The 346,224-nt window shown below is 61.8% G+C and carries 342 protein-coding genes, 4 tRNA genes, 6 pseudogenes and 1 riboswitch (2 of these 353 running past the window's edge); of the genes and pseudogenes, 148 read left to right on the top strand and 204 right to left on the bottom strand.

Features of this window, described 5'->3' with window-relative positions:
* The 3 genes from AQUI_RS0111105 to AQUI_RS0111095 all read right to left on the bottom strand — a co-directional run.
* A protein-coding gene (locus AQUI_RS0111105) for a 5-oxoprolinase subunit C family protein (RefSeq protein ID WP_027257591.1) crosses the window boundary here: on the bottom strand, window positions 1–794 show its 5' portion. 238 nt of this gene lie to the left of the window's left edge; the window shows 794 of its 1,032 coding nt (coding positions 1–794); its start codon is at window positions 792–794; its stop codon lies beyond the left edge, outside the window.
* Window positions 791–1,543, bottom strand: a complete 753-nt coding sequence (locus AQUI_RS0111100; RefSeq protein WP_027257590.1) for a 5-oxoprolinase subunit B family protein — start codon at window positions 1,541–1,543, stop codon at window positions 791–793. The genes AQUI_RS0111105 and AQUI_RS0111100 overlap by 4 nt, the downstream gene beginning before the upstream one ends.
* Window positions 1,544–1,655: 112 nt before the next feature.
* The gene (locus AQUI_RS0111095) at window positions 1,656–3,104 is read right to left on the bottom strand and encodes a methyl-accepting chemotaxis protein (protein WP_027257589.1); all 1,449 of its coding nucleotides are present in this window, start codon (window positions 3,102–3,104) and stop codon (window positions 1,656–1,658) included.
* A 528-nt stretch (window positions 3,105–3,632) separates the two neighbouring features.
* Between AQUI_RS0111095 and AQUI_RS29885 the strand changes: the two are divergent.
* The 4 genes and pseudogenes from AQUI_RS29885 to AQUI_RS30675 all read left to right on the top strand — a co-directional run bounded on the left by AQUI_RS29885 (window position 3,633) and on the right by AQUI_RS30675 (window position 7,665).
* A pseudogene (locus AQUI_RS29885) lies at window positions 3,633–4,657 on the top strand (IS5 family transposase).
* A 143-nt stretch (window positions 4,658–4,800) separates the two neighbouring features.
* Window positions 4,801–5,757 (top strand): annotated as a pseudogene (locus AQUI_RS29880) (IS5 family transposase).
* Window positions 5,758–6,136: 379 nt separating this feature from the next.
* On the top strand, window positions 6,137–6,613 hold the full coding sequence (locus tag AQUI_RS0111075) for a GNAT family N-acetyltransferase (RefSeq protein ID WP_027257586.1): 477 nt from the start codon (window positions 6,137–6,139) through the stop codon (window positions 6,611–6,613).
* Window positions 6,614–7,515: 902 nt separating this feature from the next.
* A complete protein-coding gene (locus tag AQUI_RS30675; protein ID WP_156916807.1) occupies window positions 7,516–7,665 on the top strand; it encodes a hypothetical protein in 150 nt (49 codons plus the stop codon).
* Between the two features lie 17 nt (window positions 7,666–7,682).
* On the opposite strand, the gene AQUI_RS0111065 is transcribed toward AQUI_RS30675, so the two are convergent.
* From AQUI_RS0111065 to AQUI_RS0111045, 4 genes are all read right to left on the bottom strand, one after another.
* A protein-coding gene (locus tag AQUI_RS0111065; RefSeq protein ID WP_156916806.1) for an IS3 family transposase occupies window positions 7,683–8,809 on the bottom strand; the annotation gives its coding sequence in 2 pieces (ribosomal slippage) (window positions 7,683–8,545 and window positions 8,545–8,809; 1,128 coding nt in all).
* A 54-nt stretch (window positions 8,810–8,863) separates the two neighbouring features.
* A complete protein-coding gene (locus tag AQUI_RS0111055) occupies window positions 8,864–9,073 on the bottom strand; it encodes a hypothetical protein (protein ID WP_027257584.1) in 210 nt (69 codons plus the stop codon).
* A gap of 348 nt (window positions 9,074–9,421) precedes the next feature.
* Window positions 9,422–9,498 (bottom strand) — tRNA-Arg (locus AQUI_RS0111050).
* Window positions 9,499–9,944: 446 nt separating this feature from the next.
* Complete coding sequence (locus tag AQUI_RS0111045; protein WP_027257583.1) at window positions 9,945–10,421, bottom strand: MarR family winged helix-turn-helix transcriptional regulator; 477 nt, start codon at window positions 10,419–10,421, stop codon at window positions 9,945–9,947.
* 198 nt (window positions 10,422–10,619) lie between these two features.
* Between AQUI_RS0111045 and ectA the strand changes: the two genes are divergently transcribed.
* From ectA to AQUI_RS0110970, 14 genes are all read left to right on the top strand, one after another.
* Window positions 10,620–11,168 (top strand): diaminobutyrate acetyltransferase, encoded by a 549-nt coding sequence (gene ectA, locus AQUI_RS0111040; protein ID WP_245596905.1) that lies wholly within the window; start codon window positions 10,620–10,622, stop codon window positions 11,166–11,168.
* 62 nt (window positions 11,169–11,230) lie between these two features.
* Window positions 11,231–12,520, top strand: coding sequence for a diaminobutyrate--2-oxoglutarate transaminase (gene ectB / locus AQUI_RS0111035; RefSeq protein ID WP_027257581.1), 1,290 nt, complete (start codon window positions 11,231–11,233; stop codon window positions 12,518–12,520).
* A gap of 3 nt (window positions 12,521–12,523) precedes the next feature.
* Entirely contained in the window at window positions 12,524–12,916 is a 393-nt protein-coding gene (locus AQUI_RS0111030; protein WP_027257580.1) for an ectoine synthase, read from the top strand.
* A gap of 31 nt (window positions 12,917–12,947) precedes the next feature.
* The gene (locus AQUI_RS0111025; protein WP_027257579.1) at window positions 12,948–14,384 is read left to right on the top strand and encodes an aspartate kinase; all 1,437 of its coding nucleotides are present in this window, start codon (window positions 12,948–12,950) and stop codon (window positions 14,382–14,384) included.
* A gap of 62 nt (window positions 14,385–14,446) precedes the next feature.
* Complete coding sequence (ehuR, locus tag AQUI_RS0111020) at window positions 14,447–15,826, top strand: MocR-like ectoine utilization transcription factor EhuR (RefSeq protein WP_027257578.1); 1,380 nt, start codon at window positions 14,447–14,449, stop codon at window positions 15,824–15,826.
* A gap of 716 nt (window positions 15,827–16,542) precedes the next feature.
* Window positions 16,543–17,604 (top strand): ABC transporter substrate-binding protein, encoded by a 1,062-nt coding sequence (locus tag AQUI_RS0111010; RefSeq protein WP_245596984.1) that lies wholly within the window; start codon window positions 16,543–16,545, stop codon window positions 17,602–17,604.
* Between the two features lies 1 nt (window position 17,605).
* A complete protein-coding gene (locus AQUI_RS27615; protein WP_245596904.1) occupies window positions 17,606–18,493 on the top strand; it encodes a FecCD family ABC transporter permease in 888 nt (295 codons plus the stop codon).
* Complete coding sequence (locus AQUI_RS0111000; protein WP_027257575.1) at window positions 18,490–19,350, top strand: FecCD family ABC transporter permease; 861 nt, start codon at window positions 18,490–18,492, stop codon at window positions 19,348–19,350. Before AQUI_RS27615 ends, AQUI_RS0111000 begins: the two co-directional genes overlap by 4 nt.
* Window positions 19,350–20,093, top strand: a complete 744-nt coding sequence (locus tag AQUI_RS0110995) for an ABC transporter ATP-binding protein (protein ID WP_027257574.1) — start codon at window positions 19,350–19,352, stop codon at window positions 20,091–20,093. Before AQUI_RS0111000 ends, AQUI_RS0110995 begins: the two co-directional genes overlap by 1 nt.
* Before the next feature lie 117 nt (window positions 20,094–20,210).
* Window positions 20,211–21,152, top strand: coding sequence for a siderophore-interacting protein (locus AQUI_RS0110990; protein WP_245596903.1), 942 nt, complete (start codon window positions 20,211–20,213; stop codon window positions 21,150–21,152).
* Window positions 21,152–22,057 (top strand): MotA/TolQ/ExbB proton channel family protein, encoded by a 906-nt coding sequence (locus tag AQUI_RS0110985; RefSeq protein ID WP_027257572.1) that lies wholly within the window; start codon window positions 21,152–21,154, stop codon window positions 22,055–22,057. The genes AQUI_RS0110990 and AQUI_RS0110985 overlap by 1 nt, the downstream gene beginning before the upstream one ends.
* Before the next feature lie 4 nt (window positions 22,058–22,061).
* Window positions 22,062–22,439, top strand: coding sequence for an ExbD/TolR family protein (locus AQUI_RS0110980; protein WP_027257571.1), 378 nt, complete (start codon window positions 22,062–22,064; stop codon window positions 22,437–22,439).
* A gap of 10 nt (window positions 22,440–22,449) precedes the next feature.
* A complete protein-coding gene (locus tag AQUI_RS0110975) occupies window positions 22,450–22,833 on the top strand; it encodes an ExbD/TolR family protein (protein ID WP_027257570.1) in 384 nt (127 codons plus the stop codon).
* Complete coding sequence (locus AQUI_RS0110970; RefSeq protein WP_027257569.1) at window positions 22,830–23,666, top strand: energy transducer TonB; 837 nt, start codon at window positions 22,830–22,832, stop codon at window positions 23,664–23,666. Before AQUI_RS0110975 ends, AQUI_RS0110970 begins: the two co-directional genes overlap by 4 nt.
* A 60-nt stretch (window positions 23,667–23,726) precedes the next feature.
* Here the strand turns inward: AQUI_RS0110970 and AQUI_RS27610 are convergent, their stop codons facing one another.
* Window positions 23,727–25,043 (bottom strand): Coenzyme F420 hydrogenase/dehydrogenase, beta subunit C-terminal domain, encoded by a 1,317-nt coding sequence (locus tag AQUI_RS27610; protein ID WP_156916805.1) that lies wholly within the window; start codon window positions 25,041–25,043, stop codon window positions 23,727–23,729.
* A 336-nt stretch (window positions 25,044–25,379) separates the two neighbouring features.
* Here AQUI_RS27610 and AQUI_RS0110960 point away from each other — a divergent pair, with 336 nt between their 5' ends.
* A complete protein-coding gene (locus AQUI_RS0110960) occupies window positions 25,380–26,420 on the top strand; it encodes a radical SAM/SPASM domain-containing protein (RefSeq protein WP_027257568.1) in 1,041 nt (346 codons plus the stop codon).
* A 96-nt stretch (window positions 26,421–26,516) separates the two neighbouring features.
* Here the strand turns inward: AQUI_RS0110960 and AQUI_RS0110955 are convergent, their stop codons facing one another.
* A complete protein-coding gene (locus AQUI_RS0110955; protein WP_027257567.1) occupies window positions 26,517–27,314 on the bottom strand; it encodes a phytanoyl-CoA dioxygenase family protein in 798 nt (265 codons plus the stop codon).
* Window positions 27,315–27,413: 99 nt separating this feature from the next.
* On the opposite strand from AQUI_RS0110955, the gene AQUI_RS0110950 reads away from it, so the two are divergent.
* Window positions 27,414–28,346 carry a LysR family transcriptional regulator gene (locus AQUI_RS0110950; RefSeq protein ID WP_027257566.1) on the top strand — a complete coding sequence of 311 codons (933 nt, stop codon included), beginning with the start codon at window positions 27,414–27,416 and terminating at the stop codon, window positions 28,344–28,346.
* Here the strand turns inward: AQUI_RS0110950 and irrA are convergent.
* Window positions 28,311–28,727, bottom strand: a complete 417-nt coding sequence (gene irrA / locus AQUI_RS0110945) for an iron response transcriptional regulator IrrA (RefSeq protein WP_027257565.1) — start codon at window positions 28,725–28,727, stop codon at window positions 28,311–28,313. The two genes, AQUI_RS0110950 and irrA, sit on opposite strands and share 36 nt — an antisense overlap.
* 218 nt (window positions 28,728–28,945) lie before the next feature.
* Between irrA and fabA the strand changes: the two genes are divergently transcribed.
* From fabA to AQUI_RS0110930, 3 genes are read left to right on the top strand one after another with little or no spacing between them, the layout of a single operon-like run.
* Window positions 28,946–29,455, top strand: a complete 510-nt coding sequence (gene fabA, locus AQUI_RS0110940; RefSeq protein ID WP_027257564.1) for a bifunctional 3-hydroxydecanoyl-ACP dehydratase/trans-2-decenoyl-ACP isomerase — start codon at window positions 28,946–28,948, stop codon at window positions 29,453–29,455.
* Window positions 29,456–29,492: 37 nt separating this feature from the next.
* Window positions 29,493–30,722: a beta-ketoacyl-ACP synthase I gene (fabB, locus tag AQUI_RS0110935; protein ID WP_027257563.1), complete on the top strand. Its 1,230-nt coding sequence runs from the start codon at window positions 29,493–29,495 to the stop codon at window positions 30,720–30,722.
* A gap of 6 nt (window positions 30,723–30,728) precedes the next feature.
* Window positions 30,729–31,520 carry an enoyl-ACP reductase FabI gene (locus AQUI_RS0110930; protein WP_027257562.1) on the top strand — a complete coding sequence of 264 codons (792 nt, stop codon included), beginning with the start codon at window positions 30,729–30,731 and terminating at the stop codon, window positions 31,518–31,520.
* Window positions 31,521–31,755: 235 nt separating this feature from the next.
* On the opposite strand, the gene AQUI_RS0110925 is transcribed toward AQUI_RS0110930, so the two are convergent.
* Window positions 31,756–32,184: an FKBP-type peptidyl-prolyl cis-trans isomerase gene (locus AQUI_RS0110925; RefSeq protein ID WP_027257561.1), complete on the bottom strand. Its 429-nt coding sequence runs from the start codon at window positions 32,182–32,184 to the stop codon at window positions 31,756–31,758.
* A gap of 136 nt (window positions 32,185–32,320) precedes the next feature.
* Here AQUI_RS0110925 and AQUI_RS0110920 point away from each other — a divergent pair, with 136 nt between their 5' ends.
* The 12 genes from AQUI_RS0110920 (at window position 32,321) to AQUI_RS0110865 (ending at window position 43,515) form a co-directional block, all read left to right on the top strand.
* Window positions 32,321–33,007: a haloacid dehalogenase type II gene (locus AQUI_RS0110920; protein ID WP_027257560.1), complete on the top strand. Its 687-nt coding sequence runs from the start codon at window positions 32,321–32,323 to the stop codon at window positions 33,005–33,007.
* 10 nt (window positions 33,008–33,017) lie between these two features.
* Window positions 33,018–33,848 (top strand): alpha/beta fold hydrolase, encoded by an 831-nt coding sequence (locus tag AQUI_RS0110915; RefSeq protein ID WP_027257559.1) that lies wholly within the window; start codon window positions 33,018–33,020, stop codon window positions 33,846–33,848.
* Entirely contained in the window at window positions 33,845–34,822 is a 978-nt protein-coding gene (locus AQUI_RS0110910) for a threonine ammonia-lyase (protein ID WP_027257558.1), read from the top strand. The genes AQUI_RS0110915 and AQUI_RS0110910 overlap by 4 nt, the downstream gene beginning before the upstream one ends.
* A 45-nt stretch (window positions 34,823–34,867) precedes the next feature.
* Window positions 34,868–36,064 (top strand): endonuclease/exonuclease/phosphatase family protein, encoded by a 1,197-nt coding sequence (locus AQUI_RS0110905; protein ID WP_027257557.1) that lies wholly within the window; start codon window positions 34,868–34,870, stop codon window positions 36,062–36,064.
* Between the two features lie 132 nt (window positions 36,065–36,196).
* Window positions 36,197–36,988 (top strand): 3-oxoadipate enol-lactonase, encoded by a 792-nt coding sequence (gene pcaD, locus AQUI_RS0110900; RefSeq protein WP_027257556.1) that lies wholly within the window; start codon window positions 36,197–36,199, stop codon window positions 36,986–36,988.
* Window positions 36,981–37,691, top strand: a complete 711-nt coding sequence (locus tag AQUI_RS0110895; RefSeq protein ID WP_027257555.1) for an alpha/beta fold hydrolase — start codon at window positions 36,981–36,983, stop codon at window positions 37,689–37,691. Before pcaD ends, AQUI_RS0110895 begins: the two co-directional genes overlap by 8 nt.
* Window positions 37,691–39,028: a class-II fumarase/aspartase family protein gene (locus AQUI_RS0110890; RefSeq protein ID WP_027257554.1), complete on the top strand. Its 1,338-nt coding sequence runs from the start codon at window positions 37,691–37,693 to the stop codon at window positions 39,026–39,028. The genes AQUI_RS0110895 and AQUI_RS0110890 overlap by 1 nt, the downstream gene beginning before the upstream one ends.
* A 108-nt stretch (window positions 39,029–39,136) precedes the next feature.
* Entirely contained in the window at window positions 39,137–40,300 is a 1,164-nt protein-coding gene (locus AQUI_RS0110885; protein ID WP_051372006.1) for a TCR/Tet family MFS transporter, read from the top strand.
* An 89-nt stretch (window positions 40,301–40,389) separates the two neighbouring features.
* Window positions 40,390–41,478, top strand: a complete 1,089-nt coding sequence (locus tag AQUI_RS0110880) for a Zn-dependent alcohol dehydrogenase (protein ID WP_027257552.1) — start codon at window positions 40,390–40,392, stop codon at window positions 41,476–41,478.
* Window positions 41,479–41,502: 24 nt separating this feature from the next.
* The gene (locus AQUI_RS0110875; RefSeq protein ID WP_027257551.1) at window positions 41,503–41,871 is read left to right on the top strand and encodes a hypothetical protein; all 369 of its coding nucleotides are present in this window, start codon (window positions 41,503–41,505) and stop codon (window positions 41,869–41,871) included.
* A gap of 3 nt (window positions 41,872–41,874) precedes the next feature.
* Window positions 41,875–43,107: a mandelate racemase/muconate lactonizing enzyme family protein gene (locus AQUI_RS0110870; RefSeq protein WP_027257550.1), complete on the top strand. Its 1,233-nt coding sequence runs from the start codon at window positions 41,875–41,877 to the stop codon at window positions 43,105–43,107.
* Window positions 43,108–43,230: 123 nt separating this feature from the next.
* Complete coding sequence (locus tag AQUI_RS0110865; protein WP_027257549.1) at window positions 43,231–43,515, top strand: ArsR/SmtB family transcription factor; 285 nt, start codon at window positions 43,231–43,233, stop codon at window positions 43,513–43,515.
* Window positions 43,516–43,669: 154 nt separating this feature from the next.
* Here AQUI_RS0110865 and AQUI_RS0110860 read toward each other — a convergent pair whose 3' ends face one another.
* Together AQUI_RS0110860 and AQUI_RS0110855 are read right to left on the bottom strand one after the other, a co-directional pair.
* Window positions 43,670–44,518 (bottom strand): fumarylacetoacetate hydrolase family protein, encoded by an 849-nt coding sequence (locus AQUI_RS0110860; RefSeq protein ID WP_027257548.1) that lies wholly within the window; start codon window positions 44,516–44,518, stop codon window positions 43,670–43,672.
* A 28-nt stretch (window positions 44,519–44,546) separates the two neighbouring features.
* On the bottom strand, window positions 44,547–47,504 hold the full coding sequence (locus tag AQUI_RS0110855; RefSeq protein ID WP_027257547.1) for a cyclic nucleotide-binding domain-containing protein: 2,958 nt from the start codon (window positions 47,502–47,504) through the stop codon (window positions 44,547–44,549).
* Between the two features lie 236 nt (window positions 47,505–47,740).
* On the opposite strand from AQUI_RS0110855, the gene AQUI_RS0110850 reads away from it, so the two are divergent.
* Window positions 47,741–48,133: a DUF3307 domain-containing protein gene (locus tag AQUI_RS0110850; protein ID WP_027257546.1), complete on the top strand. Its 393-nt coding sequence runs from the start codon at window positions 47,741–47,743 to the stop codon at window positions 48,131–48,133.
* Between the two features lie 117 nt (window positions 48,134–48,250).
* Here the strand turns inward: AQUI_RS0110850 and AQUI_RS0110845 are convergent, their stop codons facing one another.
* Entirely contained in the window at window positions 48,251–48,709 is a 459-nt protein-coding gene (locus tag AQUI_RS0110845; protein ID WP_027257545.1) for an Lrp/AsnC family transcriptional regulator, read from the bottom strand.
* 146 nt (window positions 48,710–48,855) lie between these two features.
* Here AQUI_RS0110845 and AQUI_RS0110840 point away from each other — a divergent pair, with 146 nt between their 5' ends.
* The gene (locus AQUI_RS0110840) at window positions 48,856–52,278 is read left to right on the top strand and encodes an indolepyruvate ferredoxin oxidoreductase family protein (RefSeq protein WP_027257544.1); all 3,423 of its coding nucleotides are present in this window, start codon (window positions 48,856–48,858) and stop codon (window positions 52,276–52,278) included.
* Window positions 52,279–52,308: 30 nt separating this feature from the next.
* On the opposite strand, the gene AQUI_RS0110835 is transcribed toward AQUI_RS0110840, so the two are convergent.
* Window positions 52,309–52,974, bottom strand: a complete 666-nt coding sequence (locus AQUI_RS0110835) for a TetR/AcrR family transcriptional regulator (protein WP_027257543.1) — start codon at window positions 52,972–52,974, stop codon at window positions 52,309–52,311.
* A gap of 434 nt (window positions 52,975–53,408) precedes the next feature.
* On the opposite strand from AQUI_RS0110835, the gene AQUI_RS0110830 reads away from it, so the two are divergent.
* The 5 genes from AQUI_RS0110830 to AQUI_RS0110810 are packed head-to-tail and all read left to right on the top strand — an operon-like array spanning window position 53,409 to window position 60,618.
* Window positions 53,409–55,190 carry an ABC transporter ATP-binding protein gene (locus AQUI_RS0110830; RefSeq protein ID WP_027257542.1) on the top strand — a complete coding sequence of 594 codons (1,782 nt, stop codon included), beginning with the start codon at window positions 53,409–53,411 and terminating at the stop codon, window positions 55,188–55,190.
* Window positions 55,183–57,096 (top strand): ABC transporter substrate-binding protein, encoded by a 1,914-nt coding sequence (locus tag AQUI_RS0110825; RefSeq protein WP_027257541.1) that lies wholly within the window; start codon window positions 55,183–55,185, stop codon window positions 57,094–57,096. Before AQUI_RS0110830 ends, AQUI_RS0110825 begins: the two co-directional genes overlap by 8 nt.
* Window positions 57,096–58,124 (top strand): ABC transporter permease, encoded by a 1,029-nt coding sequence (locus tag AQUI_RS0110820; protein WP_027257540.1) that lies wholly within the window; start codon window positions 57,096–57,098, stop codon window positions 58,122–58,124. Before AQUI_RS0110825 ends, AQUI_RS0110820 begins: the two co-directional genes overlap by 1 nt.
* Window positions 58,121–59,275, top strand: coding sequence for an ABC transporter permease (locus AQUI_RS0110815; RefSeq protein WP_027257539.1), 1,155 nt, complete (start codon window positions 58,121–58,123; stop codon window positions 59,273–59,275). Before AQUI_RS0110820 ends, AQUI_RS0110815 begins: the two co-directional genes overlap by 4 nt.
* Window positions 59,272–60,618: a CoA transferase gene (locus tag AQUI_RS0110810; protein ID WP_027257538.1), complete on the top strand. Its 1,347-nt coding sequence runs from the start codon at window positions 59,272–59,274 to the stop codon at window positions 60,616–60,618. Before AQUI_RS0110815 ends, AQUI_RS0110810 begins: the two co-directional genes overlap by 4 nt.
* Window positions 60,619–60,842: 224 nt before the next feature.
* Here the strand turns inward: AQUI_RS0110810 and AQUI_RS0110805 are convergent, their stop codons facing one another.
* Complete coding sequence (locus tag AQUI_RS0110805; protein ID WP_027257537.1) at window positions 60,843–63,227, bottom strand: mechanosensitive ion channel family protein; 2,385 nt, start codon at window positions 63,225–63,227, stop codon at window positions 60,843–60,845.
* Between the two features lie 397 nt (window positions 63,228–63,624).
* Here AQUI_RS0110805 and AQUI_RS0110800 point away from each other — a divergent pair, with 397 nt between their 5' ends.
* The 7 genes from AQUI_RS0110800 to AQUI_RS0110770 are packed head-to-tail and all read left to right on the top strand — an operon-like array spanning window position 63,625 to window position 70,139.
* Window positions 63,625–64,851, top strand: a complete 1,227-nt coding sequence (locus tag AQUI_RS0110800) for a glycosyltransferase family protein (RefSeq protein ID WP_245596902.1) — start codon at window positions 63,625–63,627, stop codon at window positions 64,849–64,851.
* Window positions 64,848–66,092 carry a glycosyltransferase gene (locus tag AQUI_RS0110795; RefSeq protein WP_027257535.1) on the top strand — a complete coding sequence of 415 codons (1,245 nt, stop codon included), beginning with the start codon at window positions 64,848–64,850 and terminating at the stop codon, window positions 66,090–66,092. Before AQUI_RS0110800 ends, AQUI_RS0110795 begins: the two co-directional genes overlap by 4 nt.
* A gap of 6 nt (window positions 66,093–66,098) precedes the next feature.
* A complete protein-coding gene (locus AQUI_RS0110790) occupies window positions 66,099–67,187 on the top strand; it encodes a glycosyltransferase (RefSeq protein ID WP_027257534.1) in 1,089 nt (362 codons plus the stop codon).
* Complete coding sequence (locus AQUI_RS0110785; RefSeq protein WP_027257533.1) at window positions 67,184–67,771, top strand: histidine phosphatase family protein; 588 nt, start codon at window positions 67,184–67,186, stop codon at window positions 67,769–67,771. The genes AQUI_RS0110790 and AQUI_RS0110785 overlap by 4 nt, the downstream gene beginning before the upstream one ends.
* Window positions 67,768–68,904 (top strand): glycosyltransferase family protein, encoded by a 1,137-nt coding sequence (locus AQUI_RS0110780; RefSeq protein ID WP_027257532.1) that lies wholly within the window; start codon window positions 67,768–67,770, stop codon window positions 68,902–68,904. Before AQUI_RS0110785 ends, AQUI_RS0110780 begins: the two co-directional genes overlap by 4 nt.
* Complete coding sequence (locus AQUI_RS0110775; RefSeq protein ID WP_027257531.1) at window positions 68,901–69,659, top strand: polysaccharide deacetylase family protein; 759 nt, start codon at window positions 68,901–68,903, stop codon at window positions 69,657–69,659. Before AQUI_RS0110780 ends, AQUI_RS0110775 begins: the two co-directional genes overlap by 4 nt.
* Window positions 69,660–70,139: a class I SAM-dependent methyltransferase gene (locus AQUI_RS0110770; protein WP_027257530.1), complete on the top strand. Its 480-nt coding sequence runs from the start codon at window positions 69,660–69,662 to the stop codon at window positions 70,137–70,139.
* 84 nt (window positions 70,140–70,223) lie between these two features.
* Here AQUI_RS0110770 and AQUI_RS0110765 read toward each other — a convergent pair whose 3' ends face one another.
* Window positions 70,224–71,366: an alpha-D-ribose 1-methylphosphonate 5-triphosphate diphosphatase gene (locus AQUI_RS0110765; RefSeq protein ID WP_027257529.1), complete on the bottom strand. Its 1,143-nt coding sequence runs from the start codon at window positions 71,364–71,366 to the stop codon at window positions 70,224–70,226.
* A gap of 50 nt (window positions 71,367–71,416) precedes the next feature.
* On the opposite strand from AQUI_RS0110765, the gene AQUI_RS0110760 reads away from it, so the two are divergent.
* A complete protein-coding gene (locus tag AQUI_RS0110760) occupies window positions 71,417–72,100 on the top strand; it encodes a DUF1045 domain-containing protein (RefSeq protein WP_027257528.1) in 684 nt (227 codons plus the stop codon).
* On the opposite strand, the gene phnN is transcribed toward AQUI_RS0110760, so the two are convergent.
* The 7 genes from phnN to phnG all read right to left on the bottom strand — a co-directional run bounded on the left by phnN (window position 72,082) and on the right by phnG (window position 77,413).
* Window positions 72,082–72,642: a phosphonate metabolism protein/1,5-bisphosphokinase (PRPP-forming) PhnN gene (gene phnN, locus AQUI_RS0110755; RefSeq protein ID WP_027257527.1), complete on the bottom strand. Its 561-nt coding sequence runs from the start codon at window positions 72,640–72,642 to the stop codon at window positions 72,082–72,084. The genes AQUI_RS0110760 and phnN overlap by 19 nt on opposite strands.
* Window positions 72,639–73,322 carry a phosphonate C-P lyase system protein PhnL gene (gene phnL, locus AQUI_RS0110750; protein WP_027257526.1) on the bottom strand — a complete coding sequence of 228 codons (684 nt, stop codon included), beginning with the start codon at window positions 73,320–73,322 and terminating at the stop codon, window positions 72,639–72,641. The genes phnN and phnL overlap by 4 nt, the downstream gene beginning before the upstream one ends.
* A gap of 10 nt (window positions 73,323–73,332) precedes the next feature.
* Entirely contained in the window at window positions 73,333–74,103 is a 771-nt protein-coding gene (gene phnK / locus AQUI_RS0110745) for a phosphonate C-P lyase system protein PhnK (RefSeq protein ID WP_027257525.1), read from the bottom strand.
* The gene (locus tag AQUI_RS0110740) at window positions 74,103–74,960 is read right to left on the bottom strand and encodes an alpha-D-ribose 1-methylphosphonate 5-phosphate C-P-lyase PhnJ (RefSeq protein ID WP_027257524.1); all 858 of its coding nucleotides are present in this window, start codon (window positions 74,958–74,960) and stop codon (window positions 74,103–74,105) included. The genes phnK and AQUI_RS0110740 overlap by 1 nt, the downstream gene beginning before the upstream one ends.
* Window positions 74,961–75,272: 312 nt before the next feature.
* Complete coding sequence (locus AQUI_RS0110735) at window positions 75,273–76,373, bottom strand: carbon-phosphorus lyase complex subunit (protein WP_027257523.1); 1,101 nt, start codon at window positions 76,371–76,373, stop codon at window positions 75,273–75,275.
* A 3-nt stretch (window positions 76,374–76,376) separates the two neighbouring features.
* Window positions 76,377–76,961 carry a phosphonate C-P lyase system protein PhnH gene (gene phnH, locus AQUI_RS0110730; RefSeq protein WP_027257522.1) on the bottom strand — a complete coding sequence of 195 codons (585 nt, stop codon included), beginning with the start codon at window positions 76,959–76,961 and terminating at the stop codon, window positions 76,377–76,379.
* Window positions 76,961–77,413, bottom strand: a complete 453-nt coding sequence (gene phnG / locus AQUI_RS0110725) for a phosphonate C-P lyase system protein PhnG (protein ID WP_027257521.1) — start codon at window positions 77,411–77,413, stop codon at window positions 76,961–76,963. The genes phnH and phnG overlap by 1 nt, the downstream gene beginning before the upstream one ends.
* 107 nt (window positions 77,414–77,520) lie before the next feature.
* On the opposite strand from phnG, the gene phnF reads away from it, so the two are divergent.
* Window positions 77,521–78,234, top strand: coding sequence for a phosphonate metabolism transcriptional regulator PhnF (phnF, locus tag AQUI_RS0110720; protein ID WP_027257520.1), 714 nt, complete (start codon window positions 77,521–77,523; stop codon window positions 78,232–78,234).
* Window positions 78,235–78,285: 51 nt separating this feature from the next.
* On the opposite strand, the gene AQUI_RS0110715 is transcribed toward phnF, so the two are convergent.
* Genes AQUI_RS0110715 through AQUI_RS0110705 form a run of 3 tightly spaced genes read right to left on the bottom strand, consistent with a single transcriptional unit; the run spans window position 78,286 to window position 80,500 of the window.
* Entirely contained in the window at window positions 78,286–79,089 is an 804-nt protein-coding gene (locus AQUI_RS0110715) for an ABC transporter substrate-binding protein (protein WP_027257519.1), read from the bottom strand.
* A complete protein-coding gene (locus tag AQUI_RS0110710; protein WP_035919916.1) occupies window positions 79,086–79,796 on the bottom strand; it encodes an ATP-binding cassette domain-containing protein in 711 nt (236 codons plus the stop codon). Before AQUI_RS0110710 ends, AQUI_RS0110715 begins: the two co-directional genes overlap by 4 nt.
* On the bottom strand, window positions 79,796–80,500 hold the full coding sequence (locus tag AQUI_RS0110705) for an ABC transporter permease (protein ID WP_027257517.1): 705 nt from the start codon (window positions 80,498–80,500) through the stop codon (window positions 79,796–79,798). The genes AQUI_RS0110710 and AQUI_RS0110705 overlap by 1 nt, the downstream gene beginning before the upstream one ends.
* 289 nt (window positions 80,501–80,789) lie before the next feature.
* On the opposite strand from AQUI_RS0110705, the gene nadA reads away from it, so the two are divergent.
* Genes nadA through nadC form a run of 3 tightly spaced genes read left to right on the top strand, consistent with a single transcriptional unit; the run spans window position 80,790 to window position 84,253 of the window.
* On the top strand, window positions 80,790–81,842 hold the full coding sequence (gene nadA, locus AQUI_RS0110700) for a quinolinate synthase NadA (protein ID WP_027257516.1): 1,053 nt from the start codon (window positions 80,790–80,792) through the stop codon (window positions 81,840–81,842).
* 3 nt (window positions 81,843–81,845) lie between these two features.
* Window positions 81,846–83,402: an L-aspartate oxidase gene (locus AQUI_RS0110695; protein ID WP_027257515.1), complete on the top strand. Its 1,557-nt coding sequence runs from the start codon at window positions 81,846–81,848 to the stop codon at window positions 83,400–83,402.
* Window positions 83,399–84,253 (top strand): carboxylating nicotinate-nucleotide diphosphorylase, encoded by an 855-nt coding sequence (nadC, locus tag AQUI_RS0110690; protein WP_027257514.1) that lies wholly within the window; start codon window positions 83,399–83,401, stop codon window positions 84,251–84,253. The genes AQUI_RS0110695 and nadC overlap by 4 nt, the downstream gene beginning before the upstream one ends.
* Before the next feature lie 33 nt (window positions 84,254–84,286).
* On the opposite strand, the gene AQUI_RS0110685 is transcribed toward nadC, so the two are convergent.
* The 5 genes from AQUI_RS0110685 to AQUI_RS0110665 form a co-directional block, all read right to left on the bottom strand.
* Entirely contained in the window at window positions 84,287–85,759 is a 1,473-nt protein-coding gene (locus AQUI_RS0110685) for a hypothetical protein (protein ID WP_027257513.1), read from the bottom strand.
* Window positions 85,756–86,520: a methyltransferase domain-containing protein gene (locus AQUI_RS0110680; RefSeq protein ID WP_027257512.1), complete on the bottom strand. Its 765-nt coding sequence runs from the start codon at window positions 86,518–86,520 to the stop codon at window positions 85,756–85,758. The genes AQUI_RS0110685 and AQUI_RS0110680 overlap by 4 nt, the downstream gene beginning before the upstream one ends.
* Before the next feature lie 18 nt (window positions 86,521–86,538).
* A complete protein-coding gene (locus AQUI_RS0110675) occupies window positions 86,539–86,919 on the bottom strand; it encodes a GtrA family protein (protein ID WP_027257511.1) in 381 nt (126 codons plus the stop codon).
* Window positions 86,920–86,921: 2 nt separating this feature from the next.
* Entirely contained in the window at window positions 86,922–87,896 is a 975-nt protein-coding gene (locus tag AQUI_RS27605; protein ID WP_035919915.1) for a glycosyltransferase family 2 protein, read from the bottom strand.
* Between the two features lie 202 nt (window positions 87,897–88,098).
* Complete coding sequence (locus tag AQUI_RS0110665) at window positions 88,099–90,084, bottom strand: CocE/NonD family hydrolase (RefSeq protein ID WP_027257510.1); 1,986 nt, start codon at window positions 90,082–90,084, stop codon at window positions 88,099–88,101.
* 141 nt (window positions 90,085–90,225) lie between these two features.
* Here AQUI_RS0110665 and AQUI_RS0110660 point away from each other — a divergent pair, with 141 nt between their 5' ends.
* Window positions 90,226–91,014 (top strand): helix-turn-helix transcriptional regulator, encoded by a 789-nt coding sequence (locus AQUI_RS0110660; RefSeq protein WP_027257509.1) that lies wholly within the window; start codon window positions 90,226–90,228, stop codon window positions 91,012–91,014.
* A 33-nt stretch (window positions 91,015–91,047) separates the two neighbouring features.
* On the opposite strand, the gene AQUI_RS0110655 is transcribed toward AQUI_RS0110660, so the two are convergent.
* The 3 genes from AQUI_RS0110655 to AQUI_RS0110640 all read right to left on the bottom strand — a co-directional run bounded on the left by AQUI_RS0110655 (window position 91,048) and on the right by AQUI_RS0110640 (window position 93,251).
* A complete protein-coding gene (locus AQUI_RS0110655; protein WP_027257508.1) occupies window positions 91,048–92,151 on the bottom strand; it encodes a CaiB/BaiF CoA transferase family protein in 1,104 nt (367 codons plus the stop codon).
* 494 nt (window positions 92,152–92,645) lie between these two features.
* A complete protein-coding gene (locus AQUI_RS30670) occupies window positions 92,646–92,861 on the bottom strand; it encodes a hypothetical protein (RefSeq protein WP_156916804.1) in 216 nt (71 codons plus the stop codon).
* 99 nt (window positions 92,862–92,960) lie between these two features.
* Window positions 92,961–93,251 carry a hypothetical protein gene (locus AQUI_RS0110640; protein ID WP_156916803.1) on the bottom strand — a complete coding sequence of 97 codons (291 nt, stop codon included), beginning with the start codon at window positions 93,249–93,251 and terminating at the stop codon, window positions 92,961–92,963.
* 246 nt (window positions 93,252–93,497) lie between these two features.
* Between AQUI_RS0110640 and zwf the strand changes: the two genes are divergently transcribed.
* Genes zwf through eda form a run of 3 tightly spaced genes read left to right on the top strand, consistent with a single transcriptional unit; the run spans window position 93,498 to window position 97,470 of the window.
* Window positions 93,498–94,958: a glucose-6-phosphate dehydrogenase gene (zwf, locus tag AQUI_RS0110635; RefSeq protein ID WP_027257506.1), complete on the top strand. Its 1,461-nt coding sequence runs from the start codon at window positions 93,498–93,500 to the stop codon at window positions 94,956–94,958.
* A gap of 48 nt (window positions 94,959–95,006) precedes the next feature.
* Window positions 95,007–96,815, top strand: a complete 1,809-nt coding sequence (edd, locus tag AQUI_RS0110630) for a phosphogluconate dehydratase (RefSeq protein WP_027257505.1) — start codon at window positions 95,007–95,009, stop codon at window positions 96,813–96,815.
* Window position 96,816: 1 nt separating this feature from the next.
* The gene (gene eda, locus AQUI_RS0110625; protein ID WP_035919914.1) at window positions 96,817–97,470 is read left to right on the top strand and encodes a bifunctional 4-hydroxy-2-oxoglutarate aldolase/2-dehydro-3-deoxy-phosphogluconate aldolase; all 654 of its coding nucleotides are present in this window, start codon (window positions 96,817–96,819) and stop codon (window positions 97,468–97,470) included.
* Window positions 97,471–97,610: 140 nt separating this feature from the next.
* On the opposite strand, the gene AQUI_RS27600 is transcribed toward eda, so the two are convergent.
* Complete coding sequence (locus AQUI_RS27600; protein ID WP_035919912.1) at window positions 97,611–98,639, bottom strand: D-cysteine desulfhydrase family protein; 1,029 nt, start codon at window positions 98,637–98,639, stop codon at window positions 97,611–97,613.
* Window positions 98,640–98,996: 357 nt separating this feature from the next.
* Between AQUI_RS27600 and AQUI_RS0110615 the strand changes: the two genes are divergently transcribed.
* Complete coding sequence (locus tag AQUI_RS0110615; RefSeq protein ID WP_035919911.1) at window positions 98,997–99,665, top strand: DsbA family oxidoreductase; 669 nt, start codon at window positions 98,997–98,999, stop codon at window positions 99,663–99,665.
* Between the two features lie 50 nt (window positions 99,666–99,715).
* On the opposite strand, the gene AQUI_RS0110610 is transcribed toward AQUI_RS0110615, so the two are convergent.
* Both AQUI_RS0110610 and AQUI_RS0110605 read right to left on the bottom strand, forming a co-directional pair.
* Window positions 99,716–101,059 (bottom strand): aspartate aminotransferase family protein, encoded by a 1,344-nt coding sequence (locus tag AQUI_RS0110610; protein WP_035919910.1) that lies wholly within the window; start codon window positions 101,057–101,059, stop codon window positions 99,716–99,718.
* 2 nt (window positions 101,060–101,061) lie between these two features.
* Window positions 101,062–101,838, bottom strand: coding sequence for a beta-keto acid cleavage family enzyme (locus tag AQUI_RS0110605; RefSeq protein ID WP_027257501.1), 777 nt, complete (start codon window positions 101,836–101,838; stop codon window positions 101,062–101,064).
* Window positions 101,839–102,133: 295 nt separating this feature from the next.
* On the opposite strand from AQUI_RS0110605, the gene AQUI_RS0110600 reads away from it, so the two are divergent.
* Entirely contained in the window at window positions 102,134–103,531 is a 1,398-nt protein-coding gene (locus tag AQUI_RS0110600; RefSeq protein ID WP_027257500.1) for an aminotransferase family protein, read from the top strand.
* 88 nt (window positions 103,532–103,619) lie between these two features.
* Here AQUI_RS0110600 and AQUI_RS0110595 read toward each other — a convergent pair whose 3' ends face one another.
* A complete protein-coding gene (locus tag AQUI_RS0110595; RefSeq protein ID WP_027257499.1) occupies window positions 103,620–104,375 on the bottom strand; it encodes an SDR family oxidoreductase in 756 nt (251 codons plus the stop codon).
* 217 nt (window positions 104,376–104,592) lie between these two features.
* Between AQUI_RS0110595 and pdxR the strand changes: the two genes are divergently transcribed.
* From pdxR to AQUI_RS0110550, 9 genes are all read left to right on the top strand, one after another.
* Entirely contained in the window at window positions 104,593–106,053 is a 1,461-nt protein-coding gene (gene pdxR, locus AQUI_RS0110590) for a MocR-like pyridoxine biosynthesis transcription factor PdxR (RefSeq protein ID WP_027257498.1), read from the top strand.
* A 260-nt stretch (window positions 106,054–106,313) separates the two neighbouring features.
* A complete protein-coding gene (xsc, locus tag AQUI_RS0110585; RefSeq protein ID WP_027257497.1) occupies window positions 106,314–108,086 on the top strand; it encodes a sulfoacetaldehyde acetyltransferase in 1,773 nt (590 codons plus the stop codon).
* Window positions 108,087–108,091: 5 nt separating this feature from the next.
* A complete protein-coding gene (locus AQUI_RS0110580; RefSeq protein WP_027257496.1) occupies window positions 108,092–108,838 on the top strand; it encodes a sulfite exporter TauE/SafE family protein in 747 nt (248 codons plus the stop codon).
* A gap of 35 nt (window positions 108,839–108,873) precedes the next feature.
* Window positions 108,874–109,908, top strand: a complete 1,035-nt coding sequence (gene pta, locus AQUI_RS0110575; protein ID WP_035919907.1) for a phosphate acetyltransferase — start codon at window positions 108,874–108,876, stop codon at window positions 109,906–109,908.
* 96 nt (window positions 109,909–110,004) lie between these two features.
* Window positions 110,005–112,827: a molybdopterin oxidoreductase family protein gene (locus AQUI_RS0110570; protein ID WP_027257494.1), complete on the top strand. Its 2,823-nt coding sequence runs from the start codon at window positions 110,005–110,007 to the stop codon at window positions 112,825–112,827.
* Between the two features lie 87 nt (window positions 112,828–112,914).
* Window positions 112,915–113,709 carry a 4Fe-4S dicluster domain-containing protein gene (locus AQUI_RS0110565; RefSeq protein WP_027257493.1) on the top strand — a complete coding sequence of 265 codons (795 nt, stop codon included), beginning with the start codon at window positions 112,915–112,917 and terminating at the stop codon, window positions 113,707–113,709.
* Entirely contained in the window at window positions 113,709–114,596 is an 888-nt protein-coding gene (locus tag AQUI_RS0110560) for a dimethyl sulfoxide reductase anchor subunit family protein (protein ID WP_027257492.1), read from the top strand. Before AQUI_RS0110565 ends, AQUI_RS0110560 begins: the two co-directional genes overlap by 1 nt.
* Before the next feature lie 122 nt (window positions 114,597–114,718).
* Window positions 114,719–115,180 (top strand): carboxymuconolactone decarboxylase family protein, encoded by a 462-nt coding sequence (locus AQUI_RS0110555; protein WP_027257491.1) that lies wholly within the window; start codon window positions 114,719–114,721, stop codon window positions 115,178–115,180.
* Window positions 115,177–116,058: a sigma-70 family RNA polymerase sigma factor gene (locus tag AQUI_RS0110550; RefSeq protein WP_027257490.1), complete on the top strand. Its 882-nt coding sequence runs from the start codon at window positions 115,177–115,179 to the stop codon at window positions 116,056–116,058. The genes AQUI_RS0110555 and AQUI_RS0110550 overlap by 4 nt, the downstream gene beginning before the upstream one ends.
* 143 nt (window positions 116,059–116,201) lie before the next feature.
* Here the strand turns inward: AQUI_RS0110550 and dapA are convergent, their stop codons facing one another.
* Window positions 116,202–117,074: a 4-hydroxy-tetrahydrodipicolinate synthase gene (gene dapA, locus AQUI_RS0110545; protein ID WP_027257489.1), complete on the bottom strand. Its 873-nt coding sequence runs from the start codon at window positions 117,072–117,074 to the stop codon at window positions 116,202–116,204.
* Window positions 117,075–117,213: 139 nt separating this feature from the next.
* Between dapA and AQUI_RS0110540 the strand changes: the two genes are divergently transcribed.
* Entirely contained in the window at window positions 117,214–119,172 is a 1,959-nt protein-coding gene (locus AQUI_RS0110540) for a lytic transglycosylase domain-containing protein (RefSeq protein ID WP_027257488.1), read from the top strand.
* Here AQUI_RS0110540 and AQUI_RS0110535 read toward each other — a convergent pair.
* Window positions 119,146–120,036 carry a DMT family transporter gene (locus tag AQUI_RS0110535; protein ID WP_027257487.1) on the bottom strand — a complete coding sequence of 297 codons (891 nt, stop codon included), beginning with the start codon at window positions 120,034–120,036 and terminating at the stop codon, window positions 119,146–119,148. The two genes, AQUI_RS0110540 and AQUI_RS0110535, sit on opposite strands and share 27 nt — an antisense overlap.
* Window positions 120,033–120,701, bottom strand: a complete 669-nt coding sequence (mnmC2, locus tag AQUI_RS0110530; RefSeq protein WP_027257486.1) for a tRNA (5-methylaminomethyl-2-thiouridine)(34)-methyltransferase MnmC2 — start codon at window positions 120,699–120,701, stop codon at window positions 120,033–120,035. The genes AQUI_RS0110535 and mnmC2 overlap by 4 nt, the downstream gene beginning before the upstream one ends.
* 58 nt (window positions 120,702–120,759) lie before the next feature.
* Between mnmC2 and AQUI_RS0110525 the strand changes: the two genes are divergently transcribed.
* A complete protein-coding gene (locus AQUI_RS0110525) occupies window positions 120,760–121,800 on the top strand; it encodes an NAD(P)/FAD-dependent oxidoreductase (RefSeq protein ID WP_027257485.1) in 1,041 nt (346 codons plus the stop codon).
* A 222-nt stretch (window positions 121,801–122,022) separates the two neighbouring features.
* Here AQUI_RS0110525 and AQUI_RS0110520 read toward each other — a convergent pair whose 3' ends face one another.
* The 5 genes from AQUI_RS0110520 to AQUI_RS0110500 all read right to left on the bottom strand — a co-directional run bounded on the left by AQUI_RS0110520 (window position 122,023) and on the right by AQUI_RS0110500 (window position 126,217).
* Entirely contained in the window at window positions 122,023–122,844 is an 822-nt protein-coding gene (locus tag AQUI_RS0110520) for an HTD2 family dehydratase (RefSeq protein ID WP_245596901.1), read from the bottom strand.
* Between the two features lie 36 nt (window positions 122,845–122,880).
* Window positions 122,881–123,423, bottom strand: a complete 543-nt coding sequence (locus tag AQUI_RS0110515; RefSeq protein ID WP_027257483.1) for an NADPH-dependent FMN reductase — start codon at window positions 123,421–123,423, stop codon at window positions 122,881–122,883.
* A gap of 171 nt (window positions 123,424–123,594) precedes the next feature.
* Window positions 123,595–124,254: a YiaD family glycine zipper/OmpA-like lipoprotein gene (locus AQUI_RS0110510; RefSeq protein ID WP_027257482.1), complete on the bottom strand. Its 660-nt coding sequence runs from the start codon at window positions 124,252–124,254 to the stop codon at window positions 123,595–123,597.
* A 134-nt stretch (window positions 124,255–124,388) separates the two neighbouring features.
* Window positions 124,389–125,078, bottom strand: coding sequence for a helix-turn-helix transcriptional regulator (locus tag AQUI_RS0110505; RefSeq protein ID WP_027257481.1), 690 nt, complete (start codon window positions 125,076–125,078; stop codon window positions 124,389–124,391).
* A 269-nt stretch (window positions 125,079–125,347) separates the two neighbouring features.
* Window positions 125,348–126,217 carry a methylated-DNA--[protein]-cysteine S-methyltransferase gene (locus AQUI_RS0110500; RefSeq protein ID WP_027257480.1) on the bottom strand — a complete coding sequence of 290 codons (870 nt, stop codon included), beginning with the start codon at window positions 126,215–126,217 and terminating at the stop codon, window positions 125,348–125,350.
* Window positions 126,218–126,343: 126 nt separating this feature from the next.
* On the opposite strand from AQUI_RS0110500, the gene AQUI_RS27595 reads away from it, so the two are divergent.
* The 3 genes from AQUI_RS27595 to AQUI_RS0110485 all read left to right on the top strand — a co-directional run bounded on the left by AQUI_RS27595 (window position 126,344) and on the right by AQUI_RS0110485 (window position 128,924).
* Window positions 126,344–127,039 (top strand): serine hydrolase domain-containing protein, encoded by a 696-nt coding sequence (locus AQUI_RS27595; protein WP_051371865.1) that lies wholly within the window; start codon window positions 126,344–126,346, stop codon window positions 127,037–127,039.
* 96 nt (window positions 127,040–127,135) lie between these two features.
* Window positions 127,136–127,780: an endonuclease III gene (nth, locus tag AQUI_RS0110490; protein ID WP_027257479.1), complete on the top strand. Its 645-nt coding sequence runs from the start codon at window positions 127,136–127,138 to the stop codon at window positions 127,778–127,780.
* A gap of 151 nt (window positions 127,781–127,931) precedes the next feature.
* A complete protein-coding gene (locus AQUI_RS0110485) occupies window positions 127,932–128,924 on the top strand; it encodes an adenosine kinase (protein WP_027257478.1) in 993 nt (330 codons plus the stop codon).
* A 133-nt stretch (window positions 128,925–129,057) separates the two neighbouring features.
* On the opposite strand, the gene AQUI_RS0110480 is transcribed toward AQUI_RS0110485, so the two are convergent.
* Entirely contained in the window at window positions 129,058–129,543 is a 486-nt protein-coding gene (locus AQUI_RS0110480) for a MarR family winged helix-turn-helix transcriptional regulator (RefSeq protein ID WP_027257477.1), read from the bottom strand.
* 76 nt (window positions 129,544–129,619) lie between these two features.
* Here AQUI_RS0110480 and AQUI_RS0110475 point away from each other — a divergent pair, with 76 nt between their 5' ends.
* A complete protein-coding gene (locus AQUI_RS0110475) occupies window positions 129,620–130,495 on the top strand; it encodes an EamA family transporter (RefSeq protein ID WP_027257476.1) in 876 nt (291 codons plus the stop codon).
* Window positions 130,496–130,501: 6 nt separating this feature from the next.
* Here the strand turns inward: AQUI_RS0110475 and AQUI_RS0110470 are convergent, their stop codons facing one another.
* Both AQUI_RS0110470 and AQUI_RS0110465 read right to left on the bottom strand, forming a co-directional pair.
* Window positions 130,502–130,969, bottom strand: a complete 468-nt coding sequence (locus tag AQUI_RS0110470; protein ID WP_245596900.1) for a hypothetical protein — start codon at window positions 130,967–130,969, stop codon at window positions 130,502–130,504.
* Between the two features lie 133 nt (window positions 130,970–131,102).
* Window positions 131,103–131,585 (bottom strand): RNA pyrophosphohydrolase, encoded by a 483-nt coding sequence (locus AQUI_RS0110465; RefSeq protein WP_027257474.1) that lies wholly within the window; start codon window positions 131,583–131,585, stop codon window positions 131,103–131,105.
* Between the two features lie 136 nt (window positions 131,586–131,721).
* Between AQUI_RS0110465 and AQUI_RS0110460 the strand changes: the two genes are divergently transcribed.
* Window positions 131,722–133,749 carry an NADPH-dependent 2,4-dienoyl-CoA reductase gene (locus AQUI_RS0110460; protein ID WP_027257473.1) on the top strand — a complete coding sequence of 676 codons (2,028 nt, stop codon included), beginning with the start codon at window positions 131,722–131,724 and terminating at the stop codon, window positions 133,747–133,749.
* Here the strand turns inward: AQUI_RS0110460 and AQUI_RS31885 are convergent.
* The 3 genes and pseudogenes from AQUI_RS31885 to AQUI_RS27585 all read right to left on the bottom strand — a co-directional run.
* On the bottom strand, window positions 133,746–134,123 hold the full coding sequence (locus tag AQUI_RS31885; RefSeq protein ID WP_245596898.1) for an antibiotic biosynthesis monooxygenase family protein: 378 nt from the start codon (window positions 134,121–134,123) through the stop codon (window positions 133,746–133,748). The two genes, AQUI_RS0110460 and AQUI_RS31885, sit on opposite strands and share 4 nt — an antisense overlap.
* A 9-nt stretch (window positions 134,124–134,132) precedes the next feature.
* Window positions 134,133–134,453, bottom strand: a complete 321-nt coding sequence (locus AQUI_RS0110450) for an NIPSNAP family protein (RefSeq protein ID WP_027257472.1) — start codon at window positions 134,451–134,453, stop codon at window positions 134,133–134,135.
* Window positions 134,454–134,532: 79 nt separating this feature from the next.
* Window positions 134,533–134,983: pseudogene (locus AQUI_RS27585) on the bottom strand (DUF4399 domain-containing protein); the annotation flags it as partial.
* Between the two features lie 450 nt (window positions 134,984–135,433).
* On the opposite strand from AQUI_RS27585, the gene AQUI_RS0110440 reads away from it, so the two are divergent.
* Complete coding sequence (locus AQUI_RS0110440) at window positions 135,434–136,096, top strand: HAD family hydrolase (protein WP_027257471.1); 663 nt, start codon at window positions 135,434–135,436, stop codon at window positions 136,094–136,096.
* Between the two features lie 36 nt (window positions 136,097–136,132).
* Entirely contained in the window at window positions 136,133–136,303 is a 171-nt protein-coding gene (locus AQUI_RS0110435) for a hypothetical protein (protein ID WP_245596897.1), read from the top strand.
* An 81-nt stretch (window positions 136,304–136,384) separates the two neighbouring features.
* Here AQUI_RS0110435 and map read toward each other — a convergent pair whose 3' ends face one another.
* The gene (gene map / locus AQUI_RS0110430) at window positions 136,385–137,194 is read right to left on the bottom strand and encodes a type I methionyl aminopeptidase (RefSeq protein ID WP_027257469.1); all 810 of its coding nucleotides are present in this window, start codon (window positions 137,192–137,194) and stop codon (window positions 136,385–136,387) included.
* Window positions 137,195–137,349: 155 nt separating this feature from the next.
* On the opposite strand from map, the gene AQUI_RS0110425 reads away from it, so the two are divergent.
* Window positions 137,350–137,961: a mechanosensitive ion channel family protein gene (locus AQUI_RS0110425; protein ID WP_027257468.1), complete on the top strand. Its 612-nt coding sequence runs from the start codon at window positions 137,350–137,352 to the stop codon at window positions 137,959–137,961.
* Between the two features lie 17 nt (window positions 137,962–137,978).
* On the opposite strand, the gene sfsA is transcribed toward AQUI_RS0110425, so the two are convergent.
* Window positions 137,979–138,683: a DNA/RNA nuclease SfsA gene (gene sfsA / locus AQUI_RS0110420; protein WP_027257467.1), complete on the bottom strand. Its 705-nt coding sequence runs from the start codon at window positions 138,681–138,683 to the stop codon at window positions 137,979–137,981.
* Between the two features lie 48 nt (window positions 138,684–138,731).
* On the opposite strand from sfsA, the gene AQUI_RS0110415 reads away from it, so the two are divergent.
* From AQUI_RS0110415 to AQUI_RS0110400, 4 genes are read left to right on the top strand one after another with little or no spacing between them, the layout of a single operon-like run.
* Window positions 138,732–139,454, top strand: a complete 723-nt coding sequence (locus AQUI_RS0110415) for a competence/damage-inducible protein A (RefSeq protein WP_027257466.1) — start codon at window positions 138,732–138,734, stop codon at window positions 139,452–139,454.
* A complete protein-coding gene (locus AQUI_RS0110410) occupies window positions 139,451–140,176 on the top strand; it encodes a GNAT family N-acetyltransferase (RefSeq protein ID WP_027257465.1) in 726 nt (241 codons plus the stop codon). The genes AQUI_RS0110415 and AQUI_RS0110410 overlap by 4 nt, the downstream gene beginning before the upstream one ends.
* A gap of 3 nt (window positions 140,177–140,179) precedes the next feature.
* Complete coding sequence (locus tag AQUI_RS27580) at window positions 140,180–140,752, top strand: peroxidase-related enzyme (RefSeq protein ID WP_035919904.1); 573 nt, start codon at window positions 140,180–140,182, stop codon at window positions 140,750–140,752.
* Between the two features lie 26 nt (window positions 140,753–140,778).
* Entirely contained in the window at window positions 140,779–141,675 is an 897-nt protein-coding gene (locus AQUI_RS0110400; RefSeq protein ID WP_035919902.1) for an OmpA family protein, read from the top strand.
* A gap of 226 nt (window positions 141,676–141,901) precedes the next feature.
* On the opposite strand, the gene AQUI_RS0110395 is transcribed toward AQUI_RS0110400, so the two are convergent.
* From AQUI_RS0110395 to AQUI_RS0110385, 3 genes are all read right to left on the bottom strand, one after another.
* A complete protein-coding gene (locus tag AQUI_RS0110395; RefSeq protein WP_027257464.1) occupies window positions 141,902–142,813 on the bottom strand; it encodes a LysR family transcriptional regulator in 912 nt (303 codons plus the stop codon).
* A 258-nt stretch (window positions 142,814–143,071) separates the two neighbouring features.
* Window positions 143,072–143,626, bottom strand: a complete 555-nt coding sequence (gene rsmD, locus AQUI_RS0110390; RefSeq protein ID WP_027257463.1) for a 16S rRNA (guanine(966)-N(2))-methyltransferase RsmD — start codon at window positions 143,624–143,626, stop codon at window positions 143,072–143,074.
* Complete coding sequence (locus AQUI_RS0110385; RefSeq protein ID WP_027257462.1) at window positions 143,623–144,834, bottom strand: NAD(P)/FAD-dependent oxidoreductase; 1,212 nt, start codon at window positions 144,832–144,834, stop codon at window positions 143,623–143,625. Before AQUI_RS0110385 ends, rsmD begins: the two co-directional genes overlap by 4 nt.
* 95 nt (window positions 144,835–144,929) lie before the next feature.
* Here AQUI_RS0110385 and AQUI_RS0110380 point away from each other — a divergent pair, with 95 nt between their 5' ends.
* Complete coding sequence (locus AQUI_RS0110380; RefSeq protein ID WP_027257461.1) at window positions 144,930–145,418, top strand: peroxiredoxin; 489 nt, start codon at window positions 144,930–144,932, stop codon at window positions 145,416–145,418.
* Window positions 145,419–145,514: 96 nt separating this feature from the next.
* Here AQUI_RS0110380 and AQUI_RS0110375 read toward each other — a convergent pair whose 3' ends face one another.
* The 6 genes from AQUI_RS0110375 to AQUI_RS0110350 all read right to left on the bottom strand — a co-directional run bounded on the left by AQUI_RS0110375 (window position 145,515) and on the right by AQUI_RS0110350 (window position 151,516).
* Complete coding sequence (locus tag AQUI_RS0110375; RefSeq protein ID WP_027257460.1) at window positions 145,515–145,823, bottom strand: 4a-hydroxytetrahydrobiopterin dehydratase; 309 nt, start codon at window positions 145,821–145,823, stop codon at window positions 145,515–145,517.
* Window positions 145,820–147,007, bottom strand: a complete 1,188-nt coding sequence (locus tag AQUI_RS0110370; RefSeq protein WP_027257459.1) for a GNAT family N-acetyltransferase — start codon at window positions 147,005–147,007, stop codon at window positions 145,820–145,822. The genes AQUI_RS0110375 and AQUI_RS0110370 overlap by 4 nt, the downstream gene beginning before the upstream one ends.
* Window positions 147,008–147,055: 48 nt before the next feature.
* A complete protein-coding gene (locus AQUI_RS0110365; RefSeq protein ID WP_027257458.1) occupies window positions 147,056–147,829 on the bottom strand; it encodes a glycerophosphodiester phosphodiesterase family protein in 774 nt (257 codons plus the stop codon).
* On the bottom strand, window positions 147,826–148,284 hold the full coding sequence (locus AQUI_RS0110360) for a RidA family protein (protein WP_027257457.1): 459 nt from the start codon (window positions 148,282–148,284) through the stop codon (window positions 147,826–147,828). The genes AQUI_RS0110365 and AQUI_RS0110360 overlap by 4 nt, the downstream gene beginning before the upstream one ends.
* Window positions 148,285–148,481: 197 nt before the next feature.
* The gene (locus tag AQUI_RS0110355) at window positions 148,482–149,786 is read right to left on the bottom strand and encodes an HlyD family type I secretion periplasmic adaptor subunit (RefSeq protein WP_027256103.1); all 1,305 of its coding nucleotides are present in this window, start codon (window positions 149,784–149,786) and stop codon (window positions 148,482–148,484) included.
* The gene (locus AQUI_RS0110350) at window positions 149,783–151,516 is read right to left on the bottom strand and encodes a type I secretion system permease/ATPase (RefSeq protein ID WP_027256104.1); all 1,734 of its coding nucleotides are present in this window, start codon (window positions 151,514–151,516) and stop codon (window positions 149,783–149,785) included. The genes AQUI_RS0110355 and AQUI_RS0110350 overlap by 4 nt, the downstream gene beginning before the upstream one ends.
* Before the next feature lie 162 nt (window positions 151,517–151,678).
* Here AQUI_RS0110350 and AQUI_RS0110345 point away from each other — a divergent pair, with 162 nt between their 5' ends.
* Complete coding sequence (locus AQUI_RS0110345) at window positions 151,679–152,440, top strand: MlaA family lipoprotein (protein ID WP_027257456.1); 762 nt, start codon at window positions 151,679–151,681, stop codon at window positions 152,438–152,440.
* 2 nt (window positions 152,441–152,442) lie between these two features.
* Window positions 152,443–153,039 carry an MlaC/ttg2D family ABC transporter substrate-binding protein gene (locus tag AQUI_RS0110340; RefSeq protein WP_027257455.1) on the top strand — a complete coding sequence of 199 codons (597 nt, stop codon included), beginning with the start codon at window positions 152,443–152,445 and terminating at the stop codon, window positions 153,037–153,039.
* Between the two features lie 264 nt (window positions 153,040–153,303).
* Here the strand turns inward: AQUI_RS0110340 and AQUI_RS0110335 are convergent, their stop codons facing one another.
* Complete coding sequence (locus AQUI_RS0110335; RefSeq protein ID WP_027257454.1) at window positions 153,304–155,520, bottom strand: transglycosylase domain-containing protein; 2,217 nt, start codon at window positions 155,518–155,520, stop codon at window positions 153,304–153,306.
* Window positions 155,521–155,792: 272 nt separating this feature from the next.
* On the opposite strand from AQUI_RS0110335, the gene AQUI_RS0110325 reads away from it, so the two are divergent.
* Both AQUI_RS0110325 and AQUI_RS0110320 read left to right on the top strand, forming a co-directional pair.
* On the top strand, window positions 155,793–156,131 hold the full coding sequence (locus tag AQUI_RS0110325) for a P-II family nitrogen regulator (protein WP_027257453.1): 339 nt from the start codon (window positions 155,793–155,795) through the stop codon (window positions 156,129–156,131).
* A gap of 25 nt (window positions 156,132–156,156) precedes the next feature.
* Window positions 156,157–157,491 carry an ammonium transporter gene (locus AQUI_RS0110320; RefSeq protein WP_027257452.1) on the top strand — a complete coding sequence of 445 codons (1,335 nt, stop codon included), beginning with the start codon at window positions 156,157–156,159 and terminating at the stop codon, window positions 157,489–157,491.
* A gap of 143 nt (window positions 157,492–157,634) precedes the next feature.
* On the opposite strand, the gene AQUI_RS0110315 is transcribed toward AQUI_RS0110320, so the two are convergent.
* From AQUI_RS0110315 to sseA, 3 genes are all read right to left on the bottom strand, one after another.
* Window positions 157,635–157,892, bottom strand: a complete 258-nt coding sequence (locus tag AQUI_RS0110315) for a hypothetical protein (protein ID WP_156916802.1) — start codon at window positions 157,890–157,892, stop codon at window positions 157,635–157,637.
* Window positions 157,893–158,223: 331 nt separating this feature from the next.
* Window positions 158,224–159,408, bottom strand: a complete 1,185-nt coding sequence (locus tag AQUI_RS0110310) for an amino acid aminotransferase (RefSeq protein WP_027257450.1) — start codon at window positions 159,406–159,408, stop codon at window positions 158,224–158,226.
* Window positions 159,408–160,262, bottom strand: coding sequence for a 3-mercaptopyruvate sulfurtransferase (gene sseA, locus AQUI_RS0110305; RefSeq protein WP_027257449.1), 855 nt, complete (start codon window positions 160,260–160,262; stop codon window positions 159,408–159,410). Before sseA ends, AQUI_RS0110310 begins: the two co-directional genes overlap by 1 nt.
* A 164-nt stretch (window positions 160,263–160,426) precedes the next feature.
* On the opposite strand from sseA, the gene AQUI_RS0110300 reads away from it, so the two are divergent.
* Complete coding sequence (locus AQUI_RS0110300) at window positions 160,427–161,635, top strand: leucine-rich repeat domain-containing protein (RefSeq protein WP_027257448.1); 1,209 nt, start codon at window positions 160,427–160,429, stop codon at window positions 161,633–161,635.
* 162 nt (window positions 161,636–161,797) lie between these two features.
* On the opposite strand, the gene AQUI_RS0110295 is transcribed toward AQUI_RS0110300, so the two are convergent.
* The 4 genes from AQUI_RS0110295 to AQUI_RS0110280 form a co-directional block, all read right to left on the bottom strand.
* Window positions 161,798–162,313: a hypothetical protein gene (locus tag AQUI_RS0110295; RefSeq protein ID WP_027257447.1), complete on the bottom strand. Its 516-nt coding sequence runs from the start codon at window positions 162,311–162,313 to the stop codon at window positions 161,798–161,800.
* Window positions 162,314–162,619: 306 nt separating this feature from the next.
* Window positions 162,620–163,102, bottom strand: a complete 483-nt coding sequence (gene smpB, locus AQUI_RS0110290; RefSeq protein WP_027257446.1) for an SsrA-binding protein SmpB — start codon at window positions 163,100–163,102, stop codon at window positions 162,620–162,622.
* 45 nt (window positions 163,103–163,147) lie between these two features.
* Window positions 163,148–164,002, bottom strand: coding sequence for a DMT family transporter (locus AQUI_RS0110285; protein ID WP_027257445.1), 855 nt, complete (start codon window positions 164,000–164,002; stop codon window positions 163,148–163,150).
* A gap of 80 nt (window positions 164,003–164,082) precedes the next feature.
* Window positions 164,083–164,643: a helix-turn-helix domain-containing protein gene (locus tag AQUI_RS0110280; protein ID WP_027257444.1), complete on the bottom strand. Its 561-nt coding sequence runs from the start codon at window positions 164,641–164,643 to the stop codon at window positions 164,083–164,085.
* Window positions 164,644–164,748: 105 nt separating this feature from the next.
* Between AQUI_RS0110280 and AQUI_RS0110275 the strand changes: the two genes are divergently transcribed.
* The 3 genes from AQUI_RS0110275 to AQUI_RS0110265 all read left to right on the top strand — a co-directional run bounded on the left by AQUI_RS0110275 (window position 164,749) and on the right by AQUI_RS0110265 (window position 168,668).
* Window positions 164,749–165,927 carry a benzoate/H(+) symporter BenE family transporter gene (locus AQUI_RS0110275; protein WP_027257443.1) on the top strand — a complete coding sequence of 393 codons (1,179 nt, stop codon included), beginning with the start codon at window positions 164,749–164,751 and terminating at the stop codon, window positions 165,925–165,927.
* 134 nt (window positions 165,928–166,061) lie between these two features.
* On the top strand, window positions 166,062–167,906 hold the full coding sequence (ilvD, locus tag AQUI_RS0110270; protein ID WP_027257442.1) for a dihydroxy-acid dehydratase: 1,845 nt from the start codon (window positions 166,062–166,064) through the stop codon (window positions 167,904–167,906).
* Window positions 167,907–168,194: 288 nt separating this feature from the next.
* Window positions 168,195–168,668: a hypothetical protein gene (locus AQUI_RS0110265; protein WP_027257441.1), complete on the top strand. Its 474-nt coding sequence runs from the start codon at window positions 168,195–168,197 to the stop codon at window positions 168,666–168,668.
* 138 nt (window positions 168,669–168,806) lie between these two features.
* Here the strand turns inward: AQUI_RS0110265 and AQUI_RS0110260 are convergent, their stop codons facing one another.
* The gene (locus tag AQUI_RS0110260; RefSeq protein WP_027257440.1) at window positions 168,807–169,625 is read right to left on the bottom strand and encodes a sulfotransferase family protein; all 819 of its coding nucleotides are present in this window, start codon (window positions 169,623–169,625) and stop codon (window positions 168,807–168,809) included.
* A gap of 143 nt (window positions 169,626–169,768) precedes the next feature.
* Here AQUI_RS0110260 and AQUI_RS0110255 point away from each other — a divergent pair, with 143 nt between their 5' ends.
* On the top strand, window positions 169,769–171,346 hold the full coding sequence (locus AQUI_RS0110255; protein ID WP_027257439.1) for a DUF5928 domain-containing protein: 1,578 nt from the start codon (window positions 169,769–169,771) through the stop codon (window positions 171,344–171,346).
* A gap of 112 nt (window positions 171,347–171,458) precedes the next feature.
* Window positions 171,459–172,862, top strand: a complete 1,404-nt coding sequence (locus AQUI_RS0110250) for an MATE family efflux transporter (protein WP_027257438.1) — start codon at window positions 171,459–171,461, stop codon at window positions 172,860–172,862.
* A 13-nt stretch (window positions 172,863–172,875) separates the two neighbouring features.
* Here the strand turns inward: AQUI_RS0110250 and AQUI_RS27575 are convergent, their stop codons facing one another.
* Entirely contained in the window at window positions 172,876–173,808 is a 933-nt protein-coding gene (locus AQUI_RS27575) for a LysR family transcriptional regulator (protein ID WP_084294346.1), read from the bottom strand.
* Between the two features lie 120 nt (window positions 173,809–173,928).
* Here AQUI_RS27575 and AQUI_RS0110240 point away from each other — a divergent pair, with 120 nt between their 5' ends.
* Window positions 173,929–175,587: a BCCT family transporter gene (locus AQUI_RS0110240; RefSeq protein ID WP_027257437.1), complete on the top strand. Its 1,659-nt coding sequence runs from the start codon at window positions 173,929–173,931 to the stop codon at window positions 175,585–175,587.
* A 107-nt stretch (window positions 175,588–175,694) separates the two neighbouring features.
* Window positions 175,695–177,347 (top strand): ABC transporter substrate-binding protein, encoded by a 1,653-nt coding sequence (locus AQUI_RS0110235; protein WP_027257436.1) that lies wholly within the window; start codon window positions 175,695–175,697, stop codon window positions 177,345–177,347.
* 52 nt (window positions 177,348–177,399) lie between these two features.
* On the opposite strand, the gene AQUI_RS0110230 is transcribed toward AQUI_RS0110235, so the two are convergent.
* The 14 genes from AQUI_RS0110230 to AQUI_RS0110160 form a co-directional block, all read right to left on the bottom strand.
* Window positions 177,400–178,485 carry an FAD-binding oxidoreductase gene (locus AQUI_RS0110230; protein ID WP_035919898.1) on the bottom strand — a complete coding sequence of 362 codons (1,086 nt, stop codon included), beginning with the start codon at window positions 178,483–178,485 and terminating at the stop codon, window positions 177,400–177,402.
* A 4-nt stretch (window positions 178,486–178,489) separates the two neighbouring features.
* Window positions 178,490–179,725, bottom strand: coding sequence for an aromatic ring-hydroxylating oxygenase subunit alpha (locus AQUI_RS0110225; RefSeq protein ID WP_027257434.1), 1,236 nt, complete (start codon window positions 179,723–179,725; stop codon window positions 178,490–178,492).
* A gap of 106 nt (window positions 179,726–179,831) precedes the next feature.
* A riboswitch (cobalamin riboswitch) is annotated at window positions 179,832–180,030 on the bottom strand.
* A 231-nt stretch (window positions 180,031–180,261) separates the two neighbouring features.
* On the bottom strand, window positions 180,262–180,906 hold the full coding sequence (locus AQUI_RS0110215; protein ID WP_027257433.1) for a DUF1523 family protein: 645 nt from the start codon (window positions 180,904–180,906) through the stop codon (window positions 180,262–180,264).
* Between the two features lie 10 nt (window positions 180,907–180,916).
* On the bottom strand, window positions 180,917–181,183 hold the full coding sequence (locus tag AQUI_RS0110210; protein WP_027257432.1) for a hypothetical protein: 267 nt from the start codon (window positions 181,181–181,183) through the stop codon (window positions 180,917–180,919).
* A 2-nt stretch (window positions 181,184–181,185) separates the two neighbouring features.
* Window positions 181,186–182,547 (bottom strand): DUF6638 family protein, encoded by a 1,362-nt coding sequence (locus AQUI_RS0110205; protein ID WP_027257431.1) that lies wholly within the window; start codon window positions 182,545–182,547, stop codon window positions 181,186–181,188.
* Window positions 182,544–183,368 carry a hypothetical protein gene (locus AQUI_RS0110200; RefSeq protein WP_027257430.1) on the bottom strand — a complete coding sequence of 275 codons (825 nt, stop codon included), beginning with the start codon at window positions 183,366–183,368 and terminating at the stop codon, window positions 182,544–182,546. The genes AQUI_RS0110205 and AQUI_RS0110200 overlap by 4 nt, the downstream gene beginning before the upstream one ends.
* Window positions 183,369–183,524: 156 nt before the next feature.
* Window positions 183,525–183,713, bottom strand: coding sequence for a hypothetical protein (locus tag AQUI_RS0110195; RefSeq protein WP_156916801.1), 189 nt, complete (start codon window positions 183,711–183,713; stop codon window positions 183,525–183,527).
* 29 nt (window positions 183,714–183,742) lie between these two features.
* A complete protein-coding gene (locus AQUI_RS0110190; protein ID WP_027257428.1) occupies window positions 183,743–185,680 on the bottom strand; it encodes an AAA family ATPase in 1,938 nt (645 codons plus the stop codon).
* Between the two features lie 105 nt (window positions 185,681–185,785).
* Window positions 185,786–186,907 (bottom strand): hypothetical protein, encoded by a 1,122-nt coding sequence (locus AQUI_RS0110185; protein ID WP_027257427.1) that lies wholly within the window; start codon window positions 186,905–186,907, stop codon window positions 185,786–185,788.
* A gap of 422 nt (window positions 186,908–187,329) precedes the next feature.
* A complete protein-coding gene (locus AQUI_RS0110180; RefSeq protein WP_027257426.1) occupies window positions 187,330–188,412 on the bottom strand; it encodes a coiled-coil domain-containing protein in 1,083 nt (360 codons plus the stop codon).
* Window positions 188,413–188,583: 171 nt separating this feature from the next.
* Window positions 188,584–189,207, bottom strand: a complete 624-nt coding sequence (locus AQUI_RS0110175; RefSeq protein ID WP_027257425.1) for a class I SAM-dependent methyltransferase — start codon at window positions 189,205–189,207, stop codon at window positions 188,584–188,586.
* A gap of 25 nt (window positions 189,208–189,232) precedes the next feature.
* Complete coding sequence (locus AQUI_RS0110170) at window positions 189,233–189,973, bottom strand: CDP-alcohol phosphatidyltransferase family protein (protein ID WP_027257424.1); 741 nt, start codon at window positions 189,971–189,973, stop codon at window positions 189,233–189,235.
* A gap of 308 nt (window positions 189,974–190,281) precedes the next feature.
* Window positions 190,282–191,490, bottom strand: a complete 1,209-nt coding sequence (locus AQUI_RS0110165) for an aminopeptidase P family protein (protein WP_027257423.1) — start codon at window positions 191,488–191,490, stop codon at window positions 190,282–190,284.
* A gap of 199 nt (window positions 191,491–191,689) precedes the next feature.
* Window positions 191,690–192,475: an alpha/beta hydrolase gene (locus AQUI_RS0110160; protein WP_027257422.1), complete on the bottom strand. Its 786-nt coding sequence runs from the start codon at window positions 192,473–192,475 to the stop codon at window positions 191,690–191,692.
* A gap of 196 nt (window positions 192,476–192,671) precedes the next feature.
* On the opposite strand from AQUI_RS0110160, the gene AQUI_RS0110155 reads away from it, so the two are divergent.
* Window positions 192,672–194,144, top strand: coding sequence for an NAD-dependent succinate-semialdehyde dehydrogenase (locus tag AQUI_RS0110155; protein ID WP_027257421.1), 1,473 nt, complete (start codon window positions 192,672–192,674; stop codon window positions 194,142–194,144).
* 10 nt (window positions 194,145–194,154) lie between these two features.
* Here the strand turns inward: AQUI_RS0110155 and AQUI_RS27570 are convergent, their stop codons facing one another.
* From AQUI_RS27570 to AQUI_RS0110120, 7 genes are all read right to left on the bottom strand, one after another.
* Window positions 194,155–194,547, bottom strand: coding sequence for a globin domain-containing protein (locus AQUI_RS27570; RefSeq protein ID WP_084294344.1), 393 nt, complete (start codon window positions 194,545–194,547; stop codon window positions 194,155–194,157).
* 219 nt (window positions 194,548–194,766) lie between these two features.
* The gene (locus AQUI_RS0110145) at window positions 194,767–195,231 is read right to left on the bottom strand and encodes an Hsp20 family protein (RefSeq protein ID WP_027257420.1); all 465 of its coding nucleotides are present in this window, start codon (window positions 195,229–195,231) and stop codon (window positions 194,767–194,769) included.
* A 133-nt stretch (window positions 195,232–195,364) separates the two neighbouring features.
* Window positions 195,365–196,180, bottom strand: a complete 816-nt coding sequence (locus tag AQUI_RS0110140; protein ID WP_027257419.1) for a trypsin-like serine peptidase — start codon at window positions 196,178–196,180, stop codon at window positions 195,365–195,367.
* Window positions 196,177–196,935, bottom strand: a complete 759-nt coding sequence (locus tag AQUI_RS0110135; protein ID WP_245596982.1) for a trypsin-like serine peptidase — start codon at window positions 196,933–196,935, stop codon at window positions 196,177–196,179. The genes AQUI_RS0110140 and AQUI_RS0110135 overlap by 4 nt, the downstream gene beginning before the upstream one ends.
* A 150-nt stretch (window positions 196,936–197,085) precedes the next feature.
* Window positions 197,086–198,408, bottom strand: a complete 1,323-nt coding sequence (gene glcF / locus AQUI_RS0110130) for a glycolate oxidase subunit GlcF (protein ID WP_027257417.1) — start codon at window positions 198,406–198,408, stop codon at window positions 197,086–197,088.
* Between the two features lie 4 nt (window positions 198,409–198,412).
* The gene (locus AQUI_RS0110125; protein ID WP_027257416.1) at window positions 198,413–199,510 is read right to left on the bottom strand and encodes an FAD-binding protein; all 1,098 of its coding nucleotides are present in this window, start codon (window positions 199,508–199,510) and stop codon (window positions 198,413–198,415) included.
* Between the two features lie 49 nt (window positions 199,511–199,559).
* Window positions 199,560–201,008 (bottom strand): FAD-linked oxidase C-terminal domain-containing protein, encoded by a 1,449-nt coding sequence (locus tag AQUI_RS0110120; protein ID WP_027257415.1) that lies wholly within the window; start codon window positions 201,006–201,008, stop codon window positions 199,560–199,562.
* A 93-nt stretch (window positions 201,009–201,101) separates the two neighbouring features.
* Between AQUI_RS0110120 and AQUI_RS0110115 the strand changes: the two genes are divergently transcribed.
* Both AQUI_RS0110115 and AQUI_RS0110110 read left to right on the top strand, forming a co-directional pair.
* Window positions 201,102–201,824, top strand: coding sequence for a DUF599 domain-containing protein (locus AQUI_RS0110115; protein WP_027257414.1), 723 nt, complete (start codon window positions 201,102–201,104; stop codon window positions 201,822–201,824).
* Window positions 201,825–201,860: 36 nt separating this feature from the next.
* Window positions 201,861–202,217, top strand: a complete 357-nt coding sequence (locus tag AQUI_RS0110110) for a hypothetical protein (RefSeq protein ID WP_027257413.1) — start codon at window positions 201,861–201,863, stop codon at window positions 202,215–202,217.
* A gap of 70 nt (window positions 202,218–202,287) precedes the next feature.
* Here AQUI_RS0110110 and rlmH read toward each other — a convergent pair whose 3' ends face one another.
* The 3 genes from rlmH to AQUI_RS0110095 form a co-directional block, all read right to left on the bottom strand.
* The gene (rlmH, locus tag AQUI_RS0110105) at window positions 202,288–202,758 is read right to left on the bottom strand and encodes a 23S rRNA (pseudouridine(1915)-N(3))-methyltransferase RlmH (protein WP_027257412.1); all 471 of its coding nucleotides are present in this window, start codon (window positions 202,756–202,758) and stop codon (window positions 202,288–202,290) included.
* Between the two features lie 62 nt (window positions 202,759–202,820).
* A complete protein-coding gene (gene rsfS / locus AQUI_RS0110100; protein WP_027257411.1) occupies window positions 202,821–203,192 on the bottom strand; it encodes a ribosome silencing factor in 372 nt (123 codons plus the stop codon).
* A 167-nt stretch (window positions 203,193–203,359) separates the two neighbouring features.
* The gene (locus AQUI_RS0110095) at window positions 203,360–204,736 is read right to left on the bottom strand and encodes a mechanosensitive ion channel family protein (RefSeq protein WP_027257410.1); all 1,377 of its coding nucleotides are present in this window, start codon (window positions 204,734–204,736) and stop codon (window positions 203,360–203,362) included.
* A 146-nt stretch (window positions 204,737–204,882) separates the two neighbouring features.
* On the opposite strand from AQUI_RS0110095, the gene AQUI_RS0110090 reads away from it, so the two are divergent.
* The 8 genes from AQUI_RS0110090 (at window position 204,883) to AQUI_RS0110055 (ending at window position 211,726) form a co-directional block, all read left to right on the top strand.
* The gene (locus AQUI_RS0110090) at window positions 204,883–204,996 is read left to right on the top strand and encodes a hypothetical protein (RefSeq protein ID WP_024091273.1); all 114 of its coding nucleotides are present in this window, start codon (window positions 204,883–204,885) and stop codon (window positions 204,994–204,996) included.
* A gap of 53 nt (window positions 204,997–205,049) precedes the next feature.
* Window positions 205,050–206,453 carry a 3-isopropylmalate dehydratase large subunit gene (gene leuC, locus AQUI_RS0110085; RefSeq protein ID WP_027257409.1) on the top strand — a complete coding sequence of 468 codons (1,404 nt, stop codon included), beginning with the start codon at window positions 205,050–205,052 and terminating at the stop codon, window positions 206,451–206,453.
* A gap of 71 nt (window positions 206,454–206,524) precedes the next feature.
* Window positions 206,525–207,313, top strand: a complete 789-nt coding sequence (locus AQUI_RS0110080) for a glycosyltransferase family 32 protein (protein WP_156916800.1) — start codon at window positions 206,525–206,527, stop codon at window positions 207,311–207,313.
* 84 nt (window positions 207,314–207,397) lie between these two features.
* Window positions 207,398–208,003 carry a 3-isopropylmalate dehydratase small subunit gene (gene leuD / locus AQUI_RS0110075; protein ID WP_027257407.1) on the top strand — a complete coding sequence of 202 codons (606 nt, stop codon included), beginning with the start codon at window positions 207,398–207,400 and terminating at the stop codon, window positions 208,001–208,003.
* 372 nt (window positions 208,004–208,375) lie between these two features.
* A complete protein-coding gene (locus tag AQUI_RS0110070) occupies window positions 208,376–209,212 on the top strand; it encodes a hypothetical protein (protein ID WP_027257406.1) in 837 nt (278 codons plus the stop codon).
* Window positions 209,209–210,252, top strand: coding sequence for an endonuclease/exonuclease/phosphatase family protein (locus tag AQUI_RS0110065; RefSeq protein WP_027257405.1), 1,044 nt, complete (start codon window positions 209,209–209,211; stop codon window positions 210,250–210,252). The genes AQUI_RS0110070 and AQUI_RS0110065 overlap by 4 nt, the downstream gene beginning before the upstream one ends.
* Before the next feature lie 120 nt (window positions 210,253–210,372).
* Window positions 210,373–211,476 carry a 3-isopropylmalate dehydrogenase gene (gene leuB / locus AQUI_RS0110060; RefSeq protein WP_027257404.1) on the top strand — a complete coding sequence of 368 codons (1,104 nt, stop codon included), beginning with the start codon at window positions 210,373–210,375 and terminating at the stop codon, window positions 211,474–211,476.
* A 173-nt stretch (window positions 211,477–211,649) separates the two neighbouring features.
* Window positions 211,650–211,726, top strand: a tRNA-Pro gene (locus tag AQUI_RS0110055).
* Between the two features lie 68 nt (window positions 211,727–211,794).
* Here the strand turns inward: AQUI_RS0110055 and AQUI_RS0110050 are convergent.
* The 8 genes and pseudogenes from AQUI_RS0110050 to AQUI_RS27565 all read right to left on the bottom strand — a co-directional run.
* The gene (locus AQUI_RS0110050; RefSeq protein WP_027257403.1) at window positions 211,795–212,715 is read right to left on the bottom strand and encodes a LysR family transcriptional regulator; all 921 of its coding nucleotides are present in this window, start codon (window positions 212,713–212,715) and stop codon (window positions 211,795–211,797) included.
* A 14-nt stretch (window positions 212,716–212,729) separates the two neighbouring features.
* Entirely contained in the window at window positions 212,730–213,773 is a 1,044-nt protein-coding gene (locus AQUI_RS0110045) for an ABC transporter ATP-binding protein (protein WP_027257402.1), read from the bottom strand.
* On the bottom strand, window positions 213,770–214,765 hold the full coding sequence (locus AQUI_RS0110040; protein WP_027257401.1) for an ABC transporter ATP-binding protein: 996 nt from the start codon (window positions 214,763–214,765) through the stop codon (window positions 213,770–213,772). Before AQUI_RS0110040 ends, AQUI_RS0110045 begins: the two co-directional genes overlap by 4 nt.
* Window positions 214,766–214,769: 4 nt before the next feature.
* Complete coding sequence (locus AQUI_RS0110035) at window positions 214,770–215,720, bottom strand: ABC transporter permease (protein WP_027257400.1); 951 nt, start codon at window positions 215,718–215,720, stop codon at window positions 214,770–214,772.
* Entirely contained in the window at window positions 215,717–216,697 is a 981-nt protein-coding gene (locus tag AQUI_RS0110030) for an ABC transporter permease (protein ID WP_027257399.1), read from the bottom strand. Before AQUI_RS0110030 ends, AQUI_RS0110035 begins: the two co-directional genes overlap by 4 nt.
* Before the next feature lie 160 nt (window positions 216,698–216,857).
* Complete coding sequence (locus AQUI_RS0110025) at window positions 216,858–218,417, bottom strand: ABC transporter substrate-binding protein (protein WP_027257398.1); 1,560 nt, start codon at window positions 218,415–218,417, stop codon at window positions 216,858–216,860.
* Window positions 218,418–218,607: 190 nt separating this feature from the next.
* Window positions 218,608–218,721 (bottom strand): annotated as a pseudogene (locus AQUI_RS29875) (transposase); the annotation flags it as partial.
* Between the two features lie 419 nt (window positions 218,722–219,140).
* Window positions 219,141–220,079 (bottom strand): annotated as a pseudogene (locus AQUI_RS27565) (DDE-type integrase/transposase/recombinase); the annotation flags it as partial.
* 6 nt (window positions 220,080–220,085) lie between these two features.
* Here AQUI_RS27565 and AQUI_RS27560 point away from each other — a divergent pair.
* On the top strand, window positions 220,086–220,928 hold the full coding sequence (locus AQUI_RS27560; RefSeq protein ID WP_342665620.1) for an IS110 family RNA-guided transposase: 843 nt from the start codon (window positions 220,086–220,088) through the stop codon (window positions 220,926–220,928).
* Between the two features lie 553 nt (window positions 220,929–221,481).
* Here the strand turns inward: AQUI_RS27560 and AQUI_RS0110005 are convergent.
* The 4 genes from AQUI_RS0110005 to AQUI_RS0109990 all read right to left on the bottom strand — a co-directional run bounded on the left by AQUI_RS0110005 (window position 221,482) and on the right by AQUI_RS0109990 (window position 225,267).
* Window positions 221,482–221,558 (bottom strand) — tRNA-Arg (locus AQUI_RS0110005).
* A gap of 101 nt (window positions 221,559–221,659) precedes the next feature.
* Window positions 221,660–223,045, bottom strand: a complete 1,386-nt coding sequence (locus tag AQUI_RS0110000; RefSeq protein ID WP_027257396.1) for a sensor histidine kinase — start codon at window positions 223,043–223,045, stop codon at window positions 221,660–221,662.
* Window positions 223,046–223,060: 15 nt separating this feature from the next.
* A complete protein-coding gene (locus AQUI_RS0109995; protein WP_027257395.1) occupies window positions 223,061–224,479 on the bottom strand; it encodes a dihydrolipoyl dehydrogenase family protein in 1,419 nt (472 codons plus the stop codon).
* A 2-nt stretch (window positions 224,480–224,481) separates the two neighbouring features.
* Complete coding sequence (locus tag AQUI_RS0109990; protein WP_027257394.1) at window positions 224,482–225,267, bottom strand: TVP38/TMEM64 family protein; 786 nt, start codon at window positions 225,265–225,267, stop codon at window positions 224,482–224,484.
* 322 nt (window positions 225,268–225,589) lie between these two features.
* Here AQUI_RS0109990 and rpmH point away from each other — a divergent pair, with 322 nt between their 5' ends.
* From rpmH to AQUI_RS0109940, 10 genes are all read left to right on the top strand, one after another.
* Complete coding sequence (gene rpmH / locus AQUI_RS0109985; protein WP_008554144.1) at window positions 225,590–225,724, top strand: 50S ribosomal protein L34; 135 nt, start codon at window positions 225,590–225,592, stop codon at window positions 225,722–225,724.
* A 23-nt stretch (window positions 225,725–225,747) separates the two neighbouring features.
* A complete protein-coding gene (rnpA, locus tag AQUI_RS0109980; RefSeq protein WP_027257393.1) occupies window positions 225,748–226,173 on the top strand; it encodes a ribonuclease P protein component in 426 nt (141 codons plus the stop codon).
* Window positions 226,174–226,327: 154 nt separating this feature from the next.
* Window positions 226,328–226,558, top strand: coding sequence for a membrane protein insertion efficiency factor YidD (yidD, locus tag AQUI_RS0109975; RefSeq protein WP_027257392.1), 231 nt, complete (start codon window positions 226,328–226,330; stop codon window positions 226,556–226,558).
* Window positions 226,559–226,613: 55 nt separating this feature from the next.
* A complete protein-coding gene (gene ttcA / locus AQUI_RS0109970; protein ID WP_027257391.1) occupies window positions 226,614–227,501 on the top strand; it encodes a tRNA 2-thiocytidine(32) synthetase TtcA in 888 nt (295 codons plus the stop codon).
* A gap of 66 nt (window positions 227,502–227,567) precedes the next feature.
* Window positions 227,568–229,112 carry a putative bifunctional diguanylate cyclase/phosphodiesterase gene (locus AQUI_RS0109965; protein WP_027257390.1) on the top strand — a complete coding sequence of 515 codons (1,545 nt, stop codon included), beginning with the start codon at window positions 227,568–227,570 and terminating at the stop codon, window positions 229,110–229,112.
* A 133-nt stretch (window positions 229,113–229,245) separates the two neighbouring features.
* Window positions 229,246–231,048: a membrane protein insertase YidC gene (yidC, locus tag AQUI_RS0109960; RefSeq protein ID WP_027257389.1), complete on the top strand. Its 1,803-nt coding sequence runs from the start codon at window positions 229,246–229,248 to the stop codon at window positions 231,046–231,048.
* Window positions 231,048–231,800, top strand: a complete 753-nt coding sequence (locus AQUI_RS0109955) for an MOSC domain-containing protein (RefSeq protein ID WP_027257388.1) — start codon at window positions 231,048–231,050, stop codon at window positions 231,798–231,800. The genes yidC and AQUI_RS0109955 overlap by 1 nt, the downstream gene beginning before the upstream one ends.
* Window positions 231,800–232,447 (top strand): ribosome biogenesis GTP-binding protein YihA/YsxC, encoded by a 648-nt coding sequence (gene yihA / locus AQUI_RS0109950; protein ID WP_027257387.1) that lies wholly within the window; start codon window positions 231,800–231,802, stop codon window positions 232,445–232,447. Before AQUI_RS0109955 ends, yihA begins: the two co-directional genes overlap by 1 nt.
* Before the next feature lie 3 nt (window positions 232,448–232,450).
* A complete protein-coding gene (locus AQUI_RS0109945; RefSeq protein WP_035919892.1) occupies window positions 232,451–232,816 on the top strand; it encodes a DUF2946 family protein in 366 nt (121 codons plus the stop codon).
* Window positions 232,817–232,898: 82 nt separating this feature from the next.
* Window positions 232,899–234,296: a PepSY-associated TM helix domain-containing protein gene (locus AQUI_RS0109940; protein ID WP_027257385.1), complete on the top strand. Its 1,398-nt coding sequence runs from the start codon at window positions 232,899–232,901 to the stop codon at window positions 234,294–234,296.
* 281 nt (window positions 234,297–234,577) lie between these two features.
* On the opposite strand, the gene AQUI_RS0109935 is transcribed toward AQUI_RS0109940, so the two are convergent.
* Window positions 234,578–235,306 (bottom strand): SDR family NAD(P)-dependent oxidoreductase, encoded by a 729-nt coding sequence (locus AQUI_RS0109935; RefSeq protein WP_027257384.1) that lies wholly within the window; start codon window positions 235,304–235,306, stop codon window positions 234,578–234,580.
* A 149-nt stretch (window positions 235,307–235,455) separates the two neighbouring features.
* Here AQUI_RS0109935 and argB point away from each other — a divergent pair, with 149 nt between their 5' ends.
* Window positions 235,456–236,316: an acetylglutamate kinase gene (gene argB, locus AQUI_RS0109930; RefSeq protein WP_027257383.1), complete on the top strand. Its 861-nt coding sequence runs from the start codon at window positions 235,456–235,458 to the stop codon at window positions 236,314–236,316.
* Between the two features lie 126 nt (window positions 236,317–236,442).
* Here argB and AQUI_RS0109925 read toward each other — a convergent pair whose 3' ends face one another.
* Window positions 236,443–236,775, bottom strand: coding sequence for a GYD domain-containing protein (locus AQUI_RS0109925; protein ID WP_027257382.1), 333 nt, complete (start codon window positions 236,773–236,775; stop codon window positions 236,443–236,445).
* Window positions 236,776–236,945: 170 nt separating this feature from the next.
* Here AQUI_RS0109925 and AQUI_RS0109920 point away from each other — a divergent pair, with 170 nt between their 5' ends.
* The 4 genes from AQUI_RS0109920 (at window position 236,946) to AQUI_RS0109905 (ending at window position 239,616) form a co-directional block, all read left to right on the top strand.
* On the top strand, window positions 236,946–237,740 hold the full coding sequence (locus AQUI_RS0109920; protein WP_027257381.1) for a sterol desaturase family protein: 795 nt from the start codon (window positions 236,946–236,948) through the stop codon (window positions 237,738–237,740).
* Between the two features lie 108 nt (window positions 237,741–237,848).
* Entirely contained in the window at window positions 237,849–238,550 is a 702-nt protein-coding gene (locus AQUI_RS0109915) for a hypothetical protein (RefSeq protein ID WP_051372003.1), read from the top strand.
* Window positions 238,547–239,044, top strand: a complete 498-nt coding sequence (locus AQUI_RS0109910) for a SixA phosphatase family protein (protein WP_027257379.1) — start codon at window positions 238,547–238,549, stop codon at window positions 239,042–239,044. Before AQUI_RS0109915 ends, AQUI_RS0109910 begins: the two co-directional genes overlap by 4 nt.
* A 116-nt stretch (window positions 239,045–239,160) precedes the next feature.
* On the top strand, window positions 239,161–239,616 hold the full coding sequence (locus AQUI_RS0109905; protein ID WP_027257378.1) for a DUF411 domain-containing protein: 456 nt from the start codon (window positions 239,161–239,163) through the stop codon (window positions 239,614–239,616).
* Between the two features lie 82 nt (window positions 239,617–239,698).
* Here the strand turns inward: AQUI_RS0109905 and AQUI_RS0109900 are convergent, their stop codons facing one another.
* The 40 genes from AQUI_RS0109900 to rplB form a co-directional block, all read right to left on the bottom strand.
* On the bottom strand, window positions 239,699–240,490 hold the full coding sequence (locus AQUI_RS0109900; RefSeq protein ID WP_027257377.1) for an amino acid ABC transporter ATP-binding protein: 792 nt from the start codon (window positions 240,488–240,490) through the stop codon (window positions 239,699–239,701).
* A 12-nt stretch (window positions 240,491–240,502) separates the two neighbouring features.
* Window positions 240,503–241,807, bottom strand: a complete 1,305-nt coding sequence (locus AQUI_RS0109895; protein ID WP_027257376.1) for an amino acid ABC transporter permease — start codon at window positions 241,805–241,807, stop codon at window positions 240,503–240,505.
* A 1-nt stretch (window position 241,808) separates the two neighbouring features.
* Entirely contained in the window at window positions 241,809–243,077 is a 1,269-nt protein-coding gene (locus AQUI_RS0109890) for an amino acid ABC transporter permease (RefSeq protein ID WP_027257375.1), read from the bottom strand.
* A 127-nt stretch (window positions 243,078–243,204) separates the two neighbouring features.
* Window positions 243,205–244,221 (bottom strand): amino acid ABC transporter substrate-binding protein, encoded by a 1,017-nt coding sequence (locus AQUI_RS0109885; RefSeq protein ID WP_027257374.1) that lies wholly within the window; start codon window positions 244,219–244,221, stop codon window positions 243,205–243,207.
* 250 nt (window positions 244,222–244,471) lie between these two features.
* A complete protein-coding gene (locus AQUI_RS0109880; protein ID WP_027257373.1) occupies window positions 244,472–245,176 on the bottom strand; it encodes an ATP12 family chaperone protein in 705 nt (234 codons plus the stop codon).
* 3 nt (window positions 245,177–245,179) lie between these two features.
* Entirely contained in the window at window positions 245,180–245,848 is a 669-nt protein-coding gene (locus tag AQUI_RS0109875) for an HAD family hydrolase (protein ID WP_027257372.1), read from the bottom strand.
* On the bottom strand, window positions 245,845–246,891 hold the full coding sequence (locus AQUI_RS0109870; RefSeq protein ID WP_027257371.1) for an RluA family pseudouridine synthase: 1,047 nt from the start codon (window positions 246,889–246,891) through the stop codon (window positions 245,845–245,847). Before AQUI_RS0109870 ends, AQUI_RS0109875 begins: the two co-directional genes overlap by 4 nt.
* A complete protein-coding gene (crcB, locus tag AQUI_RS0109865; RefSeq protein ID WP_027257370.1) occupies window positions 246,888–247,268 on the bottom strand; it encodes a fluoride efflux transporter CrcB in 381 nt (126 codons plus the stop codon). The genes AQUI_RS0109870 and crcB overlap by 4 nt, the downstream gene beginning before the upstream one ends.
* A 155-nt stretch (window positions 247,269–247,423) precedes the next feature.
* Complete coding sequence (locus AQUI_RS0109860) at window positions 247,424–248,740, bottom strand: replication-associated recombination protein A (protein WP_027257369.1); 1,317 nt, start codon at window positions 248,738–248,740, stop codon at window positions 247,424–247,426.
* Window positions 248,740–250,131 (bottom strand): trypsin-like peptidase domain-containing protein, encoded by a 1,392-nt coding sequence (locus tag AQUI_RS0109855; protein ID WP_027257368.1) that lies wholly within the window; start codon window positions 250,129–250,131, stop codon window positions 248,740–248,742. Before AQUI_RS0109855 ends, AQUI_RS0109860 begins: the two co-directional genes overlap by 1 nt.
* 248 nt (window positions 250,132–250,379) lie before the next feature.
* A complete protein-coding gene (locus AQUI_RS0109850) occupies window positions 250,380–251,468 on the bottom strand; it encodes a 3-deoxy-7-phosphoheptulonate synthase (protein WP_027257367.1) in 1,089 nt (362 codons plus the stop codon).
* 277 nt (window positions 251,469–251,745) lie between these two features.
* The gene (locus AQUI_RS0109845; RefSeq protein WP_027257366.1) at window positions 251,746–254,157 is read right to left on the bottom strand and encodes a CHASE3 domain-containing protein; all 2,412 of its coding nucleotides are present in this window, start codon (window positions 254,155–254,157) and stop codon (window positions 251,746–251,748) included.
* A 173-nt stretch (window positions 254,158–254,330) separates the two neighbouring features.
* A complete protein-coding gene (gene rplQ / locus AQUI_RS0109840) occupies window positions 254,331–254,759 on the bottom strand; it encodes a 50S ribosomal protein L17 (RefSeq protein ID WP_027257365.1) in 429 nt (142 codons plus the stop codon).
* 139 nt (window positions 254,760–254,898) lie between these two features.
* Window positions 254,899–255,915 (bottom strand): DNA-directed RNA polymerase subunit alpha, encoded by a 1,017-nt coding sequence (locus tag AQUI_RS0109835; protein ID WP_027257364.1) that lies wholly within the window; start codon window positions 255,913–255,915, stop codon window positions 254,899–254,901.
* 113 nt (window positions 255,916–256,028) lie between these two features.
* Entirely contained in the window at window positions 256,029–256,418 is a 390-nt protein-coding gene (gene rpsK / locus AQUI_RS0109830) for a 30S ribosomal protein S11 (RefSeq protein WP_027257363.1), read from the bottom strand.
* Between the two features lie 15 nt (window positions 256,419–256,433).
* A complete protein-coding gene (gene rpsM / locus AQUI_RS0109825) occupies window positions 256,434–256,802 on the bottom strand; it encodes a 30S ribosomal protein S13 (RefSeq protein ID WP_027257362.1) in 369 nt (122 codons plus the stop codon).
* A 270-nt stretch (window positions 256,803–257,072) separates the two neighbouring features.
* Window positions 257,073–257,720: an adenylate kinase gene (locus AQUI_RS0109820; RefSeq protein WP_027257361.1), complete on the bottom strand. Its 648-nt coding sequence runs from the start codon at window positions 257,718–257,720 to the stop codon at window positions 257,073–257,075.
* Complete coding sequence (gene secY / locus AQUI_RS0109815) at window positions 257,717–259,081, bottom strand: preprotein translocase subunit SecY (RefSeq protein WP_027257360.1); 1,365 nt, start codon at window positions 259,079–259,081, stop codon at window positions 257,717–257,719. Before secY ends, AQUI_RS0109820 begins: the two co-directional genes overlap by 4 nt.
* A gap of 111 nt (window positions 259,082–259,192) precedes the next feature.
* On the bottom strand, window positions 259,193–259,663 hold the full coding sequence (rplO, locus tag AQUI_RS0109810; protein WP_027257359.1) for a 50S ribosomal protein L15: 471 nt from the start codon (window positions 259,661–259,663) through the stop codon (window positions 259,193–259,195).
* 537 nt (window positions 259,664–260,200) lie between these two features.
* Window positions 260,201–260,413, bottom strand: coding sequence for a DUF1127 domain-containing protein (locus AQUI_RS0109805; RefSeq protein ID WP_027257358.1), 213 nt, complete (start codon window positions 260,411–260,413; stop codon window positions 260,201–260,203).
* Window positions 260,414–260,681: 268 nt separating this feature from the next.
* Window positions 260,682–260,894, bottom strand: a complete 213-nt coding sequence (locus tag AQUI_RS0109800) for a DUF1127 domain-containing protein (protein WP_027257357.1) — start codon at window positions 260,892–260,894, stop codon at window positions 260,682–260,684.
* 245 nt (window positions 260,895–261,139) lie between these two features.
* Window positions 261,140–261,328, bottom strand: coding sequence for a 50S ribosomal protein L30 (gene rpmD, locus AQUI_RS0109795; RefSeq protein WP_027257356.1), 189 nt, complete (start codon window positions 261,326–261,328; stop codon window positions 261,140–261,142).
* A 13-nt stretch (window positions 261,329–261,341) separates the two neighbouring features.
* The gene (gene rpsE, locus AQUI_RS0109790; RefSeq protein WP_027257355.1) at window positions 261,342–261,911 is read right to left on the bottom strand and encodes a 30S ribosomal protein S5; all 570 of its coding nucleotides are present in this window, start codon (window positions 261,909–261,911) and stop codon (window positions 261,342–261,344) included.
* Between the two features lie 131 nt (window positions 261,912–262,042).
* Window positions 262,043–262,402, bottom strand: coding sequence for a 50S ribosomal protein L18 (rplR, locus tag AQUI_RS0109785; protein ID WP_027257354.1), 360 nt, complete (start codon window positions 262,400–262,402; stop codon window positions 262,043–262,045).
* An 11-nt stretch (window positions 262,403–262,413) separates the two neighbouring features.
* Window positions 262,414–262,947 carry a 50S ribosomal protein L6 gene (gene rplF, locus AQUI_RS0109780; RefSeq protein ID WP_027257353.1) on the bottom strand — a complete coding sequence of 178 codons (534 nt, stop codon included), beginning with the start codon at window positions 262,945–262,947 and terminating at the stop codon, window positions 262,414–262,416.
* A 12-nt stretch (window positions 262,948–262,959) separates the two neighbouring features.
* Complete coding sequence (gene rpsH, locus AQUI_RS0109775) at window positions 262,960–263,352, bottom strand: 30S ribosomal protein S8 (protein ID WP_024088550.1); 393 nt, start codon at window positions 263,350–263,352, stop codon at window positions 262,960–262,962.
* Between the two features lie 13 nt (window positions 263,353–263,365).
* Window positions 263,366–263,671 (bottom strand): 30S ribosomal protein S14, encoded by a 306-nt coding sequence (gene rpsN, locus AQUI_RS0109770; RefSeq protein WP_024088549.1) that lies wholly within the window; start codon window positions 263,669–263,671, stop codon window positions 263,366–263,368.
* Between the two features lie 19 nt (window positions 263,672–263,690).
* On the bottom strand, window positions 263,691–264,254 hold the full coding sequence (gene rplE / locus AQUI_RS0109765; protein WP_035919890.1) for a 50S ribosomal protein L5: 564 nt from the start codon (window positions 264,252–264,254) through the stop codon (window positions 263,691–263,693).
* The gene (gene rplX / locus AQUI_RS0109760) at window positions 264,254–264,559 is read right to left on the bottom strand and encodes a 50S ribosomal protein L24 (protein ID WP_027257351.1); all 306 of its coding nucleotides are present in this window, start codon (window positions 264,557–264,559) and stop codon (window positions 264,254–264,256) included. The genes rplE and rplX overlap by 1 nt, the downstream gene beginning before the upstream one ends.
* Window positions 264,560–264,561: 2 nt before the next feature.
* A complete protein-coding gene (gene rplN / locus AQUI_RS0109755) occupies window positions 264,562–264,930 on the bottom strand; it encodes a 50S ribosomal protein L14 (protein ID WP_027257350.1) in 369 nt (122 codons plus the stop codon).
* A 100-nt stretch (window positions 264,931–265,030) separates the two neighbouring features.
* Window positions 265,031–265,261, bottom strand: coding sequence for a 30S ribosomal protein S17 (gene rpsQ, locus AQUI_RS0109750; protein ID WP_024088546.1), 231 nt, complete (start codon window positions 265,259–265,261; stop codon window positions 265,031–265,033).
* A gap of 11 nt (window positions 265,262–265,272) precedes the next feature.
* Window positions 265,273–265,473: a 50S ribosomal protein L29 gene (gene rpmC, locus AQUI_RS0109745; protein ID WP_024088545.1), complete on the bottom strand. Its 201-nt coding sequence runs from the start codon at window positions 265,471–265,473 to the stop codon at window positions 265,273–265,275.
* Window positions 265,474–265,696: 223 nt separating this feature from the next.
* Window positions 265,697–266,737, bottom strand: a complete 1,041-nt coding sequence (locus AQUI_RS0109740) for a succinylglutamate desuccinylase/aspartoacylase family protein (RefSeq protein ID WP_027257349.1) — start codon at window positions 266,735–266,737, stop codon at window positions 265,697–265,699.
* Window positions 266,738–266,855: 118 nt separating this feature from the next.
* A complete protein-coding gene (locus AQUI_RS0109735) occupies window positions 266,856–267,200 on the bottom strand; it encodes a hypothetical protein (RefSeq protein ID WP_027257348.1) in 345 nt (114 codons plus the stop codon).
* 95 nt (window positions 267,201–267,295) lie between these two features.
* Window positions 267,296–267,916: a TIGR02466 family protein gene (locus AQUI_RS0109730; RefSeq protein WP_027257347.1), complete on the bottom strand. Its 621-nt coding sequence runs from the start codon at window positions 267,914–267,916 to the stop codon at window positions 267,296–267,298.
* 196 nt (window positions 267,917–268,112) lie between these two features.
* The gene (gene rplP / locus AQUI_RS0109725) at window positions 268,113–268,526 is read right to left on the bottom strand and encodes a 50S ribosomal protein L16 (RefSeq protein ID WP_024088541.1); all 414 of its coding nucleotides are present in this window, start codon (window positions 268,524–268,526) and stop codon (window positions 268,113–268,115) included.
* Between the two features lie 12 nt (window positions 268,527–268,538).
* Window positions 268,539–269,249, bottom strand: a complete 711-nt coding sequence (gene rpsC, locus AQUI_RS0109720; RefSeq protein WP_027257346.1) for a 30S ribosomal protein S3 — start codon at window positions 269,247–269,249, stop codon at window positions 268,539–268,541.
* Entirely contained in the window at window positions 269,249–269,629 is a 381-nt protein-coding gene (rplV, locus tag AQUI_RS0109715) for a 50S ribosomal protein L22 (protein ID WP_035919887.1), read from the bottom strand. The genes rpsC and rplV overlap by 1 nt, the downstream gene beginning before the upstream one ends.
* Window positions 269,630–269,632: 3 nt before the next feature.
* Window positions 269,633–269,911, bottom strand: coding sequence for a 30S ribosomal protein S19 (gene rpsS, locus AQUI_RS0109710; protein ID WP_024088539.1), 279 nt, complete (start codon window positions 269,909–269,911; stop codon window positions 269,633–269,635).
* Between the two features lie 3 nt (window positions 269,912–269,914).
* Entirely contained in the window at window positions 269,915–270,757 is an 843-nt protein-coding gene (gene rplB / locus AQUI_RS0109705; protein WP_027257344.1) for a 50S ribosomal protein L2, read from the bottom strand.
* Window positions 270,758–271,253: 496 nt separating this feature from the next.
* On the opposite strand from rplB, the gene AQUI_RS0109700 reads away from it, so the two are divergent.
* Window positions 271,254–272,489, top strand: a complete 1,236-nt coding sequence (locus AQUI_RS0109700; protein WP_027257343.1) for an AIPR family protein — start codon at window positions 271,254–271,256, stop codon at window positions 272,487–272,489.
* A gap of 391 nt (window positions 272,490–272,880) precedes the next feature.
* On the opposite strand, the gene AQUI_RS0109690 is transcribed toward AQUI_RS0109700, so the two are convergent.
* From AQUI_RS0109690 to rpsL, 10 genes are all read right to left on the bottom strand, one after another.
* On the bottom strand, window positions 272,881–273,393 hold the full coding sequence (locus tag AQUI_RS0109690) for a hypothetical protein (protein ID WP_027257342.1): 513 nt from the start codon (window positions 273,391–273,393) through the stop codon (window positions 272,881–272,883).
* 251 nt (window positions 273,394–273,644) lie between these two features.
* Complete coding sequence (locus tag AQUI_RS0109685; RefSeq protein WP_024088533.1) at window positions 273,645–273,941, bottom strand: 50S ribosomal protein L23; 297 nt, start codon at window positions 273,939–273,941, stop codon at window positions 273,645–273,647.
* The gene (rplD, locus tag AQUI_RS0109680) at window positions 273,938–274,555 is read right to left on the bottom strand and encodes a 50S ribosomal protein L4 (protein WP_027257341.1); all 618 of its coding nucleotides are present in this window, start codon (window positions 274,553–274,555) and stop codon (window positions 273,938–273,940) included. Before rplD ends, AQUI_RS0109685 begins: the two co-directional genes overlap by 4 nt.
* Complete coding sequence (gene rplC / locus AQUI_RS0109675) at window positions 274,552–275,277, bottom strand: 50S ribosomal protein L3 (RefSeq protein ID WP_027257340.1); 726 nt, start codon at window positions 275,275–275,277, stop codon at window positions 274,552–274,554. Before rplC ends, rplD begins: the two co-directional genes overlap by 4 nt.
* Before the next feature lie 18 nt (window positions 275,278–275,295).
* The gene (gene rpsJ, locus AQUI_RS0109670) at window positions 275,296–275,610 is read right to left on the bottom strand and encodes a 30S ribosomal protein S10 (RefSeq protein ID WP_019298501.1); all 315 of its coding nucleotides are present in this window, start codon (window positions 275,608–275,610) and stop codon (window positions 275,296–275,298) included.
* 275 nt (window positions 275,611–275,885) lie between these two features.
* On the bottom strand, window positions 275,886–276,482 hold the full coding sequence (locus tag AQUI_RS0109665; RefSeq protein ID WP_169730787.1) for a hypothetical protein: 597 nt from the start codon (window positions 276,480–276,482) through the stop codon (window positions 275,886–275,888).
* Window positions 276,483–276,839: 357 nt separating this feature from the next.
* The gene (tuf, locus tag AQUI_RS0109660) at window positions 276,840–278,015 is read right to left on the bottom strand and encodes an elongation factor Tu (protein WP_027257324.1); all 1,176 of its coding nucleotides are present in this window, start codon (window positions 278,013–278,015) and stop codon (window positions 276,840–276,842) included.
* Window positions 278,016–278,079: 64 nt separating this feature from the next.
* Entirely contained in the window at window positions 278,080–280,197 is a 2,118-nt protein-coding gene (fusA, locus tag AQUI_RS0109655) for an elongation factor G (protein WP_027257338.1), read from the bottom strand.
* Window positions 280,198–280,215: 18 nt separating this feature from the next.
* Complete coding sequence (gene rpsG / locus AQUI_RS0109650; RefSeq protein WP_027257337.1) at window positions 280,216–280,686, bottom strand: 30S ribosomal protein S7; 471 nt, start codon at window positions 280,684–280,686, stop codon at window positions 280,216–280,218.
* A gap of 15 nt (window positions 280,687–280,701) precedes the next feature.
* Window positions 280,702–281,073: a 30S ribosomal protein S12 gene (rpsL, locus tag AQUI_RS0109645; RefSeq protein ID WP_008204009.1), complete on the bottom strand. Its 372-nt coding sequence runs from the start codon at window positions 281,071–281,073 to the stop codon at window positions 280,702–280,704.
* A gap of 383 nt (window positions 281,074–281,456) precedes the next feature.
* On the opposite strand from rpsL, the gene AQUI_RS0109640 reads away from it, so the two are divergent.
* Window positions 281,457–282,263, top strand: coding sequence for a putative rhamnosyl transferase (locus tag AQUI_RS0109640; protein ID WP_027257336.1), 807 nt, complete (start codon window positions 281,457–281,459; stop codon window positions 282,261–282,263).
* Between the two features lie 23 nt (window positions 282,264–282,286).
* On the opposite strand, the gene AQUI_RS0109635 is transcribed toward AQUI_RS0109640, so the two are convergent.
* The 11 genes from AQUI_RS0109635 to secE form a co-directional block, all read right to left on the bottom strand.
* Complete coding sequence (locus AQUI_RS0109635; protein WP_027257335.1) at window positions 282,287–283,102, bottom strand: glycosyltransferase; 816 nt, start codon at window positions 283,100–283,102, stop codon at window positions 282,287–282,289.
* Between the two features lie 132 nt (window positions 283,103–283,234).
* A complete protein-coding gene (rpoC, locus tag AQUI_RS0109630) occupies window positions 283,235–287,479 on the bottom strand; it encodes a DNA-directed RNA polymerase subunit beta' (RefSeq protein WP_027257334.1) in 4,245 nt (1,414 codons plus the stop codon).
* Between the two features lie 52 nt (window positions 287,480–287,531).
* Window positions 287,532–291,665: a DNA-directed RNA polymerase subunit beta gene (rpoB, locus tag AQUI_RS0109625; RefSeq protein ID WP_027257333.1), complete on the bottom strand. Its 4,134-nt coding sequence runs from the start codon at window positions 291,663–291,665 to the stop codon at window positions 287,532–287,534.
* A 246-nt stretch (window positions 291,666–291,911) separates the two neighbouring features.
* On the bottom strand, window positions 291,912–292,286 hold the full coding sequence (rplL, locus tag AQUI_RS0109620) for a 50S ribosomal protein L7/L12 (protein ID WP_008204003.1): 375 nt from the start codon (window positions 292,284–292,286) through the stop codon (window positions 291,912–291,914).
* Between the two features lie 80 nt (window positions 292,287–292,366).
* Window positions 292,367–292,885: a 50S ribosomal protein L10 gene (gene rplJ, locus AQUI_RS0109615; protein ID WP_027257332.1), complete on the bottom strand. Its 519-nt coding sequence runs from the start codon at window positions 292,883–292,885 to the stop codon at window positions 292,367–292,369.
* A gap of 295 nt (window positions 292,886–293,180) precedes the next feature.
* Window positions 293,181–294,242 (bottom strand): Hint domain-containing protein, encoded by a 1,062-nt coding sequence (locus AQUI_RS29220; RefSeq protein ID WP_051371862.1) that lies wholly within the window; start codon window positions 294,240–294,242, stop codon window positions 293,181–293,183.
* 150 nt (window positions 294,243–294,392) lie between these two features.
* Window positions 294,393–295,091, bottom strand: a complete 699-nt coding sequence (gene rplA, locus AQUI_RS0109605) for a 50S ribosomal protein L1 (RefSeq protein ID WP_027257331.1) — start codon at window positions 295,089–295,091, stop codon at window positions 294,393–294,395.
* Window position 295,092: 1 nt separating this feature from the next.
* A complete protein-coding gene (gene rplK, locus AQUI_RS0109600) occupies window positions 295,093–295,518 on the bottom strand; it encodes a 50S ribosomal protein L11 (RefSeq protein ID WP_027257330.1) in 426 nt (141 codons plus the stop codon).
* A gap of 215 nt (window positions 295,519–295,733) precedes the next feature.
* Complete coding sequence (locus AQUI_RS0109595; protein ID WP_027257329.1) at window positions 295,734–296,675, bottom strand: DMT family transporter; 942 nt, start codon at window positions 296,673–296,675, stop codon at window positions 295,734–295,736.
* A gap of 329 nt (window positions 296,676–297,004) precedes the next feature.
* Window positions 297,005–297,538 carry a transcription termination/antitermination protein NusG gene (nusG, locus tag AQUI_RS0109590; RefSeq protein ID WP_027257328.1) on the bottom strand — a complete coding sequence of 178 codons (534 nt, stop codon included), beginning with the start codon at window positions 297,536–297,538 and terminating at the stop codon, window positions 297,005–297,007.
* Window positions 297,539–297,754: 216 nt separating this feature from the next.
* Entirely contained in the window at window positions 297,755–297,952 is a 198-nt protein-coding gene (gene secE / locus AQUI_RS0109585) for a preprotein translocase subunit SecE (protein WP_027257327.1), read from the bottom strand.
* A gap of 203 nt (window positions 297,953–298,155) precedes the next feature.
* On the opposite strand from secE, the gene AQUI_RS0109580 reads away from it, so the two are divergent.
* Window positions 298,156–300,279 (top strand): O-linked N-acetylglucosamine transferase, SPINDLY family protein, encoded by a 2,124-nt coding sequence (locus AQUI_RS0109580; RefSeq protein ID WP_027257326.1) that lies wholly within the window; start codon window positions 298,156–298,158, stop codon window positions 300,277–300,279.
* 79 nt (window positions 300,280–300,358) lie between these two features.
* On the opposite strand, the gene AQUI_RS0109575 is transcribed toward AQUI_RS0109580, so the two are convergent.
* Window positions 300,359–300,434: transfer RNA gene (locus AQUI_RS0109575), tRNA-Trp, on the bottom strand.
* A gap of 179 nt (window positions 300,435–300,613) precedes the next feature.
* Between AQUI_RS0109575 and AQUI_RS0109570 the strand changes: the two genes are divergently transcribed.
* Complete coding sequence (locus AQUI_RS0109570) at window positions 300,614–301,324, top strand: lysophospholipid acyltransferase family protein (RefSeq protein WP_035919883.1); 711 nt, start codon at window positions 300,614–300,616, stop codon at window positions 301,322–301,324.
* Window positions 301,325–301,516: 192 nt separating this feature from the next.
* Here AQUI_RS0109570 and tuf (AQUI_RS0109565) read toward each other — a convergent pair whose 3' ends face one another.
* From tuf (AQUI_RS0109565) to AQUI_RS0109555, 3 genes are all read right to left on the bottom strand, one after another.
* A complete protein-coding gene (tuf, locus tag AQUI_RS0109565) occupies window positions 301,517–302,692 on the bottom strand; it encodes an elongation factor Tu (protein WP_027257324.1) in 1,176 nt (391 codons plus the stop codon).
* A gap of 124 nt (window positions 302,693–302,816) precedes the next feature.
* A complete protein-coding gene (locus AQUI_RS0109560; protein ID WP_027257323.1) occupies window positions 302,817–303,416 on the bottom strand; it encodes a hypothetical protein in 600 nt (199 codons plus the stop codon).
* A 128-nt stretch (window positions 303,417–303,544) separates the two neighbouring features.
* Window positions 303,545–305,893, bottom strand: a complete 2,349-nt coding sequence (locus AQUI_RS0109555) for a DNA topoisomerase IV subunit A (protein WP_027257322.1) — start codon at window positions 305,891–305,893, stop codon at window positions 303,545–303,547.
* A 219-nt stretch (window positions 305,894–306,112) separates the two neighbouring features.
* On the opposite strand from AQUI_RS0109555, the gene AQUI_RS0109550 reads away from it, so the two are divergent.
* The 6 genes from AQUI_RS0109550 (at window position 306,113) to AQUI_RS0109520 (ending at window position 310,440) form a co-directional block, all read left to right on the top strand.
* Window positions 306,113–306,742, top strand: coding sequence for an SH3 domain-containing protein (locus tag AQUI_RS0109550; protein ID WP_027257321.1), 630 nt, complete (start codon window positions 306,113–306,115; stop codon window positions 306,740–306,742).
* Window positions 306,743–306,777: 35 nt separating this feature from the next.
* A complete protein-coding gene (locus AQUI_RS0109545; protein ID WP_027257320.1) occupies window positions 306,778–307,608 on the top strand; it encodes an SDR family NAD(P)-dependent oxidoreductase in 831 nt (276 codons plus the stop codon).
* Between the two features lie 75 nt (window positions 307,609–307,683).
* The gene (locus tag AQUI_RS0109540; protein WP_027257319.1) at window positions 307,684–307,887 is read left to right on the top strand and encodes a twin transmembrane helix small protein; all 204 of its coding nucleotides are present in this window, start codon (window positions 307,684–307,686) and stop codon (window positions 307,885–307,887) included.
* Window positions 307,888–307,893: 6 nt separating this feature from the next.
* Window positions 307,894–308,466, top strand: a complete 573-nt coding sequence (locus AQUI_RS0109535) for a cob(I)yrinic acid a,c-diamide adenosyltransferase (protein ID WP_027257318.1) — start codon at window positions 307,894–307,896, stop codon at window positions 308,464–308,466.
* A gap of 286 nt (window positions 308,467–308,752) precedes the next feature.
* Window positions 308,753–309,511 carry an electron transfer flavoprotein subunit beta/FixA family protein gene (locus tag AQUI_RS0109525; protein ID WP_027257317.1) on the top strand — a complete coding sequence of 253 codons (759 nt, stop codon included), beginning with the start codon at window positions 308,753–308,755 and terminating at the stop codon, window positions 309,509–309,511.
* The gene (locus AQUI_RS0109520; protein WP_027257316.1) at window positions 309,511–310,440 is read left to right on the top strand and encodes an electron transfer flavoprotein subunit alpha/FixB family protein; all 930 of its coding nucleotides are present in this window, start codon (window positions 309,511–309,513) and stop codon (window positions 310,438–310,440) included. Before AQUI_RS0109525 ends, AQUI_RS0109520 begins: the two co-directional genes overlap by 1 nt.
* A gap of 79 nt (window positions 310,441–310,519) precedes the next feature.
* On the opposite strand, the gene AQUI_RS0109515 is transcribed toward AQUI_RS0109520, so the two are convergent.
* On the bottom strand, window positions 310,520–311,338 hold the full coding sequence (locus tag AQUI_RS0109515; RefSeq protein ID WP_027257315.1) for a DUF6473 family protein: 819 nt from the start codon (window positions 311,336–311,338) through the stop codon (window positions 310,520–310,522).
* Between the two features lie 153 nt (window positions 311,339–311,491).
* On the opposite strand from AQUI_RS0109515, the gene AQUI_RS0109510 reads away from it, so the two are divergent.
* Window positions 311,492–312,367 carry a 3-hydroxybutyryl-CoA dehydrogenase gene (locus AQUI_RS0109510; protein ID WP_027257314.1) on the top strand — a complete coding sequence of 292 codons (876 nt, stop codon included), beginning with the start codon at window positions 311,492–311,494 and terminating at the stop codon, window positions 312,365–312,367.
* A 63-nt stretch (window positions 312,368–312,430) separates the two neighbouring features.
* Here AQUI_RS0109510 and AQUI_RS0109505 read toward each other — a convergent pair whose 3' ends face one another.
* The 7 genes from AQUI_RS0109505 to AQUI_RS0109475 are packed head-to-tail and all read right to left on the bottom strand — an operon-like array spanning window position 312,431 to window position 317,830.
* The gene (locus AQUI_RS0109505) at window positions 312,431–313,324 is read right to left on the bottom strand and encodes a lysophospholipid acyltransferase family protein (RefSeq protein WP_027257313.1); all 894 of its coding nucleotides are present in this window, start codon (window positions 313,322–313,324) and stop codon (window positions 312,431–312,433) included.
* 32 nt (window positions 313,325–313,356) lie between these two features.
* The gene (locus tag AQUI_RS0109500; RefSeq protein WP_027257312.1) at window positions 313,357–313,626 is read right to left on the bottom strand and encodes an HPr family phosphocarrier protein; all 270 of its coding nucleotides are present in this window, start codon (window positions 313,624–313,626) and stop codon (window positions 313,357–313,359) included.
* Window positions 313,627–314,034 carry a PTS sugar transporter subunit IIA gene (locus AQUI_RS0109495; RefSeq protein WP_027257311.1) on the bottom strand — a complete coding sequence of 136 codons (408 nt, stop codon included), beginning with the start codon at window positions 314,032–314,034 and terminating at the stop codon, window positions 313,627–313,629.
* A 9-nt stretch (window positions 314,035–314,043) separates the two neighbouring features.
* Window positions 314,044–314,922, bottom strand: coding sequence for an RNase adapter RapZ (rapZ, locus tag AQUI_RS0109490; protein WP_027257310.1), 879 nt, complete (start codon window positions 314,920–314,922; stop codon window positions 314,044–314,046).
* On the bottom strand, window positions 314,915–315,352 hold the full coding sequence (locus AQUI_RS0109485) for an HPr kinase/phosphorylase (protein ID WP_027257309.1): 438 nt from the start codon (window positions 315,350–315,352) through the stop codon (window positions 314,915–314,917). Before AQUI_RS0109485 ends, rapZ begins: the two co-directional genes overlap by 8 nt.
* A gap of 5 nt (window positions 315,353–315,357) precedes the next feature.
* On the bottom strand, window positions 315,358–317,073 hold the full coding sequence (locus AQUI_RS0109480) for a sensor histidine kinase (RefSeq protein ID WP_027257308.1): 1,716 nt from the start codon (window positions 317,071–317,073) through the stop codon (window positions 315,358–315,360).
* 52 nt (window positions 317,074–317,125) lie between these two features.
* Window positions 317,126–317,830 (bottom strand): response regulator transcription factor, encoded by a 705-nt coding sequence (locus AQUI_RS0109475; protein WP_027257307.1) that lies wholly within the window; start codon window positions 317,828–317,830, stop codon window positions 317,126–317,128.
* A gap of 341 nt (window positions 317,831–318,171) precedes the next feature.
* Here AQUI_RS0109475 and AQUI_RS0109470 point away from each other — a divergent pair, with 341 nt between their 5' ends.
* The 3 genes and pseudogenes from AQUI_RS0109470 (at window position 318,172) to AQUI_RS32235 (ending at window position 322,271) form a co-directional block, all read left to right on the top strand.
* Window positions 318,172–319,770, top strand: a complete 1,599-nt coding sequence (locus tag AQUI_RS0109470) for a phosphoenolpyruvate carboxykinase (RefSeq protein WP_027257306.1) — start codon at window positions 318,172–318,174, stop codon at window positions 319,768–319,770.
* Window positions 319,771–319,830: 60 nt separating this feature from the next.
* Window positions 319,831–321,308, top strand: a pseudogene (locus tag AQUI_RS29865) (IS1182 family transposase).
* Window positions 321,309–321,587: 279 nt separating this feature from the next.
* Window positions 321,588–322,271, top strand: a complete 684-nt coding sequence (locus AQUI_RS32235; RefSeq protein ID WP_051371861.1) for a methyl-accepting chemotaxis protein — start codon at window positions 321,588–321,590, stop codon at window positions 322,269–322,271.
* Here AQUI_RS32235 and dgt read toward each other — a convergent pair.
* From dgt to AQUI_RS0109435, 3 genes are all read right to left on the bottom strand, one after another.
* Complete coding sequence (dgt, locus tag AQUI_RS0109445; RefSeq protein WP_211236008.1) at window positions 322,262–323,623, bottom strand: dGTP triphosphohydrolase; 1,362 nt, start codon at window positions 323,621–323,623, stop codon at window positions 322,262–322,264. The two genes, AQUI_RS32235 and dgt, sit on opposite strands and share 10 nt — an antisense overlap.
* 63 nt (window positions 323,624–323,686) lie before the next feature.
* Window positions 323,687–324,583 (bottom strand): cation diffusion facilitator family transporter, encoded by an 897-nt coding sequence (locus AQUI_RS0109440; RefSeq protein WP_027257303.1) that lies wholly within the window; start codon window positions 324,581–324,583, stop codon window positions 323,687–323,689.
* A gap of 22 nt (window positions 324,584–324,605) precedes the next feature.
* On the bottom strand, window positions 324,606–325,373 hold the full coding sequence (locus tag AQUI_RS0109435; protein ID WP_027257302.1) for a sulfite exporter TauE/SafE family protein: 768 nt from the start codon (window positions 325,371–325,373) through the stop codon (window positions 324,606–324,608).
* Here AQUI_RS0109435 and AQUI_RS31225 point away from each other — a divergent pair.
* The 4 genes from AQUI_RS31225 to AQUI_RS0109420 all read left to right on the top strand — a co-directional run bounded on the left by AQUI_RS31225 (window position 325,258) and on the right by AQUI_RS0109420 (window position 328,719).
* Entirely contained in the window at window positions 325,258–325,515 is a 258-nt protein-coding gene (locus AQUI_RS31225; RefSeq protein ID WP_169730764.1) for a hypothetical protein, read from the top strand. The two genes, AQUI_RS0109435 and AQUI_RS31225, sit on opposite strands and share 116 nt — an antisense overlap.
* Before the next feature lie 3 nt (window positions 325,516–325,518).
* The gene (locus AQUI_RS0109430; protein ID WP_027257301.1) at window positions 325,519–327,204 is read left to right on the top strand and encodes an acyl-CoA dehydrogenase family protein; all 1,686 of its coding nucleotides are present in this window, start codon (window positions 325,519–325,521) and stop codon (window positions 327,202–327,204) included.
* A 174-nt stretch (window positions 327,205–327,378) separates the two neighbouring features.
* Window positions 327,379–328,062: an SGNH/GDSL hydrolase family protein gene (locus tag AQUI_RS0109425; RefSeq protein WP_027257300.1), complete on the top strand. Its 684-nt coding sequence runs from the start codon at window positions 327,379–327,381 to the stop codon at window positions 328,060–328,062.
* Between the two features lie 63 nt (window positions 328,063–328,125).
* Window positions 328,126–328,719, top strand: a complete 594-nt coding sequence (locus AQUI_RS0109420; RefSeq protein ID WP_342665583.1) for an META domain-containing protein — start codon at window positions 328,126–328,128, stop codon at window positions 328,717–328,719.
* Here AQUI_RS0109420 and recO read toward each other — a convergent pair.
* The 3 genes from recO to era form a co-directional block, all read right to left on the bottom strand.
* The gene (gene recO / locus AQUI_RS0109415; protein WP_027257298.1) at window positions 328,703–329,428 is read right to left on the bottom strand and encodes a DNA repair protein RecO; all 726 of its coding nucleotides are present in this window, start codon (window positions 329,426–329,428) and stop codon (window positions 328,703–328,705) included. The genes AQUI_RS0109420 and recO overlap by 17 nt on opposite strands.
* Before the next feature lie 69 nt (window positions 329,429–329,497).
* Window positions 329,498–329,827, bottom strand: coding sequence for a DUF1491 family protein (locus tag AQUI_RS0109410; RefSeq protein WP_027257297.1), 330 nt, complete (start codon window positions 329,825–329,827; stop codon window positions 329,498–329,500).
* 88 nt (window positions 329,828–329,915) lie between these two features.
* On the bottom strand, window positions 329,916–330,821 hold the full coding sequence (gene era / locus AQUI_RS0109405) for a GTPase Era (RefSeq protein ID WP_027257296.1): 906 nt from the start codon (window positions 330,819–330,821) through the stop codon (window positions 329,916–329,918).
* 201 nt (window positions 330,822–331,022) lie between these two features.
* Between era and AQUI_RS0109400 the strand changes: the two genes are divergently transcribed.
* Complete coding sequence (locus tag AQUI_RS0109400; protein WP_027257295.1) at window positions 331,023–332,402, top strand: multicopper oxidase family protein; 1,380 nt, start codon at window positions 331,023–331,025, stop codon at window positions 332,400–332,402.
* 4 nt (window positions 332,403–332,406) lie between these two features.
* On the opposite strand, the gene rnc is transcribed toward AQUI_RS0109400, so the two are convergent.
* From rnc to folK, 9 genes are all read right to left on the bottom strand, one after another.
* Complete coding sequence (gene rnc, locus AQUI_RS0109395) at window positions 332,407–333,084, bottom strand: ribonuclease III (RefSeq protein WP_027257294.1); 678 nt, start codon at window positions 333,082–333,084, stop codon at window positions 332,407–332,409.
* On the bottom strand, window positions 333,081–333,917 hold the full coding sequence (gene lepB / locus AQUI_RS0109390) for a signal peptidase I (RefSeq protein WP_027257293.1): 837 nt from the start codon (window positions 333,915–333,917) through the stop codon (window positions 333,081–333,083). Before lepB ends, rnc begins: the two co-directional genes overlap by 4 nt.
* 58 nt (window positions 333,918–333,975) lie before the next feature.
* On the bottom strand, window positions 333,976–334,407 hold the full coding sequence (gene acpS, locus AQUI_RS0109385) for a holo-ACP synthase (RefSeq protein ID WP_027257292.1): 432 nt from the start codon (window positions 334,405–334,407) through the stop codon (window positions 333,976–333,978).
* Window positions 334,404–334,823 (bottom strand): ABZJ_00895 family protein, encoded by a 420-nt coding sequence (locus AQUI_RS0109380; protein WP_027257291.1) that lies wholly within the window; start codon window positions 334,821–334,823, stop codon window positions 334,404–334,406. Before AQUI_RS0109380 ends, acpS begins: the two co-directional genes overlap by 4 nt.
* Before the next feature lie 4 nt (window positions 334,824–334,827).
* Window positions 334,828–335,577 (bottom strand): pyridoxine 5'-phosphate synthase, encoded by a 750-nt coding sequence (locus tag AQUI_RS0109375; protein ID WP_027257290.1) that lies wholly within the window; start codon window positions 335,575–335,577, stop codon window positions 334,828–334,830.
* A 105-nt stretch (window positions 335,578–335,682) separates the two neighbouring features.
* Window positions 335,683–336,324 carry a DUF2062 domain-containing protein gene (locus tag AQUI_RS0109370; RefSeq protein WP_027257289.1) on the bottom strand — a complete coding sequence of 214 codons (642 nt, stop codon included), beginning with the start codon at window positions 336,322–336,324 and terminating at the stop codon, window positions 335,683–335,685.
* A gap of 43 nt (window positions 336,325–336,367) precedes the next feature.
* Window positions 336,368–338,515: a RelA/SpoT family protein gene (locus AQUI_RS0109365; protein ID WP_027257288.1), complete on the bottom strand. Its 2,148-nt coding sequence runs from the start codon at window positions 338,513–338,515 to the stop codon at window positions 336,368–336,370.
* A 36-nt stretch (window positions 338,516–338,551) separates the two neighbouring features.
* A complete protein-coding gene (gene rpoZ, locus AQUI_RS0109360) occupies window positions 338,552–338,905 on the bottom strand; it encodes a DNA-directed RNA polymerase subunit omega (protein ID WP_024088478.1) in 354 nt (117 codons plus the stop codon).
* Between the two features lie 93 nt (window positions 338,906–338,998).
* Window positions 338,999–339,568: a 2-amino-4-hydroxy-6-hydroxymethyldihydropteridine diphosphokinase gene (gene folK, locus AQUI_RS0109355; protein ID WP_027257287.1), complete on the bottom strand. Its 570-nt coding sequence runs from the start codon at window positions 339,566–339,568 to the stop codon at window positions 338,999–339,001.
* 137 nt (window positions 339,569–339,705) lie between these two features.
* Here folK and AQUI_RS0109350 point away from each other — a divergent pair, with 137 nt between their 5' ends.
* The 6 genes from AQUI_RS0109350 to AQUI_RS0109325 all read left to right on the top strand — a co-directional run bounded on the left by AQUI_RS0109350 (window position 339,706) and on the right by AQUI_RS0109325 (window position 343,968).
* Window positions 339,706–340,275, top strand: a complete 570-nt coding sequence (locus tag AQUI_RS0109350) for a LabA-like NYN domain-containing protein (RefSeq protein WP_019296609.1) — start codon at window positions 339,706–339,708, stop codon at window positions 340,273–340,275.
* A 303-nt stretch (window positions 340,276–340,578) separates the two neighbouring features.
* Window positions 340,579–341,529, top strand: a complete 951-nt coding sequence (gene ispH, locus AQUI_RS0109345) for a 4-hydroxy-3-methylbut-2-enyl diphosphate reductase (protein ID WP_027257286.1) — start codon at window positions 340,579–340,581, stop codon at window positions 341,527–341,529.
* Window positions 341,530–341,628: 99 nt separating this feature from the next.
* Complete coding sequence (locus tag AQUI_RS0109340; RefSeq protein WP_027257285.1) at window positions 341,629–342,243, top strand: LysE family translocator; 615 nt, start codon at window positions 341,629–341,631, stop codon at window positions 342,241–342,243.
* Window positions 342,244–342,271: 28 nt separating this feature from the next.
* A complete protein-coding gene (locus tag AQUI_RS0109335; RefSeq protein WP_027257284.1) occupies window positions 342,272–342,871 on the top strand; it encodes a class I SAM-dependent methyltransferase in 600 nt (199 codons plus the stop codon).
* Complete coding sequence (gene rnhA / locus AQUI_RS0109330; RefSeq protein WP_027257283.1) at window positions 342,864–343,328, top strand: ribonuclease HI; 465 nt, start codon at window positions 342,864–342,866, stop codon at window positions 343,326–343,328. Before AQUI_RS0109335 ends, rnhA begins: the two co-directional genes overlap by 8 nt.
* A 16-nt stretch (window positions 343,329–343,344) precedes the next feature.
* On the top strand, window positions 343,345–343,968 hold the full coding sequence (locus tag AQUI_RS0109325) for a trimeric intracellular cation channel family protein (RefSeq protein WP_027257282.1): 624 nt from the start codon (window positions 343,345–343,347) through the stop codon (window positions 343,966–343,968).
* Window positions 343,969–344,173: 205 nt separating this feature from the next.
* Here the strand turns inward: AQUI_RS0109325 and AQUI_RS0109320 are convergent, their stop codons facing one another.
* The 4 genes from AQUI_RS0109320 to fmt form a co-directional block, all read right to left on the bottom strand.
* The gene (locus AQUI_RS0109320) at window positions 344,174–345,166 is read right to left on the bottom strand and encodes a glycosyltransferase family 2 protein (RefSeq protein ID WP_027257281.1); all 993 of its coding nucleotides are present in this window, start codon (window positions 345,164–345,166) and stop codon (window positions 344,174–344,176) included.
* 131 nt (window positions 345,167–345,297) lie between these two features.
* A complete protein-coding gene (locus AQUI_RS0109315) occupies window positions 345,298–345,534 on the bottom strand; it encodes a GlsB/YeaQ/YmgE family stress response membrane protein (RefSeq protein ID WP_027257280.1) in 237 nt (78 codons plus the stop codon).
* Window positions 345,535–345,544: 10 nt separating this feature from the next.
* Entirely contained in the window at window positions 345,545–345,781 is a 237-nt protein-coding gene (locus tag AQUI_RS0109310; RefSeq protein ID WP_027257279.1) for a hypothetical protein, read from the bottom strand.
* 13 nt (window positions 345,782–345,794) lie between these two features.
* A protein-coding gene (gene fmt, locus AQUI_RS0109305; protein ID WP_027257278.1) for a methionyl-tRNA formyltransferase crosses the window boundary here: on the bottom strand, window positions 345,795–346,224 show its 3' end. 476 nt of this gene lie beyond the right edge of the window; the window shows 430 of its 906 coding nt (coding positions 477–906); the start codon falls outside the window, past its right edge; its stop codon occupies window positions 345,795–345,797.

Genomic DNA, 346,224 nt, shown 5'->3' with positions numbered 1-346,224 from the left:
CAGGGCAGAACGGTGCCGATCCGCGGATAGCCGCCCGTTGTCTGGCATTCACGCAGCAGCACGAAGGGTTTGCCGTCGCCCGTCATCTGCACATCACCCGGCAGGATCACCTCGGACAGGATATTGAGCTGGCCGTCTGCGGCAAAGCCTTCGCCGTCCGAGACCATTTCCACCCCCATCCGGTTGGCACGGCCGCCGCGCCTGAAAGCAGTGGCCGCGAACCGGGTGCGGACCGGTTCTGGAAACAGGCCACTCTGGAAGCTTTCTACAATGCGCAGCTCTCCACCCTGAAAACGGTTTTCGGCGGCCAGTACCAGACCTGTTTCATTATTCCGGTCTGAATCGGCAGGCAGCAGGTCTCCGGCTGCGGCCGCCCGGCCCAGCCCGGCCATCAGATGCACGGCGCGGGAGCCCAGCAGCGGCTCGGATGCGATGCCGCCGCCAAGATGCAGATAGCCATAGACGCCGCGGCGGGCGGCACCGATAGACAGACGCTGACCCGCCTCCATCCTGTGCGACGCATTCCAGGCCAGCGGCTCACCCTCCAGCGTTGCCGCCATCGGCGCGCCAGTCAAGGCAATGCGCAACGGGCCGGTTGCTTCGAACTCGCCGCCCATGCCACCCATTTCCAAGGCCGCCAACCCGGGATCCTGCCGCAGTAGCGCCGCCCCTTCGGCCAAGGCCAGCGGGTCTGCAGCGCCGCCCTGGGACACCCCCTGCCCCAGCAAACCGGGCCGCCCCGTATCCTGGACCGAAGCCGCCGGACCGATCCGCAGTATCTTGAGGCCGCTCATGCTGCGATCTCCGCGACGATGGCGCCGCCAAGCAGCGGTTCATCCTCACAGTGTTTCAGAAAGTCCGGTTTGGAGACCGGCTCAAACTGCATCTCATCGCCCGGGCGCAATGCAAAGGGCTGCGCTGCTCCAGGCTGGAACAGGGTCAGCCCGGTCTGACCCACATGGCGCCAGCCGGTCGGCGCCGGATTGGAGAACAAAACAAACTGGCTGATCGCCTGCACCAGCGCGCCGCGCGGCACCATCGGTGTCAGTTCCGTCTGACGCGGCAGGTTCCATTCCGGCCCCAACGACCCAAGGTAAGGCTGGCCGGGCGCAAAGCCGATGGTCAGCACCCGCACCCGGGCAGCGCCCAGGCTTTCAATGGCCTGCGCCTCGCTCAGACCCGCGGCATCGGCTGCTTCTCCCAGCTGGGGTGCCAGATCGGTACCATATACTGTGGGCACCCGCCAGAACCGGCGCCCGGCCGGCAACGGCGCCTGCAACCAGTTTCGGGCCGTCAGAAGGGTTTCCAACGCAGCCTCCAGCGCCTCATGCCGCAGATCAGCAGGATCAAAACGGACAAAGACCGAGGCCAAAGAGGCCATGGTCTCTACAACCCCTTCAAGCGGCAGCGCTTCCACCGCACTGCCAAACGCCAGCGCGGCACGGTTCGAGGCCTCGCTAAGACTGCTGTCAAAGCTGACCAGCATGCCGTTCAACCCGGCCCGCCGGACCAGCGGATAGGCTAGCGCCTCCTGGCTGTTCATGTTTTCACCCCGTCATTTTTGCGCGCAAGCGTTGCGGTGCAGACGGGGAGTGTCAACACGTCAATTCATAGAAAGTCTTGCCGCTGCCCAAGGCAAGAACCGCAACCCGATTTCAGAAATCATCCCACCCTTGCGCCGCAGGCAGCGTCTCTGCATCAAAACCGCCGGCCCCTTGTGCCGCCGGGGCTGCCGCCGCCGCAGGCGCTGTTGCCGCCGGGCGCTGGAAGGCCACCACATCCGCAACCGGGGCCGGGGCCGGGATGCCTGCGGAGCTGAACTTCGACACTTCGCGGGTCAGCTGGCTGGCGTCCGCGGACAGCAACTGGCTGGCGGCCGAGGTTTCCTCAACCATCGCGGCATTCTGCTGGGTCACCTGATCCAGCTGTGAAACACCAAGGTTGATCTCGCTCAGCGACGTCGCCTGTTCCTTGGCGCCAGTGGCAATCCCGCTGATGTGGGTGGAAATATTCCCCACACTGTCAATGATCTGCTTCAGTTCCGCTCCGGTTCTGCCAACCAGGTCCACACCGCTGGCCACCTGCTGTTTGCTTTGACCGATAAGCTGCTTGATCTCGCCAGCCGCCCCCGCGGACCGTTGCGCCAGCGCCCGCACTTCTGAGGCAACAACCGCAAAACCACGGCCTGCCTCCCCCGCCCGGGCGGCTTCAACCCCGGCATTCAGCGCCAGCAAGTTGGTCTGAAAGGCGATATCGTCGATCATCCCGATGATCTTGGCGATTTCCTCGGATGAATTCTCGATCTGCGACATCGCCGCCACTGCGTCCGAAACGACCCTGCCGCTGCGTTCCGCGGCAGTCTGGGCCTCGCTGACGATGCCCTCCACCTTCTCTGCGCCCTCCGCCGAGGAATGCACCGTGCCGGTCAGCTCTTCAATGGCTGCTGCGGTTTCCTCCAGCGTCGCAGCCTGGCTCTCGGTCCGTTGAGACAGGTCGCTGGCGGACTTGGAAATCTCTTCCGCAGTGCGCCCGACAGCTTCGGAGACTTGCGTCACGGCGCCCATCGCTGTTCCAAGCTGCTCCGCCGAGCGGTTGAACGCCTCACCCAGCGCGGCGATGTCCGCCTGATCGGACAGTTTGACCCGGAAGCCCAGATCCCCCTGGCTCATCGCGTCCAGCCCCTTGGCGATTTCCTGCAGCCCAAGACGGCGCACCGTTACATCTGTGGCCACTTTGACCACCCTTTCAACTGTGCCATCCGCATTTTCAACCGGAGCATAGGTCGCCTGGATCCAAATGGTGGCGCCATCCTTGGTCACCCGCGGGAACTGGTCCGTGAACACACGGCCGGCGGCCAAGTCTTTCCAGAATGACTTGTATTCCGCACCCGCGGCAAGTTCAGGCGCCACAAACATCGAATGATGCCGGCCCGCGATTTCTTCCAGCTGGTATCCCAATGCAGCAAGAAAATTGCCGTTTGCAGTCAGAATCGTGCCGTCGGGCCTAAATTGAATTGTCGCCTGGGTACGATCGACCACACCGGCAATAATCCTGGCATCGCCGTCCTGCTCTGCGGGCTTGGCCGCTTTAAGGTTGAAAAACAATGAATTCCCCCGCGCGTTCCTGATTCTCGATGGCTCGCGCCAAGAGTATCGTAAAGCCAACAGAAAATTCTTAACGCCCCCGGGAAGTTGCGTTTTAACTGCGCCAAGCAAAGCGCTGCCCGCGATTCGCAATTTTGAATTGTTATTCGATTGCCGTAATCCCGAAAAAATGTAACTTGATCAAAAAAATCGGCCCGTATGTAGCGCGCAGAGGGGAATATCCGGTGATTTGCAAGCAGGCTTTGGACCGCTTGCGCAGCAGCAGAAAGCTCCAAGGATGACATTTTCCAGACAAGTGGACGCCTCCCAGCCTCTCCAGGACAATCGCATCCGATACCGAACCCATGGTACGGCCGCCCTTCTCGTTGGCGCCGGTTTTATTTTGACCTGCTGACGCCGCTTGGGATCGCGGGCGGCCTCATTTACGTGATCGTTGTCCTTTGCGCGCTTTGGGATGACAATGGCGTTGTTGCAGAACTCTGACTTCTGAGGATTCACATCAGGAATCCATGCGCTTGCACGGTCCGCATGAGCAAACCATCCCCTCCCGCGATCGCACAACGAACTGGTCCAGCCACAACGCCGCGTTGCGCAAGCGGGGCTCGCTGCTGATCTGGGTGGACAAGGACATGACTTGGCGCGCGCCGCAGGAATGCCGCCCGGGCCCCCCTGCGGTCTTTTCCGACGCGGCGATCCAGTTCTGCCTGTCGATCAAAGCGCTGTTCAAGCTGCTCTTGCGGCAGACCGCCGGGATGGCGTCGAACCTGCTCCGGCTGGCAGGTCCGGATTGGCCCGTGCCCGGCTCCTCCACCCTCTGCCGCAGGCAGAAGACACTGGCGGTGCAGATCCCGTATCGCCGCATGGACGGCCCGCTCAACCTGCTGGTCCCCTCTCGGGGCATCACTCTGTGATGCCCTGCCGGGCAATGGACAGCACCGGGATCAAGTTGCTTGGGGATGGCGAATGGCAGGCCCGCAAGCACGGGGTGCAGGGCCGCCGCCAATCCCTGCCCGGCAGTTGATTGCAAAGCAATCAATGAGAGGGGCGCAAGGTGCATCTGGCCATGGACACGGCGACCTCCGGCATGCGCGCTGTGGAATTCACTCCAAGCCGCGACGGCGACAGCCCTGTGCTGCCGGCCTGTGCTGCCGGACCTGCTCGGTCAGATCCCCGAGGCCGAGCAGATCGGCACCGTGACCGCTGACCGGGCATATGACACGCGCCGCGGCCACACCGCCATCATCGGCCGGCAAGCCACCCCGGTCATCCCGATCCGCAAGAACGGGCCCGCGTGGAAAGAGGATTGCCCGGCTGCGCGGGTCCGCAACGAGACACTGCGTGCCACCCGCCACTACGGCCGGGCGTTCTGGAAGCGCTGGACCGGATACCACGCCCGAAGCCGCATCGAAGCCAAGATGCGCTGCCTCAAGGCTTTCAGCGAGCCCATCGCCGCAAGAGACCCCGAGCGCCAGGCCGCCGAGATCCACATTCGCATCGCTCTTATGAACCGCTGCAACGCGCTCGGCACCGACGGGACCGTCCGCGTGGCATGAAGTCAGTGGGGAAAGGGGAAGTCACACCTCACGTGTGAGTTCTGCAACAATGCCTGGCCCAAGACAACCAGCACGAATTAGGGTCAGGATGCATTGATTTCCGATTTGCCGTGTGATTCAGAGCTCGAAAACGAGCGGTGTACATGTCTGATCTTTTCCGGCTGGGCGACGCGCAGATGGCGCGTCTTGAACCCTTCTTTCCCAGGTCCCCCGGCAAGCCTCGCGTCGATGGCCGGCGCGTTTTGAGCGGGAGTGAGGAGGACCAGAAAACGATCCAGTGAATCATTTTCCCGACGAACCTTCATCAACCGCAATGGATTGCGCTGGCGGGACGCTCCTGCTGAATACGGTCCGCACAGTGAGGCGGGACCGTCGCCCCGGCGGGGCGGCGTCAGCCCGGTGAACGCTTTACAGCCGGTGGAAGGGCTGGAGCGAGAAAGGCATCTTCGCTCGAATGACGGCCGGGCCGGCCTCCGGTCACAGGGAAGAGAAGACTGTGATGACCCCCTCTCATCGAAACTGCGTTTCGACTGCGGGGCAGTGGACGCAACTTATCTGAAAGCCCATCGGACAGCGACCGGTACGGGCGTGAAAAAGGGGGGCGTGGACGCCTGATCCCTTGCCCGGCAGGGCATTGCGCAGCAATGTCCCGAGAGGGGCCGGACCAAAGGCGGCATGAACACGAAGCTGCATGCCATCTGCGACCGCCAGGGCCGGCCGCTCAGCCTGTTTATCACCGCCGGGCCCCTTCTCGGCGATGCAAACATCGCCTGTCAGGCGGCGGGTCAGCGACGACATCGGCGCGCGGGCGCAGCTAAGCAGCTTGCCAAAAGCCGGTTGGCTGCTTGGGGACCGCGGCTATGACGCCGGCGGGTTCAGGGAAGCGTTAAAAGACAAAGGAGCGCGGCTGTATCCCCGGTCGAAAGCAGCGCAAGAAGCCTGTGAAATACGGCAAACGCCGCTACAAACGGCGCAACCGTATCGAGATCATGTCCGGCAGGCTCAAGGACTGGAGGCGCGCCGCAACACGCTGCGACAGGTGCCCCGAGGTATTCCTGTCAGCAATCGCCCTCGCGGCGTTAGTCATTTACTGGTTATGAATCCTGACCCTAGGACCTGAATGCAGCGGGCTATATCGTGAAAGAAACAGCAGGGCGTGATTTTCTGGAACTCGTCGATATGGTTGACCGCTATTGGCGGATTGTTGAATTCCCCCTCCCTGGCAGCTGACCGACACCTGGTCCGCAACGCTTTTGCGACGCCGCATCCGAAAATCACCAGCACCCGGCAACACCCCGGCCTGCGCGGCTGCATCGTTTTGGCAGCCATGCCAAGCGCATCGCATTTCCGGGTTGGTTTCGACGCAAGGACAAAGCACCGCCATGCCTTGACTCTGATGGGCGTAGGATGGCTGTCTTGTGTTAGAACCGAATTCGAAAATTGGATTCGCGCCCTCGAGAGCAGGAGTTGCGCCACATCATGCCCCGCTTTAAGATCAGCCCGGAGAACCCGGCCGGACCGGAAGCTTCAGCCCTGATCCGGCGGCATCTTTCGCAAATGGCGGCACAATCGCCAGAAGAAAGCTGCCACGCGCTGGATACAAGCGGCCTTGAAAGCCCTGAGGTACAGTTCTTTCTGCTGCGCCAGGGCGGCAAAGCGGTTGCCATGGGGGCGCTGAAACTGCTGGACGGCGGCGCGCGCGAACTGAAATCCATGCACACTGTGTCCGAGGCCCGCGGCTGTGGAGCAGGACGCGCAATGCTGGAATTCCTGCTGCAGCTTTCCCGCAAGGATGAGGCCACAGGCCTCTTTTTAGAGACCGGTTCCACGAAAGATTTTCTGCCCTCGCGTAGACTGTATGAATCCTTTGGTTTCCGGCAATGCGGGCCCTTTGGAGACTACGCAGAGGATCCTTGGTCGGTATTCATGCATCTGGACTTGCGCACAGCGGCTTGACCCCTGGCACCTGCCTGTCATAACCGGCGCCGAGCGGCCCCTTGGCTCAACCGTATAGGGCAGAAATAGCACCCAATCACCTACCAAGTCGGGAACTCATTTGAAAACAACCAAATTTTCAAGGTAGGCACCCCACTTCTCTACCAAGTTGACATGGCGAGGGATTTGGCTGGTACAGCCGGGACAAGAGTGGGCCCTTAGCTCAGCTGGATTTAGAGTACAATTAACCCCCTATCCCCTACTGAGTGGGGGTAAGGTGTTGCCTAGTAACGATAAAATTGTGGTAGGCAAACACTCTTCCTACTAAGTTGACATGGCCGTAGGCTTCGTCCAAAATGGCAAACGTGCGCCCACGTAATTCAACTGGATAGAATATCCGACTTCTAATCGGGCTGTTGGGGGTTCTTATCTAAACCTATTTGAGATAAGTTTTAACGCTCGCTGAAACTCCTTGATACCTTGTTGAAAATATGGAGTTTTACGCCGGTAATCGTTGCTTTCCCGCGTAACCCAAAAGAAAGTTATAATGCATCCAGGCGGATGTGCTGCTCGAACACGTGACTGTCAGGCGGCTTCGTAGAGCAAGGTGCCTTGGTATGCGCGCTCTCCAAAAAGCTGGCGTATACCAAGGCACCATGGCCCGCAGGGCCATCCGACGTTGGTTCAAAAACGTTTGCACACTTGATCAACTTTCTCTTCGCAAGGGAAAAACTACGGGCGTGCTTCATCAGCCACTGTCAGTTGTTTGGGACTATGGTTTGAACCTTGGACCAAGCCCATTTTCATCCTGAGGATGTTCCAGCGTTGACGTCGTCACAACGGCATGCTTTTCAGCTTTATAGGTTGTTTGGGGGGGGGCGGATCGCTCCCCATATAGATGATTTCGAGGTTTGGGAACAAACATGTTGGACAAAGCATCTGTTGATTGGGCGATTGATTTCATTGTTGAGCACTCTGATGGTGACCTCTTTCCTCAAGTGGTTGAAATGAATGCCATCAAGTCAGAGAAGGACCACCTTTCTTCCGCCATCGCTGTGAGCGGCCCCGCTTGAGTGGTCCAAGTTGAAAGTTAGTGCATGGTTGGCCTTTGGTCTACCGGAACAATGGCCTCTGGAGCCGGTGGGCGGTAGCCCAGAGCACTGTGTGGTCGTCTGGTGTTGTAGTGTTTTCTCCAACTTTCGATGATGATCTGGGCTTCCCGCAGCGAGTAAAAGACCTCACCGTTCAGCAGCTCGTCGCGCATGCGCCCGTTGAAGCTTTCGCAATATCCGTTCTCCCACGGTGACCCGGGTTCGATGAATGCGGTCTTAGCCCCAACTGCTTTGATCCAGCCTCTGACGGCCTCAGCTATGAATTCGGGGCCGTTGTCAGACCTGATGTAAGCAGGCACGCCCCGAAGAATGAACAGGTCGGTCAGAACATCAATGACCTCGGTCGAGTTCAGCTGCCGCCTCACCCGGGTCGCCAAACATTCCCGACTGTGTTCGTCCAGAATATTCAATGTCCTGAACGCTCGACCATCGTCTGTTCGATGATGCACGAAGTCGTACGACCAGACGTGATTGCGATACTCTGGCCGCAGCCGAACACACGAACCATTGTTGAGCCAGAGCCGCCCTTTCTTGGGCTGTTTCATGGGAACCTTTAGCCCCTCTCGCCGCCATAGACGTTCGACGCGCTTGTCGTTCACCTGCCAGCCTGCGTCTCGCAGCAGAGCGGCAATCCGACGGTAGCCATATCGACCATACTGACGTGTCAGCTCGATCATGTCCTCGACCAGGCGGTCTTCGTCAGCACGCCCAAGTGGCAACCGGCGCTGCGTGGATCGGTGCTGGCCCAAGACGCGGCATACACGGCGTTCGGAAATCTTGATTTGGCTACGCACATGATCGATGCAGGCACGGCGGCGCGAGGGGCTCAGAAGTTTCCCTTTGCGGCCTCTGACAGGATCAGTTTGTCGAGTGTAAGATCTGAAACGGCACGGCGAAGGCGCTCGTTCTCCTTCTGGAGCCGCTTCAGTTCCTTGAGTTGTTCTGTGCCCATTCCGCCGTACTTCTTCTTCCAACGGCAATAGGTTTGTTCCGTCACACTGATCTGCCGAATGGCGTCTATTCGGGGCATGCCTTGCCCCATCAGCACTTCAACCTGCCGTAACTTCGCGACAATCTCTTCAGGCTTGGGTCTCTTAATCGCCATCTATGGCCCTCCGCTTTCCTAATCATAGGGGCGGACCACTTCATTGGGGGAGGCTCATTTTTCTAACATCTGCTCAAAGGCAAGAAGATCTCTCTCGGCGATCTCCCATTCGTCGCCGCGGCTAACAGCCTCCAGTTTTTCTCGCAAACCTTTGAGCTCAGAGTCTTCGCGGTTTGTGATTAGATACTGAAGCTTGTCGATGTAGCCGTTGTAGAACTTCTGCTCACGCATCTCGTCTTCGATGCGTTGAACGAGCGCGGTCATTTGTGTGTTCGACCTCGGTGTATCTTGCCCTACCCGACTTCCTACCGTTTTTTCAAATTGGTTTGAAGGTTACTACTTTGCCTGTGCTTAAGTGGGCCCTTTTATGTTCCACCACATAACTTGATGAACACAGCAAATTCAACCTTTTGGTGATCTAAGTTTATGAAGTTTCCCGCGGATTCGACAATGCAAGGGCCGCAGTCATTGGGTTCTCTTCCGCCCATACGCCCTGCGCACCTTTCGGTAGCCGAAGCCCGAAAGAGGAGTGACGATTCCAGACAAAAAAGCCGTATCATCCGGTAGGGAGGAATGCCCACCGCTTCAATCAATGAAGCTAAGGTAGAGGTGTGGCGACCCCGGAAGAACTCGAATCCTCAACCTGCTGATTAGAAGTCAGCTGCTCTATCCAGTTGAGCTACGGGGCCGTATCCACAAGGCGTATGTAGCAGATCAGAATTTCAGTGGAAAGCACCTTTCCTTGCTCGGTCGAGACATGGATTATTTCCTACTGAAGTAAGTATTAACTCATCGCGCAGATGGACAAGAAGAGATGGCATGCATCTCTTGTCGTAGCGCTCCAGAAGACAAAGAACACCATATTTATAGAAGGTTATGACGGCGGCAGTCCAAAAACACTAAGAAGAAGAAAGCGCAGAGAGTGTCTCGGCAGCGCCGCCTTGGGGACGACTGGTTAAGATAAGAGTTCGAGTCCTCCAGGGCTCGCCATATCACCTTTGCATCGCAACCATCACGGCGCTAGATGTGTTGTGACATGAAAGGATGGCTCAATCTGAGCCAAGAGAGTTCTGTTGGGAAACCCCCGGATCCAGTTGCTGAGGTTGTAGGACCGTTGTCCAACGCCTGCACAGATTCACGAAGCAGTCAGGCTTTCGCCGGTATCCAGTACCGGCGCTGCATCAATGTCTTCCGCGTCCAGCATGGCCGCCACGCGCTCCAGCGCCGCGATCAGCGCCGCCTGCTCCCAGTCTTCCATCGCTTCAAACTTGCGGACGAACCGTTGCTGCAGGGGATCAGGGGCTTCCACAATTGCCTGTCGGCCTTTTGCAGTGACAGATATATTGGTTTGACGCCGGTCGGTCTGCGACTTTTCACGCACGGCCATCTCTTTCCGCACCAGCTTGTCGACAAGCGAAGTCACGGTTGCCTGGGAAATCCGCATCTGCTGCGAGATTGCCTTGGCCGTGCAATGCTCACTGCCCGCAATTATTTGCAGCACACGGAACTGCGGCGCTGTCAGTTCAACCGACCGGGCCAACTCGCGTCCGAACAGGTCGGTGGCGCGCAGAATCCGGCGCAGGGCTATCAGGCTGGCATCAACACGGTCCATCTTCAGTTTCTGGCAGAGCCTGGAGGGATAATCAAGAAGTGTGATTTTGCAACCAATTACTTCGATATGCAAAGTATATATAGTTCCATCCATAGGCGTGTATACGCAAAAAATTGCAGAAAAACGACACATTGACGCAATGCGCGACGTTATCTTGAAAAGATTCGCTTCGGGATGTTACTTAGTCAATCAAATTAAATGGAGGCGCCGAGACAGATGCGACATGCACTAGAGTTTTTCCGGAAAGCAACACCTGCGCTGCGCGAACCCGCAGCGGAAGATGGAGCCGGAATCTGGGAGCTGGTGCGCTCATGCAAGCCGCTCGACGAAAACTCCATGTACTGCAATCTGATCCAGTGCGACCACTTCAGCGAGACCTGTGTGGTTGCCGAGATCGAGGAAGAAATAGCTGGCTGGGTTTCTGCCTACGTTCTGCCTGACGATCCGGAAACGCTGTTTGTCTGGCAGGTGGCGGTGTCGGAACACGCCCGCGGGACCGGGCTTGGCTCGCGGATGCTGAACGGCCTGCTGCTCCGCAAGGCCTGCGAAAACATCAAACGGTTGCAAACGACAATCACGCAAGAAAACAGAGCGTCCTGGGCATTGTTCCACACATTCGCAGCCAACCGGAGCGCGCCGCTAAAGAGCCGGCCCCACTTCACGCAGACCGGGCATTTCCGTGACCGCCAAAGTACCGAGCACATGGTCACGATCGATTTCTCCGAGGCGCCCGGCAGCACAGCTTGAGGACGCATTAATCCATGTGGCGCCTACCCGTTTTGACCTGTCTAGTTCCAAGAGGACGCAATATGCCGACTGATACGTCAGCCGAGATTTCCATTTTCAAACGCCGTGAATCCGAAGCGCGCAGCTATTGCCGCGGCTTCGATGCGGTTTTCACCCTTGCCAGCGGCTCTGAGTTGACTGACAGCACGGGACGCCGGTACATCGACTTTCTGGCCGGCTGCTCATCGCTCAACTACGGGCATAACGATCCGGACATGAAGGCAGCCCTGATTGAGCATATCTCGTCCGACGGCCTTACCCACGGCCTGGATCTGCATACCGATGCAAAGGCGGCGTTTCTGGACGCCTTCGACCAGCACATCCTGCGGCCGCACAACATGGACCACAAGGTGATGTTCACCGGCCCGACCGGCGCCAATGCCGTTGAGGCAGCCCTGAAACTGGCCCGCAAGGCGACCGGCCGCACCAATGTCATCGCCTTCACCAACGGCTTTCACGGCGTCACCCTGGGCGCCTTGGCGGCCACCGGCAACAGCTATCACCGTGGCGGCGCCGGCACCCCGTTGAACGGCGTTACCCGAATGCCCTATGACGGCTATTTCGGGGCGGACACCGATACCGCCGCCTATCTGGAGACGATGCTGGAAGACGCCTCCAGCGGCATTGATGCCCCGGCGGCGATCCTGCTGGAGACCGTGCAGGGCGAAGGCGGCCTGAACGCCGCGCGCCCCGAATGGGTGCTGCGTATCGCCGCGCTGGCCAAAAAGCACGGCGCCCTGCTGATCATCGACGACATCCAGGCCGGCTGCGGCCGTACCGGCGGCTTCTTCTCGTTTGAGGACATGGGGATCACACCGGACATCGTGACCCTGGCGAAATCGATCTCGGGCTTTGGCCTGCCGATGGCGCTGATGCTGGTGCGCCCCGCGCATGACATATTCGGTCCGGCCGAACACAACGGCACTTTCCGCGGCAACACGCATGCCTTTGTCACCGCCCGGGTTGCGATCAGCAAATTCTGGGCTGACGGGCGGTTCCAGCAGGATGTAGCTGCCAAGGCCCGGCTGTTGACCGCTGCCCTGGAAGAAATGGCCGAATTGCTGCCTGGCGCCCGCCTCAAGGGGCGCGGCATGATGCAGGGTCTGGATGTCGGCTCAGGCGAACTGGCCGCCAGCATCTGCGCCCATGCCTTCGAGAACGGGCTGATCATCGAAACCTCCGGCAACAAAGATCAGGTGGTCAAGGTTCTGGCCCCCCTGACCACCTCTGAGGACACCCTGATGAAGGGCCTGAACATCCTGCGCAGCGCAATCCGCGGCGTAACGGACTCAAGCAAATTTGCAGCGGAGTAAGACATGATTGTTCGCGACTACAACGACATTATCAAAAGCGACCGCAACCGCGTTGTATCGGATGCGAAATGGTCGTCGGTCCGGATGCTGCTGGAGCAGGACGGGATGGGGTTTTCCTTCCACATCACCTTTCTTGAGGCCGGGTCCGAACACACGTTCGAATACAAGAACCACTTCGAGAGCGTTTACTGCATGCAAGGCACAGGCTCGATCACCGATCTGGCCACCGGTGAAACCCACCTGATCCGGCCCGGCGTCATGTACGCGCTGGACAAAAACGACCGCCACACCCTGCGGGCTGAGGAAGAACTGGTCATGGCCTGCGTCTTCAACCCGCCGGTGACCGGCAGCGAAGTGCACCGTGAAGACGGCTCCTACGCGCTGGAATCCACCTGAAGAGGCCCCGGCACAGGCCGGGGGATACCCTGTGAAATTTCCCGAACACACCGTCGAGAAGATCGGCGGCACCTCGATGAGCCGTATCTGCGAACTGCGCGACACGCTCATCCTCGGCGCCCGCACCGGTTCTTCGCTCTACCACCGCATTTTTGTGGTCTCGGCCTTCGGCGGGATCACCAACCTGCTGCTGGAGCACAAGAAATCGGGTGAACCCGGCGTCTATGCCCTGTTTGCCAATGATGACAATGATCATGGCTGGCTTGATGCGCTGAGCCGCGCGGGTGAAGCGATGGCCAGGGTCCACAATGGCGTCCTGGACAATCCGGCCGACCGGGCGCTGGCGGAGGATTTCGTGCGCGACCGCATCGAGGGGGCCCGCAGCTGCCTGTTCGACCTGCAGCGCCTGTGCTCCTACGGCCATTTCCGCCTGTCGAGCCAGATGATGCTGGTGCGCGAGCTGCTGTCCGGGCTGGGCGAGGCGCATTCCGCCTTTGTGACAACCCTGATGCTGCAACGCGCCGGTGTGAATGCGCGGTTTATTGACCTCAGCGGCTGGCGCGATGACAGCGAATGCTCGCTTGAGGAGCGGATCACTGGCGGCCTCGGCACTCTCGACCTTGGATCGGAACTGCCTATTGTCACCGGCTACGCCCAGTGCCGCGAGGGCCTGATGCGCGAATATGACCGCGGGTATTCAGAAGTCACATTTTCCACCATCGCAGCATACTCCAAGGCGAAAGAGGCGATCATCCACAAGGAGTTCCACCTGTCATCCGCAGATCCGGCGCTGGTGGGCACGAAAGCTGTGCGCAAACTGGGGCACACGAATTACGATGTGGCCGACCAGTTGTCGAATATGGGGATGGAAGCCATTCACCCGAATGCCGCCAAGATCCTGCGCCAGTCAAAAGTGGCTCTGCGCATCACCAATGCCTTTGAGCCTTCCGATCCCGGCACCCTCATCGACGGCCGGCCTGCGAAAATCCCCGCCGTTGAAATCGTGACCGGCCTTGATGTTGTTGCACTGGAACTGTTCGAACAGGATATGGTCGGCGTCAAAGGCTATGATGCCACTGTGCTTGAGGCCCTGCGCCGGCACAGCGTCCGGATCGTTTCCAAAAGTTCGAACGCCAATACCATCACCCACTATGTCGAGGCCTCGCTGAAGACAGTACGCCGTGTGGTGAATGATCTGGAACGCGCCTATCCGTCCGCCCAAGTCAGCGCGCGGGCGTTGTCCATTGTTTCGGCCATTGGACGCGACCTGTCAGGCGTGCAGGTGCTTCGCCGCGGGCTTGCAGCTTTTGACCAAGCCGGTGTCGAGGTGATCGCCGCGCATCAGACACCGCGCAATGTCGATGTTCAATTTGCGGTGCCACGGACATCAGCGAAAACAGCGGTCACGGTTTTGCACAGGGCGCTTTTTCCGGAACCCGGCCGGGCTGCAAAAGCAAAAGCGGCGTGAGCAGGCGGCTGGGCCTGTGGCGCCCCGTCGTCTTGGCCCTGCGGCAGGATTGAGGAACGGCAATGTGGTATCCTGATCCCGAAACGCTTCAATCGCCCCTGCATGCCAGCCTGGCAGGGGCCATTGAGCAGGCCATTCTGACGGAGAAACTCCCCGCGGGATCCCGGCTTCCACCGCATCGCAAAATGGCAGACCGGCTTGGGCTGAGCGTTCACACCGTAAGCAAAGCCTACCAGAGCTTGCGCAAGCAGAACCTGATTGACGGACAGGTTGGCCGGGGCAGCTATGTCAGCGATCCCGAGCCGCACGCGGCTCCGCAAAAAACCGAACTCGAAGAAAGGTATGATTTCTCCACCTCCCGCCCCATTCGCAATCAAGAACACAATAAGCGGTTTCAGCTGTCATTGCAGGAACTCACGGCAGACCTGAATCCTTCAGCCCTGCAGGATTGCGGCCCCCACTCTGGACACGAAGCCCACCGCGCGGCAGGGGCAGAGTGGCTGGCAGCCTGCGGTCTTGCTGCCGTCCCGGAACGGATTCTCGTGACAAACGGCGGCAGCCACGGAATGTCTGTTGCGCTGTCCGCTTTGACCCGCCCTGGCGACACCGTCTTGTCAGACAGTATCACTCACAATCTGCTCGTTTCCGGCTGTTCCTATTTGGGATTGAAACTTTCGGGACTGGAAACGGACTCGTTTGGCATTCTGCCAGATGCGTTGGAGGATGCCTGCCGGGCGTCCGGCTCTAAAGTCCTGTGTTTATTGCCAACATTGACAAATCCGGTGCCGGTTATGATGCCGGAAGACCGGCGCAGGGAGCTGGCCCGAATTGCGGAAAACCATGGTCTTTACATCATTGAAGATGATCCGCTTGGCCCTGTAGCAAAGGATCGCCCGCCGCCGGTGTCAGCGCTGGTTCCAGAGCGTTCCGTCTATTTGTCCGCCCTCAGCACATGCCTGATGCCCGGACTGCAGGCCGGATACATGGCAGCGCCAAGCCATTTGCTCCCTTCCCTGACGGGCCGCCTGCTGAGTTTCGGGGGGGCGGGCACGCCCATAATGCAGGAACTGGCCAGCCGCTGGGTAATGGACGGCACAGCGCTGGAGATTGCAGACTGGCAGGGGAAAGCTTTGAAAAGCCGCTACCGCATCGCCTGCAGGGTATTGCATGGGATGCCCTGGACCGGGCACCCTTCTGCGCAGCATCTTTGGCTGCCGCTGCCCGAGGGATGGAGCTCCTCCGGCTTGTCGCACTATGCGCGCCAGATGCAAATAGACGTTATGTCTGACGTGCCATTTCTTCCCTCTGGAACATGCTCACCAGGCGCAATACGCATTTCCTTGGGCACGATTCAAGCGGAAAGCCAGTTCCGCAAGGGCTTGGAGCTGATCGCAGCTCTTGTAAAACTGCAACCACAAAGCTTGCCTCATCTTGCGTTCTAGCGGCCGCGCCTCCGCTGCGCTCTGGCGCGCCTGGTATTCTTATGACCTCAAAAAAGGTCGTCGGCGACCGGTACCGCGCGGCTACGCAAGGGCCCGGCAGGATCTGGCAGACAAGCTCATTGTCATTGACCCGGAAGATTACTCCCATTTTATGATGCGGTCTGGGGGTTGTTGAGCGGCGGCAGGCAGCCTTATCTGGCACAGAGCTTCGTCGACCATCTGGCCACTGCAGCCTGGTCGCAGCCGCCGGGTGTTGTATGCCCGTTCCGGCCCCCGTCTGCGGAATTCATCGGCGTGGCAAGCTCGAAACGGCCAATCCAGCTGGGACCTGGTTTGTTGGTGTATCAGGACGCCGAAAAGCGCAGGCGTTTCATGGCAGAATGGTTCAGCGCAATCCGGAAGCAGTAAGCCAATACCGGCAGCGGAGTTGACCGATGGCCCCCGGAATCGCCTGCAAAGACCGGCACCCGTTCTCGGTTCCCGAGCCATCCGGACTCCGGTCCGCATATAGGTAAAGACAGCCGACGGACCCTGACTGCTGGCGCGCGAAATATTCTTGACAAAACAACTAAGACTTCTTACGGCTTCCCGCGCGCCATACGGGCGCGATTTCAGCAAGACATTGGCGGATCAATTTATTCCGCCGCCAGTCCAGCCACCCCCAAAGAACATGGCCTGCAGGAAATCCTGTAGCAGCCGGCTGGAGAGATGTTGTGATGCTGAGGCTGTGGCTGAAACCGCCGGGTGCCAATCCCGCGCAGCCGGTCTGCTCTGGCCTGCTGCGCCGGGCAGCCGGAACGGCTGCACAGGCGGCGGTCATGCTGCTGGCCATCGCTCTGCCCGCAGCAGCAGATACGTTTCCGGTTGAAATACAGCACCAGTTCGGCTTGGTCACCGTGCCAGCCAAACCCGGGCGCATCGTTTCTGTCAGCTTTATCGGACATGATTTTCTGCTCGCCTTGGGCCAGACGCCAATTGCCCTGCGCAAATGGTATGGCAACGACCCTTCCGGCGTGTGGCCTTGGGGCCATGATGCGCTGGGAGACGCCCGCCCGGCGGTGTTTCAAGGCGAAATCGATTTCGAGAAGATCGCGGTGCTGGAGCCGGACCTGATCGTTGTCCAGTGGTCCGGCATGACCTGGCGCGACTACGCGCATTTGTCGGGCATTGCCCCGACCATCGCACCACGGGCTGAGTATGGCCCCTATGGCACGCCCTGGCAGGAGATGCTGCGCATCCTTGGCGCTGCTACGGGAACCTCCGGACCCGCCGAGACCATCATCACCCGGATCGGGAGCCGGGTATCCGCCATCCGCAAGGAACATCCCGAGTGGGAAGGCGCCAGCGCCGCCCTGGCCTGGGCCGGCCGGACCGCAGCCTATACCAGCCGCGACATCCGCAGCCGCCTGCTGGAAGCGTTGGGGCTTCAAGTGCCCAAGGCTGTCAATGGCCGCGGCCCGCTGAACAGAACCTACGTGATGATCCCGGCAGAGGACCCCTCCCCCATCGACGCTGATGTTCTGATCTGGCTCGACTCGGGCGGTTCTGCCCAGCAACTGGCCCGGATGCCGCTGCGCCCCACCATGCGGGCCTCCCGGGACGGGCGCGAGATCCACGCCGGCTATCTGCTGGCAGCGGCGCTGTCGCATTCCAGCCCGCTTAGCCTGGATTATGCGCTGGACCATCTGGTGCCGCTGCTGGAGGCCGCGATGGATGGCGATCCCGCCGCGCAGGTGCCTGGCATGGCTGAGGCGGGCCTGCTGCCGGACGGGTTTTAGGATGACGCACACCAGCCTTGCCCTCCATTCGCCTCAGTCCCGGATCAGCCTGCGCGGGGTCAGACTGCTGGCCTTGGCGGTGCTTGCGCTGCTGACTGGGGCTGCGTTGTGGCTGTCCGGCGCGCTGATCCAAGGCCTGACACGCAACCCTCTGGCGGATCCCGGCCTGCTGGGCATCAATGGCGGTACGTCGCTGGGCGTGACGCTGTGTGTCCTGGTGCTGGGCATCACCGATCCCGCCGGTTTTGTCTGGGTGGCCCTTGGCGGTTCTCTGGCAGCGGCGGTTCCGGTGTTCCTGCTAGGCGGTGGCAGCCGAACCAGCCCTCTGCGGCTGGTGCTGGCCGGGGCGGCCATCAGCGCCCTGTTCCTGGCACTGACCCGCGGTCTGCTGCTGGTCAGCCGCCAAACGCTGGAGGTCTACCGGTTCCGGGTATTGGGCGGGTTTGACAGCATTGCGCCGGCCACCCTTGCGGCACTGTTGCCGTTCTTGGCGATTGGCACCGGGTTTGCTGTGCTGGCCACTCCCGGCCTCAATGCGCTGCAATTGGGTGAGGGCAGCGCCACCGGGCTGGGCGTGTGCACCGGCCTGGCCCGACTTGCAGGTGGAATTGCCATTGTGCTGCTGTGCGGCGCCAGTGTTGCGATGGCGGGTCCAATTGCCTTTGCCGGGCTGATCGTGCCGCATTTGGCCCGCTGGGCCGCTGGGGCTAATATGCGCTGGGTGATGCTGTTCTCGGCCGTACTCGGCGCCCAGCTGCTGATCGCCGCCGATTTCTTGGGCCGCATGTCGCTGTTTGGCGGCATTATGCAGGCCGGCGTGATGACAGCGCTGATCGGCGGTCCAGTGCTGATCTGGCTGGTGCGCCGCAACGGAGTGCGCAGCCTATGATCTGGACCCTGCGCATTTCCAGCCTGTCGCTGCAAATCTCCCGCCAAGGCGTTCTGACAGGCCTTGGCCTAGGCTCAGTGCTGTTAGCGGCAGCAAGTCTTGCGCTGACTACCGGCAGCTACCCGCTCAGTCTTGCGCAGATCCTGGGCGTGCTTTTGGGAGACGGCAGCCCCCCGCAGCAAATGATTGTGCTGGACTACCAGCTGCCGCGCATTCTGACCGCGCTGGGGGCCGGAGCGGCCTTTGACCCGTCTGGAGCGATGTTTCAGTTGATGATGCGCAACCCGCTGGCAGCCCCGGATGTGATCGGTTTCAACGCAGGCGCCAGTTGCGGCGCGCTGTGCGCGATGATCCTGACCGGCGGCATGGTCCTGCCCGGCGCCATTGCCGGCGCGCTGCTGACAGCCGGTGCCGTCACCCTGCTGGCCTGGAAAGACGGGCTGCTGCCGGAACGGCTGATCAGCCGTATGGATGTGCTGAGCGCCGCCGACATGGCACAATGGCTGACCGGCTCTTTGAATGCCCGCACCTGGCACGATGCGGAGCTGGTTTGGAGCGGGCTGGCAGTGCTGGTGCCGCTGTCGCTGTGGCTGCATTTTCCGCTGACCCGGCTGGCGATGGACGATGGCATCGCAACCAGCCTGGGGCTGCCCCTGACACGGTTGCGCCTGGCGGTGACAGCAACCGGCATCCTGCTGGGGGCGGCAGCCAGCGGTGCGCTGATAGCCCTGCTGACAGACAGTGCCGCCCGCGCATTGCCCATGGTCCAGCTGCCCGCGGGTGTGTTTACCGCATTGATAGGCGCACCGCTTTTGCTGTGGCTGCTGGCCGCGCATGTCCGCAATGGAGCCATCTGATGCCTGCAACTGCCCGCCTGTATGCCGAAGCGCTTTCGGTCGCTTATGCCCGCGCCCCCGTGCTGGATCATCTCAGTGCAGAGATCCCGGACGGCGCCCTGACGGTGATTGCCGGCCTCAACGGCTGCGGCAAGTCCACCTTGCTGAGGTCGCTGGACGGCAAGGCCATCCACCGCCAGCGCAGCCGTGCAGTTGCCCGAAAGCTGGCAATTCTGCCGCAATCCCCCGCTGCACCAGAGGGGCTGACTGTACGGGACCTCGCAGCACGGGGGCGCACCCCTTATCAATCGGCACTGCGGCAATGGTCCAATCAGGATGCAGCCGCGGTGGAGCAGGCGCTGGAGCTGACCGGCATGGTATCCTGGGCCGGGCGTCCGCTGGAAAGCCTGTCCGGCGGCCAGCGCCAGCGCGCCTGGATTGCCATGGCGCTGGCGCAGGACACCGAAATCCTGCTGCTGGATGAACCGACCACCTATTTGGACCTGCCGCATCAGATCGAGCTGCTGAAGCTGGTGCAGAAACTGAACCGGGAGACCGGCCGCACAGTGGCCATGGTTCTGCATGACATCAACCTGGCGGCGCGCTTTGCCAACCATGTGCTCGCCCTCAAGGACGGCCGCGTCTTCTGCCAGGGCCGCCCCGGTGAAATTGTCACCGAAACAGTGATGCAATCGGTATTCGGACTGGCTTGCCGGGTCATTGCCGACCCGGTGCATGGCGCGCCGTATGTCATTCCTTTGTGAACGAGGCCCCAAATGACGATAAATCCGGCATTTCCGCTGGAATCCTGCGCCGCGCTGCCCGGGAATACCCCCGCTGCGTTGCGCCGAATGATACTGCTGCAGGCCCAGGAATATGGAATGCCTAGGCTGGAAGACAGCCCGGAGCGGGTCACCGTTGATGTGCCCGGATACGGCCACTACCATTTTGAGCTGTGCGATGGCAGGGCTGAAATCACCGTGTCTGCGGCCATGCACGACCGTCTGTTCATGCTGAAAGAAGGGTTCGCCGAACAGCTGAAACTGCTGCAGCCGGAGGCCGCTAACAACTTGCGCTGGAGCGGGACCGGCGCCGCCGGGACGCTGCCGCCGAATGTGCATTTCACCACCGTCCTGTCTGTTGTTCCGGTTGGCCGCTGTTTTCTGCGGGTGCGGGTGCAGGGCGGGGATCTCTCGGGATTTCAGGAAGATGCCCTCCATTTCCGCCTGCTGCTGCCAACCGCCGCCTGCCAGACCCCCGAATGGCCGCGCCTTGGCGAAAACGGCGCAACACCTTGGCCCAAAGAGGACAAGGCGCTGCACCGGCCGGTCTATACCACCCGCTGGATCTGCCAGAAGACAGGCGAGATGGAATTTGATGTCTTCGTGCACGATGGCGGCCGCGGCACCGGGTGGGTCCGGCAGGCCGCCGTAGGCGATCTGCTGGCCATTGCCGGCACCGGCGGCGGCATTCCCGAAACCTCGCGCATCCTGACCTATGCCAACGAAACCGCTCTGCCCGCCGCGGCGCGCATTCTGGAAAGCCTGCCCGCAGACAGCCTGGGCAAGGCCACCCTCCTGGCCGACGGCGGCGAGAGCTGCGGCTATCCGGTTCCGGCGCCTGACGGCATCGAGGTAACGTGGCTCAGCCGGGACGGCAGCGGGAACCTTGCCGAGCGCGCGCTGGCGGAGCGCGGGCAGTACCCTGGGTACTTCCTCTGGTTTGCCTGTGAAAAGGGAGAGGCCCAACATGTGCGCGCGGCGCTCAAGGCAGAGCGGGCAGATCCGAAAACCAGTTACATCGCAGCATATTGGAGCCAGTAATGACCATTCGTTTCTTTGCAGCGCTGGCGGCATTTTTGATGCTGACCGCGGCCTGGGCGGCAGCCCAGGAAACCCCTGCCGCGACGGTGCCGGAAATTGCATTGGACGCGCCCGGGGCCTCTGTGCCTCAACTTCCAGCCAGCGCACCGGGGCTTGAAGTGCCGGAGGAAACCAAAAAACCGGTGACGGCATCCGAGGCTGGCCCGGTGCCGCCTGCAGACCTTCCCGCGAGTCAGGATGAACTGGCACAGGTGGCACGTGACGCTTCATCCAAAGCATTGAAGTTCTTGCGCGATGGCGGCCCTTCAATCTGGGCGATCGCCGTCTTGTCGGTGATTACAATGGCTCTGATTCTGTGGAAGATCTGGCGCCTGGCGCTGATCGGCGCCTGGTCGCGCGGCAAGGCAGGACAGGCCGTGCAAGCCTTTGAACGCGGGGACCTCACCGCGGCCCAATCCATCCTCAACAACCGGATCGGGGTGCGCTCCAAAGTCGTCAGCGCAGCGCTGACCGCTGCCGCTGCCCTGCCCGAGGACCGCGCCCGCGAGGAAACCGCCAGGGTGGCCAAGCTGCATCTCGCCAGCGCTGCCACCGGTCTTGGCGCGCTTGAGCTGATTGCCACCATCGCCCCGCTTCTGGGCCTGCTGGGCACCGTTCTGGGCATGATTGCCGCCTTCCAGGCGTTGCAAGCGGCCGGCTCCAAGGCGGACCCCGCGCTGCTGGCGGGCGGCATCTGGGAGGCGTTGCTGACCACTGCCGCAGGCATGGCAGTGGCGATCCCCGCCTCTGCCGCGCTCACCTGGTTCGAAGCGGTGATCACCCGTATCCGCCGCGATATTGAAGACAGTGCTGCCCGTATCTTTATCGCCCATAATCCGCAGCCGCTGAAACTCGCGGCCGAGTAGAGCCATGGAATTCACTGAAACCCTGAAGCCGCGGCGCAAGCCAAGCCTGACGCCCATGATCGACGTGGTGTTTCTGCTCTTGGTGTTCTTCATGCTTGCGTCGCGCTTTGGCACAGATGCGGTGCTGCAATTGCCGTTGGCTGCGCAGGGCGGCAGCTATTCCGGGCCGCCGCGGCTGGTTGGGATCGGTGCGGGAAATCTGGATGTGAATGGCGTTCCGGTGGCAGACAGCAACCTGACCCAGGCACTGGCACCGCTGATGGAGAAACCCTCCGATATGCTGGTGCTGCGCGGCCGTGACGGCGCCGACCTGCAGCGCATCACTGATGTGACCGGGCGGCTGCGGCAGGCGGGCTACAGCAATTTTGTGCTGGTGGAGTAAGGAGACGCGCATGGACCTGACAGAAGCGCCCCGCCGTCCGCGGACTGAATCCATCGTGCCGATGATCAATGTGGTGTTCCTGCTGCTGATCTTTTTTCTAATGACCTCACGCTTGGCGCTGCCTGCCCCGTTTGAGGTGACGCCGCCGGACGCAGCAATTGAGGCGGAACCAGAAGCAGCTCCTGTGCTTTACATCAACGCCGAAGGCCGGATGCATTTCGATGGGGCCGAAGACGGCGAAGCCCTGACGCGGCTGGCGGCGGTCAGCGGCGGCAACCCGGTTCTGCAATTGCGCGCCGACGCCCGGCTGGAGGCAAAAGCCCTGGCCCGCATTCTGCGCCAGCTGGCGGCAGCAGGCCTCAGCCAGGCTGAATTGGTGGTCCGACAGCCATGAAACGTGCTGTCGAACTCACCGTTTTTGCCGGCATCGCCGTGTTGATCCATGTGGCGCTGTTTGCCCGCGTGCCAAGTTCCGGCGCGCAATCGAGCGGCGCCGGCGGCACTGCGATGGTGTCGATACAGGCAGCGCCCGATGCTGTAGCAGAAATGGCCGAAGCCTGGGAGCAGCCGCCGCAGACCTCCCCCCGGATCGCAGCCCAAAGCGTTGAACCGTTGCCGTCGGCCAACCTCCCTTCCCTGCCGCATCTAGCCCTTGACCAGGCACCGCGGGCCGCAGCACAGATTGCAATACTCGCGCCGGCAAGGGCGGATAATCTGCAAATCGAAACCGCGCCGCCGCCACCGCCACCGCCAAAGCCCCGGAAACCAGAGCCGAAGCCGGAACCACAACACAAACCGGCGCCCGAACCACAGCCGCAGCAGGCCCGTAAATCCGAACAGACCTCGGCCGGGCGGGCTGAACAAAGGGCCGCAGGATCGGGCGGCGGCGCTCAGGCCGGGCAATCCGGCGGAGCACAGGCGGCAACGGCAGAGTCCGGCCGCCGGGCCAAGCTGCGCAGTATCTGGGGCGCCAAGATCCGCGCCCGTGTGGAACGGCGTAAACGCTACCCCGCCGGCGCCAGCGGCAAAGGCCAGGTTGTGGTGCGCCTTACCGTCTCCCGATCAGGCCAGCTGCTGAGCCACCGGGTTGCCAGGTCCTCGGGCATCGCAGCCTTTGATCAGGCGGCCCTGCAAGCCGTCACCCGGGCCGGCAAATTCCCATCGGCGCCGAAAAAGCTGCAGATAAATCAAATCAGCTTCAACCTGCCTATGAGTTTCTCGAAATAACCCCCGGAAAGCTGCCGCTCCGGCGAGCCCCGCCGGAGGCACATATCCCGAAGCTCAAGATCAATCCGCAAGTTTTGGCGCAGGCTCGGAGGCCTTTCCGGCGCACACACGAACGCGCGTGCCGTCGCGCTGTGCAGCGGCCTGCTCCGGACCCAGATCCTGCATCAGCGCATCCAGCCGCAGGCGGGCAGTGCGCGGCACCGTCTTGCCTTCGGCGCGCAGGCCCTCGTGGCGGGCGCCAGCTGCGAATTTCTTGTTGCGCTGATGCGGCTGAACGCTGTCCATATAGCGCGGATCCACCTCTGCGCCCACCGTCAGATAGCCAGCCTCAACCGCGCGGCGAACCAGATCCGCACCGCGCGCACTGCGCACAACGATGGCATTGGTGCCCGGGTCATCATCCTCAGTCTCCGGGTCGGGTGAGCCGCCGGGCCAGGTGTCGGCGGCGGCGATGTCAGCAGCCTCTCCGATACCGTCCGGGCAAACCTTGCAGCGGAAGGGCAGCACCCAGGCGCTCTCATCCGTGCCCCAGAAATCGGTGTAGCGCTTCTCAACCACAGTGCCGTCCGCCATCTCGACGCGCGTCGGCCCAGGGCAGCCGTGGCCGCGGTAGCGCAAGCCGGTGACTTGCGACGGATCAATGCCAAGGTCCTGCTGCAGAAAACGGGACATGCCCTGAGGCGGCATGAAGCCGCCGCAGACCGGCGTAAGCATGTATTTCACCAAGGCATTCACCCGCGCATCCGCCCGCGCCAGATTGCGCAGCGCCGCCACATCGCAAGGCTTGCCGGCAAAGGCAAAGGGGCGGCCCTTGTCCAACTGCTCCAGCACATCGATCAGCGGTGCAGTAGGGCCATAGCGGGACCCGGCGGCAGCCAGCACATCTGCCGCAGTTTCTGACACTGCCCGGTCGCCGAAGGCCGGCACCCGGTCCGACGCCTTAGCGTGCAGGATGAAATCAACTTCGCCGGTCTCCACAAGGAACATCCCCAGCGCGGTGAGCACACCGCCTGTCGCGCCTTTGTGCCGCACCTCCGGATCCGCAGCATAGGCCAGCGCCATGTGCTGATAGGACCCCCAGACCAGATCGTGGCGGGTGGTTCCGGTCAGCTCCGTCTCCGGCAGCCCTTCCACACGGGTGCCGGGGCACAGGTCCAGGATCCGGTCAACTGCTTCGTGAGTCAGCGCCCCCCGCACCACCGGGCGTTCATAGCCGGTCTCCAACAGCTCCATCCGCACCGTGTCCGGCCCCGCCACAGACTGGCACAGGCCGCAACCGATGCACATGGCGTCTTCGGTTACTCTATTCAGACGCTCCACCGGTGTCATTGGCTGGCGCAGGGATCCGCTCCCGGACGTGCGATTGGATTGGGTCACCGATTTCTCTCCCTTTCTGACATGTCCGCATTGCCGGGCCTGCGGCCCCCAGTCCGTGCTTGGCTATCAGCGTATTGAAGCCGTTTATGGCGCCCAGCTGACTCTTTTCGAAAGCTGCAATCTTGTCCAAAAGCGGCGGTCGTATCAGGGGATTTCCGTTTTCAAACGCAATGCGACTGCCAGTGCCTGTTCGCAGGCTGTTTCCCAGGCAAGCCGGGTGCAGCTTTTCTGCTTGGCGGCTCACATAATACTCACGCAATGTGACCCCGCAAAGGCTTGCCTCGCCTCTCCCGGCCCTTAAGGTGGGTCCTGTACGCAGCATATTGAGGCCAACGCATGAAAGATCTAGCCCCCGTTCCGGACCTGAAGCCGGAAACAGCGCAGCCCGACCTGCCCGCCAAACCGCCGGGGCTGCATGAACGGGCGCTGCATCTGCTGGCCCGGTTGCTGCCGCTGGCGTATTTCCGGCGGCCGCCAAAGATCATCATCATCGACGCCACCAACAGCTGCAACCTGCGCTGCCCGGTGTGCCCTGTCACCTTTGCCATGCAGCGCAAACGCGGCATGATGAAACCGAACGTGTTCCGCAAAATCATCGACGATTTCAAGGACCAGCCGGAAAAACCCGCAATCTATTTCAGCTTTTCGGGCGAGCCGACCCTGCACAGGGATCTGCCCGATTTCATCGCCTACGCGCATGAAAACGGCCATGACACGTATCTGTCGACCAATGCCACCCGGCTGACCCCGCAGATGAGCGAGCGCCTGATCCGCTCGGGCCTTGCCCGCGTAAACCTCTGCATGGACGGATTCTCAAAGGAGGCTCAGGAAACCTACCGGGTCAATTCCGACTTCGATAAGGTAAAAGCCAGCATCGAAGAGTTCCTGAACATCAAAAGGGAGCTGGGCTTCAAGACACCGGTCACAGTGCTGCAAACATTGCTGACCAGTTATTCCGAGCCTCAGATGGACGAGATGGAAGGCTGGGCAAAGGAGGCGGGTTTTGACCGGGTGCGGTTCAAAACATTCTCGATCGGCTCTTACACATCTGCCGACCAGAAACGAGAGTTTGCGCATTTCCTGCCCCGCCAAAAGGAATTGCGGCGCCACCCGCGCCACACCAGCCATGCGATGTGCACGGTGCCGCTGTTTCAGTCGGTGGTGTTCTGGAACGGCGACCTGGGCCTGTGCTGTATCGACTATGACCAGGTGATCCAGCTGCCCAATGTTGAGCAGGACGGCTTTCTCGCCGCCTACCGTTCGGACGAGGCCGCCCGCGCTCGCAAGCGCGGCTTCCTCAAACAGTTCAGCATCTGCAAAACCTGTTCGTTTTCCAACGCCGAAAACATGGGCATCCGCCGTGATCTGAAAAAATAAGCGCGCAACCAAGGCTGCCCGCTTCTGCTTCTTTCTGGTCAGAAATACCCTGGGATGAAGGCCGTCAGGCCTGAGAGGGCAAAGCCCCCTCCCCTGTTACCGCTGCAGCAGGACCGGAAACCAATCCTCACGCAGCCGCTGGCCGGGCTGCATTTCGTGACCCGGGAATGGCGGCGATGTGGGGCCGGGACGTTCAACATAGCGTGCATCATCGCCCACCAGCCGAAGCGAAAACGCACGGCGGCGCGCAGTTGAGGTGTTGCCGCGGGATCCGTGCAGTGTCTTGTAGTTAAAGGCGATCGCATCACCCGGTTGCATCGGATATTCGACTACGGTCATGCCTTCGGCGTCAGGATCAGGAACAGGCATATACTGCCCTTCGTCCGCAAAGAAGTCCTCCTCGGAGACCCAACGGGTTGGCAGCACTTCCTTCTCCCATTTGTGTGAACCTGCGACGCAGCGCAATGCGGCTTCCTTCACCTCATCAAGCGGCGACCAGAAGCTGATGGTCTGCTGCCCCTCAACAAAGTAATAAGGCCCGTCCTGATGCCACGGGGTCGGCATTGAGGTGCCCGGTTCCTTGACCAGAACATGGTCGTGGAACATTTGCACCGACGTGGATTTCATCAGGTCAGCGGCGACTTCGTCCGCTGGCGATTGTTCGATCGCCTGCTGGAACTCGGGGATGCGGGTCCAGTTGCAGTAATCGTCAAAGAACCGCCCGGTCTGGCCTGCCTTTTCGTTGTTGGACGCATAGGGTCCCGGATTATCCATATTGGCAGCAACCCCGGCGCGCAGCAGCTCGACCTGTTCGGCAAAAAGGCCGCGGATCAGGACAACACCGTCGCGCTGAAACTGTTCGACATGTTCCTGGGTGATAAGGGGGTGAACCATTGCTGCCTCCGCTGGTGAATGATGCAATTCTGATGCGTTATTCCTGCCGGTCAAAGGGCATAGTTTCAAATCATATCTCCCTAATATACCCTTCACTTCATGTTATATATCACATTGCGTCACTATGAGTACGTCTGCGCTGTGGCGCAGCATGGCAGCCTGTCAGCAGCGGCTGAGGCTGTGCATGTAAGCCAGCCTGCCCTGTCTGCAGCCCTCAGCCGGATCGAAGATCGCTTGGGCCATGCACTGTTCCTGCGCCGCCGCGGCGCGGCGCTGGCATTGACACCGCAGGGCCGGTATTTCGCAGCACAGGCGCAGAAACTGCTGGATCGAGCCAAGCGCCTGGAAGGCCCTGAAGGGGCCGGTTCCGGGCAGCAACGGCTTATGCTGGTCTGTTTCTCGGACCTTGCGCCGTTCCTGCTGGCCCCCGCACTGAAGGCCTTGCGCAAGGCCTTGCCTGGAGTGGAGATCAGACACCGCGCCTGCGGGTTCGAGCCGCTGATCACCGCGCTGACCGAGGGTGAGGCGGATCTGGCCATTACCTATGACCTGGGTTTGGATGCCGGGTTCAGCCGGGTGGAGCTGGACCGGTTTTCGCCTCATGCACTGGTGCCGCCTGAACATCCGCTGGCGGAGCGCAGCCATCTTTCCCTGGCAGAGGTGACGTTGCATCCGCTGGTGTTGTCGCAGGAGGGGCTGTCGGTGCAGCACATGCTGGGGCTGTTCAAGGCGCAGGGACTGGTGCCGCAGATTGCACACCGGGCAGATTCGCTAGAGCTTCTGCGCAGCTTGACGGCCAATGGCGAAGGGGTCGGCATCAGCTACAGCCTGCCGCCTGGCGGGAGGAGTTATGATGGCAAACCACTGTGCGCTGTACGGATCATAGACCAAGCCGCAGAGGAGCCGGTTATTCTTGCGACGCATACGCAATTGCCGGACGCTTCGCCGGCCTTTAAGGCACGTGAAATTCTGCGCACAGTGCTCAATGCCGGCAGATCAGACCTTGCGCAGGCGGATCACCACATCGACTGAGGCGATCTCCATCCCTTCCGGCGCCTCCGGCAGTTTGTGAATCACCAGTTCCTGTGCGGGCGCGTCGCTGACGCGGCCCTCATCCTCCCAAAAGAAATGCGGATGATCATGGGTGTTGGTGTCGAAATAGCTTTTGGAGCCGTCCAGCGGGATCTCTTGCAGCACGCCGGCGTCGCAAAAGGCGCGCAGAGTATTATAGACAGTGGCCAGCGATACAGCGGCGCCTTTTTTCTTGGCCGACTCGAACAGGCTTTCGGCAGTGATATGGCGGTGTTTGCCGTCGCCGACCAGCAATTCGGCAAGCGCCACCCGCTGCCGGGTGGGCCTTAGCCCGGCCTCTGTCAGCCAGCGTGTGGCTGTGTCTTCGCTGTTTGGCGTCATGAGCAGATCCTGCATCGCGTTGCTGACCGTATATATAGGAGCAACACCCAGGGTTTTTCAAATGAAATTCATTCGCAGCTAGGCAGGTGTTTCTTGCGTGCATGTGGCACATTCAGCGCAGGAAGTGACGCGGGGTCCCCTTGCGGGACCCTTTGGCCGGGTGTTACAGGAGGCCAGATATACTTATAGACCAGACCCTAGGCAGGAGATACGCCCGAATGGCCGATTACCCGAGCAGCTTTGACAAGGACGATTTGCTGAAATGCGCGCGGGGCGAGCTGTTTGGGCCGGGCAACGCCCAGCTGCCGGCCCCGCCGATGCTGATGATGGACCGTATTACAGACATCAGTGCGGACGGCGGCGAATTCGGCAAAGGCCATGTTATTGCAGAATTCGACATTACTCCGGACCTGTGGTTCTTTGACTGCCATTTCCCCGGCAACCCGATTATGCCCGGTTGCTTGGGTTTGGACGGGTTGTGGCAGCTGACCGGCTTCAATCTGGGCTGGCGCGGCATGACCGGCAAGGGCATGGCCATGGGTGTTGGCGAGGTCAAGCTGAAGGGCATGGTCAAACCCGACCGTAAAATGCTCACCTATTTCGTGGATTTCACCCGTGTCATTGACCGCAAGCTCAAGCTTGGCGTTGCCAATGGCCGCGTGCTGGCGGATGGTGAAGAAATCTATCAGGTCAAGGACATGAAGGTCGGGCTGGCAGACGAAAGCTGACCCTTTTTCCCTTTGATCTAATCCAAGGAGTACGCCTATGCGTCGCGTCGTCGTCACCGGTTTGGGGATTGTGTCCTCCATCGGGAACAATGCTGAAGAGGTCACCGCCTCGTTGAAAGCCGGCAAATCCGGCATTGAAGCCAGCCCCGAAATGGCTGAGCACGGCTTTCGCAGCCAGGTGGCCGGCACGCTGAAGATCGACACCGCGGAACATGTGGACAAGCGCACCTTGCGTTTCATGGGACCAGGTGCGGCTTATGCCCATATCGCGATGAGCCAGGCGATTGCCGATGCAGGTCTCTCGGAAGATCAGGTCGTAAACGAGCGCACCGGCCTGGTGGCAGGCTCGGGCGGCCCGTCAACCTCGGCCATGCTGGCAGCGCATCAGGTCGTCGCAAAGACCGGCGCTACCAAGCGGATCGGCCCGTTTGCTGTGCCAAAATGCATGTCTTCGACCATTTCCGCCAATCTGGCGACAGCGTTCAAGATCAAGGGCATCAATTATTCAATCACCTCGGCCTGCTCGACCTCGCTGCATTGCATCGGCAATGCGTCTGAGCAGATCATGATGGGTAAGCAGGACGTGATGTTTGCCGGCGGCGGCGAGGAACTGGACTGGACCCTGTCCTGTCTGTTCGACGCCATGGGCGCGATGTCCTCTAAGAAAAACGACGCCCCCACCGCAGCCAGCCGCGCCTTCGATCAGGACCGCGACGGGTTTGTGATCTCCGGCGGCGGCGGCATAGTGGTGCTGGAAGATCTGGACCACGCGCTGGCCCGCGGTGCGAAGATCTACGCGGAAGTGACCGGCTTTGCCGCCACGTCCGACGGCCACGACATGGTGGCGCCCTCTGGTGAAGGTGGCGAGCGGGCGATGCGCCTGGCGCTGTCGACCCTGCCTGAAGGCCGCAAGGTGGATTACATCAATGCGCATGGCACCTCGACCCCTGTCGGCGACGTCGGTGAGGTCGAGGCGGCCCGCCGCGTATTCGGCGAAGGCCAGGTGCCGCCGATTTCCTCGACCAAGTCGATGACCGGCCACGCCCAGGGCGCTGCCGGCGCTCTGGAGGCGATCTTTTGCCTGTTGATGCTGGACAATGATTTCATCACGCCGTCGATCAATGTCGACACCCTCGCCGAAGGCATTCAGCCTGGCGAGATTGCCACTGCACTGGTGGAAAACGCAGGCCTCGACTCGGTGATGACCAACAGCTTCGGCTTTGGCGGCACCAATGGCTCGATGGTTCTGAGCAGATACAAGGGATAAGTGACGATGGCGGGACTGCTGACCGGCAAACGCGGCCTGATTATGGGCGTTGCCAATGACCGCTCCATCGCCTGGGGCATTGCCAAAGCCATGGCGGAAGCCGGGGCTGAGCTGGCCTTTACCTATCAGGGCGAAGCCTTTGGCAAGCGGTTGGAACCGCTGGCGCAAAGCGTCGGCTCGGATTTCATGGTCGATGTGGATGTGACAGACGACGCCTCGCTGGATGCAGCATTTGAACAGCTTGGCGGCCGCTGGCCCGCGATCGATTTTGTGGTGCATGCAATTGCTTATTCGGACAAGTCCGAGCTTACGGGCCGATTCCTGGACACCAGCCGGGCGAACTTCAAGAACTCGCTGGATATCTCTGCCTATTCCTTCATCGAAGTGGCGCGCCGGGCGTATCCGCTGATGAAGGAAAACGGCGGCACCCTGCTGACGCTGACCTATCAAGGATCGAACCAGGTGGTGCCGAACTACAATGTGATGGGCGTGGCCAAGGCAGCGCTGGAATCGGCGACCCGCTACCTGGCCAATGACCTGGGCCCCGAAAGTATCCGGGTGAACGCAATTTCGCCTGGACCGATGAAGACGCTGGCCGGAGCCGCCATCGGCGGTGCGCGCAAGACCTTCAAGCACACGGCCCAGAACGCGCCAATGCGCGACAACGCCACGCTGGAGGCGGTGGGCGGCACCGCGGTTTACCTTGCGTCCGATGCAGGCGCTTGCACGACCGGTGAAATTATCCGGGTCGATGGCGGTTTCCACGTGCTAGGAATGCCGCAACAAGATTACTTGTAAGCCGCCCGGCAACGCTGGCATGTAGAAAAAGGCGCCTGAGAGGCGCCTTTTTTGTGTGTTCACCGCTCTGTAGCGTCAACCTGCCGAAAGCTCACGTGCGGAACCGATTAGCCTTTGATCCGGCACACTCCCGCCCGTCGCCGGGCTTCTGGCAAAGCCGGCTTCCGTTGGACGTTTTCCGGCGCAGCCGGGGAACCTGCGGGCGCGGGAGTGCCGCCTGCCCGCAGACAAAACGTCAGGATACCGAGACCAGCTCGATGTCGAAAATCAGATCTTTGCCCGCCAGGAAATGATTGGCATCCAAAGTGACAGTCTCGTCGCCGACCTCGACCACGGTCACCGGCAGCACTTGACCGTCCGGGCTTTGCATCTGCAGCTGAGTACCCAGTTCCAGCGGGATATCCTCGGGGATGCCCTCGCGGGGGATCTCCTGGCGCGCAGCGGGGCTGATCGGGCCATATGCCTCGGCGCACGGGATATCCAGCGTCTTATTCTCCCCCACGGCCATGCCTTCAAGCCCCGCATCCATGCCCGCAATCACATGACCCGCACCGACGGTGAACTCCAGCGGATCACGGCCTTCGGAACTGTCGAAAACGGTGCCATCCGTCAGCTTGCCTGTGTAATGGATGCGCACGGTGTCGCCGTTCTTTACCCCGGTCATATGACCTCCAATTGGTTGCGGGTTCATAAAGGGGCGCAGCCTAGCGCCCGCGGACGTGATGTAAACCCGTATGGGTACAATTTCCCGCTTTGCCCGCCCAGGACTTCGTGCAACGCTTCGGCAAATGGAGAGCCCCATGCCAATTACCACCTGTATCTTTGACGCCTACGGAACCTTGTTCGATGTGGCCGCTGCGGCGCGGCAGGCCGCCAGCGAACCGGAGTTTCCGCATCTGCAGGACAGCTGGGCGGAGCTGGCCAATCACTGGCGGCTGAAGCAGCTTCAATACACCTGGCTGCGGGCGATCACCAATGCCCATGCCGATTTCTGGGATGTGACGCAGGATGGGCTTGATTGGGCGATGGAGGCGGCCGGGCTGGCAGCGGATGCCGCTTTGCGCCAGCGGTTGCTCGATCTTTACTGGCAGCTGCAGGCCTATCCGGAAGTGCCCGCAATGCTGAACACGCTGAAGTCCGCCGGCATGAACACCGCAATCCTGTCCAATGGATCCCCTGCCATGCTGCACGGTGCAGTACAATCAGCCGGGCTGGGCGATGTGCTGGACGGCGTGCTGTCGGTGGAGAGCGTCGGCATCTTCAAGCCCGACGCCCGCGTCTACGATCTGGTTGGTGCCCGGTTCAATTGCGCCCGCGAAGAGGTGTTGTTTGTCTCCTCCAACGGCTGGGACGCGGCCGGGGCATCCGGCTACGGGTTTGTCACCGCCTGGGTCAACCGGGCGGGCGAGCCTGTTGACAGGCTGCCCTGGAAGCCGGCGCATATCCTGCCGGACCTCACCACAATTCCCGATCTGGCCAAGGGATAAACGTTCACACATGCCGTTTTTTGAAACCTCAGACGGGTTGCAGCTGCATTACTCCGATGCCGGGGAGGGTGTGCCGCTGCTGTGCTTGGCGGGCCTGACCCGGGACAGCCGCGATTTTCGCTACTTTGCGCCTCATGCCACAGGCTGCCGGATGATCGCTCTGGACGCCCGCGGACGGGGACAGTCGGATCATGATCCGGATTTCATGACCTACAATGTTCTGCGCGAAGCGCAGGATGTGCTGGAGCTGCTGGATCATTTGGGATTGGACCGCACTGCCATTCTTGGCACTTCGCGCGGCGGATTGGTGGCGATGACACTGGCTGCCATCGCCAAAGACCGGCTTGCAGCGGTGGTCTTGAACGATGTGGGCCCGGAGATCCCCGCAGGCGGCAGTGCCCGGATCATGGACTACGTTGGCCGACGCCCGGCTGCAAAGACACATGCACAGGCCGCAGAAGCGCTTGCTGCCCTGATGGCGCCAGCCTTTCCCGGCGTCCCCGCTGCACGCTGGCGCGAGGAAGCCGAGGCATTCTACGATGAAGACGCCGACGGGCTCAGCCTGCGCTATGATCCGCGCCTGCGGGACGCGCCGCTGGCACAAGCAGAGGCGGGCCCGGCACCGGACCTCTGGCCCTTGTTTCTGGCGCTGGAAGGCCTGCCCAGCGGGGTGATCCGCGGTGCAAACTCGGACATTTTGAGCGCCGGAACCTATACGGAAATGCAGCACCGCCTGCCCGCGCTGCAAGCCGTGGAAGTTCCAAACCGAGGCCATGTGCCCTTTCTGGATGAGCCGGAGGCGCTCGGCCTTATCCATTCAGTTCTGGGGCAGATCAAATGACCTCAATTGCTATGATTGAAGCTGCGGCAGCGCGGCTGAAGGGCCATGCCCGTCTTACTCCGATGCTTTCTTCGCCGTTTCTGGACGAAATCGCCGGGCGCCGTGTGTTTGTGAAGGCCGAATGCCTGCAGCACACCGGATCCTTCAAGTTCCGCGGCGGCTGGTCCGCGGTATCGGCGCTGCCAAGCGAGGCCCGCGCGCGGGGTGTGCTTGCCTATTCCAGCGGCAACCATGCGCAAGGCGTGGCCGCGGCAGCCAAAGCGCACAAAGCGCCTGCTGTGATCGTGATGCCCGCTGATGCGCCGCAGCTGAAAATCCAGAACACCCGTGATCTGGGCGCTGAGGTTGTGCTGTACGACCGCGTCGGCGGGGAAAGCCGCGAAGCCGTTGGCGCCCGGCAAGCTGGGGAACGCGGGCTGGCTCTGATCAAACCCTACGACGAACCGCTGGTCATTGCCGGTCAGGGCACCTGCGGGTTGGAGATTGCGGAACAGGCCGCTGCCGAAGGCATCACAAGGGCGGATATTCTGGTCAACTGCGGCGGCGGCGGATTGTCGTCGGGGATCGCTCTGGCCCTTGAGGCGCGCGCACCGGACCTGCGGGTGCGCCCGGTGGAACCGGAAGGATTTGATGACGTCACCCGTTCGCTGGCCGCTGGTGAAATCCGGCAGAATCCCAGCCAATCCGGCTCGATCTGCGACGCGATCCTGACCCCGCAGCCGGGTGAGATCACCTTCCCCATCCTCAGCCGCCTGTGCGGGCCGGGCCTGGTCATCACCGAAGAAGAAGCGATGCGGGCGATGGCGTTGGCCTTTTTGCGGCTTAAGATCGTCCTAGAACCCGGTGGGGCTGCATCGTTGGCCGCCGCCTTGTTCCGCCCTGACAAGATCGGCGGCGAAGCCGTGATTGCAGTCGCCACAGGCGGCAATGTGGATGCAGCGCTGTTCCAGGAAGCGCTGTCACGCTATGCTTGAACTCTGACCGCACGGAAGTCCGTGCGGCAGCCAGGGGGGCCGTTCATGACACGTTTCACCATCGCCTCGTTCAACGTCAAAAATCTGATAGGACCCGAGCGGGAATACTACCGTTTTCAAAGCTACACGCCCGAGGAATATGCGTGGAAGGCTGATTGGATGGCGGATCAGCTGCTGACGCTGAATGCCGATATCCTTGGATTTCAAGAGATCTTTGAAGAAGCTCCGCTGCGCCAGGTTATTGCCGAGGCTGACCGGCGCGGGGCGGAAGCAAATGCAGCCAGTATCCCCGACCCCTCTAAGCGCTACCACCGCAAGGCGATTTTTCAGAAACTGGCCTATGGGTCTTATGCCGGAGCCGCGCTGGCCTTTGCCCCGAACGTCAATGACACAGGTGAGCCTGGAAAGCGGCGCCCGGGGCTCGCCGTGCTGTCGCGGTTCGGCTTCCAAGGCGAGGCAGAGGTGATCCAGGAGCTGGCTCAGCCGCTGGACATTCCGATGGCTTGCCTGGGCGAAGATGACGACGCTGGATTCTATACCCTGCGCCGCCTGTCGCGTCCGATTCTGAAAGTGCGCGTGCCGGTTGGCAATTTGGTCATCACGGTCTTCAACTGCCATTTAAAGTCGAAGCTGGGTGAATTCATCACCCCGCAAGGGGCGTCTTACGCTCCGGAATCCGTGCTGACGGCATATGACGCCGCGGGCCGTGCCCTGGGGTCCTTGCGCGCAGCGTTGCGGCGGATGGGGGAAGCCTGGGTGCTGCGCCGTGCGGTGCTGGACGAGTTGGAACAGGGCCACCCGGTGATGGTGCTGGGGGATTTCAATGACGGCGAAAACGCGGTCAGCAGCGAAATCATCTCGGGTGAGGCGCCATTCAAGAACTACGCCTGGATGCTGCGCCATGATGCCCGGCACAGCGGTGACCGCTACAGCGAAGAAGAAGACAGGCAGATTCACGAAGCCATCGACCGGGTGCGGCTGCGCCCGGCTGAGAAAATGTTCCTGAAGAAGAGCTTGCGTGATGTGGTCTACACCACCGCTTTTGGCGGAGTGCATGAAAGCATCGACCAGATCTACATGTCGCGCCATTTCGACCCCGCCTGGCACGGCGCGCTGGGGGAGATGCAGTACTACAGTGTATTCAACGATCATCTGACCGACGGCAGTCACCCGGAGGCGCCCTATAACAAGCTAGCATCAGACCATGGGCAGATCCTGGCCCATATGGAGCTGCGCAGCTGAGGAGCACCGGAAAAATCCGATTTTTCCGGCCAATTTTCTTACTCAAGAAAATTCACCGCCTGCGGCCAGAGGTTGGTTTACCTCGCCGCCCCGGCGCAGGTAGACTGCCGCGGAACAGCAATGAGGCACTCCATGCAGATCGCAGACCTGGGCGATGTCCAGCTTCACTACCGCATTGACGGCGACGCGGATGGCCCGCCCATCGTCTTTGCCAATTCGCTGGGCACAGACCTCAGGGTTTGGGATGCGGTAGTGGACCTGCTGCCAGCGGGCCTGCGCGCTATCCGCTATGACAAGCGCGGCCATGGGCTGTCGTCTTGCCCGCCAGCCCCCTATTCGATGGGCTCGCTGGTGCGCGATGCAGAACGGTTGCTGGATTTTCTGGAAGTGCGCGATTGTGTTTTCGTAGGGCTGTCGATTGGCGGCATGATTGCGCAAGGGCTGGCAGTGAAGCGGCTGGACCAGATCCGGGCGCTGGTGCTGTCGAACACCGCGGCCAAGATCGGCACAGCAGAGATGTGGGAAAATCGCGTGCAGATTGTGCAAGCGCAGGGTATCGGCGCACTGGCCGATGCCGTGATGGAGCGCTGGTTCTCCCGCGGCTTTCGCGCGTCGCCTCAACTGCAGCTTTGGCACAACATGCTGGTTCAACAGTCCCGCGATGGCTATGCCGGCTGCTGCGCGGCAATTGCGGGCACAGATTTCTATACGCCTACCAGCGGTCTACGGCTTCCCTGCCTTGGCATCTCGGGATCGGAGGATGGCGCCACCCCGCCCGATTTGGTGCGCGAGACGGTCGATCTGATCCCCGGCAGCCGGTTCCACCTGATCCGCCGTGCAGGCCATATCCCTTGCGTCGAGCAGCCTGAGGAATACGCTGAGCACCTGACCGCTTTCCTGCAAGAGACCGGGCACATTGGCTGAGGTTCTTCTGATCCATGGATCCTGCCATGGCGCCTGGTGCTGGCGCGACGTGATCCCGGCGCTGAAAGCCCGCGGCCACAGCGCCCGGGCTATGACCCTGCCCGGCCATAGCGACGGCCGGGATCCGGCAAGCGTCACTTTGGCAGAAACGGCTGAAGCCATCACAGCAGCCTCCACTCCGAACACCCTTGTGCTGGGGCATTCCTGGGGCGGTTTTCCCATTTCCGCCGCGGCTGAGGCCGCCCCGGAAAACCTGCGCGGATTGATCTATCTCTGCGCCTACATCCCTGTCAGCGGCAGCTCCCTGATCGATATGCGCAAGGCCGGACCGCGGCAAACGCTGTTCGGGGCAACCGCCAAGAACCCGGCCGGCACAGGCTACAGGTTCCTGTCCGATACCGCGCCGCACCTGTTCTATCACGATTGCCCGGCGGAGGCGGTGCGCTTTGCTCTGCAAAACCTCTGCCTGCAACCGATCCAGCCTCAGGACACGCCAGTCCAGCTGACTGAACGGTTCAAGAGCGTGCCCAAGACCTATATCCGCTGCTCTGGCGACCGGGTGATCCCTCCAGAATACCAGGCGCAAATGGCTGCGCAACTGCCGCCGCAGCGAGTCTATGACATGCAAACATCCCATTCGCCCTTCTTTGCGGACCCCGAGGGGCTCGCCGATCTGATCGGGCAGACTGCAAAGGATTTCTGATGGCAGGTTCCGTCTTTGACAGCCAGATTTACAGTGATCTCTTCAGCAGCGGCGAGGCCAGCCGCCTGTTCTCTGACAGCGCAGAGGTGCGCGCCATGCTGCTGGTGGAAGGTGCTCTGGCCAAGGCCCAGGGCGTGGCCGGGGTGATCCCGCAGGAGAGCGCTGCAGCAATCGGCCGGGCAGTGGTGGAAATCGCTGTCGACCCCGGCGTTCTGAAGCGGCCGACTGGGCAGAACGGCGTGCCGGTGCCGGGGCTGGTGGCCGCCTTCCGGGAAGAGATGAAGGCGCCGGAACATGCGCAGTACGTGCATTGGGGCGCCACCTCGCAAGACATCATGGACAGCGCGCTGATGCTGCGGCTGCGCCAAGTGCTGGCGTTGGTGGAAAAGGATTTGACCGCAAGTGTGAAAGCCCTTGGCGTATTGTCCAAAACACATGCGGAGCTGCCCATGGCCGCCCGCACATATGGCCAGCACGCTACCCCTACCAGTTTCGGCGCGGTTGCGGCGGGCTGGGGCGCCCCGCTTCTGGGGCTGCTGGAGGAACTGCCCGGCCTGCGCCGGAGCTGCCTGCTGGTGTCTCTGTCGGGAGCTGCGGGAACCTCATCTGCCTTGGGGCCGCAAGGGGCGGAAGTGCGCGCAGCCGTGGCCAAGGGGCTAGCGCTAAGCGATCCCGGGTGCAGCTGGCATACTGACCGCACACCGGTCTTGCAGATTGCGAACTGGCTGGTGCGGGTGAACCTCTCCCTTGGCAAGCTCGGCGATGACTGCATCGCACTGGTGCAAAGCGGTATCGGGGAGGTTTATCTGGGCGGTGCAGGCGCCTCCTCGACCATGCCGCAGAAGCAGAACCCGGTGGCACCTTCGGTGCTGGTGGCGTTGGCACGGCAGGGCAGCGGTTTGCTTTCCGTCCTGCAGGGCGCCTCGATGCAGCGGCATCAGCGCGACGGAGCCGCCTGGTTCACCGAATGGATGTGTCTGCCTCAGATTGTATTGGGTGCAGCCAGTGCGGCAATGGCCGGCAAGGCGCTTTGCGCCGGTCTCGCACCCAATGCGGCGGCCATGGCATCCTCACTGTCGGACGGGCTGGGTATGATCCACGCCGAGGCGCTGAGTTTCGCCCTGGCTGCTGAAATGCCGCGGCCCGATGCGCAGGATGCAGTCAAGATGTTGTGCCAAGAAGCCCAATCGACACAAAATTCGCTGCAGGAGTTGGTTGCGCGGGACCATCCCGGTCTGGACGCGGCGGCCCTGTTTGATCCGGCGCGGCAAATGGGCCAGGCGCCGTGGGACGCCTTGCAATTTGCCAGGAAGGCGGAAGAACTGGGCGGCGAATAGAAACCGCTAAGGAAAGCAGGATTGCCCGCTCTGTCAGCAGAAAACGACGATGATGGCGGGACAAAGAGCCGTAACCGCCAGGCTCTTGTCTTTGTCCTGGCGACTGTGATGATTGATGCCATGGGCATTGGGCTGATTATGCCGGTGATGCCCGGCCTGATCACCGAGGTACAGGGCGGCTCGCTGGCGCAGGCGGCGGTTTGGGGGGGCGTGCTCAGCACCGTTTTTGCGGTGATGCAATTCCTGTTCAGCCCGATCCTCGGGAGCCTGTCCGACGCGGTCGGACGCAGGCCCGTGCTGCTGGTCTCGTTGTTTGTGATGGCGCTGGATTACCTGATCATGGCTCTTGCCGGCACCATGTGGCTGCTGCTTTTGGGCCGCGTCCTGGGCGGTATCACCGCCGCAACCCATTCAACGGCAGGGGCGTACATCGCTGACATCTCACCAGCGGAAAAGAAGGCCGCCAATTTCGGCCTGCTGGGTGCTGCCTTTGGTGCCGGATTTGTACTTGGTCCGCTGACAGGCGGGCTGCTGGGCGAACTGGGCACCCGGGCGCCATTCTATGCCGCTGCGGTTCTGGTGCTGGCGAATTTCGCGCTCGGCTGGTTTGTGATGGGCGAAACGGTTCAGGACAAGAACCGCCGCCCCTTTGAATGGCGCCGCGCCAACCCGTTCGGCGCCTTTCGTGCGGTCGCGCGCATTCCAGGCATCAAACCGCTGTTGTGGGTCTATTTCCTCTATTCTGTTGCGATCTATGTCTACCCTGCAATCTGGGCCTATTTCACGCTGGAACGCTTCAGCTGGCAACCGCAAGTGATCGGCTTGTCGCTGGCGGTTTACGGGATCTCGATGGCGTTGGTGCAGGGGTGGCTGCTGCGCTATACGGTGATCTGGTTCGGCGCGCGGCGGACAGTGGTCTGGGGGCAGCTGTTTGATTTCATCGCCTTTGGCATCCTTGCCTTCATCTCCAATGGCACATTGGCGATGCTGCTGATCCCGGTCTCGGCGCTAGGGGCAGTTGTCCAACCGGCGCTGCAAGGGATGATGTCCAAAGCGGTTGACGACAGCCAGCAGGGTGAACTGCAAGGTGTCATAACTGCCGTGAATGCGCTGGCAATGATCCTGTCGCCGCTTATGATGACAGCAGTATTCGCCCGCTTCACCGGCGAAGGCTCTGGTTATTACATGCCTGGCGCGCCGTTCCTGCTGGCGCTGCTTCTGATGGCCGTCGGCTGCGTAGTGTTCCTGCGCAGCAAATCTTCCGTCGCGTAAAAGCACCGCTCTGTCGCGCCGCTGCCGCATTCCGGCTTGCTTGCGGGGCACCCTCCGCGCCACCCTGTTTGAAAACGGGGAGAGAGAACATGCAAACCATCAAAGCTGCCGTCTGCCATGAATTCGGCGCCCCGCTGGTAATCGAGGAGGTCCAGCTGGCGCCTCCTGGGATGGGCGAGATCGAGGTCACGCTGGACGCAGTCGCCATTTGCCACAGTGACATTTCCTATGCCGAAGGCGCCTGGGGCGGGCATCTGCCTGCCGTCTACGGGCATGAGGCTGCCGGTGTGATCACCGCCCTGGGCAGCGGCATCACCGGATTCAAGACCGGCGACCCGGTCGTCGTGACCCTGATCCGCAGCTGCGGCACCTGCCCCTCCTGCGCAAGCGGCAGGCCGGTAATTTGTGAAACGCCGCATGACACCGTGCGCGGCCCGCTGACAACCGCCGACGGCAAGCCGCTGGATCAGGCCATGGCCTGCGGCGCCTTTGCCGAGAAGGTCGTGGTGGACCAGCGCCAGATCGTGAAGATCCCGGAAGACATGGGCAAGGATGTCGCGGCGCTGGTCTCCTGCGGGGTAATCACCGGCGTGGGTGCGGTGGTCAATGCTGCTCAGCTCCGCGCGGGTCAGGATGTGGTGGTGATCGGCGCGGGCGGCGTCGGCCTCAATGCCATTCAGGGCGCCCGCATCGCCGGCGCCCGCCGCATCGTTGCAGTGGATATGAGCCCCGAGAAGCTGGAAATCGCCAAGGAATTCGGCGCCACCCATGGTGTTCTCGCCACCGAAGAAAAACCCTGGAAGTCTGCATACAAGGCGCTTGGCGGCCGCAGCGCTGATGCGGTGCTGATCACCGTTGGCGCCATACCGGCCTATGACCAGGCCCCCCGCTACCTGGCGCGCGGCGGCAAGGCGGTGCTGATCGGGATGCCGCACTCCGGTGCCAAGGCTGCCTACGAACCGGTGGTTCTGGCGGCTGTGGGCCAGGGGCTGATCGGGTCCAAAATGGGGGACGTGGTGATCCAGCGCGATATCCCGTGGATGGTGGATCTCTACCAGCAGGGCCGCCTGAAACTGGACGAGCTGATCTCGGGGCGCTGGTCTTTGGAGCAGATCAACGAGGCCATCGCCGACACCAAGACTGGTTCAGCCAAACGCAATGTGATTGTCTTCGGCTGACACTTTCAAAGCGGAGCGCAAGGCGTGCTGAAATTTCTGACCGATCTCTTCAAACCCGAGGCCCCGAAGGCTCCGCCGATCACGTCTGAGACATCGATGAACTTTGATGCAGGCAGCGTCGGCCCTTTCCTGACCCGGCTGGCCAACAATCCCCGTTTCGGCCTGCCTGCGGGTTTCACCGCTTCCGTTACCGGCGCGATCCAGGACATGGCGTTGGACGAAACCCGCCGCTGGCGGGTTGACGGCGCATTTGACGGGTCGCGAGTGCAGATCGAGATCGAGGTTTTCATGGATGATACAGAGGCCCCTGACCTGGCCTTTTCCAGCACAAAGGCCGCAATTGTTGAGATCGACAAAGAGCTAACAGCCTTTGCCGAGGATTCGGAGACCTAGACTATGAAACTGCAAGATCTGGATATCATCGTAACCGCCCCACCTGCCCCTGGCTGGGGCGGGCGTTATTGGATTCTGGTAAAGGTCACCACGGACACCGGTGTTACCGGCTGGGGCGAATGCTACGCGTCATCCGTCGGCCCAGATGCGATGACCCATGTGATCCGCGACGTATTCGAGCGCCACGTGGAGGGTGAGAATCCGGAAAACATCGAACTGATGTTCCGCCGCGCCTATTCCTCGGGTTTTACCCAGCGCCCGGACCTGACGGTGATGGGGGCGTTCTCGGGCTTGGAAATCGCCTGTTGGGACATATTGGGCAAGGACCGCGGCCGCCCGGTGTATGCCTTGCTTGGCGGGCGGATGAATGACCGCATCCGCGCCTATACTTATCTCTACCCGCTGCCGCATCAGGACATCACGGAGTTCTGGACCTCGCCTGAAATGGCTGCCGAGGCCGCAGCACAAAAGGTGAGCGAAGGCTACACCGCGCTGAAATTCGACCCCGCAGGCCCGTATACGATGCGCGGCGGGCATATGCCTGCGATGTCGGACATCTCGATGTCGGTGGCCTTCTGCAGAGCGATCCGCGATGCGGTGGGCGACAAGGCGGATCTGCTGTTTGGCACCCATGGCCAGTTCAGCACGGCAGGTGCCATCCGCCTGGGCCAGGCAATAGAGCCCTATTCCCCGCTCTGGTTTGAAGAGCCTACCCCGCCCGACAATATCGAAGACATGGCCCGCGTTGCCCGAAACGTGCGCATTCCTGTGGCCACAGGTGAACGACTGACCACAAAGGCGGAATTTGCCGCTGTGCTGCGGGCTGGTGCAGCCGAGATTCTGCAGCCTGCCTTGGGCCGCGCAGGCGGGATCTGGGAAATGAAGAAGGTCGCGGCCATCGCAGAAGTGTTCAACGCACAGATGGCGCCGCATCTTTATGCCGGACCGGTGGAATGGGCGGCCAACATCCACTTGGCAGCCTCAATCCCGAACATTTTGCTGCTGGAAACCATCGAAACCCCCTTCCACGATCAGCTGATCAAGGGATCCATCCGGATAGAGAACGGATTTGTCATCCCGCCAGAGGCACCGGGACTGGGCATCGAGGTGGACGAAGACCTTGCCCGTGCCCACCCGTTCACCGGAACTGACTTGCACCTCAATATGCAAGAAGCGCCCTGTGATTACGCCAATGGCAACGCCTTTGCCGGTGGCTCTCCGCCGATCGTGGACTGAGACTGTAATTCCCGGGTGACTCTACCCGGAGAATAAAGGCAATATGCGGCATACGACCAGCCAGGATGCCGCATATTGCCTGCCCAGAACAACGACCTCTTCAAACCGGAAACGCCAATCGACATGCAGGAACGCGCCGCCGCAGCGGCGGCTTTCCTCAAAACACTTGCCCATGAAGGGCGGCTGATGATCCTATGCCATCTTGGCACCGGCGAGAAGTCTGTGGGCGAGCTGGAAGCCCTTTTAAACATGCGCCAGGCCGCGGTGAGCCAAATGCTCGCCCGGTTGCGTGAAGATGATCTGGTTACCACGCGGCGGGAAGGTAAGACGGTTTTCTATTCCCTGACTGACGGCAACACACAAGAATTGATAGCGTTGCTGTACAAGCAATTCTGCAGCGGCGCTTGAACGCTTGTTTCCGCGGCCGCGGGCGGCCAGGCAGATTCGGTATGTTCCGCTTTAGCGCCGCTGAATTCAGGCCCGCGCTGCGCATGGCGCAGCGCCACGCCCAACCGGGGAGGCGCATTCTGCGAATGCTCCGGAAGAACCCGCCTGCGGTCCGTCACGCGTCAGCCCGCACCGTTTGGGTCTGCACACCTAGCCCTTCGATCTCCAGCCGCATCACATCGCCGGGCTGCAGATAGGCCGGCTGCGGCTTGCGCCCCATTCCGACGCCCGGCGGTGTGCCGGTAGCGATCACATCGCCCGGCTGCAAGGTCATCAGCTGGCTGAGATGCGAGATGATCTGTGCCACGGTGAACACCATCGTGGCCGTCGTTCCAGCTTGCTGGCGCGCGCCGTTCACATTACAGGTCAGCCACAGGTTCTGCGGATCCGGCACCTCGTCCCGCGTCACCAGCCAGGGACCGATTGGCCCAAAGGTGTCGCAGCTCTTGCCCTTGGTCCATTGGCCGGTCAGCTTGGTCTGATAGTCGCGCTCGGACACATCATTGACCACGCAATACCCCGCCACATGGTTCAATGCATCTTCTTCGGTGACATATTTGGCTGCAGTGCCGATCACAACGCCCAGCTCGACCTCCCAATCCGCCGCCATTGAGCCGCGCGGCAGGATCACGTCATCATCCGGTCCGCAAATGGAAGAGGTCGCCTTGAGAAACAGGATCGGATGCTCCGGCAGCGCCATACCCATCTCTTCTGCGTGATCGGTGTAGTTGAGGCCGATGCCAAGGAACTTCCCTGTCTGTCCGGTACAAGGCGCCAGCTCCAGGTTTCCTTCCACCAGCGGCAACTCTGTCGGGTCCAGCGCTGCCAGCCGGGCCAAGGCTTCGTCCCCCAGCACCGCACCGGTGATGTCTGGCACATGCGCCGATAAATCCCGGACTGCGCCTGTGCTGTCCAGAAGGCCAGGCCGTACTTCCCCGCCCGCGCGGTACCGCAGCAGTTTCATGTTACTTTTCCCTGTCTCAATTCCTGAATCAATTGGAGACGTAGCCCGCCACAACCTGCAAAAGCTTGAATGCCGTGGAGGCGTCATTTTCCACCACTGCCAGAAATTCTTCTTCGCCAATTCGCAAGCAGCTAAGGTCCGTCGCCGCGATCATGCTCAGCGCCCGGGCTTCATGGCGGATCAGACCCAATTCCCCCACCAGCCGCCCGGGGCCAACCGTGGTGATCAGCCGGTCCTCACCGCCAGGCTGCGGCAAGTAAAGTTCTGCCTCGCCTTCAAGGATCATATAGGCCCCGTCCGACGCTTCATCATCCTTCAGGAATACCACTTCGCCCGCTGCGGCATCATACCAGCGGGCGCCAAACGCCAGCAGGCGCAACTGACGCCGGTTCAGGCCCGAGAACAGTTCAGTTTGCTCCAGAGCCCTCAGTTTGCGGGCGAGATCCTGGCTCGCCGCACCGTCGCCAGCCGCCGCAACCTGCGCCTCGTCGCTGACCAGACGGCCCTGGCGCAGCTCAAAGAAGACATCAAAAACATCTGGACTCTGGAAGCTGGGGGCAAGATAGATCAGCGTGGTTCCGGGCAGCAGCTTGCGCAGGTTCTTATGCACTGCGACCCGGGTTTCCAAGTCATAGCTTGCCATCGCGGAATCAAGGATCAGGATATCCGGTTTCTTGATTGTGGCCCGGCAAAAGGCCAGCGGTTCGGCAAAGCTGGCAGCCAACCCCTGCCCGCCCACCGCAATCGGCATGTCAAAGATCAGCTCCACCACCTGGTCACGCAGACCTTCGCGCACCATCAGTTCCGAGACCAGTTTTCGCACCTCATCGCCCTTGGCCCCTGCTGCATCCGATATTTTGCCGAACAGAGCGTTTTCCAGAACCGTCAGCGTGGGGGCGATTGCCTCTTCTGCAAACGGCACAAAGCCGGCTCCCAAAGCTTTTAGCAAGTTTTGCCCGTGGCTGCGGCGGAAACCAAGAATCCGCTCCTTCATTGCCTCTTCAAAGGCCGGACCGATCTGTTCCGCCGAAATGGTGAAAGGCACGATCAGCAGCTGCGCCAGCTCCTCGCGGCTGAGCGCCGCCGCATTGACGGTGCCGGGCCGGTCGACCAGCGACAGTGCTGTTTCATAGGCGCCCACATCCAATCCCAACTTACGAAACAGCGGGTGGCCAGTGCCATCCATGCCGAAGATTTGGCGCAGCATCTCCACCACATCACGGGTCAGTGCCACCAGTCCTTCGTCCAGTTCCAGCTGCTTGAGCTGATCAAGAAATTCTGCATGCCCATGCAGAATCTCTCCGGTCATTGCTTGTTGCGAAGCCGCAAACAGCAGGTTTTCCGCAACCGGCAGGGCCGGATTGTATGTTTCCGGCTCCAGAAAATGCACATGCACGTCCAGACCGGCGTCCAAAATGGCCTGGCGCACCGATGGGCGCAGCCCGACCAGCCGTTCCGCCAAATCCGGGTGGGCGGGCGCCTCGAAGCATTGTTCGATACCGCGGCGGAACAGGGCGGTATCAGACCCAATCCCTTCAACCAGCTGCAACCACCAGCTCCGCAGCTCCGCTTCGCTGGAGAAACCAGCCAGTTTGGGATCAAGCCAGGGCGCATCAAAGGGGTCCGGGCTATTGCCCGCGCGTTTGGCAATCTTCAGCTGCTGCAGGTTCTGAGCCGCGCCCAGCGGCCGCAGCCGCATTGGCATCATCACGTTGTCGCCAAAAGACCCTTGGAACAGAACCGGCCGCGAGGTGGCATAGCCGATCCGCGCCGCCACCGTTGCCTGGTGCAGCCCGCTGAGGTTCTGATCTGCCACTGACACGGTTCCGGTTGACGGAAGGATTTCCCGCGTCAGCAGTTCCGCCAGGGCCCGGCGGTCTTCCTCGGAGGGGGCTGCAATACCGATAACCTGCCCTGCGGGGAAAGTTGCGCTCAGCTCCTCCAGCACCAGATTGCCATCGGTATCACGCACATTGACCGCATCCAGAACCACATCGCCGCGCAGGCGTTCCAGCTCCGCCGGCTCGCCGCTCAGCAGCTTCTCATCCACCATGCCCTGCGGCGCAAAGCGCTCCAGGATCACCTCCCAGCGCAAACCCATGTCCTGAGTCTGGTTGTAGTAGGTCAGCAATTCTTTCCAGGGCGATGCCAGATCCTTGTAGGCCGCAAGCGCCGCCACCAGCGCGCCCAGCGAGACTTTGCCCTGCAGCACAAGAAAGCCGCCGACAGCATAGAAGAAGAACGGCGTGAGCTGCGTGATGAAGTTATTGAGAAACTTCATGAAGAATTTTTTCTGGTAGATCTCGAAGCGGATGTCATACAGCCGCCCCAGCCTAGCCGTGATGATCGCCATCCGGTAACGCCAGCCGCCATTGATCCGCAGCGTCGCGGCGCCTGCAGCGCTTTCGCCGATCTCAGTGGCCAGCGCCCGCACCTGTTTGATGCGTTTTTTGTTCAACAGGTTGATCTGGCGCTGCAGCATCGGAATCAGCCAGCCCTGCAACGGGATGAGAGCAATAGCTGCCATGCCGAACCAGAAATTCTGCAGGAACAGGAAGAACAGGATGGTCAGCATCTGCCCCGCTTGCAGCACCGGCTGGCTGACCGCATCGCCCATCAGCCCGCCCATAGGTTCGGATTCGGAAGTGACCATCGACACCAGTTCGCCCTGGCTCACCCGCTCGAAATAAGGCTGCGGAAAGCGGAGCACCCGGGCAATCAATTGATAGCGGAAGCGGCGCAGCATCCGCTCGGCCAGTACGCCCTTCATCGTGTTGATGCGCATTTTCAGCAGGCCGTGGCACAGCACCGACAACAGAAAACCGCCGCAAAGGATCCACAGGAACGTCAGCTGATCAAAGCTCTGCCCGAGCAGTGTGATAGTGGAGGTCTCGGCACCGATCGCATCGTTGATGATCCGTTTCGGCAGCTCCAGCGTCAGGTACAGCAGCGGGAACAGGCAGGCCGTGACCAGCAGCAGCACCAGCTGGTCGCGTTTCGAGTACTTCCAGATGAAACGGAACAAAGAGCGTTCGATGGGGAAAGCTCCATAAATGGCGGCTTCGGATGTGGTCTGCCTTATGGGTAGCGCGGTTTGGCAGGCACAGGCAATGGGCAGAAGACCGCCTTGTCCCGTTGCGGCACCCTGCCGGCGCGGCATTTGCCAGACGGCGAAAAATCCGTAAGGTTCCAGCGAGGTATCCATGCTGGAGGTCAATCGGTTTGCCGGAATATGTCGGATCCGTTCTGCTGCTGCTCTGCGCTTTGCAGGTCAAGCACCTGTTTGCCGACTTCTTTCTGCAAACGCCCAAGATGCTGTCCGGCCGCTGCGCCTATGCCCATATGGGGCGAGCCCAGCATGCCGGTGTCCACGTGATCGGCTCGGCCATTGTCTATGCGTTGTTCAGCGCACCTGTGCCGTTCATCCTGGTGCTGGCGGCGCTGGAATGGGTCGTGCATTTTCACATCGACTTCGGCAAAGCCCGGTTTTCGGAGCGCAAAAAACTGAACCCGCAGCAAGCGATGTTCTGGCAGGCCATGGGATCGGATCAGGCGTTGCACCAGCTGACCTATATCGCCATGGCCTGGGCCTGGGTGAAATACGCAGCGATGTGACAAAACCCGCAAGCTGGGGGCCGCCCCCCAGACCCCCGGAGTATTGTTGCAAAGATGAAATTGATAGATGGTCCTCGTTTCTTCCTTCCAACAGCACTTCCGCCGCAGGCGGACCTTCTAAGGCACAACGGGCCTGTCCCGTTTGATCGTGCGCAGCACCACATTGGTCTGGGCACTGGCAACTGCTGGCAGGCGGAACAGGAAATCCTCCAGAAACCGGTTATAGGCATCCAGATCCGGAGCCAGGACCCGCAGGTGATAATCAGACTGCCCAGTCGTTGCGTAACATTCCTGAACCAGCGGGCTGCTCTCCACCGCGCGAATGAATTCCACCAGCTTGTCCGGATCGTGGCGGGTTAAGTGCACATGCACGATAGCCTGGAACCCCAGCCCCATTGCCGGTGCATTCACCACCGCACCGTAACGTTCAATAATGCCCGCCTCCTCCAACGCCCGCACCCGGCGCCACAGAGCCGACGGCGACATGCCCACTGCCTCAGCCAGATCGGCGTTGGAGATGCGGGAGTCTTCCTGCAGCAGGGTGAGAATACGGGAATCGCGGTCGTCAAGTTTCATATTCCGGTCACTTTCTTCACTGGACCACTGAGATCCGAACATTATGACCATAATTTTCCACAAAAGCAGCAACTCAGGCAAATCTTTTCAAGCATTGCGGATTACTTTTCCGGAAAGCACATTTACCGCGCAAGGACTCTCTCGAGATGACCAAGCTGAGCCATGATTTTCGCAGCTACAAGCTGGACGACCGGTACGAAATGACCCAGGGCCGGGTTTTCCTGACCGGCACCCAGGCCTTGGCCCGGATCATGTTCGATCAGGCGCGTCGCGATCAGGAAGCCGGCTTGAACACCGCGGGTTTTGTCTCTGGTTACCGCGGCTCGCCCTTGGGTGCAGTCGATCTGGAATTCTGGCGCGCCAAGGACCGGATGCAGGCAAACCGGATCAAGTTCATGCCTGCGGTGAACGAGGACCTTGGCGCCACGGCTGTCCTGGGTGCGCAGCAGGCAGTGCTGGACCCGCATTGCGAGGTCGAAGGCGTGTTTTCCATGTGGTACGGAAAGGGCCCGGGCGTGGACCGGTCCGGCGATGCGCTGAAACATGGCAACGCCTACGGCTCCTCTGCAAAGGGCGGTGTGCTGGTGGTGGCTGGTGACGACCACGGCTGTGTCAGCTCCTCGATGCCGCATCAGTCGGATGTGGCGTTCATGTCCTGGTTCATGCCGGTGCTGAACCCCGCAGATGTGTCAGAGTATCTGGCTTTTGGCGAATACGGCTTTGCACTATCGCGCTACTCCGGCACTTGGGTTGGGTTCAAGGCGGTGTCGGAAACCGTGGAAAGCGCGCGTTCGGTTGACCTGCGCCCGGACCGGGAATTTGCCTGCCCCGATTTGCCAGATTATCCTGGCGGGCTGCATATCCGCCGCTCCGACCTGCCCTCGCCCGAGATTGAGACCCGCATCCACGCCAAGCTCGACGCCGTGCGCGCCTTTGCCGAGGCCAACCCGATCGACAAGCGGATTTACGATATCAAGGACGCGCGCTTTGGCTTTGTTTCCACCGGCAAGGGTCATCTTGATCTGATGGAAGCGCTGCGCCTTCTTGGGCTGGATGAGGCCGCCTGCCGCCGCCTGAAGATCGACATTTACAAAGTCGGCATGGTCTGGCCGCTGGACCGCACCGATGCGCTGAAATTCGTGAAGGGCAAGCAGGAGGTGCTGGTCGTCGAGGAAAAGCGCGGCATCATTGAAAGCCAGTTCAAGGAAAACTTCTATGACTGGCCCGGCAGCAAACCCGAAAAGATGGTCGGCAAATACGACAGCAAGGGCGAACCGCTGATCCCCTGGACCGGCGAGCTGAGCCCGCTGCTGCTTGCCCCCATCGTTGCCGCGCGGCTGGACAGCTTCTTCCCGGAGGAGAACCTGCCAGCCAAGGCCGCAGCACTCACGGCGGAACCGCCGAAGCTTCTGAACGTGCCCGGCGCCGCCCGTACGCCCTATTTCTGCTCCGGCTGCCCGCACAACAGCTCGACCAAGCTGCCGGATGGCTCCAAAGCGTTTTCCGGCATCGGCTGCCATGTGATGGCCAGCTGGATGGACCGCGATACAGCCGGCTATGCGCAGATGGGCGGCGAAGGCGTGCCCTGGACCGTGGCCTCGCAGTTCAATGGAAACAAACATGTGTTCCAGAACCTGGGCGAAGGCACCTGGTATCATTCTGGCTCGCTTGCGATCCGCCAGGCAGTCGCGGCAGGCACCAATATCACATACAAAATCCTATATAATGATGCGGTGGCGATGACGGGCGGCCAGCCGGTGGACGGGCCGGTTTCGGTGCATGGTATCGCGCAGACCTGCCGCGCCGAGGGGGTGGAACGGATTGCATTGATCTCGGACGACATCGGCAAGTTTATCCGCGGCGACTTCCCCGCCGGCACCACCTTCCATGACCGCAGCGCGCTGGACACAGTGCAGCGTGAGTTGCGCGACATCTCCGGCGTCACCGTTCTGATCTACGAACAAACCTGCGCCACTGAAAAACGCCGCCGCCGAAAGCGGGGCAAGATGGAGGACCCGCAACGCTTCGCTTTCATCAACGATCTTGTCTGTGAGGGTTGCGGCGATTGCTCGCTTGAATCCAACTGCCTGAGCGTCGAGCCGAAGGAAACGCCCTTTGGCCGCAAGCGCAAGATCAACCTGTCCACTTGTAACAAGGATTTCTCCTGCCTGAACGGCTTCTGCCCCTCCTTCGTCACCGTCGAGGGGGGCACCAGGAAGAAGAAAAAGCCCGCTGGTCTGGACGCTGCCGCATTGAACGCCAAGCTGCCAGCGCCGGAACTGCCCTCTCTCAAGGTGCCGTTCGACCTGCTGGTCACCGGAGTGGGCGGCACCGGTGTTGTCACCGTCGGCGCGTTGATCACCATGGCGGCACACCTGGAAGGCAAAGGATCAAGCGTGCTGGATTTTACCGGCTTTGCGCAGAAGTTCGGAACTGTCCTCAGCTACATCCGGCTGTCCAAAGAACCCGGCACCTTGAACCAGGTGCGCATCGAACAGGGCGGCGCGGATGCGGTTATCGGCTGCGACGTGGTGGTCAGTTCGGCGCCCAAGGCCTCGGCCCATTACCGCGCAGGCACCAAGGTGGTGCTGAACCGGGCTGAAATGCCCACTGGCGATCTGGTGCTGCGCCGCGATGCAGATCTGATGGCAGGCCTGCGGGAAAGAACCATTGCCGAGGCCGTTGGAGAGCAAAACCTGTCCGGTTTCAACGCCAATGAGGCCGCGGAAACAATGCTGGGCGACGCTGTGCTGGCAAATGTCATGATGCTGGGTTTTGCCTGGCAGCAAGGGCTGGTGCCGGTCAGTGCAGGGGCGCTGGACCAGGCGATTGAGCTGAACGGCGTTGCCATTGAAAGAAACCGCCTCGCCTTTGCCATAGGCCGTGCCATGGCGGAGGACCCGAAACTGGTCGCCAGCCACTTTGAGGAGACGCACGCAAAGACGGAAACATTGGACGCACTGATCGAACGCCGCGCCACTTTCCTCACCGGCTATCAGAACATGGCTTATGCGGGACGCTACACCGCTGCTTTGAACCTGTTTCGCGACGCACTGCCTGCGGAGGCGCAGGAAGAACTGACCACCGCCGCGGCGCGGGCGCTATTCAAACTGATGGCTTACAAGGACGAATATGAAGTTGCCCGGCTGCTGACCAGCGACGCCTTCCAGCACCAGCTTGAGGATGAGTTCGAGGGGGATTTCAGCGTCAAATACCACCTCGCACCGCCTTTGCTGAGCTGGAAAAAGGATGCCCGCGGACGCCCGGCGAAACGGGCCTTTGGGCCCTGGCTGCGACCGGCGATGCACTTGCTGGCCAAGGCCAAGACGTTGCGCGGTTCGGCCTTCAACATCTTCGGCTATCACGAGGAAGCCCGCCTGCACCGCGATCTGCTGGCCTGGTTTGAAGCCGCGCTGCAGACCATCGCCAGCCGTTATCGCCCCGATGCGCATGAGGCCTGCCTGAAGGTACTGAAAGCGCCGATGGATATCCGCGGATATGGCCCGGTAAGGCTGAAAGCGGCTGTGGACGCGCGCGCGCAGGCTGAAGATTTGCTCCATAACCTATAAAACCACACGCCCGCGGCCGCGGCTGGCGCCTCAGACGTCCCAGTGCTGTTTGGTGAATTCGGTGAAGTCCGCCATCTCTTCGGACAACGGCTCGCGCCCGGTAAAGACCTTGAGGTACTCGGGCGTCACCTCCAGCCGATGCGCGTGGCTCTCATTCGGATCCGCCATCTCATAGCCGAGCTGCATGTAGTACAGCACCTTGGCCCGGGTCACTGCTTCCCGGTCTGCATAGCCGTAGCGGGCAAACATTCCCGTCAGCGCCTCGACCCGGCGCCGGTCCGAGCGGTCCAGCAGGCTGCGCACCTTGCCGGAACGGCGCGACCAGTCTCGCACGGCAAAGTCCAGCGCAGTGTTGAACAGATCAGGGTTGGTGATGCAGTGGAACACATTCAGGACCGCGCCAGTAATGGTCTTGGCCGGCGCTTCGGCCTGGCGCACCATGCCGACGGTATTTGTCTGCTCCCATTTCTTTAGCAGCGCATCCAGCAAGTCCTGACGTGATTTGAAATACCAGTAGAACGACGAGCGCGAAACCTGCATCCGCTCGGCAAGCGCCAGCACTTTCACTTGCTCCACCCCGTCCGAGATCAGAACATCCATCGCGACATTCAGCCAGTCGTTGCGGGTGACCTTAATGTTGCCGACCAGCGGCTCGGCTTCCGGATCGTCCCGGTGCAGAACAGGTTTTTGCGCCATGTGCGGCCTTTCGGAATGCGTGCGTTCCCTGGCATCCTATGCCGGGCTGACTGCTGGCGCCAACACGACAATCCTTTCAGCAGCCATTTGCGGCAATGACCGAGTGGCGCGGGGGCCACAGCAGGTCCGCTGCTTCTGGAGGGCGGGATTTGCATTGCTCCTTAAAACACCTGCCGGCACGCGAATGTGAGAAATTGTTACTCCCCCTGCGACACCGGACCGAAAACACCGGAAATGCAGGGCGATTGCGGGCTGACAGCACTGGGAGGCGCCCATCAGAACAACCGGAAAGCCGATCAATTTTCCCTTGCACAACGGGCATCTGGGCAAATGGGGTTTGACTAAGCAGCCTTCAGCGCGCGAAGGTGAGGCAAAAAAACAGGGGAAAACACGATCTCATGAGTGCCTTGAACCGGCCGGGCGGACAATTCTGAATGCGCCCGCTGCTGTCCGTTGAAAATCTCAGCATTGGATTTGGCAAGGGCGACTCCGTCGTGAAGGACGTGAGCTTTGCTGTGCAGCCAGGCGAAACACTCGCCCTGGTCGGGGAAAGCGGCTCAGGGAAAACGGTTTCTTGCCGGGCCGTGCTGCGCATCCTGCCAAAGGTGGCGCAGTTGCGCACCGGGCGTATTTTGCTGAACACCCGCGGCAGCGAACTTGACCTTGCGACGCTTGATGAACGGCGGATGCGCGACGTGCGCGGCAATACCGTCGCGATGATTTTTCAGGAGCCGATGCGCTCGCTTTCCCCGCTGCACCGGATCGGAAATCAGGTGTCAGAAGTGCTGTGGCTGCATGGCCGCAAGTCCGAACGCGAGGCACGCAAGGAGGTCCTTGAATGCTTTGAGCGGGTCGGGTTTCCCGAGCCGGAACGCACCTACAGATCCTACCCCTTCGAACTGTCCGGCGGAATGCGCCAGCGGGCAATGATCGCCATGGCCATGGTGGCAAAGCCGGACCTGCTGATTGCGGATGAGCCGACCACGGCGCTGGACGTGACCACACAGGCCCAGGTGCTGGGGCTGATGAAAGAGCTGCAACGCGAAAGCGGCATGGCGATGATCCTGGTGACCCACGACTTGGGCGTGGTCGCCAATATGGCAGAGCAGGTGGTGGTGATGCACAAGGGCCGGGTGATGGAATCCGGCCGTGCGGAGCCGATGCTGCGCACCCCTGCCCATCCGTATACCAAGGCCCTGTTTAATGCAGCACCGGAAATCCCGGATGAAGCCGTCGTCGCAATCCCGCCGTCACGCGATGACCTGATCATGGAGATGAAGTCGGTTTCCAAGACCTACACTCTAAGAGCCAGCAAGGGCTGGCAAGCTCCGACCCTGATCCACGCCTGCCGCGAGGTTGATCTGCGGTTAACCCGCGGAAAAACCCTGGCTGTTGTCGGTGAAAGCGGCTCGGGCAAGACCACAGCCGCACGAATTGCATTGGGGGCAGAACTTCCTGATCCCGGCGGCGAAGTGCTGTTCCGCCCTAATCCTGATCAGCCGGCGGTTACAGTGCACAGCATGGACCGTGCCGCGCGCACCGCCTTTCAGCGGCAAGCCCAGATGGTGTTCCAGGACCCTTACTCCTCACTTTCGCCCAGGATGCGCATTCAGGACACTTTGGTGGAACCCCTGGAAATCCACCGCATCGGTTCTCGTGCCGAACGCCGGGACAAGGCGGCGGACATGCTGCGGCTGGTTGGCCTGTCCCCGGACATGCTGAAACGCTACCCGCACGCGTTTTCCGGCGGTCAGCGCCAGCGTCTGTCGATAGCGCGCGCGCTGATGCTGGAGCCGGCGCTGATCGTCTGCGACGAACCGACCTCGGCGCTGGATGTTTCGGTGCAGGAGCAGATCCTTCTGTTGCTGGAGGAAATTCGCGACCGGCAGAACCTGTCTTATCTTTTCATCAGCCATGATTTGGCCGTGGTCGCCCGCATAGCAGATGAGGTCGCCGTGATGCGGCGCGGATTGATTGTCGAGCAGGCGCCGCCGGAAACCTTATTCTACAATCCACAGCACCCCTACACCAAGGCGCTGATCGCGGCCCAGCCGGAACCTGATATCGACCGGCCCATCGACTTAAAAATGGTAGCCCAAGGCGCAGGCGCGCCGGACTGCTGGCCCGAGGAATTCCGCTTTAACGGATCCGATGCCCCGCGCCTGGTTAACCTGAAACACCTGGAACCCGGCCATAAGGTGCGCTGCCATGCTTGATGCCCTGAAACCCTTTTTGGCGGTTGTTCTATGCCTTGCCCCGATTTCTGCCCTTTGCGGCCCCGAGGTCCAGGAAAGCAAATTCTGGAGCTCCGAAGTCAAGGCGGGCTACTTGCCCCCAGTGGCCAAACGCCTGCCAGAGGTGCCGCTGGTGGTCGATTTGGCTGCCAAAGGCCGGGCCTTCGGCACTGAGGGTGGCACACTGAACACCATGGTTACCCGTTCCAAGGACATCCGCCAGATGGTGGTCTATGGCTATGCGCGGCTGGCGGGCTATGACGAAAGCTACCGGCTGCAGCCTGACATTCTGCTAGGCTATGAGAACGAAGAGAACCGGCGCTACACACTGAAGCTGCGGCCCGGCCACCGCTGGTCCAGCGGTGATCCCTTCACTTCTGCCGATTTCCGCTACTGGTGGGAAGATGTAGCCAACCACGAGCTGCTCAGCCCGGCCGGTCCGCCGGATTTCCTGCGCGTGAACGGCAAGCTGCCGCGCGTAAGCTTCCCGGACGAAGCCACAATCATCTACGAATGGGACGACCCCAACCCCAGCTTCCTGCACATGCTGGCCCAGGCGCGCCCGCCTTTCATCTACCGGCCGGCGGAATACTTGAAGCAATTCCATGCCGATTACGCTGACCCGGGCGTGCTGGAGGAAGAAGTCGATTATGCCCGCGTAAAAAGCTGGGCCGCGCTGCACAACAAATACGACAACATGTACAAGTTCGATAACCACGAGCTTCCAACACTGCAGCCCTGGATAAACGCCTCGCCCGGCAAGAAGATCCGCCACCAGTTCGTGCGCAATCCCTATTACCACCGGATCGACAGCCGCGGCGTGCAACTGCCCTACATCGACACCGTGGAAATGGAGATCGTGACTGCCGGCCTGGTTGCGGCCAAATCCAACGCCGGAGAGGCCGACCTGCAGGCCCGCGGCCTCGGTTTTCGTGATATTCCGATCCTGCGCAAGGGTGAAAAGGACGGCGCAAACTACAAGACATATCTCTGGGGGTCCGGTGCAGCCTCGCAGATCGCGATCTATCCGAACCTGAATGCCAAGGATCCGGTCTGGCGCGAGGTGCTGCGCGATGTCCGGGTACGCCGGGCGCTGTCGCTGGCTATCAACCGCCGTGCCATCAACAGGGCGCTATATTTCAACCTGGCCAAGCCCGGCGCCATGACTGTGCTGGAACAGAGCGAGTTCTTTGACCCTGCCCTGCGTGCCGCCTGGGCGGATTTTGACCCGGAGCAGGCCAACTGGCTTCTGGACGAGGCCGGCCTTACAGAGAAAGACGCCTATGGGATCCGCTATCTGGCCGACGGGCGGCTGATGGAGTTGGTCGTGGAAACAGCAGGCGAACGTCAGGAAGTCGAGAATGCACTTCAGATAATTTCGGACGACTGGCGTGATGTCGGGGTCAAACTGGTTATGCGCCCGCTGGACCGCGACATCCTGCGCAACCGCGTGTTTTCTGGCAGCACCATGGCTTCTGCCTGGTTCGGCTGGGATAATGGCTTGCCGCAGGTCTACACCTCGCCTGCCTATCTGGCTCCAACGGATCAGGTGTTCCTTTCCTGGCCGAAGTGGGGCCAGTTCTATCAAACCGGCGGCGATGCGGGGGAGCCGCCTGACATGGCCCCGGCCCGGCAACTGATGGATCTGATGCAGGACTGGAACATGGCCACGACAGATGCCGAGCGTGCTACAGCCTGGCGCGCCATGCTGCAGATCCACGCTGATCAGGTTTTTGCCATCGGCGTCGTGGCCGCCGCGCCGCAGCCCGTCGTGGTCAGCAACCGCCTGCGTAATGTGCCCAATCAAGCAATATGGGCCTGGGATCCCGGCGCCCATTTCGGTCTTTACCGTCCGGATGAGTTCTTTTTTGAGGATGGCCAGGGCTGATGGAAATTCTGCGTTACGCCATTTACCGGTTTGGCACCATGCTGCTTACGCTTCTGGTGGTGTCGGTGCTGGTCTTTGCCATCATCAACCTGCCGCCGGGCGACTATCTGTCGAACCAGATTGCCGAGCTGCAGGCCACCGGCCAGTCCGCAGGCGTCGCCAAGGCGGAATTCCTAAGACAGGAATATGCGCTCGATAAACCCCTGTGGCAGCAATACATGATCTGGATGGGTTTCATGCCCGGCCCGCACGGGTTTTCCGGCATGATCCAAGGCAATTTCGGCTGGTCTTTCGAGTTCGACAGCCCGGTTGCCGATATTGTCGGCGACAGCCTGTGGCTTACAGTTCTGGTAAACTTGTCCGCCGTAATCTTTGTCTATGCGGTGGCGCTGCCGCTGGGTGTTTTAGCCGCTGCGCGGGCCCGGACCTGGATTGATTACACCTCGGCCTTTATCGGTTATCTGGGACTCGCCACGCCTAACTTTCTGCTCGCACTGATCTTGTTCTACTATGGCCACCGCTGGTTTGATCTGCCGATCGGCGGGCTGATGGCCCCCGAATACGAAGGTGTGCCGATGAACTGGGACAAAGTGAAGTCCATCCTCGTCCACCTGATCGTGCCGACCTTCGTGATCGGCACCGCCGGCGCTTCGGCGATGATGCAGCGGTTACGCGCCAACATGCTGGATGAACTTGGCAAGCCATATGTGGAAACTGCCATCGCTAAGGGCATGAAACCCTCGCGGATGCTGGCCAAGTATCCGCTGCGCGTCGCCTTCAACCCCTTTGTCGCCGACATCGGCAACCTGCTGCCGGCAATGATCTCAGGCTCCGTTCTGGTGTCGGTCGTGCTAGGATTGCAAACCATCGGTCCGACCCTGCTGACCGCATTGAAGACCCAAGACATGTTCCTGTCGGGCTTCGTGCTGATGTTCGTCGCTTTGCTTACTTTGATCGGCACCATGGTTTCAGATGTTCTGCTGGTGCTGCTTGACCCGAGGATCCGGTATGAGGGGCGCGGCACATGACCCGGCTGGCTGATGGACGTTTTGTCGATGACGAACCTTTCGACCCGCGGGCCTCGATTCTGGAGCTGGAGCGCAAAGACCTTGACGCGCCCAATTGGCTGCTGGTCTGGCGCAAGTTCAAAACCCACAAACTGGGGCTGATCTCGGGCATATTCCTGTTGGTCGCCTACCTCATGATCCCGTTCGCTGGCTTCATCGCTCCCTACGGGCCAAACCAGCGCTTTTCAGAGCATCTGTATTCCCCGCCGCAATCGATCAAGCTGTTCCACGAGGGCGAATTCGTGGGACCCTTCGTTTACCCGATGACGTCCGAGGCCAATCTGGAAACCTTCCAGTGGGAGTTCAGTCCCGACACCTCGCGTCCGCTGAAGCTTGAATTCTTCTGTGAAGGCAAAACCTATAATCTGGCCGGTATCATCGAAAGCAACCGCCACCTGTTCTGCGCAACCGAAGAGGCGACGATCTTTATCCTAGGGTCCGACCGGCTGGGCCGCGACATCTTCAGCCGCGTTTCCTATGGCGCCCAGCTGTCGCTTACAGTGGGGCTGATCGGCATTTCCGTGTCTTTTGTTCTCGGCATCTTCTTTGGCTCATTGGCCGGGTATTTCGGCGGCAAGACCGATTGGCTGATCAACCGGGTGATCGAAGTCCTGCGGTCCCTGCCTGAGCTGCCCCTATGGCTGGCGCTGTCAGCGGCGGTGCCCTCGAACTGGTCGCCGGTTGCGGTGTTCTTCGTCATCTCGATCATCCTCGGCATTCTTGACTGGCCAGGGCTTGCAAGATCGGTGCGGGCGAAATTCCTGTCCTTGCGCGAAGAGGAATACGTGCGCGCCGCTGAGATGATGGGGGCCTCTTCCGGCCGCGTCATCCGCAAGCATCTGCTGCCAAACTTCATGTCGCATCTGATCGCCTCGGCCACCCTCTCGATCCCGGCGATGATTCTGGGTGAGACCGCTCTGTCGTTCCTCGGCCTTGGCCTGCGCGCGCCGGCGGTCAGCTGGGGGGTGATGCTGAATGACGCGCAAAACCTGGCCTCGATCGAGATCTATCCCTGGACCGCGATCCCGATGCTGCCGATTGTGATTGTCGTCTTGGCTTTCAACTTTCTTGGCGACGGGTTGCGCGACAGCTTGGATCCCTACCAGCAATGACCTTGCTCGCTGCCCTGTCCGCGCCTGGCAGCTACCGCCTGACCGGCACAGGGCGCTGGCGCAGTGCCTTTGCGGTTACGGAACTTGCCACTGCTTCAATCGCCGCAGTGGGGCTGGAACTGGCGCGGCTGGTGAATGCGCTGAACCTGGCGCCCGTTTCGCCGGAGGTCACGGTCGACCAGCGCCTGGCGTCACTTTGGTTCAGCTATAGTTTCCGCCCCGAGGGCTGGGAGCTTCCCAGCCTGTGGGATCCGGTTGCCGGCAATTATGAAACTGCAGACGGCTGGATCCGCCTGCACACCAACCTGCCGCACCACCGGCAATCTGCCCTGAAAGTATTAGACTGCGCAGGAAGCCGCGCGGCCGTGGCAGTTGCAGTAAAGCAATGGCAGGCCGGTCTTCTCGAAAATCAGATCGTGACCGCAGGCGGTGCAGCCGCCGCCATGCGCAGCCGCGCAGACTGGCTGGCGCACCCGCAAGGCCGCGCTGTTGCCTCCGAACCGCTGATCCACTGGACCTCGCCGCGCAAGATCCAGCTGCGGGACAGGCTTCAGGCAACGGCAGACCGCCCGCTTGCCGGGCTCAGAGTGCTCGATCTCACCCGGGTTCTGGCCGGACCGGTCTCGACCCGCACGCTGGCCGGCTTCGGAGCTGACGTACTGCGCATAGACCCGCCCGGCTGGGACGAACCGGGGGTTATATCCGATGTTTCGCTCGGCAAGCGCATGGCGTCCCTGGACCTGTGCAACTTCCAAGACCGCCAGCGGTTTGAGGTGTTGCTGTCCAATGCCGATGTGCTGGTGCATGGCTATCGTCCCTGTGCGCTGGATGGTCTGGGCTACGGCGCGGACGCCCGCCGCCGGATCTCTCCCAATGCAGTTGAAGTGTCTCTGGATGCCTATGGCTGGACCGGTCCCTGGGCCCTGCGGCGCGGTTTTGACAGCCTCGTGCAGATGAGTGCAGGCATCGCCGATACAGGCCGCGTTCAGGCCAAGGCGGGCGATCCGCACCCTTTACCGGTGCAAGCGCTGGACCATGCCACGGGCTATTTGATGGCTGCAGCGGTGCTCTCGGCCTTGGCAACTGCTGCCCAAGGGGTAGCAGTGCCCGCAGCCTGCCTGTCGCTTGCCCGCACCGCAGAGCTACTGGCCGGAATGCAGAAATGTGCCGAAGGACCGGATGTCACCAAACCGGCAAACAGCGACTTCGCCCAAGAGATCGAAAACAGCGGCTGGGGGCCGGGCCGCCGCCTTGCTGCGCCGCTCGCCCTGGACACCAGCCAAATGCGCTGGGACCGGCCCGCCTCCCGTTGCGGCAGCGCACCGGCATACTGGCCGGAATAGCCCATGAAGAAGGGGCGCTCCCGTCTTGGCTTACAGCCAATTCATCCCGGAGTATTTTCAACCAGAACGAAAGGGTTTCCGCGGCGACGGCTTCTTTCTGGGAAAAATACCTCCGCCGGAGGCAGCGGCGCGCGCCAGCGCGGCGCCATGCCCAACCCCACGCGGAGCGCGCAGGCGATCCGGCGCGGGGGCGGGAGAGCTCCGTATGGGGTTAGCCGGCCTGATCAGCGGTCATCGCCGCCCGGGCCGCCCATCTCGTCCAGAAGATCTTCGTCAATCGCAGCCTGCACTGCCCCCGCGGCGGCCTCTTTCTGCTTTGGCGTCATCTCATCGGCCTGGTCCGGCGCCAGCCGCACGGTGACCTCGCGATGAGCAAATCTGATGCCTTCGCTGGCAAACAATTCACGGATTTCCTGATACACCCGCTTGCGGACAATCCACTGATCCCCCGGTTTGGTCATGAATTTCACGCGGATGATCATCGCCGAATCCTGCATCTCGATCACACCTTGGGATTTCAGCGGCTGGATAAATGTATGTCCGATTACCGGGTCATCCATCAGCTTCTGGCCAAGCTTCTTGATCAGCTTACGAACCTTCTCCACGTCCGTGTCATACGTCACGCGCATCGGCAGTTTCATCATCACCCAGTCCCGCGAATAATTGGTCAGAACCTTGATCTCGCCAAAGGGGATCGTGTGCAGCGCGCCCAGATGATGGCGCAGCTGGAAGGATCGCACCGAGATCTTCTCGACCGTGCCCTTCACATCACCGATGTCGATGTATTCGCCCTTGCGGAACGCGTCATCGATCAGGAAGAACGCGCCCGAGAAAATGTCCCGTACCAGCGTCTGCGAGCCGAAGCCAACCGCCAGACCGACAACACCGGCACCGGCGAACAGCGGGCTGACATTGATACCCAGTTCCAGCAGCACGATTAGCACGATCGAGACCAGCACAACCGCCAGGATCGCGCCCCGGAACAAGGGCAGCAGAGTGGCCAGACGGCTGGCGCCCCCGGCACCGCCTTCATCGCCCAGCTCGGCCTCCGAAACATCGCCGGCTTCCTCGTCGATCTTACTGTCGATCCAGATCCGGAACAGGTGATAGACGATGTATCCGATGAACAGGATCACTGTCACATCGATCACCCGTTCGGCGGCCGTGGTTTCAGTCCATCTGGCGTCCGGGTTCCAGACGATCACCAGTGAATAGGCCCCGACCACAAAGGCCAGAATGCCAGCCACTCTGCGGGCGAGATCCTGGTAGGTGGCAATAGGATGTCTTGCGGCCAGAGCCTCGGTGCCTTCCGCATCGGTTTCCGCCTCATCCGGAACAGCCTCTTCGCCCGGTTGCTCAGAAATGGCCTTTGCTTCCGCCGCGGGTCCTTCCAGCCCGGTTGCCGCCATGGCAGGTTGCATTCGCCGGGTGCGGTTGAAATAACGTTCGATGAAGTAGTTGATCGCCCCGTAGACAATCAGGATCGTGGTCAGCACAAAATAGCTGCCCGCCATCAGCGGGATCGAAATATCCTTTTCCAGCACCAGGTCAAAAGCCAGTTTAAGCCAGCCAAAAGCCATGTATGCCATCAGAACCGGCGCCCAGGCCACTGCCAGAACACGCACCAGCCAGGAACATTTTTCCGGCACGCGGCCTGCGCGGATGGCGTTGGAAATGGCGCGCCCGTTGACCAGTACCATCAGCAGGTTGCCCAGCATCCCCGCCAGCGCCAGAACTCCGTACACCAGCGCATAGACATTGTAGTTCAGCCCGAAATCGCCGACCCAGGTGGCAAACAGCGTCGAGGAGATGTCATAGGTCGCCAGCAGGGACGCCCAGATATAGAGCCGCTTTGCGTCACGGTCTGAAAACACCGGTATCCGGTACTGAGCGAGGAACGGCGACAGCACCATCCGCCACAGATCGGACACCGTGCGGGCCAGGAAAAAGGCCGTGTAGACAGCCGTCGCCGTGAATTCGATTGATGGGTCGCCCGAAGCGCCGAAGATCAGATAGGAAATGAGAGCTGCAAAAACCATCGCAAAAACGGTTGCCCCGATCCCCATCAGAAAGCGGTAGACAAGGAATGGCATCTTTTCCTGATAGCCTTCCGGGTTGGCCTGGATCCGTGCAACCACAAAGCGCTTGGCGATGCGCTTGCCGTAAATCTCTGTCGACAGCCAGCGCCCGATCAGCAGGAACAAAACACTCCAGCCCAGCACTTCGGCATAGGTCGTGATGCGGCCGTCCGGGCTGGTTTGGCGCAGAATGTACTGCATCTCAAAAATCGAATAGGGCAGCGCCTCAAGCCGGCTGTTCAACTCTGCCCGAAAGGCGGCAACCCTGGACTGCGCTTTCATCAGCGCCGAAGGCTGCTCCATCGTGTCGGATGCAGGATGGTCCGTTTCCTGTTCCTCGTCCGGAGGCGCGTTCAGCAACTGGCCGCTGCTGTCCACCACGACCACACTGACACCGCTTTCAGCCGCCTGCTCGATCGCCCTGGACAGCCTATCCGCTCCGCCTGCGTCACTTTCCTGCGCGTCAGCGTGAGCCGCGAGCCCGATACTCAGCAGGCCGCAAAAGAGAACCCGGAACAAATACTGCAGCATGAACGCTTATCCTTTTGGAAACTTGCGTCAAATTAACCACGCGACGGAGCGTTGCGCAAATGGCGCGGGCGCAAATTCCTGTGCGCCAGGCAGCAAAGGCGCATGATTGCATGCGCACAGGCTCCGGGCTATACAAATTCATATTCCCGCCCCCTGGGGCGGACAGCTGCAAATCCTGGCCAGGCAGATCAACTTCCCGACCAGAACAGCAGCAAAGGCAAATACTGACCGTGCCCCCGCCGCAGCTGGCTTCAGGGGCGCGCAAACTGAGGCGGAAGATGGCGGAGCAGAAAAGCATGCGCCCGGGGACGAGCGCCAGTACCGGCTGGCCTGGTTTCTGCGCCGCCGGTCCAGGATTCAGGACATCCGATGCCCGGCAACCCGATCAGGCAATCCAATGACGACCGCAAGCACCACACAGACAGCAGCGGGCACAGGCACGCGCGGACCGCGGATCATGTTCTACAGCCACGACACTTTTGGGCTGGGGCATCTGCGCCGTTCACGCGCGCTGGCAGGTGCCCTCACCGCTGCCAACCCCGACGCCTCGGCGCTGATCCTGACTGGTTCACCGGTTGCCGGCCGGTTCTCGTTTCCGACGCGGGTCGACCATGTCCGCCTGCCGGGTGTGATCAAGCGCTCCGACGGCTCTTATGCTTCGCGCACCATGGGCATGAGCATTGAGGAAACCGCCGACTTGCGCGCCGCGCTGATCCGCTCGACAGTGGAGCAGTACGACCCCGATGTGCTGGTGGCCGACAAGGAACCCACTGGTTTTCGCGGCGAGCTGATGCCGGCGCTGGACCTGCTGAAATCGCGGGGCCGCTGCAAGATGGTGCTGGGCCTGCGTGATGTACTGGATGAGCCCGAAGTGCTGGCTGCCGAATGGGAGCGCAAGCACGCGGTTGAGGCCACACGCGATTTCTATGATGAAATCTGGGTTTACGGGCCGCGGTCTGTGTACGATCCGACGGCGGGGCTGCCGTTCACCCCGCAGATGCAGGCCCGGATGCACTGGACCGGCTACTTGCGCCGCGATCTTGGCCAGGTGGGGGAGCCGCCCGAACAGCCCTATCTGCTGGTCACCCCCGGCGGCGGCGGCGATGGCGAAATGATGGTGGACCTGGTGCTGTCGGCCTATGAAGCCGACACGGAACTCTCCCCGCGCGCTGTACTGGTCTATGGCCCCTTCCTGTCCGGAGAAACCCGCGAGGATTTCGAGGAGCGGGTCGCCCGGCTGAATGGCCGGGTCACCGCCGTCGGTTTTGAATCACAGATCGAAACCCTGTTTGCCGGCGCCCAGGGCGTTGTCTGCATGGGCGGCTACAATACGTTCTGCGAAGTCTTGTCCTTTGACAAACCCGCAGTGATCGTGCCCCGCACCACGCCGCGGCTGGAACAATGGATCCGCGCCAGCCGGGCCGAGGAAATCGGCCTCACCACTATGCTGGACGAAACCCGCGACGGGTGGAACGCCCCGGCGCTGGCCAAGGCGATCCGCGCGCTGGCCAACCAGCCGCCGCCCTCCGCGGCCGGCTCAGAGGGTCTGCTGGACGGGCTGGACTATGTCACCCGCCGGGTGGACGCATTGCTGCAGAACACACATCAAGAGGCCGCCGAATGAGCACGCCCCGCCCGCCGCTTGCAGTGGTGGTCAAGGGCTGGCCGCGGCTGTCCGAAACCTTCATTGCACAGGAACTGGTGGCCCTGGAGGCCGTCGGCCACGCGCTTGAGATCTGGTCTCTGCGCCACCCCACAGACGTCAAGCGCCACCCGCTGCATGCGCGGCTGCAGGCACCGGTGAACTACCTTCCCGAATACCTTTACGAGGAGCCAGAGCGGGTCTGGAGCGCGCGCGCGATGGCTCAACGGCTGCCCGGCTATGCTGAAGCCTATAGAGTTTGGCGTGCCGATCTGCGCCGTGATCTGACACCCAACCGCATCCGCCGCTTTGGCCAGGCCTGTGTGCTGGCCGCAGAAATGCCCGCGGAAGTGTTGGGGCTTTATGCGCACTTCCTGCACACGCCTTCCTCCGTTGCGCGTTATGCCGCTATCATGCGCGGGCTGCCGTGGAGCTTTTCGGCCCACGCCAAGGACATTTGGACATCGCCGGATTGGGAGCTTAAGGAAAAGCTCTCCGCCGCCCATCACGGCGCGGCCTTTGGCGCCACGTGCACCGGTTTTGGCGCCAAACATCTGCAACAGATGGCCGATACGCCGGACCGGGTTGATCTGGTCTATCACGGGCTCGACCTGTCGCGCTTCCCCGCGCCGCCGGAGCGCCTTCCGCGCCAGCCGCAGGACCCGGTCCGCTTCATGTCAGTAGGGCGTTTGGTTGAGAAAAAAGGCTTTGACCGGCTGATCGCCGCTCTGGCTCTGCTTCCCGCGGGGCTGGAATGGCACTGGACCCATATCGGCGGCGGCGGTTTGGGCGACCTGCTGCAGGGCATGGCTGAGGATGCGGGAATTGCCAACCGCATCACCTGGCGCGGCGCCTGCGACCAGCCCGAGGTGATCGAGGCAATGCGCCGCTCGGACCTGTTTGTGCTGCCCAGCCGGGTCGCCGCGGACGGCGACCGCGACGGGCTGCCCAACGTGCTGATGGAAGCCGCCTCGCAATCCCTGCCGATCCTGTCGACGCCGGTTTCTGCCATCCCCGAGTTCATCACACATGGCACCCATGGCCTGCTGAGCGAGGACGGCCCTGAGGCGCTGGCCGAAACCCTGCTCTATGCTGCCCGGCACCCGCAGCGGCTGGCAGATATGGCCGATGCCGCGCTGGCCCGCCTGCGCAGTGATTTCGGAATGGATCCCGGCATCGCCCAGCTGTCCAGCCGGCTGCATGCCATGCTGCAGGGAAGCTGACCGGCCATGCAGCCGGGAGCCGGAACGCGGGTTGCCTTCTACGCACCGATGAAACCGCCGCATCACCCGGTGCCCTCCGGCGACCGCGAGATTGCCCGCAACCTGATGGACCTGCTCAGCGGCAGCAGCGCGGATGTGCAGCTGGCTTCCGACTTGCGGATCTATGACAAGCATGGCGACGCGGCGCTGCAGGCAAGTCTGCGCAATCAGGCAGACGCCGAGGTTAAACGGCTAATCCGCGGTCTTCCGGAAACAGACCTCTGGGTCAGCTATCACAATTATTACAAGGCGCCCGATCTGATCGGCCCTGCCGTCGCCCGCGCCCGCGGCATTCCCTATGTGCAGATCGAGTCCACCCGCGCCAAGAAGCGCCTGACCGGACCATGGGGCGGCTTTGCCGAGACAGCCCATGCCGCTGCCGATGCTGCCGCGGCGATCTTCTATTTCACGGAACAGGACCATTTTGCATTGGAGCGCGACCGCTGCGGTACTCAGGCAGTGGCCCACCTGCGCCCTTTCCTGCCGCGGGATCAGCTGCCCGAAGCCTCCTCGCTTGACGGCCCGATGCTGACGGCCGGCATGATGCGCAAAGGCGACAAGCTGGCCTCCTACCAAATCATCTCCGAAACGCTCTCTCATCTGCCTGGCGATTGGCAGCTGGACATTGCAGGCGACGGCCCCGCCCGAGGCGGCGTCGAGGCGCTGATGGCGCCTTACGGCGGCAAAGTGCGCTTCCTCGGCCAGCTTTCCCGCATGGAGCTGGCTGCCGCCTATGCCAACGCCAGCCTGTTCCTTTGGCCCGGCGTCAATGAAGCCTTTGGCATGGTCTACCTTGAAGCCCAGGCTCACGGTCTGCCCATCGCGGCCCAGGACCGCCCCGGCGTGCGGGACGTGCTGCTGCCCGCTGGCTGCCCGGCGCCGGAAAACGGCCCGGAGGCTCTCGCAGCCTTTACCGGACACCTGCTTGCAAACCGCGCGCTCCGCACCGAAGCTGGCCAGGATGCACGTGACTTCATATCTTCCCGCCATCTCGCACCCGCCGCTGCCCGGCAATTCTGGGCAACTGTTTTACCGCTGATGGAGACACGCGCATGATCCGCGTTGCCCTTTTGCGCCATGGCCACACCGCCTGGAACCGCGCCGGCCGCATCCAGGGTCGCAGCGACATCCCGCTGGATGACCAAGCCCGCGAAGAGCTGCCCGGCTATGCCTTGCCCGCTGACTGGCAGCAGGCCGGTCTTTGGTCCAGCCCGCTGATGCGCGCGGCGGAAACCGCAGAACTGATCACAGGCCGCGCACCTAGCACCGCAGAGGAACTGACCGAAATGAACTGGGGCGACTGGGAGGGGCTGCACGGGCTGGACCTGAAGACCGACCCAGCCAGCGGTTTCCGCGATATCGAGGATTGGGGCTGGCACTACCGCCCGCCCGGCGGAGAATCCCCGGCAGAGGTCTGGACCCGCATTGAACCCTGGTTGCGCAGCCTGACACGGGACACAGTCGCGGTCTGCCACATCGGCATCATGCGAATGATCCTGGCCCGCGCCCATGGCTGGGATTTCGACGGCCCCGCGCCCTTCCGCATCAAACGCAACCGGCTGTTTGTGGTGGAAATCAGCGGCTCCGCCCTTATGCCTTGGCCCGAACCGGTCCGGCTGATCCGCAAGGGCGCACCATGAAAGTCCTGATTGCCGTCACTCATCTGCTTGGCACCGGCCACCTGGCCCGTGCGCTGACGCTCGCGCGCGCCTTCTCCGCTGCCGGCCACAAGGTTCAGGTGGTTTCAGGCGGCTTCCCCACCCCGCAGCTTGACACAGGCGGGACCGAGTTGATCCAGCTGCCGCCGTTGCGCTCTGACGGGGTTAATTTCACCCGGCTGCTGGCGGAGGACGGAACACTGGCGGATGCGGCCTATTTGATCCGGCGCCAAGATATTCTCCGTGCAACTCTGAACGAAATGCAGCCCGATGTGCTGATTACCGAGCTGTACCCCTTTGGCCGCCGTTCCCTGCGCAAGGAGTTTCTGGCGCTGCTTGACGCCGCCCATTCGTTGTCCCGGCGGCCCGTGATCCTTTCCTCTATCCGTGACATTCTCGCCCCGCCCTCCAAACCCGGGAAAGCGGACAAAGCCGATACTATGGTCGCCCGGTTCTATGACGCAGTGCTGGTCCACTCCGACCCTGCAGCAACAAAGCTGGAGGCCAGCTGGCCGGTCTCCCGCATGCTGGCCGGCAAGCTGCGCTATACGGGTTACGTTGCCCCGCCGGCTGCTGGCCAGCACCCGGAGCAGGCAGGCAGCGGCGAGGTGCTGGTCAGTGCCGGCGGCGGCAGCGTCGGTGCACCGCTTTACCAGGCGGCACTTGACGCGGCAAAGCTGATGCCGGACACGTCCTGGCGGCTGCTGGTTGGCGGATCAGACGCCCGCCAGCGCATTGCAGATTTTGCCAAGGCCGGCTCCCCCGTCCTGCTGGAACCGGCGCGCAAGGACTTCCGCCAGATGCTTTCCCACGCCGCAGCCTCAGTCAGCATGTGCGGCTACAACACTGCGCTGGACTTGCTGCAAGCCGGCACGCCCGCTGTGCTGATCCCGTTCGATGCCGGAAATGAAACCGAACAAGGCCTGCGCGCCGCCAGCCTGGCCCCGTTGAACGGCATCCAGGTTGTGAAGACCGCGGACCTCTCGGCTGAGAGGCTATGCGCTGCGGTCAAGGCGGTATTGCACGCACCGCCGCGGGTTACAGGCGGTTTCAGGTTTGACGGCGCCGCCCGGAGTGTGGAGATTGCCGCAGAACTTGCGGGAGGGCGCGAATGACACCGGATTGGAGCGGTCTCGACCGGGAACTGGAGCACTGGCAGACGGGGGGATTGACGCTGCCTTTGTGGTGGCGGGACGACGACGCGATGTCCCACTCAACCGAGCTGGAGCGTTTGACAGAACTATCTGCAGACCTGGACCTTCCGGTGCATCTTGCGGTGATCCCGCACGGTGTCACCCCGGACCTTGGCCGTTTTGTTGCAGATCATCAGCAACTGATCCCGGTGGTGCATGGATGGGCACACCAGAACCATGCCCCCGCCGGCGAGAAGAAAGCCGAGTTTGGAGCGCACCGCCCGCTGGAGGAATTGCTGGACGACGCCGAACGTGGGCTGACCGCTCTGCAAGAGATGTTCGGCACTGGCTTGCGCCCGATGTTTGTGCCGCCCTGGAACCGGATTTCTCCGGAGATGCTGACCTGGCTGGCCGGTGCCGGTTTCACTGCGGTCTCCACTTTTACGCCGCGTAAAAGCGCCAAACCCGCCTCAGGGCTGCTGCGGGTGAACACCCATCTCGACCCGATCAACTGGAAAGGCGCCCGCAGCCTGGTGCCGCCGGAACAGCTGATCAATCAGGTTGCATGCCAGCTGCGCGACCGCCGGCTTGGCGATGCCGACAATGCAGAACCTTACGGCCTTCTGACCCACCATCTGGTGCATGACGAAGCAGTCTGGGACTTTACCGCCGCCCTTGCAAGGCGCCTGCTGGACGGCCCGGCAGAGGCCTGGATCTATGATGAAAGGATGTCCTGAATGAGCCGTCTTGATTCCATGCTGCGCCGCCTCACTGCCCAGCGCGACGGGTTGAACTGGGCCGCAGATCAGGTCACCCCGCTGGACGGCGATGTCCTGGACATGGGGCTTGGCAACGGCCGCACCTATGACCACCTGCGTGAAACCCTGTCCAACCGCCGGGTCTGGGTCATTGACCGGCTGCTGCAATGCCACCCCTCCTGCCTGCCGCCGGAACAGGATTTCCTGCAAGGCGAGGCAAAACCAATGCTGGAACGGCTGGCAGCCGAGGGGCGCAAAATCGTTCTGGCGCATTACGACTTCGGATATGGCGTCAAAGAACAGGACGTCGCCGAGGCTGCTGCGCTTTCCCCGGTTATTAGCCGGGTCATGGCGCCGGGCGGCATCATCGTTTCCGGCCAGCCGCTGGCGGGTTTTGAAGAGCTCGATGGCCCGGACGGTATCCCGCCGGGACGTTACATGTTCTACCGGGCCGGCTGATGTCGGTACCCGCCCCGCCCTTTGGCCAGGCAGCGCACGCCCCAAGAGGGCGGGCGCTTCTCCCCCTTCCGGATTGCGGGCTGCTCAGGCCACACGCTCACCACGCGACCAGACTCCGCGCAGGGCGGGCGCGCCGGCTTTCAGCCGGAACCGGATCAGATCAGCGCGCTTGCCCGTTTCCAGCCGCCCGCGATCGCTCAACGCAACTGCATTGGCCGGCGCATGGGTTACCGTGCCCAGGCCGCGCGCCATGTCACCCCAGAGATCGCCCAGCTTAACGGCTGCCATCAGCAATGCCGCAGGGACATAGTCTGACGAAAGAATGTCCAACAACTCCAACTCCGCTAGCTCATGCGCCGCCACATTGCCGGAATGCGAGCCGCCGCGGATTAAGTTCGGCGCCCCCATCATGACTTTGATCCCGTGCCCATGGCAGGTCCGCGCAGCCTCGACCGTTGTCGGAAATTCCGCCAGGCTGATGCCATGCCGGGCTGAAACAGCCACTTGATCCGCTGTGGTGTCGTCATGACTGGCCAGCACGGCACCGAACCGCCTGGCCGCCGTCACCGCCTCAGCTTCATGCACGTCGCCATAGGTTTCGCGCAGCTCTTTCAGATGCGCAACATGTGCCTGAAAAGCCGCGTCATCAAACCCATGCTTTCCCTTCACGTATTGCTCGAGCTTTGCGATATCGCGGAACTGCCGCTGGCCCGGCGTGTGATCCATCAGCGAAACCAGCCCTACACGGTCCGCATCTCCAAACGCATTCAGCTCATCAAGCAGCGTATCGCTGCAAACTTCGGCTCGCAGATGCAGAAAATGCGAGATCTTCAGCGCGTCCGCAGCCCGCAGCTCCAGCAGTTCGGAGGCCAGCTGCCGGGCATAGGCGCCGTAGCGGCTTTCCCTGCGGCTGATCGACCCCACACGCATGGCATCAAACACCGTGGTGATCCCCGTGCCCGCCAGTTCCGCATCATGGGCAATGATGGCGTTGGCATGCGGCCAGTCCACCTTGGGCCGGGGCTGTATGTGACGTTCCAGATTGTCCGTGTGCAGCTCCACCAGTCCCGGGCTGAGGTAGTCTCCTTCGCAATCCACGGCTCCTGCCGGGATCGAAGCCCCTTCGGCAATATCAGTGATTTCACCGCCGGTGATTTTCACACGTCCGGTCCGGGTCTCGCCCGGCAGCACCAGTGTGGCATTGGCAAGGATCAATTCATCTGTCATCTGAACTTCACATCTTTCGAGCTATGGAAGGCCACTTTTAGGAGGCCAATGTGACATTCACGCGATATGCGATCTATTACGCCCCGCCTGCCGAGGCAGCGTGGAGCCGGTTTGCTGCCAGCTGGCTGGGCTGGGACATGGAAGCGGGTCTGGACCTGTCCCACCCGCAAGTTCACGGGCTGGATGTGGCGGCAATCACCGATGTGCCGCGCAAATACGGGCTGCACGCCACCCTGAAGCCGCCAATGCGCCTCGCCGAGGGGCAGACCCGATCGGCGCTTGAAGACGCCTGCGCAGCGCTGGCCGCCACGCAAAAACCGGTCACGCTGGACGGTCTGCAGCTGGCGCGGCTGGGCCGTTTCCTGGCCCTGCGCCCTGCCGGGGACGAGACCGCGCTGATGGCGCTGGCCGCCGCCTGCGTGACAGAGCTTGACCCGTTTCGCGCGCCCGCGTCTGAGGCTGCGCTGGAACGCCGCCGCGGCGCAGGACTGAACCCGGAGCAGGAAGCAAACCTCAGCCGCTGGGGCTACCCCTATGTCCTGGGCCAGTTCCGCTTTCACATCACATTGACCGGCAAACTGCCCAAGCTGCAGCTGCCTGCAGTGCAAGACGCGCTCAACACGCATCTCCTCCCGCTGCTGCCTGCCCCTTTTGCAATCCGGGATCTGGCGCTGATGGGAGAGGCGCCGGACGGCCGGTTCCACCTGATCCATCGCTACGCCCTTTCCGGCTGAATGGCCGCCAGCGCGGCCTGCACCGCCGCGCTGAGCGCGCCGCTGTTGTCAATCTCATGAACACGGGACAGCCCGTTGGGAAGCGGGTTGGCGGCGCGCGTCAGACGGCGCCGTACCTCTTGCGCATCTTCCCGCCCGCGCGCCAGCAGACGGCCTGCCAGAACCTCCGGCGCGGCTGTCACCGACAGCACGATGAAATCCCCGAACACCTCCTGCGCTTCCAGCAGCACAGCACGGGACAGATTGACCAGCACCCCGCCCGCACCCTCCCGCACCGTTTCTATGTCGCGCGGGATGCCGTAATGCAGCCCATGCGCCTGCCAGTGCAAAGCAAAGACAGCATTCTCCGCGAGGGCGGAAAATTCGGCCTCAGTGACGGCCTGGTAGTCCTCCCCGCCGGCCTCGGGCGCGCGGGTGATCACCCGCCGCATCAGCCGCAACTGGGGGCCGGAGACCGCCAGGGCAGACATCAAACTGTCCTTGCCCACCCCCGATGGCCCGACCACCGCGATGACGGGCCCCTTTTCAGCAGGCGCACTCATGCCGCGGCCTGGGGCGCAAAGCCCGACACATCCACGAACCGGTCGCAAACCTGCTGGCGCGCCGTCTCATCATGAAAAATGCCGATGATCGCCGCCCCGCGCGCCTTGGCACCTTCTATCAAGCCCAGCACTGTAGCGCGGTTCTGCGCATCCAGGCTGGCCGTGGGCTCATCCAGCAGCAGCGCCGGATAGCCATAGGCAAAGCCGCGGGCGATATTCACCCGCTGCTGCTCCCCGCCCGAAAATGTGGTCGGGCTGAGATTCCACAAGCGTTCCGGAATGTTCAGCTGCGCCAGCAGCGAGGCCGCCGTATCGCGCGCCTGTTCCAGCGGCGTTCCCACTGCCAGCAGCGGCTCGGCCACCACATCCAGCGCCGGCACCCGCGGCACCACCCGCAGGAACTGGCTGACATACCCCAGTGTCTCGCCGCGCAGCGTCAGGATCTCACGCGGCTCGGCTTTGGCGACATCCACCCCGTCCACCATCACACTGCCGGACGCTGCCAGATAGTTGCCATAGATCACCCGCATCAAGGTGGACTTACCGGCCCCCGAGGCCCCGGTCAGGCCAACGCATTCACCGGGCTTCACACTCAGCGTGGCGTTTTCCATCACCGGGATCACCGCGCTGCCCTGATTGTGGAGGGTGAAGCTCTTGCTTACATTGTTCAGTTCAATCATCATCCTGCCCTCACACTTGCAGCACGCTGGAGACCAGCAGCTGGGTATAGCCATGCTGGGGATCATCCAGCACCTGATCGGTCAGCCCGGTTTCAACCACACGGCCATCCTTCATCACCATCAGCCGGTCCGCCAAGAGACGCACCACCGCCAGGTCGTGGGTGACGATGATGGCGCTCAGCCCCATCTCGCGCACCAGCCCCCGCAACAGATCCAGCAGCCGTGCCTGTACCGAGACATCAAGGCCGCCGGTCGGCTCATCCATGAACACCAGGCGCGGGCCGGTCACCAGATTGCGGGCGATCTGCAGCCGCTGCTGCATGCCGCCGGAAAAAGCCGACGGACGGTCATCAATGCGGCTTTCGGAAATCTCCACCCGGCCCAGCCAATCCGCAGCCTGGGCTCGGATCCCGCCATAATGGCGGTCTCCCACCGCCATCAGCCGTTCACCAATGTTGCCGCCAGCGCTCACGGACATCCGCAGTCCATCGCGGGCGTGCTGGTGGACAAACGCCCAGTCGGTGCGGCTTAGCATCCGGCGTTCCGGCTCGGACATGGTGACGGTATCCACCGGACCATTGGCACGGGTGTCAAAGATCACCTCCCCCTGGTCAGGGGGCAGATGGCCCGCCAGGCTGTTCAGCAGCGTCGACTTACCCGAACCGCTCTCGCCCACGATCCCCATCACCTCGCCAGGATAGAGATCAAAGCTCACATCCGTGCAGCCGATCCGCGCGCCATAGAATTTGGCGACGTTTTGCACTTGCAGCAAAGGTGTCATCACGCTGCCTCCTCGCCCAGGCGGCCGGTATGGCCTGCGTCGCGCCGCGAGCGGCAGTAATCGGTGTCCGAGCAGACAAACATCCGGTTGCCCGCATCATCCAGGATCACCTCGTCCAGATAGCTGTCTTTCGCCGCACATAGATCGCAAGCATGATCGGCCTTGCTTGCTTCAAACGGATAGTCCTCAAAATCCAGCGAGACGACCTTGGTGTACGGCGGTACCGCGTAGATGCGCTGTTCCCGCCCTGCGCCGAACAGCTGGATCGCCGCCATTTCCATCTTGGGGTTGTCAAACTTCGGGATCGGCGAAGGATCCATCACATAACGCCCTTCCACCTTCACCGGATAGGCATAGGCGGTGGCAATCGCACCGTGCTGGCTGATGTCCTCATAAAGTTTCACGTGCATCAGCCCGTATTCCTGCAAGGCATGCATCTTGCGGGTCTCGGTTTCCCTCGGCTCCAGAAACCGCAGCGGTTCGGGGATCGGCACCTGGTAGACCAAGATTTGATCTTCGGTCAGCTCCGCTTCGGGGATCCGATGGCGGGTCTGGATGATGCTGGCCTTTTCGGTTTCCTCGGTGGTTTCAACACCCGCAGTCTTTTCAAAGAACTTGCGGATCGACACAGCATTTGTAGTGTCGTCAGCCCCCTGGTCGATCACTTTCAGCGTATCGTCCGGCGTCAGAGACGCGGCTGAGACCTGCACCCCGCCGGTGCCCCAGCCATAAGGCATCGGCATTTCGCGGCTGGCAAATGGCACCTGATAGCCCGGCACCGCCAGACCTTTGAGGATCGCCCGGCGGATCATCCGCTTGGTCTGTTCGTCGAGATATGCAAAGTTGTAGTCAGACATCCTGACCTCGCATTAAAGTTTTTTGGCCGAAACCGGTTTGGAGCGCGGATTTTCGATGGAAGACATTATCGGTTTTGTCTTGGTGATTGGCCTTGGTGCCTTGATTTGGGCAATAGTCCGAGTTTTTCGCACACTGCGCGCTGGCGGGTACGATCAGACATCCCGTCGCCAATCTGAAAACAGTCACACAAGTATAGACCCGGTTGATGCCAGCCTTGCGTCTCGTGGCCCCGGCTCTGGACGACCTTGGGGACAGAACCAGGACAGTGGAGGCTTCGACGGAGGAGACGCTGGCGGAGGCGGCGGCTGAACTCATTCCGCAGCCTCCCGTGCCGCAAGAGTTTCCGCCAGCTCTGCTGCCTCGTGGCGCAGTTTGCGAACCAGCTCCAGCTCGGACTGAAAATCCACGTAATGCGGCAGTTTGATATGCTCCAGAAAGCCGGTGGCCTGGATGTTGTCGGCGTGGCTCAGGACAAATTCCTCGTCCTGCGCAGGTGCGCCCAGATTGTCCTCGCCCAGTTCTTCCCAGCGCAGCGCCCGGTCGACCAGCGCCATGGCGATGGACTTACGCTCTGACTGGCCGAAGACCAGCCCATAGCCGCGGGTGAACTGCGGCGGCACCGTTTTCGAACCTTTGAACTGGTTCACTGTCTCGCATTCGGTCAGCTCCACCTCACCGATCTCGACGGCAAATCCCAGCTCAGGAATCTCTATCTCCACCGGCACGGTGCCGATCCGCAACTCGCCGACAAAAGCGTGATTGCGGGCATAGCCGCGCTGGGTGGAGTAAGCCATGCCAAGGATGAAGCCCTCATCCCCGCGGGCCAGCGATTGCAGGCGTACCGCACGCCCAGCAGGGAAAGACATCGGCTCGCGGGTCAGATCCCCCGGCACTGCGTCCGAGGACGGCTCGCGCTCGATAATGTCCTCGCCTTGCAGGAACTCTGCGATATGCGGCGTTGCTTCCATGCGCGGATCCGCAACCGGAGCCTCGGGCACTTCGCCGTCCGCGGCCAGTTTGAAGTCCAGCAGCCGGTGGGTGTAGTCGAAGGTCGGCCCCAGCACCTGACCGCCCGGCGCATCCTTGAAGGTCGCGGAAATCCGGCGGTCGCAGGCCATTTCACCGGTTTCCACCGGCAGCGTATAGCCAAACCGCGGCAAGGTGGTGCGGTAGGCGCGGATCAGGAAAATGGCCTCGATCAGATCGCCGCGTGATTGCTTGATCGCCAGCGCCGCCAGATCCGGATCGTACAGCGATCCTTCCGCCATCACCCGGTTCACCGCCAGGCTGAGCTGTTCGCGGATCTGGGCGTAGGAAAGTTCAGCAACATCTGTGTCGCCGCGGCGCTCTTCCGCCAGCCAAGCATGGGCGTTGTCAATCGCCCGCTCACCGCCTTTTACTGCCACATACATCGTTCAGGCCTCCGCGCTGATTTGGGTGGACCGGGGCAGCGCAGCCACCTGTGTCCCGCAGGTAAAGAAAAAATCCACCCCCAGCGGGTAAAGCAGCGTGTTATTCTGAAAGGCCGCCAAATCGGGCAGCGCCATCTTTGCAGCGTCCTTGATGCCGGGCCCCGACAGGACGGCATTGGGGGCGCCGAAGCCCGGCACTTCCACAATCAGGGTGGCGGAGCGATCCGGATACTCCGGCGTCCCAATCCGGAAGCGGTCAAGCGGCGTCAGCGCTGCCCAGCTGCCGAGGGCGAAATCCGCCTGCTCCGCCGCCACAATAGGTGCGCCGGTGTGAAATGCCAGCCAGCCACGCAAGACTTCGCTGTCCACATCCGGGGCCAGATAGACACCGGTTTCCGGATCGCACAGGGTCAGAAGCAGGCTGCCAGCGGCAACCGAGATCCCGTCGGGCGGGATGGCGCCGTTGATCTCTTCGGTCCGGCCGGGCCGTGCCATCGCATTCATCGCTGCACGAAACGCTTGGGCCGAGACCACCGGCGGATTGCTGAGCCCGCCGACATAGGCCGTGTTCTGAAGCTGCTGCGGCATCAGTCCTCTCCCCGCACCATTGTGAAAAACTCAACCTTGGTTGCCGCCGCCTTGGCGGCCCGGGCCGTCTTGCGGGCCTTGCGTTCGGCGGCCAGCGGTTCCAGCACTGCGGTAGACAGGCCGGCCGCCGCACCAGTCTGCATCAGCGCATCAATCTTGGCGGCCATTCCGGCCTTTGCTTTGCTGCGGCCCTGCACATAGCCGTGGCCAACCGTTCCGTCCTCCAGCGATAGCGCACAACGGGTGACGGTCATCTCACCCAGATTGAATGAGGCACCGGACCCGCCCATGCGCCCCCGGACCATAACGCCACCTGCTTCCGGCGCGCGCAGCCATTCACAGGCGGGATCGGCCCCGTATTCTTGCCACAGCTCAGCAAGCCGGACCTCGTCAGCAGAGGCCAGCAAGCTCATCCAGCCCTTGCGCTCCTCTGCGGAAAATTTCGTGTTCATTTGTCTAAGCCTCTTGGCCAGGTTGTCTACATATTCTATATAACTAGACAAATGATACTTGAGTCGCCTCCACCGGCGCAATCCAAGACTTGTGAAAGTTCCATGACATGGCCCGCACCCCCGTTTGGAAGTCCATCGCCATTGCACTGACAGACGACATTGCGCAGGGCCGCTACGAGACCGGAGGCAAGCTGCCCGCCGAAGCGCAGCTGTCGGCACGTTTCGGGGTGAACCGCCACACTGTGCGCCGGGCGTTGGCCGATATGGCGGAACAGGGCCTGGTGCACCCGCGCCGCGGCGCCGGGGTGTTCGTGGCGGCCAAACCCACGGATTATCCAATCGGCAAGCGGGTGCGCTTTCACCAGAACCTGACGCGCGAGGGGCGCAGTCCTGCCAAACAGATCCTCTCCCTGGAAACCCGCGCCGCGGCCCCCCGTGAAGCCAAAGCGCTCCAGCTGATTCCAGGCGCCCAGGTGCATGTCTATGACGGGCTCTCCTTGGCTGACGGCCAGCCCATCGCCCTGTTTCAAAGCATTTTTCCCGCGGACCGGTTTCCCGGAATTCTGGACGCGCTGGAAGACCTGCGCTCCGTCACTGCGGCGCTACTGCGGTTTGGCGTCGAAGATTACACCCGGTCCGAGACCCGGATCACTGCCAAACTTGCCACTGCCACTCAGGCGCTGCACCTCAAGATCGCCGAAGGCAGTCCGATTCTGCGCACCACGGGCATCAATACGGACCCAAAAGGCCGCCCGGTGGAGTTTGGCCGCACATGGTTCGCCGGCGATCGTGTCACTTTGAATGTTGACGGCGGGACTTGAAGCAAAAGCCCCCGCAGACAGCAGGAGCCCAGTGCGCAAGTCAAAAAAGCCTTACTGTTTGGCGTTGAACACAAACAGTGTCTCGCCATTAATCCGATAGCCATTGATCAAGCTCTTAGCCTTGTCAGACACCAGCCACGCCTCCAGCTGCATCGCCAGGCCGTTCTTAGCGTGACCATGTTTTTCAGGGTTCACCGGGATGTAAGCGTATTGGTTGAACAGCACCGGGTCGCCCTCAAACAGCAGTGCCAGCCCGCCCTTATTGCCAAAGTTCAGCCAGCTGGCGCGGTCCGACATGATGTAGCCATCCATGCCCGACGCAGTGTTCAGGGCCGCCCCCATTCCGGCGCCGACCGCGCGGTGCCAATCGCCGAAATCCTCTGGGTCAAGACCTGCCGAAGCCCACAGGCTCAGTTCCTTTTTGTGGGTGCCGCTGTCATCGCCGCGGCTGACAAATGGGGCCGCGGCTGCAGCAATTTTCTGCAGCGCGCCGACGGCATCTGACGCAGCAGAGATATCCGCCTTATCCGCCTTGGGGCCGACGAAGACAAAATCATTGTACATGATCTCGCGGCGGTGAGTGCCATTGCCGCCCGCCAGAAACTTTTCCTCGGCCTTACGGGAATGCACCAGGATGGCATCCACATCACCCGCCTCGCCCAGCCGGATCGCCTGGCCGGTGCCGACGACCAGCAGCTGCAGATCAAGCCCCAGATCTTTCTTGATTTCCGGCAGCAGGATTTCCGCCAGCCCGGAATTGTGGAAAGAGGTTGTGACCGCCATCTTCATCTCTGACGCCAACCCGGCAGCGGCCAAGGTCAAATAAGCAATTGCACCAATAATCAGACGTTTCATTCGACTATATCTCCGTTCAAAAAGGCACGCCCTTGCGGCGTCTGCGGCCCGGCAAAAAAATCCGCCGCCGGGCTGAATTCATGAATGCGGCCCTGCAGGACAAAGATCACCTCATCCGCCAGCCGCCGCGCCTGTCCCATGTTGTGGGTGGACATAACCAGCCGTGTGCCGCTCTCGGATGCATGGGCCAGGATTTCCTCGATTTCGCGGGTGGCACGGCCATCCAGCGCCGCACAGGGTTCATCCAGAAACAAGACTTGCGGCTCACGCACCAGGGCGCGCGCAAGAGCCAGTTTTTGCCGTTCGCCACCGGACAGCATGGTCGCCTGGCGTTCCAAAATTCCCCCCAGCCCCACACGTTTTGCCCAATCGGCCGCCCGCGCGCGCGCCTCCTTGCGAGCAATGCCGGTCAACCGCAGCGGATAGGCGATGTTGTCAATCACCGAGCGCCGCATCATCACCGGGGTCTGGAACACAAAGGCCTGATGTTTCTGCGCTTCGTCCAGCGGACAGGCCCAGTCCAGGCTGCCGCCGTTCATCCGCACAATGCCATGCAGCATCTTCAACAGTGTCGTCTTGCCCGCCCCGTTGGGACCAATCACAATCGAGGTGCCCTGCCCGCCCAGTGTCAGATCCACCGGCCCGACCAAAACCTTGCTGCGACGGCGCACCACAGCGCCCTTGGCCACCAGCGGGAACATCTGCATCACCAGCGCCCCTCGCTCTCAGTCCGGCCCAGCCAGTGAATCGCCAGATTCACCGCAATTGCCAGCGCGATCAGGACAAACCCCAGCCCCAGCGCCATAGCGAACTCGCCTTTGCCGGTTTCCAGTGCAATCGCCGTGGTCAGCACCCGTGTTGCGTGGTCGATATTGCCGCCCACCACCATGATCGCACCGACCTCGCCAATCGCCCGGCCAAACCCCGCCAGTGCCGCTGTCAGCAGCGCCCGGCGACCGTCCCATAGCAGCGCCTTGATGCGCTGCAGCTGGGTCGCGTTCATCGAGATCAAGAGATCGTGGTAATCGCTCCACAGCTCGCGCAGCGACTGATGCGCAACCGAAGCCACCAAGGGAACAACAATAATCACCTGCGCGATGATCATCGCCGTGGGCGTGAACAGCAGGCCAAACACGCCAAACGGCCCGGCCCGCGACAGGAACACATAAACCACAAGCCCCACCACCACCGGCGGCAGCCCCATCAGCGCATTCAGCACCGCTATCGTGGCCCGGCGCAGCCGGAACCTGCGCACCGCCAGAAACGCCGCCAGCGGCAGTGCAATAGCACAGGCAATCGCCAGCGCGGTCAGCGTCACCCGCAATGAGCGCAGGGTGATTTCGACCAGATCCGCGTCCAGCGTCGCCAGCAGCCAAAAGGCCTGGCTCAGTCCTGCCCACAGATCATTCATTGCGTCCAGTCACTCTCCCAAAGGCCAACTGCCGACCCGGTCTAACATGGCTTTGCGCGGCTCCAAATCACAGGAGCAGACGCTGGGACAGCCAAAAACGGCAATCCGGCTGGAAAATTCTGCCCCCGATACCCATCTGAGAAGTAACGGCTTCCCGAAGATGCCGCCTGTTAGCGCCAAATCACCGCTTTTGGCTGCAAAACCCCTCTCGCGCGCTTGCGTGCGCCAAATGAACATGAAACAACCCCCGTCCAAAGTGTCCCCTTGGACGCAACTTTGAGGACTTGCCATGTTCGACCTGCAATCCATGCGGGATCAACTCGCCAGCCAGTATGATCTGGCGCCCAATCCTGCCCTTGCCGAAAAGATGACGGATGTTTACGCGCGGATGAACCGCGTTGTGAATCCCATCGAATGGGTCGCCCATGCGCCGTATGTTGCGGCCATTCTGGAGCTGAAAAAGCAGCGCAATGCCGTGATCCTGGCGCATAACTACATGACGCCCGAGATCTATCACGGCGTGTCGGATGTGGTTGGCGACAGTCTGCAGCTGGCGATCGAAGCGGCGAATGTCGAGGCTGACGTGATCGTCCAGTGCGGCGTGCATTTCATGGCCGAAACCTCCAAGATTCTCAGCCCGGACAAGACGGTGCTGATTCCCGATATGGAGGCCGGTTGCTCGCTGGCGGAATCGATCACCGCCGAGGGCATCGAACAGATGCGCGCCAAATATCCCGGCGCGCCGGTGGTCTCCTACGTGAACACCACGGCTGAGGTAAAAGCCGCATCGGACATCTGCTGCACCTCGTCGAACGCGGCACAGATCGTCGCCGCGCAAGACAGCCACACAGTCATCATGACACCGGACCAGTACCTGGCGCAGAATGTCGCCAAACAGGTGCCGCAGAAAAACGTGGTCTGGTGGGAAGGCTCCTGTATCGTGCACGAGCAATACACCGCCCAGGATCTTCGCGATTTCCGCGAATGGAACCCCGGCACGCGGCTGATCGCCCATCCGGAATGCCCGCCCGATGTGGTCGCCGAGGCCGATTTTTCCGGCTCCACCAGCGGCATTCTGAAGTACGTGACCGACGAGAAGCCGGAAAAGGCGATGCTGATCACCGAATGTTCGATGGCCTCGAACATCGCCGACCAGCTGCCCGAGGTCGATTTTGTCGGTCCCTGCAACATGTGCCCTTACATGAAGAAGATCACCCTGGAGAAGATCCTGTGGTCTCTGCACACCATGTCCGAGCCGGTCGTGGTCGATGAAGCTGTGGCCGAAAAGGCCCGTGTCGCGGTGCAGCGGATGATTGACCTCAGCCAGAAACTTGGCGTCTGATCTGTGATCGAAACCGGCCGCATTGTTATTGCCGGCGCAGGACTCGGCGCGCTCTACGCTGCGCTTGAGCTGGCACCGCGGCCGGTTCTGGTGATCTCACCCGAGCCTCTGGGCGAGGGCGCAAGCTCGGCTTGGGCGCAGGGCGGTGTTGCTGCCGCCATGGCAACCCACGACACGCCGGAGGCCCACGCTGTTGACACCGTGCAGGCGGGTGCCGGCACGGTCGACCCTGATGTCGCTGCGATGGTCACACAGGTGGCCCGCGCGCATATCATCGACCTTACCGAGCTTGGCGCGCCTTTCGACCGCGACGCCGACGGCAACTATGTGATGAGCCGCGAGGCCGCACATTCCGCTGCCCGCGTGGTGCGGGTGAAGGGCGATCAGGCCGGCGGTCAGATCATGCAGACCCTGATCGCCGCCGTGCGCGCAGCACCTTCGGTGCAGGTCTTGGAAAACACTCAAGCGGTGCGGTTGGAAACCGAAGGCTGCACCGTCACCGGCATCTGGATCACCCGCGCCGATGTCCCCTCAGCACCGGTGTTGATCAAGGCGCCGGGTGTGCTGCTGGCCGGCGGCGGCTCTGGCGGGCTTTATGCCCATACCACCAACCCGCCGCGCATCCGCGGCCAGGTGATCGGCTTTGCTGCCCGCGCCGGTGCCCGCATTGCCGACCCCGAGTTCGTGCAATTCCACCCCACCGCATTCGACATCGGCGAAGATCCGGCGCCACTGGCCACCGAGGCCCTCCGTGGCGAGGGCGCGGTGCTGATCAACGCCGCTGGCGACCGCTTCATGGTGGAGGAACACCCGGACGCCGAACTGGCCCCCCGCGACATTGTCGCCCGTGCAATCTTTGCCGAAACACAAGGCGACCGCCGTCCAATGCTCGACACACGTGAAGCACTGGGCTCCGAGGTACTGACCCGCTACCCCACCGTTGCCGAAACCTGCGCCCGTGCCGGCATCGACCCGGTGCAGGACCCCATCCCGGTTGCCGTCGCCGCCCATTACCACATGGGCGGGGTCGAGGCCGACATGCAGGGCCGCACCAGCCTGAAAAACCTCTGGGTCTGTGGAGAAGCCTCCTCCACCGGGTTGCACGGCGCCAACCGCCTCGCCTCAAACGGCCTCTTGGAAGCGTTGGTCTACGCCCGCAACGCCGCCCAGGACATTGCGTCTCTGGATGCTCTTGCAGACGCAAGGGCAATCCACCCCAGCTTCCCCGCAGGCGGGCAGAACCTGGATGCGGCCGCTGTCAAAAACCTGCGGGAGACAATGACCGCTTACGCCGGCGTCCGCCGCACTGCCGCCGGCCTGAAACAGGCGCTCACCGCCATTGCCCAGCTGGAAGCTGAACAAGCGGCGGACGAAAACTTTGTCAACATGTGCGCCACCGCCACCCTGATTGCCGCCGCCGCTCTGCAGCGCGAGGAAAGCCGCGGCGGCCATCTCCGTGACGACTTCCCCGAGACCGACCCTGCCCAGGCGCATCGCACGCGCATCTCCCTGAACGAGGCCCTGGCCATCCGCGCCAAGGTTCAAAAGGAACTGACATGAGCACCCAATTCGCCACCCTGCCCGACCTGATCCTGGAACCGATGGTGCGTGCCGCCCTAATGGAGGATCTCGGCCAGAACGGCGACATCACTACCCGCGCGGTGATCCCGGCCTCCGCAACCTACTCCGCCCGGCTGAACGCGCGGGAGGACGGCGTGGTCTCCGGCATGCAGATCGCCCGCATTGCCTTTCACCTGGTGGATGCCGGGCTGAAGGTCGAAACCCTCCTGTCCGATGGCTCGGATTGCAAAAAGGGTGACACCCTGATGACCATCGAAGGCTCCGCCGCCTCGATCCTGTCGGGTGAGCGCGTGGCGCTGAACTTTGCCGGCCGCCTGACCGGCATTGCCACCCTCACCGCCGCCTTTGCAGCGGAGACCAAGGACACCGCCACCCGCATCACCTGCACCCGCAAGACCACACCGGGCCTGCGCATTGCCGAAAAACAGGCGGTGCTGCATGGCGGCGGCTACAACCACCGGTTTGGCCTGTCGGACGCCATCCTGATCAAAGACAACCACATCGCCGCCGCTGGCGGGGTTCGCGCAGTTCTGGAGGCCGCCAAATCCAGTGTCAGCCACATGATGAAAGTGGAAATCGAGGTCGACACCCTGGACCAGCTGAACGAGGTGATCGCCACCGGCGGTGCCGATGTTGTGCTTTTGGACAACATGGACACCCCCACTCTGGTCAAGGCCGTGGAGATGGCCAAGAGCAATGTGGTGACCGAAGCCTCCGGCAACATGCGTCTGGACCGCATTGCCGAGGTGGCCGCAACCGGCGTGGATTACATCTCTTCCGGCGCGCTCACCCATTCGGCGCGCACCCTGGATCTGGGCCTCGATTTCTAAGTCAGCTGCGTATTTCCGGGCTGCTGCCCGGCGTTATTCGTCAGACTGGCGTTTTTTCCGGGCGGCTTCCAGCTTGCCTTCCCTAAGTGCCTTGGGCGACAGCATCAGCACCGACCCGCCGGGTATGTGGCGCACTTCAAAGCCCCGGCCCTCCAGCAAGCCGCCACGCAGCTCCTCCGGCAGACCGGCACAGGCTTCAGGACGGCTTTCGCACATCACGACGTCCCGCCCCGTCAGGTAATTCAGCCGGAACTCGACCGACTGATCCTTTTGCAGGTCTGATGTGTTGGCCGCTTCCAGGGACAGATAGGTGCCGGTGACATAAACCGTTCCTTCCCCGCCAGTCAGCTCTGCCGCCATGTCCTGGCTCAGGCGGTTCCATTCCGTAGAGAAGAAGTGGGTCATCCCGGCAAAGATCACATACAGGGCCGTGATGCCAAACAGCAGGTTGCGGCTCAGCCGGGCCCGCCCGCCGTCACGCAGCTGAAGGGCGAACAATCCGACAAAGATTGCACCAAATGCCCACAGGAAGCCGCCGGACCGCACCGGCATGTCGATGCCGCTGCGAATGACCTGCAGGCAGATCAGCGCCAGCCCCAGCCCGGCCCCGGACAGCATGTACAGCGCCCGCCATTTGTCCCGGCTCCACACGGCCCACACGGCGCAGCCAAGCAGCGCAGTCTGCAGCAGCGCCAGCCCAGTGATGCTGTAACCGCCCTTCAGCACCAGGTTCACCAGGAAATCCCCTGCCAGCTTGGAATTTTTCAATGCCGAGGCCAGATCCGTTGCAGGGCTGGGATTGCGCCAATCTGCCATCGGCACGCCGAACACCCCGTGTTCGGCATAGTTCAGCGAATAGATTGCCAGCATTCCCAAAGCAAAGCTGGCAATGAACAGCACCAGCAAGCCCGCCAGATCCTTTGCAGAACGTGCGGCATCTGCGCGGGTCAGGCTCATCGCGAGGACCAGAAACGGATAGGTCGTATATGACATCAGCGCCGCCGGAACAAAGACCAGCATCAGCCAGCGGCACATCCGCTCGCTCAGCCGGGTGGCAAGCCAGCCATACAGCGCCAAAATGGCTAGCCCAGGGATCAGTGTGTTGAACCACAGCGAGATCAGCACCGATGGCAGACACAGCCCGGCAATCAACGCTACCATCACCCGCTGCCAGATCTCAGCTTCGCGGCCAAGAGCGTTGTGAACCAGACAGCCCAGATAGATCGCCCACAGCAGCTGGTAGGTCAGGAAATTAGCCCAGGCCGGCGTCACCACGCCGCGCAAATGCCACAGATAATTGACCCAGCGCCCTTCGGTCAGGGATTTAGAGTAGAACAGCTCAGGATCCGCCAGCAGCGCCGGATAGTCGTCATGCCGGATCATCGGATCATGCAGTTGGGACAGCGCGGCCAACAGCATCAGGGCAAAAACCGCAGCAACTGTTACCAGCAACTGCGGCACTGCAGACCGCTGCGGAGCGGAGCTGCCGGCGGAGACCAGTGTCATCCAGCAGCCTCCTGGAGGCGTCGGGCACGGCGGGCCAGCACGGCGGCGCGGCCCTGGGCAATCTTGGTCACCATCGGCTGCGGCATCAGCGAGACAACCCCGCGCCGCATCCGCCAGCCCAGGCTGCCGGCCAGCGGAACTTTCTGGCCAGCCGGGATTTCCGCTGCCAGCACCGCCTGCGGCAAGCCTTCGCGACCGGCTTCGTTGGCGTAAAGCACGGTGTTGTAGCGGTACCAGGGCTCGACGCCCTCCATCTCCTTCAGGTGAGGCCGGGCAAAGTCAAAGGCGGTAAAGCCGCGCGCCGCAAACATCTCTTGCCAGAAGGACAGCGGCTTCTCGTTGATGTGGAACTCGCCCCCCTGCCCCGGCACCGCGGCTGAGAAAAGCACCCGGTCTGCGTGGCAGGTCAAGCTATCCACCAGCCGCTCCGAAGCTGCCTCGGGCAGATGTTCACCCACTTCCAGACTTTGGGCCAGATCGAACTTGCGTTTCAGGTCAAAAGGTTTGGTCAGGTCAGCAGCGTGGAACTGCTCACGCGGGATTGCCAGCCGGTCGCGATCTACATAATCGCCATCGACGCCGGCCACATCCATCACACCAGCCTTGATCCATTCGCTCAGCCAAACACCGCGGCCGCTGCCCAGATCCAGCACACTACCTGCTTTCAGATGCGGCTGCACCGCCGAAATCACCGCCTGCGCCGAAGTTCGCGCGCCTTGGTCGATGTAATCGTAAAACTCGTTGGAATAGATATGAGACATTTTTGCTCCGTCCGATAATCAGCCAGCCGCGGCATAAACCCAGAGGCGAAAGATGATGAAGTTCTGAACCGGCAGGATCACTGTGACAGCGGTGGCAGACATCCAATCTGCCCAGCCAGCCGCCGGACCGATGGCGCCGGTGATCAACGCCGAGACGGCAAAACCCGCGGCAATGGCGCAGGCGAAGCGCGCCATCTGGTCCGGCAACCCCAATGGGCGGCGGAAGGTCCACCAGGATTGCAGAACATATTGCACGGCAACCGCGGCTGCAAAGGCCAAGGCATTAGCCGCCGCTTGCGCTAGGCCTGCCGTCAACAGCGCGGTAAAGCCTAGCACATACAGCCCAGCGACCACTGCGCCCACAGCAGAGAAACGCAGAATTTGCCCCCAATCGCGCATTGTCACGACGCTTCCTTATGACGAGGGGCAGTTTCAATGTTCACCGGATCAGCCGTCGCACCGCTGGTTTCCTCCGACAGGAAATACATCGGCCGTTGCTTGCTCTCCATATAGAGCCTGCCGATGTATTCCCCCATGATCCCCAGCGTTAGCAGCTGGATGCCCGAGAAAAAGGAAATCGCCAGCAGCATCGACGCCCAGCCGGGCGCGGTGCTGTGAAGGATCAGCGACAGGAACACATAGACCGCCATCAGGAAGGTCACATAGAGGCTCAGGAACGCCAGCCGTGTCGCCATTTTCAGCGGCTTGGTGGAAAACCCGGTCAGCGCGTCAGTGGCAAAGCGCAGCATGGCGCGGAACGGGTATTTGGTGACACCTGCAACCCGTGCATCGCGCACGTATTCCAGACCGATCTGTTTGTACCCTGCCCAAGCAAACATGCCGCGGATGAACCGCGCGCGCTCAGGCATCGCCAGCACCGCCGCCAGCGCACGGCGGCTGACCAGGCGGAAATCGCCGGTGTCCTTGGGGATATCAACATCCGACAGCGTGTTCAGGAAACGGTAGAACAGATAGGCGGTGGCCTTCTTGAACAGGGTTTCCCCCTGCCGTTCGGCCCGGCGCCCGTATACCACGTCATAGCCGCGGTCCATCATCATCATCATGTCGGGCAGGATTTCCGGCGGGTCCTGAAGGTCGGCATCCAGCATGAAGATACGCGCGCCACGCGCAGCCTCCAGCCCGGCCGTCAATGCCACCTGGTGGCCGCGGTTCGCCGACAGGCGGATGCCGCGCACCACAGGGTACCTGGCGTGAGCCGCCTCGATCGCCGCCCAGGTTTCGTCGCTGGATCCGTCATCCGCCAGGATGATTTCGGCGTCCTGCGCCCATGGTTCAATGGCCTGCACTAGCCGCTCCACCAGCATGGGGACCGACTCTTCTTCATTGTAGCAGGGCACAACAACGGAAAGCTGCACTTTCTCGCCCCCAATACTGTTTGTTAACCGCTCGTTAACCAAGATACTGACCGATCCGGCACAGCCAAGGCAACGGCAGCCCGCTGAGGGTTTAAATTGCAATCAAATGGTTAAGGCCCTGTGTGCTTTTGGTAACGCACTATGTCAAAACCAAGGCAAATGCGGACGAATTGCCAAAAATCCGCCCGTATCCCGCCCGGGTTTACAGCACCCCTCGGGGAATCGTCTCTTTCCACTCCTTGACCAGGACAACTTCCTTATTCACGCCTTCAAGGGCGGTCACCCGGCGCCAGAGATAGAAATTATCCCGGTCGCAGGTCACCTTGTTTTCAGTATCAATCGACACCTGCCAGCCGCCACGCTCGAATTCGAAATTCCAGTCGCTTGCAAAGGCAGCCGTGGCCGGATCATCCGGATGCACCTCGTAGTGCATGGAGACATGGCTGCCTACGCACATGCTGTGGTAGGGATCCACCGCCTTGCCGTAATCGTCAAAGGTATCCAGCACCAGCGCGCCGTCCTCCCGGGTCCAGGTCTTGGAGGTGCCGCCCGCATCGCGCAGCTGCTCCGCCTGCAGCAGCGGGTAGGCGCGCGGTGCGCCGGGGTTCTGCGGCGCGATCTCTTGCGAAACCCGCCGCTCCGGCAGCGCCAGCGTACAACTTTCCAGATGCAGCGTGACTTCCGCCGCTTCCGGCGCGGGCCAGACAATCGGCCAGTAGGACGTCGATAGCGCCAGCCGCAGCATGTGCCCCGCCTTCAGACGGTGCGCGCATTCATTCAGCTCGATCTCCGCCTCGTACCGCTCACCCGGCACCAGCTTCCGGGGCGCCTCAAACCCGTTACGGCAGGTCAGATTCAAAGGACGGAAAGTGATCCGTTGCGACACGCCCTCAGGCGAGACATCACACAGCCGCGCCACCAGCTGCGCCACCGGCCTGTCGACGCTGAACGCCACCTTGACCCGCGGCCGGCCCAGCAGCTCCAGCGGGCTTTCCAGCGGTGCGCTGTCAAAACAGGCTGAAAGCGCATCGTCGCCAGCCTGATCGCCCGCCAGCTCATTGTCGAACCTCATCCCTGGACAGAAGTAGCCCGACGCCTGCCCCACCGTCGCGGGGCTGCTGACCGCCTGCGTGCCGCTTGCAGCCTCCCCTGCCAGCACGCCCGCACCCAGATGCATCACCCGCTCCTGCACATTGGGCGAGGGCCACTGCGCCTCTGCCACCCAGCGCCCCTGGCGCGGCTTGTTCTGCATCGCGGGGTTGAAATGCTCTTGCATGTAGACGCGGTAGCCGGGCAGATCCTCGGCCCCGGTCTCTTCTCCCTTCAGCCATTTGCCGAACCAGGCCAGCACCTCGCCATGGAAATCCACCGGGTCCAGCTTGGCAATATGGGCATAGCGGTGCTCCCACGGGCCGATCATCGCCTTGGCGGGCACCTGCAAGTTCGCTGCCAGCGCGGGCGGCGCGTTCACATAGGCATCCGCCCAGCCGGTGATCGCCAGCACCGGCGCTTGGATTGCGGACCAATCCTCGCAGACCGAGCCATGCTTCCACTGCCCGTCCCGCTCCTGATGCCGCAGCCATTCAGCGGGCATAAAAGGCATCTCTTCGATCCGCTTGATCCAGTCCGCGCGCCAGTCCGGGCGCAGCTCCGGATCCGCGGGGCGCGACTGGTAGGCAAACATCTGGCTGCCCCAGTTGGCATTGTCGCTCAAGAGGCAGCCGCCCATGTAGTGGATATCATCGGCATAACGGTCCACGGTCGAGGCCACCGACACCACCGCCTTCAAAGCCGCCGGGCGGCGAAACGCCAGCTGCAGCCCGTTGAAACCGCCCCAAGAGATGCCGATCATACCGATACTGCCGGTGCACCAGGACTGCGCAGCAATCCAAGCCAGCACCGCCTCGCCGTCGCTCAGCTCCTGCTCGGAGTATTCGTCGTCAAACACCCCCTCGCTGTCGCCGGTGCCGGCAATATCCACCCGGATGCAGGCATAGCCTTCGGCGGCGAAAACCGGATGTGTGGTCTCATCGCGGGGCGCGGTGCCGTCGCGCTTGCGGTAGGGCAAATACTCCAAAATTGCCGGAAACGGCCCCTCGCCCTCCGGCATCCACATCCGCGCCGACAGCTTGCGCCCGTCCGGCAGGGTGATCCAAGTGTTTTCAATGATGCTGAATGCGCCGGCCATTTAGTCTTCCTTGTCTCAGTTCCGGGCGGTGCCCTTTGGCGGCACTCTTGCCAAACTGGCACCGTATGAAAAGCGAGCACTTGTATGCAAATGTAAGCGAAGGTACGCACTCAATCAGTCACTCCGTGAAAGCCCGCACCGATGCCAAACGATTTTTCCCGCAATTTGCGAAGGTTGTGCGCCGATACCGGCAGCATCGCCCAGGTCTGCCGCGAGATCGGTATGAACCGGCAGCAGTTTAACCGGTATCTCAACGGGCACGGCCTGCCTTCGGCTCACAATCTGCACCGCATCGCGCGTTACTTCGGCCTGGAGGAGGAGGCGCTGTTTGTCCCGCATCAGGACTTTCGCCAGCAAAGGGGCGCAGCCACCGCAGTGTCGGCCCCGGCTTTGCAATTCGGCAGCCTGTTCCGCGACCAGGCCCGGCGCCTGCGCCGTTTCATGGGGGTCTACCACGGTTACTTCCGCACCCCAACCTGGCCCGGCCAGATCGTGCGCACGCTGATCTGGCTGCGCCCGCAGGACGGTTGCGCCGTTACCCACACGTTTGAGCGTGCCATTGCCCGCGACGGCAGCATTCGCCAGCGCAGCCGCTATGCCGGCATGGCCACCCTCCGCAACAACCGCATCTGCATGTATGAAACGCCCCGCCGCGGCGGCGGCTACCTGTCAGAAACGGTTCTAATGCCCGCCCATCCGCAGCAGGTCTCCTTCTTGCAGGGGCTGACTTTGGGGATCTCCGCTGGCCCCGGCCAGGCACCGTTCGCCACCAGCACCGTCTGGGTACGGATCGGCGAAAGGACCTCGGCCCGCGAAGCGCTGGCCGCAACCGGTGCTTACCCCGAGGCCAGCACCCGCATTGACCCGAAGGTACGGCGCCTGCTGGGAGAACAGCCGCCACTCAGCCTGAGCGCAGGCCTTCAGGAATAACCGCATCCGGTCCGCTGCACGCCGGGCTGCGGGTTACTCCGGCAGCTTCGGCGCCGATTTATCCAACGCAAGTTCCGCTTCGGAAAACTTCCACGGACCCCGCACTCCTGGCACGCCTTCCGGTGCGATCTGCATCTGCCGGTGCTGTATCTGCGGATCCTCAAAGGCCTGCCCGATAGTGTTGATCGGCCCGGCAGGCACCGTCGCCGCTTCCAGCGCCGCCAGAAGCTCCGTTTGCGCCCAGTCCGCCAGCACTTCCTCCAGAACCGCCGTCAGCACCTTGCGGTTGGCAACCCGCAGCTGGTTGGTCTGGAACCGTGCGTCCGCCTTGGCTTCTGCCAGCCCCAACACATCGCACAGCCGCTGGAACTGCCCGTCATTGCCCACCGCCAGGATCACATGGCCGTCTTTCACCGCCATCACCTGATAGGGCGCGATATTCGGATGATCATTGCCCAGCCGCACCGGACTGTCGCCGGTTGCCAGATAGTTCATTGCCTGGTTTGCCAGCAGGGCCGTCGCGCAATCCATCAGCGACATATCCAGATGCTGGCCGCGGCCCGTTGTGTGGCGCTGCTCCACTGCCGCCAGGATGCCGATGGTGCCATAAAGCCCGGTGACAATATCGGTGATCGCCACGCCGACCTTTTGCGGCTGGCCGTCCTGCGCGCCGGTGATCGACATCAGACCTGACATCCCCTGCAGCAGAAAGTCATAGCCTGCCCGTTTGGCATAAGGCCCGTCCTGGCCAAAACCGGTGACGGAGCAGTAGATCAGCCGTGGGTTGATCTGCGCCAGGCTGTCGTAATCCAATCCGTATTTCTTCAGGCCGCCAACCTTGAAGTTCTCGATCAGGATGTCAGCATCCCGGATCAGATCGATCACCGCCTGCTTGCCGCCTTCAGTCCGGAAGTCAGCTATTACACAGTCCTTGCCCCGGTTGGCGGCATAATAATAGGCGGCGGTCTTGTCACCGTCCCGCTCAATGAACGGCGGCCCCCATTTGCGGGTATCGTCGCCGTCCGGGCTTTCCACCTTCACCACTTCGGCGCCCAGATCCGCCAGCGACTGGCCGATCCAGGGCCCGGCCAGGATACGGGCAAGTTCAACCACCTTAAGGCCGGCTAGCGGGGTCATGGGCATTCCTCCCTGTTGGTGCCTGTGTCCTTCGGATCATGCTTAGCGGCTGCAGCACGTTCCCGCAAGATTTGATCAAATACATAAAGGCCCGCCGTCAGCGGCACCGGAATTTCACCAAAACTCCGGCGCGGAAAACCGGGGTTTCCGGTTCGTTTCCCATGCCGGGAGACGGCCCGCCTCAATCCACTGATCCCATCCGTCCTGATAGTAGCCCGCCAGCGCATGGAATCTCAGCGTATTGGCAGCGCTCAGCATTGCGTCATCAGCTAGCGTCTTGACCGCGGTGGTCTTTTCACCTTTTCCTGGGAGACCAGGTGAGCTCCCGTTCGGCGAAGGCAACCCGACTGGTGGAGGTGTCGCAATAGCGGAAGAAGCGGGATTCCGCAGGCACTTTTGACCGGTGTTCCAAGCGTTCCAACCAATGCACCGACACCGGGCGGCGGTAGCGGCGGGTGAAAACCAGATGGCCGCCGTCAGCCCAGCTTTGCGTGTCATGCCAGCACCTCGACCTCAAACGGATCGAACCAGTGGCCGCGGTACCATTCGCGGCTGCTCCCCTGGAACTCACCGGACAACAGCGTGCCGTCGTCGCCCAGCAAGTTCACAAAACGGTAGCGCGCTTCAACAGCAGGGACTGATCGAGACTGCCCGCACTGCGACGCATTCGGCGTTGTCTTCTTAGGTGACGGCGAACTCAACGCTGTCATAGTCAATGCGCTGCCTGAGAGGATGATAGCCATCATACCGCAGCCAGCCAGAGCGCGTCAGCGCCCTTGCAGCACGATATCGCCCTCGTCCAAAGACGCCTAGAAAGGGGTACCGCTAGTGTCCAAAGCCCAGAATTCATCCCAAAATCCGCGCCCGTAAGCAAACCGCGCATGGCCCAGGATCTGCAAACTCCGGCCGCCTAGCCGGGTCGTTCCACCCAGGCCGAACAGCATCGGCGTCGCGTGCATGATGCCTGCTTCGCCCGCCAGCCGCGCCTGCGCATCCTCGATGAATAGGGTGGTGCCGCAGGACTCGCAGGCTGTCAGCTTGACCGCGGCCGCCGCCGGGGTCACCGGGCTGGCGCAATTGGGGCAGTGAAACGTGCTCATGACTACCCAATTCCTTAAGCCCGCAATCAATTCAAGCGGGAAGTCCGGGACAGGGCAACAATTGATCAGCACTGTTGACCTATTTGCAAGCGGGCCGGCAGCCGCATTTTTTCGGATGGCCCTCACCGACCCCGCATGTTAGCGTTAACTCAACTTTAGCCAGCCGTATTGCAACAGACGCAATTGAATTGCCCCGCCCCAAACGGCACAATAGCCCGGCCCCTGTAGAACAGCGATGTAAAATCAATGGTTTCCCGCGTCATCCCCGTTGAACCCTTTGACCTCGTGCTGTTTGGCGCGACCGGTGATCTGGCCCGCCGCAAAATCTTGCCGGCCTTGTTTCACCGTTTCCAGATCGGCCAGTTCAGCGCGGACTGCCGCATCATCGGCAGCTCCCGCAGCGATCTGACGGCCGAGGAGTTCCGCGCCCAGACTGCCGACGCGGTCCGCGATTTCGGCCAGGACGTGGAGACGACACCCGAGGAAATCGCCGGTTTCACGGCGCTTCTGGATTATGTCGCGGTGGATGCGCGCGGCGACAGCGGCTGGGATGTGATTCACGGGAAACTGCGCGACGATGCGGTGCGCGCCTTCTACTTGTCGGTCGGCCCGTCGCTGTTCACCGACATTGCCCGCCGCCTCAGCGAGACCGGCATCGCCACCCCCGACAGCCGCATAGTGCTGGAAAAACCCTTTGGCCACGACCTAGCCTCGGCCCAATCCCTGAACACCGCGCTGCGGGCGCATTTTGAAGAACAGCAGATCTACCGGATCGACCATTATCTGGGCAAAGAAACGGTGCAGAACCTGATGGCTCTGCGCTTTGCCAATTCGCTGTTTGAACCTTTGTGGAACTCCTCTCACATCGACCATGTGCAGATCACCGTGGCCGAAAGCATCGGGGTCGAAGGACGTGGCGAGTACTACGACAAATCCGGCGCCATGCGGGATATGGTGCAGAACCACCTGATGCAGCTTCTGTGCCTCACTGCAATGGAGCCGCCCGCGCAATTCACCCCCAATGCGGTGCGCGACGAGAAGGTCAAGGTGATCGAGGCCCTGCGCCCGGTTCCCCAGTCCAGCATCGCCCGCGGCCAGTACCGGGGCCGGAACGGGGACAAATCCGGCGACAGCTACCGCGATCATGCCGGCAATCCCTCCAGCCGCACCGAAAGCTATATCGCGCTGAAGGCGGAGGTGGCAAACTGGCGCTGGGCCGGGATCCCGTTCTACTTGCGCACCGGCAAATGCCTGCGCGAGCGGATGAGCGAGATCGCGGTCTATTTCCGCGATCCGCCGCACAACATCTTTGAAGGCTCCGGCACCGTGCATGGAAATGTGCTGGTGATCCGCCTGCAACCGGATGAGGGCATCACGCTGAAAACCACCATCAAGGACCCCGGCCCCGGCGGCATGCGCCTGACCGGCGCCAACCTGGACATGACATTCGCTGATGAGCTGCCTGAATCGGGCCGCCCGCAGGATGCCTATGAACGGCTGATCATGGATGTGATCCGTGGCAACCAGACCCTTTTCATGCGCGGCGATGAGGTCGAGGCCGCCTGGGCCTGGGCTGATCCGATCATCGCCGGGTGGCAGGACGCCGGCGAGGCCCCGCAGCCCTACGACAGCGGCAGCGCCGGCCCCGATGACTCGTTGCTGCTGATCCACCGCGACGGCCGCCGCTGGCGCAGTATCGGAACCTAAAATGACCGCCCTCCCCTTTGCCCCCGCAGTTTGCTACAAAGGCACCCCATGACCCTGAACCCCACCCTGGCCGCCGTCACCGATCGCATCATCGCCCGCAGCGAGGCCACCCGTGCGGCCTATTTGGAGCGGATGCGGGCGGCACGCGGGAAAGGGCCTGCGCGGGCGCATCTGTCCTGCTCTGGCCAGGCTCACGCCTATGCCGCAACCGGTCCCGACCAACAGAAGCTGGCCCAAGGTTCCAAGGGCCACCTCGGCATTGTCACCGCCTACAACGACATGCTTTCGGCGCACCAGCCATTTGAGACCTACCCGGCCCTGATCCGCGACGCGGTGCGCAAAGGCGGCGGCACCGCCCAAGTGGCCGGCGGGGTGCCTGCCATGTGCGACGGCGTCACCCAAGGAGAGGCCGGCATGGAGCTGAGCCTGTTTTCCCGCGACACCATTGCCATGGCCGCAGGAATCGCGCTTAGCCATAATGTATTCGACGCTGCGGTCTTTCTTGGCGTCTGCGACAAGATCGTGCCGGGGCTGGTGATCGGCGCGCAGGCGTTCGGCCACATCCCGGCGGTTTTCCTGCCGGCAGGCCCGATGATCAGCGGCCTCGCCAACGATGACAAAGCCAAGATCCGCCAGAGATTTGCGGCCGGAGAAATCAGCCGCGAGGAATTGCTGAAGGCAGAAATGGCGGCCTATCATGGGCCCGGCACCTGCACCTTCTACGGCACTGCTAACACCAACCAGATGCTGATGGAGTTCATGGGTCTGCACTTGCCCGGCTCCTCTTTTGTCACACCCGGCACACCGCTGCGCGAGGCGCTGACTGTTGAGGGCGCCAAACGCGCGCTGTCGCTCAGTGCATTGGGAAATAATTACACCCCGGTCTGCGACGTTCTGGACGAGAAAGCCTATGCCAATGGCATCGTCGGGCTGATGGCCACCGGCGGCTCCACCAACTTGCTGATCCACCTGATCGCAATGGCCCGTGCGGGCGGCATCCTGCTGGACTGGCAGGACTTTGCAGATCTGTCCGAAGCGGTACCGCTTTTGGCAAAGGTCTATCCCAACGGCCTTGCTGACGTGAACCATTTCCACGCAGCCGGCGGCCTCGGCTACATGATCGGCGAACTGCTGAAGGCCGGCGGCCTCCACCCTGACACCAAAACCGTGGCGGGCGAAGGGTTGGAGAACTACGTGATGGAGCCGTTCCTGTCCGAGGACGGCCTGACCTTCCGCGCCGGTCCGGGGCAAAGCCTGAATGACGCGGTGCTGCGCCCGGTGGACGCACCGTTCCAGGCGACCGGCGGATTGAAGCGGCTGACCGGCAACCTGGGCACGTCGGTGATCAAGGTCTCGGCAGTGGCCAGGGAACACCAGGTGATCCAGGCCACCGCCCGCGTCTTTCATGACCAAGAGGAAGCCAAGGCCGCCTTCAAGGCAGGGGAACTCACCGGCGACGTGATCGTTGTGGTGCGCTTTCAGGGCCCCAAGGCCAACGGCATGCCGGAACTGCACAGTCTGACCCCGATGCTGGGTATCATGCAGGGCAAGGGCCAGAAGGTGGCGCTGGTCACCGACGGGCGGATGTCTGGAGCCTCCGGCAAGATCCCCGCCGCAATCCATGTGGTGCCCGAAGCGCTGGACGGCGGCCCGATTGCCAAACTCCAGGACGGCGACCTGCTGCGGCTGGACGCGGTGCGCGGCACGCTGGAAATCCTCACCGGCGGCGTGCTGGAGCGCGACGCCGCCACTGCCGACCTCAGCGCCTATCAGCACGGCACCGGGCGTGAGCTGTTTTCCCTGTTCCGCCGCTCGGTCGCTTCGGCCGACGAAGGCGCCAGCGTTTTTGGAGTTTAGTATGACGCGGATAACCCCTCAGGACTCCAGCCTGCGCACATGCGGGATCTGCACCCTGGCGCCGGTGATGCCGGTGCTGGTGGTGGAGGATGCAGCCCATGCCCGGCCACTAGCCGAAGCACTGATCGCCGGCGGATTGCCGGCACTGGAAGTCACCCTGCGCACAAGTGCTGCGCTGGATGTGATCCGCGAAATGGCACAGGTGAAGGGCGGTGTGGTCGGAGCCGGCACGCTGATCACCCCCAAAGACGCCGAAGCCGCCAAGGAGGCCGGCGCGCAGTTCGGCGTCTCCCCCGGCGCGACGGATGACTTGCTGGACGCCTGCGAATCCATCGGCCTGCCGCTGTTACCCGGTGCTGCAACAGCAACCGAGGCGATGCGCCTGCTGGCGCGCGGTTATGGCATGCTGAAGTTTTTCCCGGCTGAAGCCTCAGGCGGTGCGCCCGCGCTGAAAGCGATCGGCGCGCCCTTGCCGCAAATCTCCTTCTGCCCCACTGGCGGCATCAGCCCCGCCAATGCGGAAACCTATCTAAGCCTGCCCAACGTGGTCTGCGCCGGCGGCAGCTGGGTGGCGCCACCCGATCTGGTCGAGGCTGGCAATTGGGCCGCAATCGAAGCGATTGCGCGGGACGCAAGCCGGCTCGGCAAAAGTTAAGCCACCGCAAAACCCACCGGTCGGCTCTGCTCCTGCCATGACCGGCGGCCTTTTCACGGCCCGTAGTTATTCCGCCGTGTCCCCGCGGGGGCGGCGCTGCAAAAGATCCTCTGGGGCCTGCGCAATCCACTGGCAGCGGATCATAGCGCGCCGGCTCCACCGAAACCAAGATCGTTTTGATAGGCAAACAGCGCCGGCAGCCCGCCGGTATGCAGCAGCAGAATTTTCTGGCCCTTGGTGATTGCCCCCTCCTTCAACAAGCCCAGCAGCCCTGCAAAGGTCTTGGCAGAATAGACCGGGTCCAGCAGGATCCCTTCGGTTCTGGCCATCCGCTGGAGCGCAGTGCGGGTGGCAGGGCCTGCGCGGCCATAGCCAGGAGCCAGCGCACCGTCCCAGGTGAAAATGTCATCGCAGCCAAATGGACGCGGGATACCCATCAGGGTGGCCAGCGCATCCGCCACTTGCTCCAGCCGCGCCTTCTGCAACGCAGCATCACGGCGCACACAGATGCCAAAGACCGGCGCGGTGATGCCTGCGAGGCGCACCCCGGTCAAGAACCCGCCGTGGGTCGCTCCGCTCCCCGACGGCACCACGGCTGCATCAAAACCGCCAATCTGCGCTGCCAGCTCCGCCCCGCCCTGCACATACCCAAGCGCGCCAAGCGGCGGATGACCAAGGCCAAGCGGAATAATGTAAGAGCTGCGGCCCTTGGCGCGCAGGTCTTCGGCGCAGGCTTCCAGGGCAGCATCCGCGCCGACCTCATCCTCGCCATCAGGATAGCGCATCACATCGGCACCAAGGATGTCCGACAGAAAGATATTGCCCGAACTGTAGTAGAGCGGATCCATGCCAGCCACCCGCTCCTCTCGCTGCAGCACCGCGTGCATCCCGTATTTCGCCGCCGCCGCGGCGGCGGTACGGGCGAAATTAGACTGCACCGCGCCGGTGATCAGGATGGTATCGGCCGCAGCCGCCCGCGCGGCACCGATGTAATACTCCAACTGGCGCGTCTTGTTGCCGCCAAAGCTGAGACCGGTCAGATCGTCCCGCTTGATCCAGAGGTCAATATCCAGTTCCTCCGACAGTCGGCCGAGACGTTCCAACGGCGTGGGCTGTCCAAGCAGGCTGGCACGGGGAAAGGCAGAGAGGAGCGTATCGATCCGGGGCATGGCGGTCTCCTTTGGCGGGATCAGGCTGTCCGCAGACTGACACTGAAGCCGAAGCATTGCAGGTCAACAAAAATCTGCGCGAGGGCCGCCACGCGCCGAGCCGGTCCAGCATATTGCGGGTGATGTGCTCCACCTGCCTGTCCCGGCAGATAAGGCGCGCCTTGGCACAGATGTGCGGAGTGCGGGCCGGAACGGCGTTTTCGCACAGGGGATGCTTAAGACTGCCACAGGCCTTGCTTGCGCCGGGCGGCACCGGGAATGAAACGCTCTGCAGGTAAGCACTGCTGCAACTGTTGTTTTCCCGTCGCTTTGCCCCCATTTCCACTGAGAGACTCTGAAAACCAAAGGACCAGCCCCATGGCAGAGACCCCTAACCGGCCCGTCCTCAGGGTCGATATAATTTCAGATGTTGTTTGCCCCTGGTGCGCGGTCGGCTACAACCAGCTGGCTTTTGCCGCCCGCCGCGCCGGAGTTCAGCTCGGCATCCACTGGCAACCGTTTGAATTGAACCCGGGCATGGTGCCGGAAGGCGAGGACCTGCGAGAGCATCTGGCGGCGAAATACGGCAGCACGGCGGAACAATCGGCACAGGTGCGGGCACAGCTGACCAAACTCGGAGAGGCCTTGGGCTTCACCTTCCGCTTCTTTGAAGGGATGCGGATCTACAACACGTTCCAGGCACATCAGCTGATCGAATGGGCAGAGGAACGCGGCAAGGGTCATGAGATGAAGCAGGCGCTGCTGGCGGCCTATTTCACCGATGGCAAAAATGTCTCGGACCCGGAGGTTCTGACACAGGCTGCCGAAAATCTCCGCCTTGACGGCTCAGAAGCCCGTGCCGCGCTGGACAGCGGCAAACACGCGGACAGCGTGCGCCAGCGCGCGGCGTTCTGGGTGAACCAGGGCATCCGCGGCGTACCCGCGATGGTGTTTGATGGCCGCCATCTGGTGACCGGCGCGCAGGGCGTCGAAAATTACGCCAGCGTTTTGGAGCAGCTAGGCTACACCGGAAACACATTCACCTGACAACAGCACCCGGCCAACCGCCGGGCGGCTACCTCCTCTTACTGGGCTGTTCACCCCTGCGGCAAACACTGGGAGATCGCCGTTTCCAGCTTGTCCACCACCTCGGTGATTTGTTCATCGGTGATGATGAAGGGTGGGGCCAACAGGATGTGGTCGCCGTTCTGGCCGTCGCGGGTGCCGGACATCGGATAGCAGATCAGACCCGCCTGAAACGCAGCCTTCTTGATGTTCTTGGCCAAGCCCAGCGCCGGATCGAAGGGTTCCTTGGTGTCGCGGTCAGCCACCAGCTCGACCCCGCGGAACAGCCCGCGGCCGCGGATGTCTCCGACGTGTGCGTGCTGGCCGAACCGGTCCTCCAGCGCCGCCTGCAGCTTTTCACCCATTTCAGCACAGCGCTGCACCAACCCGCGTTCCAGCATCGCCTTGACCACGGCGAGGCCAGAAGCGGTGGCCACCGGGTGGCCGATATAGGTGTGGCCGTGCTGGAAAAACCCGGATCCATGCTCGATCGCCTCATAGATCTGGCGGGTACAAAGCATTGCACCAATCGGCTGATAACCGGCGCCAAGACCCTTGGCGATGCACAGAATATCCGGCACCACGCCATCCGCCTCGCAGGCAAACAGATGCCCGGTACGGCCCATGCCGCACATCACCTCGTCCAGAATCAGCAGCACGCCGTATTGGTCGCAAATCTCGCGGATGCGCTTGAAGTAGCCAGCAACCGCCGGCACCGCACCTGAGGTGGCACCGACCACAGGTTCGGCCATGAAGGCCATCACGGTTTCGGGGCCAAGGCGCAGGATTTCCGTTTCCAGCTCATTCGCCACCCGCTGACCATAGTCAAAGCTGCTCTCACCCTCGGCCCGGCCCACGTATTCGTAACAGGCCGAGATGTGTGAAATGTCGATCAGCAGCGGCGCAAATTGCGTGCGGCGCCATTCGTTGCCGCCTGCGGCCAGCGCGCCAAGGGTGTTGCCGTGGTAGCTTTGCTTGCGGGCGATGATGTGGCGGCGCTGCGGCTCGCCGCGCTCCAGGTGGTATTGGCGTGCCAGCTTGATTGCCGCCTCGGTCGCCTCGGAGCCGCCGGAGACAAAATAGACGCGGTCGATATCGCCCGGCGCATTGGCCACCAGCAGGTCGGCCAGTTCCTCGGCGGGGTCCGAGGTGAGAAAGCCGGTATGGGCAAAGGCCAGCTTGCCCACCTGGTCCTGCACCGCCTTGATCACATCGGCGTCGGAGTGGCCGAGGCAGGAGACCGCGGCGCCGCCGGAGCCGTCGAAATAGCGCTTGCCGTCCGCGTCGATCAGATAACAGCCGTCGCCGGAAACCGCGGTGGGCAGCGTGGCCTTGGTGTGGCGGGGAAAGACGTGGCTTTTGATTTGGGCGCTCATGATCAGCACTCCTTGAGGCTATGGCCCGCATCCCGCGCGGCCTGGACGAAGGCGGCAACCGAGGCTGCATTGTCTGCCAGCAGCCCGCCTTCCGGTGTTTCGATGTTATTCTCAAATCCGATTCGCGCATTCCCGCCCGCAGCGACGGCGGCCAGCAGGCAGGCGCGCTCGTGGCGGCCAAAGGCGCAGACGGTCCAGCCGAGGCGCAAGTCTGCCGTAGCGTCACGGAAGGCTGCCAGGCCTTCGGGCTGCGCCAGAACCGGCGGATTGTACTTGCCCAGAACAAAGATCGCATCGCGCAGGGTGCTGGGTACGGTGCCGTCCTGATACCAGGCCCGCAGCCGGGCGATGCAGTCGGGTCCGTAAAGAATGTGCTGCACCTGGGTGCCCGCCTCCAAGCTCAGCGCGTAGGCACGCGCGGCCAGTTGCGGGTCCCGTGCCATTTCCCGCACCGAAACCGAAGCTGCGGCAGGGCGCAGCGCCTCCAGGCAGGCGAGCTGGTCAGCCACATCATAGAGACCGGCGCTTTCGGTGGTGATCTGCACCGCCATCCCCGTCACGCTTTCCCGCACCGCATCAAGGGCTTCGCGGTAGCGGCCCGCGTCCAGCGAATGGCGGCCCTCATCGTCGCGCACATGCAGATGCAGCGCCTGGGCGCCGGCCGCAAAACAGGCTGCCGCTGTCCGGGCCGTCTGCTGTGGCGTCACCGGCAGCTGCGGGTGATCCCCGCGCCCGCGCCGGGCTCCGTTCGGGGCCGCCATCAATCTGTATTCTGCCACCGGTTGTCCCCCTCTGCAGCCTGCCCTGCCGCGACTCGCGTTCAGGATGACTGCAGCCTGCGGCCCGGGACAACCGCTCTCAAGGCCGTCATTTCAGAACGTTTGTTTTACGACGATTCTGCACCCCGTGATCCGCCGCTGAACTGCTTGAGCCGGGTAGCTCTGGACCTAAGCAAGCACATGCTCTGGCCCTAACCAATTCCCGAAATCTGACGTTTCTGGTACATAATACGCCTCTGAAGCCCTGTAGGGTTCCGGGCAGCCTGATTCACTTCTAACGCCGAAAGGACATGTCATGGACGGCACGTTCAACGAAAACGATCTCTCCCGTGTGGTCGAGGCCGACAAGGCCCACATGTGGCATCACCTGTTCCAGCACAAGGCGCTGGAAACCACTGACCCGCGCATCATTGTCGAAGGCAAGGGCATGCGCGTCTGGGATCAGAACGGCAAGGAGTTCCTGGATGCGGTGTCCGGCGGTGTCTGGACTGTCAACGTCGGCTATGGCCGCGAAAGCGTCTGCAAAGCTGTCTATGAGCAGATGATGAAGCTCTGCTATTTCGCCAACTCCGCCGGTTCCATCCCCGGTGCGCTGTTTGCCGAAAAGCTGATCGAGAAGATGCCGGGTATGACCCGCGTCTACTACACCAACTCCGGATCCGAGGCCAACGAGAAGGCCTTCAAGATGATCCGTCAGATCGCCCACAAGAAATACGGCGGCAAGAAAACCAAGATCCTGTACCGCGACCGCGACTATCACGGCTCCACCCTGGCGACCATGTCGGCCGGCGGTCAGGACGAGCGCAATGCGCAGTACGGCCCCTTTGCGCCGGACTTTGTCCGCGTGCCGCACTGCATGGAGTACCGCAAGCATGAGCTGGGGCTGGAACACCTGTCCGGCCGCGAATTCGGCATCGCTGCAGCAGACGCCATCGAAGAAGTCATCCTGCGCGAAGGCCCGGAAACCGTTGGCGCCCTGTGCCTGGAGCCGGTGACCGCTGGCGGCGGCGTCATTGAGGCACCCGAAGGCTACTGGGAGCGCGTGCAGGAGATCTGCAAGAAGCACGACGTGCTGCTGCACATCGACGAAGTGGTCTGCGGCGTTGGCCGCACCGGCAAATGGTTCGGCTACCAGCAGTACGGCATCAAACCCGACTTTGTGACCATGGCCAAAGGTGTGGCTTCAGGTTATGCGGCGATTGCCTGCATGGTGACCACCGAGGAAGTCTTCAACATGTTCAAGGAAGACGCCTCGGACCCAATGGGCTATTTCCGCGACATCTCGACCTTTGGCGGCTGCACGGCCGGCCCCGCTGCGGCGTTGGAAAACATGCGCATCATCGAGGAAGAGAACCTGCTGGACAACTGCACCGCCATGGGCGAGCGCATGCTCAGCAACCTGGCCGCGCTGAAAGAAAAGCACGCCGTGATCGGCGATGTGCGCGGCAAGGGCCTGTTCCTGGGCGCCGAGTTGGTCGCAGACCGTGACACCAAGGAACCCGTGGACGAGAAGCTGGCCCAGCAGGTTGTCGCAGAATGCGGCGCGCAGGGCGTGATCATCGGTGTAACCAACCGCTCGCTGCCGGGCCGCAACAACACCCTTTGCTTCAGCCCCGCGCTGATCGCCACCGCAGACGACATCGACCAGATCTGCGATGCGGTCGACAATGCCCTGACCAAAGTATTCGGCTGACATCTCTCCCTGTTGGACGATCAAACTGCGCCCCGGATTTTCCGGGGCGCTTTTTCGTTTTAGGTGCATTCGTTTTAGGTGCTGGGGCCTAGACCAGCCGCACGGCAACCCCGCCGTCCACCGCCATTGGGGTTCCGGTTACGAAGCTGGACCGGTCCGACAACAGGAACATTGCGGCCTGGGCTATTTCAGACGGGGCGGCCATCCGCTTCATCGGGTGCAGCCCGGCGATAAAGCTGTGCGTCTCCGGATCGTCTCCCGCCATGGCGGTCTTGGTCCCGCCGGGCAGCAAGGCATTCACCCGGATGCCTTCTGCCGCGTGATCAGAGGCCAGCGACTGGACCAGCCCGGCCAGCCCGGCCTTTGACGCGGCATAGGCGCCCATCCCCGGCATGCCGCCGTTGCTGAAGCCAACAAAGGATCCGGTAAAGACAAGCGACCCGCTGCCCCGCGCCCTTAGCGCCGGTATCTGCGCCTTGGCCGAGAAAAACGCCCCAGTGAGGTTGGCAGCAATCACCGCGTTCCAATTGGCAGCATCCATTTGATCCACGGGTCCCATATCGCCCATCATGCCCGCATTATTGAAGGCCCCGTCGAGCCCGCCGAATTCTTCCACCGCAAGCGCCACCAGGTTTGCCGAATAGGCTTCGCTGGTGACATCGCCGGCAAGACAGGCCGCTTTGCCGCCGCTTTGGTTGATCTGCCCGGCAAGGGTCTGCAGTTCAGTCTGCCGCCGGGCCCCCAGCACGACATTGGCCCCTTCTGCCGCAAACAGCAGCGCTGCAGCGGCGCCAATGCCGCTGCTGGCGCCGGTAATGATGAGTGTCTTGTTTTTCAGTTCCATAATCATCTCCTGAATGGCTGTGCTGGAACGACTAGAGAACTGCCGTGACCAACGGCGACCCGGTTCCTGCGCTTGCCGCTGTCCCTTGCTGGAAACCGCAAGAAACAGGTCGGATGCGGCTGGAACTGGTTGCCAGACCACAGCAAGCCGCAGTTTTCTCCAAACTGGCCCTAAGTCCAGATTGCACCCTATTTAAGTCCACCCTAAGGTGGCGCGCATGGCCATTTCCGTCGATACCTTCTTCCTCAACCCGGACGCTCAGGGCACGCTGCAGGCGCAGATCCAGGAAATGATTGCCGAGGGCATTTTGTCCGGCCGGTTCCGGGTCGGGGAAAAGCTGCCGTCCTCGCGCAAGCTGGCGGCGCATCTGGGGATCAGCCGGATCACCGTGACGCTGGCCTATACCGAGCTCTTGGCCAATGACTATCTCACCTCGCGCGGGCGCTCGGGATACTTCGTTTCAGACAATGCGCCGGTGCCGCCCTCCTATACGCCGCAGCAGAAGTCCGGCGATGCAATGGATTGGGGCAAGGTGCTGGCGCGCAGCTTTACCGGCGGCGACACCCCGCGCAAACCACAGGACTGGCGCGAGTACCGCTATCCCTTCATCTACGGTCAGGCCGATGCTTCGCTGTTTGACCATGCCAACTGGCGGCTGTGCGCGCTGCGGGCATTGGGGCAGAAGGATTTTGCCGCCCTGGCAAATGATTACTTCGATCAGGACGATCCGCTGCTGATCGAATACATCGCCCGCCACACGCTGCCGCGGCGCGGGATCACCGCCCGGCCTGAAGAAGTTTTGATCACCCTGGGCGCCCAGAATGCGCTGTGGATCACCTCGCAACTGCTGTTGAACCGAGGGCGGCGGGCTGCGGTGGAGGATCCGGCCTATTACACTCTGCGCGACCAGGTGGTGCAGACCCGCTGCCAGGTGGACTGCATTCCGGTCGATGACGGCGGGCTGCCGCCAGAGCAGATTTCGCAAGACACCGATGTGATCTTTTGCACACCCAGCCACCAAAGCCCGACCACCTTCACCATGCCGATGGAACGGCGCAAGGAGCTGCTGCAGCGGGCGAGCGAAATCGACGCGGTGATTGTCGAGGATGATTACGAATTCGAAATGTCCTTTCTTGGCGCGCCTTCCCCTTCGCTGAAGTCTCTCGATACCGAAGGACGGGTGATCTATGCCGGCAGTTTCTCCAAATCGCTGTTTCCCGGGCTGCGGCTTGGGTATCTGGTCGGCTCGGAACCGTTTATCCGCCAGGCCAGGGCATTGCGCGCCAGCGTGCTGCGGCATCCGCCGGGCCATGTCCAGCGCACGGTCGCCTATTTCCTGTCGCTGGGACACTACGACGCCCAGATCCGCCGGACTGCAAAGGTTCTGCATGACCGCCGCGCAGTGATCGAGGATGCCATCCGCAAGCACGGCCTCACCATTGCTGGTGTCGGCAGCTTTGGCGGCTCGGCCCTGTGGATGCGCGCGCCGGACGGGGTGGATACCACCGCTGTTGCAGACCGGCTGAAGGAAAAGAGCGTCATCATCGAACCCGGCGCACCGTTCTTTGGTGCCGAGCACCGCCAGCAGAACTATTACCGGCTTGGCTATTCTTCGATTCCCGCCACAAGAATCGAACCTGGCCTGGCACTGATTGCCAAGGCACTGAAGCAGAGCTGAATCCCAGAGCCAACGGCGATTGGCGCGGCAAATGATACCAAACGTATCATTTGCCGCGCCAATCGCATTCATGTGCCCGCATCACGTGACCAACTGAAGCTTATGTGAAAATCCTGTCCTGCTATTTTCATAGGTCCAGTTTTGGACCTATCCGGGTTTGATAACTGGCCCTAACCCGGCCTCCCCCCGCCCCCTAAACCAGAGTCAATTCCCGGCACTGCGCCCGGGGGAATTCCGCGTCTCACTCAGGAGAACCCGCCATGAAAATGACCACCGAAGAAGCCTTCGTCAAAACCCTGCAAATGCACGGCATCGAACACGCCTTTGGCATCATCGGCTCGGCCATGATGCCGATTTCCGATATCTTTGAGCCGGCAGGCATCACCTTCTGGGACTGCGCCCACGAAGGGTCCGGCGGCATGATGGCGGACGGCTACACCCGCGCCACCGGCAAGATGTCGATGATGATCGCCCAGAACGGTCCCGGCATCACCAACTTCGTCACCGCCGTGAAAACCGCCTACTGGAACCACACCCCGCTGCTGCTGGTCACCCCGCAGGCCGCGAACAAGACCATGGGTCAGGGCGGTTTCCAGGAAATGGAACAGATGCGCATGTTTGCCGACTGCGTCTGCTACCAGGAAGAAGTGCGCGACCCCTCCCGCATGGCGGAAGTCCTGAACCGCGTGATCATGCAGGCCAAGCGCAACTCGGCGCCGGCCCAGATCAACGTGCCGCGCGACTACTTCACTCAGGTCATCGACATCGACCTGCCCGCAATCGTCGACTTTGAACTGCCCTCCGGCGGTGCGGATGCGGTGAGCCAGGCAGCCGAGCTGCTGTCGAACGCCAAATTCCCGGTCATCCTGAACGGTGCCGGCGTTGTCATCGGCGGCGCGATCCCTGCTTCGATGGCTCTGGCCGAGCGTCTGGATGCCCCGGTTTGCGTTGGCTACCAGCACAACGACGCCTTCCCCGGCTCGCACCCACTGTTTGCAGGCCCGCTGGGCTACAATGGTTCCAAGGCCGGCATGGAGCTGATCTCCAAGGCTGACGTCGTGCTGGCACTGGGCACCCGCCTGAACCCGTTCTCGACCCTGCCCGGCTATGGCATTGACTACTGGCCGACCGACGCGAAAATCATCCAGGTTGACATCAATCCGGACCGCATCGGCCTGACCAAGAAAGTCACCGTCGGCATCGTTGGCGACGCAAAAACCGTTGCAGACACCATCCTTGGCCAACTGGCGGACACCGCAGGCGACGCAGGCCGCGATGAGCGCAAGGCGCTGATCTCGCACACCAAGTCTGCCTGGGCACAGGAACTGTCTTCGATGGACAGCGAGCAGGACGATCCCGGCACCACCTGGAACCAGCGTGCCCGCGATGCCAAGCCCGACTGGCTGTCGCCGCGCCGTGCATGGCGTGCGATCCAGGCTGGCCTGCCCAAGGACGCGATCATCTCCTCGGACATCGGCAACAACTGCGCCATCGGCAACGCCTACCCGTCGTTTGAGGACGGCCGCAAATACCTGGCCCCCGGCCTGTTCGGCCCCTGCGGCTACGGCCTGCCGGCGGTTGTCGGCGCGAAAATCGGCTGTCCGGACGTTCCGGTTGTCGGCTTCTCGGGCGACGGCGCCTTCGGCATCGCAGTGACCGAGCTGACCGCGATTGGCCGCGAAGAATGGCCCGCCGTGACCCAGGTTGTCTTCCGCAACTACCAGTGGGGCGCGGAAAAGCGTAACTCCACCCTGTGGTTCGACGACAACTTTGTCGGCACCGAGCTGGACACCCAGGTGTCTTATGCCGGTATCGCCAATGCCTGCGGCCTGAAAGGTGTGATTGCCCGTACTCAGGACGAGCTGACCGACGCCCTGCGCCAGGCTTGCGAAGACCAGAAGAAAGGCATCACCACGCTGATCGAAGCGATGATCAACCAGGAACTGGGTGAACCCTTCCGCCGCGACGCAATGAAGAAACCGGTCGCCGTTGCTGGCATCAGCAAAGACGACATGCGTCCGCAGCAGGTCTGAACCTGATGCCCCTGCCCTTTGACCTTTCAATGGGCCAGGGGGCCTATCTGGCCGCCGCGTTATTCGCGGCGGCCTTGATCCGCGGCTTTTCCGGCTTTGGATTTTCCGCGATCTTTATCATTCTGGCAGCGCTGACCACCAATCCGCTGCCGCTGATCCCGGTGGTGTTTTCCTGCGAAATCGCCATGACCGTCTTTCAGGCGCGCGGCATCCGCCCGCATATCGACTGGCGCCGCGCCTTTGCCCTGCTGGCCGGTGCCGCCGTCGCCACTGTTCCCGCCATCGCCATCATGGCCCGGCTGGGAGAATACGAGGCGCGGATGGCGATCTCCTGCCTGATTCTGGTGCTGAGCCTGGTTTTGCTAAGCGGCTGGCAGCTGGAACGCCCGGTCGGGCGCAATGGCACCGCGGGTGTCGGCGCCATCGCAGGCATCGCCAACAGTGCCGGTGTCGGCGGGCTTCCAGTGGCGGCTTTTCTGACCGCGCAGCCGGTGCCGCCTGCGGTGTTCCGCGCGACGATGATCGTGTTTCTGACGGGCATCGACCTGATGGCGCTGCCGGTGATGGCCGCAAACGGGCTGGTGGGTCCGGAAACGCTGACCGGCATCCTGCTGGCCTTTCCCATTCTGGGGCTCGGCATCTGGGCCGGCTCCCGCAGTTTTCATGCGGTCTCGCAAAGACTGTTCCGGCGCGCGGTGGTGCTGATGCTGACCGCCTTTTCGCTGATCAATATCGCGCGGCTAGCGTTCTGAACGCCCCGACGCCCCGAACCGCAGCTACAGGACCAATGCCCGTGACCAAAACACTCTCGCCCCTCGAACTGCTGCAGGCCGAAGCCCCGGCCATCCGTCCTGTTGTTGCCCTTAGCGAAGGCACTGACCCCCGCGTCGTGGCGGGTGCCCTGGCCGCGCATCAGGCCGGTATCGCCGATGTGATCCTGATCGGCCCGCAGGCAGAAGTCGAAGCAGCCCTGCAAGCCGAAGGCGCCAGCGCAAGCAAGGGCGTCGCGGTTCATGACCCGGCCACATCCGGGCTGACTGGAACCTTCGCCGCTGAATACCTTGAGCTTCGCAAGCACAAGGGCGTGGATGAGGCCGCCGCCCGCGCAGCCGCTGAAACTCCGCTGGCCTATGCCGCCATGCTGGTGCGTCTGGGCCATGCCACCGGCACCGTCGGCGGCGCGGTTCACACCACCGGCGACGTGGTGCGCAGCGCCATTCAGGTAATCGGCATGGCGCCGGATGCCGGCATGGTGTCCTCCTTTTTCCTGATGTACCCGCCTGATGGCGCCCCGGATGGCGCCCGCGCGATGCTCTATTCCGATTGCGGCCTGGTGATTGATCCGAAACCGGCCGAGATGGTCTCGATCGCTGCAGCTTCGGCCCGATCCGCGCAAGCGCTGCTGCGGGCGGATCCGAAACTGGCATTCCTCAGCTTCTCCACTAAGGGCAGCGCCAAGCATCCGGCCGTGGACAAGGTAACCGAGGCCCTCCGCCTGTTCCAGGACGCGCACCCTGATCTGCAGGCCGATGGCGAACTGCAGTTCGACGCCGCCTTTGTGCCCGCGATCGGAGAACGGAAATCGCCCGGCTCCAGGGTTGCGGGCCAGGCCAATGTGATGATCTTCCCCAATCTGGATGCAGGCAATATCGGCTATAAGATCACCCAGCGGCTGGGTGGTTATTCCGCCATCGGACCGGTGCTGCAGGGGCTGGCCAAACCCGCCAACGACCTGTCGCGCGGCTGCAGCGCCGAAGATGTCACCCAGATCATCGCCGTCACCATCCTGCAGGCCGCAGGCGCATCAGGTCCGGATATTTGAACCATCCTCCCAAAAATCCGAACCCTTGCAGAACACTATTCCCAAATTGAGGCTTTCCGTCATACGGTCGCCCGAAACACCCAACAGGACCCGCCCATGACCCATCAGCAGCCAATCCTGAACACGTCGCCCAAGGTCTCGGACGAGATCCGGCAAACCACCTGTTACATGTGCGCCTGCCGCTGCGGCATCAATGTGCATATGAAAGACGGCAAGGTTGCGTACATTGAAGGCAACCGCGACCACCCGGTGAACAAAGGCGTGCTCTGCGCCAAAGGGTCGGCCGGCATCATGCAGGTCAACGCGCCGTCACGCTTGAAGGCGCCGATGATACGCACCGGCCCGCGCGGCTCCGGCCAGTACAAGGAAATCTCCTGGGACGAAGCACTGGCGATTGCAGTGGGCTGGCTGGAGCCGGTCCGCCACGAGGCGCCCGAGCAGCTGGCGTTTTTCACCGGACGTGACCAGTCGCAAAGCTTCACCAGCTTCTGGGCGCAAAGCTTCGGCACCCCGAACTATGCGGCGCATGGCGGTTTCTGCTCGGTCAACATGGCCACGGCCGGTATCTACACCATGGGCGGCGCGTTCTGGGAGTTCGGCCAGCCCGACTGGGACCACACCAAGCTGTTCATGCTGTTTGGCGTGGCCGAGGATCACGATTCCAACCCGATCAAGATGGGGCTGGGCAAGATCAAAAAGCGCGGCGCGCGGGTGATCGGCGTCAATCCGATCCGCTCCGGCTATAACGCGATTGCAGATGAATGGGTCGGTATCACGCCGGGCACCGACGGGCTGTTCATCCTGTCGATGATCCATGTGCTGATGAAGGCCGGCAAGATCGACCTGGATTACCTCAGCCGCTATACTAATGCGCCGGTGCTGGTGAACGCTGCCGAAGGACCGGACAAGGGTCTGTTCCTGCGCGATGATGACGACAAAATGCTGGTCATTGACCGCAACACCGGCAAACTGACTCCGTTTGACCAGCCCGGCGTGCGCCCCGACCTGTCGGCAGTCTATGAAAAAGACGGTGTCACACACCGCCCGGTGTTTCACCAGATGGCCGAACGCTATCTGGCCGATGAATACGCCCCCGAAGCCATCGCCGAGAAATGCGGCATCCCGGCCAAGCGTATCCGCGCCATTGCCGGCGAGCTGGCCCGCGTCGCCTTTGACGAGGCGTTTGAGCTGGACGTCGAATGGACAGATTTCCGCGGAGAGAAACACACCAAGATGACCGGCCGCCCGGTCTCGATGCACTCGATGCGGGGCGTCTCTGCGCACGCCAACGGCTTTCAGACCTGCCGCGCGCTGCATGTGCTGCAGATCATCCTTGGCACGGTTGAGGTCCCCGGCGGCTTCCGCTTCAAACCGCCCTACCCCAAACCGGTCGAGGCGCACCCGACCCCGCACTGCAAGGCGACCCCCGACACCCCGCTGGACGGCCCGCATCTGGGCTTTGTGCGCGGCCCCGAGCATCTGGCGCTGAAGGAAGACGGCAGCCCGGCGCGGATCGACAAGGCGTTCACCTGGGAAAACCCGATGTCGGCGCATGGGCTGATGCACATGGTGATCTCCAACGCGCATGCGGGTGATCCCTATAAGATCGACACGCTGTTCATGTATATGGCCAACATGTCGTGGAACTCCTCCATGAACACTAAGGGTGTAATGGAGATGCTGACCGACAAGGATGAGAACGGCGACTACAAGATCCCGCATATCATCTACTCAGACGCCTATTCGTCCGAGATGGTGGCTTTTGCCGACCTGATCCTGCCTGACACCACCTATCTGGAACGCCACGACTGTATCTCGCTGCTGGACCGCCCGATCTGCGAGGCGGATGCGGCGGCGGATGCGATCCGCTGGCCGGTGATCGAGCCCGACCGCGACGTGCGCGGCTTCCAGACCGTGCTGGTCCAGCTCGCCAACCGGATGAAGCTGCCCGGCTTCACCAACGAGGACCGCACCGCCAAGTGGAAAGACTACGCCGACTACATCGTCAACCACGAGCGCAAGCCGGGAATTGGCCCGTTGTCCGGTTTTCGCGGTGAAGACGGCAGCAAAACCGGCCGCGGCGAGGTGAACCCGGAGCAGCTGAAACAATACATAGAAAACGGCGGCTTCCATGTGGCCCACATTCCAGAAGAGGCAGGTTACTACAAACCCTGGAACACCACCTATCAGGACTGGGCGGTGGACATGGGCATCTATGACAGCCCGCAGCCCTATCTGTTCCAGCTTTATGTGGAGCCGATGCGCAAGTTCCAGCTCGCCGCCGAAGGCCACGGCGACCGCCAGCCGCCGGACCACCTGCGCCAGCGGGTCAAGGACGTGATGGACCCGCTGCCGATCTGGTACGAGACCGACCAGCAGGGTAACGAGGGCTTCACCGTCAATGCGCTGACACAGCGCCCGATGGCAATGTACCACTCCTGGGGCACCCAGAACGCCTGGCTGCGCCAGCTGCATGGCCGCAACCCGCTGTATGTGCCGACCAAGCTGATGCAGGAGAACGGGCTGCAGGACGGCGACTGGGCCAAGGTCACCTCGCCGCATGGCGAGATCACCGTGCCGGTAATGGAGATGGCCGCGCTGAACGAAAACACCGTCTGGACCTGGAACGCCATCGGCAAGCGCAAGGGCGCCTGGGCGCTGGAAGAGGACGCACCGGAGGCCACCAAGGGCTTCCTGCTCAATCACCTGATCCACGAGCTGCTGCCACCCAAAGGCGACGGCATGCGGTGGGCCAACTCGGACCCGATCACCGGCCAGGCTGCCTGGTTCGATCTGAAAGTGAAAATTGAAAAGGCCGCTGCACCCGCAGATCTGCAGGAAAGCCAGCCAGCCTTCCCGGCACAGGAGTCGCCGGTCGGCACCGGCCCCAAAGAATTGAAATGGAAAGTAGGCAAATGATCCGGCTTCTTCTTCTGGCCCCCAATATCCCGGGGTCTGGGGCAGCGCCCCAACCTGCCTTCACCAATATTGCGGAGGTACGCTGACGTGACCCAGCTCCCCAACTCCACAGAGCGCAAAATGGGTCTGGTCATCGACCTGGACACCTGCGTCGGCTGCCATGCCTGTGTGATTTCCTGCAAAGGCTGGAACACCGAAAACTACGGCGCGCCCTTGTCGGATCAGGACCCCTACGGCGGCGATCCCTCGGGCACCTTCCTGAACCGGGTGCATTCCTATGAGGTGAAGCCGACCCCCTGCAGCAGCCAGCCGGATCCGGCGGCGCAGCTGATCCATTTCCCCAAGTCCTGCCTTCATTGCGAGGACGCACCTTGCGTCACCGTCTGCCCCACCGGCGCCAGTTATAAACGTGTCGAGGACGGCATCGTCCTGGTGAACGAAGACCACTGTATAGGCTGCGGCCTGTGTGCGTGGTCCTGCCCTTACGGCGCGCGGGAACTGGATCTGGCCGAGGGTGTGATGAAGAAATGCACGCTCTGTGTGGACCGGATCTATAACGAGAACCTGCCGGAAGTGGACCGCGTTCCTTCGTGCGTGCGGACCTGCCCGGCCGGCGCGCGCCATTTCGGCGATTTGGGCGATCCGGACAGCGATGTCTCCAAACTCGTAGAGGAGCGCGGCGGTATGGATCTGATGCCGGAGATGGGCACCAAGCCAGTAAACAAATACCTGCCGCCCCGGCCCAAGGACCAGATCGAGGATCAGATCGACATCCTCGCGCCGCTGCTGGCCCCGGTCGCGGAAGAGCCGCAAGGGTTCCTCGGCTGGCTCGACAAGGCACTCGACAAACTTCCAGGCACTTCTTCAGGGGGGGCGCACTGATGCATCCCGCACCATCCGTCATTATCTTCACCACCCTGTCGGGTCTTGGCTTTGGCCTGCTGGCCTTCCTCGGCCTCGGCCAGCCTGCGGTGACCGGCGCTGTGGCCTTTGTGTTCTACGCCATCGCCTTTGGCCTGGCCTGCGGCGGCCTGCTGGCCTCCACCTTCCACCTGGGCCGCCCGGAACGGGCCTGGCGCGCTTTCACCCAGTGGAAGACCAGCTGGCTGTCGCGCGAGGGCGTCTGCGCCGTTGGAGCCCTGCTTTTCATGGGACTTTATGCGCTTGGCGCGGTGTTCTTCGACAGCCAGTGGACATTGCTGGGCTGGATTGGTGCTGCCCTCAGCCTTGCCACCGTCTTCACCACCTCGATGATCTACACCCAGCTCAAGACCATCCCGCGCTGGAATATGGAGCTGACCCCGGCGGTCTTCCTGTCGTTCAGCCTGGCAGGCGGCGCACTGCTGGCCGGTGCCGAAGCCGTGGCGCCCTGGCTGCTGGCGATCGCAGGTTCGGTGCAGCTGGCCTATTGGGCCAAAGGCGACAAGGCGCTGGAGGCGTCCGGCACCGACATCGGCACCGCCACCGGCCTCGGCGACCGCGGCGCGGTGCGCGCGTTTGAGCCGCCGCACACCGGGTCGAACTACCTGTTGCGCGAGTTCGTGCATGTGGTCGGCCGTAAACACGCCCAGAAGCTCCGGATGATTGCATTTGTGCTGGGTTTCGCCCTGCCGCTTTTGCTGCTCCTGACCCCGGTTCAGGGCGTTGTGATCAAACATGTGTTTGCCGCCCTCGCGGCGCTGTCGCACATTGCAGGTATCGCAACCTCGCGCTGGCTGTTCTTTGCTCAGGCGGAACATGTCGTCGGCCTTTACTACGGCAAACGCTGACACGGATCCGGGGCGCCCAATCCAGGCGCCCCGGCTTTTTTTGAGTGTTTTTCCGGCAGCAGGTCACAAACGCCCTTGCTGCCTCGTCCTGTTCCTGAAGCCATCTGAAAAGGAACAGAATGATGACCCAGCGCCTTGATTACTTCGCTATCGCACCGGACTTGTTTCAACCGATGCTGGCGCTTGAAGCCACGCTGAAAGACAGCGGCCTGGAACACAGCCTGATTGAATTGGTGAAACTGCGCGCCTCGCAAATCAATGGCTGTGCGTATTGCATCCACATGCACACGCATGACATGCGCTCGAAAGGTGAGAGCGAAGACCGGATGCACCTCCTGAATGCCTGGCGGGAGTCTTCGCTATACTCCGCGCGGGAACAGGCGGCCCTGGCCTGGACCGAAGCCTTGACAAGAATTGAGGCCACTGCGGCGCCGGACGCGGACTATGATCTGGTCGCACAGCAGTTTTCCCCGCGTGAACAGGCGGCACTGACATTGGTGGTCTCCACCATCAACGCCTGGAACCGGATTGCAATCGGCTTCCGCACCCCCCATCCTGCCGGACAGGAGGCAAGTGCCGCGTGAGTGCAAACCCCAAAACAGATGAAACCGATGCGTTTCAGAAGGCGCGGCCGCGATTGTTTGCGGCCGCTTACCGGATGCTGGGCAGTGTGAGCGACGCCGAGGACATTCTGCAGGACGCCTTTCTGCGCTGGCAGACAGCCCCGCAAACGCAGGTGCAGGATCCGACCGGCTATCTGATGCGGATCACCACGCGGCTGTGTCTGGACCAGCTGAAATCGGCGCGCGCCCGGCGCGAAACCTACCCCGGTGAATGGTTGCCCGAACCCATTCTGACAGACGACGCGACCGAGCTTCTGGATCACGATGTCACGGTCGCGCTGCTGCTGGCGCTGGAAACCCTGTCGCCGCTGGAACGCGCCGCCTTTCTGCTGCACGACATCTTCGACAGCGCCTATGAGGACATTTCCGCAGCGCTGAACCGAACCCCGGACGCCTGCCGCCAACTCGCGGCAAGAGCCCGGCGCAAAGTGCAGAAACTTCAACCGCATGCCCCTGCAGACCCGGACCAGGGACGCGATCTGACTGAAGCCTTTTTCCGCGCATCCAAGACCGGCGACACCGCGGTACTGACCCGGCTGCTGACACAGGAAGTTCAGCTCATCTCCGACGGCGGCGGCAAGGCAATGGCGGCTCTCAATCCGATCTACGGGCGGGACAAGGTGCTGCGGCTGCTTGAGGGGATTGCCCGCAAATCCGGCTGCAGGACGCCGGATCGCTGGCGGTTCTGCCAGTTGAACGGCCTGCCGGCCATATTGAACTGGGCAGAGGACGGCATTCTGCAAGCGACAGCGCTGGAAATCCGGGAAGGCCGGATTTCCCGGATCTACGTGACCCGGAATCCGGAAAAGACGCGGCATCTGGTCAAAGCACTGGATTAAACGGACGGGAGGCCCAGCCCCTCTTGCCCCTGAAGGGGCAATTCACCCCGGGGTATTTCCGGCCAGATGAAGACGGGACCCAGGGCGCAAACGGGCGGCACTCCGCTGGGAGGCCGCCCGCTGCTGTCTGATTGTGTCTGGCTTCAGACCAGGCCGGCGTAGGCCATGGCAGCATCAATTGCGGCCTTGGTGCTGTCTTCCAGCGTGGTCAGCGGCGAGCGGACCTCTTCGCTGCACATGCCGAGTTTCGACAGACCGTATTTGGCACCAGCCAGGCCCGGCTCGATGAAGATCGCCTCATGCAGCGGCATCAGTTTGTCCTGATAGGCCAGTGCCGATGCGTAGTCACCTGCCAGTGTTGCAGCCTGGAACTCGGCGCAAAGCTTCGGCGCTACATTGGCAGTGACCGAAATGCAGCCCACCCCGCCATGGGCGTTGAAGCCCAGCGCGGTGGCGTCTTCGCCGGACAGTTGCACGAAATCCGCACCGCAGGAGGCGCGCTGCTGGCTGACGCGGGCAATATCGCCGGTTGCATCCTTCACACCCACAATGCGCGGCAGTTTGGCCAGCTCGCCCATAGTGGCAGGGGTCATGTCCACGATCGAACGGCCCGGGATGTTGTAGATGATGATCGGCAGATCCGCGCAGTCATGGGCTGCGGTAAAATGCTGCAGCATACCGCGCTGGGTCGGCTTGTTGTAATACGGGGTCACAACAAGTGCCGCATCGGCACCCACCTTCTTGGCAAACTCGACGAATCGAATCATCTCGACGGTGTTATTGGAGCCCGCACCGGCAATCACCGGCACCCGGCCTGCCGCCGCCTTGACCACTTCCTCGATGACCAGCTCATGCTCGTCATGGGTCAGCGTCGGGCTTTCGCCAGTGGTGCCGACGGGCACCAGACCGGTTGAGCCTTCGGCAATATTCCATTCCACCAAGCGTTTGAGCGCATCCAGATCCAGCTCGCCGTTCGAAAACGGGGTGACGAGTGCTGGCATAGAGCCTTTGAACATGGGCACGCTCCCTTTGCTGCAGGTGCAGGCGGCAATCCGCCGCCGTCAAGATATAGAATGCCGGGGATTTGAGTTGATACCGGCACGCCAATGAGTAACGTTCAAGCCTCTATCCCCGGACCGCTGGAAAATGCAAGAGATGACACGCATCCTGGCCCTTATTCTGCTTATCTCGGCGGCCCTGCCCGGGGCGCCGGCCCTGGCGCGCGACGTCGGGACCGCGCTGGATCTGATGCGGGCAGAGAAATGGGATCAGGCCGCCCGCGAAGCCGGGCAGCGGCACAGCACCGCCCGCGATATCATCGAGTGGCACCGGCTGCGGGCCGGGCTGGGGTCTGCCCGCGACGTGATCTCATTTCTGGAGCGGCGGGGGGATTGGCCCGGCCTTGCCTATCTGCGGCGCCAGAATGAAGATGCGATTGCGGGCGCCGGCCGCGACGCCATCCTGGCTTTTTACGCCAGCGAACGCCCGCAGACCGCCGAAGGCGCGCTGAGCCTGGGCAAGGCGCTGATTGCCGCCGGGCGGCGCGGTGACGGCGAAGCGGAGATCGTGCTGGCCTGGCGCACCAAGGCAATGGGCAGCGCCATACAAAAGGCGTTCCTGCGCGATTTCGCCAAGCTGCTGAAACCGCATCACACGGCGCGGCTGGACCGGCTTTTGTGGGAGGATCATCTGGTCAGCTCCAAGCGGATGCTGCCGCTGGTGCCCGAAGGCGAACGCAAGCTGGCGGAGGCGCGCATCGCCCTGCAGGAACGCGCACCCGGAGTGGACGCCAAGATCGAAGCGGTTCCCGACCGGCTGAAAGGATCTGCCGGGCTTGCCTATGACCGGTTTGCCTGGCGCGACCGCAAGCGGTTGCAGGATGGCGCCATTCAGATGCTGATGGAACGCAGCACCAGCGCCGAAAAACTGGGCGAACCGGCGAAATGGCTGCGGCGCCGCCGCGATTTGGCACGGCAAGTGATGCGGGACAAAGATTACGAGCGCGCCTATCAACTGGCCGCCTATCATTTCTCCTCTGCAGAAGACGGTTATGGCTACTCGGACTGCGAATGGCTGGCCGGTTACATCGCCCTGCAAAAGCTGCACGATCCGGAGCTGGCCGCAGTGCATTTCCAGCGTTTTCTGGCCTCGGTCGAGACCCCGATCTCGATTGGACGCGGCGGCTATTGGCTGGGTCGCGCCTATGCCGAGATGGGCCAGGCAGACGACGCGCACGATGCCTATGCCAAAGGCGCGGAATACCAAACGTCTTTCTATGGGCTGCTGGCCGCCGAACAGCTGGGCCGTCCGTTTGATCCGGCGCTGGTGAAACCGGCAGCGCTGCCAGACTGGCGCCAGGCCGCCTTTGCCAAATCCTCGGTCACCGAGGCCGGCTTGCTGCTGCTCAAGGCTGGCGATCTGGAGCAGGCTGAACGGTTCCTGACCCATCTGGTCGAAACCCTGCCGCCGGTGCAGGCGCGCCAGTTGGGGCAGATGGCGGTGGAGTTGAACCAGCCGCATCTGGCAGTGATGATCTCGAAACGCGCGGCCCGCGGCGGGGTGGAGCTGGAAGGCGCCTATTACCCGCTGCATCCGGTCGCCAAGCGGCAACTGCCGATGGCCGAGGAAATGACCCTGGCCATTGCCCGCCGCGAAAGCGAGTTTGATCCAGGCGTCGTCAGCCATGCAGGCGCGCGCGGACTGATGCAGGTAATGCCTGCCACCGCCAAGCTGGTCGCGACCGAACTGGGCATTCTTGCAGGCCACAAGACCTCACGCTTGACCGCCGAGTGGGATTACAATGCCAAGCTGGGGGCCAATTACCTCGCTGGGCTGGCCGGCAAATTCCGCGGTAATGTGGTGATGATGGCAGCGGGCTACAACGCCGGTCCGCACCGGCCCGCGGCCTGGGTGCAGCGCTATGGCGACCCGCGCGACGGCAGCCCGGATATCGTCGACTGGATCGAGCACATCCCTTTCAACGAGACCCGCAACTACGTGATGCGGGTCACCGAAAGCCTGCCTGTCTATCGGGCGCGGCTGGGCAAGGCGCCGCTGCCTGTCCCGTTCTCACAGGAGCTGCGCGGCTCAACCCTTCACGCGTTCGCGCCATAGGGTGAACAGACCCGCCGCGATGATGATGCCGGCGCCAATGGCGACATTGGTGCGGATCACCTCGCCAAACACTGCCATGCCCAGCATCGCCGCCCAGATCAGGTGGAAATAAGCAAAGGGCTGCACTGCGCTGGCCTCGGCCATCTCGTAGCATTTGATCAGCAGCCAGTGGCCGGTCACGCCGGACACGCACAACAGCGCCATCCAGAACCAGTCGCTCTGGCTCATCGGCTCCCAGTACCAAATACCGATGGTGGTCATGAAGACCATGCCGGCAACCCCGGTCCAGAAGAAACTGGTGGCGGTGCTGTCCTTACGCGCCGCATAGCGGGTAACCAGCCCGTAGACGGCAAACATCAGCGCCGAGACAAACGGGATGATTGCCGCGGGGTTGAACACCCCCATGCCCGGCTGCAGGATGATCAGCACCCCGATCAACCCGACGCCGATAGCCGCCCAGCGCCGCCAGCCGACACTTTCCCCCAGCACCGGCCCGCTGAGGGCCGCCACCAGCAGCGGATAGCAGATGAAGACCGCCTGGCTCTCGATCAAGCCCAGCACGGTGAAGCCGTAAACCGCCACGCAGATTTCACCAACCAGCAGCACGCCGCGGAATATCTGCAACCACAGCTGATCGGTCCGCGCCGCAGCCCGGATGCCGCCCGGTGCACGCGCCGCCAGGAACATCACAAAGGCGGCAAAAAACCAGTAGCGCACCATCACTACCATGTAAGTGTTGTAGGTGCCCGCCAGATGCCGCGAGATACCATCCTGCAAGGCAAAGACCACTGTGGCCCCGACCATCAGCAAAATGCCCAACGGCACGTTATTGGTCTGGGCCTTGGCCGGGATTGCCTGGGTCATGCCTTCACTGCCTTTGTCATATGCCGCTTGCGCCCGTAGCCGGGGATGCGGGTCACCTCAAATCCTGCTGCCTCCAACCCGCGGCGCACAAATCCCGCCGCAGTGTAGGTCGCCGCCGAGCCGCCCGGCGCGGTATGCGCCGCAACCTCGCCCATCAGCGCCTCTTCCCACAATTCGGGATTCTTGGCCGGAGAGAACCCGTCCAGAAACCAGGCATCCGCCTGCCCTGTCCACTCCGGCAGCGACACGCGCGCGTCGCCGGTAATCACCTCCAGCTGCAGGCTGCCCAGATCACAGCTGCCAGTGCCTTGCCATTTCTCCAGAAACCGCTCTGCCCAAGGGGCCACCGCGGGGAAGGCCTCCAGCGCCTTGGCCATGTCGGCGGGCGCCACGGGAAAGGCCTCGAAACTGGTGAATTGCAATGGCCCTGCCTGCCCTGCCGCCTCCCAGGCGCGCCAGGCGGCCAGCATGTTCAACCCGGTTCCAAACCCCAGTTCGGCAATCTGAAAACCCGGGGCAAAGCGTGCAGGCAGGCCGTTACCGGCCAGAAAGACATGCTCTGTCTCCGCCAGCCCGTCCTGGATTGAGAAATAGGGGTCATCAAACTGATCCGACACCGGCACGGTGCCATCGCGCCAGCTGAGGCGGGCCTGCTGGTCTGCCATGCTATAATCCCCTAAGTGGTTGTCCGGAACGGCGCGACACTGGCGAAAGGATCCCCGAATGGCAATGGCAGATGTAACGGTGCACGGGGCTGGCATATTCGGCCTGTCAATCGCCTGGATCTGTGCGCGGCGCGGCGCGCGTGTACAGATCGCGGACCTGTTCGGAGCCGGCGCCGGTTCCAGCGGCGGTCTTATCGGCGCGCTGGCCCCGCATGTGCCGGAAAACTGGAACCCCAAGAAACAATTTCAGCTCGAAAGCCTGCTGATGGCCGGAAGCTTCTGGGCCGAGGTCGAGGCCACTGGCGGCGTCTCCCCCGGCTATGGCCGCACCGGGCGGCTGCAGCCCATTAATGACGCGCGTACTCTGGAGCTTGCCCGCCAGCGCGAAGCGACCGCCCGCGATCTGTGGAAGGACGCAGCTGAATGGACCGTCTGCAAGGCGGACAGCCTCGGCCCCTGGGTGCCGCCCAGTGCGACTGGCTATGTCATCCGCGACACCCTCAGCGCCCGGATGCACCCCCGCCGCGCTTGTGCGGCGCTGGTCTCTGCCCTGGCTGTGATGGGGGTCGAGGTGCAGCCGGAGGCCGCCGATCAGGGCAAGGTGGTTCATGCCAAAGGCTACGCGGGCCTGTTGGAGCTGAACAAGGCATTCGGCAAAACTGTGGGCGGTGGCGTCAAGGGCCAAGCCGCGCTCCTGCGCTTTCACGAGGGCGCGGTACCGCAGCTTTTTGCCGACAGTCTGCATATCATTCCGCACGCCGACGGCACCCTGGCCATCGGCTCCACCAGCGAGCGCAAATTCGAGGATGGCAAGAGCACGGACGCGCAGCTTGACGATATCGTCGAGCGCGCCCGCACCGCAGTGCCGGTGCTGCACGGAGCCGAAGTGATCGAACGCTGGGCCGGCGTGCGTCCCCGTGCCAAATCCCGCGCCCCGATGCTGGGCGCCTGGCCTGGCCGCGACGGCCATTTCATCGCCAACGGCGGTTTCAAGATCGGTTTTGGCATGGCCCCCAAAGCGGCCCATGTGATGGCGGACCTGCTGCTGGAGGATGCGGACAGCATCCCCGAAGGGTTCCGGGTGGAAGACAACCTTTGATCCCCGCACCCTTGAGGCGGCTATGGGCGCCTTGCAATCGAATGCGCGCTTCGAAAAGCAGGGTTCCGCCCGTTTGCGCCTGAATTGATCTCCCGGATCAATTCCAGGACGGCCCGCACCTCTTCAACGCTTCTCAGCGGAAACCTTGCGCCGCGAAGCGGCGCCACGCCCAAGCCCCTAATCTGCCCGGAAGGGTAGCTTGGGGCGCGGGAGCCCCCCGTTTCAGCCTCTGGGCACTGCTACTGCGCTCATGCACTGCTGCCCGTCCGGGCCGCGCACCCACAGGTCCTGGCCATTGCAGCACAGGGATGCAGTCTCGAAATGCATCAGCGGCGAGGACGCGCGGAAGGAAAATTCCGCCAGCGGCCCCATCAGCTCTTCCGCCAGCAGCAGCAGATGCTGCGCCAGCAGCGGCCCGTGAACAACCAGCCCCGCGTAGCCCTCTGTTTTGCGGGCATATTCCAGGTCATAGTGGATCCTGTGCCCGTTGAAAGTCAGCGCAGAATACCGGAACAGAAGGGTCGAGCTGAACGAGACCTGCCGCATCTCTGTCTCATCGGTGCGGGCCGCAGGCGGCACCGGCTTGGGTGACGCCGGATCCGGGTCTTCGCGGAAAACCAGATCATGCCATTCCGTCAGGCACAGCGCCCCCTGCTGGCGGATCTCATGCTTCAGCGTAACCAGCCCCAACGGTCCGGTGCGACCCGTTTTTTTCTCTGACTTTTCCAGAACCGACGTCTTTTCTGCCGCAATCCCGGCCCTCAATGGCACCTCGAACCGCAGCCGCCCGCCGGCCCACATCCGCCGCGGCAGGCCCATGTCCGGGATCAGCCCGGCACCGCCCACCTTGGGGTGGCCGTCACGGCCCAGACCCTTGGGCGGCAGCGGCGCCCAAAAGTAAAGCTGATGAAAAAACGGCGGCAGCACACTGCCCGCCGAAATATCCGCCCGCCGGCCCAGCGCCGCCTGAAAGGCAGCCGCCCGCGCCGGGTCCATCATGTCCGTGGAATGCTGCGCCGGAGTGAGCGCCATGTCATTTTTCATGCCGTCACCATAGCCGCGCCCGGCCGCGAGGCAAGTTCAGCCGCCAATCTCCGCCCGCAGTTTCTGCATCAGCTTGGTGAGCGTCGCCTCATAATGATCGCTGGTCAGCCGCCCGCTCTCGTCGAATTCCTTGCTGGACCCCGCAAGATGCACGCCCGGGCCGATCAGCAAGCGCGGCTGAAACGGCACCAGAAAGCCGCGCAGAAGCGCCTGCGCCAGCTCGCCCCCGGCCCGGCCGGCCGCCGCCGACATCACCGCCACCGGCTTATCCGCCCAGGGGTTGCCCTCGGTGCGGCTCACCCAATCGAGCGCATTTTTCAGCACGCCGGACGGGCCTTTGTTGTATTCCGGGGTGGAGATCGCCACCGCATCCGCCGCCGCGATCTGATCCGCCAGCAGCTGCACAGCAGGCGGGATGCCGTCCGCCGCCTCGGCGTCGCCGTCATACAGCGGGAAATGCAGATCCGCCTCGACCACGGTCGCAGGCCCGAATACCCGCGCAGCTTCGGCCAGCAGTTTGCGGTTGGTGGCCTCGCGGCGCAGGGAGCCGGAAAGAGTCAGCAAGACAGGGTCAGCCATGGGAGTTCCTCTTTGTTCGCGTCTCTGTTGCGCCTATCATGTATGAGGCTGGCCTCGCGAAGAAACAGCAATCGCCGCGCAGGCCATGTGCAGCGTTACGCAAACCGGGATTCAACGAAAACGGCCCGCCCTCAGAGGGACGGGCCGCCAAACATGCCGCAACCTGACGGATCAGGCAGCCTGCGGAATCACCACCACCTCGACGCGGCGGTTACGGGCTTTGCCGTCTGCCGTCAGGTTCGAGGCCACCGGCTGCTCCTCGCCGCGGCCGATGATGCGCATCCGGTGATAGGGCACACCGCCGGCCTGGATCTGGCTGGCCACCGCATTGGCGCGGCGCTCGGACAGTCCCTGATTATACCCGGCATCGCCATCGCTGTCGGTATGGCCGATCACCTGGATGGTGCTGTTGGGATAGCGCACCAGACTGTCGGCCACCCGGCGCAGGTCGCCCTGCACAGCCGGCGCCACCGCGGCGCTGTCTGTGGCAAATGTCAGATCGTTCGGGAAGGACAGGATCAGCCGGTCGCCGGTGTTGACGATGGTAATGTCGTCATTGGCCAGGGTCTGGCGCAGCTCACGCTCCTGCGCGTCCAGCTGGTTGCCGATCACCCCGCCGGCGGTCGCCCCGACCAGCGCGCCGGTCACAGCCCCCAGACCGCGGTCCGAATCATTGGCAATGGCGCCGACGCCGGCACCGATGATGCCGCCCAGGATCGCGCCCTGCTGGGTGTTGCTGCCCGGCGTGCCGATGGTAGCCGGATCGGTGCAGGCGCCCAGGCCCAGTGCTGCGGCAACAATACCTGCCGTGGTGAGTTTCATCTGCATCATCAAATTGCCTTCTGTTTTCTCAAACCCGGACAACGTCCGGCATTCCGCACGAATATCGGGGTGCCGCGCCGCCATCTCAAGGCGGGATCACCCTGCATGGGCGAAATACCGCGCAAAATCCGCCTAAGCCCCCCTTAAGGCGCAAAGGCAAAGTCCCAGCCTTCCTGCTCCATCCACAATTTGCGCAGGGCGCCGGCTTCGGGGACAAACCCGCCCTCCAGCATCTCAGCCGCGAACATCCGGTCGGTGCGGAAATGGCGGAATCCGCCGCGCAGCTCACACCAGGCAGCCAGCATTGTGCATTCAATATGATAGATCAGCGCCAAGGGGCGCAGGGTGCGGCAGGTCTCGCCGCGTTCGGGGCTGACATAGGTGATCTTCAGCTTGCGGCTGTCCCGCACCGCTTGGCGCAGCAGCGCCTTAGACACACAACCTTGTTCCGGGTCATCCAACGGCGCGCCCCAGGGGGCCACCTGCAGCCAGTCCGCGGTGGCATGCACATCCTTAATCTTGTGGCTGACCCGTTCTGCGGCTTTTTGCAAGGCGCCATCACCCGTGCGCATCAGCATTGCCAGGCCGACATGCAGCGCTTCCAGCTCCTCCTCGTCGAAATTCAGCGGCGGCAGGTCATAGCCCTTGCGCAGCATATAGCCGATCCCTGCCTCACCTTCGACCGGAGTGCGCATCGCCTGCAAGGCGGAGATATCGCGGTAGATCGTGCGTTTGGAAACCTCCAGCTTCTCTGCAAGGTCCTCTGCCCGCACCGGCGAAGTGGCAGTGCGCAGGATCTGGATGATTTCGAACAGGCGTCCGGTACGGGGCATGGGCAGGCTCCAGTGACAGTCTGCTGACACCCTAGCACATACCACTGACAACAGCCTGTCAGCAGTGGTCTGGTTATCTGACCCTCAGAAAAGGAGAAACACCATGCTGACCTACGAATGGATTTCCATGATCACGCTGGGCAAGGAGCGCTGGGGTACGCAGCATCACTGCCCAAAACCTTATGAGATCGAACGCGAATCCGCCCGCCTGCGGCACAAAGCCCGAATAGCGCCCAAACCATCAGGCCCCGGCCTGCTGCAGCGCCTGTTCAGCCGGCAGCGCGCATATCATCTGCCGCAGCCTCCTCGTCCCGTGCCGCCTCATAAGCAAGCATCGCGCGCTTGACCGGCAGGCCCCAGTGATAGCCGCCCAGCGCTCCTGATTTGCGCAAGGCCCGGTGACAGGGGATCAGCCAGCTGACCGGGTTGCGCCCGACGGCTGTTCCCACCGCGCGCACGGCCTTGGGCGCGCCGATTGCCTGGGCCAGCTCGGAATAGGTGGTGACATGGCCTGATGGGATGCGCAGCAGCGCTTCCCAGACCTTGATCTGCAAGGGGGCGCCGATCATGTGCAGGGCAGTCTCGCCTTTTTGGGCTAAGGCCGCCTCCGCCAGCGGGCGCAGGGCTGCGGGATCCTCGACGAATTCCGCCTGCGGCCACCGCGCACGCATGTCCGCCATGGCCGGCTCAGCCCCGGTTTCGGCGGCAAAACCCAGCCCGCAGATGCCCTTTTCCGTGCCCATCACCAGCGCCAGGCCAAACGGGCTGTCAAACCAACCCCAGAAGATCCGCAGGCCAACGCCCTTGCGGGCATATTCGCCGGGGCTCATCGCCTCCCAGCGCAGGAACAGGTCATGCAGCCGGCCCGAGCCGGACAGCCCCACCGCATGCGAGGCCTCCAGCGTGGTGAACCGCTCACGCAGCAGCGCCTTGGCATGGCCCAGCCGCAGATATTGCTGGTAGCGTTTGGGCGAAACCCCGACCCAGGACGAGAACAGCCGCTGGAAATGCGCCGGGCTCATGTCCATACGGGCGGCCAGCTGCTCCAGCGTCAAATCCTCGCCACCATCGTCAATCAACTCAATCGCCCGGCGCATGACGCCGTAATGATAGGTGTTTTCCCGTGTTTCGATATTCATCGGCCCAACCTGTTCTGACTTGCGGATCAAAGTAATACGCATGCGCTTGCCAATCGACCCGGAACTTGCGAATTCCCCTGACCCGCGCGATAGATTGGGAAAGGGAGACCGTGTGATGTCATAGCAGTGCTGGACGGCGCCGGAAATCTCCTGCGCAATGATGCACCAGACGCTGTCTTTCCCTGGTGGAGCTTTACCAAGCCGGTGATTGCCGCACTTGTGCTGCGCGCGGCTGAGGACGGTCCGCTGGACCTTGATGCCGCTTTGGCCGGCTGGCCCTTTACCTCACGCCAGCTGCTGCAGCACCGCGCAGGGCTGCGCGACTATGGCCCGCTGCCCGCTTACAAAGCCGCAGTTGCCGCCCGCGAGACACCTTGGCCCGCCAGCCGGCTGCTCGCAGAGGCGCATGCCAGCGACCTCGTCTATCCGCCCGGCCAGGGCTGGCTCTACTCCAACATCGGATACCTGCTGCTGCCTCTGGAGCTGGAGCGGCTGCACGGCTGCGATCTGGCACACATCATGCAGCACGACATCCTGCAGCCGCTAGGGCTTGGCGCCCGGCCGGCCGGAACGCGTGAGGACTTTGAAGGCCTTCATTGGGATACAAGGGGCTATCACCCGGGCTGGGTGTATCATGGCTGTCTGATGGGAACCGCCGCGGATGCCGTGCGGTTGCTGCACGCGCTGCTGGAAGGGGCCCTGCTTTGCCCTTCCTCCCGCGGCAAGATGCTGGATCAGCAGATGCGGAACGGCCCGCGGCTGCTTTCTGTGAAGGCAGAACTGAAGCCCCTGCCGAATTCGCAGCCGCAAACGCAGCATTAAAAGCTGCCGGCCTGCTCTCTTAAATGCCGCCGCAAACTGCCATGGCATCGCAATTTCAATTGCTCTTTAAGGTCTGACCTGTACAAAAGCGCTGCCATGGCAAAGCAACTCGATTATCATACGCTCCGCGAGATCTTCACGCGGTTCCAGGCAGCTGAGCCCGAACCCAAGGGCGAGCTGGAGCATGTCAATGTCTACACGCTGGTGGTGGCGGTGGCACTGTCGGCGCAGGCGACCGATGCCGGCGTGAACAAGGCAACCCGCGCGCTGTTCAAGATCGCCGACACCCCGCAAAAAATGCTGGAACTGGGCCTTGAAGGGCTGACCGAACATATCAAAACCATCGGCCTGTTCCGCCAAAAGGCCAAGAACGTGATCAAGCTCAGCCAAATCCTGGTTGATGACTACGGCGGCGAGGTGCCCAATTCCCGCGCCGCATTGCAATCGCTGCCGGGGGTAGGCCGCAAAACCGCCAATGTGGTGCTGAACATGTGGTGGAAGCAGCCCGCACAAGCAGTGGACACCCATATCTTCCGCGTCGGCAACCGCTCCGGCATTGCCCCGGGCAAGGATGTGGACGCCGTGGAACGCGCGGTGGAGGATAACATCCCGGCGGATTTCCAGCAGCACGCCCACCACTGGCTGATCCTGCACGGCCGCTATCATTGCAAGGCGCGCAAGCCGATGTGCGGCAGCTGCCTGATCCGCGATCTGTGCATGTTCGAGGACAAAAACCTGTGATCGGCGGCGGCAACCGTTCTGGCAGTTTCGCGCCGGTGCCGGCCGGTGTTTTCCATCCGGCCTCAACCTTAGGCATGGCAGGCCAGGCTATTCATTCAGACAAGCACGCCGGACACGGACCCGGCGCAACTTCCCCCGAGGAGGGCAGTAAATGACCAAAACCTATCAGCTCGTCGGTATCGGCAACGCCGTCGTCGATGTGATTGCACAATGCGAAGACAGCTTTCTGGCAGAACAGGGCATCGAAAAAGGCATCATGCAGCTGATCGAACGCGACCGCTGCGAGGATCTTTATGCCGCAATGGGCAACCGGGTGCTGACCCCGGGCGGCTCGGTCGCCAATACCATCGCCGGCGCCGGCGCGCTGGGGCTGCAGGCTGCCTTTATCGGCCGGGTCCGCGGCGATGCGCTGGGGCAATTCTACGCCGATGCGATGAACAACGAAGGCGTCGCCTTCGTGAACCCGCCGGTGGCGGATGGCGAGCAGCCGACGTCACGGTCAATGATCTTTGTGTCGCCCGACGGTGAACGCTCAATGAACACTTATCTGGGGATTTCTTCCGAGCTGAGTTCGGAGGATGTTCCCCAAGACGCCGCCGGCAAGGCCCGGATCATGTTTCTGGAGGGTTATCTGTTCGACAAAGACAAGGGCAAGACCGCCTTCATGGAAGCGGCCCGCAAGTGCCGCGAGGGCGGCGGCCGGGTCGGCCTCTCGATTTCCGACCCGTTCTGCGTTGAACGGCACCGGGACAGCTTCCTGAGCCTGATCGGAAACGAACTGGACTTTGTGATCGGCAATCAGGACGAGATATGCGCGCTGTTTGAAACCGATGATCTGGAAGCGGCTATGGCCAAGACCGCCGCGATCTGCCCGCTGGTGGTCTGCACCCGATCCAGCGACGGGGTAACAGTGCTGAATGACGGCGTGCGCATCGATGTCCCGGTCGAAGCCATTGTGCCTGTGGATGCCACCGGCGCGGGCGACCAGTTTGCCGCCGGGTTCCTGTTCGGCATGGCCACCGGCCGCAGCATGGAAATCTGTGCCCGGATGGGCTGCGTCTGCGCCGGCGAAGTGATCCGCCACATCGGCCCGCGCCCCGAAACCAATGTGCTGCACCTGCTGGAAGAGGCCGGACTGGCCTGATTTCAGCGTCCTGCTCCCGCCCGTCGAACCAGCACCTGACGGTGCTGTCTCTCCCGTCGGGCGCAGGACGCAAGGGCGCCAGCCCGCGCAGCCTCCTTGCATCAGCACTATTGGTTTTTCGAGTTTCTTGACGTCAGCTGTTTGCGGCCGCCTGGGCTTTGCTCAAAAGCTCTTTGAAGGTCTCGACCTCCTGCGTTTCCAACCCCTCCAACAGCTGGGCTTGAGTCTGCACATGTGCAGTTACCGCCCGGTCAACCAGGGCCAGACCTTCCTCTGTCAGACCCACCAGAAAGCTGCGGCTGTCCTCCGGGTTCACCTCGCGCTTGACCAGACCGTCCGCTTCCAGCCGGTCGATCCGGTTGGTCATCGTGCCTGAGGCCACCATGGTTGCCTTCAGCAAATCCCCCGGCGACAGCGTGTAAGGCGCTCCTGACCGGCGCAGCGTGGCCAGAACATCGAATTTGGCCGCATTCAGCCCGAACTCCGCAAAGGTCGCATGCATTCCGCGCTGATACGCCAGGTACAGCCGTGCCACCCGGCCGATCACGCCCATGGCCGTGACATCAAGGTCCGGCCGCTCCCGTTCCCATTGCTGGGTGATAAAATCCACATGGTCCATGGCAAACGGTTTAGGCGATTGCATCTTGACGTCAAGATAAAATCCATTATCTCGATGTCAAGATAAGGAGAGAGACATGCCCATCCAGACCCTTCTACTGACCGCGCTTGCCCCTGCCGTCTGGGGCAGCAGCTACATTGTGACGACAACCCTTCTGCCCGGCCATTCGCCGCTGGTGGTGGCCTTGCTGCGGGCGCTGCCTGCCGGGCTCTTGCTGCTGCTGCTGGTGCGCCGGCTGCCGCCGCTGAACTGGCTGCCGCGCCTTGCGGTGCTGGGGGCGCTGAATTTCTCGCTGTTCTGGGTGCTGCTGTTTGTGTCCGCCTACCGCCTGCCGGGCGGAGTTGCCGCCACGCTGGGTGCGGTGCAGCCGTTGATCGTGGTGTTTCTGTCAGCCCTGCTGCTGAAAACACAGATCCGCGCCGCCGCCATTGCCGCCGCCCTGCTAAGCATCGCGGGCGTTGCCCTTTTGGTGCTGACCCCTGCGGCCGAACTCGACACATTGGGCGTTCTGGCCGGCCTTGGCGGGGCGCTGTCGATGGCCGGCGGTGTGGTTCTGAGCCGCAAATGGCAGCCGCCGGTGCCGCCGCTCACCTTCACTGCCTGGCAGTTGACCGCAGGCGGGCTGCTGCTGGTGCCGGCGACGCTGTGGATGGTGCCGGAGATCCCCGTTTTCACCGCGGCCAACATCGCCGGCCTAGCCTACATGAGCCTGATTGGCGGTGCGCTGACCTATATCCTGTGGTTCCGCGGCCTGGCCCGGATCGAACCCTCGCAGGTGTCGCTGCTCGGAGTGCTCAGCCCGCTGTCAGCAGTGATCCTGGGCTGGCTGCTGCTGGCCGAGAGCCTGACACCCAACCAGATGCTGGGCGCCGTACTGGCCCTGTTCAGCCTGTGGCTTGGCCAGTCCCGGCTGCGCCTGCGCGCCAAACCGCCCGCAACTCCGGCGGAGTAACCAAAGTCACCGCGGCATTGCAGGCTCGCACGCCTTGCCGCGGCGACAATCCAGAACCTGTCGCCGCACTTCGGGCGTATCGGCAAATACAAACCCGCCACAGGCATTGGCCCGGATAACCAACTCCTGCCCGCGCTGTTCGGCAAAGAACACCTGCCCCCCCCCCGTGGCCATGCCGCCGCACCAGGGGCCAAGGCATTCCACCTCCAGCACTGCCTGCACGTTGATCCGTTTGGAGAAATACCTGCCGTCCAGCATCTTGCCCGACAGCTGCGCCGGGATGCGGGTCAGCTGCGGTGTGTCATTGGGATTGTCCGTATGGGATTGTGGCAGCAGGCTTTCGTCGAAACGCAGCTCGCCCGCGATGATATTGTAGACGCTGTCCGACTTCGCGGCCTGCAGATAGGCATCTGCCGGTCCCCAAGGAAGGCAGCTGAGGGCGGCAGCAGAGTTGGCGAATATTGTCACAACCATGGCTGCGATCAGAACGCTTAGGGCGGCGCCTGACCTTGGGGAGGTGCAAAGCGCATTCCCGCGGGGAAAGTCAGGCGCCGCCCGGCCTTTCGGCCGGACTGAACAGCTTAAGAGAAGCCGGCGCGATCCCATCTCACAAATACTCCCTGAACTCAGCTACCACCCGTGCATAAACCTCGCGCTTGAAAGGCACGATCTTCTCCACCAGCTGCTCCACTGGCTGCCAGCACCAGGCCGAAAACTCCGGGTGATCCGTCTCGATATTGACCTGATCATCGCGGCCCTGAAACCGCATCAGATACCACTTCTGCTCCTGCCCCCGGTACTTGCCGCCCCAGAACTTGGGCACCACGTCCTGCGGCAGGTCATAGGGCAGCCAGCCATCGCTCTCGGCGATGATCTCGACCAGCTCCGGCGCCACGCCGGTTTCCTCTTCCAGTTCGCGTAAGGCCGCCGCGCGCGGGTCCTCGCCCGCATCAATCCCGCCTTGCGGCATCTGCCAGGCGTCCTTGTAACGGTCCTTGCGCTGGCCGACAAAAACCGCGCCATCTGCATTGATCAGCATCACCCCGACATTGGGGCGGTAGGGCAGCTTGGCAATTTCTTCCGGCGTCATCTGGCTCTCCTCGGCATGCGTTGCACAACCTTAGACCGCTTGCCGCGGGGGCACGCAAGGGGGTGACGCGGCGTTTGCCCGTGACAAGGCGGCCCGCGCCCACGATCCTAGGCGCAACTGCCAGGGAGAGTTTCAGATGACTGCGTACCCCAACATGCTTGCCCCGCTGGATCTGGGCTTTACCACGCTGAAGAACCGGGTGCTGATGGGTTCGATGCACACCGGGCTGGAGGAAACCGGCGACTGGAACCGGGTGGCGGAGTTTTATGCCGCCCGCGCCCGCGGCGGTGTGGCGCTGATGGTCACCGGCGGCATTGGCCCGAATCTGGAAGGCTCGGTGCTGCCGGGCGCCTCGATGATGGCCTCTGCCAAAGATGTCGAGAAGCACCGCATTGTGACGGACCGAGTGCATCAGGCAGGCGGAAAAATCGCCATGCAGATCCTGCACGCAGGCCGCTATGCCTATGGCCCGAAATGCGTCGGCCCCAGCCCGGTGAAATCGCCGATCTCTCCCTTTCCACCGAATGAGCTGGACGAAGACGGCATCGAAAAGCAGATCGCAGACATCGTCAACGCCGCCCGCCTGGCGCAGGAAGCGGGCTATGACGGGGTCGAGATCATGGGATCCGAGGGTTATTTCCTCAACCAGTTTCTGGTCACCCGCACCAACAAACGGACCGACCGCTGGGGCGGGTCTTATGAAAACCGGATGCGTTTGCCCATCGAAGTGGTGCGCCGCACGCGCGAGGCTGCGGGCCGTGAATTCATCATCATCTACCGGCTGTCGATGATCGACCTGGTGCCCGAAGGCTCTACCCACGACGAGGTTGTGCAGCTGGCACAGGAAATCGAGAAAGCCGGCGCCACCATCCTCAACACCGGCATCGGCTGGCACGAGGCACGCATTCCGACCATCGCCACCTCTGTTCCCCGCGCGGCCTTCGCCTGGGTCACCAAGAAGCTGATGGGCAAGGTCGGCATTCCAGTGATCACCTCCAACCGCATCAACACGCCGGACGTGGCCGAAGAGGTGCTGGCAACGGGTTGCGCCGACATGGTCTCGATGGCGCGCCCGATGCTGGCCGATGCGGATTTCATCGCCAAGGCCGAAGCGGGCCAGGCGCGCCATATTGCCCCCTGCATCGCTTGCAATCAGGCCTGCCTCGACCACACCTTCAGCGGTAAACTGACGTCCTGTCTGGTCAACCCCCGCGCCTGCCACGAAACCGAGCTGGTGATCGAACCCGCCGCCGCAATGAAATCAGTGGCGATCGTCGGCGCAGGCCCCGCGGGCCTTGCCACCGCGCTCACCGCCGCACAGCGCGGGCATAACGTCACCCTGTTCGACAAAGCCGAAGAGATCGGCGGCCAGCTCAACATGGCCAAACAGGTTCCGGGTAAAGAGGAATTCAGGGGCCTGGTCGACTGGTACCGCACTATGGTGGCGGAGGCCGGCGTCACGCTGGAGCTGGGCCGCGAAGCGGCGGCCGATGATCTGACCGGGTTTGACGAGGTGGTGATCGCCACCGGCGTCATCCCGCGTGACCCGCAGATCCCGGGCCAGGACGCGGACAATGTCCTCAGCTATATCGACGTGCTACGGCACAAGAAACCGGTTGGCGAGCGCGTTGCGGTGATCGGCGCCGGCGGCATCGGCTTTGATGTCTCCGAGTTTCTGCTGGAAGAGGGCCACAGCCCGGCCACCGATCTGCCCGCCTGGATGAAGGAATGGGGGGTCGCTGATCCGGACGCGCATCGCGCCGGCCTCGCTCCCGAAGGACCGCAGCCCGCCGCCGCCGCGCGCCAAGTGACCTTGCTGCAGCGCAAGGCGGAACGCCACGGCAAGCGGCTGGGCAAGACCACCGGCTGGATTCACCGCGCCACGCTCAAGATGAAGGACGTGGAATTCCTGGGCGGCGTGAATTACGAGCGCATTGACACGGACGGCCTGCATGTCTCCTTTGGCGACGCGCGGGAAAACCCCACTCTGGTGCCCGCGGACACTATTGTCCTTTGCGCCGGGCAAGTCTCCGAACGGTCGCTTGCAGATGATTTGGCAGAGCACGGCATCACCGCCCACGTGATCGGCGGAGCTGACGTGGCCGCGGAACTGGATGCCAAGCGCGCCATTAACCAGGGCACGCGGCTGGCAGCGGAACTTTAACGGCAGGCAAGGCTTTCCCGCCTGCGGTTCCAGGTCCTGACGGACCCGGCCAGCAGTTGGGCCCGGCCGCGCCGGCGGCGCGGCAGATGGCACCGCGCATCGCGCGGTGCCACGCCCAACGGGCGCGGTGCATGTTTCATGCTCTTAAGCCGGACGGGAGCCGCCCGCCAATGCGCCCCCGCCGTTGCAAACGGGCACGGCGGCGCATCTTCACCACCGGACAGCAGATTCTCCGGCGCGCTCAGGCTTTGGAATCGCTCCACCGAAACAAACCTGTCCACCTGGTCCAGCTGCTCCCTCAGCGCAGCCGCGGTCTCCAAATAGACCTCCTTTTGCCCCTCGGCGATCTCCACTTCGAATATCACGGCTATCATATCCACCCCTCAACCAATCCCATGCGGCGCTGAGGCCAGTTTCAGCCAGGTCCGGTCCTCGCGCAGCAGAAACCGCTCTTTCTGCGCAAACTCATAGTTTTCGCGCCCCAAAGAATCCGCCGCCAGCCGGGCACGGTACGCTTCATAGGCGGCAAGGCTCTCCACATTGTAGATGCCATAAGCCAGTGTCGACGACCCTTCATGCGGCGCAAAATACCCGACCAGATCCGCTCCGCAGCGCGGAATCGCCTGCCCCCAATTGCGGGCATAGTGTTCGAACTGTGCCTTTTTGGCGGGATCGATGCGGTAACGGATGATACAAGTCAGCATGAGAAGCCCTCAGTTTGTTCAGGATCTTCTGCCTAGCCCGCACCCCGGCCTGGATGCTTCGGTGCAGACCGAAGTGTTGCTCCACAGTTATGGTGATCAATTCTGAAACAATCGGCGTGGCATGCAGCATATGGCCTGCATCCCCCAGCATCAGCTGCAACGTATGACGCCGCGGCGGCAGCTCCAGCGTCACCTCGGCCTGGCCACCGCCGAAATGCAGATGATTTTCGTCCGATGGCAGGCCAAAGGCCAGCTCATCAGCGCCATCCTCCCCCTCGCCCAGCGGCGGGCAGTCGATCAGCAGGTGGTGATGGCCGATGAAATCCTTCTCACCCCCCGATGGGGCCACCCCCATCCCCGACAGGCCAAAATATCAGTGTCACCGGTGACGACACCGTCTCCCCGTTCTGGATGTTTGCAAAATGGACTTTGGCCTCCTGGTTCGACGGGGTCTCCCCTCCGGCTCGAGCTGGGGTCCATACCAGGACTGCCAGGCAGACAGACAGCGCAGCGGCAATCAGAAGTCTCATTTTCGGTCCTCCAGCAGAACACTCAGTCACCAATCTATAGCCAGCGGCAAGCCGCCCCCTGGCAATCCTGGCCCGCTGCCGTGAACAGATGCAAAAACGGCAGAGCCGCCCAAAGCAGCCGCATTTCTCCTATTCCACTTGTTTGCCGGCACCGGCAGGCCCAACGGTACGGCCGGCGGGCAGCAAGACATCCGGCCAGAGCGACGGCGCCAATGCTTTGCCTTTAAACACTTTTCTGAACCTGTCAGTGCCCCTACTGCACCCGCCATGCCGCCAGTCAGTCTTTGGCAATCCGCGCAGCTAGATAGCAGCGCCCTTGCAATCACAACCGACACCGAAAATGATTGCGGGTGATCAGAAAATACGGGCGCAGCAACAGGAGCGCTTTTTGGAAGTGCGGCGTTGAGCTACCATCGGAGTTTGACTTGAACTCTTCCAATGCGGGGAATTATGCCCAAGACCTGTCCCACACCGGAACTGGTGATCTTCGACTGCGACGGCGTGCTGGTGGACAGTGAACCGGCCTCGAACCAGGCGATCGCAGACAACCTCGCGCGCCACGGGCTGGTGCTGACGGTGGAACAGTCGATGGCGCATTTTACCGGCGGGACCATGGCGGGTGTGATGGCAAAGGCTCGCAGCCTGGGCGCGGACCTGCCAGAAAACTGGATCGCGGGAATTTATGCTGAGACCTATGCCCGGCTGGAACAGGGCGTGCCGCTCACACCGGGCATTCCTGATCTGCTGGCACGGCTCGACGCACATGGCATCCCGGCCTGCGTGGCCTCTAACGGCAGCGAGGAAAAGATGCGCATCACTTTAGGCCAGAACGGGCTGTGGGACCGGTTCCACCCGCAGGCAATGTTCTCAGCCCACTCGCTGGGCGTGGCCAAGCCGGAACCGGGATTGTTCCTGGCCGCCGCCAGCCATTTCGGCGTGCAGGCGCGCGATTGCCTGGTGATCGAGGACAGCGGCAGCGGTGTCATCGCCGCGGTGCGGGCCGGCATGCGCTGCTTGGGATTTGCCCCGCAGGGCAGCGGTAACAGGCTTGCCGCGCTGGGGGCTGAAGTGTTCAGCGATATGGCAGAAGTACCGGCCCTTTTGTCGATCTGAGGCCGTTGTGGTATTGTCGCCCGCATGGAGCAGACATTGCGCACCCCGTTTCTGTCCCCCCTTGCAGAGACTGAAACCAGGGCAAGACCCAAGCCGAAACCGCTGCGGGCACCGCTGTTCATTCAAGACGCGGTGACCCCATGGGCAGACAGCACCATGCTGCTGGCCTTGTGGCGGCAGCAGGAAGCAGAGGACCGGGACGGTTAAAGCCGAAGTCCACTGCTGCTTCTTTCTGGTTGAAAATACTCCGGGGGTGCGGGGGCCGGCCCCCGTCGCCATCCTGACAGTTTACCCGTAGGTCGGGTGGAATTTCCCGGCCGGCGACAGGGTGAAAATATCGGCCCCGTCTGCAGTGACCCCGATCGAATGCTCGAACTGCGCCGACAGCGACTTGTCGCGGGTGACGGCGGTCCACTCGTCGGCCAGGATCTTGGTCTCCGGACGGCCCAAGTTGATCATCGGCTCAATGGTGAAGAACATGCCTTCCTCCAGCACCGGACCGGTTCCGGGGCGGCCATAGTGCAGCACGTTCGGCGGCGCGTGGAACACCTGACCAAGGCCATGGCCGCAGAAATCGCGCACCACGCTCATCCGCTGGCTTTCGGCGTAAACCTGAATCGCATGGCCGATGTCGCCAAAGGTATTGCCAGGTTTCACCGCCTCAATGCCCACCATCAGCGAATCATGGGTGACCTGAATCAGCCGCTCGGCTTTGCGCGGCAGCTTACCGGCCACAAACATGCGCGACGTGTCGCCGAACCAGCCGTCGACAATCACAGTCACGTCAATGTTCAGGATGTCGCCATCCTTCAGCTTCTTGTCGCCGGGGATACCGTGGCAAACCACATGGTTCACCGAGATGCAGCTGGCGTGCTGATAGCCCTTGTAGCCGATAGTGGCCGAGGTGGCGCCGGCATCCTCGACCATCCGGGTGATACGGCGGTCGATCTCGCCAGTGGTCTGGCCCGGAAACACATGCGCGGCAATCTCATCCAGAATACGCGCCGCCAAGGCACCCGCCTTGTGCATGCCGGCAAAATCGCCGGCTTCATGAATGCGGATGCCGTCCTTGGTTGTGCGGCCGTCTTTCGATCTCATCAGGCGGAGCTCCATCGGGTGTTGTTGCGTAGCTATCTAAGGGGTCTTGCCCCAAAGGGCCAGAGGCAGCAGCGGCGGCTCCTTGGAACTTTTTCAACCTTTCTGCGTTGGGCCGAGAGAGAGGAAATAGCACAAACCAGGAGGAATGCAGCGGCATGGATGAAATCAATGACCTGATGAAGACCGAGATTTACGGTGGAAAGTCACTGGCCGATCTGGTGACGCTGGAATTTCTGGCGCAGGCCTTGGGCAACGTGCTGGCTGCAACTGTCATTCTTCTGGCGGGCTTCGTCGCCGCGCGCTGGGTCAAGCGGCGGATCGTGGCACTGGGCGATACCCACGCCAAGCTCGACGTGACCCTATTTCATTTCCTCGGCACTCTTGCGCGCCATGTCATCCTCGCCTTTGCGGTGCTGTTTGTTCTGAATACCTTTGGTGTCAAGACCACCTCGATTGTGGCGGCCATCGGTGCCGCCGGCCTGGCGATCGGCCTGGCCATGCAGGGGGCGCTGTCGAATGTGGCTGCGGGCGTGATGATCATCCTGTTCCGCCCCTTCATTCAGGTCAATGCGCTGAACAGCAGCTCGGTGGATTTTCTGGTGCGTGTCTGGGTCGATGCGGCCGAGTACTTTCAGTATCAGGCCGACATGAAGCGCAAGGCCAAAGAAGCGCTGGATGCGACCGGGGTCGATATCCCCTTTCCGACCCGAACGCTGGTTCACGCCGAACCTGCCAGCCAAGAAGACGAGGCCAGCAAGGCCGCCTGAACAGAAAGCCGGCGTTGCTAGTGTGCAGCGGCTATCGGTGCGCCGGCCTCGATCCCCTGCGGCGTGATCCTGGTGCCCAGTACCAGCCGTTCTACCCCTGCGGCCCGGGCACTGGCAAAGGCGGCCGCATAGGCCGGGTCGATATCTGCGGCCAGCTGAAACCGGCCGCAGTCGGTGCGCTGCACCAGATACAGCATCACCGCGCGGTGGCCCTGGGCCGCCATATTGGCCAGTTCGCACAGGTGTTTGGTGCCGCGCGCGGTGACGCTGTCGGGGAATTCCGCCAGACCCGGTTCCCGCGACAGCGTCACGCTTTTCACTTCGACATAGCAATCAGGCAACCCGTCCTGCTGCAGCAGAAAATCAATGCGGCTTTTCTCGCCGTATTTCACCTCGGGCCGCACGGATTTATAGGCCGAAAGCCCGGCAACCTCCCCTGCCTCAAGCGCCGCCCGCAGCGCGCGGTTCGGCACCGAGGTATCGACGCCGGTGAAATGCCCGTTTGCGTGTTCGACCAGGCGCCAGCCGTATTTCAGTTTTTTCTTGGGGTCGTCGTTCGGCTCCAGCCAGATCTTCATGCCCGACTCCGCCAGACCCATCATGCTGCCGGGATTGGCGCAATGGGCGGTGACCTCGCGCCCGTCCTCCAGCCGGCAATCGGCAAGAAAGCGTTTGTAGCGGCGGATCAGCACGGCGGGGATCAGAGGGGTTTCAAAGCGCATGGGCTTAGGCCTATATCTGCCGGGGTGAGGTATCAAGGGAGGAAGATCATGGCCAATCCGACAGCTGCCATGCTGGTCATCGGGGATGAAATCCTGTCGGGCCGCACCCGCGATGCCAATATGCATTACCTGGCAGGCGAACTGGCCAAACACGGCATCGACCTGCAGGAAGTACGCATCGTCAGCGATAATGAGGCTGCGGTCATTGCCGCGGTTCAGGCGCTCGCTGCAGGGTACGGCCATGTTTTCACCAGCGGCGGTATCGGGCCGACCCATGACGACATCACTGCCGATTGCATCGCCAAGGCGTTTGACGCGCATCTGGACGTGCGCGGCGACGCCCGCGCGATCCTGCAGGCGCATTACGACACTCAAGGGTTGGAATTGAACGAGGCCCGCCTGCGTATGGCACGCATTCCGGCGGGCGCCGCGCTGATCGACAATCCGGTCTCAGCCGCACCCGGGTTCACTCTTGGCAATGTGCATGTGATGGCCGGGGTGCCGCTGATATTTCAGGCGATGGTGGCCAGCGTGATGCCGACCCTGACCGGCGGCCAGCCGATGCTGTCCCAGACCCTGCGCGTGCTGCGCGGCGAGGGCGAGATTGCCGGACCGCTGCGCACGCTGGCCGAAGCCTATGAAGACCTGTCAGTCGGCTGCTACCCGTTTCAGAAAGACGGCGCATTTGGCGCCAATATCGTGATCCGCGGCACCGATGGCGCGCGAATTGATGCCGCGATGACAGAATTGGCAAAGGAGCTGGAGCAGTGACCACCGATCCCCGTTACTACGCCGTGACCGAAGCGACATGGCCGCCTGCCTCCACCCGCAGCCTGGGGCCTGTGACCTTGCGCGATGGCCAAGGCGGCGGCAGCCGGGTGTCTGCGGCGACGGTGCAAGGCACGGCCTCTGATGCGGAGATCGCCGCTGCGGAAGAGGCGAAGCGCGCGATGGGCCAGGACTGCCTGTTCATGATCCGCGACGGCGAGACCGATCTGGACGCGCAGTTGGCGGCACGCGGTTATGCGGTCAAAGACCCGGTAAACCTGTGGACTTGCCCGGCCGAGCAGTTGACGGACATTCCGGTGCCCCGCGTCACGGCCTTTTGCGTTTGGGAACCGCTGGCGATTCAGCGCGAGATCTGGGAGCAGGGCGGCATCGGGCCTGAACGCCTGGCGGTGATGCGGCGGGTCACAGGGCCAAAGACCGGGCTGCTGGCCCGTCACAAGGACAAACCGGCAGGCGCGGCGTTCGTGGCCATTCACAACGGGGTGGCAATGGTCCATGCGCTGGAAATCCTGCCGCATCAGCGCCGGGCCGGCATGGGCGCCTGGATGATGCGCCAGGCGGCATTCTGGGCGCTGGAGAACGGCGCCGGCGAGCTGGCGGTTCTTTGCACGAAACGTAACGAGGGCGCCAACGGGCTTTATGCTTCCCTCGGCATGAAATGCGCCGGACAGTACCACTACCGGATTTTACAGGAAGGCCATTGACCGATGCGTGACCAGACCCCGCCCACAGCCCTTGATCTGCCGATGGTGGACCCGTTGCCTCCGGAGACACAGAAGTATTTTGACATCTGCGTCGAGAAGCTGGGCTTTGTGCCCAACGTGCTCAAGGCCAATGCCTTTGACCTCGAAAAGCTGAATGCGTTTACTGCCATGTACAACGACCTGATGCTGGCGGACAGCGGCCTCAGCAAGCTGGAGCGGGAGATGATCGCGGTGGTGGTCTCGGCGATTAACCGCTGTTTCTATTGCCTGGTGGCGCATGGCGCCGCAGTGCGGCAGCTGTCGGGCGATCCGGCTCTGGGCGAGATGCTGGTGATGAACTACCGGGTGGCGCCCTTGGAAGCACGTCAGCGCGCAATGCTGGATTTTGCGGCCAAAATGACCATCGCCAGCGCGGAAATCGGGGAGACGGACCGGCAGGGTCTGCGCGATGCGGGCTTCAGCGACCGGGACATCTGGGACATTGCCAATGTTGCGGGCTTTTTCAACATGTCCAACCGGGTGGCCAGCGCCACTGCCATGGTTCCCAACCCGGAATACCACAGCCAGTGCCGCTAAGACGTTTCATTTCGGCAGCCGCGGTGATGCTGCTTCCGGCTTTGCCGGCGGCGGCCGAAATCACCCTGCCAGCTGGTGCAGATGCTGTTTCGGAACGGGTCACGGCGCTTGGTGTCTACCAGCTGCCGATCGGGCCGGAAGAGGCGGACAAAGTCCCCTCGCGCCGGTTCGAAGGGCGGATTCTGCGCCGGACCTGGCGGGTGGGAGGGAACAGCACCGTGCTGCAAATCCTGGCACCCTTGCGGGATCAGCTGCAGGCTGCCGGCTATGAGGTGCTGTTGGACTGTACGGCGCGCGATTGCGGCGGCTTCGGCTTCCGCTTCGGGATTGAGGTGGTGCCGTCGCCGGACATGATGGTGGATATCTCCAGTTATCACTTCCTGTCCGCAGCCAAAGGAACCGAGGCAGTCTCGCTCCTGGTGTCACGCGCAGGCGGCGCGGCTTTTATGCAAATGATCACAGTGCATCCACCTGGATCGGCTGCAACGGCAACAGCCGCGCCCGTGGTGGTGAAACCTGACGCTGAGAAGCCCGGCACGGTGCGACCGGTGGAACTGGCCAAAGTGCTGGAGGTGCGCGGCCACGCCGTTCTGACGGATCTGGTGTTTCAAAGCGGCTCCGCCCGGCTGCAGGACGGCTCCTATGCCAGCTTGCGCGAGCTGGCGGATTATCTCGCCGCCAACCCGCAGTACCGGCTGCTGCTGGTCGGCCATACTGACACGGTGGGCTCGCAGCAGCAGAACATCGGTATCTCCAAACGCCGCGCGCAATCAGTGAAGGACCGTTTGGTCGAGGGGCAAGGCGCAGATACGGCGCGGATCAAGGTCGCCGGCGCCGGTTTTTTGGCCCCGATAGCCAGCAATCTGACCCCGGAGGGGCGCGAAGCCAACCGGCGGGTGGAAGCGGTGCTGCTCGCCGAGTGAGGCCCTGCAATAGATGCGCGCCGGAAAACTCCCGCCCCCGCAGGTGCATTGGCTAAGCCAAGACCTCTTGACGGTGTTGGGCCAGGGTCAATCGTTGATTGATCCGGGGCGGGCGGGAGCCTTCCCGCTGTGTTTCGAGAGTGTTCGGCTCTAAAAAAGGCCCCCGCAAATGGTGCGGGGGCAGGTCTTCGAGGGATGTCTTGGTCCGGTTTTCCGTAGAACCGGTTCAGGTTTTCCATTCCGACGGGTCGCGGTCGGCAAAGGCCTGCACCAGAAAATCGATGAAAGCCCGCACTTTGGGCTGGGTGAATTTGCCTGGCGGGTAGACCGCATAGATACCCTGGGTTTCCACCGGCAGGCTGGGCATGACGTCTTCGACCAGCCCTTCTTCCAGCGCCTCCGAATACAGATAGCTGGGCAGGTAGGCGATGCCGAGACCGGAGATTGCAGCGTTCAGCAGCGATTGCCCGTCATTCACCGACAGCCAGCCCGATGTGCGCACCTGGCGTTTTTCTCCGGACGGCGCGGTGATCTTCCAGACGTTGCCGCTGGACTGGCTGGAATAATGCAGCAGCTTGTGGGTATTCAATTCGTCGATTTTCTGCGGACGGCCGTATTTCTCCAGATATGCAGGAGAGGCGATCATCCGTTTGGACGTCTCGGTCAGCTTGCGGGCGCGCAAGCTGCTGTCTTCCAGCTCGCCGATCCGAACCGCCATGTCGAACCCTTCGGAAATCAGCTCCACATAGCGGTTGTTCAGCACCATGTTGACGGTGATATCCGGAAAATCCTGCAGGAAATCCGACAGTACCGGAGACAGATGATTGACCCCGAAATCGGTGGCGACCGAAATCCTCAGCAGTCCCGAGGGGGCCGATTGCATCGATGTGACCAGCGCATCCGCTTCGCCGGCGTCATTCAGCACCCGGCGGGCGCGGTCATAATAGGCCAGCCCGATCTCGGTCGGCGACACCCGGCGGGTGGTGCGGTTCAACAGCCGCGCGCCAAGCCGGGTTTCCAGGCTCGAAACATGCTTGGAGACTGCGGATTTCGAGATCCCCATCTTGCGTGCCGCATCGGTGAAGCCGCCCTGGTCCACCACATTGGCAAAGGCCTCCATCTCGGTCAGTCGGTCCATATTCACCCATCCTCGTGTATCCGTGTTGCCCCCAGTGTTGCGGGTGAAATCAGGCAAGATCGGGGCAAGGGTGGGATAATTGCGAGGTTTCGCGGGGATCGTTTTCGCTGTGGAAACGGCAAGAACCTTGGCAACCCTGCAGATGGTCCGCAGCTGTCACATGCCAAAGGATGGCGGCCCGCACAGTGAAACTGCGCCGGATCGGCACGGAGAACTCATTGTTTTCGGCTTCCCTAAAAGGGCTTGCAGCAAGCTGCCTCAGGTGGCTTTCCACATCAGCGCAATATGGGTGTCGCCGTATTTGCGGCTGTCCTGCAGCTCGAACCCTTCCGGCACGGCGACAGGCGCGTTTTCTTCCCAGACCACCAGCGCGTCTTCTGCCACCCAGCCGCCAGCCACAGCCACGGTCAGAGCCTTTTCCCCCAGCCCTTTGCCATAAGGCGGATCAAGGAAGATCAGATCAAACGGAGCCTCCGGGTTCTGCCCCAGCTTCAGCGCATCGCGACGGGCCAAGGTGCAGCGGTCTTCGGCCCGGCAGATGCCGATGTTTTTGCGGATCAAACCGGTTGAGACACGCCCGTCGTCCACGAAAACCGCCTCCGCCGCACCGCGCGACAGCGCCTCCAACCCCAGCGCGCCGGTGCCTGCAAACAGGTCCAGAACCCGGGCGCCGGGGATGGCGCCGGTGTGCATCAGCACGTTGAACAGGCTTTCGCGCACCCGGTCGGTGGTCGGGCGCAGATGGGCGCCCGCGTCGCCCTTGCCCACCGCGGCCAAGGCACGGCCACGGAAGTCTCCTGCGATGATCCTCACGCTTTCAGCATCGGCTTCAGATCGGCAGCGGGGTCGGCAACCACCGCTTTGTCCGCTGTCTTACCCATATCGATCAGGCGTTTGCCCACCATATAGGCGCGCGGGTCATTCATCGCGTCCACTGCAACCAACTGATCGCCCTTGTAGTACCAGAACGACACCTGCTGGCCCTCGCCCTGGCGGGTAACCACATTGTCATAGCCGGTATTCAGGCCCGCAATCTGCAATTTGACGTCATACTGATCGGACCAGAACCAGGGCGTTGCGACGTAATCCTTGTCCGCGCCCAGCATGTTCTGCGCCACCACTTCGGCCTGATCAATGGCGTTCGGCACGCTTTCCAGGCGGATGCGCTTGCCCTGAAACGGGAAGGAGGCACAATCGCCCGCCGACCAGATCGCGGCATCCGAGGTGCGGCCCTTGGCGTCTGCCTTGATGCCGTTGTCCAGCTCAAGCCCCGCCATTTCAGCCAATTGCGATGACGGGGTGATGCCGACACCAACCACGACAAAATCCACATCAATGGCTTCGCCGCCGCTCAGCACCGCGCGGATCACCTTGCCGTCCTCCCCCTCCAGCCGTTCCAGACCGACGCCTTCGCGGATGTCCACTCCGCGGGAAGAATGCAGGCTGCGGAAGAAATCCGAGGTTTCCGGCGCTGCAACCCGCTGTAGGATACGGTCAGCCATCTCGACGAGCGTCACTTGCACGCCGCGCTTGGAACAGACCGCGGCTGCTTCCAGCCCGATGTAGCCGCCGCCGACGATCAGCGCACGCTGGCCCTCGGCCACATGCGGCGCCATCGCATCCACGTCGGTCAATCCGCGCACCACATAAACGCCATCCAGATCGCCGCCGATCGCAGCCGGCAAGCGGCGCGGGTCGGAACCGGTGGTCAGCGCCAACTGGTCGTACGGGATTACCTCCTCGCCCAGGCTCACAGTCTTGGCTGCCGGATCGATCCCGGTGACCCGCTGGCCCAGCTTCAAGGTGATATTGTTCTCGACATAAAAACTCTCAGGCCGCAGGAACAGGCGTTCCAGCTCCATCTCGCCCAGCAAATAGGCCTTGGACAAGGGCGGGCGCTGATAGGGCAGTGCGTCCTCCGCACCAATCAGGGTAATCTCCCCGTCGAACCCGTCCTTACGCAGTTTTGCCACCAGCGAGGACCCGGCCTGCCCTGCTCCAATAACGACGATGTGGGACATAATCCCTTGCCTCCCTCAGCAGTTCCCGTCACGCTTTCACCGGACCCTATATACCCGGGGCTCCAAAACGCAATCATGAGAAAGAGGAACCTGCGATGATTTCTGTTGGAGACCAACTGCCGGACGCGACACTGACGCTCATCGGAGACAACGGCCCCGAGCAGGTGCAGCTGTCAGACAAGCTGAAGGGGCGGAAAGTCGTGCTGTTCGCGGTTCCCGGCGCCTTTACCAGCACCTGCCATTCTGCGCATGTGCCCAGCTTCATTCGCACCAAGGATCAGTTTGCCGCCAAGGGTGTCGAGGAAATCATCTGCCTGGCGGGAAATGATCCGTTTGTCATGAATATCTGGGGCGAAAACACCGGTGCGACCGAGGCCGGGATCACCATGCTGTCGGACGCAGAATGCTCCCTTACCGAGGCAATCGGCATGCGTCTGGACGTGCCCTCAGCTGGTCTGATCGGCCGCTCGCTGCGCTATGCGATGCTGGTGGAGGACGGTGAAGTGAAAGTTCTCAACAAGGAAGAAAACCCCGGCCAGTGCGAACTTTCCGCCGGCGAAGGCTTGCTGGAGTCTATGGGCTGAAACCAGCCTTGGCGGCGGCTGTCTGCACAGGCAGCCGCCGTCCAACCCCTAATAAATGGTAAAAAATTAGGTCAGCCATGCTGTCAGAGCGTCAGTTCAGGTCTGCGGTTCGCCGAACAGCCCGTCCATCTTGCGCGCCAGCTTTGCGTCCAAAGCGCTGACACCGTCCACGTCATGGGTGGAGAGAACCACTGTCACCCGGTTATAGACATTGCTCCACTCGGGGTGGTGGTTCCATTTTTCGGCCCAGATCGCGGCGCGGGTCATCCAGCCGAAGGCATCGGCGAAATTGCCGAACTTGAAGGTCTTGGTGATGGCATCCCGGCCTTCCACCATTTCCCAGCCGGTGGCAAACAGCGGCTCCAGCAGCGGGCCGCGGGTGGCATCGGACAGTTTTTCCGTCATTCTTGCTCCTCCACATGTGTTTTGCGGAACGGGCCGTAATCGGTCAGGATTTCAATCTCCTCCTCGGTGGCGGCCCGTTCAGCCTCGAGGTAGCGTTCGACGGCCCCGGCAAAGCCGGGATCGCCGATCCAGTGCAAGCTGTGGGTCTCGCACGGCAGATAGCCGCGTGCCAGCTTATGTTCACCCTGCGCGCCGGCCTCAGCCCGGTCAAGCCCCAGGGCAATCGCCAGCTCAATCGCCTGATAGTAGCACAGTTCGAAATGCAAGCAGGGATGGTGCTCGGCACAGCCCCAATAACGCCCGTAAAGCGTTTCGCGGCCTATGAAATTCAAGGCGCCCGCTACATAGCGCCCGTTGCGCTCCGCCAGAATCAGCGCCATGTCCTGCGCCATCGTTTCATGCACGGTATCGAAGAATTGCCGGGTCAGGTAAGGCGCGCCCCATTTGCGCGCGCCGGTGTCCTGATAGAATTCCCAGAAGGCGTCCCAATGCTCGGGCTGCAGGCTGTCCCCCTGAAAGACCCGGATCTCGCCGCCAAAGCACTGTGCCTGCATCCGCTCCTTACGGATGTTTTTGCGCTTACGCGAGGACAGCGCCCGCATGAAGGCTTCGAAATCAGCATAGCCGTCGTTTTGCCAGTGAAACTGCTGGGTAGAACGGCGCATCAGCCCCATCTCTGCCCCCATCCGCGCCTCGTCAGCGGTGCAAAAAGTCACATGCAGCGAGGACAGGCGGTTGTCGGCTGCCAGTTGGACCGCCCCCTGCAGCAGCGCCGAATGACCGATGCCGTCGAAGCCAGGACGCACCAGGAACCGCCGCCCCGTGGCCGGGGTAAAGGGCACCGCGACCTGCAGCTTGGGGTAATAATGCCCGCCTGCCTGCTCATAAGCATGCGCCCAATTATGATCGAAGATGTATTCGCCCTGGCTATGTCCCTTGGCATAAAGCGGCGCGCAGGCGATCAGCAGCCCTCCCTGATAGGCGGTCAGATACTGGGGCTGCCACCCGGTGCCCGGCCCGACCGAGCCGCTGTCCTCCAGCGCGCTTAGAAACCGATGGGTGGTGAACGGATCCAGCGGGCGGCTGCCGTCCGCCCCTTCCGGGCAGGCGCAGGCATCCCAGTCCTCTGCCGCGATCTGCGACAGTGAAGCCAGCACCCGGATTTCGATTTGCGCCTGGGTCATGCAACTCCTCCGCACCGCTTCAAAGATGTGGGGTCTGCGCCTGCGGGATCAAGGTGTTAGCGGCGAGAGGTACTGTTCAAACGTCACATTATCGGCAAAGACGCGCGCCGCGCTTTCTTCCACCGCTGAGGTCACGGTCCAGCACAGCACCGGCACCCCGTCGTTGCGCAGCGCCTGCACCCGCGGACGGGGCAGATCGCCGGCCTCGTGGCTGATAAAGCTCGCCCCCGTGCGTGCGAAATCCGGGATGCCGCGCAGGCCGTCGCAGACCGCCTTGGGCAGCTCCGGCCATTCCGCGGGATCATAGGCGCTGGTGGTGATGCCGCGGGCAATTTCCGGCGCCAGCTGTGCCAGCTCAGCAACCGAATTGGGATTGAAGGACATCACAGCCACAGGGCCGGCGTAGCCCTTCAGCGCCTCAGCCGTGGCCCGCTCCAGCGCGCCATCGGTGAGGCCCATTTCCCCGTCTTGATCCTTCAGCTCTATCAGCAGCGGCACCTGGCCTGCCACCGCCTCCAGCACTTCAGACAGCTCCGGAATGCCTTCCCCGTCGCCGCCTTTCAGCGGAATTGCCTGCAACTCACTGCAGGTCTTGGCGCGGATCGGACCAGAGGCTTCCGCCAGCCGGTCCAGATCATTGTCATGAAAGACCATGGCGCAGCCGTCGCTGGACAGCTGCAAATCGATCTCAACCCCATAGCCCGCCGCAATCGCTGCCCGGATGGCAGCGCGGCTGTTCTCCGGGCGCCCGTCCGCGGCATCATGCAGCGCACGATGGGCCAGCGGGACAGTCAGGATAGCGGCAGGCAGAACAGGATTCATTTGATCTGGAAAACGCCATCGATTTCCACCGAAACACCCAGCGGCAGCGACACCGAGCCGACCGCCGAACGGGCATGGCGGCCGATATCGCCAAGGGCTTCGACCAGGAAGTCGGAGGCGCCATTCACCACCATCGGCTGGCCGGTGAAATCAGGGGCCGAATTTACAAATGCGCCCAGCTTGACGACGCGCACCAGCCGGTCCAGATCACCGCCGCAAGCTGCCTTGAGCTGGGCCAGAAGCGCGATTGCACAGCGCTTGGCTGCGGCCTGGCCGGCCTCGACGTCCAGATCAGCGCCCAGCTTACCGGTGATCAGCCCGTTGTCATCGGCTGAAATCTGGCCGGAGATATAGACCATGTCGCCTGCAACGACATAAGGCACATAATTTGCCGCCGGTGCCGGTGCGTCGGGCAAGGTCACACCCAACTCTTTCAGTTTTGCTTCAATGCTCATGGCCGATTTCCTTCCGAGTCTTTGCTGGCCGGGACGCTACCCGGACAGGCGGAATTCGGAAAGAGCAAATGCAAGCGCCTGCGCGGCTTTGCGCACTCTTGGTTTTGCTGAGAGCCGGGCGCCGTTTCCCGGCCAGGGAAACGGCCATGAAAAATCGATTTTTCATGGTCTGAAACCGCGCCGGTTTCAGAGCGCCGTCAGCTTTCGCGGAAGGCCTTGTTGAAATAATCCGCGAGCGGTTTGACCAGATAGGCCAGCGGCGAGCGGTCGGCGGTGCGGATGTAGCTTTCCACCGGCATCCCCGGAATCAGCACGGTGCCCGCAGGCAGGCGGCCGCGCTCGCCGGGGTTGAGCTCGATCTCGGCGCGGTAATAAGAGATGCCGCTGCCCTGATCCTCAAAGGAATCCGCCGAGACCTGGGTGACATGGCCAAAGAGTTCGGGCGTCGAGCGCTGATCCAGCGCCGAGAACCGCAAAGTGACCTCCTGGCCGGTGTACAGCTGGTCGATATCGGTCGGCGCCACCTGCGCCGCAATCACCAGGGGCCGGTCCTGCGGCACCAGGTACAAAACCGGATCCGCGGGGCGGATCACCGAGCGCGGCGTCTGCACCTGCAGCCCGTAGACAATGCCGGAAACCGGCGCGGTGATGTCCAGCCGCGCCAGGCGGCCCTGCAGCGAGCGGCGGTTTTCGGCCAGCTCCAGCTCCTGGTAGCGCAGGTCGCGCAACCGGCTGATCGCCTCCTCGCGCTGGCTGGTGGCCAGCTTCAGGATCTCGATGTCGATCTCGGTGATGCGGCCCTCGGACTGCGCTTCCGAGGCCACCAGCTCACCCAGCCGGCCCTGCAGGTCGGCCTGGGTGCGGCGCAGGTTCAGCACCGTCGCCGCCTGCGCCAGCCCGCGGTCCAGGAGCGATTGCTGGCTCTCCAGCTCCTCGCCGATCAGCTCAAGCTGCACATTCATCGAGGTCTGCTGCGCCTCGACGCCGCGGATCTGCTCCTGGATCTGGGTGCGGCGCTTCTCCAGCTGCTCGATCTCGCGGGCGGTGGTGTCCTTGCGGGCCTGGAACAGGCGGCGCTGACCCTGCACCAGATCGCTGACATCCGGCTGCACTTCAGCCGCCTGCAGCAGCTCCGGCTCAAAGGTGATCGCGGCGGCGGTGTCGCGCTCGGCTTCCAGCCGGCCGCGGCGCGCCATCAGCTCGAACAGCTGGCCCTCGGTGATCACCAGCTGCGAGGTCAGCTCATTGGCATCCAGCCGGATCAGCGTGGCGCCTTCGGCCACCGTGTCGCCCTCGTCAACCAGGATCTCGGCAACGATGCCGCCGTCCAGATGCTGCACGATCTGGCGGTTGCGGTCGACCTCGATGCGCCCCGTCGCCACCACCGCGCCGGAAATCGACGACAGCACCGACCAGGAGCCGAAGCCGCCCACCAGCACCAGCAGCGCCAGGAGGCCGATGATCAGCGGCCGCCGTGCGGGCCAGTTGCTTTGCCCGCTCATCGCACGCCTCCTGTGCCAGTGGCCTGGCGGATGTTCTGGTGGTTGGCGACCATTTCCTGCAGCACCTTGTCCTTGGGGCCAAAGGCGGTCTGGGTGCCCTTGTCGATCACCAGAAGCATGTCGCATTCCTGGATCGCCGCGGGCCTGTGCGCCATGATCAGCACCGAGCGCCCTTCGGCCTTGATCTGCTTGATCGCCTGATTGAGCGCGACCGAGCCTTCGTTGTCGAGGTTGGAGTTCGGCTCGTCCAGGATCACGATCACCGGATCGGCATAAAGCGCCCGGGCCAGGCCGACCCGCTGCATCTGGCCGCCCGACAGCCGCCCGCCGGTGGCGGTGACCTTGGTGTCATAGCCTTCGGGCAGTTTCAGGATCATCTCATGGGCGGCGGCCTTTTTGGCGGCATCCACCACCTTTTCGGCATCGGGCTGCTGCTGCAGCCGGGCGATGTTCTGGGCAATGGTGCCGTCAAACACCTGCACCCGCTGCGGCAGATAGCCGATATGGCCGCCCAGCACATCCGGCGCGTATTGATCCAGCGCCGCCCCGTCCAGCCGCACCGAGCCCGCGGCCGGCGCCCAGACCCCGGTCAGCGCCCGCGCCAGGGTCGATTTGCCGGAACCGGACGGCCCGATCACCCCGATCGCCTGGCCCGGCTGCACCCGGAAATTCACGTTGCGCAACAGCGGCGTCTTGCTGCCCGGCGGCACCACCGCCATGCCCTGCACATCCAAGAGCGCCTTGGGCTTCGGCAGCGCCGTGCGCTCGGCCTCCTCCGGCACTTTGGCCAGCAGCTCGGCCAGGCTGTGCCAGCCCTTCAGCGCCCGCTGCACCATCGCCCATTGGCCCAGGCCCAGCTCGATCGGCGCCAGGGCGCGGCCCATCAGGATGGAGCCCGCAATCATCGCCCCCGGCGTCACCTCGCCCTGCAGCACCAGATAGGCGCCCAGGCCCAGCATCGCCGACTGCAGGAACAGCCGCAGCGTCTTGGTCAGCGTGGTGAAGCCGCCGCCGGTGTCATTGGCCGTCACACTGTCGGTGAGCGCCGCATCGCGGCCTTGCTTCCAGCGCCCGAAAGCAGCGCCGCGCATGCCCATCGACTGGATCATCTCGGCCTCGTTGCGGATCTCCTCGGACATCAGATTGGCCTTGTGGCCGGTCATATTGGCCTTTTGCACCGGCAGCCTGGTGAACAGCTGGTTGAGCACGGCAATCATCACCAGCACCGCGCCGCCCGCCAGCGCCAGCAGGCCCAGCCAGGGGTGGAACAGGGCAATGCCGGCCAGAAAGATTGGCGTCCAGGGCAAGTCGAAGGCGGCGGTCAGCACCGGCGAGGAGATCAGCCGCTGCACCGATTCCAGATCCTGCAGCCCGGTCTGCGCCGCCGGATCCTGCGCCACCGCCGAGCGCCGGATCATCGCATCGAACACCCGGTGGTCCAGCGCCGCCTGCAGCCGCGCCCCGACCCGCGCCATGATCCGGCCGCGGGCGTAATCCAGAAACCCCATCATGCCGTAGAGGAACACCACCAGCAGCGACAGCGCCAGCAGCGTCGCCTCCGACCGGCTGCCCAGCACCCGGTCATAGACCTGCATCATATACAGAGGCCCGGTCAGCATCAGCAGGTTCACAAAAAAGCTGAAGATGCCGGTGAACCAGTACAGCCCCCGGCTCTGCCGCCGCACCGCCCGGAGCTCGTCATAACCGCTCTTATAAATGCTTTTATTCATGGTCAGTCTGCAATAGAAGTTCCCGGGCCATTGGTAGTGCCTGAAATTGTATCAGAACAGACACAAGCTGGTGAATAAATGTAATCGCTCTGGAAATAGGCTGAGGAACCCTTATTTGCCCTCCGACCCGTCTGTTCCAGCATTAAGTGGACACTTACCCGAATGCCTTTTCATTTGCGACCGCTGAAATTTGTATCTGCGCTGATTTTGGCCGGTTTTGCGGCCGGCTGCGCTACGCAGGATCCGGTTGCACGGGCCTCGGGTGAGGTCTTTGATCCTTATGAGCGCACCAACCGCACCATTCACAGCTTCAACCGCGGCGTTGACCGGCTGGCCTTCCGCCCTGCCTCCAAAGGGTATGTGGCAATCGTGCCGGCGCCGATGGTGACCAGTTTCTCGCATTTTGCCGAGAACCTGTCGATGCCCGGCCAGATGGTCAATGCGCTGCTGCAGGGCGATCTGAAACTGGCCGGCAATGCATTTTCGCGGTTTGTGATCAACTCCACCGTCGGTTTTGCCGGGCTTGCCGATCCGGCCAGCGAATTCAACGTGCCCGCAGTCGATACCGACTTTGGCGAGACGCTGCACACCTGGGGCGTTGGCGAAGGCGCCTATGTGGAACTGCCCTTGCTGGGTCCCTCCACCAGCCGCGACGCGGTCGGGGTTGCCGTCGATTTCTTCACCAACCCGCTGGGTTACGCCGAGCAGAATACTGCCGACAATATCACAATTTACGCTGAGATCGTGCGCCGCATGGGCGATCGTGGCAACTATTCCGACACAATCGACTCGATTCTCTACGAGAGCGCCGACAGCTATGCGCAGTCGCGCCTGATCTATCTGCAGAACCGCAGGTTCCAGCTGGGCGATGGAGAGGAGATCCAGGAGATTGATCCGTTCGAACTGAACACTGAGGGATTCTGATAATGGACCGCCGCAAATTCCTGACCGGCCTGGGAGCCGGAGCCGCCGCGCTGACTGCCGCACCGCAGGCCCTGTGGGCGCTGACCGAGAACAGCGCCAGCGCGCTGATCAACAGCCTGGTCGGCGACATCAACCGGGTGATCGATTCCGGCAAGGGCGAGAACGCCATGTTCCGCGAGTTCGAGCGGATCTTCCAGCGCTACAGCGACACTTCCTATATCGCGGCCTATGCGCTGGGTGTCGACGGGCGCCGGGCGTCTTCCTCCCAGAAGAAGGCCTTTTCCAAGGCGTTCCAGGGCTACATCTCGCGCAAATACGGCAAACGTTTCCGTGAATTCATCGGCGGCAAGCTGGAAGTCAAAGGCGTCAAGAAGGTGAAGAAATGGTATGAGGTGAGCACCATAGCCTACCTCAAAGGCCAGTCCCCGTTCGAAGTAACCTTTCTGGTGTCGGACCGGTCGGGCCGGGATCTGTTCTTCAACATGTTCATCGAAGGTGTGAACCTGCTGCTGACTGAGCGCACCGAGATCGGCGCCATCCTGGACAGCAACAAAGGCGACATTGACGCACTGATCACCGAGCTGAAGCGGTTGAGCTGATCTGAGCTTACACCCGGGTGAATTTCAGAACAGGCTCCCTGCGGGGGGCCTTTTTTGCGGCTGAAGTTGCAGCGTCTGCATTGAACCATAGAGGCTCCCGCCCGTCACTGCAGCGTTCTGAATGCTGCGTTCCTGTTGGGCTTGGCACCCTGCCCGGCGGGCAGGGCGTGCGCCGCACCGCCAGGTGCGGCGCCGGACCCGGCAAGCGACGCCGCCCGTCAGGGGACCTTCGCCGGGCGGGAGCACCCCGTTTGCCGCAAACGGTCAGTTGCCGAGGATGTCGCGCAGGATATTGTCCACCGCGCGGCCCAGTTCCTTGCCCAGTTGCGGTCCCTGGCGGCGGCGCTCGCGGCGGGTTCGCTGCGGCGGCGGGGCAATCGGCGCGGGTTCCAGCATCGGCAGCGGTTTGGGGGTGAGACCGTCATGCACCCGCACCATCGTCTCACGCCAGATCTCGGCCGGCAGGCCGCCGCCGGTCACACCAGACAGCGGCGTGTTGTCGTCATAGCCCATCCAGACCCCCGCCACGTAATCCGCGGTAAACCCGATGAACCAGGCATCCTTGGCCGCAGACGTCGTCCCCGACTTGCCTGCCGCCTGCCAGCCCGGGATCTGCGCCCGCTTGCCGGTGCCGCCGGCAATCACCTTTTCCATCATCCAGACCAGCTGCTGCGCCGCCTCGGGGCGGATCACCCGCTCACCGATGCCGCCGCTGGCACCCATCAGCGCGTCGCTGTCGTCCACCAGTTTCAGCTCGATCACCCCATAAGGCGTCACGGAGGAGCCCCCATTGAGGATGCCGGCATAAGCCCCCGTCATCTCAAGCAGGGTGCTTTCCGATGCACCCAGCGCCAGTGCCGGCCCAGCGGCCAGATCGCTGTCGATGCCAAAATCCTTGGCAACGATGCTGACCTTGTCGCGGCCCACCGCTTCGGAGACTTTCACCGCTGGCACATTCAGGGAATCCCGCAACGCGCGCGCCAAGGTGACTTCGCCATAGTACTTCCGGGTGTAATTCTCGGGGCACCACTGGCCGGAGCCGGGAATGTTCATGCAGTATTTTGCGTCCAGCACCCGGTCGTATGGCGAGTAGCCCAATTCAAGTGCGGTGGCATAGACAAAGGGTTTAAAGGCCGATCCGGTCTGCCGTTTGGCCTGGGTCGCGCGGTTGAACACGCCGGAGACCCGCGTCTTGCGACCGCCCACCATCGCGCGCACCGCGCCATCGGCGCTCATCACCACAATGGCCGCCTGCGCCTTGGAGCCTGGGCGGACCTTGTTCTCAAAGATATATTTCAGCGCCTCTTCCGCCGCGCCCTGCAAACGCTGGTCCAGGGTCGAACGGATCACCACATCCTCGGTAGTCTGATCGCCCAGGAAGTCCGGGATGGAATCCATCACCCAATCGGCAAAGTACCCCCCTGCCCGTGCCGCCGCGGCTTCGCTCAGCACTGCCGGGGCATTTCGGTTCTGCTGCATCTCGGCGGTGGTCAGATAGCCCTGCTCCTGCATCAGCCGGAGCACGGTGGCCGCCCGGTCCTGTGAACGTTGCAGGTTGTTGGTAGGCGCCAGTGTCGAGGGCGCAGTCAGCAACCCCGCCAGCATCGCGCCTTCAGCCGGGTTCAGCTGATTGGCGGATTTGCCGAAATAGCGTTGCGCCGCGGCCTCGGCACCGTATGCACCGCCGCCCATATAGGCGCGGTTCATATAGATAGAGAGGATCTCATCCTTGGTGTACTTGGCCTCCATCGCCAGGGCAAAGATCGCCTCCGTCCCCTTGCGCCACAGCGACCCTTTGCGGCAGTCGGCTTCATAAGCGCTTTCGCTTTTCCAGTCGTCCGGATCATAGACCCGGCCCAGGCACAGCAATTTGGCGGCTTGCTGGGTGATGGTGGAGCCGCCATGGCCTGACAGCGGCCCGCGGCCTTCACGCAGGTTGATGCGAATGGCGCTGGCAACGCCGCGAGGGGAGATGCCGAAATGCCGGTAGAACCGCCTATCCTCAGTCGCGACAACCGCGTTCTTCAGATGCCGCGAAACTGTATCGGCCCGGATGACCCCGCCAAACTGATCGCCGCGCCAAGCAAAGACGTCTCCCTTGCGGTCCAGCAGGGTGACCGACCCGCGCGCGCGCCCGTCCAGATAGGCCGAGACCTCGGGCAGCTTGGCATACTGCAACGCCACCGCCAGACCGACCAGCAGGCAGACCACCATGCCGACCCGCCAGCTGAAACCCCAAAGCAGCCGGAACGCCCAGACAAAAGGCGCCAGCAAAAGACCGATGAAGCCGCGCTTCTTCGGGGCCGGTTTCGCCCGTGTCTTCTTGCGGGAAAACAGGCCGAACAAACCGGTTTTCTTGGGTTTGGCCTTGCGTGCAGGTTTCTTGCGCGCAGGATTCTTCGCGGCGGAAGGCTTGCCCTTGCCGCCTGCGGAATAGCGTTTTTCTGCCACCAAAGGCTTGCGCCCGGATCCTTGTGCCATCGTCATGTCCTGCCCGGTTTGCCCGTTGTCCGGGGACAATACCCTGCCCGCCCCGGAATGTAGAGGGGGCAGAATCCGGAGCTTTCCCCCTTTGCCAGATGGCCGGTTTTTAAGCGAAGCAGGCCAAAGGCGCAAAATTATTGTGCGCGCGCAGAAAGACGCGCGGAAACTTGCTGGCCTTGGCTTTGCACGACTCGGGCGCCCGGTTTTGCTGCAAGTGCACAATGCGTCGGCACGGGGCCGGAGCAGCGCGGAAACCAAGGGATGCAGAGATGAAAATGATCATAGCCGCCATCAAGCCCTTCAAGCTGGACGAGGTTCGCGAGGCGCTGACCGGTCTTGGCGTGAGCGGGCTGATGGTCACCGAAATCAAGGGTTTCGGAGCCCAGGCGGGCCACACCGAAATCTACCGCGGCGCCGAATACGAGGTGAATTTTGTCCCGAAGCTGAAGCTGGAACTGGTGGTGCCCGCAGATCAGGCCGAACAGGCCGTCAGTGCAATCTCTGAGACCGCCCGCACCGGCAAAATCGGCGACGGCAAGATTTTTGTTCTGGATGTGGAACAGGCCCTGCGGGTGCGCACCGGCGAAACCAATCTCGAGGCGCTGTAAGGCGCCCGGCATGGAGGAAAGACCTATGAAGACCTTGAAACTCCCCCTTGCGGCCTTGGCGCTAAGCGCGCTGCCGGGCCTGGCGCTGGCCCAGGACGGCCCCGCACCGGGCGTAAACCCTGCGACCGACACTGTGTTCATCCTGAACTCGCTGCTGTTTCTGATCGGTGGCTGCCTGGTGTTCTGGATGGCGGCGGGTTTCGCCATGCTGGAGGCCGGTCTTGTGCGCTCCAAGAACGTGACCATGCAGCTGACCAAGAACATGGCGCTGTTCTCTCTAGCCGCCGTGTTTTACTGGCTTATCGGCTATAACCTGATGTATCCGCTGGGCAATTGGGCGGTGGATGGCGTTTTGTCCGGCGTCTTTGGCCCCGGTGTGCTGGAGGCGGTGGGGATCACCGCAGAGGGTGCGGATGATTACTCCTATGCGACCACCGGGTCGGATTTCTTCTTTCAGCTGATGTTCTGCGCCGCCACCGCCTCGATCGTGTCGGGCACTCTGGCCGAGCGTATCAAACTGTGGCCCTTCCTGATTTTCACCATCGTGCTGACCTCGGTGATCTACCCGTTCCAGGCCAGCTGGAAATGGGGCGGCGGCTTCCTGGAGGAGATGGGCTTCCTGGATTTCGCAGGCTCCACCGTGGTGCATTCCGTGGGCGGCTGGGCGGCGCTGACCGGGGCGCTGATCCTTGGGCCCCGCATCGGCAAGTACAAGGACGGCAAGACCATCCCGATGCCGGGCTCCAACCTGGCGCTGGCGACGCTTGGCACTTTCATCCTGTGGATGGGCTGGTTCGGCTTCAACGGCGGCTCGCAGCTGGCGATGGGTTCGATTGGTGATGTTGCGGATATCTCCCGCATCTTTGCCAACACCAATGCAGCCGCAGCCGGCGGCGCGGTGGCAGCGCTGGTGCTGACCCAGTTGCTGTTCCGCAAGCCTGACCTGACCATGATCCTGAACGGCGCGCTGGCAGGTCTGGTGGCGATCACCGCCGAACCGCTGACCCCGGGCCTGGGGCTGGCCACCCTGATCGGTGCTATCGGCGGCGTGATCGTGGTCTTTGCGGTGCCGTTCCTGGACAAGCTGCAAATCGACGACGTGGTCGGCGCCATCCCGGTGCATCTTCTCTGCGGCATTTGGGGCACTGTTGCGGTGGTGCTGTCGAACCCCGAAGCCAGCCTGCTGACCCAGCTGACCGGCATCGCTGCGGTGGGTGTCTTCACCGTCGCTGCCTCTGCCGTGGTCTGGATCATCCTGCGCGCCACCACCGGCATCCGGGTTGAGGAAGAGGATGAGGTCAACGGCCTCGACATGGCGGAGCTAGGCATGGAGGCCTACCCGGAATTCTCGCCAAGCTGATCCTGGCCCTGACAATAAATGCGCGGCGCCTGTTTCAGGCGCCGCGTTTCCGTTTCGGCGGGGCTCCCGCCAGCTGCAGGATCATCTCAGATGATCCCTCCCTGTTGGGCCGGGCGCCGCTGCCGCGGCGCGGGGCTGCGGCCTCAACCCTGAGGGACAACAATCACCTTAGGCGCTTTCTGATCGCGATAGTCGCGGCGGTCCTCGGCCCGGTCCAGATGGTCCTCCACCACATCCCAAACGCCAGTGTCCACGGCTTCATCGCGACGGTTTTCGCGGCGGTCGGCGCGGTTTTCCACCCGGTCGATGACCTCGCCATTGGCGGCAAAGGCCGGGGTGGCCAGGGGCAAGGCAACGGCGGCGGACAGGATCAGGGCAAGTGCAGATTTTGCGAGGGTCATTTCGGTCTCCTTGGCTGTGTTACTCGTGACTTCCGCAAGCACAAACGCGGGCCACCGGTGCTTCCGCCGCCTGTTTTCCGATGACCTGGCGTCAAGTAGCCCCCGCACCGCGCCAGCGGTGCCACGCCCAAGCCTGCAAGGGTTTTGGCGCAGCCAAGGCACACAGCCAGGCGCGGGAGCCCAGCCCTCGCTGAACAGAAACCACCGCTGGTGCCTGCAAAAGTTTTACGAAGATTTTTGCCTAAGACTCTTCAATAACGTCTTAGGCGTCACGCCAAGAGAAAACGCGCCCGCAACGGAGCGCGTTCCTAAAACTCAAAAGGCCTAGGGCTCAGACGCCAGCGCCGACAATCGCCTTGGCCAGAACCGGCACGGTTTGAGCATTCAAGCCGGCAATGTTCAGGCGGCTATCGCCAACCATGTAGATGCCATTGTCCACCCGCATTTTCTCGACCAGTTCCGGCGTGGTACCAAGCAGCGAGAACATGCCGCGGTGCTGGGCGATGAAGCTGAAACGGTCAGAGCCGGTCAGACGCTGCAGTTCATCCGCAAGGCTCTGGCGCAGGTCCAGCATGCCGAGGCGCACCTCTTCCAGCTCTGCCGCCCAGTCAGCGCGCAGGGTCTCGTCGTTCAGGATCATGGTGACCAGACGCGCACCATGGTCCGGCGGGAAGGAGTAGTTTTGCCGGTTCAGAAACGCCAGCGTGCCCTGGTTGAGCGCCTGAGCGCCCGCGTCATTGGACACGGCCATCAACAGGCCGGTCCGCTCGCGGTAGATGCCGAAGTTCTTGGAACAGCTCGCGGCAATCAGCACTTCGGGGCAGCTGGAGGCGACCAGGCGCACACCCAGCGCGTCTTCTTCCAGACCGTCGCCAAAGCCCTGATAGGCGATGTCGATCATCGGGATCAGGCCGCGCTCGTTCAACAGCGTAATGATCTCCTTCCACTGCACCTCATTGAGGTTGGCGCCGGTCGGGTTGTGGCAGCAGCCGTGCAGCAGAACAACGTCGCCCTTCTCAGCGCCCTTCAGGTCTTCCATCATGCCGTCGAAGTTCACGCCCCGGGTGTCACGGTCGAAATACCGGTAAACCACGGTTTCGATGCCAACGTAGTTCAGGATCGACACATGGTTCGGCCAGGTCGGATCCGACACAAAAACACGGGCCTTGGGGTTGGCCATCCTGATCAGCTCAAACGCCTGGCGCACCGCGCCGGTGCCACCGGGTGTGGCCGCCGCTGCAATGTTCTCGCGCGCGACGGCATCACCCAGGATCAGCTTGATCATCGCGTCGCCATAGGCCGGATCGCCGGCCAGGCCGACATAGGCCTTGCTGGTCTGCTCTTCCCACAACTTATGCTCAGCGGCCTTGATTGCGCGCATCACCGGGGTGACGCCTTCGGCGTTCTTGTAGACACCGACGCCAAGGTCGATCTTGTCCGCGCGCGGGTCGTCGCGGTACATCTGCATCAGCGCCAGAATCTTGTCAGCGGGCTGGGGTTTCAGGGTCTCGAACATCAGTTCTCTCCGGTAGCAACGGGAAGGGTCGGGAAGGCACCCCATTCCGACCACGAGCCGTCATAGACCGCATGATCGGTTTTGCCGATGCGCTCCAATGCAAGGCTGAGGACGGCGGCGGTGACGCCCGACCCGCAGGTGGTAATCACGGGTTTGTTCAGATCGGCACCGGCAGCGGCAAATTCGGCGCGCAGTCCCTCTGCATCCTTCATGGTGCCATCCGCATTCAGCAGGCGGCCAAAGGGAACGTTTTTCGACCCGGGGATGTGACCGGCACGCAGGCCTTCACGGGGTTCCGGCACATCGCCGCGGAACCGCTCGGCGGCGCGGGCATCGATGATTTCATGATCGCCCAGTTTGGCCGCGGAAGAGACCTGCGTCACATCACGGACCATGTGGTTTTGCACCCGCACGGTCATGTGGCGGTCGCGGATCACCGGCGGCAAATCCTCAACCGGGCGTCCCTCGGCCTGCCATTTCGGGAAACCGCCGTCCAGCACGGCAATGTTATGCTGCCCCATCAGCCGGAACAGCCACCAGACCCGGGCTGCGGATTTCAACCCGGCAGTGTCATAGACCACCACCTGGTGGCCGTCGCCTACACCCATCACCCGCAGGCGGGACATGAATTTCTCAACCGGCGGCACCATATGCGGCAAGTCGGAGCGGTGGTCCGAGATATCGTCGATATCAAAAAAGCGCGCGCCAGGAATATGGGCTGCGCCGTATTCCGCCTTGGGGTCGCGGTTTTCCTGCGGCAAATACCACGAGGCGTCCAGCACCCGCAGATCCGGATCCTTCAGATGGGCGGCCAGCCAGTCGGTGGAAACCAGCGTCTTCGGATCATCCTGCATCAAAGCGTCTCCCTTTCTGCGCATGCGCCATGGGTACATCCGGCGGCACAGCGGTGCAAGGCCGCGCCGCCCTCTACCTGCGGTTACAAAAATCTTGCGGGCCTTTAACGGAGCGGTAATAACATGGACCCCAGTTTCAGCATTTCCTTGCAAAGGCCCTTTGAATGTCCGGTTTCCGCAGTTTCCTTGCAGCATTTCTGATTGCGGCGGGCATGTTCAGCCCCGGCTCCTTGCGCGCAGAATGTGTGGAAATCGGTAAAACATGCATTGGCGGCAACGACTTGAAGGCAAAAGTCCGGATTGGAAACCACACACCGGACTTACAGGGGCTGATCCAGTTCACGGAGCTGACCGATCTTACACTGATGGCCGACCTGCGGTTCAAGGATCCTGTCGATCTGTCCCCCCTCGCCGCGATGCCAAAGCTGGAAAGACTGGCCTTGGTCAACATCACGGCACCGGACCTTGCACCGCTGACCCGGCTGCCGAGGCTTAAGCGGCTCAGCCTTGATTCTGTCCGCGCGCCCGACTTTACCCGCCTGGCCCGGATGACACAGCTTGAGCATCTCTCGGTCTGGGGCGCCGGGGACGTCACCGACCTGTCCTTTGCCAGCAGCCTGACCCGGCTGCAGAGCCTGAACATCGCGGATTCCGGTGTGTCCGACCTAAGCCCGCTGTCAGGCCTCACCGGGCTGGAAGTCTTTCTTGCCTTCAACACCCAGATCTCTGATCTTGGCCCGCTGGCGGGTGCCAACCTGCAGGTGGCCTGGATCTCCAATTGCCCGGTCCAAAGCGTGGCCGCGCTGGCCGCCTCCGACCGGCTGGAGATGCTGCGCGCCGATGGAACCCAGCTGAAAACCCTGGACGGACTGCAGGGGAAACCTGCACTGCACACCCTGATCCTGTCAGACACGCAGGTGGCGGACCTGACCCCGATTACGGGGGCATCCGGTCTGAAGGAGCTGGCCTTGGACGGAACCCGGATCAGCGACATCACACCGCTGAGCGGGCTGGACGCGCTGCACAAGCTGAACCTGACAGACACGGCCGTCTCCAGTCTTGCCCCGCTGGCGGGCAAAAACCTGCGTGTGCTATCGCTCACCAATACTGCCGTGTCCAGCCTTGCAGCGGTGGCGAACATGGAGACCCTTTGGGACTTCAGCATTTCCGGAACAGCCGTCACCGATCTCACCCCGCTTAAGAACCTTAAAAAGCTCTCGATTCTCCGGGCGATCGGCTTGCCCGCCGAGGCGCTGCAGCCGCTGCTGGAGGTTGAAAACCTGCGGATCGTCTTTGCCGGCCCAGACTTCGAGACGCACAGGCGCCTGCTTGGGAAAGAGAAAATAGCCCAGTACATCGCAGCCACCCCCTAGCAGGGACATTTCGGCGCTGTCTGCGCTGACGCTGATCTCCGGCTCCGCCAGTGCAACGTCCGGTAAGATCATGCGCGGGAACGGCGGCAGACCTTCAATCCCCGCGCAATCCCCGCGGCAAGGGGCAGCGCGCACCGGTCGCGACAGTCAGACAGCGGTACCCTATGCCACTACCCGCAACCGGGGTGATTGGGCGCAGTCCGCTGCCGGACCGGCAGAAAACCGGTGGGCAAAGGCCAGGCCCGCCTGGATCACTTGCGGTTCCATCTTTCCGCCGGCAACCTCCGCCACTGCCGCGCGCGCTTGGCCCGTTTGATCCCGGCGCATGTGGTGCAGCATCCGCAAAAGCGCGGCTTCGTCCGGTGTCACCTTGCCGCGGTGGTCCAGATCGAAGGGATCAATGAAACCGAACTGACCGCTCCGGCTGTTCAGCGCCGCGCGCACAACCTTCATCAGCGCCAGCGCCGCCGGCAGGCCGATTGCCTCGCCCCAGCTTGCCTCGCCCCAGCGCTCAGCCGCCACGATATAGGCCTGCTGCCAGGCCTGCCCCGCCGGCTCTTGGTAGCTCAGCATAAAATGCCGCAGCACCGGCAGCAGCCCGGCCTCAAACTCATCAAATTCATGCGCCGCCAGCGGCACACCGGGCCGGACCGCGGTCTCAGGCAAAGGAACATTCATGCGCTTTTCCCACAATTGAAGGCTGGGCAACAGCCGGGCCGCCCTCTCCGTCCGGGCGTGATCCAAAAGCGAATCTGCTGGGTAACGCGTTTCTGACTTAATTAGTCAGATACCACAAGCATTCCTGCAGACCGGGATCAGCCCCGGCAGCGGCCGCCGCCTGCAAGGGAGTGCCAGGCAGAATAACACTCAAGCCGTGGCACGTATCGATACCAGCGCGCAGGGCTGCAATCCCTGCTTCTTTCTGATTGGAAATACCCCGGGTGACTTGGCCGCCAGGCCAAGAGGGCAGCGCCCTCTCCCTGATCAGCGCGCGTCCTTTAGCAGCCGCTGCTTCTGGCGGGACCAGTCGCGCTTGGCCTCACTCGCCCGCTTGTCGCGGTTCTTCTTACCCTTGGCGATGCCCAGCTTGATCTTGGCGCGGCCCTTGTGGTTGAAGTACAAAACCAGCGGCACCAGGGTCATCCCTTTGCGCTGGGTGGCGTTCCACAGATCCGACAGTTCTTTGCGCGATACCAGCAGCTTGCGGCGGCGGCGCTCTTCATGCTTAAAGAGCTTGGCCTGCTCGTAAGGCGGAATATAGGCGTTCACCAGCCACAGCTCGCCGTTCTCCACCGCAGCATAGCTGTCTGCGATGTTGGAACCGCCCCCGCGCAGCGCCTTGACCTCGGACCCCTCCAGCATAATGCCGCATTCGATATCATCTTCGATCGCATAATCGAACCGCGCCCGCCGACTCTCGGCGATCACTTTGTAATTCGGGTCGGATGTCTGCTTCTTCTTGGCCATGGGAGGCAGATGTAAGGCGGAGCGGCGGCGGGCGCAAGGCGCGCTTCACGGCTTGCGGCTGCGCAGCAGCGTGAAAACACCACTGCCGACAATCACTGCGCTGCCGATCAGGGTCAGCGCATCGGGCTGCTCGCCAAATACCAGCACCCCCAGCACCATGGCAAAGATCAACCTGGTATAGCGGAACGGCGCAACCACCGAGATTTCCCCCGCCCGCATCGCCCCCGACAAGGCGTTATAGGCAATGACCCCGATCACCGTCGCTGCCGTGATCTCCAGCCAGTTGCGCGAGGCAGGCCAAACCGCCCCGCCGGTCCAGCCCAGCGCGACCGAACCGGCAACCACCAGCATGGCAAAGCCAAGGAACCCTAGTTGGTTGTTGCTCATGTCCTTGGGCGCCGCGCGGGTGGCCAGATCGCGGCCCGCAAACCCCAAGGTGCCGGCAACGGCAAACAGCGAGGCAGGCTCGAACCCGCTCAGCCCAGGGCGCAGAATCAGCAGCACACCGGCAAAGCCCAGCCCGATCGCCAGCCAGCGCCGCCAGCCGACGGTCTCGCCAAAGAACACCACTGCACCTGCTGCCACGACCAAAGGCGTGGCCTGCAGTATGGCCGAGGCCGAGGACAAAGGCGTCAGCGCAATCGCCAGGGTGAAACACAGCCGCCCGACGACCTCCGCCACAGACCGCAGCAGCATGGGGCGCGTGCCAAAACCCGGGTGCCAGGGAGCGTGACCCTGCGCACGCGCCATCGCAGCAAAGATCACCATGCCGCCAAACCCGAACAGGATCAGAATCTGTCCCACAGGAATGTCGCGGGCAGCGGATTTGATGAACATGTCCTCCAGCGCAAAGGTGGCCATGGCCAGCACCATCAACAGGCTTCCGCGCAGCGTGTCCACTCCGGTTCTCCTCAAATCCAAAAAACTCAATGACTTGGCAATTGGTAGGCCCGCGCCAGACAATGCACAAGTGAAGGGCTTCAGTCCCGCTGCGTCAGACCCGCCCGCCGGTAGTGGTGCATGTTGAGGAAGGAGACGCCGGTCTCCGCACTGCGATAGCCATGCGGCTGGTCGGCGGCAAAGCGCAGCCCCTGCCCCGCCTCCAGCGCCACCCATTCGCCGCCCCGCAACACTTCCATTGCGCCGTGCAGCACAAAGACCTCCTCGGTCACACCAGTATCATGCGGCTGCGACTGGTGGCTCTGGCCCGGCTGCAGCGTCACCTGAAAGGTCTCCGCTCCCAGCAGCGGGTCAAAGGGAAAGACGATCTTGACTCCGATGCTGCCCGGAAACTGCACGGTCTCATAAACGCCGGTGGCCGCGCTCACCGGTCGCGCCGCCTCCCCCAGCAGAGCGGTCAGCGGCAGGTGAAACCCTTTAGCGATCTTCCACAGGGTGGCAATCGTCGGGCTTGATTCGCCGCGCTCGATCTGCCCCAGCATTGCCTTGCTGACCCCTGTGATCTCCGCCGCTTTGGACAAGCTAAGCCCTGCCGCCGCGCGGATCTCCCGCAGGTTCAGGGTGATGGTTTCATCGCTCATAAAATCCGCCGCTTAAAAAACACTTGTGCGCTATAACGCACGACGTGTAGTGTGCGCTATAACGCACAACACCCCTAGCCGATCCGGCGCCCGAGGAAAAGCCGCATGCTCAAGGATCTGAAACTCTCGCATCTTGTCTCCGGCGCGGTGGCTGTTCTGGTCGGCTATACCGGCTCGGTTGCGATCATTTTCCAAGCCATCGAGGCCGTGGGCGCCACCCAGTCCCAGGCCAACAGCTGGATGCTGGTGCTGGGGCTGGGCATGGGCGTAACCTGCCTGATCCTGTCACTGATCTACCGGATGCCGATCCTCACCGCATGGTCCACCCCTGGCGCGGCGCTGCTGGCGGTCAGCCTCAACGGCGTGCCGCTGGCCGAAGCGGTCGGCGCTTTCCTGTTATGCGCCGTGCTCTTGACCCTCACCGGCGTCACTGGCTGGTTTGCCGCCCTCTCCCGCCTTATCCCGGACAGCCTGGCCAGCGCGATGCTGGCAGGCATCCTGTTCCAATTCGGCCTCTCCGCCTTTACTTCTCTTCAGACGGACACCGCATTGGTTGCCTTGATGGGCCTCACGTTCCTGGCCGGACGCAAGCTGTTCCCCCGCTACACGATCCCCGCGGTGCTGGCCGCAGGTGTGGCCTGGTGCGCAGCAACCGGAGCCTTTGGAAGCCTGGAGGCGCTGGACCTCACCCTGGCCCGCCCCGAGTTCGTGACGCCCGCTTTCTCGCTGCCGGTTCTGATCGGCATAGGCCTGCCGCTCTACATCGTCACGATGTCTTCGCAGAACATGCCCGGGGTGGTGGCGTTGAAAGCCTGCGGCTACGCGCCGCCGGTTTCCGCCAGCCTGACCGTGACCGGGCTGGCCTCGCTGGTCCTGGCCCCCTTCGGCGGCTTTGCCTTCAACCTCGCCGCCATTACCGCCGCAATCTGCGCAGGCCCCGAGGCGGATGAGAACCCGGACACCCGCTATCTGGCAGGCGTCATGACCGGCCTCGTCTACATCCTCGTGGGGCTGGGCGGCGCCACCGTGATCAGCCTGTTCCTGATCGCCCCCAAGGCGCTGGTGGCTACTGTTGCAGGTCTTGCGTTGCTCTCAACCATCAGCAACAGCCTGTCTGCCGCGCTGGCCGAGCCGCAAGGCCGCGAGGCGGCGCTGATCACCTTCATGACCACGGTCTCCGGCATCAGCTTCCTTGGAATCGGCGCGCCGTTCTGGGCTTTGGTGCTGGGACTGGCTGTGAATCACTGGCTCAAAAGCCCAGAACCCGCCCCGGTGCGCGCCTGAGAGCCCCCCCGGAGAGACATTTCGCCACTGAAATCCGGCGCAATCTGCGCCAATATTACCGAACAGCCCCCCGGCCGGTTGCCTTTATTGCGCAAATCGTGTCCCTGAGGGCAAAGACTAAGGGAACCAGCCTGATGCCAAAGTACCGATCCAGAACCTCCACCCATGGCCGCAACATGGCGGGCGCACGCGGATTGTGGCGCGCCACCGGTATGAAGGATGATGACTTCGGCAAGCCGATCATCGCCATCGTCAACTCCTTCACCCAGTTCGTGCCCGGCCACGTCCACCTCAAGGACCTGGGCCAGATGGTCGCCCGCGAGGTCGAGGCGGCCGGCGGCGTCGCCAAGGAGTTCAACACCATCGCGGTGGATGACGGCATCGCTATGGGCCATGACGGCATGCTTTATTCGCTGCCCTCGCGCGAGGTGATTGCCGACAGCGTCGAATACATGGTCAACGCCCATTGCGCCGACGCCATGGTCTGCATCTCCAATTGCGACAAGATCACGCCGGGCATGCTGATGGCCGCCATGCGCCTGAACATCCCGGCGATCTTTGTCTCCGGCGGGCCGATGGAAGCGGGCAAGATCGATATCGCCGATCTGGACATGAAAAAAATCGACCTGGTGGACGCCATGGTCGCGGCGGCGAATGATGCTTTCACCGACGAGCAGGTCCAGCACATCGAAGAGAACGCCTGCCCGACCTGCGGCTCCTGTTCGGGCATGTTCACCGCCAACTCGATGAACTGCCTGGCCGAGGCCCTGGGCCTGGCGCTGCCGGGCAACGGCTCGACGCTGGCCACCCATGCCGACCGCAAGCACCTGTTCCTGGAAGCCGGCCGCAAGATCGTCGATATCACCAAGCGTCACTATGTGGGTGAAGAAAAAGGCCTGCTGCCGCGCGAAATCGCTTCGTTCGAGGCCTTCGAGAACGCGATGAGCCTGGACATCGCCATGGGCGGCTCCACCAACACCGTGTTGCACCTCTTGGCAATTGCCAACGAAGGCGAAGTCGACTTCAACATGTCCCACATGGACCAGCTCAGCCGCAAGGTCCCGTGCCTCTGCAAGGTCGCGCCGAACACCGCCAACGTGCATATGGAAGACGTGCACCGGGCCGGCGGCATCTTCTCGATCCTGGGCGAGCTCAGCCGTGCAGGCCTGCTGCACAACCACTGCAGCACCGTGCATTCTTCGACCATAGGCGAAGCCATCGCAAAGTGGGACATCAAGGTTGCCAACAACCCCGAGGCCGAAGAGCTGTTCAAGGCAGCCCCCGGCGGCGTGCGCACGACGCAGGCGTTCTCCCAATCCAACCGTTACAAGGAGCTGGACAACGACCGCGAAAACGGTGTGATCCGCTCCAAAGAGCACGCCTTCAGCCAGGACGGCGGCCTTGCGGTTCTGTTCGGCAATATCGCGCTGGACGGCTGCATCGTGAAAACCGCCGGCGTCGATGCCAGCAACCTGACCTTCACCGGCTCCGCCTATGTCTGCGAAAGCCAGGACGCGGCGGTGAACGACATCCTGACCGGCAAGGTCAAGGAAGGCGATGTGGTGGTGATCCGCTACGAAGGCCCGCGCGGCGGCCCCGGCATGCAGGAAATGCTCTACCCGACCTCCTATCTGAAATCGAAAGGCCTGGGCAAGAAATGCGCCCTGCTGACCGACGGCCGTTTCTCCGGCGGCACCTCCGGCCTGTCGATCGGCCATGTCTCGCCCGAGGCGGCCGAAGGCGGCACCATCGGCCTGGTGCGCCAGGGCGACAGGATCGAGATCGACATCCCCAACCGCTCGATCCATCTGGCAGTCGCGGATGAGGAGCTGGCCGCGCGCCGCGAAGAGCAGGACGCCAAGGGCTGGAAACCGGCCGAGCCGCGCAAGCGCAAGGTCTCCAAGGCGCTGAAAGCCTATGCGCTGCTGGCCACCTCCGCCGCCAAAGGCGCGGTGCGCGCACTGCCGGACGAAGACTGAGGCCTGACTGCCTCGTGAACCTTGAAAACTCGCCGCGTATTCGCGGCGGGTTTTCTTTTAGGTCTCAGCCAATGCACGGACAAGACGGGTTCAGGCAGCAAAAACGCCTGCATTCCGAACCTGCGCTTAGGCTATACAGATAGCCGTCGATTACCATTTACAAAAATGCGTAGCCCCGATGTCATTGCACACGCAAAAGAATAACTTTCTACAGCCTATCTACCGGGAGATATTTATCTGGTTTGTGTTTTGTATCCAATTACTGCCCAACATATTTTGAGGACCATCATGCTCAGACTGTTCCCTACCGTTTTGACTCTCGCAGCTCCGGTTGCAGCAACCGCAGCTCCAGAGAAGTTCTTGTGCTCCTTCGCGGGGCACAGCTCAGCCAGGGAAAACAATGATGGCGGGTTTGTGCCCGGCAAGTCCATGTTGAACGTTGATGCACAAAACAGCACAGCTACGGTCTATGACGCATTCACTCACATGGTTTACAATGCGCCTGTGGCAACGAAGTTTACGAAGAAAAGCAATGGAATGTATCGGTTGCGCTGGAAGGTTAAGGGAGTGCCAGTAACCATCACAACAACTTATGACTACGGCATACCTGAGATAATCAAAACCAAATTCACTGTTCGCTACTCACTCTTGTTTAACCCTGAAACCTTGCAAGGAAAACTCTCGGTAAGCGGCGGAGGAGAAAGATTCACCTCGTCCGGAAAATTTGATTGTGACAAAACGAACAAAAACCTGGTGTTTTAGTAATCGCCCGAAGCGGCTCCGGCACATTCCCTTCATGAACACAGATCATGTCCCCGCGCCGGGCCCAAGATTTATGCCGCGGCATCTTTGATGCGGCGGTACAGGCGCGGGAGGTCTCCGCTTTCCGCGCCCTGCCCATCATTCCCCCAGCTTGGCGTGCACCTCGTCCAGGTCGATCTCGCCCACCGGCATCTTGTTGCCCGGGTTATCGAAATCGTACTTGAACAGCTCGAAATCGCGTTTGTAGATCTCATAGACCAGGTGCATTGACAGGTCGTCGAAATAGTCCTCGACGGCATGGGCGCGCTTGGGACCGTGGCCTTCGCTTTCGTTGAAGCGCGGGATCGCGGCCAGGTCCACGGCATGCGGCGTTTCGATCGCATCAAGCACGCCTTGCATGCCGGTGTTGAAATCCTCGGTCCAGAAAATCCGGTTGTAGCGGCCGCCGTTCAGGATGAAGGTCGACACATGCCCCGACATTGCCGACCAGTGGATGTCCGGATCCATCGGGCGGCGCCAGCGGATGGTGTCGCGCACAAACAGCAGAAACCGGCGGAAGCTGGCGATCTGGTCGAATTCCTGCTTACCGTCCTCGCCACCGACCTCGATACCGTATTCATAGGCCAGCTTGGGCACCAGGTTGCCGCGGTAGCGCCGCCCGTTGCGCTGGATGCCGCAGATCTTGTCAAAGAAAGAGCTGAGCACCCGGGTATAGGGGTTCCTCACACAGGTGAAGGCATAAGACCGGTGCCCCTGCACATTGCGGGTGATCGGCCCTTGGCTGTGCTCCAGCGCCCATTTGTGCAGGCCCTCCTTGGCGTCATGAATGTCGCCGTCAAAGAACCGCCCCTGATCAGAGTAGTACAGGATCTGACCGATCGTCGAGCAGGCGCATTTCGGCACCACCCGGTAGACCACACTTTCACTTTCCGTCATCCAGGTGCCGGGGAACCCCATCCGCTGCCCTCTTTATAATTCTTGCCTTGCTCCCAGCAGTATTCGCATATGTTTACCGAAACGGGAACTATCTGGTTTATTCGTGCCTTAAGCCCGCTTATCAAGGGAAACAATCAGGCAAAACAAGGCAATCTGTCCGCGCCATGGCAAAAATCGCATATATTCTGCTCTGCCATAAAGACCCCGAGGCGATCATTCAGCAGGCTGAGCGGCTGACCGCGGCCGGCGATTACATGGCGATTCACTTTGACGGGCGGGCGGCGCTGGAAGACTACCAGTTGATCCGGGCTGAGCTGGCGGAAAACCCCAATGTGGCCTTCGCGGGAAAACGGATCAAATGCGGCTGGGGGGAATGGTCGCTGGTCGAGGCGACGCTGCATGCGCTGCGCAGCGCGGTCGAGGAATTTCCCCGCGCCACCCATTTCTACATGCTGTCGGGCGATTGCATGGCGGTGAAAACGGCAGAATACGCCCACCGCTTCCTGGACCAGCATGACAAGGATTTCATTGAAAGCTTCGATTTCTTCGAAAGCGACTGGATCAAGACCGGCATGAAGGAAGACCGGCTGATCTACCGGCATGTCTTCAACGAGCGTAAGCACAAACAGCTGTTCTACTGGAGCCATGGGCTGCAGAAACGCCTGGGGCTGCAACGCGAGGTGCCGGCGGATATCCAAGTGCAGATCGGCAGCCAGTGGTGGTGCCTGCGCCGCCGCACGGTAGAGTGGATTCTGGATTTCACCCGCAAGCGCCGCGATGTGATGCGGTTCTTCCGCACCACCTGGATCCCGGATGAAACCTTCTTTCAGACCCTGGTGCGCCACCTGATCCCGGAAGGCGAGATTGAGACCCGCACTCTCACATTTCTGATGTTCACCGATTACGGGATGCCGGTGAATTTCCACAATGACCATTACGACCTTCTGCTGAGCCAGGACTTTTTGTTCGCCCGCAAGATCAGCCCGGAAGCGACCGAGTTGAAGTTGCGGCTTGGGCGGCTTTACGCGGCGCAAGGCGTCGACTTCCAGATCTCCAACGAGGGGCGCGGCCTGTATAAATTCCTGGCCCAGCGGGGCCGGATCGGGCGCCGGTTTGCACCGCGGTTCTGGGAGACCGAAAGTTCGCTGGGCCGTGAACGCGAGCTGCTGATCGTGATCTGCAAGAAATGGCACGTGGCCAAGCGGCTGCTGGAGCAGATCCGCCAGGTGACCAATATCCCGGCCATCGAATACCTGTTCAATGAAGAAGACACCCCGTTGCCCGACCTCGGCGGCATCCAGGCGGCGCTGATGAAGCGCACCCGGCACCGCCGCGCGCTGATGCGGATGCTGTTCGAATACTACGAGTCCGACCAGCTGATCATCTGCTTGGATCCCGGCGCCATCGACCTGATGAATGATTTCGATTCCGACCGCTCCTCGACCCGCTTCCTGCAGATCGAATGCGAGTTCAGCGACGACTACCTGACCGGCCATGCGCACCGGGTCGGCCTGGCGGGCGAACGCACGCCGCAGCTGACGCTGGAGCGGCTGCTGCCGACTATCCGCAATGACATCCTGCATGAGGCCGACCGCATCCGTGATGCCGGGTTCAGCCAGCTGTTCCAGATGCGCGAGATCAGCAGCCCGGAGGAAAACGCAGACCAGCTTCGCGGTTTCCTGGGTTTGACCGAGGAGAAAGCGATGCAGATTGCCGGAACCCACTACATGTTCGCCGACTGATCCGGCCATCGTGCGCAGCGGCACGCATTGACAGGATCGGTTTTGCGGCTTCGCCATTTGCCGATGACCGGATTTGCGGCACCTGGACCATGAAGACCGAAAGGATTGAAAGATGGCAGACCAGCCGGAACGCAAAGCCGTCTTCCTGACCGGCAGCCTGATGCGGCATGTCACCCGCCTGTCGCTGACCGCCAGCATCGGGCTGATGGCGATGTTTGCGGTTGATTTCGTCGATATGGCCTTTATCGCGATGCTGGGAAATGACGCGCTGGCAGCTGCGGTGGGATATGCCGGAACGCTGCTGTTTTTCACCAATTCGATCAATATCGGACTGTCCATCGCCGCGGGGTCGCTGGTGGCGCGCGAGCTGGGGGCGGGCAGGCCGGGTCAGGCGCAGCACTATGCCACCAGCGTGGCCGCCATCGGTGTGCTGACCGGGCTTTTGATGCCGGTGCTGGTGCTGGCCTTTCTGGAACAGATCCTGGCGCTGCTCGGCGCCGAAGGCGAAGTGCTGCGGCTGGCCATGCGCTATGTCTGGATCATCCTGCCGACGATGTGGGTAGTGGCCCTGGCAATGACCGGCATGGCGGTGCTGCGCGCCCATGGCGATGCGCGCAGGTCAATGATGGCGACGCTGTACGGCGGCGGGTTGAACGCAGTGCTTGATCCGCTGCTGATCTTTGGCCTGGGGCTGGGGCTGGACGGGGCGGCCATTGCCTCGGTGCTGGCGCGCGCCTGTATGCTGGGGGCCGCCTTTTGGCCCGCCATCCGGGTCCATCAGGGCTTCATGCGGCCCTCGCTGCGGCAGATCGGCGGCGACCTGCGGGCAATCCGGGCGATTGCGGTACCTGCGGTGCTGACCAATGTTGCAACCCCGCTCGGCAATGCCATTGTCCTGCGTGAGATTGCTCAGTTCGGAACTGAGGCGGTCGCCGGGATGGCGGTGATTGGGCGCCTGATGCCGGTGGCCTTCTCGGTGATCTTTGCGCTTTCCGGTGCCATCGGCCCGATCATCGGTCAGAACTTTGGCGCCGGGCAGTTTGCCCGCGTGCGCCAGGCGTTTCTGGCCGGCGTCACCTTTACCGCGGTCTACGTTCTGCTGATGGCAGCGGTGCTGTTTGCCCTGCGCGAGCCGATCGCGGATCTGTTCTCTGCCACCGGTGAGACCCGCGCACTGATCTATCTGTTCTGCGGGCCGCTGGCGCTGGCGTACTTTTTCAACGGGGTACTGTTTGTAGAAAACGCCAGCTTCAACAACCTCGGCCACCCGGTCTATTCCACTTGGATCAATTGGGGCCGCCATACCCTGGGGACCTGGCCGCTGGCGGTGCTGGGCGGCGCCCTGGGCGGTGCGCCGGGGGTTCTGCTGGGCCAGGCGGCCGGCGGGGTGATCTTTGCCTGCCTGGGCGGGCTGCTGGTGCACCGGGTGCTGCTGCGGCTGACCCGGCCTGCCGCGGTCGATGCCTTCGCCCCGCAGAACCGGCTGCACGCCCTGCTGGGGCGCCGCGGCTGGTAATCCGCCGTCAGCCCTACATCACCGCGGATCCCGCCAGATGTTCGGCGATCCAGTCAAACACCAGACTGGGGCCCTGCAGGCGGCTGGAATAGTCGCGCGACATCACATAGCCGGCATCGCTGACCACTGCATCCGGCACCACTTTCACCAGCGATCCGTTCTGCAGCAGCCTGTCGATCAGCCCTAGCCAGCCCAGGGCAATGCCATCGCCCGACACTGCGGATTGCACCACCATGTCGTAGTTATTGAAACTGATGTAGTTCTTCGACCGCTCCCCCGCGATACCCAAGCGGTCGAACCAGCCTTGCCAGGTCTGCCACTCCGCCGAGGCCGGTTTCGACAGGCTGAGCAACTGAAAATCCAGCAAGCTTGCAGCTGAAGGCACCGGGCCATGCCTTTCCAGATAGGCCGGGCTGCACACCGCTCCCACCCGCTCCTGCAGCAGCATAACATCACCGTCGCCCATACTGCTGCGCGGGCCGACGTGGATCTTGATATCGCAATCCTCGCCATAGTCGTCCGGCGGCACTTGGCTGGCGAGGATCTGGATTTCGATCTCATCCCCCAATTCGGCGCGCAAATGCGACAGCCGCGGCAAAAGCCAGAAACTGGCAAAGGCAAAATCCGCCGAAATCCGCACCCTGGGACGGGACTTGCGCTCCAGCAGCGACGCCACGGAATTGCCCATCTGCGCCATTGCAGGGCGGACCACATTCAACAGCCGCACACCCTCGTTGGTCAGCGACACGCCGCGATGCTCGCGCCGGAACAAAGCAATGCCCAATTCGGTCTCAAGCCCCTTGATTTTCTGCGAGACCGCCGACTGTGTCAGTCCCAGCGCCTCGGCTGCACCGGTGAAGTTACCATGCCGGGCCACCAGGTCGAACGTATGCAGAGCAACCAAGTTGTAGCTCAGCTTCCTATTAATGCTGCTAATGTCATTCATAAATTATTGCCTACTGCAAAAGGTAGAATTTTTGTACCAGAAAATGCCCTGTGTAAGGTCTGCTAAGCCGTAGCCCCGGGCGGCATCAACGGGCAGACCAACGGAAAACAGGGATCTTTCATGTCAATCAAACCTCCTTTAACGGATCTGCCGATCGGCACATCCGACAGCGGATTTTACCGGGGCTTCAGCCAGATCGTCACCATTTCGTCAAAACTGATGATCGGTGGGCTGGTGGTCTGGGCCATTGCCTTTCCCGAACAATCCGGTGCGGTGCTGAATTCGATCAACGGCTTCATCCTCTCCTCCTTCGGCGCCTGGTACATCTGGACCGTGGCGCTGTTTGTGCTGTGCTGCATTGCGCTGGCGATATGGCCAACGGCCGGCAAGCTAAAGCTGGGGCAGCCCGGCGACAGCCCGGAGTTTTCCAACTTTTCCTGGTTTTCGATGATGTTCGGGGCCGGCATCGGGGTCGGCATGCTGACCTGGGCAGTGGCCGAGCCGATCTATCACTGGAACAACAACCCTGAAGTGATCCAGGGCCTGACCAACGGCGGCGCGGCGGATAATATCCGCATGGCCTATAAATGGTCGTTCCTGCATTGGGGGCTGGGCGCCTGGGCCTGCTATGCAATCGCCGGGCTGGCGCTGGGGTTCTTCAGCTACCGCCGCGGGCTGCCGCTGACCATGCGCTCGTCGCTGACACCGCTGTTCGGCGCCCGGCTGTCCGGATCCATCGGCCATGTGGTGGATATCGTCGCCGTGGTCGCCACCATCCTGGGTGTCGCCCAAACCCTGGGTTTCGGGGTGGAGCAATTTGTCTCGGGCCTCACCCGTATTGGCATCGGCGGTCTGACCAACGAGGCCGGCACCGCCAATACCGCGGGTGTGATCGTGGCGATCCTGGTGATCATGCTGGCCTCCACCGCCTCGGCGCTGTCGGGCGTGGGTAAGGGGATCAAGTGGCTCTCCAACATCAATATGGTTCTGAGTATCGCGCTGTTGAGCTTCTTTCTGCTGTTCGGCTCCACCTTCTTTGGCTTGCAGGCGCTGGTTGTCGGGCTTTGGGATTACCTGATTGCGCTGCCTGATATGATGTTCCGGGTCTGGACCGGCGACGGCACGCCGGATAGCGTGGCCACAAAACTGGAAGGCTGGCAGGGCGGCTGGTCGGTGTTCTACTGGGCCTGGTGGATTGCATTCGCCCCGTTTGTCGGCCTCTTCCTGGCCCGCATCTCCAAAGGCCGCACCATCCGCGAGTTTGTGCTGGGCGCCATGATCGTGCCGTCGCTGATGTGCTTTGTCTGGTTCACCTGGGCCGGCGGCACCGCCATCGACCTCGAACTTTACGGCGGCGCAGGCGGCCAGATCGCCACGGCCCCTGATGGCGACAAGATCTTTGCCATGGTACAATACATGCTGTCGCCTTGGGTCGGCTGGGCGATGTCAGTGATGATCGTGGTCCTCTTGATGACCTATCTGGTCACCACGGCGGACAGCGCGGTGCTGATTGTCAACACCATCAACGCCGCCGGTGACGAAGGCCCCAAGGCCCGCCCGCATATCATCTTCTGGGGGGTGGCGCTTGGCGCGGTGGTGACGGCGCTGCTGCTGGTCGGCGGATTGAAGGCGATCCAGACCGCTATGGTGATCGGCGCCCTGCCCTTCTCGGTGGTGATGGTGCTGCAATGCGCGGCGCTGATCAAGGCGATCTACAACGACGGCCGCCGCGAACAGGCAGGTCTGGCTACCACCATCACTCAGGAGCCGGCCGAGTAAGGCATCTCCCCGTGAATGGCCGCTGGCGGGCAGGGCGGCCATTCACACTCTCCACACTTGCTGCCCGCACCTTTTCCGGCGCTGAGCACAGCAACAAAGGAAGCAAAATGACCAAATTCTACAACAGGGAAACTCTCCACCCCGCCGCCCGCATGCATGCGGAAGAAGCGGCCCTTGGCAAACTGGACCGGCGCGAGTTCCTGTCCCGCGCCACCGCGCTTGGCGTCACCGCCTCTGCCGCCTACGGCATGATCGGCCTCAGCCAGCCGGTGCAGGCCGCCGCCAATCCGCAAGCGGGCGGCACTATCCGCATCCAGCAAGTGGTGCGGGCGCTGCTCGATCCGCCGCTGTTCAACTGGCCGCAGCTGGGCAACCTGGTGCGCGGCTATCTGGAATATCTGGTGCAATACAACGCAGACGGAACCTTTGAACCCCGTCTCCTGGAAAGCTGGGAGGTCAACGAGGATGCCACCGAATACCTGCTGCACATTCGCCCCGGCGTGAACTGGAACGACGGCCGCGGCACCCTGACCGCCAAGGACGTCGCCTATAACTTTGCCCGCTGGTGCGATGGCAAGTGGGAAGGCAACTCGATGGCGGCCCGCATGGGCTCCTTGCAGAACGAGGCCGGCGACGGCCCCGCCGAGGGCGCGCTGGAGGTGGTCGACGACCTGACGCTGAAGGTAAAGCTCACCCGCCCGGATATCACCATCATCCCGGCAGTCACCGAATACCCCGCCGCCATCGTACCGGACGGCTGGTCGGGCGATCCGGGCGCCGATCCGGTCGGCACCGGCCCGTACAAGCTGGTGGAATACGAGGTCGGCGTCAAAGTGGCGCTGGAAAAGAACACCGACCACGATTGGTGGGGCGAAGGCGCGCATCTGGACCGGATTGAATTCATCGACTTCGGCACCGATGCCTCGACCCACTTGTCAGCTGCCGAAGCCGAAGAAATCGACATGACCTACGAGACCGTGGGTGAATATGTCGACATCTTCACCTCCATCGGCTGGAACGTCAGCGAGTCGGTCTCTGCCAATACCCTGGTGCTGCGCACCAACCGCGACGCCGAGGTGGACGGGGTCCAGCCCTATGCCGACGCCCGCGTCCGCCGCGCCTTGGCGCTGGCCTGCGACAACGCCGTGCTGCTGGAACTCGGCTATGACGGCCGCGGCACCCTGGCGGAAAACCACCACGTCTGCCCGATCCACCCGGAATACGCCGATATCGGCGCACCTGTGCGCGACGCCGAGGCCGCACGTCAGCTGATGGAAGAAGCCGGGATGCTCGATTTCGAGCATGAGCTGTTCTCGATCGACGACGACTGGCGGCGCAATACCACCGATGCGCTGGCAGCACAGATGCGCGATGCGGGCCTTAAGGTGAAACGCACGGTTCTGCCCGGCAACACCTTTTGGAACGACTGGGACAAGTATCCGTTCAGCTCCACCGACTGGGGTCACCGCCCGCTGGGGGTCCAGGTGCTGACACTGGCCTACAAGACCGGGGTCGCCTGGAATGAAACCGGCCTCGCCAGCGCCGAGTTCGACAGCATGCTGGAGGCCGCCTCAGCCATTGCCGACGCGGACACCCGCCGCACCCATATGGAAAAGATCGAACAGTTCATGCGTGACGACGGCACTGTGATCCAGCCTTATTGGCGCTCGCTCTACCGTCACGCACGCCCCGGCATTATCGGCGCCGAGAGCCATCCGATCAACGAAATCCATGTGCACAAACTGGCACTGGAAGCCTGATCAGGCCTCAAATAGAAGGGCGCGCGCCAGACCCGGCGCGCCCCCGTTTTCATCAGATATCGACCTCTACCCGGCCAATCGGGTTGGAGCAGCAGGCCAGAATATAGCCCGCCTCCACATCCTCTTCCGAGATGCCGCCATTGTGGACCATATGCACCTCGCCTGCGGTCTTCTTGACCTTGCAGGTGCCGCAGATGCCAAAGGTGCAGCCCGACGGGATGTTGAGACCCGAGGCCTTGGCCACCGCCAGCACGGTGTCGGTCTCGGTGCAGGCCGCCATCACACCGGAGGCCGCAAAGCTGATCTCGGCGGCAGCGGTCTCTTCCGGCACAACATCATCAATCTCAGGCACGTCAGCGGCAGTCTCAACCGGAGCGCCAAAGCTTTCCTGATTATAGTTCTCCATGTCAAAGCCAAGGCCGTTGAGCATGTCGCGCACCGCCTGCATGAAGGGTTCCGGCCCGCAGCAGTAGACCTCGCGCTCCAGATAATCCTGCGCAATCAGGCCCAGCATGATCTGATTGAGCTGGCCCCGGTAGCCGGTCCAGACCTGATAAGGGTCGTCTTCTTCCACCACCAGATTCAGCTTCAGCCCCGGCAGCCGCGACGCCATGCTTTCCAGTTGCTGGCGGGCGATAATCTCGCTGGGCCGTTTGGCGCAGTTGATAAAGCAGATGTCGGGCGACTGGCCGCGGTCAAACAGATACTGTGTCATCGACAGGCTGGGCGTGATGCCGGAGCCAGCCGAGATGAACAGGAACTTGCCATTCGGACGCTTGGGCAGGGTGAATACACCCGCCGGGCCCGACGCTCTGATATGCCTCCCCGGCCTCAGGTGGTCCAGCATCCAGCGGGTGCCGATGCTGTCTCCTTGTGCCTTCACTGTCACCGAGATCGACAAAGGCCGCGACGGCGAGGAACTGATGGTATAGGTCCGCCAAACGGTCCCTTCCGGCACTGGCAGCTCCAGCGTCAGGAACTGGCCCGGCTGGTATTTGAACCACGCGCCCGACGGCGCGCGGAAGCTGAAAGTGGCGGTGTTTGGCGCTTCCGGCACAACCGAGACGCATTCCAGCATCTCGTCGTCCTTCCACGCCAGGGTTTCGTCCAGCGTCTCGAAATTAGCCTGCAGTCCCATGTGCTTACTCCGCCGCGATCAGGTGACGGCCGGTCAGCGCGCGGGTCAGGTGCTCGGCATACCAGTTGGAGAACTGGATGACGCCGCTTTCCTGCACCTCGGAATAGGGGCCGGGTTCATAGGCGGGGGAGTTGATGCCCTGCTGGTTGTCCTCGACCACGATGCGATCCTCGTCATTGGTCGCCATCCAGACCTCGGTCAGGCGTTTGATGTCATAGTCCTGACCCTCGACCGCATCCTTGTGCACCAGCCATTTGGTGGTGACTTCAGTCTCGGTCGGGCTGATCGGAGTGACCCGAAACACCAGCGAATGATCCGGCAGGAAGTGGTTCCAAGTGGTCGGATAGTGGAACTTCAAGAGCGTGCCGGCATCGGCAAAGGGCACCCGGCCCAGCGGTTTGGCGACTGCCGCCTTGCCATCCATGGTATAGCTTTCCGCGCCCTCGTTCAGCGGCATCCGTGCCAGCCGGTGCTGGCCGCGCGCGCCCATGCGGAACTGCGACGGAACCCCTGCGGCCTCAATGCGGTCGAAATGCTTTTGCAGATGCGGCGGGGTCTCACCGCCCTCAACACCAGTGACCGACGGATCTTCCGGGAAAGTCCGGCACAGCGACGGGTGGTTGCCTCCGCAGTGATAGCACTCACGGTTATTTTCCCAGACCAGCTTCCAGTTGCCATTCTCGATGATCGAGCTTTCAAAGGCCACCTTGGCATTGCCCAGATCATGCGGCGCCAGATAGGGACGGGCGACGTCGGCGAAAGCATCGAAATCCGGTGCTTCATCGGCCAGGCAGATATAGATCAGACCGGCCAGATCACGGCAGTGCACCGGCTTCAGCCCGTGTTTGGAGGCATCGAAATCCGGCCCCATGTCCCGCGCCCACAGCAGTTTGCCGTCCAGCTCGTAGGTCCACTGGTGGTAGGGGCAGACCAGTTTGGGCGAGTTGCCCTTCTTGGCCTTGCACACAACCGAGCCGCGGTGGCGGCAGGCGTTGTGGAAGGCGCGCACTTCGCCGTCGGTGCCGCGCACGATGATGACGTTATAGGCGCCGATCTGATGGGTGACATAGTTGCCCGGCTTCGGCACTTCGCAGGCGGGAATGGCAAACAGCCACTCGCGGTAGAAGATCTGCCGCATGTCCAGATCCAGCACACCCGGGTCGGTGTAGAACGCCTGTTCCATGGAATAGTTCTTCTGCCGGGCCACCAGTTTGGCCAGAATTTCGCTGTCCTGAAGCATCTGCTTCTCTCCTTTGCCGCAACCCCGCGGCGTGTTGGCTGGGTGCAGGCATGAGGAGAGAGATTGCAGGCCGCACGCCCGCAACCGCCCTGCCGCCGCCCGCGGTTGACGTTATCTTGGCAAGGCTGGTTTCCGGACTGTCCCGGGGCCTTAAGATGGCGGGGCATGGCACCTTCCCGAAGGCATTCCTTCAGTGGTCTTTACCAAGCCTAACCCGGGGTCACCGTTGCGGGGGCAGTGCCGGAATTTCACCAGCTTCCCAATTCTCCGCCCCAAAGGACGGCACCTTGCTAACCGCCAAATTGCCCTAAAAACTGCCGTCCTTCGGAAACAAAACCGACCCGGCGAAACCGGAATAAGACATGCAGGTTTTCTTCTGCCGCCACAGCCTCATGCGGCAGATTCTCATACCGGCATTCGCCAGCCTGTTTGCGGCAACCGCTTATCTTTCACACAGTTACCTGCGATTCGCCCGGCAACCCGATTCGGCCTCGTCGCCGCGATATGAAAAAGGCCGCCAAACCGGCGGCCCCTTGTCACTTGGATTTCCAGCTGTCCAGCCAGCGCCGGACGCGGCCCTTACGCTCGGCAATCGCATCGCCCGCGGCATACAGGCTGTCCTCGACATTCTCGACCATCGGGTCGATCCGGGACCGGCGGAACCGGCGCCAGCGCACATAGATAGCCCACATCACCGCCGCCAGCAGCACCAGGAAAATGATCGAGAACCAGTTCGTGGGCTTGTCCTCCGGCCCCGCAACCGGATTGATCGTCACTGCATTGGGGAAGACCGACAGGAATTCATTGCGCCAGCCGTAGTGCATGATGGCCACCCATTCCGGGCTGGCCTTGGTCGAGATGCTGTCATTCGCATCGGTGTACAGATTGGCGGTGTCGAACTTGAAATAGGGCGGCCAATTCCAGCCGGTATCCTCGTTGCGGTAAACCATGTTGCGCCCATTGGGGCGCACCGCCTGGATGAACTGCACATCGCGGTTGATCAGCTCCGCCGACTGGTCGTCCGGCTGCGACCAGAAGATCCGGGTCCAGTCGTTCAGCTCCTGCCGTTCTTCATAGGTGTTGACGATGCGCACCACGTCGTACTGCGGCAGCGTGTAATGCAGGAAGGCGCCGAACAGCACCCAGATGGTGATCAGGATAGCCCATTTGATGAAACGCATGCGTTACACCTCACATGAAGTTAATGACGTAGACCAGAAGCGCGATTGCCCCCAGCGGAATGATATAGACCAGCAGGATCAGCTTGCGCCGGAACGACCGGTCATACTGCCGCAGCCCCCGTTGGATGAAGGTGCTGCGGTCGCCGGTCAACCCCTTCTGTTTCCAGCGCCGTTTCAGTTTGGCCCGGCGCACCTCGCGCGAATAAAGCGAGACCGCACCATAGGTCACAGTCAGCACCACCAGAAGGATCAGGATCAGGCGGATGAAGCCGAACATCTCTAGCGCCCCCGCACCTGGTTCACGGCGCCCCAGGGACCAACCCGCTCGACCATTCCCTTGCGCTGGACCCGCGGCAGCGCGGGCGAGCGCCCCTCCATATCCGGCTCATGCCCGAACAGCGCGGCGCGCGCGCCGGCCTTGTCCACCGCATACTCCCGCGCCAGGAACTCCGCCGCATAGGCTTTCTTTTCCTCCGGCCAGCTCCGGTACCGGCGATAAAACAACTCCTTGTGGCAGATGAACATCTGGCGGAAGTCATGCGGGCACAGCTCCGCCAAGAGCATATTGACCAGATCACGCTCCGGCGTGTCTGCCGCCCGCAGCGAATAGAAATAAGCCGGATGGTCCGAGCGGATCTTCGGCCACTTGCCGCCGCCCTCGGCCCAGCGCACAAGTGCTGCCAGCCCCTCGAACTCCTCCGGCAGCTCTTCGGCATGGCGCGCCGCCAGCCGCCGCAAATCGGACCGCGACAGCCCCGACAAGTCCCGCCCCTTCCCGGTCAGAACCGAGACCGCCAGGAACCCCATCTTCTGCCGCAGGATCGCGGCACCATCGACGCCGCGCGCGCGGATCACCGGCTCGGCCAGCCCGTTCAGATCCAGAAACTTGGCAATCGCATTGCGCTCGCTCAGATCAAACACATGGGTAAGCGGCACGTCCTCCGGCTTTGCCCCGCTGGCAATCACCGCCGGATGCTCTTGCCCCGGAAACACATAGAGGCCCCCGAAATGCGCGGTCCAGAAGTTCGACTGCGCGAACACCTCATGCTCCAGATGCACCGGGTTGCGGGTCACATCGCCGGTCTTCTCGGCGGTCGAGATCATCTCACCGATCAGCGCATCATCAAACCAGGCGTCCTCCCCGGTCTTGAACCGTTCCACCAGTTCAGCCAGACGGTCCGCATGGCGCAGGGTGCCGCGGGTGGTATCCGCCTCGATCCGCACCTGCTGAATGTCGAACAGCTTAGCTGGGGTGGAGACCTCAAACACCGAATTCACCAGCTCGCCCGCCACCGCATCGGTTGCCGTCAGCGCAAACAGCTGGCGCTCATTGACCTCGATAAACCGGCGCAGAATGTCCCGGCTGGTAGAGAATTTCACATGCAACAGCGGGCAGCGCTTCTGCTCGGTGCTGAGCAGAATGAACTGCCGGTTCACGCCCGCATGGTTCAGATAGTGATCATCCCCCAGCTCATCCCCGATCTCCGGCGAGAAGCCCGAGATATCGACGTGGAAATCGGTAAGCTGGGTGGTCTTGCAGGTCAGATGCTTCAGCGCGCGCCTATACCGCTCCACCAGCGCGGGCGAGGCCACATGGAAGAGATTGCCGAACATCAGACCATGCTGGATGAGGCGTTTCATTGGGCGGCCTCCTTTGTGTAGCAGCCTGAAATCCAAAGTACGTCACTTTGCGCTAGTAACCTTGCAGCCTCTAAAAGTGAATCAAACCTAGCTCTTTCTAATCGGTAAGAGTTCACTGCCGATAGTTCAGGCTGCAGAATTTTAGTTTTGCGCAGTACGTCGTACAACTGTGGAACTTCATGCACGCAGTTCCAGCCCGGGACGTAAATTCCTTTCTCACAACGCCATAGAATACTCCCCACAGCATCATAGCTTTCGGAAGCGAAGGTTAGCTTTTTTTCCCAACTCCATTCAGAGGGGCAGTTGAACTCAATGTTATGCCCTCCCCTCCGACTTAATGCTTTGTCCTGATACCAAGCGGCACCGGACAAGTCTCGCATAAGCAAAAAGGCGTCTAAAAGGTACTCATGCAGCAGATTTTCCGCTTCTACGGCCTTGCCTCGCTGTTCCTCGTAAGCAAACAACTGCGTTTGTGCAGTCAGTTGTGCAGCCATTTTTTCGGACTCTTTTCTCGCCAAACGTAGTTCCAAACGCTGTTGAGAGAGTTCCTTGCTCTGCATCATTACTGTCACAATGATCCAAAAGAACGCCAACGCACCGGCGGCACCGGCCAATGAGTCGCCAATTTCATTTGGCGGTGAATACCAGAAGGCAACAATTCTTCTTTGGCAATCAGTTCCCTGACACGTCGGCAAAAGCGAAAGAAATAAGACAACAGACAAGAATAACGAGGTGGCTACGATACCTCGCTGAACCAACACATCGTAGCGAGTAAACCTGTAACGAGGGTATACCTTCAGCCACTTGATGAAGTATTTCATCGGCGCATCCCATCACTCGCCAAAGTGTGAAAGCTTTTCGCTTCGTCCCCGCCCGAGGCGCTTGCGGCTCGGGCAGCGCCCGTCCGCCCCCCTGGGCGGGCGCTCCGCTTCCGCCCGCGGACAGGCTCTGCCCTTGTGTTTCGCACAACAGTCACTTCAGCGCTCTTCCTTCCTTTTCAGAACATAGCGCGCTCCCAAAGCAAGCAGTCCACAGAAGATACCAACTGGCAGAAACGCTCCCACGCTTTGTCCCCAAGCCGCATAGAACATTGCGTCTTCAGGCAGGCCTTGGCGAGTGACCAGAAAGAACAGCACCGTGCCGGCTGCAAACGGCAGCACGATCATCCAAATCCACCAGCGGGTTAGCAGCTCCATCACCCCTGCCCCTCCAGATACCGCCGCTTGGCCTCTTCCTGCCGCCCGAAATCGCGCACCATGTTTTCAATCGCCACCTCATCCGACTTGTCGGCATAGCGGAACTCAGAGTCGGCGTAGCGGTTGATCTCCTGGATCACCATGCCGACCGTGATCGGCACCCGCAGCTCCGCAATCATCGCGGATTTGGTCTCGTAATCCTTGAACAGGAACAGCTCCGGGTTCTCCATCCATTCATCCGGCAGCTCGAAATCCATCGCCCGCACCTTGACCGCATCGGTGATGTTCTTGATGGCACGGCCGGTGAACCGCTCATCCGCCGCCTGGATCGCCTTCAGATAGGTGCCCAGCTTGGCCAGATCATCCAGCGCGCCAATCTGGGTCTCCACCCGGCCAAAAACCTCCGCCAGCCCGGGCTCCTGCGGGCGGTTGTGCGCCTCAAACGACCGCGCGACTGCCTTTTTGATCTCCTGCGCGCCGTACAGGTCGTGATCGCCCTGCGGGATCGCATGGTTCTTGCCCATCAGCAGGGTCAGGATGTCGATATAATCCTCCGGCGTCTGCGGCCCGTCCACCAGGAACCGCGCCCCGGCCCGCTGGCGCAGCGCGTCGTCCACATTCTCCGGGTAGTTGGAGAACATGCCAAAGGTGCAGTTGCCGCGCACCACGGTGTTGGCGCCGGCAAAGGCCTCCATGAACACCGCCGTCACCTCCTGCTGGCCCGCGCTGGACTGCCGGTCGCCGCGTTTCCCTGCGATCTGGTCAATGTCGTCGATGGTGCCAAAGCCGATCACGCCCGGGTCGATCACGTTCTGGATGAAGCTCTTGGCGTTCTGGCCCGATTTGCCCTGATAGCTGTCGATATTGTCGATGCCAAAATTCTGGTAGCGGAAGGCATAGCCCGCATTCTGGCAATAGTCATGCACCAGCCCGGCCATCATCTGAATGAGGGTCGTCTTGCCGGTGCCCGGCTTGCCGTCCCCCATGAAGGTGAAGATAAAGCCGCCCATCTCGGCAAACGGGTTCAGGCGGCGATCAAAATCATAGGCCATCAGCATCTTCGACAGCCGCAGCGCCTGGTATTTGGCGATATGGTTGCCGACCACCTCATGCGGCTTCTTGAAAGCCATCGTCAGGGTGGTGGATTTCGCCTTGGCCGCAGCATCAAAGCCGCTGATGGTCAGATCATCCGCCTCCACCCGCCAGGCAGCGGACGTGAACGCTTCCAGCCGGCCTGCATTCTGCGCCCGCAAAGCAGCCTTCTCCAGCAGCTGCTCGGCATAAGCCGCAGTAGCGGCGATCAGATGCGCATCGTCAGGGGCATGCAGCGCCAGCTTCTGATCCAGCTCCCACAACACGCCATGCAGCGCCAGCGGCGCATTATCCGTCAGCAGCTCCTCCGCCTCGCCCACCTCAGCCTGCGCCTCAGACCCATGCGGCGCCAGCAAAAACGCCGCGGCATTGGCAAACACATGCGCCGACACCAGCGCCTCCGCCGCCAGCAATTCGGTGAACTCACCTTTGCGGGCCGCGTCCAAAGACCCCGCCAGATTGGCCCGCTTCAAATCACCCAGACCAGACACATCCGCATAAGCCTCCCCCATCGCCAATGAGAGCGCCAGCGCCCGGCGCAAGGCATGCTGCAAGGTCGCCTGCAGCGGAGAGGTCAGCGGATCATCCTCATCCGCGGCTTCGATGCGAGCAATCAGATGCACCCCTTCGGGCCGCGCAGTGGAACGGGTCACCAGCCCCGGCGTGGTCGAGCGGAAGCGCCGCCGCGTGCCAATCCCTGCCGACCGCTCCGGCGCTTTCCCCTCCACCGCGGGTTTGGCAATCCGCGGCGTGTGATCGAATCCTTCCAGCAACGCCGCAGCTGCCGCATAATGCTTGCGGATATCTTCTTCCCGCAGCTCCATCTGATTGCCTGAAATGCTCATATCACCCTCTCAATCCACGAACCGCAAACCGAAGTCCTGATCCGCTCTTCATCTTTTCAAAAATACTCCCGCCGGAGGCTCCCGCCGCTGCAACAGCCGCAGGCCTCAATACCGAAGCACCTGACCCGCCTCGCTCACCACGAACTTCTGAACATCGCCAAACCCCGGCGGGTCCAGTTCTGCCAGCACCTGGAACGGGCGCTGCGGCAGGATGATCGCGCGCTGGGTGCGGGTGGCGCCGGTGTCCGCACCGCGGCCGCCAAAGGGATCGAGCGCAAAGATTTCCCGCTCCACGGAGCCGAACCAGCCCGAACGCTCCTCGCGCACCTCTTCGCTTTCCAGCTCCTCCAGCGTCCAGGCCAAGGCCCAGTCCTGGCCCGCAGGCGCCTCCGCTTCCTCCAGTACCTGGTGCAGCGGACCGGACTGTTCGGTGTAGGCCGAGGAATACATCGGCCCCACATGATAGCGGCGCAGGAGCTTGGGGTGGAGGTCGTCGAAATCTTCGTCAAACCCCTTGGCGATGGTCACCAGCTTCAGCCCGGCCAGCGCCTGCGCCATCAGATGCGTCTGCACTTCGGGCCAGCGGCGCTCATCCTTGGGCAAGGCAATCTTGCCGCTGTCTTCCAGCTCCATCAGGTAGATCACCGGCAGGTTCACCTGGCTGTCATAGGCGGCCCAATGCAGCAGGAAGCGCCGGCGGCGCTCGCCGATATTTTCCAGCCATTCGCATTCCGGATCATTCTGGGTCCAGAACAGCTGCCCCTTCAGCAGTTCCTGGTAGTAAAGCCGCTGCGATAGGGCGAACTGCAGCTTGGAGGGTGCCGTGCGGTCCGAGATGATGGTGCGCACCATGTCGTTCTTGAGCGTCTCTTCGCTCGCCATATTGGCCAGATGCCGTTCCGCCTGCTGGGCGTCATTGGCCATGGTCATCAGCTCTGCCGCAACCGGAAAGCCGCTGTCGCGTTTGTCCATCGCCAGACTGCCGAAAAACCTGCCCGTATCGCGCCCCGCCATCAGGTATTTCATCGAAAGCGCGCGGAAGGTGAAGTTCAGCCGCATCAGATAGGCCGTCAGCACCTTCACATCGGATTTCGACAGCCGCCCCTCCGCCTGCATCGCCGCCGCCACCCGGGTCAGATGCCGGATGATGGTCTCGAACTTCTTGAAATACCGGCGCGACGCGAAGGTATCGCTAAGGCCCGCGTGGTCGTGAGAAGGATCGGTCATACCACTGCCCCTTCCGGGCGTACCACCTGTGGCACGGACAGCGCCCGGCCGCCCCCGTCAAAGCAAAGGTTTGCCTCCGGCAAAACGGCGGGCGCTACGCTCCCACCCGTGGTGGCGAACCGCCCTGTGTTATTCTTCAATTTCAATGGCGACATTTTGCTCCGGCTTTCCCAGGTTTTTTCCGCCGGGACGGAGAACTCACCCAGCCCCTGCAATGGGTTTCACGCTTTGAGCTTTCTTCAAGCGTGACCTCAGATGAAGTGCCGTGCCGACCATACTGCCTGCTCCCGCCGCAAACAGTATGGCTTTGGAAAGGGTGGTATATACCCCAAGCAACAACAAAAGCAGAGCGAGGCAGCAGAAGTCCAACCACCAGTCACGCCAGCTCTTCGGTTTTTGCAGCAATGGAAAGCGCAACTGCCTCACCCCCCATACAGATTCTTGTCGTGCTTCTCGACAATCGCGGCAAACCGGCGGGCAAAGCGTTCATCCGCCTTGGCCTTCTTCTCCAGCACGTCGCGGGCAAACACCATGTTGTCCTCATGCGCTTCCAGCATGTCGGCCATCTTCTGGTTAGTGGCGGTGCCGATCGCGGCCATCGCAGTCTGGGCTTCCTTGTCGGTCTGCACGCCGATCTCGTTGATCCTATGCGCCACATCCTGCTGCTGCGCGGTTTTCAGCGATTTTGTCAGCGCGTCATACAGCACCACCCGCTGCGCCGTGTCCGTTTGCAGCTTGTTGATCAGCACCATCTGCGTCGCTGCCTGGTTCTGCAAACTGTCGACCCAGGTCTTGCCCTTCTCGATATAGCGCTCCAGCGTCTGGGATTTCGCCAGCTTCACCTGCTCGTCCTGCACCATCGCGTTGTACTTGGCGTTGAGATCGGCCAGTTCCGTCTCCAGCTTGGTGCGCGCGGCGGCGTCCTGCTCGACCGAGATCTTGTTCTCCAGCTCGATGATCTGCGGATCCAGCGCCACGATCCCGGCGCGTACGGCTTCCAGCTCCTGCACTGTGAATTCGCGGTCGTCCAGCGTCGCGGTCAAGTTCGCCTGCACCTTCTCGCGCTGTTCTTCCAGGGTGGCCAATTGGCCGTCCAGAAGCGTCACGATGACGTCCGACTTGGCAATCAGATCCTGCAGCTTGTCATCAATATTGGCGGTGCGCATCCGCTCCTGGCGCATGGAGTCCGACTTGCCGCTGCTGAAGAAGCCGACAAAGCTCTCCCAGCCGGTCTTGCCCCGCATCTCGTCAAAATCCTTGGAGAAGGCCGCCGTCACATCGTCCAGCCCCATGATCAGCTCGGCAATGTTGGCATTCATCACGTCCGTGTGGGCGTGCACATCCTCCAGCGTGGCATTCTCGATGTCGATGCTGGCATCCTCGCCCGCTTCGATCTTGCTGCGCGCCGTTTCAATCCTCGAGGTCAGCGCCTCGATCTTGGACTGCGACTCCCGGACTTTCTCCTGGCTCTCCGCCACCATCTTCTCAAATTGGGAAACACTCATAGTATCCGTTCCTTCCCCTGAAATACTTGATCTGGATATAGGAATGTAAAAATGATTTACATCCCCTGGGGTGGTGCAATTCCACCCGGTTCAGACGCACTGTTGCAGAGAGGCCGCACAAAGAAAAGCCCCGGAGAACACTCCGGGGCCGCTTCGCTGAATTGCGCCGTTTCACATGGTTTGCTGCTTGCCCAGAACCAGAAAGGTCATCATCCCGAAGGGCGGAATGCTTTCTTGCTGCTCGATGCTCAGCCGGTCCTCCTGCAGCACCGTCTCCAGCGCGAAATCCGAATGCCAGCCGATCACATTGGCCAGCGGCGCCGAGAGTTTCTCCAGCGACGCCCGCACCCCTTTGCCGCTTTTGAAGTGGTTGGTGATCACAACCTGGCCGCCGGGCTTCAAGACGCGCGCAATCTCGCGCATTACCTGGTCCGGATCGGGCACCACCGACAGCACATGCATCGCCGCCACGGTGTCAAAGGAATTGTCCGGGAAATCCAGGCTCCGCGCATCCATCTGGCGCAGCTCCTTGACCTGTTTCAGACCCAGTTCCTGCACCTTTCCTTGCGCCTTCTTCAGCATGTCATGGCTGAAATCGATGCCGGTCACGTGCAGATGCGGCGCGTAATGCTGCAGCGACAGGCCTGTACCGACGCCGACCTCCAGCACGCTGCCCTGCCGGGTGTTGATGTAGCGGGTCGCGCGGCGGCGGCCCGAGCGCGTCACCGCGCCAAAGGTCTTGTCATAGACCGGTGCCCAGCGCGCGTAAGATTCTTCAACTGCCTTGATATCCAATTCGTCCCTCCCCGGACGTCATGGGCTAGTCCTTTGGACTTGAAACCAGCCCCCAAATCACCATCACAACGTAGCCAAGGCATAGCACAACCAGCACCGTCCATGCATAGGTCAGTAATGCCGCAGCCATGAAGGCAAAGCCAACAAGCAAATACTTAACATTCTCGCGGGAGATTTTAACCGCCTTTGGCGACCAGGTCTGAATATGGCTGATCATTGCCAATCCGATCACCACCATATGCAGGCAGATCAGCAGCTCCGGCAGCAGCACCCTGCCGTCAAAGGCAAAGGCGACAAACATCGGCAGCAATGCCAGCAGCGCGCCGGCGGGCGAAGGAATACCGTCGAAATAGCCGCTGCGCCCCTTTGGCGCCTCCTCCGATTTGGTGCTGACATTGAACCGCGCCAGCCGCACCACACAGCAGACCGAAAACACCAGCACCGAAATCCACCCGGCGCCGCGCACGTCCTGCAAAGCCCAGAAATAGATCACCAGCGGCGTCGCCACGCCGAAGTTCAGAAAGTCCGCCAGCGAGTCCAGCTCGGCACCCATCTTGCTTTCGCTGTGCAGCGCCCGTGCCAGCCGCCCGTCCAGCCCGTCCAGAATCGCGGCCAGAATAATCATCATCACCGCCAGGGAGTAATTCCCGAACACCGCAAAGCGGATCGCCGTCAGCCCTGCACAGATGGCGCCGATGGTCATCATGTTCGGCATCAGCTGGATCAGCGCAAATTCGGATTTTTTCTTTTCCGGGGTGTCATACATTGCGGTGGTTCTTTCTTCCTCGCGGGGCACTGAAGCACGACGCGGCCCATGGGCGGCCTTCGGAGCAATCCACTGGGGTAAATTTCGCGGCTGTCTTAGCCGTGGCGCACATATGCCCCAAGCAGCGCCCCGGCGCAATGTTTGCAAATCCGGTGGCCGTCCGCTGTGCGACAAGTGTACTGGCAACACCCCGGCAAAGGAAATGGCACCGTGCATCGCACGGTGCCACGCCCAACTGTGAAGATCTCCCTTCCGGGAGATCCCGAGCAGGCGGGAGCCCCCTGCCTGTCTCAATCCATCAAGCTCAGTTACCCGACGACGTTGAACTCCGGCCCATAGGGGTATTTGGTGATGTTCTCATTGCCGTCTTCGTGGATGATCAGGATGTCATGCTCACGGTAGCCGCCCGCACCGGGCTGGCCGTCCGCAATAGTCAGCATCGGCTCCATTGAGATCACCATGCCCGGTTCCAGCACCGTGTCGATGTCCTCGCGCAGCTCCAGCCCGGCCTCGCGGCCATAGTAGTGCGACAAGACGCCAAACGAGTGGCCATAACCGAATGTGCGGTACTGCAGCAGGTCCTGCTCTTCAAAGAAGGCATTGATCTGATGGGTGATTTCCGCGCAGCTCGCCCCCGGCTTCAGCAGCGAGATGCCCAGTTCATGGGCCGCCACATTGGCCTCCCAGATGCGCAAGGATTCTGCGTCCACTTCCTTCACGAACATGGTCCGTTCCAGCGCGGTATAATAGCCCGAGATCATCGGGAAGGTGTTCAGCGACAGGATATCGCCGCGCTGCAGGGTGCGGCCCGTCACCGGGTTATGGGCCCCGTCGGTGTTGATGCCGGACTGGAACCAGACCCAGCTGTCGCGGTATTCGGCGTCCGGGAAACGTTTGGCAATCTCCAGCTCCATCGCATCCCGGCCGGCCATTGCCACATCAATCTCGCGTGCGCCTTCCTTGACCGCATCGCGGATCGCAAAACCGCCGACGTCTGCCACTGCGGCACCGGCACGGATCATGTCCAGTTCCGCAGCCGATTTGCCCATCCGCTGAACCATGGTCGGGTGGTACAGATCCACCAGGCTGGACGGCTCAAGGAAGCTCTCCAGTTTCGCTTTCTGCATCAGGGTCAGGTGATCGCTTTCGAAACCGACAACCGCGCCTTCGCCGCTGACCGACTTAATTGCACGCCAGAAATTGTCGCGCTGCCAGTCGGTGTAGGTGATGTTATCGCAGAACGACCGGCGCCAGGGCTGGCCCGCGTCGATGCCGGCCGAGATGGTGACGGCCTCGCTCGCCGTCACCACCAGGCCGTAGGGACGGCCAAAGGCGCAGTAGGTGAAGCCGGAATAGTAGGAGATGTTGTGCATCGAAGTGAAGACCGCGGCAGTCACCCCTGTTTCGGCCATGATCTTGCGCAGGCCGGCAATGCGCGCCTCATACTCGGAGACAGCAAATTGCAGCGGTGCTTTTTCACCATTGTGAAAACGGTACATTTCAGGACGTGAAGTCATATCAGACCCTTCCTTCTTACAAGAAAGGTCCCGGCGTTCAGGACGGTTTTGGTATGCTGGGGGCGGCATGTCTTGCATGCGGCGACGCCATCGCCTGGCCCTTAGGGCGGAAGATGGTGCGGAAACGGGATTCTGGCAAGTAAAATTTTCACCCGCCTCTGGCAGGATCACTGTCCGGCCTGCCGGCCGGACAAGAGACTTAATTTACGATCAGCGCCACCAGATCGCTTTCAGGATCCGCTAGCGGGTCAATCACATTGAAATGATGCTTGCCAAAGGCAATCACATGATCCGCCTCCCAGGCCTCCACCAGCCAGATTGCCTGATCCAGGAAGGCCGGACGCTCCTCGCCGCCGACCCAGACCGTTACATCTGCGGGGTAGCGATCCTGCATGTCCACCGGGCTTTCGGCAATCGCTGCCGCGGAATCCATCTGGAACTTCTGGTTCATCGTGGTGCGCAGCAACGGCCGCAGGTCGGACAGCGGCGAGATCGGGATCACCGTCTTGATCCGCGCGCCCACATCCGCCGTCAGCAGCGTGCGGTCCAGCATCCGTGCCACCAGATGGCCGCCCGCCGAATGGCCGGCCAGCGCAATCGGACCCGCCACCTCGCCTGCAATTCGGGTCACTGCCGCAGCAATCTGGCCGGTGATACCGGCAATCCGCACCTCGGGGCACAGATCATACGACGGCATCGCCACCGCCCAGCCATGGGCAATTGCGCCACGGGCCAGATGCGACCAGGTGCTTTTGTCGAAGGCCAGCCAGTATCCGCCATGAACAAAAACAAAAACACCCTTGGGCGTGCCCTCCGGCAGGAACAGGTCGAACCGCTGCCGCGCGCCCTCGCCATAGGGGAGGTCCAGCCGGGCACGCTCATGCAGGCTGTTGCGGAAATCTTCAGCTGAGGCCGCCCAGCGCGGCGGATAGCTGTCCGCATTTTCGATATATGCCCCATTGGCATAGGCATCATCCAATTCCATGCCCAATCTCCCCTGTTCTTATTCTTTGCGGCTACCTGACAGTCTGACACAGGACATGTCAAATTACCCGTCTGAAAAACTCCAGCCGCCCCGTGTGGCGAGAAATTTGATCAAATTCTGGACTCATCAATGTTTCTGGACTTATTTAGGCACAGCTGATTTGCATTCCAGCGACAAAACACCCGGGAGGCCCGCTATGCTCGACGCAACCACTGACCTGAAATCCCTGCTCAAAGACCCCAGCCTGCTGGAAACCCGCGGCTATATCGGCGGCCAGTTTGTTGAGGGTGAGAGCACATTTGACGTCTCCAACCCGGCCCGCGGCGACGTGATTGCCCGGATGGCCGATATCAGCCGCGCCCAGGTCGCAGGCGCCATCGCCCAGGCCGAAGCCGCGCAAAAGGACTGGTCCAAGTGGACCGGCAAGGAACGCGCCAATGTCCTGCGCAAGTGGTACGACTTGATGATGGCGAACCAGGAAGACCTAGCTGTAATCCTGACCGCCGAGATGGGCAAGCCGCTGGCGGAATCGCGCGGTGAGATCGCCTATGGCGCGTCGTTCATCGAGTTCTTCGCAGAAGAGGCCAAGCGGATCTACGGTGAGACCATCCCCGGCCATCAGCGCGACAAGCGCATCACCGTGCTGAAGCAGCCGATCGGTGTGGCCGCCTCGATCACGCCGTGGAACTTCCCCAACGCGATGATAACCCGCAAGGCAGGTCCGGCGCTGGCCGCAGGCTGCGCCTTTGTAGCCCGCCCCGCCGCCGAGACACCGCTGTCGGCGACCGTGCTGGCGGTTCTGGCCGACCGTGCCGGCATCCCGGCAGGCGTGTTCAACGTGGTGCCGTCGTCGCGCGCCTCGGAGATCGGCAAGGAGTTCTGCGAGAACGATGCGGTGCGCAAGCTGACCTTCACCGGCTCCACCGAAGTGGGCCGCATCCTGATGCGCCAGGCCGCCGACACTGTGATGAAATGCTCGATGGAGCTGGGCGGCAACGCGCCTTTCATCGTGTTTGACGACGCTGATCTGGACGCCGCCGTCGAAGGCGCCATCATGTGCAAGTTCCGCAACAACGGCCAGACTTGCGTCTGCGCCAACCGGATCTATGTGCAGGCCGGCGTTTATGATGCCTTTGCGGAGAAGCTGAAAGCTGCGGTAGAGAAGATGGCGGTCGGCGACGGCCTCAACGACGGCATTCATTTCGGCCCGCTGATTAACATGGAAGCGGTCGAGAAAGTGCAGGAGCATATCGCTGACGCAACCTCCAAAGGCGGCGAAGTGATCCTGGGCGGCAACCCGTCTGAACTGGGCGGCAGCTTCTTCCAGCCGACCATCGTCAAGGGCGCAACCCGGGACATGGCCTTTGCCACCGACGAGACATTCGGCCCCCTCGCCCCGCTGTTCAAGTTCGACAACGAGGACGAGGTGATTGCGATGGCCAATGACACCATCTTTGGCCTGGCGTCCTATTTCTACGCCAAGGATCTCAGCCGCGTGTACAAGGTTGCTGAGGCGCTGGAATACGGGATCGTTGGTGTGAACACCGGCATCATCTCCACCGAGGTGGCTCCGTTCGGCGGCGTCAAACAGTCTGGCCTGGGCCGCGAAGGCAGCCACCACGGCATCGAGGATTACCTGGAGATGAAATACATCTGCATGGCAGTCTGACCGCTGGCTATCAGACCATCGCCCGCATCAGCCGGACGATGGTCCGTTCCCAGGCCTGCTGTAACTCGGTGTCGAAGGAATCTCCCAGCACTTCCTTCAACGCTTTCAACAGCGATTGCGAAGTTATCTCGATTTCAATTTCGCTCAAATTGTAGGAGGCGTGTGCGGCTCTCAGCCCCTCGCACATTTTTTGCAGTTCGCGTTCATTTGAAAGGCTGCGCACACAAGCCGCCAGCATGACTGTGAACATTTCCTTTTGCTTGCTGAAATTGCTTTTAAACAAAGGCTTCACCTGAGGAAGCGCCTCAAACAAATGGGTATAAAACTGCTCTGCAAGTTCTACTCTTTGAGAAAACAAGAGACCAGCACTGCCATTTACGACGTCATAATCCCGGCATTCCAATTATTACTTCCTTTTAAATAGTCTGCGTCAGAACAAATCTCCTATAAATTTAGTAGGGGCGTATAAATATGCCACTAAGATATGCGGCACTCGCTGCGCGTAAAACGTCCAAACATATGTGTTCATGTGGAAATTTTAGATAACAAGCGCGAAACAGCCCTCCACTTAAGGTGGAGGGCTGTCAAAAAACATTTACAAAACGCACTCCGAAAGAGGTGCTTAGTTCACCGCTTTGGCCTCAATCTCGGCACGGTTCGAGCGGGAGGAGGAGATTTCGATCCTGCGCGGTTTCAGCGCCTCCGGCACCTCACGGTGCAGATCGATATGCAGCATGCCGTTTTCATGGCTGGCGCCAGTCACGCGGACGTGGTCGGCCAGAGTGAAACGGCGTTCAAAGGCACGGGTGGCAATCCCGCGATGCAGGAAACTGCGGTCTTCGCCGTCCTCGGCCTTTTTGGCGGCCACAACCAACGCGTTTTCCTTCACTTCGACGTTCAGGTCGTCTTCGGAGAAGCCGGCAACGGCAATCGAGATGCGATAGCTGTCGGCGTCGGTTTTCTCGATGTTGTAGGGCGGGTAGCTGGACTGGGCGGCATCGGCGCTCAGGGCGCGGTCCATCAGGCTGGCGATCTGGTCGAAACCGATGGTGGCGCGGTGCAGCGGTGCAAAATCAAATGTACGCATAGTGTCATCCTCATACATGAGCGATTTCAGGGCGCCTTCCCCGCGGGGACAGGCTGGAATCTTCCGGGCCCCAATCAGCGGCTGCCCGGATAGACCTGAGATAAGAACGCAAAATGCGGCTTCAAGAGGTTGATCAGTCGCCCACGGTCACAAATTTTGCGCCGCCGGATGATGCGCCGCTTCCAACCCGGATGCGCTTGATCCGCCGGTCAGGTGCGGCCACCGGATTGCGGCGCAGCTGCGCCTTCAGCTCCGCCACCCGTTGCGGCAGCTTCATGCCAAAAGCCACCTGCTTGCCGCGGTAATTGCCGCCGCCCGAGACCAGCGCCAGGATGCGCCCGCGCCCGCCCACCTGCGAAAACACCGGCGCCCCGGAAGAGCCGAAAGTGACATTGCAGTCGATCATCAGCACATCGCCGCTTTCACCCATCAGATTGCACCGGCGCTGGCGCGACAGCGCCTCGGCACGGCCCTGGCCATAAGATGTGACGGAAATATCGCTGCCGTACTCGCGCCCCGAATGCAGCGCAAAGGCATCTGCCTGACTGCTAAGGACCGGTTCCGCCAGCCGGATCAGCGCCACGTCGTGGCGGATGTTATCCAAATCAAGCCGTCCCCGCGGGTTGAACCCCGGATGCGCGGCAATCTGCAGTGCCTGGCGTTCAGCAATGGCCACCCCGTCGCGCAGGCCCGCACGAAAGGTGATCTGTTCTGCCGCGCGCAAAGTCCTGTTGCGGCCATAAACACAATGGGCCGCAGTCAGCACCAGCTCCGGCGCGATCAGCGTTCCGGTGCAAAAGCCCTGGCCGTTCAGCTCAAGCCGTCCAACGGCCTCCCAGCCCAGCAGGTCATCGCGGTCAGTCAGCCGCCGCAGACCGGTGCCCTGGGCCGTTGCCTGCCCGGCGTACGCCAGGGACGCAACGGCCAGTATCAAGGCGCGCCAGATCATTGACTGATGAACTTCGCACCGGAGGAGCTGCGCCCCTCGCCCACCTTCACCCGGCCGACGCCGGGCGGCAGACGGCCACCCGTGTTCACACCTGTCAGCTGCGCCTGCAGCAGGGTCAGCTCCTCGGCCAGAGCGGACCCCAGGGAGACCCGCTCGCCGTTGACCTCGGCCTTGGCGGAGATCACCGAAACAATCCGCGGGGTGCCTCCCTCAAAGGAAAACACCGGCGCCCCGGAGGAGCCGAAATCGACGTCGCAGGACATCACCAGCACGCCCTGCTGGCGTGCCATCACCGCGCAGACCTCTTGCAAGGACGGCGCCTCGGACCGGTCATGCGCATAAGACACCACACCGATGCTGGCCCCCTTGCGCGGGCGTTCGTCGGTTTCAAAGGGTGTCACGGTGGTGTTGCGGATCGGGCGCTGCAATTGCAGCAGGGCAATGTCGTTGCGCACCCGGTCGGTCGACAGCTCTCCGTCATAGACGTAGGAGGGATGCTGCACCGCGCGCCGCACACTGCGGTAGGCCGAGGCGCGCCCGTTGCGCCAGCCGGCCAGGAATTCAATGGTGGCAGGGTCGATCTGCGCCTTGGTCTGGCTGTCATAGAGACAATGGGCGGCGGTCAGCACCAGATCAGGCGCAATCAGCGCGCCGGTGCAAAACCCCTCGCCGTTCACATCAAGACGTCCGACCGCTTCCCACTTGCGGCCCGCATCCATTGTGTCCATCCGCTGCAAAAGACTGTCCTGCGCCATCGCCGCCGCCGGCAGCACGGCTGCCAGAACCGCCAGTATCCACTGCCTCACATGTCTCTCCTCTTATCCACCAGTTGGGAGATTACGGGTCCGTTCAGGCAAAATTAGGGCAAATGCGCGGTTTATGCAGCCGATTCTTTGGCCATGGCATCAGCGCAGGACCGGCACCTCCGGCGCGCGTTTGCCCGGCGCCGTCAGCGCAGGCGGCTGCGGGCCGCCGGTGGCCCAGTCCAGCAGCTCCACCGTGTGCACGATGGGCAATTCCGTGCCGGAGCCGATCTGCATCATGCAGCCGATATTGCCCGCGGCGATCAGGTCCGGCTGCCTGGCCTCCAGCGTCTTGACCTTGCGGGCCTTCAGTTCGGTGGAAATCTCCGGCTGCATCAGGTTGTAGGTGCCTGCCGAGCCGCAGCATAGATGGCTGTCAGCGGGTTCCACCACCGTGAACCCTGCGCGCCTCAAGAGCGTCTTGGGGTGTGTCTTGATCTGCTGGCCATGCTGCAGCGAACAGGCGGCATGGTAGGCAACGGTCAGCCCCTTGTCCGCACCCTCGGGCAGCTCCAGCTGCATCAGCAGCTCAGAGATATCCATGGTTCGCTCCGACACCCGCGCTGCATCCGCGGCCAGCGGATCGTTGCGGAACATATGACCGTAGTCCTTGACCGTGGTGCCGCAGCCCGAGGTGTTGATGACAATGACGTCCAACCCCCGCCCGTCCATTTCCGCACCCCAGGCGCGGATGTTCTTTGCCGCCGTGGCGTGGCTTTCCTCCTCGCGCCCCATGTGGTGTGTCAGCGCCCCGCAGCACCCTGCCCCCTTGGCCACCACCACCTCGCATCCCAGCCGCGTCAGCAGCCGGATGGTGGCGTCGTTGATATCGGTGTTCAGCGCCTTTTGCGCGCAGCCGGTCATCAGCGCCACGCGTTTCTTGCGGGGCACAGCAGCGGCAAAGCTTTGCGGATCGTCGTTGCGGCTGACCGGCGGGATGTGCCGCGGCGCCATATCCAGCATCGCCCTGAGTCGCGCGTCCGGCATCAGCCCCTTCAAGGGTTTCGCCAGCTTCGCGCCAAACAGCGCCAGGCGGAACCGGCCCGGATAGGGCAGGATCCGGGCCAGCAGCCAGCGCAAGGCGCGGTCGCTCCAGGGCCGGTCATAGTGTTTCTCGATATAGGCCCGGGCGTGGTCGACCAAATGCATGTAATGCACGCCCGAGGGACAGGTGGTCATACAGGCCAGGCAGGACAGGCAACGGTCGATGTGCTTGACCGTCTTTTCGTCCGGCACCCGCGCATTCTCCAGCATGTCCTTGATCAGGTAGATGCGGCCGCGCGGGCTGTCGAGCTCATCACCCAGCACCTGATAGGTCGGGCAGGTTGCCGTGCAAAAGCCGCAATGCACACAGGCACGCAGGATCTCGTTGGCGCGCCGGGTGCCCGGGTCCTGCAGCTGCGCATCGGTGAAAGTGGTCTGCATGTGCTTATCCCATCAATCCGGGGTTGAGGATTCCCTTCGGGTCGAACTGGCGCCGCAGCCCGTCGGAGATTGCTGCCAGGGGGCCGGGCTGCGGCTGGAACACGCAAAGCCGCTTGCGGGTGTCCGCGCTGGCCCGAACCAGCGTAGCATGGCCTGGCACGGTGACGCGCGCACGCAGATCGGTGCCCGCAGGCACCAGTGCCCAGATCAGCCCGCCGCCCCAGTCGAACTGCAGCGCCTCGGCCTGCAGCCGCGGTGCCAGCGCAACGGCGTCAGATGGCTTCACCGAAATCCGCCAGACATCGCCGTCCCGCCCGTGAAAGGCCGCGGCATCGCGGATGCCTCGCCAAAGGCCGGCGTCCTCGCCTTCGATCCTGGGACTGCCAAAGCCGGCCAATTCCGAAACCAGCTTGCGGCACCGGTAGGCCGCTGAATCTGCAAACCCTTCGACCCGGACAAAAGCTGTTTGCTTCTCCGGATCATAGGCCGCACCGGTCACGTCATAGGGAGATCCCAGAGCCGCGGACATCGCCGCCACTGCATCCGCCGGTCCAGCGCCTTCAACTGCAACTGTTGCAGATGCCTCCGCCCGCGGCAGAACCTTCAGCGACACTTCGCTCAGTACCCCCAAGGTGCCATGGGCGCCGCACATCAGCTTGACCAGATCATAGCCGGTGACATTCTTCATCACCCTGCCGCCGTTCTTCACCGCTTGGCCGGAGCCATCCACAAAGCGCACCCCCAAGAGGTGATCGCGCGCCGCGCCCGCCTGGATCCGCCGGGGGCCGGAGACATTCCCAGCAATCACCCCGCCAATGGTCGGCTCGCCGTCCGTGCCCAGCAGCCCGCGATGATCCATCGGCTCAAACGCCAGCCGCTGGTTTTCCGAGGCCAGCAGCGCCTCCACCTCCGCCACCGGCGTGCCTGCCTTGACCACCAGCGTCAGTGCGCCGGGTTCATACAGCTCAACACCGGACAGGGCGCGTGTGCTCAGCCTCTCGCCATCCGCATCCAGCCCGCGGGTGCCGCCGCCCTGAATGCACAGCGGCCCGCTTGCGCCCGCAATCATTTCGGCCAGTTCGGCCTCGGTCTGAGGTGTCATGGTTTCATCTTTTCAAAAATACTCTGGGGGGTTGGGGGCAAAGCCCCCATTATTCAGCAGCCAGCGCCACGTCCCGGCGATCTTGGGTCGCTGACAGTGGAAACACTTTGGCCGGATTGAGCAGCCACTTCGGGTCGAACACATCCTTGACCTTCAACTGCGCCTCAAGGTCCTCGGCAGTGTATTGGTACAGCATCAGATCGCGTTTCTCGATCCCCACCCCGTGCTCGCCAGTCAAACAGCCGCCCGCTTCGACACAGAGCTTCAGGATCTCAGCACCAAAAGCCTCGCAGGTTTCCAGATCGCCAGGCTTGTTGGCGTCAAACAGGATCAACGGGTGCATATTGCCGTCGCCTGCATGGAACACATTGGCCACATCCAGCCCGAACTCCCGGCTCATCTCGCCGATCCGGCGCAGCACAAACGGCAGCGAGGACACTGGGATAGTGCCATCGAGACACATGTAGTCGTTGATCTGCCCCATGGCGCCAAAAGCCGACTTGCGGCCCAGCCAGATGCGGGTGGCCTCGTCCGCATCGCCGGCTTCGCGCAGCTCTACCGGATTGTGGGACCGGGCAATTTCAATGATCAGTCCCAGCTGGTGGTCTATCTCCGCCGGGCTGCCCTCAACCTCAATGATCAGCAGCGCCTCGCACTTTGGGTAACCTGCCTTGGCAAATGCCTCGCAGGCCTCAATGCAGGGCCGGTCCATGAATTCGATGGCGACCGGCAAGACGCCTGCCTTGATGATGTCCGAGACACAGGCCCCTGCCACCTCATTGCTGTCATAGCCGACCAGAATGGGCCGCGCGCCTTCGGGCTTGCGCAGGATGCGCAGGGTGGCCTCTGTCACCACGCCCAGCTGGCCTTCACTGCCGCAGATCACCCCGAGCAGGTCCAAGCCCCCGGCGTCCAGATGTGCACCGCCAATCTCCACCACAGTGCCGTCCATCATCACCAGGGTCACGCCCAGCAGATTGTTCGTCGTCACCCCGTACTTCAGGCAATGCGCCCCGCCCGAGTTCATGGCGATATTGCCCGCGATGGCACAAGCCAGCTGCGAGGACGGGTCGGGCGCATAGAAGAAGTCTTCCTCCTCCACTGCGCCGGAAACACTCAGATTGGTGCGCCCGGTCTGCACCCGGATGATGCGGTTCTGATAATCGGTTTCCAGCACCCCGTTCATCCGCGCCACACCCAGAATAACGCAATCCGCCGTCGGCAGCGCCCCGCCCGCCAGCGAAGTGCCCGCCCCGCGCGGCACCACCGGCACGCCTTCCTCGTGGCAGATTCGCAGGATGTCCGAGACCTCCTGCGTATTCCGCGGCAGCACCGCCAGCAGCGGCGGGCATTTATAGGCCGTCAGCGCGTCGCACTCATAGGCGCGTGTCTCCGCCGCGTCCTGGATCACCGCATCTCCAGGCAGCACAGCCAGCAGCCGCTCGGCAAGCCGCGCCTTGCGGGCCAGAATGGCGGGGTTCGGGGATGGCATCTCCATGGGCTTCTCCTATTTGGTAAAATAATATTACCAATCATCCCGTCTGGCAAGAGACGGATTGCCGCGCCAGGATCAGCCCCCTAGTGTCAGGCCATGATCTGGACCACCCGCCTTGCGCAATTTTCCCTGTACGACCCTGCCGCCCTCGCCCTGCTGATTGCAGGCTGGCTATGGATCGGCTGGCGGATCGAGAACCCGCCTGCGGGGCGGCCCTCGGTCTCCTGGCTGATGGCGGATTTCCGGCGCGACTGGATGAAACAGATGGCCGAGCGCGATCCGCGGATCTTTGATGCCCAGCTGGCAGGCAATCTGCGCCAGGCGACCGCTTTTTTCGCCTCTGCCGCGATGATCGCAATTGGCGGCGGGCTGGCTCTGATCGGCAATACCGAACAGCTGGCCGGCGTGGCCGAAGACCTAATCCAGGACAGTGCACCAGCCTTTGTCTGGGAGGTTAAGATCCTGGTTGTGCTGCTGTTTCTGTCAAATGCGTTTCTGAAATTCGTCTGGTCGCACCGGCTGTTCGGCTATTGCGCGGTGCTGATGGCTGCGGTGCCGAATGACCGCAGGGATCCGCTTGCCTACCCCCGCGCCGCACAGGCCGCCGAAATCAGCATCACTGCTGCGCGCAGCTTTAACCGCGGCATGCGGGCGACCTATTTTGCGCTGGCTGCCGTGGCCTGGCTGGCGGGTGCGCTGCCGCTGGCAGGCGCCGCGGTGATCACCTTTGCGGTGCTGTACCGGCGGGAATTTGCCTCGCATTCCCGCACGATCCTGCTGCGCATCCCGCCAGTCAGCAAAGGGGACACAGTGTCGTGACTGCACCTCTCTTGGGCGCGCGGCTAAGGTAGCGCCATGAAACAGACCTTTGCCGCTTTCGCACTCTGCTCCATTGCGCTTCCCGCCCTGGCGGACGAACCGGTGATCGAGAATGCCACCGCCCGTCAATCCGGCGGCAGCTGGACGTTCAGCGTCACGCTGTCCCACCCGGATACCGGCTGGGACCATTACGCCGACGGCTGGCGGGTGCTGGACATGGACGGCAACGAGCTGGACTTGCGGGTTCTGGCGCATCCGCACGAACACGAACAACCCTTTACCCGCTCGCTCAGCGGCGTGCAGATCCCTGACGGCATCACAAGCGTAGAAATCCAGGCCCGCTGTCTGGTGGACGGCTGGGGCCAGGAAGCCTACATCCTCACCCCGCGCTGAGCTTCATCTTTTCAAAAATACTCGCGCCGCAGGCATGCGCCGCAGGCGCATTCCGACCTGGCGGGACGCCTCATACCCGGTGATAGGGGCTGCCTGCCAAAATAGTTGCGGCGCGGTAGATCTGCTCGGCCAGCATCACCCGCACCAGCATATGCGGCCAGACCATCTTGCCAAACGAGATTGAAAAATCCGCCTCGGCCCGCAAGCTGGGATCAATCCCGTCTGCCCCGCCGATAATCAGCGCCAAGTCCTGACGGCCGCTGTCGCGCCAGCCTGCCAGCTTGTCCGCAAAATCCGGGGAAGAGATCACCTTGCCGCGCTCATCCAGGGTGCAGATCACCGCGCCCTTAGGCAAGGCCTTGCGCAGCAGTGCAGCCTCAGCCGCCATGCCGCCGTTCTTTTTGTCCTCAATCTCCACCACCCGCGCAGGCCCCAGGCCCAGCGCGCGGCCGGTCCGGTCGAACCGGGCAAGATAGTCGTCGATGAGGGATTTTTCAGGGCCAGCCCGCAACCGGCCGGCCGCACAGATATGCAGTCGCATGAAATTCCAAAAGCAATCCGGCCCGCACCCTGGCGCGGGCCTGCATCAAATCAGCCTTCGGTTCAGCCTTCGGCTGCCGGAGCTGCCGCGGCGCCTGCGGGCATCCACATCTTCTCGAGCTGATAGAACTCGCGCACTTCCGGGCGGAAGATATGGACAATCACATCACCGGTGTCGATCAGCACCCAGTCGCCTGTATCCTTGCCTTCGACCTTGCAGCCAAGCTGGTACTCCTGTTTGAGCCGGTCAGTCAGCTTTTCAGCCATGGCGGCAACCTGGCGGGTGGAACGGCCCGAGGCCAGCACCATGTAATCGCCAATCGCCGTCTTGCCGCGCAGATCGATCTGCACAACATCTTCGGCTTTGTCATCGCTGAGTGAAGAAAGAATCCGCTCCAGCAGCTGTTCGCTGGTGGGCTGGGACTGGGCGGCCATCACGGCTGCCCCATTAACAGCGGCATCCGCCGCTTGAGGTACGGGTGACAGGACAGAGTCCTCCTTGCAACGCGCCGCCAAGCCCCGGCGCCGGGCCTATTAATAATGTAGCAACCAGATGGTGAATTTTCAATGAAACCCCGCCCTGGCGATGCAAGCCCTGTGCTTTATCCCTCATTCCCGGCAGGTGCAACCCTGACCGGCAGCGGGTCGTTCAGCATCCGCACTTCGCGTTGCGGGAAGGGGATCGAGATCTCTTCAGCTTGGAACGCATCCCACAGCGCCAGATAGACATTGCCGCGGATATTGGTGAGGCCTCCGGTGGGGTCGTCGATCCAGATTCTAAGAACATAATCAACGCTGCTGTCGCCAAAACCGGTGATATGGCAGACCGGTTTCTTGCCGCCTGCGCTCAGCACCCGGTTCACCCCCAATGCGGCGTCTATCGCGATCTTGCGCACCTTGTGCGGGTCGTCGCTGTAACCGGTGCCGAACGTCAAATCCAGCCGCACGAACTTATCGGAATGCGACCAGTTCACCACCTGCGAGGTGATCAGGTCCTCGTTTGGAATCAGATACTCCCGCCCGTCGCGGGTCACGACAGAGACATAGCGCGCGCCCAGCGCGTTGATCCAGCCGAAGGTATCGCCCAAGGAGATCACGTCGCCCGGCTTGATCGATTTGTCCAACAGGATAATCAAGCCCGACACCAGGTTCGACACCACCTTTTGCAGGCCGAACCCCAAGCCGACGCCAATGGCACCCGACAGCACCGCCAGCCCGGTCAGATCGATGCCGATGGCCTTAAGGCCAATGAAGAAGGCGCCGCCGAACAGCAGGATCTGCGCCATCTTGGCGCCCAGCACCTGCATTGACGGAGAGATATCGGGGTTGCTGCGGATGCGGTTTGCCGCCACCGATGAAATCACCCGCGCCAGCGTCAGCATCACCCCAAGAATGACCGCCGCCTGAACCACCAGATAGAGCGAAATCCTGAGGTCGCCGAATTCTATGGCAATGCCGTCCAGCAGATGAATTGCCTCTTGGGTGATCCCCAGAATACGCAGGGTGATCCAGGTCCAGGCGCCGTATTTCACCAGGTTTCGCAGCAAGGGGTTGCCGACCAGCCTGGTCGCAAAAGAGACAATCAGCCAGGCCAGCGACAGGTTGGCGATCAGTTCCAGCAACCGCGAGCGGCTGGGCCAGGTCGCCTCCTGCATGATCAGCACCACCAGCCAGATCAGCAGCACAAACAGGATGCCGCGGATCCGTTTGTGCAGCACCAGCCCGACCCGCATCCGCCAGCGCGGCCAGCCTTCGCGCCCGCGCAGCCAGTCATGGAAAGCCCTGCCCAACGGCTTGGCGATCAGGGCAGCCAGCACGAACACCGCCAGTGCAATGCCAACCTGATAGGCGTTCCAGGGCCTTAGCAGAAGCTCGCCCCCCTGCATCAGCAAGCCCCAGATCTGCTGCCCGAACTCCAGCGCCTCGGCGGTGCTTTCCGCGATTGCATCCTTTGGCAGGGTCTGCTCTTCCGGCTCCATCACGCCCCCTTTTTCCTCCAGTCTGCCGTCCTGCCCGGTTTCAATCAAGAAGAGACGCGGGCAGCGCCGGGCGGTACGGCGGTTTAATGTCTCTGCCGCCTGCCATTCCCTGCCTTAGAACGAATCTTGATTGCCGGCCCTTGCGGATGTATCTGACAGCCATGACCCTCGTATTGGCGCAAAAGATCGAACTGCAAGACCGCGCACGGCTGCGCGAACGGTTCTATGGCGCCGCCCGCACGGTCCTGGCACGCCTATAAGGCCGTTGCCCAGCCCAAAGCCAGCATACCCAAATACATACGGGAGTGGACCCATGTCCCCCAAAACACTCTATGACAAAATCTGGGATGCGCATGTTGCGCATGAAGCCGAGGACGGCACCAGCCTGCTTTATATCGACCGCCACCTGGTCCACGAAGTGACCAGCCCGCAGGCCTTTGAGGGCCTGCGCATGGCCGGCCGCGGCGTGCACGCGCCCGACAAGACCATCGCGGTGCCGGACCACAACGTGCCGACCACGCTGGATCGTGCCAAAGGCATCGAGAACGAGGAAAGCCGCATCCAGGTGGAGGCGCTCGACAAGAACGCCCGCGAATTTGGCGTGCATTATTACCCGGTGGATGACGTCCGCCAGGGCATTGTGCACATCGTCGGCCCGGAACAGGGCTGGACCCTGCCCGGCATGACCGTGGTCTGCGGCGACAGCCACACTGCGACCCACGGCGCCTTTGGCGCGCTGGCGCATGGCATCGGCACCTCGGAAGTGGAGCACGTGCTGGCCACCCAGACGCTGATCCAGAAGAAGTCCAAGAACATGAAGGTGGAGATCACCGGCAAACTGAAGCCGGGTGTGACTGCCAAGGACATCACCCTGGCCGTGATCGGCGAGACCGGCACCGCCGGCGGCACCGGCTATGTCATCGAATATTGCGGCGAAGCGATCCGCGATCTTTCGATGGAAGGCCGCATGACCGTCTGCAACATGGCCATCGAAGGCGGCGCCCGCGCCGGTCTGATCGCCCCGGACGAGACCACGTTCGAGTATGTCAAAGGCCGCCCGCACGCCCCGAAAGGCGCCCAGTGGGAAGCCGCGCTGACCTGGTGGAAAACCTTGTTCACCGACGAAGGCGCCCATTTCGACAAGGTTGTCACCCTGAAGGGCGAAGACATCCAGCCGGTTGTGACCTGGGGCACTTCGCCCGAGGACGTGCTGCCGATCACCGGCGTGGTGCCCGCACCTGAAGACTTCACCGGCGGCAAGGTCGAAGCCGCCCGCCGTTCGATCGAATACATGGGCCTGACCCCCGGTCAGAAACTGACCGACATCGAGATCGACACCGTGTTCATCGGTTCCTGCACCAACGGCCGCATCGAAGACCTGCGCGCCGTGGCCGAGGTGGTGAAAGGCAAGAAGATCAAGGACGGCATGCGCGCCATGATCGTTCCCGGCTCCGGCCTGGTGCGGGCGCAGGCCGAGGAAGAAGGCCTGGCCGAGATCTTTGAAGCTGCCGGGTTCGAGTGGCGTCTTGCGGGCTGCTCCATGTGCCTGGCAATGAACCCTGACCAACTGTCCGAGGGTGAGCGCTGCGCCGCAACTTCGAACCGGAACTTCGAAGGCCGCCAGGGTTACAAGGGCCGCACCCATCTGGTGTCGCCAGCCATGGCAGCCGCCGCCGCGCTGACCGGCAAGCTGACGGATGTGCGTGAGCTGATCTGATGGTTGCCGCCGGAGCAAATACGGCACACCCGGATTTGCTTCCGGTGGGAACGGTCTGGGTTGGATCGCAGATGGATTGGATTGGCCGGATGTCTTTGCAGTCGTTTCTGCACAGAGGGCATCCGGTCACTCTGTTCCACACGGAAGAAATGGAAGACCCGCAAATCGAGGGGCTTGACCTGGTTCCAGCCCGCGAGATCTGGGACTACCCGGAAAAACTCTTGGACCGGGTCAGCCCGACGGTGTTCTCCGATTTCTTCCGGCTGCGCATGATCCGGGATGCAGGCATGATTTGGGCCGACACGGATGTATTCTGTTACCGCCCCTTCATACCTAAGGATGGGTACTTGGCCGGCTATGAACATAGCGGCATGATCAACAACGCTGTGCTGCATTTGCCTGAGAATTCCGCCTCGTTGCACGAATTGATCGACCTGTTTTCCGATCCTTCCTATGTCCCGGAATGGTTGCGTCCCGCCACCCGGCGCACTGCCAAAGAGTCCGGCAAGGGGCGCAGGCTTTACGAGGCCTGCAAACTGATACCGACTGCCGCCGGTCCGCGTGCGCTGTCGCATATGCTGCCCAAGCATGGTGAAGACATGCACGCCTTGCCGCAGGATGCACTGAACCCGCTGCCGTGGTCCTTTGCGGACGCCTACTTCAATCCGATGGGCGGCGTGGAAGGATGGCTGAGCAATGATACCCAAGCGGTCCACCTCTATTCATCGCGTATCCGCGCCTTTCACAAACGTGTCCGTCCGCTTCGCGGGAGCTTTGTTGCCGACTTCGCAGAACAGATAGGCTTTGACCTTGATGCCTGCGGCCTGAGCGCCAACAGCAACGAACCCCCGCTTGAATGAAATTTCGGGGCCGCGCGGCCCTGACATCAAAAAACCTGAACCCGGCAGACTTGCCTCACACGGGTTCGCACAAGGAGACTGGCAATGGAAAAATTCCAGAAACTGCAAGGTATCGCCGCCCCGATGCCGCTCGTGAACATCGACACCGACATGATCATCCCCAAGGTGTTCCTGAAGTCCATTCAGCGCACCGGCTTTGGCAAGAACCTGTTCGACGAGATGCGCTTTAACCGTGATGGCACCGAGATCGAGGACTTCGTGCTGAACAAGCCGCAGTACCGCGACGCCGAGATCCTGGTGGCGGGCGACAACTTCGGCTGCGGCTCCTCGCGCGAACACGCGCCCTGGGCAATTGCCGATTTCGGCATCAAGTGCATCGTGTCGACATCCTTCGCCGACATTTTCTTCAACAACAGCTTCAAGAACGGCATCCTGCCGATCGTGCTGCCGCAGGAACAGGTCGACATCCTGATGGCTGACGCGGAGAAGGGGGCAAATGCCCGCATGACCGTGGACCTGGAAGCACAGGAGATCACCACCTCGGACGGCGAGGTGATCCCGTTTGAAGTCGATGCGTTCAAGAAGCACTGCCTGCTGAACGGCCTCGATGATATCGGTCTGACCATGGAAAAAGCGGACTCCATCAAAACATTTGAGGACAAGGCCGCGCAGGCCCGCCCCTGGGTCTGACCCTCGCGCACTGCCAAGAACACTTCAGAGCCGCCCGGCATGGGCGGCTCTTCTTTTTTCGCCCGCCAGATTCGCGCCGCATTCCCGCCGCAATTCAGAACGGGCTGCCTCGTTGTGCCCCCAATACTCTCATCCACAGCATCTGGTAGGCACCCACCAACCCTCTCGTTCTGCACCAAAACCCTGATGCAATCGGGCACCAGTCCCGCGGCGAAAGTGCCCCCTGCCCTGCCGCCAGGCCTTGAGCGGAAAGCCGCCGCCCGGCAACAATAGGGCAAAAATGAGGCAGAGCACCCTGGGCCATTCCCGGGGGGCTTCAAATCTGGACCCAGAGGCGAAAACGCCCGTTCCAGTTTGAAGGGATTGAGAGACGTGTTTGCACGCATCACAGGCGCGGCGTTCCGCGGCATATTGGTGGCTATGCTGTTTGCCATGCCGACGCTAATCCTGCCGGCATCAGCCACCGAGTCTCCGGAAATCATCCTGTTCATTGCGCTCTTGGGCTCTGCCCTGGCCTTCACCGAATACAACTCGCACTTCCCCAGCATCGTAGAGTTCCGCAATGCGCCGCCGATCAACCGGTTGCGTTTTGCCGCCTGCGCTGCGTCTGTCGGCGCGCTGAGCCTGCTGGCCACCCATCCGCTGGAACCCACCGGGCTGACCGCGCTGATCCACCGTCTTGGCGGCTGGCTGGGCGGACAGCTGGACTTTGCCTATTCGCCTGTGCAGCTGACGGTGCTGATGCTGCCTCCGCAGGTTCCGGAAGCCACCGTGCTGATGGTGCGCGATGCCGCCGGTCTGGTTTGTGCGATTGCGGGCACCGCGATTGCCGTCTTTGCGCTGGTGATCCGTGTCGGCCATTGGCCTGTCGGCAGCGGCGCTTTCAATGTCTGGGTCAACTTGCCCCTGTTCGACCCCACCGCCGGCGGCGATGTGGTGCAGCGGCTGCAGCGCGACGGGCGGGTTAACATCATCGGCGGCGTACTGCTGCCGTTTGCCTTGCCCGCGGCGGTCAAAATGGCCTCGGGCCTGGTCGACCCCGGAATATTGGCGGCGCCCCATATGCTGATCTGGGTAATCAGCGCCTGGGCGCTGGTACCCGCGTCCATGATCATGCGCGGAATGGCGATGATCCGCATCGCCTGGCTTATCGAGCAGAAACGGCGAGCGGCCAGCCACGCCTCCGGCGAGGCACTGCAAACCGCATGAGGCGGCTGGCGGCGGGTCTTCTTCTGATCCTTGCCGCCGGAACAGGCCGGGCTGACACCCTGCGCATCGCAACCTTCAACACAGAGCTGTCACGGGACGGGCCTGGCCTGCTGCTGCGCGACATTGAGCGCGGCGGTGACCCGCAAATTGCCGCTGTGGTGGAGGTGATCACCGCCGCACAGCCGGATGTTCTGGCTTTGCAGGGGCTGGATTGGGATTACGAGGGCCGCAGCCTTGCCGCCCTGGCCGGGCTGCTGGAAGAGGCCGGCGCGGCCTATCCTTACCGCGTTTCCCTGCAGCCCAATGCCGGGCTGCCGCCCCCGGCCTCGCTGGACATGGACGGCGATGGCAGGACCGGCGGGCCGCGCGACAATCAGGGCTATGGCCGGTTCCGCGGCCAAGGCGGCATTGCGCTCTTGTCGCGGCTGCCGGTTGACCGTAACGGGATCCGTGATTTTTCGGCCCTGCTGTGGCGGGACCTGCCCGGCGCCCAGCTGCCAGAACACCCGGACGGGCGCCCGTTTCCGTCCGGCGAGGTGCAAGCCGTGCAGCGCCTGTCTGCCACCGCGCATTGGCTGGTGCCGCTGGATTTGCCCGGCGGCGGGCAGCTGAACGTGATGACATTTCACGCTACGCCGCCAGTGTTTGACGGGCCGGAAGACCGCAACGGGCGGCGCAACCGCGATGAAATCCGCCTGTGGCAGCTGCTGCTGGATGGCCGCCTGGGCGCCGTCCCCGAGGCGCCCTTTGTGATTGCCGGCGACGCCAATCTCGACCCGGATCGCGGTGACGGCCGCAAAGATGCCATCCGCCATCTGCTGGGCGATCCCCGGCTGCAGGACCCGCAGCCGCTCAGCCCTCACGCCGGAACCGCAACCGTGGAGTGGCAGGGCGCCGGACGGATGCGGGTGGATTATGTGCTGCCCTCTGCCGGGCTGGCCGTCACCGGAGCCGGCGTTATCTGGCCGGACGCCCCGAACGCGGCCGCAACCAGTGCCAGCCGCCACCGGCTGGTTTGGACGGATATCGCGCTGGACTAGGGCCAGTCTCCGGCCCGGCCTGCGCAAATCCCCATCAAACCACTATATTTTCAGGCCCTATTATTGACCCTGCCCTGCTGTCCCGCTACGCCCTTGCCAGCTGTTTTTTGGAGGATCCCCATGCCCAACCCATCGATTTTGATTCTGCCCGGCGACGGGATTGGCCCCGAAGTCATGACCGAGGTGCGCAAGATCATCTCCTGGTTCGGCGGCAAGCGCGGCCTGCAGTTCGATGTGAGCGAGGATCTGGTCGGCGGTGCAGCCTATGACAAGCACGGCAAGCCGCTGGCGGATGAAACCATGGCCAAGGCGCAAGAAGCTGACGCCGTGCTGCTGGGCGCCGTCGGCGGCCCTGCCTATGACGATCTGGATTTCTCGGTGAAGCCCGAGCGCGGCCTGCTGCGCCTGCGCAAGGAAATGGACCTCTATTCCAACCTGCGCCCCGCGCAGTGCTTTGACGCGCTGGCGGATTTCTCCTCGCTGAAAAAGGACATCGTGGCCGGCCTCGACATCATGATCGTGCGCGAGCTGACCTCGGGCGTCTACTTCGGCGAGCCGCGCGGTATTTTTGAGGAAGGCAACGAGCGCGTCGGCATCAACACCCAGCGCTACACCGAGAGCGAGATCGAGCGCGCCGCCCGCTCCGCGTTCGAGCTGGCAATGCGCCGCAACAAGAAGGTCTGCTCGATGGAGAAGGCCAATGTGATGGAGAGCGGCATTCTGTGGCGCGAGGTTGTGACCCGCGTTGCGGCCGATTACCCCGAGATCGAACTCAGCCACATGTACGCCGACAACGGTGCAATGCAGCTGGTGCGTGCGCCCAAGCAGTTCGACGTCATTCTGACCGACAACCTGTTCGGCGACATCCTGTCCGACTGCGCGGCGATGCTGACCGGCTCGCTGGGCATGCTGCCTTCCGCGTCGCTGGGTGCACCGATGGAAAACGGCCGCCCCAAGGCGCTGTACGAGCCCGTGCACGGCTCTGCTCCCGACATCGCGGGCCAGGGCAAGGCCAACCCGATCGCCTGCATCCTGAGCTTCGCCATGGCGCTGCGCTACAGCTTTGATCAGGGCGCCGAGGCCGACCGTCTGGAAGCCGCGGTTGAGAAGGTCCTGGCTGACGGTGTGCGCACTGCAGACCTGCTGGGCGAAGACGGTGTGGAGCCGGTTTCCACCAGCCAGATGGGCGACGCCGTGATTGCGGCACTGGACGCCAGCCTCTGATTTCCAGGCCGATCCACGCAAGTTCCAAAGCCCCGCCTGGCCGCCAGTGCGGGGCTTTTTAGTGGCTGCCCCAACCCCTTCGGCGCCCGCAAAAAGAATTCCTGAAAACCACAGCTTTCTACGGAATCGCCCTTGTCAAACCCCGCCCCCTGAGCTATTTCGCCCTCCACGGTCGGAGCGTAGCTCAGCCTGGTAGAGCACTGTCTTCGGGAGGCAGGGGCCGGAGGTTCGAATCCTCTCGCTCCGACCAATAAACAAGGCGCCTTAGGGCGTCTTTTTTATTTTGAAACGGTGCTCAATGTTTCCGGGACATGAGGATCAGACCGTTTCCAGCGCGGACATCCGCAGCTTTTTCCACAACACCTCCAACGTCGGCTTGGTGCTGCGCGGGTCGCGGTACAGGCGGATTTCCAGATCTGTTGCCAACCGCTCATCCACCACCGCAAAGCGTCCCTGTTTGATCTCTTCACGGCACAGGCTGAGGGGCAGCCAGCCCATGCCAAAACCCTCTTGGATCATCGCCTTGACGCTATTGGCCAGCGCGTTCTGATTGACCACAAAGACCTTCTGGCCGGGCAACAGCTGCGCCAGCGCGAATTCCTGTACCGAGCGCAACGCCGAGACAGCGCCATAAGACAGCAGCGGCACCGCATCCTTGCCGCCCTTGGGAAAGGAAAACTCCGGCACGCCGTCAGGGGTTGTCCGGGAAACCGGCACATAACGGTCGGTGGACAGGGTCAGATGATCGAAATTGGCAACCTCCAGCGGGCCCAGGAAATCCATCGACGGATGCCAGTAGGTCAGGATCACATCGCAATAGCCCTGCTGCAGCGCACTGACGAACTGGTCCGCAGCCCATGAGGTGGAGTTCAGATCGGTATCCACCCCGCCCTCGCTGGCCAGGGGCGCGATCAGCGTCTTGTAATGCGTCATGTAAAGCGACTGAGACGTGGCAAAGCGGATCACATTTTCGCCCGCAGCATCAATCGTCTGGCAGCGCTCAATGGTTTCCTCGTAGGTGCGCAGCATGATGCGGGACTGCGACAGAAACACCTCGCCGGCCGGGGTCAGCGTCAGCGGCAGGGTTTCGCGGTTGATCAGCCGCACGCCGATCTCATTCTCCAGCGCCCGGATGCGGCGGGAGAAAGCCGGCTGGCTGACATTGCGCTCCTCGGCCGCGCGCGAGAAATTCTTGCACGCGACCAAAGCCTCGAAGTCCTTAAGCCAGATGATGTCCAACTGGGCGTCCCGTCTTAACCGGCGGCCACCGCATCCAGCCTGTCTTCTTCGACAGCATGGCAGGCCACAAGGCTGCCATCGGGCTGGTGAATGGCTTTTGGCTGTTCACTCTTGCATCGAGCGTCCGCAAAGGCGCAGCGGCTTTGGAAAGGGCAGCCTTGCGGCAGATTGATCGGCGTCGGGATCTCGCCCTTGAGGCGAATATGGTTCGGCCGGTCATCCTTGAGCTGCGGCACTGCGGACAGCAAGGCCCGAGTATAAGGGTGTTTCGGGTTGGAGAACAATGTCGCGGTGTCCGCAACCTCGCAAACCGACCCAAGGTAAAGAACCGCAACACGGGTACCAAAATGTTCCACCACACTCAGGTCGTGGGTAATGAACAAATAGGTGAGGCCGCGGCTTTCCTTGGCTTCCAGCATCAGGTTCAGCACCTGCGCCTGGATCGACACGTCCAGCGCGCTGATCGGCTCATCCGCGATGATGAACTCCGGATCCACCGTCAGGGCGCGGGCAATGGCGATCCGCTGGCGCTGGCCTCCGGAAAACTCATGCGGATAGCGTTTGGCCCAGCTGGGATCGACACCCACCGACAACATCACCTCGGTGACCTTGTCGCGCACCTCCGCCGCCGAGGCGCCGGGGTTGTGGTGGCGCACGGGTTCTTCCAGCGCTTGCCGGATGGTCATGCGCGGGTTGAGCGAGGCATAGGGATTCTGGAAGATCATCTGGATCTTCTTGCGCAGGGGCTGCATGGCGCCACGCGACAGGTCATCAATGCGCTGGCCGTCATAATGGATTTCGCCCGCGGTGGGGGTCAGCAGGCCCGCGACCAGCCGCGCCACAGTGGACTTGCCGCAGCCCGACTCGCCAACCACACACAGCGCCTCGCCACGGCCCACGTCCAGCGAGACGTTGTTCACCGCGTGAACCGAGCGGCTTTCGCGGACGATCTTGCCCTGTTTGAACTTCAGCGTCTCGAGGAAGCCCTGATCCAGATCGAACCGCTTTTCCAGGTTCTTGATCTGCAGCAGCGGGCGGTCTGTTTTTGCGTCACTCATGCCCGTGCCTCCTGACGGTCTTCATCGCTGTTCAGGCGCTGCACCTCGTGGCAGGCCACTGCGACCTCGCCGTATTGCACGATGTCCGGCACCCGGCTGCGGCACAGGTCAGTAGCGTATTTGCAACGCGGGTTAAAGGCGCAGCCGGTGGGAATGCTGGTCAATCCCGGCATGTTGCCGGGGATCTGCTTCAGCCGCTGGCCGGGCACGGTCTGCTGCGGCAGCGCATTGATCAGCCCTTGGGTATAAGGGTGCTGCGGGTCGTTGATGATTTCCCGTGTGCGCCCGGCCTCGATGATCCGGCCCGCATACATCACCAGCGTGCGCTCGGTCATCTGGCTGACCACGCCCAGATCGTGGGTAATCAGGATCAGCCCCACCTGGTTCGACTGGCACAGTTCCAGCATCAGCTCCATGATGTCGGCCTGAATGGTCACGTCCAGCGCCGTCGTGGGTTCGTCCGCGATGATCAGCTGCGGGTCCAAGAGCAGCGCAATCGCAATGATGATCCGCTGGCGCATGCCGCCCGACAGCTCGTGCGGGTATTGCTCCAGGCGTTCCTCCGGCGAGGGGATATAGACCTCGCGCAGTTTGACGATGGCAATCTGGCGCGCTTCCTCACGGCTCAGCTTGCGGTGCGCCAGCAGGGTTTCAACCATCTGCTGGCCGATGGTCAGCACCGGGTTCAGCGTCACCATCGGATCCTGAAAGATCATCGCCATCCGGTTGCCGCGCAGGGTGCGCAGGCGCTTGTCGTTCATCTGCACGACGTCCTCGCCATCGAACAGGATCTGGCCGTTGTCGATATAACCAGGACGGCTGAGAAGGTTCATCAGCGAAAACCCGGTGATCGACTTGCCCGCACCGCTTTCGCCGACAATGCCAAGGCGCTCGCCCTTGGCCAGGTCAAAGGAAATGCCGTTGAGGGCAGTGACCGTCTCGTCGCGCATGGCGAATTTCACGGTCAGGTCGCGAACGGAAAGAAGGCTCATCGCGTCACCCCTTGTAGAGTTTCGGGTTCAGGACGTCGCGCATCCAGTCGCCCAGCAGATTGATGACCAGGACCAGCACCACCAGCACCACGCCGGGAATGGCGGTGATCCACCAGCTGCCCGAGAAGATGTAGTCAAACCCCGAGGAAATCAGCGAGCCCAGCGACGGCTGGCTGGGCGGCATGCCCAGACCCAGAAAACTGAGCGACGCCTCGGAAATGATCGCATTGGCGACCTGCACGGTTGAGATCACGAAAATCGGCGACAGCGAGTTCGGCAGGATGTGCCGCACCATGATCCGCATCGGGCCGAATCCCAGCACACGGGCGCTATCGACGTATTCCTTTTTCTTCTCGGCCAGAACAGTGGCGCGCACGGTGCGGGCGTATTGCGGCCATTCTGCCACCCCGATCACCGCGATCAGGAACACCACCGCATAGCGGTTAAACGTATCAGTTCCGAACATCGCCTGTGTCACGGCGAGGAAGATGATCGCCACCATCAGGGTCGAGAACGACAGCTGGATATCGGCCAAGCGCATCAGCAGACTGTCCAGACGGCCGCCGACATAGCCGGCCACCAGCCCGATGGAGATGCCCAGGAAGGCCTGCAGCGCCACCGCGCAGATGCCGATCAGCAACGACAGCCGGGTGCCGTAAAGGATGGTCGACCACAGGTCGCGGCCCTGATCATCGGTGCCCAGCATGAACTCCGGCAGCGCGCCATTCACCCAAACCGGCGGGTATTCCGAGTTCATGATGTCCATCTGCGCCGGGTCATACGGATCATAAGGCGCGATCACAGGCGCCAGAAAGGCGGCCACGGCAATCAGCAGAAAGATGATCATGCTGACCACCGCCACCGGATTGCGGCGGAAGCTGTAGCCCATGTTGGAATTCCAGGCCTTGGACCAGCGCGACGGTTCGGATTTCGGGGAAAGCGTTTCGGTGCTCATGCGCCCATCCTCGCAATATTCACAGTCGGGTTCACCAGGCCATAGACCAGATCGACAATGGTGTTGGTGACCACAAAGATGAAGCCGACGACAATCAGATAAGCCACGATCAGCGGGGTATCGACGCGGTTCACCGCCTCAAGGAACATGAACCCCATGCCCGGCCACTGGAACACCGTCTCGGTCAGGATGGTATAGGCCACCATGGTGCCGATCTGCACCCCGCCCACGGTGATCACCGGCAAGAGCGTGTTCTTCAAAGCATGGACAAAATAGATGCGCCACGGATTGATGCCCTTGGCCTTGGCGTATTTGACGTATTCGGATTGCAGCACTTCCATCATCTCTGCCCGGATCAGGCGGACAAACAACGGCAGCATGATTGAGGCCAGCGCAATTGAGGGCAGGATGATATGCAGCCAGCCATCGGCAGTGGCAAAGTTGGTCTGCCAATAGCCCCAGACCTGCACGGTATCGCCGCGCCCGTAAGAGGGCAGCCAGCCGTATTCCACCGAGAACACAAAGATCATCAGGATCGCGGTCAGGAACACCGGGATCGAAATACCAATGATCGACAGCCCCATGATTATACGGCTCAGGATCGAATTGGGCTTGATCGCGGTATAGACACCCAGCGGCACCGACAGGCCGACGATGATCAGCGTCGCGCCGAACACCAGCTCCAGCGTTGCCGGCAGCTTCTTCAGGATCACGTCCAGCGCCGGCTCCTTGAAGAAATAGGAGGTGCCCAGATCGCCCTGCAGCGCATTGCCCGCAAACCGCAGGTATTGCGTCACGAAGCTGTCGTTCAGCCCCAGCTCATCGCGCAGCTGCTGGCGCACTTCTTCCGAAACCGACTGTCCGACCAGCTCGCGCAGCGGGTCGCCCAGGTTGCCCTGGATGGCGAAGGCAATCAGCGAGATGACGAACATCACGGCAATCGCCTGGATCACTCGCTTGGCGAGATAGGCAAACATCTTCCTGACCTTTGTAGAGTTTGGTTACAGCGCAGGGCGCAATGTCCAAGCGGGACGCGGATCCTGCAAACACAGCCTTGGCGGCCGCTTGTTATGTGGGTGGCCCGGGCCGGCCGGGGGAGACCGGCCCGGATCCTATCAGTGATGCCTTTTCAATGGCTTAGCTGCCTGTCTCGACAATCAGATCACCGAAGTAGGGGAAGTTCAGCGCGTTCACGATGTCGGCTGCGTTCATGCCGGACTTGGCGCCCCATGCCAGGTTCTGCCAGTGCAGCGGGATAAAGGCTGCCTCGTCGTACAGGATGCCTTCCAGCTTCTGCAGCAGCTCGGTGCGCTTGGCCGGGTCGGTTTCCGCATTGGCAGCGTTCATCAGCGCATCGGCTTCTTCGTTGCAGTAGTTGCCGGAGTTGTACTGGCCATTGCCGGTTGCTTCATCCGGGCAGGCGGTCAGGAACTGGTGGAAGTTGGCGGAATCTTCGGTATCCGCGTGCCAGCCGATCATCATCATGTCCGCCGCGCGCTCGTCAAACGTCGGCCAGTACTGGGCCTTGGGCATGGTCTGCAGATCCACCTTGATGTTGATCTGAGCCAGCATCGAGGCCACCGCCTGGGCGATCTTGTCGTCGTTCACATAGCGGTTGTTCGGTGCCATCATGGTGATCGAGAACCCATCGGCATAGCCTGCTTCGGCCATCAGTGCCTTGGCTTTTTCCAGGTCAAAGCGCGGCGCGAAGCCTTCGCTGTAGCCCAGGTAGCCCGCCGGGCTGGCCTGGCCGCCCACGGTGCCGAAGCCGCGCATGATGCGGTCAACGATGCCGGAGTTGTTCACCGCATAGTCGATCGCCTTGCGCACACGGGCGTCCTTAAAGGCCTCAACACGGTCCTGGTTCATCTGGAAGGTGATGATGCGGGTGCCGGGCATGGTGATCAGATCAACGCCCTGGGCCTCCGCCACGCGCTTGAGGTCAGTCGGCGGAACCGGAGCAATGAAATCGACATCGCCGGACAGCAGCGCCGCCACCCGGGTCGGGTCTTCCTTGATCGGGGTCAGCACGATCTTGTCGACATTGCCGGCGTCTGCGTCCCAGTAATCGGCGAAACGGTCGAACACCACGCGCACGCCCTGCTCACGCTCGGAGACGATGAACGGGCCGGTGCCGGAGACGTTGCGGGAGGCAAAGCTGTCGCCATGCTTGACGATCTCGGCCTTGTCTTTGCCGTCAGCGGTGGTGCCGGAATAATAGGCGCTGTCCATCGGAAAGATGTAGGTCGCGGTGTGCAGGACCAGCGGATAAGGCTCCGAGGTCTTGAGGTCGAAAGTCATGTCATCGACGACTTCAACATCGCTGAACGGGGAGAAAATGCCTTTGAAATCGTCGCTTTCTTTGAGCCGGTCAAAGGTCCAGTCAACGTCCTTGGCGGTCAGCGGGTTGCCGCTGTGGAAGGTCACGCCGCTGCGCAGCTTGAAGCGCATGGTGGTGCCGTCGATCTGCTCCCAGCTTTCAGCCAGGCGCGGTTCGAACTGCAGGTCCTGGGTCCAGCGCACCAGCGGGTCAAAGACCATGTGCGACAGCTGCAGCGTGCCGCCGGACAACTGTTCATGCGGATCCAGCGAGACCGGGTCAGCGTCATAGGCAACGCGCACGGTGGTTTCGGCGTAGGCAACCGGTGCCATCGCCACCACCGCAGCAGCCGCCAGGCTTCTGACAAATTTCGTCATTAGGCATACTCCCCTGTGATTATGGCGTGAACGCTATCCGGTGGCGCGGCATCTGTGAAATGCCGATATCGCATAGGGTATGCAACCTGCACATTGAAGCTATGCGCTTCAGGAATACCTGTGCCTTTGCAAGCCCTTATGGGCAGCGCTCAGGCGGAAGCACAGTTAACAGACTGCTGAAAAACTCGGGGTTCTTCGAAAACGCCGAGTGATCCGGAACCCGGTCACTCAGATCAAGCCGACAGAACCACCGATACGCCAAGTTCAGATGCACCTCCTTGCAGAGCCGGCGTTCGGACCGGATGGCCGTCAAGCTGAGGGCGCTGCCCTTCCCCACGGGCAACCCCATTCGACAGAGCCGTGTCCTCGGCTAGCCCATCGATTGGTACATCCGATACAACCGGAGTCCCGAAGCGTTTGCGCAGGCTGAGCGCTTCCGCGAAGAGCACAAGTTGCAGAAGACCGGTCGGCGGCAGATCACAGGAAATGCGCTGGATGCCGTTGCGGCCGGAGTGCTTGTAATTGAGCGCGAGCCGGGCACCGCCGTTCTCCGCGCCTCCATCGAAAATATCTTTGCAGGCATGACGCGGATTATATGGAAGGTGCTGGACCTTCAAGCCGCGGCCGGCAGGTCCGGCGATGCTAGGCGGTGTCCGTCGTCAAATAAAATGGGACTTCAGAGCGGCTTGAGCATTGGAGGCTCTGGTTCGGTTGCGTGAATGATTATGCTGCCTGTTTTTGATGTTGCAATCGGCGCTGTCGGATCGTCAACTTCTTGATCTTCTCCCGTTCTCTCAGAATGGCTTTGTCCCTTCCGAAGCAGACGTCGGCGGGTGTGACGCTGCTCAGGCTCTCGTGGCAGCGCTGGTTGTTGTAGTCGTCGACAAAGGCCCCGATCTGGCGTTCGAGGTCGCCGGGGAGGTAGTAGTTTTCCAGCAGGACCCGGTTTTTCATGGTCTGATGCCAGCGTTCAATCTTGCCCTGGGTTTGCGGGCGGAATGGTGCTCCGCGCACATGGGTCATCTTTTGTTTTTCCAACCACTCAGCCAAGTCGCCAGAGATGCAGCACGAGCCATTGTCGCTGAGCAGGCGCGGCTTGTGGCGTACGACTGCCTGGTCGCAGCCCGATGCTGTCAAAGCCAGTTCAATCGTGTCTGTCACATCCTCGGCCCGCATGTTCGTGCAAAGTTTCCAGGCGATGATGCAGCGGCTGTAGTCGTCCAGGATCGTGCTGAGGTAATACCAACCCCAACCGATGATTTTGAAGCAGGTGAAATCCGTCTGCCGCATCTGGCTGATGGCTGTCGTCTTGTCTTTGAACTCGCCGGCAGCCTTGATCACCACATACTCGGGCGCGGTGATCGGATCGGCGGCCTTCAGAATGCGGTAAGCGGATGATTCAGAGACAAAATACCGCTTCTCATCGGTGTATTTGACCGCCAGTTCGCGTGTCGTCAGCGCTTCATGCTCCAACGCAAACCAGGTCAGGTCATCCCGCCTGGCCTGTGGAATACGGTTCCAGACCGACTTTGGGCGGGGCGAGTGATCTGCAAGGGCATCGAACCCGCCTTCAACGTAGCGATCATACCAACGCTAGAAAGTCGTGCGCGGAATGCCCTGCATGTCGAGGGTCATTTGGGTGGGCAGATGTGATCCCTCAACCGCGAGCTGCAGAAACGCGGCCTTCCGATCATCTGCATTGATGCACGCCTGGCGCACAAGGCGCTGTCGGGGCGGATCAACAAGTCCGATCCTGGTGATGCCGAAGGGCTGGCGCATCTGGCCCGCACCGGATGGTTCAGCCGGGTTCACATCAGAAGCGAGGCGTCAGAGCGGGTTCGCGTGCTCATTGGCGCTCGGGAGCGCCTGATCAGGATGCGCAAGGACCTGGAGGCGCATGTTCGCGGTGTGCTGAAGGTTTTCGGGATCTGTATGGGTTCAGTAGGCCGGGCAAACCTGCGGCAGGGCTTCCGCGACCAGTTCGCTGAGGCAGGCCAGACCAACCCGGCACTCGGCGTGATGGCCGACATGTTCATCCCGATCCACAGGGCCCTGTGCGCGGCTGCGGAAGCGATGGATGAAGATCTCAGGCTCATCGCGCGCCAAAGCGGCCTTGCCCGCCGCCTCATGACCGTCCCGGGCGTCGGGCCTGTCATGGCGCTGTCCTTTATCGCAACCCTCGACAACGCAGGCCGCTTCCGGAGATCGCGAGACGTCGGTGCCTTCCTCGGCCTCACGCCGCGGCGGCATCAATCCGGCGACATGGACTTGTCCGGCCGGATATCGAAATGCGGAGATCGCGATCTGCGCAGATTGCTCTACTCCGCTGCAACCAGCTTGATCACCCAGGTCAGAAAGCCGTCACAATTGCGCGCGTGGGCCAAGAAGCTGCAAGACCGGAAGGGCTTCAAGAAAGCTGCGGTAGCGGCATCCCGAAAACTCGCTGTCGTCATGATGTGCATCTGGCGCGACGGGACAGTTTTCGAACCGGAAAAGAAGCTCATCACCTGACAACCAACTGAGACCCCGCCCACCAGAGACAGGGCGGGTTCAGCGTCCTTCGGGACGGCGGCGGATCAAGCCAGTCTAAAGCGGTGGAAGGAGCGTAACGCTCACTTCGCGAATGACATTCTGGCCGGTCAGCTCCCGGACGCCATCAGGAAGCGGAAACACCGACTTCGCAGAGAACCAGGACCCCGAACGGCAATAGAACCCGCACTTGACGATCCCGCAAACAGAGAACCGCATTCCGCCCGACCTACCCAACAAAAGAGCTAGGGGACGTCGTCCCCACGCGCCTGCAATACAATTAGACATGGCGGTGTCCTCGGCTGACGCTTGCGGGCCGCACCAACCCCATCGAATTGTATTGCACTTGCTATCCCCAACCCTCGCCGGGAGCAGGTTTTAGAGACGAGCGCCCTGAAGGGCTTCGCTCAAAACCAGTTTTGAAAGAGGGAAATATGTTCAGCGTCATCACAGGGCCGAAGGCAAAGCTATGCGGCGCAAAGGCAATGTTCTGTCGCAAAAGTCAGAACTATGTGTCGTCTTACAACAGAAGAAGTGGCGGACCGAGGAGGATTCGAACCCCCGACCCCTTGATTCGTAGTCAAGTACTCTATCCAGCTGAGCTATCGGTCCACTGCGGCGGGGTTTACTCATAGCGCCGGGGAGTCGCAACCCCAAAACCCAAAATTAGTTTCCTCCGGCTGACATAGTTCACGCCAGCCCGCTTGCCGCGGTCAAATCGTGCCGTCGCCCTTGGGCAGGCAGATCTCGAAAACGGTGCCTGCCGGACTGGTTTCCTTCAGCACGACCGATCCGCCATGGCCGCGGGCCAGCTCGCCCGCTATGGCCAGCCCCAGCCCGGTGCCGCCCTTGCGGGCACCGCCCTGAAACGGGGTGAACAGATTGTCCTGCGCCTTCTTCGGCAAACCGGGGCCGGTGTCGGCAACGGTGATGTACCAGGCGTCTTCTTCCTCATGCGCCCCGACCGTGATCCGTCCCGGCTTTCCGGAGGCAGTGATCGCCTGACGGGCATTGCGCACCAGGTTCATGACAATGCGGAACAGCTGTTCGGAATCGGCGCGCAGCATCATCGGTTTGGGCACCGCATTGACGATCCCGACCAGCTGGCTGTCCGCGGCCAGCAGCTCGCTTTCAGCAATATCCGCAGTGATTTCATGCAGGCAAACCACTGCAAAGGTGGGCGAGGGCTCCTCCGCCCGGCCGAACGCCAGGGTTCCCTCACATAAGGAAACCGCACGGGTGATCGAATTCACCAGCTTCGGAGCCAGCCGGCGAACCAGGGGGTCCTCGCTCATCTCGATACGGTCGGTGAACAGCTGCGCCGAGGTCAGGATGTTGCGCAGATCATGGCTCACCTTGGCGACCGCGCCGCCCAGCTGGGCCAGCCGCTCGCGCTGCTTCAGCGCATGTGTCAGCTCGGTCTGCAACTGCATCAGCGCCTCTTCGGCCTCGCGCAGTTCCACCACGCTGGAACTTGGATGGATGATGCCGCGCGCATCTTCCGGTGCCGCCGCATAGCGCTGCATATAGCCAACGACGCTCTTGATCGGTTTCACCAGCACAATCCGCACCGCAACGAACAGCAGCAGCGCGGTGAAAATGGAGATCACCGCCGACAGGATCAGGATCCGCACCCCGTAGTCGATCATCGCCACCCGCAGCGGCGCGGTTTCCATGGTGACCTCGATCAGCAGGCCCGCATCGCGCACCGGTGCGCCGATCACCCGGATGATCTCATTCTCCCGACGGATCAGCCGCATCATCGCATCCTTGATCAGCATCATCGCGCCTGCCATGCGCAGATCATAAGTGCCGGTGATCTGCCGCGGGATCGGCGAGGCCAGCATCAGCTGGCGGATCTCGTCCCGGCGCAGAACAACGTTGTAGACACCGGCATTCTCCAGAAGTTCCGCTTCCAGCTCTGTCTCCAGCATGTCGTCGGCCAGAAGCGCCAGCGAGGCGATCTGCGCCCGCTGCAGCCGGTCGGCCAGGTAATCCTCGCGGAACCGCGCAATCGAGGGCACAAAGATCAGCACCTCGGCCAGCATCACAAAGACCGTGGTCAGGATCAGAAATCTGCCCGAAAGCGTGTTGAGCATCCCGCCGCCCTTACCTCAAGGTATCCAGCGCTGAACAAAGCGCACTGCGCGTTTCACAAAACCGCTCTCAAACAGCCGCGGGGAGAAATAGGCCCCTGCCACCCGTTTGTTAAGCTCGCTGAAGGAGGGGTAAGGCGCAACCATGGCTGCAATCTGGCTCATTTTCAGACGGTTGGCCAGCGTCATCGACCACAGGCTGATCAATTCGCCCGCCTGATGGCCTGCGATCGTGGCCCCCACGGGACGGCCCTTGAACACCATCACCTTTATAAAACCTTTGGTCTTTCGTTCAGCAATGGCGCGGTCGTTGTGATGGTAGTCGAACCGGGCCACCTCCAGTTTGACGCCGTAGATATCCCGCGCCTGCGCTTCGGTCAGGCCAACCTGGGCCAGTTCCGGGTCGGTATAGGTGGCCCAGGGGATATGGCTGATCTTGGCCTTGGACGGCAGGCCGAACAGCGCCGAGCGGATGATAATGCCTGCGTGATAGCCAGCTACATGGGTGAACTGCAGCCCGCCGGCCACATCGCCGATGGCATAGACCTGTCTGTTGGTGGTCAGCAGGCTGTCGTCTACTTTGATGCCGTTGCCCTTGGTCTCAATCCCGGCGGCGGCCAGGTTCAGCCGCTCCATATTGGCCTTGCGCCCCACCGCCATCAGCAGGTGGCTGCCCTTGAACCGGCTGCCGTCCTTCGTCTCCACCTCAATCGTACCCGCCTGACCGCCGATGCGGGACACCATGGCGCCTTCCACGATCTCCACGCCTTCTGCGCGCAAGCTGTCCAGTACCAGCGATGCGGCCTCCGGATCATCCTTGCCCAGCGCTTTGAAACCTTCGATCACAGTGACTTTGCTGCCCAAACGGATATGCACCTGCGCCATTTCCATGCCGATCGGACCGCCGCCGATGATCAACAGATGCTCCGGCTTTTCGCGCAGCTCAAACAGGGTTTCGTTGGTCTCATACGGCACCTTGTCCAGCCCCGGTATCGGCGGGACCAGCGGCGAAGACCCCGTGGCGATCACCACCCGCCGCGCGATGATCCTATGCGGGCCTGCTTCGACTTCTGTTGGCGAAACGAAACGGCCGAACTCGCGGATCACCTGCACGCCAAAGCCCTCGAACCGTTCCTGACTGTCGACCGGGGCGATGGTATCAATCACCGCCTGCACATGATCCTTGGCCGCGGCATAGTCCGGCTGCGGTTGCTGATCCGCCACGCCGAACGCTTGGGTATGCGCCTGGGCGTGCGCCGCCTTGCCGCTGGCCAGCAGCGCCTTGGAGGGCACACAGCCATAGTTCAGGCAGTCGCCGCCCATCTTATGGCCTTCGAGCAGCACCACAGAGGCACCCATCTGACTGGCCCCAGCGGCCACCGACAGCCCGCCCGACCCGGCGCCGATCACCAGGAGATCACATTCAATGCGGCTCATGTTCAGGTATCCTTGCTTTTTGGGCCGCGCAGGGAGCCGCGGACGGATTTGACCAGGATCGGCATCGCCGCCAGCACACACAGCCCCAGAATCGGCCCGATCACATGCGGCTCCCACAACAGGCTCAGGTCCGGGTCTTCACCGCGGTCGAACACCGACCCGACACCGACCCCGATCCAAGTAAACACAATGGCGCCCGGAATAATGCCCGCCGCCGTGGTCCACAGGAAGTTGCTGAATTTCACGCCCACAAGCGCGGGCAGCAGGTTGGCGACAAAGAACGGCACCGCCGGCACCAGCCGCAACAGCAGCAGCACCTCGACTTCATTCTCGCGCAACGCTTGCTTCAGCATCTGAACCCGGCCTTCTGCCGCTTCCATTCTGGCGGTCAGCGCCGCCCCCAGCCCCCAGCGCGCCGCCAGAAAGATGCCCGCAGCACCGATGGTGGCAGAGATTACATTGACCGCGGTGCCCGTCACCAGCCCGAACAGGAACCCGCCGGTGACCGAGGCCACTGCCGCACCGGGCAGCGAAAACACTACGATCACAATATAGATGCCCATGAACAGCGCCACGAGGCCGAGGAAATTCTGGTCCCGGAATGCCATCAGCGCCTCACGGTTGTCGCGCAGCGTGTCAAAGGTCAGGTAGTCCTTCAACGTCACCGCCCCGATCAGCGCCACCGCCACCACGGCGATCAGCGGCAGGTGGCGGATCAACCCGGGCTTGGCCGCTGGCTGATCCGCCGGCGGGGAATCGGTCTTGGGGGTCTCGCTCATGTCGTTCATACGTCCGTCTCTGTAACAGTGCCTTGTTGCTACGTGTTAAATGGCCCGCAGGCGAGGCCGGGCAGCCCTGCCTCACGGCTGCTTGATCGCCCGCCCCCGGATTCGTGAGGTTTGTGGCAGAATCACTGCCCCGATGTTACATCCGCCCTGCCCGGAGGCTGTTCCGGTGCGGTTTTTGGCAGAAATGTTGCACAACTCTCCGAAAACCCGTGCCGCAGGGTTTGACTTACCCGCCGTTCCCTCCTAAAGACCGGGCTTCGAGATAGACCCCCGGGAGGCGATTCCGCGCCCTGCCCGAAGATACAATGTGGAGACCGGAGCGATGAAACGCACCTATCAGCCTTCGAACCTGGTTCGTAAACGCCGCCACGGCTTCCGTGCGCGCATGGCCACCAAAGCTGGCCGCAAGATCCTGAACGCACGCCGCGCCCGCGGCCGGAAAGAACTGAGCGCATAAGCTCAGTTCCCGTTCTGACGGACATGACACCGCCGGAGGCCCCCAAGGACGGCACTGCTGCCCGAGGGGACACGCCTCCGGCGGTGTCCGTTTGCGCAGCTGTTGCGCCAAAGATCGAGGTCATGGCCAAGCGCCGTGATTTCCTTGCCTGTGCCCGCTCCCCTGCCCGCAAGCAGGGCACCAAGGGGATGATGGTTCAGGGCCGCAACCGTGCCGATGACGCCGGTATCCGGATGGGCTTCACCTGCTCCAAAAAGGTCGGCAATGCCGTTGCCCGCAACCGCGCCAAACGACGGCTGCGCGAGGCCGCGCGGATGATTCTTCCCGCGCATGGCCGCCCGGGCTGGGATTACGTGCTGATCGGCCGCGCGGTGGAGACCGCCCAGCGCCCGTTTGAGGAGCTGAAGCGCGATCTGATCTATGCGCTGAAAAAGATCCACGGCCAGTAAGCCAGCAAAAACCAGGCTCCGCGCATGCCCGCGGGAAGTCCGTGCCACTATGGATGCCGTTCGTCCGGCCGATAGGCCGGACAGCGCCCGCCCCTCCCCACGGGAGGGCGCTGCCCTCATTGCCATGCGGCGCAGCTCACCTTATCTAATCCGCATGACCCCTCTGGCCCATATCCTCGCCCTGCCTGTGCGCGCCTACCGGCTGCTGTTCAGCCCTTGGGTCGGTTTTAACTGCCGCTACCAGCCCACCTGCTCGGCCTACGCGTTGGAAGCACTGGAAAAACATGGCGCTGTGAAAGGCGCCTGGCTCACCGTCCGCCGCATAGGCCGCTGCCATCCGCTTGGCGGCGATGGCTATGACCCGGTCCCGGACACCAAGAACTGACGCCGGAACACCTTTTTTTCTTGGCAAAATGCACTTCCTCAGCTAGGGCGCGGCCATGCTTGATGATGATCTGGACGAAATCCACCCGCTGTTTGCCGGCGCCCCCTCGACCACCGAGTTCAAGAAGCTCAGGAAGCGCATCGTGCGCTATGCGCGCGAGGCGATCGACCAATACGGCATGGTGGAGCGCCGCGCAGACGGCAGCACCCCGAAATGGCTGGTCTGCCTGTCGGGCGGCAAGGACAGCTATACCCTGCTGGCGGTACTGTACGAGCTGAAATGGCGCGGGTTGCTGCCGGTGGATCTGCTGGCTTGCAATCTGGATCAGGGCCAGCCCGGTTTTCCGGCCACGGTGCTGCCGGAGTTCCTGGAAAAGATGGGCGTGCCGCACCGGATCGAATACCAGGACACCTATTCCATCGTGATGGACAAGGTGCCTCAGGGGCGCACCTATTGCGCCCTGTGTTCGCGCCTGCGCCGCGGCAATCTCTACCGCATCGCGCGCGAGGAAGGCTGCTCCGCCGTGGTGCTGGGTCATCACCGCGATGACATCCTGGAAACCTTCTTCATGAACCTGTTTCACGGCGGCCGCCTGGCGACCATGCCGCCGAAGCTGGTGAACGAAGAAGGCGACCTCTTTGTGTTCCGCCCGCTGGCCCATGTGGCCGAGGCCGACTGCGGGAAATTTGCCCGCGCAATGAACTATCCGATCATTCCCTGCGATCTCTGCGGCAGCCAGGACGGGCTGCAGCGCCAGCAGGTGAAACAGATCCTGGATCAGTGGGAATCAAACAGCCCGGGCCGCCGCCAGGTGATGTTCCGCGCACTGATGAATGCCCGGCCCTCGCATCTTCTGGACCCGAAACTGTTCGATTTTGCCGGTTTGGACCTGAAGAATGAGGATTCTGAAGCGGAAATACCGGAAATCCCCAAGCTGCGTTAACTCCAGGGTTAGATCAGCACCCTAGTCTTATGCCGGAACGACTGGCTGCAGACGAAAGGTCTGAGAATGACAAACACGGGATCAGGTCTCCTGGCACGGCTCCGGCAAACCCTTGCCCCGGCTCTTTTCGGGCCGCCGGTGCTCGCTTTCCTGCCTGCCCTGACCCTGGCCACCTATTGGCTCGGCGGCGAAACCGCATTGCTTTCGGTGGCGCTTGGCCTGCCTGTGCTGATTGCCGTCGCAGGCGGATTCAGCAAGCTGGGCGGCGGCGGCCTGCCGCGCGACAGTGTCACCGGCATGATGCTGCGTGACGGGTTTGAGCATGAGACCGCCCGGATCTATGAAGAATGCGCGGACACGGATCTGCGCTCCGCTGTCTTCATCCTGGAGCTGGACGATTACAAAGAACTGGCAGACCGGCACGGCCATGAGGCCGGCGACCGCATCGTTCAGCACTGCGGCACGCAGATCGCTTCGATCCTGCGCCAGCACGATACCATTGCCCGAATCGGCGACAGCCGCTTTGCCATCTGCCTGGCCCCGACCCTGCAACTGGATCTGGAGTTGTGCATTCAGCTGGCCGGCCGGATGCAAACCGCCGCCGAGGAACCTGTGCCGCTGGATGGCACCAACATCTACGTGACCTCCTCCATCGGGTTCTGCCAGCGCAACCGGGCCCCGGGCAAGGCCGGGACCGACTGGACCGGCGCAGCCGTGGCGGCCCTGGCCGAGGCGCAAAGCAACGGGCCCGGCGGCATCCGCGCGTTTTCGGTGGATATGTCCGGGCGCGGCGGGGCTCGCTCCAACCTGCGCGAAGAGGCCGCCTCGGCGCTGGAGTCCGGTCAGATTCAGGCCTGGTTCCAGCCGCAGATCTGCACTGACACCGGCCGGATTTCCGGGTTCGAGGCTCTGGCCCGCTGGTCGCACCCGGTGCAGGGGCTGATCCCGCCCTCGACCTTCCTGCCCGCGCTGGAGGAAGCCGGGCTGATGGACCGGCTGAGCCAGGTGATGCTTTACAATTCCCTGGTGGCGATCAAGGCTTGGGATGCCGCCGGCGTCCAGGTGCCCTGCGTCGGGGTGAACTTTGCCACCCAGGAGCTACGCAATCCCGGCCTTGCAGGGCGCATCAAATGGGAGCTTGAACGTTTTGAGCTGCCGCCCAGCCGCCTGTGTGTGGAGATCCTGGAAACCGTGATGACCGATCAGCCCGACGACGTGATCACCCGCAACATCCTCGCCCTCAGCGATCTGGGCTGCCACATCGACCTGGATGATTTCGGCACCGGCCATGCCTCCATCGCTGCGGTGCGCCGTTTCAGCATCTCGCGCATCAAGATCGACCGGTCTTTTGTGATGAAGGCGGATCAGGACCCGGAACAGCAGAAACTGATCTCCGCGATCCTCACCATGGCCGAACGGCTTGAGCTGGAAACCCTGGCCGAAGGGGTCGAAACCGCAGGCGAACACGCGCTCTTGGCGCAGCTGGGCTGCGGCCATGTGCAGGGCTTTGGCATCGGCCGCCCGATGCCCTTTGACCAGACGCTGGACTGGATCACCGCCCATGAAGCCAAACTGCAGGATACACCTGTGATCGGCCGCCAGACCCCTTGATTATTCAATTCCTTTGATTTTCTGCTGCGCCGGGGCCCTATGCCGCCCCGGCGCACCGCGATTCTGCTTGACCTTTGCGGCCCACCTCTGTTGAACCCCACGTGTCCTTCCCTACACGAGGTGGCAGTCCCCAATGGACGATCAGAACAAAAATCTTATTCTCGCAACCGTACTCAGCTTTCTGGTGATCCTGGGGTGGTACACCTTTTTCCCGCCGCCGGAGCCGGAACAGGCGCCGGAAACCGCGGTCAGCGAAACCGCGCCCGCAGGCGATACCGCCCTGGCCCCCAGCGCTGCAGCGGATGCTGTGGCGGATACCGCCGCAGAAGAGGCCGGAGCCCCGGATGCCCCCCGTGTGGCCATCGACACCGCGCGCCTGGCCGGCAGCATCTCGCTGCAGGGCGGCCGGATCGACGATCTGTCGCTGAAGGACTACCGCGAGACGCTGGACGAAGGGTCTCCGATCGTCAAACTGCTGAAGCCCGTGGGCGACGCCGGCGCTTATTACGCGCTCTACGGCTGGGCGCCAGGTGCCGGCCTGTCGCTGGACGATGTGCCGGGAGCCAACACCGTCTGGACCGCTCCGGCAAACGCCGCACTGTCCACAGACAGCCCCGTCACCCTGACCTGGGACAACGGCAAGGGCCTGACCTTCTCCCGCACCATCGCGGTGGATGAGGACTACATGTTCTCGGTCACCCAGTCGGTGGCCAACGCCTCTGGCGGCAGCGTCGCCCTGGCGCCCTACGGCACCCTGGCACGCCATGGCCAGCCTGCGGACCTGAAAAACTTCTTCATCCTGCACGAAGGCCTGGTCGGCATGTCGGACGGTGAGCTGGCCGAAACCGACTATGACGACATGACTGATTTCGAGCCCAATCCCCGCGACGGGTCCAAGGCCGAAGTCAAACAGGTCGCAGAGAACGGCTGGATCGGCTTTACCGACCACTACTGGATGTCGACCCTGATCCCCGAACCGGGTCAGGCCTTCCGCTCGATCGCGAAGTTCGACGAACGCCGCGAAATCTACCAAACCGATATCGTGCTGCCGACCGTGACTGTCGCTGACGGCCAGTCGTCGGAAGTCACCACCCAGCTGTTTGCCGGCGCCAAGGAATGGGAAGCCATCCGCGGCTACGAAAAGGCAGGCATCGCGGGCTTCCTGGACGTCATCGACTGGGGCTGGTTCTTCTTCCTGACCAAGCCGATGTTCTGGCTGCTGCACAATCTGAACGTGCTGATCGGCAACATGGGCTGGGCCATCATCGGCCTGACCGTGGTGATCAAGATCCTGGTATTCCCGCTGGCCTATAAATCTTATGCCTCCATGGCCAAGATGAAAGAGCTTCAGCCGGAGATGGAGAAGCTCAAGGAGCGCGCCGGCGACGACCGCCAGAAGATGCAAAAGGAGATGATGGAGCTCTACAAGAAGGAAAAGGTGAACCCCGCCGCGGGCTGTCTGCCGATCCTGATCCAGATCCCGATCTTCTTCTCGCTCTACAAGGTGATCTTTGTCACTCTGGAACTGCGCCACGCGCCCTTCTTCGGCCCTTTCCAGGACCTCAGCGCGCCGGATCCGACCTCGGTCATGAACCTGTTCGGCCTGCTGCCCTTTGCCTCCCCGGCACCGGAAAGCATCATGGCGCTGGTCTTCATCGGTATCCTGCCGATCCTGCTGGGTATCTCGATGTGGCTGCAGCAGAAACTGAACCCGGCGCCCACCGATCCGACTCAGCAAATGATCTTTGCCTGGATGCCCTGGGTATTCATGTTCATGCTCGGCGGCTTTGCCTCCGGCCTGGTGGTCTACTGGATTGCCAACAACACGATCACCTTCAGCCAGCAGTACCTGATCATGCGCAGCCACGGCTACAAGCCGGACGTGTTCGGCAACATCAAGTCTAGCTTCAAGAAGAAGCCCAAGGCTGACAGCTGATGGCGCACCAAGTTACAGATATCTGGCGCCACCCGCTCAAATCACACGGGCGTGAGGCACTGGACACCGTAACCCTGACCGCCGGGCAAACCATGCCCGGCGATCGCGTTTGGGCGGTCGCGCATGAGGCGTCCGCTGCGGACGGTTCCGAATGGGCACCCTGCGCCAATTTCACCCGCGGCTCCAAGGCGCCCGGGCTGATGGCGATCGGCGCCCGGCTGGACGATGCCGCCGGCCAGCTGACGCTGACCCACCCGCACCAGCCTGACCTGACATTCGACCCGGAAAACCCCGAGGATCTGCAACGCTTCCTGGAGTGGGAAAAACCGCTGACACCCGCGGGCCGCGCCGCCTCTGCCCGGATCATCCGGGTGCCGGGACGCGGCATGACCGATACAGATTTTCCCTCGGTCTCCTTGTGCAACCGGGCTTCCCACCGCGCGGTGGAGCAGGCCATCGGCCACGGCCTGTCGCCCCTGCGCTGGCGCGGCAACATCTGGTTCGACCTGGATGAACCCTGGGCCGAGAACGACTGGCTGGGCCGCGAAGTTCAGATCGGCGAGGCCGTCTTTGCGGTGCGCGAACGAGTGGTGCGCTGCCTGGCGACCACTGCCAACCCCGAAACCGGCGAACGCGACGCCGACACGCTGAAGACCCTGAAAGACAATTGGGGCCACCAGGATTTCTCGGTCTACGCCGAAGTGGTGCGCAGCGGAGACATCCGCCTTGGCGACGCGGTAAAGGTGCTGTGATGCAAATGCAATTCTCCCTGGCCGAAGCGCCGGATGACATCTCTGCCGAAAAGGGCCGCAAGCTGTTTGCCGGCGAGACCGAGTTCCTGAAGGGCGTGGTCGCGATGAACGGCCTGCCTGATGCCGACCGGCTGGAGGTCTGCTTTGCCGGCCGTTCCAACGTCGGCAAGTCGAGCCTGATCAACGCGCTGACCGGCACCAAGGGCATCGCGCGCGCCTCCAACACGCCGGGCCGCACACAAGAGATCAACTTCTTCACCCAAGGCCCGGAGCTGTATCTGGTCGACCTGCCCGGCTACGGCTATGCCAACGCCCCGCTGAAGGTGGTGGAGCAATGGCAGAAACTGCTGAAGCGCTACCTGTCAGGCCGCCAGAACCTGCGCCGCGCCTTTGTGCTGATCGACAGCCGCCATGGGGTAAAAGCCGTGGACGCTGAGATCATGAAGCTGCTGGACTCTTCCGCGGTCACCTTCCAATGCGTCATGACCAAGGCCGACAAGGTCAAGGAAAAGGACCGCGCCAAGGTGCTGGAACAGGTCAGGGGCGCCTTGGCGAAACACCCTGCCGCCTATCCGGAAATCGTTCTGACGTCCTCGGAAAAGGGCGATGGCATCTCGACCCTGCGGTCCATTATCGCTAATTTGTGACGGGTGTTTGACCGGCTCGCCTCCTTTCTGGTTGTGATTGCCCTGGCTGTTGCCGGTCTGATCCCGGCTGGCTGGATGCCCGCCTCGGCGCAGGACGGCAAGGTGCTGCTGGTGATCTGCACCTCAAATGGCATACAGGAAGCCTGGGTCGATCTGGGCGATGGCGGGTCGCATGGTCCCGCGGAACCGATGGATGACCGCAGCTGCCCCTTTGCGGCGCTTGGCACGGTGGCATTGCTGCCGGACAGCCTGATTGATCTGAACATTGAGACCCCGCTGACTGACCGCTGGTCGCGCGAGGCCTTCACCCACCATACCGCCGGCTTCCACTGGCGCTATGACGCCCGCGGCCCGCCCGCGCTCTCCTAGGGCTGCGGCCCTTTTCCCGAACAAACACTGACATTTCCGCCGGCGCCAATGTGCCCAGCCTGTTCCGGTATGGAGAGCCCCCATGGCAACCAGCCAACCGCAATCCGCGGGCCCATCGCGCCCGCTTTCCGAGAAATTCTACTTCGCCGCCTGGCGCTGGCACTTCTATGCCGGCCTGTTTGTGATCCCCTTCCTGATCATGCTGGCGGTGACCGGCCTGATGATGATGTTCATCACCCAGTTCGACGGCCGCGACGGTGAGAAAATCAGCGTGACGCAAGGCGCAGCCGAGCTGAGCATTCCTGAGCAGGAGGCCGCCGTTCTGGCCGCCCAGCCCGGCACCATTGCCGAATGGATCGGCCCCAAGGCCCCCGGTCTGGCCGCGGTGTTCCGCGTAAAAACAGATGACGGCCAGCGGCTGGTGGCCCTGAACCAGTACAGCGGCGAGGTGATCGAGGTCTGGGACCGCCGCTCGGGCTGGTATGATTTTACCGACAACATCCATTCCACCCTTCTGATCGGCGACACCGGCGACCGGCTGATCGAAATCGCCGCGGGCCTCGGCATCGTGCTGGTGCTGACCGGGCTTTACCTGTGGTGGCCGCGCGGCAATGCCGCCAGTGCCTTTGTCCCCAACTTCCGCGCCAGGGGCCGCGCCCTGTGGAAGAACCTGCACACGGTCACCGGCTTCTGGATGTCGGCGCTGCTGGTGATCTTCCTGATCTCAGGCCTGTCGTGGACCGGCATCTGGGGCGGCCAGATGGTGCAGGCCTGGAGCACCTTCCCGGCAGCCAAATGGGACAACGTGCCCCTGTCGGACGACATTCACGCCAGTATGAACCACGGCGCCACCAACGACGTGCCCTGGGCGCTGGAACAGACCCCGATGCCCGCCTCAGGATCCGAGGCCGGGATCACCGGCGTTCCTGAAGGCCAGGCGGTGGATGCAGGCAGCATTATCGCCCTAGGCCGCGCCTTGGGTATGGAGGGCCGCTTCCGCCTCGCGTATCCCGGTGGTGGAAATGGTGTCTGGACCATCAACCGCGACAGCATGAGCGGCGATGGCGGCGATCCCTTCATCGACCGCACCATCCATATAGATCAGTACAGCGGCAAGATCCTCGCTGACGTGAAATACGAGGACTACTCCTTGGCGGGCAAGGCGATGGCTGTCAGCATCCCCTTCCACATGGGGCTGATGGGCACCTGGAGCTTTCTGCTGAATGTGGTGTTCTGCCTCGCGGTGATCTTTGTCTGCGTCTCCGGCCTGGTGATGTGGATGAAGCGCCGCCCCGCAGGTGCCAGCCGCCTAGCAGCACCGCCGGAACCGGCAGAGATGCCGTTCTGGAAGGGGGCTGCGCTGATTGCCGTGCTGGTGTCGCTGGCCTTCCCGCTGACCGGTCTGGCGCTGCTGGCGGTGCTGGCCTTTGACGTGCTGCTGCTGGGCAACCTGCCGCCGCTGAAACGCGCGGTGTCCTGACATTGGAACACGCGCCCGCCAGTCCCTCACCGGCGGGCGCCTTATCAGGCATGTGCTGCGGATTTGCATCCCTGGCCCCGGTCAATGGCGTCTCTCTGTCCTGAGGACGCTGTTCGACCGGCAAAAGGACCGCGGTGCGTGCCCGATACCGGCTATGTCCCGTCTTTGGCAAAGCCGGGAGCTGCGCGGCGTCTTTTGCGTCCTTTGAGACGCCGCGCAGCCATTGCTCTGCCGCACATTCAGAACCGCTGCCCGGAACAAGGCCTCCCGGTTCAGTGCGCTCACACGTGCTGCGCGCCGTTCACCTCGATCTCGGCGCCGGAGATATAGGAACTCCCTTCCGAACACAGGAAGTAGATCGCCGAGGCCACCTCCTCGGGCTGGCCCAGCCGCTGCATCGGCAGCTTCTCGACGATCTTGTCGGTGCCGGGCGACAGGATAGCGGTTTCCACCTCGCCCGGCGCGATGGCATTGACCCGCACCCCCATGGGCCCGAAATCATGCGCCATCTCACGTGTCAGCGCCGCTAGCGCCGCCTTGGAGGTGGCATAGGCCGCGCCAGCAAAGGGATGCACCCGGCTGCCCGCGATCGAGGTCACATTGACCACCGATCCCTTGGCCGCAGCCAGCTCATCCTTCAAGCCCCGCGCCAGCACCACCGAGGCAAAGAAATTAACATGAAACACCTTGCCCCAGTCCATCAGATCGGTGTTGAGCGTATTCAGCCGTTCACCCTCCGGCCCCTTAGGTGAAATTCCGGCATTGTTGACCAGCGCGTCCAGCCGGCCGTCCAGCAGCTCCTGGATCTGGCCAACCGCGTTGATCGTGTCCGACGGGTCCGACAGATCCAGCTGAACATGGTTCTCCTGGCCGCCGCCCCAGGGGCATTCCGCCGGGAACGGCTGGCGCGAGCAGGTGATCACCCGCCAGCCCTCGGCATTGAAGCGGCGCACGGTGGCGTGGCCGATACCGCGGCTGGCTCCGGTCAGGAGCAGGGTTTTCTGACGCATCATGCGGTCCTCTTCAAGGGATTCACTGCAGGGATCTGCGGCCAGAGCCTAGCACCGGCACCGGCATCTGCAATGGCCGGGACGCAGGCGACCCTTGGCACCAGCCCAAGAAGCGCCTAAACCAATCGTTCATAGGGATGATGACAGCGATGAAGACACAGAACATGAACCGCGACTGGATTGCCACTGCCGAGACCCTCTCAAGCGCCCTGCCTTACCTGCAGCGCTATGACGGGGCCATTGTTGTCATCAAGCTGGGCGGCCACGCCATGGGCAGCGACGAGGCGATGGAGACCTTTGCCCGCGATATCGTGCTGATGCGTCAGGTCGGTGTGAACCCGGTGATCGTGCACGGCGGCGGGCCGATGATCAATGCGATGCTGGAAAAGCTGCAGATCCAGTCCGAGTTCGTCAACGGCAAGAGGGTCACCGATGCCGCCACCATGGAGGTGGTGGAAATGGTGCTGTCCGGCGTGGTGAACAAACGCATTGTGCAGGCGATCAACCGCCAGGGCGGCCGTGCCGTCGGCCTTTCGGGCAAGGATGCCAATCTGATCACCTGTGATCAGGCCGATCCGGACCTTGGCTTTGTCGGCGCCCCGGCCGATTTGGACCCCAAGGTGCTGTACGGGCTGTTCGAGAAAGACATGATCCCGGTGATCGCCCCGATCGGCGCCGGCCGGGACGGCGAGACCTTCAACATCAATGGCGACACTGCTGCCGGGGCCATCGCCAAGGCGCTGCAGGCCGACCGGCTGCTGCTGCTGACCGACGTTGCAGGCGTCAAGAACGGCGAAGGCGAAGTGGTGACCGAACTGAAGGCCGCGGACGTCGACGAAATGACCGCCAGCGGCGTGATTGCCGGCGGTATGATCCCCAAAACCGAAACCGCGCTGGATGCGGTGCGCAATGGTGTGCGCGCCTGCACCATCGTTGACGGGCGGGTGCAGAACTCCGTTTTGCTGGAGCTGTTCACCGATCACGGCGCAGGCTCGATGATCCGCGCCTGACGGCTGCCCGCGTTGATTTGAGGGGCGCTGCCCCCTTGGCCCGGCCAGGCCAATTCACCCCGAAGTGATTTTGACCAGAAAGAAACCGGATGACAGCGGGAGGCTGCCGTCCGGCCGCTGACTGCGTTAGCTTCCTGGCGCTTTGTAGGCTTTGGCGATGCCGCCGGCCTTCTTCTGAATGGCGGTGAATTCGTCCGAGGTGAACGCCCGCACGGTTTTCAGGTTGCTGACGGCCCCGCTGGCACCGGTTGCCATCAGCCCCGCAAGCAGGCCGGATGCGTCGTCAATTGTCACCTGGATCGCAAAATCGCTCTCGCCAGTGGTCAGATAGTAGCTTTCCAAAGTCCCGCCTGCCGCTTCGACAACTGCGCGGGCTGCCCCTTCGCGGTCACTGGGGTTTTCAATCATCGCTTTCATTGCTGAGGATGTATAGCAGCCGGTGACGATAAATCTTGGCATTCTGACTCTCCCTGGGGCGAAACCTGCAAGCCGACGATGGGCCCAATGCCGCACAGTCCGGCCCGCATCCCCCCGGGGCCGGACCATAGCACATTCCGGCGTTCTGGCATATGAGTGCAATGCCGACAGCGGGGCTTGCTTTTTACCTATATATGCGCATTGCTGCATATATGGATCATGAGAACCTCCTCCGCCTTGCTGTTTTCCTGGGCCTGTTTGCGCTGTTTGCCATAGCCGAGGCCTGGGCGCCGCGGCGCGGGCGGCGCCTGCCCCGGCGGCGGCGTTGGCTGACCAACCTGTCCATGTCCGTTATTAACACATTGACCTTGCGGGCACTGGCCCTTGGGCTGCCTTTGCTGGCAGCCGGGGCGGCTTGGGACGCCGCTGAACACGGCTGGGGGCTGCTCAACCACCTGAACTGGCCCGGCTGGCTGGAGGGTCTGCTGGCGGTTCTGGTGCTGGATTTCGCGATCTGGCTGCAGCATCTGATCACCCATAAGGTGCCGCTGTTGTGGCGGCTGCACCGGGTGCACCACGCCGACACGGACATGGATGTAACCACAGCGGTGCGCTTTCATCCCATTGAGATCGCCCTGTCGATGCTGCTGAAGATCGGGCTGGTCTACCTGCTGGGACCGTCAGCTCTGGCGGTGGTGCTGTTTGAGATGCTGCTGAACGGCACCGCATTGTTCAACCACGCCAATCTAGCGCTTCCAGCGGGGGTCGACCGGGTCTTGCGGCTGTTGCTGGTGACACCGGACATGCACCGGGTGCATCATTCCACCAGCCGCGCGGAGCACGACAGCAACTACGGCTTTGCCCTTTCCATCTGGGACCGCATGTTGGGAACCTATACGGCCCGGCCCGGTGCAGGGCATAAGGGCATGACTGTGGGACTGCGCTGGCAGGACGGACGCCCGGGCCGGCTGGGCTGGAGCCTGAGGCTGCCGTTCCGCCGCTTCTGACGCCGCCGGCGGGAAGACGCCGGCAGGACAGGACGGGACGTTTTTGCACTCTGGCAAGCAGGCTTGCGCTGTTAGGCTTGTGCCAAGCCCCCTGACCGGATGCCGCATATGCCCCTGACCGACCTGCCAGACCGCCGCGCCCAAGGCACGCTGTCTTATCCTGAGATCGAAGCTGCCGCCGCGCAGGCCGGGCTTGCGGTCTGCGGCGCCCTGCACCCGCAGCGCCAGCCCGTCAAGGCGCTGGAGGGCGGGACATTGATCCTGCTGGGCACAGCCGGGGCGTTCTGGCCCGTCTTCAAGACCAGCCCCGAGCACCGCGATGGCGCCCCGCACCCGGTGGACCGCTGGTCCGAGCGGGTGGTCGGCGCCCTGGCCCAGGACCTGCGCGGCAGCGCCTATTTTCCGTTTGGCGGGCCGCCCTACACGCCTTTCATCAACTGGGCGCTGGCGTCGGGCCGGTTTTTCACATCACCGTCACAGATGATGGTGCATGATCGCGCCGGCATGCTGATATCCTTGCGGGGGGCCCTTCATTTCAAACAGGAATTTGACATTCCCCCTCCGCCTTTGGCAGAGTCTCCCTGCCACAGCTGCTCCTCCCGCCCCTGTCTCAGCGCTTGTCCCGTCAGCGCATTGGCAGACGGCGGCCCCTACGATCTGGCAGCCTGCCATGACTATCTCGACACGCCCGCCGGCACTGGCTGCATGGCAGGCGGCTGTCTGGCCCGCCGCGCCTGCCCGCTGAGCCGCAACGCCAGCCGGGACCCGGAACAAACCGCACATCACATGAGGCATTTTCACCCCCAATGACCTGCACCCTGATCCTGACCCGCCATGCCAAATCCGCCTGGGACGCAAATGTCCCCAGCGACCACGCCCGTTCGCTGAACAAACGGGGGCGCCGGTCTGCCCCGGCCATTGCCGCCTGGCTGCGGGATAACGGCTACCTGCCTGATCAAGTGATCTCATCCTCTGCGCAACGCACCCGCGAAACCTGCGAGCTGATGGAGCTGGGCGTGCCTGCGCAGTTCACCGAACGGCTGTACCACGCCAATTCGGAAATGATGTTCAAGGTGCTGATTGAGGCCGAGCAGCCGCGGGTCATGCTGATCGGGCACAATCCCGGCATTGCCGCCTTTGCCCATTCCATCGTCTCCAGCCCGCCGGATCATTCGCGGTTCGACGATTACCCGACCGGAGCAACGCTGGTGGCGGAGTTTGATATCAGCAGCTGGCGCGACCTGGCCTGGAGCAGCGGCAAACCCGTCGACTTTGCCGTTCCGCGCGAACTGCTGGGGGAATAGCGCGGCTGCGGCAATACCGCGCATCCTGCGCATCCTGCGCGGGAGGGGCATGGCGCCGCTGCAAGCGCGGACCTAAGTGCCTGACAGCCCCGTATTTGCCAGGACTGGAAACCACCATGCACCGCCGCTACCTGCTGCTGGCCGCAGCCGCCGCCCTACCCCTTGCCGCAATTCCCGCCTTTGCCGCAGCACAGGACACCATCCGGATCATGAAATCGCCCAGTTGCGGCTGCTGCACCGCCTGGGCAGAGCATCTGGCCGCTGCGGGGCTGAAAACCGAGCTGCGCAATGTTCCTGATGATCAGCTGTGGGCAATGAAGGACCGGCTGGGGATCACCAGCGATCTGGCCTCCTGCCACACCGCGATGGCCGGGCCCTATGTGATCGAGGGCCATGTCCCAGCCAGCGACATCCAACGGCTGCTGGCGGAACAGCCTGCGGCGTTGGGTCTGGCTGTGCCGGGGATGCCGATCGGCTCACCCGGCATGGAGATGGGGGATGAACGCGAGCCGTTCGACACCCTGCTGATCCTGGCCGATGGCAGCACCGAAGTCTTTGCCAGCCACTCCTGATCAAGACGGCCTGACCAATAAAACCTGAACAAAAAAAGGCCGGGCGCTGTGCCCGACCTTTTTGTTGCGTGATGCCGCTGCTTTAGTGACCCAGGATCTGGCTAAGGAACAGTTTGGTCCGCTCGCTTTTGGGATTGTTGAAGAACTCCTCCGGCTCGTTCTGCTCCACGATCTGGCCCGCATCCATAAAGATCACCCGGTTCGCCACCTGACGGGCAAAGCCCATCTCGTGGGTCACGCAGAGCATGGTCATGCCTTCTTCGGCCAGCTCGATCATGGTGTCGAGCACCTCTTTGATCATCTCCGGGTCCAGCGCCGAGGTCGGCTCGTCGAACAGCATGATGCGCGGCATCATGCAAAGTGAGCGCGCAATCGCCACACGCTGCTGCTGGCCGCCCGACAGCTGACCGGGGTATTTGTCGGCCTGCTCGGGGATCTTGACCTTCTCCAGGAAATGCATCGCCCGCTCTTCGGCTTCTTTCTTGGGCGTCTTGCGGACCCAGATCGGCGCCAGGGTGCAGTTCTCCAGGATCGACAGATGCGGGAACAGGTTGAAGTGCTGGAACACCATGCCAACCTCGGACCGGATCTTGTCAATGTTCTTGAGGTCATTTGACAAGACGGTGCCATCCACCTCAATCCTGCCCTGCTGATGCTCTTCCAGGGCATTCAGACAGCGGATCAGGGTGGATTTACCCGAGCCGGACGGGCCGGCGATGACGATACGCTCGCCCTGGTTCACCGTCAGGTTGATATCGCGCAGCACGTGAAAGGACCCGTACCACTTGTTCATGTTGGAGATTTCAATGGCGACCTCGTCGCTCACCTGCATCTTGGAACGGTCGATTTGACGGTCGGTCATAAGTTCAGACATATGTTGAACTCCTTAACGGTGGCCAGTCTGAAGCTTGCGCTCCAGATACATGGAATAGCGGGACATGGAGAAGCAGAAGACGAAGAACAACAGGGCGATAAAGCCATACAGTTCCCAGACAATGCCGTTCCAGTTGGCGTCCGCGCGGATGGCGTTCGACAGGCCCAGAGGATCCAGAAGCCCGATGATCGAGACCAGCGTGGTGTCCTTGAAGACGCCGATGAAGGTCGAAACGATGCCGGGGATCGAGATCTTCAGCGCTTGCGGCATGATGATCAGCCGCTGCGCCTGCCAGTAGTTGAGGCCAAGGCTGTCGGCGCCCTCGTACTGGCCGCGGGGCAAGGCTGCCAGGCCGCCGCGGATCACTTCGGCCATATAGGCCGAGGCAAACAGCGTCACCATGATCAGCACCCGCAGGATGATGTCGAAGTTGGTTCCGGGCGGCATGAAAATGTTCAGCAGGGTCGAGGCCACGAACAGCAGCGTGATGAGCGGCACACCCCGGATGAACTCGATAAAGCCGACGCAGATGTATTTGACGATCAGCAGGTCCGACTGGCGGCCCAGCGCCAGCACAATGCCGATCGGCAAGGAACAGGCGATTGCCACAACACCGATGGTCACCGACAGCATGAAGCCGCCGAACTTGCGGCTTTCCACCGCTTCGATGCCGATGGGCAGGATCGAGTCTAGCGCGCCCGAGACCGGAGCAGCCAGCAGCATCCACCAGACAAGCGCCGCCGCAACGCCCAGGATCACGCCCAGAAGGGTGCTCAGCGCTTCTGCGGCGAACTTGTAGACCAGACCGCCGATGACGAAACCCGCCAGCGCGGCGATCGGCATCCAGATGGTGCCGCCCCACAAAAGCCAGGGGAAGATGAACGGGTAAAGCGCCGAAAAGATCAGCATCTTCGACGGCACCCGGTCCGAAAACAGCACTGGGGCCAATGCTGCGCCCAGCAGGACAAAGGCGGCGACGGGGCGCCAGTACAGGTGGCTCGGGTAAAACCCGAAGATCAGCTGAACCCAGCGTTCCTTGATCACACCCCAACAGGCGCCATGGGCATCGCCATGGCCCGCTGCTGCCAGCGTTTCACGGCAATTGGACAGCGAGGTGCCGTCCCAAGTGGGCGACAGGATCCAGGGAACAATGGCGGCCAGAACGAAATAGACCGCTGTGAACGACGCAATGGTCAGGATCGAGTTGAACCAGCTGGAAAACAGGTTATGCCGCGCCCAGCCGATGATCCCGACCTCAGAGGCCGGAGGATCCTGCTCGGGAAGCATTTCGGTGCGGACAAATCCGATATCAGACATCTCAGCGCTCCTTCAGCTTCACGGCTTCGTTGTACCAGTTCATGATCCCGGAAATGGTCAGCGAGATCGCCAGATACACCAGCATCAGCAGCAAAACGCATTCCAGCTCGCGGCCGGTCTGATTCATGGTGATACCGCCCAGGGTGCCGGTGATGTCCATGTAGCCCACGGCAATCGCCAGCGACGAGTTCTTGGTCAGGTTCAGATAGTTGGAGATCAGCGGCGGAATAATCACCCGCAGCGCCTGCGGCAGAACCACCAGCGACATGATCTTGTTGGAGCGCAGGCCCAGCGCCTCGGCGGCTTCGGTCTGGCCTTTGGAGATCGCCATGATCCCGGCGCGCACGATTTCCGCGATGAAGGCAGCGGTGTACAGCGACAGTGCCAGCCACAGCGCAATCAGCGAGTTGCGCAAATGTGTGCCGCCCTTGAAGTTAAAGCCCTTCAGCTCGGGGTAGCCCAGGTAAAAGCCCAGCACGGCCAGCAGGATCGCCATCGGCACCACCACCACGGCGGTGCGCACATGCCAGGTTGCCGGACGGTCGCCGGTGGCTTCCTGGATACGGTCCGCACGCTGGCGGATCTTGATCGAGGCAAACAGGCTGAGGCCCAGCACCACCAGAATGGCCATCAGGTCCAGGCTGACATCAAACCGCAGCGAGGATTCACCAAACAGATGCGCATCGCCCAGCGAACGTGAGAACAGCGGCTCGGGGATATAGACACCGCGGTTGGTCACGGCAACGCTGTCGGCCAGGCTCATCGTGGCTTCAGGGTTTTCGCCCCGGAATGCCCGTGGCGCCGGCAGGGTTTCGATCAGGATCGCCATCACAAAGACAATCCAAAGAAGCACCGGCACATTGCGGAACAGCTCGACATAGACCGCCATCAGACGGGCCACCAGCCAGTTCGACGACAGCCGCAGAACGCCGATGATTACGCCCAGGATTGTTGCGGTGATACAGCCGAGGAAAGCCACAACCAGCGTGTTCAAAAGCCCCATCAGCGCGGCCCGCAGGTGGCTGTCGCGCGAGGTGTATTCCAGCAGGCGCTGGTTGATATCGTAGCCGGCCGGTTCCGAGAAGAAGCCGAAATCGATCGGCTTGCCCAGTGCGGCCAGGTTGCTCAGCGTGTTGTTGATCAGCCAAGCTGCCAGAAGCATGAACCCGAACATGGCGATGACCTGAATGGTCCCCGACCGGTACCGGGTGTCATAAAGGAGCATAGACAGCCGGAACTGCTCCTTTGGAGGGTCAGTTAACGTTGACATATAGTGTGATCCCCTGGGCTCCGGTATTCTGTCCTGGCGGGGTTGTCCCCGCTCCGCAGCGGTCCGGAGCTTATTTTCTGATAGGAAAAGGGCGCAGGAAACTCCTGCGCCCTTCCCGGTGGTGTGTTTAGCGGAACGGCGGAGCGTACAGCAGGCCGCCTTCGGTCCACTGTGCGTTCAGGCCGCGGGCCAGGCCGACCGGAGTGTCTTCGCCGATGTTCTTGGCGAAGATTTCACCGTAGTTGCCCTGCGAAGCGATGGCCTTCTGGGCCCAGGTGGCGTCCAGGCCGAGCATCTCGCCCAGCGTGCCTTCGCTGCCCAGCAGACGGTTGATTTCCGGGTTCTCGGTGCCGGCGGACATTTCGCTCAGGTTGGCCGAGGTGATGCCCAGCTCTTCAGCCGAGACCAGCGCGTTCAGAGTCCAGCGGACCACATCGCCCCATTCGTTGTCGCCATGGCGGACCAGCGGGCCCAGCGGCTCCTTGGAGATGATTTCCGGCAGCAGCACATGTGCGCCCGGATCGTCAAAGGTGGCGCGGGTCGCAGCCAGGCCGGACGCGTCGGTGGTGTAAACGTCGCAGGCACCGGCCAGGTACTGCTGCTGCGCTTCGGCGTTGGTTTCGATCGGAACCGGCTCATACGAGATGTTGTTGGAGCGGAAGAAATCCGCCAGGTTCAGCTCGGTGGTGGTGCCGGTCTGGATGCAAACGGTGGCGCCGTCCAGTTCCTTGGCCGAGGACACGCCCAGATCTTTCGGGACCATAAAGCCCTGGCCGTCATAATAGTTGACGCCGGTGAATTCGAACTTCAGATCGACATCGCGGCTGAAGGTCCAGGTGGTGTTGCGGGCCAGCATGTCGATCTCGCCGGACGCCAGCGCGGTAAAGCGGGTCTTGCCGGTGGTCGGCACGAATTCAACAGCAGTCGAGTCGCCCAGCACAGCTGCAGCCACAGCCCGGCAAACGGCAACGTCGAACCCTTCCCATTCCCCGTTCGCATTCGGAGCCGCAAAGCCGACCAGGCCGACGGTGACGCCGCAGTTCAGCTTGCCGCGCGCCTTCACATCGTCCAGCGTTCCGGCGGATGCTGCGCCAGCCGCAAGACCGGCAAAAGCCATTGCGCCCAAAAGTACGGATTTTTTCATATTTACCTCTTCCTGATAGCCCGCCATTCAGCGGAATAGTCCGCCATTCGGCGGTTCTTATTAACCGGCGATCCCCCGCCGGAATTGAGACTGAAGAAGGGTTTACCCCTTTTTCGCGCCCAAGTGTGGGCGCATTCATCAACAAACGTCAAGGGTGGGATCAGGAAATTCGATGCGCGGCATACGCACAGATTGCCCGTGAGTAAATTTATTTACGTCTCACGGGGTCATTCGGTAATTTTCTGTTCTCTCAGGAGAAATCGTAAAACCGCTTGGCGTGCAGAAATTCCTGCCGCTTCACCTCCGCCGCAGCCTGGGCGTCCTCATCGACACCCCATTGCTCTTCCTGCCAGCGCTCGTCCAGACGCGACAGTTTCCAGATCTCATCGGCACTGCGCCAGCCCTGCGCAGCAGCAAAGCCAAGGATCAAAGAGCCGGAAATCCCTACCAAATCATGGAAAGCCGCCAGCTGAAACGCTGTCATCGCATGCACCTTATCCGCCAGCGCCGACAGCGCCGCGGTCTCCTGCGGCTGGTGCAGAATGCCGGTCCGGGGCTGCAGCCGCACGCCCAGCGCCCCTGCCGCCCAGTCCAGCGCCGGGTCCCATTCCTGCGCTTGACGCAACGTCAATTCAACCGGCGCGTCGGCGCGGTAGCACAGCAGGTCGGAATCGCCGTATTCGGCCAGCATGGCGGCCACTTCGCTGTGCTGATGTGTCACCTTGTCAATTGCAGCATTGGCGGACCGGGTGCAGGGCATGGTTCCGGGATCAACTGATTCGGTCTGTGCGTCCCATTCTGCAGCGATGGCGTCGCCCATAGCCCGGGTCGGCACCGCCAGCGGCGCTTTGGCCGGCGTCTTCACCCGGCGCCCGTCCAGCTCCACCGCAAACCCGTCTTCGGTCTGCGCAACCGTGACGTCTTTCCAGAACCGCTTCTGTGCCCAGCCGCTCATCTCTTACACCTTCCAAATCTCTGCCAGCAGCGGACGCAGCTCCGCGAAATCGCGGATCAGGTAATCGGCGCCCAATGTCTCTGCCGGATGATAGCCCCAAGGCACGGCGATGGTGGTGACCCCCGCTGCGCGCCCCATTTCAATGTCAAACCGCGTATCGCCGATCATCACGGTGCTGGTCCGGTCCACCCCGGTTTCCGCCATCGCCGTCAGCACCATCGACGGGTGCGGCTTGGACGGGTGGTGATCGGCCACTTGCCGGGTCACGAAACACTCCAGCCCATGCGCCGCAATCAACGCCTCCACCCCGCGCTGGGACTTGCCGGTGGCGACCCCCAGCAGGTATTCCGGAATTGCATTCAGTTCCGCCAGCGCTTCGCGTGCACCAGGATACAGCGGCGAATGCCCGGCCCCCGCCGCCTCACGCGCCAGCATGTAAGAGGACTTGTAGCCCTCAACCAGTGCCTCGACGGTGGCAGCATCCTGACCCGGCGCCAGCTCCCGCATCGCCAGGGGCAGCGACAACCCGACGATGGACAGGATCGCGTCCCGCGGCGGCACGGGCAGGCCCGCGCCTTCAAACGCCTCCGCCATCGCACCTGTGATGGCGCCCTGGCTGTCCGCCAGCGTGCCATCCACATCAAACAGGATCAGCCGCAGCGGTGAACTCACTTCAGATCCTCAAACGGGTCATCCGCCGCCAGGTCCTCGCTCCAGCCGAAGGTGTCCCAGCTGTCTTTCATGTGATCAGGCAAAGGCGCCACCACCGAGACATTCTTGTGGGTCACCGGATGTTCAAACACCATCCGGCGCGCATGCAGATGCAGTTTTTTGGAAATCACCCCGCCCAGCTGCGCGCCCCAGCCGTCGCCCAGGTTCTCCTGGCCCGAACCGCCGTATTTGCCATCGCCTGCAATGGGATGGCCCATGCCGGACATATGCGCCCGCAGCTGATGGGTGCGGCCGGTGACCGGCTCCATCGCCACCCAGGCCGCACGGCTGGCCACCCGGTAAAGCGTCGCATAGAGCGTATGCGCCCGCTTGGCGCCGTATGTATCGTCAATGTCCTGCGGATGGACGTTGATCATCTTCTCGCCTTCGCCGCTCTTACCATGCCCCGGCGCCTTCACCAGCCCGTTCTTGATTTCGCCCAGGTAGGGCGTCGGCACACCGGCCACCAAGGCCCAATAGATCTTGCGGGTATTCTTGTGGCGGAAGGCAGCGGTCAGCCCCTGCGCGGCCTTGCGGTTGCGCGCCAGCACCAGAATGCCGGATGTGTCCTTGTCGATCCGATGCACCAGCTTGGGCTTGTCCTCCAGCCCGAACTTCAGCGCCTCCGCCAGACCGTCCACATGTTTGGTGGTGCCGGAGCCGCCCTGCACCGCCAGGCCTGCGGGCTTGTTCAGCACAATCACGTCGTCGTCGCGGTAAATCACGCAAGACTGGATCATCTTGGCATCGGCGTCGGAAACCCTAATCTCCCGCGGCGCGGCAGGTTTCAGATCGCTGTCCGCCAGCGGCGGCACCCGCACCACCTGCCCGGTCTCGACCCGGGTATTGGCCTTCACCCGGCCACCGTCCAGCCGCAGCTCGCCCTTGCGGCACATCTTCTCAATGCGGCCCTGGTTCACATGCGGAAACAGCCGCCGCAGCCAGCGGTCAATGCGCTGGCCGCCATCGTCTTCGCTGACGGTAATCATCTGAACGCCGCTCATGCGAACACTCCTCTTGCGGCCATCAGGCCCAGAAACAATCCGCCAACCGACAGGCCCACGGACAAACATACGTACAGCGCCGCCTGCCCGAAGGCGCCGCGCTCGATCAGGTTGGCGGTCTCCAAAGAGAACGCCGAGAAGGTGGTGAACCCGCCCAGAAGCCCGGTCATCACCAAGGGGCTGAGGTGGGTCAGACCGCGCATCGCTGCGGCAACCACAAACACCCCCATCAGGAAAGAGCCGATCACATTGACCGTCATCACCGCCACCGGGAAATCGTGATGGCCGAACAGGCGGATAATCCCCAGCCCGGCCAGATAGCGGCACACCGCCCCGATTGCGCCGCCAAGGGCCACCATGGAAACCGAAGACATCATCCCCGTCCTGTCGCGCGGGCGCGCCGGGATGTCAAGTTTTCCCCGTATTGCACCGCTTGCAAGGCTCCGGCCGGGCCGATCCTGCGCGTTCACACCGGCTTCATCTTTTCCCAAATACTCCCGCCGGGGCAGCGGTTTTCCCATGGAAAGCCGCTTTACGTGTTCCGCTTCAGCCTGAGGTTCGCAAAATAATCCGTGCGCCGCTTCAGCTCGCGCTCGAAACCCCGCTCCACCGGCTGATACAGCACCGGGCGCTTCACGCCGTCGGGGAAGTAGTTCTGCCCGGAAAAACCGTCCTCGGCGTCATGGTCATAGGCATAGCCATCGCCATAGCCCTGCTCGGACATCAGCTTGGTCGGTGCGTTCAGGATATGCTTGGGCGGCGGAGCGCTGCCGGTGGTCTTGGCCAGCCGCCGGGCGGCTTTGATGCCCACGTAAACCGCGTTGGATTTCGGCGCCAGCGCCAGATAGACGGCAGCATTGGCCAGCGCCAGCTCGCCCTCCGGGCTGCCAAGGCGCTCATACGTCTGCCAGGCATTGAGGCAGACAGTATTGGCCTGCGGATCGGCCATGCCGATATCTTCGGTCGACATCATCGTCAGCCGCCGGGCCAGAAACCGCGGATCCTCGCCGCCCTCCAGCATCCGCGCCAGCCAGTACAATGCCGCATCCGGGTCGGAGCCGCGGATCGACTTGTGCAGGGCGGAAATCAGGTTGTAATGCTCGTCGCCGGACTTGTCGAACTTGGCCGCACGCCGCATCAGCCGCGCCGACAGCGCCTCGCGTCCCAGCGGCGCCTCTACCTTCCAGGCGGCAACCTGTTCGATCAGATTAAGCAGCGCCCGCCCGTCGCCGTCCGCCATCTCGTGCAGCGCATCGCGGGCAACGCCCGACAGCGGCAGCGCCCGGCCCAGCTCCTTCTCGGCACGCTGGGTCAGACGTTCAAGGTCCGCCAGCGACAGCCGCTCCAGCACCAAAACCTGAGAACGCGAAAGCACAGCGGCGTTCAGCTCAAACGAGGGGTTCTCGGTTGTCGCCCCCACCAGCAGGATAGTGCCATCCTCCATATGCGGCAGGAAACCGTCCTGCTGGGCCTTGTTGAACCGGTGGATCTCATCCACGAACAAGAGCGTCCCTTGGCCGTTCTGGCGGCGGATTTTGGCGGCCTCGAACACTTTGCGCAGCTCCGGCACGCCGGTGAAGATCGCCGAGATCTGCACAAAATGCAGATCAGTCTCCTGCGCCAAGAGCCGCGCGATGGTGGTCTTGCCCACGCCCGGCGGCCCCCAGAAGATCAGCGACGACAAGGAGCCGGACGCCAGCATCACGCCCAGCGGCGCCTCCGGTCCCAGCACCTGTTGCTGGCCGATCACATCCGCCAGCGACTGCGGCCGCAGCCGGTCGGCCAGCGGCCGGTTCGGCTGCGGCGCATCGCGGCCCGCAGGCGCAGGACTGCCGAACAGATCCGCCATCAGGTCCGGAACCGCAAAGTGACACGCTGGCCGCGCCGGTTCAGATCCAGCTGAATCCAGCGGCCGCTGTTTGCCAGAATTGTATAAACGTCATCGGTGCTGGCGACAGGCTGGCCATTCACCGCCAAGAGCGCATCGCCGGGCTGCACCCCGCCGCGCCCGGCGTAAGGGCCAGGATCCGTGATCACCACGCCCTGTGCCGACAGCGGCAGGCCCAGCCGCGCAATCACCTGCGGATTGATCCGCGCCACGGTCAGCCCCGGCAATGCCGTGCCTTCATCCAGCTGCACCGGGTTTGCGGGAGGCTGATCAGGTGCCACGATCATCGGCACCGCAATCTCCTGCCTTTCCTCACCGCGAAGACGAGTGATCGCGGACATGCCGTCCAGCCCTGCCACCGACATCCGGAACACCATCTCGGACGGCGAATTCACCACCTCGCCATCCACATGGGTGATCACATCGCCCACCTTGAAACCGGCCTTGGCAAAGGGGCTTTCAACATGCAGGTCGGAAATCACCATGCCCTCGGGCACATCCATCCCCAGCGAGGCCGCCAGGTCTGCATCCACCGGCTGCCCGGCCATGCCGGCCCAGGGACGCCGGAACTCCTCGGCGCCCTTGCGGGCCTGGCTGACAAATTCCTTCACCAGGTTGGCCGGGATGGCAAAGCCGATGCCGTTGGAGCCGCCGGAGCGGGACAGGATGCGGGTGTTGATGCCGATGAGGTCGCCATTCACGTCGATCAGCGCGCCGCCCGAGTTGCCAGGGTTGATCGGCGCGTCGGTCTGGATGTAGTAGCCAAACCCGTCGCCTGCCCCCATGCCGGTGCGAGCAAGGCCTGAGATGATGCCGCTGCTGACGGTCTGGCCGACCCCGAACGGGTTGCCGATGGCCAGCGCCAGTTCGCCCACCTCGACCTGATCGCTGTCGCGCAGGTCCAGATGCGGCAGGTCTTCGGCGGCTTCCAGCTGCAGGATCGCCAGGTCGCTGGCCTTGTCGCCCAGGATCACCCGCGCATTGTATTCGCGCCGGTCAGAGGTCACCACCCGGATTTCGGTGGCCATGCCCACAACATGAAAGTTGGAGACCACGATACCGTCGCCCGACAGGATCACGCCCGAGCCCAGCGAGTTCTCCACCCGCGGCTGCGGCTTGGCGAAGCCGCGGAAGAAATCATCAAAGAACGGATCGTTCATGAACGGCGAACGGCGGCGCTGCTGCACCTGGCGCACTACCTTGGCGTAGATGTTGACCACTGCCGGCGAGGCGTCTTTGACCAGCGGCGCAAAGCCCAGCGCGATGTCCGCCTGGTTCTGCGGCACCCGGGTTTCGGCTGCGGCCGGCAGGGCGAGAACAATGGCAAGGGCGGTCAGGACTGGGCGGATCATGGGGGCTCCGTTTGTTGCTGTGCGATGGATATGCGGAGCGCGCGCCCGGATTGCAAGACATGAGCAGTTGCGACGGCACAGGGACGCAGCCCCTCTTGGCCTTGCGGCCAATTCACCCCGAGGTATTTTGGACCAGAAAGAAGCCGGCGGCCGGCCAGGCGCATCAGGCTTTCTTACTTGCCGGCATATCCGCAGTCCCGCCGCTGCAAGGGAGGCACGCGCCGCCAGGCATGTGCCCCTTTGCAGCATCAGGCTTCTGCCAGGCTCGGTTCAGCCGCCCGTCCCGCATGGGCACGCCGTGCAGTGACGGCTTCTGCCAGCGCCTCCAGTTCTTGTACTGTATCCGCCCAGCCCAGGCAGCCATCGGTAACCGACTGCCCGTAAGTGAGGTCCCCTTTGCCCAGATCCTGACGGCCGGCCACCAGATGGCTTTCGATCATCACGCCCGTAATGCGCGCATCACCGCCAGCGATCTGCCCGGCGATGCCGCGCAGCACGGCGGGCTGCTTCATGGGGTCCTTGCCGCTGTTGGCATGGCTGGCGTCGATCATTACATGGCCGCGGATGCCGTCCTTTTCCGCCAGTTTGCAGGCCGCATCGACCGAGGCTGCGTCATAGTTGGTGCCGCCGCCGCCGCGCAGGATCAGGTGGCCGTCCGGATTGCCGCTGGTCGCCGCAATCGCCGCACGGCCTGATTTGGCCAATGCCATGAAATGGTGCGGATGCGCCGCCGAGCGCACCGCATCAACCGCGATCTGCAGATTGCCGCGGGTGCCGTTCTTGAACCCTACCGGGCAGGAAAGGCCGGAGGCCATCTCGCGGTGGATCTGGCTTTCGGTGGTGCGGGCGCCAATGGCGGCCCAGGCGACCATATCTGAGATGTACTGCGGCACCGCCGTGTCCAGGAATTCGGTGCCGACCGGCAGGCCCAGGGCGTTGATGTCCAGGCACAGGCGGCGGGCCAGCCCCAGCCCTTCGTTGATGCGGAACGAGCCGTCGAGGCCGGGATCGTTGATCAGCCCTTTCCAGCCCGAGATGGTGCGGGGTTTCTCGAAGTAGACCCGCATGACGATTTCCAGCTGCCCGGCCAGGCGTTCACGCAGCGGTGCCAGCCGTTCGGCATATTCCATCGCCGCCATGGGGTCGTGGATCGAGCAAGGGCCGACCACGGCAACCACCCGGTCATCGCGGCCATGCAGCACATCCTGGATCGCTGTGCGGCTGGCCAGCACGGTATCCGTGGCCGCCGCCGTACCGGGCAGCTGCGACGCGAGGTCTTCGGGCGAGATCAGTTCCTGCATGCCGGTGATGCGGAGGTTTTCGGTTTGCGGTGTCATGGGTCTGCTTCCTTGGCGGGGGCCCGGGCGCTGCGGCGGATACAAAAAGACCGCCTGCGGACTGCGGGCGGTTGGTATCCTGGTGCGTTCCGATCTATGTGCTCAGAATGCGCTGACCCCTCCGTCCGCCATGTGGCGCGGATAAAAGAAATACCAGAATGCGGCATAGGTGCGGGTCATGGGCCGGACGCTAGCGGAGATTCGGGCAGCTGTCACCCCGGAAAATCAGCAGCAGGCCCTCCGCCGGGGAGGGCCTGTGCCGCGTGCGTTTTGCGGATCAGAAATCCTGCCACAGGTCCCGGGCTGCGTTGCCGTCCTGCACCGGTGCCATCGCCGGCGCGGGGCTGGCCTCAAGCTCCCAGTCATCACCTCCATGCGCGGTGGGCACTGCGGCTTCCGGCGCGGGAGCCGCTGCCGGAACCGCAGCCGCGGAGCCATCGACCTGAAACTGCGCCACAATCTCTGACAGCTTGCCCGCATCGGTGTTCAGCAAATGGCCTGCCGCCGTGGCTTCCTCAACCATGGCCGCGTTCTGCTGAGTCACCTGGTCCAGCTGGGTGACGCCGGTGTTGATCTCAAGCAGGCCGGTGGATTGCTCCTCGGCGCCTTCGGCGATCTCCGACACCAGTTGCGAGATATGGCTGACCTGGCCGACAATCGACTGCAGTGCGTCACCGGCGCGGCCGACCAGATCCACCCCCTCCCCGACCTGACGCGAACTGTCGCCGATCAGGGTCTTGATCTCCATCGCCGCATCCGAAGACCGCTGCGCCAGCGCCCGCACCTCCGAGGCGACCACCGCAAAGCCGCGGCCCGCCTCGCCTGCTCGGGCGGCCTCGACCCCCGCATTCAGCGCCAGCAGGTTGGTCTGAAAGGCGATGTCGTCAATCACCGAAATGATCTGGGAAATCTTGTTCGAGCTTTCCGCGATCCCGCTCATCGCGGCCACGGCGCTTTGCACCACCTCGCCGCTGTTTTCCGCCTCCTGGCGCGCGTCGCGTACGGTCGCCTCGACGTTGCGGGCACCCTTGGCGGCAGATTTCACCGAGGCTGTCAGCTCATCAATCGCCGCCGCGGTTTCCTCGAGCGTGGCGGCCTGGCTTTCAGTGCGGTGCGACAGGTCGTCGGAGGCCTGGCTGATTTCCGCGGCTCCGCTGCGGATGCTGGAGGCAGCGCCGATCACCTGCTGCACGGTGTTGTTTAGGTTGTCTATCGAACCGTTGAAATCGGCGCGCAGTTGTTCGTATTCCTCCGGGAATTCCTCGGCAATGCGGATGGTCAGGTCGCCATGCGACAGGCGGGCCAGACGTTCGCTCAGCTGACGGACAACGCCGGACAGCTCGGCATCCTTGCTCTCCGCTTTCTGCTGTTCGGCCTCCTGCATCCGCACCAGTTCAGCGCGGAATTTATCCAGCGCGCGGGCCATATCGCCAACCTCGTCGCCGCGGTTCTGGCCATTGATCTCGACGGCATTGTTGCCCTCGGCCAATCCGCGCATCGACACCACGATGCGCCGCAGGCCTGAGGCAATCCCGGACCCGGTGATCAGCGCCATCACCGCGCCGATCAGGATCGCCGCAGCAATTGCCCCGGGAATCATGATGCGGGTCTGGGCGGCAAGCGCCTCATTGGCGGCGCGGCGGGCGGCCATTGCCTCAGCCCCTTTGGCCTCGATCGATTCCATGGTGGCCCGGAAGCTGTCGAAATACGCCTTGCCCCGCCCCTGGGCGACAAGATCGGCCATGTCATCCATGGTCGCCGCGCTGCCGATCACCCGGCGCAGCTGCAGCATCGGAACCACCACGCTGCTGCGCCATTCGTCAACGATCTTGGCCACGTTATCCAGGCGGTTTGCCTGCATCAGGTTGTCAGCCAGCGCCAGGTGGAGGTCGGCCAGCACCTCGTTGAAGCGCCCGTTGCCCTCCATATACGGATCGAGAAATTCCCGGTCGCCCGCCAGAAGGAAGCCGCGCATCCCGGTTTCCATGTCGACCGCCGCCGACAGCAGGTCCTTGGCGCTGCTGATTACCTTGTGGGTCTGCTCCACCGCCTGCAGCGAGGTGCTCAGGTAATCCGAATCGGCAATCCCGGCATTCACCAGGGAAGAAAAAGTGTTGCGCCGGTTGTTCAGCTCGACTTCCTCTTCTTCGATGACCTTGGCCATCTCCGCGCGGAAGTCCTCGAAGTAGACCCGGCCTTTGGACTGTTTCACCTCTGCCGCCATGTCGTTCATGGTCAGGGCGTCGCCGATATCTCGGCGCAACGCGATGGCGCCGGCCGCAACATCCTCCTGCCAGCCGGCCAATGTCTGCTCTGCCGTATCGAGGTCAGCCAGCAAGTCCGGATTGCCCTCTGCCAGGGTGCGCAAACTGTTCAGGGAGCCGGCAACTTTGGCGCTGCCGTCCTCAAACGGCACCAGATATTCATCCTGCCCGGCCAGCAAATACCCTCTCAGCCCGGCCTCCATGCCAGAGGCGGCTTGCGCCAGCGCCTGCGCTTCGGTCAAAATCTTCTGGGTGTGGTCAACGGCCTGCGCAGTCTTGTCCATACGGCCCAGGTTAACGACCGCCAGCACCCCAACCCCAAGAACCAGCAGCAGCGGCAACACCGCCACCGAAATGATCTTTGTCTTGGCGCTGAGGTTCGCCAGTGAGAACCGCCTGGCCGCGGTGGTGTTCTTTGCAGTCATTACTTCCGTCCCCGGGCTTGCTTGGATGCGGCAGTAAAATCAGAAGAAAATTACGATTCCCTTTCGCACAAAAAGTGCATTCTAAACATTGTCCGGATGCCGTCAGGTAAAGAAAAGCCCCCGCTCCGGGCGGAGCGGGGGCCAGATAACTGAACCGGAAAGTTCAGCGCGTCTTATTCGTCTGCTTCAGCAGCTGCTTCCGCTGCTTCCAGGCGGGCCTTGTCGGCTGCACCCTTGGCGGCAGTGTCGCGGTCGACAAACTCGATGATCGCCATCGGAGCCATGTCGCCGTAACGGAAACCGGCCTTCAGGATACGGACATAGCCGCCCTGACGGTCCTTGTAGCGCGGGCCCAGAACCTCGAACAGTTTCGCGACGTCCTTGTCCTGTTTCAGCTTGGAAGCGGCCTGACGGCGGGCGTGCAGGTCGCCGCGTTTTGCCAGGGTGATCATCTTTTCGATGATCGGGCGCAGTTCTTTTGCTTTGGGCAGGGTTGTCTTGATCTGCTCGTGCTCGATCAGCGAGCCGCACATGTTCGAAAACAGGGCTTTGCGGTGCTCATGAGTACGGTTCAGGCGGCGGTAACCACGTGCGTGACGCATTTTGATAGTCCTTTGATCTACGTTTTTGCTTTGTCAGGCAGCTGATGCGTGTCAGCCACTCACCTTGGGGCGGATGCCCATGTCGTCCCCGGCAGGTCCGGGCATTGAAGAGGAGGGCCGCAGCCCCCCTCTCTAAGTCTTAGAAGCTGTCTTCGAACTTCTTCGCCAGATCTTCGATGTTGTCCGGCGGCCAGTCCTCGACGTCCATGCCAAGGTGCAGGCCCATGCCCGACAGCACTTCTTTGATCTCGTTCAGCGACTTGCGGCCGAAGTTCGGGGTGCGCAGCATCTCGGCTTCGGTCTTCTGGATCAGGTCGCCGATATAGACGATGTTGTCGTTCTTCAGGCAGTTTGCAGACCGCACCGACAGTTCCAGCTCGTCCACTTTCTTCAACAGAAGCGGGTTGAACTCGAGGCCATCGTCCTCGTCCTGGCGGTTTGCCGATTCCGGCTCGTCGAAGTTGACGAAGATCGACAGCTGGTCCTGCAGAATGCGGGCGGCATAGGCCACCGCATCGTCAGGGGAGATGGAGCCGTCGGTTTCCACCTTCATGGTCAGCTTGTCATAGTCCAGCACCTGGCCCTCACGGGTAGGCTGAACGTCATAGGAGACCTTCTTGACCGGCGAATAGATGGCGTCGATCGGAATCAGGCCGATCGGTGCGTCTTCCGGCTTGTTCTTGTCTGCCGAGACATAGCCTTTGCCGGTGTTCACGGTCAGTTCCATGAACAGGTCGGCGCCGTCGTCCAGGTGGCAGATTACGTGATCGCGGTTCAGAACCTCGATACCGGCGGTTTCAGCGATGTCGCCAGCGGTGACAACTGCCGGGCCCTTGGCATTGACCGAAAGCCGCTTGGGGCCTTCGACTTCCATGCGCAGGGACACGCCCTTGAGGTTCAGGATGATGTCGGTGACGTCTTCGCGCACACCGGCAACACTGGAAAACTCGTGCAGCACGTTGTCGATCTGCACGCTGGTGATGGCCGCGCCTTGCAGCGAGCTCATCAGGACGCGGCGCAGCGCGTTGCCCAGGGTCAGGCCGAAACCGCGTTCCAGCGGCTCTGCGACGACAGTTGCCTGACGTGCAGGATCGTTGCCCGGCTTCACTTCCAGCTGTGCCGGCTTGATCAGCTCTGCCCAGTTCTTATGGATCATGCGTTCCCTCCATTCCTGTCCTTGCCCCATGTCCGGAAGGCCAAGGACGCCCGAGGTTTAAATGACGCACTGGGGCCCTGCGAATCAAGCGGGGCCCCAGCAAAAAATTCGAATTAGACGCGGCGGCGCTTCGGCGGGCGGCAGCCGTTGTGCGCGATCGGGGTCACATCACGGATCGAAGTGATGTTGAAACCGACGGCAGCCAGTGCGCGCAGAGCCGATTCACGGCCAGAGCCGGGGCCCTGAACTTCGACTTCCAGCGTCTTCACACCGTGGTCCTGTGCCTTTTTGCCTGCATCTTCTGCAGCCATCTGAGCGGCATAGGGGGTGGATTTCCGCGAACCCTTGAAACCCATGGTGCCGGCGGACGACCAGGAGATCGCGTTGCCCTGCACGTCGGAGATCAGGATTTTGGTGTTGTTGAACGACGAGTTCACATGCGCAACGCCGGTTGCGATGTTCTTGCGCTCTTTACGCTTAATGCGAGTCTTATCACGTGCCATTGATCAAACCCTCCCTTACTTCTTCTTACCGGCAATGGCCTTTGCGGGGCCTTTGCGGGTGCGAGCGTTGGTGTGGGTACGCTGACCGCGGACCGGCAGGTTGCGGCGGTGGCGCAGGCCACGGTAGCAGCCAAGGTCCATCAGGCGCTTGATGTTCATCTGAACTTCGCGGCGCAGGTCGCCTTCGACGGTGAAGTTGGCGTCGATGTGCTCGCGCACGGCCAGGACTTCTGCGTCGCTGAGTTCGTTCACACGGCGGGCTGCGTCGATGCCAACGGCTTCGCAGATAGCTTTCGCCGAGGTGTTACCGATACCGGTGATGTAGGTGAGGGCGATGGGAACCCGCTTTGCAGTCGGGATGTTAACGCCGGCAATACGTGCCACGTGTCACTTTCCTTTTCGTTGCGGTTCCGTAGCGCCGGAACCTTTTTTCACAACACTTGACCTTGGCAGTGTGGCCAGGGGGTCCAGCATTTCGAGGTAGTTCAGCGGGCAAACGAATCTGCCCGCGGGGAATCATTCCCAGAAGGGATGTGGGTAACTAGGGGCTGGGAAATGGGCCGTCAAGCCCTAAAGGAAAAGCCCCGCCGGACCGGCAGGGCTTGGGCATTCCGGCAAGCGGAGGCGCCGCCGCCCCGATGCCTGCGGCAGGCGTTATTCGCCCATGATCCACGCCATGTTCTTGCGGACTTCCTCAATCGAGGCAAGGCCGTCAAGACGCTGCAGATTGCCCTTGGCATAGTAGTAGCCGATCAGCGGCGAGGTCTTTTTGTAATACTCCATCAGACGGGTCTTGAGGCTGTCCTCATTGTCGTCCGCACGGCGTTTCACATCATCGCTGCCGCAGTTGGCGCATTTGCCGTCAGCCGGCCAGGGTTTGGTCTGGTCATGATAGACCTCGCCGCAGCCGCCGCAGGTGGAGCGGCCGGTGATGCGGGCGACCAGCGCGTCATCATCGACCTGCATCTCGATCACCGCGTCAAGTTTCAGGCCCATCTCGTCCAGCAGCTTGGCCAGCGCATCGGCCTGGGCCAGGGTGCGCGGGAAGCCGTCAAAGATGAAACCGCCTTCGGCGCCGCCCTGCAGCTTCTCGCGGATCAGGCCAATGACGATCTGGTCGGTGACCAGCTTGCCCTCGGCCATGATGGCAGCAACCTTCTTGCCCATTTCGGTTCCGGAGGTCTGGGCATCGCGCAGCATGTCACCGGTGCTGAGTTGCACCATGCCGCGGGATTCAACCAGGTAGCGCGCTTGCGTACCTTTGCCCGCCCCCGGCGGGCCAAGAAGAATAATGTTGCTCATCGGCGAGAGGGTCCCCGTTTTGTCCGTTTCTTGTTGCGCCCGCGCAGCTGGCTCTTTTCGATAAGCCCCTCATACTGATGCGCGAGGAGGTGGCTTTGCACCTGTTGAATGGTGTCCATGGTGACGGATACCACAATCAGAACGGACGTGCCGCCAAAATAGACGGGAATGGCGAATTGGCCGCGGAGGACCTCAGGCAGCAGGCAGACCAGCGCCAGATAGCCGGAGCCCATAACCAGGATGCGGTTGACCACATATTCGATGTATTCGGCAGTTTTCTTGCCGGGGCGGATGCCGGGGACAAAGCCGTTCTGGTTCTTCAGGTTGTTGGCCACGTCCTCCGGTTTGAAGGAGACGTTGAAGGTGTAGAAATAGGCAAAGAACACGATCATCACGACGAAGAACAACAGGTACAGCGGCTGGCCGGGGCCGAAGTTGGCCAAGAGCCAGGACATCACCGGACCGGTTGCCGCGCCTGAGGAGAACGCCGAGATGGTGGTCGGCAGCAGCAAAAGCGACGAGGCAAAGATCGCCGGGATCACGCCCGCCGGGTTCACCTTGACCGGCAGATGCGAGGAGCCGCCGTCATAGACCTTCATGCCGACTTGGCGGCGCGGGTACTGGATGTGGATCTTGCGCAGGGCGCGTTCCATGAACACCACGAACATGATCACGCCGATCACCATCAGGATCACACCGATGATCACGGCGGGGCTGATCGCACCGGAACGGCCGGAGGCAAAGAACTGGGCGATTGCGGCCGGAACCTCGGCGATGATGCCGACAAAGATGATCAGCGAAATACCGTTGCCGATGCCGCGCTGGGTGATCTGCTCGCCCAGCCACATCAGGAACATGGTCCCGCCCACCAGGGTGATCATGCAGGCCATGCGGAAATACATGCCCGGATCGGTCGCCAGATCACCCGATTCCAGCGACACCGCCAGGCCATAGGCCTGCGCGGTTGCCAGCGCCACGGTGCCATAGCGGGTGTACTGGTTGATTTTCTTGCGGCCCTGCTCGCCCTCTTTCTTGAGCTGCTCAAGCGAAGGCACCATCGAAGTCAGAAGCTGAACGATAATGGAAGCGGAGATATAGGGCATGATGCCGAGGGCAAAAATCCCCATCCGGCCAAGCGCGCCGCCGGTGAACATCGACACCATGCCGCCGATGCCCTGGCCTGCCTGCTCCATGAACTGGCGCAGGGCGCCTGAATCAATGCCCGGAACCGGAATGAACGTGCCCAGGCGGTAGACAATCAAAAGGCCGATGGTGAACAGGATCCGGTTGCGCAGATCCGTGGCCTTGCCCAGGGCAGCCCAGCTGGTGTTCGCCGCCATTTGTTCTGCTGCTGATACCATGAAAAGGTCTCTTCTTTAGCGAAACGCCGCCCGGAACCGTTTTCCGGCTCGGGCGGCGTTCTAGGAAAACTCGAAGACTATGTAAGCGGCATTGGCGCCGCTCACAAGCCGTTACTCTGCGGCGGCTGCAGTTGCCACAGTCAGAGCGCCGCCAGCTTTTGCAACGGCGTCAACGGCAGCAGCCGATGCGCCGGTCACAGCGATGGTGGCTTTGGCGGTGATTTCGCCTTTGGCCAGAACGCGGACACCGTCCAGCTTGCGGCGCACCAGACCCGATGCGACCATCGAATCTTCGGTGATGTTCGCGGCGTCCAGCTTGCCCAGGTCGATGAATTTCTGGATCAGGCCCAGGTTCACAACGGCGTATGCCTTGCGGTTCGGCTTGTTGAAGCCGCGCTTGGGCAGACGCTGGTACAAGGGCATCTGACCGCCTTCGTAGCCGTTGATCGACACACCCGAACGAGATTTTTGGCCTTTGATACCACGGCCGCCCATCTTGCCCTTGCCGGAGCCGGGGCCACGGGCAACGCGCATGCGTTTTTTGGTTGCGCCAGGATTGTCGCTGAGTTCGTGAAGTTTCATGTCGCTTCTCCTTGCCGGATGTGGCCCCCGAAGCGGAATGGGCCAACCGCGGCGTTTCTTGATTGGTGATTCCATGGCGCAGCACGCCACCGGGTGCCTATAGACCCGATGGGGGACGGGATCAAGCCCCGCAGCCTTGCCAACATTCCGTGCGCGCGGCTCCCGCCGCCAAGGCCCCTGCCCTGCCGGTTGCGTGTCCTGCCGTCTGTCTCTGTGTCCGTTCCGCTGCTGGCCGTCCGTTAAAGGGTGGCGGCGCCGCCGGGGTGGAGGTGGGATGGGGGTGCCCCCATGCGAGTACGCGTATCGCGCGCTCCGGGTGCCAGACCGGAGCCCTGTTCCAAGTGCCGGGGGTGTCAGGCCCGGCGGGTGATCATGACCGGGGACCAGCATGGTGCAGCCGCGTTAAATCCAAGTGGGCGGGGCGTACGGCGGCTGCGCAACACCTCTGCAAACAAAAGCGCCCCCGCCGGGATGGCAGGGGCGCTTTCGGGCCGGGCTTTCGGAGAGGGAGGAGGATCCGTCAGCCGGCCGGGGAGGTTACTTGCCGTAGACGTGCTCGCGCGCGACGCCGGGGATAGCGCAGCGGGTCAGGCCGATGTCGGCCAGGTCGCGGGCGGACATCGCGCGCAGGGCGCTGACGGTTGCCTTGTAATCGCGGCGCAGCTTCCAGTTCTGGATCAGCCCGGCGGCAAAGCCTGCAAAACGGGCGGAGATCCCGGCAGAGGGGACGGAGAGAGTTGAATATGCCATTGTTCTTGTTCCTTCACATCGGTGCCGGGACGTGCTCCCGGTGCGGTGCATGATCTGTTCGTCTGAAGTGAACGGGACATAAGCACGGCCCGGACGGGGAGCAATGGATGCTTTGGTCTGGCGGCTATGCAGCCCCCGCATAGCACGATTGTGTGAAGCATCTTGAAGGGCGCGCAAAAGAAAACGCTCCCGCCCGGACAGGGCAGGAGCGCTTTGGCCCGGACACGAAAGAGGAGGAGGAGAGAAGCGTCCGGGAAGGAGGGAATTCCTAGCCGTAGACGTGCTGGCGCGCCAGGTCGGCGATATCGTCGCGGCGCACGCCGATGTCGGACAGCTCATGATCGCTCAACGCGTCCAGCTCGTTGTAGGTACGCTGGAATTCGCGGGCCTTCACCCAGGAATCGGCCAGGCCTTTTACGGTAGAACGGATGCGGGCGGTGAGGCTGTGGGTGCCGTGTGCGGTGCTGATAACATGTGCCATCGTAACAATCCTTATCTCTGATACCGGGCCTATTCCCGGTGGTCTGTGTTTGGTCATTTGCTGTGACCCCGAGATAGGGGGGCGCTGCGATTCCAACAACTGACGCAACCGGCAAGCCGCTATGCGCGCGCTGCAAGGGGCCTTTCCCGCAGGTTAACGCCCTGCCCTTGCCGGAAGGCACGCAACAACGAAAAACGCCCCCGGTTTCCCGGAGGCGTTTAAATCAGTCAGGTATCGAAAAGGGCTTAGCCGCGCTCTTCGATGATCTGAACCATATGCGGGATCGAGTTGACCATGCCGCGGACCGAAGGAGTATCCTCCAGCTCACGGGTCTTGTGCATCTTGTTCAGGCCCAGGCCAATCAGGGTTGCGCGCTGTTTGGCAGGACGGCGGATCGGCGAGCCGATCTGCTTGATCACGATGGTTTTTGCCATGTTTCTCTACTCCTTACGCTTCAGCTTCGGCGGCTGCCGGTGCTTCGTCCCGCTTGGGCAGGATGTCGGCGACCTTTTTACCGCGGCGCTGAGCCACCGAACGCGGGCTCTGCTCTTTTTGCAGGCCGTTCAGGGTGGCGCGGATCATGTTGTAGGGGTTCTGCGAACCGATCGACTTCGAAACAACGTCTTTGACGCCGAGCATTTCGAAGACGGCACGCATCGGACCACCTGCGATGATACCGGTACCTTCAGGCGCGGTACGCATCACAACTTTGCCTGCGCCGTGACGGCCGGCCATGTCGTGGTGCAGGGTGCGGCCCTCTTTCAGCGGCACACGGACCATCTGACGCTTGGCCTGCTCGGTCGCCTTGCGGATCGCCTCGGGCACTTCTTTTGCTTTACCCTTGCCAAAGCCGACGCGGCCTTTTTGGTCGCCAACAACAACCAGGGCTGCAAAACCAAAGCGCTTACCGCCTTTTACGGTTTTGGACACGCGGTTGATCGCGACCAGGCGGTCGGCGAATTCCGGTGTTTCGTCACGGTCGCGGCGCGGGCCGCGGCGGTTATCACGTTCTGCCATCAGGCATTCCTTTTAAAAGAGGCGCACGGCACAAAGCACGGGGCGCCTGTTGTTCCAATCCTGGTGAGGTCCGGCGCAAAGCCGGCCTCCCGGATCATCGGGGCGGCCCCTGAAGGCCGCCCGCATGGGATTTAGATCTTCAGGCCGCCTTCACGCGCAGCGTCGGCCAGAGCCTTCACCTTGCCGTGGAACAGGAAGCCGCCGCGGTCGAAGTAGGCTTCGCTGACACCGGCCGCTTTTGCGCGTTCGGCGATCAGAGCACCAACTTTGGTCGCTGCTTCGACGTTGTTTTTGCCAACAACGCCGAGATCTTTTTCCAGGGTGGACGCGGAAGCCACGGTCACGCCGCGCAGGTCGTCGATCAACTGAACAGAGATGTTCTTGTTCGAACGGTGCACGGACAGACGCGGACGGCCTGCGTTCACTTTGCGAAGCTTGTTCCGGACGCGCAGCCGGCGCTTCAGAAACAGGGTACGTTTGCTGTTTGCCATTTTGCTGGTCCTTACTTCTTCTTGCCTTCCTTGCGGAAGATGAATTCGCCCTTGTAGCGGATGCCTTTGCCTTTGTAGGGCTCGGGACGGCGCCATTCGCGGATTTTCGCCGCGACTTCGCCCACCTGCTGCTGGTCGATACCTTCCACAACGATTTCGGTCTGCTTCGGTGCGGTGATGGTGATGCCATCAGGCGCGGTGAAGTCGACATCGTGGCTGTAGCCCAGGTTCAGCTTCAGGGTGTTGCCCTGCATCTGAGCCCGGTAACCCACACCCTGGATCTCCAGTTCTTTCTTGAAGCCCTGGGTCACGCCGGTCACGAGGTTGGCCACCTGAGTGCGGGACATGCCCCACTGCTGACGGGCACGCTTGGACTTGCCGCGCGGCTCGATGGTGACAACATTGTCGTTGACCGACAGGGTGACATCGTCGGTGGCAGTGAAGGTGCGGGCGCCTTTCGGGCCTTTCACTTCGATGGTCTGGCCGGACACGGCAGCGGACACGCCGCTGGGCAGTTCGACCGGTTTTTTACCAATACGGGACATCTGCGAGCCTCCTTAGAAGACGGTGCAGAGCACTTCGCCGCCAACGTTGGCTGCGCGTGCGCTTGCGTCCGACATCACACCCTGGGGGGTGGAGACAATCGACACGCCCAGGCCCTGACGGACCGACGGGATGTCATTGACGCCCATGTAAACGCGGCGGCCGGGCTTGGAGACCCGCTTAAGCTCGCGAATGACAGGTTCGCCGTCGAAGTACTTCAGGCTGATTTCGATGGCCGGGTGGCCATTGGCACCAGTCATCTTCTCATAACCGCGGATGTAGCCCTCGTCTGCCAGCACGTCCAGCACCCAGGCCCGCAGCTTGGAAGCCGGGGTCAGGACGGTGGATTTGCCGCGCATCTGAGAGTTACGGATACGGGTGAGCATATCGCCGATAGGATCGTTCATATCTGTCTCTCCCTTACCAGCTCGATTTCACCATGCCGGGGATCTGACCAGCAGAACCCAGCTCGCGCAGCGCAATACGGCTGACCTTCAGCTTACGGTAGTAAGCGTGCGGACGGCCGGTGAGCTGGCAGCGGTTGTGAAGACGGGTTGCCGACGAGTTGCGCGGCAGTTTCGCCAGTTTCAGACGCGCTTTGAAACGCTCTTCCATCGGGCGGCTTTCGTCTGTCGCGATCTCTTTCAGCTCGGCGCGTTTTGCGGCATATTTTGCCACCAGACGCTCGCGCTTCTTCTCGCGTTCGATCATGCTTTTCTTAGCCATGTCTCTGTCCTTCCCGCGCTCAGCTGTTGAAGGGCATGTTGAAAGCTTTCAACAGCGCCTTTGCTTCCGCGTCAGTTTTCGCGGTGGTGGCGATCACGATGTCCATGCCCCAGTTTTCATCGATCTTATCGAAATCGATTTCCGGGAACACGAGATGCTCTTTCAGACCCATGGCATAGTTGCCGCGGCCGTCGAAAGAGGTGCCCGAAACGCCGCGGAAGTCGCGGATACGGGGCATCGCAATGGTGATCAGACGGTCGAGGAATTCGTACATCCGGTCACCGCGCAGGGTCACCTTGGCGCCCATCGGCATGCCTTCGCGAACGCGGAAGCCGGCGATGGAGTTCTTTGCCACGGTGGTCAGAGCTTTCTGGCCCGCGATAAGGGTCAGGTCGGCCTGAGCGGACTTGGCTTTCTTGCTGTCTTTGACAGCAGCGCGGCCACAGCCGATGTTCAGAACGATTTTCTCCAGCTTGGGGAGCATCATGTCGTTCTTATATGCGAACTCTTCTTTCAGGGCGCCACGGATGGTGTCCTTGTAAAGAGTTTTCAGGCGCGGGGTGTAGGTTGCAGCGTCAAGCATCAGACAGTCTCCCCGGTGGTCTTGGCGAAGCGCACCTTCTTGCCGTCTTCCTCGCGGAAGCCGACGCGGGTTGCTTTGCCGTTGCTGTCCAGCAGCGCCAGGTTCGACAGGTCGATCGGCAGTGCTTTGGGCAGACGGCCGCCCTGTTCGTTCTGCGACTGGCGGGTATGGCGGATGGCCATGTTCACGCCGTCGACGATGGCTTTGCCGGCTTTCGGGTCAACGGAGGCGATGGCGCCTTCTTTGCCTTTGTCTTTGCCGGACAGCACGACGACCTTGTCGCCTTTGCGGAGTTTAGCAGCCATGATTACAGCACCTCCGGAGCAAGCGAGATGATCTTCATGAAGTTTTTCGCGCGCAGTTCACGAACAACCGGGCCAAAGATCCGGGTACCGACCGGCTCGTTGTTGGTGTTCAGGATAACGGCTGCGTTCCGGTCGAACCGGATTGCAGTGCCGTCTTCGCGGCGGACTTCTTTGGCGGTGCGCACGACAACGGCCTTACGGACGTCGCCTTTTTTCACGCGGCCGCGCGGGATGGCTTCCTTGACCGAAACGACAATGATGTCGCCTACGGATGCGTATTTACGCTTGGAGCCACCCAGAACCTTGATGCACTGAACTCGGCGGGCGCCGGAGTTGTCAGCAACATCCAGATTTGTTTGCATCTGGATCATGTGGTTTCTCCCGACCTATGGGGCGCCGATGCGTGGCGTGATCCCCCAGGGTTTCGACTTTGCTTTTCAGCCCAGTCGCCAGGAGTCTCGGATGAGACTCTTAGGCTTCCAGAACTTCCCAGCGTTTCGTTTTCGATTTCGGCGCGCATTCGATGATGCGTACAGAGTCGCCGACCTTGAAAGCGTTCTTTTCATCGTGAGCCCGGTATTTCTTGGACTTACGGATGGTTTTCTTCAGAACCGGATGCGTGAAGCGGCGTTCAACCGAGACAGTTACGGTCTGGGCGTTGGCATCGCTGGTCACGGTGCCAGTGAGAATACGTTTGGGCATCGTGTCGCTCCTTATTCAGCTGCTGCAGCAGCTTTTTCGTTCAGGATGGTCTTCACTTTGGCAGCGTTGCGGCGGGCCGCTTTGATGCCTGCAGTGTTTTCCAGCTGACCGGTCGCCTGCTGAAAACGCAGGTTGAAGCTCTCTTTTTTCAGGGATGCGAGGGCGTCGCGGAGTTCATCCACGGTTTTGTCGCGCAGATCATTGGCGTTCATCGCCTTTGTTCCTTGTCCAAAGCACCAGAAGGCCCCGATGGGTAACCTTTGACCTGGTGGGTTATGTCAACCGCGCCAAAGACGCGGCAAAAAAGAATCACCCGGCCCGGATCCGGAACGGATTGGGGACAGGCGATGGGTCCCTATAGAGGAGACAGGGTGCAGGGGCAAGGGAAAGATAGGCAATGAGCCGGAAGCCCGCACGCCCAGCGGCAGCACCGGTTCAGATAATCTCATCCTCGTCGAACATCGCCGCATCCTCAAGCTGCGCGTGCAGGCTTTCGATGCGGCTTTCGGCCTCTGGCGTGTTGACCTTGGCAATGTGGAACAGGGCATCGCCTTCATTCACGATGGGCATGTTGGCGCGGCCGATGATCAGGCCCGCCTGCCCTGCGTGCAACTCTTCTTCGTTTTCGCCGAAGGGATCGGAAACAACGCCCAGCAGGTCGCCTTCCTCCACCATTTCGCCGGTGGTCTTGTAGGTCCGCAGCAACCCGCCGGCCGGCGCGCGCTCCCAGCTGCTGCTGCCCGCACGGACCGGCACAACCTCGGCCAGCGGCACCCCGTCTTCGGGGATCATGTCCAGCGCGTGCATCACCCGCAGGATGCCGGCCACCCCCACCCGGGCGGACTGCTCATCGAACCTGAGGCCCTCGCCGGCCTCATACAGCAGGATGTCGACCCCGCGCGCCTGCGCCTCCTTGCGCAGGGAGCCGTCGCGCAGGCCCGAACGGATCACCACCGGCGCGCCAAAGGCATCGGCATAGGCCAACGTTTTTTCGTGTTTCGGTGACACCCGGATCTGCGGCATGTTGGTGCGGTGGATCGCGGCGGAGTGCAGGTCGATACCCAGGTCGCAGCGGTCCACCACTTCGGTCATGAACAGATGCGCCAGGCGGCTGGCCAGCGAGCCGCCCCAGCTGCCCGGAAAACAGCGGTTCAGATCGCGCCGGTCCGGCAGGTAGCGGGAATGGTTCAAAAAACCGAAGGTGTTCACAATCGGCACCACGATCAGGGTGCCCTGAAGGCGGGAAAACTTGCGGCTGCGCAGCAGGCGGCGGGCAATTTCCACTCCGATCACCTCATCGCCGTGAATGGCGGCAGAGACAAACAAGGTTGGCCCGTCCTCCGCCCCGTGGATCACATGGGCAGACATAGTGACCGGCGTGTGATCCGACAGCACGCTCACTGGCAGGTCCACCGTGCGGCGGGTGCCGGCGGGGATCTGGAAACCGCCAATTTCAAAGTCAGGACGGGTCGCCATGGCAAAGCCTTTCCAGGGAATGTTCCGAACAGGCTTAGCAAGTTCTACAGTTTAGGCAATCGCGCTGGCAGCAGCTTAGGCACAGGCAAAGTTGAAACTGCCAGAGAACCGCTCATCCTCAACCATGAGGACCGGCAGCCCCCTCGCCATTGGATAGGATCTTCTTGCAGTGCTCCCGCCGTTTTCTTCTGGAAATGTTCGCCACAGAGCAAAGCATGAAGATGAGATAGACGATGCCTGAAAGCCTGCGAGTGATCTCCTTGGGCCAATCGAACTGCGTCTCAAGCACCCCAAGCGCAACGAAGACAGGGAAGGACGCCACAGCCGCAGTCAGCATCACGACGAGCATCCATCTTAGAAACCAAAACATAGTCTTGATGTAGAGAACCAAGAGCACGGCCCACAGACCGATAAATCCAGCGAGATACACATAAAACCCGGCCAGTTCTAAGAACCCGGTCAAGGGTTTGCTTCCTTAGCCACCACAGTACGCCAATAACCTTGAGCTCCGCCCGTTCGCAGGTGAAACGCCCCCAGGAGCGTTTCCGGGAAGCCTTCTCATTCCCACTTGTAATTAAAACTGACCGAGATCCGCTCTTCCTCCGCCATGTTCAGCGGCACTTCGTGGCGGATAAAGCTTTCCCACAACAGCACATCGCCAACCGCCGGCGATTGGTAGACAAAGGTCCTCAGCTCCTGGCGGCAGTCTTTCATCCGCGGCGGATGCGCCATCATCATCGCGTGGCGCGGATCCTCCAGCTTCAGCGCCGAGGCCCCTTCGGGCATGGCAACATAGGTGGTGCCGGAAATCACTGAATGCGGGTGGATGTGGCTGGCATGGGTGCCGCCCTCCGGCAGAATGTTGATCCACAGATCCTCCAGCACCAGCGCGCGGCCGTCCAGGTCCAGCTCAAGATCCCTGGCAAAAGCCGCCACATGGGCATCCAGCGATTTCACCAGATCGGCAAAGATTGGGAACCGCCAGGGCAGATCGGTCAGCGAGGCATAGGAAGTATAGCCGGGATAGCCGTTCTCCTCGCACCAATCCTGGCCGGCATCGTCGTCGCCGGCGATCACAAGACAAGAGTTTTCCAGTTCCTGCGCGTCAATCTCAGGTCCGTGTTCGGACAATTGCGCGCGGTAAAGGCGGGTCACAAAGAGCGATTCAATCTGGGCCATGGCGCTCTGATACCTCAGCGCCCCAGCCTTGGCGAGATGCATCCTGCAAAGCGGCGCCGCTTCTTTCTGGTTGCAAATACTCCGGGGGAGCCGCCAAGGGCGGCGGGGGCAGCGCCCCCCCCCTGCTGACGGGCGCAACGAAAAACCCCCGCTGATTGCTCAGCGGGGGCTTCTAGTGATTTAAAGCTGGCAGATTTTACCAGTCTTCGCGAACCACGACGCGGGTCTTGACCGGCAGTTTCATCGCTGCCAGGCGCAGGGCCTCGCGGGCGACTTCGTCGGTCACGCCGTCGATCTCGAACATCACGCGGCCAGGCTTAACCTTGGCTGCCCAGTAATCCACGGAGCCTTTACCTTTACCCATACGGACTTCGGTCGGCTTCGAGGTCACCGGAGTGTCCGGGAAGATACGGATCCAGACACGGCCCTGGCGTTTCATGTGCCGGGTCATGGCACGGCGGGCAGCCTCAATCTGGCGTGCAGTTACACGCTCAGGAGTGGTTGCCTTCAGGCCATAGGTGCCGAAGTTCAGGTCGGAACCGCCTTTTGCCAGGCCGTGGATCCGGCCCTTATGCATTTTGCGGAATTTAGTGCGCTTTGGCTGAAGCATCTCAAATCCTCCTTAGCGACGGCCGCCACCGGCACCGCGAGGTGCTGGGCCGTCCTGGATTTCTTGTGCTTTACGGTCACGCGCCGAAGGATCGTGCTCCATGATCTCGCCTTTGAAGATCCAGACCTTGATCCCGATGATCCCATAGGGGGTCATCGCTTCGGTGGGTGCGTAATCGATGTCGGCACGCAGGGTGTGCAGCGGCACGCGGCCTTCGCGGTACCATTCGGTACGGGCGATCTCAGCACCGCCCAGACGGCCCGCGACGTTCACCCGGATACCCAGGGCGCCCATGCGCATGGCGTTCTGCACGGCACGTTTCATCGCGCGGCGGAAGGACACACGGCGTTCCAGCTGCTGAGCGATGGACTCGCCGACCAGCGCAGCGTCGAGTTCCGGCTTGCGGACTTCAACGATGTTCAGGTGCAGCTCGCTGTCGGTCATCGCGGCCAGTTTTTTACGCAGGACTTCAATGTCCGCGCCTTTCTTGCCGATGATGACACCCGGACGGGCCGTGTGGATGGTGACGCGGCATTTCTTGTGCGGGCGCTCGATGATGACCCGCGCAATACCTGCCTGCTTGCACTCAGTTTTGATGAACTCGCGGATTTTCAGGTCCTCGAGCAGCAGATCACCGTAGTCTTTGGTGTCGGCGTACCAGCGGCTGTCCCAGGTGCGGTTCACCTGCAGGCGCATGCCGATCGGATTGACTTTATGACCCATTAGGCTTGCTCCTCAACTTGACGCACCTTGATGGTGATCTCCGCGAACGGCTTCAGGATTTTGCCGAACCGGCCACGGGCACGCGGACGGCCGCGCTTCATGGTCAGGTTCTTGCCAACCCATGCCTCGGCGACGACCAGTTCATCGACGTCCAGGTTGTGGTTGTTTTCCGCGTTTGCGATGGCGGACTGAAGGCATTTCTTCACGTCTGCTGCAATCCGCTTGTTGGAGAACGTCAGGTCGGTCAGCGCCTTCTCGACTTTCTTGCCACGGATCATCTGAGCCACCAGGTTCAGTTTCTGCGGCGAGGTACGGAGCATGCGCAGTTTTGCCATTGCTTCGTTGTCTGCCACGCGGCGGGGATTCTTTTCCTTACCCATGACTTACTTCCGCTTCGCTTTTTTGTCTGCGGCGTGGCCATAATAGGTGCGGGTCGGCGAGTATTCACCGAACTTCTGACCGATCATGTCTTCCGAGACGTTGACTGGGATGTGCTTTTTGCCGTTGTAGACACCAAAGGTCAGACCGACAAACTGCGGCAGGATGGTGGAACGGCGCGACCAGATCTTGATCACTTCATTGCGGCCCGATTCACGCGCTGCTTCGGCCTTTTTCAGGACATAAGCATCAACGAAGGGGCCTTTCCATACGGAACGTGCCATGGATTAGCGGCCTTTCTTCTTGGCGTGGCGCGAGCGGACGATAAGCTTCTGCGACGCCTTGTTTTTGTTGCGGGTCCGTTTGCCCTTGGTCGGTTTGCCCCAGGGGGTCACCGGGTGGCGGCCACCGGAGGTCCGGCCTTCACCACCGCCGTGGGGGTGGTCGATCGGGTTCATAACCACACCACGCACAGAAGGACGCTTGCCCTTGTGGCGCATACGGCCGGCTTTACCGAAGTTCTGGTTCGAGTTGTCGGGGTTCGACACGGCACCGATGGTGGCCATGCATTCCTGACGCACCAGACGCAGCTCGCCCGAGGACAGGCGGATCTGGGCGTAACCGCCGTCACGGCCAACGAACTGAGCGTAAGTACCGGCTGCACGGGCGATCTGGCCGCCTTTGCCGGGCTTCATTTCGATGTTGTGAACGATGGTACCGATCGGCATGCCCGAGAACGGCATTGCGTTGCCCGGCTTGATGTCTGCCTTGGCAGAGGCGACGACCTTGTCACCGACAGCCAGACGCTGCGGCGCCAGGATGTAGGCTTGCTCGCCATCTTCGTATTTGATCAGCGCGATGAATGCGGTCCGGTTCGGGTCGTATTCGATCCGCTCAACGGTGGCCGCTACATCAAATTTGTTCCGTTTGAAGTCAACGATCCGGTAGAGGCGCTTTGCCCCGCCGCCGCGGCGGCGTGCAGTAATCCGTCCGGTGTTGTTCCGGCCGCCCGATTTGGTCAGACCCTCAGTGAGAGATTTGACCGGACGCCCTTTCCAAAGCTCCGAACGGTCGATCAGAACCAGCCCACGCTGGCCCGGCGTCGTCGGCTTATACGACTTGAGTGCCATGCTTTCTGTCTTCCGTTTAGCGTGCAGGCCCTTAGGTTTTTGTCTTTGGACCCGCTATGTGTAAGCCCCCCGCCCGGTTGTCCCACGATGAGACGCCCTACTAGGGTTGCCTGAGATATAGGGCCCCGAAGGTCCCAAAGTTCAAACATCCTGACAAACGTAACAACCCCGGAACGAATCCGGGGTCTGCAGGATTGGTGCGGCTTAGCAGAGGTGTTTGGGGGAGTCTATAGGTTCCTTGCAGGGATCGTGAGCTATGCCTCAAAGCCGTGGCAGCGCCTCCCGCGTGGCGGTGTGCGCCAGTTCGTCAACAGACCCACTTGACGTTGCCGTCCCAGCGGGCATCTTGGAACAAAATAGAAACGGACATACCCCATTAATTGTGCACGCACCATAAGTGTGCTACCCAAAGAATGAACCACCGTGTTCCCTGTGAAAGGCCATCGTGCCTGCAGGTCTTAGGCCGCGCCGTCGGCACTGAAAAAGGAGCCTTTATATGGCTATTAAACCTTATCGTTTTGAGGTTTCGGAAGCGCGTAGCTTCAGACACCCTCACTTTCCGAACATCCAAAAGCACATATTCCTAGTCCCTGCAGCAAACCTTCCGAAGAACTTGCCTCAGAAAGCAAACCTGCGTGAAGCAACCGGTATGAACCGCTCTGTCTATAAGGATGTTAGAGAGAGCCTTAGAGGTAACGAGGCTTTACCGGGTACATTCGACCTACTCAACCTCGGCATCACCATCATCGGGGAAGAGGTCAAGACTGTAGAGAAACGCACCTTTGACGTCATGATCGACGATGAGTACGGCATTGCAAATGGCGGACACACCGCCAACCTCATTTGGGAATGTCAAGATGACGACTCAATAGCGGAAGGCCAGCACGTTGAAATTCGCATCATTACCGGAGTAGAAGGCGCCAACGATCATACTCTACGAGTGGACATTGCTCGGGGGCAGAACACTGGAATTGCTGTGAAGCCCCAATCCATTTTCGATCTAGACGGGGCGTTTCAAGGGATAAAAGACGTTATTGCGCCCCAGGATTGGGCCAACGATGTTTCCTACAAGGAAAGCGATACCAATGCTGTCGATGTTAGGGAATTGATCTCGGCCCTAGAGATCATGAATGTAATCGACTACCCCAATCGCAGCGGAAAGTACCCAATCTCAGCCTACGAAAAATGGTCTTTGCCATTAAAGAGGTTCGGAGAGGACTTCAAGGAAAACCGCGCCCATCCGGAGCAACGGAAATACGCTAAACTTGAACCGCTGCTCCCCCAAATCCTCGAACTTTATGACATCATCCGCAGAGACTTCCTAAGAGTTCGTTCCGAGATCATCGGCCAAAAGGGAGCTACCCCTGCATACATTGAGGTGGCCTCAAAGAAGGCAGGTAGCTTTGAATTCCCCTTCGCAAAACTCGATCGCCACGATAAGAGGCTGACAAAAGGTGCCACCTATCCGCTTTTGGGAGCCTTCCGGAACTATGTTCGAATAGACCCGACAACAGGCTTCGCAGAGTGGGAAGGCGGATTCGATCATGTAAAGCATGTTTGGAAACAGGTTGCACATGACCTCTTCAATGAAACCCATGCAACGGTCAAGGAAATTGGGCCCGCACCCAACGTTCTAGGCAAAAACCGAAACCACTGGGCAGGTCTCTATAAGACCGTCGAAAACTTCTACCTCCGGGAACAAATCGAACGCCTTACCGCGGGGACTGAGTAATGCCTGGAGAGAAGGAAAAGCTGCTGATCAAAGTCGGACAGAACTTTGAAGCCAACGCCACAGGCCGCCTTGCTATTCTTATTGTTTTCGCTGTCTTCTGCGTTGTCGCATACGCTTCCGTAGCATAGCAAGTCAGAGCCGTGACAGCGCCGTCCCGCGGGGTGGCGCTGTCAACGTCGCGTAGGCCACTTTATCCCGGCCAAATCCCCAAGACCCCACAGACACGCTGAACACCAGCCAAAGCGCCGCCCAATGGGGGCGGGACGGCGCTGGCGCGGCGGCCTGCGGCCTTGATTCCGCGCCGGGGACAAGACGCCCGTTCAGCGCCTCATGGGGCCGGGTCCTACCTTAGCCAAGCTTTCAGCATGACGCTGGCGCGGCGGGATGCGCCCTATTGCTTTTCGAGGAACCGACTGGCTTCCAGAATGGTTTCGGTCAGCCCGGCAAAGAAGCCGGGGAAACTGATGTCTACCAGCCCAACTGATTGCTGTGCATCATCGGCGGCAGTGTCCCGGCTGGTGTTCACGGCAAATTTGGACCCCGGAGCATTCAGCAATTCCCGGTAGCTCGCACCCTTGCCGTGCTTCAAAACGTTGATCACCAGATAATACTGATGGACCCTTTCGGCGAGGCCGGTTTGCCCGGACTGCGACAGCAGGGATGTCAATTTCCGCGAGAACGGCCCGCGCCTGAAGTGGTGCTGCATCCGCGCCTCGAACAGGGTGAAGATATCGACCGCTTGCGCTTCCAGCGCAACCGTGGCCGCGCGAAGCTCCTCAACTTGGCCCGCAGATCCCGCCGGCCCGCCGTCAGGGGTTTGCGCCGCCGTGATGCGATCCTCAAGCGTCTTGGCATTGGCCCGCGCCGCCGCGACCAGTTCAGGTAAACTCTGTGAAGGTCCCATCGTTCATTCTCCTTAAGGCCCCCCTCCCATACGCTATAGCGCCAGGAATGATAGGGCCGGGGCGCCGTTTTTGAACGCCGCCCGTTGCGCAGGCAGCGCACGCAGGGCTTCGCGGATCTTAACCGCCAGCGGCTATTAATCAGCGGATGGACTTCACCAAGGGACCCGCCATGCAGACATGCCCGCCCTGCGCATATGAAAAAGGCCCCCGCTTTTAGCGAGGGCCTTCCAAAGTCTCAAAGAGGCAGATCTCAGAGTCCGGTGGACACGTCGATTGTGTTGCCTTCTTCCAGGGTCACATAGGCTTTTTTGACGTCTTTGCGACGGCCCATCTGGCCGCGGAACCGCTTGACCTTGCCTTTGGTGATGGTGGTGTTGACCGCCTTCACCTTGACGCCAAAGAGAGCCTCAACAGCTTCTTTGATCATCGGCTTGTTCGAGTCGATTGCCACTTCGAAAACTACCGCGCCGTTTTCGGACGCCATGGTGGTTTTCTCGGTGATGATCGGCTTGCGGACCACATCGTAGTGTTCAGCTTTAGCGCTCATTTCAGGCGAGCCTCCAGTGCTTCGATACCCGCTTTGGTGATCACCAGGGTGTCACGCTTCAGGATATCATAGACGTTTGCGCCCATTGTCGGCAGGATATCCAGGCCTTCAATGTTGCGCGACGCTTTCAGGAAGTCTTCGTTGACCGAAGAGCCGTCGATGACCAGCGCGCGTTTCCAGCCCAGGTTTTTCACCTGTTTGGCCAGAGCGGCGGTTTTGCCTTCGGAGGCTGCATCCTCGATGATGACCAGCTCGCCCGCTTTTGCCTTTGCGGACAGCGCGTGGCGCAGACCCAGCTTGCGGAACTTCTTGGTCAGATCGTGGCCGTGCGAACGGACAACCGGGCCTTTGTAGATACCGCCCTTGCGGAAGATCGGCGCGTTGCGGTCACCGTGGCGTGCGCCGCCGGTGCCCTTCTGGCGATAGATCTTCTTGGTCGAATAGGAGGTCTCCGAGCGGGTCTTCACCTTGTGGGTGCCGGCCTGCGCGTTGTTGCGCTGCCAGCGGACCACACGGTGCAGGATGTCCGCACGCGGCTCCAGGCCGAACAGGTCTTCGGACAGCTCGATGTCGCCGGACTTGCCGCCGTCGAGTTTGATCACGTCAAGTTTCATGCTTCACCACCTTCCGCGGGGGCTTCAACAGCCGGTGCATCGGTTGCAGCCGCTTTCAGACCGGCCGGGAACGGCAGACCTTCGGGCGCTTTCTTCTTCACGGCGTCCTTGACGGTGACCCAGCCGGATTTCGGGCCGGGAACGGCGCCTTTGATGAAGACCAGGCCGCGGTCGGCGTCGGTTTTCACCACTTCCAGGTTCTGGGTGGTCACGCGGGCTGCGCCCATGTGGCCGGCCATCTTCTTGCCTTTGAAGACTTTGCCCGGATCCTGACACTGACCGGTGGAGCCGTGCGAACGGTGCGAGATCGACACACCGTGCGTGGCGCGCAGGCCGCCGAAGTTGTGCCGCTTCATGGCACCGGCGAAACCTTTACCGATCGAGGTGCCGGTGACGTCCACTTTCTGGCCAGCCAGGAAGTGTTCGGCCGAAATCTCGGCGCCGACTTCGATCAGGGCGTCTGCGGGCACGCGGAATTCCACGAGCTTGCGCTTCGGCGCAACCTTGGCTGCTGCGAAATGGCCGCGCATGGCTTGCGACGTGCGCTTTGCCTTGGCGGAACCAGCACCGAGCTGAACGGCGGTGTAGCCGTCTTTGTCATCGGTGCGCTGCGCAACAACCTGCAGGCCGTCCAGCGACAGAACGGTCACAGGGATCTGCTTGCCGTCTTCCAGGAACAGCCGGGTCATGCCGACTTTCTTTGCGATAATACCAGAGCGCATATTCATTACCCTCCGATCTTACGACTGCAGCTTGATTTCGACGTCCACACCAGCGGCGAGGTCGAGCTTCATCAGCGCGTCCACGGTCTGGGGGGTCGGATCAACGATGTCGAGAAGACGCTTGTGCGTCCGGATTTCGAACTGGTCACGGGATTTCTTGTCAACGTGGGGGCCACGCAGAACAGTGAATTTCTCGATCTTGTTCGGCATCGGGATCGGGCCACGAACCTGAGCGCCGGTGCGCTTGGCTGTGTTGACGATTTCCTGCGTGCTGGCATCCAGAACGCGGTAATCGAATGCCTTCAGCCGAATGCGAATGTTTTGGCTTTGCATTACATCTGCCTTTATTGAGGCGTTGAGGTTGAGAGGAGGGCCTGCGACCACCGCGGAACCCTCGTCGAACCCAAAAGGCGGGAATCACCCCGCCTCTATCCGCACATGGCGAACCTGCGCGCTATACGCCTGATAGGGCAATGTGGCAAGGGGTTTCGCGGCGAAACGGTTGCGTTTGCGGCGGACGGTGGGTTTGGGGTTTGTTTGGGAGTGTTAAAGGGAGGTTTAGGAGGGCAGATTGACCACTCCAAACTAACTATCCAAAGTCTTGGAAATTAGCCCTTTGCTTTGAAAAAGCAGATCGTATCCATCACCCCTTCCAAAAGATTAAATAGGTCTACTGAAACCAACCAATTCTTAGTCCCCTTCCTGCCCTCAAGCTCGATTTCACCTGTCATATAGTAGACACCCTCATCACGTGGCTCAGAGCCGTTGTCATAGACCGGGCGAAAGTCTTCGCAATGGATGATCTTGTTGCAGGACTCTCTAAGCGTGGTTGGTATACCTTCACCTGAATAAGCAGTCAGGAAAGGAGATAGTTCACTTTCCAGCCTTGCTTTACATTCATTGTAATCATCATCAGTCGCCAGTTGATCATCCAAAGCTCGAAATAGAACGGCTAGTTTCGCCAAGGAGGTCGACAAGCGTTCTTCGGCAGTTCCCAAATGAGCTGCCATCAAGCTAGGGAAGGACCAATCGCTCTTCTCACCAAACTCCTCCAAATCGCCATTCCAAAATGCGCCAACTGAGCGAGAGGCTAGCACTATCTCAAAACAATCACGCGCTATTCTCTCAACCTCCTCAAGATCAACAGCCAACGGCTTAACATATGGATGATGGTAGGGGTTTTCATTTGGTGGTCGAACAGCCACCTCAAACCTTCAAGTTCATTTTTTCCAATTTCACCAATGAAGTTAGCAGCTTAACTAACCCAAGCAACCGATCAATCACGCTCTCACGCCCGGACGCCCCGCGTTCGGGCCGCGCCCGGCCAGCCCGGAGGGCGGGCGCGATTGCATCGCACCCGGAGCTGACGCTCCCTGCGGCCTCAAAAGCTCCACCGGAGCTTTTGCAAGACGGCCTTCGGCCCCTGGCCGGTCCCTGCCCTGTTCCAGCGTCAGCGCATAGAAAAAGGGCCGCTCGATTGAGCGGCCCTTTCGCAGAACAATCCTGTGTGGGTTCTCGGCGATTTTCTAACGAAAACCGCCTGCCACCCACTGTTTCCAAAATTACTCGGTAATTTTGGAAACGACGCCAGCGCCGACGGTGCGGCCGCCTTCGCGGATGGCGAAGCGCAGGCCGTTTTCCATCGCGATCGGGGCGATCAGTTCAACGTCGAACTTCAGGTTGTCGCCGGGCATAACCATCTCGGTGCCCTCGGGCAGGGTCACGGTGCCGGTCACGTCGGTGGTGCGGAAGTAGAACTGCGGACGGTAGTTCGCAAAGAACGGCGTGTGACGGCCGCCTTCTTCCTTGGTCAGGATATAGGCTTCGGCTTCGAACTTGGTGTGCGGGTTCACCGATTTCGGGGCGCACAGAACCTGGCCGCGCTCAACACCGTCACGGTCGATGCCGCGCAGCAGGGCGCCGATGTTGTCGCCGGCTTCACCGCGGTCCAGCAGCTTGCGGAACATTTCAACACCGGTGCAGGTGGTGGTTTTGGTGTCGCGGATGCCAACGATTTCGATCGCGTCGCCAACGTTGATCACGCCGCGCTCAACCCGGCCGGTCACAACGGTGCCGCGGCCCGAGATCGAGAACACGTCTTCGACCGGCATCAGGAACGGCTGGTCAACCGCACGCGCCGGGGTCGGGATGTACTCATCCACAGCCGCCATCAGCTCTTTGATCTTCTCTTCGCCGATTTCAGGCTTGTTGCCTTCCATTGCGGCCAGAGCCGAACCCGCGATGATCGGGATATCGTCGCCCGGGTAGTCGTAGGAGGACAGCAGCTCGCGGATTTCCATTTCGACCAGCTCCAGGAGCTCTTCGTCGTCGACCTGGTCAACCTTGTTCATGAAGACAACCATGTGCGGGATGCCAACCTGGCGGCCCAGCAGGATGTGCTCGCGGGTCTGCGGCATCGGGCCGTCAGCTGCGTTCACAACCAGGATCGCGCCGTCCATCTGCGCCGCGCCGGTGATCATGTTCTTCACATAGTCAGCGTGGCCGGGGCAGTCGACGTGGGCGTAGTGGCGGGTCTCGGTCTCATACTCGACGTGGGCGGTCGAGATGGTGATGCCGCGGGCTTTTTCTTCCGGTGCGCCGTCGATCTGGTCGTAGGCTTTGAAGTCACCGAAGTATTTGGTGATTGCTGCGGTCAGCGTGGTTTTGCCGTGGTCAACGTGGCCGATGGTGCCGATGTTGACGTGCGGTTTTGTGCGTTCAAACTTTTCCTTAGCCATGATGGCCTCCTATTGTTTCGAGAGGGGGCCGCAGCGGACGCGAACCCCTCAATTTTTATGACGCTTACGCGAATTTCGCCTGGATCTCTTCCGAGATGTTCTGCGGAACCGGTTCGTAGTGGTCGAACTGCATGGTGAACTGGGCGCGGCCCGAGCTCATCGAACGCAGGGTGTTGATGTAGCCGAACATGTTCGCCAGCGGCACAAACGCGTCGATCGCGATTGCGTTGCCGCGGTTCTCCTGGCCGGACACCTGGCCCCGGCGCGAGGTCAGATCGCCGATGATACCGCCGGTATAGTCTTCCGGGGTGATCACTTCGACTTTCATCACCGGTTCGAGCAGTTTCGCACCAGCCTTGCGCATACCTTCACGCATGCCCATGCGGGCCGCGATTTCAAAGGCCAGAACCGAGGAGTCCACATCGTGGAACTTACCGTCGATCAGGGCAACCTTGAAGTCGATCACGGGGAAGCCGGCCAGCGGGCCAGAATCCATGACGGACTTGATGCCTTTTTCGACGCCCGGGATGTATTCCTTCGGAACCGCACCGCCGACGATACGGGATTCGAAGGAGTAGCCTTCGCCCGGCTCTGTCGGCGAGATGATCAGTTTCACCTCGGCGAACTGGCCCGAACCACCCGACTGTTTCTTGTGGGTGTAGGAATGCTCGACCTCTTTGGAGATGGTCTCGCGGTAGGCCACCTGCGGCGCACCGATGTTGGCTTCGACCTTGAATTCACGCTTCAGACGGTCAACCAGGATGTCCAGGTGAAGTTCGCCCATGCCCTTCATGATGGTCTGACCGGACTCGATGTCGGTCTCAACACGGAAGGACGGATCTTCGGCAGCAAGACGCTGCAGACCCTGGGACATTTTCTCCTGGTCGGCCTTGGTCTTGGGCTCAACCGCGATTTCGATAACCGGATCGGGGAAGGTCATGGTTTCCAGCACGACCGGGTCGTTGACAGCGCAGATGGTGTCACCGGTGGTGGTGTCTTTCAGACCTGCCAACGCGATGATGTCGCCCGCGAACGCTTCCGTGATTTCCTCACGGTTGTTCGAGTGCATCATCATCATCCGGCCAACGCGCTCTTTCTTGCCTTTGGTCGAGTTCAAGAGCGTGTCGCCCTTGTTCAGGACACCGGAATAGATCCGGGTAAAGGTCAGCGAGCCGACGAAGGGGTCGTTCATGATTTTGAACGCCAGACCCGAGAACGCCATGTTGTCGTCCGCACGGCGGGCGATATCACGGACTTCTTCTTCGTCACCGGGTTTGAAGCCCATGTAATCGACAACGTCCAGCGGGCTGGGCAGGTAGTCGATCACAGCGTTCAGCAGCGGCTGCACGCCTTTGTTTTTGAACGCGGAGCCGCCCAGAACCGGCACAAAGGCCATTTCCAGCGTGCCCTTGCGCAGCAGTTTGCGCAGGGTCGGCACGTCAGGCTCTTCGCCTTCCAGGTAAGCTTCCATGGCGTCGTCGTCCATTTCGACGGCCGCCTCGATCATCTTACCGCGCCATTCATCAGCCATGTCTTTCAGGCTGTCACGGATCGGTGCTTTGATCCACGATGCGCCAAGGTCTTCGCCCTGCCACAGCCATTCTTCCATGTTGACCAGATCAACCAGGCCTTCCAGCTCGGTTTCGGCGCCGATCGGCACACCAACCGGAACCGCGCGGGCGCCGGTGCGGTCTTCGATCATTTCAACGCAGTTGAAGAAGTCAGCGCCGATCTTGTCCATCTTGTTGACGAACACCATGCGCGGAACCTTGTAGCGGTCAGCCTGGCGCCACACGGTTTCGGTCTGGGGTTCAACACCGGCGTTGGCGTCCAGAACACAGACAGCACCGTCGAGAACCGCCAGCGAGCGTTCAACTTCGATGGTGAAGTCAACGTGGCCAGGGGTGTCGATGATGTTCAGGCGGTGCTTGGGCGAGTCAGCGGTCTGGCCATCCTCGGTGCGTTCCCAGAAAGTGGTGGTCGCAGCCGAAGTGATGGTGATGCCGCGTTCCTGTTCCTGCTCCATCCAGTCCATGGTGGCTGCACCGTCGTGCACCTCACCGATGTTGTGGGATTTGCCGGTGTAATACAGGATGCGCTCGGAGCAGGTGGTTTTACCTGCATCGATGTGCGCCATGATACCGAAGTTACGGTACAGTTCGAGCGGATAGTCGCGTGCCATAGGTCTAGGTCCTCCGGCTTACCAGCGGTAATGGCTGAAGGCTTTGTTCGCCTCGGCCATCTTATGGGTGTCTTCGCGCTTTTTCACTGCGGTGCCACGGGACTGGACAGCGTCCATCAGCTCGCCTGCAAGGCGCTCTTCCATGGTGTTTTCGTTGCGCTTGCGCGCAGCAGTGATCAGCCAGCGGATTGCCAGCGCTTCACGGCGCTCGGGGCGGACTTCAACCGGCACCTGGTAGGTGGCACCGCCCACACGGCGCGAACGGACTTCGACCGAGGGTTTGATGTTGTCGAGAGCTTCGTGGAACACTTCAACCGGCGCGCGCTTGATCTTGCCTTCAACGCGGTCAAAGGCGTTGTAGACGATACGCTCTGCGACCGACTTCTTGCCGTCGATCATCAGGTTGTTCATGAATTTGGTCAGAACGCGGTCGCCGAACTTGGCGTCGGGCAGAACTTCGCGTTTTTCGGCGGCGTGACGACGTGACATATCAGCCTCTCCTTCTTACTTAGGACGCTTCGCGCCGTACTTCGAACGGCGTTGTTTACGGTCTTTAACGCCCTGGGTATCCAGAACACCGCGCAGGATGTGGTAACGGACACCCGGAAGGTCTTTTACCCGGCCGCCGCGGATCAGAACCACAGAGTGCTCCTGAAGGTTGTGGCTTTCACCGGGGATGTAGGAGATCACTTCGAAACCGTTGGTCAGGCGGACCTTGGCAACTTTCCGCATAGCGGAGTTCGGTTTCTTCGGTGTGGTGGTGTACACGCGGGTGCAGACGCCGCGCTTCTGCGGGCACTGCTCGAGGTGCTGGGACTTCGAAACTTTGCGTTTCGGCTGACGCGGCTTGCGGATCAGCTGCTGGATCGTTGGCATTCAGGTTTTCCCCGTTTCGCAACACTGTCATGCACGCCGGCGCGTGCGGGTGATTTCGCTGCACTTGTGCGTCCACAAGCGCAAAAACCGCAATCGCTCCCATTCCGAGGTGAGACGACGCGGTGAGGTTACAGAGGGCCCGGGTGGTAAAAGTGCCCAAGCCTTGAGCCACTGCAATTTTGAATTCGGCTTTCGAAGAATACACTCCGGGTGCCGGATAAGCGCGCGTATATGGGGAGTCGCCCAGGTTGTCAACAGCGGGCGGTGCGGGTTTGCTGCCAGCAGGACCGCACCGGTGCCCGCGCCCCTGCCCGCCCTTGCCCGCAGCACAGCTGAGCGGCATAGTCGCGGCGGCAGCGCTTTAGTATAAGACGGATTTCAGAATGCAAGTCATCGGATTGTGCCGGTTTTCCTATCCGGCCATCGGCGGGTTCCAAGTGGAGCAAGAAACGATTGAAGAGCGGATTGCCTATCTCTATGCCGAAGCCCGGATGGAAGAGCGGTTCCGGCTGCTGGAAACCGTCGCCCTGCCCTGCCTGCGGGAGCAAACCGACCAGGATTTTGACTTGATCATGGTGATCGGCGACAGCCTGCCCCAGGTTCACCGCGACCGGTTGCAGGATTTGATAGCGGACATACCGCAAATCCAGCTTCATGCGGAACCGCCGCGCAAGCATCGTGAGGTGATGAAATATCTTTTGAACGGCGCGCGGCGCCAACCCGGCCAGCCCTGCCTGCAGTTCAGGTTCGACGATGATGACGCGGTGGCAACGGAATTTGTCGAGCGTCTGCGGGACACCGCAAGAGACTGCGCCAAGCTGTTTGCCAAATCCGCCTCGGCGGCGATTGATTTCAACCGGGGCTATGTCGCGGAGTTCGGCCCGGACGGCATTTCAGCAGCGCCAACCGTCCGGCCCTATTTCACCGCAGCCCTTGGCATGCACGTGGCAGCGGGCAGCCGCAAAACGATCATGAACTTTGCCCACCACCGTATTCACCACCACATGCCGTCTGTCACCCTAACCGACGTCCCCATGTGGGTCCGAAGCCACAACCGGTTCAATGACTCCCGGCAAGACGGCGCCGCAGCTGTTGACGTCGCACCGCTGACCCGCAAACAAGAGCTTGAGTTTGCTACGGCCTTTGGTCTGCGGGCTGCCAAAGTGCGGGCGGCGTTCAAGCCGCGCTAAGCCGGCAGCGGCCAGGCAGGCTGCTACGGCAGCAAGGCCTTCAGGTGCGCCGCTGTATAGCCGAAATGCTCGTTCAGCGCGTCTTCGATTTGGTGTGCGGGCCATTTCCGGGTCAGGCCCAGTTGCGCAGGGTCCGATTTATTGTCGCCATGAATGGTCCGCAGGAATGCGGGCACCGAAATGTCGGAAAACGTATTATAGTGCTGCGCAATTTTGCGGTGGTTGAACGCATAGGGGTTGGCCGGGTGATCCGCCGGAGCAACCAGCGACAGGCCGGCGGACAACGGCGACCGCTCGCAGGTGTCATACAGCTCCGCTCCGGCGGCGGTTTTTTCCAGATACAAGCCACGGTTATGGGCGATCATAAAAGGGGTCTGCCCATCGCCCTGCAACGGAATCATGGCGCGGGCAAAGCCCTTGGTGCGTTTGACGAAATTCCGGTCCAAAGCATCGTCATCATCCAGCCGGAACAGAACGTGATGGGTGGCGCGCCGTAAATTCACCAGGCCGAAAGCGTCCTTCAGCTGCTGGTAGTGCGTATCCGGGGCCGCGCCGTGGCAAAAGATATTGCTATAGGGTTCTGTCAGCTCCAGCAGCCGCTCCAGATAGGGATCAGGCAGATCTTCGGAGGTCAGAACGATCAGCCGGAAACTTGGGTCGCTCTGCTGTGTCAGCGACCGCAGGCACAAATGTTCGAACAGCCGGAAGCGCAACTCCATCCGTTCCGGCGAGAACAGATGCGCAGCCTTTTCCTCCAAGCTGTTGAACCGCTCTGAATAGTAATTCGTGCTGAGTACGGAAAACCGCACCAATCCGATCATCCGCAGCCTGATATCCATCACCGCTCCCCGCCTGCAGCCGTGTTGTCCGGCCCGATCCCCTGCCTGACTACAGATAGCCGCGGTTGCAGAAATGAAAAAGCCCCCGCATGAGATCATGCGGGGGCTTTTCCTGAAGGTATGAGCCGTGGCTTAGTCGCGGCTTTCCGGGGTTTCGACCAGGATATCCAGATCGTCGCCGCCCATCGCATCTTCGTCCATCACCGGTGCGGCCAGGGCTGCAGCGGCTTCGGCTTCTTCGCGGCGGGCTTCCAGAACCACGTTGTCGCGGCCTTGGGCAATGGCGCGCACTGCCTGGGTCGCACCACCGGTGCCGGCCGGGATCAGGCGGCCCACGATGACGTTTTCCTTGAGGCCGACCAGCTTGTCCTTCTTGCCCTGCACCGAAGCCTCGGTGAGGACCCGCGTGGTCTCCTGGAAGGAGGCCGCCGAGATGAAGGAACGGGTCTGCAGCGACGCCTTGGTGATGCCGAGCAGGATCGGTTCGCCCTGTGCCGGGCGCTTGCCGCGGGCCAGCGATTTCTCGTTGGCTGCGTCAAACTCCTGCTTGTCCACGTGCTCGCCTTTCAGCAGCGTGGTGTCGCCGGAGTCCGAGATCTCCCACTTCTGCAGCATCTGGCGGACGATCACCTCGATGTGCTTGTCGTTGATCTTCACACCCTGCAGGCGGTAAACGTCCTGCACTTCGTCGATCATGTAGTTGGCCAGAGCCTCGACACCCATGATGGACAGGATGTCATGCGGCGCCGGGTTGCCGTCCATGATATAGTCGCCCTTCTGGACAAAATCACCTTCCTGAACCGGAATGTGCTTGCCCTTGGGCACCATGTATTCGACGGCGTCCCGCGACTCGTCCGACGGTTCGATCGCGATGCGGCGCTTGTTCTTGTAGTCGCGGCCAAAGCGCACGTAGCCATCGATTTCGGCGATGATCGCGTGGTCTTTCGGACGGCGGGCTTCGAACAGTTCCGCAACGCGCGGCAGACCACCGGTGATGTCCTTGGTCTTGGCGCCTTCACGCGGGATACGCGCAACAACGTCACCTGCCACAACCTGCTGGCCGTCTTCGACCGAGAGGATCGCATCCACCGACATCGGGTAGGTCAGCGGATTGCCCAGATCGTTGCGCATCGGCTCGCCGTTGCTGTCGACCAGGATGATCTCCGGCTTCAGATCCGAGCCTTTCGGAGCCGTGCGCCAGTCGATCACGATCTTCTGGGTCATGCCGGTGGCTTCGTCGGTCTCGTCGCGGACCGCCAGGCCCGAGACCAGGTCCACGTATTTCGCGGTACCGGGCTTCTCGGCGATGATCGGCAGGGTGTAGGGATCCCATTCGAACAGCTTGTCGCCGCGCGCAATGTCCTGACCTTCCTTGACGAACAGCTTGGAACCGTAGCCCAGCTTGTGGCTGGCACGTTCTTCGCCGTGTTCGTCCTGGATGATCAGCTTCATGTTGCGGCCGACAACCATGGTCTCGCCGTTGGCGTTTTCCAGGGTCTGCGGCATTTCGAAGACGATCTTGCCTTCCTGAGACGCTTCCTGGAACGACTGCTGGCCACCCTGCGCAACGCCGCCGATGTGGAAGGTCCGCATGGTCAGCTGGGTGCCAGGTTCGCCGATCGACTGCGCCGCGATGATACCCACCGCTTCGCCTTCGTTCACCTTGGTGCCGCGCGCCAGGTCACGGCCATAGCACATGGCGCAGACGCCCTCTTCCGACTCGCAGGTCAGCGGCGAGCGGATACGGGTCGACTGAACGCCGGCCTCTTCCACGGCATCCGCCATGCGTTCGTCGATCAGCTGGCCTGCAGCGATGATGACTTCTTCGGTGCCCGGACGCAGGATGTCGTCTGCGGCCACGCGGCCCAGAAGACGCTCGCCCAGGGTCGCGACGACTTCACCGTCGTTCACAGCCGCTTCGGCAGTAATCGCACGCTCGGTGCCGCAATCGTTCTCACGCACGATGCAGTCCTGAGCCACGTCCACCAGACGGCGGGTCAGGTAACCCGAGTTCGCCGTCTTAAGCGCGGTATCGGACAGACCCTTACGGGCACCGTGGGTCGAGTTGAAGTACTCGAGAACGGTCAGGCCTTCTTTAAAGTTCGAGATGATCGGAGTCTCGATGATGTCGCCGTTCGGCTTGGCCATCAGGCCGCGCATGCCGCCCAGCTGCTTCATCTGGGTTACCGAGCCACGCGCACCGGAGTGGGCCATCATGTAAACCGAGTTCGGTTCCATCACGGCGCCAGCTTCGTCGCGCTTATCTGCGGAGATGGTGCCCATCATCGCGTCGGTGACCTTGTCGTTACACTTGGACCAGGCATCGACAACTTTGTTGTACTTTTCGCCCTGAGTGATCAGGCCGTCCATGTACTGCTGTTCGAAATCCTTCACCTGATCGCGGGTCTCGTCGACCAGCGTCCATTTGGTGTCGGGGATCACCATGTCGTCCTTGCCGAACGAAATGCCCGCCTTGAACGCTTCGCGGAAGCCCATGGTCATGATCTGGTCGCAGAAGATAACCGACTCTTTCTGACCGCAGTAACGGTAGACGGTGTCGATGACCTGCTGCACTTCTTTCTTCCGCAGCAGGCGGTTGACCAGCTCAAACGGCGCTTTGACGTTCTTCGGCAGCAGTGCGCCCAGACGGACACGGCCAGGCGTGGTTTCGAACCGTGACTGAACCTCGTTGCCTTCTTCGTCGAACTGCGTGATCCGGGCCGTGATCTTGGTGTGCAGGTGAACAACACCTGCGTCCAGCGCGTGCTGAACTTCCTCGATCGAGCCGAACACCATGCCTTCACCGGGCATGCCTTCGCGTTCCAGGGTCACATAGTAGAGACCCAGAATCATATCCTGCGAGGGAACAATGATCGGTGCGCCGTTGGCCGGCGACAGCACGTTGTTGGTGGACATCATCAGGACGCGCGCTTCCAGCTGGGCCTCAAGGCTCAGCGGGACGTGCACAGCCATCTGGTCGCCGTCAAAGTCCGCGTTGAACGCCGAACAGACCAGCGGGTGCAGCTGGATGGCCTTACCTTCGATCAGCGTGGGTTCAAACGCCTGGATGCCAAGACGGTGCAGCGTCGGCGCACGGTTCAGCATCACCGGGTGTTCGCGGATCACCTCGTCGAGGATATCCCAAACTTCGGGACGCTCTTTTTCGACCAGCTTCTTGGCCTGTTTCACTGTGGAGGACAGACCTTTGGCCTCCAGACGCGAGTAGATGAAGGGCTTGAACAGTTCGAGCGCCATCTTCTTGGGCAGGCCGCACTGGTGCAGCTTCAGCTCGGGACCGGTCACAATCACCGAACGGCCGGAGAAGTCGACGCGCTTACCCAAAAGGTTCTGACGGAAGCGGCCCTGCTTACCCTTCAGCATGTCGGACAGCGACTTCAGCGGACGCTTGTTGGCGCCGGTGATGACACGGCCGCGGCGGCCGTTGTCGAACAGTGCGTCAACGGATTCCTGCAGCATCCGCTTTTCGTTGCGGACGATGATGTCAGGCGCGCGCAGTTCGATCAGCCGCTTCAGACGGTTGTTCCGGTTGATCACGCGGCGGTACAGGTCATTGAGGTCGGAGGTCGCGAAGCGGCCGCCGTCCAGCGGAACCAGCGGACGCAGTTCCGGCGGGATGACCGGGATCACGGTCATGATCATCCATTCCGGGCGGTTGCCCGATTCCAGGAAGCTCTCCACAACCTTCAGACGCTTGATGATCTTCTTGGGCTTCAGTTCGCCGGTCGCTTCGGCCAGTTCGGCGCGCAGGTGTTCGGCTTCTGATTCCAGGTCGATCTGGGCCAGCATGTCACGGATCGCTTCGGCGCCGATGTTGGCGGTGAAGGCGTCCATGCCATAGGCATCCTGAGCGTCCATGTACTCTTCTTCGGTCATCATCTGGCCGTAACTGAGGTCAGTCAGGCCCGGCTCGATGACAACGTAGTTTTCAAAGTACAGAACACGTTCCAGGTCGCGCAGGGTCATGTCCAGCATCAGGCCGATGCGGGACGGCAGCGACTTCAGGAACCAGATGTGCGCAACGGGTGCAGCCAGTTCGATGTGGCCCATGCGCTCGCGGCGCACTTTCTGCAGGGTAACCTCGACGCCGCATTTTTCGCAGACGACGCCGCGGTATTTCATCCGCTTATATTTGCCGCACAGGCATTCGTAGTCTTTGATCGGGCCAAAGATCCGGGCGCAGAACAGGCCGTCGCGCTCGGGCTTGAAGGTCCGGTAGTTGATGGTCTCAGGCTTTTTGATTTCGCCATAGGACCACGACAGGATCCGTTCCGGCGACGCCAGCGAGACTTTGATTTCATCAAAGACCTTGGGCGGCGTCAGCGGGTTGAACGGGTTGTTGGTGATTTCCTGGTTCATTTTGATACCTCAAATTCGTGCGGAAGGGAGGAGGGGGTAAGGGCCGGAGCCCTTACTCTTCTTCCGCATCCAGGAGTTCCATGTTCAGGCCGAGGCCACGGACTTCTTTAACCAGAACGTTGAACGATTCCGGTACGCCCGCTTCAAAGTTGTCCTCGCCCTTGACGATCGACTCATAGACCTTGGTCCGGCCGGCGACGTCATCCGATTTGACGGTGAGCATCTCCTGCAGGGTGTAGGCGGCGCCATAGGCTTCCAGAGCCCAGACTTCCATCTCACCAAAGCGCTGACCGCCGAACTGCGCCTTACCGCCCAGCGGCTGCTGGGTAACAAGCGAGTACGGGCCGGTGGAACGCGCGTGGATTTTGTCGTCCACCAGGTGGTGCAGCTTCAGCAGGTACTTGATGCCGACGGTGACCGGACGCGCGAACTGCTCGCCGGTGCGGCCGTCGAACAGGATCGACTGTCCGGACTGGTCAAAGCCCGCACGCACCAGCGCGTCGTTCACATCGTCTTCCTTAGCGCCGTCAAAGACCGGGGTCGCAATCGGCACACCGCGGGTCACGTTTCCTGCGGCGTCGATCAGCGCGTCCTCGGACATGCTGGCGATGCCTTCGTCATAGACGTCGTCGCCATAGGCGTGGTGCATCGCTTCACGGACCGGAGTCAGGTCGCCCGAGCGGCGGTATTCCTGAAGCGCGTCATCCACTTTGATGCCAAGGCCGCGTGCGGCCCAGCCCATGTGGGTCTCCAGGATTTGACCAACGTTCATACGCGACGGAACACCCAGCGGGTTAAGGCAGAAGTCGACCGGGGTACCGTCGGCGAGGAACGGCATGTCCTCCATCGGCACCACTTTCGAGATCACACCTTTGTTGCCGTGACGGCCGGCCATCTTGTCGCCCGGCTGCAGCTTGCGCTTCACCGCGATGAAGACTTTGACCATCTTCATCACACCCGGCGGCAGGTCGTCGCCGCGGCGGACTTTTTCGACCTTGTCCTCGAAACGGGCATCCAAGGCACGCTTCTGCGCCTCGTACTGCTCGTTCAGGGCCTCGACGACCTGAGCGTCCTGCTCTTCCTCGAGGGCAAGCATCCACCACTGGCCGCGCGACAGGCTGTCCAGCAGTTCCTCGTCGATCGGGGCACCGGAACGCACGCCTTTCGGGCCTTTGACAGCCACTTTGCCCAGGATCATGCCGCGCAGGCGGGCATAGATGTTGCGGTCCAGGATCGCCAGCTCGTCGTCCCGGTCACGGGCCAGACGTTCGACTTCCTCACGCTCGATCTGCAGCGCACGCTCGTCTTTTTCAACGCCGTGGCGGTTGAAGACGCGCACTTCGACCACAGTACCGTAATCGCCCGGCTTCACGCGCAGCGAAGTATCGCGCACGTCAGATGCTTTTTCGCCGAAGATGGCGCGCAGCAGCTTTTCTTCCGGGGTCATCGGGCTTTCGCCCTTGGGTGTAATCTTGCCGACCAGAATGTCGCCCGGTTCCACATCGGCACCGATGTAGACGATGCCCGCTTCGTCGAGGTTGCGCAGGGCTTCCTCGCCGACGTTGGGGATGTCGCGGGTGATTTCTTCCGGCCCAAGCTTGGTGTCACGGGCGGCGACTTCGAATTCCTCGATGTGAACCGAGGTGAAGACGTCGTCACGCGCGATGCGCTCGGAGATCAGGATGGAGTCTTCGTAGTTGTAGCCGTTCCACGGCATGAACGCGACGACCACGTTTTTACCCAGAGCCAGTTCGCCCATATCGGTCGACGGACCATCGGCGATGACTTCGCCCTTGGTCACGGTGTCGCCCACCTTCACCAGCGGACGCTGGTTGATGCAGGTGTTCTGGTTCGAACGCTGGAACTTGCGCATCCGGTAGATGTCAACGCCCGCGTCGCCCAGCTCCAGATCCGAAGTCGCCCGGATCACGATACGCTGCGCATCAACCTGGTCGATGATGCCCGCACGCTTGGCCTGAATGGCCGCGCCGGAGTCGATCGCAACCTTTTCCTCGATGCCGGTGCCGACCAGCGGCGCCTCGGCGCGCAGGAGCGGAACCGCCTGACGCTGCATGTTCGAGCCCATCAGAGCGCGGTTGGCGTCGTCGTTTTCCAGGAACGGAATCAGCGAGGCCGCAACCGAGACCAGCTGTTTCGGGCTGACGTCGATCAGGTCGACGCTTTCGCGCGGCGCCAGGGTGTAGTCGCCGGACTGACGGGTCGACACCAGGTCGTTGATGAACTTGCCACCCTCGTCCAGGGTCGCGTTGGCCTGCGCCACGGTGTGGCGCATTTCTTCGGTCGCCGACATGTAGTGCACTTCGTCGGTCACCTGGCCTTCATTGACAACGCGGTAAGGCGTTTCGATGAAGCCGTATTTGTTGACGCGCGCAAAAGTGGCCAGCGAGTTGATCAGACCGATGTTCGGGCCTTCCGGCGTTTCAATCGGGCACATCCGGCCATAGTGGGTCGGGTGAACGTCGCGGACCTCAAAGCCGGCACGCTCGCGGGTCAAACCGCCGGGGCCAAGCGCCGAGAGACGGCGCTTGTGGGTGACTTCCGACAGCGGGTTGGTCTGGTCCATGAACTGCGACAGCTGCGAGGAGCCGAAGAATTCGCGTACTGCGGCTGCCGCCGGTTTCGCGTTGATCAGATCCTGCGGCATCACGGTGTCGATCTCGACCGAGGACATACGTTCCTTGATCGCGCGCTCCATGCGCAGCAGGCCGACACGGTACTGGTTTTCCATCAGCTCGCCGACGGACCGCACGCGGCGGTTGCCGAGGTGGTCGATGTCGTCGATATCGCCGCGGCCGTCCCGCAGGTCGACCAGCGCCTTGATGCAGGCGACAATGTCTTCCTTGCGCAGGGTGCGCTGGGTGTCCTCAGCGTCCAGGGCCAGGCGCATGTTCATCTTCACGCGGCCAACGGCGGACAGGTCGTAACGCTCGCCATCAAAGAACAGGGTGTCGAACAGGGCCGACGCGGCCTCGACGGTGGGCGGCTCGCCCGGGCGCATCACGCGATAGATGTCCATCAGCGCGCTTTCGCGGGTCCGGTTCTTGTCCTGCGCCATGGTGTTGCGCATGTAGGGGCCGACGTTGACGTTGTCGATGTCCAGCACCGGAATATCGGTGATGCCGGCATCCAGCAGCTCTTTCAGGGAGCCGCCGATCAGTTCGCCGTCCTTGTCGTATTCCAGGGTCAGCTCATCACCGGCTTCGACATAAATCGCGCCGTTTTCTTCGTTGATGATGTCCTGGGAGACATATTTGCCGACGATATGCTCGAAGGGCACCAGAAGCTCGGTGATGGTGCCTTCTTCGATCATCTTCTTGACGGCGCGCGGGGTAACTTTCTTGCCGGCCTCGCAGATGATCTCGCCAGTGGCCGCATCGACCAGGTCATAGGTCGGGCGGGTGCCGCGCACACGGTCGGGGAAGAACGGGGTGACCCAGCCGCGGGACTTTTCAAGCTTGAACTGGACGGTGTTGTAATAGGCGCTCATGATGGCGTCCTGGTCCAGGCCCAGGGCGTACAGCAGAGTGGTCACCGGCAGTTTGCGGCGGCGGTCGATACGGGCAAAGACGATGTCCTTGGCGTCGAATTCGAAATCCAGCCAGGAGCCGCGGTACGGGATGATGCGGCAGGCAAACAGCAGCTTGCCCGAGGAGTGGGTCTTGCCCTTGTCGTGGTCGAAGAACACGCCCGGCGAACGGTGCATCTGGGACACGATCACACGCTCGGTGCCGTTGACGACAAAGGTGCCGTTCGGGGTCATCAGGGGCATGTCGCCCATGAAGACGTCCTGTTCCTTGATGTCCTTCACGGACTTGGCGCCGGTGTCTTCGTCCACATCAAAGACGATCAGGCGCAGGGTGACCTTCAGCGGCGCGCTGTAGGTCATGTCGCGCTGCATGCACTCTTCGACGTCGTATTTCGGTTTCTCAAACGCGTATTTGCCGAACTCCAGGACCGAGGTCTCGTTGAAGTCCTTGATCGGGAAAACCGACTGGAACACACCTTTGATGCCTTCGCCGTCCAGCGGCTCGGCTTCATCGCCAGAGCGCAGGAACAGGTCGTAGGAAGATTTCTGCACCTCAATGAGGTTCGGCATCTCCAGCACTTCGCGGATTTTGCCGTAGTATTTGCGTAGACGTTTCTGGCCAAGGAACGATTGAGCCATGTCAGATGTCACCTTTCGAGTTCTCACCGGTCAAGGATGCCGCCGGGCCCCGGCACCTTGCCCATACGAGACAGCGCGTTCGGATCAATTCATGGCCACCGTCCCGAAGGCAGCCTCCCGATCCTTTGAACTCCGCCTGAAAAAACGCCCCCTCAGAGGCCCTTTTTAAGACAGGTTCGGCTGGGCCCGGAGAACTCCGGACCCAGCCAAATTTCCGATGCATCAGAAATGCACCAGGAGCAGGGCTTAGGCCAGCTCGACTTCTGCGCCAGCTGCTTCCAGCTTGGCTTTGACGTCTTCGGCTTCGGCTTTGTCGACGCCTTCTTTGATCTTGCCGCCGGCTTCGACCAGTTCTTTGGCTTCTTTCAGGCCCAGACCGGTGATGCCGCGGACTTCTTTGATCACGTTGATTTTGGAAGCGCCGGCGTTCTTCAGAACGACGTCGAATTCGGTCTTTTCTTCCTCAGCTGCGCCACCGGCGTCGCCGCCGGCTGCCATGACAACTGCGCCGCCGGCTGCGGGCTCGATGCCATATTCGTCTTTGAGGATGGTTTTCAGTTCTTGTGCTTCCAGCAGGGTCAGACCCACGATGCTTTCTGCGAGTGCTTTCAGATCAGCCATTGTATCAGCTCTTTCCGTTTACAGTATGTGTGTTCCAACGTGCAGGCTTTGCCCCACGCCAGTCATTCAGTGCCAACCGCTTACGCAGCTTCCGCCTTCTCTTCGATGGTCGAAAGGATGCTTGCGATGTTGCTTGCAGGTGCGCCAATTGCGCCGGCGATGTTGGAAGCGGGTGCGCCAATGCAGCTTGCGATCTGAGCAATAAGCTCGTCGCGGGACGGCATTTTCGACACGGCTTCGACGCCTGCGCGGTCCAGAGCATTCTCACCCATTGCGCCGCCGAGGATTTCAAACTTTTTGTTATCCTTGGCGAAACCCTCGGCCACCTTGGCGGCGGACACGGGGTCTTCGGAATAGGTCAGAACAGTCATCCCTGTCAGCAGGCCGGCCATGCTGTCACACGGCTTTCCCTCGAGGGCGATTTTGGCGAGCCTGTTCTTGGCAACACGCACGGAACTGTTCGCGTCGCTTGCACGCGCGCGCAGATCCTGCATCTCGGCAACTGTCAGACCGGCGTAGTGGGCAACCACTACGACGCCAGAGCTTTCGAAGATCTGGCCGAGTTCCTCGACCACTTTCTCTTTCTGGGCTCTATCCACAGTTCTCTCCAAGTTAGGGATGCTTGTGCACCCCGGCTCATATTTGCCGGTCCAGATGTCCCGGCGTTCAGGTCCGTTTTACGGGATGAGCCAAATCCGCCCGAGGGAATGAAAACCCTCGATCTTCTTGGTCTTACCCGTCTCAGGAGGGAAATTAAGACCCGATCGAAAGGCCACCCACCATCTTGGACGAAATGAAATAAAGCGCACGACGAATCGCACGCTTTATCTCGTAGCCGTAGTTAGTCGTATTTTACCGGTTTTCCAAGGGGGAAACTGGCTGCCTCAGGCAAATTCAGCGCGCCGCAGAACAGGACTGTCCGCCACGGGTTTCCAGACAGCCCCTCAGCACACGCGCCTCGCCTGAGGTCAGCGTCATCGCCGCAGTCCCGCCGAACCGGCTGCCGTCCGGGCCAAGAGACGGAAAAAGCAACAGCAGCTCAACGCGCTGCGCCGCATCCAGGGCGGCCACCGACCCCGGCGCCAGAAAGAAGCTTTCTGTCAGCACACCATTGGATCGCACGATGTGATGGCGGTCGAACATGAAATGGAAATAGCGGATTGCAGCCTGCTCGCGGATCCTGACTCCCGGGAGCCCGCAGAGATGTTTTGCAGCCACCAGGACATCCGCCTGGCCGAACAGCATCTCCGCAACCGGCAATTCTACGTGAACCCTGTGCTGCTGCGACAGGACCAGCTCGCCGGCATTCCCAATAGCCCCGGGTGCAAAAACCACAGGGGCAAAGTTCCCGCCGCCGCGAACCGGCGTGGATGAGATCCAGCGCACCGGCTGCAGCCCGGCATCCTTGGTCCAGACCATCTGCCCCGTGGTGATATCCTCCACGGCCACCTGGCCGTCGGCGGTCTCAATCTGCGTCCCTTCCCCAAAGCAGGTGACATAATCCGAATAGCGCGACGTGCCAGCGTTCTGGCCGCCGGTCTTTACATAGGATTTCCCGGCCTCAAGCGGCAGGTCCGTCGCAAATCCCCAGACATTGGATGTCTGGCCGCCCTGCGAAAAGACGTAGATTGTAATCTCCGGCCCGGCAGGGTTGCCGTTTCCGTCGAGTTCGCGCACCAGGATATGCGACTCGGATTCAACTTGCACACCGTCTGCAACGATGCCGCCGCCATCGGTTATGACGTGATCCGCTTCCCGGTCATCATTGAATCTGTTCCGCCCGCCACCGGTATCATTCAGCGTGACTTCGGTTCCGGTGCCGCCGGAATAGGCGAAAACAGTTCCGTTGGGCGTGTCCGAATTGTTGATGACCGCATCACCGACAATGGAGCCATTGGAGCTCGACGTGACAACCAGGCTCGAACTGCCCTGAGCGAAGAAACTGCGAAGTGCCATAGACCGCAATTATGAGTGCAAGCAATCAGGCGCAAGGGTAAACACATGGTTGAAATGCAACGCACGGTCTTTTGAGCGGCGCACCGCCGCCGGACAAAAAAGGCCCCGGGTGCAACACCCGGAGCCCTTGTTCTGGCACTGCCGCCCGAATTACTCGGAAACAGCGTTGTCCACATCAACCGTGACGCCCGGACCCATGGTCGAGGTCAGGTTGATCTTCTTCATGTATGCGCCTTTTGCGCCCGACGGCTTGGCCTTGGCCACGGCCGAGATGAAGGCACGGACGTTTTCGACCAGCTTGGCTTCGTCAAAGGAGGCTTTGCCGACGCCTGCATGCACAACGCCGCCTTTTTCAGCTTTGAACTGAACTTCGCCGCCCTTGGCCGCTTCAACAGCTGCCTTGACGTCCATGGTCACGGTGCCGACCTTGGGGTTCGGCATCAGGTTGCGCGGGCCGAGGATCTTACCCAGACGGCCAACGACGGGCATCATGTCCGGGGTTGCGATGCAACGGTCGAAATCGATGTTGCCGCCCTGGATGGCTTCCATCAGGTCTTCGGCGCCGACGATGTCTGCACCAGCCGCCTGAGCTTCTTCCGCTTTGGGGCCGCGGGCGAACACTGCAACGCGCATGGCTTTGCCGGTGCCGTTCGGCAGGCCGACCACGCCGCGGACCATCTGGTCTGCGTGGCGGGTGTCAACACCCAGGCTCATGGCGATTTCGACGGTTTCGTCGAATTTCGCAGTGGCGTTCGCCTTGATCAGGGAAACAGCTTCTTCAACCGACAGGTTATCTTTGCCAGCCAGAGCTTCGCGCGCGGCGCGGGTACGTTTACCGAGCTTTGCCATCTTACTTCACCTCGATGCCCATGGAGCGGGCAGAGCCCAGGATGATCTGCATTGCCGCGTCGATGTCGTTGGCGTTCAGATCTTTCATCTTGGCTTCGGCGATTTCTTTCACCTGGGCCGCGGTCACGGTGCCGACGGTTTCGCGCGACGGGGTTTTTGCACCCGACTTCACCTTGGCAGCCTTCTTCAGGTAGTAAGACGCGGGCGGCGTCTTGATGTCCATGGTGAAGGACTTGTCCTGATAGTAGGTGATCACGGTCGGGCACGGCGCACCGGGCTCCAGATCTGCGGTCTTGGCGTTGAACGCCTTGCAGAATTCCATGATGTTGATGCCGCGCTGACCCAGCGCCGGACCGACCGGCGGGCTTGGGTTTGCCTGACCGGCTTTAACTTGCAGCTTCATCGTGCCGACGAGCTTCTTAGCCATTTGGTTTTCCTTTCAACAAGGGCGGGACGCGTCCCGTCCGATGTATGTTGCGTGGTCGGAATTCAGGATCGCGATCCGTCCATCTCCCACGAGAGAATCTCGCCCGAAGACGATAGGCGGCGTTTATAGGGGAATGGTGGGGTTGGCAAGTGGGCGGGCTGGTGGAATTAGAAACGGCCGCTTCGAGCCCATTCTGCACCAAGATTTGGATGTGTTCAGCCCGTGGCTCGTTTCCTCGAAGTTCTGATTTCCGAATACACGATGAACAGCCCGCCCCCGACGATCAGAACACTGCCAAGCATCGTCGATACGTTTGGCAGCGCGCCCCAAAACAACCATCCCCAAAGCACGGCAAAAGGTAGGGAGCTATATTCAAACGGAGCCATCTGGCTTGCGTGACCATAGCGATAGGCCTGACTGATGCAGTAAAACCCTATAGTGCCCGTAAGCCCGAGCGCCAGGAAGAGGCCAGCCTGGAACAGGTTGGGAACGCTCCAGGCACGAAACAGATAGGCCGCGCTCGGGTGATCGAACTGGTCCATCCAGCCCGAACCGAAAACCAGACCCGTCAACCCGCTGAACAGTACAAACATCAGCGTCAGATAAAACGTCATGCTCAAGGCGCTCTCTGAGGAGCCAAGCAGCCTGGTCAGAAGGATCTGAGCGCTATAGGCAATCGCGGAAATGATGGCCAGGACCATCGCGGGTTCGACGCCGTCAGCACTCGGTTGAGCAACGAGAACCACGCCGATGAAGCCCGCCACAACTGCAAACCAGACGCGCAATCCTACTGTTTCGCCCAAAAACGGTCCCGCGAAGATGACGACGAAAAGAGGAGCGGTGTAGTAGAGCGGCATTGCGTCGGCCAATGGCAGCACCGCGAGCGCCATTGAAAACGTGGAAAAACAGATGAATGAAAAGAACCCGCGCAGACAATTTAGGAACGGCCTTCGGGTGGTAAACCCGCGTGTTCCCTGCGTGAGGTATAGCGCCGTGCTGATCAAGGCGAGGGTCACGACGCCCCGCGCAAAGATGACCTCTTGGACAGCCATTTGATCGCTGAAGAACTTCATGATCGCGTCTTGAATGGAAAACACAAACAAACCGAGGATCAGAAGTCCGATCCCAGCTATTGTGTTGTCGGCACCTTGATGCATTGTGCTTGCTTGTGACACTATCATTGACCTTCAATCTGGTGCCTGTTCGGGCAGGGGATTTTTTACACTGTCAGAAAACGTCAACCCCATTGCTCGGATTGAATCGACCGCACTTCACTTGTTTCCGACACTTGAGGGACAGGGAAAGGAGCTGAGCAAAACCCACTGCGCCGTTGGTATTCGCGTGACTTAGCACGGACAAAAAAGCGGGCATTTGGTCAACGACAGCTCTTTCCGCACAGCCGCCAAACAAAAAACGCCGCGGTGCATTATGCAACGCGGCGCGATGAATTTCGCGGAGTAAGGTGGGCAACCGGCCCGCCGCCCTATCACCCCTGTTTGGTAACCTGGGTAAAGTCCAGCTCCACCGGGGTTTCCCGGCCGAAGATCGACACGGTGACCTTGAGCTTCTGGCTGTCCTCGTCGACCTCTTCGACCATGCCGTCGAAATCCTCGAACGGGCCGTCGTTGACCTTGACCTTCTCGCCGATCTCGAAGTGGATCAGGGTGCGCGGCGCCTCGACGCCTTCCTCGACGCGGCCCAGGATGCCCTGCACCTCGGCGTCGCGCATCGGCATCGGGCGGCCCTGCGGGCCGAGAAAGCCGGTGACGCGGTTGATCGAAGAAATCAGGTGATAACCGCGGTCGGACATTTCCATGTGGACCAGAACATAGCCGGGCATGAACCGGCGCTCGGTCGAGACCTTCTTGCCGCGGCGGATCTCGATCACCTCTTCGGTGGGGACCAGCACCTCGTCGATCTCGTCCTCAAGGCCCTGTTCTGCGACCGAGGTGCGGATCTGCTCTGCGATTTTCTTTTCGAAATTCGAAAGAACGCTGACCGAATACCACCGTTTCGCCATGAACAATCGTCCTTGTATTGCCGGGCGGGCCATTGCCGCGCCGCCGCTTTATCATCCCGATGCAGCCCTGAAGCTGCGCTCTCCAACAAAAAGCGGCGTGCAAACCGAATCGCCGCACGCCCGCCTCAATAGTTACGGCTCACCTACCGCCCATTGCCGCCAAGATCAAGGGCGGCACAGCAACACGGGCTTGGAAGCCATCTAACTGCCGCAGGCTTAGCCGAACATCCCCAGCAAGCCCTGCAGGCCATAGCGGATCAGCAGATCGACCAGTGCAAAGAACACCGCCGTAAGCGCCGCCATGATGAACACCATGACCGTGGTCAGCAGAACCTCGCGCCGGGTCGGCCAAACGACCTTGGACACTTCGGCGCGGACTTGCTGAATGAACTGTACTGGATTGATAGTCGCCATACTGGGGGTGTCTCTCTGCTAGCAGTGGTCGCGATTTAACGCCTGCTGCGGGTAAATTCAAGCCCTGCTCCAGCGGCAGAGCGGCCTGGGCCGCCCAGTCAATCCAATTTTAATCCACTTCCTGCAAAACTGTCCCAAGCAGCCCCGGCGCCCTGTGCGCGCCGTACAGGCATATCCCGCGTTTATTGATGAGATTGGATGCCATGACACCCGCATATTCCTTATCCCAGGCCGAACAGCTTGAACGTGACTCCAAACTTGAGGATGCTGTGCTTGCCTATTCCGGCATCCTGGCACGCAACCCGAAGAACACCCGCGCCCTGCAAGCGCTGAGTTCCCTGCGCGGCCGCCTGCGCGAACAGCGGGAGCCCTCGCCGGACACCAAAGCGGAACTGGAGACAGCGCTTGCCGCCGGCCGCCATTTCGATGCGGCTGACAGCTGCGGCGCCTTGCTCAAGACGTTCCGCGAGTCGCATTTCCTGTGGGATTTCCTGGGCCGCTGCCACCTAGCGGCAGGCCATCTGGACAACGCCGCGACCTGCTTGAACAAAGCCTGCGGGCTGAACTCCCAGGAAGCAGGCACCTATGCCGCGATGGGACGTGTCCATATAGCGCGCGGGCAGCATGACAACGCCATGGCCCTGTATCAGAAAGCCTTGAAGCTGGATGCAGAATGCCTGCCTGCCCTGCGCAGCATGGCCGAAGCCCTGCCGCTCGAAGGACGCAGCATCGAGGCCGCCGGCGTTCTGCGTCAGGCCGTTTCCCTTGACCCCGGAGATGCCTCGCTGCATTTCACACTGGCCGGCCTGCTCCAGAAGCTGGGCGCCTCCGCTGAAGCCAAAGAGCATTACACCCGTGCAGCCAGCCTGGATCCGCAGCTGACCGAAGCGCATTTCCAGCTTGGCCTGCAGCTTAAGGCCGAGGGCCGCTTTGCGGATGCCCTGCCTTGTTTTGACAAGATCCTGCAAATTTCACCATCCGATGACCGCAGCCGCACCCAGCGGCTGCATGTTCTGGCGGAGCTCAATGACTGGCGGTGGGTGCAGGAATACGCGGACTACCGACGCCTGCTGGGCTTGCGCGGCAGCGGCTGCGATCCAAGCGTGCTGATGCTGATGGAAGACAACCCGGATCTGCTTCGGGCACGTGCCCAAGCTTATACCAGCGACGCGTCTTCGGTGTTTGAGCTGCAAGCGTCCCCTCCCGTCCGGGAGCGTCCCGCCCGGCTGCGGATTGGATACTTCTTTGCCGACAGTGAAGGAGACGCAGTTGCAAACCGGCATGCCGCAATACTGGCAGCCCACGATAGCACCCGGTTTGAAATTCACGCCTATGCCACCGGCTCAGGACTTGCAGCAGAAACCGCTGCCGAATTGAGCCAAACCGTCTCCTGCTTCAAGCAACTGGGCGGACCAGCCGGACAAGACGCGGCCGCCGCAATCAAAGCAGACCGTCTGGACATTGCCGTGGATGTCTCAGGCTATACAAACGGCAGCCTGAGCCAACTGCTTTCCGAGCGGCTGGCACCGCTGCACATTGCATGGCCGGGATACCCCGGCACCATGGGCACCGCCGCCTTTGACTACCTGATCGGCGATCACATCGTGTGCCCGCCCGGCAGCGAACGTTATCACAACGAGTACGTGCTGCGCCTGCCGGACAGCCACCTGGCAGTGACGCCGGCACAGCCCACCCCTGTGGAAAGCCCGGACCGGACCAGTTGCGGCCTGCCGGAGACTGGATTTGTTTTCTGCAGCTTTGCTGCAGGCAGCCGGATCACCCCGTCAGAATTCGACATCTGGATGCGGTTGCTGAGCGGGGCCAAGAATAGCGTTCTGTGGCTGCAGGATAACGGCGCGCATGCAGTGTCCAACCTGCGCCGGGCTGCGGCGGTGCGCGGTGTAGATCCGGACCGGCTCGTCTTTGCACCGCCTGCCCCGCCGGCGGAACACCAGGCCCGCCTGCTGCTGGCAGATTTATTCCTGGACACCTTCACTGTGAATGCCCGCAGCGCCGCCCTGTCAGCATTGGCAGCCAGGCTGCCGGTGCTCACCTTGCCGGGACAGCAATTCGCCGCCCGCACTGTCGCAAGCCTGCTGCAGGCCGCCGGGCTGCCGGAACTGATCGCCGCCAGCGCAGTGGACTACGAGGCAAAGGCTGCAGGCCTGGCGCAGGATCCGGAGGCCGGCAAAACCTTGAAACGCCGCCTCCAGCACGCGGTTTTACCGGACCCAGCACGCCTGGCACAGCAAATCGAACAGGCCTATGACGCCGCCTATGATCGGTATTTGCAAGGATCCGCCCCACAGCACCTGCCGCTGGCCTAACCATAGCAAAGGCGCCCGCAGCCCAAGCGGGCGGGCTTTCCCGGAGGTATTCTGCTGTGCTGCTGCTGATCCGGTGAAATGGCAGGGGCATCAGGGTTCGAACCCGAGACCTACGGTTTTGGAGACCGTCGCTCTACCAACTGAGCTATACCCCTGTACGGTGCGGCATTTCCTAAGGCAGACGTGCTGCGCTGGCAAGAGGAAAAACGGGTTTTCCGGGTGTCGGCCTGCGGTTTGGCCGTTGCAGGCTTTGCCGCGGCTCAGCCATGCAGTAAGACAAGGCGGATGCTGGGGCCTTTTGCTCCGGGACACTCGAAAATACGAGCCGCCAATCGTGAGCCTAAGAAAGAAAATCGCTGACAGCCCTCGCGTCAACCGCGCTATCGAGGGGCTGTTTGCCGCTTATGTGCGATTCGCCTTCCGCACCTCACGCTGGACCCGCAGCGGGTTCGAGGACATGGACGCCTGCGTGCGCCGCGGCGAGCCGGTGATCTTTGTGCTGTGGCACCAGCGGCTGATCATGGCACCTTATCTGTTTGATACTTCGCTGGGCCGCATCTGCGCCCTGACGTCCTCGGCCCGCGCCGGGCGGCTGGCCGGCCAGATCCTGGTCCGGCTTGGGTTCGAGACCATCCCGATGTCCAGCCACAAGCGCCATGTGGCGCTGTCGCGCGAAGTGCTGCGCCGCACCAGGGACGGCTGTTCCATCGGCATCGCCGCCGACGGGCCGCGCGGTCCGGCGCGCATATCCTCAACCGTCCCAGTTGTCTGGGCCCGGATGACCGGCTGCAGGGTTTTCACGGTCGCGTTCGCCGAAAAAAAAGTAGTTGAGCTGCCAACCTGGGACCGGCAAATGCTGCCTCTGCCATTTTCCAGGGGTGTGCTGATGTGCCAGGAGTGGACAGATGAAGTTCCGAAAAAGCCAACCGATGCCGAGGCAGAAAACTTGCGATTAAGCTTGGAAGCCTCGCTGGAGGCCATCACTGCTGCGGCAGACAGCGCCGCTGGACGGATTGGCGAGCGGCCTCAGTCTCAAGCCACCTGAATACCGTTTCCCTGCTAGGGAAACGGCTCGGAAAAATCGATTTTTCCGGGCCGGAAACCGCGCCGGTTTCCGGTTGCCGCAATGCAAAAGGGCCGCTCTTTCGAGCGGCCCTTCTTATCATCTCACCGGTGCGGGCTCTCGGCGATTTTCCTTCGGAAAACCATCTGCCGCCCGCCAGACGGCGAAGCCGTCTTACTCAGTGATTTTCGACACAACACCAGCGCCGACGGTGCGGCCGCCTTCGCGGATGGCGAAACGCAGGCCGTTTTCCATCGCGATCGGGGCGATCAGTTCAACGTCGAACTTCAGGTTGTCGCCCGGCATCACCATCTCGGTGCCTTCCGGCAGGGTCACGGTGCCGGTCACGTCGGTGGTGCGGAAGTAGAACTGCGGACGGTAGTTCGCAAAGAACGGCGTGTGACGGCCGCCTTCTTCCTTGGTCAGGATATAGGCTTCGGCTTCGAACTTGGTGTGCGGGTTCACCGATTTCGGGGCGCACAGAACCTGGCCGCGCTCAACACCGTCACGGTCGATGCCGCGCAGCAGGGCGCCGATGTTGTCGCCGGCTTCACCGCGGTCCAGCAGCTTGCGGAACATTTCAACACCGGTGCAGGTGGTGGTTTTGGTGTCGCGGATGCCAACGATTTCGATCGCGTCGCCAACGTTGATCACGCCGCGCTCAACCCGGCCGGTCACAACGGTGCCGCGGCCCGAGATCGAGAACACGTCTTCGACCGGCATCAGGAACGGCTGGTCAACCGCACGCGCCGGGGTCGGGATGTACTCATCCACAGCCGCCATCAGCTCTTTGATCTTCTCTTCGCCGATTTCAGGCTTGTTGCCTTCCATTGCGGCCAGAGCCGAACCCGCGATGATCGGGATATCGTCGCCCGGGTAGTCGTAGGAGGACAGCAGCTCGCGGATTTCCATTTCGACCAGCTCCAGGAGCTCTTCGTCGTCGACCTGGTCAACCTTGTTCATGAAGACAACCATGTGCGGGATGCCAACCTGGCGGCCCAGCAGGATGTGCTCGCGGGTCTGCGGCATCGGGCCGTCAGCTGCGTTCACAACCAGGATCGCGCCGTCCATCTGCGCCGCGCCGGTGATCATGTTCTTCACATAGTCAGCGTGGCCGGGGCAGTCGACGTGGGCGTAGTGGCGGGTCTCGGTCTCATACTCGACGTGGGCGGTCGAGATGGTGATGCCGCGGGCTTTTTCTTCCGGTGCGCCGTCGATCTGGTCGTAGGCTTTGAAGTCACCGAAGTATTTGGTGATTGCTGCGGTCAGCGTGGTTTTGCCGTGGTCAACGTGGCCGATGGTGCCGATGTTGACGTGCGGTTTTGTACGCTCAAACTTTTCCTTAGCCATTCCTTAGGCGCCCTTTTGAAACAGGGGTCATGCATTGACCCGGTTACCTCTGCGCGGGCGGGTTATTTGGTTTGAGCGGAAAAATCAACCCGTTCTTGCTTGACGGAGGCGGAATTCGCGAGGCTCAGCCGGCTGGCGCGGGCACAGCGGCATCCGCAGCAGCTCCGCTGCTGAACCCCGCCGCCGGGCGCGGCGCAAACCAGCCCTCGGCCTCATGCTGTTTTGCCATCCATTCTTCGACCTTGTCGGCAATATTGACTGCCAAGCCCTGGATTTGCTGCTCTTTGGTGCGGGCATGGCCGGATCCCAGCAGCGCGCTTTCGCCAGTGGTGCTTTCAAAGATCTCCATCTGGTGCTTCTTGGCCAGGAATTTCTTTTCCGCGACGTCATAGACAAAGACATTCACCACCACCGCGCTTTTGGGTGAAAACAGAACCGGCACACCAGGCGGTGCCAGCATGAAACCTTCCAGCGTTACTGCCACATCATACTCCTGCGCCCCCTGATAGCGGCGCAGGCGGGTTTCCAGGGCGTTCTTCATCGCCGCATCCCATTCGCTGTGTTCGGCGTCGCGCGACAGCGGCCATTGCAGCGCCTTTTCGGTGTAGACATGCGTTACCCGAGCCTGAAAGGCGCCGAGGTCCTCGGGCGCTTCGTCCAACCGGGTTTCACCGCAGGCAGCGAGCAAGGCCATCGTGGCCAGAATGGAAAGAATGCGGATCATGGACGCCCCCCAAGGAAATTCGATCCCGCTCAGATAGCCGGGCGCAGTGCGGCGGGTAAAGGCCTGGAAACAGCAACCCCCGCGCAGGTGGCGCGGGGGGCACAGGCGGGCAGCAGGTTTCTGCCGCCTTACTTGAACTTGTAATCGCGCGGGAAACCGTGCGGCGGGCGTTTGCCAACCCCGGCCCGTTTTCCCAGCCACTGGGTGAGGTCGGCCTCATGCCGGGTCTTGCCGCCGCCCATTTCCCACTTGAGCCCATCATCCCAATTGAAGGTGGTGATGTCGCTAAGGCCGCCGTCCAGTTCCAGCGAACCCTGCTTGCCACGGGCCATGTTGTATTTCTGCAGGCGTACGCCCTTGCCGCGGGTGAGTTCCGGCATTTCCTCGACCGCGAAGACCAGGAACTTGCCGTTTTCCGAGACAATGGCGACGTGATCGCCGTCGACCGGGATACAGATCTTGGCGTGGTCGTCGTCCTTGACGTTCAGCACCTGCTTGCCGCTGCGGGTCTGTGCAACGATTTCCTTTTCAGCGCAGATGAAGCCGTTACCCGCATCGGATGCAACAAGCAGCCGTCCCTCGGGGTTATGGATCAGCAGGTCGACAATCTCTGCCTCGTTCGGCAGGTCGACCATCAGGCGCAGCGGTTCGCCCATTCCGCGGCCGCCAGGGAGATTCGCCGCCGACAGCGTGTAAAAACGGCCATTGGAACCGAACACCAAGAGCCGGTCGGTGGTTTCCGCATGGAAGACAAAGCGCGGCCCGTCGCCGTCTTTGAACTTCAATTCTCGGTTCAGGTCGATATGGCCGGTCATCGCCCGGATCCAACCCATCTGCGAGCAGACAACGGTGATCGGCTCCTTGTCGATCATCGCTTCCAGCGGCACGTCCTCGACCTCGCCCGCCTCGGCAAAGCGGGTGCGGCGGGCGCCGCCGGCGTAGTCCTTGCCGAACTGCTTTTTGGTCTCCTTCAGCTGTTCGGAGATGCGGGTCCACTGCAGTTCTTCAGAGCCCAGGAGTTCGACCAGCCCGGCACGTTCGGCGCGCAGGGCGTCGCGTTCGCGGACCAGCTCAATTTCCTCAAGCTTGCGCAACGACCGCAGGCGCATGTTGAGGATGGCCTCGGCCTGAACCTCTGTCAGCTCGCCTGTGCCAGGGGCCGGGGTGATGTATTCGGCCTCGGTAAAGGCGCGGGGGTGGTCTTTGCTCCAATCCTCGCGGATCAGCGCGGCCTTGGGGTCCTCGTCATAGCGAATGATGTCGATCACACGGTCGAGGTTCAGGAAAGCGATGATGAAGCCTTCGAGCACCTCCAGCCGGTGGTCGATCTTTTCCATCCGGTGCCGGGACCGGCGCTGCAGCACGTCGCGGCGGTGGTCGAGGAAGGCGCGCAGCACTTCCTTCATCGAGCAGACCTTGGGGGTCACACCATCGATCAGCACGTTCATGTTCAGGCTGAATCGGATTTCCAAGTCCGAGTTGCGGAACATCATGTTCATCAGAACCTCGGGGTCCACGTTCTTGGACTTGGGCTCCAGGATGATGCGGATGTCGTCCGCCGATTCGTCGCGCACATCGGCGAGGATCGGAACCTTTTTGGTCTGGATCAGCTCGGCGATCTTCTCGATCAGCTTGGACTTCTGAACCTGATAGGGAATTTCGGTGACGACGATCTGCCACTGGCCACGGCCCAGGTCCTCGACCTCATGGGTGCAGCGCAGACGGAAAGAGCCACGGCCGGTGCTGTAGGCCTTGGCGATGTTTTCCTTGGGTTCGACAATGACGCCGCCGGTGGGGAAGTCCGGACCGGGCACGTAGTTCAGCAGGGTATCGTCGCGGGCATCCGGGATTTTGATCAGATGCAGGCAGGCGTCGATCAGCTCGGCAATATTGTGCGGCGGAATATTGGTGGCCATGCCCACCGCAATGCCGGCCGCGCCATTGGCGAGGATGTTCGGGAAGGTCGCGGGCAGCACTGCCGGTTCGGTCAGACGGCCATCATAATTGTCGCGAAAATCGACCGAGTCTTCGTTCAGGCCTTCGAGCATCGCCTCAGCGACGAAGGTCATCCGCGCCTCGGTGTAGCGGGACGCCGCCGGGTTGTCGCCGTCGATGTTGCCGAAGTTGCCCTGGCCGTCGACCAGCGGATAGCGGACGTTGAAGTCCTGCGCCAGCCGCGCCATCGCGTCATAAATCGCGGCGTCGCCATGGGGGTGGAAGTCGCCCATGGTGTCGCCGGAAATCTTGGCCGATTTCAAAAAGCCGCCGGACGAACTGAGCCGCAGGCGGTTCATCGCATAAAGGATCCGCCGGTGCACCGGCTTGAGCCCGTCACGCGCATCGGGCAGCGCCCGGTGCATGATGGTGCTGAGCGCATAGGTCAAATAGCGCTCGCCAATGGCGCGGCGCAGCGGTTCCAGGATTTCGCCTTGTTCGGGGGCGGACGGCATGTCGGGGTCTTCTACCAGATCGGTCATGAATCGGTGATACTGCCGCTGCCGGAATTGGTAAAGCGGGCGCGCGCGAAATTCGCACGCCACTGCGCAGTTCGGGGGAGAAGACAGCTGACTCTCCCCTGTTTCCTGCGCCTTAACTTGCACTAGTTAAATTGGAACCAGGCAGCCGCGCCGCGCGTTTGTTTCCAAATTCATGCAATAAAGTGCAGCTGCCGTCTGTTGGTCTGGGGGGACCGGATTATGTCGCGATTTGCTATGGTATCATTCGCCTTTCTTGGATGGGGCTTTTACGAGTTGAGCGGAGGAGCGGATTTTGAGCCGCCGAAACGGCCCGCTGCAGCGGCAGAGGCCGAATCTATAGGCCAACAGGCTGAACGGGATAGAATCACAGCCGCGTCACTCGCCACCCGGCCCGTCCTGACACAGCGGGCGCAGGTTCAAACCCCGGCCCGTCCGGCCGCAGATCCGGAACTGCGCCAGCGTGTGGCAGCAGAGCATCTGGCCAGCGCATCCGGTGTGCTTACCTCAACCCAGGCTGCCTTCTCAGGCGAACCTGCACCGGGCGCATTGCAGCTGGCATCGCTTGATGGCGGCCTTGCAGCCATCACCGCTGCGCCCGCCGCGGCTGTTGCGGCCCCCGTCACACAGCCCGCATCAGCGACATTCCCGGACCGCCGCAGCATCCGTGCCTCACGCGTGAATATGCGCCAGGGGCCAGGCACATCCTATCCGGTCATCACCCGTCTTTTGGGCGGTGACGAGGTCATCGTGATTGAGGACGGCGGCACCGGCTGGCTGCATCTTCGCGCTCCGGACAAGGGCATTACCGGCTGGATTGCCGCTTCCCTGGTGAGCAAGAAACGCCCATAACTGCTGCGGAGGATTCCGGGGCAAGAGGCGTTCACATGAAGAAAACCATTCTGATTACCGGCTGTTCCTCAGGAATCGGCCTGGATGCGGCGCGCGGCATGCGGGAACGCGGCTGGCGGGTGTTTGCCTCCTGCCGCCAGCAGCGGGACTGCGACCGGATGCGCGCCGAGGGGTTCGAAAGCCCGCGGATTGACTACACGGATCCGGCCAGCATCACATCCGGTCTGGCCGAAGTGCTGGCGGCCACAGACGGCACGCTGGATGCGCTGTTCAACAACGGCGCCCACGGGCTGCCCGGTGCGGTGGAGGATCTGCCGACCGACGCCCTGCGGACAATTTTTGAGGCCAATTTCTTTGGCTGGCACGAGCTGACACGGCAGGTGATTCCGGTGATGCGCAAGCAGGGACATGGGCGGATCGTGCAGAATTCCTCGATCCTGGGATTTGTCACCTTCCCCTGGCGCGGCGCCTATGTGGCAACGAAATACGCGCTGGAAGGGCTGACCGACACGCTGCGGGTAGAGCTGCGAGGCACCGGGATCCATATGGTGCTGATCGAGCCGGGGCCGGTCACGTCGAAGATTCGCGAGAAGTCGATCCCGCATTTCGAACGCTTCATCGACTGGAAGGCGTCGCCGCTGCGGGAGCTTTATGAATCCCGGCTGCTGAAGCGGCTGTATGAAAGCAATGGACCTGACCGGTTCGAACTGCCGGCCTCTGCCGTGACTGCCAAGCTGGCACATGCCTGCGAATCCCGCCGTCCGCGCGAACGCTATTACGTCACCACCCCTACCCATATCGCCGGTTTTCTGCGCCGGATCCTCAGCACACGGGCAATAGACCGCATCCTGGTGAAGCTCGGATAGCGGATTCGCAGTCGCCAACAGAGCTGACGCAGGATAGAGGAAGGCAACAGAATTGATGCGCCTTTGGGGGACAAGATGAGCGATCCGCTGTATTATCTGGGACTGGCAGCCGTTGCCGCCGTGGTTGTGGCCCTGGTCGTCGGCATCGGCGGCTTTGGCAAGGGCGGCGAGTTCAACCGCAAGAATGCAAACAAGATGATGCGGCTGCGCATCCTGTTTCAATTCATTGCAGTGGTGCTGCTGCTGTCCTACGTCTACCTGCGCAACCAGGGAGGATAACTGGCAATGGTCGTTTTGAACAAAATCTACACCCGCACCGGCGACAAGGGTGAAACCGCCCTGGGCAACGGCGACCGCGTGGCCAAGCATTCGGCCCGGGTCAACGCTTATGGCACTTCGGATGAGCTGAATTCCTTTGTCGGCGTGGCCCGGCTGGAAGCAGACGGTGAAATGGACGCCGCACTGGCGCGCATTCAGAACGATCTGTTCGACCTGGGTGCCGATCTATGCCGCCCGGAGATGGCCAAGGACGCGGATGCCGAATATCCGCCGCTGCGGGTTGCCGTCGCTCAGGTCGAGCGGCTGGAAGCCGAGATTGACGTGATGAACAAGGATCTGGAAGCGCTGCGCAGTTTCATCCTGCCGGGCGGCTCGAAACTGGCAGCACATTTGCATGTCTGCCGCACCGTGGCGCGTCGCGCCGAACGGCTGGCCACCGACCTCAGCACCGGTGAGGACGTGAACCCGGCAGCAGTGAAATACCTGAACCGCCTGTCGGACTGGTTCTTTGTCGCCGCCCGCGTTGCCAACAACGGCGGCAAGGACGACGTTTTGTGGGTTCCGGGCGCCAACCGCTGATTCCCCCAGCTTCCGGCTTGATTCGCGATTTCATGCCGGTTTTCGGCCAATCCCGCGGGCAACGCGTCATTTGCATGCCCGCGGCAGCGCCAACCCGGCAGGCGGATTTCCCACCGGAAACATTCTTACAAAAATGATGTTCCAAATGAGCAAACGCGACGTCGGCGTGCGCTAACGTGACGATTTTGCCCTGTTGCAGGCGCACACCAGCCGGTATCAACGCTGCGAGAGCATAGAGGGGAGTCGCCTTGGGGCGGCTTGCCGTTTGTTAAGGAGAGAACGCAAAATGAAGGTACTCGTGCCTGTCAAACGCGTGATTGACTACAACGTGAAGGTCCGCGTCAAAGCGGACGGCAGCGGTGTCGATCTCGCCAACGTGAAAATGTCGATGAACCCCTTCGACGAAATCGCCGTCGAAGAAGCCATCCGCCTGAAAGAAGCCGGCAAGGCTGACGAGGTGGTTGCAGTTTCGATCGGCGTGAAGCAGGCCCAGGAAACCCTGCGCACCGCGCTGGCCATGGGTGCAGACCGCGCCATCCTGGTGGTTGCTGCCGATGACGTGCACACCGACATCGAGCCGCTGGCCGTTGCGAAAATCCTGGCCAAAGTGGTCGAGGAAGAGCAGCCGGGCGTCGTGCTCTGCGGCAAGCAGGCAATCGACAACGACATGAACGCAACCGGCCAGATGCTGTCGGCGCTTCTGGGCTGGTCCCAGGGCACGTTTGCCTCCGAACTGGACATCGAAGGCGACAATGCCAAGGTGACCCGTGAGGTCGACGGCGGCCTGCAGACCATCTCCGTGAAGATGCCCGCCATCATCACCGTGGACCTGCGCCTGAACGAGCCGCGCTATGCGTCGCTGCCGAACATCATGAAGGCGAAGAAAAAGCCGCTGGCCGAGAAAACCGCCGCCGATTACGGCGTCGACGTCACGCCGCGCCTGGAAATCGTCAAGACCGAAGAGCCGGCCGCCCGCGCTGCAGGCATCGTGGTTGGTTCCGTCGACGAGCTGGTTGAGAAACTCAAAGAAGCGGGGGCTGTGTAATGGCTGTTCTTCTCCTTGCTGAAGTGACCGACGGCGCCCTGGCGCTGGACGCAACCGCAAAAGCCGTGGCCGCAGCTGCATCGCTGGGCGACGTGACCGTTCTGGCCGCTGGCGCCTCCGCTGCTGCGGCTGGCGAAGAAGCTGCCAAGATCGCAGGCGTTGCCAAGGTTCTGGTTGCCGAAGACGCATCGCTGGGCCACCGCCTGGCGGAGCCGACCGCAGCACTGATCGCAGGTCTGGCGTCTGATTTCGAGCACATCGTTGCGCCCGCCACCACCGACGCCAAGAACGTTCTGCCGCGCGTTGCCGCGCTGCTGGACGTGATGGTGATCTCGGACGTTTCCGGCGTTGTCGACGGCAACACCTTCGAGCGCCCGATCTATGCTGGCAACGCAATCCAGACCGTTAAGTCGAACGACGCCAAGAAAGTCGTCTCGATCCGCACCGCGTCCTTTGACGCAGCTGGCGAAGGCGGTTCGGCTTCGGTTGAGACCATCTCGGCTGCCGCAAACCCGGGCCTGTCCGAGTGGGTTGAAGACAAGGTTGCCGCAAGCGACCGTCCCGAGCTGACCTCGGCCGGTATCGTTGTCTCCGGCGGCCGCGGCGTTGGTTCTGAGGAAGACTTCAAACTGATCGAAGGCCTGGCCGACAAGCTGGGTGCCGCTGTTGGCGCATCGCGCGCCGCGGTCGACTCGGGCTACGCCCCGAACGACTGGCAGGTCGGTCAGACCGGCAAGGTTGTTGCTCCGGACCTGTATGTCGCCATCGGCATCTCCGGCGCCATTCAGCACCTGGCCGGCATGAAGGACTCCAAGGTCATCGTGGCGATCAACAAGGACGAAGAAGCACCGATCTTCCAGGTTGCGGACTTTGGCTTGGTTGCCGACCTGTTCGAAGCCGTCCCGGCCTTGACCGAAAAGCTGGGCTAAGCCTGGCTCGACAGCTGACAAATCAGGAAAGGCCCGCCATCCGGCGGGCCTTTTGCTTCCTTCACCAAAGGCGTTCTTACTACTTGACCAGCGGCGACAGACGGTCAGCCAGCGCATCGGCAATCCGCAGATGTTCCTTCGGCCCAATCATGTGGCGGGCGGCGGGCAATTCCATCTGGCCAAAGATCATGCCGGCGATGTCCTGTGCCACTGCCGCCGAAGAAGTTCTGAACTCCAGCACCCCCTGAACCTTGGGGCGCAAGGCATCGGCCATGGAACGGTCTACCAGGACCGGCTCTTCTGGGAACCCGGCTTCGGCGTCCAATTCATAGCGGAGCCATAGCAGCAGAACACGGCCACTAAGCGCCTCGACCAGGTCGCTCATCCGCTCTATCCAACTGCGTTGCAGTTGCTCCTGCACTTGCTCAAACCGCTGGCCGGAGATTTCTCGCAGGGTGCAAAGCAGATGCTTGTTGAAATGAAACTCCGTAAAATCCACTTCGGGATAGAGCGTCTTAAGGGCCGCGTGGGCCTGCAGAAACCGGTCGTTGCGGCGCGGGTGCACCCGGTAATAGGGGTTTGAGATGTTTTGCGCACCCAGCATCTGCACCACGGATACATTCGCCTGTCTGGCGATATTGATCAGGGAATCATCCTGCACAAAACTGTCCAGCCCGGCGTTCACACTGCCTAGGTTGATGCAATCCAATCCAAGCTGGGTTTGCAGAGAGTCGACAAAGGGAAATTCAACGAATCGCCCGTAAACTTCGGTTCCACCAAGAAAGGCAACATAGGGTTTATCCAGGGACCGCTGTGGGCCCCGGACCAACAGCCTGGAATGCCCATATCTGCATGGTTCCCCCGAAAGCACCCCCGCGCTTTTGAGTTCATAGCTCATTTCACCACCAATTTTTCACCCGAGACTCACCTTGCCACGCAAGCATTGCAAATTCCCTAAAGTGAGAATTTGCCTCAAATCAGTCCCTGCTGCCCTTGTGCCCGCCCTTCGCCCGCCAGTAAGGTTGCCGCAGATATTTCAGGAGCCTGAGGCATGGAAATTCAGAAGGTTGGAGTGATCGGCGCCGGGCAGATGGGCAATGGCATTGCCCATGTTCTGGCGCTTGCCGGGTACGAGGTCGTGCTGAATGATGTCAGCCAGCCGGCGCTGGACAGTGCCCTGAGCCTCATTCACAAGAACATGGAGCGCCAGGCAAGCAAGGGAAAGATTTCGGATGCAGACGTAAAGGCTGCATTAGCCCGCGTTACCCCCTCACTGACGCTTGCAGATGTCGGCGCAACCGACCTTGTCATCGAAGCGGCCACCGAACGGGAAACCGTCAAACAGGCGATCTTTGATGATCTGCTGCCGCATCTTCTGCCGCACACGATCCTGACGTCCAACACCTCGTCAATCTCGATCACCCGGCTTGCTAGCCGCACCGACCGTCCGGAACGCTTTATGGGGTTCCATTTCATGAACCCGGTGCCGGTGATGCAGCTGGTTGAGCTGATCCGCGGCATTGCCACGGATGAACCGACATTCACTGCCTGCCAGGAAGTCGTGGCCCGCCTGGGCAAGACCTCTGCAAGTGCTGAAGATTTCCCGGCCTTCATCGTCAACCGCATTCTGATGCCGATGATCAACGAGGCGGTTTATACGCTGTATGAGGGCGTCGGTTCGGTCAAATCGATCGATGAGTCGATGAAACTTGGCGCCAATCACCCGATGGGGCCGCTGGAACTGGCGGATTTCATCGGTCTGGACACCTGCCTGGCAATCATGAACGTGCTGCATGACGGGCTGGCGGACACCAAATACCGCCCCTGCCCGCTGCTGACCAAATATGTCGAGGCCGGCTGGCTGGGCCGCAAGACACAGCGCGGCTTTTATGACTATCGCGGGGAAACGCCGGTGCCGACACGGTAGCGGGAACAAAAAAAGGCGCCCCGCGGGGCGCCTTTCTGATTCTGCCCCGGTGATGAGGCAGGCTTAGCCTTGTTTGCCGAGGCTCAGGGTATGTTCGCGCAGCCAGGCCATGAAACCCCGCGGATCGCTTTGCAGCTGTTCCATCTGCGCGTCCGTCAGCGGTTTGCCCACAACTGGCGCCTGCGGCTTGTTGCAGGAGCGGACAATCTCGCGCAGAAGCAGACCCTGACGCAGGATCGGTGAGATCCGGCAGGCGATCTGATACCATCGGGAATTGTGGCCGGGGAAGTATATCGGCACCACCCGGGCGCCAGAGCGGCGGATCAGCTGTGCGGTAAAGACGTTCCATTCACGCTCAACCGCAGGGCCGAACCAGCTGTCGGAAGACATCACCACGCCGGACGGGAACAACGCCACCGCGCCGCCGTCCTTGAGGAAGGCCATGGTCTTGGCCCGCATGTCGACCATTTTGCGCTGCGCTTCGGGATCATGCGGGAACGGCACCGGGATCATGAAGGAAGTTGCCGCTTCGTCCAGCCCTGTCAGCACCGAGCGGGTCAGGATGCGGTAATCCAGGCGGCGGCGGCCGATGAGGTCGGCAAAGATCATGCCATCAACCATCCCGTGGGGATGGTTGGCAACGATCACCACAGGTCCGTCCTTGGGGATGTTGTTGATCTGCTCTTCCGGCGTCTGCAGATCAATGCCCATAATATTGAGGGCGCCGCGCCAGAACTTCTGGCCGCGGTATTCCGCATTCTGTTTTTCGAACTTGCTGACCATACGCAGGATGGTCAGTTTTCCGGTGAGCCATTCGATGGTCTTGATCGCCAGAGAGGTCCAGCGGTCGTCAAAGGAATTGGCATAGGTCAGCGTGCGGCGGTCATAGACCTCGCCTGTCTGACCAGCGGTTTCCGGCGCAACGCCGGTATTCCTGTCGTGTGCGGTATCCGCCAAAGTGTTTTTCCCGTTCCGCTGCCGGTGCGGGCCTAGTAGCCCTCGCCGAACTTGCCGGCCACCAGGGCCTCCAGCGCATGCGCCAGCGCATCAGCATCGGGCCCCGAAGTCTCGACGTCAATAGTCGTTCCTTTCGAGGCTGCCAACATCAAAAGACCCATAATACTGTCGCCGGAAGCAGACAAGCCGTCCCTGATCACCTCTGCCGTGGCATCGAACCCTTCGACCACTTCTACCAGCTTGGCCGAGGCGCGGGCGTGCAACCCCTTTTCATTGATGATTTTCAGCGTCTTCACAGCCATTTAATGTGCCTGCTCCCCATCAGGGTTTACGTTTTGAGCGTTTATGTACTTGCGCCCGGCCTCCATGGCCTGCCGGACCGCATCGGCCACAGGCAGGTGGCGGGATTTCGCCAGTTTGATCAGCATCGGCAAATTGGCCCCGTAAAGAATACGGCGATCCGCCGGGGCGCATGCCTTCAGGCTGAGGTTGGAAGGCGAGCCGCCGAACAGGTCGGTGACCACAACGACCCCGTCGCCAGTGTCCACTTCATTCGCAGCCGAGCAGATCTCATCCTGCTTGCGATCCCTGTCGTCCTCGGGTCCGATGCCGATGGCCATCAGGCAGGGCTGCGGGCCCACAACGTGTTCCACAGCGGCAAGGTATTCCCTTGCCAGCTCGCCATGCGCTACGATCACAATCCCGATCAACCCGGCCTCTCACTTCTTTTGCTGGCCTTGCAGCTCGCGGTGTCTAATTGACACTTGCAGGCCGTCTTCCGCAAGGGCCTTGGCCAGGGTTTCCGCCATCGTTACTGATCTGTGCTGCCCGCCGGTGCAGCCGAAGGCGATGGAAAAATGCGATTTCCCCTCTTCCTGGTAAGCCGGCAACAGCAGACGGGTGAGATCCAGCACCCGGGTGAAGAAAGGGGTGAACCTGCCGTCGGCCCGCACATAGTCCTGCACAGCCTGGTCAATGCCGTTACATTGACGCAATTCGGGCTGCCAATAAGGATTGGCCAGGAAGCGGCAATCAAACACCATGTCAATGCCGTGCGGCATGCCGCGTTTGTAAGAGAAGCTTTGCACCGACAGTGCCAGCGTGCGGCCTTCAGGGGCAAACCAGCGTTCGATCTCTGCCTTCAACTGGTGCACATTCATATCCGAAGTTTCCAGCAGGATATCAGCCCGGTCGCGGATCGGTGCCATCAGATCCAGCTCGCGGCGCACTCCTTCGCCCGGAGATTCCGCGGGTGCCAGCGGATGGCGGCGGCGCGTCTCGGAATAGCGCCGCAGCAGCACGTCAGCTTGCGAATCAAGGTACAGCACCGTCAGCTCCACCTCGCGGCGGCCGGACAGCATATCGATCACATCCAGCAGCGCCCGCGGCGAGAAATCCCGGTTTCGGCTGTCCAGCCCCAAGGCCATCGGCCGCGGAGCCGCGGCGGCATCAATGAGCCCCGGCAGCAGCCGCAGCGGCAGGTTGTCGATCGCCTCAAAGCCAAGATCTTCAAGCACGTTGATCGCTGTGGTCCGGCCCGCCCCTGAGGGACCGGTGACCAGCACCGCCGGAACCGCCTTTTTCTCCGCCTCAGGCATCGGGGTCCAAAGCTCCGCATCTGAGATACTGCATCAGCGCCGGAGCGAAATGCGCACCGTTCACGCGCTTGACCCGAAGCACCTCCTGCCCCAGCAACTGCGTGCTGTGCCGCACCGGCAGGCGTTCGATTTCAGCCTCATCCAAGTCCACCAGTGCAGCAACCGGTACAGGGCTGCGGATCTGCGCATGCAGCAGGCCCATGAACCGCGCCTCGATCAGTCCGCGGATCGGCTCTGGCGCGCTGGCCACAACCTGCCCGTCCAAGAGTTGCAGCAACACCCGGTCGTCCGCCACCAGTTGCGCGCCAAAAGCCAGCAGTTGCAGTGCCAGCGCGGACTTGCCTTGCCCGGAAGTGCCAGTGATCAAAAGCCCCCGTCCCTCCAACGCGACACAGGAGGCATGCAGGATGAGGCTTTCGGTATCAGACATGGTTATTATACCGGCAGACCAACTACAAACCGCGCACCCAAAGGTTCAGAGGTGACGTCGGCTTCTGTCGGGCGGATGTTTTCAGCCCAAACCACGCCGCCGTGCGCCTCGACAATCTGCTTCGAAATTGCCAGACCGAGTCCTGAATTGTTACCGAAATGCTCCACCGGGCGCTGCGAATAGAAGCGTTTGAAAATCTTCGACAAGGCCTGATCCGGAATGCCTGGACCAGTATCTTCGACCACAATCAGCACCCGGTTTGCACGGCGCCGAGCCCATACGCGTATGGCGTCGCCCTCCTCGCAGAACGAGATCGCATTGGTGATCAGATTGACAAAAACCTGCGCCAATCGTGCCTCAAGGCCCTGCAACTGAATGGGCTGGGCCGGCAGGTCGGTGATGTAGTCGATCCCCTTGGCGCGGGCGTCTTCCCCCAAGTACTGGTTGAGGTTGCCCAGCATGGCCAGCAGATCGAAGTCTTCTTCTTCCTCCTTGACCAGCTCGGCATCCAGCCGCGACGCGTTGGAGATGTCGCTGACCAGCCGGTCCAGGCGGCGGACATCGTGTTCAATCACTTCCATCAGCTTCTCACGCTGGTCATCACGGTGAACCATACGCAAGGTGCCGACCGCCGACTGCAGGCTGGCCAAGGGGTTTTTGATTTCATGCGCCACGTCGGCTGCAAACTGTTCGTTGCTGTCGATCCGGGAATAAAGCGCCTTGACCATGCCGCGCAGTGCGCGGCTCAGCCGTCCGATTTCGTCCGGCCGGGCAGACAGATCCGGAATCCGGATCCGCCCCGGGTTTGACTTGCGGCTGCCGCGCTCGCGGCCAAGTTCGGCAGCCTCAGCGAGATCGGCAAGCGGGTTGGCGATGGTCGAGGCCAGCACCAGGCTCAACCCGACCGAGACCAGCAAGGCAACGACAAACATCTGCAGCACGCGTTCCTGCTCGCCGCGCACCAAAGCGTCCACTTCGCCCGTCGGGGATGTCAGCGCGATAACACCGACTGCCCTGTCATTATGCATGATAGGCGTTGCCGCAGAGATCACCCGGCTGCCAGTGGTGTCTACGACAGTTTCAATGCCGGTGCCGCCGTTCATCGTCCGATCGACCAAACCGCCCAGCCGTTTCTCTAAGGACGGTCCCAACGCGGCGGAACCAGCAGCAGCCGCCTCGCCGCCATCAGCTATGCCCCAAATGGCCGACAGTGCATCGCTGATCAGCGTGCGGCTTCGGCCACTGTCATTCAACACGTTCAGGGCATCACTGCGGTCCACGCCCTTGATGCTGGAAATCAGATTGCCGGTGGTATCGAACACAAAGGCTTCGACGCCGCCGCGCAGGCTGAGCCGCGCCAGCGTGTCCTCGACCTGGATACCGTCGCCTGCAGCGAAGCTGACTGCGCCTGCGGCCGGCATTTCTGCCTCAAAGACATCCGCCGCCAGCATGGTTTCGGATACCAGAGCGCCCGCGCGCTGCTGCACCAGGCTTTGACGCGAGGAATTCAGGTACAGGATCCCGGTGACCAGAATGATCAGTGCGATCAGGTTGAAAGTGATGATCTTCCGGGTCAGCGGCGAGCCCTTGAGCGACAGAAGCCCCCGGCGCGCGCGCTTGACCTGCATCTCCTGCGTAACGGATTGCTCAGGGGTGACCCAGTCTTCCCCTAGAACAACATCGCCGTCCTGCTGGCGTTGCGTAATGCTGGTATCGCGCATGCGCGCCCACTCCTTCGGCCCCGGGGGAAACAGCCCCGCTTAAACGTGCCGCTTATTCTTCATTATAACGGTAACCGATTCCATAAAGGGTTTCGATTGCCGCAAAATCCGAGTCCGCTGTGCGCATTTTCTTGCGCAAACGCTTTATATGGCTGTCGATGGTCCGGTCATCCACATAGACTTGGTCATCATAGGCCACATCCATCAGCTGGTCGCGGCTTTTTACAAAACCCGGCCGCTGGGCCAGCGCCTGTAGCAGCAGGAACTCCGTCACTGTCAGCGATACGTCCCTGCCCTTCCAGCTGACCGCGTGGCGCAGCGGGTCCATCCGCAGGTTGCCGCGCTCCATAACCTTGGCCTCGGGCGAGGCGGTTCCGGCAGCGTCGCTGCTGATCGCCTCCTGGCGGCGCAACAGCGCCCGGATCCGTTCGACCAGAAGGCGCTGCGAGAACGGCTTCTTAACATAGTCGTCAGCGCCCATGCGCAGGCCAAGCACCTCGTCGATCTCATCATCTTTGGAGGTGAGGAAGATCACCGGCATCTGGGATTTCTGGCGCAGCCGCTGCAACAGATCCATGCCGTCCATCCGCGGCATTTTGATATCCAGCACGGCCATGTCCGGCAGCTTCTTGTTGAATGCGTCCAGCGCCGCCTGGCCGTCGTTGTAGGTTTCCACCTCAAAGCCTTCGGCCTCAAGCGTCATGGAAACGGATGTCAGGATGTTCCTGTCATCATCTACCAATGCAATTTTTGACATCGGAATTGCCCCTAATCTGCTCTGTTCTGTGTTATTTTTTAGCACTTTCATCGCCGTTATGGTGCCCCGAATCAATCCCATTTGAAGAATCAGGGCGATCTTTGGTCTCAATTGGGGCAAAAATACCTTAGCGTCTGCTGAACAAGCAGGCACCGGCGCAGGCTTAAACTGATGGTTGCGCTAAACGTCGCCTTGGTGGCGCTAACTCGGGGGAACCGGCCTGTTCACCGCCCGAAACGCCGTGTTAAGACCCCGCCACCGGCAGCGATGCCGTGTTCTATTGCCCCATTGGCGCAGCCCGCAGCCTGCGTGCCGCCGCGCCGCCACAGGAGAAAAAACGTATGACATCTGGACGGGTTAACCCGCAATTCCGCCTCGAGGATCAGGGCATCGAGGGTCTGGGCAATGTCTTCTACAACTTCATGGAGCCAGCGCTGATCGAAGCTGCGCTGAAGCGCAGCGAAGGCACGCTGGGCAATGGCGGCGCCTTCCTTGTGACCACCGGCAAATTCACCGGCCGCTCGCCCAAAGATAAACATGTCGTCAAGTCGGACAGCGTGCGCGACACCATCTGGTGGGACAACAATGCAGCGATGAGCCCGGAAGGCTTTGACGCGCTTTACACCGACATGCTGGAGCACATGAAAGGCAAGGACTATTACGTCCAGGATCTGGTCGGCGGTGCTGACCCGGCCCATGCGATCAATGTCCGCATGGTGACCGAACTGGCGTGGCACAACCTGTTCATCCGCACCATGCTGCGCCGTCCGGACCGCGAAGACCTGGATGACTTCATCGCAGATTTCACGGTCATCAACTGCCCCAGTTTCCAGGCCGACCCCAAAAAGCATGATTGCCGTTCCGAGACCGTCATTGCGATGAATTTCGACCGCAAGATGATCCTGATCGGCGGCACCGAATATGCTGGCGAAAACAAGAAATCCGTCTTTACCCTGCTGAACTACCTGCTGCCGGAGAAAGGCATCATGCCGATGCACTGCTCGGCCAATCACGCCAAGGGCAACCCGGTCGACACCGCCGTGTTCTTCGGCCTGTCGGGCACCGGCAAGACCACCCTGTCCGCCGACCCGGACCGCGTCCTGATCGGCGATGACGAACATGGCTGGGCCGACAACGGCACCTTCAACTTTGAAGGCGGCTGCTATGCCAAGACCATCAACCTGAATGCCGAGGCAGAGCCGGAAATCTATGCCACCACCTCCAAGTTCGGCACCGTGATCGAGAACATGGTGTTTGATCCGGAGACCAAGGAGCTGGATTTCAACGACGACAGCCTCACCGCCAACATGCGCTGTGCTTACCCGCTGCATTACATCTCGAATGCATCGGACAGCGCCCGCGGCGGCCACCCGAAAAACATCATCATGCTGACCTGTGATGCGTTCGGCGTTCTGCCTCCGATCTCGCGGCTGACCCCGGCGCAGGCAATGTACCACTTCCTGTCAGGCTTCACCTCCAAGGTAGCGGGGACCGAGCGCGGCGTGACCGAACCGGAACCGACATTCTCGACCTGTTTCGGCGCCCCCTTCATGCCGCGCCGCCCTGAGGTTTACGGCAACCTGCTGCGCGAAAAGATCGCCCAGCACGGCGCGACCTGCTGGCTGGTGAACACCGGCTGGACCGGCGGCGCTTATGGCACCGGCAGCCGGATGCCGATCAAGGCAACCCGCGCCCTGCTGACCGCAGCCCTGGACGGCTCGCTGGCCAATGTCGAATTCCGCAAGGATGCCAACTTTGGCTTCGACGTGCCGGTCGACGTGCCGGGCGTTCCTGAAATGCTGCTGGACCCGCGCCGCACCTGGGACGACAAAGGGGCATATGACGCGCAGGCGGCCAAGCTGGTGCAGATGTTCTCCGACAACTTTGAGCAGTATCTGCCGTTCATCGACGAGGACGTGAAGGCTGCAGCCATCGGCTGATGGCTGTGCGGAAACTCCCTGCCTGGTGCGGTAATTTCCAGACGGGCGCGGGAGGCAATCATGGCAGGCTTTATCGAGGGCGTGAACCGGGATCAGACAACACTGTTTCCGGAACGACTTGAAGACTGGATCCGCAAGGATCATCCGGTCCGTGCGGCCGGTCTCTTTATCAAGGACCTCGATTTGGCCGCGCCGGGTTTCAGCCGCCCCCTCCAGCACGAACCCGGCGGCCGGGGTCTCATCCGGCTGCGCTGCTCAAGCTATTCATCTACGGCTGTCTGAACTGCATCCCCTCCAGCCGCCGCCTTGAGCGGGAGGCCGGGCGCAATGTCGAAGTGATGTGGCTGACCGGGTGCCTTCTGGATGACCGCAAGGCCATCGCCGGCTTCCGCCGCGAGTTCGAAGGACAAGGAAGCGATCCCGGGGATCGTTTCCCCTGAGGACGGTTCTGCAATCCGCCGGAGCTGCGCTCGTTTCGTGGAACTGTGCCGCCGTGCCGGCGCCCTGAAAGGTGCCTGCGCCGCCATCGGCGGGAGCAGGTTCAAGACGTCAGCAACCGGGGCCGGAACATTATCAAGCGCAAGATTGCAAGCCGATTGGCCCATCTCGAGGCTGATGCCGAACGCTGCATCGGCGAGATGGTTCGCATTGACCGGCAAGACGCCGGAGACGCCAGGGCGGAGAGGCTCGCCCATCCTGGCAAACGCCGTGGGCGGCTCCTCCAGGAGATCGAATGCCTGAAGGCAATGGGGGAGGCTCTGGCGGAGACACCCGATGGGCAAATTTCCCTGACCGGCCCGGACGCGCGCGCCATGGCGATCAGCGCGCGGCAGCGGCCATGCAGGCTGCAGCATCCAAAGCGCAGTGGAAACCGGCACCCGTCTGATTGTGGCGCACGAGGCAACCAGCCAGGGGTTCGGCCGCGATCAGCCGGCTCCCATGACCAAGGCGGCGAAGACAGCGCTTGGGCGAAAGGATCTGCACGCCGCCGCAGACAAGGGGTGCTTCAGCAGCGCCGGGATACTAGCCTGCCACACGGTTGGAAACACCACGGCCGTTCCGCGTCCTGAAGCTTCTGGCAACCGCTCGAAGGGCATGTTCGTAAAGGCGGGTTTCGCCTGCGGCGCGTCCAAAGATGTCTATCACTGCCCCGCCAGTCAGGTGCGGAGCTATCGTTATACGCGAGAGGAAAACGGGCGGCCCATCCGGCGCTACTGGACCGGGCGGTGCGGGCACTGCCCAATCAAGCGCCGCGGCACAACCGGCGAGGAACGCATGATCTCCCGTTGGGAACACGCGCCTCTGATTGATCAGATGCTGCCTCGCCTCGGCGGTGCGCATGATCCAATGAAGCCACGCCGCAGCACCGTCGAATATTCCTTTGGCACAATCAAGGCCTGGATGGGAATGGCGCACTTCCTGACGCGGCGGTTCAAATGCGTCCGAACAGAGATGGCATTGAACGTTCTTGCCTGCAACATGAAGAGAATGATCGCTCTGACCGGTGTTGCGGGCTGATGAAAGCGATCCCATCCTGAAGGGGCAGTTCAATCTCCCGGATCTTTCGCCAGATCATTGTCGTGGCAGCTCAGGAGCGAGGTCAACGGGGCTGCCGAGGAGGAGTTTCCAAAGAGCCTTGGCTGATCCCTTTCAGACTCTTCCGAATAACGAAAACCCCGGCCTTGCGCTGTTTTTTCATTCCAGGAAATTATTTTTCCAGTAAACTCTTCTTTAACTCTTCCAGCGCAATCCTTCCGCAAACGCAGCTTTGCGGCTGTTTCACCGATTTTTGCGCCACGCTCCGGGGAGAGATCAGAATGGACAAAGAGGCTTTAACGGTTTTCAACAGCATTTTCAGTTCCGGCAGCGCCTTTGTGTACCGCTGTGCCAATGACGAGAATTTCACGATGAAGTTCATGGCCGGGCAGATTGAAAAGCTCTGCGGCTGCCCCAAATCGGACATTCTAGGAAATGCAAAGGTGTCCTATGTCAGCTTGACTCACACAGAGGACATCGACCGTGTCTTTGCCGATGTGGATGCCGCAATAGAAGCGCGGCAGAACTGGGACGTCGCCTACCGGCTGAGCCGGCCGGACGGCTCAGCCGCCTGGGTACGCGAGCGCGGCAATGCGGTTTATGATGACAATGGCGAAATGGTTTACCTTGAGGGGTTGGTCGTGGATGCCTCGGCTGAGGTCAACCTGCGCAGGGAACTCGAAGAGACTTTGCAGAAGACCGAAGCAGACAATGCCGAAATCCTCAAGCTGGCAGAGAATATTCTACGGTCAGTTCAGAAACTTTCGATCCTGGCCATCAATGCGGGCATCGAGGCTGCCCGGGCCGGAAAGGCTGGCCAGGGCTTTGCGTTTCTGGCGCGTGAGATCAAGGCGCTTGCGGACGAGAACAACGCTTGGGCGAACCGGATTACGGATCAGATGGCGGGCCGAGACAGCTCAGCCCGCGACAAGCTCATGCGCGCACGGGCAACGGATCAGACCTGAAGCGAGCCTGTGACCATGCCCCGAACTTTGACCGCGTAACGGTCGGTCATACCGGAGACAAAGTCGGCAAGCGAATGCATCGCCGTGTACGGGTCTTCCACGCCGCGCAAATCCAGATCCACGGCGCGGATCAGCTGCTTCCAGTGCGGGTGCTTTTTGCCCAGCTGACTCTGATCCCATTCACAAGAAGCGAGATCGGCATAAAGCCCGTGAAAGTGGTCGAGAAGGCGGTGCAGCACCTGGCGACCTGCGACTTCCAGCTCGGTCTTGCGGCGCGCGGCAAAAATGCGCTCCACCGACAATCGCTGAAGTTCAGCGAACGCGTCAGCCTTGGCTGAAGCTCCGATCAGATCGCCGTCGAACTCACCGCTCATGATGGCGTCATAATTGTCCATGAACGCCTGAACCGCCGCGCTGGTAGCAGCACCGATTGACAAGGCACGCAGCAAGGCAACCCTGTCATTCAGCGGCATGGCCGCGTCTTCCTCACGGTTGCGCTTGCCGGTGATGTCCTCCAGCACTGCTGCCACGTCGGAGCGGTCCAGGTCACCGACCGCGCCTGCGTCCTCGATATCCATGATCCGGTAGCAGATGTCGTCCGCCGCCTCGACCAGGAACGCGAGCGGATGGCGGCGGTACCAGCCCGCGCCTTCTTGCAGCATGCCCGTGGCATCGCAGATCTCATCCAGCAATGCGGCGTCAGAGGCAAAGACGCCGAATTTCTTGAGGCCTGAATAAGGCGCCGGGCCGTCGCCGCAGACGGCATCGCGCACCAGCCGGGTGCAGGGGTACTTCAGGAAGGCGCCCAGCGTTGCATAGCTAAGCCGCATGCCACCCTCGCGCCGCGCCATTTCCAGCCGCCCTGCAATCCGCAGGCCCTGTGCGTTGCCTTCGAAATATGCGAACTCGGCCTGCTGGTCTGCCGGGATCCGGGCCGCCAGCCCGTTTCCGGATCTGAATTGCGCTGCAAACCAGCCGCCGATGCTGTCCTCGCCGGAGTGCCCGAATGGCGGATTGCCAATGTCATGCAGCAGGCAGGCGGCCTGCACATGGCCCGCAATGCGCAGAACTTGATCCGCAGAGATCCGCCTATCCTTCAGCAAGGCATGGCCGACACTGGTACCGAGTGACCGCCCGACGCTGCAGGTCTCCATGCTGTGAATCATCCGGTGATGCACATGGTCGTGGCTGTAAAGCGGATGCACCTGGGTCTTCTGGGCCAAACGGCGAAAGGGTTCGGAGAACAGGATGCGGTCATAGTCCTGCAAATAGGCCTCGCGTCCCGGTGCTTCGGGGTAGTCCGACCGGCACAGCCGCCCCGGGTTCAGCAGCCTGTTCCACTCCATCGCCATTTGCCTGCTCCTTTGCCTGTTTGAACGCGGTTAAACGGGAGGCCGGGCGGAAATGCAATCGCTTCAGCGCGGCTTGATCCCGGCGGGCTCCAGCTTGTGCTCCGGCTCCACGTGAATCACCGGCTGCGCGTCTGGAAACCCCTGGTGCAATGCGGCTTCCACGCGGTCGCAGATATCGTGCGCTTCCTGAACAGTCATGCCGCCTTCGACAACCATGTGGCATTCCACAAACAGCGCCCGGCCTGCGCGGCGGGTCTTGAGGCCATGCACCTGCAACGCTCCGGCGGCCGAACTGTGGATGATTTCCTCAATCTTCGCACGCTCCCCTTCAGGGGCGGCGGTGTCCATCAGCCCATTCACTGATCCGGAAATCACCTGCCAGCCTTCGCGCAAGATGTTGACCGCAACCAGCAGCGCCAGCAGCGGGTCGAGCACTGCCCAGCCGCTGGCCAGTGCCAGCACCAGGCCCAGCAACACCCCAGCCGACGTCCAGACGTCGCTCATCAAGTGGCGGCCCCCGGCAGACAGCGCCGGTGAATGCAGCCGCCTTCCGCCCCGCAACAACATCCGCGCCCAAGCCAGGTTCGCGCCCATAGCCAGCGCATTGACCACCAAACCCGCGGTGCTCCAGTCGGCTGCGGCCGGGCGGCCCAGAGCATTCACGGCTTCATGAATGATAACCAAAGCGGCGATAACAATCATAATGCCTTCAGCCACAGCAGAGAAATACTCAGCCTTATGATGACCATAAGGGTGGCCCGCATCAGGCGGCCGCTGGGCGTAGCGCACGGCAAACCACGCCATCACAGCACCCCCGATATTCACCAGCGACTCCAGCGCATCCGAAAGCAGCGCGACCGACCCGGTCATCATCCAGGCCGCCGCCTTCAGCCCCATGACTGCCAGCGCGACCAGGATCGAGCCTGTTGCCATCTGCTCGGCACTCAGCCGTTGATGCATGATCCTGTCCTCCGGCCCCTGTTCACATCAGCAGGCCGCGGCGCAGCAGGTTCAGCCCGGCGATCAGCAAAACCACAAGTGTTGCGCGGCGGAAGAGCGCTTGGTCGATCCGGTCATGCAGCTGACCGCCGATCCACATGCCAACCACCCCCGGCACGATCAGCGCCAGCGAGAAAGGCGCAGTTTCAGCACGGATCACACCCGATCCGATATGCGCCACCAGAAGCGCCACTGCGCCGAGGCCGTAGATCACGCCCTGCACCCGGATCTGTTCCGCCTTCTCGGTATTCAAGGCGGTGAGATAGGCCACCGTCGGCGGGCCCCAGACCCCGGAAACACCGCCGATCAGCCCTGCAATGCCGCCCACCACCGCCTCGCTGCGGCGTGTGGGGTTTGCCAGGGTGAAAACCTTGCCCATCAACTGGATGCAAGCAAAGACCGTGACCGGCAGGCCAATGACCAGCAGCAGCGCCTGCTGCGGCAGCAACCGCACAGACTGGGCGCTCAGCAGCAGGCAGACAAGGCCGATAAGCAGGAACACCCGGAATTTGCGAATCGAGGCTATGGCAGCCGCAGGCCCCTGGCGCAGCGCCTGCATACCGTTTGTCACCAGCGTCGGCAAAATAAGCCCGGCCAGCGCCAGATCCGGCGCCAGAAACATGCTGAGACCGGAAATGAAAATCATCGGCATGGCAAAACCAACCAGGCCTTTGACTGTGCCCGCCAGCAGCGCGATACCGCAGGCGGCCGCCAGCTCTGCTGGGGAAAGAAGGGAAATCAATGCCGTCATACCTCCGCTGTACCATATCCGCAGCGTGCTGCATTGGCAAAATCAACACGCAAGATTTGATCCAAACGCAACACCTTTGAGTATTTTTGTTGCGCTGCACCTGCAAAATGATTTACCACCGGGCGACCGAAGAAGGATCTGATTCATGGCTCATGACGGACAGGACTTGCAGATGAAACCGACACTCATTCCCGACCTGCTGGCGCTGACCGGCGCCGCACTGGAACCGCTGAACCAGCTGCTTGAGGCCGCCCGCGCCTCGGTCAAGGAGATGGTGAGCAGCGACGGCCGCGTCTCGGGCCGTCTGATCGAGGAAAACCAGGTTGCCGCACATGGCCTGTCGTGGCTGGCGACCTATGTCTACTCGTTGCGCCAGATGCAGAAATGGGCCGAGAAGCTGCAGAGTGAGGCCAAGTTCGGCGAGATGGAGCAGCTGATCCATCAGATCGGCTTTGGCGAATACCTGTGGCAGGTCTATGGCGGCATCCAGATGAACCAGGGCGAGATCATCCGCCTGCAGGATCTGGGCCTTTCTCAGGATGCCCAGCGTGCGCAAATGGTGCCGGCGGTGATGACGCTATGCGAGCAGGGCAACAGCCAGGCCGCACGCACCCGCCTGGTCAAGCTGATGGAAGAACAGGCTGGCTCCACCATGTTCGGTGCCTCCGGTCTGGAGGAAGAGCTGGAGATGATCCGCGACCAGTTCCGCCGCTATGCGGTGGAGAAGGTCGAGCCGCACGCCCATGACTGGCACCTGAAGGATGAGCTGATCCCGCTCAGCGTGATCGAAGAGCTGGCGGAAATGGGTGTGTTCGGCCTCACCATCCCCGAGGAATACGGCGGTTTCGGCCTCTCCAAGGCCTCGATGGTCGTGGTCTCCGAGGAGCTGTCGCGCGGCTATATCGGCGTTGGCTCGCTTGGCACCCGTTCGGAAATTGCAGCGGAGCTGATCCTTTGCGGCGGCACCGAGGAGCAGAAAACCAATTGGCTGCCCAAGCTGTCCAGTGCTGAAATCCTGCCCACCGCTGTGTTCACCGAACCGAACACCGGCTCCGACCTCGGCTCCCTGCGCACCCGCGCGGTGAAGGACGAGAACGGCGACTACAAGATCACCGGCAACAAGACCTGGATTACCCACGCCGCCCGCACTCATGTGATGACCCTGCTGGCGCGCACCGACCCGAGCACCACCGACCACCGCGGACTGTCGATGTTCCTGGCGGAAAAAACGCCCGGCACCGACGAGGCGCCATTCCCCACTGAAGGCATGACCGGCGGCGAGATCGAAGTGCTGGGCTACCGCGGCATGAAGGAATACGAGCTGGGTTTCGACAACTTCCATGTGAAGGGCGGGAACCTGCTGGGCGGCGAGGAAAACAAAGGCTTCAAACAATTGATGGAGACATTTGAATCTGCCCGCATCCAGACCGCGGCCCGCGCCATTGGCGTCGCCCAGTCGGCGCTGGATATTGCCATGCAGTACGCGCAGGACCGCAAACAGTTCGGCAAGTCCCTGATCAACTTCCCCCGCGTCTCCGGCAAGCTGGCGATGATGGCGGTGGAAATCATGATCGCCCGCCAGCTGACGTATTTCTCGGCCTGGGAAAAGGACCACGGCCACCGCTGCGACCTGGAGGCCGGCATGGCCAAACTGCTGGGCGCCCGTGTCGCTTGGGCCGCCGCCGACAACGGGCTGCAGATCCACGGCGGCAACGGCTTTGCGATGGAATACAAAATCTCCCGCGTTTTGTGTGATGCAAGGATCCTCAATATCTTTGAAGGCGCCGCAGAAATCCAAGCCCAGGTTATCGCCCGCCGCCTGTTGGGCTGACCGGCCGAAAGCTGTTTCGCTCGGGAGAAATCCTGCTCAGGCTCGGCGTTCGCGCCGGGCTTCTTGCAGCCGGGATCTGCCCAGGATGCGTTCACGCTGCAACCAATGCGAGGAATAAGACTGTTTCCAATCCGGGTTATTCGATCTTTCACCAGTTTTGGTTAACAAGAAACCATGACACTCTTCCGCTGCTTTCTGCTTCCCGTGCTGTTTCTGTTTTCCGCCTGCTCCGGTGCTGTGCCGGCGGATCAGTTCCCCCGCATTCTGGCGATGGGGGATTCCCTGCTGGCCTGGCACAGCCTGGCAGGCAAATCCATTTCCGACACCGTTGCCCGCGAGCTGCAGGAACCAGTCGTTGACCGCTCCGTCTCGGCCGCGCGGATCATTTACAAGCTGCCGATTTCCGGCGCGGCAGGAATGCAGATCCGCAAACAGTACAAGCCTGGCAAATGGGACTGGGTGATCGTGAATGGCGGCGGCAATGATCTGTGGCTCGGCTGCGGCTGTTTTGCCTGTGATCGCAAGCTTAACAAACTGGTTTCCCCTGACGGACGCAAAGGTGCGATCCCGGGCATGCTGTCAGAACTGCGCGCAACCGGTGCCAAGGTGATTTACGTCGGTTATCTGCGCAGCCCCGGCGTGGGATCGATGATCGAGCATTGCCGCGATGAGGGCAACGAGCTGGAAACCCGCATCGAACGCCTGGCTGCACTGGATGAGGGCATTTTCTTCCTGTCGAACAAAGACATGGTGCCCTTTGGCGACCGGTCTTATCACGCACTGGATATGATCCACCCGTCGGTAAAGGCCAGCAACGAGATCGGCCGCAAGTTGGCCGAAATCATTCAGTCAAATTAGGCGGCCCGTCCCGCCGCTTCAGACGCAATCGTAGAATCCATCTCCTGCGTTGGGCCGGGCGCCATGCTGCGCACGGCGCAACAGCGCATTCCCGCCCGGGCCCGTCCGCGCCGCGCATTGCGCGGTGCCATGCCCAACGGGCGCAAGGCATTCACAATGCCGCTGCGGCGGACGGGAGCCGTCACTTTTCCAATTCCGGGCCTTCCTTGCGTTCTCTGCGCTCATTTTCCAGAGTGCGAAATATCACTGCTATGCGGAAACCTGATGCTGCGTTCTATTTTGATCTGCTTACTGGTGCTTGCCAGTGCCTGCACCGGAGACGAGACTTTATCGGCCTATGGGGCGGCAGATAAAACCTGGCGTCTCTCCAGCATCGACAATGCGGCCTTTCCTGCAATTGCCAGGCTAGCCTTCCCTGAACCTGGTAAAATCACCGGGCATACGCCCTGTAACAGTTTCCAGGGTGCTCAGACCGCGCCTTACCCCTGGTTCAGCGCTGAGGCGTTTACCGTTACACGCGCGGCTTGCCCCGAACTGGCACTTGAAACCGAATTTCTGCAGTCCCTTCAGACAATGACTCTGGCCGAGGTTTCCGGAGATGTGCTGATCCTCAGCAACGGCCAGGGGCGCGAGATGCTGTTCACAGCCGGCGGATGAGCAGATCCGTCAGCCGCCTCCGCGCCTCTGGAATTGGCAGATTGCCCAAAGATGGCGCCAGATGCGCGTCCAGAAAATAGCCTGTGGTGCGCAGCGCCTGCACAATTTCCGCATCCTCCGCGCTGCCCTGTCCCAGCATCACCGGCGGCAAAGGCAGCAGCCGGTCCGCCCAATCACCGGCGCCTTCACGTGAAACAGCCCGGCCTGATTTCGGCGAGACATAACTCAGGGCTCTGTCACTGCCGGTCACGGCGCAAGCTGACAGATCGAGGCCAAAACCCATCTCCTCCAGCAGCGCCAACTCCCAGCGCAGATAGGCAAGCGGCCAGAGTTCTTCATTACCCAAGAGATCCAGCAGCCGTTCACTGCGGGTATAGAGATCAGGGTGCGGCTCACGCTCTGGCAGACAGAAGGACAGCAGCGCTGTCACCGCATTAAGGCCGGCTAGTGCCAGCCTTCCGGACATCGCAGCTGCGGCACGGCTGCGTAATGGCTCAGCGTGATAGCTGCCCAGATGGTCCTCCAGCCGCGCTCTCCAGCTCAGGTCCAGCTGCGCACCAGGCTGCAGGATCGGGGCCAGCTTGCGGCTGGCACCGCCGCGCACCATGCCCGTGTGACGGCCATGCTCTTCGGTAAAGACATCGATGATGGCCGAGTTTTCACCGTGGCGGCGCACTGAAAGCAATATGCCGTGATCACGCCACTCCACTGGCGGCCCTCTCTGTTGTTCCGGCAGCCTCAGCAGACCGCATTGCGGTGCGTTCCGCAAGCGTCAAGACTATTCCAACCCAGGCTCGTCCAGCAGATGGCGTCCAGCCCGGTCTTCGACCTCAATAACCCAGAGGTCGGGATCAAACGAACGCTGGCGCAGGATAGAGGTGTCGACCTCAGCCTCCGGCCCGGCTGAAAGTTCATCCCATTTGCGCGCGCCGCTCATCAGGTCATAGGTGCGGTGGAAGGCGCGTGCCTGGCCGTTCAGGGTGTTGAGTTTCACCAGCACCGCACCCGCCGTGTCGTCACCGTGCGACGTTACAAAGGCAGGGATCTCCATCAGCCGCAGCCGGGCCAGATAGGCCTGCACCCAGAATTCAGCAGTAAGGCGGGTCATGCTGCGCGTTTTCCGGCGGTGCCGCCGGTTGAACGAACGGACGCCTCCGGCGGGAGTATTTTCACAAAAGTGAAGCGCATGGGCAGCTTCAATTGCCGTCTTTGAAGTCGAGGCCCATTTCGGAATAGCGCTCGGATTCTTCCAGCCAATTCGGGCGCACCTTCACTTGCAGGAACAGATGCACCTTGCGGTCCAGGAATTCCTCCAGCTCAGCGCGGGCCGCTTGGCTGACCGCTTTGATCGTCTCGCCCCGCTTGCCCAGCACAATGCCCTTATGCCCGTCGCGCACCACGTAGATCAATTGGTCCACCCGGGCTGAGCCGTCCTTGCGTTCTTCCCAATTCTCGGTTTCCACCGTCAGCTGGTAGGGCAGTTCCTGATGCAGGCGCAGCGTCAGTTTTTCGCGGGTCATTTCTGCCGCAATCATCCGCATCGGCAGGTCGGCTATCTGATCCTCGGGGTAGAGCCAGGGGCTTTCCGGCAATTTGCCCGCCAGCCACTGACGCAAGTCGTCGACACCATGGCCGCGTTCAGCAGAGATCATAAAGGTTTCGGCAAAACCGTAGCGGCTGTTCAGATCCTCGGCGAGGCCCAGCAGTTTTTCGGCCGGCACCTTGTCGATTTTGTTGATGGCCAGCGCCACTTTGCGGCCGGTGCCGATTTCCTCAAGCCCTTCGAGGATGGTTTCGACGCCTTCGGTGATGCCGCGGTGGGCCTCGACCATCAGCACGACGACATCTGCATCCGCTGCGCCGCCCCAGGCGGCAGCAACCATGGCCCGGTCCAAGCGGCGGCGCGGTTTGAACAGGCCCGGGGTGTCGACGAACACCAATTGCGCGTCGCCCTCCATCGCCACGCCGCGGATCCGCGTTCGGGTGGTCTGCACCTTATGGGTCACGATCGAGACCTTCGCCCCGACCATGCGGTTCAACAAGGTAGATTTGCCCGCGTTGGGCTCTCCGATCAGGGCAACGAATCCGGCGCGTGTGGTCATCTGTACTGGTCCTGTTTGCAGAGCAGACCAACTACAGGATTTCACCCATAGGGGCCAGAGGCGTTTTCAACGGGCCACCGGCATCTTCCCACAACCTTGCCCTATGTCAAAGACCTGTGGCAGATCCAATGTGACAACCGCAGCGCCAAGCCATTCCGCGAGCCAGGCTTTTCATGACATTTTGCCTTAGGGAGGCTTCCAATGAAACGCCGTGACTTTCTGCTTGGAACTGCTGCGACGGCAGGAGTGATGGGCGCCGCTTCCTGGGGGGCAGCCCGCAGCACCGAACAGCAGCTGACCATCCAGACCGCCCGCTTTGCCTTTCGCGAAAAACCAACAGACGGGTTGGTGAGCCTGTCGCCGGATGCGCCGCCGCCGGTAATTTATGGCACCCAGGGCAACCCCATGCGCCTGCGAGTGGCCAACGGCACCGAAGATTACACCGCGATGCACTGGCACGGACTGCGGATCGCCAACGCAATGGACGGGGTGCCCTATCTGACCCAAATGCCGATCGCCGGCGGCGAGTCGTTTGAGTATGAATTCACTCCGCCGGATGCCGGCACCTACTGGTATCACCCGCACTGCATGACCATGGCGCAGATGGCGCATGGGCTGACCGGGGTGATGGTAATCAGGGAAGCAGAGGATCCCGGTTTCGACGGTGACCAGGTGATCAACCTGCGCGACTTCCGGCTGGATGGGAATGGCGCCTTCCTGTCCTACTACTCCGCCCGCGGCGCGGCCCGCGGCGGAACCCACGGCAATGTGCTGACCGCGAACTGGCTGCGGGCGCCGGTTTACGATCACCCCGCGGGCGGGCTGGTGCGGTTGCGCATAGTGAACACGGATACCACGCGGATCTACAAGCTGCATCTTAGTACAGCCCAGGCACGGATCATCGCTTGGGACGGGCATCCGGTGGAAATTGACGTTCCCCTGCCCTCTGCCACGGAGCCGCTGCTGGTCGGCCCTGGCCAGCGGGTGGATTTCGCGCTGCGCATGCCTGCAAGCGAGGGGCAGACGGCGGATCTGCTGGCAGAGCTGCCGGGCCAGCCCACCCGCACCATGGCGAAGTTGCGGTCGGTTGGCACAAACCTGGCACGGAACATGGCCGAGTTGAAACCGCTGCCTGCCAATCCCATTTCACGGCCAGATCCAACAAACGCCGAGGTGCTTGATTTCGTCTTTGGCTGGACGCCTGAGGGCGGGCCGCCGAATGATGGGTATTGCGGTTCTCTCGGCTACAGTTTCTGGTCGATCAACCGCACGCCCTGGGCCGGAGATGCGGCCAAGGGCACCGGGCCGCTGGCGACGCTAGAGCGCGGCAAAAGCTATGTGCTGCGGCTGAGGAATGAATCGCCGAACCTGCATCCGATCCATTTGCATGGGCTGGCCTTTATCCCGATCCGCTCAAACCTGCGCACGCTGCCGCCGCTGGTGACGGACACCATGCTATTGTTGAAGGATGAGGTGGCCGAGATCGCGCTGGTTGCGGACAATCCGGGCGACTGGGCCTTTCACTGCCATGTGATCGAGCATCAGAAAACCGGCCTCGCGGGTTACATCCGCGTGACCTGATGGCTCAACCGAGCTGTTCCAGCAGTGCCTTTGCGGCGGCCTGTTCGGCCTGCCGCTTGGAACCTGCGGTCGCCTGTGCCTCGGTTCCGTCCTGCAACCGTGCTGCAATAGTGAAAACCGGCGCGTGATCCGGGCCGCTGCGGGACACTTCAATGTAGGCCGGCGGTTTCTGGCCTCGCGCCTGCGCCCATTCCTGCAGCGAGGTCTTGGCGTCGCGTGCGTCGCTTTCGACCTGATGGATACGGCGCCCCCACAAGCGCAGAATCATTTCCGCCGCGGCCTCAAAGCCTGCGTCCTTGTAGACTGCGGCAATCACCGCTTCCATGGCGTCGCCCAGAAGGGCCTGCTTGCGGCGTCCGCCGGACATCATTTCCGACCGGCCCAGTTTCAGAACGGCGCCCAAGTCGATTTCTGCGGCGACATCAGCGCAGGCCTCCTTGCGCACCAGCGCATTGAAGCGCGGCGCCAGCTGGCCCTCGGTGGCGGTCTTGTCGTGCTCCAGCAGTGCAGTTGCCATCACCAGCCCCAACACCCGGTCACCCAGAAATTCCAGCCGCTGGTTGTCCTTGCGGTTGGGCGAGGACACAGACGCATGTGTCACAGCGCGCTGCAACAGGTCAGGGCGGGCAAAATGATGCCCGATCCGGTCTTCAAACGCGCGCAATTCCTTGGACAGCTTCACTGGATCCCCTTGAAGAAACGGTCGCTCCGCCATGTCCAGAAATACAGCATGGACCGCCCTGCAGAGGAGAACATGATCCGGTCGGCCCGGCCGATCAGATTTTCAAACGGCACAAAACCAACCCCGCCGGCAGACTGCGGCAAGCGGCTGTCCGAGGAGTTGTCCCGGTTATCGCCCATAAAGAAGTAGTGGCCTTCCGGCACCTGATAGACACCGGTGTGATCCATGCCCTGATTGGTAATGTTAAGCACGATATGTTCATTGCCGCCCGACAGGGTTTCCAGTTTGCGCGACTTGTTGCAGACAGCCCCCTGGCCTACCGGCGCGTTTTCACAGCGCGGGAAGGAACCCTGCGGTCCCTGGCGCTCCATCACTTCCTCGAATTGGCCGGCGTCTTGCAGTTTGACCGGTTCGCCGTTGATGAACAGCACACCGTTTTTCATCTGGATCTTGTCGCCCGGCAAACCAATCAGCCGTTTGATGAAGTCATTGCTGTTGACCGGATGGCGGAACACCACCACGTCGCCGCGCTCAGGCTGGCTGCCCATCAGGCGGGTGTTGTCGCCGTCCAGGAAGCCGCAGATGTTTTTGGCGTCGATGTTCAGACCAACCGCCGGAATGCGCACGCTGGGGCAGGAGGCGTAGGAGTAGCCGTAGGCCATCTTATTCACGAACAGGAAATCCCCGATCAGCAGGGTCTCCTTCATCGATCCGGAGGGGATCCAGAAGGGCTGGAAAAACAGGGTGCGGAAGACACCGGCGATCAGCAGCGCATAGACGATGGTCTTTATCGTCTCGATGATCGAACTGCTGGTCTTTGCTTTGGCCGTCATCAGGCTCTCCGGATTGAAAACAGGGTCCGGGGCTACATGCGGGCCTGAAAGGGCCAAGTCAAGTTCCGGCGGGCAATTCCGCCGGGTTCGCTGCGATGGGAAGCGCCTCGATCACCACAAAAGCCTGAGCCCAGGGGTGATCATCAGTCAGTGTCACGTGGATCACAGCCTCATGGGCAGGAGGCGTCATCTCGCGCAGGCGTTCGGCGGCCCAGCCGGTCACATGCATCACTGGCTGACCGGTACGCAAATTGGTCACCGCCATGTCCTTCCAGGCGATACCCATGCGCAGGCCTGTGCCCAGTGCCTTGGAACAGGCTTCCTTGGCGGCCCAGCGCTTGGCATAGGTGCCCGCGACATCGCGGCGGCGTTCGGCCTTGCGCTGTTCGGTTACGGTGAAAACCCGGTTGCGGAACCTATCGCCGAAACGGTCCAGCGTGCGCTGGATACGCTCGATATTGGCCAGATCGGTTCCAACGCCCAGGATCATTCTTCCAGCCGCTTCAGCCCCAGTTTGATGCCATGCGCAAGAAACAGGCGGTTGACCATCAGGATGACCGCCAGCAGCAACACGAAAAGGCCTGCGAGATACAGGACAGGAATGGTTGCCCGCGCCTCTGCGATCACCGGATTGTTCCAGTATAGCGGCAGCTGGGCAATGGTCAGCAGCGCGACAACCCCTGTCATCGCCGCAGCACAGACCCAGGCCGTTTTGCCGGCCAGCGGTGCCCGGGTTGCCTGCGCGATGCGCATTCCTTCTAGAACTGCGGCAAACATCGGCGGCAGGACCGTTGCCAGCCCGGCCGGCATGCCGGCCCCGAACTGTGCCAGCACCAGTCCCAATAGCATCATACCGACCGAGGCCGCCATCCACAGCAGCCCATAGCGGATCAAATTGACTTGCATGGCCTTATACCTCCCGCGCTTCGTCCATCATCCGGCGCATTTCCTGCACTGCCGGGGTCAAGCCGCGGAAGACCGCCTCGCCGATCAGGAAGTGGCCGATGTTCAGCTCCTTCACCTCTGGAAAGGCCGCTACCGGCTTGACTGTTTCATAGGTGAGGCCATGGCCTGCATGCACTTCCAGCCCCAGCGAATGGGCAAATGCGGACATTTCGCGCAGTGCTTCCAGTTCGCGGTCGCGGTCCTTGGCCTTGCCCTCGGCGTGGTAGTCGCAATAGGCGCCCGTGTGCAGTTCGATCACCTCGGCGCCAATTCGGTGCGCAGCTTCAATCTGCTTTTTATCAGCTGCAATGAATATCGACACTCTGCAGCCCGCATCGCGCAAGGGTGCGATGTAATGGGCCAGGCGGTTTTCTTCACGGGCGACTTCCAACCCGCCCTCAGTGGTGCGTTCCTCGCGTTTTTCCGGCACGATGCAAACAGCGTGCGGCTTGTGGCGCAGGGCGATCCTTTGCATCTCCTCTGTTGCCGCCATCTCGAAATTCAGCGGCACGTTCAGTGCTTCCATCAGCCTGTCGATATCGGCATCGGTGATATGGCGGCGGTCTTCGCGCAGATGTGCGGTAATCCCAGCGGCGCCTGCTTCCTCGGCCAGCTTTGCGGCGCGGACCGGGTCCGGATAGGCACCGCCGCGGGCGTTGCGCACGGTGGCAACATGGTCGATGTTCACGCCCAGGCGCAATTTGTTCTGTGTCATGAGATCTGTCTCATCCGTCTGAAGTCAATGCTTTAACCAAAGACTAGACACCAGCCTGGCAAGAGCAACCCTGCAGGTGATAATGGTACAATCCGGCAGCATAGTTCAGGGGTCGATCCCGACTTCTGCCCGCTGTTTGATTGCTTCGAACTTGGCTTTGATCTTGGCTCGGCGGCGCTGCTGGTAGACCCGGATCACCGGCAAGCTCAATATATAGCAGACCGTGGCCGTAACGAGGCCCGGAATAATGCCGCCGATCATATAGGGATAGAACACCTCGTTATAGAACAGGTGCAGGCCCTGCCAATCGGCAGGCTGATCCTTGAACAACGCAAACAGGTTGTCTTTCAGGTCGCCGCCGGCTGCCATGAATTTGCCAACCAGGGACTTATCGACTTCCTCGTCGAACTCGGTGCCCAGGATCCAATGCCCGGTCTGCAACGAGGCCACTCCGATCGGCACATAGGTCAGCGGGTTGCCAAAGAAGGTAGCGCTGAGCGAGGCTAGGATGTTGCCGTTCATCAGCCGGGAAATGACCGCCGCCACAAGGAAATGCAGCCCGTAAAAGGGGGTGAAGGTGGTGAACACACCGGCCCAGATGCCGCGGGCAATGCGTTCGGGCGAATCAGGCAGGCGCCGCACCCGGTGCTTCACATACAGGAACGCCCTTCCCCAGCCGCCGCGCGGCCAGAGAAAATCCGCCAGCGCCCGGAGGGGCGGACGTCTGTCCCGGCGCCTGAATACCAAAGCTGTGCGTCCTTCCCAGTTCCCGGCTCAAAATTTCAGCGGCTTATCCCGGAAAATGGCGCTCTTCCGGCTTGTTCCGGAACCGCGCCACCGCGGCAACATCGCTTTCTGCTTCAAGCGTCAGCATCAGCGAGTGCAGCTGCTCCACATCCCGCAGCTCCACATTGATCATAAGCCGGTAAAAGTCTGGTTTCCTGTCGACAAATTCCAGGTCCGAGATATTGGCCTTTTTCTCGCCAATCAATGTACAAATGCGTCCCAGCACACCGGCGTCATTGCCAATGGTCAGTTCAAGCGTGGTGCCATAGGCCGCCGGATGGGTGCCGCTGTGCCATTGCACATCCATCCAGCGCTCCGGCTGATCTTCAAACTCACCCAGCTTGTCGCAATCCGCGGAATGCACCACCACCCCGCGGCCGCGGTAGGTGATGCCGATAATGCGCTCTCCCGGCAGCGGCTGGCAACAGGGCGCGCGCTCAAAGCTTTGCCCCGGCTCCAGACCGACCACCGCCCGGCGCGGAGAGATTTCGTCGCCATCGCCAGTGGTGGTCAGTTCCGGATACACCGATTGCACCACGTCATGCGCAGTGATCTCCGCCGCACCCAATCGCGCCAGCAGCTCATTCACCCCGCCTGCCCGCAAGGCGCGCGCTGCGGTTTCCAGCGCTTTGTCGGTGGCCTTCTTGCCGACATGCTCAAACGCCGAGCGTGCCAGTTCATGGCCCAGCTTCACAAACCGCGCCCGGTCCGCTTCGCGCAGGGCGCGGCGGATCGCAGTGCGGGCCTTGCCGGTGGTGGCGATCTCCAGCCAGCTCACCTGCGGGGTCTGGCCCTCGGCGGTGATCACATCCACGGACTGGCCGTTCCTGAGCCTGGTCCACAGGGGCACCCGGATACCGTCCACCTTGGCGCCGACGCAGGCATGGCCGATGCGGGTGTGGATGGCATAGGCAAAATCGATCGGCGTCGCCCCTTTGGGCAGCTTGATCACATCACCCTTGGGGGTGAAGCAGAACACCTGGTCCGAATACATCTCGAGCTTCACCGCTTCGAGGAATTCGTCGTGATCATCCTCGGCGTCGAACTGCTCGGTCAACGATGCGATCCACTTGGCCGGATCCACCGCAAAGGGGTTCTCCGTCCGAACACCGTCGCGGTAGGACCAATGCGCCGCAACCCCGGTTTCGGCCACGTCATGCATCTGGCGGGTGCGGATCTGCACCTCCACCCGCTTACCGTCCCGGCCCGACACCGTGGTGTGGATTGAGCGGTAGCCATTGGATTTCGGCTGACTGATGTAATCCTTGAACCGGCCCGGCACCGCCCGCCAGCGCTGATGTATGGCGCCCAGCGCCCGGTAGGCATCTTCTTCGGACATGGTGATCACCCGGAATCCGTAGATATCCGACAGCCGGGAAAACCCCTGGTCCTTGGCCTGCATCTTACGCCAGATCGAATAGGGTTTCTTGGCGCGGCCAAAGACTTCGGCCTCGATCCCGGTTTTTTCAAGCTCCAGCCGCATGTCGCCCGTGATCCGGTGGATCACATCACCGGTTTCTCGCTGCAGGGTCACAAAACGGCGGATGATCGACTGGCGGCCTTCAGCGTTCAGCACGCGGAACGCCAGATCCTCCAGTTCCTCGCGCATCCACTGCATCCCCATGCGGCCCGCAAGCGGCGCATAGATATCCATCGTCTCGCGCGCTTTCTGGGCCTGCTTTTCCGGGCGCATCGCCTTGATTGTGCGCATGTTGTGCAGCCGGTCGGCAAGCTTGACCAGGATCACCCGCAGATCCTTGGACATCGCCATGAACAGCTTGCGGAAGTTTTCCGCCTGCTTGGTCTCCCGGCTGCTGAGTTGCAGGTTGGTCAGCTTAGTGACGCCATCGACCAGCATCGCCACCTCATCTCCGAATCGGCGGGTGACTTCCTCATAGGAGGCCTTAGTGTCTTCGATGGTGTCATGCAGCAGCGCAGTGATGATCGTCGCATCATCCAGGCGCTGTTCGGTCAGAATGGCTGCGACGGCAACCGGATGCGTGAAATAGGGCTCGCCCGAGTGGCGGTATTGCCCTTCATGCATCTGCTCGCCGAATGCATAAGCCTCAGCGATCCTGTCCGCATTTGTCTTCGGGTTGTAGTTGCGGACCAGAGCAAGCAGATCTCCAGCGGAAATATCGGGGGAGTTCATGTCCGGTCCGCAGCCTCAAATTCGTCAGCGCATGCCTTAGCCCTGGCCCTGGGCCTCCATCAGCGCGCGCAGCAGTTTCTCTTCAGACATGTCGTCATCGGCGGGTTTGTCGTTATCCGCGCCCATCAGCAGAGCCATCGAATCTTCTTCCGGCTCATCGACCTCGATCTGAGTTTGATTGCCTTCGATCAGGCGCTCACGCAGATCGTCTGCGCTTTGTGTTTCATCAGCAATTTCACGCAGGGAAACGACCGGGTTTTTGTCATTGTCGCGATCCACGGTGATTGGGGCACCGGCCGAGATTTCGCGGGCACGGTGCGCTGCCAGCATCACCAGCTCAAAGCGGTTGGGCACTTTATCGACGCAATCTTCAACCGTCACGCGGGCCATCAGCGACTCTCCATTTCATTCCGGGTCCAGAAGGCAGACATTTACGCCCAAACCTTTCCCTTGACAAGAGCGGAAAACGCCGCATTGCGCGTCTTACAAGGGCGTGACCTCTGCCACATCCTCCGGCGGCAATTCCGCCAGCAGCCCGGCGGCGGTTTTCTGCAGCACAGGGTGGTGCCAGCGCGGGGCAACATCGCAAAGCGGCACCAGCACAAAGGCGCGGTCCTGAATGCGCGGATGCGGCAGGATCAGCTGTCCGGGCGCCTCCTGCATCTGGGTCTCCAGCGGCAGTCCCTGCCAGCGGGCAAACCCTTCCGCATCCGGCAGCACCGCGCCGCCATGGTCAAGCAGGTCCAGATCAAGCGTACGCATCCCCCAGCGCTGCTCCCGCACCCGGGCGAACTGCGCTTCAATATCATGCAAGCGCGCCAGCAGCGCGCGTGCGGTCAAAGATGTCTCAACCGCAATCGCGGCGTTCACATAGTCCGGCCCCGCCCCCGCTGGGAAACAGGGCGTCTGAAAGAACCGCGAGACGCAGCGCAGCAGAACGTCATCCGATTGCAAAGCGGCAATAGCCTTTGACAAGGTGGCTTGCGGCGCATCAGCGTCAACAGGCAGGTTGCCGCCAAGCGCGATGAGCGACGTTTTCCGGTTTCCGGCCATTTTTGACCCTATTTCAGAATGGCAGTATACTTGCGGCAGATGACAAATAACTTACATTAAGTCCACCCGTCTCGCTGATTTCAAGCACTCACTCACGGAACACCCGGCCGGGACGGTTATACCGGAAGGAACATTTTATGTTTTATAAAGACGAACGGCTTGCGCTGTTCATAGACGGGTCGAACCTGTACGCCGCGGCTAAGGCGCTTGGGTTTGACATCGACTATAAGCTGTTGCGGCAAGAATTCATGCGCCGCGGCAAGCTTCTGCGGGCCTTTTATTACACCGCTCTGCTGGAAAATGACGAGTATTCCCCGATCAGACCTCTGGTGGACTGGCTGCATTACAACGGCTTCACCATGGTCACCAAACCGGCCAAGGAATACACCGACAGCATGGGACGCCGCAAAGTCAAAGGCAACATGGATATCGAGCTTACCGTCGATGCCATGGAGCTGGCGCCGCGGGTGGATCACATCGTGCTGTTCTCGGGCGATGGGGATTTCCGTCCGCTGATTGCCAGCCTGCAGCGCCAGGGCGTGCGTGTTTCGGTGGTATCTACCATCCGCAGTCAGCCGCCGATGATCTCTGACGATCTGCGCCGCCAGGCCGACAATTTCATCGAGCTGGAAGAATTGCGCGATGTCATCGGCCGGCCGCCGCGCGAGCAAAGCGAACCGCGTTCGGCTACCGCCGCGCACGGCTAAGGAAAGCGCGCCGGGCCAAGGCACCTGATGGGGCGGCGCCTTGGCCCGGACAGCGTCCCTCACCCGCCTGAACTATTGGCCTGTATGCGGCGTGCGGTGTTTTCGGCAGCCCGGCAGCGTTCTTGATGGACAGCACAGCCGACACCTCTCCTGAGCGCAACGTTCTGACATGGCTGCCCGCACGGCTGCGGCGGTGTTTGCCCGTCGGCGGCGCCAATTGTCCAAATCAGACATTTCCTGCGGCCCCGCGGGCACTGGACCTTGCCGCCCGAACCGCTTACCTCTGGCCGCAAGGAGACGCCCATGACCAAGCCAGCCCTGACCCTCTACCTTGCCGCCCCGCGTGGCTTTTGCGCCGGTGTCGACCGCGCGATCAAGATTGTCGAAATGGCGATTGGGAAATGGGGGGCGCCGGTCTATGTGCGTCACGAAATCGTGCACAACAAATTCGTGGTCGACTCGTTGCGCGACAAGGGCGCGGTGTTTGTCGAGGAACTGAACGAATGCCCCGATGACCGCCCGGTGATTTTTTCCGCCCACGGGGTGCCGAAATCGGTCCCGGCTGAGGCCGACCGCCGCGAAATGGTCTATGTCGATGCCACCTGCCCGCTGGTCTCCAAGGTACATATTGAGGCCCAGCGCCACGCCGAAGCCGGCCTGCAGATGATCATGATCGGCCACAAAGGCCACCCTGAAACCATCGGCACCATGGGACAGCTGCCCGACGGTGAGGTGCTGCTGGTGGAAACCGTCGAGGATGTGGCCAAGGTGGAGGTGCGCAATCCTGATCAACTCGCCTATGTCACCCAGACCACCCTGTCAGTTGATGACACCAAGGGCATCGTAGCGGCGCTGCACCAGCGGTTCCCGAACATCACCGGCCCGCACAAAGAAGATATCTGCTACGCCACCACCAACCGCCAGGAAGCAGTGAAGTCGGTGGCACCCAAAGCAGACGCCCTTTTGGTGGTGGGCGCGCCGAACTCCTCGAATTCCCGCCGTCTGGTCGAAGTCGGCGCCAAAAACGGTTGCGATTACGCCCAACTTGTGCAGCGTGCTGAAAACATAGACTGGCGCGCGCTGGAGGGCATCCGCTCGGTTGCCATCACTGCCGGCGCCTCAGCCCCCGAGCTGCTGGTCAACGAGGTAATCGACGCCTTCCGCACCCGGTATGACGTGACCGTCGAGGTGGTGGAAACCGCTGTCGAAACCGTGGAATTCAAGGTGCCCAAGGTACTGCGCGAAACTGCCTGACGAAACGCGGCTGGATTGCGAAGAAAGTCACAGAAAGCACACCTGCGGTGCGCTAATCATGGTACCCAATAGCATTCGGATTTTTTTGGAGCCGCATTGATGATTACCCTGCAATTTCTGATCACCGCCTTTGTTGTCGTCCTCGCGCCTGGCACCGGTGCCATCTACACGCTGGCTCTTGGTTTGGGCCAAGGCCGCCGCGCCGCCATTTGGGCCGCCTTGGGCTGCACCATCGGCATCCTGCCGCACCTGGCTGCGGCAACCCTCGGGCTTGCGGCAATCCTGCACAGTTCAGCGCTGCTGTTCCAGATCGTCAAGGCCGCAGGCGTTGCCTATCTGCTGTATCTGGCCTGGCAGGCGCTGCGCAGTGGCGGTGCCCTGGCTGTCAATTCACAGCGTACCAGCCAACCCGGCCGGAGTATCGCCTGGCGCGGAGCGCTGATCAACATTCTGAACCCCAAGCTGTCGGTGTTCTTCCTGGCGCTGCTGCCGCCGTTCCTAAGCGGCAATCCCGCCAGCGCCACGCTGGAAATGTCCGTCCTCGGGCTGGTGTTCATGGCGATGACCTTTGCCATCTTCGTGCTCTACGGACTGTTTGCCGCCCAGGCCCGCAGTTACCTTCTGAACAGCGAGCGGGTGCTGAAATGGATGAGCCGCGGCTTTGCTGCCGTGTTTGCAGGCCTTGCCGCCCGGCTCGCTTTTGAACGTGCCTGAGCCGGCCATTGCGGAAAAGGGGCAAGAAATGAGCGACCCGCAAACACTGGAAGTCTACGCCGAGGCGGCGCAGGCATATGCAGATGGTTTCGCCCGGTCCGATGACAGTTTTCACGATCCTGACTTCGAGGCCTTCACCTCGCTTCTGTCAGCAGGCGCCCGGGTCCTGGATCTGGGCTGCGGTCCGGGTCACTGGGCGGCACGATTCAAGGCGCAAGGCTTTGAGGTCTCGGCCATGGATGCCTCCCCAGAGATGGCCGCACTGGCAAAATCGGATTTCGGAATTGAGGTGAAGGTCGCAACTTTCGAAGCATTGGAGAGCAAAAGGGAGTATGATGGCATCTGGGCAAATTTCAGCCTGCTGCATGCCCCGCGGGCCGACCTCCCCGGTCTTCTGACGCGCATCCATCGCGCCTTGAACCCCGGCGGCATCTTCCATATTGGCATGAAGCTCGGAGACCGCGAAGGACGTGACAAATTGGGACGTTTCTATGCCTACTACGGCGAGGATGAATTGAAAAATCTGCTTCAAGATGCGGGCTTCACCCTAACCCGGTCCCGCCGCGGAAACGGCCAGGGACTGGCCGGCGGGGTTGAAACCTATGTGATTCTAACCGCCCATGGCTGAGCTGTTTGCCTATACCGATGGCGCCTGCTCCGGCAACCCCGGCCCCGGAGGATGGGGTGCGTTGCTGCGTGCGATGGATGGAGACACCGTCGTCAAGGAGAAAGAACTGAAGGGCGGCGAAGCCGAGACCACCAACAACCGGATGGAACTGCTGGCCGCGATCAACGCGCTGGAAAGCCTGGCGCGCCCGTCGACGCTCACCGTGGTCACCGACTCGGCCTATGTTAAGAACGGCGTCACCGGCTGGATCTTCGGCTGGAAAAGAAACGGCTGGAAAACCTCCAGCAAGAAGCCGGTCAAAAACGTCGAGCTGTGGCAGCGTCTGGACGCGGCGCAAGCCCGCCACAAGGTGACCTGGGAATGGGTCAAGGGCCACGCAGGCCATCCCGAGAACGAACGTGCGGATGAGCTGGCCCGCGCCGGCATGGCTCCCTTCAAGAAGAAGAAAAGCGCCTGATGCGCAGACCCGCCGTATGACCTTTCTGGCTTTGCTGGACTATGCCTCAGTGCTGGTCTTTGCGCTGACCGGCGCGCTGGTGGCCAGCCGGGCGCAGCTGGATATTGTCGGCTTTGCCTTTGTTGCCTGCCTGACCGCGCTTGGCGGTGGCACGCTGCGCGACCTGCTCTTGGACCGCAATCCGGTGTTCTGGATCGGTAACCCGAATTACATTCTGCTTGCGGCCTTCGCCGCGGTGACGGTATTCTTTTCCGCACATCTGCTGGAGAGCCGGTTGCGCTGGGTCGTATGGCTCGACAGTTTTGCACTGGCCGTAGCTGTTCCTGCAGGCACAGGCGCCGCACTGGCTCTGGAAAGCCCGCCGGTGATCACTGTGCTGATGGGCATGGCCACCGGAACCATGGGCGGCTTGATGCGCGACGTTGTCTGCAACGAGGTGCCCCTGGTGCTGAAACAGGGTGAGCTTTACATCTCCTGCGCCATGGCAGGTGCGATCACCGCCGTCCTGGCAATCTGGCTTGGACTGGAGGTGCAGTTTGCCCTGCTGGCCTGCGCCGGCGTGTGCTGGACCTTGCGGGCAGGGTCGATCCTATTCGCCTGGCACCTGCCTGTCTACAAAAGCCGCCCGCCGCGCAGTTAAGGCCGGTTTGCGGCCAGAACAATTGGCGCCTCCTCCAATCAACCGGAAATACCTGATTGTGAACCCTGTCTTCACAACCCGGATCCAGAAACTGTCACCAGCGCAATCAGATGCGCTGCTGTTACGGAGCAAGGCTGCGTAATCTGCCAGCACCAGAAACCAAGACGCGCTGATACTAATGGCACCGGCAAAAAATCAACCGCAATCAGGCGGTTTTGCGGGTGTCACCCAAGGATTTCAGAAATTCCTGACCGTCTTTGCTGATCCTGGCCTTACGGCCCTTGCGCCGGTGCCAGACCAGCGCCATTTCATGGTACTCCCTCAGACTGGCGTCTTGCAGAAGGTCTTCCTTGATCTGCAGCGCGGCTGAGAAATTGTCCGCCAGCCGCCGGTCTTCTTCTTCATTCTTGTCAAACTTGTGCCAGTAGCTTGGCTCAATGGAGGAGGTGAAGTGGTTCGCCCGGCCGCGGGCTTTCTTGTTCAGGAACCCGTCACGAGACCGCAGCGCATAGTGATTGAGCTGCGCTGCGGAATAGCCGTAGCCGCCGCGCACGTAAAGCGCACCTTCCAGCTCATCCTCTGGCAGGCGCGTGCCATCGGCAAGCTGCCAGTTCACCTCGCCCGCCGATTCCGCCAGAAAAGGGCGGTGAACCCCCATACGGGTGAATTTCCCATTTTTGCGGAATGCGGTCTTGAAGAACCGATGCTCATCCGGGAGCCCCACCGCGGGTTCAGCCAGCACAAAGGCCTGAGGCACAGGGGGATGGTCCACAGTTCCAACCCCTGCATTGCCGAAAATGCGCCAAACAAAGGAAACCGCATCTGCATCCGCCCGCTCCGCCAGCAGCCCCGGCAACGTGCCGTCACCGGAATTGATTTGCAGGTATTCGTCGACGTCGACCACCAGAACCCAGTCTGCATTGTTCACTTTGGGCTCGTACTCCGCCCACATCAGTGCGCTTTTGTGCGGGCCGCGGCGCACCACCCGGCTGAACCGGTGTTCGATTACACCCATACGGTGCAGGCAGCGCAGGATATGATCCGTGGGATCGGAGCACTCATTGGTGAAGATGACAAAGTCGCTGACACCAATGGATTTGTAGTGGCTGATCCAGTCAAGAATATAGGCGCCTTCATCCTTCATGGTGGTCACAACCACCACGTTCGGCGCACCGGGCTGGCCGCTGTCCTGTGTCATCTGCAAATGCCCTCTGCCTCGTTTTCCCACCGCATTGCGCAGCGGTTGAGATATTGTATTCATTCAGCGGCCCGGTGCAGCAGAAATCGCGCGCTCCCCCCTCGGCTGTGGCCTGCGTACCTCAGCCAGGATTACTTGTGCAGGTACCGCTGCCAGAGCCAAATCAGCACCAAAGCGCCCAATACCGCGCCGGCAAAACCGGCCATGAAACCCATGACCGCCAGCAGGGCGCGCAGCACCATCCCGCCGATCAATGCACCGGCCATGCCAATCACAACAGTGGTGATGATATCAGTTTCAAGCCGCATCAGCCGGGTCGCCAGGAAACCTGCCGCAGCGCCGATGATAATCAAAGCAAGAACGGGCATAGCGATCTCCCTATCTGCGCCAATGGGTCGGCACGATCACCAAGGCCCCGATGGAAGAAGCAATCGCATTCCAGCCCGGCGCGCTGAAGCCAATGCCGAACATCAGCCGCACGAAATAGAACAGGAATGCACCTCCGGTGCAAATGATGATCGATGGCACATAGCCATTGCTGGTAAAGCCGCTTCGTTCAGAAGCGTAGCCGACAATCCCGGCAATCACCACGGTGCCCATCAGGGTCAGGATCATCAAGCGTCTCCGGTTACAGGCGGCTGCCCGTGGAAACCGGGAAACCGCGCAAAAATACCTCAGGATCCTGCGCGCTTTTGCCGGCCCGTTGCAAGCGCAACAACTGTACCGCACCGGTGCCGCAGGCAATGGTCAGGGCGCCATCCAGCACCGCGCCCGGTGCCCCCTGACCCTCTGCCAGTCTTGAGGCCAGCAGCTTGACCCGCTCCCCGCCGATTTCGCACCAAGCGCCGGGGAAGGGGGACAACCCGCGGATCTTGCGGTCCACCTCTGCCGCCGGGCGGGTCCAGTCGATCTGCGCCTCGCTCTTGTCGATCTTTTCTGCATATGTGACGCCATCTTCGGGCTGCACCTCGGGTGTCAGCTCCGGCAGGCGGTTCAAGGCCTCGACGATCAGCGCAGCGCCCCTCTCTGACAGGCGGTCGTGCAGCCGGGCAGTGGTT

It is taken from the genome of Leisingera aquimarina DSM 24565, from assembly GCF_000473165.1.
Classification (GTDB): Bacteria; Pseudomonadota; Alphaproteobacteria; order Rhodobacterales; family Rhodobacteraceae; genus Leisingera; species Leisingera aquimarina.
The sequence above is the reverse complement of the archived record's forward strand: the minus strand, read 5'-3'. Positions and strand labels throughout refer to the sequence as shown.

Bases quoted from the DNA above. Each gene is read 5' to 3' on its own strand.
- AQUI_RS0111100 (WP_027257590.1), bottom strand. From the start codon at position 1,543: ATGAACAGCCAGGAGGCGCTAGCCTATCCGCTGGTCCGGCGGGCCGGG.
- AQUI_RS0111075 (WP_027257586.1), top strand. From the start codon at position 6,137: ATGCCCCGCTTTAAGATCAGCCCGGAGAACCCGGCCGGACCGGAAGCT.
- AQUI_RS30675 (WP_156916807.1), top strand. From the start codon at position 7,516: ATGTTGGACAAAGCATCTGTTGATTGGGCGATTGATTTCATTGTTGAG.
- AQUI_RS0111055 (WP_027257584.1), bottom strand. From the start codon at position 9,073: ATGACCGCGCTCGTTCAACGCATCGAAGACGAGATGCGTGAGCAGAAG.
- AQUI_RS0111045 (WP_027257583.1), bottom strand. From the start codon at position 10,421: ATGGACCGTGTTGATGCCAGCCTGATAGCCCTGCGCCGGATTCTGCGC.
- ectA (WP_245596905.1), top strand. From the start codon at position 10,620: ATGGAGGCGCCGAGACAGATGCGACATGCACTAGAGTTTTTCCGGAAA.
- ectB (WP_027257581.1), top strand. From the start codon at position 11,231: ATGCCGACTGATACGTCAGCCGAGATTTCCATTTTCAAACGCCGTGAA.
- AQUI_RS0111030 (WP_027257580.1), top strand. From the start codon at position 12,524: ATGATTGTTCGCGACTACAACGACATTATCAAAAGCGACCGCAACCGC.
- ehuR (WP_027257578.1), top strand. From the start codon at position 14,447: ATGTGGTATCCTGATCCCGAAACGCTTCAATCGCCCCTGCATGCCAGC.
- AQUI_RS0111010 (WP_245596984.1), top strand. From the start codon at position 16,543: ATGCTGAGGCTGTGGCTGAAACCGCCGGGTGCCAATCCCGCGCAGCCG.
- AQUI_RS27615 (WP_245596904.1), top strand. From the start codon at position 17,606: ATGACGCACACCAGCCTTGCCCTCCATTCGCCTCAGTCCCGGATCAGC.
- AQUI_RS0111000 (WP_027257575.1), top strand. From the start codon at position 18,490: ATGATCTGGACCCTGCGCATTTCCAGCCTGTCGCTGCAAATCTCCCGC.
- AQUI_RS0110995 (WP_027257574.1), top strand. From the start codon at position 19,350: ATGCCTGCAACTGCCCGCCTGTATGCCGAAGCGCTTTCGGTCGCTTAT.
- AQUI_RS0110990 (WP_245596903.1), top strand. From the start codon at position 20,211: ATGCCTAGGCTGGAAGACAGCCCGGAGCGGGTCACCGTTGATGTGCCC.
- AQUI_RS0110985 (WP_027257572.1), top strand. From the start codon at position 21,152: ATGACCATTCGTTTCTTTGCAGCGCTGGCGGCATTTTTGATGCTGACC.
- AQUI_RS0110980 (WP_027257571.1), top strand. From the start codon at position 22,062: ATGGAATTCACTGAAACCCTGAAGCCGCGGCGCAAGCCAAGCCTGACG.
- AQUI_RS0110975 (WP_027257570.1), top strand. From the start codon at position 22,450: ATGGACCTGACAGAAGCGCCCCGCCGTCCGCGGACTGAATCCATCGTG.
- AQUI_RS0110970 (WP_027257569.1), top strand. From the start codon at position 22,830: ATGAAACGTGCTGTCGAACTCACCGTTTTTGCCGGCATCGCCGTGTTG.
- AQUI_RS0110960 (WP_027257568.1), top strand. From the start codon at position 25,380: ATGAAAGATCTAGCCCCCGTTCCGGACCTGAAGCCGGAAACAGCGCAG.
- AQUI_RS0110955 (WP_027257567.1), bottom strand. From the start codon at position 27,314: ATGGTTCACCCCCTTATCACCCAGGAACATGTCGAACAGTTTCAGCGC.
- AQUI_RS0110950 (WP_027257566.1), top strand. From the start codon at position 27,414: ATGTTATATATCACATTGCGTCACTATGAGTACGTCTGCGCTGTGGCG.
- irrA (WP_027257565.1), bottom strand. From the start codon at position 28,727: ATGACGCCAAACAGCGAAGACACAGCCACACGCTGGCTGACAGAGGCC.
- fabA (WP_027257564.1), top strand. From the start codon at position 28,946: ATGGCCGATTACCCGAGCAGCTTTGACAAGGACGATTTGCTGAAATGC.
- fabB (WP_027257563.1), top strand. From the start codon at position 29,493: ATGCGTCGCGTCGTCGTCACCGGTTTGGGGATTGTGTCCTCCATCGGG.
- AQUI_RS0110930 (WP_027257562.1), top strand. From the start codon at position 30,729: ATGGCGGGACTGCTGACCGGCAAACGCGGCCTGATTATGGGCGTTGCC.
- AQUI_RS0110925 (WP_027257561.1), bottom strand. From the start codon at position 32,184: ATGACCGGGGTAAAGAACGGCGACACCGTGCGCATCCATTACACAGGC.
- AQUI_RS0110920 (WP_027257560.1), top strand. From the start codon at position 32,321: ATGCCAATTACCACCTGTATCTTTGACGCCTACGGAACCTTGTTCGAT.
- AQUI_RS0110915 (WP_027257559.1), top strand. From the start codon at position 33,018: ATGCCGTTTTTTGAAACCTCAGACGGGTTGCAGCTGCATTACTCCGAT.
- AQUI_RS0110910 (WP_027257558.1), top strand. From the start codon at position 33,845: ATGACCTCAATTGCTATGATTGAAGCTGCGGCAGCGCGGCTGAAGGGC.
- AQUI_RS0110905 (WP_027257557.1), top strand. From the start codon at position 34,868: ATGACACGTTTCACCATCGCCTCGTTCAACGTCAAAAATCTGATAGGA.
- pcaD (WP_027257556.1), top strand. From the start codon at position 36,197: ATGCAGATCGCAGACCTGGGCGATGTCCAGCTTCACTACCGCATTGAC.
- AQUI_RS0110890 (WP_027257554.1), top strand. From the start codon at position 37,691: ATGGCAGGTTCCGTCTTTGACAGCCAGATTTACAGTGATCTCTTCAGC.
- AQUI_RS0110885 (WP_051372006.1), top strand. From the start codon at position 39,137: ATGATTGATGCCATGGGCATTGGGCTGATTATGCCGGTGATGCCCGGC.
- AQUI_RS0110880 (WP_027257552.1), top strand. From the start codon at position 40,390: ATGCAAACCATCAAAGCTGCCGTCTGCCATGAATTCGGCGCCCCGCTG.
- AQUI_RS0110870 (WP_027257550.1), top strand. From the start codon at position 41,875: ATGAAACTGCAAGATCTGGATATCATCGTAACCGCCCCACCTGCCCCT.
- AQUI_RS0110865 (WP_027257549.1), top strand. From the start codon at position 43,231: ATGCAGGAACGCGCCGCCGCAGCGGCGGCTTTCCTCAAAACACTTGCC.
- AQUI_RS0110860 (WP_027257548.1), bottom strand. From the start codon at position 44,518: ATGAAACTGCTGCGGTACCGCGCGGGCGGGGAAGTACGGCCTGGCCTT.
- AQUI_RS0110845 (WP_027257545.1), bottom strand. From the start codon at position 48,709: ATGAAACTTGACGACCGCGATTCCCGTATTCTCACCCTGCTGCAGGAA.
- AQUI_RS0110840 (WP_027257544.1), top strand. From the start codon at position 48,856: ATGACCAAGCTGAGCCATGATTTTCGCAGCTACAAGCTGGACGACCGG.
- AQUI_RS0110835 (WP_027257543.1), bottom strand. From the start codon at position 52,974: ATGGCGCAAAAACCTGTTCTGCACCGGGACGATCCGGAAGCCGAGCCG.
- AQUI_RS0110830 (WP_027257542.1), top strand. From the start codon at position 53,409: ATGCGCCCGCTGCTGTCCGTTGAAAATCTCAGCATTGGATTTGGCAAG.
- AQUI_RS0110825 (WP_027257541.1), top strand. From the start codon at position 55,183: ATGCTTGATGCCCTGAAACCCTTTTTGGCGGTTGTTCTATGCCTTGCC.
- AQUI_RS0110820 (WP_027257540.1), top strand. From the start codon at position 57,096: ATGGAAATTCTGCGTTACGCCATTTACCGGTTTGGCACCATGCTGCTT.
- AQUI_RS0110815 (WP_027257539.1), top strand. From the start codon at position 58,121: ATGACCCGGCTGGCTGATGGACGTTTTGTCGATGACGAACCTTTCGAC.
- AQUI_RS0110810 (WP_027257538.1), top strand. From the start codon at position 59,272: ATGACCTTGCTCGCTGCCCTGTCCGCGCCTGGCAGCTACCGCCTGACC.
- AQUI_RS0110805 (WP_027257537.1), bottom strand. From the start codon at position 63,227: ATGCTGCAGTATTTGTTCCGGGTTCTCTTTTGCGGCCTGCTGAGTATC.
- AQUI_RS0110800 (WP_245596902.1), top strand. From the start codon at position 63,625: ATGACGACCGCAAGCACCACACAGACAGCAGCGGGCACAGGCACGCGC.
- AQUI_RS0110795 (WP_027257535.1), top strand. From the start codon at position 64,848: ATGAGCACGCCCCGCCCGCCGCTTGCAGTGGTGGTCAAGGGCTGGCCG.
- AQUI_RS0110790 (WP_027257534.1), top strand. From the start codon at position 66,099: ATGCAGCCGGGAGCCGGAACGCGGGTTGCCTTCTACGCACCGATGAAA.
- AQUI_RS0110785 (WP_027257533.1), top strand. From the start codon at position 67,184: ATGATCCGCGTTGCCCTTTTGCGCCATGGCCACACCGCCTGGAACCGC.
- AQUI_RS0110780 (WP_027257532.1), top strand. From the start codon at position 67,768: ATGAAAGTCCTGATTGCCGTCACTCATCTGCTTGGCACCGGCCACCTG.
- AQUI_RS0110775 (WP_027257531.1), top strand. From the start codon at position 68,901: ATGACACCGGATTGGAGCGGTCTCGACCGGGAACTGGAGCACTGGCAG.
- AQUI_RS0110770 (WP_027257530.1), top strand. From the start codon at position 69,660: ATGAGCCGTCTTGATTCCATGCTGCGCCGCCTCACTGCCCAGCGCGAC.
- AQUI_RS0110765 (WP_027257529.1), bottom strand. From the start codon at position 71,366: ATGACAGATGAATTGATCCTTGCCAATGCCACACTGGTGCTGCCGGGC.
- phnN (WP_027257527.1), bottom strand. From the start codon at position 72,642: ATGAGTGCGCCTGCTGAAAAGGGGCCCGTCATCGCGGTGGTCGGGCCA.
- phnL (WP_027257526.1), bottom strand. From the start codon at position 73,322: ATGATTGAACTGAACAATGTAAGCAAGAGCTTCACCCTCCACAATCAG.
- phnK (WP_027257525.1), bottom strand. From the start codon at position 74,103: ATGACACCTTTGCTGCAAGTGCAAAACGTCGCCAAATTCTATGGCGCG.
- AQUI_RS0110740 (WP_027257524.1), bottom strand. From the start codon at position 74,960: ATGTCTGACTACAACTTTGCATATCTCGACGAACAGACCAAGCGGATG.
- AQUI_RS0110735 (WP_027257523.1), bottom strand. From the start codon at position 76,373: ATGTATGTGGCAGTAAAAGGCGGTGAGCGGGCGATTGACAACGCCCAT.
- phnH (WP_027257522.1), bottom strand. From the start codon at position 76,961: ATGCCGCAGCAGCTTCAGAACACGGCCTATGTCGGCGGGCTCAGCAAT.
- phnG (WP_027257521.1), bottom strand. From the start codon at position 77,413: ATGAACACGAAATTTTCCGCAGAGGAGCGCAAGGGCTGGATGAGCTTG.
- phnF (WP_027257520.1), top strand. From the start codon at position 77,521: ATGGCCCGCACCCCCGTTTGGAAGTCCATCGCCATTGCACTGACAGAC.
- AQUI_RS0110715 (WP_027257519.1), bottom strand. From the start codon at position 79,089: ATGAAACGTCTGATTATTGGTGCAATTGCTTATTTGACCTTGGCCGCT.
- AQUI_RS0110710 (WP_035919916.1), bottom strand. From the start codon at position 79,796: ATGCAGATGTTCCCGCTGGTGGCCAAGGGCGCTGTGGTGCGCCGTCGC.
- AQUI_RS0110705 (WP_027257517.1), bottom strand. From the start codon at position 80,500: ATGAATGATCTGTGGGCAGGACTGAGCCAGGCCTTTTGGCTGCTGGCG.
- nadA (WP_027257516.1), top strand. From the start codon at position 80,790: ATGTTCGACCTGCAATCCATGCGGGATCAACTCGCCAGCCAGTATGAT.
- nadC (WP_027257514.1), top strand. From the start codon at position 83,399: ATGAGCACCCAATTCGCCACCCTGCCCGACCTGATCCTGGAACCGATG.
- AQUI_RS0110685 (WP_027257513.1), bottom strand. From the start codon at position 85,759: ATGACACTGGTCTCCGCCGGCAGCTCCGCTCCGCAGCGGTCTGCAGTG.
- AQUI_RS0110680 (WP_027257512.1), bottom strand. From the start codon at position 86,520: ATGTCTCATATCTATTCCAACGAGTTTTACGATTACATCGACCAAGGC.
- AQUI_RS0110675 (WP_027257511.1), bottom strand. From the start codon at position 86,919: ATGCGCGATTGGGGGCAAATTCTGCGTTTCTCTGCTGTGGGCGCAGTG.
- AQUI_RS0110665 (WP_027257510.1), bottom strand. From the start codon at position 90,084: ATGGCCGGCGCATTCAGCATCATTGAAAACACTTGGATCACCCTGCCG.
- AQUI_RS0110660 (WP_027257509.1), top strand. From the start codon at position 90,226: ATGCCAAACGATTTTTCCCGCAATTTGCGAAGGTTGTGCGCCGATACC.
- AQUI_RS0110655 (WP_027257508.1), bottom strand. From the start codon at position 92,151: ATGACCCCGCTAGCCGGCCTTAAGGTGGTTGAACTTGCCCGTATCCTG.
- AQUI_RS30670 (WP_156916804.1), bottom strand. From the start codon at position 92,861: ATGACAGCGTTGAGTTCGCCGTCACCTAAGAAGACAACGCCGAATGCG.
- AQUI_RS0110640 (WP_156916803.1), bottom strand. From the start codon at position 93,251: ATGAGCACGTTTCACTGCCCCAATTGCGCCAGCCCGGTGACCCCGGCG.
- zwf (WP_027257506.1), top strand. From the start codon at position 93,498: ATGGTTTCCCGCGTCATCCCCGTTGAACCCTTTGACCTCGTGCTGTTT.
- edd (WP_027257505.1), top strand. From the start codon at position 95,007: ATGACCCTGAACCCCACCCTGGCCGCCGTCACCGATCGCATCATCGCC.
- eda (WP_035919914.1), top strand. From the start codon at position 96,817: ATGACGCGGATAACCCCTCAGGACTCCAGCCTGCGCACATGCGGGATC.
- AQUI_RS27600 (WP_035919912.1), bottom strand. From the start codon at position 98,639: ATGCCCCGGATCGATACGCTCCTCTCTGCCTTTCCCCGTGCCAGCCTG.
- AQUI_RS0110615 (WP_035919911.1), top strand. From the start codon at position 98,997: ATGGCAGAGACCCCTAACCGGCCCGTCCTCAGGGTCGATATAATTTCA.
- AQUI_RS0110610 (WP_035919910.1), bottom strand. From the start codon at position 101,059: ATGAGCGCCCAAATCAAAAGCCACGTCTTTCCCCGCCACACCAAGGCC.
- AQUI_RS0110600 (WP_027257500.1), top strand. From the start codon at position 102,134: ATGGACGGCACGTTCAACGAAAACGATCTCTCCCGTGTGGTCGAGGCC.
- AQUI_RS0110595 (WP_027257499.1), bottom strand. From the start codon at position 104,375: ATGGAACTGAAAAACAAGACACTCATCATTACCGGCGCCAGCAGCGGC.
- pdxR (WP_027257498.1), top strand. From the start codon at position 104,593: ATGGCCATTTCCGTCGATACCTTCTTCCTCAACCCGGACGCTCAGGGC.
- xsc (WP_027257497.1), top strand. From the start codon at position 106,314: ATGAAAATGACCACCGAAGAAGCCTTCGTCAAAACCCTGCAAATGCAC.
- AQUI_RS0110580 (WP_027257496.1), top strand. From the start codon at position 108,092: ATGCCCCTGCCCTTTGACCTTTCAATGGGCCAGGGGGCCTATCTGGCC.
- pta (WP_035919907.1), top strand. From the start codon at position 108,874: ATGCCCGTGACCAAAACACTCTCGCCCCTCGAACTGCTGCAGGCCGAA.
- AQUI_RS0110570 (WP_027257494.1), top strand. From the start codon at position 110,005: ATGACCCATCAGCAGCCAATCCTGAACACGTCGCCCAAGGTCTCGGAC.
- AQUI_RS0110560 (WP_027257492.1), top strand. From the start codon at position 113,709: ATGCATCCCGCACCATCCGTCATTATCTTCACCACCCTGTCGGGTCTT.
- AQUI_RS0110555 (WP_027257491.1), top strand. From the start codon at position 114,719: ATGACCCAGCGCCTTGATTACTTCGCTATCGCACCGGACTTGTTTCAA.
- dapA (WP_027257489.1), bottom strand. From the start codon at position 117,074: ATGTTCAAAGGCTCTATGCCAGCACTCGTCACCCCGTTTTCGAACGGC.
- AQUI_RS0110540 (WP_027257488.1), top strand. From the start codon at position 117,214: ATGACACGCATCCTGGCCCTTATTCTGCTTATCTCGGCGGCCCTGCCC.
- AQUI_RS0110535 (WP_027257487.1), bottom strand. From the start codon at position 120,036: ATGACCCAGGCAATCCCGGCCAAGGCCCAGACCAATAACGTGCCGTTG.
- mnmC2 (WP_027257486.1), bottom strand. From the start codon at position 120,701: ATGGCAGACCAGCAGGCCCGCCTCAGCTGGCGCGATGGCACCGTGCCG.
- AQUI_RS0110525 (WP_027257485.1), top strand. From the start codon at position 120,760: ATGGCAATGGCAGATGTAACGGTGCACGGGGCTGGCATATTCGGCCTG.
- AQUI_RS0110520 (WP_245596901.1), bottom strand. From the start codon at position 122,844: ATGAAAAATGACATGGCGCTCACTCCGGCGCAGCATTCCACGGACATG.
- AQUI_RS0110515 (WP_027257483.1), bottom strand. From the start codon at position 123,423: ATGGCTGACCCTGTCTTGCTGACTCTTTCCGGCTCCCTGCGCCGCGAG.
- AQUI_RS0110510 (WP_027257482.1), bottom strand. From the start codon at position 124,254: ATGATGCAGATGAAACTCACCACGGCAGGTATTGTTGCCGCAGCACTG.
- AQUI_RS0110505 (WP_027257481.1), bottom strand. From the start codon at position 125,078: ATGCCCCGTACCGGACGCCTGTTCGAAATCATCCAGATCCTGCGCACT.
- AQUI_RS0110500 (WP_027257480.1), bottom strand. From the start codon at position 126,217: ATGAATATCGAAACACGGGAAAACACCTATCATTACGGCGTCATGCGC.
- nth (WP_027257479.1), top strand. From the start codon at position 127,136: ATGGCAAAGCAACTCGATTATCATACGCTCCGCGAGATCTTCACGCGG.
- AQUI_RS0110485 (WP_027257478.1), top strand. From the start codon at position 127,932: ATGACCAAAACCTATCAGCTCGTCGGTATCGGCAACGCCGTCGTCGAT.
- AQUI_RS0110480 (WP_027257477.1), bottom strand. From the start codon at position 129,543: ATGGACCATGTGGATTTTATCACCCAGCAATGGGAACGGGAGCGGCCG.
- AQUI_RS0110475 (WP_027257476.1), top strand. From the start codon at position 129,620: ATGCCCATCCAGACCCTTCTACTGACCGCGCTTGCCCCTGCCGTCTGG.
- AQUI_RS0110470 (WP_245596900.1), bottom strand. From the start codon at position 130,969: ATGGTTGTGACAATATTCGCCAACTCTGCTGCCGCCCTCAGCTGCCTT.
- AQUI_RS0110465 (WP_027257474.1), bottom strand. From the start codon at position 131,585: ATGACGCCGGAAGAAATTGCCAAGCTGCCCTACCGCCCCAATGTCGGG.
- AQUI_RS0110460 (WP_027257473.1), top strand. From the start codon at position 131,722: ATGACTGCGTACCCCAACATGCTTGCCCCGCTGGATCTGGGCTTTACC.
- AQUI_RS31885 (WP_245596898.1), bottom strand. From the start codon at position 134,123: ATGATAGCCGTGATATTCGAAGTGGAGATCGCCGAGGGGCAAAAGGAG.
- AQUI_RS0110450 (WP_027257472.1), bottom strand. From the start codon at position 134,453: ATGCTGACTTGTATCATCCGTTACCGCATCGATCCCGCCAAAAAGGCA.
- AQUI_RS0110440 (WP_027257471.1), top strand. From the start codon at position 135,434: ATGCCCAAGACCTGTCCCACACCGGAACTGGTGATCTTCGACTGCGAC.
- map (WP_027257469.1), bottom strand. From the start codon at position 137,194: ATGAGATCGAAAGACGGCCGCACAACCAAGGACGGCATCCGCATTCAT.
- AQUI_RS0110425 (WP_027257468.1), top strand. From the start codon at position 137,350: ATGGATGAAATCAATGACCTGATGAAGACCGAGATTTACGGTGGAAAG.
- sfsA (WP_027257467.1), bottom strand. From the start codon at position 138,683: ATGCGCTTTGAAACCCCTCTGATCCCCGCCGTGCTGATCCGCCGCTAC.
- AQUI_RS0110415 (WP_027257466.1), top strand. From the start codon at position 138,732: ATGGCCAATCCGACAGCTGCCATGCTGGTCATCGGGGATGAAATCCTG.
- AQUI_RS27580 (WP_035919904.1), top strand. From the start codon at position 140,180: ATGCGTGACCAGACCCCGCCCACAGCCCTTGATCTGCCGATGGTGGAC.
- AQUI_RS0110400 (WP_035919902.1), top strand. From the start codon at position 140,779: ATGCTGCTTCCGGCTTTGCCGGCGGCGGCCGAAATCACCCTGCCAGCT.
- AQUI_RS0110395 (WP_027257464.1), bottom strand. From the start codon at position 142,813: ATGGACCGACTGACCGAGATGGAGGCCTTTGCCAATGTGGTGGACCAG.
- AQUI_RS0110385 (WP_027257462.1), bottom strand. From the start codon at position 144,834: ATGTCCCACATCGTCGTTATTGGAGCAGGGCAGGCCGGGTCCTCGCTG.
- AQUI_RS0110380 (WP_027257461.1), top strand. From the start codon at position 144,930: ATGATTTCTGTTGGAGACCAACTGCCGGACGCGACACTGACGCTCATC.
- AQUI_RS0110375 (WP_027257460.1), bottom strand. From the start codon at position 145,823: ATGACGGAAAAACTGTCCGATGCCACCCGCGGCCCGCTGCTGGAGCCG.
- AQUI_RS0110370 (WP_027257459.1), bottom strand. From the start codon at position 147,007: ATGACCCAGGCGCAAATCGAAATCCGGGTGCTGGCTTCACTGTCGCAG.
- AQUI_RS0110365 (WP_027257458.1), bottom strand. From the start codon at position 147,829: ATGAATCCTGTTCTGCCTGCCGCTATCCTGACTGTCCCGCTGGCCCAT.
- AQUI_RS0110360 (WP_027257457.1), bottom strand. From the start codon at position 148,284: ATGAGCATTGAAGCAAAACTGAAAGAGTTGGGTGTGACCTTGCCCGAC.
- AQUI_RS0110355 (WP_027256103.1), bottom strand. From the start codon at position 149,786: ATGAGCGGGCAAAGCAACTGGCCCGCACGGCGGCCGCTGATCATCGGC.
- AQUI_RS0110350 (WP_027256104.1), bottom strand. From the start codon at position 151,516: ATGAATAAAAGCATTTATAAGAGCGGTTATGACGAGCTCCGGGCGGTG.
- AQUI_RS0110345 (WP_027257456.1), top strand. From the start codon at position 151,679: ATGCCTTTTCATTTGCGACCGCTGAAATTTGTATCTGCGCTGATTTTG.
- AQUI_RS0110340 (WP_027257455.1), top strand. From the start codon at position 152,443: ATGGACCGCCGCAAATTCCTGACCGGCCTGGGAGCCGGAGCCGCCGCG.
- AQUI_RS0110335 (WP_027257454.1), bottom strand. From the start codon at position 155,520: ATGGCACAAGGATCCGGGCGCAAGCCTTTGGTGGCAGAAAAACGCTAT.
- AQUI_RS0110325 (WP_027257453.1), top strand. From the start codon at position 155,793: ATGAAAATGATCATAGCCGCCATCAAGCCCTTCAAGCTGGACGAGGTT.
- AQUI_RS0110320 (WP_027257452.1), top strand. From the start codon at position 156,157: ATGAAGACCTTGAAACTCCCCCTTGCGGCCTTGGCGCTAAGCGCGCTG.
- AQUI_RS0110315 (WP_156916802.1), bottom strand. From the start codon at position 157,892: ATGACCCTCGCAAAATCTGCACTTGCCCTGATCCTGTCCGCCGCCGTT.
- AQUI_RS0110310 (WP_027257450.1), bottom strand. From the start codon at position 159,408: ATGTTCGAGACCCTGAAACCCCAGCCCGCTGACAAGATTCTGGCGCTG.
- sseA (WP_027257449.1), bottom strand. From the start codon at position 160,262: ATGCAGGATGATCCGAAGACGCTGGTTTCCACCGACTGGCTGGCCGCC.
- AQUI_RS0110300 (WP_027257448.1), top strand. From the start codon at position 160,427: ATGTCCGGTTTCCGCAGTTTCCTTGCAGCATTTCTGATTGCGGCGGGC.
- AQUI_RS0110295 (WP_027257447.1), bottom strand. From the start codon at position 162,313: ATGAATGTTCCTTTGCCTGAGACCGCGGTCCGGCCCGGTGTGCCGCTG.
- smpB (WP_027257446.1), bottom strand. From the start codon at position 163,102: ATGGCCAAGAAGAAGCAGACATCCGACCCGAATTACAAAGTGATCGCC.
- AQUI_RS0110280 (WP_027257444.1), bottom strand. From the start codon at position 164,643: ATGAGCGATGAAACCATCACCCTGAACCTGCGGGAGATCCGCGCGGCG.
- AQUI_RS0110275 (WP_027257443.1), top strand. From the start codon at position 164,749: ATGCTCAAGGATCTGAAACTCTCGCATCTTGTCTCCGGCGCGGTGGCT.
- ilvD (WP_027257442.1), top strand. From the start codon at position 166,062: ATGCCAAAGTACCGATCCAGAACCTCCACCCATGGCCGCAACATGGCG.
- AQUI_RS0110265 (WP_027257441.1), top strand. From the start codon at position 168,195: ATGCTCAGACTGTTCCCTACCGTTTTGACTCTCGCAGCTCCGGTTGCA.
- AQUI_RS0110260 (WP_027257440.1), bottom strand. From the start codon at position 169,625: ATGGGGTTCCCCGGCACCTGGATGACGGAAAGTGAAAGTGTGGTCTAC.
- AQUI_RS0110255 (WP_027257439.1), top strand. From the start codon at position 169,769: ATGGCAAAAATCGCATATATTCTGCTCTGCCATAAAGACCCCGAGGCG.
- AQUI_RS0110250 (WP_027257438.1), top strand. From the start codon at position 171,459: ATGGCAGACCAGCCGGAACGCAAAGCCGTCTTCCTGACCGGCAGCCTG.
- AQUI_RS27575 (WP_084294346.1), bottom strand. From the start codon at position 173,808: ATGAATGACATTAGCAGCATTAATAGGAAGCTGAGCTACAACTTGGTT.
- AQUI_RS0110240 (WP_027257437.1), top strand. From the start codon at position 173,929: ATGTCAATCAAACCTCCTTTAACGGATCTGCCGATCGGCACATCCGAC.
- AQUI_RS0110235 (WP_027257436.1), top strand. From the start codon at position 175,695: ATGACCAAATTCTACAACAGGGAAACTCTCCACCCCGCCGCCCGCATG.
- AQUI_RS0110230 (WP_035919898.1), bottom strand. From the start codon at position 178,485: ATGGGACTGCAGGCTAATTTCGAGACGCTGGACGAAACCCTGGCGTGG.
- AQUI_RS0110225 (WP_027257434.1), bottom strand. From the start codon at position 179,725: ATGCTTCAGGACAGCGAAATTCTGGCCAAACTGGTGGCCCGGCAGAAG.
- AQUI_RS0110215 (WP_027257433.1), bottom strand. From the start codon at position 180,906: ATGCGTTTCATCAAATGGGCTATCCTGATCACCATCTGGGTGCTGTTC.
- AQUI_RS0110210 (WP_027257432.1), bottom strand. From the start codon at position 181,183: ATGTTCGGCTTCATCCGCCTGATCCTGATCCTTCTGGTGGTGCTGACT.
- AQUI_RS0110205 (WP_027257431.1), bottom strand. From the start codon at position 182,547: ATGAAACGCCTCATCCAGCATGGTCTGATGTTCGGCAATCTCTTCCAT.
- AQUI_RS0110200 (WP_027257430.1), bottom strand. From the start codon at position 183,368: ATGAAATACTTCATCAAGTGGCTGAAGGTATACCCTCGTTACAGGTTT.
- AQUI_RS0110195 (WP_156916801.1), bottom strand. From the start codon at position 183,713: ATGATCGTGCTGCCGTTTGCAGCCGGCACGGTGCTGTTCTTTCTGGTC.
- AQUI_RS0110190 (WP_027257428.1), bottom strand. From the start codon at position 185,680: ATGAGCATTTCAGGCAATCAGATGGAGCTGCGGGAAGAAGATATCCGC.
- AQUI_RS0110185 (WP_027257427.1), bottom strand. From the start codon at position 186,907: ATGACCGATCCTTCTCACGACCACGCGGGCCTTAGCGATACCTTCGCG.
- AQUI_RS0110180 (WP_027257426.1), bottom strand. From the start codon at position 188,412: ATGAGTGTTTCCCAATTTGAGAAGATGGTGGCGGAGAGCCAGGAGAAA.
- AQUI_RS0110170 (WP_027257424.1), bottom strand. From the start codon at position 189,973: ATGTATGACACCCCGGAAAAGAAAAAATCCGAATTTGCGCTGATCCAG.
- AQUI_RS0110165 (WP_027257423.1), bottom strand. From the start codon at position 191,490: ATGACTTCACGTCCTGAAATGTACCGTTTTCACAATGGTGAAAAAGCA.
- AQUI_RS0110160 (WP_027257422.1), bottom strand. From the start codon at position 192,475: ATGGAATTGGATGATGCCTATGCCAATGGGGCATATATCGAAAATGCG.
- AQUI_RS0110155 (WP_027257421.1), top strand. From the start codon at position 192,672: ATGCTCGACGCAACCACTGACCTGAAATCCCTGCTCAAAGACCCCAGC.
- AQUI_RS0110145 (WP_027257420.1), bottom strand. From the start codon at position 195,231: ATGCGTACATTTGATTTTGCACCGCTGCACCGCGCCACCATCGGTTTC.
- AQUI_RS0110140 (WP_027257419.1), bottom strand. From the start codon at position 196,180: ATGATCTGGCGCGCCTTGATACTGGCCGTTGCGTCCCTGGCGTACGCC.
- AQUI_RS0110135 (WP_245596982.1), bottom strand. From the start codon at position 196,935: ATGGCGCAGGACAGTCTTTTGCAGCGGATGGACACAATGGATGCGGGC.
- glcF (WP_027257417.1), bottom strand. From the start codon at position 198,408: ATGCAGACCACTTTCACCGATGCGCAGCTGCAGGACCCGGGCACCCGG.
- AQUI_RS0110125 (WP_027257416.1), bottom strand. From the start codon at position 199,510: ATGACACCTCAGACCGAGGCCGAACTGGCCGAAATGATTGCGGGCGCA.
- AQUI_RS0110120 (WP_027257415.1), bottom strand. From the start codon at position 201,008: ATGGAGATGCCATCCCCGAACCCCGCCATTCTGGCCCGCAAGGCGCGG.
- AQUI_RS0110115 (WP_027257414.1), top strand. From the start codon at position 201,102: ATGATCTGGACCACCCGCCTTGCGCAATTTTCCCTGTACGACCCTGCC.
- AQUI_RS0110110 (WP_027257413.1), top strand. From the start codon at position 201,861: ATGAAACAGACCTTTGCCGCTTTCGCACTCTGCTCCATTGCGCTTCCC.
- rlmH (WP_027257412.1), bottom strand. From the start codon at position 202,758: ATGCGACTGCATATCTGTGCGGCCGGCCGGTTGCGGGCTGGCCCTGAA.
- rsfS (WP_027257411.1), bottom strand. From the start codon at position 203,192: ATGGCCGCCCAGTCCCAGCCCACCAGCGAACAGCTGCTGGAGCGGATT.
- AQUI_RS0110095 (WP_027257410.1), bottom strand. From the start codon at position 204,736: ATGGAGCCGGAAGAGCAGACCCTGCCAAAGGATGCAATCGCGGAAAGC.
- AQUI_RS0110090 (WP_024091273.1), top strand. From the start codon at position 204,883: ATGTATCTGACAGCCATGACCCTCGTATTGGCGCAAAAGATCGAACTG.
- leuC (WP_027257409.1), top strand. From the start codon at position 205,050: ATGTCCCCCAAAACACTCTATGACAAAATCTGGGATGCGCATGTTGCG.
- AQUI_RS0110080 (WP_156916800.1), top strand. From the start codon at position 206,525: ATGGATTGGATTGGCCGGATGTCTTTGCAGTCGTTTCTGCACAGAGGG.
- leuD (WP_027257407.1), top strand. From the start codon at position 207,398: ATGGAAAAATTCCAGAAACTGCAAGGTATCGCCGCCCCGATGCCGCTC.
- AQUI_RS0110065 (WP_027257405.1), top strand. From the start codon at position 209,209: ATGAGGCGGCTGGCGGCGGGTCTTCTTCTGATCCTTGCCGCCGGAACA.
- leuB (WP_027257404.1), top strand. From the start codon at position 210,373: ATGCCCAACCCATCGATTTTGATTCTGCCCGGCGACGGGATTGGCCCC.
- AQUI_RS0110045 (WP_027257402.1), bottom strand. From the start codon at position 213,773: ATGAGTGACGCAAAAACAGACCGCCCGCTGCTGCAGATCAAGAACCTG.
- AQUI_RS0110040 (WP_027257401.1), bottom strand. From the start codon at position 214,765: ATGAGCCTTCTTTCCGTTCGCGACCTGACCGTGAAATTCGCCATGCGC.
- AQUI_RS0110035 (WP_027257400.1), bottom strand. From the start codon at position 215,720: ATGAGCACCGAAACGCTTTCCCCGAAATCCGAACCGTCGCGCTGGTCC.
- AQUI_RS0110030 (WP_027257399.1), bottom strand. From the start codon at position 216,697: ATGTTTGCCTATCTCGCCAAGCGAGTGATCCAGGCGATTGCCGTGATG.
- AQUI_RS0110025 (WP_027257398.1), bottom strand. From the start codon at position 218,417: ATGACGAAATTTGTCAGAAGCCTGGCGGCTGCTGCGGTGGTGGCGATG.
- AQUI_RS0110000 (WP_027257396.1), bottom strand. From the start codon at position 223,045: ATGCTCAACACGCTTTCGGGCAGATTTCTGATCCTGACCACGGTCTTT.
- AQUI_RS0109995 (WP_027257395.1), bottom strand. From the start codon at position 224,479: ATGAGCCGCATTGAATGTGATCTCCTGGTGATCGGCGCCGGGTCGGGC.
- AQUI_RS0109990 (WP_027257394.1), bottom strand. From the start codon at position 225,267: ATGAACGACATGAGCGAGACCCCCAAGACCGATTCCCCGCCGGCGGAT.
- rpmH (WP_008554144.1), top strand. From the start codon at position 225,590: ATGAAACGCACCTATCAGCCTTCGAACCTGGTTCGTAAACGCCGCCAC.
- rnpA (WP_027257393.1), top strand. From the start codon at position 225,748: ATGACACCGCCGGAGGCCCCCAAGGACGGCACTGCTGCCCGAGGGGAC.
- yidD (WP_027257392.1), top strand. From the start codon at position 226,328: ATGACCCCTCTGGCCCATATCCTCGCCCTGCCTGTGCGCGCCTACCGG.
- ttcA (WP_027257391.1), top strand. From the start codon at position 226,614: ATGCTTGATGATGATCTGGACGAAATCCACCCGCTGTTTGCCGGCGCC.
- AQUI_RS0109965 (WP_027257390.1), top strand. From the start codon at position 227,568: ATGACAAACACGGGATCAGGTCTCCTGGCACGGCTCCGGCAAACCCTT.
- yidC (WP_027257389.1), top strand. From the start codon at position 229,246: ATGGACGATCAGAACAAAAATCTTATTCTCGCAACCGTACTCAGCTTT.
- AQUI_RS0109955 (WP_027257388.1), top strand. From the start codon at position 231,048: ATGGCGCACCAAGTTACAGATATCTGGCGCCACCCGCTCAAATCACAC.
- yihA (WP_027257387.1), top strand. From the start codon at position 231,800: ATGCAAATGCAATTCTCCCTGGCCGAAGCGCCGGATGACATCTCTGCC.
- AQUI_RS0109940 (WP_027257385.1), top strand. From the start codon at position 232,899: ATGGCAACCAGCCAACCGCAATCCGCGGGCCCATCGCGCCCGCTTTCC.
- AQUI_RS0109935 (WP_027257384.1), bottom strand. From the start codon at position 235,306: ATGCGTCAGAAAACCCTGCTCCTGACCGGAGCCAGCCGCGGTATCGGC.
- argB (WP_027257383.1), top strand. From the start codon at position 235,456: ATGAAGACACAGAACATGAACCGCGACTGGATTGCCACTGCCGAGACC.
- AQUI_RS0109925 (WP_027257382.1), bottom strand. From the start codon at position 236,775: ATGCCAAGATTTATCGTCACCGGCTGCTATACATCCTCAGCAATGAAA.
- AQUI_RS0109920 (WP_027257381.1), top strand. From the start codon at position 236,946: ATGGATCATGAGAACCTCCTCCGCCTTGCTGTTTTCCTGGGCCTGTTT.
- AQUI_RS0109915 (WP_051372003.1), top strand. From the start codon at position 237,849: ATGCCCCTGACCGACCTGCCAGACCGCCGCGCCCAAGGCACGCTGTCT.
- AQUI_RS0109910 (WP_027257379.1), top strand. From the start codon at position 238,547: ATGACCTGCACCCTGATCCTGACCCGCCATGCCAAATCCGCCTGGGAC.
- AQUI_RS0109905 (WP_027257378.1), top strand. From the start codon at position 239,161: ATGCACCGCCGCTACCTGCTGCTGGCCGCAGCCGCCGCCCTACCCCTT.
- AQUI_RS0109900 (WP_027257377.1), bottom strand. From the start codon at position 240,490: ATGTCTGAACTTATGACCGACCGTCAAATCGACCGTTCCAAGATGCAG.
- AQUI_RS0109895 (WP_027257376.1), bottom strand. From the start codon at position 241,807: ATGTCTGATATCGGATTTGTCCGCACCGAAATGCTTCCCGAGCAGGAT.
- AQUI_RS0109890 (WP_027257375.1), bottom strand. From the start codon at position 243,077: ATGTCAACGTTAACTGACCCTCCAAAGGAGCAGTTCCGGCTGTCTATG.
- AQUI_RS0109885 (WP_027257374.1), bottom strand. From the start codon at position 244,221: ATGAAAAAATCCGTACTTTTGGGCGCAATGGCTTTTGCCGGTCTTGCG.
- AQUI_RS0109880 (WP_027257373.1), bottom strand. From the start codon at position 245,176: ATGAGCGGCTGGGCACAGAAGCGGTTCTGGAAAGACGTCACGGTTGCG.
- AQUI_RS0109870 (WP_027257371.1), bottom strand. From the start codon at position 246,891: ATGAGCGGCGTTCAGATGATTACCGTCAGCGAAGACGATGGCGGCCAG.
- crcB (WP_027257370.1), bottom strand. From the start codon at position 247,268: ATGATGTCTTCGGTTTCCATGGTGGCCCTTGGCGGCGCAATCGGGGCG.
- AQUI_RS0109860 (WP_027257369.1), bottom strand. From the start codon at position 248,740: ATGGCGGATCTGTTCGGCAGTCCTGCGCCTGCGGGCCGCGATGCGCCG.
- AQUI_RS0109855 (WP_027257368.1), bottom strand. From the start codon at position 250,131: ATGATCCGCCCAGTCCTGACCGCCCTTGCCATTGTTCTCGCCCTGCCG.
- AQUI_RS0109850 (WP_027257367.1), bottom strand. From the start codon at position 251,468: ATGACACCGCAAACCGAAAACCTCCGCATCACCGGCATGCAGGAACTG.
- AQUI_RS0109845 (WP_027257366.1), bottom strand. From the start codon at position 254,157: ATGACTGCAAAGAACACCACCGCGGCCAGGCGGTTCTCACTGGCGAAC.
- rplQ (WP_027257365.1), bottom strand. From the start codon at position 254,759: ATGCGTCACGCACGTGGTTACCGCCGCCTGAACCGTACTCATGAGCAC.
- AQUI_RS0109835 (WP_027257364.1), bottom strand. From the start codon at position 255,915: ATGATCCATAAGAACTGGGCAGAGCTGATCAAGCCGGCACAGCTGGAA.
- rpsK (WP_027257363.1), bottom strand. From the start codon at position 256,418: ATGGCACGTGATAAGACTCGCATTAAGCGTAAAGAGCGCAAGAACATC.
- AQUI_RS0109820 (WP_027257361.1), bottom strand. From the start codon at position 257,720: ATGAGCAACATTATTCTTCTTGGCCCGCCGGGGGCGGGCAAAGGTACG.
- secY (WP_027257360.1), bottom strand. From the start codon at position 259,081: ATGGTATCAGCAGCAGAACAAATGGCGGCGAACACCAGCTGGGCTGCC.
- rplO (WP_027257359.1), bottom strand. From the start codon at position 259,663: ATGAAACTTCACGAACTCAGCGACAATCCTGGCGCAACCAAAAAACGC.
- AQUI_RS0109805 (WP_027257358.1), bottom strand. From the start codon at position 260,413: ATGGCATATTCAACTCTCTCCGTCCCCTCTGCCGGGATCTCCGCCCGT.
- AQUI_RS0109800 (WP_027257357.1), bottom strand. From the start codon at position 260,894: ATGGCACATGTTATCAGCACCGCACACGGCACCCACAGCCTCACCGCC.
- rpmD (WP_027257356.1), bottom strand. From the start codon at position 261,328: ATGGCAAAAACCATCGTGATCAAGCAGATCGGCTCGCCGATCCGCCGT.
- rpsE (WP_027257355.1), bottom strand. From the start codon at position 261,911: ATGGCAGAACGTGATAACCGCCGCGGCCCGCGCCGCGACCGTGACGAA.
- rplR (WP_027257354.1), bottom strand. From the start codon at position 262,402: ATGGCAAACAGCAAACGTACCCTGTTTCTGAAGCGCCGGCTGCGCGTC.
- rplF (WP_027257353.1), bottom strand. From the start codon at position 262,947: ATGTCCCGTATTGGTAAAAAACCGGTCGAACTGCCCAGCGGCGTGTCC.
- rpsH (WP_024088550.1), bottom strand. From the start codon at position 263,352: ATGAACGATCCTATCGGCGATATGCTCACCCGTATCCGTAACTCTCAG.
- rpsN (WP_024088549.1), bottom strand. From the start codon at position 263,671: ATGGCTAAGAAAAGCATGATCGAACGCGAGAAGAAGCGCGAGCGTCTG.
- rplE (WP_035919890.1), bottom strand. From the start codon at position 264,254: ATGCTTGACGCTGCAACCTACACCCCGCGCCTGAAAACTCTTTACAAG.
- rplX (WP_027257351.1), bottom strand. From the start codon at position 264,559: ATGGCTGCTAAACTCCGCAAAGGCGACAAGGTCGTCGTGCTGTCCGGC.
- rplN (WP_027257350.1), bottom strand. From the start codon at position 264,930: ATGATCCAGATGCAAACAAATCTGGATGTTGCTGACAACTCCGGCGCC.
- rpsQ (WP_024088546.1), bottom strand. From the start codon at position 265,261: ATGCCCAAACGTATTCTCACTGGCACCGTGACCAGCGATGCCAACGCC.
- rpmC (WP_024088545.1), bottom strand. From the start codon at position 265,473: ATGAACGCCAATGATCTGCGCGACAAAACCGTGGATGAACTCCGCGAC.
- AQUI_RS0109740 (WP_027257349.1), bottom strand. From the start codon at position 266,737: ATGGCGACCCGTCCTGACTTTGAAATTGGCGGTTTCCAGATCCCCGCC.
- AQUI_RS0109730 (WP_027257347.1), bottom strand. From the start codon at position 267,916: ATGGCCCAGATTGAATCGCTCTTTGTGACCCGCCTTTACCGCGCGCAA.
- rplP (WP_024088541.1), bottom strand. From the start codon at position 268,526: ATGCTTCAGCCAAAGCGCACTAAATTCCGCAAAATGCATAAGGGCCGG.
- rpsC (WP_027257346.1), bottom strand. From the start codon at position 269,249: ATGGGTCATAAAGTCAATCCGATCGGCATGCGCCTGCAGGTGAACCGC.
- rplV (WP_035919887.1), bottom strand. From the start codon at position 269,629: ATGGGTAAGGAAAAGAATCCCCGCCGCGTGGCAGACAACGAAGCAATG.
- rpsS (WP_024088539.1), bottom strand. From the start codon at position 269,911: ATGGCACGTTCCGTATGGAAAGGCCCCTTCGTTGATGCTTATGTCCTG.
- rplB (WP_027257344.1), bottom strand. From the start codon at position 270,757: ATGGCACTCAAGTCGTATAAGCCGACGACGCCGGGCCAGCGTGGGCTG.
- AQUI_RS0109700 (WP_027257343.1), top strand. From the start codon at position 271,254: ATGGCTATTAAACCTTATCGTTTTGAGGTTTCGGAAGCGCGTAGCTTC.
- AQUI_RS0109690 (WP_027257342.1), bottom strand. From the start codon at position 273,393: ATGGGACCTTCACAGAGTTTACCTGAACTGGTCGCGGCGGCGCGGGCC.
- AQUI_RS0109685 (WP_024088533.1), bottom strand. From the start codon at position 273,941: ATGAGCGCTAAAGCTGAACACTACGATGTGGTCCGCAAGCCGATCATC.
- rplD (WP_027257341.1), bottom strand. From the start codon at position 274,555: ATGAAACTTGACGTGATCAAACTCGACGGCGGCAAGTCCGGCGACATC.
- rplC (WP_027257340.1), bottom strand. From the start codon at position 275,277: ATGCGCTCTGGTATTATCGCAAAGAAAGTCGGCATGACCCGGCTGTTC.
- rpsJ (WP_019298501.1), bottom strand. From the start codon at position 275,610: ATGCAAAGCCAAAACATTCGCATTCGGCTGAAGGCATTCGATTACCGC.
- tuf (WP_027257324.1), bottom strand. From the start codon at position 278,015: ATGGCTAAGGAAAAGTTTGAACGCACAAAACCGCACGTCAACATCGGC.
- fusA (WP_027257338.1), bottom strand. From the start codon at position 280,197: ATGGCACGCGACTATCCGCTCGAACTGTACCGTAACTTCGGTATCATG.
- rpsG (WP_027257337.1), bottom strand. From the start codon at position 280,686: ATGTCACGTCGTCACGCCGCCGAAAAACGCGAAGTTCTGCCCGACGCC.
- rpsL (WP_008204009.1), bottom strand. From the start codon at position 281,073: ATGCCAACGATCCAGCAGCTGATCCGCAAGCCGCGTCAGCCGAAACGC.
- AQUI_RS0109640 (WP_027257336.1), top strand. From the start codon at position 281,457: ATGCAAGTCATCGGATTGTGCCGGTTTTCCTATCCGGCCATCGGCGGG.
- AQUI_RS0109635 (WP_027257335.1), bottom strand. From the start codon at position 283,102: ATGGATATCAGGCTGCGGATGATCGGATTGGTGCGGTTTTCCGTACTC.
- rpoC (WP_027257334.1), bottom strand. From the start codon at position 287,479: ATGAACCAGGAAATCACCAACAACCCGTTCAACCCGCTGACGCCGCCC.
- rpoB (WP_027257333.1), bottom strand. From the start codon at position 291,665: ATGGCTCAATCGTTCCTTGGCCAGAAACGTCTACGCAAATACTACGGC.
- rplL (WP_008204003.1), bottom strand. From the start codon at position 292,286: ATGGCTGATCTGAAAGCACTCGCAGAAAGCATCGTGGGTCTGACCCTG.
- AQUI_RS29220 (WP_051371862.1), bottom strand. From the start codon at position 294,242: ATGGCACTTCGCAGTTTCTTCGCTCAGGGCAGTTCGAGCCTGGTTGTC.
- rplA (WP_027257331.1), bottom strand. From the start codon at position 295,091: ATGGCAAAGCTCGGTAAACGTACCCGCGCCGCGCGCGAAGCTCTGGCT.
- rplK (WP_027257330.1), bottom strand. From the start codon at position 295,518: ATGGCTAAGAAGCTCGTCGGCACGATGAAGCTGCAAGTTAAAGCCGGT.
- AQUI_RS0109595 (WP_027257329.1), bottom strand. From the start codon at position 296,675: ATGCATCAAGGTGCCGACAACACAATAGCTGGGATCGGACTTCTGATC.
- nusG (WP_027257328.1), bottom strand. From the start codon at position 297,538: ATGGCGAAACGGTGGTATTCGGTCAGCGTTCTTTCGAATTTCGAAAAG.
- secE (WP_027257327.1), bottom strand. From the start codon at position 297,952: ATGGCGACTATCAATCCAGTACAGTTCATTCAGCAAGTCCGCGCCGAA.
- AQUI_RS0109580 (WP_027257326.1), top strand. From the start codon at position 298,156: ATGACACCCGCATATTCCTTATCCCAGGCCGAACAGCTTGAACGTGAC.
- tuf (WP_027257324.1), bottom strand. From the start codon at position 302,692: ATGGCTAAGGAAAAGTTTGAGCGTACAAAACCGCACGTCAACATCGGC.
- AQUI_RS0109560 (WP_027257323.1), bottom strand. From the start codon at position 303,416: ATGATCCGCATTCTTTCCATTCTGGCCACGATGGCCTTGCTCGCTGCC.
- AQUI_RS0109555 (WP_027257322.1), bottom strand. From the start codon at position 305,893: ATGACCGATCTGGTAGAAGACCCCGACATGCCGTCCGCCCCCGAACAA.
- AQUI_RS0109550 (WP_027257321.1), top strand. From the start codon at position 306,113: ATGTCGCGATTTGCTATGGTATCATTCGCCTTTCTTGGATGGGGCTTT.
- AQUI_RS0109545 (WP_027257320.1), top strand. From the start codon at position 306,778: ATGAAGAAAACCATTCTGATTACCGGCTGTTCCTCAGGAATCGGCCTG.
- AQUI_RS0109540 (WP_027257319.1), top strand. From the start codon at position 307,684: ATGAGCGATCCGCTGTATTATCTGGGACTGGCAGCCGTTGCCGCCGTG.
- AQUI_RS0109535 (WP_027257318.1), top strand. From the start codon at position 307,894: ATGGTCGTTTTGAACAAAATCTACACCCGCACCGGCGACAAGGGTGAA.
- AQUI_RS0109525 (WP_027257317.1), top strand. From the start codon at position 308,753: ATGAAGGTACTCGTGCCTGTCAAACGCGTGATTGACTACAACGTGAAG.
- AQUI_RS0109520 (WP_027257316.1), top strand. From the start codon at position 309,511: ATGGCTGTTCTTCTCCTTGCTGAAGTGACCGACGGCGCCCTGGCGCTG.
- AQUI_RS0109515 (WP_027257315.1), bottom strand. From the start codon at position 311,338: ATGAGCTATGAACTCAAAAGCGCGGGGGTGCTTTCGGGGGAACCATGC.
- AQUI_RS0109510 (WP_027257314.1), top strand. From the start codon at position 311,492: ATGGAAATTCAGAAGGTTGGAGTGATCGGCGCCGGGCAGATGGGCAAT.
- AQUI_RS0109500 (WP_027257312.1), bottom strand. From the start codon at position 313,626: ATGGCTGTGAAGACGCTGAAAATCATCAATGAAAAGGGGTTGCACGCC.
- rapZ (WP_027257310.1), bottom strand. From the start codon at position 314,922: ATGCCTGAGGCGGAGAAAAAGGCGGTTCCGGCGGTGCTGGTCACCGGT.
- AQUI_RS0109485 (WP_027257309.1), bottom strand. From the start codon at position 315,352: ATGTCTGATACCGAAAGCCTCATCCTGCATGCCTCCTGTGTCGCGTTG.
- AQUI_RS0109480 (WP_027257308.1), bottom strand. From the start codon at position 317,073: ATGCGCGATACCAGCATTACGCAACGCCAGCAGGACGGCGATGTTGTT.
- AQUI_RS0109475 (WP_027257307.1), bottom strand. From the start codon at position 317,830: ATGTCAAAAATTGCATTGGTAGATGATGACAGGAACATCCTGACATCC.
- AQUI_RS0109470 (WP_027257306.1), top strand. From the start codon at position 318,172: ATGACATCTGGACGGGTTAACCCGCAATTCCGCCTCGAGGATCAGGGC.
- AQUI_RS32235 (WP_051371861.1), top strand. From the start codon at position 321,588: ATGGACAAAGAGGCTTTAACGGTTTTCAACAGCATTTTCAGTTCCGGC.
- dgt (WP_211236008.1), bottom strand. From the start codon at position 323,623: ATGGCGATGGAGTGGAACAGGCTGCTGAACCCGGGGCGGCTGTGCCGG.
- AQUI_RS0109440 (WP_027257303.1), bottom strand. From the start codon at position 324,583: ATGCATCAACGGCTGAGTGCCGAGCAGATGGCAACAGGCTCGATCCTG.
- AQUI_RS31225 (WP_169730764.1), top strand. From the start codon at position 325,258: ATGAAAATCATCGGCATGGCAAAACCAACCAGGCCTTTGACTGTGCCC.
- AQUI_RS0109435 (WP_027257302.1), bottom strand. From the start codon at position 325,373: ATGACGGCATTGATTTCCCTTCTTTCCCCAGCAGAGCTGGCGGCCGCC.
- AQUI_RS0109430 (WP_027257301.1), top strand. From the start codon at position 325,519: ATGGCTCATGACGGACAGGACTTGCAGATGAAACCGACACTCATTCCC.
- AQUI_RS0109425 (WP_027257300.1), top strand. From the start codon at position 327,379: ATGACACTCTTCCGCTGCTTTCTGCTTCCCGTGCTGTTTCTGTTTTCC.
- AQUI_RS0109420 (WP_342665583.1), top strand. From the start codon at position 328,126: ATGCTGCGCACGGCGCAACAGCGCATTCCCGCCCGGGCCCGTCCGCGC.
- AQUI_RS0109410 (WP_027257297.1), bottom strand. From the start codon at position 329,827: ATGACCCGCCTTACTGCTGAATTCTGGGTGCAGGCCTATCTGGCCCGG.
- era (WP_027257296.1), bottom strand. From the start codon at position 330,821: ATGACCACACGCGCCGGATTCGTTGCCCTGATCGGAGAGCCCAACGCG.
- AQUI_RS0109400 (WP_027257295.1), top strand. From the start codon at position 331,023: ATGAAACGCCGTGACTTTCTGCTTGGAACTGCTGCGACGGCAGGAGTG.
- lepB (WP_027257293.1), bottom strand. From the start codon at position 333,917: ATGACGGCCAAAGCAAAGACCAGCAGTTCGATCATCGAGACGATAAAG.
- acpS (WP_027257292.1), bottom strand. From the start codon at position 334,407: ATGATCCTGGGCGTTGGAACCGATCTGGCCAATATCGAGCGTATCCAG.
- AQUI_RS0109380 (WP_027257291.1), bottom strand. From the start codon at position 334,823: ATGCAAGTCAATTTGATCCGCTATGGGCTGCTGTGGATGGCGGCCTCG.
- AQUI_RS0109375 (WP_027257290.1), bottom strand. From the start codon at position 335,577: ATGACACAGAACAAATTGCGCCTGGGCGTGAACATCGACCATGTTGCC.
- AQUI_RS0109365 (WP_027257288.1), bottom strand. From the start codon at position 338,515: ATGAACTCCCCCGATATTTCCGCTGGAGATCTGCTTGCTCTGGTCCGC.
- rpoZ (WP_024088478.1), bottom strand. From the start codon at position 338,905: ATGGCCCGCGTGACGGTTGAAGATTGCGTCGATAAAGTGCCCAACCGC.
- folK (WP_027257287.1), bottom strand. From the start codon at position 339,568: ATGGCCGGAAACCGGAAAACGTCGCTCATCGCGCTTGGCGGCAACCTG.
- AQUI_RS0109350 (WP_019296609.1), top strand. From the start codon at position 339,706: ATGTTTTATAAAGACGAACGGCTTGCGCTGTTCATAGACGGGTCGAAC.
- ispH (WP_027257286.1), top strand. From the start codon at position 340,579: ATGACCAAGCCAGCCCTGACCCTCTACCTTGCCGCCCCGCGTGGCTTT.
- AQUI_RS0109340 (WP_027257285.1), top strand. From the start codon at position 341,629: ATGATTACCCTGCAATTTCTGATCACCGCCTTTGTTGTCGTCCTCGCG.
- AQUI_RS0109335 (WP_027257284.1), top strand. From the start codon at position 342,272: ATGAGCGACCCGCAAACACTGGAAGTCTACGCCGAGGCGGCGCAGGCA.
- rnhA (WP_027257283.1), top strand. From the start codon at position 342,864: ATGGCTGAGCTGTTTGCCTATACCGATGGCGCCTGCTCCGGCAACCCC.
- AQUI_RS0109325 (WP_027257282.1), top strand. From the start codon at position 343,345: ATGACCTTTCTGGCTTTGCTGGACTATGCCTCAGTGCTGGTCTTTGCG.
- AQUI_RS0109320 (WP_027257281.1), bottom strand. From the start codon at position 345,166: ATGACACAGGACAGCGGCCAGCCCGGTGCGCCGAACGTGGTGGTTGTG.
- AQUI_RS0109315 (WP_027257280.1), bottom strand. From the start codon at position 345,534: ATGCCCGTTCTTGCTTTGATTATCATCGGCGCTGCGGCAGGTTTCCTG.
- AQUI_RS0109310 (WP_027257279.1), bottom strand. From the start codon at position 345,781: ATGATCCTGACCCTGATGGGCACCGTGGTGATTGCCGGGATTGTCGGC.